Raw genomic sequence first — 461,373 nt, 5'->3', positions numbered from 1 at the left:
ACTGAGAATCTCAGCAATGAGGATCTGATCCGCGAGAACTACCAGGGGATCCGTCCGGCGCCAGGCTACCCTGCCTGCCCGGAGCACACCGAGAAAGGCACTATCTGGCGGCTTCTGGATGTCGAAGCCCATACCGGCATGAAGCTCACCGAATCCTTCGCCATGTGGCCGGGTGCATCGGTTTCCGGCTGGTACTTCAGTCACCCTGACAGCAAATACTTCGCCGTGGCACAGATCCAGCGTGACCAGGTGGAAGATTATGCCCTGCGTAAAGGGATGAGCTTGGCGGAGGTGGAGCGCTGGTTAGCGCCAAACCTCGGCTACGACGCCGACTGACCTGGCTTACTTGCCAGCTTGCATCAGGGCTGTCCTCACTACGGGCAGTCCGTGTGCAATCTGACTGCGCCGCCGACGGTCAGGGTCCGGCTCACGTCACGTTTCCTTACAACAAACAGGGCACCCAATGGGTGCCCTGTCTCTTTCTTACGTTTGACCCCTTATACTTGAGAGGAGCTCAGGCCAGGCGTAGGCCGGATAAGCGAAGCGCCATCCGGCGTTTCTGGCATGGGCTTAAGGAACCGATAACGAAAAGGAGAACCTGTATCCGTGCTGACTCTGCTACATCTGCTTTCTGCCGTGGCGTTGCTGGTCTGGGGCACCCATATTGTCCGTACCGGCGTAATGCGCGTTTTTGGTGCCCGCTTACGTACCGTTCTTAGCCGCAGCGTTGAGAAAAAGCCGCTCGCGTTCTGTGCAGGCATTGGCGTCACCGCGCTGGTGCAAAGCAGCAACGCCACCACTATGCTGGTCACCTCGTTTGTGGCCCAGGATCTGGTGGCGCTGACGCCTGCGCTGGTGATTGTTCTCGGTGCCGATGTAGGGACCGCGCTGATGGCGCGAGTATTGACCTTTGATCTCTCCTGGCTGTCGCCGCTGCTGATCTTTATTGGCGTGATATTTTTCCTTGGCCGTAAGCAGACCCGGGCCGGACAGCTGGGGCGCGTGGGGATCGGCCTTGGGCTGATTCTGCTGGCCCTGGAGCTGATCGTTCAGGCCGTCACCCCCATTACGCAGGCCAGCGGCGTCCAGGTTATCTTCGCTTCGCTGACCGGCGATATTATGCTGGATGCGTTGATTGGTGCGGTGTTTGCGCTTATCAGCTACTCCAGCCTGGCGGCGGTGCTGTTAACCGCGACCCTGACCGCGGCGGGGATCATCTCCTTCCCGGTCGCCCTCTGTCTGGTGATTGGTGCGAACCTTGGCTCCGGCCTGCTGGCGGTACTTAACAACAGCGCAGCCAATGCCGCAGCGCGCCGCGTAGCGCTTGGCAGCCTGCTGTTTAAGCTGGTGGGAAGCCTGATTATTCTGCCGTTCGTTAAGCCGCTGGCGGACCTGATGGATAACCTGTCGCTGCCGGAATCGGAGATGGTCATCTACTTCCACGTCTTCTATAACCTGGTGCGCTGCGTGGCGATGGTGCCCTTTGCTGGGCCAATGGCGCGCTTCTGTGAACGTATCATCCGTGATGAACCGGAGCTTGATACCCGTCTGAAACCGAAACATCTCGATACCACCGCGCTGGATACCCCGGCGCTGGCACTGGCCAATGCCGCCCGCGAAACGCTGCGCATGGGCGATGCGATGGAGTTAATGCTGGAGGGGCTGAAAAAGGTGGTGCATGGCGAGCCGCGGGAAGAGAAAGCGCTGCGTAAACTCGCCGACGATATCAACGTGCTCTATACCGCCATCAAGCTCTATCTGGCGCGGATGCCAAAAGATGAGCTGGCGGAAGAGGAATCCCGTCGCTGGGCGGAGATCATCGAGATGTCGCTTAACCTTGAGCAGGCCTCTGACATCGTCGAGCGCATGGGGAGTGAAATTGCCGACAAATCGCTGGCGGCCCGCCGGGCATTCTCCCTGGAAGGGGTTAAAGAGCTGGACGCACTGCACGATCAGCTGCTCGCCAACCTGAAGCTGGCGATGTCGGTCTTTTTCTCCGGCGACGTACCCAGCGCCCGCCGTCTGCGCCGTAATAAACACCGGTTCCGTATTCTCAACCGTCGCTATTCCCACGCGCACGTTGACCGTCTGCACCAGCAGAACGTGCAAAGCATCGAGACCAGCTCCCTGCACCTGGGGCTGCTTGGCGACATGAAGCGCCTTAACTCCCTGTTCTGCGCGGTGGCTTACAGCGTAATGGAGCAGCCGGATGAGGACGATGGACGGGATGAGTATTGATCTGGAAAGCGCCTCGCAGAACGGAGCGGCGAGGCGTGAGTAAACACATCGCCTGGTTTAATGTTATGCCATGGATGATATGTATAAAATTTTATACAGGGATGTGTTATGCTGCCAGAAAGACCGACCCTGCGCCCGATAGCCTGGGTAGGGAGTGCGTTCGATGATTTGCTCTGTTTTCCCGAAGAGGTCCGCCGGGAGGCTGGCTATCAGTTGCACCGCCTGCAGGCAGGGTTAGAGGCGGCAGACTGGAAGCCAATGACGGAGATTGGCAGAGGCGTGGAAGAAGTCAGATTGCGCAGTAGTTCTGGGGCTTACCGTATCCTCTACCTGGCCCGTTTTGAAGAGGCTGTTTATATCCTGCACTGTTTTATAAAAAAAAGCCGACGTACATCCGAGCACGATAAGCGTATCGCGAAAGCGCGTTTTCAGAGCGTAATGGAGGAGCTAAGGAGTGGAAAATGAGTCAGGCCATTGATTGTAAAATTCGCCATATCACCCCTACAGAGGCAAATATTTTTGCCGAACTCGGCTTTAACGAGCATGAATCTAAACATCTGCAGGAGGATGCCCAGAAAGACGTCGAACAACTGTTGCTGCTTAAACGACAGCTGATGCAAGAAATTTCAGCATGGATTGCTGAGCATAACCTTCGTCAGGCGGACGCCGCGGAGAAGCTCAATGTCTCACGACCGCGTGTGTCAGATGTCGTGAATCTTAAAACCAGCAAGTTTACTCTTGATACCCTGGTGATGATGCTCAGCAAACTTGGGAAACCTGTCTCAGTGACGGTAGGCTGATCTTTTTACCAGCCGAAACCTAAGGTATATTTCGCCTCTACAGGAGAAATTATGCTGCCAACTCAATCCACCCGATTAAACAAATACATTAGCGAGAGCGGGATCTGCTCGCGCCGCGAGGCTGACCGTTACATCGAACAGGGCAACGTGTTTATCAACGGTAAACGCGCCACCATTGGCGATCAGGTTGTTCCTGGCGATGTGGTCAAAGTGAATGGTCAAACGATCGAGCCCCGTAACGCAGAAGACCTGGTGTTTATCGCGCTGAACAAACCGGTTGGCATTGTCAGTACCACGGAAGATGGCGAGCGTGACAACATCGTGGATTTCGTCAACCACAGCAGCCGTATCTTCCCGATTGGCCGCCTGGACAAAGACTCCCAGGGGTTGATTTTCCTCACCAACCACGGCGATCTGGTGAACAAGATCCTGCGTGCCGGTAACGACCACGAAAAAGAGTACATCGTCACGGTTAACAAACCGGTGACGGACGACTTTATCCGCGGCATGGGCGCAGGCGTTCCGATCCTCGGCACGGTGACGAAAAAGTGCAAGGTGAAGAAAGAGGCGCCGTTCGCGTTCCGCATTACCCTGGTTCAGGGGTTGAACCGCCAGATCCGCCGCATGTGCGAATATTTCGGTTACGAAGTGACGAAGCTGGAACGTACGCGCATTATGAACGTCAGCCTCTCCGGCATCCCGCTGGGCGAGTGGCGCGATCTGACCGATGATGAACTGATTGAGCTCTTTAAGCTGATTGAGAATTCATCCTCGGAAGCGAAACCAAAAGCGAAAGCCAAACCGAAAACGCAGGGCATCAAACGCCCGGTGGTTAAGGCTCCGCAATCGGAAGAGAAAAGCCGGGCGAAGCCTGCCGGAAACGGAAAGCGCTTTACGTCGCCAGGCCGTAAAAAGAAAGGGCGCTAATCAGCGCCTTCCACGGGTTGGGGTATTCGCTGACCAGGAAAATGTCGCCTCTTTATCTACTTTATAAGCCTGCTCTTTTCGAAGTTTGCGGGCTTTTTTGGCGTCCAGCTCACGCTGCGCCATCAGTTTGTCGATGTACTCTTTTTTGAGGTGATTGGTTTCGGCGTTGGTCAGCAGACGGCCATGGGCGATACGCGCGCGGTCGAGCAGGGTTTTCAGTTCGCGCTGCTCGCTTTCCGTCATCTCTTTCTGGGTCAATCTTGGTGTGGACATACCTGAAGCCTCCTGTGAAAGAGGCTTCAGTGTAAAGCATGCCTTCGCTGCGGCGAAGTGAATTAACCTTCCTTCACCACATCGCTTTTCTTTTGCCCCTCGAGCGGCTTACCCGACCAGTAACCCGCCAGCAGCGAGCCGGAAAGGTTATGCCATACCGAGAAGAGCGCGCCCGGCAGTGCTGCCAGCGGCGAGAAGTAGATTTTGCCGAGAGCCGCGGCCAGCCCAGAGTTCTGCATCCCCACTTCAATCGCCAGCGTGCGGCAGGTGGATTCGTCAAAGCCGAACAGCTTCCCGCCCCAGTAGCCGCCCATCAGGCCAATAATGTTGTGCAGTACCACGGCGATAATCACCACAAAACCGACAGAGGCAATATGCGCCGCAGAACCGGCGACCACGGCGCTGATGATCGCCAGAATACATACCATTGAAAACGCGGGCAGAGCGGGCTCAACGGCTTTTACCACGCGAGGGAACAGGTGATGAATCACCAGCCCCAGCGCAATCGGGATCACCACGATTTGCAGAATGCTCAGCAACATTCCCATCACATCCACCTGAATGTGGGCATCCACATATAGACGCGTCAGCAGCGGGGTCGCCACCACGCCCACCAGCGTGGAGACAGAGGAGATGGTCACCGACAGCGCCACATCCCCTTTCGCCAGATAGATCATCACGTTGGAGGCGGTACCGCTGGCCACGCTGCCCACCAGTACCATCCCGGCGGAGAGGTCTGGCGGCATCTTAAAGGCGATAGCCAGGGCCCATGCCGCCAGGGGCATCACCAGATAGTGCAGAAAGATCCCCGCCGCAACCGGGGCGGGACGCGACAGGACGCGTTTAAAATCGTCGATTTTCAGGTGCACGCCCATGCCGAACATGATCAGCATCAGCAGCGTGGTGACCCACGGGCCGACAGGGGTAAACGTGGCGGGCGTATAATAGGCTATAACAGAGAGCAGCAGCGCCCATAGCGGGAACAGCCGGGTGATGGCGGATAACATACAGATTCCTTGCGATTTGTTGTGTTGTATCGTTATTAAAAAGCCGGGATCGAGCCCGGCTTAGAGGTATTGTTTATCGTGCTAAGTAATTTTGTTCAATCAAATAATATTCATGATCGCTGACGTACGCTCTCCCAGCTCAGGCCAAAGCGGGCCAGATATTTGCGGAGCCTGTCGGCATCGTTAGGATTCGCTTTTTTCAAACGCGAGACGGCAAAAAGTTCGCGTCCGGCCTCAGACATGGAGGCACTGTGGCGACAGACCTCCAGCACGGTTTCCAGTTGACGCAAATCGAAAAGGTCGATCGCCATTTCTGCCGTAGCCGGTAGCGAAATAGCCTGCCAGTCGCTAAGCAGACGGGCAATTTCCTCCTCAACCAACGCCAGCGTAATACGCCCCTGCTCAGCAAGCGTGGCCATTCGCGCCACAGAGGATCCCAGTTCACGAAAGTTACCGCGCCATAACGCCTGCGGAGAGTCAGCAAAACGCAGATAGCGCTCGCGCGCCTCTTTGTCGAAACGAACCTGAGATTGTGCTTCGGCCGCAAAGCGTTGCAGTTCGTACTCCACGTTGGGGGCGATATCTTCCCGGCGCTGCGCCAGGCCGGGCAGGGCAAAACTCCACATATTGATACGGGCGTAGAGATCTTCGCGAAAACGACCTTCCGCCACCCACTGACGCATATCCCGGTGCGTGCCGGCAATCAGCTGAAAATCGCTCCTGACCTCTTTATCGGAGCCAAACGGGAAGAAGGTTTTTTCTTCGATAGCTTTCAACAGCATGGCCTGTTCATCGAGGCCCAGTTCGGCAATCTCATCTAAAAACAGCACGCCGCCATCGGCCTCGCGCAGCAGCCCGGCGCGGGTCGTTGCCGCCCCGGTAAACGCCCCTTTGACATGGCCGAAAAGGGTCGACATGGCGTTGTCGCCCCGCAGCGTGGCGCAGTTTACTGCTACCAGCCTGCCGAAAAGCTGATGACGGGATTGCTTAAGCTGGTAGATGCGGTTGGCGAGAAACGATTTTCCGGCCCCCGTTGGGCCAGTCAGCAGGACAGGAGCGGTCGAGCGCAGCGCCACACGCTCAATCCGATCGATCAGGGTGTTGAAGATGGCATTGCGGGTATCAATCCCGGCTTTCAGGAACGAAACGGATTCCTGCTGTTCACGCTGAAAGCGGCTGGTCAACGTGGTATAGCGGCTTAAATCCAGATCGATAATCGAGTAACGGCCGACGGGGACGGCCTCTTCAGGCGCATCCCTGCTGGCAGGGCCGGTCTGGATCAGGCTGGCGGGAAGGTATCGCGCTTCGGTCAGCAAAAACCAGCAGATCTGCGCCACGTGCGTACCGGTGGTGATATGCACCAGGTACTCTTCATGCTCGGTGTCAAACTTATAGTGTGTGGCGAAGTCGAGGAAGGCGGCGTAGACCTCCTCAAAATCCCAGGGATCGGCGATGGTGACGGGACATGCGTGCACGGTGGTATGGGGGGAAAGCTGGCTGATATCTTCCGTTATCTGTTCCGCCATCCCCCGGTCCTGCGGCTGGTGGAGCAACTCAAGCCTGTCGACGTGCAGATCGGGCTGGAGGCAAAGCGCGACCGTTGGGCGCCATTTACGTAAGCGGTTAGCCCGCTTGCCGCGTTTGTCCATCACCGTACCCAGTACCCCAATAACCACTCGCCGCTTTTTCATGTTTATCCTGCAAGATAAAATCCGATATCAAAAGATAAAAAAATTCTGCGAGTCAGGCAACGCTTTAAGAGGGAAAATGAATAAAGAATAATATAATCAATGAGATATGTTTTTTATGTTGAGGGTGATTATTCTGGCACGCTTCTGGCAATACTTCTCAGTAATAGATAGCCCTGAGGATGAGCACTATGAAACAGAATGATTTTGACGTTTTAACGGCGCAGCACAGCGCACCGGTAAAAATGTGGACGCACGGGGTGCCCGTTGAGCCAGAGGCGCGCGAGCAGTTGCTCAATACCGCAAAGATGCCGTTTATCTTTAAACATCTGGCGGTGATGCCGGATGTGCATCTCGGAAAAGGCTCCACCATTGGCAGCGTGATCCCCACCAAAGGGGCCATCATTCCGGCGGCGGTGGGGGTGGATATCGGCTGTGGGATGATTGCCGTGCGGACATCTCTGCTGGCAGGCGATCTGCCGGATAACCTTCACGGGCTGCGCAGCGCCATTGAACAGGCGGTGCCGCACGGGCGGACCAATACCCGCTCCCATCGCGATAAGGGCGCATGGGCAAAGACGCCGGATGAGGTGGATAACCACTGGGCCCGGCTGGCGCCGCGCTTCAAACGGCTGACGGATAAATATCCGCAACTGCTGAAAACCAATAACCATCAGCATCTGGGGACGCTGGGCACCGGGAACCACTTTATCGAGATCTGCCTGGATGAGCAGCAACGCGTCTGGGTCATGCTGCACAGCGGTTCGCGTGGTGTGGGCAATGCTATCGGCAATGTGTTTATCACGCTGGCGCAGAAGGATATGCAGCAGCATATTGCCAACTTGCCTGACAGAAACCTGGCCTATTTCCAGGAGGGGAGCCGGCACTATAACGACTACATCGAAGCCGTGGAGTGGGCACAGGATTTTGCGCGCCATAACCGCGAGGTGATGATGTCCCGCGTGCTGGCCGCGCTCTCGCGCATTGTGCCAAAGCCTTTCCTCACGCAGCAGGAGGCGGTGAATTGCCATCACAACTATGTCCAGAAAGAGCGTCATTTTGGTGAAGAGGTCCTGGTGACGCGCAAAGGGGCGGTGTCGGCGCAGAAGGGCGAGATGGGGATCATCCCCGGGTCGATGGGGGCGAAGAGCTTTATCGTGCGCGGCCTGGGCAATGAAGAGAGCTTCTGCTCCTGCAGCCACGGGGCAGGGCGGGTGATGAGCCGCACGGCGGCCAAAAAACGCTTCACCGTCGCCGATCAGGTTCGCGCCACGGCTCACATCGAGTGCAGAAAAGACAGCGAGGTTATCGATGAGATACCGATGGCCTATAAAGACATCGATGCCGTCATGGCGGCGCAGGCCTCGCTGGTCGAGATCGTCCATACCTTGCGCCAGGTGGTATGTGTAAAAGGATAAAAGAGATGGCTGATAACGGTGCTGGCAGGATAAAAAAAGGGCCCGGTTTACCGGGCCTTTTTTTGTTATTCAAACAAGTTATGATGCAGTTTCTGCACAACCTGCTCGGCTTCATGGCCTGGTACCAGGAAGCAGAGGTTGTAACTGGATGCGCCATAGCAAATCATGCGGATGTTAAACGGATCCAGCACGCCAAACACCTCTTTGCCCACGCCGCTGGCGCGGGACAGCTCGTTACCGATGATCGCCACCAGGGCGAGATCTTCTTCCACCTCGACGCGACACAGCTCAGAGAGTTCCATCAGCAGGGACTGCGTCAGCAGGGTATCGCCGGTGGAGGTTGAGCCGGTGGTGTCCAGGGTCAGGGCGATGTTCACCTCTGAGGTGGTCACCAGATCAACCGAGATACTGTGGCGCGCCAGAATGCTGAACACCTCGGCCAGGAAGCCGCGGGAGTGCAGCATGCTCAGGCTGTGCAGGGTCAACAGGGTCTGTTTACGACGTAGGGCGATGGCGCGGAACAGCGGTGGGTTTTCGGTGGTGTTGCACACCATGGTGCCGCCCGCTTTTGGATCCTTGCTGGAGCCGACGAACACAGGAATGTCGCTGCGCACTGCCGGCAGTAGTGTCGCCGGGTGCAGCACTTTCGCGCCGAAGGTCGCCATCTCGGCGGCCTCTTCAAAGGCGATCACGTCAATACGTTTTGCCGCCGGCACCACGCGCGGGTCGGTGGTGTAGATGCCCGGCACGTCCGTCCAGATATCCACACGGGAGGCTCGCAGCGCCTCGCCCAGCAGGGCTGCGGTGTAGTCGCTGCCGCCACGGCCCAGGGTGGTGGTGCGGCCTTTGGCTTCGCTACCGATAAAGCCTTGGGTGATGACAATCCCTTCCGCCAGACGCGGTGCCAGCTGTTGGGTCGTCAGTTCGGCAATGGCCTCAATGTCCGGCTCGGCACGGCCAAAGCGATCGCTGGTGCGCAGCACTTTACGCACGTCAAACCACTGCGACTGAACGTTACGCTCGCGCAGCACTTCGACAAACAGCAGGGTCGACATCAGCTCACCGTGGCTGACCAGTTCGTCGGTCAGGGCGGTGGAAGTGGCCAGCGAGGCGGCTTCCGCCAGGGTGATGATATTTTCCAGCAGGCGCTCAATCTCTTCGCTGATGACGCTCGGATCGCGCAGGCGGCTAAGGATATCGAACTGAATTTTGTGCAGCGCTTCCAGCTTCGCCTGGCGCTCGCTCGCTTCCAGCCCTTCTGCCAGGGCAACCAGCAGATTGGTGACGCCCGCCGAAGCAGACAACACCACCAGCCGGGTATTCGGATCGGCCAGCACCACATCGGCGCTGCGGTTCATGGCATCAAAATCGGCCACGCTGGTACCGCCAAACTTGGCGACAACAAAACTCGTCATAACAACCTCGTGTCAGGGAAGGAAAAGAGCGACCATGGCACAAGGACAAAATAGTTTTATCGGTGCAGGCGCAAATACCGTGTGTATAAATAAAATGTGCAGAGGATCCTGTCAACGCCGGGATTATGCGGATTTTTCATGCTGCCTTCCATATGAGAAACAGGACTTATAACAGCTATACTTTTGGGGCTTTTGCACTGCACTTGATGCAGGCCAGGCCAATGGCATAAAAACCATCACAATTTTTGGCGACAGAGGCTACAATCGACCGAGGTCACAATTCTCAATTCAGAAGAGTATTGCTATGAAAAATATCAATCCAACGCAGACTGCAGCCTGGCAGGCATTACAGAAACACTTTGATGAGATAAAAGACGTCACCATCGCGGAGCTGTTCGCGAAAGACGGCGATCGTTTTAATAAGTTCTCCGCGACCTTCGACGATCAGATGCTGGTCGATTTTTCCAAAAACCGCATCACCGAAGAGACGCTGGCAAAACTGCAGGATCTGGCGAAAGAGACCGATCTGAGCGGTGCCATCAAGTCCATGTTCTCTGGCGAGAAGATCAACCGCACCGAAGATCGCGCCGTACTGCATGTTGCACTGCGTAACCGTAGCAATACTCCAATCATCGTTGACGGCAAAGATGTGATGCCGGAAGTGAACGCCGTGCTGGAAAAGATGAAAACCTTCTCGGAAGCAATCATCTCAGGTCAGTGGAAAGGCTACACCGGCAAACCGATCACCGACGTGGTGAACATTGGTATCGGCGGCTCCGACCTCGGCCCATTCATGGTGACCGAAGCGCTGCGCCCGTATAAGAACCACCTCAACATGCACTTTGTCTCTAACGTCGATGGCACCCACATCGCCGAAGTGCTGAAAAAAGTGAACCCGGAAAGCACCCTGTTCCTGGTGGCGTCTAAAACCTTCACCACCCAGGAAACCATGACCAACGCCCACAGCGCGCGCGACTGGTTCCTGAAAACTGCCGGTGATGAGCAGCACGTGGCGAAACACTTCGCGGCGCTCTCCACCAACGCTAAAGCGGTCGGCGAGTTCGGCATCGACACTGCCAACATGTTCGAGTTCTGGGACTGGGTTGGCGGCCGTTACTCCCTGTGGTCCGCAATCGGTCTGTCCATCATCCTCTCCGTGGGCTACGACAACTTTGTTGAGCTGCTCTCCGGCGCGCATGCGATGGACAAACATTTCTCTACCACTCCGGCAGAGAAAAACCTGCCGGTGCTGCTGGCGCTGATCGGCATCTGGTACAACAACTTCTTTGGTGCAGAAACCGAAGCGATCCTGCCGTACGACCAGTACATGCACCGTTTCGCAGCCTACTTCCAGCAGGGCAATATGGAATCCAACGGTAAATACGTTGACCGTAACGGTAACGCCGTGGATTACCAGACCGGCCCAATCATCTGGGGTGAGCCTGGCACCAACGGCCAGCACGCGTTCTACCAGCTGATCCACCAGGGCACTAAAATGGTACCGTGCGATTTCATCGCCCCGGCTATCACTCATAACCCGCTGTCTGACCACCATCCGAAGCTGCTGTCGAACTTCTTCGCGCAGACCGAAGCGCTGGCGTTCGGTAAAGCGCGTGATGTGGTTGAGCAGGAGTATCGCGATCAGGGTAAAGATCCGGCGACCCTGGATCACGTGGTGCCGTTCAAAGTGTTCGAAGGCAACCGCCCAACTAACTCCATCCTGCTGCGTGAGATCACCCCGTTCAGCCTGGGCGCGCTGATTGCCCTGTATGAGCACAAAATCTTCACCCAGGGTGCCATCCTGAACATCTTCACCTTTGACCAGTGGGGCGTAGAGCTGGGCAAACAGCTGGCTAACCGCATCCTGCCTGAGCTGGGTGATAACCAGGAGATTAGCAGCCACGACAGCTCCACCAACGGCCTGATTAACCGTTATAAAGCCTGGCGCGCATAATTCTGCTGCGGTCTGTCTGCCCGGTGGCGCTACGCTTACCGGGCCTACAAAACCCCCGTAGGCCGGGCAAACGGAGTGCCGCCCGGCAGATCTGCACAAAATATAAACAAAAAATATAGATCCCCGTCACATTTTTGCGTTATACAGGAATCTCGTCCCGGAGAATGAGGTGCTGTATGACATCCCTGACTCGCCCACGCGTTGAGTTTATCTCAACCATTCTGCAGACCGTGCTGAACCTGGGTCTGCTGAGCCTTGGCCTGATCCTGGTCGTCTTCCTCGGTAAAGAGACGGTGCATCTGGCTGATGTGCTTTTTGCCCCTGAGCAATCCAGCAAATACGAGCTGGTTGAAGGGCTGGTGGTTTACTTTCTCTACTTCGAATTTATCGCCCTGATCGTCAAGTACTTTCAGTCTGGCTTCCACTTCCCGCTGCGCTACTTTGTCTACATTGGTATCACCGCGATTGTGCGGCTGATCATCGTCGATCATAAATCGCCCCTCGACGTGCTGCTCTACTCGGCGGCTATTCTGCTGCTGGTGGTCACCCTCTGGCTGTGCAATTCGAAGCGACTGAAGCGGGAATAAAAAAAGGGCGGCCCGAGGGCCGCCGAATACAGTCACAAGTTTGGATCAAGACATCAAGGCAAAGTTGAGGGTTGCAGTGGAAAAACAATGAAACTTAACCTTTCACGCCTCCCGCGGTCAGGCCGTTCACCAGCCAGCGCTGGGCCAGCAGGAAGACGACGGTGATCGGGATAGCGGAGAGTACGGCGGCGGCGGCAAAGTCGCCCCACAGGTAGTTTTGCGGGTTGAGGTATTGCTGCATCCCTACCGCCAGGGTGTAGCTGTTCACATCACGCAGCAGCAGTGAAGCGACCGGCACTTCGGTGATGGCGGCGATAAACGACAGAATAAAGACCACCGCCAGAATCGGTACGGAGAGCGGCAGCAGCACCAGGCGGAACGCCTGCCACGGGGTGGCGCCATCCAGCGACGCGGCCTCTTCCAGCGAGTTGTCGATGGTTTCGAAATAGCCTTTGATGGTCCAGACGTGCAGCGCGATCCCGCCGAGGTAGGCGAAAATCACCCCGCCGTGGGTGTTCAGACCGATAAAGGGCACGTACTGGCCGAGACGGTCAAACAAGGCGTACAGGGCCACCAGGGACAGGACCGCCGGGAACATCTGGAAAATCAGCATCCCTTTCAGCAGCGTCGCTTTCCCTTTGAAGCGCATACGGGCAAAGGCGTAGGCGCAGGTGGTGGAGAGCGTCACGATACCGATCGCGGTGATGGTGGCGACTTTCACCGAGTTCCACAGCCACAGCAACACCGGGAACGGCGGCGGGGTGACGCGGCCATCGGCATGCTCCACGCTGAAGCCCAGCGCTAACTTCCAGTGCTCCCAGGAGATTTGCTCCGGGATCAGGCTACCGGTGGCGAAGTTACCCGAACGCAGGGAGATGGCGATAACCATCAGCAGCGGGAACATGATTGCCGCGATAAAAATCAGCAGACCCAGGTGGGTGATCAGTAAACGTAACTTTTGTGATTTGGGTTGGACCATAGCCATTTTCAGTACCCTCCTTAGTCAAACTTCATGCGGGTTGCTTTCAGGTTCACGATTGCCAGCGCGCCCACCAGCAGGAAGATCAGGGTGGCAATCGCTGCCGCCAGACCAAAGTCCTGGCCGCCGCCGCCTTCGAAGGCGATGCGGTAGGTGTAGCTCACGAGCAGGTCGGTATAACCGGCTGGCGTAGTAGTGCCGAGACGGTCCGGGCCACCGTTGGTCAACAGTTGAATCAGCACGAAGTTGTTAAAGTTAAAGGCGAAGCTGGCAATCATCAGCGGCGTCAGCGGCTTGATCAGCAGCGGGAGCGTAATCTTAAAGAAGTTCTGGAACGGGGTGGCTCCGTCCATGGCAGATGCTTCATACAGGTCATCCGGGATCGCCTTCAACAGCCCCATGCACAGGATCATCATGTACGGATAGCCGAGCCAGGTGTTGACGATAACAATCATGGTACGGGCGGTGGTCGGGTCGCTGAACCATGCCGGTTTGATACCAAACAGGCTGCTCAGCATCATGTTGATTTCACCAAAGCTCTGGTTGAACAGCCCTTTGAAAATCAGAATTGAAATGAATGACGGTACGGCATACGGCAGGATCAGCAGGACGCGGTAAATCGCTTTGCCTTTCAGAGCTTCCCACTGCACCAGGCAGGCCAGCACCATGCCAACGGCCACGGTCAGGATCACGGTCAGTACCGAGAAGACCACGGTCCAGACAAAGATGGCGAAGAACGGTTTCTGGATGCCTTCGTCGGTAAAGACGCGGGTAAAGTTGTCCCAGCCGATGGTGACGGTATAGCCCGGGCTGAGCTTATCGTCGCCCCAGGTGCCGTCAGCATTCACGGACTGGTAGAAGCCAATCTCGTTGTTCGGACGGTACTTCACGCCGGTCTGGTTGTTGGTGAGCGTGCTGTCATCGCCCAGCGTGTACAGCGGGCGGGTGCCGGAGAACTGGCGCAGCGAGCTCATAATGACTTTGCTTTCGTCCGGCAGCTCAGCGGTAATCTGGGTCAGCGCCTGACGGTTCTGGGTGATGACGCGCAGGTTGGCGCGTTCCCCTTCCGGCAGGGCATCAGCTTCTTTCAGGGCCAGTTTCTGCTCGCCGCCAAATTTAAAGGCGTCGGAGACGTAATATTTGCCTGCGGCATCGTCGGTCAGCGCCAGCTTCCACTCGTCACCTGCGGGATAGAGACCAAAGTTAAAGGTCTTACCGGCCTGATAGGAACGATCCATCAGCACCTGCTGGGCGCGCTCTTGCGCGAGCTGGTTGGTGCTGCTGTAGTTGGTGAAAGCGATGGCGATGGTGCAAATAAGCGGGAACAGGACAAACAGCCCCATCCCGGCAACACCTGGATAGACATAGCGCCAGGCGTAGGCTTTGCGGTTAGCAAAAATATAGAGGCCGACCGCGCTTAAGATCAGCGTCATGGCGGCAAACAGGTACTCCCCCTGGGCGTACATCAAAACAATAAGGTAACCCACCAGCAAACCCAGCAGACCAATCACTGACCATTTCAGCGTGTCGCTTTGCCACCAGTGTTTCTTTTTAACGACATCCATGGGGTTCTTCCTCTACAACTGTGAAAACTTATTGTCAGGTGGCGCTCCGCTTACCTGACCTACGGCTCGAACCGTAGTTGTAGGGCGGGTAAGCGAAGCGCCACCCGCCGCTTTTACTTACTTGGTAATACGACCCTGAGCATCTTTCAGCGCAGCATCCACAGTCTGACGACCGCTGGCGGCGTTGATCACCGCGGTACGGGTGGCGTACCAGAAGGCAGCCATCTGCGGGATGTTAGGCATGATTTCGCCCTTCTCAGCGTTGCTCATGGTGGCGGCGATGCGTGGATCTTTCGCCAGGGTTTCCTGGAAGGATTTCAGCGCGACGGCACCCAGCGGTTTATCCTTGTTCACTTCTTCCAGACCCTGATCGGTCAGCAGGTAGTTTTCCAGGAACTCTTTCGCGAGCTCTTTGTTCGGGCTGGCGGCGTTGATACCGGCACTCAGCACGCCAACGAACGGTTTAGACGGCTTGCCATTGAAGGTTGGCAGCACTGCAACGCCGTAGTTGATCTTGCTCTTGTCGATGTTGGACCACGCCCACGGACCGTTGATGGTCATCGCGGTTTCGCCCTTGTTGAAGGCCGCTTCTGCGATGGAGTAGTCGGTGTCCGCGTTCATCTGTTTGTTCTTGATCAGGTCTACCAGGAAGGTCAGACCCGCTTTCGCGCCTGCGTTGTCCACGCCGACGTCTTTCACGTCATATTTGCCGTTTTCAAACTTGAACGCATAACCGCCGTCGGCTGCAATCAGCGGCCAGGTGAAGTACGGCTCTTGCAGGTTGAACATCAGCGCGCTCTTACCTTTCGCCTTCAGCTCTTTATCCAGCGCCGGGATCTCTTCCCAGGTTTTTGGCGGGTTCGGTACGAGGTCTTTGTTGTAGATCAGGGAGAGCGATTCAACCGCAACCGGGTAAGCGATCAGCTTGCCGTTGTAACGCACAGCGTCCCAGGTGAACGGGAACAGCTTGTCCTGGAAGGCTTTATCCGGGGAGATTTCGGCCAGCAGGCCAGACTGAGCGTAGCCGCCGAAACGGTCATGGGCCCAGAATATAATGTCCGGGCCGTCGCCGGTTGCAGCAACCTGTGGGAATTTCTCTTCCAGTTTGTCCGGGTGTTCAACGGTGACTTTAATGCCGGTATCTTTCTCGAATTTTTTACCCACTTCAGCCAGGCCGTTATAGCCTTTGTCGCCGTTAATCCAGATTACCAGCTTACCTTCTTCAATTTTGGCGAGCGCCGGTGCGGAAATCATCATTGCTGCAAGGGCGGACAATGCGAAAACGCGTGCGCCAGTCTTGATATTCATATCTGCCATCCTTTTTGGTGATGTGCTGTGGATACATTGAGGTGGTTCAACGTCGCTCAGTCTCCTTATTTGACATCCTCTTTCCATCCTCCTGGCCCCTACGCCCCACCCCCGCTTTATGTGATCTGCGTTGCATAAATTTCAGTTATGTGTCCTGGCGCACACAAAAGAGCGATGAATTTTGCCGGTGACATCACGAATTTTGCCTCCGCCCCCGGGGGGCGCTGGCGGAGTCCACTCTCTCATCCTCCCGCCTCCTCCCCCATAAAAAAGGCTGGGGGTGGAGGATTCGCGAAACGCCCCGATACCGCATAGTCAGCCCATATTGAATGTTTCTGTTGATGACAGGCTGTAACGAAGGGAGTAGGGCATGGCGAGCGTAGAACTGCGTAACGTAACGAAAGCCTGGGGTGACGTGGTGGTATCGAAAGATATCAACCTCGATATCCAGGAAGGTGAATTCGTGGTTTTTGTTGGCCCGTCAGGCTGCGGTAAATCTACGCTGCTGCGTATGATTGCCGGTCTGGAAACCATCACCAGCGGCGATCTGATGATTGGCGATACCCGCATGAACGATATTCCGCCTGCGGAGCGCGGCGTCGGGATGGTCTTCCAGTCCTATGCGCTTTATCCCCACCTCTCCGTTGCCGAGAACATGTCGTTCGGCCTCAAGCTGGCGGGCGCCAAAAAAGAGACCATCAACCAGCGCGTGACCCAGGTTGCTGAAGTGTTGCAGCTGGCGCATCTGCTGGACCGTAAGCCGAAGGCCCTATCCGGTGGTCAGCGCCAGCGTGTGGCGATTGGCCGTACGCTGGTGGCAGAGCCGCGCGTGTTCCTGCTCGATGAGCCGCTGTCGAACCTCGACGCCGCGCTGCGCGTGCAGATGCGTATCGAGATTTCCCGTCTGCACAAGCGTCTTGGTCGCACCATGATTTATGTCACCCACGATCAGGTCGAAGCAATGACCCTCGCCGACAAGATTGTGGTGCTGGATGCCGGTCGCGTGGCGCAGGTGGGTAAACCGTTGGAGCTCTATCACTACCCGGCAGACCGCTTTGTTGCGGGCTTTATTGGCTCGCCAAAGATGAACTTCCTGCCGGTAAAAGTCACCGCTACTGCCATCGATCAGGTTCAGGTTGAGCTGCCGAACCGCCAGCAGGTGTGGCTGCCGGTAGACAGCGTAAACGTCAACGTGGGGGCCAACATGTCCCTCGGGATCCGTCCTGAACATCTGCTGCCAAGCCACATCGCTGATGTGACCCTGGAGGGCGAGGTTCAGGTGGTTGAGCAGTTAGGTCACGAAACACAGATTCATATCCAGATCCCAGCCATTCGTCAGAACCTGGTCTACCGCCAGAACGACGTGGTGTTGGTAAAAGAGGGTGCCACATTCGCTATCGGCTTGCCGCCAGAGCGCTGCCATCTGTTCCGTGAGGATGGCACCGCATGTCGTCGGCTGCATCAAGAGCCCGGCGTTTAAGCAATCCCAATAATAAGCACGAAACCATCAGGTGAAGTGTTCAAAGAAAAGCAATGATCTCAGGAGATAGAATAATGATTACTCTGCGCAAAGTCCCTCTGGCACTCGCCATTGCGGCAGGCATCATGTCTGCCCAGGCCGGCGCTGTAGACTTCAAAGGTTATGCTCGTTCTGGCATTGGCTGGACCGGGAGTGGTGGCGAACAACAGTGTTTCCAGGCAACAGGTGCACAGAGCAAATACCGTCTTGGTAACGAATGTGAAACCTATGCCGAACTGAAACTGGGTCAGGAAGTGTGGAAAGAGGGCGACAAGAGCTTCTACTTCGACACCAACGTAGCCTACTCTGTTTCTCAACAGAACGACTGGGAATCAACCAGCCCGGCCTTCCGCGAAGCTAACGTGCAGGGTAAAAATCTGATTGAATGGCTGCCAGGTTCCACTATCTGGGCCGGTAAGCGCTTCTATCAGCGTCATGACGTTCACATGATCGACTTCTACTACTGGGATATCTCCGGTCCTGGTGCAGGTATCGAAAACATCGATCTGGGCTTCGGTAAACTCTCTCTGGCAGCGACCCGTTCTTCTGAGTCCGGCGGCTCTTCTGCATTTGCCGACTTCGATGCAAATGGCGACCGTATTTACGACAATATCGTACCAAACGATGTCTTTGACGTTCGTTTAGCCGGTATGGAAATCAACCCAGGCGGTACGCTGGAGCTGGGCGTTGACTACGGTCACACCAACATTCCTGACGACTACTACCTGCAGCCTGGCGCCTCTAAAGATGGCTGGATGTTCACCGCTGAACACACCCAGAGCATGCTGAAAGGCTTTAACAAGTTTGTTGTTCAGTACGCAACAGACTCCATGACTTCTAACGGTAAAGGTATTCCGCAGGGTGCGAGCCTGAACAACGACGGCTCCATGATCCGCGTTCTTGACCACGGTGCTGTCACCCTGGCTGACCAGTGGGATCTGATGTACGTCGGTATGTACCAGAACATCGACCTGGACAACAACAACGGTACCGAGTGGTGGACCGTCGGTGTTCGTCCGATGTTCAAATGGACGCCAATCATGTCCACCCTGCTGGAAGTGGGCTACGACAACGTCAAATCTCAGAAAACTGACGACACCAACAGCCAGTACAAAATCACCCTGGCCCAACAGTGGCAGGCTGGCGACAGCATCTGGTCTCGTCCGGCTATCCGCGTCTTCGCAACCTACGCCAAGTGGGATGAGAAATGGGGTTACGCGAACAACGACTCTGGTGCAGGTTACACCTCTGGCGTAGCGTACAACGACACCTCCGCGAAAACCTTCAGCCGTGGCGACAATGATGAGTGGACCTTCGGTGCCCAGATGGAAATCTGGTGGTAAGTCGTAACACCTGATGTATTGACCTAAAAGAGGGGCGCAAGCCCCTCTCTTCATAGGGTGCTGCGCGCTATTGCCTGGCCACCGCAGTGCTAACGCAATCTGAGGTAAACATAATGAAAATGAAAAAAAGTCTCGTCGCGCTGTGCCTCTCCGCAGGTCTGCTGGCAGGAGCTCCAGCCATCACGCTTGCGAACGTCAATTTCGTTCCACAAAACACCAGCGCTGCGCCTGCGGTTCCGGCAGCCGCGCTGCAACAGCTGGTCTGGACGCCTGTCGATCAGTCCAAAACCCAGACCACCCAGCTTTCTGCCGGCGGCCAGACCTTAAACGTGGCGGGGATCGCCGGCCCGGTGGCGGCGTACAGTGTGCCGGCTAATATCGGCGAAATCACCCTGACGCTGACAAGCGTGGTAGATAAACAGACCAGCGTATTTGCACCGAACGTGCTGATTCTGGATCAGAACCTGACGCCATCTGCCTACTTCCCAAGCGAATACTTCACCTACCAGGAACCGGGCGTGATGAGCGCCGATCGTCTGGAAGGGGTCATGCGCCTGACGCCAGCCCTGGGTCAGCAGAAACTGTACGTCCTGGTCTTTACCACCGACAAAGATCTGCAGCAAACCACCAAACTGATTGATCCGGCGAAAGCCTATGCCAAAGGCACCGGTAACGCCGTACCGGATATTCCGGACCCGATTGCCCGTCACGTGACGGATGGCCAGCTGAAGCTGAAAGTCTCCACCAACAGCACCTCCAGCGTGCTGGTCGGCCCGCTGTTTGGCTCCTCCGGCCCTGGCCCGGTCACCGTAGGCAATACCGCGGCACCGGTCTATGCTGCGCCAGCGGTTGCACCTGCTGCGGCTCCGGCTGCTGCGCCAGCCGTTGCCCCGGCCCCGGCGAAGAAGAGCGAGCCGGTACTGACCGATACCGAAGCCTACTTTAATCAGGCCATTAAGCAGGCAGTCGCTAAAGGTGACGTCGACAAAGCGCTGAAACTGCTGGATGAAGCAGAGCGTTTAGGCTCGACCACTGCCCGTTCCACCTTTATCAGCAGTGTAAAAGGCAAGGGGTGACCGTCTCCCCACAATGCTGATTTTGTCAGTAGTTTGGTGCGCCCCTACGGGCGCACTTTTTTTGTGATTTACACCGCTGTTGCATCTCTGTTGCGATAATGTTCGCTAACTCACGTTTGCCCGCCCGCATTGCGCGTTTCTGCGATACAATAGCTTTACGTTATGTATCGGAGAGTCTGGCATGTCACACCCCGCGCTAACGCAACTGCGTGCGCTGCGCTATTTTGACGAAATCCCTGCCCTGGAACCGGAGCAGCTCGACTGGCTGCTGCTGGAAGATTCCATGACTAAACGTTTTGAGCAGCAGGGCAAAAAGGTCACCGTCACCCTCATTCAGGAGGGGTTTGTCACGCCTGACGCAATAGCGGATGAACTGCCGCTGCTGCCGAAAGAGGCGCGCTACTGGCTGCGGGAGATCCTGCTCTGCGCCGACGGCGAGCCGTGGCTGGCCGGGCGCACGGTGGTGCCAGAATCCACCCTCACCGGGCCGGAGATGGCGCTGCAGCAGATGGGCAAAACCCCGCTGGGACGCTATCTGTTCACCTCCTCCGAGCTGACCCGTGATTTTATTGAAATTGGACGCGATGCCGGATTATGGGGACGCCGTTCCCGCTTGCGCTTGAGCGGCAAACCCTTACTGCTGACCGAGCTGTTTTTACCGGCGTCACCGTTGTACTAAGAGGAAGAGAAAATGGAGAGGAGTCTGACGCAGAACAAGCTGCTGGCGTACCACCGGCTAATGCGAACGGATAAGCCGATCGGTGCGCTGCTGTTGCTGTGGCCGACCCTGTGGGCGCTGTGGGTTGCTACCCCCGGGCTGCCGCCGCTGTGGATCCTGGCGGTATTTGTGGCAGGTGTCTGGCTGATGCGAGCCGCGGGCTGTGTGGTTAACGATTATGCCGATCGCAAATTTGACGGCCACGTGAAACGCACCGCGAATCGTCCGCTGCCGAGCGGCGATGTCACGGAGAAAGAGGCGCGGACGCTGTTTGTGGTGCTGATCCTGCTCTCGTTCCTGCTGGTGCTGACCCTCAACACCATGACCATCCTGCTCTCCGTGGCAGCACTGGCCCTGGCCTGGGTCTACCCGTTTATGAAGCGCTACACCCATCTGCCCCAGGTGGTGCTGGGCGCCGCCTTTGGCTGGTCGATCCCCATGGCCTTTGCCGCCGTCAGCGAAAGCGTGCCGCTGAGCTGCTGGCTGATGTTCCTGGCCAATATCCTCTGGGCGGTGGCCTACGATACCCAGTACGCGATGGTTGACCGCGACGATGATCTGAAGATTGGCGTTAAATCGACGGCCATTCTGTTTGGTCGTCAGGACAAGCTGATCATCGGGATTTTGCAGGTCGCGGTGCTGGTGCTGATGGTGGCAATTGGTTACCTGAATCAATTGAACGGCGCATTTTACGCGGCGGTCGCGGCGGCGGGCGTGCTCTTTATCTACCAGCAAAAGCTCATTGCCAACCGTGAGCGCGAGGCCTGTTTTAAAGCGTTTCTTAATAACAACTATGTCGGGCTGGTATTGTTCCTCGGCCTGGCGGTGAGTTACTGGGCATAAAAAAGCCGGGTGGCGGCTTCGCCTTACCCGGCCTACGATCTGGCAAACCCTGTAGGCCCGGTAAGCGTTAGCGCCACCGGGCGTTTTTTATTCGCCCTGCGTCGCGCTCTCAATCGTTAAGCGCACGTCAGAGGTGATCAGCTCTGCCAGCATCTGGTAAACCTTCATCGTCTCTTCCGGCTCGGCATCACCGCTGTCACTGATATAACCCTCATCACGCAGCGTCAACACCAGCGAACTGAAGACCGCTTTGTCGAAGAACTCCGGCGCGTTGATGCCGTGCAGCATTGACAGACGCTGAGCCAGGGTACGGCTCTCTTTCTCCAGCGTACCGCGGTTGATCGACGGGTTGGCGCTCAGCAGCCAGAAGGTGATGGCGTAGCGCTGCACAGTCTCGCGCGCACCCGCCGCCAGCAGCTGTAGTGTGCGTGAGCGGGACGGGTTGATCACCAGAACGTCCTCTTTCTGCGTCATCAGCCCCTGGCGGACCAGCTCTTCAGTGTGCTTATCCAGCACCTCTGCCAGCTCATCGCTGTTCCAGCGCAGGAACAACTCGGCTTTCAGCATCGGGTAGAGAGCGGTGACATGCTCCAGCAGCGCCTGACGGCTGATCTGGCGATGCTGGGTCACGATGGCGGCCATCAGTGACGGCAGCATCAGCATATGCGCGATGTTATTGCGGTAGTAGGTCATCAGCACCGCCTGCTCGCGCGGCAGAATGATGATATCGCCGATCGTGTCTTTCTCGACCTCGAACTTGTTCATCTGCAATGCGTGATCGATGAGCTCGCTGGCACTGGCCGTCGGCACCGTGGCATCGGCGGCGTAGGGCACGTTGCGCATCAGGTTCAGGTAGCAGTCGATCTGCTCGGTCAACTGCTCGCGGGTGAGCGAGCGCTGGCGCGAAGCAAGCAGGGCGGTACAGCACAGGTTCATGGCGTTCGCCGCCCCGGCGTTGTTAATGCGCACCATCAGATCGGCAGCAATGGCGTTCACCGTCGGCGTCAGCCAGGCCGGACGCACCGCTTCGATCGGATCGATGGACTCACGCCACTCCGGTACACGGTGGTTGAGGTAGGTCATCAGCGGCATCGGCTCGCCGAAGTTAACATACCCCTGACCGAGGTTACGCAGCTTGCTCAGACCACGCAGCATCTGCAGCAGGCTCTCTTTCTCTTTGGTGGCGCCGCGCAGCTCTTTGGCGTAGGTGCCCACTTCCATCACGTGCTCGTAACCGATGTAGATCGGCACCAGCGTGATAGGACGCGTACCGCCGCGCAGCATCGCCTGGATGGTCATCGACAGGGTGCCGGTCTTCGGATCGAGCAAACGCCCGGTACGGGAACGGCCGCCCTCCACAAAGTACTCGACGGAATAGCCGCGGCTGAACAGCTCGCCGAGGTATTCACGGAAGACGGTGGAGTAGAGCTTGTTGCCTTTAAAGGTACGGCGAATAAAGAACGCACCCAGACGGCGGAAGATCGGGCCTGCCGGCCAGAAGTTGAGGTTGATACCCGCCGCGATGTGCGGTGGCACCAGCCCCTGGTGATAGAGCACGTACGAGAGCAGCAGGTAGTCCATGTGGCTACGGTGGCAGGGCACGTAGACAATTTCATGGCCGTCATGGGCCAGCTGGCGCACACGCTCGGCGTTGTGCACGTTAATCCCCTGATAGAGACGGTTCCAGGTAAAGCTCAGGATACGGTCGCTGAGGCGGATCATCTCGTAGGAGAAGTTGGCGGCAATCTCTTCCATCAGGGCGATGGCGTTTTGCTGCGCCTTCTCATGAGAGATCTTTTTGCTGCGCGCTTCGTCTTCAACGGCACGGGCAATGGCTTTCGACGCCAGCAACTTATTGAACAGATCCTGGCGAGCAGGCAGGCGCGGGCCTACCGCGGCAAGACGCTGGCGGGCAAAGTGCATACGCGCCACGCGGGCCAGCTTCTGGGCGATGGTTTTATCCGTGCCGTGCTCATCGGCCATGCGGCGCAGGGAGACGGAAGGTGAAAAACGGACAAAGCTGTCGCGGCCCAGCCAGTTGACGGCGAAAAACTTCTGCACCCCGTTGAGCATGCGCAACGGCGGATTCTCTTCGCCTTTATCACGCCCCGGACGACGGCCAAACATCACCGATACCGGCACCATCTGCACATCCAGCAGCGGATTGCTGCGGTGCAGGTCGAGGTAATCATGGAACAGCTTAATGGACTCTTCTTTCGGCGTGTACCAGGTGAATACGCGAGGTCCGCCGTGGATAAAGATGTAGCGTGGCAGTTGGGTGCCGTCGATCTCCAGCGGCTCCAGCGGATCCGGGAGATCGTGCGCCAGGCACTGGGCGCGCAGCGTCAGCAAGTCGGCCTTCGAGTTGTAAGGCAAAACGTACATAATAGGACGCGAGGTATCGAGTCCCAATTCCAGCGTGGGAACCGCCGGAATAGACTTGCTTTTTACCAGGACGCTTAATGGTAAATTAAGTAATTTGTAGTAAATTCGTGGCCAGCCAGACATAAACGATGTAAAGCCTCTGGTTAAAAATGCAATTGCGGCGCAAGGATAACAGAAAGCGCGCAAAATTTCTGTTGTTACCCGTCATACTTCCGGCGGCAGCGCAGCGCGCTTAAGCCACCGTTTCTGACGCTATTTTCGAAGAAAGGTTTCTTTTAATGGCCAACAATACCACTGGGTTAACCCGAATCATTAAAGCTGCCGGCTATTCCTGGAAAGGCATTCGTGCTGCCTGGATCAATGAAGCCGCTTTTCGCCAGGAGGGGGTAGCAGTCATCGCGGCGATTATTATTGCCTGCTGGCTGGATGTTGATCCCATCACCCGTGTACTCCTGATTGGATCGGTAATGTTGGTGATGATAGTCGAAATTCTGAACAGTGCGATCGAGGCGGTGGTCGACCGCATTGGCAGCGACTTCCATGAGCTTTCGGGCCGGGCGAAAGATATGGGCTCTGCCGCTGTGCTGATGGCGATTATCGTTGCCCTGTTTACCTGGGTCACGCTGCTTTGGGGACATTTGCGATAAGCCTTCAGAAACCGAACAAGTCTCTGGTTTTTTATGCGGTTTGTGGTTCCAAAATCGCCTTTAGCTGTATATACTCACAGCATAACTGTATATACACCCAGGGGGCGGAATGAAAGCGTTAACGACCAGGCAGCAAGAGGTGTTTGATCTCATTCGGGATCATATCGGCCAGACGGGTATGCCGCCGACGCGTGCAGAAATCGCGCAGCGTCTGGGCTTCCGTTCTCCAAACGCCGCTGAAGAGCACCTGAAAGCCCTGGCGCGTAAGGGTGTGCTTGAGATTGTCTCCGGCGCGTCTCGTGGTATTCGTCTGCTGGTTGAAGCAGAAGAGGGCCTTCCGCTTGTCGGTCGTGTCGCCGCCGGGGAACCGCTGCTGGCGCAACAGCATATTGAAGGCCACTATCAGGTCGATCCGGGCATGTTCAAACCGAGCGCGGACTTCTTGCTGCGCGTCAGCGGGATGTCCATGAAGGATATCGGCATTCTCGACGGCGATCTGCTGGCGGTACATAAAACGCAGGATGTGCGCAACGGCCAGGTCGTTGTGGCGCGCATAGATGATGAAGTGACCGTTAAACGTCTGAAAAAACAGGGCAACACGGTACAGCTGCTGCCGGAAAACAGCGAGTTTTCCCCGATTGTTGTCGATCTGCGTGAACATAACTTTTCCATCGAAGGGCTGGCGGTAGGCGTCATCCGCAACGGTGAATGGTTATAACCTCTTTCTGACAGACTGCGGCAACGCCGCAGTCTGCTTTTCTTTTTTCTCCCGGTCATACACATGTCTCTGCTGACTGCTTCAGACAAGGCGTTGTGGCGTCTTGCCCTCCCGATGATCGTCTCCAATATCAGCGTCCCGCTGCTGGGGCTGGTGGATACCGCCGTTATCGGCCATCTCGACTCTCCGGTCTATCTGGGCGGTGTCGCCATCGGCGCCACGGCAACCAGCTTCCTGTTTATGCTGCTGCTCTTTTTACGCATGAGCACCACCGGGCTCACCGCCCAAGCCTATGGCGCAAAAGATCCGCTGCGTCTGGCCCGGGCGCTGGTGCAGCCGTTGATCCTCGCGCTCGGCGCCGGGTTACTGATTGTGCTGCTGCGCACACCGCTTATCGATCTGGCGCTGCATATCGTGGGCGGCAGCGAGGATGTGCTGCATCAGGCGCGGCGCTTCCTCGAGATCCGCTGGCTCAGCGCCCCGGCATCGCTGGCTAACCTGGTGCTGCTCGGCTGGCTGCTGGGGGTGCAGTATGCCCGGGCACCGGTGATCCTGCTGGTGGTGGGTAACTTGCTCAATATCGTGCTGGATCTATGGCTGGTGATCGGGCTGAAAATGAACGTGCAGGGGGCCGCTCTCGCGACCGCTGTCGCCGAATACGCCACCCTGTTGCTCGGCTTGTGGATGGTCTGGCGGGTGCTGGCTCTGCGCGGCATTTCCCTGGCGCTGCTGAAAGCGAGCTGGCGGGGCAATATCCGCAAGCTGCTGGCCCTGAACCGGGACATTATGCTGCGCTCGCTGCTGCTGCAACTCTGTTTCGGCGCGCTGACGGTGCTGGGCGCGCGTTTGGGGCCGGAGATTATCGCCGTTAACGCCGTGCTGATGACGCTACTCACCTTTACTGCCTACGCGCTGGATGGTTTTGCCTATGCGGTTGAGGCGCACTCCGGGCAGGCCTATGGCGCCCGGGAAAGCGGCCAGCTGCGTGAAGTATGGCGGGCAGCCTGCCGTCAGTCTGGCATGGTGGCGCTGGCCTTCGCGCTTGTCTATGCCCTGGCAGGCAACCCGATCGTGGCGCTGCTGACTTCGCTGCCAGAGCTGCGCGCGCTGGCGAGCCATTATCTTGTCTGGCAGGTGATTTTGCCGGTGGTGGGGGTCTGGTGCTATTTGCTCGACGGCATGTTTATCGGCGCAACCCGTGGCGCAGAGATGCGCAACAGTATGGCCGTCGCGGCCGCCGGGTTTGGTCTGACGCTGTTCACCTTGCCCTGGCTGGGGAATCATGGCCTGTGGCTGGCCCTGAGCGTGTTCCTGGCCCTGCGGGGGCTCTCTCTGGGCTGGATCTGGCACCGGCACTGGCGCAACGGTACCTGGTTTCAATAACGGCTTCACCTTACTGAATGGTAAAAGATTCCGAATAACAAACCCAACGCCGCACGCTTATCTATAATTATTATCACGTCCAGCACGAAATGTATTTCAGGACGAACTTATCCTTAACGACCGAGCGAAGAGGAATCGATGATGAATAAAGACCAAGTCGGCGGTAACTGGAAACAGATCAAAGGTAAAGTAAAAGAACAGTGGGGCGACCTGACTGACGATGACATGACCGTTATCGAAGGTAAACGTGACCAGCTGGTGGGGAAAATTCAGGAACGCTATGGTTATGAGAAAGACCAGGCGGAGAAAGAAGTTGGTGACTGGGAAACCCGTAACAACTATCGCTGGTAACTCAGCGCTACCCGCAGGTACACGGATGTACGCTCAGGGCGACCCTCAGGTCGCCCCTTTTTTTGTGCTCAGCGCGGCTTCTTTTTCAGCTGGATAGAGTGGTCATGCTGGCAATTTTCCTGATGGCGGCAGGCCTCAACTTCCACGCAGTTGCGGCACAGGCCGTGCGCTTCAATCACATTGTGACGCAGGGCAAATCCCATTTTCGCCGCCAGAGTATGCATGATGTCTTCCACCCCTTCCGCGCCTTCTTCCTTCACGCTGCCGCAGCGATCGCAGATAAACATCGCTGAGGTGTGGGTAGGCTGATCGAACAGGTGGCACAGCACATAGCTGTTGGTCGATTCCACTTTATGCACAAAACCCTGCTCAAGCAGAAAATCGAGCGCCCGGTATACGGTAGGGGGCTTTGCCTGCGGCTCGCTTTCGCGCAGCAGATCGAGCAGGTCGTAAGCGCTGATGGCCCCATTTTGCAGGCTCAGCAGGCGCAACACTTCAAGGCGCTGCGGAGTCAGGCGCACATTGCGTTGCGCGCACAGCTTTTCGGCTTGCGCTAACAGTGCCTGCATTGTGGACGTTTCCATTTTGCACCTCGAATAACATGGAATAACAAACCGCCAGTTTACCATGTTCTGGCCTAAACGCCGAGATCCAGCAGGTGTGCTACCCTGACGAAAAACCACGGGGACTAAAAGATGAAAAGACCGGACTATATTCGACACTGGCGTGAGGTAGAAGGGGCCGATAACTCAACCTATCCCGACAGCACAGAGCGTTTCTCCATTGGCGCGCCCCTGGCTCGAGCGCTTGGCTTAGGCCGCCTCGGTATTCACCATGAACGCCTGCCGCCAGGGCGTCGTACCTCTTATCCACATGCCGAAAGCGATGAAGAGGAGTTTATCTATGTGCTGGAGGGTTATCCCGAAGCCTGGATCAACGGGTATTTATGGAAGCTGGAGCCGGGAGACAGCGTAGGATTTCCGGCCGGGACGGGTGTCTGCCACACCTTTATTAATAACACCACTGAAGAAGTGCGGTTATTAGTGGTGGGCGAAGCCAATAAAAAATATAACCGAATTTATTATCCGCTAAATGCAGTATATGCCGCCACCCGCGAAGATCGCTGGATCGATCACCCGCCACAATTTTTTGGTCCGCATGATGGAAAACCCGGGCGAAAATAAATTCTTGTTCTATACCTATTTAAAGACATAAGGAAATCAATATCTTATCTAATACTAAAGTTTAAGACATATTTAGCTTCTAATACTTTTTTCACAGAGGACGTATTTCCCTGCGCGGCGTATAGCCGCCGGGGTTAATTTACCCAAAATAAGTCAGGTGTCCTGTGAAAATAAAACTCAAACTTTCTGTGGCTGGAATTGCCACCGGTATTCTTTTGTCTCATCAGGCTGGAGCCGCAACTACCTGGACGGAAGCACGCGGCGATGCAATGGGCGGAACAGGCGTTGCATCGGCCCATTATGGCAGCGGGGTATTCATTAACCCGGCGCTGTTGGCAAAATCAAAAGAGGAGGATGACGTCGCCATCATTTTCCCCTCCGTGGGAGCGCAAATTAGCGATAAAGACAATTTGCAGGATAAGATCGATGAAATCAGCGATGAGATCACCGACGATCGGCAGATGATCGACGATCTGACCGTGGCGCAGATCGCCGCCGATCCGCAAGGCACGCTCAGTGAGCTGCAGAGAGCCGCCGGCAACCTTGCCGATCAGCTGGAATTTCTTGATGGCAAAACGGCGCATGCCAACGCCGGCGGTGGGATAGCCGTGAGCATCCCGGGTTCCGGCCTGTCGCTGGCGTTTGTCGCCAAAGCTAATGCTCATGCCCGCGTTAGCTCAGAAATCGATCCTCAGGACATCGGTTTTTTACGCCGATTGCAGGGTAGCCCGGGAATGACCAACCAGATGGCGCTGAGCGCGGCGCGCAACGGCAGCGACGTGATTACCCGCAATCTTAACTCTGTTGCCATGGGCAGAGGGGCCATCGTCTCCGACTATGGCGTGGCGATTGCCCGTCAGTTTACGGTAAGCGACCTGCCGGTTTCGGTGGGCGTCATGCCGAAACTGCAGCAAACCTGGCTCTATAACTACACCACTTCCATTTATACCTATGACAGCGGCGACTTTAACAGCAGCCGCTACCGTAACGACGATACCAGTTTTAACGTTGATGTCGGCGTCGCGGTGGACTTTGGTGAGAACTGGACGGTGGGCCTGAGCGGGCAGAACCTCTTATCACGTGATATTGATACCAACGACATCCGCATTCTCAACGGGCGTACCGGGCAGGTGGTGAGCTATCAGGACACATACCAGATCCGCCCGCTGGTCACGGCGGGTGTCGCCTGGCATACCGGCCTGCTTACCCTCAGCGCCGATGGCGATCTGACCGAAACCCGCGGCTTTAAGAGCGAAGAAGACGCGCAGTATGTCGGCGTGGGGGCAGAAGTGACCCCGCTGAGCTGGCTGGCGGTGCGCGCAGGCTTTCGCGGTGACGTGAGGGGCAACGACAGCAACGTCTTCACGGGCGGGTTAGGCTTTGCGCCGTTTAATACCGTGCATATCGATTTGACCGGTATTTACGGGGAAGATGAAACCTGGGGAGCCGGGGCCCAGTTGAGCCTGACCTTCTGAAGGCATCCGGAGGCGCTCGGCCTCCGGCGAATATGTGCTATAGTAGCGCCCCATTTTCACCAGATGCTTAAAACTTCGCCATGTCGTCAGAAAACTCGTCCCGCTATCCTGCCCACCGTTTTTCCATCGCGCCGATGCTCGACTGGACAGACAGACATTGCCGCTACTTCCTGCGTCTGCTGTCGCGCCACACTCTGCTCTATACCGAGATGGTGACCACCGGGGCGATCATTCACGGCAAGGGTGACTATCTCGCCTACAGCGAAGAGGAGCATCCGGTGGCGTTGCAGCTGGGCGGCAGCGATCCGGCGGCGCTGGCGCACTGCGCTAAGCTGGCTGAGGCGCGTGGCTACGACGAGATTAACCTCAACGTTGGCTGTCCTTCCGATCGCGTGCAGAACGGCATGTTCGGCGCCTGCCTGATGGGTAATGCGCAGCTGGTGGCCGACTGCGTGAAAGCGATGCGCGACGTGGTATCCATTCCGGTGACGGTAAAAACCCGCATCGGCATCGACGATCAGGACAGCTACGAATTTCTCTGTGATTTCATCGGTACGGTGGCTGGCAAGGGCGAGTGCGAGATGTTTATCATCCATGCCCGCAAAGCCTGGCTCTCAGGCCTGAGCCCGAAAGAGAACCGTGAGATCCCGCCGCTGGATTACCCGCGCGTGTATCAACTGAAGCGCGATTTCCCGCAGCTGACCATGTCCATTAACGGCGGCATTAAGTCCCTTGAAGAGGCGAAAGGGCATCTGCAGCATATGGACGGCGTTATGGTGGGCCGTGAGGCGTACCAGAACCCGGGCGTGCTGGCGGCGGTAGATCGCAAAATCTTTGGTGTGGACGTTGCCGATCGTGACCCGGTGGCGGTGGTGCGGGCGATGTACCCTTACATTGAGCGCGAGCTGAGCAACGGCACCTATCTGGGCCATATCACCCGTCATATGCTGGGGCTGTTCCAGGGTATCCCGGGGGCGCGGCAGTGGCGTCGTTACCTGAGTGAAAACGCCCATAAAGCGGGTGCCGATATCGAGGTGCTGGAGCAGGCGCTGCGTCTGGTGGCAGACAAACGATAATTTTCACCAAAACTTCGTCAAATTCACCACGCCCGGCACCGCATTGCCGGGCGTTTTGTTTCAATATCAATAGGTTATTTTTGGCACGGATCTTGTAAATATCACATCAGCGTATCGTTGTGATGCATTTGGGAGAGAGCCATGCTGGAACTACTTTTTGTGATTGGATTTTTTGTCATGCTGTTGGCAACCGGCGTCTCGTTGCTGGGGATCATCGCCGCACTGGTGGTTGCGACAGTCGTGATGTTTATCGGGGGACTGTTTGCCCTGATGTTGAAACTGTTGCCGTGGTTGCTGTTAGCCGTGGCGGTGGTGTGGGCAATTCGGGCGATTAAATCGCCAAAACTCCCACGCTATCAGCGCAATAACCGTTTTCGTTACTAAGGTATTGAGCGGTTCGTCACATCCTTGCAACTTTTACGGCATCATCACTTAGAACAGAATAGGATTTAGTTATCGAATCTGTCACTATGACCGCCGTTAAAGAATTCATCGCGCTGTACCCTACATACAGCCGAACTAAAAAAAAGCAAAGAAAGAAAAGGGCTTCCCACGGGAAGCCCAATTTTTTATCAAGGGATAAGCAAACTCGACCCCTGCGTCGCCCGACTCTCCAGCACTTCATGCGCGCGTTGCGCATCACTCAGCGGATACTTCTGCGCCTCGGCCACATCCACCTTAATCACGCCGCTGGCAATCAACGAGAACAGCTCGTTGCTGGCCTCGACCAGTTCGTCATGGTTGGTGATATAGCCCTGCAGCGAAGGACGGGTGGCAAACAGCGACCCTTTCTGGTTAAGAATGCCGAGGTTAACGCCGGTCACCGGGCCGGAAGCATTGCCGAAGCTAACCATCAAACCGCGACGTTGCAGGCAGTCCAGCGAGGCTTCCCAGGTATCTTTCCCCACCGAGTCATACACCACACGCACCTTCTTGCCGCCGGTGATCTCTTTCACCCGCTCAACAATGCTCTCTTCACGGTAGTTAATCACCTGCCAGGCGCCCGCCTGCAGCGCGCGCTGCGCCTTTTGCGCATTACCCACCGTGCCGATGAGTTTAGCCCCCAGCGCTTTTGCCCACTGGCAGGCGATCAGGCCCACACCGCCGGCGGCAGCGTGAAACAGAAACTGTTCGTCAGGTTTGATTTCGTAGGTTTTGCGCAACAGGTAGAAGACCGTCAGCCCCTTCAGGAAGGAGGCGGCTGCCTGCTCATAGGAGATGGCGCCGGGCAGAATCGCTGCTTTATCTGCCGGGACGTTGTGGACCGAGCTGTAGGCCCCGAGAGCCGATTGCGCATACACCACGCGATCGCCCTCTTTAATATGTTTTACCGCACTACCGACTTTCACCACCACGCCCGCCGCCTCGGTACCCAGACCGCTCGGCAGAGCAGGGGGCGGATAGAGCCCGCTGCGGATGTAGGTGTCGATGTAGTTAATACCAATGGCTTTGTTTTCGACCTGGACTTCGTTCTCCCCAGGCGCGGTGGGAGTGAACTCTACCGCCCTGAGAACGTCCGGGCCGCCGTGTTTATTAAATTCAATACGCGTTGCCATTTATCCTCCAATGACATTAGGGTGGGGTATATGTCATAAAACATGGTAAAATATCGACCCTACTTCTATCTCGGCTCCCTTCACTATGGCAGGAAACAAACCCTTCAACAAACAGACTGAACCCCGGGAACGCGATCCCCAGTTAGCCGGATTAAAGGTTCCGCCTCACTCGATCGAAGCGGAACAGTCGGTGTTGGGCGGTTTAATGCTGGATAACGAACGCTGGGACGACGTCGCCGAACGCGTGGTCACTGACGATTTCTACACCCGACCGCACCGCCATATCTTTACCGAAATGGCGCGGTTGCAGGAGTCCGGCAGCCCTATCGACCTGATCACGCTCGCGGAATCGCTGGAGCGTCAGGGGCAGCTGGAGTCGGTAGGCGGCTTCGCTTATCTGGCTGAACTGTCGAAAAACACCCCAAGTGCGGCGAACATCAGCGCCTATGCTGACATCGTGCGTGAACGTGCGGTGGTACGCGACATGATTTCCGTTGCCAATGAAATCGCCGAAGCCGGTTTCGATCCGCAGGGGCGTAACAGCGATGAACTGCTCGACCTGGCCGAATCCCGGGTATTTAAAATCGCCGAAAGTCGGGCCAATAAAGATGAAGGGCCGAAGAACATCGCCGACGTGCTGGACGCCACCGTCTCGCGTATTGAGCAGCTGTTCCAGCAGCCGCACGATGGGGTGACGGGCGTTAACACGGGCTATGACGATCTGAATAAAAAGACCGCCGGTTTGCAGCCGTCGGATCTGATTATCGTCGCCGCCCGTCCGTCGATGGGTAAGACGACATTTGCGATGAACCTCGTCGAAAACGCGGCGATGTTGCAGGATAAACCAGTTTTAATCTTCAGTCTGGAGATGCCCTCCGAGCAGATCATGATGCGTTCTCTGGCCTCGCTGTCCCGCGTGGACCAGACCCGTATTCGTACCGGGCAGTTGGACGATGAGGACTGGGCGCGGATCTCCGGCACCATGGGCATCCTGCTGGAAAAACGTAATATCTATATTGATGACTCTTCCGGTCTGACGCCAACGGAAGTGCGCTCCCGCGCGCGCCGTATCGCCCGCGAGCACGGCGGCATTGGTCTGATCATGATCGACTACCTCCAGCTGATGCGCGTCCCGTCGCTCTCTGATAACCGAACGCTTGAGATCGCCGAAATCTCCCGCTCGCTGAAAGCGCTGGCGAAAGAGTTGCAGGTGCCAGTGGTTGCGCTGTCGCAGCTTAACCGCTCCCTGGAGCAGCGTGCCGACAAACGTCCGGTTAACTCCGACCTGCGTGAATCCGGCTCTATCGAGCAGGATGCCGACTTAATCATGTTCATCTATCGTGACGAGGTTTATCACGAGAACAGCGACCTGAAAGGGATCGCGGAAATTATTATCGGTAAGCAACGTAACGGCCCCATCGGTACGGTGCGGCTTACCTTTAACGGCCAGTGGTCGCGTTTCGACAACTATGCTGGCCCGCAATACGATGACGAATAACTCTCCGACCTTCTTTTAACAAGGATTTGCAATGCAAGCGGCAACAGTAGTCATTAACCGCCGCGCTCTGCGACACAACCTGCAACGCCTGCGTGAACTGGCGCCCGCCAGCAAGCTCGTTGCAGTCGTGAAAGCGAACGCTTACGGACACGGTCTCATTGAGACCGCGCGAACGCTCCCTGATGCCGACGCCTTTGGCGTCGCCCGTCTCGAAGAAGCCCTGCGCCTGCGCGAAGGGGGGATCACCCAGCCGATTCTGCTGCTCGAAGGCTTCTTTAACGCCGCCGATCTCCCGACTATCGCCACGCAACGGCTGCATACCGCCGTACACAATCTGGAACAGCTCGAAGCACTGGAAAATACGGTGCTCAGCGAGCCCGTCACCGTGTGGATGAAGCTCGACACTGGCATGCACCGTCTGGGCGTGCGCCCGGAGCAGGCGGAGGCGTTTTACCAGCGCTTAAGCCGGTGCAGGAATGTACGTCAGCCAGTCAATATCGTCAGCCATTTTGCCCGCGCCGATGAACCGGACTGTGGCGCCACCGAGCAGCAGCTCGATATCTTTAACACCTTCTGCGAAGGCAAGCCGGGGATGCGTTCGATTGCGGCCTCTGGCGGTATTTTGCTCTGGCCGCAGTCTCATTTTGACTGGGCGCGTCCGGGTATCATCCTGTACGGCGTCTCGCCGCTGGAGGGTAAGCCCTGGGGACCGGACTTTGGTTTTCAGCCGGTGATGTCGCTGACTTCCAGCCTGATTGCGGTGCGCGAGCACAAAGCCGGTGAACCGGTCGGCTACGGCGGGACCTGGATCAGCGAGCGCGACACCCGTTTAGGCGTGGTGGCGATGGGCTACGGCGACGGTTATCCGCGCGCAGCGCCATCCGGAACGCCAGTGCTGGTGAATGGCCGGGAAGTGACCATTGTTGGCCGCGTGGCGATGGATATGATCTGCGTTGACCTCGGGCCAGAGGCGCAGGAGAAAGCAGGCGATCCGGTGACCCTCTGGGGCGAAGGTTTGCCCGTGGAGCGAATCGCGGAAATCACAAAAGTAAGTGCTTACGAACTTATCACGCGACTGACGTCGCGCCTGGCGATGCGGTATCTCGATTGATATTAACTTTCCCTCCCCCTGGAGGGATGAGATATCCGCACGGCCGTTTCCCTCTCAGAAAAGGGCTGGGGTAAGGGGAACATACGACTGAAGTGGTTGTTCCGTTCACCTTACGTTCGCTGCTTCTCTGTAAACCACGTCACCCGTGAACGTGCTAAGGGGGCTCGCCGCCGCCCCCTTAGCAATCCCGGCTCCCGGCAAAGAAAATCGCCGCTTCGCGGTGCCCTCAGTTTATTCCTTCAGGCTTTCGGGTCGGGCACCAGCCTGCATCCCTGCAGGCTATGCCCTCTCGGCGCGTCCCTGCGCCTCGCCCCGGCCTTCCGGAAACGCTTCGGCGATTTTCAGCCGGACCAGGGAGCCGCTGTAAGTTATTTATCTCCTTAGGATTCCGGCATGGCTTTAAGGGCAATAAAATTACTGGCGATTCCCGGACCCTGCAGGACCAGGGTGAGGAGAAACAGGCCGCGCCGCAGGTTCTGTCGCCCACACCCCATCTTCATTAACATCCTCTCGATCTTCTGCCACTTCCGGTTTATTGTTGAATTCCCTGCCTCATTATTATCCGGAGAACCATCGCGTGTTCCAGAAAGTCGACGCCTATGCTGGCGACCCCATCCTCTCATTAATGGAGCGTTTCAAAGACGATCCGCGTGGCGATAAAGTTAACCTCAGTATCGGTCTTTACTACAACGAAGCGGGCATCATCCCGCAGCTGCAGGCCGTTGCCAAAGCCGAAGCGCGTCTCAATGCCACACCGCATGGTGCGTCGCTCTATCTGCCGATGGAAGGGCTTAACAGCTATCGTCACACCATCGCCCCGCTGCTGTTTGGTGCAGACCATCCGGTGCTGACGGAGAAGCGTGTCGCAACCATCCAGACGCTGGGCGGCTCCGGCGCGCTGAAGGTCGGCGCCGACTTCCTGCACAAATATTTCCCGGAATCCGGTGTCTGGGTGAGCGACCCGACCTGGGAAAACCACGTCGCCATCTTTGAAGGCGCGGGTTTTACGGTGAATACCTATCCGTGGTTCGACGACCAGACCAACGGCGTACGCGTTGGCGCCTTGCTGGAAAAACTGAGTACCCTGCCGGAACGCAGCATTGTGCTGCTGCACCCATGCTGCCATAACCCGACCGGTGCCGATCTGACGAATGCGCAGTGGGATGCGGTTATCGAGGTGCTGAAGGCCCGCAACCTGATCCCGTTCCTCGACATCGCCTACCAGGGCTTTGGCGCCGGGATGGAAGAGGACGCCTACGCCATCCGCGCTATCGCCAGTGCAGATCTGCCGGCGCTGGTCAGCAACTCCTTCTCTAAAATCTTCTCGCTGTATGGCGAACGTGTCGGCGGCCTGTCGGTGGTCTGTGAAGATCAGGACGCCGCCGGGCGCGTGCTGGGTCAGCTGAAAGCCACTGTGCGCCGCATCTACTCCAGCCCACCAAACTTCGGTGCGCAGGTGGTGGCAACCGTGCTGGGTGATGACGAACTCAAAGCCGAGTGGCTGGCAGAAGTGGAAGCGATGCGCACCCGCATTCTCGCCATGCGCCAGACGCTGGTGGATGTGCTGAAGGATGCCGTTCCGGGGCACAACTTCGACTATCTGCTCCAGCAGCGCGGTATGTTCAGCTATACCGGCTTCAGCGCACAGCAGGTAGACCGCCTGCGCGACGAGTTCGGCGTCTATCTGATTGCCAGCGGACGCATGTGCGTTGCAGGCCTGAACAGCGGCAACGTTCAGCGCGTGGCGAAGGCCTTCGCTGCTGTAATGTAAGCACTTACTCACGGCCTCCTTCTTTTGGCGAAGGGGGCCGTAAAGAGATAATCCCTCACTGGCTCCTGGCGCAGACAGGAACACTTTTTAAGCAGATTTACCCGCTGCGGGTTTTACCTTTCGTCGTATTGCTGCACACTTAGAGGGATCAACCTGTAAAACGGAGCAGCACATGTGGTATCAGCAAACCCTGACCCTGCGCGCCAGGTCTCGCGGTTTTCACCTGGTGACGGACGAGGTCATCGGTCAGATTCGCGATCTTCCCCGCATCAACGTGGGTTTACTTCATCTGTTGCTGCAACATACGTCAGCCTCTCTCACTCTTAACGAGAACTGCGATCCCACCGTCCGTTCCGATATGGAGCAGCATTTTCTCAAATCCATTCCCGACAGTGCCCGCTGGGAACATGATGACGAGGGGCCAGACGACATGCCTTCCCATATTAAATCCTCCACGCTAGGCGTCTCTTTGCTGCTGCCGGTCAATCATGGCCGCCTGCAACTGGGCACCTGGCAGGGGATCTGGCTGGGAGAACATCGTATCCACGGCGGTTCGCGCAAAATCATCGCCACGCTACAAGGGGAATAAAGATGACAATTTCGGAGATACTTCAGTACTGCATGAATAAGCCGGGTGCGGAGCAAAGTGTGCACAGCGACTGGAAGGCAACCCAAATCAAAGTCGCCGACGTGCTGTTTGCGATGGTGAAAGATGTGGAGGGGCGTCCGGCGGCCTCGTTAAAAACCAGCCCTGAACTGGCGGAACTGTTGCGCCAGCAGCACAACGACGTGCGTCCCAGCAAGCACCTGAATAAAGCGCACTGGAGCACGGTCTATCTGGACGGGTTGATTCCGGATTCGCAGATTTATTATCTGGTGGATGCCTCTTACAAGCAGGCGGTGGAACTGCTGCCGGAGATGACCCGGCAGCAGCTGTCAGTGTAACTACTTCAGAAGCGGTTTAAGGAAGCGGGCGGTGTGCGAGGCTTCACACTCCGCGACGGTTTCCGGGGTGCCGGAAACCAGTATTTCACCGCCGCCGCTGCCGCCTTCCGGACCGAGATCGACAATCCAGTCCGCGGTTTTAATCACGTCCAGGTTGTGCTCAATCACCACGATGGTGTTGCCCTGATCTCTGAGCTGGTGCAGCACGTCGAGAAGCTGCTGGATATCGGCAAAGTGCAGACCGGTGGTCGGCTCATCCAGAATGTACAACGTCTGTCCGGTGCCGCGTTTGGAGAGCTCACGCGCCAGCTTCACGCGCTGCGCCTCCCCGCCCGAGAGGGTGGTAGCCGACTGGCCCAGACGAATGTAGGTGAGACCGACATCCATCAGGGTCTGGAGCTTACGCGCCAGTGCTGGAACGGCATCAAAGAACTCGCGCGCCTCTTCGATGGTCATATCCAGCACTTCGTGGATGGTCTTGCCTTTGTATTTGATCTCCAGCGTTTCGCGGTTATAGCGCTTGCCTTTGCACTGATCGCACGGCACGTAGATATCCGGCAGGAAGTGCATCTCAACTTTGATCACTCCATCGCCCTGACAGGCTTCGCAGCGCCCGCCGCGCACGTTAAAGCTGAAGCGGCCCGGCGTGTAGCCGCGTGAGCGCGATTCCGGCACGCCGGCAAAGAGTTCACGTACCGGCGTGAATACACCGGTATAGGTCGCCGGGTTAGAGCGCGGAGTACGACCAATCGGGCTCTGGTCGATATCGATCACTTTGTCGAAGTGCTCCAGACCGTGGATCTCGCGATACGGCGCCGGTTCAGCCAGCGTCGCCCCGTTCAACTGGGTCTGGGCAATCGGGAACAGCGTGTCGTTAATCAGCGTCGATTTACCGGAACCCGACACCCCGGTAATACAGGTGAACAGGCCGACCGGCAGGGTGAGCGTCACGTCTTTCAGGTTGTTGCCGCGAGCGCCGGTGAGCTTCAGCACTTTTTCCGGGTTGGCAGGCACGCGCTGTTTTGGCACCTCAATCTTGCGTTGACCGCTCATGTACTGGCCGGTCAGGGACTCCGGCACCGCCATGATGGCGTCCAGCGGCCCTTCCGCCACTACCTGGCCGCCGTGGACACCCGCACCCGGCCCGATGTCGATCACATGGTCGGCGGCGCGGATGGCATCTTCATCGTGCTCAACCACAATCACCGTGTTACCGAGGTTACGCAGGTGAATCAGGGTCCCAAGCAGACGCTCGTTGTCACGCTGATGCAAGCCGATAGACGGCTCATCCAGCACGTACATGACGCCCACTAAGCCCGCACCAATCTGGCTCGCCAGACGGATACGCTGGGCCTCGCCGCCGGAAAGCGTCTCTGCGGAGCGGGAAAGCGTCAGGTAGTTCAGGCCAACGTTCACCAGGAATTTCAGACGATCGCCAATCTCTTTCAGCACTTTTTCGGCGATTTTCGCCCGCTGGCCGGAGAGCTTCAGGTTGGTGAAGAAGTCCATCGCATGACCGATGCTCATGTCTGAGATAGCTGGCAGCGGCGTGTTTTCCACATATACGTGGCGCGCTTCACGACGCAGACGGGTACCGTCACAGGTGGCGCAGGAGCGGTTGCTGATGAACTTCGCCAGCTCTTCACGCACGGCGCTGGATTCGGTCTCTTTGTAGCGGCGCTCCATATTGTGCAGCACGCCTTCAAACGGATGGCGACGCACCGAGGTATCGCCGCGATCGTTCATGTATTTGAACTCGATGTTCTCTTTGCCGGAACCGAACAGGATCACTTTGTGCACGGTTGGGCTCAGGCTGCCCCACGGCGCTTCAACGTCAAATTTATAGTGCTCTGCCAGCGACTTCAGCATCTGGAAATAGTAGAAGTTACGCTTATCCCAGCCGCGGATAGCGCCGCCAGCCAGCGACAATTCCGGGTTCTGGATCACCCGATCGGGATCGAAGTACTGCTGTACGCCCAGGCCATCACAGGTCGGGCAGGCGCCCGCCGGGTTGTTGAACGAGAACAGACGCGGTTCCAGCTCGCGCATGCTGTAGCCGCACACCGGGCAGGCGAAGTTGGCGGAGAAGAGCAGCTCCTCCGCTTTCGGGTCGTCCATATCGGCAACCACCGCCGTACCGCCGGAGAGATCCAGCGCGGTCTCGAACGACTCCGCCAGGCGCTGGGTCATGTCGTCACGCACCTTAAAGCGGTCAATCACCACCTCAATGGTGTGTTTCTTTTGCAGCTCCAGCTTCGGTGGATCGGAGAGATCGCACACTTCCCCGTCGATACGGGCGCGGATATAGCCCTGGCTTGCCAGGTTTTCCAGCGTTTTGGTGTGCTCGCCCTTACGCTCTTTAATGATTGGCGCCAGCAGCATCAGGCGTCTGCCTTCCGGCTGCGCCAGCACGTTGTCCACCATCTGGCTGACGGTCTGGGCCGCCAGCGGGACATCGTGGTCCGGGCAGCGCGGCTCGCCTACGCGGGCATAGAGCAGACGCAGGTAGTCATGGATTTCGGTGATGGTCCCGACGGTGGAGCGCGGGTTGTGGGAGGTCGACTTCTGCTCAATGGAGATGGCAGGCGACAACCCTTCGATATGGTCGACGTCCGGTTTTTCCATCAGCGACAGGAACTGACGCGCATAAGCAGAGAGCGACTCAACGTAACGACGCTGTCCTTCGGCATAGAGGGTGTCGAAAGCCAGAGAGGATTTGCCTGAGCCTGAAAGCCCGGTGACGACAATCAGCTTGTCGCGAGGGATGACGAGGTTGATATTCTTGAGATTGTGGGTGCGGGCGCCCCGAACTTCGATCTTATCCATTCACCTTTCCCGGTAGGTAGATACACGGAATGCCTGGTTTGTTTGAAGGACAACCGGCATAAACGATTAATTATGACACAAATTGACCTGTCTGGATATACAGTATTGAGATGCAAATTCAGATTCGTTGTGCAAAAATAGACCACGAAAAGAGTTGGGTGGAATCCGCCTCGCAGCTATGAACATGCGGCATGGAAATGGTACACTCGCGCGTTTACACTATTTAGAAATTGTTTTCAGGAGACACGATCATGGCCAGCAGAGGCGTAAACAAGGTGATTCTCGTCGGTAATCTGGGCCAGGACCCGGAAGTACGCTATATGCCGAGTGGTGGTGCAGTGGCCAACATTACGCTGGCTACCTCCGAATCCTGGCGTGATAAAGCGACCGGTGAGATGAAAGAGCAGACCGAATGGCACCGCGTCGTGCTGTTTGGCAAACTGGCTGAGGTGGCCGGTGAGTATCTGCGTAAAGGTTCTCAGGTCTATATTGAAGGCCAGCTGCGTACCCGCAAATGGACCGATCAATCCGGTCAGGAAAAATACACCACTGAAGTGGTGGTGAACGTTGGCGGCACCATGCAGATGCTGGGCGGTCGTCAGGGCGGCGGCGCACCAGCAGGTGGCGGCCAGCAGCAGGGCGGTTGGGGTCAGCCTCAGCAGCCGCAGGGCGGCAACCAGTTCAGCGGCGGCGCGCAGTCCCGTCCGCAGCAGCCGTCTGCGCCAGCGCAGTCCAACGAACCGCCAATGGATTTCGACGACGACATCCCGTTCTGATAGCCAGAACCTGCGATTCGCAAAAACAAAAAAACCCAGACGCATGTCTGGGTTTTTTGTATTCAGCCTTTATGCCCGCGGGCATCAGGTGTACATCATCGGCCAGTCCGGCGGCGTATGGCTCATTGCCTCAACCATGATCGTTTTAACGTTATTCCAGACCGCGGCCATATCCAGCAGGGTGATGCCCAACAGGCCGGTGGCAAACCAGCAGGCCGCCGCCAGACCCAGACAGGTGCTGATCACCGCCAGTACCGCGTAATCCGATTTCTTGAACTGTATATTCAGCGTACTGGCCAGAAACATCAGCACCGCGCTTAACAACTCCCAGCGTGCAAAGACAACACCGGTGGTAATAGCTGCCATAAGACCGATCCTCAAAGATAACCGCCGCCGGGTGTAGCGCGACGTTGCCCGGACGTGGCAAACTGGCTACCGGCAAGCTCAGACTGACAAAATGAAACGATGTTTTTTGTTACATCAGATGTGTGAACTATATCACACTTGTTCTTTTATTCGCCAGTGGGCAAATGCATGAAAATGGCGTTTTTTAACCCGGCTTTTGTTGTATAAATAGCCCGAAGAAATATTTCTTTAGTCTGCTAAGTGCCCGTTTGCGACAACTTTATTGAAAATTCATTGGGATAAGAAAACATGTACAGGCAGCATGCCGATGTACAATATTTACAGCCTCAGGGCGATGGATTATGCTTCATCCGGTTACGTGACTAGCCCGTAATAAATAAATCAGGCTTTTACTGGTTATTATTTGCTGTACTTTTAATTTTACACACACTTTCTTTTTCGACAGGGTCAGACAGCCGCAATAATAGATGCTGGCTGCGTATCCTTTCACTCCTGATTTATTCGTTGCGACATTTTTTATCTCGTTAAATGAGCGACGAATAAAACGATGAAGCAAGCAAATCGAGAGAATATAAATGACAGCACGCGGGCTCTGCACGCATTAGCTAAATTAATGCCAAAATTATCGTCGCAACAAACCTTAACGGATCTTCTCCAGACGATTAATCATACCTTTGGCGCCCAGACCAGCTGGGTGATGATGGAGGACGATGCGGGCCAGCCGCAGTTTGTCAGCGTCGGCGAATTAACCTGCCATTCTCCAGAAATTAAAGCCTTTCTTTCCAGTGCGTTATTGCAGCGTCATCACCGGGCATGGCGGGTGATCTGTTGGAAAGAGAAGATCGGTACGCTTTTATTTCCTGCCACCCATCCGGGCCATACGCATTTACAGTGTGGCGTGCTGTATAAATTGTCGCTGCAACAGGATCGCTGCAACGGCTACTTCTTCCTCGGCTTTACGCAACCGCAAAACAGCATCACCGTGCTAAAAGAGGTAGTGGTGATCCTGGTCGAAAAACTGAAGGACTATTTGACCGGCCTCGTTGCCCGTGAGCGCACGGCAAAAGAGATGCAGCGGATGATCACCCAGTATAAAACCCTGTTTGAGCGGGCACCGGTACTGATGAACTCCTTTGACCGGCATAGCCGCTGCGTATTGTGGAATGCCGAATGCGAAAAGGTGTTTGGCTGGACGATGGCGGAGATCAACGCCCATGCCGATCCGCTGGCGCTCTTTTACCCTGACCCGGAGGAGCGCCGCCGGGTGCGCGAGTCGGTCAATACCACCCCGCTGAACGACATGTACGAATGGCATCCGCTGCGGCGGGACGGCGTTCAGCTGACGATCCTGTGGTCAAACATCTCTCTGCCGGACGGCTCTATCCTTAATATCGGGCTCGATATTACCGCGCGTAAAAAAGCGGAGCAGCAGCTGGAGGTGAAGGCCACCACCGACGATCTGACTCGCTGTCTGAACCGCTCTGCCATCCTGCAGCAGATTGGCGCTGCGCTGGAGACCTGCCAGCGCGAAGAGGCTGACAGCCACTTCGCTGTCATGATGCTCGACCTGGATTTCTTTAAACAGATAAATGATAAGTGGGGGCATCTGGTGGGCGATGCCGCGCTGGTGCATTTTTGCGACTGCCTGCGGACGGTGATCCCCCCGGGGGCGGCGCTGGGCCGGGTGGGGGGAGAGGAGTTTTTACTGTTGCTGCCCAAAACTCACAGCGATGCGGCAGTGCAGCTCTCCACGGTGCTCCGTCAGGCGCTCTCCCTCACGCCGCTCAAGGTCGGTAGCCGCACCTTAACGCTCTCTTTCAGTGCGGGCGTGGTGGAGGTGAGCGGAAAACCACGCGATACCTCATCGCTACTCATTAGCGCAGATAAGGCACTTTACGATGCCAAGCGCGGTGGAAGAGGTAAAACAATCGTCGCGGTTGATTATTTATAAATCACTTCAATCATCCTGAAGGGTTAAATAGCACAAAATTTCATGATGAAGTTGCGCTTTTTTCATTCTGTAGGTAGTTTGGCTTAATCGACGATTTTCTGTTGAGTTATCCGGGAGCCTGGCTTCCTGGATCGGTAATTATTTAACTTAATAAACACGAAACGAATACTTTCAGTTTGGCTTACGGACAAATATTATCGGCATAACTCAATATTAGGTTATTGGCGTTAAAAGTCAGTTGCTAACTTCGCATGATTCATGCAACGTAATCACCTGTTTAGCAAAGCATCCGGCCTTCATGACTACAGGCACATAAAAAGCAGGGATAATAGGGCGGAAATGAATCGTAACGCACGGGACAAGGTGCTGAGGATAGTCGGGGTTATCATGGTAGTTTTGCTACCTGTGATGCTTGCGCTATGGTTTGCTCAGCAACGCGCGGTCAACGAAACAAGCAGTCAACTTCGCTCATTTGCTGCTCTTGCTTTAGACAAAACTGAACTGGTTATTCAGCAGGTTGAGCTGGCACGTCATGCGGCTGAAAAATACTCGGGCAATATTTGCACACCGGAACACCGGCAATATATGTTAAATATCGTCCGGGGCCGACTCTACATTGCCGACCTGCTGTACGCCGAAGGTAAAGCGTTTCTCTGCTCAACCACCAGCACGCCTGAAAACCCCTATTTAATCTCTGCTGCCAATTATCAACGCGCCCCTGACGTCTCTATCTATTATTACCGCGATACGCCTTTTTATGCGGGATATAAAATGACCTATATGCAGGTCGGTAATTATGTGGTGGTGGTTAATCCCCTGACCTATAGCGAAGTGATGTCAGCCGACCGCTCCCTGGCGTGGGGAGTATTTGATACGGTGAACAACGACTTTTTCTCTATCAGTGAACAGGCAAAAGAAAAGGCATTAAAAAAGCTGATTGGCGATAACGAAGCTATATTCCAGAACGAAGGCCGCTTTTACACTATTGTTCATTCGGACAAACGCCCGATTGCCGCTATTGTTTCCACGACTAATCAGCGCTTTTACGAAGTGCTCTATCATCAGGCGACATTAACCCTGCCGCTGGGCATGATCAGCAGTATTATCATTTTATTGATGTGGTCACGGACGCGACGCGAATTTAATTCTCCGGGTCGCTTATTGCACCGGGCATTAAATAAAAGACAACTTTGCCTGCATTACCAGCCCATTATCGACATTAAAACAAATGCGTGTGTCGGCGCAGAAGCGCTGTTGCGTTGGCCTGGCTTTAACGGCCCGGTAATGAGCCCGGTAGAGTTTATCCCGCTGGCAGAAAAAGAGGGGATGAGCGAACGTATTACCGATTACGTGGTAGAAGAAGTCTTCAGCGATCTGGGCCATTTCCTGGCCTGTAACCCGCATCTTTATATCTCCATTAACCTCTCGGCAACGGACTTCCACTCTTCACGCCTGATTGCGATGATCACCGATAAAGCCCGGCACTATAATGTGCGGGCCCAGCAGATCAAAATTGAAGTGACGGAGCGCGGTTTCATTGATGTCCCCAGGACCACGCCGGTAATTCAGGCATTCCGCCAGGCGGGATATGAGGTGGCGATTGACGATTTTGGTACCGGCTATTCCAACCTGCACAACCTCTACTCGCTGAACGTGGATATCCTGAAAATCGACAAGACCTTCATCGATACGCTGACCACCAACAGCACCAGCCATCTTATCGTTGAGCACATTATCGAAATGGCTCAAAGCCTGCGCCTGAAAACCATCGCGGAAGGGGTAGAAACCGTGGAGCAGGTGATGTGGTTGAACAAGCGCGGCGTTCAGTATTGCCAGGGCTGGCACTTTGCCAAGGCAATGTCACCGCAGGATTTCATGACCTGGCAACATCAGCCCGTCGCGACAGCCCTTGCTCATAGCCACTAATTGAGCTGATGGCGATAGTCGCTGGGAGTGCGATCAAATTCGCGGCGGAAGACGCGAGAGAAGGTCTGCTGGGAGACATAACCCAGATCCATAGCGATATCAAAAATGGGTCGCTGGGTGGTGCGTAACGCCTGGGCCGCCAGCAATAATCTGCGTTGACGAATGTACTCGCCCAGCGTCTGGTGTGTGACGGCGCGGAACATTCTCTGCAAGTACCACTTCGAGTAACCCGACTTCTTCGCCACCACATCAATACTCAAAGGTTGATCGATATGGTCATCCATCCATTCAATAAGTGTCTGAATAATTTGTTGATGTGACATAGAGCAGCCTCTCTCTGGATACACCTGTATCGGTTGATTCGTCGTTTTGTCTGCGGGCGAGTATAATTCCTCAAATTAACTTGAGGTAAAGAGGTTTTATGGAAAAGAAATTACCGCGGATTAAACCGCTGCTGTCTCCGGGCGAGGTGGCAAGGCGTAGCGGTGTGGCGGTCTCTGCACTGCACTTCTATGAAAGCAAAGGGTTAATTAAAAGCATCCGCAACGCCGGCAACCAGCGCCGCTATACCCGTGACGTGCTGCGCTATGTGGCGATCATTAAGATTGCCCAGCGTATTGGTATCCCGCTGGCCACCATTGGCGAGGCGTTTGGTATCCTGCCGGAAGGGCATACCCTGAGCGCAAAGGAGTGGAAGGCCCTCTCTTCCCAGTGGCGTGATGAGCTGGACCGGCGCATTCACACCCTGGTGGCGCTGCGCGATGAGCTGGACGGATGCATTGGCTGCGGATGCCTGTCGCGCAGCGACTGCCCGCTGCGTAACCCTGGCGATAAGCTGGGCGAGCAGGGAACCGGCGCGCGGCTGCTGGAAGAGGATTAACCGGCCGCATAAAAAACTAAAGCGCCACAACAGGGCGCTTTAGTTTGTTCCCGGTCTTTGTCTTTCTCTCTATCCCGCTGGTTCACAGGAGGGTTTCCCCCGACATCAACACCCCTCAGTCGAGCATCTGGTGGAGGTTCCGGCTTGTGCTGACACTTTAAGTCTAGGCCGCGGCCTTAGCTTTACCAGCCTCATCGCGCAAAAACTCGGCAAAATTTTTTTGCCAGGTTGTGCAATTTTCTATAGTTAGTGGATAAGCCCAACTGGAGATGACGATGATTAAGGTCCACCACCTCAACCAGTCCCGATCGCAGCGCGTGCTCTGGGCGCTGGAAGAGCTCTCACTACCGTACCAGATCGTTCGTTATCAGCGGGATAAGACCATGATGGCCCCCGCCACGCTGCGCAAAGTTCACCCGCTGGGAAAATCCCCGGTGCTGGAGGACAACGGCCTGATCCTGGCGGAATCGGGCGCTATCCTCGAATATTTGCAGGAAACTTACGATCCCGGGTCGCAGATGAAGCCGCAGGATCGTGAGCTAAAGCTGCAATACCGTTTCTGGCTCCATTACGCAGAAGGATCGTTAATGCCGCTGCTACTAATGAAGCTGGTCTTCGCCAGCCTCGGTAAACTGCCCGTCCCGTTTGGCCTGCGAACGCTCGGCAAGGTGCTGGGGCAGGGGGTTGAGAAGGCCTATCTTAACCGTCAGCTGGAAACGCACGCCCGCTTTCTGGAATCCTCGCTGGAGAAGCATCGCTGGTTCGCCGGGGATCATCTCAGCATGGCGGACGTGCAGATGAGCTTCCCGGTCTTCGCCCTGCTGGAACGCGGCGGCATAGACAATCTTCCCCGCCTGCAAAGCTGGAAGAAAAATGTCGAAATGCGTCCGGCCTGGCAGCGGGCGATCCAGCAGGGCGGGCCGTTCGAGATCCCTGGCGGGTCCTGAAATTGTTATCAAATTGCGCATTCACGATAACGTTTGCGCATACTCTGTTCACTTCTTCACCGCCTCGCACGCATTTTGGCGAAAAACGTCAAAGTTAAGTTGAAAATGCCCGCATTGAGGACGGATAATCGTTTGCCTTCATTTCGACACCCGTTTTGTCAGCGCAAAGCTAAACGTTTGCTTTTTTTATGACTCCCCTTTTTGTCATAAACGCAGCACAAGGATATGACGTTTAGCGGGTCGTGGAGTGTCCGTCACGCTGACAGACGACAATTATAATTTTCAGGGGATGTTTTCTATGTCTACGCCATCTGCGCGTACCGGCGGTTCACTCGACGCCTTTTTTAAAATTTCTGCCCGCGGCAGCACCGCGCGTCAGGAGATCGTTGCCGGTCTGACGACCTTCCTGGCGATGGTCTACTCGGTGATCGTGGTGCCGGGCATGCTGGGTAAAGCCGGTTTCCCACCGGCGGCGGTCTTCGTCGCCACCTGTCTGGTGGCCGGTGTCGGCTCCATCGTGATGGGCCTGTGGGCTAACCTGCCGCTGGCGATCGGCTGTGCCATCTCGCTGACCGCTTTTACCGCGTTCAGCCTGGTGCTGGGCCAGCAGATCAGCGTGCCGGTTGCGCTGGGCGCCGTGTTCCTGATGGGTGTGCTGTTTACCATCATCTCTGCCACCGGCATCCGTAGCTGGATCCTCCGCAACCTGCCGCAGGGCGTTGCGCACGGCACCGGGATTGGTATCGGTCTGTTCCTGTTGCTGATTGCCGCCAACGGCGTTGGCCTGGTGATCAAAAACCCGCTGGACGGTCTGCCGGTTGCGCTGGGTGATTTCGCCAGCTTCCCGGTGATCATGTCGCTGATTGGCCTGGCGGTGATCATTGGTCTGGAAAAACTGAAAGTGCCGGGCGGCATTCTGCTGACCATCATCGGCGTCTCCATTGTCGGCCTGATTTTCGACCCTGCCGTACACTTCTCCGGCGTATTCGCCATGCCATCCCTGAGTGACGAAAACGGCAACTCGCTGATTGGCAGCCTGGATATCATGGGCGCGCTCAACCCTGTCGTGCTGCCAAGCGTGCTGGCGCTGGTGATGACCGCGGTCTTTGATGCCACCGGCACCATTCGCGCGGTAGCCGGTCAGGCGAACCTGCTGGATAAAGACGGTCAGATTATCGACGGCGGCAAAGCGCTGACCACCGACTCCCTGAGCAGCGTCTTCTCGGGCCTGGTAGGTGCTGCTCCGGCAGCCGTCTATATCGAATCGGCGGCGGGTACGGCGGCAGGCGGTAAAACCGGTCTGACGGCGATCACCATCGGCGTGCTGTTCCTGCTGATCCTGTTCCTCGCGCCGCTGTCCTATCTGGTTCCGGCGTACGCCACCGCACCTGCGCTGATGTATGTGGGCCTGCTGATGCTGAGCAACGTGGCGAAAATTGACTTTGCCGACTTCGTTGACGCAATGGCCGGTCTGATCACCGCGGTCTTCATCGTGCTGACCTGTAACATCGTAACCGGCATCATGATCGGTTTCGCGTCGCTGGTGATCGGGCGTATCGTCTCCGGTGAATGGCGTAAGCTGAACATCGGTACGGTGGTGATTGCCGTGGCGCTGGTGGCGTTCTACGCGGGCGGCTGGGCTATCTAAGCTGTCAACTGCGCAAAAAGACGGGTGGCTCAGGCCGCCCGTTTTCATTTTCGGAACACATCTCGTTGTCTTATGCGTTACTCTGGGGAAGGTAGACTAAGGCAAGATGCCAATGGCTTAAACGAACAGATTTATCGCAAACAGGGATCGCATGGAAATTTTCTTCACAATACTCATCATGACCCTTGTGGTCTCACTTTCCGGGGTGGTTACCCGCGTACTGCCCTTTCAGCTACCGCTGCCGCTCATGCAGATTGCCATCGGTGCTCTGCTGGCCTGGCCGACGTTCGGATTGCATGTCGAGTTTGATCCGGAACTGTTTCTGGTGCTGTTTATTCCTCCTTTACTTTTTGCCGACGGCTGGAAAACGCCCACGCGCGAGTTTCTTGAGCACGGCCGCGAGATCCTGGGTCTGGCGTTGGCGCTGGTGGTTATCACCGTCATGGGGATCGGTTTTCTCATCTACTGGGTGGTGCCGGGGATCCCGCTGATACCAGCCTTTGCACTGGCGGCGGTGCTGTCGCCAACGGATGCCGTGGCGCTCTCCGGCATTGTGGGTGAAGGGCGCATGCCGAAAAAAATCATGGGGATCCTGCAGGGCGAGGCGCTGATGAACGACGCCTCCGGCCTGGTGGCGCTGAAGTTTGCGGTTGCCGTGGCGATGGGCACCATGGTCTTTACCGTCGGCGGCGCCACCGTGGAGTTCTTGAAAGTGGCGATTGGCGGTATCCTCGCCGGGTTTGTAGTGAGCTGGCTGTATGGCCGCTCGCTGCGCTTCCTCAGCCGCTGGGGCGGTGATGAACCCGCCACGCAGATCGTACTGCTGTTCCTGCTGCCGTTCGCCTCTTATCTGATTGCCGAGCACATTGGCGTGTCGGGCATTCTGGCGGCGGTGGCGGCGGGGATGACCATCACCCGTTCCGGCGTGATGCGTACTGCGCCGCTGGCGATGCGCCTGCGCGCCAACAGCACCTGGTCGATGCTGGAGTTTGTCTTTAACGGCATGGTCTTCCTGCTGTTGGGCCTGCAGCTGCCGGGCATCCTGGAGTCCTCCCTGGTGGCGGCCGAGGCTGACCCGAACGTCGACACCTGGATGCTGTTTACCGACATCGTGCTGATTTATGCCGCGCTGATGCTGGTGCGTTTCGGCTGGCTGTGGACGATGAAAAAATTCAGCGTCCGCTTCCTGAAAAATAAACCGATGGAGTTTGGCTCCTGGACGACCCGTGAGCTGCTGATTTCCACCTTTGCGGGCGTGCGCGGGGCGATCACCCTGGCCGGTGTGCTTTCCATCCCGCTGCTGTTGCCGACCGGCGATGTCTTCCCGGCGCGCTATGAGCTGGTGTTCCTGGCAGCGGGGGTGATCCTGTTCTCGCTGTTTGTCGGCGTGGTGATGCTGCCCATCCTGCTGCAACATATGGAGGTGGGCGATCACGTTCAGCAGCATAAAGAGGCGCGTATCGCCCGGGCGGCCACCGCTGAAGTGGCGATTGTCACTATCCAGAAGATGGAAGAGCGCCTGGCGGCCGATACCGAAGAGAACCTCGATACGCAGCTGCTGAAAGAGGTGAGCTCGCGGGTCATTGGTAACCTGCGCCGCCGCGCCGATGGCCGAAATGATGTAGAGAGCTCGCTGCAGGAAGAGAACCTGGAGCGTCGCTTCCGCCTGGCCGCGCTGCGTGCCGAACGTGCGGAGCTGTATCATCTGCGCGCCACCCGGGAGATCAGCAACGAGACGCTGCAAAAACTGCTGCACGATCTCGATCTGATGGAAGCGCTGTTGGTTGAGAAGCCGTAGTGGTTGATTGCCCGGTGGCGCTGCGCTTACCGGGCCTGGTAAACCGTAGGCCGGGTAAGGCGACGCCGCCACCCGGCGCTATTCTCCCACCCAAAATCCTTCACAACATTTCAACCACGCCTGAGCGCTGTGCGACAGATAGACCCCTTCCCGCCAGATCATCCCCAGCTGCCAGTGCAGATCGCTCTGGAGCGGGATCCAGCGCAGGGTCTTTTTATCCAGCCGTTCGCAGATGGGCTGCGGCAGGATGGCAATTCCCACCCCCGCCTGCACCATTGCAGCCAGAAAGTCCCACTGCCCGCTACGCACCGCGATACGCGGCTTAACGCCGTGCTGGTTGAACAGCTGCATCAGCTGGCGGCTGAGGGCAAAATCTTCGTTGTAGATCAGCAGCGGATGCTCGGCGAGGAGTTCAGGGTTGATGGCGTCGAGCGACAGCCAGCTGCCGGAGCGCGGCACCAGCACACAGAGGGGATGGCTGAACAGCGGCAGCGCCGTCAGACCGCTATCCTCTTCCACCGGCAGGGCGGTCATGGCCAGATCCAGCTCGCCGTTGATCACCGCCTGCTGGACGGTTAAGCCGCCAAATTCAGAAATTTTTAGCTCTACGCCGGGGTAACGCTGGCGAAACAGGCCGATGGGCCCGGCCATCATCATTCCCACCATTGGCGGGATGCCGAGGCGCAGTATGCCCTTGTTCAGGTGGTTGATGTCGCCAAGCTCGGCCTCCAGCTGGCGAAACTCCGCCAGGATCGCCAGCCCGCGTTCAAACACCACGCGGCCTGTGTCGGTCAGCAGCAGCTTGCGCCCGTCACGGATCAGCAGGGTACAGTTGAGTTCATCTTCGAGGTTTTTCAGCATTTTGCTGATGGTGGGCTGGGTAACAAAGAGCTTCTCCGCGGCGCGGGTAAAACTCTGCTGGCGGACCACTTCGACAAAGTAACGCAGCGTGCGTATGTCCATGACTATTCCTCGAAACTATACCTTTGATGATTTTAATTCATTTCAGTCAATTACGGGCGCTGACTATACTGGCGCTCCGTCTCATTTTGAGGAAATCCCCCATGACCGTGGCGTTAGGTCGCGTTACGCCTGCCGTCGTGCAACGACTCCAGGTACCGGTTCAGGTCCTGCTCTATGCCGGTCTGTTTGTCTTCGCTGAATACCTTGTTCGCTGGCTCCATCTGCCGCTGCCGGCCAATCTGGTCGGCATGGTGCTGATGTTCAGCCTGATCCTCTGTCGCGTTATTCCTCTCAGCTGGGTGCGGGCGGGGTCGCGCTGGCTGCTGGCGGAGATGCTGCTCTTTTTCGTTCCGGCAGTGGTGGCGGTGGTCAATTACGTCCAGCTACTGATGGTGGACGGCTGGCGTATCTTTGCGGTGATCGCCCTGAGCACGCTGATGGTGCTGGGCGCGACCGCGTTGGTGGTGGATAAAGTCTACCGCTTTGAAATCAGCAGGCAGAAACATGACTAACTTTCAGGTCAGCGTCCTCTGCCTGGTGGTGACGCTGATTATCTATTTTGCTAACAAGCGCCTCTACCGCCGCTTTCGTAAACTGCCCCTGATGCCGCTGGTTTTCACCCCGATCCTGCTGGTGATGATGCTGGTGTGGGGGCATATCTCGTGGCAGAACTATATTGGTGAAGCGCATTGGCTGCTGTGGCTGCTGGGTCCGGCGACCATCGCCTTTGCGGTGCCGGTTTACGATAACCTCGCGGTGATAAAACGCCACTGGATGTCGCTCTCCGCCGGGGTGATCACCGCCACGGTGGTGGCCGTCACCAGCTCGGTCTGGCTGGCGCGGTTGTTTACCCTGTCGGACGAGATCCAGCGCAGCCTGGCGGTACGCTCCGTCACCACGCCTTTTGCCCTGGCGGCGGCGAAACCACTCGGCGGACAGCCGGATCTGGTGGCGCTGTTCGTGGTGGTCACCGGGGTGTTTGGCATGGCGGTAGGGGATATGCTGTTTTTGCGGCTCTCGATCCGCGAAGGGATGGCGAAAGGGGCGGGGTTTGGCGCGGCCTCCCACGGGGCGGGCACCGCGCGCTCCTACGAGCTGGGCCAGCAGGAGGGCGTGGTGGCAAGCCTGGTGATGATGCTCTCCGGCGTGTTGATGGTGCTGGTGGCCCCGCTGGTGGGCTGGTTGATGTTCTGAGCCGTTTTCTGCCGGGTGGCGCTGCGCTTACCCGGCCTACAAAGACCGTAGGCCCGTGCAAGCGCAGCGCCGCCGGGCAATACTCTAACGGTTAAGTCTGCGCACAATCCGCTCCACCTTCTGGCGGAAATCCGCCGCGACCTGAGCGGATGCCTGGCCCTGTTCCAGTTTTTCCCGCGCCGAGGTGAACTGGTCGATCACCTGTAAATCCTCAATATAGGGCGTGGCGACGACTGTGGTGTGCAGCGACTGTGCCTGGCGTAGCCCGGCAATTACCGGATCCTGCGGGTCAATCACCCCTTTCTCCGTCAGCTGCGCCTCCGCCGCCTTGTTGAGCGGAATGCCGCGCTCCAGCCCAAGAGCCTCCACCGACTGCGGATCGTTAAGCAGATAATTCACCAGAATCGCCGCCTCTTTCGGATGTTTAGTGGATTTTGCCACCGACAGCATCTGCGCCGTTTTGAAGTAAACTCCGGACTCCTCTGTGCCGGGCTGCATCACGTAGTCGCCCAGCACCAGCTTCGCCGGTGGCGTCATGTTGTTGGCAAACATGCGAATGGTGATGTTCCAGGTGAAGAGCCCGCCCCACTCGCCGTTAATCCACGGCTTCATCTCATAGAGATTGCCCTTGCCGTAGGAGGAGAGGGTCTTTGGCGACGGCAGAACGTGGTCATCGCTCAGACGTTTCACAAAATCGAAGGCCTCGACCCATTGGGCATCGTTCCATGCAAAGGTGCCATCGCTGTTGAACATCGGCTTCTGGTGGGTCTGCATCATGTACGCATTGAGCAGCAAAATGACATCCTGATCGACCATGGCGTAGGGGTAGTAGTTGTTGCCGAGCTTCTGCTGGAACACTTTCCCGGCGGCAAAAAAGTCGTCCCAGGTTTTCGGATACGTCAGCCCGGCTTTCTGCCAGGTGACGTCGTTGTAGTAAAAGACCGGGGCGTTGACCGAGATCGGCAGGCCGTTGAGCTTGCCTTTCACCGTGGTCGATTGCAGATCCTGCGCCTGGTACTGGCTTAAATCGAGCTCCGCTTTCAGCTTATTCAGGTCGTAATACCCTTCGCCGTTTTTGGAAAAGAGGATCAGCCAGGGCCAGTTGGTCTGCATTACATCCGGCTCGGTGCCGCTCGCCATCTGGGTGGTCAGGCGCGAAAGATGCCCGTCCCAGCCGGTGTATTCGGGCTTGACCTTAATCTCCGGATGCGCTTTTTCGAAGGCTTCCAGCGCCTTGAGTGTGGCCTGGTGGCGGCTGTTGCCACCCCACCACGACATGCGTAGTTCAACGGGCGCTTGTGCCCAGACAGAGGTACAGGAAAATAACAGCGATGCGATAACACCTGAAACGAGTTTTTTCATTATTGTCTCCGGAACAGAGGCATAAATATTGTTATTAAACAGGTGAGTAACTGCAAAATACTACCGGCGGTTCCGGCGCGGCAGCGGGCCGCGCCGGGGTGAGACGCTTAGCGTTTCGTCAGACGGGATACCAGCTCAAACTCCTTAAAGTTGACCGGACGCTGCTGCTGCATGGAGATATTGCCCGCAATGCCGGTGAGGATAGACATAGCCCCGGCACGGTGGTCGGCTGCGCGCTGCAGCGGATCGTGGCGTGGCTCGCCGAACAGGTCGGCCAGCATCGCGTTGTCGCCGCCGCCGTGGCCCCCTTCGCCGAGGCTGAATTCCGCTTTCCAGGGTTCGGCAAACATCGGGAAGACGGTGAGGTCGCACTGCTCCAGGCTGCCCTCATTTTCGCGCTCGCCCCCGGCATTGACGTAGGACTTCTCGACGATCTTCATTTCAAGACGTCCTTCAGTGCCGTTAAAGACCACGTTCAGCCCTTCCCACGGCAGGTAGGCATTGAGGGAGTAGGTGAGCTGGACCTGGTTCTGGTATTTCACCAGCACCGACATCGTATCTTCGATGGTGATCCCGTCGCTGAAGACGCTCTGATCGCGGAAGTAGCGATCTTCGTGTTCGGCGTCCAGATAGAGCGCCTTAAGTTGCGCATTCTCTTCCATATGCAGCGCAAACGGGTCGTCTTTCGCGTCGGCAAAGCCGTGGGCGCGCGGGTAGAACCGGGTCACGCCGCGTTTCTCCGCATTTTCTCTGCCGTAGAACTGCAGGCTGCCTTCGGCGTAAACCCGTTCCGGGTAGCTGCCCAGCCAGAAGTTCATCAGATCGAAGTGGTGGGTGGATTTATGCACCAGCAGGCCGCCGCTGTTGCGCTTTTCCCGGTGCCAGCGGCGGAAGTAGTCCGCGCCGTGTTCGGTGTTGAGCAGCCACTCGAAATGGACCGAGGTGACCTTGCCGATGGTCCCCTGCATCAGCAGTTCGCGCACTTTACTGTGGTGCGGCGCGTAGCGGTAGTTGAAGGCCACGCGCACGCTACGGCCCGTCTCTTCAATGGCATCGAGTATGCGCAAGGCGCGCTGTTCGTCGATGGTCATCGGCTTTTCGGTGATCACATCGCAGCCAGCGTGCAGGGCGCGCACGATGTAGTCATCATGGGTACGGTCCATGGTGGTAACAATGACGATATCGGGCTGCGTCTCGCGGATCATCTCTTCAAACTGCGCCGCCAGCCAGGTGGAAACCGGCTCCGCCCCTTCGTTTTTTAATAACTGATTGGCGTACTGCATGCGCGTCTTGTTAGTATCACAGAACGCGACCAGTCTGGCATTTTCCCGCCAGGCGCCACCGATGGCGGAAATATATAAACCCGCGCGACCGCCGGTTCCGACCAGAGCATATTTTTTCATGGCATCCTCGATTAAATAACAGAATTAATATCAGCAGGTGACGCAATGAAACGTATTCCCCATCAACTGATGGAGCTGAACAGCACGTTTATCTGGCACTGGCCCTGGTTTATTCAGGGCGTGAAAAGCGCGAAACAGCACGGTTTCACTGGCATCATCCTGCACCAACAGGAACTGCTTTCAATACTTGCGACGCCCTCGCCGCTAAGCCAGAAACTCAACGTCGAGAACCTTATTCATCAGCAAAATTACGCCCTGCACTATTTAAAACGCGTCGACAGTTACCTGGCGGAAAATAATTTATCGTTCTGGCTTCAGGGTGAGGCCGCGCCCAATGACGACATTATTAAGCGTAAATTTCCGGAACTGACGTTCGACGAAAAGCACGCGCCCGATTTCTGGCACCCTTTTTATGCCGCGATACTGCATCCGCTTTTACAGGCGCTGCCCCATCTCGGCGGGCTTATTCTCAGCCTGACGACGCCAGACTTTCAGACCAGCCGCTGGCAGCAAAGCCTGCATGATGTCTGGAGCCTACTGCGCGCCCAGGGAAAAAAGCTCATCCTGCGCGACTTCATTGACAACAGCTGGCCGCGACAGCAGCTCTCCGGCATTCTGGCGACGCTCCCGGACGACGTGCGCGCCTCGGTAAAAGCCACCGAGCTGGATTACCACCCCGGTTTTGCCAACCATCCCAACATCGCCAACCTGCCGGGGCATAAAAAGTGGATCGAATACGATCTCTTCGGTATCGGCTACGGCTGGACTGCCCTGCCATGCTATCTGGCCGATGAGATTGGTGGCCGCTTAAGCTGGGCGCTCAGCGCCACAGAAAACGAAATCGAAGCGATTACCTCCCGCGTGAGCTGGCAGTGGTTGCCCGACAGCCGGGTGATGGACTCCGTCAACGCCATCAACCTGTTTGGCCTCTCTGCCGCCAACCATGCCGCCGATGCCGCGCTGCCCGCTACCTTCGAGCGTTGGGCTGAACACCATCAGTTCGGCTTTCGCGCTTTGGCGGACAAACATCAGCTTTCGGCCATCCTCCACGCCAGCTACGACTGGCTGTGCAAAACGCCAAACTTCCTCGGACGGCGGCTGCACTACCAGAGCCAGATCCCGGAGAGCATTGCCCAGGCGCAGCAATTGCTCCATACGGACACCCGCAGCGCCAACTGGCTGCACGCCTGGCAGCCGCTGATGCCCGCCGACGATCCTGTTCTTGGCAAAGAGCAGCGTGAACGGGTGGCGCTGGAAAAAGAGGCCGCCTGCTTCCTGGCGTCACGTACGCTGCATAACCTGCGTGAACTGATGCCGCGTATAACCTGCCCGGACGACACCCTGGCGATCCTGCTGGCCGCCTGGCGCAGCGCGGAGATCTACAGCCAGATGTTCTCTCACGTCGCCGCCGCCGTGACCGACGTCGTGTGGCTGGATCACTACGGTCCGCAAAGTCTGCCTGCCGATACCCTGAAGCAGCATCAGCAGCGGCTGCTGCACTTCAGCGACACCCTGGATCGCTGGCTGACAGAACCGCCCGCCAGCAGCCCGCTCTTCCTGCCGCTGTTGCTGAGCCCGGCTCGGCTGGAGCGCTTTGCCAGAAGCCTCGGCGAGTCGCTGTAACTAAAGAATAAAAACTGCGGTCGGGGTTGTCTGTATGCTGCGGGTAGGGAATGCGGGGGATCGGCGTGGAATCGGGAAAAGTGTGATGGAGGTTGCGGATTGCAGATAAAGCCTGTGATCCGCATCGGATTTTTCTGTTCTGGCGACGTGATAAACGTCACCAGAAGGGGAAAAAAATGTGATCCCCGACCAGCGGCCGGGGAGGGGATTTTAGTGCGCGCGGCCCTGTTCGACACCCAGGCCGGTTTGGGAGCGGATAAACTGGGCGCGGAACTTCTCGCGTTCCAGGTTGCCTTCCGGCGAGTTATCGGTTGCCGAGAAGACCCAGATGCCGATAAAGGCCACGGCAATGGAGAAGAGCGCCGGGTACTCATACGGGAAGATGGCGCTTTCGTGACCGAGGATCTGCACCCAGATGGTCGGGCCGAGGATCATCAGGATCACCGCCGTCAGCAGGCCGAGCCAGCCGCCAATCATCGCTCCGCGGGTGGTCAGCTTCGACCAGTACATAGAGAGCAGAATGATCGGGAAGTTGCAGCTTGCCGCAATGGAGAAGGCCAGCCCCACCATAAAGGCGATGTTCTGATTCTCGAACAGGATCCCCAGCAGAATGGCGACGACCCCCAGGACCAGAACGGTGATTTTGGAGACCTTCAGTTCGTCGCGTTCAGAGGCGCCTTTACGCCAGACGTTGGCATAGAGGTCGTGGGAGACCGCAGAAGCACCCGCCAGGGTCAGGCCAGCCACCACCGCCAGAATCGTGGCGAAGGCCACGGCGGAGATAAAGCCGAGGAACAGGTTGCCGCCCACCGCGTCAGCCAGATGGACTGCCGCCATGTTGTTGCCGCCAATCAGCGCGCCCGCCGCATCCTTGAAGGCCGGATTTGCACCCACCAGCATGATGGCGCCGAAGCCGATGATAAAGGTCAGGATGTAGAAATAACCCATAAAGCCGGTGGCGTAGAAGACGCTTTTACGCGCTTCGCGCGCATCTGACACCGTAAAGAAACGCATCAGAATATGCGGCAGGCCCGCGGTACCAAACATCAGGCCCAGCCCTAACGACAGCGCCGAGATCGGATCTTTCACCAGCCCGCCGGGGCTCATGATCGCTTCCCCTTTCGGGTGTACCGCCATCGCTTCGGTAAAGAGGTTATTAAAGCTGAAGCCGACATGCTTCATGACCATAAAGGCCATAAAGCTGGCGCCGAACAGCAGCAGCACGGCTTTGATGATCTGCACCCAGGTGGTGGCGAGCATGCCGCCAAACAGGACATACATCACCATCAGCACACCCACCAGCACCACCGCGACATGGTAGTTCAGGCCGAACAGCAGCTGGATCAGCTTGCCGGCTCCCACCATCTGGGCGATCAGGTAGAGGGCCACCACCACCAGCGAGCCGCAGGCGGAAAGGGTACGAATCGGCCCCTGTTTCAGGCGATAAGATGCCACGTCGGCAAAGGTATAACGTCCCAGGTTACGCAGGCGTTCGGCGATCAGGAACAGAATAATCGGCCAGCCGACGAGGAAGCCCAGAGAGTAGATCAGCCCGTCGTAGCCGGAGGTATAGACCAGCGCGGAGATGCCGAGGAAGGAGGCCGCCGACATAAAGTCACCGGCGATGGCCAGCCCGTTCTGAAAACCGGTAATGTTGCCGCCCGCGGTGTAGTAATCGTTACGGGAGCGTACGCGTTTCGACGCCCAGTAGGTGATGTACAGCGTCAGCACCACGAAGATCAGGAACATCACAATCGCCTGCCAGTTGGTCGGCTGGCGTTCAACCGCGCCGCCAATGGCATCGGCGGCATTTGCCGCGAGGGGGAGGGCGGCGGCAAGCGCCGTCAGGACTCTCTTCATGATGCTTTTACCTCGCGCAGAACCGCTTTGTTCAGACGGTCGAACTCACCGTTAGCGCGCCAGACGTAGACGCCAGTCAGCACAAACGAAACGACAATCACACCGATGCCGATAGGAATGCCGCGCGTGACGCTGGTGCCCGCATGCAGCGGCGTGCCCAGCCAGTGCGGCGCAAAGGCGATCAGCAGGATAAAGCCCACGTAGATGATCAGCATGATAATAGAGAGAATGAAGGCAAACCGTTGCCGTTTATCCACCAGTTCCCTGTAGTGCGCACTGTTCTCTATCTGCTGACAAATATTGTCATTCATCACAGAATCTCCAGAGGTATCCCCCTTCGGTTTTCACGCAGCCTGAGCAGTCACGTACCTGCAACGCGAAATCCTTTGGGGTGGTTTTTATATTCCCCTCTCCCTTTAAGGGAGAGGGCTAAGGTGAGGGTATTACGATGGCATTGCGATGGCCTGCTTCTCTTCGAGCAGTTTGTCCACCACGCCAGGATCGGCGAGCGTAGAGGTGTCGCCTAAATTGCTGGTATCCCCCGCCGCAATCTTGCGCAGAATACGGCGCATGATTTTGCCGGAGCGGGTTTTCGGCAGCGAGTCGGTCCAGTGCAGCACGTCCGGGGTGGCAAGCGGGCCAATCTCTTTCCGCACCCAGTTACGCACTTCGGTATAGAGCTCAGGTGACGGCTCTTCGCCGTGGTTTAAGGTGACGTAGGCATAGATCGCCTGGCCTTTGATGTTGTGTGGAATACCGACCACCGCCGCTTCGGCGATTTTCGGATGCGACACGAGGGCAGATTCGATCTCGGCGGTCCCCAGACGGTGGCCGGAGACGTTCAGCACGTCGTCCACGCGGCCGGTGATCCAGTAGTAGCCATCTTCATCACGACGCGCGCCGTCGCCGCTGAAGTACATATTTTTGAAGGTGGAGAAGTAGGTCTGCTCGAAGCGATCGTGATCGCCAAACAGGGTGCGCGCCTGACCCGGCCAGGAGTCGGTGATGACCAGGTTGCCCTCAGTGGCCCCTTCCAGCGGCGTGCCTTCGTTGTCCACCAGCGCAGGCTGAACGCCAAAGAACGGACGGGTCGCGGAACCGGCTTTCAGCTGGGTGGCGCCCGGCAGCGGGGTGATCATGAACCCGCCGGTTTCGGTCTGCCACCAGGTGTCAACCACCGGACACTTCTCGTTGCCGATCTTCTTCCAGTACCACTCCCAGGCTTCCGGGTTGATCGGCTCACCCACGGAACCGAGGATACGCAGGGAGGAGCGGTCGGTGCCTTCAATCGCCTTATCGCCTTCCGCCATCAGGGCGCGGATCGCGGTCGGGGCGGTGTAGAGAATATTGACCTGGTGTTTGTCCACCACCTGGCTCATGCGCGCCGGGGTCGGCCAGTTTGGCACCCCTTCAAACATCAGGGTGGTGGCGCCGCAGGCCAGCGGGCCGTACAGCAGGTAGCTGTGGCCCGTCACCCAGCCCACATCGGCGGTGCACCAGTAGATATCACCCTGATGATAATCAAAGACATACTTAAAGGTGGTGGCCGCATAGACCAGATAGCCGCCGGTGGTGTGCAGGACGCCCTTCGGCTTGCCGGTTGAGCCGGAGGTATAGAGGATAAACAGCGGATCTTCCGCGTTCATCGCTTCCGGCTGGTGCTGGTCGCTGGCCTGCTCAATCAGGTCGCTCCACCAGAGGTCGCGCCCCTCATGCCATTCAATGGCGTTGCCGGTGCGCTTGAGCACAATCACGCTGTTGACGCTGTTTACATTAGGGTTTTTCAGCGCGTCATCGACGTTCTTTTTCAGCGGAACGGCACGGCCAGCACGCACGCCTTCGTCGGCGGTGATCACCAGTTTGGAGCTGGAGTCGATAATGCGCCCGGCCACCGCTTCCGGCGAGAAGCCGCCAAAGATAACGGAGTGCACGGCGCCGATGCGGGCGCAGGCCAACATCGCCACGGCCGCTTCCGGCACCATCGGCATATAGATGGCAACCACGTCGCCTTTCTTGATGCCCTGCGCCAGCAGCACGTTAGCAAAGCGGCAGACATCGCGGTGCAGTTCGCGGTAGGTGATATTTTTGCTCTGGGTGGCGTCGTCGCCCTCCCAGATGATCGCCGTCTGGTCACCGCGCTCGGTGAGGTGGCGATCCAGACAGTTGGCGGCCAGGTTCAGCGTACCGTCTTCATACCATTTAATAGAGACGTTACCTGGGGCAAAAGAAGTGTTCTTGACCGTCTGATAGGGCGTGATCCAGTCAAGGATTTTGCCCTGTTCGCCCCAGAAAGCGTCAGGGTTGGTGATGGAGTGTTGATACTTCTCCTGGTACTGCTCAGGGTTAATCAGGCAGCGGTCCGCAATATTTGCGGGAATGTCGTGTTTATGGACTTGGCTCATGGCTTTTATTCTCCTTGTAGGATGTTAATAATATGTCGCAAAAACGTTAATTGTAGGGGCTTTGGCAGCTTTGTTTACTATTTGGGCGACAGATCACGCAAATGTTAAAGAGAACAAAAAACGCGCAAATGACACTTTGAAGGAAAATAATTGCTCTTGAGGATTATTTGCTTTTATGGATAAAAAAGCGTTTTCATTACAAAAGGTTATTTATCATCATCGATACAAATTAGCGTAACCACCTCTTTTGTCAGTCAAATGCCTCGTTCTTAAAGGCTTGCGCAGCATGCCGTGCAAATGGTACTGATACCGCGCGTTAAAAAACCCCATAAATGAACGCAACACAATTCATACCCTTTCAGTATGTGTCGTCCCCTTCGTTTTACGAATACGAACACTTCGTTGAGGAAGTCTCTTGTTATGAAAAATTTGAAAGTCAGCCTGGCCTGGCAAATTTTGCTGGCCCTTGTGCTGGGTATCTTGCTGGGTAGTTATCTGCATTATCACAGTGACAGCCGCGAATGGCTGATCGCCAATTTACTGTCGCCTGCTGGCGATATCTTTATTCATCTGATCAAGATGATTGTGGTGCCGATTGTTATCTCGACGCTGGTGGTGGGGATTGCCGGGGTGGGTGACGCGAAGCAACTGGGCCGCATCGGCGCGAAAACTATCCTTTATTTCGAAGTGATCACTACGGTGGCCATCGTTCTCGGCATCACGCTGGCGAATGTGTTCCAGCCGGGCGCGGGTATTGATATGTCGCAGTTGGCGACGGTGGATATTTCGAAATACCAGAGCACAACCGCCGATGTGCAGAGCCACTCCCATGGCCTGATGGGGACGATCCTGTCGCTGGTGCCGACCAATATCGTGGCGTCGATGGCGAAGGGCGAAATGCTGCCAATCATTTTCTTCTCGGTGCTGTTTGGTCTGGGGCTGGCGTCGCTGCCCTCTGCCCACCGCGAGCCGCTGGTGACCGTGTTCCGCTCCATCTCTGAAACCATGTTTAAAGTGACCCACATGGTGATGCGTTATGCGCCGGTAGGGGTGTTTGCGCTGATCTCCGTGACGGTGGCGAACTTCGGTTTTGCTTCCCTGTGGCCGCTGGCGAAGCTGGTACTGCTGGTCCATTTCGCCATCATCTTCTTCGCGCTGGTGGTGCTGGGTTTAGTGGCGCGTATGTGCGGGCTGAGCATCTGGATCCTGATCCGCATTCTGAAAGACGAGCTGATTCTGGCGTACTCTACCGCCAGTTCTGAAAGCGTGCTGCCGCGCATCATCCAGAAGATGGAGGCTTACGGCGCGCCGGCGTCGATCACCAGCTTCGTGGTGCCGACCGGCTACTCCTTTAACCTTGATGGCTCCACGCTGTACCAGAGTATCGCCGCGATCTTTATTGCCCAGCTGTACGGCATTGACCTCTCCCTTTGGCAGGAGATCGTGCTGGTGCTGACGCTGATGGTGACTTCAAAAGGCATTGCCGGTGTGCCGGGCGTGTCGTTTGTGGTGCTGCTGGCGACCCTGGGTAGCGTGGGCATTCCATTGGAAGGACTGGCATTTATCGCCGGTGTTGACCGTATCCTTGACATGGCGCGTACCGCGCTGAACGTGGTGGGTAACGCGCTGGCGGTGCTGGTGATTGCCAAGTGGGAACACAAGTTTGACCGTAAAAAAGCGCTGGCCTATGAGCGCGAGGTGCTGGGGCGGTTTGATAAGACGGCTGACCAGTAAAGTAAAAAGCCGGGTGGCGCTTCGCTTACCCGGCCTACATCACCGTAGGCCCGGCAAACGTAGTGCCGCCGGGCATTTACTCCCCGCTTAACGCATCAAACTCCTCACATCCGGTATCAAACCCTTCGCTACAGCTCAGATTCAACCAGTAGAGCGCCTTCTGTTTATTGGGGGTGATAAACCCTTCCTCGCCCTGCTTAAAGATCTGGCCCGCCCAGTACTCCGCATAGCCTGTGCGCGAGAGGGTGGAGCTCTGCTTAAACCACCGCGCGGCCTGCACATCATCCTGCGCCACTTCCACGCCGTTGGCGTAGATCAGCCCCAGCAGCTGCTGGGCATCAACGGCGGCGTCGTCTTCGGTATTCTCAGCGACCTTGTGCAGTAAGCTCAGCGCCTGCGGATAGTCGGTCTTCCCGGCCCGGGTGTTTACCAGCAGCCGCGCCAGCATCACGGCCCCCGGTGAGCTCCCGGCGACGGTCGCCTGCTGCGCAAGTCCTTTGGCCTGGGCTAAATCGCCGTGCTTTAACTTGATTTGGGACAGCAGCGCCATGGCATCGATATCGCCGTTTTTCGCTGCTTTTTCGGCCCAGATTTCGGCCTGCTTATCATCACCCGAGCTGTACCAGGTTTCGGCAAGATAGTACTGGGCCCGGCTGTCGCCCGCCTCGGCCTGCTTCCGGTACTGGCCGCCAATCTCCTCGGCGCTCGCCAGAGAAGTAAAAAGGATCAACAACAGATAAAGAGGTTTCATGCGTTATTTTCGTAGGGGTAGATAGCGGGCAGTATAAGCGGGCGATGTGAAGAAAAAAATGGGTGCGTTAAGACCTCCACTACCTACAAGCCGGGCGGGTCTCCCCGCCCGCTGAAGTTAGCCTGCTGCGCAGGCTAATTAGCCGCCACTTCGTGTTGTTCACTCTTTATACCCGTCATACTTCAAGTATTACATCACCCCATCGCGGTATCCCGTAAACGCTTTTTCAACGCATTATATTCATCGATAACATAGCGCTCGGCGGCGGCCTGATCGGCAATAGGCTCGACGCGCACGGCACAATATTTATATTCCGGCGTTTTGGTTATCGGGCTCAGGTTTTCCGTTACCAGCTCGTTGCAGGCACCAATCCACCACTGGTAGGTCATGTATACCGCCCCTTTGTTTGGCCGATCGCTCACCTGGGCCCGGGTGATGACCCGGCCTTTACGGGAGGTGACCCACACCAGGGCGTCATCCTCAATGCCCAGCTGTTTGGCATCCCCGGTGTTGATTTGCACATAGCCGGGCTCATCCGCCAGCGCCGACAGCGCCGCACAGTTGCCGGTCATGGAACGGCAGGAGTAGTGACCCACTTCGCGCACGGTGGAGAGCACCATCGGATATTCTGGCGATAGCGTATCCATCGGCGCCATCCAGTCGCAGGTGAAGAACTGCGCCAGCCCGTTCGGGGTATCGAATTTCTCGGCGAACAGGTACGAGGTGCCCCGATCTTCCGGCGACTCGTCCCGGCAGGGCCACTGGATATAGCCCAGCTCGCCCATCTTCTCGTAGGTTCCCCCCTTAAAGGCCGGGCAGAGCTGGCGCAGCTCGTCCCAGATTTGCTGGGTGTTGTCGTAGTGCATCGGATAACCCATCCGGGTGGCAATCTCGCTGATAATCTGCCAGTCGGTTTTCAGGTCCCACTTCGGCTCCACGGCTTTGAAGAAGCGCTGGAAGCCGCGATCGGCTGCGGTATAGACTCCTTCATGCTCGCCCCAGGAGGTGGAGGGCAGGATCACGTCCGCCGCCGCCGCGGTTTTGGTCATAAAGATATCCTGGACAATCACCAGCTCCAGATCGTCAAAAGCTTTACGCACCGCCGAGAGCTCAGCATCGGTTTGCAGCGGGTCTTCGCCCATGATGTACGCCGCCCGCACCTCGCCGTGGGCCGCGCGGTGCGGCAGCTCGCTGATACGGTAGCCGGGGTTCGCCGGCAGGCTCTCCACGCCCCAGGCTTTGGCAAATTTCTCGCGGTTTTCCGGAAACTTAACGTACTGGTAGCCCGGATAGGTATCCGGCAGTGCCCCCATGTCGCAGGCACCCTGCACGTTATTCTGCCCGCGCACCGGGTTGACCCCCACGTGGGCTTTGCCGAGATTGCCGGTAAGCATGGCAAGGCTGGTCAGCGCGCGCACGGTTTCCACCCCCTGCCAGAACTGGGTCACCCCCATTCCCCACAGCAGGGTAGCGGTGTTGGCCCCGGCATACAGACGTGCCGCTTGACGGATCTCCCCCGCACTTACGCCGGTGATGGTCTCCACCGACTCGGGCGTATAGCGTTCAACGATTTTACGGTATTCATCAAAGCCCTCCGTGCGGCTGGCAACGAAGGCCCGATCGTAGAGCTGCTCGGCAATAATCACGTGGCCGATGGCATTGAGCAGGGCGATGTTCGAGCCGTTTCGCAATGCGATATGCATATCGGCAATACGGGCGGTTTCGATGCGCCGCGGATCGCAGACGATGATTTTTGCCCCGTTCTGTTTCGCGCGCAGAATATGGTTGGCGACAATCGGGTGCGAATCCGCCGGGTTATAGCCAAAAATAAAGACTAACGCAGTGTTATCAATCTCGTTGATGGCATTGCTCATGGCGCCATTGCCGACCGACTGGTGCAGACCTGCAACCGAGGGGCCGTGTCAGACGCGGGCGCAGCAGTCGACGTTATTGGTGCCGATAACGGCGCGCGCAAACTTCTGCATCAGATAGTTGGTTTCATTCCCGGTGCCGCGTGACGAGCCGGTGGTCTGGATCGCGTCCGGGCCGTGCTTTTCCTTGATGGCGGTGAGGCGGCTGGCGACGTAATCCAGCGCCGCTTCCCACGAAACGGGCGTCAGCTTGTCGCCGCGCGTTCTGCGGATCATCGGGCTTTTCAGCCGCGGGGTGAGGATTTGGGTATCGTTAATAAAATCCCAGCCGAAGTAGCCCTTCAGGCACAGCGTGCCCTGGTTGGTTTTGCCGTTGGCCGCCTCCGCCCGGACGATTGTGCCGTTATCGACCACCAGGTTGATCTTGCAACCTGATGCGCAATAGGGGCAAACCGTGATGACGTTTTTCATCGATCTCGCTCCAGTTTCATATGATGCTGATATGTCGATTGAGTATGCCGCCTCTAAGCCGCATTCTTGTTGTGGTTTTCCCCTGACTTTACGGGTGAATCCTGGGCAATACCCTGACGAAAAACAGGCCTGCGGCAAAAATTGCGACGGCGGAAGTGACGGGGGATGTGACGGCGGTTGAAGATTCGTGATGGAAAAGGCGTTTGGGCTGGAGCCTTGCACAGAATGGGCCAGACTGATCTTTATCTTCTCTATGGGATCCCGTAATGAAACCAGCAATTCTGGTGGTCGATGACGACACCGCGGTCTGCGAACTGTTGCAGGACGTTCTCAACGAGCACGTCTTTACCGTCCATGTCTGCCACAACGGGCAGGATGCGCTGCGTCTGACCTGCCAGATGCGGGATATTGCGCTGGTTTTGCTCGATATGATGCTGCCGGATATCAACGGCCTGCAGGTATTACAGCAGCTGCAAAAGCAGCGTCCTGAGCTGCCGGTCATTATGCTCACGGGTCTTGGCAGCGAGTCGGATGTGGTGGTGGGGCTGGAGATGGGGGCGGACGATTATATCGGCAAACCCTTTAACCCCCGGGTGGTGGTGGCGCGCGTCAAGGCCGTGCTCCGTCGCACCGGCGCGCTGGCGGCGGAGCCTGCAGCGGTCCCGCGGGCAGGCGGGATCGGCTTTAACGGCTGGACGCTGGATACCGCCCGCTGCGAGCTAATTGACGCCGCGCGCAACGTGGTCTCCCTGACCCAGGGCGAATACGGTCTGCTGCTGGCGCTCACCCAGAATGCCCGGCGGGTGCTGAGCCGGGAACAGCTGCTGGAGCTGACCCACAGCGAAAGCGCGGAGGTGTTTGACCGCACCATCGACGTGCTGATCATGCGCCTGCGACGCAAAATCGAAATCAATCCCCATCAGCCACTGCTGATTAAAACCATCCGCGGGCTGGGCTACGTCTTTGCCGCCGACGTGCAGCATGGCGACAGGGCGGCCTAGACCAGGCGGTTCTCCTCAATAAACAGCTGCAGCTCCTGCAACGTTTTTGCCCCGTCGATGGCGTTGGCGGCCAGCAGGCTGGCGCGGGCGCAGGCGTGCGCCATCTGAATACTCTCGGTCAGCGACAGCGATTCGTGGCAGCCATACAAAAATCCGGCGCAGAAGGCATCGCCAGCCCCGACGCTGCCGACAATCTCTTCCTGCGTAAGCCGCCACGCGGGGATCCAGCTTCCCGCCTGGCCCGGCTCCTGACCCCACGCCCCCTCCGGGCAATGGATCACTACCCGTGACTTCACCCCCGCCGCCAGCAGATCTGCCGCCGCCGCGGCAATATTAACGATCACCGGCGCATCCTGGTCATCGCGCATCGGCAGGCCGCTGAACTCGCCCGCCTCCAGCTCGTTAATCACCAGATAGTCAAGATGGCGCAGGGCAGGGAGCACCAGCGGCTGATAGCGCGGATCGCCCTTACGCGACACCAGATCGAGGGACGTTTTAAACCCCAGATCGCGCATCTGCGCCAGCAGCCGCGCGCTGCGGGTGCCATATTCGTCGTCCGGCATATCCAGGCTGTCGAGCAGCAGCAGATAGCCCAGATGGAAGATCTTCATGCTGTAATCGAGCCGGTCAAAGGCGGGCAGATCCAGCAGGCGGTTCGCCCCCGGTGAATGGAAAAAGGTGCGCTGGCCGCTGGGGTCGGTCATTACCTGCGACATGGAGGTGGGGGCAAAGGTGGTGCGCTGTACCCGCTGGCGGTTGACGTGATACTGGTCGAGCATGGCGAGAATGTAATCCCCGTCGTTATCCTCCCCCACCAGCCCGACCGCCTGCAGCGGGATCCCGGCATGCATTTTTGCCACGGTTAACAGCACGTTGAGCGGTGCGCCGCCGGTGGCGCGCTCGCTATGGGTGATCTCCGCCAGCCAGCCGCGCTCCGGCCACTGCACAATCTGGTGGACATGGTCCACCAGCATATTACCCGCCGCGATAATGCCCCGGCGTTCCATTATGCTTGCCCCGCGCTGCCGAAGATACGCATCTGCGCGGCGACGGTGTCGGTAATCGCCTCTTCGATGCCCAGCAACAGCTCAGCAAACTCGTCATACAGCGGCTGCCGGTTGGCCATGCGCTGCTCCACGGCCCCCAGCGCCGCCTGGGACATGCCGGTATAGAAGTTAATTTTGTGGATCCCAAGCTCAATGGCGCGGCGAAAATCGGCGTCACCGATCCCGGAGCCACCGTGCAGCACCAGCGGCAGGCCGGTTTGCTGGCGGATGGCGTCAAGACGGGCAAAATCGAGCTTCGGCTCCCCCTTGTACTTGCCGTGGGCATTGCCGATCGCCACCGCCAGGGCATCAATGCCGGTCTGGTCGACAAATGCCCGCGCAAGGGCCGGATCGGTGAAAAAGGCTTCGTCGGCATGACCGTACAGGGCGCCGCCCTCATCGCCCCCCACCGCGCCCAGCTCCGCCTCCACCGACACGCCCACCGCGTGGCACATCTTCACCACTTCCCGCGTCTGGCGGATGTTCTCCTCGTAGCTCAGCGTTGAGCCGTCGAACATCACCGAGCTGAAGCCCAGACGCAGCGCCCGCACCACCGCCTCGAAATGCAGACCGTGATCCAGATTCAGCACCACCGGGATGTCATGCCGGGCGGCTTCAAATTTCACCGCCTCCACCAGTGAATCGAGCGACACGTACTTAAAGTGCACTTCGGCAATGTTGATGATAAAGGGCGAGCTCTCCTGGCGGGCCGCGGCAAAGAGCGCCCGCAGGAAGTGAGAGTCGAGGACATTAAACGCCCCCAGCGCGTAACGCTGTTCCCGGGCGTGCGCCAGCCCGTCGGCGAGAGAGATAAGCGGCATGTTCACTCCTTACAGACGAAACAGGCTGTACTCGTTACACAGCACCAGCACGGCCGGTTCGTCTTCATCAATGTTGTTATAGCGGGCGGTGGGGTGCAGGAAGTGGTTGTCGGTATCGTCATCATTTACCGAGGAGACCTCCCCGACCAGCACATCCCCAAAGCCCGCCTCACCCCAGAAGCTGTGGTACAAACCGGGCGGCAGACAGATGCTCTCTCCCGGGGCGAGACGGATATGGCTGCCTGCCGCGTGAGTCTGCTGACACCCGTCGATGGAGACCGTAATATCGCCATCCTCTTTCTGCTCATTTTCATCGGCGTTCCACAGCTCCAGAATCAGATTGCCGCCGCCGCGGTTAATGATGTCCTCGCGTTTGCGCCAGTGGAAATGCAGCGGCGTGACCTGGCCGTCGCGCACGTGCATGATCTTTTCCGCATAGCATCTGGCCCACGGTTTGCCGCCGGGCGAGCCGTTGCGCAGGGTAAAAAGGGTCAGCCCTTGGGCGGCGAAGTTATCCCCGCCGAAGGCGGTCACGTCCCAGCCGAGGCGAAGATCGAACACCTCGCGCCAGGCCTGTGCGTCGAGCTGCTGCCAGCGGGCAGGGGGAAAGCTGGCAAAGGGGGGCAAATGCACATCGTGCATGGAGAAAAACTGCCGCGTGTGGCCGAGAATTTCGTTAATTTCGGAGCGTTTCATGGTAACTCCTTACGTGATATGCAGAGCCCCTGATAAAGAGGCTCTGCACCGATCTCACTTAACCGTCCAGCCCTTATAGGTGCCGACGTTGTTTTTATCGATCATCGTCACCGGGATCAGCACCGGCTCTTTCGGCGCCGGTTTGCCCTGCAGAATGCCATAGCCAATCTCTACCGCTTTCGCCGCCATCACCTGCGGGTCCTGCGCCGGGGTGGCGATAAAGAGGGAGTTTTCGCGCTTCAGCGCCTCTTCCGCATCCGGGGAACCATCCACGCCAACGATAAAGAACTCGTTACGTTGCGCCTGTTTCGCCGCCAGATCGGCCCCGATCGCCGTCGGATCGTTGATGGCGAACACGCCGTCAATCTTCGGATTGGCGGCCAGCAGCGAGGTCATCACCTCCAGCCCGCCTTCACGACTGCCCTTGGCGTTCTGGTTATCCGAGAGCACCTTGATATCCGGATGTTTTTTAAATTCGGTCTGGCACCCTTCCACGCGGTTCTGTACCGCAGAGACCGGTGGTCCGTTGATGATCACCACGTTGCCTTTGCCTTTCAGACGGTCGGTAATCAACTTACAGGCCATCTCGCCCGCCTGGGTGTTGTTGGAGGTGATGGTCGCATCGGCGCCTTCTGCCGCCACGTCAACCGCCACCACCACGATCCCGGCATCTTTCGCGCGCTTCACCGCCGGGCCGATCCCCTTCGAGTCTGCGGCGTTAAGAATGATCATATCGACCTTAGCGGCGATGAAGTTATCAATCTGCGACACCTGCTGGCCGAGATCGTAACCGCTGGAGACCAGCGTCACTTTCACGTTATCTCCCGCCAGTTTGCGTGCTTCCAGCTCCGCCCCTTTGGTGATCTGCACAAAGAACGGGTTCGCCAGATCGCCCACCGTCACGCCGATGGACTTCAGCTCTTTGGCCTGGACAAACGGGGTTGCTGCAAGCAGTGCGCCAGCACAGAGCGCGGTAACAAGAGGTTTTAAACGCATATTTTTCGTCCTCGTTATGTAGGGTATTGTTGTTATGCACTTTGATGGTGTCGGGTACGGTATTTGTCGATCAGTACCGCAATGATGATCACCGCCCCTTTGATCACCAGTTGCCAGAAGTAGGAGACGCCCATCAGCGTCATGCCATTGTTAAGGGTGGCGATAATCAGCGCCCCCACCAGCGTGCCGGTGATGGTGCCGATGCCGCCGACAAAGCTGGTGCCGCCGAGGATCACCGCCGCAATCGCGTCCAGCTCATAGCCGGTGCCGAGGTTGCCGTTGGCGCTGTAGAGTCGCGAGGCGCTCATCACCCCGCCCAGACCCGAGAGCAGGCCGCTCATGCCGTAGACAAACAGCAGTACCATCCAGACCTTGATGCCCGTTAAGCGCGCCGCCTGCATGTTGCCGCCCACCGCATAAATGTGTACCCCGAGGGTGGTGCGACGCAGGATGAACCAGCAGATGACGATGACCGCGAGGGCGATCACCACCAGCCATGGCACCGGCCCGAGGTAGTTATTGCCGATCCACTCAAAGCTGATGCTGGAGTTAATCACCGTGGTGCCGTCCGCCAGCAGATAGGCCGCCCCGCGCAGCGCCGTGTAGGTGCCGAGCGTGACGATAAAGGGGGGCAATCCGGCAAAGGCCACCAGCGCCCCGTTGATGGTGCCCAGCACCAGCCCGAGCATCAGGGCCGCCGGGACCGAGAGCATGGAGAGCTCCGGCATCAGCGACACCACCATCGCCGCCACCGCGGTGGTGCCCAGAATCGAGCCCACCGAGAGGTCGATGCCGCCGGTCAGAATGATGAAGGTCATCCCCGCCGCCAGCACGATATTGATGGAGGCCTGACGGGTGATGTTCAGCAGGTTGCTTTCGGTAAAGAAGTTAGGGGCGATAAAGCCAAAGACGGCGACAATCAGGATCAATATCGGCAGGATCCCGATGGTTTGCATCAGATCGCCCATCAGCATTTTTTTGGCGGAGGCCGCTTTGGCCACCTGTTGCGGACTATTTTGTTGGCTCATGATTTTACCGCCTGGTGATGAGAGTCGTTAACGCCGGTTGCCAGCGTCATAATGTTTTCTTGGGTGATATCGGCCCGATGGAGTTCGCCAGCGATGCTCCCTTCGCGCATCACATAGACGCGATCGCTCATGCCCACCACTTCCGGCAGTTCGCTGGAGATCATCAGGATCGCCACCCCTTTACGCGCCATCTGGTTCATGATCCGGTAGATCTCGCTTTTGGCGCCGACATCCACGCCGCGGGTCGGCTCGTCGAGGATCAGAATGCGCGGGCCAATCGCCACCCAGCGGGAGATGAGCAGCTTCTGCTGATTGCCGCCGGAGAGGCCGCCCGCCCGCACCTGCGAATGCGGCACGCGAATGTTGAGCAGGGCGATGGCGTCATCGGAGATCGACTGCGCTTTTTTGCGGTTCAGCATGCCGAAGGTGGCGTCGCGCTCCAGCGTCGCCATGGTGATGTTCTCCTGCGCCGCCAGCTCAAGGAACAGCCCCTGCTCCTTGCGGTTCTCGGTTAAAAAACCGATGCCATGCTCAATGGCGGCACGCGGGGAGTGGATGACCACCGGCTCGCCATCTACCTCAATCATGCCGCCGGTGGCCTTGCGCACGCCAAAAATCAGCTGGGCCAGCTCCGAGCGCCCGGCTCCCACCAGCCCGGCGAGCCCGACGATTTCGCCGGAGCGCACCAGCAGGCTACAGGGCTGCACTTTGCCACCGTCGGTCAGATGGTGGACATTCAGGCGCGGGCTGCCGAGAGGGATATCGCGCTCTTTATTGAACAGATCGCTCAACGGACGACCGACCATCATCCGCACCAGTTCAGCAGCGTTGAGCTTGTCGCGGGTCAGGCTGCCGACATACTGGCCGTCACGCAGTACGCTGACGCGATCCGACAGCTCATACACCTCCGCCATGCGGTGGCTGATGTAGATGATCGCCATCCCTTCATCGCGCAGGCGCAAAATCAGTTCAAACAGACGATGGGTTTCGCGAGAGGAGAGGGCGGCGGTGGGTTCATCCATCACCAGAATGCGGCTGTTGCGGTGCAGCGCGCGGGCAATCTCCACCTGCTGCTGTTCGGCGATGGTCAGCTTCATCACCAGATCGGTGGCCTTAAACTGGGCGCCGAGCCGGTCAATTACCGCCTGGGCCTGGGCCGCCATCTCTTTACGCTGCACCAGCCCGCCGCGCGACAGCTCGCTGCCGAGGAAGATGTTTTCGGCCACGGTCAGGTTTGGTGCCAGCTGCATCTCCTGATAAATTAGGGTGATGCCCGCCGCCAGGGCATCTTTCGGGCCTTTGATGTGAAACGGCTTGCCGTCGATCAGGATCTCGCCGCTGGTGGCGATGTAAGCCCCGGCGAGAATTTTCATCAGCGTACTTTTTCCGGCGCCGTTTTCACCCATTAGCGCGTGGATCTCACCGGGGAAGACCGTCAGATCCACACCCTTCAGCGCGTGAAAGCTGCCAAAGGTTTTGGCAATGTTGCGCATCTCTAAAACCGGGGTCCTGCTCATGGCGGATCTCCTGTGACGTTCGATATCCGCACTTCATCACAGCCCGGTAAATGCAAAATGTCAGAAGTCGTTCATATTTGTCATAGTTATGAATAGTTAATGTGGATCACAGTTACGCCACGGAGCCAACATGCCTTCACGCCGTCCTCCCTTTTTCGCCAGCGCCCGTGGCCGCCTGCTGATCTTCAATCTGCTGGTGGTGGCGGTGACGTTAATGGTCAGCGGCGTGGCGGTGCTGGGCTTTCGCCACGCCAGCCATATCCAGGAGCAGGTGCAGCGCCAGACGCTGGACGACATGACCGGCAGCATGAATTTGTCGCGGGAAACCGCCAACGTGGCGACGGCGGCGGTACGTTTGTCGCAGGTGGTGGGGGCGCTGGAATATAAAGACGAAGCCAGCCGGCTAAAGCAGACCCAGACGGCGCTGGGCCATTCACTGGCGCAGCTTGCCGATGCTCCCCTGGCGCAGCAGGAGCCAGCGCTGGTGGCGCGGATCATCCGGCGCAGCAAAGAGCTGCAACAAAGCGTGACCGGGATGCTGGAACGCGGGCAACGGCGCCACCTGGAGCGTAATGCCCTGCTCAGCGCGCTCTACCAGAGCCAGAGCTATCTCCGCCATCTCCAGGAGATCAACCGCCGCTTCGCCAGTAACGTGCCCGATGCCCGCCTCCTCAGCGAGATGGACCGGCTGATCGTCGCCGCCATCGAAACTCCTTCGCCGCGGGCGACCATCCAGCAGCTTGATACGGTGACGGCGATGCTGCCCCCTGGGGCCACTCAGCCGGTGGTGGGCTTTGTGCTGCCCGATTTTAACGCCGAGCTGAACAAGCTCGGCCCGCTCTCCCGGCAGCTGGAAGAGAGCGATCTGTCGATCAGCTGGTATATGTTTCACATCAAAGCGCTGGTGGCGATCCTTAACAGCGATATCAATCAGTATGTGGAGCAGGTGGCCCAGGCATCCCAGCTGCGTACCGCCCAGAGCCATCAGGAGCTACGCTCCATCAGTGTCTTTATTACCCTTTCCGCCGTGCTGGCGCTGATTATTACCGCCTTTGCCTGCTGGTACATCTACCGCAACCTGGGCACCAACCTGACCGCCATCTCCCGGGCGATGTCGCGGCTGGCCCACGGGGAACAGGATGTCTCGGTGCCTGCGCTGCAACGGCGGGATGAGCTGGGCGAGCTGGCGCGGGCATTTAACGTCTTTGCCCGCAATACCGCCTCGCTGGAGCACACCACCCGGCTGCTGAAAGAGAAAACCTCCCAGATGGAGGTGGATCGCATTGAACGTCAGGGGCTGGAGGAGGCGCTGCTCCACAGTCAGAAGATGAAGGCGGTGGGTCAGCTGACGGGTGGGCTGGCGCATGATTTCAATAACCTGCTGGCGGTGATCATCGGCAGCCTGGAGCTGGCCGACCCCCATTCGCCGGATGCGCCGCGCATCAGCCGCGCGCTGAAGGCCGCCGAGCGCGGGGCGCTATTAACCCAGCGCCTGCTGGCCTTCTCCCGCAAGCAGTCCCTGAACCCGCACGCGGTGGAGATGAAACCCCTGCTGGAAAACCTGGCCGAGCTGATGCGCCACTCCCTGCCCGCCACCCTTTCGCTGGAGATCGAAGCGCAGACCCCGGCCTGGCCGGCGTGGATTGACGTTGGCCAGCTGGAAAACGCCATTATCAACCTGGTGATGAATGCCCGGGATGCGATGGAAGGGCAAAGTGGAGTGATAAAAATCCGCACCTGGAACCAGCGCGTCATCCGCAGCGACGGACGCAGGCAGGATATGGTGGCGCTGGAGGTGATCGACCACGGCTGCGGGATGTCGCAGGCCATTAAATCCCGGGTCTTCGAACCCTTCTTCACCACCAAGCAGACCGGCAGCGGCAGCGGGCTGGGGCTGTCGATGGTCTACGGCTTTGTGCGCCAGTCCGGCGGGCGGGTGGAGATCGAAAGTGCGCCCGGACAGGGCACCACCGTGCGGCTGCATCTGCCCCGCGCCACTCAGCAGGCACTTCCCCAGCCAGAGACGCTGGCGGCCGCCGCAGCGGTACGAAGCGACCGGCTGGTACTGGTGCTGGACGACCAGAGCGATGTCCGCCAGACCCTGTGCGAACAACTGCACCAGCTGGGCTACCTGACGCTGGAGGCGGAAACCGGCGAGCAGGCGCTGCAAATGCTGAGCGCATCGCCGGATATCGAGATGTTTATCAGCGACTTAATGCTTCCCGGCACCCTGAGCGGCGCGGAGGTGATCCAGCAGGTCCGCCAGCAGTTCCCGCATCTCCCCGTGCTATTGATGAGCGGCCAGGATCTGCGCCCGGCACATAATCCACAGCTGCCGGATGTGGAGCTGCTGCGCAAGCCTTTTACCCGTGCGCAGCTGGCGCAGGCGCTGGGGAAAGTGGCCCGAATTTGAGATTCCTCCGCTACTCGCTCCACCCGCTGTTTATTACCGTAAAGCCAGCTCACCTGCGAGACTGGCTTTATGAAACAATACTCTACCGCCCTGTTATTGGGTTTGCTCTCTTTAACCAGCCATCTGGCTCACGCTGATATTGTTGACGACACCATCGGCAATATTCAGCAGGCCATTAACGACGCCTACAACCCCAACAGCGACCGCAGTAACGATGACGATGACCGTTACGATCGGCGTCGCAGCAGCGATAACCGACAGTATGAAGAGCAACAGCGCCAGCTGGACGATCGCCGTCGTCGTCTGGATGAACGTCAGCGCCAGCTGGATGAGGATCGACGTCGTTTAGAAGATGACGAGCGCAGGCTGGAAGAGGATTACGATCGGCGGTAATGCCAATGCCCGGCGGCGCGTCGCTTGCACAGGCCTACGGTTTCCCAGGCCGGGTAAGGCGAAGCCGCCACCCGGCAATGCCTCAGTCCAGCGCCAGCACCATCCCGTCATATCCCGCCTCAAACCCTACAGGGAGCGGGTTGTCCATCATCCACACGTCAAACTCATGGCTGATATGGGTCAGGATCACCTGCGGGCAGCCAATCACTTGGTTCAGGGCGATAACCGTATTCAGATCGCAATGGTTGCGCGGCGTCTCATCCTGCGGCGCATGGCTACAGTCAATCACGATCGCCTGCGGCTGGTTGTTGAGCAGAAACTTCACCGTTTTCTCCGGCAGCCCGGCGGTATCGGAGAGCCAGGCCACGCGGCTGTGGGCGCTCTCCAGCAGATAGCCAAAAGTCAGCTTCGAATGGTTGAGCGGCAGCGGCGTCACCCGTAGCCCCTGGAGTTCAAAGACCACAAACGGCTCGAGAGTATGGCTAAAGTCGAGAAGGCCGGGATGTTTAAAGAGATCGTCGCACCCGGCTTCATCTGGCGGGCCGTAGACCGGGATGGTCGCCCCCACTCCCCAGCGAAGCGGAAACAGCCCCTGGACATGATCCATATGGTAATGGGTGAGTAAAATCTGCTGAAAACTGCCCGCAGGCCAGTCGTCCATCAGATGCGGGATCCCGGCATCCAGCAGCGTCACTGCATCATTGAATTTGACCACCGCGCTACAGGGGCGACGGCGATAATCTTCCTGCAAACGCGCCCGGCGGCAGGCCGGACAGTCGCAGCCAAAAGCGGGCACCAGCTGGGCGCCACCGGTTCCCGTTAACGTAATGGTCAGACTCATGACGCCTCCTTACAGAGGTTTGGTGAAGCGGAAGTGGCTCTGGGTATACCCTTCACGAAGATAAAAGCGGTGCGCATCGAGACGCTTGACGCTGGTGGAGAGCTCGGTCATCTCCGCCCCGGCGTGGCGGGCCTCTTCTTCCGCCCAGGCCAGCAGCTGGCTGCCGACCTTCAGACCGCGCGCCTGCGGCATCACCACCAGCTCCTGGATCTCGCCGATCCAGTTGGCGTGATGCAGGTGAAACTGCATGTGCAGGCCGATCATCCCGATGATGTGTCCATCCTGTTCGGCCAGCTGGTAACGCATATTGTGATCCTGCAGATTGGCCGCGAACCCCGCATGGAACGCTGAACGGTCAAGCTCCGCCTGTTTTAACTCACAGATCAGGCCATAGACCGCGTCAACGTCCTCTGCGGTGGCGGGGCGCAACTCACACTCGGGCATGGTTTCTCTCCTTCTGGCTAATGAGTGAAAGGAAGTTGTCGACAGACTGATGCAAACTGCCGTCATTGTTAAGGATCGGGCAATCGGACGGCGTGTAACGGGCGGCGCGCGCCAGCCGCTGGTCGATCTCTTTAGCGCTCTCCCGCCCACGCGCCTGCAGTCGGCTACGTAGGATCTCCGGCGACACCTGCAGGCAGATGGGCAGCAACGCCCCGGCATAGCGCGCCTGCGCCTGGGGCAGATGGGCGCGCGAACCATTCACCACCACGTCAAATCCGGCGTGCAGCCAGAGATCGATCTCCAGGCCCACCCCATAATAATAGCCGTTAGCGTGCCAGCTCAGGGCAAACAGATGCTGCCCGGCGCGGGTAAAAAACTCCGGCTCGCTGAGGGCGATGTGGTTTTCGCTCCCGGCAGTAGCGGTGCGCGTGATGTAGCGGTGCGCCACCAGCAGTTGTGGATGGGGCTGCTCGCGCAACGCCGCCAGCAGGCTGTCTTTTCCGGAGCCGGAAGGCCCCATTAACCAGATCACTCTTCCCATCAGAACACCCTTTTTCCCTGACGCCAGACGTGGTCGATATGAATATGCTCGCCTTTACGGTGCGCCAGCACCAGGTCCGCCCGCTTGCCTTCGCCAATCACCCCGCGATCGTGCAGGTTGAGCGCCTGCGCCGGGTTCTTCGTCACCAGGCGGATCGCCTGCGGCAGGGTAAAACGATTCTCCTCGTCGTCCGCCACCCGGAACGCCGCATCCAGCAGGCTGGCGGGGTAGTAATCGGAGGAGAGGATATCCAGCAGGCCGAGCGAAGCGAGCTGGCTTGCCGCTACGTTGCCGGAGTGCGAGCCGCCGCGCACGATGTTCGGGGCTCCCATCAGCACGTTCATGCCGTGCTGGCGGGAGGCCTCTGCGGCCTCTAACGTGGTAGGAAATTCGGCGATCACGCTGCCAAGCTGCCGGGATTCAAGCACGTGCTCCGCGGTTGCGTCATCATGGCTGGCGAGGGCGATATTGCGCGCCCGGCAGAGGGCGGCGATGGCCTGGCGGTTGGGCTGCGACCAGCGGGCGGCAAGCGCCAGCTGCTCCTCTTCGTAGCGCGCCATCTGCGCGTCGTTGAGGGCATATTTACCCTGATAATATTCGCGATACTTTTCGATGTTAGCGAACTGGCGCTGGCCTGGCGAGTGGTCCATCAGCGACACCAGGGTCACCGGCTCACGGTCCACCAGCTTCTCAAACAGCGGCAGGGTGGTGTGATGAGGCAGCTCGCAGCGCAGGTGCAGGCGGTGCTCGGCGCGGTTAAGGCCGCGCTTCTGCGTCTCCTCCACGGCGTTGATCATCTTCTCCAGATTCTCAAGACGATCGCCGCCGTCGCGCACGTCGCCAATCGCCACCGCATCCAGCACCGTGGTGATGCCGCTGGCGACCATCATCCCGTCGTGACTGCTCATCGCCGAATGGGCGGGCCAGTCCACTTTGGGCCGCGGGGTGAAGAACTTATCCATGTTGTCGGTGTGCAGCTCAATCAGCCCCGGCAGCAGCCAGCCGCCTTCACCGTCCATCGCTTCCGGCAGGCGGCTTTGGGTTTCGGCAAAGGCGCGAATGATGCCGTCCTGAATATCGATGGAGCCGTCAACGACCTCGTTTTCCAGCACCAGTTTTACGTTATTGACGATCATGCGGTGATCCCCATCGGGTGCAGACGATCCGCCACGCGATCCCGCACCGCGTCGTCGTGGAAGATCCCGACGATCGCCGCGCCGCGCGCTTTGGCCTCTTCGATCAGTTCAATGACCGCCGCGCTGTTTTTCGCATCCAGCGAGGCGGTCGGTTCATCGAGCAGTAAAATCGGATAATCGACGATAAAGCCGCGGGCGATGTTGACCCGCTGCTGCTCGCCGCCGGAGAAGGTGGAGGGGGCGAGATGCCACAGGCGCTCCGGCACGTTGAGGCGCGTCAGCAGGCTGGCGGCTTTGGCGGCGCAGGTGTCCCGCGGCACGCCGAGATCCAGCAGCGGCTGCATCACCACCTCCAGCGCCGGAACGCGCGGGATCACCCGTAAAAACTGGCTGACCCAGCCAATGGTGGTGCGCCTGACATCCCGCACCTTACGCGCCGGGGCCTGCACCAGATCGACCCATTCGTCGCCGTGGCGCACATGGATATGGCCTTCGTCCGGCAGGTAGTTGGCATACAGCGAGCGCAGCAGGGTCGATTTGCCGCTGCCGGAGTGGCCGTGCAACACCACGCATTCGCCGCTGTTCACTTTCAGAGAGGCATTCTGCAGCACCGGCAGGTGCACGCCGTTTTGCTGGTGGAGCACAAAGGTCTTACTTACGTTTTGTACGTGGATCATCTTGGCCTCGTGGCGTTTTCTTGCCGGGTGGCGCTTCGCTTACCCGGCCTACAAGGTGCTGGATTCATTGCCGGGTGGCGCTTCGCTTACCCGGCAACAGCAACCTCAATTCTGCAATACCGATGACACCAGCAGCTGGGTGTAGGGATGGTGGGGATCGTCGAGCACCCGGTCGGTCAGCCCACTTTCCACCACTTCGCCGCTCTTCATCACCAGCAGACGGTCTGCCAGCAGCCGGGCAACGCCCAGATCGTGGGTGACAATCACCACCGCCAGGTTCAGTTCCACCACCAGACCGCGGAGCAGATCCAGCAGGCGGGCCTGCACCGACACGTCCAGCCCGCCGGTGGGTTCATCCATAAAGACCAGCTTCGGACGGGTAACCAGGTTGCGGGCGATCTGCAGGCGCTGCTGCATCCCGCCGGAGAAGGTGGTGGGCAGGTCGTCAATGCGCGATGCCGGGATCTCCACCTCCTCAAGCCACTGTTTCGCCGTCGCGCGGATGTCGCCGTAGTGGCGCGCGCCGGTCGCCATCAGCCGTTCGCCGATGTTGCCCCCCCCCGAGACCTGGCGGCGCAGGCCATCCATCGGATGCTGATGCACCACGCCCCACTCGGTGCGCAGCAGGCGACGTCGCTCGGCCTCGCTCATGCCATACAGCGAGTGGCCGTCATAGAGAATGTCGCCGTTCTGCGGCGTCAGGCGCGCCGAGAGGGATTTCAGCAGGGTGGTTTTGCCGGAGCCGGACTCGCCGACAATCCCCAGCACTTCCCCCGGCCACAGGTCAAACGACACGTCGCTGAAGCCTTTGCCCGGCGCATAAAGGTGGGTCAGGTTATTGACCGAAAGCAGCGGTTTCATTGGCTGTTGGCCTCGCTCTGTTGGCGGCAAAAATCGGTATCGGAGCAGACAAACATCCGTTTGCCGGTGTCATCCAGCACCACTTCGTCGAGATAGCTGTGCTTCGACCCGCAGATGGCGCACGGCTCATCCCACTCCTGCACCGTAAACGGGTGATCGTCAAAGTCGAGGCTCTCAACCCGTGTGTAGGGCGGCACGGCGTAGATGCGTTTTTCGCGCCCGGCGCCAAAAAGTTGCAGGGCGGGCATCATGTCCATCTTCGGGTTATCGAATTTCGGGATCGGCGACGGGTCCATCACGTAGCGCCCGTTAACCTTCACCGGGTAGGCGTAGGTGGTGGCGATGTGGCCGAAGCGGGCGATATCCTCGTACAGCTTCACCTGCATCACGCCGTACTCTTCCAGGGCGTGCATGGTGCGGGTTTCGGTTTCGCGCGGCTCGATAAAGCGCAGCGGTTCGGGGATCGGCACCTGGAAAATCAAAATCTGATCTTCAACAAGCGGGGTCTCCGGGATACGATGGCGGGTCTGGATCAGCGTGGCGTCTTCGGTGCGCTCGGTGGTGTTCACCCCCGTCACGCGCGTAAAGAACTGGCGGATCGAGACGGCGTTGGTGGTGTCGTCCGCCCCCTGGTCAATCACCTTCAGCACATCCGCTTCGCCAATCACGCTGGCGGTGATCTGAATCCCGCCGGTGCCCCAGCCGTAGGGCATGGGCATTTCACGGCCACCGAACGGCACCTGATAGCCGGGGATGGCGACCGCTTTTAAAATGGCGCGGCGGATCATGCGTTTGGTTTGCTCATCCAGATAAGCAAAGTTGTAGCCGCTGAGGTTAGCCATTGTCGCGCTCCTGTTGCAGACGTTTAAGCAGTTCCAGTTCAGCCTGGAAATCGACGTAGTGCGGCAGCTTGAGGTGCGAGACAAAGCCTGCGGCCTCAACGTTATCCGTATGGGCCAGCACAAACTCCTCGTCCTGCGCCGGGCCTGTAATGTTCTCGTCGTAGTCGGGGGCCTGAAGGGCGCGGTCAACCAGCGCCATCGCCATCGCCTTGCGCTCGCCCATGCCAAACACCAGGCCGTAGCCGCGGGTGAAGTGCGGCGCGTCGTTATCCGGGGTGACGAAGCCGTTCACCATTTCGCACTCGGTCATTAGCATTTCACCGACGTTCACCGCAAACCCCAGCTCTTCCGGCACAATATCGATGTCGATATAGCCGCTGCGGATCTCTCCGGCGAAGGGGTGGTTACGGCCATAGCCACGCTGGGTGGAGTAGGCCAGCGCCAGCAGATAGCCCTCGTCACCACGCATCAGCTGCTGCAGGCGCGATGAGCGTGAACAGGGGTAAACCGGCGGCGTGCGGGTGATGTCGTCCGGCTCATCGCCGCAATCCTCTTCCGCTTTCGCCAGCCCCTGGTTGGCCAGCAGGCTAAAGACGTGCGGTGCGGCGTCCTGCTCGGTGTGTGAGGGTGTAAGGCGAGGGGCTTCGCCGTTTGCCAGCAGGGTGAAATCGAGCAGGCGATGGGTGTAGTCGTAGGTCGGGCCAAGCAGCTGCCCGCCGGGAATGTCTTTGTAGACCGCCGAAATACGGCGCTCCAGGCGCATCTCTGCGGTGTTGATGGGCTCGCTCACCGCCAGCTTCGCCAGCGTAGTGCGGTAAGCGCGCAGCAGGAAGATGGCCTCGACGTTATCGCCGCTGGCCTGCTTCAGCGCCAGGGCTGCCAGCTCGCGATCGGCGATGCCGCCTTCGGTCATCACCCGGTCAACGGCCAGGTTCAACTGCTGTTCAATCTGGGCGACGCTCAGCTCGGGGATCTGCTCATCGCCCCGGCGTCTGTGCTCCTGCAACGCGTGGGCGGCGGCGATCGCCTTCTCGCCCCCTTTGACGGCAACGTACATCAGCACACCTCCACGTGGGTGGTTCGCGGGATTGCCAGCAGGCGCTCGCCGCAGGTCAGCAGCAGGTCGATCCCCAGCGGGAACGGGTGCGGGCGCTCGGTCAGCTCGTGAATGATGCACTCCGGCAGCTGCGGGGCGACCATCCGCTCCTCGGCGATGCCGGCCCCGGTCAGACGCAGCATGCGTCCGCCGCTCAGGCTGGAGACCTGCAAAATCAGGGTGGCGCTGGTCTCCGGCGCCACAGCGGTGCCCTCGCTCAGGGCGTTGAGCTGCTCGTGGCCGATCTGCTCGTCGGCGACGGCGAATACCGCCTGCTGCGGCTGCTCCACCAGCGGGGCGCTGGTATGAAAACGCAGGTTGCTGCTGACGATATCGTTGCTGACGGAGCCCGACAGCCAGACCGGGGTGTCGTTATCGGCCAGGGTCAGCAGCACGCTGGTGGTGGCGAGGTTCAGCGGCTGCCAGCCATGCTTAAGCTGATGCAGCGAGACGATGACGCCCGGCTCGCTCATCGCTTTAAGCAGACGACGAAAACTGTGCTGGGCATCCTGCACGGCAAGGGTAAAAGCGGGGTGAAGTGTCATGCGTTGTCTCCGCGAACGAGCGTAAAGAAGTCGACCCGGCTGGTGTTCACTTCGGCCTGACGGGCGGCAAGGCGTGCGGCGCGGTCGGCTTCCAGCGGGGCAATAACGGTTTCCATCAGGGCCTGGAAATGGGGTGCTTCCTGCAGCAGGGCGTCCACAACGGCGCACTGCTCGGCGTGGGGTTTGTTACGTCCGAGCAGGTAGCTGTAGCCGAGGGTGCCGCTGGCAAGCCGCACCACGGCGCGGGTCAGGGTGGCATCGCCAGCGAAGTAGCGGGCCCCGGTGCCGCCCATCCGCGCCTGGATCTGCACCAGTCCGGTTTCAGGCGCGCGGATCAGTTCATAAGCGGGCGACAGGCTCAGCGCCGACATCCGCGCGGCAAGCGCCGCAGGCTGGCTGTGGGCGAGCACCGCCATCCAGTGCTGGCGGGTGGAGGTATCGAAATGCATTCAGTGCTCCATGGTGAATTCAATCATGTCGGCGCGGGTCAGGCTGACGGAGTACTCCGTCGCGTTCACCTCGCCGTCACGGTGGTTAAGGGTGCGCACGCAGAGCAGGGGCGCCATGTTGGGGATCTCCAGCACCTTGCTCTCTTTGGCCTGCGCGCGGCGGGCGCTGATGCGCGTCTGGGTGCGTTTGAGCGCAACCCCCGTAGCATCCTGCAGAAAGTCATGCAGCGAGCCGCTGGTGAAATGTTGCAGCACCGGCCAGAGAGCCAGGTCCGCGAAGTAGTGATCGATCTGGCACACCGCCACGCCATTGACCCGGCGCAGGGTACGCAGGTGGATGACGTTGTCCCCCTCCTGGATCCCCAGCGCATCCGCCACGTGACTGGAGGCCGGACGCAGCACCGAGAGCAGTTTTTCGCTGGTGGGGTGGCTGCCCTGATCCAGCAGGTTCTGGCTGAAACGTGCCTGGGCGTTGAGCGGGTAGTCGAACGGGCGCATCAGCACCAGCACGCCGACGCCCTGGCGGCGCTGCACCCAGCCACGCTCCACCAGCTGGTCAATGGCCCGGCGCAGGGTGTGACGATTGACTTCATAGCGATCGGCAAGCTGCTGTTCCGCAGGCAGATAGTCCCCGCAGCGGTAGTGCGTGCGCAGCTCCACTTCGAGCTTTGCCGCAATCTCTTGCCAGCGGGTGGGGTAACTGGTCGGATGTCTGGATGAGTGCATACAAATCAAAGCCTCGCTTCTCAGATGAAGTGCTTACGCAAACGTTGAGAGAGGAAGTCCAGCAGGCTGACGGTGATGATGATGAGCACCATCAGGGCGCAGGTTTGCTGGAACTGGAAACCGCGAATCGCTTCCCACAAAGTGACGCCAATCCCGCCTGCGCCCACCATGCCGACAACGGTGGCGGAGCGGACGTTGGACTCAAAGCGGTAGAGGGAGTAGGAGATGAGTAGCGGCATCACCTGGGGCAGCACGCCGTAAAGAATTTCTTCAATTTTGTTGGCACCGGTGGCGCGAATGCCTTCGACCGGGCCGGGCTCAATGGCTTCCACCGCTTCCGAAAGCAGCTTGGAGAGCACGCCGGTGGTGTGAATAAAAAGCGCCAGCACCCCGGCGAAGGGACCGAGACCGACGGCGACCACGAACAGCATCGCAAAGACCATTTCGTTGATGGCGCGGCAGGCGTCCATCAGGCGGCGCACCGGCTGGTAAATCCACCACGGTACAATGTTGTCGGCGCTCATCAGGCCAAACGGAATGGAGAGCACCACGGCCAGGGCGGTGCCCCAGACGGCGATTTGCAGCGTGACGGCCATCTCGCTGAGGTAGTCCTGCCACTGGCTGAAGTCCGGCGGGAAGAAGTCGGCGGCGAAGGTCGCCATGTTGCCGGAGTCCTGGATCAGCGTCAGCGGGGCCATTTCCGCGCCCTTCCAGGAGACAACCAGCACCGCCAGCAGGATGGCCCAGCTGATCAGCGAGAACCAGCTGCGCTTTGGCGGTGGGAGAGTGATGGTTTGCATGTGTGCTCCTTAATCTGTTCTCCCTCTCCCTCAAGGGAGAGGGAACGTAATCACTGCACCGCTTTGGTCACGCTGGTCATCGCGCCCAGCGCGGCGGTCAGGCGGTCGAGATCGTCCAGCTGCGCCTGAATTTCAGACAGCTTGCTGTTCTTCTCTTCCTCTTTCAGCGTCTTGTTGTCCTTCACGCCCTGGATCTGTTTGAACAGCGCCAGCTGGCGAATCGGCACCAGCTGCAGGTCGCTGGAGGCGCGGAAAGGCGCCCAGCCCAAGCGTTCCAGCACGGTTTTCTCTTCCGCGGTTTTGCCGTAGTTCATAAAGAAGTCGTACACCTTCTCCTTGGTGCTTTCGGAGAGGTTTTTACGCCACACAATCGGGTCGCCCGGGATCAGCGGGGATTTCCAGATCACCTTCAGTTCTTTCAGCTTGTCCGGCGCGGAGGTCTTCAGCTTGTCGAGGTTTTCGGTGTTGTTGGTGGCAACATCCACCTGCTTGTTGGCGACGGCCAGGGCGTTGGTTTCATGCCCGGCGTTGACCGTGCGTTTGAATTCGCTGGTGGAGACATTGTTTTTGGCGAAGACGTAATAGCCCGGTACCAGGAAGCCTGATGTGGAGTTGGGATCGCCGTTGCCAAAGGTGAGCTCTTTACGTTTGGCGAGCATGTCGTTGAGGTTGTTGATCGGGCTGTCTTTGTTGACGATCAGCACGCTCCAGTAACCCGGGGAGCCGTCGGCGGCCACGGTTTGCGCAAAGACCTGACCGTTGGCTCGATCCACCGCTTCCATGGCGGAGAGGTTGCCGTACCAGGCGATATCCACTTTGTTAAAGCGCATCCCCTGGATGATGCCCGCGTAGTCCGGGGCGAAGAAGGCGTTCACTTTGATCCCCAGCTTGCTTTCCATGTCCTTCAGGAAGGGTTCCCACTGTGGCTTCAGGTTCTGCTGTGATTCCGTCGAAATAATGCCGAAATTCAGCGCTTTTTCCTGCTCCTCTGCAAACGCCGGGCTGAACAGGGTGCTGATGCTGAACATGCTGGTGAAGGCCAGTGCGGCAACCGTCTTATAGCTCATTTCCATTCCTCATTGTGGGGACGTTAAGCAGCCTGCGCGCTCTCTTCGACACGGTTAATGCTGCGGTAGAGATGATCAAAACGTTCGTTATCAAACTGGTGGCTGGCGCCATCGAAGAAGACGTGCCCCTGACGCAGGGCGACGATGCGCTCGCAGTAGCGCAGGGCGTAATCCACCTGGTGCAGCGTGACCACCACGGTGATGCCGTCCTTGCGGTTAATGTCGCGCAGGGTTTCCATGACGATGCGGGCCGACTCCGGGTCCAGCGAGGCAATCGGCTCATCGGCGAGAATAATTTTGGCTTTCTGCATCAGCGCCCGGGCAATCGCCACGCGCTGCTGCTGTCCACCGGACAGGGTGGAGACGCGCTGGTGGGCGAAATGGGCCATGCCGACGCGGGTGAGCGCCTGCAGAGCTTCTTGCTTCTGGGACGGGGAGAACCAGCGCAGACAGGTGCGCCAGAACGGGGTGCTGCCGAGCGCGCCAATCAGCACGTTCTCCAGCACTGTCAGGCGGTTCACCAGGTTGAACTGCTGGAAGATGTAGCCGGTCTGGGCGCGGCTTTTGCGGATATCACTCGCCAGACGGCCCGCGCGCTGCACGGTATTGCCCAGCAGCTCAACGTGGCTTTCTGAGGTTTTGTCGCAGGTGATGAGGCCGCTTAAGTGGCGCAGAAGGGTAGATTTACCTGAACCGGACGGCCCCAGCAGCGCTACCATTTCGCCCTGCTGGACGGTCAGATCAACGGCATGCAGAGCCTTGTTGTGATGAAAGGTTTTGCTCAGCTTCTCGACGCGGATGACAGTGTGCATGGGTAAGGCCTCAATTCAAATGTGGCCTCATGCTGGCGGATCAATGTGACATTTAGGTTAAGTGTTGGTTGCGGGAGTTTGAAGAGTTGAGGTGAAAGCGATGACAGTGACGGCAGGCCCGGCGGCGCTTCGCTTGCCGGGCCTATAAAAGACAAATCAGTTCTTCTTAACGAACTCGGATTTGAGCTTCATCGGGCCGAAGCCGTCAATTTTGCAGTCGATGTTGTGGTCGCCCTCGACCAGACGGATGCCCTTCACTTTGGTGCCGATCTTCAGCATTGAAGAGCTGCCTTTGACCTTCAGGTCTTTAATGACGGTGACGTTATCGCCATCCGCCAGCAGGTTGCCGTTGGCATCTTTAACGATCAGCTCATCGCTCTCGGCTACGGGTTCTGCGTTGTTCCATTCGTGAGCGCATTCCGGGCAGATGAACATACCGTTATCTTCATAGGTATATTCAGAGTTGCATTTCGGGCAGTGTGGCAGTGACATGGTGTTCTCCTCAAAATAGTGCGAACCGGCGGCAATCAGGCCCGCCAAAAATCGACAGGTTGTCGAAAAAGGCGGCAAGTATAGCGCATGTCCTTACTTTTGTCGGTGATATTATTTTTCGCTTTTGGCTAAAAAAAGCGTTTCTGATGACAGAGTCTGTCAGTGACTCAGGTAATGATAAGTACCCGGTGCGAGAATGAAATGCTTGCGAATGAAAGCAATAATATTTTATTGCGGCAAATTGATACGCCGTGTCATTTCGGATAAGGTTAAGGTGCTAATGATATTCACCGTAAATGTTTTTATAGCCATCCCCGGGCTTGCAGGGATGATTACCCCCTCATTTTTGGTGGGCGATTAAAGATGGTTTATCCTGAAATTTATTAAATTTGAGCTACGCTCTTAGTCTTTCGGTTTCCCTGACCGAAGGAGCGCGCTCCGCTGTTTTATGCACTTAAAGAATATATTTGATTGTCATCAGACAATTATTTTGCGTCGAACATATTTGCTACACGGAATCATATAAGCCGATCCTTCATTCTTAAAATAATTCGGTTATATAAAATTTGTGTTAAGGGAAGGCTTTTTACTATGCATACACAAACAATATTTGAGTTAAGCCAGGAAGCTGAAAGACTGCTGCAACTCTCATTGCAGAATCTCGAGTCACTAAGCGCCATGCCTGCTGCGATGCTGGACAATGCAACGTCGGCCCTTACCGGCGAAACCAGCAACGTTTTACCTCTACATTTTAGTGCCCGTGGTTTAGAAGCGCAGCAGTCCATGCTGAATAATGAACTGCGCAAAATTACCCGTCTGGAGATGGTGCTGGCGATTGTGGGCACCATGAAAGCCGGTAAATCGACGACGATTAACGCCATTGTGGGAACGGAGGTGTTGCCCAATCGCAACCGTCCGATGACCGCGTTGCCGACGCTGATCCGTCATACGCCTGGTCAGAAGGAGCCGGTGCTGCATTTTTCTCACGTGGCGCCGATCGATACATTAATAAAACAAATGCAAAAAAAGCTGGCCAATTACGATCGCGGCAAGCTGGCCCAGCAACTTGAAATTGATAAAGATATGAATGCGTTGCTGGGGCGCATAGAAACCGGCGAAGCGTTTGAAAAACATTATTTAGGCGCGCAGCCGATATTTAATTGTTTAAAAAACCTGAATGATTTAGTGCGACTTTCTCAGGCGCTGGGAACAGATTTTCCCTTCTCTGCCTATGCAGCGATTGAGAATATCCCGGTTATTGAGGTGGAGTTTGTCCATCTGGCCGGGCTGGATGGCCATCTGGGGCAATTAACCCTGCTGGATACCCCCGGGCCGAATGAGGCCGGGCAACCGCATCTGCAAAAAATGCTTACCGAGCAGCTCGCCCGCGCTTCGGCGGTGCTGGCGGTAATGGATTATACGCAACTGAAGTCGATTTCCGACGCCGAAGTGCGGCTGGCTATTTCTGCCGTCAGCAAATCGGTACCGCTCTACGCGCTGGTCAACAAATTCGATCAGAAAGACCGCAACAGCGATGATGAAGAGCAGGTGCGGGCGATGATCTCCGGCACCCTGATGAAAGGTCATATTTCTCCAGGGCAGATCTTCCCGGTCTCCTCGATGTGGGGGTACCTGGCGAATCGGGCGCGTCATGAGCTGAATCAGCACGGCAAGTTGCCGGATCACCAGGAGCAGCGCTGGGTGCAGGATTTTGCCGAAGCTGCGCTGGGCCGCCGCTGGCGGACTGCCGATCTGGACGATATTGAACACGTTCGCCACTCTGCCGATCTGCTGTGGGAAGATTCCCTCTTTGAGCAGCCGATCCGCAAGCTGATTTATGCCGCCTACGCCAATGCCTCGCTGTATGCGTTACGCTCGGCCTCGCATAAGCTGCTGAACTATGCCCAGAATGCCCGGGAATACCTGGATTTCCGCTATCAGGGGCTCACGGTCGCCTTCGACGAGCTGGAGCTGAATATCGCCCGCCTGGAAGAGGATATGGCGCTGTTGCAGTCCCGTCAGGTGTCGGTAAGCAATGAGGTGCGGCATGAAGTCGGACAGGCGCTGGCGGCGACCGACCTGTTTATCAGCACCCAGCAAAACGATATCAAACTTGCGGTAGCGCACATCTTCAATCCGGATAATTTGCTCGATCTGGCCGGGTTTAAGCCGCACACGCTCCATGCCGAGGCGTTAGCTACGCCGGGGCATCTGGTGCTGGACGATGAAGGTCAGGCGCAGATCCTGCTGAGCAAAATCCGCTCCTCCTGTGAAATGATCCTGCTGGATGCACAGGCCAAAATCGGTCGCGAGCTGGCGCTGCGGTTTGACCAACTGGAAACCACGCTGGCCCGCTCCCTGAACGACGCCATGCGGCCCATTGAAACGCGGATTAAAGAGGAGCTAAGCCATGCCGGATTCCGCGCGCGGATCAGCTTCCCGGCGTTTCAGGCAAACCAGCTTAACTTCAATACCCGGGGGCTGTTCAGCGATGCTATCGCTCAGGAGAGCCTACCGGCTGGCCAGGGACAGGGAACCAGCAGTGCGCTGCGCGACACGGTCTCCCGTTGGTTGAACAATCCGGGCTGGGGCTGGGAAGATTATGTGATGACGCGGACGCGCTATGTTATTAACGTGTCAGAGCTTCATGAAAAATTTAAACAGCATATAGATCACTTTTGTGAACAAATTCGTAAAGCTTTGGCTGCGCAGGTCGATGTCTCTGTTACAGCGGGTATGGCGACATTCTTTGCGGAATTCTCGTTATGCCTTGCAGGGTTACAGGAAAGCTTGCGTGATAGCCTCGCAGTGCGTCAGCAAAATGAGCATGCCACACGGGCGCTCAGCCAGCTGTTGCAGCAATGCATTACGACTGCGACGTGGATTCAGGAAGATACCCGACTGTTACGCGATGATATTCAAACGTTATTCGCGGCAGAGCAACCATGACAAAACAACTACTGGACGGTCCCGGACGGACGCTGGAATGTATCCATCCTAAATTTATGGTCGACCTGGTGCAGGGGGCTGACGCGCAGCGTCACACCTCTGTGGTGTCGCAACAGCAGCACTTTCGTGAACGTTTAACCCAGGAGATCATGGCGCAGTCTCAGCTTCGTCAGTGGGCCATGGGGGGAATGTTCAGCGAAAATGCTGTGCTGCGACTCGGGCTGGCAGAGAAGCTGGCCGGCATGTTTGACCCCGGCCATCTGGCGCTGACCCGCATGACACACATTCTCTCCACGCTGCGCCAGCAGGCCAGCCTGCGTAATCAGCCGCCGATTGGCGTGGTGCATCAATACGAAACCCTCTCCGCCCATTTTCAGCAACGTGCGCAGTTCAAAGAGAAGGCGTTAACCCAGCGCGGATTAACGGTACAGGCAGGCGTTCACAGCGAGCAGATTTTTACCCGCTGGCGCGCCGGGCACTATGACGGCTGGTCGCTGGCCGGTCGCGGTTATGTGGTGCTGGAGGAGCTGCGCTGGGGGGCGTTCGGTGATGCCTGTCGACTGGCAAATGCAGACGTCAGCGCCATGTTGAAAGATAACCTGTGCAGTATGGTGGCTAACTATCTGGCGCAGGGGATCAACGCTGCACCTAATACCCGCCATTTTTATCACCAGTGGCTCACCACGCCCAGTACGCCGGGGATTATCGACCATAAAGATATGCTGGGCTGGCTGGGTGACTGGTGTGATGCCGACAGGCATCCGGTGTGCTGGTCGGTGACGCAAAGCTGGCAGAATGTGGCGCTGGGGATGCCGAGGTTGTGTTCGGCGGCGAGGCTGGCGAAAGCGATGGTGGAGGAGGTGTTTGGGGAGTAGGGGGAGTGAGCATGTTGCAGCGGTGAGGGAATATGTGGCTGCAGTGGTGGTTCCGTTCACTTTACGTTCTCTGCTTCCCGGTAAACCACGTCACCTGTGAACGTGTTAAGGGGGCTATCGCGCCCCCTTAACAATCCCGGCTCCCGGCAAGAAAATCGCCGCTTCGCGGATTGTTCGCCCCATCCCTGGGGCTCACCCCTCCGGGGCCAGCGCAAGCGCTATCCAAAATTGCTCCCGGCAATTTTGTCCTCAGCTTATTCCTCCAGGCTTTCGGGTCGGGCACCAGCCTGCATCCCTGCAGGCTATGCCCTCTCGGCGCATCCCTGCGCCTCGCCCCGGCCTTCCGGAAACGCTTCGGCGATTTTCAGCCGGACCAGGGAGCCGCTGTAAGCCTCGACCTTTCATTGAGTTTCTTCACTGCTTTAAATGCAAAACCCTCCCGGTGGGGAGGGTTGGGGGATTAATGGTGCAGTGATTCAACCGGGCGCTGTTCTTCGGTCGTGGTTGGGACGTTGCCAAAGCGTTTGGCGTACAGCGCGGTAATAATCGGCACCAGAATCGCCGTGACGATGACGCTTGCTGCAACCAGCGCGGTAGCGGAGGCGGCAACCGGTTCGAAAGCTGGGTTAATCTGGGCGATAATCACCGGGTTTGCCACCGCAGCGCCTGCTGCGGAAGAGGCGGCGACACCCGCTGTACCATTCCCGCCGCCGATAACGCGGTCGGCAATAATCAGTGGAATACCGGTGATGATGATAACCGCCACACCCAGCACGATACCCAGCAGGCCGGTATCCAGAATCACGTTCAGGTTGATGGTGTTACCCAGCGCGAAGCCGAAGAACGGGATCAGAACCGGGGTTGCTTTGCTGAAGAAGTCGCGCAGATCGTGATCCAGGTTGCCGAGGGCAAAACCGATCAGGAACGGCAGGATGGCGCCGACAAAGTGGTGCGGTTCAAAGGAGGCCAGACCGGCGGAGCCGAGGATCAGCATGGTCATCAGCGGGCCAGATTCCAGAGACATCAGAACGAACGCGCCGGACTCTTCTTTAGTGCCGTACTGGTTCATCAGGCTGGCATACAGGCCACCGTTGGTCATGTCCATTGCAGAGACAATCGCCAGCACCGAGAGGCCTGCAAAGAAGCCGGTCTGAATACCGTTTTCCGGAATAAACATGGCGCAAACCATCGCCACAATCCACGCCACGGCAATTTTGGTAATTACCAGGGTACCGGATTTACGTAATACCGTGCCCGTTGCACGTAAATTAATGGAAGCGCCAATACAGAAGAACCAGACCGCAAGGATCGGTACTGTGCCGGTAATCATGCCTTTGGTGAATCCACCAAAATAGGCTCCAGTATTAGGCGCTAAGGTATTTAAAATTGCACCCAGTACCAGCGGAACCAGCATCATCCCTCCGGGGATGCGTTCAATCGCGGCTTTAATCTTCATCATCAACCCTCACATCTCATCGCGCATCGCCAGCGGACAAGTGATATTTAATAATCTAATGAATTCAACGAATTGTGACGCTTTGACGTCAGCGGATTCGTCATTCATACAGCAGATATAACCAGTTTGGTTTTTTTAAGCCTTCACTCAAAGGCCACCAGACTCGTTGTGACGGGCTTATGATGCGATCGTTGGAATGATGATTCAATGAAAATAAAACAGCGTTTTAGTTATCTGCGTCACATATTTTGAGGAAACACGATATTTGCCTCTTGATTATTAAAACCGCTGTAAATGCATTGTAAAATAATGTCGTTCTTTTTTGATTTCACAGCAAATAATAACGGCTGAAAAGATATTTACCGAGCCAGACATAAGAAACAACTGATGGACATGAATTTACAGTTTTGACACTTCTGGTGATAACCAGAAAAAATTATGTGAAGTTGATCACACATATAAACGCTGGTAGGGTAAAGGCTGTCATTCACAGCCCAGACAGGCGTCAACAGGTTCGGTTGTACCGGTCCGAAAGGTCAGTGTAAGTAAACCTGCTACGCTTGAGAGACGAGAATGCGCATGAGGCGCTTCCCGGGTTCCATAGAGCGCATTTTTCAGCGCTGTGGTGAGGACTGGGCTTAGTCTATGAGGATAGCAATGCTTAAAAGGAAAAAAGTTAAACCGATCACCCTGCGCGACGTCACCATTATTGACGACAGCAAACTGCGCAAAGCGATCACCGCCGCCTCGCTCGGTAATGCGATGGAATGGTTCGATTTTGGTGTGTATGGCTTCGTGGCCTATGCGCTAGGTAAAGTCTTCTTCCCCGATGCCGATCCCAGCGTGCAGATGATTGCCGCCCTCGGGACCTTCTCTGTTCCTTTCCTTATCCGACCGCTGGGTGGCCTGTTCTTCGGCATGCTGGGGGATAAGTATGGCCGTCAGAAAATCCTCGCCATCACGATTGTGATTATGTCGGTCAGTACCTTCTGTATTGGTCTGATCCCGTCGTACGCCAGTATTGGTATCTGGGCGCCGATCCTGCTGCTGCTCTGTAAGATGGCACAGGGCTTCTCGGTCGGGGGCGAATATACCGGTGCGTCGATCTTCGTCGCCGAGTATTCCCCGGACCGTAAGCGCGGCTTTATGGGCAGCTGGCTCGACTTTGGCTCCATTGCCGGGTTCGTGCTGGGCGCGGGCGTGGTGGTGCTGCTCTCTACCGTGGTGGGCGAAGAGAACTTCCTCTCCTGGGGCTGGCGTATTCCGTTCTTCCTGGCGCTGCCGTTGGGCATTATCGGCCTCTACTTGCGTCACGCGTTAGAAGAGACCCCGGCGTTCCAGCAGCATGTTGATAAGCTGGAGCAGGGCGACCGCGAGGGCCTGCAGGATGGCCCGAAAGTCTCGTTCAGAGAAATTGCCACCAAACACTGGCGCAGCCTGCTGACCTGTATCGGTATGGTGATCTCCACCAACGTGACCTATTACATGCTGCTGACCTATATGCCGAGCTATCTGTCGCATAACCTGCACTACTCGGAAGATCACGGCGTATTGATTATCATCGCCATTATGGTGGGGATGCTGTTTGTCCAGCCGATCATGGGTCTGCTGAGCGACCGCTTTGGCCGTCGTCCCTTCATTATTTTCGGCAGTGTCGCGCTGTTCTTGCTGGCTATCCCGGCCTTCATTATGATCAACAGCAATGTGATCGGGCTGATTTTTGCCGGCCTGCTGATGCTGGCGGTGATCCTTAACTGCTTTATCGGCGTGATGGCCTCAACCCTGCCGGCGATGTTCCCGACGCACATCCGTTACAGCGCGCTGGCGGCGGCGTTTAATATCTCGGTGCTGATCGCCGGTCTGACCCCGACTCTGGCGGCGTCGCTGGTGGAGAGTACCCAGAACCTGATGATGCCAGCGTATTACCTGATGGTGATTGCGGTCATCGGTCTGGTCACCGGCATTTATATGAAAGAGACGGCGAACCTGCCGCTGAAAGGGGCGACGCCTGCTGCGTCTGACCTTCAGGAAGCGAAAGAGATCCTGCGTGAGCACCACGACAACATTGAGCAGAAGATAGAAGATATCGATGCTGAAATTGCCGAGCTGCAGGCGAAGCGTTCCCGACTGGTCGATCAACATCCCCGCATCAATGAGTAAATAACAAAACCCGGCTTCGGCCGGGTTTTGCGTCTTTCGTCACCATAACGTCACAGCATATAAGGTAGATCATATTTTCTATGGTTTTCCTGATTTTGCCTGCGTAATCATTTTTTTTCATACCTAAAAGGAATACGACTAAAGTTTATTGGCGCTTTGATTGAATAGTGCTTACGCTGTATATAAGCAGATGCCTCTAAAAAATCGACGCTCAGAGCGCTATGAGAGATGTGTATGCCGGGTTTTACACCAACATAGTTATGAATGCAGCCAGACCCTGAGATGCTGAATCTTTTCGGTAACGTATTCTTGCGCGAAACAGCATTTTATTATTTTTAATACGCTTACTGGTGCAATTAGCACAAAAAAAGTAATACCGATGCTTAATTATAAGTAGGTCAGGACATGCTGAGAAATTCGCAGAAGATCACCCATGGAGGTTACTCAGTATTCATTAAATTAATTGATTTCTTCTCAATTAATTTAATTCTGATGCTCAGCGGTTGGTGGTTGAAAATGGAGTCTTTCGACACTGTGATTTTGATCAGCTTGTTGTACTCCATCACCTTTTTACTGTTTGGTGAGTACACTGAGTGTTATCTGTATCGACCTAAAAACAATAAATTACGTAACCAGCGGCGTCTTTTTCTGACGGCGTTTTTAGCCATCCTGTTTATCGGCATGGTGCGCATTTTAGTCGCAAAATTATATTCTTTAGGTTACCTGAACTTTATTGATGTCCGAAATATCCCGGCAATGCCGCTCTGGTATGCCTCGCCGATCCCTTTTCTTTATGTGATTCGGCTGATTATTTTTAAGCTGTCGGCTAAAAAGCGTATCAGAGTGGCGATTATCGGGATCACCGATAACGGCCTGGCGGCGGAAAAGGCTCTGCGCCTTGAATATGCGGACGTACAGCTGGAACTGGCCTTCTACGATGAACGTGGCCCGGAACGGCTGGGTGAACTGGCGAAAAGAATTACCAGCCCGTATAACGGGCCGGTGATCAAGCTGGTGGAGGAGGCGAAGGCGGGCAGAGTGGATGAAATCTACATTGCCCTGCCGATGGTGGCGCTGCAACGTATACGCCATTTTTTAGCCATGATGTCAGACACCACTGTCAATACGTACATCGTGCCAGATTTTTACGCTTACAGTACCAATACGTCGCAGATACGCTCTATCCATAACTTACAAACGATCGGTATTTTCACTTCGCCGCTGGATGGCGGAGGTTCGTTTATTAAACGCGCAGAAGATCTGGTGCTGGGCAGCGCGATTATGGTAATGATTGTCTCGTTAATGATCGTCATTGCCATCGGCATCAAGCTCACCTCGCGCGGCCCGGTTTTCTTTAAACAGGATCGTTATGGTCTGAGCGGGCAGAAGATCAAAGTCTGGAAGTTCCGGACCATGAAAGTCATGGAAAATACCGACACGGTGATACAGGCGACACGAGATGACCCCCGGGTCACGCGCTTTGGAGCATTCTTACGTCGGACGTCTCTGGATGAACTACCGCAGTTCATCAATGTTATTCAAGGAAATATGTCGATTGTCGGCCCGCGGCCTCATGCTGTGGCGCACAACGAGCTTTACCGTAAGCAGGTCGAAAACTACATGATTCGCCATAAAGTAAAGCCTGGGATCACAGGTTTAGCGCAAATTAATGGCTATCGTGGCGAAATTGATGCGCTATATAAAATGGAAAAGCGAGTCCAGTACGACATTGAATATATTCAGAACTGGTCCTTTTGGTTAGATATAAAAATCATCATTAAAACCATTTTTAAGGGATTTGTCGGTAAGAATGCATACTAAAATTATTATTATCGCTGGGATGATAGCGTCTCCGGTCGCGTTAGCAGAATTAACGCCAAAATCACATATCGGCTGGGCGGGCATCGACTTTCAGAGCAACGTTGGGGTGGAGTATGGACACAACGATAACGTGACTTTCCAGCCTCACGACAGCGATGAAAAAGGCTCTGACTTCCAAGGGCTCAAGCCTGTCCTGAGCATGAACGGGGAGCGAGGCCAGGATAAGTATCTGCTGATGTACTCCGGAGATTATCGCCACTACTCGAGTGATTCTGCGGATGATTATGACGATCACTTTTTCCGCTTTAAAGGCGACTGGCGTTTTGGGCTGATGCATGGCCTGTCCCTGAATCTGGAAGATTCCCTTGGCCACGAGGAGCGCGGGCGTGGCGTAACGGAAGGCTTCCTGCCTGAACAGTTCCGGCAATTTGGCGTGAGGTCACCGTTAACTACCAATTTGTTCAACAGTGAGCTGCGCTATAGTTACGGTGCGCCAGATGGCCGTGGAAGGGCAGACCTGGCGTTGATGCACCGCAAGTGGACCTTTGGCAATACCGGCCAGGTTGAGAGCAAGGATGAGGATTTCGCACAATATATCCGCGAACAGGAGTGGGACGAAAATACGCTGATTGCAGAAATTTTCGATCAATACACCTCTAAGACGCGTTTTCGCTATAGTTTTATTACTAACCAGTTTCATTATGGTCATGCGTCGGAAAAAGACAGTAATGAATACTATTTGCGTTATGGCATTCAGTCGCAGCTGACGGGCAAAACGAACGTTGATATGAACGTGTCGTGGCTCTATAAAACCTTTGAAAATAACCCGGGTTCGAAGGATTTTAACGGGATTAACTGGGATATTCTGGGTGAATGGCGACCTCTCCAACAGTCACTTTTTACGTTAAGAACATCCCAAAGTATTAAAGACCCTTCCGAAGCGGGAGGATATAATTTAGTTACGGAGTACGGCGTTTCATACAAACATTTTTGGATGAACAACCGGTTAACGACGTTGCTTGATTACGCATACATTACAGAAGACTACAAAGATCAGGACAAGGATCGTCACGACAAGAATGGCGTGTTTTCATTTATTGTAGGTTATGACCTCACACCATCGATTAACTTTGGTGTGGAATATCATCTAGATACGCTTAAGTCTAATAAAGATACCGATACCTTTACCATCGGCCCTAACGACGATCGCGTGGTGACTGAAACGTTGGGCTACGATCAATCTTTGATTATGCTTACAGCTAAGGTTCAGATTTAAAATGAAAATAATGAAACTGTGCGCGTTTTTACTTCTCAGTGTCCTTTTTGCTGGCTGCAAATCACCGCAGCCGACGTTAAAGGACAATAGTGTGGTCGATACAGCAAATTATTTACTGGGCTCCGGGGATATCGTCAACATTAACGTTGCCGGTCAACCTGACCTGACCATGAAAGTAGTACTTGATAATAGTGGGGCTATTAATTACCCCTATATTGGCAAGCTGGAATTAAAGGGCAAAACCGCCAGTCAGGTTGATGCAGAGATTACGCAACGCCTGCGTAATGGCTTTGTGCTTAATCCAATGGTGACCGTAAATATCGCCGAATTCCGTAAGTTCTATATCTCTGGTGAAGTTGAGAACCCGAATGGCTATTCCTATGAGCCGGGTATGACCGTGGAAAAAGCCATCGCGCTTGCGGGGGGTTATACCGACCGGGCAGACCGTACGGATCTCAGCATTCGTCAATCATCCTCCGGTGAGTTACTCGAAAACGTTGATGTCACCCACTCCGTTCTCCCGGGCGATCTCGTAATTATTGGCATAGGGTTCTTCTGACCATGAAACTATCAATAGTGGAAAATGGCAAAAAGCGAGAAAGCGCTATCGATATCGCCAGATTTGCCAGAGAAATTAAAAAGAATTCCTGGAAAATCGTTCTCTCCGGCGTGATTGCCGGGGCGATTGCCTGGCCATTAATGAGTTTGATGTCATCGAAGTATGTTTCCACTGCCACGGTACTGATTAAAGCTCAGCCGGACAATGTTTCACCTTTCCAGAAAGTGGAAGGCTATGACTCCACCCGTAACGGGTACTACGAAACGCAAAACGCGCTGATGCAATCGCGCGTGGTGCTTGAGCAAGCCATTCGCACGCTGAAACTCGATCAAAACCCGGCGTTTAACGGCGAGGGGGCTGGCAGTAGCGCAACCCCGGCGAGCGAACAGCAGCGGGTTGATCATGCCCTGAAAACGCTGCAGAAGGATCTGACGATCAGCAACGTGCGTACGACCCATTTGTCTACCGTCTCCTATGAATCCACCTCGCCACAGCTGGCGGCGGATATCGCCAATGGCGTGGCGGAGTCGTTTATTAATTACACCCTTGCGCTCAAGCAGCAAAAAACGGCGAAGGCGAGGGAAGATAACCAGCAGAAGCTGCAGGAACTCCAGCAGCAAATGGTGCAGCAAAAGACCGCGCTGGATAGCTATCTGGCAAAAGAGGGGCTGCTAACCTTCCGTGGCGTTGATGGCTTTGAAACGGAGCAGATGGGCATTATCACCAACCGCCTGGCGAATGCGACCGAGCGTCGGGTAGCGGCGGAGTCTGTTTATAACGAAATCCGCTCCGGTGGCTCGCGGGGGCAAGTCATTTCGCTGCCATCCATCTCAAATCACGCCCAGATCCAGGATCTACGCATTGCCCTGATCCAGGCCAACAGCGAGCTTTCCCAACTGGAGAAATCCTACGGTCCCCAGCATGACAAAGTGATCCAGGCCCGGGCGCGTATCAGCGCCATTCAGGCGCAAACGGCGATGACGCTCAGGGAGCAGGAGGCTGGGATACGCCAGACCTACGAGGCGGCGCTGGCGGACGAAAAAAATTACCAGAAGCAGCTGGAAGAGCAGAAAGCGAACTTCCAGAAGCTTTCCCTGAAGCGTGACGGCTACAACGATCTCAAGCTGGCGCTGGATAAAACCGAAGAGATGTACAAGATGGCCTATCAGCGCACGCAGGAGCTGGCACTACCCGGCTCTTATTCCGATGCGGATGCGGAGATCTACGATCCTGCCGTGCCCGCAGCGCAGCCAGCTAAACCGAACAAGCCGCTGCTGATGCTGATGATTGTGCTGCTGGTGATGCTCTTCTACGTGATGTACATCATGGTGAAAACGGCCACGGACAAGTCGGTGAACACCCTCAGCCAGATGCAAAAACGGCTGAATCTGATGCCGCTGGGTGAGATCCGCCGCTTTAAAGGCGTGGGCGGACGCAGCAAAATCCGCGATCTGATGATGAGCGATCCGCTGAACGCGGACGTTATTCACAGCATGCGCACGCAGATCATGCTCAGCAGCCATCCGCTGCAGGTGATTACCGTGACGTCTGCGGAAGGCGGCGAGGGACGGACGCTGCTGGCGAATCTGCTGGCGAGCTCCTTCAGCTTCGACCAGAAAACGCTGCTTATCGATATGGACTTCTTTAACAGCGACGGGCTGTCGGGCGAGCTGGGCTCACCGAAGGCGCCTGGCGTGGCAGAAGTACTGCGCGGCGACAACGCGACCGACAACGTGCTGGTGAAGATCAACGATAATCTCGATTTTCTGCCGCGCGGCAATACGCCGGTCTCGGCGCTGCTGTTGCTGTCGCCTGAACGGTTAAAACCGCTGATTGATTCGCTGCGTAGCTGCTACCAGCGCATCATTGTCGATGTCGCCGCCGTGAATCAGAGCCAGGAAGTGCAGCTGGTTAACCAGGTAACGGACGGTCTGATCTTTGTCCTCAAAGCGGGTCTGAACACCGCCGACACCACTGGACCGGCGATTGAGAAAGCGACCCACCACCACAATGTGATTATCGGCGGCGTGCTGAACCAGGTCGTGGATAAAAATCTGGAGAGTAAAGAGGGACTGCGTTCACTTAACTACCATACGCATGAACTGATGAATAACACAGGCCGGGCATGAGTCTTCTCAAGAGCGCCTCCACGATCGCAGGGTCATCAGTTATTTCACAGCTGATTGGTGCCCTGTCGATCTGGCTCATTTCGCATAAGTACGATCTTGGCGAAGTGGGGCTCTACGCGCTCAACTACAGTATTGCCCTGATTGGGGCCCAGGTCTGTACCTTTGCCTCGCAGCTGTTGATCCCCAGACAACAGGATGACGAGCTGGCCCAGAATGTGGTGTTTTGTCTTCTGCAAAGCCTGACCATCGCCATTCCTTATGCGGTGCTGACGGGCTGGCTGTTTCACCAGAATATGCTTTTTCTTTACCTGCTCACGCTCTCGAATACCTGGGTGCTGATAGCCGAGAACCTGTCGCTGCGTACGGCAAACTTTCGCTTTCTGGTGGTGCAACGCATCTCCGTCTCGGTGGTGGTGGTGGTCTCCGTGCTGCTCACCCACCAGGTGATGGCCTTTTACTGGATGTGGGCGATCCTGATGATGGCACTGACCAGCGCCTGCATCTTGCGGGCGTTTGATATTCGCACCGTCACCCTGCATCACCTGTGGCCCTCCAGTAACCTGGCGTTCCTGAAAAAAAATATCCACCACATTACCAAAGTGGGCAGTGCCGAAGTGCTGGCGATGGCTAATAACAACCTGCCGATCATGCTCATCAACTTCTGGTTCTCGGCCTTAACGGCGGGCTACTTCTCGGTGGTGAGCCGCTTCTGCCTGGCCCCGGTGGTGATTGTCGGCAATGCGGTGCGGAACACCATTTTCTCGAAATGGTCGATTGATTTCAGAAACAACGTCTTCAACTACGAAGAGTATACGAAGGTCCGCCTGCTGCTGTTGGTGCTGGGTGTGATCTGCACGCTGGGGGTCTTCATCTTCTATCCGATTGTGATGAACCTGGGGTTCAGCGAGGAGTGGGTCGCCTCCGTGCCAACCTCGCGCTATATGCTGCCCTACCTTTTCCCGGCGCTGGCGGTCTGTCCGCTGACGGTGATTGAGCTGATTTTCGGCTCGCACCGCTACTTCCTGCGGATCCAGCTGGAGCAACTGGCGATCGTGGTCATCGCGTTTGTCATCGTGCCGTATGTCTACAATGACTATGCGACCTCCATCATCTTATTTTCGATTCTGACGTTCATTCGCTACGCCTTCATCTACCTGAAGGTGAATAAGCGCGCCGACATTCTGAAAAACGGGTCAGTGGCATCATGAATCTTAATACCGGACATTACTTATACACGTTCACCCTGCTGACCCTCATCTTCTGCGGGCTGGTGCAGTACTTCACCGGTGAGCTGGCGGTGCTGTGGCTCCCCTTCTTCATGACGATGCTGATGGCCGGTTTCCTCCTGTTGCAGACCCGCTATGAACCCGTGCGGCTGGATGCGCAGGAAGCGATTGTTCTGACGTTGTATCTCTCGTTTATCGTGCTGGCGGGGATTTCGACCCTGTTCCAGGGCGGGGCGCTGATTACCCTTATCGGGTTTAAGAATGAGATTGCGCTCTCGCTGGTGATGCTTTGTCTGCTGCTGGGCTTCTGCCGGGAATCGCAGATTTATCAGGTGACGCGCGGCCTGTACTGGATTTTTTATATTCAGTTTCCGGTTGCGCTCTACCAGCTCCTCTTTGTGGTGCCGCAGCGCGTGGCGTTACACGGCGAAGAGGAAAAATGGGACTCCGTGGTGGGGACGTTCGGTGGCGACCCGATGGGCGGGGGAAACACCGCCGCGATGGGGTTGTTCTGTCTGCTGATCATGCTGCTGAAGGTCTCGGAGTATAAGCATGGGCTGACCAGCTTTAAAAACATGGCGTTGCATATCGCGCTGGGGTTTGTGATGTGCATTATTGGTGAAGTGAAATTCGTGATCCTGCTGTCGCCGTTGCTGCTGGGCTGGGTGTGGCTTATGCCCTCCTGGGTCAAAGAGGCGAGTAAGGTAAATTTAGCCGTGCTGCTCTCCATTCTGGTGGCGATGGTGTTGTTAATCGGGCTGGCCATTGTCATTCTCGCCTACAGCTATACCGCCGCTTATGGCATCGACATGTCAGAAAACCCGTTCACGGTTTTCTTTGGTTCACTCAGCTATATTTTCGATCCGAATTTCATCTTGCCAGGCGGGGAGATCGGGCGTTTTACCACCCTGACGTTCTGGCTCCAGCATAACGACCTGTCGGGGTTGCCGGGCACGCTGTTCGGCTACGGGCTGAATGCCACCAACAGCGGCAGCTTCCTCTCGCCAGGTTTCCTGAATCAGGTCTATAACCTGATCCTCGACAGTACCGCCATGAGTATGCTGCTCTGGGAAGTGGGCGTGGTGGGCACACTGATATTTATTGGGCTATTTGTTTATATACTGAAAGTGGTTCAGCCTGAACCGCTGCTGTCCGTTGACCAAATTGATAAACAGGATCTCCAGCTTCTGAGCTTTGCACCGGCATTTAATGTTTTTGCCATCGCCTGTCTGCTTAGTCTGCCCTACAGTCAGATACTGATGATCGTGCCAATGCTGCAATTCTTATTCTATTTATCTTTAGGTTCCAGCTTGATTATCCGCCGGACCGTACGCCGTTATACGGGGCTCTATTGATGTACAAACCGTTTATTACCGTAAGTATTAAAACGTTTAACGAAGCTGAATGTATTGAGAAAACCATCGACAGTATTCGCAGCCAGATCGTGGAGTATCCGCATAAAATTATCGTTGCCGACAGTCTTTCTACGGATAACACCCAGCAGCTGGCCAGCGATAAAGGGGTGATGGTGGTGTCGTTAACCGAACCGGCAGACCGCTGTTGCGGTGTCGGGCATCAGCTGGGCTACCTTCACAGCGAAGGGGAGTTCATTCTGCTGATGGATGGCGATATGGAGCTGGAGCCGGGCTTTATCGATCGGGCGGTGGCGTTTCTGCAGGAAAACCCTGAGTATGCTGGCGTGGCCGGCACGGTGGAGATGGACGACGCCTCAAACTATGAATTTACCTCCCGCAAACAGCGCATCAATAAGATCTATCCGCTGGGCGACTGCGACCATTTAGGCGGTGGCGGCCTGTATCGCCTGTCGGCGATTGCCGACATCGGTTATCTGACCAACCGCAGCCTGCACGCCTATGAAGAGGCGGAACTGGGCATTCGCCTGCTGACCGCGGGCTATAAGCTGCATCGCCTGAACGTGCCCTATTTCCGCCATACCTCCTACACCATGCCGACTTTTAAAATGCTGCGCTATCGCTGGAAGAGCGGGTTTCATCAGGCGCCGGGAGAACTGCTGCGCAGCGCATGGGGCAAGCCCTGGTTTCGCGATGCGCTGATGCTGGTGAAAAACGAAGTGATTTTCGCGAGTTACATCTTTATCGTTCTGATTGTGTTCTTCACTTTCGACGTCAGCCTGATCGACATTGCGCTGCTGCCGTTGCTGGCCTTCATCCTGCTGAAAACCATTCGCAACCGCTCATTAAAAAACGGCCTCAACAGCGTGATTAATCTGGCGGTGCTCTCTGCCGGGCTGGTTAAAGGTCTTTTCCACCCCCTTCGCGATCCCAGGGTGCCACCGGGCAATAAAGTTATTCATGAGCAGGTAGAGTAATGAAAGTCTTACTGGTGAATAAGTTCTTCTTTATCAAAGGAGGAGCTGAAACGGTCTATTTTCAGGAACGTAACATGCTGAAAGAGGCCGGGGTGGAGGTGATTGATTTCTCAATGCAGCACGAGAAAAATTTTCCCTCTGACTATGCGGACTACTTCGTCACTAATGTGGATTACCACAAAGAGGGCGGCCTGCTGGCGGGAGCAAAAACCGCCATCAGCTTTATTCACAACCGGGAGGCGTGCAAAAAAATGCTGGCGCTGCTGGAGCAGACGCGCCCGGAGATCGTCCATTTCCACAATATTTATCATCAGCTGACGCCTGCGCTGATTAAAGTCGCCCGGGATTTCGGCTGTAAGACGGTGCTAACCGCTCACGACTATAAAATTATGTGTCCCTCCTACTCCATGCTGCGTGACGGCAAGGTGTGTGATGCCTGCGTGACCGGCAGCGTGTTTAATGCGTTTCGCTATCGCTGCCAGGAGGGCTCGGCGGCGAAGAGTCTGCTGCTGTCGTTAGAAGCGACCTGGCAGTACATCGCGCAAAATTATCAGGCGCTGGACGTGATTGTCTCCCCGAGCGAGTTTCTGCGTAACGAGCTGAGGCGCTCGCTGCCGGACTCCCGTATCGATGTCATCGTGAACGGTATTGACGATAGTCAGCAGCCGGAAGAGGGTCCGGACGAAGGTTATCTGCTCTACGTTGGCCGCCTGAGCCGTGAAAAAGGGGTGCCGACGCTGACCCAGGCGCATCAGCTTATGCGGAATAAAATGCCGTTAAAGGTGGTCGGCCACGGGCCGCTGTATGACGACATGGTAAAAACCTTTCCCCATGCGGAGTTCCTCGGCTATGTGCAGCAAGGGCCGGAGCTGGATGCGCTGATTAAACATGCCCGGGCGGTGGTGCTGCCCTCTGAATGTTATGAGAACTGCTCCATGGCGGTGCTGGAGGCGATGTCGTTCGCCCGCCCGGTGGTGGGGGCCCGCATTGGCGGCATCCCGGAGCAGATACGACACGGTATTGAAGGATTGCTGTTTGAACCTGGCAATGCTCAGGATCTGGCCGATGCGCTGGACGTGATCGCGGAAAATCCGCAGCAGGCCCGGGAGATGGGGCAGAAAGGCCGCGAACGACTTTGCCAGAAATACTCACTGCGTAAGCACATGGAGACGTTGCAGGCGCTCTACCGCGAGCTGCTCGACGGGCGATAACATGGCAAAAAAAATCACGGTGTTGGGTACCCGCGGCATCCCGGATGTCTTAGGCGGCGTTGAAACCCATTGTCAGAATCTCTACCCGGCTATCCGCCAGCAGTATGAGGTGGAGATTTGCGTCATTGCCCGGTCACCCTACGTACCCTATCGGCGCTCACGCTACAAAAACGTGGAGACCCTGGCGCTGTGGGCGCCCAAAAAACGCAGTTTCGAGGCCATTGTGCACTCTGTTATTGCTGCGTTGAGGACATTCGTCGATCGATCCGATATTGTGCATGTTCACGCCATCGGACCGGGCCTCGTGGTGCCGCTGTTACGCCTGCTGGGTAAACGCGTGGTCTTTACTCATCACGGGCCGGATTACGATCGCCAGAAGTGGGGCAAGATGGCGAAAAAAATCCTCATGCTCGGCGAGAAAGTGGCGGTGAAGTATGCCAACGAAGTGATTGTGATCTCCGAGGTGATTAACCAGCTGATCCAGCAGAAATACCACCGTTATGATGCGCATCTGGTTTATAACGGGGTTAACGTGCCGGGCCCGCTGGATAAAGAGACAATCGATAAGATCCTCGGACGGTATGATTTACAGCCAGGGCGCTACATTGTGATGGTCGGGCGTTTTGTTGAAGAGAAGGGGATGCATGATGCCATCGCCGCATATCAACAGTCGGGCCTGACGCTGCCGCTGGTGCTGGTGGGGGATGCGGATCATCCCTCTGAATACAGTTTGCGTTTGAAACAGCTCGCGTTTGACACGCCTGGCGTGGTGATGACGGGGTTTTTAAAGGGCGAGGCGTTGCAGGTTGTCTTCTCTCAGGCATCGCTCTTTGTGATGCCATCGTACCATGAGGGTTTACCCATTGCGCTGCTTGAGGCGATGTCCTATTCCCTGCCAGTGGTGGTAAGCGATATCCTGCCGAACCTCGAGGTCGGTTTGCCGGATGAGACCAGTTTTAAGCTGGGAAACGTTGCTGATTTAGCAGCAAAAATGGCAAGTCAGGCGCATTTACCCCGCGTTGATTACGGCGATTTTCTGAAGCGTTACAACTGGGATGAAATCGCCAGGAAAACCGTCTCCATTTACCACAGATTAGAAAAATCAATAGGTTAAAATTGACCAGTAAGCCCAGAAACCCGATCGTTATCGATCGTTTTTACGAAGTGCTTGATAAGAACGTTACCGCTCAGCTGACGCCTGAGCAAAAAGAGGAGATCGAGAGCGCGATCGTCTCAATCACTCTGGCGTCGCGGCACCGGATCGATATCCGTAAAAGTTTCCCTTTCTTCGGCAAACGCCTCTATATGGTGTTTTTACTGGGGCGGGATCTCCGCGCGCGTACGCGCCCGGAGTCAAGACTGTCGCGTATCGTGGTCACTTTTCTCATCCTGTTCGCCACGCTTTTCCTGCTGTGTTGCGTGCTGTTGACGCTATATATGATCAAATCAGCGTTGGGGATAGACCTGTTCCAGCACTTTCACGTCGGGATCTGGGACTGGTGGCTTAACCTGAAGTATCAGTAAATAACAGGACTTTTCGGGCGCGGTGCTCAGTCATCGCGCTGATTGTCGGTATTGTCACTTAGCTAAAAAGACGCTTTCGGTGATTCACCATCACTTTATAGGCCAGCTTTTTAAGGGTGGAAAGTAGGCTGAAAGTCAGGTGTTTTGTATCGTAGACAATATAGTTATCGGTAAAGTTTAACGTGTGGATACCGTCACTGTTATTAATCGACGGGCTTATTTTACCGACCAACTTTTCTTCATATTTATGCGGCGTCAGATTGGTCAATTCTTTGATGAATATGGATTTTCCATAAAAACCAGCACTGCACTCTTGGGTAAAGAGGTAGGTTTTATCGTTGATCGAGTAGGGCTTTCCGGCGCCTCTGGCATGCATATTACAGATATCCAGGTCAGGAGAAATTTGCTGCCAGTCACCGAGAATAGCGTCTGAGGTGTGGATCACGAGCTCATTGTCCATGGTGGTGGAGGCCATGAAATTCACGCCATTCAGCTCAAAAATTACGTTATCCGTCACGGCCATATCGGAAATCAGGACTTTCACCTTTTCCCAGCGCGCGGGAAAATCAACCGACTGGAACAAAATGACCTCTTTCCGCTCAGCAGATTCCGGGATCATAAACAGTTTGCCGTCGAGTTCGAACAGGAAGGGAAAGGAGAGGTGGCATTTTAAATCGTCAAACCCCTCGAGCTTAACGTCCTCTATCTCCTCCAGGTCTTTATTAAGGACACGGCAGCGCAGTACCCCCTTTGAGGTGAGGAAGGAGAAAGCTTCATAAAAAACATACAGCCGCTCACCTTTATCGATAATAAAAGGATCGGCCTGGAAAATATATTTTTTATCAAGCTGCCGTGCTTTCGCATTACAGAGAATATCCAGCGTGTTTTCCGGGAAAACATGCTGGCCGTGGCTGTTGATGACCATAATGTCCCACGACTCATGGAAGAACAGCTTTTTGATTATTCTGTTATTTTTATTGAACATTTTACCATGGTACTCATGAGTAAATATGAATAAACTCAGAAATAAGCGGTGTCTTTAGTCCCAGAAGTATGAAAGGTGAATCATAACACTCGCTCTTCCCGCGCAGTAACATATCAACATTAGCCCAGCGTTTACGCATGGAAATAGTAATATTGGGTGAGTCCGGGAATATATCGTGTGAAATAAAATCTTCTCTGTTGGACGTAGCTCTCTGGGGAAAGGAGTATTTAATGTGCATTAACAAACTGCCACGCCGTAAAAAGCGGTTGTTACTTCTTGTCGCCGGAGCAGTGCTACTCCTTTCAGGGGGCGCCTGGGCGGAACGCGCAGACAGGTTACAAACGGTGAATCCGCCCGCCCTTAACGGCCCTCTGGCAAACCCGGGAAGCGGTGTTGCCCGTTTTCACGATCAGGACTTAAGCATTGCCGACTATCCGGCGACGGGTCTTGAGTATCGACGCTATTACTGGCGCGAAGTGGAGCCGCGAGAAGGGCAGTACAATTTTGAGCTGGTGGATGAGGGGTTTGCTGCTGCGGCCGCGCATCAGCCGGCCATGAATGTCGGTCTGCGGTTTATGATCCTCGATGGGCCGGAGTCGGGCTCAGAGATCCCCCAATGGCTTATCGATAAAGGGATCAAAGGCACCTGGACACCGGATCACAAAACCTTTGCCCCCGATCTGGACGATCCCACCTATATGGCTTATGCCCGGCGCCTGCTGCAGGCATTTGGCGCGCGCTATAACAATAACCCGGAACTGGCGTTCATCGATATCGGGATGGTCGGCGCATGGGGAGAGTGGCACAACAGTAACTTCCCGAACCTGCCGCCGTTACAGGAGCGCTATCCGTCCGCGCTGCTCAACCAATACGTTGATATGCATTTCAGCGCTTTCCCTGACACACCTAAAATCATGCTGATTAACGGCTATGATTCCGTGGCCTATGCGGCAAAAAAAGGGGCTGGCTGGCGGGCGGACTGTTGGGGAGACTGGCGCAACTTCAGCCCCACCTGGAGTCACATGGCCAAAGATTACCCGGAACGTATCGCGGCGGCGCAGTCAGCCTGGCCGGGGTTCAACGAGGCATGGAAAAAAGCGCCTGTCAGCCTGGAGATTTGCGGTCATATGGCGGAATGGCTGACCGAGCAGAAGTATACGCGCGAAGAGGTACAGGCCACCTTTGACTGGGCGCTGGCGCAGCATGCCAGCACCTTGAACATTAAATCTACCGAAATACCGAAGGTCTATCGCGATATCGTCGACAAGGCGCTGGCCAAAATAGGCTATCGCTTCCGGGTGGTATCGCTGACCCATCCGGCGAGCGTGCATGCAGGAGAGGCCCTGTCGCTCAATAGCCAATGGTCAAATGATGGCGTGGCGCCCGTTTATCTACGTTATACCCTGGCCTGGCGGCTGCAGGATAATGGCGGGAGCACGGTTGCCCAGGGCAGCGCCGGGGATGATATCCGTCAGTGGCTGCCGGGCAGGCACAATTCGGCTTATCAACTGGCTACTCCGCGTAACCTTGCGGCGGGGCGCTATCAACTGGACGTGGCGCTGGTGGATAAACACAACAAAGCGCGTATTCAGCTGGCTAACGAGGGGAAACTCAATGATGGCTGGTACAGGCTGTCGTCTATCGTGATTAACTGACCAGTTTCTTTCTATATATAGAAAGCTTCTCCCGATGCGCTCAGGAAGCCCTTTCCTGGGCTTCCTGATGAAGAATATCGTTCTCTTTGTGGATAACTCTGTGGGCAAGCAGGTATAAGGCGGGCTTTTGCTGGGGAATGCAGCAGTCAGTCATTTTTATGACATTTAAGGGTTGCGGGCGCCGGAGAACTGCCTATAATGCGCCTCCATCGACACGGCAGATGTGAATCACTTCACACTAACAGCCGGGCCGGTTGAGGAGAAAAGCAAAAATAATCGCTTGACTCTGAAAGAGGAAAGCGTAATATACGCCACCTCGCAACGGTGAGCGAAAGCCGCGTTGCACTGCTCTTTAACAATTTATCAGACAATCTGTGTGGGCACTCAAAGTGACATGGATTCTTAATGTCCTCGGACAATAAATGAATACCAAGTCTCTGAGTGAACACGTAATTCATTACGAAGTTTAATTCACGAGCATCAAACTTAAATTGAAGAGTTTGATCATGGCTCAGATTGAACGCTGGCGGCAGGCCTAACACATGCAAGTCGAACGGTAGCACAGAGAGCTTGCTCTCGGGTGACGAGTGGCGGACGGGTGAGTAATGTCTGGGAAACTGCCTGATGGAGGGGGATAACTACTGGAAACGGTAGCTAATACCGCATAACGTCGCAAGACCAAAGAGGGGGACCTTCGGGCCTCTTGCCATCGGATGTGCCCAGATGGGATTAGCTAGTAGGTGGGGTAATGGCTCACCTAGGCGACGATCCCTAGCTGGTCTGAGAGGATGACCAGCCACACTGGAACTGAGACACGGTCCAGACTCCTACGGGAGGCAGCAGTGGGGAATATTGCACAATGGGCGCAAGCCTGATGCAGCCATGCCGCGTGTATGAAGAAGGCCTTCGGGTTGTAAAGTACTTTCAGCGAGGAGGAAGGCATTGTGGTTAATAACCGCAGTGATTGACGTTACTCGCAGAAGAAGCACCGGCTAACTCCGTGCCAGCAGCCGCGGTAATACGGAGGGTGCAAGCGTTAATCGGAATTACTGGGCGTAAAGCGCACGCAGGCGGTCTGTTAAGTCAGATGTGAAATCCCCGGGCTCAACCTGGGAACTGCATTTGAAACTGGCAGGCTTGAGTCTTGTAGAGGGGGGTAGAATTCCAGGTGTAGCGGTGAAATGCGTAGAGATCTGGAGGAATACCGGTGGCGAAGGCGGCCCCTGGACAAAGACTGACGCTCAGGTGCGAAAGCGTGGGGAGCAAACAGGATTAGATACCCTGGTAGTCCACGCCGTAAACGATGTCGACTTGGAGGTTGTGCCCTTGAGGCGTGGCTTCCGGAGCTAACGCGTTAAGTCGACCGCCTGGGGAGTACGGCCGCAAGGTTAAAACTCAAATGAATTGACGGGGGCCCGCACAAGCGGTGGAGCATGTGGTTTAATTCGATGCAACGCGAAGAACCTTACCTACTCTTGACATCCAGAGAACTTGGCAGAGATGCCTTGGTGCCTTCGGGAACTCTGAGACAGGTGCTGCATGGCTGTCGTCAGCTCGTGTTGTGAAATGTTGGGTTAAGTCCCGCAACGAGCGCAACCCTTATCCTTTGTTGCCAGCGATTCGGTCGGGAACTCAAAGGAGACTGCCAGTGATAAACTGGAGGAAGGTGGGGATGACGTCAAGTCATCATGGCCCTTACGAGTAGGGCTACACACGTGCTACAATGGCGCATACAAAGAGAAGCGACCTCGCGAGAGCAAGCGGACCTCATAAAGTGCGTCGTAGTCCGGATTGGAGTCTGCAACTCGACTCCATGAAGTCGGAATCGCTAGTAATCGTAGATCAGAATGCTACGGTGAATACGTTCCCGGGCCTTGTACACACCGCCCGTCACACCATGGGAGTGGGTTGCAAAAGAAGTAGGTAGCTTAACCTTCGGGAGGGCGCTTACCACTTTGTGATTCATGACTGGGGTGAAGTCGTAACAAGGTAACCGTAGGGGAACCTGCGGTTGGATCACCTCCTTACCTTAAAGAACCTGCCTTTGCAGTGCTCACACAGATTGTCTGATGAAAAGTAAATAGCAAGGCGTCTTGCGATTGAGACTTCAGTGTCCCCTTCGTCTAGAGGCCCAGGACACCGCCCTTTCACGGCGGTAACAGGGGTTCGAATCCCCTAGGGGACGCCACTTGCTGGTTTGTGAGTGAAAGTCACCTGCCTTTATATCTCAAAACTAACTCATCGAGTTACGTTTGAGATATTTGCTCTTTAAAAATCTGGATCAAGCTGAAAATTGAAACGACACACTGTGTCTGTTCTCCGTAATAAGAACAGATGAAGGTGTGTTCGAGTCTCTCAAATTTTCACAATCAGAAGTGAAACAGCTTCGGGTTGTGAGGTTAAGCGACTAAGCGTACACGGTGGATGCCCTGGCAGTCAGAGGCGATGAAGGACGTGCTAATCTGCGAAAAGCGCCGGCGAGGTGATATGAACCCTTGACCCGGCGATGTCCGAATGGGGAAACCCAGTGTGTTCCGACACACTATCGTTAGCTGAATACATAGGCTAACGAGGCGAACCGGGGGAACTGAAACATCTAAGTACCCGAGGAAAAGAAATCAACCGAGATTCCCCCAGTAGCGGCGAGCGAACGGGGAGCAGCCCGGAGTCTGAATCAGCTTGTGTGTTAGTGGAAGCGTCTGGAAAGTCGCAGGGTACAGGGTGATACTCCCGTACACGAAAACACACTTGCTGTGAACTCGAAGAGTAGGGCGGGACACGTGGTATCCTGTCTGAATATGGGGGACCATCCTCCAAGGCTAAATACTCCTGACTGACCGATAGTGAACCAGTACCGTGAGGGAAAGGCGAAAAGAACCCCGGCGAGGGGAGTGAAAAAGAACCTGAAACCGTGTACGTACAAGCAGTGGGAGCATCCTTCGGGGTGTGACTGCGTACCTTTTGTATAATGGGTCAGCGACTTATATTCTGTAGCAAGGTTAACCGTATAGGGGAGCCGAAGGGAAACCGAGTCTTAACTGGGCGTTAAGTTGCAGGGTATAGACCCGAAACCCGGTGATCTAGCCATGGGCAGGTTGAAGGTTGGGTAACACTAACTGGAGGACCGAACCGACTAATGTTGAAAAATTAGCGGATGACCTGTGGCTGGGGTGAAAGGCCAATCAAACCGGGAGATAGCTGGTTCTCCCGAAAGCTATTTAGGTAGCGCCTCGTGAATTCATCTCCGGGGGTAGAGCACTGTTTCGGCTAGGGGGCCATCCCGGCTTACCAACCCGATGCAAACTGCGAATACCGGAGAATGTTATCACGGGAGACACACGGCGGGTGCTAACGTCCGTCGTGAAGAGGGAAACAACCCAGACCGCCAGCTAAGGTCCCAAAGTCATGGTTAAGTGGGAAACGATGTGGGAAGGCACAGACAGCCAGGATGTTGGCTTAGAAGCAGCCATCATTTAAAGAAAGCGTAATAGCTCACTGGTCGAGTCGGCCTGCGCGGAAGATGTAACGGGGCTAAACCATGCACCGAAGCTGCGGCAGCGACACTATGTGTTGTTGGGTAGGGGAGCGTTCTGTAAGCCTGCGAAGGTGTGCCGTGAGGCATGCTGGAGGTATCAGAAGTGCGAATGCTGACATAAGTAACGATAAAGCGGGTGAAAAGCCCGCTCGCCGGAAGACCAAGGGTTCCTGTCCAACGTTAATCGGGCAGGGTGAGTCGACCCCTAAGGCGAGGCCGAAAGGCGTAGTCGATGGGAAACAGGTTAATATTCCTGTACTCGGTGTTACTGCGAAGGGGGACGGAGAAGGCTATGTTGGCCGGGCGACGGTTGTCCCGGTTTAAGCATGTAGGCGGAGGTTCCAGGTAAATCCGGTACCTTGTTAACGCTGAGGTGTGATGACGAGGCACTACGGTGCTGAAGCAACAAATGCCCTGCTTCCAGGAAAAGCCTCTAAGCATCAGGTAACATCAAATCGTACCCCAAACCGACACAGGTGGTCAGGTAGAGAATACCAAGGCGCTTGAGAGAACTCGGGTGAAGGAACTAGGCAAAATGGTGCCGTAACTTCGGGAGAAGGCACGCTGATATGTAGGTGAAGCCCCTGCGGGTGGAGCTGAAATCAGTCGAAGATACCAGCTGGCTGCAACTGTTTATTAAAAACACAGCACTGTGCAAACACGAAAGTGGACGTATACGGTGTGACGCCTGCCCGGTGCCGGAAGGTTAATTGATGGGGTTAGCGGCAACGCGAAGCTCTTGATCGAAGCCCCGGTAAACGGCGGCCGTAACTATAACGGTCCTAAGGTAGCGAAATTCCTTGTCGGGTAAGTTCCGACCTGCACGAATGGCGTAATGATGGCCAGGCTGTCTCCACCCGAGACTCAGTGAAATTGAAATCGCTGTGAAGATGCAGTGTACCCGCGGCAAGACGGAAAGACCCCGTGAACCTTTACTATAGCTTGACACTGAACACTGGTCCTTGATGTGTAGGATAGGTGGGAGGCTTTGAAGTGTGGACGCCAGTCTGCATGGAGCCGTCCTTGAAATACCACCCTTTAATGGCTGGTGTTCTAACGTGGACCCGTGATCCGGGTTGCGGACAGTGTCTGGTGGGTAGTTTGACTGGGGCGGTCTCCTCCTAAAGAGTAACGGAGGAGCACGAAGGTCAGCTAATCCTGGTCGGACATCAGGAGGTTAGTGCAATGGCATAAGCTGGCTTGACTGCGAGAGTGACGGCTCGAGCAGGTGCGAAAGCAGGTCATAGTGATCCGGTGGTTCTGTATGGAAGGGCCATCGCTCAACGGATAAAAGGTACTCCGGGATAACAGGCTGATACCGCCCAAGAGTTCATATCGACGGCGGTGTTTGGCACCTCGATGTCGGCTCATCACATCCTGGGGCTGAAGTAGGTCCCAAGGGTATGGCTGTTCGCCATTTAAAGTGGTACGCGAGCTGGGTTTAGAACGTCGTGAGACAGTTCGGTCCCTATCTGCCGTGGGCGCTGGAGAATTGAGGGGGCTGCTCCTAGTACGAGAGGACCGGAGTGGACGCATCACTGGTGTTCGGGTTGTCATGCCAATGGCACTGCCCGGTAGCTAAATGCGGAAGAGATAAGTGCTGAAAGCATCTAAGCACGAAACTTGCCCCGAGATGAGTTCTCCCTGACCCTTCGAGGGTCCTGAAGGAACGTTGAAGACGACGACGTTGATAGGCCGGGTGTGTAAGCGCAGCGATGCGTTGAGCTAACCGGTACTAATGAACCGTGAGGCTTAACCTTACAACGCCGAAGCTGTTTCGGTGGGTTTGAGAAGATTTTCAGCATTGATTCAGAGTTAAGTACACAATAGTTTGCGCAGCAGCAAGGCGGCAAGCGAAGGAAAGGAAGGAGCATACTGAAGTATGTGACTGACTTTACGAGTGCGGCCAACGCGGCTGATGCGATAAAGTATTGTGTACAGAGCACCAAGAATTTGCCTGGCGGCTGTAGCGCGGTGGTCCCACCTGACCCCATGCCGAACTCAGAAGTGAAACGCCGTAGCGCCGATGGTAGTGTGGGGCCTCCCCATGCGAGAGTAGGGAACTGCCAGGCATCAAACAAGCCGAAAGCCCATCCTCACGGATGGGCTTTTTGCGTTTCTGCGCCGCAGCACGCCGAACGACGCTGCGCTTATCGGCCTGAATGTATTTCTTCCTTCGTTTATTTCCCCTTTTCAACAGGATCGCGCATGTACCAGCAGTCGATCTTTTAACTGATGCATGTCTGGCGCCTTGAGTCGCGTTATGAGGCCCTTTTTAAGCGATGTTGTACCAAAGATGTCAGTGGGGTGAACCGCTGTCTGCGGCACGAAGAGATACGTTACGTGAGAGATGCAAGAGGCCATAAGCAGGCTTGAAGGAGGGGGAGCTGACAGAACCCTGAAAAGCAAAAACCCGCCTTTTGGGCGGGTTCTTTAAATAGTGGTGCCCGGACTCGGACTAACGCCGCAGGCGTTGAACAGCGCGCTTGTCGCGCTGGCCCCGGAGGGGTGAGCCGCTTGCGGCGAATAATCGAACATCGTTCGATAAAGAGTCCGGCTCTCAGAAAGCAAAAACCCGCCTTTTGGGCGGGTTCTTTAAATAGTGGTGCCCGGACTCGGAATCGAACCAAGGACACGGGGATTTTCAATCCCCTGCTCTACCGACTGAGCTATCCGGGCAACGAGGCGCATTAAACCGTAATCACGTACAATCGTCAACCTTATTTCGGGAATCGCTGTTCAATTGCTTAAGTTTGCGGCAATCTGTCGGTTTACGCGTCGATTTTGCACAAATCTTCCAGACAGAAAGGTCATCTCGGGCAATGCTGAAAGCCAAAAAGGGGGCGCGACGGTGAAAGACTGGCTTGAGCTGCGACAGCATGCAGATACGGGAATAGAAACGATCAAGGCGCACTTTGAAGGGCATGCCTTTGATCCTCACTGGCACGACAGTTATCTGGTTGGCATCACCCTCAGCGGTACCCAGCAGTTTCATTGCCGTCGTGAACGTCATCGTAGCCATCCGGGTGATGCGTTTCTGCTTGAGCCGGGTGAGATCCACGACGGTGATGCCCCTGTTGCGGGGGGCTTCACCTATCTGACGTTCTATCTTGATGAGCGCTGGTTGACCGATACCCTGCATGGCCTGTATGACTCAACACCCGGCAGCTATTCGTTGCATTTCACGCAAACCCTGACCCGCGAGCCGCAACTGGTACGCGCCATTGGCGACACCTTTGCGACGCTGCACACTGACGAGATGAAGATCGTCCAGCAAAGCACGATGGATAATCTGCTCTCTCAACTGACCTCCCATTGCCACTGGCGCAGAAAATTGCCCTCACAGTTGCAGAGCGCGGCGGTGGCGCACCGGGCGCGGGACTATCTCTATGCCCACTTGGGCGACAATATTGGCCTCTCCGATCTGGCCCGGGAGACGGGCACCGATCGCTTCACGCTCACCCGCTGCTTTAAGCGTGAGTTTCACCTGGCCCCTCATGCGTGGCTGATTCAGCTGCGGCTGGCAAAAGCGCGGCAGTTTCTGGCCCGCGGGGATCAGCCCGTCGATGTAGCGGCAGCGCTGGGGTTTGCCGATCAAAGCCATCTCGGGCGCTGGTTCCAGCGCGCCTATCGCATTACGCCAGCCCACTACCGGAGGTTGTGCACAAACCTTCCAGACGTTTCCAGAAAATAGCGGCACTGTCAGGGCTCTGATAAAAAGGAGCCACCTGTGAACCTGATACCGTTTCTGTTATTTGCTTTTGTCGCCTCGATAACGCCGGGGCCCACCAATATTCTGATCCTGACCAACAGCCAGCACTACGGCGTGAAGGCGATCCTGCCTGCGCTGGTGAGTGCCTGCGCGGCAGCCAGCGCCATTGTGCTGATTTCGGGAGCCGGAGCGGGTGAGATGCTGCGGCAGTATCCGCTGGTGCGCCAGGTGATGAGCTGGGCCGGGGTGTTGTGGTTAAGCTGGATGAGCTGGCAGCTTTTTTGCGCGCCTGCGGCAAATTTATCCGGGGATACCTATACCCGCTTCACCGCGCGTGCCGCGGCGCTATTGCAGATTATCAATCCCAAAACCTGGATGATGGCGCTGGCGGTTGTCAGCCTGTTTGCACCGGCGGGAGAGGGGGCATTGCGGGAGATCGCGCTGATGGCGCTCTGGTTTTTACTGATTTCGGTGGCCTGCCTGCTGGGCTGGGCATGGCTGGGGCAGGCGGTAAACAGGCTGTTTCGCACCCCTGCCGCCATGGTGCGTTTTCAGCGCCTGATGGCGCTCTGTCTCTTTATTTCTGCCTGGGCGGGGATGCTGGCTTAAGTCAGCGCCCCACCTTTGCGACATTGCGCGAAATGCAGAATATCTTCCGCCAGCCGCTGGGCAGTATCGACATCGGCCTGGCTTCGATTCACCAGCATCCGGCTAAGACAGCCTTCTATGATCAGATCCATCTGCTTCGCCACCATCGCCGGGTCGTCCACTTCAAGGGTGGTCAGCAATTCATGCGTAAAGTCATGAGAGGCGCGTTTTTGCTGATCGGCCAGTTGATGGATCGGATGGTCGGGATCCGGGTAAAAGGTGCAGGCGGCAATAAACAGGCAGCCCGGATAGCGGTGATTACGCACGCATTCGGTGAGCGCGGAATAGCGCGCCATGAGTTTTTGCTCTGCCGAGAGCTCGGTGTTAAGCATCAGTTGCCTGCGCCAGGTATCCACCTGCTGGCTCAGGTAGCGCAGGGCATCGTACAGCAGCGCCTCTTTATCGGGCCAGAAACGACGTAGTTCATCCAGAGGATAATTGACACGTTCAGCAACCATCTCCAGCGAGGTGCTGGCTATCCCTTGTATTTCAAGCAACTGCAGGGTTGCGCCCAGAACATCTTCACGTTGCACGGTTTATTCCTCCGTCTACTTTCGTACTTTCCCGCTTAAAGTGTCGTTTACGGTTGGCGATTGCGCAAATGCGCACTGAACGCGGCGGCATTCATAAAGCCGGTTACCCGTTGAGCGGGCTGCTCCTCACCCTGAGCGTTGAAAAACAGGATGGTGGGCAGACCGAGTACATTCAGCGCCTTCAGCAGGGCTTTGTCCTCTGGACCGTTTGCTGTGACGTTAGCCTGCAAAAGAACGGTATCGTTCAGAGCATTTTGCACCTGTGGGTCGCTGAAAGTGTATTTTTCAAACTCCTTGCAGGCGACGCACCAGTCGGCGTAGAGGTCGAGCATCACCGGTTTACCTTGCGCCTGAGCCAGCGCGCGATGTAAGTCATCGACGTTCTTAACCGGCATAAAATTCAGGTGGGCCTGGCTTTGCGCGGCCGGTGCGCCAAATGCCCAGTCCTGTAGCGGACGCACGCTGACCAGCGCGGCGGCAAGCAGCAGGATTTGCACAATGCGGATCCACGGCTTGCGGGCACTAAGGCTGCTGATAAAGGCCCAGCTAAAGAAGGCCACGCCCAGCATCGCCCACAGGCGCAGGCCCCAGACATCACCGATCACGCGCTCGAGCAGGAAGACCGGCAAGGCCAGGATCACAAAGCCAAACGCGGTTTTGACCGTCTCCATCCACGGGCCGCTTTTCGGCAGCAGACGGTTACCGAATACCGTCACCAGAATCAGCGGCAGACCCATTCCCAGGGCATAGAGATAGAGCGTGCCACCGCCGAGCCACATATTGCCGCTCTGGGCGATGTAGAGCAGGATCGCGCTGAGTGGCGCCGTGGTGCAGGGCGAGCAGATCAGCCCGGCGATAGCGCCCATGGCAAACACGCCCCCCACGGAGCCGCCCTGCTGACGGTTGCTCATCAGCGTTAAGCGGGTTTGCAGGGAGGAAGGCAACTGCAGGCTGAAGAGACCAAACATCGACAGCGCCAGCAGGACAAAGACGATCGACAGCCCGATGAGCACCCACGGATGCTGGAGCGCTGCCTGAAACTGGAGCCCAGCCGCCGCGACCACCAGACCGAGGGCGGTATAGGTGAGCGCCATCCCCTGCACGTAAATAAGCGCCAGCAACAGCGCGCGGGCGGTAGAGAGGCGCTGCTTACCGCCGAGCACGATGCCGGAGATGAGCGGGTACATGGGCAGCACACACGGCGTGAAGGCGATGCCAATGCCGATCAGCAAGGCCCAGAGGGCGGAGAAGGGCAGTTCACTGCCGGTTTTTGCTGGGGCCGTTTCCCTCTTCTCAGGAGAGACGGGAAGAGATGCAGCAGCCGCTTTGACTTCGCTCAGCGGCACCACTTTCGTCTCTGGCGGATAGCATAGCCCGGCGTCGGCACAGCCCTGATAAGTGACCGTCAGGGTGGCGCCTTTAGCGGCCTGATCCACCGTTACGGGAACTGACAGCTGGCCCCGGTAGATTTCGCTTTTGCCGTAGAATTCGTCTTCGTGGGCGACGCCCGCAGGCAACTGGAGTTTGCCAACCTGCGCCTGAGCGGGCGTGATGCTGATCTGCTTGCGATAGAGGTAATAGCCCTCCTTCACATTCCAGTTGAGAGTCAGTTCATGCTGGTTTTGCTGAAAATCGAACACGAAAGCTTGATCGGCAGGGGTGAAGTTCGAGCGGCCGGGTGCATCAAACAACCCGGCAAAAACGGATGTGCTGCACAGCAGCAGGATTAGCGTAAGGAAGCGTTGAGCCATGAGAGATAGTCGTTATCGCCGTGGAGCACTGGCAGCACCAGCAGCTCCGGAGTCTGGTAAGGGTGATGCAATTTGAGGCAGTCGAGGAGCGCTTGCTGTTTCGCCACGCTCGATTTGAGCAGCATCTGCACTTCATACTCCTGTTCCAGTTTGCCTTCCCAGTAGTAAAGGGAGGTGGCGCCGGGGAGGATGGTCACGCAGGCGGCGAGCTTATCTGCCAGCACTTTGGCAGCCAAATCCTGAGCGGTCGCTTCATCGGGGGCGGTACAGAGTACAACAACAGTGTCAGGCGTGTTCACAGGTCGACCTCGTTATCGCAAAAAAATCACTATACCACGACGGGACGCTGCTCATTAATGAATCGGGCCGCTAAGCGGCCCGACTTTAACTCTTTTTACAACCAAAAAGGATTTACAGCACAATCCCGCCGATGATGAAGCCGAGGATCACGCACAGGGTAATGGCAATCACACCCGGGATCAGGAAGGCGTGGTTAAAGACATATTTACCGATGCGGGTTGAGCCAGTGTCATCCATCTCGACCGCGGCCAGCAGGGTCGGGTAGGTTGGCAGCACAAACAGCGCCGAGACGGCAGCAAAAGAGGCAATGGCGGTGAGCGGTGAGACGCCCAGCATCAGTGCCGCAGGCATCAGCGCCTTGGTGGTGGCCGCCTGAGAGTAGAGCAGGGTCGCGGCAAAGAACAACACCACCGCCAGCAACCACGGATAATTATGCAGCAGGTCGCCCGCCACGGTCTGGATATCGGTGATGTGCGCTTTTACAAAGGTATCGCCCAGCCAGGCCACGCCCAACACACACACGCAGGCGCTCATACCGGATTTGAAGGTGCTGGCGTTGAGCACTTCGCTGGTGTCGATTTTACAGGTGATGCTAATCAGCGTGGCGATGGTCAGCATAAACACCACGATCGCTTCGTTACGCGGCAGGACCGGGTTCTTGATCAACCCAACGGTATCGCTGATGGCGGTGGCGTAGAACATCACCGCGACAATGCCGATCAGGAACAGCAGCACGGAGCGCTTAGCGTGTGGCTTCAGGATAAACGCCTGGCTGCCGCGCAGCTTCACTTCGCCTTTTGCCAGACGCTCCTGATAGACCGGATCGTCTTTCAGCTCGGCGCCGAGGAAGTTACAGAACACCGCGGTGATCATCACGGCAATCAGGGTCACCGGAATACAGATCGCCAGCAGCGTCAGGTAGCTCACGCCCAGCGGCTCAAGGATACCGGCAAAGAACACCACTGCCGCCGAGATGGGCGAGGCGGTGATGGCAATCTGCGATGCGACAACGGCGATAGAGAGCGGACGGGAGGGGCGGATGCCCTGCTCTTTCGCCACTTCGGTTATCACCGGCAGGGTGGAGAATGCAGTATGGCCGGTACCGGCCAGAATGGTCATAAACCAGGTGACCAGCGGAGCAAGGAAGGTAATGTATTTTGGATGACGGCGCAGCATACGCTCCGCCAGACTCACCAGATAGTCCATACCGCCTGCAACCTGCATGGCTGCGATAGCGGCGATAACCGCCATGATGATTTCAATAACGTCAAACGGGATAGCACCGGGTTTAATCTGGAGAAAGAGAGTGAGGACAAGCACGCCGAGACCCCCGGCGAAACCGATGCCGATCCCCCCGAGTCTTGCGCCTAAGTATATCGCCAACAGGACGATGACGAGTTCTGCTCCGAACATAAGTTCCTACCTTGCTTATTAACAAGTTGATATTAAATTGTTGTGTTTTGGTAACGCCTAAAAAGAAAAAAGGCACGTCATCTGACGTGCCTTCATGAAGTTTAACCTGAACTGTTATTGTTCACTTTCATCCGTATATCTTTTTGCTTTATAGGCCGGGTGCATTAAGTTTTGCGCGGAGAAGATATCATCCAGCTCGGCTTCTGTCAGCAAGCCACGCTCAAGTACGACCTCTCGTACGCTCTTACCGGTTTCCGCACAGATCTTACCGACGATGTCGCCGTTGTGATGACCGATGAACGGGTTGAGGTAAGTGACGATCCCGATGGAGTTATAGACGTAGCTTTCACATACCGCTTTGTTGGCGGTGATGCCGTTGATGCATTTTTCCAGCAGGTTGTAGCAGGCGTTGGTCAGGATATGAATGGATTCAAACATCGCCTGGCCAATCACAGGTTCCATCACGTTCAGCTGCAGCTGACCCGCCTCGGAAGCCATGGTAACGGTAATGTCGTTGCCGATGACTTTGAAGCACACCTGGTTAACCACCTCTGGCACCACCGGGTTCACTTTGGCTGGCATGATGGAGGAGCCCGCCTGCAATTCCGGCAGGTTGATTTCGTTCAGACCGGCACGTGGCCCGGAAGAGAGCAGGCGCAGGTCATTACAGATCTTGGAGAGTTTCACCGCCAGGCGTTTCAGCGCACTGTGCACCATCACGTAGGCGCCGCAGTCGGAGGTGGCTTCAATCAGGTCTTCTGCTGGCACCACCGCCAGGTTGGAGACTTCGGCCAGCTTCTGCACCGCCAGCTGCTGATAGCCGTCCGGGGTATTCAGACGCGTACCAATCGCCGTTGCACCCAGGTTCACCTCAAGCAGCAGCTCAGAGGTGCGCATCAGGTTTTTGGTCTCTTCATTCAGCAGCACGTTAAATGCGTGGAACTCCTGACCGAGAGTCATTGGCACTGCATCCTGCAGCTGGGTACGACCCATTTTCAGGATGTCCTGGAATTCGACGGCCTTGTTCTGGAAACCTTCGCCCAGCTGGTTAATGGCATCAACCAGCTTCACGATGGAAGCGTATACGGCGATACGGAAACCGGTCGGATAGGCGTCGTTGGTAGACTGGCATTTATTGACGTGATCGTTCGGGTTCAGGTACTGGTACTCACCTTTCTGGTGGCCCATCAGCTCGAGACCGATGTTTGCCAGCACCTCATTGGTATTCATGTTCACTGACGTGCCCGCGCCGCCCTGATAGACGTCTACCGGGAATTGATCCATGCACTTGCCGTTGTTCAGCACTTCATCGCAGGCGGCGATGATGGTATTGGCGATGCTTTTTGGAATGGTTTGCAGCTCTTTGTTTGCCATGGCTGCCGCTTTCTTCACCATCACCATGCCACGCACAAACTCAGGGATGTCACTGATTTTGCTGTTGCTGATGTAGAAGTTTTCAATCGCTCTCAGAGTGTGAATACCATAATAGGCATCCGCTGGAACTTCCCTGGTACCCAACAAATCTTCTTCGATACGAATGTTGTTTAACATGTGAACCTTCTTTTCAAGCTGCCGATTGATGTACTAAACACACAGTACATATGTGGTTATGTCTATTTTCTGACCGACGATTATCCCCTGAATCGACCAGATACCCGGAATGATATGCTGATGATAGCGAATTGCCGTAACCTGGATCACTTATTATGGACCCAGCGACATGATATTTATCAATCTGTGAAATGAATCACCGCTTTAATATTTCCAGAAAAAATATCCGTGCAAACCGATTGAATTTTGACTAAACGCCTCCATTTCTGACAGACGCGAATCGCAAATTGTTACCGACAGGGGCCGTAACGGCGTCTGCCACACAGGAGAAGCCAGTGCGCTGGATACCGTTAGCTGCAATCTTTCTTTATGTTTATATAGAGATTTCTATTTTTATTCAGGTCGCCCACGTGTTTGGCGTCCTGCTGACCCTGATTCTGGTCATTTTTACATCGGTGATTGGCATGTCACTGGTGCGCAACCAGGGTTTCAAAAATTTCCTGTTAATGCAGCAGAAGATGGCCGCCGGGGAGAGTCCGGCAGCGGAGATGGTCAAAAGCGTGTCGCTGATTATCGCCGGCCTGCTGCTGTTGCTTCCGGGATTCTTTACCGATTTCCTGGGGCTGCTGCTGCTGTTACCGCCTGTGCAGAAACATCTGACCCTGAAGCTACTGCCGCATCTGCGTTTTAACCGGATGCCGGGCGGCGGGTTTAGCGCCGGAACGGGCGGTGGCGAGACCTTTGACGGGGAGTATCACCGTAAGGATGATCAGCGCGACCGTCTGGATCATAAAGACGACCGTTGATGTCAGTTGCCCGGCGGCGCTGCGCTTGCACGGGCCTACGATTTCGTAGGCCGGATAAGCGAAGCGCCATCCGGCGTTTACACCGCACTCCGTTTCGGTAAAAAGAACCACAATCCCGCCAGCATCACAATGGCGTAGAGACTTTTCCATCCCACCATCGCCAGCAGCAGTAAGCAGAGTACCCCACCGATTATCGCCAGCGCTTTATAGCGTCCTTTCAGCAGGCGACATCCCGCCAGCATGCACAGCAGATAGATCATGATGAAGATGCCGTTGGCATAGACGATAAGCGCGTCAAGGTTGATATCCAGCCAGTAGATTGCCAGGGTGCTTATCACACAGCAGCCCAGCACCGCGTTCAGGGCGTTGAGCGGTAGCTGGCGTCTGGACAGGCGGGCGAGGGGGCTTTCGGGTTTGTACAGCGCCTGGGACCACACCAGCCGCGCAAAGCTCTGGATGTAGATATTCAGACTGGCGAAGCAGGCGAGGTAACCAATCACGCAGGCAACCCACAGCGCTTTTACGCCAAATAGCTGGACCACGATGGCGGGAAGCGAGGCCGCCGCAGCCATATCGGCACCATAGGCAGTGAAATGAAGCACCAGCACCGTACAGGCCCAGTAGACCGTACCTGCCAGCAGCAGCCCTATCATCAGCGCCCGCGGGAAATCACGTTCCGGCTGTTTAAACTCGGAGGCCAGGTGCGCAAAGGCTTCAAGGCCGACAAAACACCAGAACATAACGGAAAGGGCTGCGAAGAGCTGCGAATGATCGATATCGGTTAAGGCAGGGAAGGGGATCTGTGTCACCTCAAGATCCCCTGCCCACCAGATAGCGGCAATCAGCGCCACAATCAGCACTGCCACCAGGGTTTGCAGATTGGCGCTGGAACTGGCGCCGCGTGAACCGACCCACCAGACGATGGCCAACGTACCCAGTTCAGCCAGCAAGAGCTGCGCGTCATGCCAGCCAAACAGCGCCTGGCCAAACCCCGTCGCAATATGCAGGGCGGCAGGCAGCCCCACGGGGATCACCGAGAGGAATAGCCAGCCGGTGACACGCTCCAGACGCGGGCCAAATGCCATACCGACAAAGTGCGCCACGCCACCGGCGCTCGGGAAGTGTCGCCCGAGAAGGGCAAAGACAATCGCCACCGGGAAGACCAGTACAATAAGCACCGGCCAGGCCCACAGACTGTTATCACCCGCCACGAGGGCCGCCAGCGCCGGTACGGCAAACACCCCCGTACCTAATAAAGAGGTTGAAAGTAAGCCAACACCCTGTGCGAGTCCCAGCTCCTGTTTGAGTCCACTCATTCCATTGTCCTGCCGCCATCAAAAGAGAGGCGATGGTAACACTTTCACAAATTTTTTTTCGACTACCCCTTGAAGGGGTAAAACCCCATCCCCATCTCTCAGGGCACTAGCCGGAAAACCGCTTACGGCCCGGCGTCACCCATAACTGATAATGACTTTCTCAAAGGAGAGCTATCAATGAGTATTCGTCCGTTACATGATCGTGTGATCGTCAAACGTAAAGAAGTTGAAACCAAATCTGCGGGCGGCATCGTTCTGACCGGTTCTGCAGCAGCAAAATCAACGCGTGGCGAAATCATCGCTGTCGGTAAAGGTCGCATTCTGGAAAACGGAAATGTGCAGCCGCTGGACGTTAAAGTTGGTGACATCGTCATTTTCAACGATGGCTACGGTGTGAAATCCGAGAAGATCGACAATGAAGAAGTGCTGATCATGTCCGAAAGCGACATTCTGGCAATTGTTGAAGCGTAATCCGCGAACGACACTGAACATACGAATTTAAGGGAAAGATTAAAATGGCAGCTAAAGACGTAAAATTCGGTAACGACGCTCGTGTGAAAATGCTGCGCGGCGTAAACGTACTGGCAGACGCAGTTAAAGTGACCCTGGGCCCGAAAGGCCGTAACGTGGTTCTGGATAAATCCTTCGGCGCACCAACCATCACCAAAGATGGTGTTTCCGTAGCGCGTGAGATCGAGCTGGAAGACAAGTTCGAAAACATGGGTGCCCAGATGGTGAAAGAAGTTGCCTCTAAAGCGAACGACGCTGCAGGCGACGGCACCACCACCGCAACTGTACTGGCGCAGGCTATCATCACTGAAGGTCTGAAAGCCGTTGCTGCGGGTATGAACCCGATGGATCTGAAACGTGGTATCGACAAAGCTGTCGCGTCCGCTGTTGAAGAACTGAAAGCGCTGTCCGTACCGTGCTCTGACTCTAAAGCTATTGCTCAGGTTGGTACCATCTCCGCTAACTCCGACGAAACCGTAGGTAAACTGATCGCTGAAGCGATGGATAAAGTCGGTAAAGAAGGCGTGATCACCGTTGAAGACGGTACCGGTCTGGAAGACGAACTGGACGTGGTTGAAGGTATGCAGTTCGACCGCGGTTACCTCTCTCCATACTTCATCAACAAGCCAGAAACTGGCGCTGTTGAGCTGGAAAGCCCGTTCATCCTGCTGGCTGACAAGAAAATCTCCAACATCCGCGAAATGCTGCCAGTGCTGGAAGCCGTTGCGAAAGCAGGCAAGCCGCTGGTTATCATCGCTGAAGACGTTGAAGGCGAAGCGCTGGCAACGCTGGTGGTTAACACCATGCGTGGCATCGTGAAAGTGGCAGCGGTTAAAGCACCTGGCTTCGGCGACCGTCGTAAAGCGATGCTGCAGGATATCGCTACCCTGACTGGCGGTACCGTCATCTCTGAAGAGATCGGTATGGAGCTGGAAAAAGCGACGCTGGAAGACCTGGGTCAGGCGAAACGCGTTGTTATCAACAAAGACACCACCACCATCATCGATGGCGTGGGTGAAGAAGATGCCATCCAGGGCCGTGTTGCTCAGATCCGTAAGCAGATCGAAGAAGCGACCTCTGACTACGACCGTGAAAAACTGCAGGAGCGCGTTGCTAAACTGGCAGGCGGCGTAGCCGTTATCAAAGTCGGTGCCGCTACCGAAGTTGAGATGAAAGAGAAGAAAGCCCGCGTTGACGATGCCCTGCACGCGACCCGTGCTGCGGTAGAAGAAGGCGTGGTTGCTGGTGGTGGTGTTGCTCTGGTTCGCGTTGCAGCGAAACTGGCTGGCCTGACCGCTCAGAACGAAGATCAGAACGTAGGTATCAAAGTTGCGCTGCGCGCAATGGAAGCGCCACTGCGTCAGATCGTTTCCAACGCAGGTGAAGAGCCGTCTGTTGTGGCGAACATGGTGAAAGCGGGCGAAGGTAACTACGGTTACAACGCCGCTACCGAAGAGTACGGTAACATGATCGACTTCGGTATCCTGGACCCAACTAAAGTGACCCGTTCTGCTCTGCAGTACGCGGCCTCTGTTGCTGGCCTGATGATCACCACCGAGTGCATGGTCACTGACCTGCCAAAAGGCGATGCGCCTGATTTAGGTGCTGCTGGTGGTATGGGCGGCATGGGTGGTATGGGCGGCATGATGTAATCATGTTGTTCTGCACCTCGCAGAAATGAATAAACCCCCGGTCAGAAATGATCGGGGGTTTTTCTTTTGGTCATCTTTTAGGTATAAGGTTTAGACGCGGGCAGCACGTGCCCAGCTTATTGAAAACGAGGAATAACATGCGCGTTAAAGTGGGTGCAGGGATCGTAGCGGCAGCGTTGCTGCTGGCGGGTTGTAGTTCCGGTAACGAACTCTCTTCTGGTGGGCAGAGCGTTCGCTTTGTAGAAGATAAGCCGGGCAGTGAATGTCAGCTGGTCGGTACCGCAACCGGTAAACAAAGTAACTGGCTTTCTGGGCAGCATGGCGAAGAGGGCGGTTCAATGCGCGGCGCGGCAAACGCTCTGCGTAATCATGCGGCGGAGATGGGCGGGAACGTGATTTATGGCGTGAGCAGCCCAACCCAGGGCTTGCTGTCGAGTTTTGTCCCGACCGCCAGCGAAATGCAGGGCCAGGTTTATAAGTGCCCGAACTGATTCATCGTCGGATTATCCCTCTCCATCGGGAGAGGGCAACCCGTACAAGCCGTTAATGGAACCTGTTTTTCAGCCCGACGCAACTTACTGAGACAGTGTTCCCTGCGTCTCAAGACAGAAGTTCTGAAGCGCTTTAAGGCAGTTTGCTTTCGCCAGGGTTTTTTCAGGCTGTGATGGAATAATTCTGCTAAAGGTCTGACACAGGGTATATTTCCCCTGAATCTCTTTAATCGACGGGGTTAAAAAGGCCACTCGCTGAATAATATTGTCAGCTTCCGGCGTGTTCGGCTGAGCATTAGATTTAATTACCGTGCCGGCAAGGATTTTCTTTCCGTTTTCGGTATTAAAGCAATACAAGACCGCCAGATGATGCGCAAAAAGGCTCTCTTTCCACGGCTCGTGCTTAATCTCGAGATAGCGCAGATTATCGACATTCGCTAAGTCAACGTTATAAAGCAGGATGAAATCCAGAATCGATCCCATCATCTGGAACGCTTCTTTATCATTAGAGGCTTCAATCGCTTTGACGATCGCCATCATAATAAATTCAGCCTCTAAGTCACCAATATCGAGAGTAACAACATGCTGATTATTGAGTGACATAATCAGCGTGAATCCTTCATCGGCAAATTTGGGTGCCATAGACATGACCAGTTTGCCGGTATCGGGTTGCATAACCTCTTGCGCAGTAATTTGAGGGATATTTTTAGTCAACGATTCAATAGTAGTCATCAACCCTGCTTTGTAACTCTCCCCTCGTTCTTTTATGCGCTGAGAAACCTTATACATACGGTTATTAAGAATGGTAAGGAAATCAACGAGGGTAGACATTTGCATGAAGAGTATATGCTCGTTGTCATTGTTATCCCTTACCTTTAAGGTCATAACGGACAGGCGTTCACCCTGTTTGATTGGTACAGTATTTATGCCTTTGATTTCCATTTTGGCGTTTTCCCTTTGAGTTATTAAACGGACTGGAAGGTCGTTTTATGGGTAGATAAATCGATAACCCGATCTGCAGAGGCAATCGTTGAAGGACGATGTGCAACAATCACGCGTGTAATGCTTAGATTCGAGATCGCCTGGTTAATGTATGATTCATTATCAAGGTCGAGGTGACTTGTCGCCTCATCCATAAATAAGATACTTTGACCTGCTCCCCGTTGATTAGTACACCCCGATGTTAGTAATGTCTTCATAAGCCACATGAGGACATCCCCATGAAGAAGCGTTTTTCCGACGAACAGATCATCAGTATTCTCCGCGAAGCCGAAGCTGGGGTACCCGCCCGTGAACTCTGCCGCAAGCATGCCATTTCCGATGCCACGTTTTACACCTGGCGTAAGAAGTATGGCGGTATGGAGGTGCCTGAAGTTAAGCGCCTGAAGTCGCTTGAGGAAGAGAACGCCAGACTCAAGAAGCTGCTTGCCGAAGCCATGCTGGATAAAGAGGCGCTTCAGGTGGCTCTTGGGCGAAAGTACTGACGACAGACCAGAAGCGGGAAGCCGTGATGTTGATGTGTGATGCGACCGGTCTGTCGCAACGTCGTGCCTGCAGGCTTACAGGTTTATCCCTGTCGACCTGCCGCTATGAGGCTCACCGTCCGGCTGCTGATGCGCATTTATCAGGGCGCATCACTGAGCTGGCACTGGAGCGCAGGCGTTTTGGCTACCGTCGTATTTGGCAGTTGCTGCGCCGTGAAGGGCTTCATGTTAATCATAAGCGCGTGTACCGGCTTTATCACCTCAGTGGCCTGGGCGTAAAACGCAGAAGACGTCGTAAAGGGCTGGCAACAGAACGTCTGCCGCTGCTCCGTCCGGCGGCGCCCAATCTGACCTGGTCGATGGATTTCGTCATGGACGCACTTTCCACCGGTCGCAGGATCAAGTGTCTTACCTGCGTCGATGATTTCACAAAGGAATGCCTGACGGTCACTGTTGCCTTTGGGATTTCAGGCGTTCAGGTCACGCGTATTCTGGACAGCATTGCACTGTTTCGAGGCTATCCGGCGACGATAAGAACTGACCAGGGCCGGAGTTCACTTGCCGTGCACTGGATCAATGGGCCTTTGAGCATGGTGTTGAGTTGCGCTTAATCCAGCCGGGCAAGCCAACGCAGAACGGATTTATTGAGAGCTTTAACGGACGATTTCGCGATGAATGTTTGAATGAGCACTGGTTCAGCGATATCGTTCATGCTAGGAAAATTATTAATGACTGGCGGCAGGATTATAACGAATGCCGCCCGCACTCCACGCTGAATTATCAGACACCGTCTGAATTTGCAGCGGGCTGGAGAAAGGGTCATTCTGAGAATGAAGATTCCGACGTTACTAACTGAGTGTTGTATCTAATCGTGGGGGCAGGTCAATTCCTGCCAACAATAATGCTTTTCCTTTCCAGTGATTTTTCTTATATTCAATCGCTTCCTTGCGATACAAACTATTTCCCATGTATTTTCACTTGTTATTAGCGTGGACGGTCCCGGCAGAGGATTCTGCATGATGTTAAACAAAAGTAAAGTGAAATTGAATACAATAGTTTATAAGAAAACATACAGATAATCTTCTGTATTTTCTGTTATAATAACAAGAATTATTCGTAGTGTTTATATTTTACTAATCTACTAACATTAATATGTATCTATATTACGACGGGCACAGCTCAAAAATTAAAATCGAATTTGCCTGCTTCCTGTGAAACAGGCAATTTAATTAATGCTGCTTTAATCCCAGATCCAGCGGCGTCTTGCTCGGTTCACCGCCAATCTCACGCGCCAGTTTAGGCACCATATAACCTGACACCAGGGTAAGCAATTCACGCATTATGGCGCGCGCTTCCTCATCATCGACCATAAAGTGCGCAGCACCCTGCACTTTATCCAGCACATGGATGTAATAGGGCATCACCCCGGCATCAAACAGAGCATTACTCAGATCGGCTAACGTCGCAGCACTGTTATTCACGCCACGCAGCAGAACGCTTTGATTGAGTAATGTCACGCCTGCCCGACGCAACCTGGACATGGCATCCCGAAACGCATCGTCAATCTCGTTGGCATGGTTGATATGGTTCACTAACAGGATCTGGAGTGAGGAGCGCCCCAGCCGGTGAGTCAGCTCATCGGTAATACGTGCCGGGATAACAATCGGTAAACGACTATGAATGCGTAGCCGTTTAATGTGCGGGATCGCTTCCAGTTGTGTAATTAACCAGTCCAGCTCGTGATCCTTCGCCATCAAAGGGTCGCCGCCGGAGAAGATGATCTCATCCAGTTCCGGATGAGAGGCGATGTAATCAAGCGCCGTCTGCCAGTTACGCTTGTTCCCCTGGTTATCGGCATAGGGGAAGTGGCGACGGAAACAGTACCGGCAATTTACCGCGCAACCGCCCTTAACCAGCAACAGTGCGCGATTACGGTACTTGTGCAGCAAACCGGGCACCACGCTGTTCTGCTCTTCAAGGGGATCGGTGCTAAAACCGGGGGCGGTGATAAACTCATCCTGCGCAGTAAGCACCTGTTTTAAGAGCGGATCATCAGGGTTGCCTTTTTCCATGCGTGCAACAAAAGCGCGAGGAACACGCAGCGCAAACAGGCGCTTCGCTTCCCGTCCGGCAAGGAGTTTTTCGTCAGCGTCTACATTTAAAAGACGTAGCAGTTCATCAGGACTGGTGATTACATCGGCAAGTTGCAATAACCAATCTTCTCTGGATGGGGTGTTTAGGGTTACAATATGCGCCATTTTGTGGCTTAGCTACCAGTTAACAATTTCAGAGGGCCTTATGGCGACTTACTATAGCAACGATTTTCGTGCCGGTCTTAAAATCATGATGGATGGCGAACCGTACGCGGTTGAAGCCAGTGAATTCGTGAAACCAGGTAAAGGCCAGGCATTCGCACGCGTTAAGCTGCGCCGCCTGCTGACCGGTACCCGTATCGAGAAAACCTTCAAATCCACCGACTCTGCTGAAGGTGCAGACGTTGTTGATATGAACCTCACCTACCTGTACAACGACGGTGAATTCTATCACTTCATGAACAACTCTACTTTCGAACAGCTCTCTGCTGATGAGAAAGCTGTCGGTGACAGCGCTAAATGGCTGCTGGATCAGGCGGAGTGCATCGTGACCCTGTGGAACGGCCAGCCTATCGCTGTGACCCCACCAAACTTCGTTGAGCTGGAAATCGTTGAAACCGATCCAGGTCTGAAGGGTGACACCGCAGGTACCGGCGGCAAGCCAGCTAAGCTGTCTACCGGCGCTGTGGTTAAAGTTCCACTGTTCGTCCAGACTGGCGAAGTGATCAAAGTTGACACTCGCTCTGGTGAATACGTTTCTCGCGTGAAGTAATTCATTCCGGGATGCAGGGCGCAGCGGTCTGCTGCGCCTTACCATTCTAAAGAAGGGTCATGGAAGATGTCGCGTACACTCAAAATTATCCTGATGACAATGATTGTCAGCGCTCTGCTTTCCGGCTGCAACACCGCTCGTGGTGTCGGGGAAGATATCAGAAGCCTGGGTAATGCTATTTCGCACGCCGCCTCCTGATACTTTCTACTTTTCCTAAAAATTCTTCCTTTTCCGTCACTCGCCGGGATCCTGGCTATGCTTATGTAGCTGTACAAAATAACTTTGCCTAAAAAAGGAAGACATTATGCTTAAGAAAACATGTGTAGCGATCTTTTCTGTCCTGGTGCTTTCATCTGTATTAACCGCCTGTAATACCACTCGCGGCGTCGGTGAGGATATCTCCTCTGGCGGCAACGCGATTTCTGGTGCGGCAACTAAAGCACAGAACTAAAGCACAGGCGTAATTTTGGGCGGTACGGTGCTGAATATCGAATCGCCGTACCCTCAGTTTACCGCTCAGGGCAGTGACAGAAACGGCGAGTACCGGGTATCCATGTGCAACTTCATGCGAATATTGCGCTTGTAGGTATAAACCGTTTTTCCATGAATCCTCAGTTTGCTGGCAATGATGTGGTTGCTGGCGCCATCCATCCACAGCATCAACACCTTCTCCTCCTGGCGCGTCAATAATGGCGTCGCGGCAGGCCCTGGCTCACTGACTTCCTGTGCGGCTAATGCGGCGTTAATCGTCTGGGCCAGTACTTCCAGCGGGGCCGTTTTAGACAACGACGCCCACAAAGGAAAGGTATCCATAAAGGCTGACATTTCAGGGTGTTCATCGGAATGAAGCGAAATGAAAGGCACAGTTTTACTGGCGTTTATCACCGAAGAGAGCTGCTGGATATGCTGAATGTCTGACGTAAATCCTTGAAAATCGGCGATAACCAGCGTCGGCTTCCACTGCAGGATATGCTCTCTGGCAAGAAAGAGATTGTTAAGGCCCGTCACCAGCACGGGTGAAGGAAATAGCCCTGAATGATTGATCCACATTTCCAGGCCCTTACGGGTGTAATGACACCGGTCAATCAAGAGAATTTTGAACATTTTATTTCGCAATCGGCAAAGTATAGTCGCTTCCTGCTATCAGGAAGTGCCCCATCATAAAGAAGTCGGATGAGTAATAAATGACTGAATTTCGCTGCGAATTGCGTCTATTTCCTGGCTTTAATGTCTCAACTATTGAATAAAACAAACGAGTTGAAAAAAGAATTCAAGCTCTTCACAATAGGAAATTCTTATCCCTTACAGGACGACCTGTAAGCGTTTCTTTCATCGGGGACGGCCCCAGACTGTTATTTAAGTTAAGGAGCCTGAAATGTCCTGGATCATCCTTTTTATTGCCGGTTTACTCGAAGTCGTATGGGCCATCGGCCTGAAATATACCCACGGCTTTACGCGTCTCACCCCCAGCGTGATTACCGTCTCCGCCATGATTGTGAGCATCGTGCTGCTCTCCTGGGCGATGCGTTCGCTGCCTGTGGGAACGGCTTATGCCGTATGGACGGGGATTGGTGCGGTAGGGGCGGCCATTACCGGGATTTTACTGCTGGGCGAGTCTGCGAGCCTGGCGCGTATTGCCAGTCTCGCATTGATTGTTGCCGGTATTATCGGGCTGAAGCTCAGCACCCATTAATGGGTCTGCTCAACCCAGATAAGCTTACTGACATCAAATCCCTGACGCGTTGCGGAATCCAGTAACGCTTGTTTCATCTCATCTGAAATCGTCGGTGTGCGGGAGAGGATCCACAGATAGTCGCGATCTGGCCCGCACACCAGCGCATGCCGGTAATCTTTATCCAGCGCAATCACGTTATAGCCGCCATAAAAAGGGCCTATGAAGGAGACTTTCAGCGCTGCGGTATCAGACGCGCCGGTAAAGTACGCCTTGCCCGTCACCTTCTGCCACATGCCGCGTGCAGGATTGTAGCCCCGGTTGATCACCTGGATTCCCCCGTCTTGCATCAGGCTGTAATTCGCCGTCACTTTTTCCAGGCCACGTTCAAAACGGTGGTCAAAGCGGGCAATTTCATACCAGGTGCCAAGGAATCGCTGGACTTCAAAAGGACGAACAACCGTCACGCCCCGGGGTGGGGTAGGGGAGCTACAGGCAACAACCAGAAACGCAACGGTAACTGCGGCGATGACAGGCAGGATGCGCATAAGAATATCCTTACAGGATTTTTGTTAAGTGTAGAACCTGTCAGGAATTTTGCTCTCCCACCGGCAGGCGGGAGAGCGGGGAGAGATCACATAAAGACCACGGCAACCAGCGTGACGACGCTCAGAATAGCCGCCAGACCGTAGAACACCCATTTACCGTTAGGCACGTGGATCTTCAGGTCATGCATGGCGTGATGGATACGGTGCAAACCGCACCACAGCGGCAGAACAATCATCAGGAAGATGAATACCCGACCAATAAAGCTGTGGGCAAAGGCCAGCACCCGCTCGTAGCTCAGCGCATCGCCAGGATAGAGCCCCAGCGGCAGCATAATGCCCACCAGCAGAACAATGACCGGCGCGATAATGGCGCACCACATACCGCCTGCTCCAAAAAGACCCCAGAAGACGGGTTCATCAGAGCGTTTTGGATTTGGATTAATCACGATGGTCTCCTTACCAGAACAGGGCTACGCCAAGAATCACCACGGTTACCACCGCAGTCACCACCCAGAGTCCCTTAATGACTGGCTCTGGCCCAAGTTTTTCGTTTTTCACGATAATATTTGCCGCTTTTGGCGCCAGTTCAAACCAGGTTTTGGTATGCAACAGCGCCGCCGCCAGCACGATGATATTCAGGATCACCACAATCGGATTCTGCAGGAACCCGACGAAACCGGCCCAGGTTTCCGGACCGTGTTTAAGAGCAAACAGGCCGTACATCAGCTCAATGCTGAACCACACCGCCGGTACTGCTGTGCCTTCACGCAGCATATAGAAGCGATAAAACGGCAGATTTTTCCACCAGGTGGACGGCATTGGCCGTACATAGGCTTTGCGTTTAGTCGTCATCATGCACTCCTTAGCGTGGTTTCAGGGTGGCGATAAGAAAGTCTTTCGAACTTTCCACCTTACCCTGTTGGATCGCGGCGGCCGGATCGACATGCTTCGGACAGACTTCCGAGCAGTAGCCGACAAAGGTACAGGTCCATACGCCGTTCTGGCCGTTCAGCTGCGTCATACGTTCTTTCTTACCGTGATCGCGGCTGTCTTCGTTGTAGCGATGCGCCAGGGTAATGGCTGCTGGCCCGATAAACTCCGGATTCAGGCCAAACTGCGGACAGGCGGCATAGCACAGACCGCAGTTGATACAGCCGGAGAACTGATGGTATTTGGCCATCTGCGTCGGGGTCTGTTTGTTAGGCCCTTGATCCGGTGTGCGCGGGTTACCAATGATGTATGGCTTAATGGCTTCCAGGCTTTCGATAAAGTGGGTCATGTCGACCACCAGATCGCGCTCAATCGGGAAGTTCCCCAGAGCCTCGACTTTCATGCCCTTCGGGTATTCACGCAGGAAGGTTTTACAGGCCAGCTTAGGCACCTTGTTGACCATCATGCCGCAGGAGCCGCAAATGGCCATACGGCAGGACCAGCGATAGCTCAGGTCCGGCGCCAGATTGTCTTTGATGTAGCCCAGCGCATCCAGCAGGGAGGTCTGTTCATCGTAAGGCACTTCATAGAAAGCACTGTGCGGGGCACTATCCACTTCCGGGTTATAGCGCACCACTTCGACTTTCAGGGTTTGCATCTCAGCCATTCGCCGTCTCCTTCTTATCGGCTGCTTCCGCTTCTGCACCGTAAACGCGTTTCGCTGGTGGCAGCGTGGTGATTTTCACGTCGCTGTAGTCCAGACGGGTCGTGCCGTCCGCATCGCGATAAGCGAGGGTGTGCTTGAGGAAGTTCACGTCGTCACGCTCGATGCAGCCTTCGTCCAGACGCTGATGCGCGCCGCGCGACTCTTTACGCGCCATGGCGGAGTGCGCCATACATTCGGCAACATTCAGCCCGTGGCCCAGCTCAATGGTGTAGAGCAGATCGGTGTTGAAGACACTGGAGGTATCCGTCACCCGCACGCGTTTGAAGCGCTCCTGCAGCTCAGCCAGCTTATCGATGGTTTTCTGCATCAGTTCCGGCGTACGGTAAATACCGCAGCCCTCTTCCATAGAGAGCCCCATTTCATCGCGGATTTTCGCCCAGTTTTCGCTGCCTTCCTGATTCACCAGATTTTTCAGGCGCTGCTCGACATCGGCTGCCTGCGCATCGAGCGCGGCGTCGTTAGCCACACCGGCGGCAGCGGCGCGCGCAACGGCCTGCTCCCCGGCCAGACGGCCAAACACCACCAGTTCCGCCAGCGAGTTTGAACCGAGACGGTTAGCCCCGTGCAGGCCAACGGAGGAGCATTCGCCCACCGCAAACAGGCCCTGAATGCGGGTTTCACACTGCTGATCGGTTTCGATACCGCCCATGGTGTAGTGCGCGGTTGGACGCACAGGAATCGGATCTTTAACCGGGTCGACGCCGACATAGGCTTTGGACAGTTCACAGATGAACGGCAGACGTTCCAGCAGCTTTTTCTCACCCAGGTGGCGCAGATCGAGATAGACCACATCCCCGCGCGGGGTAGAGATGGTGTTGCCTTTGCGCCACTCATGCCAGAAAGCCTGGGACACTTTATCGCGCGGACCAAGCTCCATATATTTGTTCTTCGGCTCTCCCAGCGGCGTTTCCGGGCCCATGCCGTAATCCTGCAGATAGCGATAGCCGTTCTTATTGACCAGAATACCGCCTTCACCGCGGCAGCCTTCAGTCATCAGAATACCGGAACCCGGCAGGCCGGTTGGGTGATACTGCACGAACTCCATATCGCGCAGCGGAACGCCGTGCTGCAACGCCATGCCCATTCCGTCGCCGGTCACAATGCCGCCGTTGGTGTTATAGCGGTAGACACGTCCGGCCCCGCCGGTCGCCATCACCACAGCATTGGCGCGGATCTGGACCAGCGTACCTTCCATCATGTTCATCGCCACCAGGCCGCGAGCCTGGCCGTCATCGACCAGAATATCGAGAACGAAATGTTCGTCGAAGCGCTGGATCTGGGGGAACTGGAGTGATGTCTGGAACAGGGTGTGGAGCATATGGAAGCCCGTTTTATCGGCGGCAAACCAGGTACGCTCAATTTTCATGCCGCCAAAGCGACGCACGTTGACGCTGCCGTCATCCCGGCGGCTCCACGGACAACCCCACTGCTCAAGCTGGGTCATTTCCGTCGGGCAATGATGGACGAAATAATCAACGACATCCTGCTCGCATAGCCAGTCGCCGCCGGCCACCGTGTCGTGGAAGTGATAATCAAAGCTGTCATGATCCTGCGCGACGGCGGCGGATCCCCCTTCGGCGGCAACCGTATGGCTGCGCATTGGGTATACTTTTGAAATCAGGGCGATTTTAGCGTTCGGATTAGCCTGGGCTGCAGCTATCGCTGCGCGTAATCCTGCTCCGCCAGCGCCTATAATGGCAAGATCGGCTTGAAAGGTATGCACGACATTCCTCCAGATTTTTGATATTCGCATCACGACTACCCTGGGGTAGTGCAGGGCCCCGGAGGGCAAATGCGAAAGCGATTCCACTGCTCCTTTATGGGTAACGCAGTATAGCCGTAGGGAAAGAAGGGAAATTTGACGTGTTCGATTTTTTTGCGGTTATTTCCCTTCATTTATCACTGCAATTGATGAATTGCGTCACGTAATTATTGGAAGTTATGAAAACCCTAAAATTCACTGGGCAAAATTTGTCTCCGCCCTGGGTTGCGAGTAGACTTCGTCCCCTTGTCTGAAATCGGAGAAATTCTCATGAGCGAAACGGCCACCTGGCAGCCGAGCGCATCCATCCCCAATCTGTTAAAACGCGCAGCGATTATGGCGGAGATCCGCCGCTTCTTTGCCGACCGCGGAGTGCTGGAGGTGGAAACGCCCTGCATGAGTCAGGCGACGGTCACGGATATTCATCTGGTGCCGTTTGAAACCCGTTTTGTTGGCCCTGGTCACTCTCAGGGGATGAATCTCTATCTGATGACCAGCCCGGAATACCACATGAAACGCCTGCTGGCAGCCGGATGTGGCCCGGTGTACCAACTGTGCCGCAGTTTCCGCAATGAAGAGATGGGGCGTCATCACAATCCGGAATTCACCATGCTGGAGTGGTACCGTCCGCACTATGACATGTACCGCCTGATGAACGAGGTGGACGACCTGCTGCAACAGGTGCTGGAGTGCCCGGAAGCCGAAACGCTCTCTTATCAGCAGGCTTTCCAGCGTCATCTGGAGATTGATCCGCTCTCGGCTGACAAAACGCAACTGCGTGAAGCGGCAGCAAAACTGGATCTCAGCAACATTGCCGATACCGAAGAAGATCGCGATACGCTGCTGCAGATGCTCTTTACCTTTGGTGTTGAGCCGCAGATTGGTAAAGATCGCCCGACCTTCGTCTATCACTTCCCGGCAAGCCAGGCGTCACTGGCGCAAATCAGCACGGAAGACCACCGTGTGGCGGAGCGCTTCGAGGTTTACTTTAAAGGTATTGAACTGGCGAATGGTTTCCATGAGCTGACCGATGCCCGGGAGCAGCAACAGCGTTTCGAACAGGATAACCGCAAGCGTGCCGCACGCGGCCTGCCGCAACAGCCTATCGACCACAACTTACTGGGTGCGTTAAAAGCGGGCCTGCCGGACTGCTCCGGCGTGGCGCTGGGCGTTGATCGTCTGGTGATGCTGGCGCTGGGCGCGGAGCAACTGGGTGATGTGATTGCGTTTACCGTTGATCGCGCCTGAGATTTTGTTTGCCCGGCGGCGCTGCGCTTGCACGGGCCTACGGATTTTGTAGGCCGGGTAAGCGTAGCGCCACCCGGCATTTGCACTACAAACTCCCCGCCGGGCGCTGCTTCGCCGCCGACGTCAACGTTCTTCCCGTCTTACGTCCGTCCAGCGTTTCCAGACGCATCTGGAACGGTGGGAACGGCATATCGATACCGTGTTCACGGAAGCCCGCCAGAATCAGCTGGTGGATCTCATGACGCAGCGGCATACGATGGCCCATTTCCGCCGCGTAAATACGCAGTTCGAAAATCTGGATCCCCTGCTGTAAATCCACCAGGAACACCTCCGGCTCTGGCGTGCTGATCACCAGCGAGCAGCGCTCGGCCGCCGTATAGAGGATCTGCGTTACCTCTTCGCTGTTGGTATCCGACGGTGCCGGCACGGTCAGGACCACACGCGTCACGGAGTCAGAGAGCGACCAGTTAATAAACTGCTCGGTGATAAACGCCTTGTTTGGCACGATGATCTCTTTGCGGTCCCAGTCGCTGATGGTGGTAGCGCGGGTGTTGATTTTGGTGATGCTCCCGGTCAGATCGCGGATCGTCACGGTATCGCCAATACGAATCGGCTTTTCAAACAGGATGATCAGGCCGGAGATAAAGTTGGCGAAGATCTCCTGCAAACCAAACCCGAGCCCCACCCCGAGCGCAGCAACCAGCCACTGCAACTTCGACCACTCAATGCCGATCATCGAGAAGCCCACCAGCCCGCCAAAGAGCATCAGCAGGTATTTGGTGATGGTGGTGATGGCGTATCCGGTTCCCGGGGTCAAATCCAGATGCTGCAACAGGGCCAGCTCCAGCAGCGCCGGGAAGTTCCGGATCAACTGGGTGGTGATGATGAAGACCAGAATGGCAATCAGGACTGCGCCGAGTGTAATCGGCTCCAGGCTCTCCACGCCTTGTACCGTCGAGGTCACATCCCAGAGGGTGATGTTCTCCAGGAAGCCAAACGCCGAATGAATTTCCGACCACAGGAAGATAATGGAGAGCAGGGCGATCAGCATCAGGATGGATCGTACCAACCGCAGTGACTGGGTACTGATGGCATCCAGATCCAGCTCCGTTTCATCGACTTCCACTACTCCTTCGGTGCTAAGCATGTGGGGTGGCTCTTCTTCGCCGCGCGCACGCTGAGCAAGGATTTCGGCCCGTCGGTTTTTCGCCCGGTCGAAGGCCAGGCGACGGCGCTGGATCAGCATCCAGCGGCGGATCACGTGGTAGACCACCAGCAGCAGGAACCAGATCGCTACCGACGTCTCGAGACGCGCCAGCAGCGCCTGAGCGGTGGCCAGATAGCCGACGGCGGCCGCGAGGATCGCCGCCAGCGGGGCGCCGAGCAGCAGATTCCACAGCATATGGTTGACCATGTTATCGCCGCTACCCTCTTTGTCGAGATAGAGCGGGATCCCGGCCTTCTTCAGGCTCAGCGTTACCACCGCCAGCGCACCGCAAATCAGCATAAAGCAGAGGCGACCCAGCGAGCCGGAAAACTCCCGATCGTTGAGGTTATCAAACATGATCAGCGCCATAATCAGCGGCACGATAAGCCCGATGCTCATCAGGTAGTAGCGCATGGCCCGCGCCACGCGATTACGTGGCCAGCCAAAGTGGGCGACAAACAGCCCGTTCGGGCGCGCGAAGGTGGCGCAGATCATCACCACCCACAGCAGCGGCACGGTAGCCGTCACCCCGAAACCTATCGCCACCGCCAGCGGGTATGGCCAGGCTTCGCGCAGGCCATAACCCAGGGTCATCCACAGCACCGGCAGCGGTGAGGCGACCAGAATGGACCAGAAAACCGTGCGCAGCGTGAGCCAGAAATGATCCTGTGTCACCTTGCCTACACGGGCGCTGGAGCGGTCAAGGAAGCGGGTGAAATGGCGACGCGAATAAATGCTGAATCCGACCAGGATCAACGCCCCCAGCAGCGGGAAAATCGTCTCCTTGCTGGTGAGCATCATAATGCTGGCTTTGCCAAGCTGGCTGAAGGTATCCAGCGAAATCAAGCGGCGCAGATCCTGAACAATATCAATCGGCCAGGAGAAGGAGACGGGGCGCACGTCCGAGGTCCAGAACAGATAGCGGTGGGTCGCCTCGTTGACCTCTTTTAACGCATCTTCCAGCTGGCTGTTCGACACTTTCAGTTTGGTCAGTTCGAGCAGCAGCGTATCGCCGCCCTGCAACAGAGAGTTCAGCAGCTCGCGCTGCGTTCTCAACTGGGCTTCCAGAATCCGGTTTTGTTCGGCGGTCAACGGCTTGCCATCCGGCTGGTGGATCTGGCGCAACTGGGGCTGCTTATTCAGTTGATCCTCAAAGCGCAGTCGCTGTACGCGCAGCTGTGCCATTTCGGTATCCAGCTGCTGCGGTTTTGGCATCTCGGGCAGACGCGCAACCTGAGCGCGCAGCGCCTCGCCCAGCAGATTCGACGAACCCAGCCACTGGGACTGTTCGCGAAGGGTATTCAGTGCCTGGCGCACCTGCAGGGTCTGACTGGTTGCCTGGCGTTGCTGCGAGGCAACCAGATCCATACGCTGCGCCTGCTGGTTAAGCGCGGCCGAAAGCTCCCGGTTGACTTTGAATTGCTCAACGATGCCGGAGGGTAGGTTCTCGCTGTTCTCCGCCAGCATCTCGGTGCTTTCCAGCGCCCGCTCAGCTTCACGCTGGCGCTGGCTGTTCAGCTGATTGCGCAGCGCCTGAAGATAAGCGTCCAGCTGCTCACCCTGCTTTTTCGCCAGCTCAGAGCGCATACGCGCCAGCTCCTGACGGTTGTTAGCCGAGAGCTGGGCCAGCTCCAGTTCATCCACCAGGGCTTTTAATCTGGCGGACTCCGCCTGCATGCCGAGATTCTGTGCCTGGTTAAGGGGGGTATTGCCGGTTTGCGTCCCAGCCCTGCGTTCAACCTCATTGAGCTGGCGGCGGGCGTCGGTTTGCTGCTGTGGCAGCTGGTTCAGCGAGTCGGCGATATCCCGGGCACGCTCCTGCTCCTGCTGCGCCTGGCGGGTTTTTTCCAGTAGCTGGCTGCTGACCTGCAGGATCTCCTGGTTGAGCGCGTCAGAGGTTAAGCCCGCGGGCACCTGACGCGGCTCTTCACGGATATCGCTCAGCTGCGCGCGAAGGGTTTGAGAAAGTTTGGGGAAATTATCGATAACCTGCTGATACTGCGTGGCACGCTCAAGGGAGCCTTTACGCTCCTCAAGGGCGTTCAGCGCAGCCTGGAGCACCTCTACGGCTTCTGGCTGAGCGGGTTTCGCCGCCTTTGCCTGCTCCAGTTCTTGCGTGATTTGTTTGGTATCGGGGGCCGTCGCTGCGTAGGCCCCCATACTGAGGCACCAGGCCATCAGAAAAGTGATAATCAGGCGCACGTCAGTTTACCTTTTGCTTAGCTTACGTCTTTTTTATCGTCGACCAGTGGGCTGGCTTCGTGTTCGGCGGCAATCTCTTCTGCTGGCAGTGGCGCAGGCTCTGCATCCGTGGTGACGAAGGGCTCTGTTGATACCGCCAGCGGCTGGCCGAGCTTGGTCACGGACAGACTTTCAAGCTGCTCTACCAGCTTCACTTTACCCGGCGCAAACAGGTTGATAACGGTGGAGCCGAGCTTGAAGCGGCCCATCTCCTGACCTTTAAGCAGCGCCACGGAGCCTTCGCTTTCGCCCGCAGGCCACGTCCAGCGTTTGATGACCCCTTCACGCGGCGGCGTAATGGTGCCCGCCCAGACCGTTTCGATGCTGCCGACAATGGTCGCACCCACCAGAATCTGCGCCATCGGGCCAAACTCGGTGTCGAACAGGCAGATAACGCGCTCGTTACGGGCAAACAAGTTCGGTACGTTTTGCGCGGTGAGGTGGTTAACCGAGAAGAGATCGCCCGGCACGTAGATCATCTCGCGCAGGATACCGTTGCACGGCATATGCACGCGGTGGTAGTCGCGTGGCGACAGGTAGGTGGTAGCAAACGTACCGTTGCGGAACAGATCCGCCATCAGGTAGTTACCGGCCAGCAGGGCTTCCAGGCTGTAGTTGTGCCCTTTAGCCTGCAAAATTTTCTCGTTTTCGATAGCACCCAACTGGCTGATCACGCCGTCGGCAGGCATTACCAGCACGTTCGGGTCAGTGTTCAGGGGGCGTACTTCATCGCGCAGTGGGCGGACGAAGAAATCGTTGAAGGTGCGGTAGCTTGCCGTATCCGGCTTCTGCGCTTCACGCATATCGACCTTGTAATATTTCACGAACAGATCGATTACCAGCTTAGTCAGCCAGCCCGCTCGTTTGCTTGCGCCCCAGCCCGCCAGGCGAGTGAGCCACAGTTTCGGCAGAATGTATTGAAGCGAAAGTTTAAATGAGTTTAACAAGGTAGCCTCCAGGCCATTGTTTTGTCGTTCCTGAGCCGGCTGTTAAACAGCCGGAACCTGAAAAAAGGGGACGATTTTAGCGACGCTTAGCTTAGTTGTCAGTCATCAGATTCAGAAAAGCTTTTACGCGTTTTTACCTGAGCCATGCTTTCGAGAATGCGGTGGTAGTTTTCAAAACGGGTTTCCGCAATTTCACCGTTTTCGACCGCTTCACGAATGGCGCAGCCCGGGTCGTTGTCATGCTTACAGTCGCGATATTTGCACGCGCCTAAGTAGTCGTGGAATTCGACAAAACCGTTAAAGATTTGTTCCGGTTCAAGATGCCAAAGACCAAATTCACGCACGCCAGGGGAGTCGATCACATCGCCGCCGTGCGGGAAATGATAGAGGCGTGAAGCGGTAGTCGTGTGCTGGCCAAGACCGGAGGTGTCGGAGACATCGTTAGTCAGGATCTCCTGCGGCAAGCCAAGCAGATTATTCAGCAGGCTGGATTTACCCACCCCGGACTGGCCCGCAAAAATGCTGATACGGTCGGTCAACGCCTCTTCAAGCGGCTTCAGGCCATCCTGAGTACGGCTTGAAACCATCAGTACGCGATAGCCAATCTTGCGATAGATATCCATCTGCTCGTTAACCAATGCGGTGCCTTCGGCGTCGAGCAGATCAATCTTATTCAGGACGATCAGCGGCTCAACCTGCAGGGTTTCACACGCGACGAGATAACGGTCGATAATGTTCAGCGACAGTTCGGGCAGAATGGCCGAGACAACGACAATCTGATCGATATTGGCGGCAATCGGTTTTACGCCGTCGTAAAAGTCGGGGCGGGTTAATACCGACGAGCGCTCGTGCACGGCTTCGACGATACCTTTCACCGTCACGCCTTCAGCAGCGGCTTTGCCGGGGCGCCATACCACGCGGTCACCTGTTACCAGCGAGCGGATGGTGCGACGAATGTTGCAGCGGTGAACGTCGCCGTCGGCAGACTCCACATCAGCATGCATACCGAAGCGGCTAATCACGATGCCTTCCGCGGGCTCGCCAAACAGGTTGTCGTCGTAGTCGACCTTCTCTGAAGTGGTTTTAAGGCGGCGCTGATGGTTGGCTTTAACGCGGCGCTGCTGCCCTTTGGAGAGTTTATTTTTACTCAATCGTGCTGGCTCCTGGTCGCCCATATTGGGCAAAACCTCTATGATACACACTAATTAATAGTAGTTAACCTGCCACGGCCGGTTATGCGAGAAGGGTGGAAAATAACATGAGTGCAGATGAAAACAATCTGATTTGGATCGATCTGGAGATGACCGGGCTTGATCCCGAGCGCGATCGCATTATTGAGATCGCCACGCTGGTCACGGACGCGAACCTGAATATCCTGGCGGAAGGGCCGACCATTGCCGTGCACCAGTCCGACGAACAGCTGGCGCTGATGGATGACTGGAACGTGCGCACCCACACCGGCAGCGGGCTGGTGGATCGCGTGAAAGCCAGCACCCAGGGCGACCGCGAAGCCGAGCTGGCGACAATCGAATTTCTGAAGCAGTGGGTACCGCAAGGAAAATCACCGATTTGTGGCAACAGCATCGGCCAGGATCGCCGCTTCCTGTTTAAGTACATGCCGGAGCTCGAAGCGTATTTCCACTACCGTTATCTGGATGTCAGCACCCTGAAAGAGCTGGCGCGTCGCTGGAAGCCGGAAATTCTCGACGGCTTTAAGAAGCAGGGCACCCACCAGGCTATGGATGACATCCGTGAGTCGGTGGCGGAGCTGGCCTACTACCGCGAACATTTTATTAATTTATAAGCGATCTTTCCGGCAGGCGTGCGCTTGCCGGGGCATAACGCTTTAAATCTGCACAATGTGACGAATATTGCAGCAATTGAACTAAATTTATAAAAAAACGCTTTTTGGGGGGTTGCAGCAGAAAGGATTTCTCGTATAATGCGCCTCCCGTAACGACAGAGAATTCATCGTTACGACAGCACAGATTTTGCGGGAATAGCTCAGTTGGTAGAGCACGACCTTGCCAAGGTCGGGGTCGCGAGTTCGAGTCTCGTTTCCCGCTCCAAATCTGTTCGCTGAGAAGTAAGACCACCAATCGCAGGATTTCAGGTTGCAACAAGGCGGCAACTGAACGAATCCTTAGGAGCTTACTAAAGTAAGTGACTAAGGTGAGTGAAGGCAGCCAACGCAGTGGCGGCTTGAAAGACGAAGATTAAGCGGGAATAGCTCAGTTGGTAGAGCACGACCTTGCCAAGGTCGGGGTCGCGAGTTCGAGTCTCGTTTCCCGCTCCAAAATTTGTTCGCAAAGAAGTAACACCACCCAAGCGGGAATAGCTCAGTTGGTAGAGCACGACCTTGCCAAGGTCGGGGTCGCGAGTTCGAGTCTCGTTTCCCGCTCCAAATTTTTTCTCCTCCTCCAGATATCCACCGCGGAAAGCCCCGCCGGGGACGACTTGTTTCATTTCTGACAAACTCTTCTTAACAGACTTATCCACAGGTTAATCTCTTTTTACCGAATATTCGGAAACTTCGCCTGATGAATAGTAACGTTTTAATACCTTGAAATTTATAAAGAAAATTTCATTTCAAAATGTTAGCTCGATCACTTGACCAATAGCCAGAACCAGTCTCTCTCTGCCTTTTAATTTTTATTCACAGGCTGTGGAAACATCATGCATCTCTCGGAAGCCCTTTTTCGACGACCCTTACCAGCCTGAGTTTCTGCGGAGATTGCACCTCAACCACGCAGGCATTTCGTTTGGCAATTTGCTGCGCAACCGCCCACTCTATGTGTTCATCGAGAAGTGGGTGCTCACCTCGGCGACTTTCCAGCGCCCGGAGATTGGCTTCATCCCAGGGGGCATTTCCCAGCGCAACGGCGATATTACGCAGCCAGCGGATGTGACCAATACGGCGAATCGCCGATCCTTCCGTCACTTTCAGGAACCAGGCTTCGCTCCAGGCAAACAGCTCTGTCAGCGGCGGCGCGTGCAACGCCTTGCGCGGGCTGAAGTCGTCCTCTTCCGTTAGCTGTGAATAACGGTTCCACGGGCAGATCAGCTGACAATCATCGCAGCCGTAAATGCGATTGCCGATTAACGGCCGAAACTCTTCCGGGATCGCCCCTTCCAGTTCAATGGTCAGGTAGGAGATGCAGCGGCGGGCATCGACGGTGTAAGGCTCGACAATGGCGCCGGTAGGGCAGATGGTCATACAGGCCACACAGCGGCCACAGCCTTCTTCGACCGGCTTATCCACCGGCAGGGGGAGATCAATCAGCAGTTCTCCGAGGAAGAAGAACGACCCGGCATCGCGGCTGAGGATAAGTGAGTGCTTACCTGTCCAGCCGAGCCCGGCTTTTTCCGCCAGCGGGCGCTCAAGAACAGGCGCAGAATCGACAAAAGGTCTAAAATTCAGCGTGGCGCACTGCTCCTGAATCCTTTCCCCAAGCTTTTTGAGCCGGTTACGCAACAGTTTATGATAGTCACGCCCCAGGGCATAACGGCTGACATACCCCAGAGAGGGGTTCTTCAGCGTACTGGCAAAAGCGGCTCCGGTGGGAAGGTAGTTCATACGCACGCTGATCACGCGCAGGGTTCCCGGCAACAGTTCATGCGGGCGGGCGCGCATCATGCCGTGACGCGCCATCCACTCCATCTCGCCGTGGTATTGATTATCCAGCCATGCCTGCAGTTTGGGCTCGCTGGCAGAGAGATCGGTATCGGTGATACCCACGTGTTGAAAACCAAGCTCAGCGCCCCACTGTTTAATGTTTTGCGCTAACTGATTGAGATCGAGGGGCTGTGACATGACGGACCATACTGTGAAGAAAAACCCCGCAAGTATACCACACTCTGTCTGGCCTGCGGACGACCTGCGGCGCGCCGAAAAAGAGGCGGCAGACAGTCTGGGTATAACCCTTTATGAACTGATGCGACGTGCGGGTGAGGCAGCGTTCACCATTGCCCGTACCGCTTATCCGCAATCCCGCCACTGGCTCATCCTGTGCGGTCATGGCAATAACGGTGGCGATGGCTATGTCGTCGCCCGACTGGCGCTTGCCGCGGGCATTACCGTCACGCTGCTGGCGACAGAGAGTGACAAACCGCTTCCGGAAGAGGCCACAAACGCGCGGCAAGCCTGGCTGGATGCGGCGGGGATTATCCACGCTGCGGATACCCCCTGGCCGGAAGGCATCGACCTGATTGTTGACGGCCTTCTGGGAACGGGTTTGCGCAGCGCGCCTCGCGACGAGGTTGCCGGATTGATCGCCCACGCTAACCAGCATGCGGCGCCCATCGTTGCGCTGGATATTCCCTCCGGGTTGGTTGCTCAGACGGGGACCACGCCAGGCGCGGTCATAAATGCCGACCATACGGTGACGTTTATTGCTCTTAAACCGGGCCTGTTGACCGGTAAAGCGCGCGATGTGGTGGGCTCGCTGCATCATCACGCGCTTGGCCTGGAGGGCTGGCTCGCCGGGCAGGAGACTGCCATCACCCGCTTTGATGCCTCGCATCTGGCGCAGTGGTTGCCGCCACGCCGTTCAACCTCCCATAAGGGCGATCATGGCCGGCTGGTGATTATCGGCGGCGACCATGGCACAGCGGGCGCTATTCGCATGACCGGCGAAGCAGCACTGCGCACGGGGGCTGGGCTGGTGCGCGTCCTCACCCGCCGCGAAAATATTGCCCCGATCGTTACCGCCCGGCCTGAGCTAATGGTGCATGAACTGACGCCGAAGGCGCTGGATGACAGTCTGCAATGGGCCGATGTGGTGGTGATTGGCCCCGGTCTCGGTCAGGAGCCGTGGGGGAAGGAGGCACTACGCAAGGTCGAAAACTTTCGCCATGCGATGCTATGGGACGCTGACGCGCTGAACCTTCTGGCAATCAACCCGGATAAACGTCACAATCGCATCCTGACGCCGCACCCCGGCGAGGCCGCGCGGCTGCTTAACTGTAGCGTTGCAGAAATTGAAAGCGATCGCTTACATTCTGCCCAGCGTCTGGTAAAACGTTACGGTGGTGTTGTCGTCCTGAAAGGCGCCGGTACCGTCGTCGCCAGCGAGAGCGGAGAGACAGGCATCGTGGATGTCGGCAATGCCGGAATGGCGAGCGGCGGCATGGGCGACGTGCTTTCCGGTATGATTGGCGCGTTGCTTGGACAGAAACTGGCGCTTTATGATGCCGCCTGCGCAGGCTGCGTCGCGCATGGTGCAGCAGCCGATCGGCTGGCTGACCACTATGGTACGCGCGGCATGCTGGCAACCGATCTTTTTGACACGCTGAGGCGTGTCGTTAACCCGAAAATAACTGACGTAGAAAATGATTAATCGCGTGATCCCTTTACCCGACGAACAAGCAACTTTAGATCTCGGCCAGCGCGTGGCGCAGGCCTGCGAGGGCGCAACCGTCATCTATCTGTATGGCGACCTGGGCGCGGGTAAGACCACCTTTAGCCGGGGCTTCTTACAGGCGCTGGGGCATCAGGGTAATGTGAAAAGCCCGACCTACACGCTGGTCGAGCCCTACACCCTGGAAAACCTGATGGTCTACCACTTCGATCTTTATCGCCTTGCCGATCCTGAAGAGCTGGAATTTATGGGGATCCGTGACTACTTTGCCAACGATGCCATTTGTCTGGTCGAGTGGCCGCAGCAGGGGACCGGTGTGTTACCTGAACCCGATGTTGAAATTCACCTGGAGTATCAGGCGCAAGGGCGTGAGGCCCGCGTGACTGCTCTCTCCGCATCAGGAAATTCGATACTGGCGCGTTTAGCCGGTTAAGTTAAGAGATAACGGGATGATTAATCGCGTTAAAAGTTGGTTGATAGCTGCAACGGTGCTGTTTTGCGCACAGGCCGGGGCGGCAACGTTGTCCGATATTCAGGTTTCCAACGGAGACACTCAGGCCCGAATCACCTTCAGCTTTATGGGCGATCCTGAGTATGCGTTTTCGCAGGACGATAAGCGCAGCGTCGCGCTGGATATTAAACAGACCGGCGTTATCAAGGGGCTGCCGTTACAGTTCAGCGGCAACAACCTGGTGCGCAGCATTCGTTCCGGTACGCCAAAAGACGCGCAATCCCTGCGTCTGGTGGTTGATTTAACGCAGAACGGCAAGACCCGGGCGGTGAAGCAACAAAACGGCGCGAGCTATATGGTGGTCTTTACCATCAACGCCGATGCACCACCGCCTCCTCCGCCGCCACCGGTCGTGGTGAAGCGGGTGGAAGAGCCTGTCGTTGCACCGCGTCCTTCGGAGCCCGCACGAAATCCGTTTAAATCCGGCAGCGATCGTATTACCAGCGTCACCAGCAGCAACACGGTGACCCGTCCCGCGATGCAGGCGCGCCCGGCAAGCGGCGATAAAGTTATTATCGCCATCGATGCTGGACACGGTGGTGATGACCCTGGCGCCATTGGGCCGGGGGGGACGCGTGAGAAAAACGTGACCATCGCCATTGCCCGTAAGCTGCGGACCTTGCTGAACGCCGACCCGATGTTTAAAGGGGTGTTAACCCGTGACGGTGACTATTTTATCTCGGTCATGGGCCGTTCTGACGTGGCGCGTCAGCAGAATGCCAATTTCCTGGTCTCAGTGCATGCCGATGCAGCTCCCAACCGCAACGCGACGGGGGCATCCGTATGGGTACTTTCTAACCGTCGCGCTAACAGCGAAATGGCAAACTGGCTTGAGGAACATGAAAAGCAATCCGAGCTGTTAGGCGGGGCGGGCGACGTGCTGGCAAACAGCCAGTCGGATCCCTACCTGAGCCAGGCGGTACTGGATTTACAGTTCGGCCATTCCCAGCGTGTCGGGTATGATGTAGCGACTAACGTCCTGAATCAGCTGCAAAGTGTCGGTTCCCTGCATAAACGCCGCCCGGAACATGCCAGCCTCGGCGTGCTGCGTTCGCCTGATATTCCGTCCATTCTTGTAGAGACGGGCTTCATCAGCAATAACGGTGAAGAGCGCCTGCTGGCCAGCGACAGCTACCAGCAGCAGATTGCCGAAGCGATTTATAAAGGCCTGCGTAAGTACTTTGATGCGCATCCGCTCCAGTCTGCCCCACAGGGTGGCGCGGGGCAAACCGCCAGCGCCATGTTACCGGGCGAGTCAACCTCGACCAATTAAGGAGCTATCATGCCGATTCAGGTTCTGCCGCCGCAGCTTGCGAACCAAATCGCCGCCGGTGAGGTGGTAGAACGACCTGCGTCGGTAGTGAAAGAGCTGGTGGAAAACAGCCTCGATGCGGGCGCCACCCGCATCGATATCGATATTGAACGCGGCGGAGCGAAGCTCATCCGGATCCGTGATAACGGCTGCGGCATCAAAAAAGAGGAGCTGGCGCTGGCGCTGGCCCGTCACGCAACCAGCAAAATCGCCTCCCTCGACGATCTCGAAGCCATTATCAGCCTCGGTTTCCGCGGCGAAGCGCTGGCCAGTATCAGCTCCGTCTCCCGCTTAACGCTTACCTCCCGCACGGCGGAACAGCCGGAAGCCTGGCAGGCTTATGCCGAAGGCCGGGATATGGACGTGACGGTCAAACCTGCCGCGCATCCGGTAGGCACCACGCTGGAAGTGCTGGACCTCTTCTACAACACCCCCGCGCGGCGCAAGTTTATGCGCACCGAGAAAACCGAATTTGGCCATATCGACGAGATTATTCGCCGCATTGCCCTGGCGCGCTTCGATGTCACCATCAATCTGAGCCATAACGGCAAGATGATACGCCAGTACCGCGCCGTGGCGCAGGGCGGGCAGAAGGAGCGCCGGCTGGGCGCCATCTGCGGCACGCCGTTTCTTGAAAAGGCGCTGGCCATTGAGTGGCAGCATGGCGATCTGACCCTGCGCGGCTGGGTGGCCGATCCGAAAGCGAGCAGCGCGGCTTTTGCCGAGATCCAGTATTGCTACGTGAACGGACGCATGATGCGTGACCGTCTCATCAACCATGCGATCCGCCAGGCGTGTGAAGATAAACTCGGTGCCGGCGAACAACCTGCATTTGTGCTCTATCTGGAGATCGACCCGCATCAGGTGGATGTCAATGTCCATCCGGCGAAGCATGAGGTGCGTTTTCACCAGTCCCGGCTGGTGCATGACTTCATCTACCAGGGGGTGCTGAGCGTATTGCAGCAGCAGGCCGAGCCAAACCTGCCGCTGAGTAACGTGGAGCCTGCGCCGCGTCCCATCCCGGAAAACCGTATTGCGGCGGGCAAAAACCAGTTTGCTGAACCCGCTGTCGCGCGGGAACCTGCCGCACCGCGTTTTTCGTCTGGCGGCTCAGCTCCCCGGACGTCCGGGGCGAATTATCCACATGCCCAGCCGGGCTATCAGAAGCAGGCGGGCGCGGTGTATCGCACCTTGCTGGACACCCCGGCTCCGGCACAAAAAACGGCTGAGGCCGCTCCCGCAGCCCCCGCCCTGATGGGCCATAACCAGAGTTTTGGTCGGGTGCTGACCATCATAGCACCCGATGCCGCGCTGCTTGAGCAGGACGGTCATCTGGCGCTGTTATCCCTGCCGGTTGCCGAACGCTGGCTGAAACAGGCGCAGCTGGCGCCCGGTCCTCATCAGGCCTGCGCCCAGCCGCTGTTGATCCCTGTGCGGATAAAAATCTCGCCGCAGGAGACGCAGGTGGTGCAGCGTCATCAGGCTGCCCTTGCTGAAATGGGGATCGAAATGGTGCTGGAATCGCATCATGTGACGCTTCGGGCCGTGCCTTTACCCTTACGCCAACAAAATTTACAAAACTTGATTCCTGAACTGATAGGCTACCTGGCGCAGCAGACAACGTTTGATGCCGCCAATACTGCACAGTGGATCGCCCGCCAGCTGGCCAGCGATCACCCGACGTGGAGTATGGCGCAGGCTATCACCGTGCTGGCGGAGGTCGAGCGCCTCTGTCCGCAGCTGGTGAAGGCTCCGCCGGGTGGTTTATTACAACCTGTTGATCTACAAACGGCTAAGGCCGCCCTGAAAAATGAGTGATGTAAGCAATACCCGCCTGCCTAAGGCGATATTTTTGATGGGGCCAACGGCCTCGGGTAAAACCGCGTTAGCCATTGAGTTACGTAAAGTTTTGCCAGTAGAGTTGATTAGCGTTGATTCCGCCCTTATTTATCAGGGGATGGATATTGGTACGGCAAAGCCTAACGCAGACGAGTTACGCGCGGCGCCGCACCGATTGCTGGACATCCTTGACCCTGCGCAGGCTTATTCAGCGGCTGATTTTCGTCGCGATGCGCTGGCGCATATGGCTGAGATCACAGCAGCAGGACGTATCCCGCTGCTGGTGGGCGGAACAATGCTCTATTTCAAAGCGTTACTGGAAGGGTTGTCGCCGTTACCTTCGGCAGATCCGGCCATTAGAGCAAAAATTGAGCATCAGGCAGCAGAGCAGGGATGGGGTGTACTGCATGCGCAGCTGGCAGAAATTGATCCGGTTGCGGCAGCACGTATTCATCCAAATGATCCGCAAAGGCTTTCCCGGGCACTGGAAGTTTTTTTCATTTCGGGTAAAACTTTAACGGAACTGACGCAAACGTCAGGAGAGGCTCTGCCGTATCAGGTGCATCAGTTCGCCATCGCCCCGGCGAGCCGTGAACTGCTCCATCAGCGAATTGAGCAGCGTTTTCATCAGATGTTGGCTTCAGATTTTGAAGCAGAAGTGCGGGCGCTATTTGCCCGTGGAGATTTGCATACGGATATGCCTTCCATTCGTTGTGTGGGTTATCGCCAGATGTGGTCATACATTGAAGGTGAGATTTCGCATGATGAAATGGTTTATCGAGGTATTTGCGCCACGAGACAGTTAGCGAAGCGCCAGATTACCTGGTTACGCGGTTGGGAGGGAGTTCACTGGTTAGACAGTGAAAAACCGCAACAGGCGTTACACGATGTATTACAGGTTGTTGGTGATATCGCAGACTGAATGTGTACAATTAAGCCGTATCGTGCGCAATTTTTCAGAATCGCAAGGTTCTAAGTACAAAACAAGCATATAAGGAAAAGATAGAATGGCTAAGGGGCAATCTTTACAAGATCCGTTCTTGAACGCACTGCGTCGGGAACGTGTTCCAGTTTCTATTTATTTGGTGAATGGTATTAAGCTGCAAGGTCAGATTGAGTCTTTCGATCAGTTCGTGATCCTGTTGAAAAACACGGTCAGCCAGATGGTTTATAAGCACGCGATTTCTACTGTTGTTCCGTCTCGCCCGGTATCTCATCACAGCAATAACGCTGGCGGCGGTTCCAGTAACTACCATCATGGCAGCAACGCGCAGGGTTCTTCTGCGCCTGCGCAGGACAGCGAAGAGACCGAATAAGGTTACTGGCTGTTATTTCCATATCGGGGAGCCAGATTTTCTGCGTTCCCCGCTGATCTTTTTTGAGAGGTTTACGCTTGTTTGACCGTTACGATGCCGGTGAGCAGGCGGTGCTGGTACACATCTATTTTTCGCAAGACAAAGATATGGAAGATCTCCAGGAGTTTGAATCTCTGGTCTCTTCCGCCGGTGTCGAAGCAATGCAGGTGATTACCGGTAGCCGTAAAGCGCCGCACCCAAAGTTTTTTGTTGGTGAAGGTAAAGCAGTAGAGATTGCGGATGCCGTTAAAGCGACTGGCGCATCGGTCGTGCTGTTTGATCACGCCCTGACACCGGCCCAGGAACGCAACCTGGAACGTCTGTGCGAATGTCGTGTTATCGATCGGACGGGTTTGATTTTAGACATTTTTGCCCAACGTGCACGTACCCATGAAGGGAAATTGCAGGTTGAGCTGGCGCAGTTGCGCCATCTGGCGACGCGCCTGGTGCGTGGCTGGACACACCTTGAACGACAAAAGGGCGGGATTGGTTTGCGCGGCCCGGGTGAAACCCAGCTCGAAACCGACCGTCGCTTGCTGCGTGGCCGTATTACCCAGATCCTCTCACGGCTGGAAAAAGTTGAGAAGCAACGTGAGCAGGGGCGCCGCTCCCGACAGAAAGCCGACATCCCGACGGTGTCGCTGGTTGGTTATACCAACGCCGGTAAATCCACCCTGTTTAACCAGATTACTGAGGCCCAGGTTTACGCCGCAGACCAGCTGTTTGCGACCCTGGATCCGACGCTGCGCCGCATTGATGTGACGGATGTCGGTGAAACCGTGCTGGCGGATACCGTTGGGTTTATCCGTCATCTGCCGCACGATCTGGTGGCCGCGTTTAAAGCCACCCTGCAGGAGACCCGTCAGGCGACGTTGCTGTTGCACGTTATCGACGCTGCGGATGTACGCGTACAGGAAAATATTGATGCAGTGAATATCGTGCTGGAAGAGATTGATGCCCACGAGATCCCGACGCTGCTGGTGATGAACAAGATCGATATGCTGGATAATTTCGAACCGCGTATCGACAGGGATGAAGAGAACATACCGATTCGGGTCTGGCTTTCTGCGCAGACCGGTGTCGGTGTACCACTGCTTTTCCAGGCTTTAACAGAACGTCTTTCCGGTGAAGTGGCTCAGCACACGCTGCGTCTGCCACCCGAGGAAGGCCGACTGCGCAGCCGTTTTTATCAGCTTCAGGCGATAGAAAAAGAGTGGATGGAGGATGACGGCAGCGTGGGGTTGCAGGTGCGTATGCCAATCGTCGACTGGCGTCGCCTCTGTAAACAAGAACCTGCGCTGGTCGACTACGTCGTCTGACCGGAAAGGAGATGCCTGAAGGATTTTGCCCTTTGGGATACCCGAACCGCTGCGAATGCTCCGGCATGCCAGGCGTTTGAGGGTATATCACCGCATAACAAATATGGAGCACATACATGGCGTGGAATCAGCCCGGTAATAACGGACAAGACCGCGACCCGTGGGGGAGCAGCAATAATCAAGGCGGCAACTCCGGGGGAAATGGCAACAAAGGTGGTCGCGAGCAGGGGCCACCCGATCTGGATGATATCTTCCGCAAGCTGAGCAAAAAGCTGGGCGGACTCGGCGGTGGTAAAGGCACTGGCGGCGGTACTGGCCAGGGGCCGCGTCCTCATATGGGCGGTCGTGTGGTGGGCATTGTTGCCGCAGCGGCGGTGATTATCTGGGCAGCCAGCGGGTTCTACACAATCAAAGAAGCAGAGCGCGGTGTTGTCACCCGTTTCGGCAAATTCAGCCATCTGGTTGAGCCGGGCCTGAACTGGAAACCGACCTTTATCGATGACGTCACGGCGGTGAACGTTGAATCGGTACGCGAACTGGCGGCATCCGGCGTGATGCTGACGTCAGACGAAAACGTGGTGCGCGTTGAGATGAACGTGCAGTATCGCGTGACCGATCCTGAACGTTTCCTCTTTAGCGTGACCAGCGCCGATGACAGCCTGCGTCAGGCGACCGACAGCGCCCTGCGTGGCGTGATCGGTAAATACACCATGGACCGCATTCTGACCGAAGGTCGTACCGTTATTCGTAGCGATACCCAGCGTGAGCTGGAAGAGACCATTCGTCCGTATAACATGGGTATCACCCTGCTGGACGTCAACTTCCAGGCTGCTCGTCCGCCGGAAGAGGTCAAAGCGGCGTTTGACGATGCGATTGCTGCCCGTGAAAACGAACAGCAGTACATCCGTGAGGCAGAAGCCTACACCAACGAAGTTCAGCCGCGTGCGAACGGTCAGGCACAGCGTATTCTGGAAGAGGCGCGAGCCTATAAGACCCAGACCGTGCTGGAAGCCCAGGGTGAGGTGGCTCGCTTTGCGAAAATCCTGCCGGAATATAAAGCTGCGCCGGAAATTACCCGTGAACGTCTCTATATCGAAACCATGGAGAAAGTGCTGAGCCACACCCGTAAGGTACTGGTCAATGACAGCAAAGGTGGCAACCTGATGGTTCTGCCGCTGGATCAGATGCTGAAAGGCACCAGTGCCGCGGGCGCAAAGAACGACAGTGGGGCGAATAACCTGCTGCGTCTGCCGCCTGCGTCTACCGGTAACGCCAGCGCAAACACCCGCTCTTCTTCAAGCGATGGTGACATCATGGACCAACGCCGCGCCAACGCGCAGCGTAACGACTACCAGCGTCAGGGGGAATAACGATGCGTAAGTCAGTAATTGCGATCATTATTATCGTGCTGGTTGTGCTTTACACCTCAATTTTTGTGGTTAAAGAGGGCGAGCGTGGGATTAAATTCCAGTTCAGCAGCGTCGTGCGTGACAGCGACAAGCGTCCGGTCATTTATGAGCCAGGCCTGCACTTCAAAGTGCCGTTTATTCAGTCAGTGAAAACGCTTGATGCGCGTATCCAGACGATGGATAACCAGGCCGACCGTTTCGTGACCAAAGAGAAAAAAGACCTGATCGTTGACTCCTATATCAAGTGGCGTATCAGCGACTTCAGCCGTTACTTCCTGGCAACGGGCGGCGGCGACGTCTCTCAGGCCGAAGTGCTGCTGAAACGTAAGTTCTCTGACCGTCTGCGTTCTGAAATTGGTCGTCTGGATGTGCGGGATATCGTAACCGACTCCCGCGGTCGTCTGACCTCTGAAGTACGCGATGCGCTGAACTCCGGTTCCGCCGGCACGGAAGATGAAGTGACAACTCCGGCGGCTGACGATGCCATCGCCAAAGCGGCTGAACGCGTTCAGGCTGAAACCAACGGTAAAGTGGCGGTTATCAACCCGAACAGTATGGCGGCATTGGGTATCGAAGTGGTTGACGTGCGTATCAAGCAGATCAACCTGCCAACGGAAGTCTCTGAGGCGATCTACAACCGTATGCGTGCCGAGCGTGAAGCGGTAGCCCGTCGTCATCGTTCACAGGGTCAGGAAGAGGCTGAAAAGCTGCGTGCAACCGCAGACTATGAAGTGACCAAAACCCTGGCAGAAGCGGAGCGTCAGGGCCGTATCCTGCGCGGTGAAGGTGATGCCGAAGCGGCGAAGCTGTTTGCGGATGCCTTCAGCCAGGATCCAGACTTCTATGCCTTTATCCGTAGCCTGCGTGCCTATGAGAGCAGCTTCCAGAGCAATCAGGACGTTATGGTTCTCAGCCCGGACAGCGATTTCTTCCGCTATATGAAGTCACCGGAAGCCAGTCGCTGATTTCACGGCTTCAAAAAGCGAATGTCGCCCCTCAGGGGCGCCATTTTTTTTGTTCGTTACAGCCGATTTACTGGAGATGAACGAAAAGCGCTAATTCCTTCGGCATAGCGGTAAGTGAAATTGCCGCACCGCTTGTGATGAGAATTGGCCCATCACACAAGATATTGAGGTAATCGTTTAACTGGCGAGGAAGGCATCAATTTCGCCGAAATTTGTATACAAAAAAAGCTGAACATCATCAAAACCGATGGTAGAATCCATTTTTAAGCAATCGGTGATTTTGAAAATGGGTAACAACGTCGTCGTACTGGGCACCCAATGGGGTGACGAAGGTAAAGGGAAGATCGTCGATCTTCTGACTGAGCGTGCTAAATTTGTTGTACGCTATCAGGGTGGTCACAACGCAGGCCATACTCTCGTAATCAACGGTGAAAAAACCGTCCTCCATCTTATTCCATCAGGCATTCTTCGTGACAATGTGACCAGCATCATCGGTAACGGTGTTGTGCTGTCTCCTGCTGCGCTGATGAAAGAGATGAAAGGCCTGGAAGACCGTGGCATCCCGGTTCGCGAGCGTCTGCTGCTCTCCGAAGCCTGTCCGCTGATCCTCGACTACCACGTTGCGCTGGATCTGGCGCGTGAAAAAGCACGCGGCGCGAAAGCAATCGGCACCACCGGCCGTGGTATCGGCCCGGCTTACGAAGATAAAGTCGCTCGTCGCGGTCTGCGCGTTGGCGACCTGTTCGATAAAGCCACCTTTGCTGAAAAACTGAAAGAAGTGATGGAATATCACAACTTCCAGCTGGTGAATTTCTACAAAGTTGACGCCGTTGACTACCAGAAAGTGCTGGATGACGTTATGGCGATCGCTGACATCCTGACCGGTATGGTTATTGATGTCTCCGATCTGCTGGACCAGGCGCGCAAGCGTGGCGATTTCGTCATGTTCGAAGGTGCGCAGGGTACACTGCTGGATATCGACCACGGTACCTACCCGTACGTAACCTCTTCCAACACCACCGCAGGTGGCGTGGCTACCGGCTCTGGCCTGGGTCCGCGTTATGTGGATTACGTTCTGGGTATCATCAAGGCTTACTCCACTCGCGTGGGTGCGGGTCCGTTCCCGACCGAACTGTTTGATGAAACCGGCGAGTTCCTGTGCAAGCAAGGTAACGAGTTTGGCGCGACCACCGGTCGTCGTCGTCGTACCGGCTGGCTGGATGCGGTTGCTGTGCGCCGTGCGGTGCAGATCAACTCCCTGTCTGGCTTCTGCCTGACCAAGCTGGACGTCCTGGACGGCCTGAAAGAAGTGAAAATCTGTGTTGCCTACCGTATGCCGGATGGCCGTGAAGTGACCACCACTCCGCTGGCTGCTGACGACTGGCAGGGCATTGAGCCGATCTACGAAACCATGCCGGGCTGGTCTGAAACCACCTTCGGCGTGAAAGAGCGTAGCGGCCTGCCACAGGCGGCACTGGATTACATCCAGCGTATTGAAGAGCTGACCGGTGTGCCGATTGATATCATCTCTACCGGCCCGGATCGTTCTGAAACCATGATCCTGCGCGACCCGTTCGACGCATAATGATGGTTTCGCCCGGCGGCGCTATGCTTGCCGGGCCTACAATACCCATCACAGGCCGGAAAGCCATGCGCATCCGGCTTTTTCGTTCTCCTTTCCCCCTTTCAGTTTAAATAAATTCGCCGTTGACTATCTGGCTGGTTTATCATCATTAATGAATATCTCTGCGGATATACCGCGTTTTACCCTTTTCCTGAGGTTGATGTGCAGTTAACAAGTTTCACCGATTACGGATTGCGTGCGCTGATTTACATGGCGTCGTTACCCGCTGGACAGATGACCAGTATCTCTGAGGTGACAGAGGTCTACGGTGTGTCCCGTAATCATATGGTCAAAATAATCAATCAACTTAGCCGAGCCGGATACGTTGCTGCCGTCCGCGGGAAAAATGGCGGCATCCGCCTCGGTAAACCGGCACAGAGTATTCGTGTTGGTGATGTGGTGCGCGAACTAGAGCCATTGTCTCTGGTGAACTGCAGCAGCGAGTTCTGCCACATTACCCCCGCCTGTCGACTGAAACAGGCGCTTTCAAAGGCTGTGCAAAGTTTTCTCATGGAGCTGGATAACTACACGCTGGCCGATTTGGTTGAAGAGAATCAACCGCTGTATAAATTATTGCTGGTGGAATGAAGAAAACGTCCACCGGAGATGACAACGGAGGAACCGCTATGTCACAAGATCCTTTCCAGGAACGCGAAGCCGAAAAATACGCGAACCCTATCCCCAGCCGCGAGTTCATCATTGAACACCTCACAAAACGCGAAAAACCTGCCAACCGTGAAGAACTTGCCGTTGAACTGAACATTGAAGGCGAAGAGCAAATTGAAGCCCTTCGCCGCCGCCTTCGCGCGATGGAGCGCGACGGACAACTCGTCTTTACCCGCCGTCAATGCTATGCCCTACCGGAGCGTCTCGATCTGCTGAAAGGCATGGTGATTGGCCACCGTGATGGTTATGGCTTCCTGCGCGTCGAAGGCCGCAAAGATGACCTCTACCTCTCATCTGAACAGATGAAAATGTGCATTCACGGTGACCAGATCCTGGCCCAGCCGCTGGGTGCAGACCGCAAAGGGCGTCGTGAAGCGCGCGTTGTGCGTGTGCTGGTGCCAAAAACCAGCCAGATCGTGGGCCGCTACTTCACCGATGCCGGCGTAGGTTTTGTGGTGCCGGATGACAGTCGCCTGAGCTTTGACATCCTCATTCCGCCTGAAGAGGTAATGGGCGCGCGGATGGGCTTTGTGGTGGTGGTTGAGCTGACTCAGCGTCCAACCCGTCGTACCAAAGCGGTCGGTAAGATTGTGGAAGTGCTGGGCGATAACATGGGCACCGGCATGGCCGTGGATATGGCACTGCGCACCCATGAAATCCCCCATGTCTGGCCAAAAGCCGTTGAAGAGCAGGTTGAAGGACTGAAAGAGCAGGTGCCGGAATCGGCAAAAGCGGGCCGCGTGGATCTGCGCAGCCTGCCGCTGGTCACCATTGATGGCGAAGACGCCCGTGACTTTGATGACGCCGTCTACTGTGAGAAAAAACGCGGCGGCGGCTGGCGTCTCTGGGTAGCGATTGCCGATGTGAGCTATTACGTTCGTACTGGCACCCCACTGGATGGCGAAGCGCGTAACCGTGGCACCTCGGTCTACTTCCCGTCCCAGGTTGTACCGATGCTGCCGGAAGTGCTCTCCAACGGCCTGTGCTCGCTTAACCCGCAGGTTGACCGTCTCTGCATGGTTTGTGAAATGACCATCTCCAGCAAGGGGCGTTTAACCGGCTACAAATTCTATGAAGCGGTGATGAGTTCACATGCGCGCCTGACCTATACCAAAGTGTGGCATATGCTGCAGGGTGATCGGGATCTGCGTGAACAGTACGCTCCGCTGGTGAAGCACATCGAAGAGCTGCATAACCTCTATAAAGTGCTGGAGCAGGCGCGTGAAGAGCGCGGCGGCATCTCATTTGAGAGTGAAGAGGCGAAGTTCATCTTTAACGCTGAGCGTCGCATCGAGCGTATCGAACAGACCCAGCGTAACGATGCCCACAAGCTGATTGAAGAGTGCATGATCCTGGCGAACATCTCCGCGGCACGCTTCGTTGAGAAAGCCAAAGAGCCCGCGCTGTTCCGTATCCACGATAAACCGACCACCGAGGCCATCACCTCTTTCCGTACCGTACTGGCGGAGCTGGGTCTTGAGCTGCCGGGGGGCAACAAGCCAGAGCCGCGCGATTACGCCGAGCTGCTGGAATCGATTAGCGATCGCCCTGACGCGGAAATGCTGCAAACCATGCTGCTGCGCTCCATGAAGCAGGCGATTTACGATCCTGAGAACCGCGGCCACTTTGGTCTGGCATTGCAGTCTTATGCGCATTTTACCTCGCCGATCCGCCGTTATCCGGATCTGTCACTGCACCGTGCCATTAAGTATCTGCTGGCACATGAGCAGGGCCACAAAGGCAACACGACCGAAACCGGGGGTTATCACTACTCCATGGAAGAGGTGCTGCAGCTGGGCCAACACTGTTCCATGACCGAACGCCGCGCCGATGAAGCGACGCGTGACGTGGCGGACTGGCTGAAGTGCGACTTCATGCTGGATCAGGTAGGTAACGTCTTTAAAGGCGTGATTGCCAGCGTCACCGGCTTTGGCTTCTTTGTACGCCTTGATGAACTGTTTATCGATGGTCTGGTGCATGTCTCATCCCTGGACAACGACTACTACCGTTACGATCAGGTTGGGCAGCGTCTGACCGGCGAGTCCAGCGGCCAGACCTACCGTCTGGGCGATCGTGTGGAAGTGAAGGTCGAAGCCGTCAACATGGACGAGCGTAAGATTGATTTCAGCCTGATCTCCAGCGAACGCGCGCCACGTAACGTGGGTAAAACCGCGCGGGATAATGCGAAGAGAGGGGCCGCCGGAAAAACCAGCGGCAAACGCCGTCAGGCCGGTAAGCGGGTAAACTTCGAGCCGGACAGCGCCTTCCGTGGCGAGAAAAAACAGAAGTCGAAGGCCGCGAAGAAAGAGGCCAGAGCCGCCAAAAAACCGTCGGCCAAAACCCAAAAAATAGCTGCGGCGACCAAAGCGAAGCGCGCGGCAAAGAAAAAAGTGGCGGAGTAATTCTCCCCTGACCTTGATCCTCTCCCGAAAGGGAGAGGTGAACAGTAATTAATGAGAACCATCAATGAGTGAAATGATTTACGGCATCCACGCGGTGCAGGCCCTGCTGGAGCGCGCACCGGAGCGTTTTCAGGAAGTCTTTATTCTGAAAGGGCGTGAAGATAAACGCCTGATGCCGCTGATCCATGCCCTGGAAGCGCAGGGCGTGGTGATCCAGCTGGCGAACCGTCAGTACCTGGATGAGAAAAGCGAAGGGGCAGTGCACCAGGGCATCATCGCCCGCGTGAAGCCGGGCCGCCAGTATCAGGAGAACGATCTGCCGGATCTGATCGCCGCGCTGGAAAACCCGTTCTTCCTGATCCTCGACGGCGTGACCGATCCGCACAACCTCGGTGCCTGCCTGCGTAGCGCCGATGCGGCGGGCGTCCATGCGGTGATCGTGCCAAAAGATCGCTCCGCGCAGCTCAACGCGACGGCCAAAAAAGTGGCCTGCGGCGCGGCGGAGAACGTGCCGCTGATCCGCGTGACCAACCTGGCGCGCACCATGCGTCAGTTACAGGAAGAGAATATCTGGATCGTCGGTACTGCAGGTGAAGCAGACCACACCCTGTTCCAGAGCAAAATGACAGGTCGTCTGGCGCTGGTGATGGGTGCCGAAGGTGAAGGCATGCGTCGTCTGACGCGCGAGCATTGCGACGAACTGATCAGCATTCCGATGGCGGGCAGCGTCTCGTCCCTGAACGTTTCCGTAGCAACCGGCATCTGCCTGTTCGAAGCGGTACGCCAGCGCGGGTAGTCTGTTGTGCCCGGTGGCGCTGCGCTTACCGGGCCTACGGTCCGTGCTTTTGTAGGCCGGGTAAGGCGAAGCCGCCACCCGGCAGTATCACTCACTCCTCCAGCGACCGTAAATGGTCATCCTTCTTAAGCGTCATCAGCGCCCCAATACTCACCACCGCCGTGACCATCACGTAATACGCCGGAATATCCAGGTTCCCCGTCTCTTTTATCAGCCCGGTAATGATTAGCCCCGCACAGCCCGAGAAGATGGCGTTCGACAGCGAATAGGCCAGCCCCAGTCCGGTATAGCGCACCCTTGTCGGGAACATCTCTGACAGCATGGCCGGGCCCGGCCCTGCCAGCATCCCCACCAGGCCACCGGCAATCAGCACCACTATCGCTTTCACCGCCAGGGTGCTGGACTCCGCCTGCAAAATTTTCAGCAACGGCAGGGCGAGGATCAGCAGCAGCGCGGCGGCGATAACCATCACCGTCCGGCGCCCGATGCGGTCGCTGAGGATCCCCGATGGGATAATGGTCAGCGCAAAACCGATATTGGAGATCACCGCAATCAGCAGCGCCTGGTTAAAGCCGGTATGCAGAGCCGATTGCAGGTAGGCGGGCATGATCACCAGATAGGTATACCCTGCGGCAGACCACACCATCACCCGGCCAATTCCCATCCCGATGGCTTTCAGCGTGTCGCTGGTGCGCGCCTTCACGGCCACCGGTTTGGTTTGTTGCTTCACGAAGCTGGGCGTCTCTTCCATGCTCACCCGTAGCCACAGGGCCACCGCCCCCAGCGGCAGGGCGATAAAGAAGGGAATGCGCCAGCCCCAGTCGTGCAGGGCTTCTGGCGTTAGCAGCGCGGAGAGCAGCGCCACGATGCCCGCGCCGGCCAGCAGGCCCAGCGCTACGGTAAAGGACTGCCAGGCGCCGTAGAGCCCGCGTTTACCGCGCGGGGCGAACTCGGTCATCAGCGACACTGCGCCGCCATACTCTCCCCCGGCGAAAAGCCCCTGCAGGATCCGCAGGCCAGTGATGATGAGCGGGGCGGCAATGCCAATACTGGCATAGACCGGCACGATGCCGATTGCGGCGGTTGCCAGGGTCATCATCACCAGCACGATAATCAGTGTGGGTTTGCGGCCGATGCGATCGCCAATCCGGCCAAAGACGATGGCCCCCAGCGGACGAAAGAAGAAGGCGATAGCGAAAGAGGCGTAGGTGAGGATCAGGCTGGTCAGTCCCGCTTCACCGCTGAGCTGAAAGAAGTTTTTCGCAATCACGGTGGCGAGAAAACCGTATACCGCAAATTCGTACCATTCGATGAAATTACCAATTGAGCCAGCAATTAAAGCGCGCTTATGGGCATCCGGCGCCCGTTGAGTGGTTTGCATCGTCATCTCTCCATGAGGGTAAGAATAAATTATTCACCATAACAAACGATAAGAAATTTATTATTCGTTCATTGTGTGACCAGATTCACGCTTGAGCTTGGCGATATTGTGCGCCCGCTGTTGTGCAGCGCCTGCCCGGTTTGTCCATACTTACTCCATTGCCATAGAAGGAGGGATACGTTATGCACTGGCAGACGCACACTGTTTTTAATCAGCCTGCGCCACTCACCAACAGCAACCTGTTTCTTTCCGATCGCGCGCTGTGTGAAGCGGTCAATCGTGAAGGTGCCGACTGGGACGCTGAGCTGCTCGCCAGCATCGGTCAACAGCTGGGTACGGCAGAATCCCTGGAGCTTGGCCGCCTGGCCAACGCCAATCCCCCTGAACTGCTGCGCTATGATGCCAGCGGAACCCGGCTGGATGATGTGCGCTTCCATCCCGCCTGGCACCTGCTGATGCAGGGGCTCTGCGCCAACCGGGTCCATAACCTGGCGTGGGAAGAGGAGGCGCGAAAAGGGGCATTCGTGGCCCGGGCGGCACGGTTTATCCTGCATGCGCAGGTTGAGGCTGGCACGCTTTGCCCCATCACCATGACCCACGCCGCCACGCCACTTTTGCAGCAGGCGCTACCGCGCGCGTTTCACGACTGGCTGACGCCGTTACTGAGCGACCGGTATGACTCCCATCTGGCGCCGGGCAATCAGAAGCGCGGTCTGCTTATCGGCATGGGAATGACGGAGAAGCAGGGCGGCTCGGATGTTCTCAGCAACACCACCCGGGCAGAACGCTGCAGCGACGGGAGTTATCGGCTGGTGGGGCATAAGTGGTTTTTCTCGGTGCCGCAAAGCGATGCGCATCTGGTGCTGGCGCAGGCCAAAGGCGGCCTGTCGTGCTTCTTCGTTCCCCGTTTTCTGCCTGATGGCCTGCGCAACGCCGTGCATCTGGAGCGTCTGAAAGACAAGCTGGGCAACCGCTCGAACGCCAGCAGCGAAGCCGAGTTTCTCGATGCTACCGGCTGGCTGCTGGGCGAAGAGGGGGAAGGGGTGCGCCAGATCCTGAAGATGGGCGGCCTCACCCGTTTCGACTGCGCGCTCGGCAGCCACGGCCTGATGCGCCGCGCCTTCTCGGTGGCGTTGTACCATGCCCACCAGCGGCAGACTTTTGGCAAAAACCTGATCGACCAGCCGCTGATGCGCGATGTGTTAAGCCGCATGGCGCTCCAGCTGGAGGGGCAGACGGCGCTGCTGTTCCGCCTGGCGCGGGCCTGGGATCGCCGGGATAACGAACAGGAGGTGCTGTGGGCGCGGCTGTTTACCCCGGCAACGAAGCTGGCGATCTGTAAAGCGGGGATCCCGTTTGTCGCCGAAGCGATGGAGGTTCTTGGCGGCATTGGCTATTGCGAAGAGAGCGAGCTGCCGCGCCTGTACCGCGAGATGCCGGTTAACAGCATCTGGGAAGGCTCGGGCAATATCATGGGGCTGGACGTGCTGCGGGTGCTGGCGAAACAGCCTGGCGTAGTCGATCTGCTGGCGGCGGATTTTGCCGAGGTCAAAGGTCAGGATCGTCATTTCGATCGCAGCTGGCGCCAGCTCCAGCAAAAACTGCGTAAACCGCAGGAGGCGCAGGGCAGGGAGATCGCCCGGCAGATTTACCTGCTGGGTGCGGGGGCGCAGATGCTGCGCCACGCTTCTCCGCCGCTGGCGCAGGCCTGGTGCCGTGAGATGCTCGATGCCCGTGGCCGATCGTTGCTCAGCGAGCAGGTGCAGGACGACCTGCTGCTGCGCGCCACGGGCGGCGTGGCCTGAACCTTACAGGCGGAACAGGCTGACCAGCTCGGTCAGGTGCGAACCCTTCTCCCGCAGGGTTTGCGCCGTCTGTTCGCTGCGTGAGACGCGGTCGGCGTTGATATGCGACGCTTCGCCGATATGGGTCATCGCCAGGTTCACCTGACCGATACCCGCCGACTGCTCGTGAGAGGCATGGTTAATCTCCGTAACCAGCGCCTTGATGTTATCGATGTGCGCGATGATGCTCTCCATCGCCTGGCGGGTCTGCTCCGACAGGGCGTGGCCTTCGCTCACCTTGCTGAGCGTATCGCCAATCAGCTGCTCAATCTCCTTCACCGCGTTGGCGCTGCGCGCTGCGAGGGCGCGGACCTCCTGGGCTACCACGGCGAAGCCTTTACCATGCTCGCCCGCCCGGGCGGCTTCGACGGCGGCGTTGAGCGCCAGAATATTGGTCTGGAAGGCAATCCCCTCAATCACCCGGGTGATGGCTTCGATACGTTTTGATGCCTCGCGAATATCATCCATAGTGGAGACAGCATTGCTGACGGTCTCCCCACCCTGATGCACCGCCCGGGAGGTTTCACCGACCAGCTGCTGGGTCTGCTCCATATTGGCGGCGTTCTGCTGCACGGTGGCCGCCAGCTGCTCCATACTGGCGGACGTCTCCTCCACGCTGCTGGCCTGCTTGTTGATCTGCTCGGAGATCTCGCCGGTATCCGCTGCCAGGGCGTTGGTCCCCAGATGAATATCGCCCGCAGCTTCCCGCACCTGCAGCACGATTTTTTGCAGCCCGCCGCCAATGCCGTTGATGGCACCGATCAACTGACCCACCTCATCCTGACGGGTGGCAGGCAGGGTGGCACGCAGATCGCCTGCGGCATACTGTTCGGCCAGGCCAATCACATCGCGCAGCGGGCGCGTGAGCCAGCGGCGGATAATAAACACGAACAGCATGGCAAAGAGCGCGGAAAGCGCCACGCCCGCCAGCAGGAAGCGGTCGCGCATGCTGGTCACATCAGCCAGCAGTACGGTTTTATCCACCTCGCCCACTATCGTCCAGTTCCAGCCCGGTAGCGGTGTCCAGGCCATGATCAACGTGCGACCATCGGCGCTCTGGCGTTCCAGGGTGCCGGATTGATCCCCCAGCAGCTGTTGCTGAACGGTATTATCCCACTTCGGCAGCTCTCCCTCTTCTGCGCTATGGAACAGGTACTGGCCGTGGTTCTTGCCGTTACTGCGGTTCAGCACAAAGAAGTGGCCGCTCTCACCCAGACGGCGACTAAGGATCTTCTCGCGCATGACGTTCCAGGAGTGGGTGATGTCGACGCCGACGAAGATAATGGCGATCACCTGACCGCCCGCATCTTTTACCGGCTGGTACTGGGTGATATAGCGTTTTCCGAACAGCAGGGCGAGGCCGCGATAGACCTCACCTTTGTTGACCACTTCCCATGCCGGGCTGGCATGATCGAGTACCGTACCGATGGCCCGGTCGCCGTTCTCTTTACGCAGCGAGGTCGCCACGCGGACAAAATCGTCGCCGCTGCGGACAAAGAGCGTAGAGATCGCGCCGGTGCGATTCAGAAAATCATCGGGGGTAGTGTTGTTCTCATGGAGTTCCGTATCGCCGCCTTTCAACAGCGGGACGTTCTGTCCGTTGATGACGCGGGTCTGGCTGGCATCAATACTCAGCGGCTGCGGCAAAAAGGTGGTGAACAGGCGGGTGTAACTTTCTACCTCTTCGGTGAGGCTGGTATTGAACATCTGCACCATATCCACCACGCCGGTGGACTGGTTATGGAGGTCTTCTACGGCCAGCGATTCAAGTTTTTGACTGGCGTTGTAGCTCAGGAGGAAAGTGAAAAGTAAAAAGAGAGTGGCGACACTCAAGCCGGTAAGCAGCGATAGCTTTGTGCCCAGACCTGCACGGCGGAAAAAGTTGATCATAAATTGCTCATTGTTAAAAAGGTATCGCTTTTCAACGGCAGAGCGGGGATAACATTTATTGGCTTTATGTAACAAAATGTTACAAAGATATCTCAGGGGAGTTATGGCAAGGATAATAGAATTGTAAAGATTAAAAAGCCACTCTTTTTTAGTGGCTTTTATTGACGATTTTCAGACGTAAAGAATGGCCTGCGCCCGCCAGCGATCGACATGGCTCTCTTCCTGCATTTTTATGATGCGATACCACGAGGCACCCTGCTCATCGGCTTTTAGCGCAATCATGCGCTCTACGTCCTGCGGGCTCCCTGAGATATCACTCACGGAGATCAATCCAATTTCATTTAAACCCGTCACACAATCAGCGCTGGCAAATTCAGCTGACTGTGCTGCCGTACTCACCAGACCGGCTGAGAGTAACAGTGTGGTCAAAGCAAGAGATCGTTTCATCGTCAGCTCCATTTTACGTGTCCCCGGTATCCGCCGGGCAATCCTTCGCTAATAAACTCATTTCCATTGTCACTGGCTGGAGTTTATTGTGGACAGGAAAACGTCTATGGACGCAAAGCAGTGTAAATGTCGTTTAAATACCGCGCGTTATTTACGGTATAAAATGGCTTGCGAATACCATTGTCCCGTCACGATGGTTTCATCGATAAGGACGATGACGTAATAATCTGCTTTCGCGGCGACAGCTTTTGCTTTAATGGCCTCTGCCGCATCATCGGGAGAGCCTCGCTCGAGTGCGGTCACGGTACCCATTCGCTGTAATCCTTCCGTTTGATTACGACGTATCTCCTGGGGGTGATCGGCGACCGGTGGCGCAGGCTGCGGCGTACCTTGCAATACGCTACATCCGCCCAACAACACCATCAGCGTTAAAGCAGCAACCTTTCGCATAAACCTGTCTCGTTTCCTGATAGCCATAGTGTAGATCTCTGTTGATTTGACATTGGGGGAATGTTCCCAAATTGTTAGCTATAGCGTAAATTTCGAATGAAAATTGTGTGAAAGCGTAAGCCAGTTCTCAACATTATGATTCACCCATAAGTATGAGGCCCAATTATGATTGAACTTGAAGTACGGCAGCTTGGCGACCATGAGATTGTACATGCCGTTCCCGCAGGAAAGGGGGCTAAACCGTTGCCGGTTGTTATTTTTTATCATGGTTTTACCTCATCAAAACTGGTCTATAGCTATTTTGCGGTGGCGCTGGCACAGGCAGGTTTTCGGGTGGTGATGCCGGATGCGCCCGATCACGGGGCCCGTTTTAGCGGTGATGAGCAGGCCCGCCTGGGACAGTTCTGGCCGATCCTGCATGGCAACCTCACCGAGTTTGCCCCGCTGCGGGATGCGCTGTATCAGGCCGGGCTGGTGGCCGATGAACGGCTCGCGGTGGCCGGGGCCTCAATGGGGGGAATGACCGCGCTGGGCATTATGGCGCGCTATCCGGAGGTCAAATGTGTGGCAAGCCTGATGGGCTCGGGCTACTTTACCTCGCTGGCCCGTACGCTGTTTCCGCCGCAGCAACCTGGGTCATTCGCGTCGATGGTCGCACCGCTTGCCGACTGGGAAGTAACGACCGCGCTACCGCGTCTGGCTGACCGCCCGCTGCTGCTGTGGCACGGTGAGGAGGATGATGTGGTGCCCGCCGGGGAGACGTTCCGCCTGCAACAGGCGTTGCAGCAGGAAGGGCTGGATAAAAATCTGACCTGTCTGTGGGAGGCGGGAGTCAAACACCGTATTACGCCGGGCGCGCTCGACGCCACGGTCGCGTTTTTCCGCCAGCACCTTTAAACGCGCAGGATCTTCACACCCTGATCTTCCAGTTTCTGGAGGATCTGTGGGTTAGCGTTTTTACCGGTGATCACCATGTCTATCTGCTCGGCACGGCTGAAGAGCATGCCCGCACGTTCCCCGACCTTGCTGCTGTCGACCAGGACCACCAGCTTGCCGACCACGTTCAGCATCTTCTGCTCCGCCATCGCCGTCAGCATGTCGGTTTTATACAGCCCTTCGGCGGTGAGCCCCCTGCCGCTGGTAAACATCCAGTGGCCAGCATAGAGCGTGTTCTCGCTGTCCTGCGGGCTTAGGGTGATGGACTGGCTCTTGTTGTACTGCCCGCCCATGATCACCACGCTTTCGTGCTCCTGGTCAATCAGGTAGTTGGCCAGCGGCAGGTAGTTGGTGATGATCTGCACCGGTTTGCCGCACATCTCACGACCCAACAGAAAGGCGGTGGAACCGCAGTTGATCACCACGCTTTCGCCAGGATTAACCAGCTGGGAGGCGGCTCTGGCAATACGCACTTTCTCGTCGTGGTTCTGCGCCTGATGAATATTCATCGGCGACCAGCGAGGGCGCTGCTGGCTGATCCCTTCCGCGCCGTTACGCACCTTTTTCAGCTTACCGCTCTCATCAAGTTTGTTGATGTCCCGGCGTGCCGTCGCCGGAGAAACGCCCAGCCGGGCAATCACCTGTTCAACGGTGACAAACCCCGTTTGCGCCAGGAGTTCCAGTAAGATTTGATGACGTTGTGCTTCTGTCATGAGCTATTCCGAAATAAATTGATTTTAAAAGATGATATTTGAAATAGCCTGAAATTACTAAGCAAAAGTTGGAATCGCCAGGCACAGCGCCTGGCGATGAGGGGCCAATTACAGGAAAGATTTGAACGGCAGATCCGGCTCAATGGTAAAGCAGTCGTCAAAGCCGCGCGGGTAGTGATATTCGAAATTATCTTTATCCAGCGGCCAGGTAAACTTGCCGCCCACCTGCCAGATAAAGGGCTTAAAGCCATATTTCAGACGATCTTTTTTCATCTCCCACAGCACGCGGATCTCCTGCGGATCGGCCTGGAAGTTTGACCAGATATCATGGTGGAACGGAATCACTACCTGGGTATTCAACGCTTCAGCCATGCGCAGAATGTCAGCGCTGGTCATCTTATCGGTGATGCCACGCGGGTTTTCGCCATAGGAGCCCAGCGCCACATCGATATGGTGCTCGTTACCGTGTTTGGCATAGTAGTTAGAGTAGTGTGAGTCACCGCTGTGGTACAGCGTACCGCCCGGGGTTTTGAACAGGTAGTTCACCGCACGTTGGTCCATGCCGTCCGGTAACACACCCGCGGCCTTTTGATCGGCTGGCAGAGTAATCAGCGCTGTACGGTCAAACGCATCGAGGGCATGAATTTCAATGTCTTTGATTTTCACCACATCGCCAGGTTTCACTACGATGCAGCGCTCTTTTGGCACGCCCCAATCGATCCACAAATCGACGCAGGTCTGCGGTCCAATGAAAGGCACGTCATCCGCACAGTTCTGCATGACTGCCGCCGCGACGTTAACGTCGATGTGATCGTTGTGATCGTGGGTCGAGAGGACGGCATCTATCTGACGAATCGCAAAAGGATCAAGGACAAATGGCGTGGTACGCAGGTTTGGCTGCAGCTTCTCGACGCCCGCCATACGCTGCATCTGATGACCTTTTTTCATCAGTGGGTTGCCGTGGCTCTGTTTGCCAGTGCCGCACCAGAAATCGACGCAAACATTAGCCCCGCCCTGAGATTTTAGCCAGATACCGGTACAACCCAGCCACCACATCGCAAATGTGCCCGGCGCGACCTGCTCTTGCTCGATCTCCTCATTCAGCCAACTTCCCCATTCCGGGAAGGTGCTGAGGATCCATGATTCGCGGGTAATAGTGTTCACTTTACTCATAGTCAGACTCCCTCTCTATCACAAGTAATCATTTGGTGACGTGTTTTGATTGATATTGTCACCAATGAATCAGCATTGCAATGGCGATTTGCGAGCGTTACGGCAATCTAAAGCTGCTCTCATTAAAAATCCTATACGTGATTTTTATGCTTTGTCTTTGTTAACTTATTGAAATAAATATTTTTTATTGATATCGCATAGGTGCGGATAAAGACATTGCACTTAGGGTGGAAATAATTTGCGTGATAGGTCACAAATAATCAAATTCAATCTTGTGGTGATTATTTGTGATTACTAGAGTGGAGGCCTGTTGTACGAACACTAGGCATCGTACCGCCTTTACCGGAGAGTGTTATGGAGATCCTCTACAGCGTCTTTACCGTCTTTTTTAATCAGGTCATGACCAACGCCCCGCTGCTGTTGGGTATCGTGACGTGTCTGGGTTATATCCTGCTGCGTAAAAGCGTGAGCGTGATAATCAAAGGCACCATTAAAACCATCATCGGTTTTATGCTGCTTCAGGCGGGTTCAGGCATTTTAACCAGCACCTTTAAACCCGTTGTCGCCAAAATGTCGGAAGTGTATGGCATCAACGGCGCTATATCAGACACCTACGCCTCAATGATGGCCACTATCGAACGGATGGGAGATGCCTATAGCTGGGTGGGATACGCCGTCCTGCTCGCACTGGCGCTGAACATCATTTACGTTCTGCTGCGTCGGATTACCGGCATCCGCACCATCATGCTCACCGGCCACATCATGTTCCAGCAGGCCGGATTGATTGCGGTTTCCCTCTATATCTTCGGCTACCCGATGTGGACCACCATTATCTGCACGGCGATCCTGGTCTCGCTCTATTGGGGCATCACCTCCAATATGATGTACAAGCCGACGCAGGAAGTGACCGACGGCTGCGGTTTCTCTATCGGCCATCAACAGCAGTTTGCCTCCTGGATTGCCTATAAAGTCGCCCCGTATCTGGGGAAAAAAGAGGAGAGCGTTGAAGATCTGAAGCTGCCCGGCTGGCTGAATATCTTCCACGACAATATTGTCTCTACCGCCATCGTGATGACCATTTTCTTCGGCGCGATCCTGCTCTCATTCGGTATTGATACGGTGCAGGCGATGGCCGGTAAAACGCACTGGTCTATCTATATCCTGCAAACCGGCTTCTCCTTCGCGGTAGCGATTTTCATCATCACCCAGGGCGTACGCATGTTCGTGGCTGAACTGTCTGAGGCCTTCAACGGTATTTCTCAACGCCTGATCCCTGGCGCCGTACTGGCAATTGACTGCGCGGCGATTTATAGCTTCGCGCCGAACGCCGTCGTCTGGGGCTTTATGTGGGGCACCATCGGCCAGCTGATTGCGGTGGCCATCCTGGTGGGCTGCGGCTCCTCCATCCTGATCATTCCTGGCTTTATCCCGATGTTCTTCTCCAACGCCACTATCGGCGTGTTCGCTAACCACTTTGGCGGCTGGCGCGCGGCGCTCAAGATCTGCCTGGTGATGGGCATGGTTGAAATCTTCGGCTGCGTGTGGGCGGTCAAACTGACCGGTATGAGCGCCTGGATGGGCATGGCGGACTGGTCAATCCTGGCGCCGCCAATGATGCAGGGCTTCGCCTCTGTCGGCCTTATTTTTATGGGCGTCATCATTCTGATTGCACTGGCTTACATGTTCTTCGCTGGCCGTACGCTGCGGGCGGAAGAAGATGCGGAAAAACAAACAGCAGAAGTTTCTGCTCACTAAGGAGTTTTGATTATGACCGTACGTATCCTGGCTGTGTGTGGCAATGGGCAAGGGAGCTCCATGATCATGAAGATGAAAGTGGACCAGTTTTTAACCCAGTCAAACATTGACCACACGGTAAACAGCTGCGCGGTGGGTGAATACAAAAGTGAACTGAACGGCGCGGACATCATCATCGCCTCTACCCACATCGCCGGTGAGATTAGCGTCGCAGGCAATAAATATGTGGTGGGTGTACGCAACATGCTGTCGCCTGCGGACTTCGGCCCAAAACTGCTGGAAGTGATCAAAGCGCACTTTCCGCAAGATGTGAAGTAAGGAGAGGCATATGAAACTACGTGATTCGCTGGCGGAGAATAATTCCATCCTTCTCCAGGCCGAGGCCAATACCTGGCAGGAGGCGGTAAAGCTGGGCGTTGATTTGCTGGTTAAGGCGGATGTCGTTGAGCCGCGTTATTACCAGGCCATTCTTGATGGCGTTGAGCAGTTCGGGCCCTATTTTGTGATTGCGCCAGGGCTGGCGATGCCGCATGGCCGCCCGGAAGAGGGGGTCAAAAAAACCGGTTTCGCCCTGGTCACCCTGAAAACGCCGCTGGTGTTTAACCACGAAGATAACGATCCGGTGGACATCCTGATCACCATGGCGGCCGTTGATGCCAATACCCACCAGGAGGTGGGCATTATGCAGATCGTCAACCTGTTTGAAGATGAAGCCAATTTTGACCGTTTACGCGCCTGCCGTACCGCGCAGGACGTGCTGGATTTAATCGACAATGCCACTGCGGCGGCAGCTTAAAAGGGAGTTGAACATGTCATTACCAATGTTGCAGGTTGCGCTGGATAACCAGACTCTGGCCCACGCTTACGAAACCACGCGTCTGATCGCGGAAGAGGTAGACATTATCGAAGTGGGCACCATTCTGTGCGTCGGGGAGGGGGGCCGTGCCGTCCGCGATCTGAAAGCCCTCTATCCGCATAAGATCGTGCTGGCTGACGCCAAAATTGCCGATGCGGGCAAAATCCTGTCGCGGATGTGTTTCGAAGCCAATGCCGACTGGGTGACGGTGATCTGCTGCGCAGATATCAACACCGCGAAAGGCGCGCTGGAAGTCGCCAAAGAATTTAACGGTGACGTGCAGATCGAACTCACGGGCTTCTGGACCTGGGAGCAGGCAGAAGCGTGGCGCGCTGCGGGTATTCAGCAGGTGGTCTATCACCGCAGCCGCGATGCGCAGGCCGCGGGGGTCGCGTGGGGCGAGGCGGATATCAGCGCCGTTAAACGTCTGGCGGATATGGGCTTTAAGGTTACGGTGACGGGCGGGCTGGCGCTCGAAGATTTGCCGCTGTTTGCCGGCATTCCTATCCACGTCTTTATCGCCGGTCGCAGCATTCGCGATGCCGCCTCGCCGGTGGAAGCGGCGCGTCAGTTTAAACGTTCCATCGCCCAGCTGTGGGGATAAGGAGCGGTTATGTTAAGCAAACAGGTTCCGCTTGGCATCTATGAAAAGGCGCTCCCCACCGGGGAGTGCTGGCTTGAGCGGCTACGGCTGGCGAAACGGCTGGGATTCGATTTCGTTGAAATGTCGGTGGATGAGACGGATGCGCGTCTTTCCCGACTCGACTGGAGCCGCGAGCAGCGTCTGGCGCTGGTGGACGCCGTCGCCGAAACTGGCGTGCGCGTCCCCTCGATGTGCCTGAGCGCCCACCGTCGTTTTCCGCTCGGCAGTGAAGATGACGCGGTGCGGGCGCAGGGCCTTGAGATCATGCGTAAAGCAATTCGCTTTGCGCAGGATGTCGGGATTCGCGTAATCCAGCTTGCCGGTTACGACGTTTACTATCAGGAAGCCAATGATGAGACGCGCCGTCGTTTCCGTGATGGCCTGAAAGAGAGCGTTGAAATGGCCAGCCGCGCGCAGGTCACCCTGGCGATGGAGATCATGGATTACCCGCTGATGAACTCCATCAGCAAGGCATTGGGTTATGCCCATTACCTGAATAATCCGTGGTTCCAGCTCTATCCCGACATCGGCAATCTCTCTGCGTGGGATAACGACGTGCAGATGGAGCTGCAGGCCGGCATCGGACATATCGTGGCGGTACATGTGAAAGATACCCGTCCCGGCGTCTTCAAAAACGTACCGTTTGGCAGCGGAGTCGTCGATTTTGAACGCTGTTTCCAGACGTTAAAACAGAGTGGCTATTGTGGGCCTTACCTGATCGAGATGTGGAGTGAAACGTCGGACGATCCCGAGCGCGAAGTGGTGCAGGCGCGTGACTGGGTACTTGAGCGTATGGCGCGAGCCGGGCTTGGGGAGGAAGATCATGCAGCAGCTTAAACAGCAGGTATTTGAGGCAAACATGGATTTGCCGCGTTACGGTCTGGTCACCTTTACCTGGGGAAACGTCAGCGCGATTGACCGCCAGCGCGGGCTGGTGGCGATCAAACCCAGCGGGGTGGCCTACGAGACCATGCGCGTGGAAGATATAGTTGTCGTGGATCTCGACGGAAAGGTCGTGGAAGGGCAGTGGCGACCCTCGTCTGATACCGCGACCCACCTGGCGCTCTACCGGCGTTATCCCTCTCTTGGCGGGGTAGTGCATACCCACTCGACCCATGCGACCGCCTGGGCGCAGGCAGGGTTGGCGATCCCCGCGCTCGGCACCACCCATGCAGACTATTTCTTTGGCAATATCCCCTGCACACGCGCACTCACCGAAGAGGAGGTGCTCGGCGAATACGAGCTCAATACCGGCAAGGTGATCATTGAAACGCTGGGTGACGGCGAACCGCTGCACACGCCGGGTATTGTTGTGTATCAACATGGCCCCTTCGCCTGGGGTAAAGATGCCCATGACGCCGTGCACAATGCCGTGGTAATGGAAGAGGTGGCGAGAATGGCGTGGATTGCACGCGGTATTAATCCAAGCCTGAAACCTATAGACAGCTATCTGATGGACAAGCACTTTATGCGCAAACATGGCCCGAATGCTTATTACGGGCAAAAATAAAAAAAGCCCCCGGGCAGGGGGCTAATAAGACTATGACAATTTTTTCGTTGTTGGCTTTCCTGGTGCTAGCGTCAAAGCGTTACCGATAGATATCTGCGCTGACGTGCATATTGCCGTTGCTGCCCGGTTCACGGGTGAGCATGACGTGATAGTAGCGGGCATCCCGCGCATCGGCTTCTGCATTAATGGCTTCAGTCGCTTCACTTTCCGTGGCGAAGTTATGGTTGATATAAATGACGCCCAGACTTTGCACATCATCCATATTTCTGGCCTGTCGGCCATCAACCTGAATGGCTGCTGTCGCGTTTGCACAAAGCAAAAGCGCAGCCAGAACGGCAAGGGTGAATTTTTTCATGATATGCGCTCCACGACTAACTACGGTGCGACGATATTCACGGCTGTCTTTTGTCCAGAGACAGGGTCTGATTAAAGTGTAAGCACGAATCTCGCAGGCTATGGCGACCATTTCTGATGCAGTTGTTCAAAAAATCGCCGCGATCGCCCGTGAGTAATGGTAAATCACCCACTTACAACCGCTTTGCGCTTTGTGCGAATTATTTGCGCAATCAGCTTGAGTTTCGAAGGGTGCGCAAGTATTATGACGCGTCAATTTTTCAGCCGACCTTTAACACGTTCCTTGCCTCCCCGGGCCTCGGCTGACCCAGACAGGAGGCTGAATAATCCGTAAGGAGCAATTCGATGCGTCATTACGAAATCGTTTTTATGGTCCATCCTGACCAGAGCGAACAGGTTCCGGGTATGATCGAGCGCTACACTGGTGCAATCACTGCAGCAGAAGGCACGATCCACCGTCTGGAAGACTGGGGCCGTCGTCAGCTGGCTTATCCGATCAACAAACTGCACAAAGCTCACTACGTTCTGATGAACGTTGAAGCTCCGCAGGAAGCGATCGATGAGCTGGAAACTAACTTCCGCTTCAACGATGCCGTTATCCGCAGCATGGTTATGCGTACCAAAAACGCAGTGACCGAAGCATCTCCGATGGTTAAAGCGAAAGACGAGCGCCGTGAGCGTCGCGATGATTTCGCAAACGAAACCGCAGATGATTCTGATGCTGGGGATTCTGAAGAGTAATTTCTGATGACCAACCGTCTGGTGTTGTCCGGTACCGTGTGCAGGACCCCACTTCGCAAGGTCAGCCCATCAGGAATTCCTCACTGCCAGTTCGTGCTTGAGCATCGTTCAGTGCAGGAGGAAGCCGGGTTTAACCGGCAGGCGTGGTGCCAAATGCCCGTTATTATTAGCGGTCACGAAAACCAGGCCATTACTCACAGTATAACGGTCGGTAGCGCAGTAACGGTTCAGGGGTTCATCTCTTGCCACAAGGCAAAGAACGGCCTGAGCAAACTTGTTCTGCATGCCGAGCAGATTGATTTGATAGATTCTGGAGACTAGCCAAATGGCACGTTATTTCCGTCGTCGCAAGTTCTGCCGTTTCACCGCGGAAGGCGTTCAAGAGATCGACTATAAAGATATCGCAACGCTGAAAAACTACATCACCGAAAGCGGTAAGATTGTCCCAAGCCGTATCACCGGTACTCGTGCAAAATACCAGCGTCAGCTGGCTCGCGCTATCAAACGCGCTCGCTACCTGTCTCTGCTGCCGTACACTGATCGTCATCAGTAATCGGGCACGGTCCATTAATACGACTTTAAGAGGATAAGGTAATGCAAGTTATTCTGCTTGATAAAGTAGCAAACCTGGGCAGCCTGGGTGATCAGGTAAACGTTAAAGCGGGCTACGCTCGTAACTTCTTGGTTCCACAGGGTAAAGCTGTTCCTGCTACCAAGAAAAACGTAGAGTTTTTCGAAGCACGTCGTGCTGAACTGGAAGCCAAACTGGCTGACGTTCTGGCGGCTGCTAACGCTCGCGCTGAGAAAATCAACGCACTGGGCACCGTTACCATCGCGTCTAAATCTGGCGACGAAGGTAAACTGTTCGGTTCCATCGGTACCCGCGACATCGCTGACGCTGTAACTGCAGCTGGCGTTGACGTTGCTAAGAGCGAAGTTCGTCTGCCGAACGGCGTTCTGCGTACCACCGGTGAGCACGAAGTGGACTTCCAGGTTCACAGCGAAGTCTTCGCGAAACTGGTTGTTAACGTTGTTGCTGAGTAAGTAATTACTCTTCACCACGTCGAAGCGCCGGCCTTGTGCCGGCGTTTTGCTTTTTAACGCGTCCTGTTCCCTTCTTTGTGACTTGTATGGTGGCTATTCCTTGCGCATTCCCTGATAATAAAATGAAACACTATTTTATCTTTGGGATTTGTCATGGATACCGCTCTGCCCGCACCGCTTTTCTCCCGTAAAAACATTGTGTTCGCCAGTGCTACGCTGTGCTGTCTGCTATGGGGTAGCTCCTATCCCGCGATCAAGAGTGGCTACGAACTCTTTCATATCGCCACCAACGACATTCCATCAAAAGTGGTCTTTGCGGGGTATCGCTTTGTTTTTGCTGGCCTGCTATTGCTGCTGCTCGCTTTGGCTCAGCGCAAGCCGATTGGTCGGCTCAGCCCGCGCCAGTTCGGGCAACTGACGATACTGGGCCTGACGCAGACCACGATCCAGTACACGTTCTTTTATATCGGTCTGGCATACACAACGGGTGCCAAAGGGTCGATCATGAACGCGACCGCCACCTTCTTCAGCGTTATGCTGGCGCACTTTATCTACCAGAACGACAAGATCAGCTACAACAAAGCCCTCGGTTGTATCCTCGGGTTTGCCGGGGTGATGATCGTGAACTTTAACAGCGGCTTGCAGGACTTCCACTTCGTCTGGAACGGGGATGGTTTTGTGGTGCTGGCGGCGTTTATCCTCTCTGCCGCCACGCTGTACGGTAAACGCATCTCTCAGACGGTGGATCCGATGGTGATGACCGGCTGGCAGCTGGCGATAGGTGGGGTGATGCTGGTGGTGGGAGGCTATATCACCGGCGGAACGCTGGCCGTTCCCAGCGTCAAAGCGGCGGCCATCCTGGGCTACCTGACTCTGCTCTCCTCGGTGGCGTTTGCACTGTGGAGTTTGCTGCTGAAATATAACCGCGTCAGCATGATCGCCCCGTTCAACTTCTTAGTACCGGTGGCCGGAACCGTTCTCTCGGCCATTTTCCTCGGCGAAAATATTCTGGAGATCAAATACGTTGTGGCGCTGGTGCTGGTCTGCTCGGGGATCTGGTGGGTTAACAAAGTCAGTGAAAAGCAGGCCCGGTAAGCGTTACGCCACCGGGCGAACCGCTATCTGGCGCGGATGAAGCTGCCGTCAGACTGACGGGTAAACAGCACCTGCTGGCCGTTGCCGCTGTCAATGGTCAGCCCTGTCACCACGCCGCTCGCATTCTGGCGGATCTGCACCATCTGGCCGTTTTGCAGATTGCTTAACGGCTTGCCTGGTCCCTCAACCTGCGCCATGGCATAGACGTCGGTCGGCGGCAGGTTGTGATCGCGGAACAGCTGCGCCATCGTTTTGCCCGACTCTACACGGTAGGAACGCCACTGCTGTTCTATACCGGGAGGGGATTGCTGGGATTGTACCGGCGCGGCGGCCTGCTCCTGGGGCTGCTCTTCCTGAATCGGCTCCGGCTCAACAGGCGCGACCTGGCCGGGATCGTTAGAGGGTGACACCAGCTGCGTTTGCATCGGCTGTGAATCTGGCTGCGGCTGCGTCTGCGAACGGAAATCCAGTTCGGCATCACGACGCACGGGCGCTGTGGCGCTGTCGTCCGCGCCGCCTGGCAGCAGAAAACCGACAATCACCATCAGCGCACCGATAATTATGCCTCTGCGGTGCAGCGGCGGCAGCGGGTCCATGATGCGAAAGTTATCTGGCGCATGCCAGATTTTCGTCAGGGTAGGTTTTAGTTCAAATGGCCCGGGCATGGCTCTCCTCCTGCTCCGCGTCTTTTTTCCTGTCCCGAGAAGTATAGTTTGCTAACTGCCTGATGAGCGTAACAAAGCCAGCTTCCGTGACACGCATTCGGGAAAAATCCAGATAGCCTCTATTGTTTCCGTTTCGTCGTAATTTGTCATCTTTCCATAAGACAAAGTTTTACCGGATGGAAGGTGGCTGTTATGCTGCCCGCTACTTTAAATGTGATGGAAGGAAATCCCATGACCACCCCGACTTTTGACACAATCGAAGCGCAGGCAAGCTACGGCATTGGTTTGCAGGTAGGACAGCAGCTGAGCGAATCAGGTCTGCAGGGTCTGTTACCTGAAGCGCTGGTGGCGGGTATCGCCGATGCGCTGGAAGGTAAACAGCCAGCGGTTCCGGTAGATGTGGTTCACCGCGCGCTGCGTGAAATCCACGAACGTGCAGACGCTGTGCGTCGTGCCCGTTTCGAAGAGATGGCTGCGGCAGGCGAGAAATTCCTTGAAGAGAACCGTGAGCGCGAAGGCGTGAACAGCACCGAAACCGGTCTGCAGTTCCGCGTTATCACCCAGGGCGAAGGTCCAATCCCGGCGCGTACCGACCACGTTCGCGTGCACTACACCGGTAAACTGATTGACGGCACCGTGTTCGACAGCTCTGTTGCCCGCGGCGAACCGGCAGAATTCCCGGTAAACGGCGTGATCCCTGGTTGGATCGAAGCCCTGACCCTGATGCCGGTCGGTTCTAAATGGGAACTGACTATCCCACAGAACCTGGCCTACGGCGAGCGTGGCGCTGGCGCCTCTATTCCGCCATTCAGCACCTTGGTCTTTGAAGTTGAGCTGCTGGAAATCCTGTAAGCGACTTCCCTTCTTCCTCTCCCCGGCAGGGGAGGGGAAATTAGTTAAAAAACCTATAGTTACGCCCCAATCAACAGATTATCTTGCAAAAGGTCACAGTAAGTGTATTTTTGTGAGCTGTTTTGCGTGGCTTAAGTGATATGTCACTCAGTTTCAACATATTGTTAACATAATATTTAAATCAAAGTATTCATCCCGCCGATTCTTACCTAATATCGATGAGTCCTTAACCGGGGCATCGCTTTTCGACGTAATAAAGGGCCAGAAGAGCCTAAACAACACAGGCAGTAACAACAGGAAAACATCACATGGTAGATCAGGTAAAAGTCGTTGCCGACGAAGAGGCACCGTCTGAACAATCGCTACGGCGAAATCTCACAAACCGTCATATTCAGCTTATCGCCATCGGCGGCGCTATCGGTACCGGGCTGTTTATGGGGTCAGGCAAAACCATCAGTCTTGCCGGGCCGTCGATCATTTTTGTCTATATGATCATCGGCTTTATGCTCTTTTTCGTGATGCGGGCAATGGGCGAGTTGCTGCTCTCGAATCTCGAATACAAATCCTTTAGCGACTTTGCCTCCGACCTTCTCGGGCCGTGGGCGGGCTACTTCACCGGCTGGACCTACTGGTTCTGCTGGGTAGTGACCGGGATGGCCGACGTCGTCGCCATTACGGCTTACGCGCAGTTCTGGTTCCCGGGCCTGTCGGACTGGGTGGCCTCGCTGGCGGTGATTATCCTGCTGCTGAGCCTTAACCTCGCCACCGTAAAAATGTTCGGTGAGATGGAGTTCTGGTTCGCGATGATCAAAATCGTCGCCATTGTTGGCCTGATTGTGGTTGGCCTGGTGATGATCATGACCCACTTTACTTCCCCGAGCGGCGTACAGGCCTCGTTCACCCATCTATGGAATGACGGGGGCTGGTTCCCGAAAGGGCTGAGCGGATTCTTTGCCGGCTTCCAGATTGCGGTCTTCGCCTTTGTGGGGATTGAGCTGGTGGGAACCACTGCCGCAGAAACCAAAGATCCTGAGAAGTCTCTGCCGCGGGCGATTAACTCCATTCCCGTGCGTATCATCATGTTCTACGTCTTCGCGCTGATCGTCATTATGTCGGTGACGCCGTGGAGCTCCGTGGTACCCAGCAAGAGCCCGTTCGTTGAGCTGTTTGTGCTGGTCGGTTTACCGGCGGCGGCAAGCCTGATTAACTTCGTGGTGCTGACCTCCGCGGCCTCTTCGGCTAACAGCGGCGTCTTCTCCACCAGCCGTATGCTGTTTGGTCTGGCGCAGGAAGGCGTTGCCCCGAGCGCGTTCGCCAAGCTCTCTAAACGTGCGGTACCGGCGAAAGGGCTGACCTTCTCCTGTATCTGCCTGCTGGGCGGCGTGGTGATGCTCTATGTGAACCCAAGCGTGATTGGCGCGTTCACCATGATCACCACGGTTTCGGCGATCCTGTTCATGTTCGTCTGGACCATCATCCTCTGCTCGTACCTGGTGTACCGCAAACAGCGTCCGCACCTGCATGAAAAATCCATCTATAAGATGCCGTGGGGCAAGCTGATGTGCTGGGTCTGCATGGCGTTCTTCGTGTTTGTGCTGGTACTGCTGACGCTGGAAGAGGATACCCGTCAGGCGCTGATGGTCACGCCGCTGTGGTTTATCGCGCTGGGGCTGGGCTGGCTGTTTATCGGTAAGAAACGTATGGCTGGCATGCGTTAATTGTGTTGTGCCGGGTGGCGGCTGCGCCTTACCCGGCCTACGGTTCTTTGCTCTTGTAAGTCCGGTAAGCGCTAACGCTACCGGGCTTTTTTATTCCCAGGCCAACGCCCGGGGGAACAGGACGTTATTCTCCAGACTGATGTGCTCCATCAGATCGTCGATCATCTCGTTAATGCCATTGTACATCGCGCGCCAGGTGGTGCAGGCATCCGCAGGTGGGGTCACGTTATGGGTGATGTGCTTGATCACCTCAACCAGTTCACCGGCGTCGTCGTGCTCGCTTTCCATCACGCTGATCGGCCCCATCGCCTGGCTGCCCATTCCCTGTTTGATCATCGGGAACAGGATCTGCTCCTCTTTCATCATGTGGCTGGAGAGCTCTTCGTGCAGCAGGGTCAGGTTCTTCGCCAGGCCGCGCGGTACAGAGGCTTTTTCGGCATGAACGCGCTCAACTTTGGTGGCCTGCAGGATCAGCTCCGGCAGCTGTTCGCGGTGGCGATCGTGAAAGCGCACGATGATGTGATCGATGATTTCGGCCAGCGCCACGCTGCGCCAGTCTTTTTCCAGCGGCTGCTCGGCCAGCTTCGCCAGTTCTGCTTCGATGAGGTCCAGATCCAGCTCTTTACGCGACGCGGCACGCGCCAGGGTTTGCTTACCGCCGCAGCAGTAATCCATATCGTATTTACGAAACAGCGCGGAAGCGCGTGGGATGGAGAGCGCCAGCTCGCCTAAAGGTTGGTCGCGGAAGGCCATGGTCGTTACCTCATCGTTATTTGATAAGATGTATTTTAAATGCATCTTTTAGGCGAAGCTATAACCCTTTATAGGCAGGGGTAAAAAAGCGATATAGATCACAAAAAAATGCCGATTTAACTCTATGAATGGATTTAAAAAACGGGTTTAGAAACTTTTTAAAGGCACAGAGACGGTAAACAACCCGCTGCGCCTGCCGATAGATACAGGTCAGACAATACCTGCATATAAAAAAGGCAACGCATGTTTAAACGTATAAAAGTGATAACCCTTCTGATTTCGGTGCTGCTGGCGCTCGGGATCATGCAACTGATCTCCGCCGGCATTTTCATCAACGCGCTTAATAACGACAAAGAGAACTTCACCGTTTCCCAGGTCTCCAGCCAGAATGTGGCCGAGTTCACCGACGCCTGGATCAGCCTTAACCAGGCGCGCGTCACCCTGAACCGCGGCATGCTGCGCCTGCAAAGCAGCATGGCTTCGCAGATCAACGGCGGGCAGCTGAACGAGCTGGTCAACACGGCAAAAAATCTGCTGGCAGACGCCCAGTCCCATTACGACAAATACTACGCGCTGCCGGAAACGCCGGGCCTGGATGAAAAACTCTCCAGCCAGCTGGAAGAGCAGTACCGCATCTACTCGGCCACCCTGACCCAGATGAACCTTCTGCTCTCCCAGGGCAACCTCGAAGATATGTTTAAGCAGAACGCCGAGCAGAAGCAGACCGCAATGCAGAAAGTCTATCGTGAATGGCGCCAGGCTCAGGCAGCCCTTACCGATAAAGGCATCGAAGATAACGAAAGCGACTACAAACGCATCCTGTGGATCCTTTCCGGGATGATGCTTCTGGTGATCGCCGTGATTGTCTCCAGTTGGATCGCCATGCGCCGTGTGCTGCTGCTGCCGCTGCAGGAGGTCATCGATCATATTCGCGCTATCGCCGCGGGTGACCTGACACAGCCTGTTGACGTTCAGGGCAAAAACGAAATGGCGATGCTGGCCTATAACGTTCACGAGATGCAGAAGGCGCTGGCGAACACCGTAGGTGTGGTGCGCGAAGGCTCCGACACCATCTACACCGGCGCGGGCGAAATCTCCGCAGGCAGCAACGATCTATCTTCCCGTACCGAGCAGCAGGCGGCCTCGCTGGAGAAGACCGCGGCCAGCATGGAACAGCTGACCGCCACCGTGAAGCAGAACGCCGATAACGCCCGTCAGGCGTCACGTCTGGCGCTGGATGCCTCAAGCACCGCCAAAAAAGGCGGAAACGTGGTGGAAGGGGTGGTGCGCACCATGGATGAGATCGCCAACAGTTCCAGCAAAATCGCCCAGATCACCAACGTGATTGACGGTATCGCCTTCCAGACCAACATCCTGGCGCTGAACGCGGCGGTAGAAGCGGCGCGTGCCGGGGAGCAGGGACGCGGATTTGCGGTGGTGGCAGGAGAAGTTCGCACCCTGGCCCAGCGCAGCGCCCAGGCGGCGAAGGAGATCAAAGGGCTGATTGACGACTCGGGTGCCCGGGTCAGTGCCGGTTCCGCGCTGGTGAATGAGGCCGGGGAGACGATGGCGGAGATCGTCAGCGCCGTAACCCGCGTCACCGACATCATGGGCGAAATTGCGTCCGCCTCTGATGAGCAAAGCCGGGGTATCGATCAGGTCGGCCAGGCGGTGGCCGAGATGGATCGCGTGACCCAACAGAACGCCTCGCTGGTGGAGGAGTCTGCGGCGGCAGCGGCAGCGCTGGAAGAGCAGGCGGCACGCCTGAACGAGGCGGTGGCGGTATTTAAGATTGCGAAGGGTCCGGTGGCTAAGGCTGCGCCGGTGAAAACCTATGCTGCAAAAGCCAAACCGGTACAGGCGACGACCGACGCCAACTGGGAAACCTTCTGACAGACGCCGGGTGGCGCTAACGCTTACCCGGCCTACGAAACGTATGACTTTGTAGGCCCGGCAAGCGCAGCGCCGCCGGGCAATAATTACAGCTCTGAAGCCGGAACGACCGAAATTTTTTCCGGCTTTGCTTTTACCGCAATCACCACCCCCACCACCAGCAACACAATTCCCGTGCTGGTTAACAGCGGCGGCAGACTCTGGCGCATCAGGAAAGTATAGAACAGACCGGCCAGGGTTTCGAAGACAATCAGCGGCCCTAAGATCACCGTCGGTAATTTCTGGCTGGCGACGTTCCAGCACAGGGCGCCCACCCACGAGCAGCAGATGGCAATCGCCAGCATCAGACCGAGAAAGACCCACGGGCGTGGCCCCAGCGGCAGGGCAAAGTCCGGCTGCTGCACATTCAGCCATACGCAGGCGGCAAGGTAGCCCAGTAACGAGACCGGCAGCGTCACCAGCGCCTGGGCGGTAGCCCACATCATCGGATGTTTGTCGGGTTTTCCCGCAGCCAGCGGGCGTTACGCAGGGCGTACCATGCCCAGCAGACCACCGACACCGACGCCAGCAGGATCCCGAAACATAGCGCCAGCCACTGCCTCCGGCCACGCCGTGACGCAGCTCGGCGATATTCACGCACACCAGCCCCAGCGCAATGGCAAACAGCCCGGGAGCATCTTCGACCACGCCAGCTTACCATCGCGCTGGCTGTAGAGCAGGTTGGCGAACACCGGGATCACCACCGGCAGCGTGCCGATGATCATGGTCGACACCGGGCCCCGGTACGCTGGATCGCGCTTGCCAGGCAGACGTAATAGATCAGGTTGCCCATCATCGTCAGCGACAGGGCGGTAAGCCAGTCCCGGCCTTTCAGCTGGCGTAACCGCGCCCGGCCGAGCCAGGCGATCGGCAGGGCGATCAGCCCCAGCGCCAGATAGCGCCCCATCGACTGTAGCGCCGCCGGGTATTCCGGGACGATCAGCGGCCCGACAAAAATCAGTCCCCACATTAACCCTGCAAGCAGGGCATACAACACGCCGCTAATCATTTTTTTCCTTCCTCTGCTCTGAACCTGCTGGCAGTGTAGAAAGGCAACAGAGGGCGGTATTGTATGAGATTGCGCATTAGCGCTGCGTTACCTGTTTCTGGTAGCGCACCGGCGTAATGCCATAGCGACGGGTAAACGCCCGGGTCAGGTGCGACTGATCGGTCAGGCCCGTCGCGGCGGCCACCTCTGCCGCCGGGAGCCCCTGGGTGAGAAAGGCTTTGGCGCGCCACAGGCGGATCGCCATCAGCATCTGATGCGGTGTGACGTGAAAATGGGCTTTGAACTGGCGCTGGAAATGGTACGGGCTGAGCGACACCACCTGCGCCAGCTCATCGAGGGTCAGGGAGTGCATGTAGTTGTCATGCAGATAGTCGCGTACGCGCTCGAAGCGATGCGCCCCTTCTTTTGCGACCGGCGCATGGCGCGCCAGCGGCTGGAAGGTATCAATCAGATCCAGCAGCAGGCCCTTTTGCGCCAGCGGATCGTCGGTGTGCCACAGACCGTAGATCAACTGACAGATCTGCTGCGAACGGCGGGGATCGTGGCGGGTGACGTCGCTGAACCACCAGTGGCGAATGCCTGTCACCTCCTCCAGCAGATCCGGTTCGAGATAGATCATCCGGTAGCGCCAGCCGTCAGCGGTTTCGGCCTCGCCGGTATGCAGCTCGTCGGGATTCATGGTGACGACGGAGTGAACGGGGGCGACGTACTGCGTGCCGCGATAGCGGAAGCGCTCGGCACCGGCCTCTATGGCACCGATGCCGAAGGCCTCGTGGGTGTGGGGTTCAAAGGCGTAGCGGGAGATATGGGCGTGATACAGCTCCACGCCCGGCACCTGCGCCAGATGGCGAAAGCGCGCGCTGTCTCTCTCATCGAAAAACTGTTCAGGTACGCCTTGCACGGTGAGCCTCCTCGCGGGTCAGAATGTCATTATCAGAGATGACCCGCAGGGATGCCACACTAATTAACCATGTTTTAACAATTACAGGATGTGCTTCACGCTCTCCGCAAGCGTGGTGGCCGGGCGGCCCAGCAGGGCGCTCAGGGTGCGGCTGTCATCAAACAGACCGCCTTTCGAGGCACCAACATCGGAGTCGGCCAGCATCTCCGCCAGACCCGCCGGCAGACCCACCCCCTTCAGCGCGGCGGCAAAATCGGCTTCGCTCAGGTTCTGATAGACCACGTTTTTACCGCTCTGGCGACTCAGCTCGGCAGCAAGCTCGCTTAACGTCCACGCCTGGTCGCCTGCCAGCTCATAAACTTTACCGGCATGACCCTCTTCGCTGATAACGCGGGCCGCAGCGGCGGCATAGTCGGCGCGGGTGGCGGAGGCGATTTTGCCTTCACCCGCCGCACCAATAAACACGCCGTGTTCCAGCGCAGGCGGGGCGCTGGCAAGGTAGTTTTCGGTGTACCAGCCGTTACGCAGCAGGGCGTAAGGAATGCCCGATTCGGCCAGCGCTTTTTCGGTGGCGATGTGCTCCACATGCAGGCCCAGCGGGGAGGTGTCGGCATGCAGCAGGCTGGTGTAGGCGATAAATTTCACGCCCGCCGCCTTCGCCGCATTAATGACGTTCTGGTGCTGCGGTGCGCGCTGGCCCACTTCGCTGGAAGAGATCAGCAGCAGTTTATCCACGCCCGCGAGTGCAGCGGTGAAGGCAGCCTGGTCGGTATAATCGGCCTGACGCACGGTCACGCCCTGCTGGCTCAGCGCCTCAGCCTTTGCCGGGTGACGTACAATGGCGACCAGCTGGCTGGCCGGAACGGTTTTCAGCAGCTGTTCAATAACAAGTTGGCCAAGCTGGCCGGTAGCGCCGGTAATCGCGATCATGATGAATATCCTTCGTATCGGGTGAATGTTGTGGCACACTATCACTCAAACTAACTTTTAGTAAGTACGTACAAAAAGGTAAGTATCTCATGGCAAACCCAACCCTCAGCGAGCAAATGCGCGACGGCAATCTCTTTGCCGAGCAGTGTCCCTCCCGGGATGTACTCAAGCATGTGACCAGCCGCTGGGGCGTGCTGATCCTGGTGGCGTTACGTCAGGGAACACATCGCTTTAGCGATCTGCGGCGCAAGATGGGCGGGGTGAGCGAGAAGATGCTGGCCCAGTCGCTACAGGCGCTGGAGCAGGATGGCTTTGTCAATCGAGTGTCGTATCCGGTAGTACCCCCGCACGTGGAGTACAGCCTGACCCCATTGGGGGAAGAGGTGAGTGAGAAGGTGGCGGCGCTGGCCGACTGGATCGAGCTGAATTTGCCCCAGGTGATGAGTAACCGGGATGAACGGGTTTTGTAGGCCCGGCAAGCGCAGCGCCGCCGGGCAAAACAACGGCTACTTACTTAGATCGACCTGATAAATCGCGAACCCAATCTCATCGGTCGCGACCTGCTGCATCGGGTACTGCGCTTTCTCTTTGATAAACGCCGCCGCTTTTTCCGTTGGTGCGGTCTCAAAGCGGATATCCAGCTTCACATCGCTGTGAACAGGGGCCAGACGCCAGTTGTTATCCGCTGCCGGATGGATTTCGCCGCTCTTTTTCGACTGCTCGCCAATCCACGTTGCCAACACCGAACGGTTCTCATCCGGTGAAGCGAAGGCGATATGGCTGTCGCCGGTCCCGGCAAACTTACCGCCGTAGGCGCGGTAGTTGTTGGTCGCCACCAGGAAGGTCGCTTTCGGATCAATTGGCTTGCCGTTAAAGGTCAGGTTTTTAATGCGTTCGGCCTGGGCATTCACCACCTGGCACTCGCCATCATATTTCGCCGGCTGGGAGACATCAATCTGGTACTCCACCCCGTCGATCACATCGAAGTTATAGGTGCGGAAACCGTCCCAGTTGAGCAGCGCCTGTGGTTTAGTGCTGTTCACATCGATCTGGTTGAACTGGCCCGCGGAACACTCCAGCCACTCTTTCACCTCCTGGCCCGTGGCTTTGACCACCACCAGAGTATTGGGATAAAGATAGAGATCGGCGGCGTTACGGAAGGTCAGCTGGCCTTTTTCGACTTCAACATAGCTGGCCGGATCGTTCTTGCGTCCACCCACTTTAAACGGCGCCGCAGCGGAGAGGACCGGCAGTTTCGCCAGATCCGGATCGCCCTGAATATAGCGCTCCACGTAGGCTTTCTGCGCCATGTTCACCACCTGCACGGTAGGATCGTCCTGCACCAGCGCCAGATAGCTGTACATGTTGTCGGCAGATTTGCCGATGGGTTTGCTGACAAACTCGCGGGTGGCGTCGTGATCGTGCTTCAGTACCTCGACAATCTTTTTATCCTCGCCCACCAGCGCTTTTTTGGCGGCCAGATCGTAAATCGGTCGGGCTTCGGCCTTCGACTGGGTGACCTGCCATTTGCCGCCGTCATTATTCAGCACCAGATCGACCACCCCAAGGTGATCCCCCCACATGCCCGGCATCACCGCGGGCACGCCGTTCAGGGTGCCTTTGGCAATGTCCGCCCCTTTAATGCTGGCGAAATCTTTGCCCGGGAAGACCGCATGGGCGTGGCCGAAGAGAATGGCATCCACCCCTTTGACTTCGCTGAGGTAGTAGACCGAGTTTTCCGCCATCGCCTGGTATGGATCGGCAGAGAGACCGGAGTGGGCTACCACCACCACCAGATCGGCGCCTTTCTCGCGCATCTCCGGCACATACTTGCGGGCGGTTTCGGTAATGTCATTGACCGTCACTTTGCCGCTCAGGTTGGCCTTATCCCAGGTCATGATCTGCGGCGGGACAAAGCCGATATAGCCGATCTTCAGGGTCTGCGGTTTCCCGTCCTGATCGACCACGGTGGTCTCTTTGATCAGATAAGGGGTAAACAGCGGCTTCTGGGTCTTAACGTCGATGATATTGGCGTTAACGTACGGGAATTTGGCCCCTGAAAGCGCCATGTGCAGATAATCCAGCCCGTAGTTAAACTCATGGTTACCCAGGTTGCCCACCGCGTAATCCAGGGTGTTCAACGCCTTGTAGACCGGATGCACATCGCCCTTTTTCAGACCTTTCGCCGCCATGTAATCCCCAAGCGGGCTACCCTGAATTAAGTCGCCGTTATCGACCAGGACGCTGTTTTTCACTTCGCTACGGGCTGCGTTAATCAGGCTTGCGGTACGCACCAGACCAAATTTTTCCGTCGGGGCGTCTTTGTAGTAGTCGAAGTCCATCATATTGCTGTGCAGGTCGGTGGTTTCCAGAATGCGGAGATCAACCGTCGCTGCCTGTACGCTCGCCGCAATCAGCGTCGCCAGGAGCGTTGCGCTAAACTTAATCATCAGAGGAGTCCTTTTATTCGATCCAGGCCACAAAAGAATATGTATCTATATTTTTTTGCTTACAGAATTGTGAATCCTGCCAGAAAAAAGGGCCATGAAACCGGAATTGCTTCACAGATAGCGGATTTATTCACAATGCGATATAAATAAAACAAAGAGTTATACCCACTGTGATAACAAAGAGGTGGAGAATGTTAGATAAAATTTGTCAGCTCGCACGGGAAGCGGGCGAGGCCATTATGCAGGTCTACGATGGCAAGATCCCAATGGACACGATCCGTAAAATCGACGACTCCCCGGTGACGGCAGCCGATCTCGCGGCGCATGGGGTGATCCTGAAAGGCTTGCAGGCGTTAACGCCCGATATCCCTGTGCTTTCCGAAGAAGATCCCCAGCCCTGGGAGGAGCGTCAGCACTGGCAGCGTTACTGGCTGGTTGATCCCCTGGACGGCACCAAAGAGTTCCTCAAGCGTAACGGTGAATTCACGGTGAATATTGCCCTGATTGATAAAGGCAAAGCGGTGCTGGGAGTGGTCTACGCCCCGGTGCTGAAGGTAATGTACAGCGCCGCCGACGGCAAAGCGTGGAAAGAGGAGTGCGGGGTGCGCAACCCGATCCAGGTGCGTGACGCCCGACCACCGCTGGTGGTGATCAGCCGCTCCCACTCGGATAACGAACTTGAGGAGTATCTGCATCAGCTGGGTGAGCATCAGACAACGTCGATCGGGTCATCGCTGAAGTTCTGCCTGGTGGCAGAAGGGCAGGCGCAGCTCTATCCCCGCTTTGGGCCAACCAACGTCTGGGATACGGCGGCAGGCCATGCCGTTGCCGCCGCCGCGGGCGCCCATGTTCACGACTGGCAGGGCAAGCCGCTCGACTATACCCCGCGGGAATCCTTCCTTAATCCAGGCTTCCGGGTCTCGCTTTACTGACCGACCAACTTATGCAGCAGGGCGACCACCTGCTGCACCTCCTCCTGGGTCAGCGCGCCGTCTTTCGCCCACTGCACTTTACCTTGCTTGTCCAGCACGACGACGGCTGAGCTCTCTTCTTCCAGCTGCCAGGCGCCGCGGGCTGCGCCGTTGCTGTCGACGATGAACTGTGACCATGGGTAGAGCTTTTTATTACTCTCCAGGCTGCTGCGCACGAACATGCCGGAACCCGGTATCGCATCATCGGTATTCACTATGGTAGTGGTCTGATAAGTATCTTTTGGTAAATGTGCCGACTTGATCGCTTCAATCAGGGTTGCGTTTTTCTCTTTTGCCGAGGTGCGACCGGCAATATGTAGCACCACTCGCACTTTGCCAGGAAGCTGCGCGCTATTCCAGGTTTTGTAGCTAAACTCATTATTGTCGAGGATCAATTCTCCCCGGTCGGCAATGCCCACCGGTGGCACACGTTGTCCCTTCTCAAAATTATGTGCGGAAGCCATCAGTGGCAGCATCAGGCAGGCAGTTGCCAGGATGTTACGTATGGTCATGGTGTTTTCCTTTTTGTTTTATTAGCAGGTGATCCGACCACTTGGTCTGATGTTTTAATCATAAGTGCGATCGCGGCGCTTTACCCGCAATCCCGGTGCCAGAGTGAGGGGGAACGCACATATCTGCACAAAAACGATGGCTTATACTGCCCGAAAGTTACGATTGCAAAGAATATTCTGATTATTTGTCATCAAAAGGTAAATAAACTTATGCAGACTGGGTATCACCATTTTTCTCGTCTATAGTCATTGGGCAACAAAATTTGCGCTCCAGAGGGTCGGCCCGATTGTGGTGCCGCAAGAGCGTATGATTCGCAGGAGATAATAGAATGAAAATTTTTCAACGCTACAATCCGCTTCAGGTAGCTAAATACGTAAAAATCCTGTTCCGTGGACGGTTGTATATCAAGGACGTTGGCGCTTTTGAGTTTGATAAGGGCAAGATCCTTGTCCCAAAAGTGAAGGATAAACAGCACTTTTCTGTGATGTCCGAAGTCAACCGTCAGGTTATGCGTCTGCAAACTGAGATGGCTTAACCAACGTGCTATGCAGTAAAAGAAACGGCTCCCGATGGGAGCCGTTGATGTTTCTGGTTTAGGCCGAGGCGTTCTCTTCAGCATCCGGCATTTTTGGCACGAGCACCGTCGGTTTGTTGTCGATGCGCGTCACCAGCAGCTGGTCGATGCGGTAGTTGTCGATATCCACCACCTCGAACTTATACCCCGAGAACTTCACCGAGTCGGTGCGTTTCGGGATTTTACGCAGCATAAACATCATAAAGCCGCCAATGGTCTCGTAGTTGCCCGACTGCGGGAACTCGTCGATGTCCAGCACGCGCATCACGTCGTCGATAGGCGTACCGCCGTCCACCAGCCATGAGTTCTCATCGCGCGCCACAATCTGCTCTTCCAGACCCTGACCCACCAGATCGCCCATCAGGGTGGTCATAACATCATTGAGGGTGATGATCCCCACCACCAGCGCATATTCGTTCATGATCACCGCGAAGTCTTCGCCGGCGGTTTTGAAACTTTCCAGCGCTTCGGAGAGCGTCAGGGTGTCCGGGACAATCAGGGTATTGCGGATCTGCACGCCGCTGTTCAGCGTCAGGCTCTGGTTCGCCAGCACGCGGTTCAGCAGGTCTTTGGAGTCGACATAGCCGATGATGTGATCGATATCTTCATTACAGACCAGGAACTTGGAGTGCGGATGTTCCGCCACCTTTTTCTTCAGGCTCTGCTCATCTTCGTGCAGATCGAACCAGATCACGTTCTCACGTCCGGTCATGGATGACGGCACGGTACGGGATTCCAATTCAAACACGTTCTCGATCAGCTCATGCTCCTGCTTACGCAGTACCCCCGCCAGCGCGCCGGCTTCGAATACCGCGTAGACATCGTCAGAGGTGATGTCATCTTTACGCACCATCGGCAGCTTAAACAGACGGAAAATGGTATTGGCCAGTCCGTTAAAGAACCACACCAGCGGGCGGAACACGAAGAGACAGAAGCGCATCGGGTTGATGATGCGCAAAGCCACAGCTTCTGGCGCAATCATACCGATGCGTTTCGGGGTCAAATCGGCAAAGAGAATGAACAGGCCAGTCACCAGCGAGAAGGAGAGAATGAAGCTCAGCTGCTCGGAAAGCTCAGGGGAGAAGTATCGGGAGAAAACGCTATGGAATGCGGGCGAGAATGCAGCATCACCCACAATACCGCCAAGAATGGCGACCGCATTGAGGCCGATTTGCACCACGGTAAAGAACATCCCCGGGTTTTCCTGCATTTTCAGGACGCGTTGGGCATTGAGATCGCCATCATCGGCGAGCAGTTTAAGTTTAATTTTACGGGATGCAGCCAGAGAGATTTCTGAAATAGAGAAAAATGCACTGACAGCGATGAGACAAAGTATTACTAAAATACTGTTTAACATATCTTATCCGGCTTCTCGCCAGATCCTCGGAGGGAAGTTGGTCATACAGGTGTGTAGATATTTTGAACACCGGTCCGAAGCGGTAGGCCGGTTATTTCGAGGGGTAGTATAGCGTAAACGGCTGTAAAGTCGCCAGAGATCGCATTTTGAGCCGGTTTTGCTCGTCAACAGGCAAAACCGGCTTACTGTTATGCCAGCTGCGGCGGCAGGCAGACACCAATGCCACCGATACCGCAGTAGCCGTACGGATTTTTATGCAGATACTGCTGATGGTCATCTTCCGCATAATAGAACGGTAAGGCGTTGGTGATTTCGGTCGTCACCGGGCGATCGTCACCGGCGGCATGCATCGCCTGCTGGAAGCGCGCCAGACTGTCGCGGGCGGCGGCATCCTGTTCCGGCGTGAGTGGATAGATCGCCGAGCGGTACTGGGTGCCGTGGTCATTGCCCTGACGCATACCCTGCGCAGGATCGTGGTTTTCCCAGAATACCTGCAGCAGCTGTTCGTAGCTGACGACGTTCGGATCATATACTACCCGTACCGCCTCGGCGTGACCGGTCTGGCCGGAGCAGACTTCGCGGTAGGTTGGGTTCGGGGTATAGCCCCCGGTATAGCCTGCCGCGGTGCTGTAGACGCCCGGCAGTTGCCAGAAGAGGCGCTCCACGCCCCAGAAACAACCCATCGCGAACAGGGCAATTTCCATCCCTTCCGGGACGTTGGTCATAGAGTGGCCGTTGACGGCATGGAGAGTCGCGACAGGCATAGGGGTGTTACGTCCCGGTAATGCGTCCGCCTGAGCAACCAGGTGCTTTTTATCGAATAAACTCACGGTGTGGCCTCCGGGTGGGTGATGTTTGGGTTAAGGTTGTCACGACGCGTTTAATTGAACACAATAAATGCGGTGAATGAGTCTAGATTTAAACATAAGAAATATTAGGGTGTTTAACCATTTTTCAACCCGCGTATTGGGTTTTGGGCTTTTGCCGTGATTTGCTGCGGAGCGGCACTTCATATGCTTCCAGGGGTGGAAACAAGGATATTCAGGAGAAAACGTGCCAAAAATCCGCCATTTATGTTTAGCCAGTCTCTTGCTGACAAGCGGAATCGCCAGCGCGGCGAACGTTCGTTTACAGGTTGAGGGGCTATCCGGGGCGCTGGAAAAAAACGTACGCGCACAGCTCTCCACTATTGAGAGCGACGAAGTGACGCCCGATCGTCGCTTTCGCGCTCGCGTGGACGACGCCATCCGTGGCGGTTTAAAAGCGCTCGGCTACTACGAGCCGACCATCGACTTCGAACTGCGTCCACCGCCGGCCAAAGGACGGCAGGTGTTGATTGCCCGCGTCAAGCCTGGGGTTCCGGTGCTCATCGGCGGCACGGACGTGGTGCTGCGCGGCGGCGCGCGTACCGATCAGGACTATCTTGAACTGTTGAACACGCGGCCAAAGAACGGCACCGTGCTCAATCACAGCGACTATGACGGCTTCAAAAAAGATCTGACCAAGGTGGCGCTGCGCAAAGGCTACTTCGACAGCCAGTTCAATAAAAGTCAGCTCGGCATCGCCCTCGACCGCCATCAGGCGTTCTGGGATATCGACTACGACAGCGGAGAACGCTACCGCTTTGGTGATGTGACCTTCGAAGGCTCGCAGATCCGTGATGAGTATTTGCAGAATCTGATCCCTTTTAAAGAGGGCGACTATTACCAGTCGAAAGATCTGGCCGAGCTCAACCGCCGTCTGTCAGCTACCGGCTGGTTTAACTCAGTGGTGGTGGCACCAGAGTTTGATAAAGCGCGACAGACCAAAGTGCTGCCGCTGCACGGCGTGGTATCGCCACGCACCGAGAACACCATTGAGACCGGGGTGGGCTACTCCACCGACGTCGGCCCGCGCGTAAAAGCGACGTGGAAAAAGCCGTGGATGAACTCCTACGGCCACAGCCTGACCAGCAACGTCAGTCTCTCAGCCCCGGAACAGCAGCTCGATTTCAGCTATAAAATGCCGCTGCTGAAAAATCCGCTTGAGCAATATTACCTGGTGCAGGGCGGCTTTAAGCGTACCGATCTGAACGACACCGAAGCGGATTCCACGACCCTCGCCGTGTCGCGTTACTGGGATCTCTCCAGCGGCTGGCAGCGCGCCATTAACCTGCGCTGGAGCCTCGACCACTTTACCCAGGCCAACGTCACCAACACCACCATGCTGCTCTATCCGGGGGTGATGATCAGCCGGACCCGTTCCCGCGGCGGCCTGATGCCGGACTGGGGGGATTCCCAGCGCTATTCGATAGACTACTCCAATACCGCCTGGGGCTCGGATGTGGATTTCTCCGTGGTACAGGCGCAAAACGTCTGGATCCGCACCTTTTATGACCGTCACCGCTTTGTGGTGCGTGGCAACCTGGGCTGGATTGAAACCGGCGACTTTGAAAAAGTGCCGCCGGATCTGCGCTTCTTCGCCGGGGGCGATCGCAGCATTCGTGGCTATAAATACAAATCCATCGCGCCAAAAGATGACGACGGCAAGCTGATCGGGGCCTCGAAGCTGGCTACCGGCTCGCTGGAGTATCAGTACAACGTCACCGGAAAATGGTGGGGCGCGACCTTTATCGACAGCGGAGAAGCGGTGAGCGATATCCGCCGCAGCGACTTTAAAACCGGCGCAGGCGTCGGGGTGCGCTGGGAGTCACCGGTCGGGCCGATCAAGCTCGATTTCGCCGTGCCGGTGGGCGATAAAGATGAACACGGTTTACAGTTTTACATCGGTCTGGGGCCGGAATTATGAGTTTATGGAAGAAAATCAGCCTCGGCGTGTTGCTGTTTATCCTGCTGCTGCTGGCTGCGGTGGCCTTTCTGGTGGGGACCACCAGCGGGCTGCATCTGCTGTTTAAGGCGGCAGACCGCTGGGTGCCGGGGCTGGAGATTGGCCAGGTCACCGGCGGCTGGCGCGACTTACACCTGAAAAACGTCCGCTATGACCAGCCGGGCGTGGCGGTCAACGCCGGGGATCTGCATCTGGCGGTGAAGCTCAGCTGTCTGCGCGACAGCAGCCTGTGCATTAACGATCTGTCGTTAAAAGATGTCTTCGTGACGATAGATTCCAAAAAAATGCCACAGTCAGAGCCCGTTGCCGAAGAGGAGAGCGGGCCGCTGGATCTCTCCACGCCATACCCGATATCGCTTAACCGGGTGGCGCTGAATAACATCAACGTCAAAATCGACGACACCACCGTGTCGGTGATGGACTTCACCTCCGGCCTGCGCTGGCAGGAGAAAAACCTGACCCTGACCCCGACTTCTCTGCAAGGGCTGCTGATTGCCCTGCCGAAAGTGGCGGAGGTGGCCCAGGAAGAGATCGTCGAGCCTAAAATTCAGAACCCGCAGCCGGAAGAGAAGCCGCTGGGCGAAACCCTGAAGGATCTCTTCTCGAAACCGGTCCTGCCGGAGATGACCGACGTTCACCTGCCGCTGAACCTTAATATTGAAGAGTTTAAGGGCGAGCAGCTGCGCCTTACCGGCGATACCGATCTGACGGTCTTCAACATGCTGATGAAAGTGAGCAGCATCGACGGCAACATGAAGCTCGACGCGCTGGATATCGACACCAACCAGGGGAGCGTCAACGCCACCGGCAACGCCCTGTTGCGGGATAACTGGCCGGTGGATATCACTCTCAACAGCACCCTGAACATCGACCCGATTAAAGGCGAGAAGGTGAAGCTGAAGGTGGGCGGCGCCATGCGCGAACAGCTGGAGTTTGGCGTGAACCTCTCCGGCCCGGTTGACGTGGTGCTGCGCGGCCAGACCCGGCTTGCAGAGGCGGGCCTGCCGCTCAACCTTGAGGTGGTGAGTGAGCAGCTCTACTGGCCATTTACCGGTGAGAAGCAGTACCAGGCCGATGACGTGAAGCTGAAGCTCACCGGCAAAATGACCGATTACACCCTGTCGTTCCGCACTGCGGTGAAAGGGGAGGGGCTGCCGCCTGCCGGCATCACTCTGGATGCGAAGGGCAACGAGCAGCAGATCAATCTCGACAAGCTGACGGTGGCGGCGCTGGAGGGCAAAACCGAGCTGACGGCGCTGCTCGACTGGCAGAAGGCGATCAGCTGGCGCGGGGAGCTGAAGCTCACCGGGATCAACACCGCCAAAGAGGTGCCGGACTGGCCCTCGAAGCTCGACGGGCTGATTAAAACCCGCGGTAGTCTCTACGGCGGTAGCTGGCAGATGGAGGTGCCGGAGCTGAAAATCACCGGCAACGTGAAGCAGAACAAAGTGGATGTGAACGGCTCGCTGAAGGGCAACAGCTACCTGCAGTGGGTCATCCCGGGCCTGCACGTCGCGCTGGGGCGCAACACCGCCGATATTAAGGGCGAGCTGGGGGTGAAAGATCTCGATCTGGATGCCACCATCGACGCGCCGAATCTGGATAATGCCCTGCCGGGGCTGGGCGGAACCGCGAAAGGACTGCTGAAGGTGCGCGGCACGGTAGAAGCCCCGCAGCTGCTGGCGGATATCACCGCCAACGGCCTGCGCTGGCAGGATCTCACCATCGCCCGGGTGCGGGTGGATGGCGACGTGAAATCCACCGATCAGATCGCCGGGCACCTGAACCTGCGGGTCGATCGCATTTCCCAGCCGGGCCTCAACCTTAATCAGGTCACGCTGGAAGCCAAGGGGAGCGAGAAGCAGCACGATCTCCAGCTGCGCATTCAGGGTGAACCGGTCTCCGGCCAGCTGCACCTGGCGGGCAGCTTTGACCGCCAGGAGACCCGCTGGAAAGGCACCCTGGATAACACCCGCTTCGCCACCCCGGTGGGGCCGTGGTCGTTATCGCGCGCTATTGCCCTGGATTACCGCAACGCAGAGCAGAAGATCAGCATCGGGCCGCACTGCTGGACTAACCCGAATGCCGAACTGTGCGTGCCGCAGACCATTGACGCAGGCGCAGAAGGGCGGGCGGTGGTCAACCTTAACCGCTTCGATCTGGCGATGCTCAAGCCGTTCATGCCAGACACTACGCAAGCAAGCGGCGTGTTCAGCGGCAAGGCGGATGTCTCCTGGGATACCACCAAACCGGGGCTGCCGGAGGGCAACGTCACGCTCGCCGGGCGTAACGTGAAGGTAACGCAGGTGGTGAACGATGCGCCGCTGCCGCTGGCCTTCAGCACTCTTAATCTCACCGCCGATCTGCATAACAACCGCGCCGAGCTGGGCTGGCTGATCCGCCTCACCAACAACGGGCAGCTGGACGGCCAGATCCAGGTGACCGATCCGCAAGGACGGCGCAACCTGGGGGGCAACGTCAATATCCGCAACCTTAACCTGGCGATGGCGAATGCCATCTTCTCTCGCGGTGAGAAGGCGGCAGGCATGCTGAATGCCAACCTGCGGCTGGCCGGCAGCGCCCAGAGCCCGCAGCTGTTTGGTCAGATGCAGCTGAACGGGGTGGATATCGACGGCAACTTTATGCCGTTCGATATGCTGCCGAGCCAGCTGGCGATGAACTTTAATGGTATGAGTTCGACGCTTACGGGCACCGTGCGTACCCAGCAAGGGCAGATCAACCTCAGCGGCGATGCCGACTGGAGCCAGCTCGATAACTGGCGCGCCCGGGTGGCGGCCAAAGGCAGCAAGGTGCGGATCACCGTGCCGCCGATGGTGCGTTTAGACGTCTCGCCGGATGTGGTCTTTGAGGCCACGCCGCAGCTGTTCACCCTTGATGGCCGCGTCGATGTACCGTGGGCTCGTATCGTGGTGCATGAACTGCCGGAAAGCGCGGTGGGCGTCTCCAGCGATGAGGTGATGCTCAACAACAACCTCCAGCCGGAGGAGCCACAGACCGCCTCTATCCCGATCAACAGCAACCTGATCGTACACGTGGGTAACAACGTGAGCCTGGATGCGTTTGGGCTGAAGGCCAGACTGACCGGCGATCTGAAAGTCGCGCAGGATAAACAGGGGCTGGGCCTGAACGGGCAGATCAACATTCCGGAAGGGTGTTTCCACGCCTACGGCCAGGATTTGATGGTGCGTAAAGGCGAACTGCTCTTCTCCGGCCCGCCGGATCAGCCGCTGCTGAATATCGAAGCGATCCGTAATCCGGAGGCCACCGAAAATGATGTGATCGCCGGGGTGCGCGTGACGGGCACCGCGGACGAACCGAAAGCGGAAATTTTCTCTGACCCGGCCATGTCACAGCAGGAAGCGCTCTCATACCTGCTGCGCGGGCAGGGGCTGGACAGCAATCAGAGCGACAGCGCGGCGATGACCTCAATGTTAGTCGGTCTGGGGGTTGCACAAAGTGGTCAGGTTGTGGGTAAAATCGGCGAGACGTTTGGCGTAAGCAATCTGGCGCTGGATACCCAGGGGGTCGGCGACTCCTCTCAGGTGGTGGTCAGCGGCTATGTACTGCCGGGTCTGCAGGTGAAATATGGTGTGGGGATCTTTGACTCATTAGCAACTCTCACGTTACGCTATCGCCTGATGCCTAAGCTATATCTGGAAGCGGTGTCTGGCGTAGACCAGGCACTCGATCTGCTCTATCAGTTTGAGTTTTAGCAATGCGAATATTTGTCTACGGCAGTTTAAGAACAAAGCAAGGCAACAGCCACTGGATGACTAACGCCCAGTTGCTGGGGGATTACAGTATCGAGAACTACCAGCTGTACAGCCTGGGCCACTATCCAGGCGCCGTTCCGGGAGAAGGAGCAGTACACGGTGAGGTTTATCGTATTGATAATGCCACGCTGGCCGAACTTGATGCCTTGCGCACCAAAGGCGGGGAATACGCTCGCCGGTTAATCCAGACACCCTACGGCAGTGCATGGATGTACGTGTACCAACGTTCGGTGGAAGGTCTGACGCTGATTGAAAGCGGTAACTGGTTAGACAGAGACCAGTACTGATATGAATAACGCCACCTTCGGGTGGCGTTGTTTTTTCAGGCCGCACAGATTTTGTAGGCCGGGTAAGGCGCAGCCGCCACCCGGCAACAGGCCGCACAGACCAAAAAAAGCCCCGACAAGTCGGGGCTCTCTTCACGCAGAAAGCATTACTTCTTCGCGCGTTCGAAGGAGGCAACGATTTCCGCTTTAGCGGCTTCTGCGTTGTCCCAGCCTTCCACTTTCACCCATTTGCCTTTCTCGAGATCTTTGTAGTGCTCGAAGAAGTGGGCGATCTGCGCTTTCAGCAGCTCTGGCAGGTCGTTCACATCTTTGATGTGATCGTACTCTTTGCTCAGCTTGGTGTGCGGTACCGCAACCAGTTTCGCATCTTCACCCGCTTCGTCGGTCATTTTCAGCACGCCAACCGGACGGCAGCGGATCACGGAGCCCGGCTGCAGTGGGTATGGCGTTGGGACCAGCACGTCTACCGGGTCACCGTCCAGAGACAGGGTGTGGTTGATGTAACCGTAGTTGCACGGATAGAACATCGCGGTAGACATGAAACGGTCAACGAACAGTGCGCCGGTGTCTTTGTCGATTTCGTATTTGATAGGATCAGCGTTCGCCGGGATTTCGATAACTACGTAGATGTCTTCCGGCAGTTCTTTACCCGCTGGGACGTTGAGTAAGCTCATGTCTGTGTCCTTTAAATGATTGGTAATCAAGTGGCGAGTATTATAGCCAACTGGCGCGGAATGTCTCCGCCTGTTTTCGCCAATCCCTGTTCCTGAAAACCATTATCAGCACTTTCTCATGACAATATAATCCATAAACTCAGCCGCATTTTTAATGGCTCAGTGAAAGCGATTACAAACTTGTGATTAACGTTTTATTCACTTTTCCGAAGTGTGATGTAACACACTCCGTTACATCTCGCATTGTCTATAGTCTCTTCGCAGAACATTTTTTACCCAACAATAAACTACCCTACGAGGACGCACTTATGTGGAAGCGCTTACTTCTTGTCACAGCAGTTTCGGCAGCCATGTCGTCTATGGCGATGGCCGCCCCCTTAACCGTAGGACTTGCCCAGGTCGGCTCAGAGTCCGGCTGGCGCGCCGCTGAGACCAACGTCGCGAAGAGTGAGGCCGAAAAACGCGGCATCACGCTGAAGATCGCCGATGGTCAGCAAAAACAGGAAAACCAGATCAAAGCGGTACGCTCTTTTATCGCTCAGGGCGTTGACGCCATCTTCATTGCCCCGGTCGTGGCGACGGGTTGGGAACCGGTTCTGAAAGAAGCGAAAGATGCCGAAATTCCGGTCTTCCTGCTCGATCGTTCCATCGATGTAAAAGACAAATCTCTCTATATGACCACCGTCACCGCCGACAACGTGCTGGAAGGCAAATTGATTGGTGAATGGCTGGTGAAACAGGTGGATGGTAAGCCGTGTAACGTGGTGGAGCTGCAGGGCACCGTGGGCGCCAGCGTGGCCATCGACCGTAAGAAAGGCTTTGCTGATGCCATCTCCAAAGCGTCAAACATCAAGATTATCCGTTCTCAGTCCGGCGACTTCACCCGCAGTAAAGGGAAAGAGGTCATGGAGAGCTTTATCAAAGCTGAGAACAACGGCAAGAACATCTGCATGGTTTACGCCCATAACGATGACATGGTGATCGGCGCTATCCAGGCGATCAAAGAGGCGGGCCTGAAGCCGGGTACCGACATCCTGACCGGCTCTATCGACGGCGTACCGGATATCTATAAAGCGATGATCGACAAAGAGGCCAACGCCAGCGTGGAACTGACGCCAAACATGGCAGGCCCGGCCTTTGACGCGCTGGAGAAATTCAAGAAAGACGGCACCATGCCAGAAAAAGTCACGATCACCAAGTCCACGCTCTATCTGCCTGATACCGCTGCAGAAGAGTTAGAGAAGAAGAAAAATATGGGCTACTAAGCTCGACTGAAAATGCCGGGCGACGCTGCGCTTGCCCGGCCTGCGGCTCGCTTTTTGTAGGCCGGATAAGCGTAGCGCCATCCGACATGATGCAGGGGGAACCATGATCACAGACCAACAACAGGAAATCCTCCGCACAGAAGGATTGAGCAAATATTTTCCCGGCGTAAAAGCGCTGGATAACGTCGATTTCAGCCTGCGGCGTGGCGAGATCATGGCACTGCTGGGCGAAAACGGCGCCGGAAAATCGACCCTGATTAAAGCCCTGACCGGTGTCTATCACGCCGATCGCGGCACCATCTGGCTGGAAGGCCACGCCATATCGCCCAAAAATACCGCCCATGCCCAGCAGCTGGGTATCGGGACGGTCTATCAGGAAGTGAACCTGCTGCCGAATATGTCGGTGGCGGATAACCTGTTTATCGGCCGCGAGCCTCGACGTTTTGGCCTGCTGCGCCGTAAAGAGATGGAAGAGCGCGCCACAAAACTGATGGCGTCATACGGTTTCTCTCTCGACGTCCGCGAGCCGCTCAACCGTTTCTCGGTGGCGATGCAGCAGATCGTCGCCATCTGCCGGGCTATCGATCTCTCGGCAAAAGTGCTGATCCTCGATGAACCTACCGCCAGCCTGGATACCCAGGAGGTCGAAATGCTCTTCACCCTGATGCGCCAGCTGCGCGACCAGGGGGTGAGCCTGATTTTTGTCACCCACTTCCTCGATCAGGTGTATGAGGTGAGCGACCGCATTACCGTCCTGCGTAACGGCGGCTTCGTCGGCTGTCGCGAAACCCGGGAGCTGCCGCAAATCGAGCTGGTGAAAATGATGCTGGGCCGCGAGCTGGAGAGCAATGCCCTGCAGCGTGCGGGCCGGACGCTGCTCAGCGAGAAGCCGGTGGCGGCGTTTAAAGGGTACGGCAAGAAAGGCACCATTGCGCCTTTTGATCTTGAGGTGCGCCCGGGCGAAATCGTCGGACTGGCGGGGCTGTTAGGGTCGGGACGTACCGAAACCGCCGAGGTGATCTTCGGGATCAAACCTGCCGACAGCGGCACAGCGCTGATTAAAGGTAAACCCCAGACGCTGCGCTCCCCGCATCAGGCTTCCAGCCTCGGGATCGGTTTCTGCCCGGAAGATCGCAAGACTGACGGTATTATCGCCGCCGCTTCGGTGCGCGAAAACATTATTCTGGCCCTGCAGGCCCAGCGCGGTTGGCTGCGCCCCATTCCCCGTAAAGAGCAAAATGTGATTGCCGAGCGCTTTATTCGCCAGCTTGGCATCCGCACCCCGAGTGCGGAGCAGCCGATCGAATTTCTCTCCGGCGGTAACCAGCAGAAGGTGCTGCTGTCACGCTGGCTGCTGACCAAACCGCAGTTCCTGATCCTCGACGAGCCGACCCGCGGTATCGACGTAGGGGCGCACGCGGAAATTATCCGCCTGATCGAAACCCTCTGCGCCGACGGTCTGGCGCTGCTGGTGATCTCATCGGAGCTGGAGGAACTGGTGGGGTATGCGGATCGGGTGATCATCATGCGCGACCGTCAGCAGGTGGCCGAGATCCCGCTGGATGCGCTCTCCGTTCCGGCAATCATGAACGCCATTGCGGCATAAGGAGTAGATCGTGATGTCACGTTCACTTTCTCAGACCGGCGAGACGAAGCGCCGCTTCAGCTGGCCCACCGGCACGCCGCAAATCATTGCGCTGATCCTGGTGTTGCTGGTGGACAGCCTCGTTTCGCCGCATTTTTATCAGATTATCCTCCAGGATGGCCGCCTGTTCGGCAGTCCGATTGATATCTTAAACCGTGCCGCGCCGGTTGCCCTGCTGGCGATCGGCATGACGCTGGTGATCGCCACCGGCGGTATCGACCTGTCGGTCGGGGCGGTGATGGCGATTGCCGGGGCGACGGCAGCCTCAATGACCGTGGCCGGACACAGCCTGCCGGTGGTGCTGCTGGCGACGCTGGGCACCGGCGTGCTCGCGGGATTATGGAACGGCATCCTGGTGGCGATCCTCAAAATCCAGCCCTTTGTCGCCACCCTCATTTTAATGGTGGCCGGACGCGGGGTGGCGCAGCTGATCACCTCCGGGCAGATCGTCACCTTCAACGCCCCGAATCTGGCGTGGATTGGCAGCGGATCGCTGTTCTTCTTCCCGACGCCGGTGATTATTGTGGTGGTCACCCTGATCGCCTTCTGGCTGTTCACCCGCAAAACCGCCCTCGGGATGTTTATCGAAGCGGTGGGGATTAACATTCGCGCCGCGAAAAACGCCGGGGTCAGCACCCGTCTGATGGTGATGCTCACCTACGTGTTGAGCGGGGTATGTGCCGCCATTGCCGGGATTATCGTCGCGGCGGATATTCGCGGGGCCGATGCCAATAACGCCGGGCTCTGGCTGGAACTGGATGCGATCCTCGCGGTGGTGATTGGCGGCGGCTCGCTGATGGGCGGGCGCTTCAACCTGCTGCTGTCGGTGATTGGCGCGCTGATTATCCAGGGGATGAACACCGGGATCCTGCTGTCGGGTTTCCCGCCGGAACTCAACCAGGTGGTGAAAGCGGTGGTGGTGCTCTGCGTGCTCATCGTGCAGTCGCCGCGCTTTATCAGTCTCATTAAGGGGATGCGTGGTCATGATAAAACGTAATTTACCGCTCATGATAACCCTGGGCGTGTTTGTGCTGGGGTATCTCTACTGCCTGACGCAGTTCCCCGGTTTTGCTTCGACGCGGGTGATCTGCAACATCCTGACCGACAACGCCTTCCTCGGGATCATCGCCGTCGGCATGACCTTCGTGATCCTCTCCGGCGGGATCGACCTCTCCGTCGGGTCGGTGATCGCCTTTACCGGCGTCTTCCTGGCTAAGGCGATTGGCTACTGGGGGATCTCCCCGCTGCTGGCCTTCCCGCTGGTGCTGGTGATGGGCTGCGCCTTTGGCGCCTTTATGGGACTGCTGATCGACGCCCTGAAGATCCCGGCGTTTATTATCACCCTCGCCGGGATGTTCTTCCTGCGCGGCGTCAGCTATCTGGTGTCGGAGGAGTCGATCCCGATTAACCATCCGGTCTACGACACCCTCTCAAGCCTGGCGTGGAAAATCCCCGGCGGCGGCCGTCTGAGTATTCTCGGGCTGGTGATGCTGGGCGTGGTAGTGATCGGCATTTTCCTCGCCCACCGCACCCGCTTTGGCAACGAAGTGTATGCCATCGGCGGCAGCGCGACCTCCGCCAACCTGATGGGCATCTCCACCCGTAGCACCACCATTCGTATCTATATGCTCTCCACCGGGCTGGCGACGCTGGCGGGGATCGTCTTCTCCATCTATACCCAGGCGGGCTATGCGCTGGCGGGGGTAGGGGTGGAGCTGGACGCGATTGCCTCGGTGGTGATTGGCGGCACGCTGCTCAGCGGCGGCGTCGGCACGGTGCTGGGCACGCTGTTTGGGGTGGCGATCCAGGGGCTGATCCAGACCTATATTAACTTCGACGGCACCCTCAGCTCGTGGTGGACCAAGATTGCGATTGGCATTCTGCTGTTCATCTTTATCGCCCTGCAGCGCGGCCTGACGGTGCTCTGGGAGAACCGCCAGAACTCGCCTGTTACCCGGGTGAGCACAACCAGCAAGCTATAAGCGCCTGAATTTACTTCAAGTCTAAATCTTTTCCGGTAGCGGCCGATAACCCTTAATTCTGTCCAGATTTATCTCGCTACCGGAAATTACATCATGCTTAAAACGCTATCGATTCGTACCGGCTTGCTTTCGTTACTGGCCGTCATGACCCTCCTGCTGCTGCTTGTCAGCGGTATCGGCATTTATGCCCTCACCCAGAGCTCCTCCTCTTTGCAACGCATTAACCATCTTCAGGGCGAACAGCTGGTGCAGCTTAATTCGGGCTACACCCTGATCCTGCGCGCGCGCAACGAGGCGGGGCAGGCCGTCCGCATGATGGAGGTGGGGCTGCTGGATGACGCCACAAAATCGGTGAAAAACATCAATGACGAACTCAAACAGGCGCAAACCACGCTGAAAAGCGTGATCGATAGCGGGGTAAACGATCCCGAAGGTGAGGCGCTGCTGAAGAAAGTGGCCGCGAGCCTCGCCGCCTATAATGCTGAGGGGATCGTGCCGATGCAGAACGCCCTCAATGCGCAGAATGCCGATGACTATTACGATCTGCTGGAGAACCGTCTGGTGCCGGTAGCGCGTCAGTTTGATAACGATATGCAGGCCTTCCAGGCCTGGAGCGACAGCCGCGGCAAAGCTGAAGTCGCCGCGGTGCAGGCGAGTAAAAGTCGGGTGATGCTGCTGATCATCGTCGCCGCGCTGCTGACCGCGGGCATCATCGTGCTGGCGTGGCTGGCGCTTCGTCATATGCTGCTGAAGCCGCTCTCCTCCTTTATCGCCCAGCTTGAACACGTGGCCGCTGGCGATTTAACCCATGCCCTGACCGCACCGGCAAGCCAGGAGTTTAACCGCCTCAACGCCGCCATTGAGGGGATGCGTCAGTCGCTGATGGGCTCGGTGCTGCGGGTGCGCGATGCCAGCTCGCAGATCGATACCGGCAGCCGGGAGCTGACCGCAGGCAATATGCACCTTGCCCAGCGTACAGAATCCACCGCCACCTCGCTGGAGCAGACCGCGGCCAGCATGGAAGAGATCACCGCCACGGTGAAGCAGAACGCCCACAATGCCGAGCAGGCGCATCAGGTGGCGAAGACGATGTCAGATACCGCTGACCGCGGCAGCGAGATGGTCTGTTATGTCATTGAGAAGATGCGCGATATCTCCGGCAGCGCCGACCGTATCGCCGATATTCTCAGCGTGATCGACGGTATCGCCTTCCAGACCAATATTCTGGCGCTGAATGCCTCGGTGGAAGCCGCCCGCGCGGGTGAGCAGGGGCGCGGCTTTGCGGTGGTGGCCGGAGAGGTCCGTAACCTCGCCAGCCGTAGCGCCGATGCGGCGAAAGAGATCCGCACGCTCATCAGCGATTCGCAGGCGCACGTCAGCGAAGGCAGCGAACTGGCGCAGCAGGCGGGTGAAACCATGGACGAGATCGCCAACGAGGTGATGCGCATGACCCGCCTGATGCGTGAGATCGCCAATGCGTCGCACGAGCAGAGCCGTGGTATTGAGCAGGTGAATATTGCGGTCAATCAGATGGACGAAACCGCGCAGCAAAACGCGGCGCTGGTCCAGCAATCGTCCGCCGCGACGCGCTCGCTGGAAGAGCAGTCCCGCGAGCTCATCGAGGCGATGTCACTGTTTAAGCTGTCGTCGCAACAGGCGTAGCCTTATCCTCTTCCGGCGCCGGGAGGTTTTCCGCGCCAGCCGGGGTGCTGGCGATATGGTCATGAATGGCGCCCAGCAGCTTTTCCATCTCGGCGGTCAAGCGCAACGCATAAGGTGTTGGCTCAAGAAACAGACCCTTGCGGGTAAACAGCGGCTCATTAAACAGCATGCCAAAGCGTTTCAGGGCCAGGCTGACTGCTGGCCTGGACATCTCAAGACGTGAAGAGGCTTTGGCCATGCTCCCGCACCTGACGACTTCAATAAATACCGGAATCAGATTGAGATCGATGCCAGTGGATGAGCGAGAGAGGTTTTTCATATCGGCTGATTTCCATTGAACGCTATTTGAACGCCGTCATGATGACGCATTGATTCAGCGGGTTACAGCAGCATTTTTATATAGTTTTATACCAACAAAGATATAAATGTTTGGAAAAACAAAAGGGGCCGAGTGGCCCCTTTTGGTCAAACTCAACAATCAGGCATCCGGAAATTCACGGATAAAGCGTTCCACGTCGTCAACCATATGATCGTTGCCAACGAAGAAGGAACGGCGCTGGTGCAGGCTTTCAGGAATGATATCCATAATCCGCTCTTTGCCGTCGCTGGCTTTACCGCCCGCCTGTTCGGCGAGGAAGGCCATTGGGTTGCACTCATACAGCAGGCGCAGCTTACCTTCCGGGTGGCTGGCGGTGCTTGGGTAGAGGTAGATACCGCCCTTCAGCAGGTTGCGGTGGAAATCCGCCACCAGGGAGCCGATATAACGCGAGGTATAAGGGCGCTGGGTCGATTTATCCTCTTCCTGGCAGAATTTAATGTACTTCTTCACCCCGGCCGGGAATTTAATGTAGTTCCCTTCGTTGATGGAGTAAGTGCTGCCTTTCTGCGGGAAGCGCATGCGTTCCTGGCACAGGCAGAATACACCCAGCGACGGATCGTAAGTAAAGGCATGGACGCCGCAGCCGGTGGTGTAGACCAGCATGGTGGAGGAGCCATATACCACATAACCCGCAGCAACCTGCTTATTGCCCGGCTGCAGGAAATCTTCTTCGGTGACCGGCGTGCCGACAGGGGTGACGCGACGGTAAATGGAGAAAATGGTGCCGACAGAGACGTTAACGTCGATGTTGGAGGAGCCATCCAGCGGATCCATCAGGACGACATACTTGGCGTGTTCACAGCCTTCAAAGACGACGATTTCATCTTCTTCCTCGGAGGCGATCCCCGCAACGATGTCGCGCGCGCGCAGTGCAGCTTTCAGTTTTTCATTCGCGAACAGATCGAGTTTCTGTTGAACTTCGCCCTGCACGTTTTCAGCACCGCTGGCACCCAGGATATCGACCAGTCCGGCTTTGTTGATATCGCGATGGATGATCTTGGCGCCCAGCTTTATTGCCGACAACAAAGCAGTGAGCTCACCGGTAGCATGCGAGAACTCGTGCTGCTTTTCGACAATAAATTCACCTAACGTTTTCATAACACTTTCCCTGCATTGGATGTTGAGTAAAGTTGTTGATGCCCAACAATCTTAACAAACTTTCAAATTGTCGCGCAGAGGTGAATCGCGCCAGCTTGCTACAGATTTTCCTGAAATGCATTTCTCTGCTGCTGACATATGCGTAAAATGTGCGCCACATTGAAGAAGGATAGTGACGTATGCGCATTCATATATTGGGGATTTGTGGCACTTTCATGGGCGGCCTGGCTATGCTGGCGCGCGCTCTTGGCCATGAGGTGACAGGTTCGGACGCCAATGTGTATCCGCCGATGAGCACGCTGCTGGAAAACCAGGGCATCGATCTTATTCAGGGCTACGACGCCAGCCAGCTGGAGCCGCAGCCGGATCTGGTGATCATCGGAAACGCCATGACCCGGGGTAATCCCTGCGTAGAAGCCGTGCTGGAAAGGAATATTCCCTACATGTCAGGGCCGCAGTGGCTGCATGATTTTGTTCTGCGCGATCGCTGGGTGCTGGCGGTGGCGGGTACCCACGGCAAAACCACCACCGCCGGTATGGCGACGTGGATCCTCGAAGCCTGCGGCTACAAGCCGGGCTTTGTGATTGGTGGCGTACCGGGGAACTTTGACGTTTCTGCCCGTCTGGGCGAGAGCCCGTTCTTTGTTATTGAGGCGGACGAATATGACTGCGCGTTCTTTGATAAACGCTCCAAGTTCGTTCATTACTGCCCGCGTACGCTGATCCTCAACAACCTTGAGTTTGACCACGCGGACATTTTCGACGACCTGAAAGCGATTCAGAAGCAGTTCCACCACCTGGTGCGCATCGTACCGGGCCAGGGACGCATCATCCTGCCGGAGAACGACATTAACCTGAAGCAGACCTTGGCGATGGGGTGCTGGAGCGAGCAGGAGCTGGTGGGCGAGCAGGGCCACTGGCAGGCGAAAAAGCTCACCAATGATGCCTCCCGCTGGGAAGTGTTGCTGGATGGCGAAAAGGTTGGGGAAGTGCAGTGGGCGCTGGTGGGCGAACACAACATGCATAACGGCCTGATGGCGATCGCCGCGGCCCGTCATGTGGGCGTGCTGCCTGCCGATGCGGCCAACGCGCTGGGCTCCTTTATCAATGCCCGTCGTCGTCTTGAGCTGCGCGGCGAAGCCAATGGCGTGACGGTGTATGATGATTTTGCCCATCACCCGACCGCGATCCTCGCGACGCTGGCTGCCCTGCGCGGCAAAGTGGGCGGCACGGCACGCATTCTGGCCGTACTGGAACCGCGCTCCAACACCATGAAGATGGGGATTTGCAAAGACGATTTAGCCCCCTCTTTAGGTCGCGCGGACGAGGTCTTCCTCCTGCAACCGCAGCACATTCCGTGGCAGGTGGCGGAAGTGGCCGAAGCCTGCGTCCAGCCTGCGCACTGGAGTGCCGACGTGGATACGCTGGCGGAGATGGTGGTGAAAACCGCGCAGCCGGGCGATCACATTCTGGTGATGAGCAACGGCGGGTTTGGTGGGATCCATCAGAAACTGCTGGACGGTCTGGCGAAGAAAGCAGAAGCAGTGGTGTAAAAAAAAGCCCGGTAGCGATAACGCTGACCGGGCTTTTTTTGTAGGCCGGAGAAGGCGTTTACGCCGCCATCCGGCAAACAGCAAACAGCAAGTAAGATATTAACCTTCGGCTTCCGCCAGCTCGCGCAGATACTGGAAAATCAGACGTGCAGACTTCGGCGGCTTGTTCGCCTCTTTCTCTTTCTTCGCGTTACGGATGAGAGAGCGCAACTGCTGGCGATCGGCGTCCGGCCACAGGTTCAGCACTTCCGGTACGGCGTCATCGCCCTGTTCAATCAGACGATCGCGGATCTGCTCCAGCTTATGGAACAGCGCAACCTGCTGGTTGTGGCGGTTTTTCAGCTTATCCAGCGCCTGGCGAATCGGCTCTACGTCGCGCTGGCGCAATAATTTACCAATCAACTGAAGCTGGCGGCGACGGCCCTCTTTCTTGATGCGCTGTGCCAGTTCGATGGCGGCACGCAGATCCGGGTCGAGCGGGATTTTATCCAGCGCGTTTTTACCCAGCTCTACCATCTCCGCACCAAGCTGTTTTAACTCTTCGGCGTCGCGTTTAATTTCACTTTTACTGACCCAGATGATCTCATCATCTTCGTCTTCGATGTCATCACCGGGAACGTCGTCGAGCCAGTCTTCGGGCTGCTTAGTCATGTCAGGCTCCTTAAAAAAAGAGGCTAATGTTACCAGTTTAGACGCGTACTGAGAAACGGTTCTCTGTTAGACTTCAGCTAACTACACCTTACATTATGGCATTTACGATGAAAGTGATCTCACAAGTTGCAGCGCAGCGTAAAGCACTGGAAGAGGCCGTCTCCATGGCCCTGGAGCTGGCGTCAGCGAAATCGGACGGGGCAGAAGTCGCCGTCAGCAAAACCACTGGCCTGAGCGTCAGCACCCGTTATGGCGAAGTGGAAACCGTTGAATTTAATAGCGATGGCGCGTTAGGGATTACTGTTTATCACCAGAACCGTAAAGGCAGTGCCTCCTCTACCGATTTAAGTCCTGACGCCATTGCGCGGACCGTACAGGCGGCGCTGGATATCGCCTCCTACACCTCTCCAGACCCCTATGCCGGGGTGGCTGACAAAGAGCTGCTGGCCTTTGAGGCCCCGGATCTGGATCTCTTCCATCCGGCGGAAGTAACCCCGGACGAAGCCATTGAGTTCGCCGCTCGCGCGGAGCAGGCCTCCCTTAATGCCGATAAGCGCATCACCAATACCGAAGGCGGCAGCTTTAATAGCCACTACGGCATTAAAGTCTTTGGCAACAGCCACGGCATGTTGCAGGGCTATTGCTCCACCCGTCACTCTCTTTCCAGCTGCGTGATTGCCGAAGAGAACGGCGACATGGAGCGCGATTACGCCTATACCATTGGCCGCGCGATGGGCGATCTACAGTCGCCAGAGTGGGTTGGGGCGGAGTGTGCAAAACGCACCTTATCCCGCCTGGCTCCGCGTAAACTCTCTACCATGAAAGCACCGGTTATCTTTGCCAATGAAGTGGCGACCGGGCTGTTCGGGCATCTGGTCGGCGCGATTGCCGGCGGCGCGGTCTACCGTAAATCCACCTTCCTGCTCGATGCGCTGGGCACGCAAATCCTGCCGGAGTGGCTGACCATTGAAGAGCACCCACACCTGCTGAAAGGACTGGCCTCCACGCCGTTCGACAGCGAAGGCGTGCGCACCGAGCGTCGCGATATCGTCAAAGAGGGCATCCTGACCCAGTGGCTGCTGACCAACTATTCCGCACGCAAACTGGGGCTTAAGAGCACCGGCCATGCGGGCGGCATCCACAACTGGCGCATTCCGGGCCGCGGCCTGAGCTTTGAGCAGATGCTGAAAGAGATGGGCACCGGGCTGGTGGTCACCGAGCTGATGGGGCAGGGCGTGAGCGGCGTCACCGGCGACTACTCGCGCGGGGCGTCTGGCTTCTGGGTGGAAAACGGTGAGATTCAGTATCCGGTGAGTGAAATTACCATCGCCGGTAACCTGAAAGATATGTGGCGTAATATCGTGACGGTGGGCAACGATATTGAGACACGCAGCAATATCCAGTGCGGTTCCGTTCTGTTACCGGAAATGAAAATCGCCGGTCAGTAATACCCGTCATACTTCACGCCGCAGATGCGTTGGCTGCGCGCGCTCACCCCGGTCACTTACTTATGTAAGCTCCCGGGGATTCACGCGCTTGCCGCGTTACTCGGCCTATGGCCTCGCCCCTTTGGGGCCAGCGCAAGCGCTGTTCAAGGCACATGTGCCTTGTTCTGCAACGCGAATTATTTAGGGTATTAGTCGGTTTTTTTAATAATAAAAAGGAAGTGAGCAATGCGTAAAACCCTGTTAGCTATCCTCGCAGCGTCATCGCTGGTCATGAGCACCTCGGTCTTTGCCGACCTGGAAGACAATATGGACACCCTCAGCGAAAACCTGAAAGTGGTGCAAAAAACCGATAACGCGGCGGAGATGAAAGAGGCGTTAACCAAAATGCGCACCGCCGCGGTAGACGCGCAAAAAGAGACCCCGCCAAAGCTGGAAGGCAAAGCGGAAGATAGCCCGGAGATGAAAGATTTCCGCCACGGCCTTGAGACGCTGGTGGGCCAGATTGACGGCGCGCTGAAGCTGGCGAACGAAGGCAAAGTAAAAGAGGCCCAGGCGGCAGCCGATGGCTTTGTTACCACGCGCAATACCTATCACAAAAAATACCGTTAATGGGTGCCTGAGCCTTACGTCCTTGATACACTCATGAAATGCAGGGGGATTGTACTCCCCCCGCATACTCGCTCTACTCCTTGCCAGAGTTGCAATCCAGTCGGGCAGTCACCTCCAGTGAACCTTTGCGATAGCTAATTTCGCACAGGTTTCGCCGGGTTATCAGTGTGAGCAGGATTGCTGTTATTGCGGCAATCGTTGTTACTTTGATAATAAGTTTTGTGCTTTTCATGGATGCCTCCTTGCTTTTAAAGCGGGCGAGGTAGCGAACTCCACGTGTTCGGACGTGTCGTTTCGAGCCCCGCCCTGATTTTTCGTCAGGCGGGGCTTTCCACTTCCCGTCCCATGCATGAGACGGTCAGTCTCAAGCACCCACGGCCACTCTAACGAATCCTCATAAGAAAACCTTATCCAGCTCACACTTCTACGAGTCTGCTCGTAAACTTTTTCACTTCCACAACGTGGCTTTTGCCGTTCAGGAGCGTGATATTCATCACGTTAGGCCAGCGAAAAATCGTTATTCAGCGCAATTATGTGGCACAGATCACTGGTGCCGCTCTCCTTTCCACTTCGAAGTGGAAAACAACTCGCTACAAACCCCTTACACCCGGCGTTAGTTTTATCCCAGAGCCAATAACGGGGTAAGACGAGTGATTAACGGAACGGTAATAAACGACACTGGAGACCAGGCGGCGCAAACTGAACAGCTGGCCGACACCATGCTCAAGCAGATTTTTGCCCTGCTTAGTCATCACCACATTATCCCCAATGCCGTTCAGGAGCAGATGCTGACCTCCCACGTCCGCGCCATGGCGCACCGGTCGGTAACCGGCGAGCCGTTGCCAGAGGTCGAGGCTGACCTGTTTGACGAAATTTCACCAGAATCCATGCGGCTTGCCCGTGAAGTGGTGGCGCAGTTTGGCAATCTTCCTGATGAAGAAGCCTGGCTGCTCTCCGTTCACTTCGAAGTCGCCAAAGACAACCTTTAAGGAGCACATCATGGAACAAATTACAGTCGTTATCGGCGATCGCCTGGGTAAAGGCCAGAAGGTTGCAGCAGGCGTTGAAAAAGCGGGTGGCCGTGCGGTCGTGGTGCCAGGCATGGCGGCAGACATGAAGCTGGGCGACGTGATGAAGGCGGAGAACGCCACCTTCGGTATCTCCTTCTGCGGCAGCGGCGGCGCGGGTGCTATCACCGCCCAGACCAAATATGGCTACAAAGCGAAGTACGGCATGCGCTCGGTCGATGAAGGCGTCACCGCCATCAACGAAGGCTGCAACGTGCTCGGCTTTGGCTTTATGGATAAAGAAGAGCTGGGCGAGCGTCTGGTTCAGGCGTGGCAGAAGAAGCACGGCGCATAAGCATGAAAGAACAGTTCACCACCACGGTGAGAGTGAAGGGCAAAGGCGACGCCAAAGCGCGCGCCTTTGCCGACGCGCTGAACCATGTTCAGGCCGCGGTGATGAAAGCATCGCCGCATATCTTACTGCGTATTGAGCCACAGGATGTGCAGGTTGTTCAGGCGCAAGAAGCGGTGCGTAAAGAGGCGTTTCTGTTCTTCTTTTTGCGCCGGGAAAGACGCACCTACAGCGTGGAGCTGGACGTGACCGTCAACGTGACTGCCATCAATCTGGACCAGGTGGACTTTGTCACGCAACGCTGATTCTTACTAATAGGGCAGACGAATGTTCCTGATAATTTTAATAAAATCGCTCATCATCGGCGGCCTGGTTGGCGTCGGCGTTGGGGCCGGGGCTGCACGCATGTTTCATGCGCCTACCACACAGGGTATGGGCGCGTTTCGTACGTTGGGGGAGCTGAACTCCTGCGAGGGGGATCCGGCGTCCCACTTCTCCTTTGGGTTAGGCTTCTTCTTTAACGCCTGGGCCTCGTCGGTTGCGGCGGGTTCCTTCACCCAGGACGTTGACCACCGCATCATCCCGAACTGGGGTGCGGCTGCACTGATGATCAAAAACCGCAACGTCGGCGAGACACTGCACGATCCCCGCAAAATGGCGATTGCCTGCGGCGTGATCGGCATGATTGTCGTCACCTTCCTGAACCTCACCGCCTCCTCCGTTCCGGCCGCGCTGCAGGTCACCGCCGTTAAGGTGCTGGTACCGGCGGCAAACCTGCTGGTCAACACCGTGATGCCGGTGATCTTCTGGCTGGCGGCCATCGACGCGGGTAAAAAATCGGGCTTCTGGGCCACCGTTTTTGGCGGCGCGGCGCAGCTGATCATGGGTAACGCCGTGCCGGGTCTGGTGCTGGGTATTCTGATCGGTAAAGGGGTGGAAGAGAGCGGCTGGAACCACGTCACCAAAGTGATGATGGCGGCCATCGTTCTGCTCTTCGTGCTGAGCGGCTTCTTCCGCGGCTTCGACATGAAGATGATCGAATCCTTCCATCTGACCGTGCCGAACTGGCTCGACATGATCCACAACTCGCTCAGCGGCAAGTAACAGGGGCCTCTAAATGGAACAGAATAAAGGTTTTTGGTATGCCGACTGGTCGTTCCCGATCTTTGTTGGCCTGCTCTCCTCCGGCGTCTTCGCCGGGACGCATATGTACTACCTCTACGGCATCGGCGCCTTTAACGAAGTGGCCTTCGTGGCGATGCTGAAAGCGGGCATCGATACCGGTGCCTACGGCGCGGTGGCGGCGTTCGGCGCCAGCTTCCTGTTCGCCCGTATTATCGAAGGCTCCCTGGTGGGGATTCTGGATATCGGCGGGGCGATCCAGACCGGCGTCGGCTTAGGCGTGCCGGCGTTGCTGCTGGGCGCGGGCATCATGTTCCCGGTGACCAACTTTATCGCCTCGTTGGCAACCGGCCTGGTGATTGGCCTGGCGATTGGCTACGTCATCATCCTGGCGCGTAAGTTCACCATCAATCAGAGCAACTCCACCTATGGGGCAGACGTGATGATGGGCGCCGGTAACGCCTCTGGCCGCTTCCTCGGGCCGTTGATTATCCTCAGCGCGATGACCGCCTCGATCCCGATCGGCATCGGTTCCCTGCTGGGCGCACTGCTGTTCTATATCTGGCAGAAGCCGATTACCGGTGGCGCCATCCTCGGCGCAATGCTTTTGGGCTGGCTGTTCCCGGTCGCCCTTTAATACCTGCGGGCGCTCCGGCGCCCGTCTTCTCAGGAGAACCCCATGTTTGATTTACTCCTGCGCCGTGCGCGCCTCACCGACGATACCCTGACCGATATCGCCATTCAGGACGGGAAGATCGCGGCGGTTGGCGACATCACCGATCCCGCACAGCACACCGTTGAGCTCAACGGTGACACCTGGGTCAGCGCGGGCTGGATTGATTCCCACGTTCACTGCTACCCGAACTCGCCGATTTATCACGACGAGCCGGACAGCGTCGGCATCGCCACCGGCGTCACCACCGTGGTGGACGCAGGCAGCACCGGGGCGGACGACGTGGATGACTTCTACGCCATCACCCGCAAGGCCTCCACCGAGGTCTTTGCCCTGCTGAACATCTCCCGCGTGGGGCTGATTGCCCAGAACGAGCTGGCCAATATGGCCAATATCGACGCCGACGCGGTAAAGCAGGCGGTGAAGCGCCACCCTGATTTTATCGTCGGCCTGAAAGCGCGCATGAGCAGCAGCGTGGTGGGCGAGAATGGCATTACGCCGCTGGAACGTGCGAAGGCCATCCAGAAAGAGAACGGCGATCTGCCGCTGATGGTGCACATTGGCAACAACCCGCCAAACCTCGACGAAATCGCCGAACTGCTGAGTTCAGGCGACATCATCACCCACTGCTACAACGGCAAACCGAACCGCATTCTGACCCCCTCCGGGGAGCTACGCGCCTCCATCACCTCCGCCCTGAAGCGCGGCGTGCGCCTGGATGTGGGCCACGGCACGGCGAGCTTCAGCTTTGAGGTGGCGAAACGCGCCATCGCGATGGGCATTCTGCCGCACACCATCAGCTCGGATATCTACTGCCGCAACCGCATTAACGGCCCGGTCGGCTCGCTGGCGAGCGTGATGTCGAAGTTCCTCGCCATCGGCATGTCGCTGCCGCAGGTGATTGAGTGCGTCACCGCCAACGCGGCCGACGGCCTGCGCCTGACGCGCAAAGGCCGCATTCAGCCGGGTCTCGACGCCGACCTGACGCTCTTCACCCTTAAGCGCCAGCCAACGCTGCTGGTGGATGCCGAAAACGACAGCCTGCAGGCTGAACACATTCTGGTGCCGCTTGCCGCGATCCGCGCGGGCAAGGGCTACATGACCGAACAAGGGAGCACGGAACATGCCTTCAATTTTTGAGAAATACAATTTAAAACAGGTGATTAACACCTCCGGGCGCATGACCGCGCTGGGCGTCTCCACGCCGCGCCCGGAAGTGGTGCAGGCGGCAATGGAGGGCATGAACCAGTACTTCGAGATGAAGGATCTGGTCAACAAAACCGGCGAGTACATCGCGAAGCTGCTGGATGTGGAAGGGGCGACGGTGGTCTCCTGCGCGTCGGCGGGTATTGCCCAGTCCGTGGCGGCGGTTTTGGTAAAAGAGAGCGACTGGCTGCTGGAAAACCTGCACATCACCCCGATTGAGAACAACGAGATCGTCCTGCCGAAAGGCCATAACGTCAACTTTGGCGCCCCGGTGGGCACCATGGTGGCGCTGGGCGGCGGCCGACTGGTGGAAGCGGGCTACGCCAACGAATGCTCCGCCGATCAGCTGGCGGCGGCGATCACTCCGCGCACCGCGGCCATTCTCTACATCAAATCGCACCACTGCGTGCAGAAAAGCATGCTCAGCGTGGAGCAGGCGGCGGTAGTGGCGCGTAAGCACGATCTCCCGCTGATCGTCGATGCCGCGGCGGAAGAAGATCTGCATACCTACTACCGATCCGGCGCCGATCTGGTGATCTACAGCGGCGCGAAGGCAATTGAAGGGCCCACCAGCGGGCTGGTGATCGGCAAGACCCAGTACGTGGAGTGGGTGAAGCGCCAGACGGTGGGCATTGGCCGGGCGATGAAGGTGGGTAAAGAGGGCATTCTGGGCCTGACCTGCGCTATCGAACACTACCTGACGGCGACCAAAGAGAGCGGGGCGGAGATGGTGGCGAAGATGACCCCCTTTATCGACGCGCTCAACACCCTGAACGGCGTGACTGCCCGCGTGGTGTGGGACAGCGCGGGCCGCGACATCGCCCGCACCGAGATTAAGTTCGACGAAGCCACCACCGGCGTCGGCACCGGCGATCTGGTGCATGCGCTGAAGCAGGGCGAATACGCCATCTACTTCCGCGGCTATAAAGCGAACGAAGGGATTATCGAAGCGGACGTGCGCAGCGTCACCGCTGACCAGCTGAACATTGTCTATCGCCGCATCAGCGAAGTATTAGGCCAGGAGAAAACCGCATGAAACTGATCCCCAACTTTTACCGCGACCGCGTCTGCCTGAACGTGCTGGCCGGCTCAAAAGCCAATGCCAGCGCCATCTACGAAGCCGCAGAGGGCCATGTACTGGTGGGCGTGCTCTCCAAAAACTACCCGGACGTGGACAGCGCGGTGGCGGATATGCGTGAGTACGCTCAGCTTATCGATAACGCCCTCTCCGTGGGGCTGGGCGCGGGTGACCCGAACCAGTCGGCGATGGTGAGCGAGATCGCCCGCCAGGTGCAGCCGCAGCACGTCAACCAGGTCTTCACTGGCGTGGCGACCAGCCGCGCGCTGCTGGGGCAGAGCGAGTCCGTGGTCAACGGTCTGGTCTCCCCGACCGGCACCGTCGGGATGGTGAAAATCTCCACCGGCCCGCTGAGCAGCGCGGCACCTGATGGGATCGTCCCGGTGGAAACGGCCATTGCCCTGCTGAAAGATTTCGGCGGCAGCTCAATCAAATACTTCCCGATGGGCGGCCTGAAGTGCCGGAACGAATACCAGGCGGTGGCGGAAGCCTGCGCCCGTCACAACTTCTGGCTGGAGCCGACCGGGGGTATCGATCTGGAAAACTTTGAGGAAATCCTGCAGATCGCCCTCGATGCAGGTGTGAGCAAGATCATCCCGCATATCTACAGCTCGATTATCGACAAAGCCAGCGGGGATACGCGTCCGGAAGATGTGCGTACGCTGCTGGAGATGACGAAAAAACAGGTTAAGTAGTCCCTCGCCCTAACCCTCTCCCGCCGGGGGAGGGAAACACGATCAGGAGCCACCATGCACACCCGTAACCTGCTTGTCGCTTCACTCTCAATGCTTGCCACCGCCGCTGTCGCTCAGACCCAGTACGCCTGGGTGGGCACCTACAACCCCAACGGCGAAGGACTCTACCGCTTTACCGTCGATCCGCAATCCGGCGCGCTCGCCAACAAAACGCTGGTGAGTAAACTGCCGAACGCCGCGCAGTTAACCGTCTCCCACGACGGCAAAACGCTCTATCTGGCAAGCGAAGTGGAGCAGGGGGTGGTGCAGGCGCTGCGGGTGGGCGATAACGGCGAGCTGAGCGAACTGAATCAGGTGGCCTCCGGCGGTGCGGGCCCGGTCTATCTCTCGCTGACGCCGAACGGCAAGCACCTGCTGGTGGCCAACTACATCAGCGGATCCATTGCGGTGCTGCCGATCAACGCTGACGGCAGCCTGGGTAATGCCACGGATACCCACCAGGATCAAGGCGAACCGGGTGCCGCTAAACCTGAAGCCGCCGTAGAGTGCAGTTTTGCCATCAGCGATCATAACGGCCCCCATGCGCACATGATCGCCGCCGATCCGAGCGGGAAATATGTTTTTTCCACCGATCTGGGGCTGGATCGTATCTATCAGTACCGTTTTGACGATCGCACCGGGAAGCTCACCCCGAACGATCCGCCATTTATCAGCGCCTCCTCAAAAGGGGCCGGGCCGCGCCATTTCGTCTTTACGCCAAAAGGTGACGCCCTGTGGCTGATAAACGAAGAGGCGTCTACGCTGACCCATTATGCCGTAGAGGCCAACGGTACGCTGAAAGAGGGCAAGAGCGTCTCTGCGCTACCAGCTGGCTACAAGGGCACCAGTTTTGCCGCTGGGCTGGCGTTAAGTGGTGATGGTAAGCAGTTGTATGTTGCTAACCGTTTGCATAACAGCATCGGCCACTTTACCGTAACGGCGGAAGGAACGCTGACGCATCAGAACGACGTCTGGACGCGTGGCGATTACCCGCGCACCCTGACGCTGGATAAACAGGGGCGCTGGCTCTATGTCATGAACCAGCGCAGCGACAACATCACCCGGTTTCGCGTGGCGCAGGACGGCAAGCTGAGCGTCGAGCCAGACTATACCCCGGTCGGCAGTCCATCCCAGATGGTCATTTCACCCTAAGCTGTAAGAGGACAACCCCGTGCGATTTCCCAACCAACGTTTAGCGCAACTGTTCGAGATGTTGCAAAACGAGACGCTGCCGCAGGACGAACTGGCGCAACGGTTGTCGGTCTCCACGCGTACCGTCCGGGCTGATATCACCGCGCTGAACGCGCTGCTGGCGGGGAACGGGGCGCAGTTTATCCTTAGCCGGGGTAACGGCTATCAACTGAAAATTGACGATCCGGCGCGCTATCAGCTGTTGCAGGCTTCGCATCCGCGGACGTTGCGTATTCCGCGCACAGGCCCCGAGCGGGTGCACTACCTGGTGGTGCGCTTTCTCACCTCGGCATTCTCCCTCAAGCTGGAGGATCTGGCCGACGAGTGGTTTGTCAGCCGCGCCACGCTGCAAAGCGATATGGCGGAGGTGCGCGAGTGGTTTCACCGCTATCGCCTGACCCTGGAGACCCGCCCGCGTCACGGCATGAAGCTGTTTGGCAGCGAGATGGCGATCCGCGCCTGCCTCACCGATCTGCTATGGCAGCTGGCGCAGCAGGACAACCTTAATCCGCTGGTGACGGAAGTGGCACTCAATGCGGGCGTGCCGGAGCAGCTCGCCGCCGTGCTGCATGAGACCTTTACCCGCCACCATATCCGCCTGACCGATGAGGGCGAGCTGTTTTTACGGCTCTACGGTGCGGTAACGGTGCGACGCATCAGCGAAGGCTATCCGCTGCCGGAGTTTAACGCCGAAGAGGTGGCCGAGAATGTGCGCGACGCAGCGCGGGATATCGCCAGCGCCATCGCCCGGCTGGCAGATAAAACGCTGTCGCCCTCGGAGGTGACCTGGCTGGGAGTGCATATCGCCGCGCGTCAGGTGCAGGAGATCTCCCCCAGCGCCATCAATGCCGATGATGAGGAGGCGCTGGTGAACTACATCCTGCGCTATATCAACACCCACTATAACTACAACCTCCTCGACGACGCCCAGCTCCACGCGGATCTGCTGACCCACATAAAGACCATGATCACCCGGGTGCGCTACCAGATCATGATCCCCAATCCGCTGCTGGATAACATCAAGCAGCACTATCCGATGGCATGGGACATGACCCTGGCGGCGGTGTCGAGCTGGGGTAAGTACACCCCGTATGCGATCAGCGAAAACGAGATTGGCTTCCTGGTGCTGCATATCGGCGTCGGCCTGGAACGCCACTACAACATTGGCTATCAGCGCCAGCCGCGGGTGATGCTGGTGTGCGACGCAGGCAACGCGATGGTGCGGATGATCGAGGCCGTTTTGCAGCGCAAGTATCCGCAAATCGAGGTGACGCGCGTGCTGACGCTGCGGGAGTATGAGCAGTGCGAAAACATCAGCGAAGATTTCGTCATCTCCACCGCGCGGATCGGCGAAAAAGCCAAGCCGGTGGTGATGATCGCCCCGTTCCCGACCGACTATCAGCTCGAGCAGATCGGCAAGCTGGTGCTGGTGGACAGAACGCGCCCCTGGATGCTGGAAAAGTACTTTGATGCCAGCCACTTCCGCGTGATTAATCAGCCCATCGACCAGCAGACGCTGTTCCGTGAGCTGTGCGGCCAGCTACAGGAGGAGGGGTTTGTGGATGCGGAGTTTCTCGACTCGGTGGTGGAGCGCGAGGCCATCGTCAGCACCCTGCTCGGCGACGGCATCGCCCTGCCGCACTCTCTCGGTTTACTGGCGCAAAAAACCGTGGTCTACACCGTGCTGGCCCCGCAGGGGATTCAGTGGGGGGATGAAACCGCGCACGTGATCTTCCTGCTGGCGATCAGTAAAAGCGAGTATGAAGAGGCGATGGCCATCTACGATATCTTCGTCACTTTCCTACGCGAGCGGGCGATGACCCGGCTCTGTCAATGTCACGACTTTGCGGAGTTTAAAGCCGTGGCGATGGAGAGTTTGAGCCGGTTTTGAGCTCAACGCAGATGATGCACCACCTGGTTACTGCTGCCCCGCCAAATCAGCATCGGATCTTTCAGATCCTGCACAAATTTGCCGTCGATCAGCACGTTGATCAGATCCACCACCTGCATTTGCTCATCGTTCAGTTCGTCCAGCTTATAACCCGTCCACACCCAAATATCTTTGCCCGGGCACTCGGCGCGAATGCGCTGCACCAGCTTCAGGATATCCGGAACGTTTTGCGGGTGCAGCGGATCGCCGCCGGAGAGCGAAATCCCCTGGCGTTTGATGCGCGTGTCGTTGAGATCGTCGATGATCTGCTGTTCCATCTCTGTGGTAAACGGCATGCCGGAATTCAGTCGCCAGGTGCTTTTGTTGTAGCAGCCGGGGCATTCATGAACGCAGCCGGAGACAAACAGGGTGCAACGGGTGCCGGGACCGTTGACGATGTCGACAGGATAATATTGATGATACTTCAAAGCGTATAACCACGCCGGGTGTCGCGTAGCGATCCCGGCCTACAATGTGAATGCGAATTGTAGGCCCGGTAAGCGCAGCGCCACCGGGCATAAATGTGGCAGCGGATTAACCGATCTGCCCATTCCCCAGGTGTTTAACCCGGCGCTTCACCTCTTCCTGCTTACCTGCATTGAACGGACGGGCGTCCGGGCTGCCGAGGTAGCCGCACACGCGGCGGGTCACGGAGACGCGGGCGGCGTCGTGGTTACCGCATTTCGGACAGGTGAAGCCTTTGCTGGTGCACTCGAACTCACCGGTAAAGCCGCACTCGTAGCACTCGTCGATAGGCGTGTTGGTGCCGTAGTAGGGCACGTGCTGATAGCTGTAATCCCACACGTCTTCCAGCGCCTTCAGGTTGTGCTGAATGTTCGGGTACTCGCCGTAACAGATAAACCCGCCGCTCGCCAATGGTGGGTAGGCTGCTTCAAAATCGATCTTGTCGTACGGGTTCACCTTTTTCTCCACGTCGAGGTGGAAGCTGTTGGTGTAGTAGCCCTTATCGGTGACACCTTCCACCACGCCAAACTCGGCGGTATCCAGGCGGCAGAAGCGGTCGCACAGGTTTTCGCTCGGGGTGCTGTAGAGGCTGAAGCCGTAGCCGGTTTCCTCTTTCCACCGATCCACCGCGTCGCGCAGGCGCTGCACGATAGCGATACCTTTCTCACGCAGGGCTTCGCTGTCGTAGATGTGCTTGTCGCCAAACAGCGCATTAATGGTTTCGTGGATGCCGATATAGCCCAGCGAAATGGAGGCCCGGCCATTTTTGAAGATCTCCGACACATCATCGTCGGCCTTCAGGCGCACGCCGCAGGCCCCTTCCATATAGAGGATCGGGGCGACACGGGCTTTGACCCCTTCAAGACGGGCGATACGGGTCATCAGCGCCTTACGCGCCAGCACCAGGCGCTCGTCCAGCAGTTTCCAGAATGTTGCTTCATTGCCTTTGGCTTCCAGCGCGATGCGCGGCAGGTTCAGGCTGATCACGCCCAGGTTGTTACGCCCGTCGTGGATCTGCTCGCCGTTCTCATCTTCGTACACACCGAGGAAGCTGCGGCAGCCCATGGGGGTTTTGAACGAACCGGTGACTTTCACCACCTGGTCATAGTTCAGAATGTCCGGATACATGCGCTTGCTCGCGCACTCCAGCGCCAGCTGTTTGATGTCGTAGTTCGGATCGCCGAACTTGTGGTTCAAACCGTCGCGGATGGCGAACACCAGCTTCGGGAAAACCGCAGTTTTGCGGTTTTTGCCGAGGCCGGAAATCCGGTTGCGCAGAATGGACTGCTGGATCAGGCGTGATTCCCAGCTGGTGCCCAGCCCAAAGCCAAAGGTGACGAATGGCGTCTGACCGTTGGCGGTGTGCAGGGTGTTCACCTCATATTCCAGCGACTGGAAGGCGTCGTAGCACTCTTTTTCGGTGCGGGAGCGGGCATATCCATCCGCATCCGGGATCTGCCACTCTTCCGCCACCTGGCGATGCTTGTTGAAGCTGGCGGTCACAAACGGGGCCAGCACTTCGTCGATCCGGTTGATGGTGGTGCCGCCATAAATGTGGCTGGCGACCTGGGCGATAATCTGCGCGGTTACCGCGGTGGCGGTGGAGATCGATTTTGGCGGTTCAATCTCGGCGTTGCCCATCTTGAAGCCGTGCGTCAGCATGCCCTTCAGGTCGATCAGCATGCAGTTGAACATCGGGAAGAACGGCGAATAGTCGAGATCGTGATAGTGAATATCCCCGCGCTCATGGGCCTGCACCACGTCGCGTGGCAGCAGGTGCTGACGGGCGTAGTGCTTAGCCACAATACCGGCCAGCAGGTCGCGCTGGGTGGGGATCACTTTGCTGTCTTTGTTGGCATTTTCGTTGAGCAGCGCGGAATTGGTCTGTTCCACCAGGCCGCGGATCTCCTGGTTCAGGCGACCGCGTTTTTCACGTTCAATATCCCGGTCGTGACGGTATTCAATGTAGGCGCGCGCCAGTTGCTTGTACGGGCCGGACATCAGCTGGTTTTCCACCGCGGTCTGGATCTCGTTAATGTCGACCTTGCTGCGGCCCATCATCTGGTTGCTGACCACCTCTGCGACGGTGGCGCAGTAATCTGCGTCATCGACTCCCGCTGCTTTAGCTGCACGCAGAATCGCTTCCTGAATGCGCTCTGATTTGAAAGGCACGTTACAGCCATCTCGTTTCATCACATGCGGTGTCATGATCACTCCATTTAAGAACAGGTTATCCACAGAGGGAGGAAAAAGGCGCGGGAGCGTAACTCTCGACGCGCACGCGATTTCTCCTGATTTCGACCCTTTTTATCCACAAATTTATGTTGTGTGGTGTCCGTCGTCTTGTGGAAATAATAGACCATGGATACAACATCTTGGGTCGGCGAGCATTCTAAGTTCTATATGTAGTGATTTGCATCAAACAAGTTTGCGATTTATTTGATTCAGGACAAGGTAAAAAACGAAGTGTACAGATGACGCGCGATAGAGGATTTGTAAATTTTGCAAGCCGAAATCGGGGTGATTTTCCACCCAAAAAGCGTGCGCCGGGCAACCGCGCGGTGCCCGGCGCAGAAGGTTATGCCTGTAGCCACCAGACCGCTTCAAACGGTCGCAGGGTCATGGTGCCCGGCTGCGGCGATACCTCGGCATAGTTGCTCATCGCCACCTGCCAGTTGCCGTCCACCGCCTGCGGTTGCCACGGCTGGCACTCGCGGCTCAGGTTAGCCACCACCATCAGCGTCTGGCCCTGCCACTGACGGCGGTAGCACCACAGCGACGGATGATCCGCAAGCAGATCCGCATACTCACCCCAGGTCAGCACCGGCAGGGTTTTACGCAGCTTAATCAGCCCCTGGTAGGTGTAAAACACCGAGTCGGGATCGGCCAGCGCCGCGGCGACGTTGATCGTCTCTGCGTTATCGCCCAGGGCAATCCACGGCTCGCCGGTGGTGAAGCCGGCGTTGGGGGAGGCGTCCCCCTGCATCGGCGTGCGGCTGTTGTCGCGGGATTTGCTCGCGAGGATCGCCAGCAGTTCATCGGCGTCCCGCCCCTGGGTGCGCAGTTCGGCGAACATGTTGTGGCTCTCCACATCCCGGTAATCGGTGATGCGACTGAAGTGCGGGTTGGTCATGCCAATCTCTTCACCCTGATAGATGTAAGGCGTGCCCTGCATGCCGTGCAGCACCATCGCCAGCATCTTCGCCGCCGGGACGCGGTACTCTCCCTCATCGCCAAAGCGCGAGACGATGCGCGGCTGATCGTGGTTACACCAGAACAGCGCGTTCCACGCCCGGTTGTGCATCCCCTGCTGCCAGTGGCTGAACAGGGCCTTCAGCGCCACGAAATCGGGCTTCGCCAGCGTCCACTTCTCGCCGTTGGGATAATCCACCTTCAGGTGGTGGAAGTTAAAGGTCATCGACAGCTCACGCCCATCGAGCGCCGCGTACTGCTGGCAGTGCGCCAGGCTGGTGGAGGACATCTCGCCCACCGTCATCAGATTGCGCGGGGTAAAGACCTCCCGGCTCATCTCCTGCAAAAACGCGTGTATGCGCGGGCCATCGGTGTAGAAGCGGCGGCCATCACCGATCGCATCGTCGGGGAAGTCCTGGTCTTTCGACACCAGGTTAATCACATCGAGACGCAGGCCGTCCACGCCGCGATCGGCCCAGAACTCGCACACCTTTTTCAGCTCGGCGCGCACCTGCGGGTTCTCCCAGTTGAGATCGGCCTGCTCCGGAGCAAAGAGGTGCAGATAGTACTGCTCGCTTTCGGCGTGCCAGCGCCAGGCGTTGCCGCCAAACTTGGAGCGCCAGTTGTTGGGCGCCTGCTCCGGGGTGCCGTCGCGCCAGATATAGAACTCCCGGTACGGGCTGGCTTTATTGAGCGACTCGCGGAACCAGGGATGCTGGGTGGAGGTATGGTTAAACACCATATCCAGCACGATGCGTATCCCGCGCTCATGAGCCTGGGCCACCAGCGCGTCGAAATCATCCAGCGTGCCGTAGGCCGGATCGATGCTGAGGTAGTTTGCCACGTCGTAGCCGTTATCCACCTGTGGGGAGATGTAGAACGGCGTCAGCCAGAGGGCGTCAACGCCGAGGGTTTTGAGGTAGTCGAGACGCGACGTCACGCCGCGTAAATCCCCAGTGCCGCGCCCGGTAGTGTCCTGGAAGCTCTTCGGGTAGATCTGATAGATGACGCCGTTCTGCCACCAGTGAGGAAGGGTATTCATAATGCGTTCCTGCAAATGCGAAGGGGCGCAACTGCGCCCCGAAGAAGATTAAACCGCCTGCAACGTGCCCTGACGATACTTGCGCTGATAAACAACGGTCGTGAGCGCCATCGGCACGACGATCGCCACGGCCATCGCCAGCGCGAAGACCTGCCAGAAGGCGGTCTGGATGGAGAGGATGCCCGGCAGACCGCCGACGCCGATGCCGTTGGCCATCACGCCGTTCAGGCCGCACAGCAGGCCCGCCAGCCCGGAGCCGATCATCGCGCAGAGCATCGGGAAGCGGTATTTCAGGTTGATGCCGTACATCGCCGGTTCGGTGACGCCGAGATAGGCGGAGATGGCCGCCGGAACCGAGATCTCACGTTCGTTATGCTTACGGCTGACGATGATGATGCCGGTTACCGCCGAGGCCTGCGCAATGTTCGACAGGGCAATCAGCGGCCACACCGGGGTGCCGCCGAGGCTCTGGATCATCTGCATATCAATCGCCAGGGTGGTCTGATGCACGCCGGTGATCACCAGCGGGGCATAGAGGAAGCCGAACAGTGCGGCGCCAATCGGGGCGAAGCTGCCGGTCATCAGGTGACGCACCGCGAAGGCTACGCCGTCGCCAATCATGCGGCCAAACGGACCGATAAAGGCGTGGGCGAGGAACACCGCGAGGATCAGGGAGCAGACCGGCACCACCACCAGATAGAGGTAGTCCGGCACCATACGCTTAAGACGGGTTTCAATCATCCCCAGCGCCAGACCGGCGAGCAGGGCCGGGATCACCTGCGCCTGATAGCCCACTTTGGCGATGGTGAACAGGCCGAAGTTCCACACCTCAGGTACCTGCTGACCAAGTAAGTAAGCGTTCATTAACTGCGGAGAGACCAGCGTTACGCCCAGCACGATGCCGAGGATTGGCGTACCGCCCATTTTGCGCACCGCCGACCAGCAGATCCCCACCGGCAGGTAGAAGAAGATCGCCTCGCCAATCAGCCACAGGAAGTCATAGATGCTCTGCAACGCCGGGTAGATCTGCGCCAGGGTTTTGCCGCCGCTCATTGGCACATCGCCAATCAGGTTACGGAAGCCGAGGATCAAGCCGCCGCTGATCAGCGCTGGCAGCAGCGGGAAGAAAATCTCCGCGAAATGTGAAATGAGCTGTTCATGCCACTTCATATTCTGGCGCGCGGCCTTTTTGGCCTGCTCTTTATCCGCCGATGAATGACCGGTGGTGGCCAGCAGCACCTTGTAGTAGTCGCCCACCTCGGTGCCGATCACCACCTGGGACTGTCCGGCGTTGGTGAAGCAGCCTTTCACCATCGACAGCTCTTCGATCGCTTTCGGGTTGGCTTTGGCCGGGTCGTTCAGCACAAAACGCAGGCGGGTAATGCAGTGGCTGACTGTGGCGATGTTGTCACGTCCGCCAACCAGCACGATCAGCTGGTCGATATTCGTTTGTTTTACTTTGCTCATCATGAAACCTCATGACAGATGGTAGGGGTTATGGACTGGGGGCAAGCCTACTCTTTCAACGTAACCCGGAAAATGGGAACGTTCCCGAAATCGGGCGAGGATCACAATAAAGCCTCTTTTGACGCTCAGGAGAGGGTGGCGGGAATGACGATCTGACGCGGTTTGCTGCGGCCGTTAATCTGCTCAATCAATTGTCTGGCGGCCTGGCGGCCGGAGTCGGCGTAGCCGGGATCGACGGTGATGATCTCCGGATGGAGGAACTTCATCAGCGGCGTATTGCCCACGCTCGCCAGCTGCAGGTTATCGATTCGCTGTTCTTGTAAGTACTTACTTGCGCCCAGAGCCAGAGTATCCGTGGCACAGAGCAGGGCGGTGGTCTGCGGGGTCAGCACGTCGGCCACCTTCTCATAACCCTGCTTCATGCCAAGGCCGGGTAACGCGGCTACGGCGGGGAGCGCGTGCTGTTTACAAAACGCGAGGTAGGCAGCATGACGGCGCTGACCGGTGGTAACGTCGCTGTGCGGCACGCCAAGATAGCTGATATGGCGATGGCCGCTCTCATACAGGCGCTGCATCAGGGTAAGGATCGCCCCTTCATCGTCATAGCACACAGAGGCAAACCCGCGGGCATCCCGCGCCATCAGCACCAGCGACGGCTTCCAGGGGATGAGCATCTCTTCATTGATGCCGGTAAAGCCAAACAGCACCACACCGTCAATGTTGCGGCGTTTCAGCATGCCGAGGTGCTCTTCCACCATCTGCGGCGAGAACTTGCTCTCCATCATGATCGGATCGTAGCCCTGCTCATAGAAGGCGGGCAGCATGGTCTGTACGGCCAGGTTCTCTGAAAGCGAATCCAGACGGGTGACGATGATCGCCACCACTTTATCGCTCTGCCCACGCATGGCGCGGGCCGAGCGGGAAGGGGAGAAACCGTGTTGGTTCATAACCGCCTCGACCCGTTCGCGCGTGCGCTGGCTGACACCACTTTCGTTGTTCAGCACCCGTGAGACGGTGGACTTACCCACGCCGCTCAGACGCGCAATATCTTTAATGGTGAGGCGGTTCTGCATGCTTTATATCCTGTTATGCATCAATGAAATAATCACTAATCCTAAGTCGGGTCCCGGGTTGTGCAATGGGCAATGTCTGGTTTACGTTTGGTTTAATACCCGGCCGTTATCATACCGCCCGAATCGCCGGACGCGGTATGGCTAAAACGCTATAGTGCGCTCCGACTTACCTTTTTTCTTACCGGAGGCTGTATGGATCCCGATCCCACCCCTCTCCCGACAGGGAGAACCCGTTCACTCCGGTAAGCCTTTTCACTGCCTTACCGGATGCGTAGGGCAGTGACGTATTCCCGCGTCCCTGCATAACTGATACCGCCGCTCAGGTCTGGCTCTGTCACGTCTGAAGGCAAAACTGCGCCCGTTTTTTGCGGGTGTGGGGGACTTGTTATGTTCAAAAATTTCACACAGCAGCTGTTTACCCGGCTGAGCCGTCACCTGCCGCGCCGTCTGGTGCAGCGCACCCCTATGGCAACCGGCAAAAGCGATGCCGCTATCCCCGCCAACCTTGCCGCCCACTGCCTGCAGGTTGCCGCCATGGATGAGCCCGCCCTGTGGCGGACGTTCGGCAGCCACCCGGAAGGGCTCACCGCCGCCGAGGTTCAGGCTACCCGCGCTCTTCACGGCGAAAACACCATCCCGGCGCAACAACCGGCCCGCTGGTGGGTGCATCTGTGGGCCTGCTACCGCAACCCTTTTAACCTGCTGCTGACGGTGCTTGGTCTTATCTCTTATGCCACCGAAGACCTGTTTGCCGCCGGGGTGATCGCCCTGATGGTGGGCATCTCCACGCTGCTGAACTTTATCCAGGAGGCCCGCTCCACCCGGGCGGCTGATGCCCTGAAGGCGATGGTCAGCAACACCGCCACCGTCCTGCGCACCCTCAACGACAAAGGGGAAAGCGGCTGGCAGGAGATCCCCATTGACCAGCTGGTGCCGGGGGATCTGGTGAAGCTGGCGGCCGGGGACATGATCCCGGCCGATTTACGCATTATCCAGGCCCGCGACCTGTTCGTGGCCCAGGCGTCGTTGACCGGCGAATCCCTGCCGGTAGAGAAAGTCGCCCACAGCCGCGATTCGCAGCAGAAAAACCCGCTGGAGTGCGACACCCTATGCTTTATGGGCACCACGGTAGTGAGTGGTACGGCGCAGGCGATGGTGATCGCCACCGGAGGCAACACCTGGTTTGGGCAGCTGGCCGGGCGCGTCAGCGAGCAGGAGAGCGAACCCAACGCCTTCCAGCAGGGAATTGGCCGCGTCAGCATGCTGCTGATCCGCTTTATGCTGGCGATGACCCCCATCGTGCTGCTGATTAACGGCTACACCAAAGGTGACTGGTGGGAAGCGGCGCTGTTCGCCCTCTCGGTGGCGGTGGGACTCACCCCGGAGATGTTGCCGATGATTGTCACCTCGACCCTGGCGCGTGGGGCGGTAAAACTCTCGAAGCAGAAGGTGATCGTCAAGCACCTGGACGCCATCCAGAACTTTGGCGCCATGGATATCCTCTGCACCGATAAAACCGGCACCCTGACCCAGGACAAGATTGTGCTGGAGCACCACACCGACATCGCAGGCAAGATCTGCGAGCGGGTGCTGGAAACCGCCTGGCTGAACAGCCACTACCAGACCGGGCTGAAGAATCTGCTCGACGTCGCGGTGCTGGAAGGGGTGGATGAAGCCACCGCCCGCGCCCTTTCATCCCGCTGGCAGAAGGTGGATGAGATCCCCTTCGATTTCGAACGCCGCCGCATGTCGGTGGTGGTGAGTGAAGAGCAGGGCGTGCATCAGCTGATCTGCAAAGGGGCATTGCAGGAGATCCTCAATGTTTCTACCCAGGTGCGGCATCACAGTGAAATCGTTCCCCTGGATGAGACCATGCTACGACGCATCAAACGCGTCACCGACAACCTGAACCGCCAGGGGCTGCGGGTGGTGGCGGTCGCCAGCAAGTTCCTGCCCGCGCGGGAAGGTGACTATCAGCGTATCGACGAATCCGATTTGATCCTCGAAGGGTATATCGCCTTCCTCGATCCGCCGAAAGAGACCACGGCACCGGCGTTAAAGGCGCTGAAAGAGAGCGGCATCACGGTGAAAATCCTCACCGGCGACAGCGAGCTGGTGGCGGCGAAAGTGTGCCGCGACGTGGGGCTGGATGCAGGCGAAGTAGTGACGGGCAGCGACATAGAAGCCCTCTCTGACGACGCGCTGGCGCTGCTGGCCCAACGCACCACGCTCTTTGCGCGCCTGACCCCGATGCACAAGGAGCGCATTGTCACCCTGCTGAAGCGCGAGGGGCATGTGGTGGGCTTTATGGGTGATGGCATTAACGACGCCCCCGCGCTGCGTGCGGCGGATATCGGGATTTCGGTCGACGGCGCGGTGGATATCGCCCGGGAGGCGGCGGATATCATTCTGCTGGAGAAGAGCCTGATGGTGCTGGAAGAGGGAGTGATCGAAGGCCGCCGCACCTTCGCCAATATGCTCAAGTACATCAAAATGACCGCCAGCTCCAACTTCGGCAACGTCTTTAGCGTCCTGGTGGCGAGCGCGTTTCTGCCGTTCCTGCCGATGCTGCCGCTGCATCTGCTGATCCAGAACCTGATGTACGACATCTCCCAGGTGGCGATCCCGTTTGATAACGTCGACGACGATCAGATCCAGAAGCCGCAGCGCTGGGAACCGGCAGAACTGGGCCGTTTTATGCTCTTTTTCGGCCCGATCAGCTCGATCTTCGACATTTTAACTTTCTGCCTGATGTGGTTTGTGTTCCACGCTAACACCCCGGAGCAGCAGACTTTATTCCAATCCGGCTGGTTCGTGGTGGGGCTGCTGTCGCAAACGCTGATTGTGCATATGATCCGCACCCGGCGCATCCCGTTCCTCCAGAGCCGCGCCGCCTGGCCGCTGATCGTGATGACGGGGCTGGTGATGGTGCTCGGCATCGCGCTGCCGTTCTCGGGGCTTGCGGGCTATCTGCAACTGCAGGCGCTGCCGCTCAGCTACTTCCCGTGGCTGGTGGCGATCCTCGCCGGGTATATGACGCTGACGCAGCTGGTGAAAGGGTTTTATAGCCGCCGGTACGGGTGGCAGTGATTTTTGCCGGGTAAGGCGAAACCGCCACCCGGCAAATGGCTTTCTTCCCAAATTCAACAACCTGTGATCGCCATCATCCGCCGCGCTTGACGCAAATTTGCGCACATGTTAACAGAATGTTTTGCCTTTTTCGGCCCGTCAAATAAGGAACATTCATGTTACGGTACAGCCTCTTAACCGCCGGGCTTATGCTCGGCTTTTCTGCGTTTGCGGCTCCCGCAGGCGATCTCCCCCTGATGCCCTGGCCTGCAAAGGTCGAACGCCCGGCCACCCAGGGCACGCTGGTGCTGAGCAATAACTTCTCCGTCAGCGTCTCCGGGGACGATCTCGGCGATGCGGTGACCCGTCTGCGCCAGCGGGTGGCGCTGCAAACCGGCTGGACGCTTCAGCCGCAGGCAGAAAAACCAGAGAAGCCTACGGTGACCATCGCCATCGCCCGCAAGGTGGCACCACTGCCTAAACCGGACAGCGATGAAAGCTACAAACTCACCGTTGACGCCAGCGGGGTGAACATTACCGCCAACACCCGCTTCGGCGCGCTGCGTGCCATGGAGACCCTGCTTCAGCTGGTGCAGAACGGCCCGGAAAACACCGCCCTGCCGTGGGTGACCATTGAAGATGCCCCGCGTTTCCCGTGGCGCGGCCTGCTGCTTGATTCGGCCCGCCACTTTATTCCGCTGGAGGATATCAAACGCCAGATCGACGGCATGGCGGCGGCGAAACTCAACGTGCTGCACTGGCACTTGACCGACGATCAGGGCTGGCGGTTTGCCTCGAAGCGCTACCCGAAACTGACCGAGCTCGCCAGTGACGGACTCTTCTACACCCAGGATCAAATGCGTGACGTGGTGCGCTACGCCGCCGCGCGTGGTATTCGCGTGGTGCCGGAAATTGACATGCCCGGCCATGCTTCGGCCATCGCGGTGGCCTATCCGGAGCTGATGAGCGCCCCGGGTCCGTACGAGATGGAGCGTCAGTGGGGCGTGCTCAAGCCGGTGATGGATCCCACCAAAGAGGCGACCTACACTTTCGCCGGCGCGATGATCGCTGAACTGGCGGCGATCTTCCCGGATCCCTATCTGCATATCGGCGGCGATGAGGTGGACGACACCCGGTGGAAAGCCAATCCCGCCATCCAGCAGTTTATGCGCGACAACAAGCTGGCGGACAGCCACGCGTTGCAGGCGTATTTCAACCGCAAGCTGGAGACGATCCTCGAGAAAAACCAGCGCCAGATGGTGGGCTGGGATGAGATCTTCCACCCGGATCTGCCCAAAAGCATCCTGATCCAGTCCTGGCAGGGGCAGGACGCGCTGGGCGAAGTGGCGAAGCAGGGCTACAAAGGGATCCTCTCTACCGGGTTCTATCTCGATCAGCCCCAGTACACCGCCTATCACTACCGCAATGAGATCGTGCCTCAGGGGCTGAACAATGTGGATGTCATTACCGACAGCGACAGCGCCCAGAGCTGGTCCTTCACCCTGCCGCGCCTGAAGGGCAAGCCGCTGGAGGGCAGTTTTACCCTGATAAAAGGCGACGCGGGCTGGCGCGGATTTATTGATTTCAACGGCAAATCCCGACGTGCGGTGCAGGATATCGTCTGGCGCAGCGACAATCAGGTGAGCTTCACCGTCGATACCTGGATGGGGGAGACCCGCCCGGTAGTGACGGTGAAAGAGGACAAGATTGAGGGCTATTTCCTGCTGGGTAACAGCCGTTATCCGGTGACGGGCCAGCGGCTGAATGCGGTGCCGGAGGGGATCGCCCCGGCGGTGCCGGACGCCAGCCAGCAGGCCAATTTGCTGGGCGGCGAGGCGGCGCTGTGGGCGGAAAACGTGGCGGCACCGGTGCTGGATATCAAACTGTGGCCGCGGGCGTTTGCAGTGGCGGAACGCCTGTGGTCGGCGCAGGAGGTGAAGGATATCGACAACATGTATACCCGCCTGCAGGCGATGGATAGCTGGTCGACGGTGTCGGTAGGGTTGCAGCAGCATGCCCGCCAGCAAGTACAGTTTACGCGTCTGGGGAACACCACCGACACGCTGCCGCTGACGATCCTCGCCCAGGCGCTGGAGCCTGCGCACTATTACACCCGTAACCATCTTAAATTCCAGGCCGGAAATTATGATTTGTTTGAGCCGCTAAACCGACTGGCCGACGCGCTGGCGCCGGAGAGCAACCAGGTGCGGCAGATGAACCGCTGGGTTGAGCGGCTGGTGAGCGATGCTGAGGATAGCGAAAGCGCGGAGTCGCTGCGCCATCTCTTTAACCGCTGGCAGAACAATACGCCGGACGTGCTGGCGCTGGCCGAAAACAGCTATCAGCTGAAGGCGATAACGCCGGTGATCCAGACGGTGGACAAGCTGGCGGCGATTGGGCTGCGCTTAACGGATCTGGTGGCGCGTCAGGGGACGCTGGATGATACGGAGATTGCGTCGATTCAGGGCGAGCTGGATAAGGCGGCGCAGATTCAGGATGAAGTGGTGATTGCGGCGGTCTATCCGCTGGAGAAACTGCTGCGCGCGACGCGCAATCAGTAAAAAAATGCCCGGTGGCGCTACGCTTACCGGGCTGACTAAACATTCAGATCCGTAGGCCGGGTAAGGCGAAGCCGCCACCCGGCAAACAGACCACGGTCCTCTGTGCCCGGCCTGTTCACCGGGCATCAGGAGAGCCTATTACTTCAGGGTCCACGCCATCTGCCAGTGAGAACCTACACCCGGTTCGAACTGGTTCGCGCCGGCAGCGTACTGTACGCAGTAGCCGCTGTAAGGTGCTTTCTTACACTGGTAGGTTTTGCCATCTTTCGGCTGCAGTACCACGGTGCCCGCTTTGTAGGAAGCGATGTTCTGCGGGAAGGTGTAGTCATATTTACCTGTAGTACCGGATGACGCTTCGTTCTCCAGCATCATGTCGATCACGTCCTGCGCGAACATTACGCCATCTTTGTTGGTGGCGAAGTATTTCAGCATGTGGTGACCGGCAGTCACGTCAGTCAGGTTCATGATCACGTCCTGGTTGGCGTTATTCATCTCCTGCTTCAGATAACCTTTTTCTGCACCCGCGTGGTTCATCACACGTGCTTCCAGGTTAACATCGCCTTGGGTGTTCACGTGGAAGGTCACGGTTGCCGCGCCGTTCTTGATTTTGGAGAACTGCACGTTGGTGATAGCGATGTTTTCGTTCACCTGAGCCTGCTGTTCTTCATAGGAGATCGCGACAGATTTCAGGTTGCTGCCATCTTTCACATAGACGTTGTTCGCGCCGTGAACCGGGTTCACCACACCGCTCTCATCTTTAACACCTACGCGGACATCGCTGTGCGCGGCGTTGATTGCCTGCGCCAGGTCATAGGACCACTGGCTTGCCTGACCCTGGGAAGCGGAGGAGATGGTCAGTTCGGTGCGCATGGAAACCACTTCGCCATTAGCATCGAAGAAGCGGGCAATCACTTTATCGCCTGCATTGACGTTATTACCGGCGATCTGGCCGTTCAGGGTTTTCGTCCACTCGGATACCTGAGCCGGGGTTTCGTCAGGGATCACGTTGCCGCCGTTACCGAAATCAACGTCGATAGCCTGGTAGAAGCTGTTAGTGGTATCGGCAATTTCCCATACCGCGTAAATAACCTGGTAGCCGGTACGCTGTGGCACATTACAGGTCATTTGCTGACGCTGAGCTGGTGCCTGGCCATTACCATTTACAGTACAGAATGGTGTGGATTCAAATTGATCGCGGGTCAGCGGTTTATTTGGATTCCAGTCTTGTTTAGTAATATACCAACGCCAGTTGGTGGTTTTATGTGGAGCAGTATGATACCAGGTAAAAGTATTTTTACCGGCAGTAATCGGAGTTTTGGTCCATGCGTTCAGGCTCTGACGATCGAGCTGAGAATACTGCGTAATACCGGCGCTGGCCAGCTGTCCATCCGGCGGCAGCGCGCCAGTTGGGAAGCCAGAGGTGCGTTCAACGCTCTGCGGTTCCCACTGAACAGAACCACAATCAATATTTTTACCGAGCTTACACATATAAGCGCGGCTGGCTGGAGATTCTACATAGCCATGTGCTAAAGCCGATGAAGCAACCGTGAGTGTGGCAAGTGCCAACGCAATTTTAGACAGTTTCATTTTTTATTCCATTAAAAGGGATTAATAATTTTTTGGGCAGGGTCAGTTTCCCCTGGAATAAAAAATTGATCATTTCAATCGGTGATGAAAAATAATGATGAAAATGCTTGAAGTCTATTTATGGCTGTGTATTAACAAAATAAAAAAGGCAGCCTTGGCTGCCTTTTGCATATTAAAATCAACTATTAGCGACGCACGGCAATCGCTTCGATTTCGATCTTCACATCTTTTGGCAGACGCGCCACTTCCACGCATGAGCGCGCCGGGAAGCTGGCGTTATGCTCGGTGAAGAAGGCTTCGTAGGTGGCGTTAACGGTAGCAAAGTCGTTGAGATCTTTTACGAATACGGTTGTCTTAACGATATCGCCCACTTTCAGGCCAGCGGATTCAACGATCGCTTTGACGTTTTCCAGCGACTGACGCGCCTGAGCGGAGACATCTTCTGGCACATCACCGGTTTTTGGGTTCACCGGGATCTGGCCGGAGGTGATGATCATGCTGCCAAGATCAACGCCCTGAACGTAAGGGCCGATAGCTGCAGGTGCATTTTCCGTCGCGAGTACTTTGGTCATGATTTCTCCTGAATGAATACGAAAAGTCCCGGCCATTATAGAAAGCCAGGCATGCATTGCCACCTCAATTAGTTGGCCAGCACCACATTATGTGAAAACTCTTTTTCACAATATTTGCATTTAAGTGCGATATCATTCGCGCGTTTTTTCACTGCAAAACTGGAGTTTACTGGCTCAGCATGGCTGATGCAGTTGCTGTTCGGGCACACCAGCACGCTCTCGATGCGCTCCGGCAGGCTCGGGCGGGATTTGCCCACCACTTCGTAGTCGTCGATGCGGTTAACGGTTGCTTCCGGGGCATACAGGGAGAGCTGGTTAACCTGCTCGTCGGTCAGGAAGGTGTTCTCGATTTTAATCAGGTCTTTGCGGCCCATCTCGCCAGAAGGCAGGTTCAGGCCGATGGTGATGCGCTGGTCGGTTTCGGTCAGTTTGAACAGGGTCAGCAGCTTAAAGCCCACCTGCGCAGGGATGTGGTCAATTACGGTGCCGCGCTTGATGGCTTCGACCTGGAGTTTGTTATCGTGTGTCATTGTCATTTCCCCTTACAGAGCTAAATCGCGATTCAGAACCAGTGCCAGTAACGCCTGACGGGCGAAGATGCCGTTTCCGGCCTGCTGGAAGTACCAGGCGTGCGGCGTTTTATCCACGTCGGTGGTGATCTCATCGATACGCGGCAGCGGGTGCAGCACCTTCATATTGTCGCGTGCGCCTTCAAGGTCGCTGGCGCGCAGGACGAACTGCGCCTTCACGTTGGCGTACTCCGACGGATCCAGACGCTCTTTCTGCACGCGGGTCATATAGAGAATATCCACTTCACCCATCACCTCTTCGATGCTGGCGTGCAGGCTCCACTGAATCTTTTTCTCATCGAGCATATCGAGGATGTACTGCGGCATCGCCAGCGCGTCCGGGGCGATAAAGTAGAAGCGGTTGCCGTTGAATTTCGCCAGCGCCTGGGTCAGGGAGTGGACGGTACGGCCATATTTCAGGTCGCCGACCATGGCGATATTCAGGTTCTCCAGGCGGCCCTGGGTCTCCTGAATGGTGAACAGATCCAGCAGGGTCTGGGTTGGATGCTGGTTGGCGCCGTCACCGGCGTTCAACACCGGAACACCGCCGGAAAACTCGGTCGCCAGGCGGGCTGCCCCCTCCTGCGGGTGACGCATGACGATGGCGTCAACGTAGGTGCTGATGACCGAGATGGTGTCCGCCAGGGTTTCGCCTTTTTTACCGAGCGAGGTGTTGCTGCTGTCGGAGAAGCCCACCACGCTGGCGCCCAGGCGGTGGATAGAGGTCTCAAACGACAGGCGGGTACGGGTGGAGGCTTCGAAGAAGCAGCTGGCGATCACCTTGTGCTTCAGCAGCTCCGGTTGTGGATTGGCTTTCAGTTTTGCCGCGGTTGCCAGAACCAGCTCCAGCTCTTCACGGCTGAGGTCGTTGATGGAAATGATGTGTTTTTGATAAAGCGGATTCATTTTTATCTCCTGACGCCGGGCAAAAAAAAGCCCCTCAAATGAGGGGCTTCTGGAATAGGGATCGCAACGGGAAGAAAAACAGCAGGCCAGCGTCTGCTTTAAGACGCGCTGGGGCACTCTGTCGAACATGTTTGAGCATGCTTCCTCCTGGCAAATTGTGGGGCATTATACGCAGCCTGACCCGCGGATCAAGCGAATAATGCACACTTTACGCAGCGAAAACGGTTGGGCGTGCATGGTTATGCGCAAGTGCAAATCCCGGTCAAAAAGTGGTGGTATGGCAGCTGAAATTCTCGTATAAAAGTTGAAAATGAAACGGTGTTTTATATTGAGGGTTTAAACATGATCGTTGGTAATATTCACAATCTCCAAGCCTGGTTGCCGCAAAAACTGCGTCAGGCGATCGAACACGTTAAAACGCACGTGACCGATGCTACCCCGACCGGTAAACATGACATCGACGGCAACAACCTGTTCTATCTGGTTTCCGAAGATATGACCCAGCCGTTCGCCGAGCGTCGCGCGGAGTACCACGCCCGTTATCTGGACATTCAGATCGTACTGAAAGGCCAGGAAGGGATGACCTTCAGCACCCTGCCAAACGGCACGCCGGACACCGACTGGCTGGCGGATAAAGACATCGCTTTCCTGCCAGAAGGCGAGCAGGAGAAAACCGTGGTGCTGAGCGAAGGCGATTTCGTGGTCTTCTACCCGGGCGAAGTCCACAAACCGCTATGCGCGGTGGGCAACCCGGCGCAGGTGCGCAAAGTGGTTGTGAAGATGCTGGTGGCCTGATGCCTTTCCCTCTCCCGTCGGGAGAGGGAGTTTCATCCTTTCATTCCGTTCTGTGATCAAGCTTAAAAAACCGACACACCCTCGTGTTACCTGATTGTCCTTCGCTTTCTTCGCGTTCTAGTATAAAAGTTAAATAAACGAACGCTGTTCTATAATGTAGAACAAAATGAGTCAGCAAGGAGTTCTCATGCAGCAGACCGTGCAGTTCTCGGGCATTATTCCCCCTGTCTCCACCCTCTTCACCGCCGACGGCAAGCTGGATAAAGCCGGTACCGCCGCGCTTATCGACCATATGATCGACGCCGGGGTCGATGGCCTGTTCTTTTTAGGCAGCGGCGGGGAGTTTTCTCAGCTCAACACCGCAGAGCGCAAAGCGATCGCTGAATTCGCCATCGCCCACGTGAAGGGGCGTGTGCCGGTCCTGATCGGCACCGGAGGCACTAATGCCCGGGAAACCATCGAGCTGAGCCAGCATGCCCAGCAGGCCGGGGCCGACGGCATCGTGGTGATCAATCCCTACTACTGGAAAGTGTCGGAAGCGAACCTGATCCGCTACTTCGAGCAGGTGGCCGATAGCGTTACCCTGCCGGTGATCCTCTATAACTTCCCGGCGCTGACCGGGCAGGATCTGACTCCGCAGTTGGTTAAGACCCTGGTGGACTCCCGGGCTAATATCGTGGGCATTAAAGACACCATCGACTCGGTGGCCCATCTGCGCAGCATGGTCCTCACCGTCAAAGCGGCGCACCCGCAGTTTGTGGTGCTGTGCGGTTACGACGATCACCTCTTCAACACCCTGCTGCTGGGGGGCGACGGGGCGCTCTCCGCCAGCGGTAACTTTGCCCCGCAGGTGTCAGTCAACCTGTTGCAGGCTTTCCGCGACGGCGACCTGGCCCGGGCGGCGCAGTATCATCAGACCCTGCTGCAAATCCCGCAGATGTATCAGCTGGATACACCGTTTGTGAACGTCATCAAAGAGGCGATCTCCCTGTGCGTGCGCCCGGTCTCCACCCAAGTGCTGCCGCCTGCCGGGCCGCTGGATGACGCGCGCAAGGCGCAGCTGAAAACGCTGCTGCAACAGCTCAAGCTCTGCTGAACCGGAAGGTCACGATGTCGATAGAAACCATTTTTACCCCGCAGGATGATGCCTTCTATTCGGTGATCACCCACGCGGCGGGGCCACAGGGGGCGCTGCCCCTGACCCCGCAGATGCTGATGGAATCCCCCAGCGGCAATCTGTTTGGCATGACGCAGAACGCCGGGATGGGCTGGGATGCCAACAAACTCACCGGCAAAGAGGTGCTGATTATCGGCACCCAGGGCGGGATCCGCGCGGGAGATGGCCGCCCGGTGGCGCTGGGTTACCACACCGGTCACTGGGAGATTGGCCTGCAGATGCAGGCGGCGGCAAAAGAGATCACCCGCAACGGCGGGATCCCCTTTGCCGCCTTTGTCAGCGATCCCTGCGATGGCCGTTCTCAGGGCACCCACGGCATGTTTGACTCTTTGCCGTACCGCAACGATGCGGCCATCGTGTTTCGTCGCCTTATCCGCTCCCTGCCCACGCGCCGGGCGGTGATTGGCGTCGCCACCTGCGATAAAGGGCTGCCTGCCACCATGATCGCCCTGGCCGCGATGCATACTCTGCCGACCATTCTGGTGCCGGGCGGGGCCACGCTGCCGCCAACCTTTGGCGAAGATGCCGGTAAGGTGCAGACCATCGGGGCGCGTTACGCCAACCATGAACTCTCGTTGCAGGAGGCCGCCGAGCTGGGCTGCCGCGCCTGCGCCACTCCGGGCGGCGGCTGCCAGTTCCTCGGCACCGCAGGCACCTCGCAGGTGGTGGCGGAAGCCTTAGGTCTCGCGCTGCCCCATTCGGCGCTGGCCCCGTCAGGGCAGGACGTATGGCTGGAGATCTCCCGTCAGTCCGCGCGGGCGGTGATTGAGCTGGATAACCGCGGCATCACCACCCGCGATATCCTCACCGATAAAGCCATTGAGAATGCGATGGTGATCCATGCCGCGTTCGGCGGCTCCACTAACCTGCTGCTGCACATCCCCGCCATTGCCCATGCGGCGGGCTGCACTATTCCGGACGTGGAGCACTGGACGCGGATCAACCGCAAGGTGCCGCGGCTGGTGAGCGTATTGCCGAACGGGCCGGATTACCACCCAACGGTGCGGGCCTTCCTCGCGGGCGGCGTGCCGGAAGTGATGCTCCATCTGCGCGATCTCGGTCTGCTGCATCTGGATGCCATGACCGTCACCGGCCAGACGGTAGGGGAAAACCTCGACTGGTGGCAGGGCTCTGAACGGCGGGAACGCTTCCGTCAGTGCCTGCGCGAGCAGGACGGCGTCGATCCGGATGATGTGATCCTGCCGCCGGAGCGCGCAAACGCCCGCGGGCTCACCTCCACGGTGGCCTTCCCGGTGGGCAACATCGCCCCGGAGGGATCGGTGATCAAGGCCACGGCCATCGACCCGTCGGTGGTGGGTGAGGATGGTGTTTACCGTCATACCGGCCGGGCGCGGGTGTTCGTCTCGGAAGCCCGGGCGATCAAGGCGATCAAAAGCGGCGAGATCGCCCAGGGCGACATCATGGTGGTGATCGGCGGCGGGCCGTCCGGCACCGGCATGGAGGAGACCTACCAGCTCACCTCGGCGCTGAAGCATGTTTCCTGGGGTAAAACGGTCTCGCTGATCACCGATGCCCGCTTCTCTGGCGTCTCCACCGGGGCCTGTTTTGGCCATGTGGCCCCCGAGGCGCTGGCCGGAGGGCCGATTGGTAAGCTGCGCGATAACGACATCATCGAGATTGTGGTGGACCGCCTTACCCTGACCGGCAGCGTGAACTTTATCGGCACGCCACTGGCGCCGCTCACTCCGGAAGAGGGCGCCATTGAACTGGCACGTCGCCAGCCGCATCCGGACCTGCATGCCCATGAATTTTTACCCGACGATACGCGTCTGTGGGCGGCATTACAGTCGGTGAGCGGCGGCACCTGGAAAGGGTGTATTTACGACACGGATAAAATTATCGAGGTTATTAACGCCGGTAAAAAAGCGCTCGGTCTTTAATTATATTTATTGCTTTTGTCGTCTACGGAAAATATTCCGTGGGCGGCTTTTCCATGCCTGCCATTTATTTATTTTTACGCTTTTAAAACAGCAATTTGATATATATCGAGCAGTGTCACAAAAGCAAAATAACGTAATTCAGAAATAAGATATGGCCATTGCTGATAAATTAATCAGCTTATTACACTCTATTAACACGTTATTGTGAATTCAGCACACTAAATAAGGGTGTATTTCTGATGATGCCATTAACCATGAAAGATAAAATTGGCTACGGGCTGGGTGACACCGCCTGCGGCTTCGTCTGGCAGGCGACCATGTTCCTGCTGGCCTATTTCTACACCGATGTGTTTGGTTTATCCGCCGGGATTATGGGCACGCTGTTTTTAGTCTCCCGCGTGCTGGATGCGGTAACCGACCCGCTGATGGGGCTGCTGGTGGACCGTACCCGCACCCGTTACGGCCAGTTCCGCCCGTTCCTGCTGTGGGGCGCAATCCCGTTTGGCCTCGTCTGCATGCTCACCTTCTACACGCCGGACTTCTCGGCCAACGGCAAAGTGATTTACGCCTGCGTCACCTATATCCTGTTGACCCTGGTCTACACCTTCGTCAACGTGCCCTATTGCGCCATGCCGGGGGTGATCACCGCCGATCCGAAGGAGCGCCATGCCATGCAGTCCTGGCGTTTCTTCCTCGCCGCGGCGGGATCGCTGGCGATCAGCGGCATTGCCCTGCCGCTGGTGGGGATCATCGGGAAAGGCAACGAGCAACTGGGTTACTTCGGCGCGATGTGCGTGCTGGGGCTTTGCGGCGTGGTGCTGCTGTTCGTCTGCTTCTTCACCACCAAAGAGCGCTACACCTTTGAGGTGCAGCCGGGATCGTCGGTGGCGAAAGATCTGAAGCTGCTGCTGGGCAACAGCCAGTGGCGGATCATGTGCGCTTTCAAAATGATGGCCACCTGTTCCAACGTGGTGCGCGGCGGGGCGACGCTCTACTTTGTGAAATATGTGATGGATCATCCGGAGCTGGCGACCCAGTTCCTGCTCTACGGCAGCATCGCCACCATGTTTGGCTCGCTCTGTTCTTCCCGTCTGCTGGGCCGTTTCGACCGGGTTAAGGCCTTCAAGTGGATCATCGTCGCTTACTCTCTGATCAGCCTGCTGATCTTCTTCACCCCGGCCGAGTATATCGCTTTGATCTTTGCCCTCAACATCGTGTTCCTGTTCGTCTTTAACACCACCACGCCGCTGCAGTGGCTGATGGCCTCCGACGTGGTGGATTACGAAGAGAGCCGCAGCGGCCGCCGTCTGGACGGGCTGGTGTTCTCCACTTACCTGTTCAGCCTGAAGATCGGCCTGGCGATTGGCGGCGCGGTGGTGGGCTGGATCCTGGCGTACGTGAACTACTCCGCCAGCAGCAGCGTGCAGCCGGTAGAGGTGCTCACCACCATCAAAATTCTGTTCTGCGTGGTGCCGGTGGCGCTCTACGTGGGCATGTTCACCATGCTGTCGTTTTACAAACTCACCGATGCGCGGGTGGAGGCCATCAGCCAGCAGTTACTCAAGCATCGCGCGGCGCAGGGCGAAGCCATTCCCGCCGCGGCAACGGCAGCATCTCATTAAGGAGGAGGCACTATGTACACCATTACCAACCCGATTCTGACCGGCTTTAACCCCGACCCGTCGATGTGTCGCCAGGGCGAGGATTACTACATCGCTACCTCTACCTTCGAGTGGTTCCCGGGTGTGCGTATTTACCACTCCCGGGATCTGAAGAACTGGCGGCTGGTAAGCACCCCGCTGGATCGCGTGTCGATGCTGGACATGAAGGGCAACCCGGACTCCGGCGGCATCTGGGCGCCGTGCCTGAGCTACGCCGACGGGCAGTTCTGGCTGCTCTATACCGATGTGAAGATTGTCGACTCCCCGTGGAAAAACGGGCGCAACTTCCTGGTCACCGCCCCCTCCATCGAGGGGCCGTGGAGCGAGCCGATCCCGATGGGCAACGGCGGGTTTGATCCCTCCCTGTTCCACGATGACGATGGCCGCAAATACTACATCTACCGCCCGTGGGGGCCGCGCCACCACAGCAACCCGCATAACACCATCGTGATGCAGGAGTACGATCCGCAGACCTGCACGCTGTCGCCGGAGCGCAAAACCCTCTTCACCGGCACGCCGCTCTGCTACACCGAAGGGGCGCATATCTACCGTAAGGATGGCTGGTACTATCTGGTGGTCGCCGAAGGCGGCACCAGCTATGAGCACGCGGTGGTGGTGCTGCGCTCAAAAACCATCGACGGGCCCTACGAGCTACACCCGGAAGTGACGATGATGACCAGCTGGCACCTGCCGGAGAACCCGCTGCAAAAAAGCGGCCACGGCTCGCTGCTTCAGACCCACACCGGAGAGTGGTACATGGCTTATCTCACCAGCCGCCCGCAGCGGCTGCCGGGTATTCCGCTGCTGGGCTCCGGCGGGCGCGGATACTGCTCCCTGGGGCGTGAGACGGGGATCGCGCGCATTGAATGGCGCGACGGCTGGCCGTACGTGGAAGGCGGTAAGCATGCCCAACTGACGGTGCCTGGCCCGCAGATGACCGAAAGCCCCGCCGTGGCGCAGACCAACTGGCGAGACGATTTCGACGGCGAGCGCCTCGACCCGGAGCTGCAAACCCTGCGCATTCCGTTCGACGACTCCCTCGGCTCCCTGCGGGCCCGTAAAGGCTTTTTACGCCTGTACGGCAACGACTCGCTGAACTCGACCTTCACCCAGTCCACCGTGGCGCGCCGCTGGCAGCACTTCACCTTCCGGGCGGAAACGCGGATGGAGTTTGCCCCGCGTCACTTCCAGCAGAGTGCGGGGCTGGCCTGCTACTACAACAGCAAAAACTGGAGCTACTGCTTTGTGGACTATGAGGAGGGGCAGGGCAGAACCCTCAAGGTGATCCAGCTCGACCACAACGTGCCCTCATGGCCGCTGCACGAGCAGCCCATCCCGGTGCCGGAGAGCGCAGAGAGCATCTGGCTGCGGGTGGATGTCGATCGCCTGGTCTACCGCTACAGCTACTCCTTTGACGGGGAGCAGTGGCACACCGTGCCGGTGACGTACGAGGCGTGGAAGCTATCGGATGACTATATCGGCGGGCGGGGCTTCTTTACCGGCGCGTTTGTCGGGCTGCACTGCGAGGATATCAGCGGTGACGGCTGTCACGCCGACTTCGACTACTTCACTTACGAGCCGGTATAACGGCTCAGGCCGGGTAGCCCAGCGCGCGTGAGAGCTGGCGCCCGGCCTCCTGCAACTGTTCGCGGAAGCGGGCCAGCTCCTCGTCGTCTACCCGGGAGGTTAAGGTGGAGAGGCTCAGGGCGGCAATGACCCGGGATTCGTGGTTACGCACCGGGACCGATACGCAGCGCACACCTTGCTCGTTCTCTTCGCTGTCGAGGGCATAGCCCTGCTCGCGGGTCTGCGCCAGCGCGGCCAGCAGCGCCTCGCGGGAGGCCAGGGTCGCCGGGGTAAAGGTGGTGTAGTGATAGCCTTCCAGCAGGGTATTCAACTCGGCCTCGCTCAGCCAGGCGATCAGCACTTTGCCGATGGCGGTGGCATGCACCGGCAGGCGACGGCCAATGCGCGAGTAGGCGATGGCCGCCAGTTTGCCTTCGATCTTCTCGATATAGACCCCTTCGCGCCCGTCCAGAATGCCCAGATGGGTGGTCTGCCCCGTTCGCTCCGACAACGCGGTCAGGAAGTGCTTCGCTTTCTGGCGGATATCCATAGTGCTCACCACAAAGTGACCGCGCTCGACCAGCTTCATGCCGGGGCGATATTTACCGTTCTCCGGGTTCTGATCGATATAGCCGTGCAGTTGCAGGGTTTTGAGGAGCGAGTGGAGCGTGCTTTTGCTCAGGCCCATCTGTTTACTGATGTCGGTGATTTTAAGTTCCGTCGCCTGTTCGTTAAACAGATCGAGGATCTGTAAGGCACGTTCAACAGATTGAATAATAGGCATAAGATCGGGACATCCGCGCTGGAATCAGGGCCAAAACGTACCCTGTTTACGCTGAAAAATCAATCGATGCGGGAGGCAGGTTCTTTACGCCGGGTCATATTCATGCTGCTGTAATTTGACTTAAGTAAACTTTGAGGCTTATTACCCCTGATTGAAAGGATAGGCTGTACCTATTACCACATTTTGATTGTTCTTTTACACTTATTTACCGTATGGCTTTTCGCTTTCTGCATGCTCGTTTAAAAGGTATTTTGATGACCGCTTCTAAAACATGGATCACTTTAGGTACTATTGCCAGTCCGGCCACAGGAACATTATTTTCAAAAGTTCTTACTCAGCATAATCATAAATATATTCTGTGGTATAACAGCGAGCAGCTTTTTAAACCGGGCGATGAAATAAAGGTGATTTATAACCGTTTATTCGTGAACGACGAGCTACGCGATATCAATATCCTGCAAATCGATAAATACAGCCACACCCTGTGGCGCGTGATGCACAACATGTCCAGATGCCCCGGCCATCGCGATCCGGAGAGCAAACAGTGCGATGCTCCGGTAAAATGTATTTTTAAAAAGTGCCCCTACGGTAAGGTGCGGGTAACAGCAAATTAATATCCCGAACGGATAATATGAAAAGCAGGAGGGCCAAAACCCTCCCGTTATTTAAACGCAACCGTTATTCACCCAGGGTCGCGACCATTACCGCTTTAATGGTGTGCATCCGGTTCTCTGCCTGGTCAAATACAATACTTGCCGCCGATTCAAATACCTCGTCCGTCACTTCCATTCCGCCATGCAGATCGAACTCTTTCGCCATCTGCTGACCCAGCGTGGTCTGGTCATCGTGGAACGCCGGCAGACAGTGCAGGAACTTCACATTCGGGTTACCCGTCAGCGCCATCATCTGCGCATTCACCTGATAGCCACGCAGCAGGGCGATACGCTCGGCCCACTTCTCTTTGGCTTCGCCCATCGACACCCAGACGTCGGTGTAGATAAAGTCCGCGCCCTTCACGCCCGCCGCGACATCTTCGGTGAGGGTGATTTTGCCGCCGTTCTTTTCTGCCAGCGCGCTGCACTCCGCCACCAGGCGCTCTTCCGGCCAGCAGGCTTTGGGTGCCACCAGACGCAGATCCAGCCCGGTCAGCGCGGCTGCTTCCAGCATCGAGTTACCCATGTTGTTACGCGCATCGCCGGTATAGACCAGCACCATCTCGTTGAACGCCTTGCCCGGCAGATGCTCCTGCATGGTGAGCAGGTCCGCCAGCAGCTGGGTGGGATGGAACTCGTTGGTCAGCCCGTTCCACACCGGCACCCCGGCAAATTCCGCCAGGGTTTCGACAACCTCCTGGCCGTGGCCGCGATACTGAATGCCGTCGTACATCCGGCCCAGCACCCGCGCGGTATCTTTAATTGATTCTTTATGCCCAATCTGGCTGCCGCTCGGCCCGAGATAGGTCACGCGTGCGCCCTGGTCAAATGCGGCAACTTCGAAAGAGCATCGGGTACGGGTTGAGTCTTTTTCGAAGATGAGCGCGATGTTTTTGCCAGTAAGTTTCTGTACTTCAGTCCCTTTTTTCTTATCGGACTTTAACTGTGCTGACAGGGCAAGCAGAGAGGTGAGCTGTGCAGGGGTAAAATCGAGCAATTTCAGGAAATGTTTTTTATACAGTTCAGACATTTTATCCTCACATGGCAAAGGCCACTTATTGAATTAAAATTCACTTTATCTGTATCAATATGCACATGCAACCCCGTTGCACAAATCTTTCTTACAAAGGTGGAGGCAAACACATCCGTGTGTGAAAATAGAAGTATCTGCCGCACTTTAAAGAGGAACGAGCCATGGCAAACCCAGAACTGCTGGAAGAACAGCGCGAAGAGACGCGACTGATTATTGAAGAACTGCTGGAAGACGGCAGCGATCCGGATGCGCTCTACACCATCGAGCACCATTTCTCTGCGGATGATTTCGAAGCGCTGGAGAAACTGGCGGTGGAAGCGTTCCGTCTGGGTTATGAAGTGACCGAGCCGGAAGAGCTGGAAGTGGAAGAGGGCGACACCGTCATCTGCTGCGATATCCTGAGCGAAGGTGCGCTGAAGGCAGAGCTGATCGACGCCCAGGTTGAACAGCTGATGAACCTGGCCGAGAAGTTTGAAGTGGAATACGACGGCTGGGGCACCTACTTCGAAGATCCGAACGGCGAAGAGGGTGACGAAGACGACGAAGATTTCATCGACGAAGATGACGACGGCGTGCGTCACTAATTGATTCAATACACGAGTCATTCGCGTTGCATCGAGGCGGCAACTGAGTAAATCCCCAGGAGCTTACATAAGTAAGTGACTGGGGTGAACGAAGGCAGCCAACGAAGAGGCAGCGTGAAGGGCGACGTGTATTTGCGGCAGCTTCGGCTGTCGCTTCAGGAAAGATAATGGACTACCCGCAGATACTTGCCCCTGTTTTAAACTTCCTCCAGTGCCCGACCCCGCAAGCATGGATTGATCAAGCCCGCGACCCGGCCAACCTGCCGCTGCTGCTCACCGACCATATGGTGTGCGAGCTCAAAGCCGCTCAGACCGCGCTGTTATTAGTGCGTAAATACGTCGCCGACGAGAGCGGGGCCGACGCGCTGCTCGAGTGGCTCAAGCCCTACGAAGCCTTTACCTTCCGCGAAGGCCCGGAACCAGACTTTGTCGCCCTGCACAAGCAGATTGGCAAAAGCGTGATGCCCAAAACCGACGATCCCTGGGGCCAGGCGCTCATCGACAGCATGGTGCTGCTGATTAAAGAGGAGCTGCACCACTTCTGGCAGGTGCGGGAGGCGATGCTGACCCGCAACATCCCCTACGTCAAAATTACCGCCAGCCGCTACGCCAAAGGGATGCTGAAAGCCGTGCGCACCCACGAGCCGCTGACGCTGATCGACAAGCTCATCTGCGGCGCCTATATCGAAGCCCGCTCCTGCGAACGCTTCGCCGCGCTGGCACCCTTCCTCGACGAGGAATTGCAGAAGTTTTACCTGTCGCTGCTGCGCTCTGAGGCGCGGCATTATCAGGACTATCTGACCCTTGCCCAACAGGTCAGCGACGAGGATATCTCTTCCCGGATACAGCTTTTTGGTGAAATTGAAGCCACACTTATCTCAACACCGGATAACGAGTTTCGCTTCCATAGCGGCGTGCCGGTGTAAATCGGCATAGCTAAAGGATTAAGGATGCGTAACGATGAGAAGAGCGTGGACACCTATAGTCGCAGTGGCAGTTATCTCCGCAGCAGTAGCCTTCTGGGTTTATTACGACAAGCAACGCCTGCAAAACACCCCCGATCACCGGCTTGATACTACCCTCAACGCCATGCCCTCCTGGCAGGTGCTGAAAGAGCAGGACCCCAGGTTTGTGACACGTATTCGCGAGCAGATCCTCACTATGCAAAAAGCGGGCGATTCTGAGCAGGACATTATCGACGTGGTCCAGCCGCAGATCCTTAGCCTGCAGATGTCGCGCCTGCAATATGCCCCCGACGCGAATGCGGTGGCGTATATGAAGATCAACATGGAGCAGACCGCCGCCATTCAGAAGGTGAGTGACGACGCCTGTTTTCGTTTTCTGTTTCCGGGCGTGAAGGGGGGCGTCAACCCGATGCGGGTGCTGGATAAAGATATGATGCAGCGCCGCATGCAGGCCGACGCTGAGATGATGCGCGCGGGCTGGAGTAACGATCGTCACACCGTGACCCCGGAAGAACATGCTGCCGCGGTAGAGGATGTGCGCCCGATTATGCAGGAACTCACGGTTCAGTACGGCAAGGATATCCAGCTGCTGGTGATGCCGGAGAACGCGGTGGGTAAAGAGAAGCTCACCTGCGAGATGGTGCAGGCGATGTGGGGCAAGGTGCTGAAGCTGCCGGAGCAGAAGGCGGCGAGGGTGATTCGGATGGCGGTAACGGAACTGGATTGACTTGGGCGCTGGTTTTTTGGGCACTTAACGCGGTTTAGCGCGTCGCTGCTTGCATGGCGGCGTGCGACAGGTATAATCCACAACGTTTCCGCATCCCCTTCAGTGCCGAAGTGGCGAAATCGGTAGACGCAGTTGATTCAAAATCAACCGTAGAAATACGTGCCGGTTCGAGTCCGGCCTTCGGCACCAAAAGATGCAAAATTAAGTCGCTTAAGGGCGGCTTTTTTTGTGTCTGGAATCTTTGCCATAAAAGGCCTTCGTAATTTTCCTTTAAATATAAGTCAATCTTAGTCGACCCATATCAAGTGTTCGCGAGTATATATGCTAGTTCGATAACGGTTCTATAATCACGGTTGCAAATGGAAGAAGTACTTTTATGGCTCTGCCAGATATCAAAATGCGTTATGCAAAACCTTAGAAATAGGAATATACGCTTGTCGATGGGTATAGCATGTTTCGCTCATTCACCCTAACGTTCAATTTACAGGCGGCTTCGCTTTGGCAGTAAGTAGAATCTTTAGAGTGTATGGTGTTTATCCTAAGAAGATACTAACCAGAAGAGGAAAGAGGCCTGAGAATTTGATGATGCTGAAATAGTTCCTCTAGAAAACATAAAGTACTCTAAAAGAAGGGCAGATGAAACAGACTATTAAATTGGAGTAGGTTGCAAGAAAATGGTATGCCGAAAATAAGAGGTTGTCGGAGGAATAGTGTGATAAGCATTTTAGCTCTGAACATTCGCGGCTATAACGCCAATAAAATTTGCAGAAACCACTCGTCGATTTGTTGGCCCTCCTTATTTTTTGTAACAAACAATAGATATCATGCGTTATTTTTTAAAAACACTTAGTAATCTATTCGGATAATATTTTTGGAAGATATATAAGTCATTACTATTAATAGTAATGACTTTAGGTATTATTATATAAAAAGCTTGTAAGCGTTACCGTGAACCCACGCATTTTTGTTCAAGCGGATCAATGTCGATGATCTTGTACTTTTGTTGTCCTTCTAGCTTTGCAAGTATTTTATTTAAGTTTGCAGTATTTGACTTATCTTTTGTGTCTTTGGATATACACATTATTATTTGTTTTTTAGAAGATGCAGAGTATGTAAGCAAAGCAACCATGCTTTCGACATTCATTGCGTGTTGACCGGGTTCATCGAGTATTAAAAAACCAGGATGATTTATAGAAGTATCTAAAAGTGTAAGATAGAATGCCCATTGAACACGAATGAAATCACTAGCGGAAGAACTAAGTCTTATTGTTTGAGTATCACGGCCAGTAATAACTACAGGAAGCAGTCTTGATGGTGGTTTATTTTGAATTGCAATATGATTAATATGGTTGCTGGTATAGTTAAAATATTCCTGCCCTAATAATGCTTTGAATTTTTTTAAAAAGAAAGCTATCTTGACATTATCTCTTTCATCTGATGTTCTAAGTGAAGTTTTTTCATCTTTAAGCTTAGTAAACTCTACCACAAGATCTTTAAGATCTGTTTTTATTGCTTTAAATGACAAAAGCAACTTTTTATATTGATCTATTTTTTGGGAGGTGGTTAGCTCGGTTAATATATCCGTGCGTAAGGTGGAATCTTCAAAAGAAGAGATGTCTTTCCTCAGGTTTTTAATCTCGTTTTTCTTTAAGGAAATTTCATTGACCAAATAACTACTAATGTTATCGAATTTCAAATCTAGTTCGTTATGTTTACTGATATAAGATAAATAGAGATTCCTTTGGCTTTTTAAAAAAGCTATAGAGTCCCGAAAATTCATTTTTGAATTTGTAATGTTAAGTCTTGATTCAATATTAAGTTCGTGATCGCAGAGTGGACATAAAGACGGTGTTTTATCTTCAGGTAGAAAACTATCTAATTTTAAAGCACTATCTAATCTCTCAATTTCAATATTCAACTTATTGATCGATTCTTTATATTCCTCTATTTTTTGTTTTTCAGAATTCCTTTCTATATTTAATGTTCTAAGCTGTCGGTTTATTAATGCTATTTCTGATTGTAATCTTTCTTGGGAGTTTTTTATCAACCTTGGTGTTAACAGAGAATTTTTTTCTTTGATGTTTTTTATAGTAGATGTTAGTTTACTGTCTAATTCTGTTAGTTCTTTTTCTATATTAACCCATTGTTTTTTATCATCCGAAATCTTGCTCAATGATGACATAGAAATATTACTTAAATCATTACTGGCAAGATCACTATTTATACCTTTTAAAATGAAGCCATGTTCAGAGGCTAGGCCATCAATTCTTTCATATTTTTTACGCCAAGTTGATTTGATGTTCTTTTCTTCCTGAATAAGAATATCCTTTTTAAATTCATTCTCTAAACTTTCTAAATTCAACAAGAATTCTATCAATTTTTGTTTAGCATCTTTTATTCCAAAGTTAGGCATCTGAGCAAAGAAATCAGACCAACCTTTTGTTTGCTCAATTAAAGCACAAGGGAATATGTTCTGAAGGTATAAATGCTTAACTTGGTCAGTATTTTCACTATATGTTTTTGGTAGTTTTATGCCTAAAAATAGAGTTAGCCAGTTATAAAAACCCGATGCTCTGTCATGGTCTCCAGTAGTGTGAACTAAATAAGAACTAACATTCCCATTTTCATTTATTATTATTTTATTTTTATTATCATTAGTATCATTTTTTATATATCTCTTTAAGATTGCCGTTCTATTATTGTGACTAATTTCTAATTCCGCTCTGGATTCAGTAATTATATATGTTTTTCCTTTATGATCGAACTCTCTGGCTATACTCTTATCAAGTATTAGGTTTCGATTGCCTCCCAATAGTTGTTCCATACCTAAACAATAATAAATGCAAGAAATGATGGTGGACTTACCACTCGAGTTATGTCCAGTGATTATATTTAATCCAGAATCAAATTTATATGAAAAACCATATTCTTCTACAGAGCCAACTACTCTTGCATGAAGATTTATGCTATTTATTCTCATGATTTCACCAAAGCAATTTGTTGTTTTGTAATTTTTTAATTGTCATTCTCTTAGTTATATCTTTAGCTGATATATTAATCTCTTTAAATAATCCTTCATTAATCATTTCTTCAACATATGCATTTCCGGTTTCAGTGATTTTTATTATCATTTTCCCGTTTTTATAATCTACTGTCAGTAATTCATAAGAGTGTAAAAGCAATATTATTGGTTTAATTAATGTATTGACATTCCAGACCTGCACGTAATTATAATCTAAGTTGAAAGTATTGTTTATAATATTGTCAAAAGTAAAAGTTATGTATTCTAAATCAACAGATTTGCATTTTCCTTTTAATGCATAATAAATCGTAAATAACACAATTGAACAATATATCTCATTTGTATTAGAGCTGCTAGCCAAAATTCTTCTTTTGTTTAATTTGATTTCTATCATGATCCATTTTCCAAAAAATCTAAATCACAGTTAGCAAGCCAAAAAGCAATATCTTTGTTACGTAATAAGAGTATTTCATCCTTTCGTAATCCATGAGGTGATAGGCTTTCGGATAAAATATTTAAATAATTAAGCTTGATATCTTGATATCCTTTATTTGCCTCAGGGCGATTATTTACATAAATAGTCATATCCTCACCACAAAATACTTGGTGTGCAGTGGAGTAGCTAGTTTCAATATTTGGATAGTTAATCATTCGCTCTCTTGCGAAATTATTTCCACACAGTAAATTAAGGATAATTTTTTTCTTTTCTTGCTCCACTTTACTTGAGATATGTAATATGTTAATTTTCCTATTGATATTATCATTATACTTTTTATTATCTTCTGTACTTTCCCAGTCATGAATTACCGAATCGATATTTTCATCTTTTAAAATTTGCAATGATTTTTTTAATATGTCATTTCCGAAATTATAGTCTTTATCGCTATGCATCTTTAATGAATTATCAATTTCAATAAAACAAGAGGCATTACTACATCTTATTTTCCCAAACAAGGCATCATCAGGAATAGAGGATATAATACCTACTAAGACTAATTGCTGATGGATTTTAATGAAAACGCCAGCTCCAGATATTCCTTGTAAAGCACTGGCCCCCCAACGACCAGAAGAGTCTTCCATAATGCTTTTATCAATATTTATATAATAATAAAAATCATCACATTTTTCTATTTGTTCTTTTGAATATATTGCAGCAGGAGTAATGTTATTGGCGCTTCTGCACCTAGATATTAATTCTAAATTTGGAGTAGATAGCGGATTTAAAAAAACGATCTCCTCAAGATCATTAATATCCCCCTCTAAAACTAGAAGTGCAATATCGCGCCTCTTGCTTTCAACAATATCACCGGAAACTTCATTGATTTTATATGAGCGATTTTTTTCATCAGTTATTTGTATTAGGTGTTTATTTTCATCAAGATTTTGAATAAATGGAGAAACAACATGAAATGCAGTCGCTAGCATAATCTTATTATTTTTTTTAAATATGACAGCACACCCAATAAAATCATTAGATATATAAATATATGCTGCGACTCTATATAGATTATTAATCTGATAACAACTCATAAAATAACCTCGCTTGTGACAATCTTGCAAATTTCAATATTAAGATCTGCTTCATTTGTTATTTCAAATTCCGCAGCTTCTTGATAATTAAAATAAAGATAAAGTTTGTGGAATCCTGCTTTAATAGCATTGATAATTATTTTTATTATTGTCTCAATATTAGGGTGATTATAAGGGCGACTTCCATCAGTTGAAATAATAAACCTATTGCAATTGATTAAGCTTAATAATTCCCATGTTGTATTATGCTTACTACCATGATGGGATATTTTTACTAAATCAATGTTGAGTTTTTCTATTTTTCTATTTTTAAGAACTTCTTTTAATTTTTGCGACACTACTTCTGGATGAGCATCTCCTAACATCAACATTTTTTTTCTTTTATATTCAATAAGACATGCGATAGACGACGAGTTTAATATATCGTTAATTGGATCTTTTACTGAATCGAGTGGTAATACATTTATATCAATTTTTGTTTTTTTTCTTACTATTGATACATAATCATCACTATACTCTTTCTTATGTAACTCTTTCTCAACAGCGATCCATTTATCTCTTAAAGCCTTGATGTGTTCTAGGGTTGGTGATAAAACAGTGATTTTTACGTTTCTTATAAATAAGGTATCTCCTTCACATAATGCTTTGTTTTTTATATTAAGTGAAGATATTAGTTTGGATAGTGACGAGCCATGATGGAAACCAACTTCATCATTATCTTTATAGCGAATGAGTTCTAATGTGTTCCCATAAAGAACCAAGTCTGGATGGAGATCTTTTCTTTGCGCTTTAGAGAGAATATTTAAAAAACCACCAATATGATCATAGTCTATATGGGTAAGCAAATAAAATTCGATATCTTTAATGGGAGGGAGGCAAGAATTGCGGCTCTTTCTTAAGGTTGATGGGATGCCGCTATCAATTAACATATGATTTCCTTCCCACGACAAAAGAATAGAATCACCTTTTCCTGCTTTTAGGATTCCTATACGCATATGTTCCATTGCCTTAATAATTTAGGAATGTTTTTTGAAAGTATTTTAATGATAACATTTTTTGTATGATTTTCGAACTGTATGCATATACACTGGTTTTATTTTCAGTTATAGGTGTGAATAATATATTGCTTTTATTTATTCATTTATTTAAATGTATGATAATACTTTTTACTATGTCATTGCTTATATAATAACCTAAAGTTTTATTTTTTATTTTTGCATGGCATATAAAAATTATTTTTAGTAAATTGTGGACTTTCTTAAGCTATATCATTTTTTATAATGACCTTTGGAATTGATTTATATTCCATCCCTATAATATTAGAAATTTCAAATGATATTTACAGTAGTTCGTTTATTTTTGTACCATTGCTGCTTAAAAAGTGAACGTAAGTTAATATAAGTTATAGGTTTAATAAATTTATGATTTGTATGTTTCACGAATGAAAATAATATATCTTATTTAAAATTAATAAACAATATCGGCCATGCAATCCCAAGTTGATTGAAATTAATTTTAACGATTTCGGTTTATAATTAGGGTTATAATTATAACGGCATAGAGTGCGACTAATCAAGTTACCCAACCTTGTGTGTATACTTTCACGTACTCGCAGCTAACAGTATTTGATTACAGTAGCTTAATTGTTACTTCAATTGCCATTATTCTTGAATACCTTATCTCCTAACTCCTGTACTGCACTATCATTTCTGCCAATGCCTATCGGATAGTGGCTATTTATCACTTTTTTAATAAGCTATTCACCCACACCTCATTCCTTTGTGGACGCTTATCCTTTGTCATCCATAGCTCAAAAATATCGAGCTCTTTTATCTCCCTTGTTAACGTTCGAAGTCTCCCCTCATCCATATCCGTAAACCTCCTCCCATCCACTTCCCGCTCCCCATCTCCATACTTAAACGACACATACCAAACCCCGTCCGGTTTCAGCGCATCCGCCAACCTGCGCATGACATCCGACAACTCCACAGCCGGAACATGCAACAGCGAAGCACAGCACCAAATCCCGTCAAACTTTTCCTTCCATTCAACATCCGCAAAGGTCATCAGCTGAACCGGCAATCCGGTATACTCCCGCGCCAGCTCAACCATCGCAGAAGACGCATCAAACGCTTCCACCTGATATCCCATCTCCTGAAACGCCTTCGCATCCCGCCCTGAACCACATCCCGCATCCAGCACCCGAGCCCCAGGCGCAAGATGTTTAGTAAAGGTCTCGTAGAGTGAGGACATATCGACTTTCACCGTTCCGTCGAAGAAGGTCTGTGCATTGTCCTGATAGTATTTAAGCGTCATTAGAATGTGGCCTCGCCTTCGGCTTTCGGTTCCCAGGTATGAAATAGCCTCACTTTGGCAGCGTTCCAGTTATTTTCAAGAAAGTTTTTCCGCGTGGCGGGTTGCTTTCCGGTCTGCTGGACAATGGTTTCATGCAGCGGAAGTTTGCTCTGAATAAAATACTCGTTGCGGGCATTCAACCGTTCCAGAAGTCTGCTTCCCGGCAGGCGAGCAGATTTGCCCTCAACGCCGCGATTGCAGCATTTGCAGGCCAGCACCAGATTCCACACGCCATTGATATTGGCGACTTCATCGCGTGCCGCCCATGGAATAAAGTGGTCAACATCCGCAAGGTCAGGATCGCCAGGCGTCAGGCTGATGGGTTTGAAGCAGTAGAAGCAGCGTCCTTTCTGGTAGCCGTTTAAACTGTCGCGACAACTGGTGATATTCACCCGACGCGCGTTCACATGACTGAACAGCAACTGATTATCTTGGTCGAACTCAACGCCAACAAGGTTGCGGGAAACCCCCATCGCCCAGGCCTGTTCGACCAGATTCCAGCGCGCAGTGGTTTCAAAAGCCAGGTTCTGGTACTGCTGGCGTTCGCCCAGATGAAAGAAATTATCCGTCAGGCGGATGCCGTTATGAGTCTTACGCTCATCAATGAAAAAACGTTTCTCGATCGCGGCGCCATTCACATTGTGGAAGGCGTCAATCACGTTGGCAAAGCCACGGCGTACCGTGGTTTCAATCAACTGGTTATGAGAAACCTCGTTGTTATTAAACTGCGCGCAGGTATCCAGAAACTGGCTGCGGCTCGAAGTGATCTGCTTCGGCGCGTGTTTCAGGTGTTCGCAAAGATGGCGGCTGAACGGCACGGCGAGTTCGTCAAGGGTGATGATGTCGCTGCCTGTTTTATCAATCTCATACAGGGCATGGGCAAGCGCGAACTTGTACGATGCGACGTTCTTTCCAAAAAGAATCACCCCGCGCCAGTAGTTCTCCAGCGTAGGGTCAGCCTGGTAAAAATCCATCAATGAAATCCTGTTACGGTGGGTGAGGTAGCTAACTACTGAAACCTGTAACGGGATCACATAACAAATGAATGGTGATGTAAACGGTGAATCTATGTATTTGGTGAATTTGTGACGTTTTGCAGTTGAAGGGCGGACTCCAGCGCCTTTAATCAGGTGACCAAATTTACTCTGCCATTCCCATCACCTATATTTTAATGCTCTGCAAGCCGCTCTCAGGCAAGAAAAAATGACGCAATACTGGTGGAAAGATTTATTGGATCGGAACAATCGCTGGCAGGGGCTGGAGCTGACGGTTCGGGCTGAGCAGCATCCCGGTCATGCCATGGAGATGCTCAGCGGCCACCATGGGCGCATGGCATTGCAGTTTCAGGGCGAGACGCTGTTCTGGGCCACAGTGTTGAAAGATCTTTCCGGCGTCTGGCTGGTCTTTAACGCCGACCATCCCGGTCAGCAGGCGCTATTACCGTCAGTGACCTCGGCAGATGTGGAGTCGGTTAAAGCGCAGGGCGCGCAGGCATGGACAGGCGAATGGTGTCGCTACTTTGCCCGGCGGTTGATGGATTCGCCAGCGCCATTGCTGACTGCCGGCCGGTGGCTGTTAAGGCCTATGGCACCGGTAAGTCGCTCCGTGCAACCCTCTGTACCCATCGCAGACTGGCGTTTTGATTCCCCTGCCAGCGCCGGAAACATGGGCTGCAACTGGGTGCTCTATGGCGAGGACTTCCCTGATTTAGCGGATCCGCAAAAAGTCAGGCACGTAGACTGGTGGTGGGGCGGCAATTTGCTGTTGGGACGTTACCCGATAAACACCGATGCGGGGCGGCTGAAATGGTGGCGTAAAAAATGCCGTGAAGGCGCATTACCGCCAGTGTTGGTCCGGCACATTGCCGGGCTGGCGTCTTTTGTAATCCTTGATGGTCATTATCGTCTGCAGGCGGCCATTGCAGAAGGGATCCCACCGCAGTTTTTGGTGCTCAGTGAACTGCATGAGAGAGAGTTTCCCTCCGATCCGCAGCATCAGGAACGTATTGTCCGTGCGCTGGAGCTACAGCAACGTAAAAACCCCGCATGCAGCGTTGAGGGTATAAATCAGACGCTGATTAATCTCTATGATACCCGCTATCTCTATGCTGCTACCCATAGTCGCGCCCTGCTTGGCGACGGAGAAAACTGGGCGCGGGAAGTTGAGGCTTATTTGCATAAACATCAGCTTGGGGAATATCTGGGAAGGATCCTTGAGCGGGTGGAGGTTTAGAATCGCAGGGAAGGTGCAATCCTGGGCATTGAGCCTCAAAGTTAAATTCCAGAAGAAAAAGCCATCTTCAAATCGGAGACAAAGATTTCCCATCTTGTCGCATACCAGACGGGGAGAATCATGGTGAACCTGAAAGGGTGTTCGTTGGCGATCATGAAGTGAAGAATACAGGCTTTCACCAGCGGATTAACCTAGGGTTCAGTGTCGTTTACGAAATCACATCCCCTTTGCAGGCGGCTGCTCTGAGGCTAAGAGCGCTGGCTCCGGCTTCAGTCCATCAGCAACCTTTAATAAATTGAGGTTATGCGTTTTTTAGGACTTTCAGGCGTGGGATGACATTTAATAAAAATGAATTAAATATTGGCTGTACGCGAGGCGTTAATTCAGTCCGATTTCCACTCACTTTGTTTTATATATGCAAGATGCGTCATGCTTAATGCCCCCAACTCCGTTTATTAGTAGTTGCCTAACCCGGGCGAAGCCATATCATTCTGCCGATAACAACTCTCAATTCAGGTAATAAAGATGAAAGACGCGTGGCTGGATACGTGCTCTACCACCATTCAAAACTTCGTGGAGCGTTCTACGAGGCTACAGCCAGATAATCTTGACCTGGAACTGGTCGAAAAAATTGATTTCGACTACCAGATTAACTTAAGTCTCCATTTTCGCATTGAGAAGACAGATCACACGCAGGTAGGAAGAGTCAGCGCCGGGAGCGGCACCCGCGTTTTTACCAGTAATTTCCAGTACGCCGAGGCGCTTCAGGCTGAAACCAGCGCGGTCTTGTCCCGTGCAGAAACACTGCGTGAAGCTCAGGCGCTGGTGCTTTCCCAGCCGTACGGGGCACTTGAAAAAGAGCAAGAGATCTATTCCCACCCAACGCGCCTCTGTTTAACTGAGAACTGCACTAACTGTCATGGTCGCGGACAGGTCAATTGCTCCTGGTGCTATGGCACTGGACGCGTGAGCTGCACCACCTGTGGTGGAAGCGGGCAGGTACTGGAACAGCGTAGCCATTTCGATCACTACACCAATCAGTATCGCACGGAGAGCCACTACCGGATGTGTTACACCTGCACAGGCGGTAAGGTGAACTGCAACCACTGTAGCGGCTCGGGCAACCAGCGCTGTTCACCCTGTGAGGGAACAGGCGAAACAACCCGCATTACCCGGCTTTCCAGCGTTGCCGTGCCCCAATACCAACTGATCTACCATCGTGAGGATGTGCCGAGGTTCATCAAAGATGGTCTCTACAAAGCGGGCATCCCGGAACTGGCGGATTATGGCGCCGTTGAGCTGGCAGATTCCAGTATTGATGAGGGTTTGCGTAACGTTAATTTTATCTACAACGCCAGCGTACCCTTTGCCCGGTTTACGAGTCAGCTGCACCAGGCCCAGCTTGCTGCGCAGCCTGTTAACTGGATCGTTTATGGTCGTCGTCCGCAGATACTGGATGCGGGACATGTCGTTGAGTTGATGTTAAAAAACGATCTTAACGAGCTTGTCTATCGAACCACCAGAGGGAAATTGCTGAATCCGCTTGTTGCTACGTGTAGCCGTAAAACGGTGGCCACCTTTATGGAATCAGAAGCCCATCAGGAGATGCTGGATGCGAACCGCAAGGGTAAATCCGGGGATATGCTCCGCGAAGCGATGAATCGTGGGGTTACTACGACCTATATTGATGAAGCCCTGACCAGCCTGAAAGCCATTACGCAGGCTGTGCAAAACTGGTCGGTGGTGAAGTGGGCAATCTTCAGCGCTGTCATTATCTATCTGTTTATGCCGCTTTATACCGCTTATATCGATACCTGGTTCAACGACATTGCGACAGGACGGGTCTATCTTACGCCGTTCCTGCGCTGGGATAATCAGCATAATTTACTCGCCTCCCTGGAGATACTGGTGCGGTACTGTGGCTTGTTTATTGCCATCGCTGCCGTTGTTATCTCTTTCCTGGGGTATTTATGGCGCAGGGGCTGGGTCCGCTGGCGAATGGGTCAGCATCTGGCTAAATGGGCGGTTAATCAGAAGATTTTACGTAGCGGTTGGTTTGTGAGCCTTCTTCTCACCAGCCTGCTTACTGTTTGCCTGCTGCTGTTTTTCCCGATCTGGGTGACAAATGAGGGAGAACTCTTCGGGCACTATTCCTTAATTGAATTACTTCGCTGGGTTGCTCAGTTCTTAAGATAATACGACCAGGGCTCCCGGTATGTTTTCAGGGAGCCTTTCGCAATCAATAAAAAAGGCGCCCATCGGCGCCTTAATCATTCAATCGCTTATTGAGCCTTTCGAAGCTTCCCGGAGATCACCCCAACAAAGTCCATCACCTGCTTTTGCTTCTGGTCCGACAGCTGACTCACCTCACGCATCAGCGTCTCCATCTCCGGTTCGGACTCCCGGGAGGTCAGGATCATACAGCCCTTCATCACCTTCACATCCACCTTCGTTCCGGTGCTGAACCCGGCTTCATTGAGCCACAGGCCTTTCATGATGAATGCAGGGATGCGGGTGTAATCTCCATACCGCGTCGCATAACTTACGGTAAATACCCGGTCGTCAGCGGCAAAGACTTCTGGTTGCAGTGATTCTGCAATACAATCGATATCAGTCATGGTTACTATTCTCGCTAAATAGTGATTGTGATGAGCGATACGGGCATGTTGGCGCATGCCCGTATTGCGTTAAATAACCCTGTAAATCTAACCAGTAAATAAAAATAAGTCCAGATTAATATAAAACGTTATAAGCGCGTTTAGAGTGCTTTTAAAATATTAATAATCACGAATGCAAAATGATGCTTTTAATTAATTTATATGGCTTAACTGCAATCGGGGATATTAAAGATTTCGCAGTAAATATGCGGACATTGCACCTTAAAACAGGCACTAAATGGATAGTGCCTGTTTTAAGGTGCATTTAATTTTCAGGTCGCCAGACCCACCCCCATCGCCCCCCGAATAATCGGAATCGGCGTCAACAAATGCTGATACATCAGTTCCCCTGCCTTATCGGCATCGCGCGCCAGCACCGCGTCCATCAGTTTCTGATGCTCCACATGCTTCTCTTCTAACATCGCCACCGACAAAACAGTCTTCCTCAACCACACATACCGGTACCGCGCCGCCAAATCAAAAAGCCGCTCCCGCATCTGCATCAAATAGCGCGAACCACACCCCGCCACAATCGCAGTATGAAACGCCTGATGGCGCTGGTCCCACTCGTCCAGCATCGTCTCGCTGGCGTCGCGGGATTCCAGCTTGTTCAGCAGGTGTGCCCGGGCGAGCAGCTCCGCTTCCCACTCTTCGCCGCCGCGTTCGATGGCAAGGCGGACCAGCATCGCCTCCATATTGGCGCGGGCATCAAAGATATCGAGCAGCTCCTGTTCGGACATCGGCGCCACCCGATAGCCTTTCTGGTTAATGACCGTCACCAGCCCTTCGGCAACCAGCTGCGACAGCGCTTCGCGCAGCGGGCCGACGCCCAGCTCATACCGTGACGTCAGCAGGCTCATGCGCAGCTTCTCATCCGGCTGATAGACGCCGCGGATAATGTCGTTCTTCAGCCAGCGGTAGCCGTCGATGGCCGTCGCCTGGGAAATGATGGTCATGGTCCTGCTCCTTGAATACGGCCCGGCTCGCACCGGGCATAAAAATTAACCCTGCTTCGCCTCGTCAAAACACTCGGCGATAATCGCCAGCCCCTGCTGAAGCTGCGCCTCTTCCACGGTCAGCGGCACCAGGATGCGCAGCACGTTATGGTACGGGCCGCAGGAGAGCAGGATCAACCCCTTGTCCCGCGCCCGGGTCACAATCTGCGCCGTCAGGGCAGCGTCCGGTTTATGGTGGTCGCCCTCTTCAAACAGCTCGATAGCGATCATCGCCCCCAGGCCGCGAACGTCTCCGATCTCCCGGTGTTTTTCAGCGATAGCCAGCAACCCTTCACGCAGGGTATTGCCCAGTTTGTTGGCTTTGCCCAGCAGATCTTCCTGCTCGAAGACCTTAATCACCGCCAGCGCGGCGGCGCAGGCGATGGGGCTTCCGGCGTAGGTGCCGCCCAGCCCGCCCGGGGCGATGGCATCCATCACGTCGGCGCGGCCGGTGACGCCCGCCAGCGGGAAGCCGCCGGCAATGGATTTGGCGAAGGTGGTGATATCTGCCGCCACGCCCATCTGCTCCATGGCGAAGAAGGTGCCGGTGCGGCCCGCGCCGCTCTGCACTTCATCGGCAATCAGCATGATGCCGTGCTCGTCGCACAAGGTACGCAGGCGCTGCATAAAGGCAGGGGAGGTGGCGTAGAAGCCGCCTTCACCCTGGACGGGCTCGATCACGATGGCGGCGATATCTTCCGGTGCGGCATCGTTCTTGAAGATGCGATGGATGCTGGCGATGGCGTCGTCATCGCTGATGCCGTGCAGGGCGCAGGGATAGAGGGCGCGATAGACGTGGCCCGGCATCAGCCCCATGCCCGCCGAGTAAGGGTTCACTTTCCCGGTGAGCGACAGGGTGTAGTGGGTACGGCCATGATAGGCCCCGGTAAAGGCGATGGTGCCGTTGCGCTTCGTGGCGGCGCGGGCGATTTTCACCGCGTTCTCCACCGCTTCGGAGCCGGTGGTCACCAGCAGGGTCTTTTTCGGGAAATCCCCCGGCACTTTCTGGTTCAGGGTTTCGCAAAGCTCCAGATAGGGTTCATAGGCCAGCACCTGGAAGCAGGTGTGCGACAGCTTTTTCAGCTGCGCTTCTACGGCGCTCACCACCTCCGGATGCAGATGCCCGGTGTTCAGCACCGCAATCCCCCCGGCGAAATCAAGATACTCACGGCCTTCGACGTCCCACACCCGGCAGTTCTCGGCGCGGGCGGCAAAGATCGGGTGGATCTGGCCCACGCCGCGGGGGATGGCATTGCTACGACGCTGCATTAACGCTTTATTGCTGCTCATTGAAATCTCCTGAAAGATTAAAGGCCGATGCACATATATTTGATTTCTAAGTAATCTTCGATGCCGTATTTAGAACCTTCCCGACCCAGGCCGGAGGCTTTGATGCCGCCGAACGGGGCCACTTCGTTAGAGATAATGCCGGTGTTAATCCCGACGATGCCGTACTCCAGCGCCTCGCCCACGCGGAAAACGCGGCTCAAATCGCGGGCGTAGAAGTAGGCGGCGAGGCCGAACTCGGTGTCGTTAGCCATATGAATAACGTCCGCCTCATCCTTAAAGCGGAACAGCGGGGCCAGCGGGCCGAAGGTCTCCTCTTTCGCCACTTTCGCATCACCGGGTACATCTACCAGAATAGTCGGCTGGAAGAAGTTGCCGCCTAATTTATGTAGCGATCCGCCGGTAACCACGCGCGCGCCTTTCTCCACCGCGTCGGCAATGTGTTCTTCGACTTTCTCCACCGCCTTGCCGTCAATCAGCGGCCCGATGGTGACGCCCTGGGTCAGGCCGTCGCCAATCTGCATTTTTTCCACCGCCTGCTGGAGTTTTTCAGCAAAGCGGTCGTACACGCCCTCCTGCACGTAAAGGCGGTTGGCGCAGACGCAGGTCTGCCCGGCGTTGCGGAACTTGGAGGCCAGCGCCCCTTCCACGGCCTTATCGAGGTCGGCATCGTCAAAGACAATAAAGGGCGCGTTGCCGCCCAGCTCCAGCGAGACCTTTTTGATGTCCTTCGCGCACTGGGCCATCAACTGGCGGCCAATCTCGGTCGAGCCGGTAAAGGAGAGCTTGCGCACCAGCGGGTTGCCGGTCAGCTCGTTGCCGATATCGGATGCGGAACCGGTGACCACGTTAAACACGCCCGCCGGAATGCCCGCGCGGCTCGCCAGTTCGGCCAGCGCCAGGGCGGAGTAGGGGGTCTGGCTGGCGGGTTTGAGGACCATGGTGCAGCCTGCCGCCAGGGCCGGGCCCGCCTTGCGGGTGATCATCGCCGCGGGGAAGTTCCACGGGGTGATGGCAGCGGTGACGCCAATCGGCTGCTTAATCACAATCAACCGCTTGTCCGCCTGATGGCCCGGAATGGTGTCACCGTAAACGCGTTTCCCCTCTTCGGCGAACCACTCTATAAAGGAGGCGGCATAGCTGATCTCGCCTTTGGCTTCGGCCAGCGGTTTGCCCTGTTCGAGGGTCATCAGCTGGGCCAGATCGTCCTGGTTCGCCATCATCAAATCGAACCAGCGGCGCAGAATGTTGGCGCGCGCTTTGGCGGTGAGCGCGCGCCAGGCGGGCAGGGCGCGGTTCGCCGCCTCAATCGCCTCGCGGGTCTCACTGGCACCCATTTTTGGCACGCTGCCCAGGGTCTGGCCGTTCGCCGGGTTGGTTACGGCGAGGGTCTCAGCGCTGTGGGCGTCGCACCACTCTCCTTCTATATATGCCTGCTGACGGAATAAGCTGGGATCGTTGAGTTGCATGATGGCTTCCTGTCTCAGAATGATTAACGGGTATACGCGGCGTGGAGTGTCTCCACGCCACTGGCCGCCCGCAGTGAACGCCCGGGGTTGTGCTGGCTGGCGAGCAGGGTCTGGACCTTACTGACAATATGCGCCCCGATGGGGATCGCCGAGGTCGCCGCCGGTGAGGGCGCATTACAGGTATGGATGGTGCGCGGCGTGGTGACAAATAAAAAGTCGTCGATCAGCTTCCCTTCTGGCGAAACTGCCTGCGCCCTCACACCCGCAGGCCAGGGGTGCAGATCTTTCAGGGTCAGGCTCGGGCAATATTTTTGCACCTGGCGCAGGTAGCCGCTTCTGCACAGGGAGTTTTTCATCTCGCTTAAACCCGAGAGAAGGTTGTTTTGCAGCACCCGGCGGATACCGGAGGAACCGAGAATTTCCAGCATATCGGTGAGGGAGAGATCGCTCTTGCGGTAGCCCTCGCGCTTAAAGGCCAGCACCGCGTTAGGCCCCACCGTGACGCTGCCGTCGATCATCCGGGTGAGATGCACGCCCAGGAACGGCATGGCCGGATCGGGGATCGGGTAGATAAGGTGGTTCACGATCTGATTGTGTTCCGGCGCCAGGCGGAAATACTCCCCGCGGAACGGACAGATAATAAAGCCGGGGTCGATGCCGAGCATTTTCACCAGCCGGTCGGCCATGAGCCCGGCGCAGGCAATCAGGGTAAGGGCTTCAAACTCGCGCCCGTCGCGGGTATGAATGACAACGCCGCTGGCGTGCTCCTTCAGGGCGCTGACCTCGGCGTTGAAAATCACCTCCCCGCCTTGTTGCTGGAAGCGTTTTGCCATCGCCGCTGCCACCTCGCGATAGCTGACGATCCCGCTGGAGGGGACAAAAATCCCGCCCAGCCCGGTGATGTTGGGCTCGCGCTCACGAAGTTCGGCACCGCTCAGCCACTCGCGCTCGATCCCGTTGGCGGCGGTGCGATCCCACAGGGCCTGCATCCGTGCCATCTCCAGCGGGGAGGTAGCCACCAGCATCTTGCCGCAGGTGTCATAGCGAATAGCGTTCTCATCGCAGAAGGCTTTGGTGGCGCGGTTCCCCGCCAGGCAGAACTGCGCCTTCAGGCTGCCGGGAGTGTAATAGACCCCGGCGTGGATCACCCCGCTGTTGCGCCCGGTCTGGTGGCAGGCCGGGCCAGCCTCCTTCTCCAGCAGGGCGATGCGGGCATCCGGGTAGAGCGCAATCAGCTGCATGGCGGTCGACATGCCGATAATGCCGCCGCCGGTAATGACAAAATCATACATCCGCGCTATCCCTACTGATGAGTCTGATAGTGGGTGGTGGCATAGCTGATATACCCGCGCTGACGCATCAGCTCCCGGCGCAGATCCGGGTGCGGGGTGAAGCGATCCCGGCCATGTAGCCAGAACATATTGTTAATCAGCAGGAACTTACCCACCGGGACCGGAATGGAGATGATGTTTTTGCTGCTCTCCAGCGCGTCCGAAAGTTCGCTCAGCCAGACACCCTCTTCAAAATCTTTCGGCTGTACGAACTGGTCGATATAGCGCATCACCGGGCGACCCTGCTGGTCAACATCGAACACCGGGTGGAACACATCCTGAGAGACGTTTTTGCTCGGCGGTGCCGTCCAGCGCAGCGGGCGACGGGCCAGCGGATGGCTGAAGAATTTATCCAGCGCTTCCCAGTCGTCGAGGTGCAGCAGCAGGGAGTTGCCGCCCTGCATGTTCTGTTCGTCGATTTTCATCATCAGCACGTAGTCGGTCACTTCATCCACGAAGGTGCCGTCGTTGTGCAGCTCCAGCACGCGGTGGGGCTGACGCAGGTAGCTGTCTGAGTTATCGACGTTTTTCACCGTAAAGCGGGCGTAGTACTGGCCGCTCATGGCGTCGTAATTGGAGCGGCCGATCAGGTGCGCCACGGCGGTGGCGATCTTCACCATCTCGTCCGCCTGGGCGACGTTATCCACCCCGACGGCGTCAATCAGCAGGGCGCCTTCGCTGCGGCTGAGGAGAGTGTTCAGCAGCAGGGGCTGAAGCTGGTTGCCGCACAGGTCATCGAGGATCTTCGCCACCCGAAAACGCAGGAAGGATTTGTACTCCAGCGCCTGGATGGGCCACTGCTCCACCTCCCGCAGGAACTGCTGCGTGACCTCCGCGGAGAACGTCAGCTCCAGCAGGCGCGGAGACTGCGCGGAGGGCGCAATGCTAAAACCGGTGATGGTCCGGGCTAACGCCTCGTCGGGCTGTTGTACGGCGGTCAGTGCATTCATCAGAATCAATCCTCTCAGAAAGTATTCAGGGAACGGGGTGTTTCGTAGCCATAAATTAAAAATATCTACGTTTTTGCAAAATGGATTTATTCAGGGGAGATTGTTTGAATTCTGTGATACAGGCAGGAAAAACAGGAGAAGTGGTCGGGAAAATACGCTCTCAGGTCGCTATCTGATCGCACTGGCGTGATGCGCCTCACGGAAAATGCGGGTTAACCATAACAAAAGCGTGACATATCCATACAAATCTTAACAAATCACCCGGGCGACGCTGTACGGCCTTCAGGCGCTCTTCTATACCTTGATTCGTGTTACCTGCGGCCCAATCACTATACAGAGAAAAACGTATGGAACAGACTTCTGGCAAGAAAAGTGAAGAAATTCATAGCGATAATACACAGCAATTTCACCGCTCCATCGGCCTTATCTCTAACTTTTCGCTCGGATTCACCTACCTCTCGCCGCTGACGGCGGTCTACTCCCTGTTTGCCCTGGCGGTGACGCTGGCGGGGCCACCGGCCATCTGGTGGATTCCGATCGTGGCCTGCGGGCAGCTGCTGGTGGCGCTGGTGTTTGGCGAAGTGGCGTCGCAGTATCCGATCACCGGCGGGTTGTACCCGTGGGCGCGCCGCCTGTGGGGGCGAAAATATGCGTGGATCGCCGCCTGGATCTACCTTTGGGCGCTGGTGGTGACCATCACCTCGGTGGCGGAATATACCGCCACCTTCGTCGGGTCACTGTTTGGCTTTGAGACCTCGGCAGGCAACATGCTCATCACCTCGGTGGTGCTGCTCCTGATGATGATGGCCATCAACATGTCGGGCACTAAAAACCTCGCCCGGGTGGCCCGAATTGGCTTCTGGTGCGAGATCGTCAGCGTGATTGCGCTGGGGATCTACCTGCTGATTTTCCATCGCGCGCAGCCCTTCTCGGTGGTCTTCGACTCGATGGGGGTGCTGGCGAAAGATGGCAGCTACCAGCCGGCGTTTATGGCGGCGGCGCTGATCGGCCTGTTTATGTTCTTCGGCTTTGAAGCCTGCGGCAACGTGGCGGAAGAGGTGAAAAACCCGAGCAAGAAAATCCCGGTGGCGATGATCCTCAGCATCGTCTTTGGCGCCATCTCGGCGCTGATCTCGATCCTCGGCTATCTGCTGGCCTCCCCAAATCTGATGAACATCGTCAACGGCCAGATTGCCGATCCGATCCCGGCGATCCTCAACGAAGCCCTGGGGGAAACCGGCGCCACGGTGTTTATCATCATCGCGGTGATCGCCATGCTGTCGTGCATCCTGTCGCTACAGGCCGCGCTGAGCCGCCTGATCTTCTCTTTCTCCCGCGACCAGATGCTACCGGGTAGCGCCTGGATGGCAAAGCTGTCGAAAAACAGCGTCCCGGACAACGCGATGATCGTCAGCTGCCTGCTGCCGGTGCTGATCTGCGTGTGGGTGTACTTCCAGCCGGATAACCTGGCGCGCATTACCGCCTTTGCGGTTATCGGTATCTACATTTCGTTCCAGATGGTGGTGCTGGCGGCGCTGCGCCAGCGGCTGAAAGGCTGGAAACCGGCCGGGGAGTGGAGCGTCGGCGGGTGGGGAATGCTGGTCAATATCCTGGCGCTGGCTTACGGGCTGTGTGGGATTTGGTTGCTGGCCCAGCCTGCCGAGAGCGCAAGTTTTATCGACCGCTGGACGGTGCTGGTGGGGCTGTCGGTGGTGGTGATTTCGGGGCTGGTGTACATGGCGCTGGCCCGACCGTTTGGCCGCTCAAACGCGCCGGAAAACGACGCGATTGAGCACGCAAAACGCCTTAACGCGGGACAATCTCTGTAATTCACTCAGACCATAAAAACAATGGAGTCGGCTATGCAACACAACTTACTGATTAATGGCGAACTGGTTGCGGGTTCAGGTGAGATGCAACCCGTGTACAACCCGGCCACCGGCGAGGTCCTGCTGGAGATAGCCGAAGCCAGCGCGGAGCAGGTGGATGCCGCAGTGCAGGCGGCCGATCGCGCCTTCCGTACCTGGGGCCAGACCACGCCAAAAGCGCGCGCCGAATGTTTGCTGAAGCTGGCAGATGTCATCGAACAGAACGCGGACACCTTCGCCCGACTGGAGTCGCTGAACTGCGGCAAACCGCTGCACTGCGTGCTGAACGACGAGATCCCGGCCATTGTCGACGTGTTCCGCTTCTTTGCGGGTGCAACCCGCTGCCTGAACGGTCTCGCCGCCGGGGAGTATATGGAGGGGCACACCTCGATGATCCGCCGTGACCCGGTGGGCGTTGTCGCCTCCATCGCCCCCTGGAACTACCCCCTGATGATGGCGGCCTGGAAGCTGGGCCCGGCGCTGGCAGCGGGGAACTGCGTGGTGCTTAAGCCGTCGGAGATCACTCCGCTGACTGCGCTGAAGCTGGCTGAGCTGGCGAAAGATATCTTCCCGGCAGGGGTGATTAACGTCCTGTTTGGCCGCGGGAAAACCGTGGGCGACCCGCTGACCGGCCACGACAAGGTGCGCATGGTCTCCCTGACCGGCTCCATCGCCACCGGGGAGCACATTATTTCCCATACCGCGCCGTCGATTAAGCGCACCCATATGGAGCTGGGCGGCAAAGCGCCGGTCATCGTCTTTAACGACGCCGATATCGACGCCGTCGTTGAAGGCGTTCGCACCTTCGGGTTCTACAACGCCGGGCAGGACTGCACCGCCGCCTGCCGTATCTATGCGCAAAAAGAGGTCTATAACACGCTGGTGGAAAAACTGGGCGTCGCCGTCGCCAGCCTGAAAATGGGCGCACCGGACGATGAAACCACCGAGCTGGGACCGGTCAGCTCCGCCGCCCATCTAGCCCGCGTCAGCGAGGCGGTGGAACGCGCCAAAGCCCTGCCGCATATCCACGTGGTGACTGGCGGCAATGTGGCGGGCGGCAGCGGGTATTACTACCAGCCAACCCTGCTGGCCGGGGCGAAGCAGGAGGATGAGATTATCCAGCGCGAGGTCTTCGGCCCGGTGGTGAGCGTCAGCGTGTTTGACGACGAAGAGCAGGTGCTGGCGTGGGTCAATGACTCACAGTATGGCCTGGCCTCGTCGGTCTGGACCCGGGACGTGGGTCGCGCGCACCGCATGAGCGCCCGCCTGCAATACGGCTGCACCTGGGTGAACACCCACTTTATGCTGGTCAGCGAGATGCCGCACGGCGGGCAGAAGCTCTCCGGCTACGGCAAGGATATGTCGATGTACGGGCTGGAAGACTACACCGTGGTGCGGCATGTGATGGTGAAGCACTAACCGGCATTGCCCGGCGGCGCTTCGCTTGCACGGGCCTACAGGTTTTGTCATTTCGTAGGCCGGGTAAGCGCAGCGCCACCCGGCGTAAAGGTTGATGAGTAGGGAAAATATATTTCCCCTCATTCTTAATCCCAGAACAATTAAATAATACATTACAACAATAAATTCCGAATAATTAAGTATGATATAGACAACGGTAAAATAGATTACTTACTATCAGAGCTTTACTTATATAAGGATATATATTGTGAGCTCAAGACAAGATATCAGGGATGGTGCTGACTTCGAACATTCATTAAGAGGGCTTATTTATACCGATGTGCTGGGTTGGATAGATATGGGTCATGCCCGTGGCGATGATGTTGAAGAGCTCAGAAGACAGTTTGTGCAGGGTGAGGGAAGTGGGCGGGATTACTATGTCGTTATGTATCGTCAGGATATGAGCGTAGCAAAATTTGGCTCTCGCCTGGGTATTGGAAGGTTCGCCAGATGGGAAATAAAACGTGGCCGCGATATGCACGATATCAATCGTATGATGTTGGCGATGATGATGATTACCGCATTCAATTTCGAAGATTTACAAAGCCTCCGGTTATTTACCTGGTATACAGATAGCGGCTTTAGTGGAGAGGATTTAGTTTCTGACTTGTTTGGATTCTATCGTGCTATCAGACCCGGATTCTATGCCGACCAGGTGAAGCCTGTAAGCTATGAATCTGCGTTACGGCGATGGGATTATTATGGAGCTATTGGCTCTTTTAAAAATTGTGGCTTTAAACCCATCATTTTTCCTGATCCAGACGACCCTTGTGTTAAGCATGAGCCTTACATCGCTGAGCTTCCCATGTTTATGAGAGGGTTGTATCCCTGGGATGATTTTACTTCTGGCATCGTTAATGTTCTTACCGAAAATGGCACAGCATTTGGATATACAGGGGCTAGATGATGCGCTTTACCTTTATCAGATACCTCATTCTTTTTTCCGTCACAGTCTTAATTCTCTGCTTTCTGTTCATCTACCTTATTGCATCTGACATAAACGAGATGACGGTCTACAAAGAAACCGATCGCTATCGTTATTACACTCTCACCTATAATGAAATTCAAAACGCGCCGAGAATTTCCCGAAGTTACTATTTTGAATCTCAACCCGGTGACGGATATCCTCCTTCGAATGCCATCATTTTCAAAGATACGACTAATGCCGAACCGCTTCGTGTCTACTTCGCCGATTTAGGCTATATCAAAGAAAAGCGAACACAGCGTGGAATGGAAATGTGGTGCCAGCCAAAAAAAGCGTGCAAAGAGCGCTTCTATTTATACGTCGATAAGCATGCTAAAGAAGTGAGGTTAACCTCTATCAAGGAGTGAACCCCATGCTCAACGCCCTCAAACACCTGACCCTCGCCGTCAGCAATCTGCCTGACAGCATCACCTTCTGGCGCGATCTTCTCGGCATGCGCCTGCATGCCGAATGGCACGCCGGGGCCTATCTCACCTGCGGCGATCTCTGGCTCTGTCTGTCCTATGACGATACGCGCAAATTTATTCCGCCGCAGGAGAGCGACTACACCCACTACGCATTCTCTGTCGCACCAGAACACTTCCAAACCTTCACGCAAAAGCTTAAAGACGCAGGCGTTACCGTCTGGAAAGAGAACAAAAGCGAAGGGGAGTCGTTCTATTTTCTCGACCCGGACGGGCACAAGCTGGAACTGCACGTGGGGGATCTGGCCGCGCGGCTGGCGGCGTGTCGGGAGAAGCCTTATGCGGGGATGGTTTTTACCTCAGACGAAACGTAATTTGCCCGGCGGCGCTGCGCTTGCACGGGCCTACAAACCATGTAGGCCGGGTAAGCGAAGCGCCACCCGGCAACAAACTTAACACTTACAGCGATTTCACAAACGTCAGCAGGTCTTCATTCAGCTGGTCCTGATGCGTCAGCGCAAAGCCGTGCGGCGCGTTGTCATACACCTTCAGCTGGGCATTGCCGATCAGCTCCGCCGCCACTTTGCCGGTGGTTTCGAACGGCACGATCTGGTCGTTGCTGCCGTGGATCACCAGCGTCGGCACGTCGACTTTCGCCATATCCGCACGGAAGTCGGTTTCGGCAAAGGCGGTTACGCAGTCCAGGGTGCCTTTCAGCGAGGCCAGCAGAGCGATGTTCAGGGTCTGGGTCAGGGCGCCTTCAGAGACGGTCTGCCCGGCGTTGGTGCCGTAGAACGGGGTGGCGAAATCGCTGATGAACTGGGCACGATCTTTCAGCAGCCCGTCACGAATGCCGGCGAAGACCGACTGATCCACACCCTGCGGATAAGAGTCGGATTTACCGAAGATCGGCGTTACCGCACCCAGCAGCGCCAGCCCGGCCACGCGGTCGGTGCCGTAGGTGCCGATATAACGACTGACGTCGCCGCCGCCCATGGAGAAGCCCACCAGGGTCACGTCACGCAGATCCAGCGCGGTGATCAGGTCGTTGATGTCGGAGGCAAAGGTGTCGTAGTCGTAGCCATTCCACGGCTGATCCGAACGGCCAAAGCCGCGGCGGTCGAAGGCGATGGCGCGAAAACCGCGCTCGGCCAGATAGTTAAGCTGGCTGTCCCACATGTCGGCATCCAGCGGCCAGCCGTGGCTGAACAGCACCGGCTTACCTGCACCCCAGTCTTTGTAGTAAATCTGCGTGCCGTCTTTCGCTTTGATCGTAGCCATAGTCTCTTCCTCAAAAGGTTGTTTTAGGTTTTAAACCGGCGCCACCAGATAGCGGGTCGCCGGGGGTGCATCGCCCTGATGAAAAGCCAGGACGCGGCTTTGCAGCAGGTGGTCATTCATGGTGTGGCGCTCCTGCAGGCGCAGGTGTTCCACCCACGATCCCAGCAGGAAGGTCTCGATATACAGGCCCGGCTGGTCGATATCTTCATACACCGCCCAGCTGATGGCCCCCGCACGGCGGCGCACCCGGCGCAGCTCGTGGACGGCCTGCAGGAAATCGCTGACCGCTTCAGGATCGATCCGGTACTCGCAGGAGACCAGCACCGGGCCGCGCTCGTTGGGGATGTTCTCCCGGGCGTCGTCGGCGATAAGCCCGCTGGTGTCGAGGTTCAGGTTAGGATCTTTCTCCAGCTTCCAGCGCAGCACCGTGGCGCTCGCCAGCAGCATCCCCACCGTTGCCACGCAGAGCGAGGTGGCGGTGTTGGCGTGCGAGGCGATCTGCCCCCACAGGGCGCTGCCCGCGGTCATCGAGCCGAAGAAGACCGTCAGATAGACCGCCAGCGCCCGGGCCTTCACCCAGCGTGCGGCGCTGCGTTGCGCCCCCAGGTTGAGGGTGGAGAGCACCGCGATCCACGCAAAGCCGGTGAAGAACTCAAACAGGTTCAGTAGCCAGAAGTGGCGCACAAAGGCCAGGGCCAGCATGGTGATGGCGAAAACCAGGCTTGCCGCCACCATCAGTTGGTCGGCATTGAGGCGCTGACGCAGACGCGGCAGCAGCACCGCCCCGGCAATCGCCCCCAGACCGATACAGGCCAGCATGATGCCGTACCCCGCCGGGCCGAGGCCCAGCTCCCGGCGCGCCACCAGCGGCAGCAGCGCCCAGCCCGCGCTGGCGAAGAGAAAGAACGCCACGGTGCGAATTAAGACGTTACGCAGCACCGGGGCGGCGTGCACATAGCGCACCCCGGCACGCACCGCCGAGAAGAAGTGCTCCGGCGGCAGGCGCTGCACCGATGCCGCAGGTTTCCAGCGCCACAGCACCCATGCCACGCCCAGCACCGACAGGGCATTGAGCAGGAATACCATCCACGGCCCCGCCAGCGAGAGCAAAAAGCCCCCCAGCGCCGGACCGATGGCGCGGCTGATGTTCACTCCCAGCGAGTTCAGCGCAATCGCCGGGCCCAGCTCCGCCTTGCTCACCAGATCCGGCACCACCGCCTGGAACGGCGGCGAGCTCATGGCGCTGCCGACGCTCAGCAGAAAGGCCGCCACCAGCAGCACCGTCGGGGTCACCTGGCCGGTAAACGACAGCACCGTCAGCCCCGCCGCGGCAATAAACACCCACAGCTGGGAGAAGAGCAGGTACTTGCGACGATCGACGATGTCCGCCATCACCCCGGAGGGCAGGGCGAAGAGGAACATCGGCAGGCTGCTTGCCGCCTGCACCAGGGCGATATCCAGCGGATCGGCGCTGAGGGTCAGCATGCTCCAGTTCACGCCGACGTCGCTCATCCACGAGCCGACGTTGGAGACCACCGTAGCGATCCACAGCATGCGGAACACCCGCTGGTGCAGCGGCTGCCACGTTGAGATCGCCGGGGCAGGCGGATGTTCGATGTGCGCGTCGGTCACCTGGGTCATGCGAATCTCTCCGTGGCACGTGTACGCAGCCGCCAGCCACCGGGGCCGGTGATGGCCAGGGTGGTGAAGATGATCAGCAGCAGCCAGCCAAACTGACCTTCGGCGATCGACCAGCCCGGATGCACCACCAGCATCGCCACCAGCAGCACGGCGATGATTGGCACGCAGGCCAGCCGGGTCGCCACGCCGAAGAGGATCAGGATCGGGCAGATCACTTCGGCAACGATCGCCGGGATCAGGCTGAAGTACGGCCCGAAGCCAAAGGGATCTTCGATCCGCGTCAGCTCTTCGCTGAAGTGCAGCACTTTCGGCAGACCGTGCACGTAGAGCAATAGCAGGCTGCCGGTGATGCGCAGGAAGAACAGCCCCAGGTCGATCCGGGGCAGGTTGGGTTGAGTTGAATTCATCATGATCAGAACGCGAAGCAGCTGCAGCCCAGCGCTCCCCAGAAGGCGTTATCGTCGGCCACCGGCATCTCTGCCGTGCGGGCAAAGTCGTGCGAGTGGTTATGCACCCCACACGGACCGCTACAGTGGTGTACGGCGCTCATCCCCACGCGGGCGGCCTGTGGTGGCGCACTGCGGTAGTGACCCGGCACCTTGACCACCGGGGACCACTCCGGCAGAACCGGGATGGCAGGCGGCGCCAGTGGGCCGAAGCTGCCTGCGGCATAGACGATGTTACCATCCACCACCGTCAGCACCGACTCGATGCCCTTGATCTCCTCTTCCGGCACGCGGAAGTAGTCTTTGCTCAGCACCGCGAGATCCGCGAGCTGGCCCTTTTTGATCTGCCCTTTCTGGTTCTGCTCGTTCGAGAACCAGGCGCTGCCCTGGGTCCAGAGCATCAGGGCGGTGTCGCGATCCAGACGGGCGCTGTGATCGTACATCTGCATCCCGCCCACGGTACGGCCAGAGACCAGCCAGTAGAGGGCGGTCCAGGGGTTGTAGCTCGCCACGCGGGTGGCGTCGGTCCCGAGTCCTACCGGCACGCCGGTCTCGAGCATACGGGTGACCGGCGGAGTGTGGCGAACCGCCTCCATCCCGTAACGCTCGGCGAAGTACTCGCCCTGGAAGGCCATGCGGTGCTGCACGGCGATGCCGCCGCCCAGCGCCTTGATGCGGTCGATGTTGCGCTGGGTCACGGTCTCGGCGTGGTCAAAGAACCAGTGCAGGCCGTCGAACGGGATCTCGCGGTTCACCTTCTCAAAGACATCCAGCATCCGGCTGATGGACTCGTCGTAGGTGGCGTGCAGGCGGAACGGCCAGCGGTGTTCCACCAGATGGCGCACCACGCGCTCCAGTTCGTCCTCCATGCCGGGGGCCAGATCCGGGCGCGGCTCAAGGAAATCTTCAAAGTCGGCGGCGGAGAAGACCAGCATCTCCCCCGCACCGTTATGGCGGAAGAAGTCGGTGCCTTGGCCCGGCTTGAGCATATCGGTCCACTTCTCAAAATCTTCCAGCTCATGACCGGGGCGCTGGGTGAAGAGGTTGTAGGCGATGCGGATGGTCATCTGCTTTTTCTCATGCAGCTCGGCGATCACCTCGTAGTCTTCCGGGTAGTTCTGGAAACCGCCGCCAGCGTCGATGGCGCTGGTTAAGCCCAGGCGGTTCAGCTCGCGCATAAACTGGCGGGTGGAGTTCACCTGCTGCTCCAGGGGCAGCTTCGGCCCTTTGGCGAGGGTGGCGTAGAGGATCATGGCGTTCGGACGGGCGATCAGCATCCCGGTCGGGTTACCGTTGGCGTCGCGCTGGATCTCGCCGCCCGGCGGGTTCGGGGTCTCTTTGGTGTAGCCCACCACCTTCAGCGCCGCGCGGTTGAGCAGGGCGCGGTCATACAGGTGCAGGATAAAGACCGGGGTGTCCGGCGCGGCCTCGTTGATCTCGTCCAGGGTGGGCATGCGGCGCTCGGCGAACTGGAACTCGCTCCAGCCGCCTACCACGCGCACCCACTGCGGTGACGGGGTGCGCAGGGCCTGCTCTTTCAGCATCCGCAGGGCATCGGCCAGAGAAGGTACCCCCTCCCAGCGCAGCTCGAGGTTGTAGTTCAGCCCGCCGCGGATCAGGTGCAGGTGCGAGTCATTAAGACCGGGAATGGCGGTGTGGCCTTTCAGATCCACCACTTTGGTGGCGTCGTCGTGGTACTGCATCACCTCGGCAGCGGTGCCCACCGCAAGGAATTTACCGTCACGCACGGCCACCGCTTCGGCGAGGGGATTTTCACGATCGACGGTGTGAAACTGGCCATTCACCAGAATCAGATCTGCTTTGGCAGAGGAAGTCATAATTGCTCCTGACTGAGAGGGGGAATGGTCAGGATTATTGGAACCGGTTACTGAAAAAAACCAGTTATACAAAGGGATAGGTATACCAAAGTATAACTATACCTGCGTATAACTATACGAAAGGTTAATTATACAAAGAGATAATTACCGCCGGAACCAGAGAGGCATAGGATGCACTCAACGCATCGTCAACGCGTGGTGCGATTTCACCTGTTAACCTCACTGGATACCATTATGTCTAACTCAAAGCTCGAAGTGTTAACCCCGGATAACTGTCAGATTATCTTCATCGACCAGCAGCCGCAGATGGCGTTTGGCGTGCAGTCTATCGACCGTCAGGTGCTGAAAAACAACGTGGTAGCGCTGGCGAAATCGGCCAAAGTGTTCAACATCCCGACCACCATCACCACCGTTGAAACCGAAAGCTTCTCCGGCAACACCTTCCCGGAACTGCTGGATGTCTTCCCGGGCAAAGAGATCCTTGAGCGTACCTCCATGAACTCCTGGGATGACCAGAAAGTGCGTGACGCGCTGGAAGCCAACGGCAAGAAGAAAGTGGTGGTCTCCGGTCTGTGGACCGAAGTGTGCAACAACACCTTCGCCCTGTGCGCGATGCTGGAAGGTGACTACGAGATCTACATGGTGGCGGACGCTTCCGGCGGCACCTCGAAAGAGGCCCACGACTTCGCCATGCAGCGCATGATCCAGGCGGGCGTGATCCCGGTAACCTGGCAGCAGGTGATGCTGGAGTGGCAGCGTGACTGGGCGCGCAAAGAGACCTACAACGCGGTAATGGATATCGTGCGTGAGCACTCCGGTGCCTACGGCATGGGCGTGGATTACGCCTACACCATGGTGCACAAAGCACCGTCTCGCCAGAAGAGCGAGCACGAAACCCTGGCGCCGGTTCCGGCCCCGGTCCGCTAAGTTAACAGCGGCAGGCTGGGCCCTCATCCGGCCTGCCGCTGACCTCTCTGGAGTGCATCATGAGTACTGGGTTAATTTCCCTCGCGGCAGGCGTGCTTATCGGCCTGCTCTACGCGCTGCTGAAAGTCCGTTCTCCGGCGCCGCCCGCGCTGGCGCTGATTGGTCTGCTGGGCATGCTGGCAGGCGAACAGGCCACCCGCCATTTTTTGCATGCTGACGATACCGCGCAAAAGGCGCCCGTCACTCTCTCCACAGGAGCCTCGTCATGAAAGCCTGGGTCGTTTCGCTGAGCTGCGGAATTCTGGCAGGGGTTATTTATGCCGCAATTGATGTACACTCGCCCGCGCCGCCCGTTGTTGCGCTGATGGGGCTGTTTGGCATGCTGGTGGGGGAGCAGTTGATCCCGATTGGCCGCCGCCTGTTCAGCCGACAGCTGACGATGACCTGGTTTCGCCACGAATGCGTACCCAAAATCAGCGGCACTCCGCCTCCACCCCGTCCCGGCGACGGCAGCGAGGGTTAATCACGTCCATATTGAGGAAAGAGAGCATGCCGCAGCGCATAGCCATCATTGATGATGAACGGTCTGTTCGCAGCGGGTTAAGCAACCTGCTGCAGTCGGAGGGGTATGCCACAGAAGCCTTCGACTCGGCGGAGGGGTTTCTCAGCCACCCCACCGCGCTGACAGACGCGGCGCTGGTGATTGCCGACATCCGCCTGCGGGGGATGAACGGTCTGGAGATGCTCGACAGGCTGCACCTTATCGCCAGTTCACCGCCGCCGCTCATTTTTATCTCAGGTCATGCGGATGACAACATAGAGCGCTACGCTGTTGAGAATGGCGCCGTTGCTTTTTTGCGCAAGCCGATAAACGTCGATGTGCTGCTGGCGCACATTCAGCGCGCGCTCGCCACCTGACACCACCTGCACCGTTATCCCACGAGAACCATTAATGAAGAAAAATAAGGAAACGTGGATGAACACCCCATCGCTGCCTGCACTCTGGCCCGCCCCCGGAAATTTATCCGAAGGGCGGGCTTTTGTGCTTAAAGAAGATGTCATTTTTACCCCGCTGGGCCAGGAGGGAAGCCTCTGCTGGCTGAATGCCCGCCTGCCCAGTTCGGGCGGGTCGTTTATTATCGCCACCGCCGTGAGCGATGAAGAAGAGGCCAGCGCAACGCGCCTGCTGCGTAATGAGTTTGCCCTGCGGGAGTACCTGAGCGACGACTGGGCTATCCGTCCGGTCGCCACCACGCAGTACCACGGGCGCTTTGCACTGGTTTACGCCCCTTTTTCCTTTGTGCTGCTGACGCGCATCGTTGGTGCGCCGATGGCCTGTATCCAGAGCTTCCTGGAGCTGGCGATCCGCATCAGCCTGCCTCTGCGTCTGATGCATCTGCGCAACCTGGTACACGGGGATATCAAGCCCGGCAATATCTTTATTCATGACGACAACAGCTGTCGGCTGGGGGGCTTTGGCCTGTCGTCCGGCGCCTCGGAAGAGCTACAGCAGTCGCGACTGGCCATCGTGGGCGGCACACCCGCTTACATGTCGCCGGAGCACACCACCCGTACTCACCGCTCGGTGGACAGCCGCAGCGATCTCTACAGCCTCGGGGTGGTGCTCTACGAGCTGCTCACCGGCAGCCTGCCGTTTGAGCTGGGCGGCCAGGATCAGGGCAAGTGGGCGCACTACCACATCGCCTCGGAGCCGCGCTCCCCGGGAGTGGTCTGCCCCGGCGTGCCCGCTATGATCTCGGCCATCATCCTGAAGATGCTGGCGAAAAAACCGGAGAACCGTTACCAGACCATCGACGGCCTGATCGCCGACCTGCGCCGCTGCCAGGCTACCCTGAGCGACGAGGGCGATATTGCCGCCTTTACCCCCGGCTTACAGGATCGCTCCCCGGCGTTTCATCTCACCGACACCCTCTACACCGCCCATCCCCAGGCAACGGATCTGAGCCACGCCTTTGACCGGGTATGCCGCGACAACCTCGCCGGGTTTGTGGCGATCAGCGGCCCGTCGGGGATCGGCAAATCGTCCCTTATCGCCTCGGCGCTAAAGGCGCTACAGCACCGCAACGTGCTGCTGGCGGTGGGCAAGGTGGATCAGTTTTCCCCCACGCTGCCCTATGCCGCCCTGAGCTCAGCCTTTCGCACCCTGGTGCTGCACCTGCTGGGGCTGTCGGCAACGGAGGTGACGCAGTGGAAGATCCGCCTGTCGCGGGAGCTGGAGGGGTATGAAGAGCTGGCCGTCAGCCTGGTGCCGGAGCTGCGGCTGCTGCTGGAGAACAAGCCGCGCTTCTCCAGCGACAGCTTCTCCCTCGACGCCCGGGCGCGCTTCAGCCATATGGTGCTGGCGCTGGTGAAAACCTTCGCCAGCGCGGGCTGCCCGCTGGTGCTGCTGCTGGATGATATCCACTGGATCGACGCCGCCAGCCTGCAAATTCTGGAGTACCTGCTGACCAACGCCAGTAACGTGCCGCTGCTGCTGGTGGTGGCGCACCGGGATGTCTGCCCGGTGCCGGACGCAACCCTGAATCAGCAGCTGGCGAACCTGCACCGGGCCTCGCGCAATACCACCGAGCTGCGCCCGGAGCCGCTGTCGGTGAAGGCGGTGTCGCGCTGGCTGGCGAGCATCTTCCATACCCGCTCCGCCAGCACTGCGGATCTGGCCGGGCTGATTCATGAGAAAACCGGCGGCAACCCGCTGTTTGTCCATGAGTTCTTCCGCCGTATCGTCGATGACGGGCTGGTGACGCACAACAAATATCAGGATAAGTGGCACTACGATCTGCACGCCATCCGCACCCGGCACTACACCGAAAACGTGGTCACTCTGGTGCTCCAGCAGCTGGAGGAGATGCCCGAAGAGACCCGACGGCTGCTGGGCAGCATCGCCTGTCTGGGCGGCAGCGGCGAGCTGGAGATGGTCTGCCGGGTGGTGTCGATGTCGGTGGCGGAGATCCGCTACGCTCTGCATCCGGCGGTGACGGCGCAGCTGATCACCCTCAGCGACGAAGGCTATGCCTTTACCCACGACCGGGTTCAGGAGGCGGCCTTCGCCCTGCTGGATAACGCCGAGCGCAGCCGTCTGCACCTCACCACCGCCAGCCTGCTGGCGGAGTCAGCCCGCCAGGCGGCGGGTAACGAGATCCTGTTCCGCGCCGTCCATCACGTCACGGCGGCGCTGGACAGCATTCAGCCTGCGCCCCAGCGCCAGATGTTCCGTGAGCTGAGCCTGCTGGCCGCCCGCCGCGCCCGCCGCTCGGGGGATTATCTGTCGGCCCTGAGCTATATCCAGACCGCCCGGGCGCTGGGCAACGCCGGATCGGCGCCCGAGAGCGCCAGCGACTTTATTCTCGACAGCGAAGAGGCGGGCTGCGAGTTTGCGCTGGGCAATCTTGAGGCCACCCGCAGGCTGTGCGACCGCATTCTCGGCTCCCCCGGCGGGCTGGCGGAGAAAGCGCTGGCGGCCAACCTGCTGGCCGAAGTCTACATGCGCCAGTCCGACAACCGGCTGGCGCTGGAGGCGGCCCTCTGCTGGCTGGCGGTGTTTGGCATTCACGTCAGCCGCTTTCCGGAGACCGCCGAGTGCGACGAGGCCTGGCAGAGCCTGTGCAACCGCGTTGGCGAGAACCCGCAGGACCATTTTAGCCGCCTGCCGCTGATGAAAGATGGCGACACCGAGGCGGTGATGAACCTGCTCAACAGCGCCAGCCTGTTCGCCAGCTTCACCAGCTCGCGCCTGCATTTCATACTGCTGTGCCGGATGATGCATCTGACGCTGGATCACGGCATCACCGGCGCCTCCACCACCGCGATGGCGTGGTTCGGGGTGCTGATTGGCCACCGCTACGCTGAGTATCGCCTCGGCTTCCAGTACGGCACCCTGGCCCGGGAGCTGGTCAACCGCCACGGCTACGACGCCTTTGAAGCCAAAACCCTGCTGGCGCTGGATCAGCTTAGCGTCTGGACCCAGCCGCTGGGCTACACCATTGAGTGCGCCAAGGCCTGCTTCACCTCCGCCGTGACCCACGGCGATATGACGGTGGCCTGCTTCGCCGCCTGTCACCAGGTGATCAATTTCCTCACCCGGGGCGATCACCTCGACGCGGTGCTGATGAGCATTGAGCGCGGACTGGCCTTCGTGCGTAAAACCCATTTTCAGGACATAGAGGCGATCCTGCTGATGCAGCGCCACTACGTGGAGCACCTGCGCACCCCGGTGAACGGGCAGTGGAGCGCCAGCGAGGTGCTGCCGCAATCCCTGCTGCCCGGAGCTACAGAGCAGGCTCCGGAGCAGACCTCCACCATGCTGTTCTGGTTCTGGCTCTACCGCGGCATGGCCCACTTCGCCTGCGGCGAGTTCCCCCAGGCGGCAGATAATCTGGCCCAGGCCGGGCGCTTTGCCTGGTCCGCACCGGGCCATATCCACCTGATGGACTACCACCTTTACAGCGCGCTCACCCTCTCGCAGCAGCTGACCCCGGAGACCTTTTCCGCCGATCTGCGCCGTCAGATCCACCTTCATTACGACAAGATCGCCCTCTGGGCGCGGGTCAATCCTGGCACCTTCGCCGATAAAGAGGCGTTGATCTACGCCGAGATCGTGCGCCTCGACGGCATGAACAGCATCGCCCTCGAACAGTACGAGAAGGCGGTGCGCCTGTCGCGCGAAGGGGGCTTCAACCCCTTCAACGCCCTGGCCCACGAGCTGGCGGGCCGCTTCGCCCACGCCTGCGGCTACACCACCGCCGCCGAGGCCCACTTCCGCGGGGCGATGACCGCCTGGGGACGGGCCGGGGCGCAGTCCAAAATACGCCAGCTGGAGCGGGATTTCCCCTATCTGCTGGCCCCCGGCCAGGCCAACGCCTGGGACACGGTGGCCTTTGCCCGTAACGAGGAGATCCGCGATTTACAGAGCGTGATCAAGGCGTCGCGCGCCCTGTCGGAAGAGATCAACCTCGAGCGGCTGATCGAAACCCTGATGACCATCCTGCTGGAGCGGGCCGGGGCGCAGCGCGGCTTTTTAATCCGGGTGAATGACAACAACATCCCGGAGATCGAGGCCAGCGCCAGCACCACCACCGACGGGGTGCAGGTGCAGATCCGCAAAGAGGTGCCGACGGCCACCGAGATGCCGCTGACGGTACTGGCGGCGGTGATCCGCACCGGGCAGGAAATCCACACCGGCAAACCGGAAGAGTTCCACCCCTTCAGCCAGGACCCGTATCTGGTCACCTCCGGCGCGGCGGTGATGTGCGTGCCGATGTTCAAGCAGGCGCGGCTGGTGGGGGTGCTCTACCTGGAGAACCGCCTGATGCCGGAGGTCTTTACCGTCGAGCACTCCCGGGTGGTCAGCCTGCTGGGGGCACACGCCGCCATCTCGCTGGAGACCGCCCGGCTCTATGCCGAGCTGCTGGAGGAGAACCAGCAGCGGCGTCGGGTGGAGAAAGAGCTGCGGGCCAGCCAGACCTCGCTGATGCTGGGGGAGCAGATCAGCCATACCGGCAGCTGGCGCTGGGAGCTGCAGCAGGATCTGATGTTTATGTCGGAGGAGTATGCCCGCATTCTGGGCCTGCCGGAGAAGCAGAAGATGATCTCGATGGCGGAGTTTCTGACTTTCGTGCATCAGGATGACTATCCGCGCATCAGCACCCTGGTGACCGAGAGCGTGCGCGATGGCCTGACCATGCGCGCCGAGTTCCGCATTATTCGTGGCGACGGAGCCGTGCGCACCATTCTGGGGATTGGCGATCCGGTCGGTGTGGGCAGCGAAGTGAATGAGTATTACGGCATCATCACCGACATCACCACCCAGCGGACGGCGGAAGATGCCATGCGGGTGGCGCAGGCCGAGCTGGCCCGCGTCTCCCGGGCGACCACCGTCGGGCAGTTAACCTCATCCATTGCTCACGAGATCAACCAGCCGCTGATGTCGATTGTCGCGAATGCCGGAGCCAGCCTGCGCTGGCTGAACCGCGATCCGGCCCGGCTGGATAAGGCCAGGCTCGGGCTGGAGGAGATTGTCTCCGAGGGCGAGCGAGCAGGGGAGATCATTCGCAGCCTGCAGTCCCTCACCCGCAAACAGGATCCGGCCTTTGCCCGCATCGATCTGCATCATCTGGTGCGGCACATCATCACCCTGTCGCGCAGCGAGCTGGAGCGGCGGAGCATCAGCGTCAGCTATGCCCTGGCGGCGGCAAACAGTTTTGTTGTGGCTGACAGCGTGCAGATCCAGCAGGTGCTGCTGAATCTGGTGATGAACGCGGTGGAGGCGATGGCCGAGATCAAAACGCGGCCCGGTATGCTGCTGCTCTCCACCTCGAACCCGGAAGGGGGCGGGATCACATTTGAAATCGCCGACAGCGGTACCGGCATCGCGCCGGGGCAGACCGAGCGCATCTTTGACTCATTCTACTCCACCAAAGCCCAGGGGATGGGGGTGGGGCTGACCATCAGCTACAGCATTATCGAGCGCCATCGCGGCAAGCTGACGGCCCGTAACCGCGAGCCGCACGGCTCTGTCTTTGCCTTTACCCTGCCGCTGGCGGAGGGCGAGACGTCACTCTGAGGGCTGGCTTCTGGTCAGGCGCTCCGCGGCCCTGACCAGATCCGCCAGCGAGCGGGCCTGCATCTTCTCCATCACCCGTCGGCGGTGGACTTTGACGGTGATTTCACTCACCCCCAGCTCGGCGGCGATCTGCTTGTTCAGCATCCCGCTGATCGCCAGCTGCAACACCTCCTGCTCCCGCGGCGTCAGCGAGAGATGGCGCTGCTTCAGAGAGTACTGCTCCCGCAACTGCAGGGCGTTCTCTTCCGCCAGCTTCAGCGCGTCGCCAATGGAGTTCAGCAGATCGTTCGACGCCACCGGCTTGGTGAGAAACTCATACGCGCCGCCCTTCATCGCCTTCACCGTCATCGGAATGGTGCCGTGACCGGTAAGATAGATTATCGGGATCTCGCGCCCGCTGGCCTTCAGGGAGTCCGCCACTTCAAACCCGCTGATGGTAGGCATCTGCATATCGAGGATCACGCAGGAGGGCACATCTTCAAAGGTGTGTTGCAGAAAAGATTCTGCCGAGGAGAAGTCGAGGGCGTTCAGCCCGGCAGACTCCAGCAGCCCGACCACGGACCGCCTGACAGCGTGATCATCATCAACGACATAGACAATGTGTTCCATTAATAGCCCCAATGTTTCAGCCTGACAGAGATGAGAGGATTTTCGCTCAGCGTGCAAGCTACCTCCCTGACGATCAAACGAGTATGGCGGCAGCTTTCGAACGCAATTACTCTAACACATTAATTCTCATTATCATTTAACAATATGATAACTATATGAAAGCGAGGGGTGAGTATTCAAAACCGCTTTTCACATTGGGTAAGCGTAGGCCAGAAATGGTCAAATTGTCGCCAATAAAGAAGGGGAGGACGCTTGATAGTCGCAAGGACGATCCCCTCTCCTCTTTGGGGAGAGGGTTAGTTTTGTAGGCCGGGTAAGGCGTAGCCGCCACCCGGCGATGCCGCAGCGGTGCTGCCTGATGCTCTCTCCAGAGGGGTAAAATATTGGCAGATTACTCCCCCACCAGCTCAATACGGTTCCCGTCCGGGTCCGCAATGACCGCTTCATAATAGCCATCACCCGTCATCCTTGGGGCGCTCAGCAGCGTGTTATTCAGCCGCGCCTGCTCCGCCATCCGATCCACATCCGCCTTGCTGCCCACGTTCAGCGCGATATGCGCCCAGCCGACAAACTCCGGGTGCGACGGGCGATCGGGCAGATCCGGTACCGTCATTAGCTCGATGGTCGGTCCGTCGGACAGCGTGATAAAGTGCGATTCAAAACCGGGACGGTTTTTACTGAGGTAGCGTTCGTTACGCTGGCCGCCAAATATCGTCTGCCAGAAGTGGACCTGCGCGTCCAGGTTACGGGTCCAGAGTGCCACGTGTGCAATATTCATCTTATCCCTCGCTGTGGGCGGGTTGAGAGGCGGTGACGGTCACGGAGAGCAGGGCGACGACCAGCATCAGCACCATAATGACCATAAACGCCTGGGTTAAAGAGGTGGCGTGCGCCACGAAACCGATTATCGCGGGCCCGGCGAGCACGCCGAGATAGCCCAGGGTGGTGATGGCCGGGACGGCAACCGCCTGCGGCATGCGGGTCTGACGGCCAACGGCGGAGAACATCACCGGCACGATATTGGCGCAACCGGCCCCCACCAGCACGTAGCCCAGCAGTGACAGCTGCCACTGCGGGACAAAGGTCACCAGCGCAAACCCTGCGGCGGCCACGATGGCACCCCCCACCACGGCGCGCAGGGCGCCAGTGCGGGCGATCAGTTTATCGCCGGTTAAGCGGAAAAAGGTCATCGCCACCGAGAAGCAGGTGAAGCCCAGCCCGCCCAGCGACTCCGGCACGCCGCGCACCTCGGTCAGAAACACCGCGCTCCAGTCCAGTACCGTGCCTTCGGCGAGAAACACCGCAAAGCAGATGAGGCCGATCAGCAGCACCACGCCCCGCGGCACGGCAAAGGCCGGGCCAGAGGCGGGATTAGCCCAGGGCAGTAGCCCTTTCAGGCTGAAAGCGAGCATCAGGATAACGCTCAGAATGATGATCAGGCAGGCGACAAAGGCGCTGGCCCCGAGGGTCAACAGCAGAGTCATCGCCCCCGCACCCGCGATGCCGCCCACGCTGTACATGCCGTGAAAACCGGACATCACCGGCCCGGGGGCGTCGCGCTCAACGATGATCGCCTGAATATTCATGGCGCAGTCCGTCACGCCGACCCCCACGCCAAACAGCAGCAATGTGGCGGCGAGCAGGCGCGGATCCGGGATGATAGCAAGCAGCGGGGTAGTGAGCAGGACGATCGCCATCGCGGTGATAATCACCCGGCGGCAGCCGTAGCGGCTGGTGAGTATCCCGGTAAGCGGCATCGCAATCAGCGCCCCCATCCCCAGACAGAGCAGGAGCGAGCCAAGCGTGGCCTCGTTTACGCCGGTGTTGGCTTTGGCGAAAGGCACCAGTACCGCCCAGGTGGCGGTCACGTAACCGGCAATAAAAAAGACGATCCGGGTGGCAAGCCGCTGGACGGCTCCGGTGGTCTGAAAGGTCATTTCACATCCTTATACGGTTTCAGTAACGGGGAGGCAGGCGTCTTGCGCTGCACCGTTTCCCCGGCGCGCGCATCTGCGTTCACAGGTTTAAACAGGAAGCCGTCATAGGGCTGAGTGGCGGGCACCTGCTGATGGTAATCATCATCGCGCTTCATTGTGACGCTCCGGTTGTGATGGCATGGATTGACAGAGCAGGCGTTCATGCAACATTATGCGCATTGTTGCTCGATTCAAATCCAGAGAAGATAATTTATGCTCGATTATGCAGCTTTCCCGGAACAACGACAAGATCGGATCCGCCAGATCCTGCATGAAAATGGCCGGGTGGTCTGCGCCGACCTGGCGATCCGCATGCAGGTGTCGGAACACACGATTCGCCGTGATTTACATGAGCTTAGCAAAGAAGGGTTCTGTAAGAAGGTCTATGGCGGCGCGGTGTTACAGCTGGCCGATGCCGGGAACTTCTACAGCCGAGAGCAGCAAAACCACGCAAAAAAAGCCACGATCGCGCAGAAAGCGGCAACGCTGATCAAGTCGGGTAGCTGTATTTTTATTGATACCGGCACCACCAACCTCGCACTGGCGAAGGCGCTACCACCGGATCTGGCCGTCACCGTGGTGACTAACTCCCCGGCCATCGCCGCAGAGCTGCTGCGTCACCCCCTGTGCGAGGTGATCATCACCGGCGGGCAGATCCAGCGCAGCTCCGGCGGGGCCGTGGGGGCGACGGCGGCGAGCCAGATTCAGGGGATGATTTTCGATCAGGCGTTTATCGGCGGCTGCGCGATGGATCCCGGCATGGGGCTGACCGGGTTCGACTTTGCTGACTGCGAGTTCAAGAAAGCGGTAATTAGCCAGAGCAGCCAGAGCATCGTGGCGCTCACCACCGACAAAATCCCCGGCGTGGCGCGCTTTGTAGTGGCGAAGAGCAGTGATATCGACGTGCTGGTGGTGGAGGCGAGCCTGGATCAGGAGGCGATCGCGGCGTTTACGGCAGAGGATGTGCGGGTTATCAGCGCCTAACGCACCGCAAACACCACCGCCGTCCAGTTAACGCGCGTAGCAGGGGGAAATTCGGGACGGGGCTGGATCGGCGTGCAGGCGCCTGCCCAGATAAAGGTCTCTTCATCAATCCGGTACCAGTGCGGATTGCCCTGCACCGCATCACCCACCACCGCCGCCTGAATGCGAACCACGCTTCCTTCAGGCAGCTCACCGGCCACAGGTGCGAAAACGGACGGGTTCTCCTTACGGGTATAAACCCCCATCAGGGTCTTTACGCTGGCGGAAACCGGCAGTTCAATAAACGGGCTCATGGCAGGCCTCATGACAATACGCTCTTAGTGATTAACGATATAAGTCGCTCTGTAACTCGCGCTCACGATAAAGCGTGAAACTGTCACCCTGTGTCATGCGAATGGCTGAATGCGGCAGGTTTTCATTCCCCCTTGACCCACGACAAGGCAGCGCGACCCCACCTCTTCCTATAATCACACCCGTTTGTCTTTTTAACTGGTGCTAACCATGGCGTATCAACTCAACCTGAACTGGCCGGAATTTTTAGAAAAATACTGGCAAAAGAAACCCGTTGTTCTCAAAAACGCACTGCCAAATTTTGTCGATCCTATCAGCCCCGATGAGCTGGCAGGGCTGGCGATGGAGCCGGAGGTGGACAGTCGCCTGGTGAGCCATAAAGAGGGCAAATGGCACGCCAGCAACGGTCCGTTCGAGCACTTCGATGGCTTAGGCGAAACCGGCTGGTCGCTGCTGGCGCAGGCGGTAAACCACTGGCACGCCCCTGCCGCCGAGCTGGTGCGTCCGTTCCGCGTCCTGCCGGACTGGCGTCTGGACGATCTGATGATCTCCTTCTCGGTGCCGGGCGGCGGCGTGGGTCCGCATATCGATCAGTACGATGTCTTTATCATCCAGGGGATGGGCAGCCGTCGCTGGCGCGTGGGCGACAAGCTGCCGATGCGTCAGTTCTGTCCGCATCCGGCGCTGCTCCATGTCGATCCTTTTGAGCCGATCATCGATGAAGATCTGGCCCCGGGCGATATTCTCTATATTCCGCCTGGATTCCCGCACGACGGCTTCACCCACGAGACGGCGCTCAACTACTCCGTAGGTTTCCGCGGGCCGAATGGCCGGGATCTGATCAGCAGCTTTGCCGATTACGCGCTGGAAAACGATCTGGGCGGGGAGCACTACAGCGATCCGGATCTCACCTGCCGGGAGCATCCGGGCCGGGTTGAAGCCTATGAACTTGAGCGTCTGCGCAAGATGATGATCGACATGATCAGCAAGCCAGATGATTTTACGCAGTGGTTTGGCAGCTTCATCTCCACGCCGCGCCACGAGCTGGATATTGCCCCGGCGGAACCGGAGTACACGCCGGAAGAGGTGCTCGACGCGCTGACGGGCGGCGAAACGCTGACTCGCCTGAGCGGGTTGCGGGTGCTAAATGTTGGCGGCAGCTTCTTTATTAACAGCGAGCGGCTGGAGGTGTCGGATGCAAACGCAGCGGATGCACTGTGTCGCTACACCGAGCTTAGCCGTGCGGAGCTGGGGGATGCCCTGCAAAATCCGGCATTTGTGATAGAGCTGACCGGACTGATTAACCAGGGTTACTGGTACTTCGACGAGTGATCACAAAGGCGGCGCGGGGCACAGGCCCCACGCCGCCACCTTTAAGCGGCGAGGATATGACAGGCTTTCCAGTAATCAAGAAGGCGCTCGTCATCAGGTTCTCGCTCCGCTTTACTTTTCATGGCCCGTGCCAGATTCTCTCTCGACACCTCCTGGCCTTTCTGGACGATATCTAAAACCGCTTCACCAAGAGCCAGGGATATTTCGGTACGATGCGTTTCTACCATATATGCCTCCGTGTTGAGTGCGTGAAGATAATTATGCGACATAATCACGTGCCTGGAATATTTCTCAGTTGATTCTTATATATTTCGTGCGAACCTTAAACGCGGCGGGAAATAATGTTTCGAAATGCTAATGAGGCGGTCGAAACGTTATTTATGGACTACAGTTAGTTTCGTGTCACACCCGTAGAAACCAAATGAGGAGAATTAATTATGGTAAACCAGAGTGAAATCAAGGACCATGCTCAGGTAATGGCAAGCTGCGGTACCCACGTTGGCACCGTTGACCATCTTGACGGCAACCGCATTAAGCTGGCAAAAAATGACTCCGAGTCTGGCGGTAAACACCATTATATTCCGCTGGAGTGGGTCGATAAAATCGACGGGAATAATGTGGTTCTGACCAAAGACCATAAAGAAGTGTTTGCTGGCTGGCAAGAAGCGTAATAAGCGTCAGCACCAGGCGGATATATTTGAGCTCCGGCATCTTGTCGGAGCTTAATATTTATTAAATTTACCTGCATTGCCGCCGCGTTAAAGGAGTGATACTGTTTTATTTTTAATATGCTTTTCCAGGCGCAGGTATGTCCGACACAATGCTCCCTCACCCGGCCCCCACAGCGAAAAAAACCTTTTCCGTTGCTGACTTTAAGGTCTTTGGCGAGCGCTACGGCATTGACTACCGTTTTCCGCTGCTCACTGATACATGTGCCAGCAGCAGCCCCGTTCTGCACGGCGATGTCGAAGAGATGATTCTGCCGTCCGGCATCTCATTAACCCACTCCGATGTCCGCGTTCTGCAACCCTATGAAACTACCTCCCGCCACAGCAGCCCGCTCTATGTGCTGGTGGTTCTGGAAGGGTGCGTGACCCTGACCCTCAGCGGCAACGTTTATGTGGTGCGCCCGGGCATGGCTTTCAGCGCCAGGCTCAGCGAGCAGCAGGCGATGTCTGCCCGTCATGATGCGGATATCGCCCTGAAAACCCTCTCTTTTGGCGTTTACCCCGACGATGCCCGCCGGGAAAACCTGCTTGCCTCACTGCTGGCGCAGTGGGGGAGACTGAATGCCCCCACCTTTGTCTGGCAGGTGCCAGATTTTGTGCTGGCCGGGATCCAGCATGCCCGCCAGCGCGAGCGCAGCAGCCTGTCGCGCCAGCTGTTGCTGGAAGGGGTGATGTACCAGCTCCTCGGCCACGGCCTGCACCTGCGGGAGCAGCAGGGCACGGCGCTTGCTGGCGCATCAAGCGGTGAACAGGCCCGGCTGGAGCAGATCCGCCATCTGCTGGAACAGGCCCCGGAGCAGGAGTACACCCTCGCCCAGCTGGCCGCTCAGGCAGCGATGAGCCCCAGCAGCCTGCGCAGCAAGTTCCGTCAGGCCTATGGCTGCACGGTATTCGACTACCTGCGCGACTGCCGTCTCGCGCTGGCGCGCCGCTATCTGCTGGAAGGCCATAGCGTGCAGCAGGCGGCGTGGATGTCGGGCTACCAGCACGCCACCAACTTTGCCACCGCCTTTCGCCGTCGCTACGGCATCTGCCCCGGCGCGGTCCGTAACGGCTGCTAATCCCTTTTTTCCTCCGTCGCCAACGCCATTCGTGCGGTTTGGCATTGCGCATACGTACTCTGGCAGCGCGCATAGCTATCTTCTAAATGAAAAAGGTAATAATTCTCATTAATAATTAGAGATAGCTCTGGAGATTTTCATGTTCGCTAAATCGCGGCTGGCACTGCTGGTGGGATGGGTTACCGGGAGCGTCGCGCTCCCCCTGATGGCGCAGGAGACGCCGAAAACCGAAACGGTTGTTGTCACCTCGCAGATGCAGAGCGGCGCCACCAAGCTGGCGACGCCGGATATCGAGACCCCGCAGGCGGTGTCGATTGTTACCCGTGAGCAGTTTGAAGAGCAGGGCGCCACCAGCGTCCGCCAGGCGGTGAGCTACACCCCGGGCGTCTACAGCAACCAGATTGGCGCCTCAAACCGCTTTGACTACATCGTGCTGCGCGGCTTCTCCGATGGCAGCCTGGATAACGTCTACCTCGACGGCCTGAAGATGATGGGCGACACCAACTCCCACAGCTCGCTGGTGGTTGACCCCTGGTTCCTGGAGAATATCGAAGTGGTACGCGGCCCGGCCTCGGTGCTGTATGGCCGCTCGTCGCCGGGCGGGATCGTGGCGCTCACCTCGCGCAAACCGTCGTTCGATCCGGGCGGCGAGATCAAGCTGTTCGCCGGGAACAACGATCAGCGCGGGGCGATGTTTGACGTCACCGGCGCGCTGGACGATAACGACCGCGTGGCGGCCCGTCTGAGCGGTATGACCCGCTATGCCGATTCCCAGTTCGATCCACTCAAAGAGGAGCGTTACGCCCTGATGCCGAGCCTGACCTGGCGCATCACCGATAACACGCGCCTGGATCTGATGGCCTACCTGCACCGCGATCCCGAGGGCGGGAGCCACTCCGGCCTGCCGTACGACGGCACCGTGGTACCCCACAACGGAAAGATGATCTCTAACACCTTCTTCGAAGGCGAGGACGATTATGACAAGTACGATCGCCGCGAGGATATGGTCGGCTATAACATCGAGCACCTGTTCGACAGCGGCTGGTCGGTACGCCAGAAGCTGCGCTATCTGCACACCAAAGTGGAGCTGAACCAGGTCTATGCCGCGGGTTGGCTGAACGACACCGAACTCAACCGCGGTTACTCCGGCTCGGACGAGAAGATGAACGCCATCACCCTGGACAACCAGATCGACGGCAGCTTTGATACCTGGGCGGTGAACCACCGGGTGCTGATTGGCCTCGATTACCAGGATCGCAGCAACCATACCACCGGCTATTACGGCAGCTTCCCGCCGATCGACGCCTTCCACCCGGTGTACGGTGCCGGGCCGGACAGCATCACGATGTACAGCAAGGAGAAGCACAAGCTGCGCCAGACCGGCTACTACCTGCAGGATCAGCTCTCCCTGGACCGCTGGCGCCTGACCCTGGGCGGGCGCTATGACCAGGTGAGCGTCTCCAATGTCGACAAGCTCAACGATACCCGCAGCGATCTGGACAAGAATAACTTCAGCAGCCGCGCGGCGCTGCTCTACCTGTTCGATAACGGCATCGCGCCGTATATCAGTTACTCCACCGCTTTTACCCCGACCAGCTTTGCGGATGAGAACGGCGATCTGCTGGACCCGATGAAAGGCAAGCAGTGGGAAGCGGGGGTGAAGTTTGAGCCGGAGGGGATGAACAGCCAGTTCAGCGCGTCGGTGTTCCGCATCAACCAGAAAAACATCGCCACCAAAGAGGAGCCGACCGATCCATACCGCTCCATCGGCGAAATTGAATCGGAAGGGGTGGAGCTGGAAGCGGTAGGGCAGTTGACCGACAGCCTGCGCCTGCAGGCGGCCTATACCTATACCGACATCCGCTACAAGAAGAGCAGCCCGGAGGAAGAGGGCAAGCGTGCGGTCTATGCCCCACGCAACATGGCCAGCGGCTGGCTCAGCTATGACGTGAAAACCGGGCCGCTGGATGGCCTGACGGTGGGATCTGGTGTGCGTTACGTCAACGGCGTGACCAGCGATCGTATGAATACCCACACCCTGCCGTCGTACACGCTGGTGGATCTGGCGGTGGGCTATGACCTGTCGAAGGTGGGGCTGACCGGGGTAAGCGCCCAGCTCAACGTTAACAACCTGACGGACGAAAGCTACGTGGCGGCCTGTAACTCGCTCTCCTACTGCTACTTTGGCGCCGAGCGCAGCATTGTCGGCAGCGTGTCGTGGACGTTCTGATGTGAAAATTCCCGGTGGCGCTGCGCTTACCGGGCCTACAAAAGAGTCGAACCGTAGGCCGGGTCAGGCGTAGCCGCCACCCGGCGAACAGAGCGCACCGCGCTACTCCGCCATCGCAATATTCACCGCTTCCCCCATCTGCTCTACCGCCGCACGGTGCTTCTCGTTTGGCGGCAGGGCGCAGTTGATCCGCAAACAGTTCCGGTACTTGCCGGAGGCCGAGAAGAGCGATCCGGCGGCGATCTGGATGTTAAACCGCGTCAACTCCCGCGATACGCAGACCATATCCACATGTTCCGGCAGCTCCACCCACAGCATGTAGCCGCCCATCGGGCGGGTCACACAGATGCCACAGGGGAAGAACTGCCTGACCCAGCAGGTGTAGGTCTCGATATTCTGCTGGTAGATCTGGCGCATCCGCCGCACGTGGCGGTGGTAGTACCCTTCCCGGATAAAGGTAGCCAGTGCCAGCTGGCTGGCAGGCACGTTGGTGCCGCTGGCGGCATACTTCATGTGCATAATCCGGTCGTGATAGCGGCCCGGGGCAATCCACCCCACCCGCAGCCCGGGGGCGACAGTTTTGGTAAAGGAGTTGCACAGCAGCACCCGGCCATCGATGTCCAGCGAGTGAATGGTGGAGGGGCGGGGATATTCGAACGCCAGCTCGCCATAAATATCATCTTCAAAAATGACGATATCGTGCCGCTGGGCCAGCGCCAGCAGCTGACGTTTGCGGGTCTCAGGCATGATAAACCCCAGCGGGTTATTGCAGTTAGGCACCACAATCACCCCTTTGATCGGCCACTGTTCCAGCGCCAGCTCCAGGGCTTCGACGCTGATCCCCGTTACCGGATCGGTGGGGATCTCGATCGCCTTGATCCCCAGACCGCGCAGCATCTGCATGGTGCCGTAGAAAGAGGGGGATTCCAGCGCCACGATGTCGCCGGGCTTACAGATGGTCAGCAGCGCCAGAGAGAGGGCGCTGTGGCAGCCGCTGGTGACGATCAGATCGTCGGCGGTGACCACCGATCCGGCGTCCAGCATCAGGCGGGCGATCTGCTCGCGCAGTTCACGTCGCCCGGCGAGTTCGTCATAGCTGAGCACCTCTTTAACGCTGTGCTGCACCACCCGGCTCAGCTCTTTCCACAGGGGCTTGAGGCTTGGCTGGGTCAGGTCGGGCTGGCCGCCGCCAAATGCCGTGATGTCGGTTTTATTGCGCCCCTCCATCAGGGTCAGCACCTCATCCCACTGGGTTACCTCCACCGGACGCTGCACCGGGCGCGACATCGCCGGCACCGGCGGTTGCGCCTTTCGCGGCGCGACAAAATAGCCCGAGCGCGGCTGGGGAGCGATCAGCTGTAAGTTTTCGAGGATCTGATAGGCCTGCTGTATGGTGCTGATGCTGACGCTGTGCTCCTGGCTCAGGGCACGCACCGAGGGTAAACGCTCCCCGCTGCGATAGAGCCCTTGTTCAATGCGTTCCGCCAGAAGATTGGCCAGATGTTGGTAGCGCGTCATGATGTATCCCTTATTCTCACCATACAGAAAAGCAAACCGGTACAGATGGCGGTAAAAACTGCCATGCAGTTCCTGTTTTAGACGATCTGTATGTTAAAAAAAAGTAATTTTTGAATCTGTATTGCAAGGTGTGGGATCCGTGATGATAACCCCTCAGACACCCCGAGGAGAGCATCATGGAATTCCACGAAAATCGAGCCAAACGACCCTTTGCGATCTTTATCTGGATGGGAAAAGCCCTTGTCCGCTGGTATCGCATCAACCGCACGCGCCGGATTTTGAGCGAGTTAAGTGATGAAGATTTAAAGGACATCGGGTTGTCACGGTATGATTTGTAGCTTGCGCAGTTATCGCCCGGTGGCGCTGCGCTTACCGGGCCTACAAGGGCACGAACCGTAGGCCGGGTAAGGCGTAGCCGCCACCCGGCGCTTGTCAGCGCAACAGTGCCAGCGTCTGCTGTTTCGGTTTTTCCAGTAGCGCCACCGCCTCCTGATACGACCGCACGTTGTTATACCCCATCACCAGCCCGTAGCGTTTGCCCGACCCGCTGTACCACGCCGACAGGGCGTTCACCTGTAGCTGATGCTGTTGCCAGCAGTAGGCGATCTCCAGATCACAGCTGCCTTTGTTTAAGAACGCCACGATATGCATTCCGCCATCGTTCTGTTCGGTGAAGAAGCGATCCCCGTAGACCACGTGCAGGGCGGCAATCATCCAGTCGCGTCGCTGTTGATAGAGCGCGCGCATCTTTTTCAGATGGCGGAAGAAGTGGCCGTCGTTGATAAAGGCGGTGAGGATCTTTTGCGTCAGCACCGGCTGGCCGCTGGCGAGCAGATCGGCGCAGTCGTTAAAAGCTGTTACCGTGCTGGCGGGCATCACCACATAGCCGAGGCGCAGGGACGGCATCACGGTTTTGCTGAAGGTGCCCATGTAGATCACCCGATCCTGGCGATCGAGGCTTTTCAGCGACGGCAGCACCTTGCGGGTATAATGAAACTCGCCGTCATAGTCATCCTCAATGATCCACGCCTCGTTGCGGGTGGCCCAGTCGAGCAGTTGCTGACGGCGCGGCAGCGAGAGGGTGACCGCCAGCGGGCTCTGGTGCGACGGGGTGACGATGGCAAACCGGGCGTCGGCGTGGTGGTGCAGCAGGTAGTCTGTGTCCATCCCCGCACGATCTACCGGCACCGTATAGAGCCGGGGCACGATGCGTCGCAGCAGCTGCTGGCCCATAAAATAGCCCGGATCTTCAAACACCACCTTGTCGTTGCGGCTGGCGAGGGTATCGAGGATCAGGCGCAGACTGCCGCTGTAGCCGCTGGTGATCAGCACCTGATCCGGCGTGCAGGTCAGCCCGCGGGAGATGTTCAGGTAGCGGGCAATCGCCTGGCGCAGGGGAGCCCAGCCCATCACCGGCGGGTTGAGCATCTCCTCCTGACGCATGGCGCGCACCGCCTGGCCCGCCAGCAGCAGCCATTTTTTGTAGGGGAAGCTGTCCAGCGCCGGAATGCCGGGGCGTAAAAAGCCGGCCCGTTCGCGCTGGCTGACCAGGGACTCCGGTAACGTGCCGGTGACGGGCTCGTCGGGCGGCGGTGGCGCGGCGGGGAGGTTTAAGTCCGGGTTCACCCGGGTGCCACGCGCCCCCTGGCTCACCAGATACCCCTCGCCGATGAGAATGGCATAGGCGGTTTCCACCGTTTTGCGCGCGACCTTCAGCTCCTCCGCCAGCACACGAATGGCGGGCACTTTGTCGCCGGGCTTCAGTATGCCGCGGGTGATATTGTCCCGGTAGCGGGTATAGATCTGGTGATAACCCGGTTTCATGTCCTACCTCGTTTCGCGTTTTTTGTATCTTTTTACTATGTCATGAACGGCGTAAATTTGCCCCATCGCATAATTCGTACCGCACAAAAGAGGAAAGACCATGAGCACGCGCGTTAACCATCATAAAGCCACACCTGCCCTCGCTAAAGCGCTCTCCGACCTGAGCATGGCGGTGAGCCAGACCTCCCTCGACCCGGCGCTGAAGCACCTGATCGACATTCGTGTCTCCCAGCTCAACGGCTGTACCTTCTGTCTGGATATGCACGCGAAAGAGGCGAAAATTGCTGGCGAGCGCGAGCTGCGCCTCTATCATCTGGCCGCATGGCGTGAATCCCCGCTGTTCAGCGCCCGGGAAAAAGCGGCGCTGGCCTTCGCCGAAGCGCTGACGCAGATCGGCCCGCACGGGATCAGCGACGTCCTCTACCGCAGCGTGGCGGAACACTACTCAGAAAAGGAGATTTCAGAGCTGAACTTTGCCATTGTGGCGATCAACGCCTGGAACCGCTTAGGCATCACCTCCCGTATGGAACCGGGCTCCCTCGACGGTGCCTACGGCCTCAACAAGGCTAACCTCGAGTAAGGCCCCGCTCGCGGATCATCGCCACCAGCGCCTGCAACCCAGGCGGGACGTGACGATGGCCAGGTTAATAGAGACGCAGCCCGGCAAAGGGCTGCGTCCACTCCTCCAGCACGCTCATCAGTTCCCCGCTTTGCAGCTCCTGCTGAATATAGAGTTCCGGTAAAAATCCCACCCCCAGCCCGGCTTTTACCGCCCGGATCGAAGCAAACAGATCCGAGGTGGCAAAACGCGGCACCACCGCCAGAGCAATCTGCTCTCCGCGCCGCTCCAGCTCCCAGCGGTAGATCCCGCCGTGCGCCATCCGCATGCCGATCCCCTGATGTTGCAGCAAATCGTCCGGCGTACGCGGAATGCCGTGACGGGCAAAATAGTCTGGCGTGGCGGTGATGAGCTGGCGAATATCGGGGGTGAGCGGCACGGCGATCATATCCTGCGGGACCGATTCCGCGAGGCGGATCCCGGCGTCGTATCCTTCCGCCACGATATCGATCATCCGCGCTTCGCTTACCGCTTCGACGCGCATTTTCGGGTAGCGGATCATGTAGTCGATCAGCAGCGCGTCCAGGAACAGAGCGCCGACGTTGTTCGGCACGTTCAGGCGCAGGATGCCGGCGGGCTCGTCGGCATCGCTGTGGATCTCCAGGCTGGCCTGGCGGATCTCCTGCAAGGCCGGCCCCACGCGCGCGACAAAGCGTTGCCCCGCCTCGGTGAGGGCCACACTGCGGGTGGTGCGATTGAACAGGCGCGTTTGCAGGCGGCTTTCGAGCCCGGCAATGGCGTTACTCGCGGCGGTGGCCGACATCCCCAGCTCCTGGGCGGCGGCGCGAAAGCTGCCGCGACGCACAACGGCCATGACCACTTCCAGCTCTGTCAGTCCTGAACGGTGCATAGATTATCCTGAAAATCGAAACAACCTTTGCAGCATAGCGTGGATTATCGTAACGGAGAAGGCGTGTCAGACTCGCTTTATCCAGTCTGAGGAGGTCGCTATGCATCACATCGAACAGGTTTATATCAACGGTGAGTTTGTCACCCCACACGGCACGGAGCGCTTCGATTTGTATAACCCGGCGACGGCACGCGTCATCGGTCAGGTGCGTCTGGCCGACGCGGTGGATGGCGAACGTGCCATTGCCGCGGCCAGCGCCGCGTTTCCGGCGTGGTCGAAAACCACAAAGCAGGTGCGCATTGCCGCCCTGCAACGGATGCACGCGGCGGTGGCCGCCCGTCACGACGATCTGCTGGAGGCGGTGGTTGAGGAGTATGGTGCCCCCGCGTCGCGCTCGGCGTGGATGGCGAGCTATCCCGCAGAGGTGATTGCCCAGGCCATTGTGGCGCTGGAGGCGTTCGAATTTACGACCGTCGCGGGTGCGGCCAGAGTAGAGATGACCCCGCTTGGCGTCGCCGGGCTTATCACCCCGTGGAACAGCGATGCGGGCTTTATCTGCGGCAAACTGGCGGCGGCGCTGGCCGCAGGCTGCACCGCGGTGATCAAGCCCAGCGAGATGAGCGCCCTGCAAACGCAGATTGTGACCGAGGCGCTGCATGCCGCAGATCTGCCGCCGGGGGTGTTTAACATCGTCACCGGACGCGGTGATACGGTGGGGGAGACGATTAGCCGTCATCCGCATGTGGCAAAAATCTCCTTTACCGGGTCGACCCGCACCGGCAAAGCGATCCTGCGCAAAGCGGCGGAGAACTTTACCCGCGTCACCCTCGAGTTAGGCGGTAAATCGCCGACGCTGATTCTCGACGATGTCGATATCAAACAGGCGATCCCGCTGGCGGTCCAGGCCGGGCTGATGAACAGTGGCCAGGCGTGTGTGGCCGGTACGCGCATCCTGGTGCCGCAGTCGCGGAAAGCGGAATTCGAGCAGGCGCTGGCCCAGGCCATCGCGGCGGTGAAGTCGGGCGATCCGCGCGATGCGAAGACCGTGGTCGGCCCGATGGTGAGCGAGAGACAGTGGCAGCGGGTGCAGGGGTATATTCAGAAAGGGCTGGCAGAGGGGGCGCGTATGCTGGCGGGCGGGGTAGGCCGGCCGGAGGGTACCCGGGACGGCTGGTTTGTCCGGCCAACGCTGTTCACCGATGTGCATAACCAGATGGCTATCGCCCGGGATGAGATTTTTGGTCCGGTGCTGTGCGTGATTACCTACCGCGATGAGGCGGAGGCCATCGCCATTGCCAACGACACCGACTATGGCCTGAGCGCGCTGGTGCTCGGTGGCGATAGCGGGCGTGCCCGGTGCGTGGCGCAGCAGATCCACGCGGGTCGCGTGCTGGTCAATACCCTCACACACGAGCCCAAAGCGCCGTTCGGCGGATTTAAGCACTCCGGCGTGGGGCGTGAGATGGGGGCATGGGGCATCAGCGCGTTTATGGAGCCGAAGACGATCCTTGGCTAAAAAACGCCCGGCGGCGCAAGCTTGCCGGGCCTACGGTTCGTGCCTGGGTAGGCCGGGTAAGCGCAGCGCCACCCGGCGGTTCCAGCGCATCGATGCCACAACCGCCATTCCGTAGGCCGGGTAAGCGCAGCGCCACCCGGCAGCCCCGGCGCACAACAGCGTCATTTCGCTCATCACCGAAGCATCACGTTTCTCTTTCCTTCATGCTCTCCTTAACCTCACAACGGAGAGACATCATGATCGCAGTCCTGTTTGAAGCCAAAGCCGCGCCCGCGCATCAGGCGCGTTATTTGCAGCTGGCCGCGGAGCTGAAGCCGCTGCTGGCGGATATCGACGGTTTTATCGATATCGAACGTTTCCAGAGCCTGACTACCGAGGGCAAAATTCTCTCCCTCTCCTGGTGGCGGGATGAAGAGGCGATTCGCCACTGGAAGCAAAACGTGTTTCACCAGGCCGCGCAGGCCGAAGGGCGGGCGTCCATTTTTACCCACTACCGTATTCGCATAGCGCAGGTGGTGCGGGAGTACAACTCAGAAACCAGAGGGCACACCGATGTATGACATCCATGTGATATTCAACGACACACACGGCGAGCTGGCGCGTTTTGGTCAACTGCTGGGGCGCAACGGCGTAGGGCTGGAGGGCGGCGGCGTGTTTGGCGTAGAGGCGCATTTCCTGGTGGAGAAGGGCGAAAAGGCCCAGCGCGTGCTCCTTGCCGCTGGTTTTAATGTGAAAGCGGTGCGAAAACCGCTGATCCGTAAACTGAAACAGGCGCGCCCCGGCGAGTTGGACGAGATTGCCGCGGCGCTGGCGTCGCAGGGGGTGACTATCCTGACGCAGTACAGCGATCACGCGAATCACCTTATTCTGCTGACGGATAATGATAAGCTGGCCGCAGAGATCACCGCGCCATGGGCTGCCAATGCTAAAGACGAGTTTACCTCCTGATAACAGCGCCGCACTGGAGCTGGCCGTTGCGGCTGTCGCAGCGGCGATGGCCGACCCGTCGCGCATCAAAATGCTTTGTGCCCTGATGGACGGGCGGGCGTGGACCGCCACGGAGCTTAGCGCGGCGGCGGATGTGGCCCCTTCAACCGCCAGCGGCCATCTCGCCCGGCTGGTGGACGGCAGGCTGATTACCTGCCTTTCTCAGGGGCGGCATCGCTACTATCGTCTGGCGGGGCACGACATCGCTGAGCTGGTGGAGCAGATGATGGGGCTGTCGTGGAGCCGCATCACGCCGCCGGAAACCACCGCGCCTGCGTCGATGCGTTATGCCCGCACCTGCTACGACCATCTGGCGGGCACGGTCGCCGTGCAAATCTATGAATTTATGCAGGCCGAGGGCTGGCTGATGGCGGACGGTTCTGCCCTCACCGGGAAAGGCCGCGAGGCGTTTCTGGCCCTGGGTATCGCGCTTAAGGCTAACACCCGGCGAAAAGCCTGTAGCGCCTGCCTGGACTGGAGCGAGCGCCGCTTCCATCTGGGCGGTGAGGCAGGTGCAGCGCTGCTGGTTCATCTGGAAGCCAAAGGCTGGATCCAGCGGGTGGAAGGGTTTCGTGAAGTGACGGTGACGGCGTCAGGCCAGCGGGCCATTAACCGGTATTTCCGCCGTTGAGGTGTGTATCCCGTACGCCGGGATCGCTACGCGCCACCCGGCGATTCATAACTTACTCAACAAACAGCTTCTCGATTGATTTTGTAGGATAAAAAAGAGAGTTGGCATTGCTGCCGGTTAGCGAGATAAAGCCGAGCTTGAGATAAAACGCTTTCGCTTTATCGTTGAGTGCATCCACAAACATACCGTGAATGCCAACGGCCTGTGAGGCCAGGTAGACCACTTTCATGGCATGGGTCACCAGCGTCATCCCCCAGCCCTGGCCCTGAAAATCCTGATGTATAGCGAGACGTCCTAACGTGACGCTGGGCACATTGACGTACGGTACTTTGCGCTGCTGCGTTTTTGAGGGCAGTGTCTCTTTCTCAAAGCAACTGCCGGACAACGTATAGTAACCCAGCACTTTTGGCTCAGGGGCATCGGTGACAAGAAGATAGGCGCGTAGCAGGCGCCCGCTGTGTTGGCGTGCAAGGTGATCGAACAGAAAGCGGTTCAGGGTGCTATCCCCGCAGTTGAAGTCTGTTAAATCATAGCGTGCCTCATGCGAAAACATCCTTATCGTCAGTTTAGTCACGCCTTACTCCATGTTTTGTAAGCGTTTCGCTGCGCGTTTCAGCTGGTCGTTCGGCTCTGGCGGATTGTCGAGCGCATCCATCACCCGGTTCCACGAATTTTCATTGAGGATGAGACGACGATGCTGCTCAATGACTTCTGCAGCACGTTCAGAGGCACTGTTAACCATAAACTGGGTAATTGTCTGGTTAGTCATCGCCGCAGCCTCTTCGATCAGATCCTTGTCTTCTTCCGTTAACCTGAGGTCGATGCGCTGTTTTTTCAGTGCTGACATTTTTACTCCAAAAGTGATCTTTAATGTACGGAATTTTTCCGTACATTGACTATAAATCGGAAAGACGGGATTTTCAATCAACGTGTGTGCTTTCACGGCGTATACTTCGGCGCCCTTACGAATAGATATTATTTGTGCCATGAATGAATTTAGCTAAATTCATATCTATTCATTATATTGTTTATTAGAATTGTCTTATATCAATAATTAATATTATTACGATTGCCAAACCTCACGCTTTATGAAAAGTTGATACTCATAATTGCAGCTTGGATATTAAGTTGCTCGCATAATGGAATATATTAACAAGGACGTGTATAAATTATGTCAACATTAAAAAGTTATGCTGAAAGCGTGTTATTTCAAAGCGTTATTTCTCTCGCGAGCGGGGAGTGTACGCCGGATAGTCTGGCCGCCCTTTCCGAGAATTATATTTCCCGTCTCAGCAGCCACGATCTGCCGGTTACGCTACGTAACACCCTGAAAGAGATAAAATCTCTGGTCTCATTATTGAGCGATAAAAATAAAGCCACGTTATTTAAACATGAAGTCTGGATGAATAAACACCACGAACTGGTGACGCTGATCGCGGAGCTTTATACCGAAGTCGTGGCATGGAATGCCGTGGAACAATACCTTTCAGCATCCGAGTTTCTCTTATTTTCCCAGGAGCACAAGCCCTTCCAGAACACGTTGCATAAGGTGATCAACTAGCCTGACCGTTTCGCAATTCCTGCTCTTAAAATCCTCGTTTCTTGATACTTACCCTGATAACTATTATCTTCTCAGCGTGTGAAACGAGGACCCCCCATGCGTGAAGAAGATCTGTTCTGCCGCAGGCCGATGGGCATGCGGATGGCAATGATTGTGCGTCAGTGGCGCGCAGTGATTGACGAAGCCATTCTCGACACCGGGTTAACCCAGTCGAGCTGGACGGTGATGATGCAGCTAAAGCAGTTGGGGGATAACGTCTCGGTGAGCGAACTGGCGGAGGTGCAGGGCATTGAACTGCCGCCGCTGATGCGCACTCTTTCACAGCTGGAAAAGCAGGGCTACCTGCTGCGCACTACATCGCCTTATGACAAGCGTATCCGGCTGCTGACGCTCACACCCGAGGGTAACGCGGTGCTGAAAACCCTGACCCAGATTATCGAGACGTTCCAGGAGCGGGTATCGCAGAATATCGCCCCGGAACATCTCGAGATTTTCAGCGCCACACTCAATCAAATCGCCTGCAACTTGCGGACTATCCGCGAAGAAGATAACAAGACCGAATAATCATGACCCCTGAACAAAAGTTTGCCCGCTGGGTAAGGGTAAGTATTGCCTCTTTCCTGCTGATGTTTGTCTATTTCATTATCGCCGATATCTGGATCCCGCTGACGCCGGACTCCACGGTGATGCGCGTGGTGACGCCCGTTTCCGCGCGCGTTTCCGGGTATGTAGCGGCGGTGCATGTGCATAACAACAGCCAGGTGAAGCGGGGCGATCTGCTGTTTGAACTCGATCCGACGCCATTCCGTAATAAAGTGGAAGCGGCGCAGATTGCGCTGGAACAGGCGCGTCTCGCCAATCAACAGCTGGACGCGCAAATTGTGGCGACCCAGGCGAGCCTGAAAACCGCCCAGCTCACCGCCCGTAACGATAAAGTTACCTTCGATCGCTATCAGAAACTCAGCACGTTGCAGAACGTCTCCCAGGCGGATCTAGATAAAGTCCGCACCACCTGGCAGGGCAGCGAGCAGGCGGTGGCGAATCTGGAGGCCACCATTCATCAGCTGCGCATTGAGCGCGGCGAGCGGGACGAAAAGCGTAACGTGACGCTGCAAAAATACCGCAACGCGCTGGACGAGGCGGAACTCAATCTCCGCTGGACGAAAATCTACGCCGAGGCGGACGGTACCGTCAGTAACGTGCAGCTGAGCCCCGGTTTTTATGCCACCTCCGGCTCGGCGGCGCTGGCGCTGGTCAATAACCAGAGCGATATCGTCGCCGATTTCCGGGAAAAGAGCCTGCGCCATACCCGTCAGGGAACCGATGCCGCCGTGGTGTTTGACGCCTTCCCGGGCCACGTTTTCCGCGCCCACGTCACCAGCAGCGACGCCGGTATTCTGGCCGGGCAGGAGGCTGTCAACGGCCAGCTCTCTGAGCCGGAAACCTCCAACCGCTGGGTGCGTGACGCGCAGCGCATGCGCATTCACGTAGCGCTGGACGAGCCGCTGCCAAAGCACCTGCCGACCGGGGCGCGCGCCACCGTGCAGCTCTATAACAGCGAAGGTCCATTTGCCCGCTTCTTCTCCGGCATGCAGATCCACCTCGTCAGCCTGCTGCACTATGTGTACTGATCATGTCTATTAATACCCTGGCGCGGGTCTTTACCCCGCACGGCAATATCGTCTACACCGCTAACGACTTTCGCCAGACGCTGCGCATTGTCTTTGCCGGGATGATCGCCCTGAGCGTGTCGAGCTTCTACAACACCAGCTACGGCGTCTTTTTCGTGATCTACCCGATCATGCTGCTGTCACTGGTGCCGGTGTTTAACCGCCACGTGGCAAAACAGTTTGTGTTCAGTTCGGCGCTGAACTGCATTGAAATGGTGTTTATCATCGGTTATCTGGCGCAATGGCCGGTGATCATGACCCTGGTGGTGTTTGGCCTCTACGTGATGCGTTTTCGCTTTATGAGCCAGGGGCCGCTGTTCCTCTTTGGCTCGATGGGGGTGGTGTGCCAGAGCACCATGCTCAACTTTATGAGCTATCCCACCACCAACTGGCACACGCTGCTCTTTTCCAACCTCGAAGCCAGCGTGATGGCGGTTTGCCTGAGCGCGCTGATGCACTATCTGCTGCCGGATGTCGAACCGCGCACGCCACCGCCGCGGCTGGAGAAAGATGCCGCCCGCGTGCGCCACGAATCGCTGCTCTCCGGGACCGTGGCGACGCTGATTTTTGTGGTGTTCCAGATAAGCGATCTCAGCGATTCGCTGTCAGCGCTGATGGCGGGCATCCTGATCCTCTTCCCGATGCACTATCGCGGCGCGGTAATGAGTTCGCTGTGGCGCGTGGTGGGGGTGGTGCTCGGCTGCCTCTATATTCTGCTGGTGCAGATGGTGCTCTACGATCACAGCAGCCACATGCTGCTGATGATGCCGCTGATTGGGCTCGGGCTGGCGTTTGGCGCCCGCCTGCACGTGATGGAGAAGGTGGGGGCCGGGGTCGGTTTTGCCAGTATCACCACCATCGGCATTATGTTCGGCCAGAACATGCACCCGGATGGCGACCTGGTGTTCAGCGATCTCTACCGCATCGTCTCGGTGACGGTGGCGCTGGTGGCGACCCTGACGATTGTGTTCCTTATGCATCTGTTTCTTAACTGTTTCGCGCCGACGCGCTATATCATCACGCCTCCCGCCGGGGATAAATGATAATGTGCGGTAGTCTGCACATTAATTCATCCTTCTGTGGTAGTAATGCCGGTTGGCTAATCGGATTACAAAGGGAAGGGATCTATGTGGCAGACGCGGGCGCTGGAGCTGAATAATCAAGCTTACTGGAACTGGGAAAAGGCTTGCGAACTGGTGGACTGGGCCGTCGCGCATGACTTTAACACCGTTGTTGTCGGGCAGGTGGATCTGTTCGACAAACTGGTCTCCCCGAAAGGCTACACGCCGCATCTCGACAACGACCGCCTCTCCAGCCAGCAGCGTGCCCGCTGCGTCTACCTCAACCGGCTGGGCCAACTCTGCCAGCAAAAGGGGCTGCGTTTTTACCTGCAGGCCAAAGAGTTCAGCTTCCCTACCGAACTGCTGCTGGCGCACCCGCATCTGTTTGAGCCGGGCCACGGCGTGCGCCTCGACGTTGATTTCTGGTGCGGGTTCCTGACCCGTAAAATCGCCCTGATCTGCCAGCGGATTCCTGCCATTAGCGGCCTGTTGGTCGCTATCTCCAGCACCGACGGCCTGCTGCCCGTGTCGCGCCCTAACTGGGAGTTACAGGCAGAGGGCGAGGTCAATCAGGTCCAGCGCGACGCCCGAAGCCTGGCCATCTACAGCCGCTGCTTTAATGCCATGTCCCGCACCATGCAGGCCGAAAATAAACATCTGGTGCTGCGGGTATTTCCGGCGGGCAATCACGATCTGCACAATGTGCTGGAGGCGATCCGCCCGCTGCCCGAGAGCGTCAGCGTCTCCATTAAACTCACTCCGGAACGTTTCTGGCCGTCGTTTCCCAATAACCCGGCCCTGCTGGCGGTGGAGGAGCGCGAAGTGTGGGCGGATATCGATCTGGTGGGCGAAGAGGTGGGCTGGGGCGTCTTTCCCTGGCTGCGCATCGACGAACTGCAGGGGCGTCTGCTGTGGTGCCGCTCGAATCCGGCGATCCGCGGCGTGGTGTGCAAAGCCAGTTGGGAAGGGGTGGATAACCACTGGGTGATGGGCACCCTGAGCGAGTGCAATCTGGTGGCCTGTAGCCGGATGTTAGCCAGCGATGGCAGCCACCTTAGCGTGGCGCAACTGCTGCATAGCTGGCTGGATGAGCGCTATGGCTGGCAGCCGGATGCCGACACTTTTGCTGCCTTCCACGCGCTGCTTGAGCAGGCCGGGCAGGTGCTCTATGGCGCCATCTACGTGCGCGATCACGTTTTTCATCGCCACAGTCAGGTGCCGGAAAGCTATGGCCAGGCAGTGTGGAGCCTCTACGGGCAGCTCAACCGCAACCACTGGCTGCCGGGTTCGGAGCGCGATATTTTCTTCAGCGCCAGCGACGTTGAAGCCTCTGCCGCGTCGCTGGCGCGCATTGCCCGCGAAAAAGACGAGGCCCGGGACGCCTCGCAGACGTTACAGGAAGCGGCCCTGCGCTTTACCGACACCGCCGCGTTTCCGTATGCGCTGAAACGCCGCTGGCTGGAGGAGTGGCAGGGTTTTGCCCTCTACTGCCATCTGTTTGTCCATGCCCAGAAGGCGTTCTTTACCCTGCGCTTTGCCCGCGAGGTGGAGAACAGTTGGAGCATGCGCGAAATCTGCCAGATTAACATCCAGGAGCTCTATCGCAGCGCCGCCGAACTGGACGACTTCTGCTTAAAGCACGCCGATGCTTCTCCCGGCATGCACGTGCTGTTCGATGCCTCCCGCGTGCGCGCGCTGGCGGACAGCCTGAGCGAAGAGCTGAAAGCGCTGAAGTCTTAGTGTGATCAACATCACGTCAGGTGGAGAGGGCTAAAAACCTGACGTGATCGTCCTCATCATTCTTCTTCCTTGCCGGTTGCGTGGTGTGATCGGCATCACGCTGCATCGCTGCCTGTCGTCCGGTTTGTGAGTTGCCAGGCATATCCCGCCAATCCCCCTCCTGGGCTGCTCGCCCCGCAAGGCCAATCTGCTGATGATAGCGGCGTAATGGACGGGTTGATGAGGAAGATATGTCACAAGGTGACTGGCAGTTAGCACAGGGCGACGCACTCACGCGTTTTCTGGGGTCAGCGGCAAAAGCAGAGCGCTTTGCCGAGTTCTATACCGGTGAAACGACAGAGCCCACCATTGAGGTGGGGCCGGATGCGCCGTCGTTTTGCCGTCGGGTGTTCCTGAAGACCCACGCCCGGCGGCGGGTGGATCCCGCCCAGGCTCTGCCGTGCCGGGAAGGGGTTTTTAGCGGCGACAACAACATTCTCTCTTTTTCGGGCTTTTATCCGCTGGCGTACCATCTGCAGCGCTGGCTGCGGGTGGATCTTTTTGCGCCCCATAGCGGCACCTTTACCTTTCGTCTGACGACCTGCGGCGGCGTGCGGATCTGGCGTGACGACGAGCCGCTGGCCTGCTTTACGCCCTTCACCCGCAACCGCATGCAGCACACCGAGGTCGCGCTGTCGTTGAGTGCCGGTAAGAACCGCCTGCTGATCCATCTGGATGAACTGTTTGAACGTGATACGACATTTGCCCTGCAAATGGTCTACCTCGACGCGATCCCGCTTGGCTATGGGCTGCCGGAAGCGTGCCCGCAGCTCAGCGCCCCACGGCAGTACACGCCGCCTGCGCACAGCACGATGGCCCACGACGATAGCGGTCAACGCCTGTTGACGCTGATGGCGCAGCGGGAATATGGCCCGGAACTCGACGCGCTGCTGTACAGCACCCTGAAGCGCGTCAGCGCCCGGGAGGCGGGCTCGGTGTTTTCACTCCTGTCGCTGCTCGTTCTCTGGCATCGCCATCGGGGAGATCACTTCCCGGCGGTGCTGTGGCGGCGGGTAAAATCCACGCTGCTGGGCTATCGCTACTGGCACGATGAGCGGGGCTGCGACGTGATGGCGTTCTGGGGCGAGGAGAACGTACTCGCCTTCCAGACGGCGCAGTATCTGGCGGGGAAATTGTTCCCGGATGCGCTGTTTATCGCTTCTGGCCGCCGGGGGCATCAACAGCAACGCCTGGCGCTCGCACGTGCCGCCGATACCGGGGCATTACTGGCCCATGCAGAAACATTTGTAAAAGGGGCGACAGCATGAACAGTGCGCAGCAGAGGAAAATACTGGATCGCGTGGTGCGCGGTTTCTGCCGACTGAAAAATCTTGATGAGGTGGGGACTGGAGACGGATTCTCCATCAACTTCGAAGAGTGGGAATGGGAGATTGGCGTCGGGCTGTACGGTTTCTGGCGCTTTGCGGAACACCAGCAGGATGCGGCGCTGCAGCAGACGATTCTGGCGTGGTACGAAACGCAGATTGCAAAAGGGCTGCCGGAGATGCAGATCAACACCACCGCGCCGATGATCGCCCTGGCACTGGTGGCCGGGCATCATCAGCGCCAGGATCTGCTTGAGACGGTCAACGACTGGGCCAACGCCCTGCTGCGCGACCTGCCAAAAACCGAAGAGGGCGGATTTCAGCACGTGGTGAAAGAGCAGGCGAATACCGGCCAGCTGTGGGATGACACGCTGTTTATGACCTGTCTGTTCCTTGGCGTGGCGGGGATCGTACTCAAACGCTGGGATCTGATCGACGAGGCGAGCTACCAGTTCCTGCTCCACACCCGCTATCTCAGCGATCCGGTGAGCGGGCTGTGGTATCACGGCTGGACCTTTGTCGATAAGCACCATTTCGCCGGGGCGTTCTGGGCGCGCGGCAACGCGTGGATCACTGTCGCCATTCCGGAATTTATCGCGCTGATGGGCGAGCATCTGGACGCCAGCGTACGTCGCTATCTGGCGCAGGTGGTGGCGCGTCAGGTGCGCACGCTGTGCGATCTGCAGGCGGAGAACGGCATGTGGCACACGGTGCTGGACGATCCGCTCTCGCCGCAGGAGTCCTCCGCCACGGCGGGTATCGCCTGGGGGATGCTGCGCGGGGTGCGGATGGGGATTCTGGATGCGGCGGTGAGCAGGCATGCCCTGCGGGCGTTCGACGCGGTGATGGCGCGCATTGACGAGGAGGGGATTGTACTGGAAGCCTCCCGCGGCACCATGCTGGGCTGGGATATTCAGTACTACTGCGATATCGCGATGGCCCCGGTGCCCTACGCCCAGGCGTTAACCATCCTGCTGCTGCTGGAGATCGATCAGGGCGGCTGGCTGGCGTAATGCGCAGAAGGCCGGCGATCCGGCCTTTTTTTAGCGGCCCAGCAGCGGCAGGAGTTCCGGCAGTTGCGAGAGTAAAAACAGGATCAGCCCAATCGTGCCGCCCACCAGCGTGCCGTTGACGCGGATAAACTGCAAGTCTTTGCCGATGTTCAGCTCAATCTGGCGGGACATATCTTTGGCATCCCAGCCTTTTACCGTGTCGCTGATATGGCGGGTGAGGAAGCGGGCAAAATCGGGCGCCACGCGGTGCGCAGCCTGCTCCAGATGTTCGTTCAGCGAGGCGCGCAGGTTGCTGTCTGCCACCAGGGTTTCACCAAACCACAGCCCGGCATTGGCGAGACGCTGCTTCACGCGGGAGTCGTCGCGCTGCATATCGGCCTTCAGCCACTGGCGCAGGTCGGCCCACATCTCCCCCAGATAGCGGTTAAACGCCTCGTCGTTCTTCAGATACGTTTTGATGTTCTCGGCTTTGGCCGCGGTTTCCGGGTCGTTTTTCAGGTTATCAACCAGCTTATGCACCGCGCGGTCGAAGGCCTGACGGATCTGATGGGTACGATCGTGGCTGACGTCATCCAGGATGGCGTTCACCGCGTTCGAAACCACCTCGGCGCTCTGATCCCCCAGCCACTCGGTGGGCAGCACCATCGATTTGCGCGGATGTTCGGTCTTCAGCCAGTGGACGATTTGCGCGGCGATAAAATCGCGCGTGCTGTCGCGCTGCAGCAGGGTAATCAGGCGATTAATCACCGCGTCCAGCAGCACCTGATGACGCCCGTTTTTCGTCATGCTCTCCAGCATGGCGGCGCTGGTTTCACTGAAATCGACCTTATCCAGCGCTTTATGCACCGCCCGCTTCAGCATCCGCTGAATGCGCCCGTCGTCGGTCAGCTCCAGAAAACCGCTCATCACCTGCATGATGTGCTGCCCGACGCGCTCGGCGTTGTCCGGCTTGCTGAACCAGTTGCCGATAAGCAGCGCCGGTTCATGTTTACGGATGAGCGCCACCAGCGACTGGGTATCAAGAAACTTCTCCTGCACGAACTGGCCAAGATTGTCGCCAATCCGGTCCTTATTGCGCGGGATAATCGCGGTATGCTTCGAAATAAAGGGGATCGGCACCCGACGAAACAGGGCCACCACGGCAAACCAGTCCGCCAGCGCGCCAACCATCGCCGCTTCGGCAATGGCTTTTACGCCGCGCACCCAGAAGGTTTGTGGCAGAAAGAGGGTAGCGATAAAGGTCGCGGCGGCAATCAGCAGCAGCGACAGCGCCAGCAGCTTGGCGCGTTTGAGTTCAGCGAGTTTTTCCATAGGGTTAAGGATAGAGGGAGAAAAGGCGAAGGGGCAAGGGAGCGGGCATTTTCCCCGGTGGCGCTGCGCTTACCGGGGCTACGAGGAGTGCGGGGGGTTGGTTTTGTAGGCCTGATAATCGTAGCGCCATCAGGCGTTTTTCTTGCCGATATTACCTCTGACTGAACAATCTTAGTCTGTATCATTAGTTATTTTGGTTTGTTATAACATTTATTATCTTAGACAATGTGCGAGGTAATTCTCTTTCGATATGCCCTTGGCTCTCAGATCTTTTTCATGCTGCTGGTAAGTTAGATTACAAACCCCGTTAACGTTTATCATCATACTGGAAAGCCCAGTAAAAAAATATAAATTTGAAAGCGCAACAAATAACAGGCCTGAAATAAGAGCCATAAGCGGATAACGGACGTGAAGGACTCGCTTAAGATGGAAATAGACGGGGCTAAGAACAGTTTTAAATATTAATATAAAAACCATTGTCGATAATATAAGGCCAGCAATTAAGTCATTATTACTCGTGGCAATTAAGCTTGTTCCAGTTACGAAGATTCGGTGTAAGGCAATCCAGAATAATGCAATAATCATAAGATTCATCAGCGACCAAGCTTGTATCACCTGAAGAGTGTAAAGGAAAGTTCTTTTTCTGTCTGTTAACCAAGTGATGAAACAGATTCCTAACCCAAAGAAGACGGCTGTGATTATCGCACGAACAAACAATGATAGATATAAAACAAATGGGTTAATAATGAGTTCAATGTCGGCGACTATTGAATAGCCCCGCATAAGATATTTAATAAATGTTACTATCACTCCCGCAGCAATTATCGATTTAACCAGATTGCCTAAGGAGTTTTTCAGGGGAGCGTATTCATGCATTCCATCGTAAATTGCTGGGCGTAGTAAGAAAGTCAACATTTCCTTGTAAAATTCATTTCCAGGCACTGAGTTGATTGCATTTTTTATAATATCTTTGTTCATTGTAGATTCCAGTGAAACTGTTTAAGGTGATTAACTATATTAACTATATTAACTTTATAGATAATATATATCATAGCTTTCTATAGTAATGAATGCGTGTTCTCATTTTTTACGGCGCATTGCCATCCGGTAATGCACTTTGGCTGCCTTTGCTTACCAGTATTAGTCCATAATAAAATAGATGTAACTTGGGGCCAGGGAAATATTAATGTGAAATATTATTTAGGGGTTATGGCGAGCAATATGACCGTGTTAATACAGGACAATATCATGATAAATTTCTCTCGGAAATTTATCCAACAGCTGAAATTAAATATTCTGAAAAACAGGGCGTTTTAAACATTTTGTTGGATTTATTCATTAAGTAATTTACAAGCATGAAATGTTTGATGAGCCGGGTAACCAATAGATTATCCGGCAAGAAATATTAATATGCTGTATTAATATGATACTGTTTAAAATTCTCTGCCTGCATCAGAACGCCCATGTAAATATCATCGTTCGCCACTGGCGGGAACTTATGCTTATGCAGTAACAGGATTAGCTCAACTTTCAGTTTCGCTTTGATATCATCGCGCTTACTCCAGTCCGGATATTTCGACGTATTATCCACCACCGCCTTCATCTCTTTCGCCAGCGTCAGCATTTTGTCATCTTCATAGGTAAACTGATATTTATCCCGCATATGCGCCAGAATGTCGTAGAAGGCTTTTTCTTCAAGGTCGATGCCTAAATCAGCATAGGTGCCCATTTCGGTTTTAATATCATAGATAATGTCGGTCATTTCCTGACTGAAATGATCGAACTCTTCGCCGTTTAGTACGTCGTCTTCCCTGCGCTCGTTATATCTGTCCATGATGGACTGGAAGCGACGGGTGAAGTTGATCCCCTGAAGCTGGTTAATTTTTTTAAAGTCGCTGATGGCTTTCTCCAGCAGTTTCTGCAGAAGCTGGATCTTTGTTGCGGGCAGCTTGATCTTATTAATACGCGCAAGATAATCCTCGTCGAAAATATCGATCGATTCCGCTTTCTTATCGCCAAGGAAAAACAGCTCTTCCACGCCATCTGCCTTTAATGCATCGGCAATCATCTCTCGTACGCGGGCATTCATCTGGGTAACGTCAGGTGCATCACCTTTGGTCAGCTTAAAGACGATGGAGCGCACGGCAAGGTAGAAATGGATATGATCTCGCTCTGCCTGCGATAACGCCTCGCTGCCGCAGCAGACATCGTAGGCCGCCTTCAGGCGCTTCACCAGGCCCATAAAACGACGCTCAATCTTCTGGGTCCGCATGACAAATTCAGCAGCCTGATTCAGACATGCCAGCTGAGCCTGTGGCTCTCCGGTAAAGTAAGCGCGGCTGTCGAAATCGTGGAACACTTGCGACAGGAGGTCGAGATGATTCTTCACCTCAATGACCGACTGTTGAATGTCCTCAAAGTTGGTGGCGTCAATGCGGGAATACATTGCCAGAGCCTGGTTCATCTGGCGCTTGATGCCGATATAGTCCACCACCAGGCCTTTGCTTTTCCCTTCCAGCTTGCGATTGACGCGGGAGATAGTCTGGATCAGGTTATGTTTTTGCAGCGGCTTATCGATGTAAATGGTATCCAGTTCCGGCACGTCGAAACCGGTCAGCCACATATCGACCACAATAGCGATTTTGAAATTCGACTTTGCATTTTTGAACTGCTTATCCAGCTCTTTACGGTACTCTTTACTGCCCAACAGGTCGTAGAGTTTGGCGTCATCGTCTTTACCTCGCGTCATCACCATCTTGACCATTTCGGACGGTGGCAGTTCTTTCTGCTCTTGCTCGGTAAGCTCAACCCCTTCAGGGGCCTGTTTAACCTCAAACCATGCCGGACGACAGTCTTGCAACTGACGATATAAGTCCCAGGCAATATCCCGACTGGCGCAGACAAACATTGCCTTGCCTTTCACCGTTGAGCCTTCAGCGACGCGTTTTTCATAGTGTTTAGCAAAGTCTTCCGCCAGCGCCTTCAGGCGATCCTCATCACCGAGGATCGCGTTCATGGTGGCGCTGGCTTTTTTGCTTTCGTCGATCTGCCACTCATTAGTGCCCGCGTTAGCGCACTCTTCGTAGTACTTCTCAACCTCTTCCAGCTTGCTGGCATCCAGGATCACTTTTGCAGCACGGCCTTCATAGACGATGCGTACCGTGATTTCATCCTGAACGGATTCGGTCATAGTGTAGCTGTCCACTACCGCGCCGAAGACATCCAGCGTGGCGTCTACAGGTGTCCCTGTGAAACCGACATAGGTGGCTGCTGGCAGCGAGTCGTGCAGATATTTGGCGAAGCCCCAGGTCTTGCGTACCTTCCCGCTCTCTTTATCGACGATCACTTTCTGATCCAGATTGACCTGACTGCGGTGCGCTTCGTCAGAGATACAGATGACATTGCTTCGCTCAGAGAGCAGTTCGGTGTCTTCGGTAAATTTATGAATGGTGGTCAGGAAGACGCCGCCACTGTTACGACCGGCCAGCTTTTCCCGCAGATCGTCGCGGCTGGTGACGGGCTCCACGGTATCGTCACCGATATAATTTTTGGCATTGCACATCTGCGTGGAGAGCTGATCGTCCAGATCGGTACGGTCAGTGATCAGCACGATGGTCGGGCTGGCAAACTCGACGCTTTTCATCAGCAGACGGGTTAAGAACTGCATGGTGTAACTCTTACCGCAGCCCGTGGCGCCAAAGTAGGTGCCGCCTTTACCGTTACCGTACGGTTTACGCGCTCGCTCAATGCTGTAGTAGAGCTTGCGCGCCGCATAGTACTGCGGATAGCGGCAGCAGATTTTCACTTCGTGTTTGGCTTTATCCGGGAAGCAGATAAAGTTTTTAATCACATCCAGCAGGCGTACCGGGTGAAATAACCCCTGAATCATCGAGTGTAACGAAGGAATCCCGTCCTGCTCGCGGTTTTCATTACCAGTGACTTTACGCCAGGAGTAGAAATACTCATACGGCGCGAACAGGTTGCCCATGCGGTTATTCACGCCATCGCTGATGATGCACAGCGCGTTATAGACAAACAGCTGTGGAATATCGCGACGATAGCGGGTGCAGAGTTGCTTATACGCGTCGCCAATATTGGCTTCCTGCTCGCGTACGGCACTTTTAAATTCAAACACCACCAACGGCAGGCCGTTGATATAGAGAATACCGTCCGGAATACGCGGCTGGTTTTCTTTGCCGGTGATGGTCAGCTGATTAACGATCTTTACACGGTTTAACGGCTGGATAAGATAGCTGGCTGGCGTTTCAGCAGCCTGTTGCTGTGGTACTTCTTCGCTATCGAATAACTCACGCAGCGCGGCGGACAGGTGCCGGGTATCGAGCAGTTCGATATAGAGATCTTTCTGCTGACGGTCGTCGCGTTTAAACAGGAAGCCATTTGCCAGCCAGGTGCAAAAGGTCTTATTACTTTCGTAGAGATCAGAAGCGGGCAGGGTGGTGAACTGTTTGATCAGCCGCTGGATTTCGTCTTCCGTAATACCGTCGGCCTGATAGCGAGCAGCGAGATAGTGGCGAAGATCCTCTTCAATTATCACCTGATCGAGGCTGGAACGCGGCACATTGTCGCCTGTCAGGTGCTGATAGCCCTGCTCCTGTAACAGTTCAATTATTGCCTGTTCTAACTTCGCTTCACTGAATGAGAGATGCATATCCCGCTCCGGCCCTGGCTGGTTTTCTGGTAAGGGTTCCTGTAATAACAGAAAACCTTACCAGAAAGCCCCTGATTTTACAGGGGCAAAAATGCGTTATGCGGCTTCGGTTTGTTTGATGATGTCGGGGAGATTCTCTAGGGACAGCTCGCCGGAGATGAGTTTGGGGAGCAGAGTGTCGCGGAGGTTGGTTAAAATATGTATATTTTCATTGTTAAGGTGTATCCTTTTAAAAATATTATCTGTTGATGTTTTATATTGTTTTAATATAGCAGTATAAGGCACGAGAACTGGGATTTTTTTTATGATTTTAGAATTAACTGCTGTAGCAATAGAAGATGTACTTCCTAACGAATTATAATCAAACTGTTGTAAGTATGAATATAGATATTCTTTGTTTAAATCTTGTTTCATATTATAGAAATGAGCTATTGCTTCATTAGTAGTTAATGTGTTTGCTGCTATAGCTATTCTACCAATAGTTAATTTAAAACTTAATAACACAGCACCTTTAGGCACGACTTTTACATTGTAATTATTAACTGCGTCAGTAGTTAAATATTCACTGCTTTTCTTAATAAATACACTGCAGTTGCCAAGATCTTTAATTGAGACCCAAGTGTAATTGTTATCTTTCTTGACACTAAAACATTCTTTATTATTGCGGGGAGGCGTTTTCCCGATAGAAATCGTTGCGATTTCTTCAGCATTTTTGTGTTGCCATCCCTTTGGCACCCAGCCCAACTCTGTTTCTTCAAACTCTGCCGGGAACTGTGCACGAATATCCGCCGCAAGTGGTTTGAAATCTGCACTATTACGAACTTTTTGACGCAGTTCGGCGCGAGATTGCAGCGCTTCCGGGATTGGATTTCCGGCATCCAGCGCATTATCAATTACTGGGTCGAAATCCACAAACCAGGATTTGAACAGGGTTTGGGACATTTGTTCCAGGGTTTGGTTGATTGCTCTTGATATTGCTATTTTTTCATCAAGAGAAAGTAGAATGTTTGCTATTTTTTTTTGTATTTTACGATCTGGATAACTTATTTCCAACCGACTAATCATTTCATTATTAAGACTAGCTCGGGTTGACATTGTGGAAAAGGCAAGCATGCTCTGTCTAAATACAGGGCTACGCAAGTAATAACCAACATACTCTGGTTCTAATTCAGATGTTTCCTTCGGGCGCAATCTTTTACAAAAGCCATTGAACGTGGCATCTGTATAATCTTTTAATGCTACAGAACTCATACCTAGTTCATGCATCGTTTCGCTTGTACGAGTAAGAAAAACATCCCCGCGTCTTACCGAGCAAGAGGCTCTTTCTTTATCTGTACTTTGCACTAATTGCGTGAGTGAATCAGGTAAAAAATAATTATAAAAAATATCCTTAAAAGATAAGAACGGGTAACCTGTACCAAAATCTTTAGCTGGTTTGGAAAGACCAGAGCTAATGCTGTAATGGTCGGTTAAAAAGGATGTTTTCCACTTACTCCCCATAACCCAGCACCTCCAGGTTCTGACGAATCGCCTTATCCAGCTCTTCCGCCTGCTTCATCTGTGCAAACAACGTCTGCGACAACTCGCGCATTTTGGTTTCAAATGCCACGCCATCGTCTTCCTGCTCGGCAGCGCCGACGTAGCGGCCCGGCGTCAGCACATAGTCGTTAGCCTTGATCTCTTCAATAGTGGAGACCTTGCAGAACCCGGCCTGGTCTTCGTACTGCGCCAGCCTGCTGTCACCACGCTTAACGCGTTCAGCCAGCTCTTCTGACGTGCTGCGCCACGCATGGTAGGTATCGGCAATGGTGGCGATATCGTCCGCCGTCAGCTCTTTGGTGGTGCGGTTCATCATGGTGCCGAGGTTACGCGCATCGATAAACAGCGTTTCACCCTGACGGTTGCGATAGCCTTTGGCCGGATCGGCTGCCTTCGATTTGGTCATAAACCACAGGCAGACCGGGATCTGCGTGGTGTAGAACAGCTGGCCGGGCAGGGCGATCATGCAGTCAATCAGATCGTTTTCGATCATCTGCGCGCGGATCTCGCCTTCGCCGCTGGTGTTGGAACTCATGGAGCCGTTCGCCAGCACAAAACCGGCGGTGCCGTTGGCCGACAGCTTGGAGAGCATATGCAAAATCCAGCCGTAGTTGGCGTTACCGGTTGGCGGGGTACGATAGCCTGCAAAGCGCGGATCGTTGGTCAGCTCGGCGTCGTTACGCCAGTCTTTCAGGTTAAACGGCGGGTTGGCCAGAATATAGTCGGCTTTTAAATCCGGGTGCTGGTCACTGAAGAACGTGTCCGCAGGACGTTCGCCAAGGTTAGCCGACAGGCCGCGAATCGCGAGGTTCATCTTCGCCAGTTTATAGGTGGTGGCCGTCAGTTCCTGACCGTACAGGGCGATATCGCGGCTTTTCCCTTGGTGGCTTTCAACAAACTTCACCGACTGGACAAACATCCCCGCCGAGCCGCAGCATGGGTCATAAATTTTGCCCTGGAACGGTTCGAGCATTTCGGTCAGCAGCGTTACCACGCACTTCGGCGTATAGAACTCACCGCCGCCTTTGCCTTCGGTGGCAGCAAATTTGCCGAGGAAGTATTCGTAAACACGCCCGACAAGGTCTTCTTTCGACAGCGCTTCAACGTCGGTTTCGTGCGCCAGCGTTTCGATGTTGTCAATGGTGTCGATCAGCGACGCCAGTTTTTTGGTTTCCAGATTCTGACGGCTGAAGTAGTTATCCGGCAGCGCGCCTTTCAGCGTCGGGTTGCGCTTCTCAATGGTCGAAAGGGCGGTATCAATCAGAACGGCGATGTTGCCTTGCTTGGCATTCTTTTTGATAAATGACCAGCGGGCCTCTTCCGGCAGATAAAAGATGTTGTCCTGCTGATAGAACACTTCCATATCAACAAACATTTTTTGCTCTTCATCGGCGAGCATTTTCTTACGATGAGACTCAAATTTATCACTGATAAATTTCAAAAACACGAGGCTCAGTACCACGTGCTTGTACTCGGAGGATTCCACGCTACCGCGAAGCTGATTCGCGGTATCCCATAATGTGTCTTCAAAGCCTTTCTTTGCTTTGGCTTTTTTTGTTGGTGCTTTGGCCATGATGAACTCAATCAGGAAAAATTTGGCGTCTATTGTAGCGATTAAGACGTTAAATTTCGCCTTTTAATCCCTCTTCCAGCTCATCAAAAAGCTGTAAATCCACATCCAGCAGCTCGACCGCATTGCTGCGACGAATACCAACATTGTTCTCAATTAACAATTCCAGCAGGCGATCGCCATCAATCAAGGTGATAGGCGCAGCGCCAGGATGCAGGGCCGCTTTTTCACAGTTGCCAGCAAATCGCCCGGTGGTAATTAACGTGCCGCGGATCGCGCTGTGATAAGGCAATGCACCACGTAACTGATCGATTACAGGACGGGTAATATTGCTCTGCATACGCTTAACCTGCACCACTTCCGTGATGGTGGTAATGCCCACCTGCACTCGACCCACCACATCCACACCTTTATCACCCGAGGCTTTGGTCACTTCAACCTGCTCGTAGCCCATCGCTTCCAGAAGCTGTCCGATCAGGTGCTCAAATTTGTAGGGGTTCATGGTGCTGATTTGTTCGCGTAGCAGCTCTTTTTGCTGTTTGTTATACCGTTTTACCGCTTCCAGTAGCTCTTTGCGCGGATCGATATCGCGGGTAGGAAGTGCCTTTCCAAGCCAGGCGCGACCTGCATCGGTAATGTGATAGCTCATTCCTTCGCGAGCCACCATGTCACGCTCAATCAGATTATAGAGACGGGAATAGAGCGTGCTTTTAACCGAGCTAGTTGAAGCAAATTTTGAGTGCTGATGTAAAAAAGCCTGCCACTCTGGTAGCAAATCTGCACGACGGGACATTTCCCGTCCGGCTAACAGTTCCAGCAGCTGTAATAGCCCTTCCTGATCGTCCAGCGAGCGGAGCGTGGTGTCGTCATCGGCAAGGAATTGTTCCCCGCGCTGAGTCGGTAGCCAGGCATCCATTGGTGTGGTTTCCATCAGTTCGAACTGAGGATAGTTAAGAAAGAGGTAGCAGCCATAACTATGGCGAGGGTTCAGAATGTGATTGTCCTGCTCCCAGATACGGCGCGCAATTTCCGCAGCTTCACCTTTTAAACGATCGTTGATCCACATATCAGGTTCAGACCAGTCCACGGGGTTTTGTGGTGTGCCGGTTTGTTCATGGATAGCGTTTATCATATTGCGCACAGATTTGACTGAATAGCCTGAGACGGCTTTCATCATCGCTTTCACCTGAGCGTAGGTTGGAAAAAGCGGCGTGATGACTTTGTAATTTTTCACGTTGTTCCCTGAACGAGTATGGAGTGCTTAGCTTGCCATCGTAGGGAAAGAATTCTATTGGATCTGTCACTTATTTGATAAAGAGATTATGGCTTACACGTTTACTGAAATAGTCTGGAAAAGGTTACTCGACCCGGTTTAACAGGCACCCTGCTTGACGCACAAACCTTCACCCTGATAAGCGCAGCGCCACCAGGGTGAAGGTTTGCTGCCGTTCCAGGCCGGGTAAGGCGAAGCCGCCACCCGGCGTTTTCCCTACATTCAGAGCGATGTGAGAAATCTCCATAAAATCCCTACGCCAAACACCATCAGCACCGCCCCCGCTGCGCGCTCCATCTTCCAGAGGTGGTTGCTCAGCCGACGTTGAACGGCGGGCAGGGCGATGAACGACACCACCGCCAGATCCCACGCCAGCACCACCGTGACCATCCAGATGCCGCTCACCGACTGCTGGAGCAGCGTCACATTCGGCCCGAGCAGGGCAGTCATCAGCGCCAGATAAAAGAGGGCGTTTTTCGGATTTAATACCGCCGACCCCAGGCCGAGCAGAAGCTGCCTGCGCCAGCCAGGACGTTCCGGCTCCGCATTATCCAGCGTCAGGGTGCGGGCGCGGCTATGGAGCAGATGCCAGCCTATCCACAGCAGATACAGCCCGCCCAGAAGTTCAATGGCGTTAAACAGTAGCGTGTACTGGCGCAGCGCGCTGGCGCCAACGATCACCAGCAGGATATAGAGCCCGTTGCCCAAGGCTATCCCCACGCACAGCCCGGCGCTGCCGCGCAGGCGATGACGGGCGGCAAACCCCATCAGCAAAAAGAAATCCGGGCCGGGGCTGAGCAGGGCGACGAAGTGCGCCAGCGCGAGCGCCAGAAAAGCGGGCGGGAAGAGAGCGGTAGTCAGTTCCATAGTGACCTCATCAATAAAACTGAGGTCAGGCTACGCCGGTGCGAGCGCTAATTATTGTCGGATATTGATCGCCCGGTGGCGTACTGGCGCGGTGTAGCGGCGGTGTAGCTGACAAAGGTTTTATGGAAGTGGCTTTGATCGGCAAAGCCGCTCTGGTAGCTAACGTCGGCGATGTTGTCCCCGGCGCGCAGCCGGGCTTTGGCGAACTCTACCCTTGAGATGGCAAGGAAGGTGCCGGGCGTCAGGCCGGTATCCTGCTTAAAGGTTCTGATTAGCGTCTCTTTGCGCAGGGAAAAGCGTCGGGCTAAAACATCGAGTGAGGGCGGTTCCTGCAGGCTTTGGCGCAGGGTCTGTAACAGTGCAAGGCTGGAAGGACGAAGAGGCTCAGGCGTGGCGCTGCTTTCAGCCAGAGCAGATAGCAGGGCGTTGATCGCCCCGGGCGACAGCGTGTCAACCACAGCCAGATACTGGCGGAAAAGTGCTTCGCTGCGGATCTCCTGCATGGTGGGCTGAAAGTCAGTCTCCAGATAGAGCATGTGGTAGCTGCGGGGTTGTCCCGCAACGGGGTTACAGCTGTGCGGCAGATGAGCGGGGATCACAATCAGATCGCCAGGATGGAGGGTGAACGGCTCGCCGTTGCAGGTGCAGCAGGTTTGCCCCTCGAGAATGGCGCCAATAGAAAGCTGGGCATGGCTGTGACGCTTATAGGCTTGCGTGCTCTGCCAGGTGCTGCGCAGCTCCACGCCGGGCTGGCGTATGAAGGTCTGATTGACGTGGCGGGTATGGGGCATAGCGGTCACCGGTGTGAGGGGTAAAGAAGTTAGGTGCTTATAGCATGAGCGGACAAAGGTGTCGCCTGGATAATTTGGGAGAGGTCGTTATGTGATAAGAATAGTGGTATAAAATTCAGGGTTAAATAAAATAGCGACGACGCATCATGGACTTATAGGTGAAATTATCAAAGGAATGAATATATGGCCGTTATACCATTATTACCCAAAGAGGGTTTGGATCTTATTCATAAGAATATGCGCGAGGCGCGTATAAATGGAATGTCGAGAAATATGGCCTTGCCGCAAACTTATTACTGGTTCTATCAAAAAGTCCGGAATCGAGGGCCCTGGGATTACAAACAGCAAGACAGAAAACTGGCAAATTTTGGCAATTTTAATTATGGTGCAACAGGATTTGCCGCGGGTATACCTGAGAAAACGCTCTATATGGGAGCGGGTTTTGCGCAGTCACATGCTAAGACGTCGCGTCCACAATGGGGTGCATGGCATGGCGAATTTCCCTATGGTGACGACCCGCGCGATCAGTTTTGGATTAAACAGGGAATAAACTATGCACGTCAGCACGGCTATTAAATGGTTACATCGGCTGATCACCATCCTGTTACTTATTATCGTTGCAGGCTATTTTTCTTATGAATACTTCATGAAGAGTCGAAGCGACGATCGTTTAGTGATGCAAAAGGAGATTTCAGAAAACGTGACGCTTTACGTCACGCAGTATGGGGGTGGGGCAACCGTGCCTGATGTCTATCGTTATTACCTGGATAATAAAAATCAGACGATAGAGCAGCTCAGGGAAAGTGAGCCTTTTCTTGTTTCAGATAATGGCAGTGCCATAATTAGCGGCTACGGAAATACTATCAATGTTAAGTTATCAGGGCGTATCTACTCTTTCAGTAATCTTACAATGTTCTACGCTCAGGAAAATCTGGTTATCCCTGTGATTAATCTTACTGCCACAGGAGTACGTTAATTCATATGGACATGAAAAAGCATGAAGTGGTGAGACTCAAACGCGATGATATGCCACTACATAGTATGCTGCATACTAATGAACTGTTAGCATTGGCAGAAAAGTCTGATAAGGAAATCGATTATAGCGATATTCCAGAAACTACCGATGAACAGTGGGGTAATGCGGTTTGCGGGAAATTTTAGTGATCTAAAACAACAGATACCACCTGAAGGTGGCGCGCTCGATATAATTGACTTCACCCTCGTAAAACCCTTTTTGGAAGCGGTTTTTATAGCAAGCCAACGATGGTGGCCCTATTTAGATAAATAGAAATCGTGACAGTAAGTTAAATGCAAAATAGCAATTTTTTCTCCTGTATGTATAAGCATATTTTAAAGGCTTTGATATTCTTGACGGTTCAGATCTGGAGTTTGTTTGAAGCCGTATTATTTGTAAGCGGCTTTATAGTTTGCCTTATGTTGCCGGTCGTGTGGCCAATGAAGTTCTTTTATGCCGCGTTATGGTTTGTTGTATTCTACGTATGTTTAAACGTTATTGGTGTATTAGAAAAATCTCTTGCCAGAAAAAATAGCGAATAGAAAAAGATTGTCTTCAAAGACAGCTGGAACGAGCGCTGCGTCGCCTGAATGGAGCAATTATATCTCATGCCACCCGCCGGGTGGCACACCCTGTATACCTAACTTTACCTGCGAAACCAGCCATTTTGACTACCCTTAATACCCCAAGCGGTAAAAAAGGAGGCAACAATGGCCTATCAGACAGTGAATCCTGCCAACAACAAACTCATCAAAGAATATCCTTCTCATACTGATGCTGACGTCGAAGCGGCGCTGAATACGGCTGATGCGCTCTACCATTCCGACTGGTCAAAGGGCAGTATCGACAAGCGCCTGGCGGTGCTGCATAAGCTGGCGGACCTTATTGATTCCCGCACTGAAGAGCTGGCAAAAATCGCCAGCGAGGAGATGGGGAAACTCATAGCCCAGAGCCGTGGCGAGGTAAAACTCTGCGCGCAGATCGCCCGCTACTACGCCGACAATGCGAAGCAGTTCCTTGCGCCGGTGAAATACCCGTCGGAGCTCGGCGAGGCGTGGGTGGAGCATCACCCCATCGGCGTGGTGATGGCCGTAGAGCCGTGGAACTTCCCTTACTATCAGCTGATGCGCGTGCTGGCGCCGAACCTGGCGGCGGGTAACCCGGTTATCGCCAAACATGCCAGCATCGTGCCGCACTGTGCCGAGGCTTTCGCCAATCTGGTGCGTGAAGCCGATGCCCCGGATGGGGCGTGGACCAACCTGTTTATCTCTTCAGATCAGGTGGCAAATATCATCGCTGACGATCGTGTGCAGGGCGCGGCGCTGACCGGATCTGAGAAGGCCGGTAGCATCGTGGCGGCCCAGGCGGCGAAGCACATCAAAAAGTCGACCCTTGAGCTGGGCGGTAACGACGTCTTCGTGGTGCTGGACGATGCCGATCTGGAGAAGGCGGTAAAAATTGGCGTCAATGCGCGCCTGGCCAATGCCGGACAGGTCTGTACCGCAGCCAAACGCTTTATTATCCATGAGAAAGTGGCGGAGGAGTTCCTGGCGAAGTACACCGAAGCCTTTAAGCAGGTGAAGATTGGTGATCCGCTGGACGAGAGCACCACGCTTGGGCCGCTCTCCTCTAAAGACGCGCTGGAAACCCTGACAAAGCAGGTCGATGAGGCGGTGAAAAATGGCGCCACGCTGCATTACGGCGGCAAACCGGTGCAGCGCGAGGGCAGCTTCTTTGAGCCGACCATCCTGACCAATATCACCCGCGATAACCCGGCGTACTTCGAAGAGTTCTTCGGCCCGGTGGCGCAGATTTATGTGGTGAAAAATGATGAGGAGGCGGTGAAGCTCGCCAACGACTCGCACTACGGTCTGGGCGGCGCGATCTTCAGTAAAGATACCGATCGTGCCAAAAAGATGGCCTCGAAGATCGAAACCGGGATGGTGTGGATCAACTGGCTCACCGATACCGCATCAGAGCTGCCGTTTGGCGGGGTGAAGCGTTCCGGTTACGGGCGTGAGCTGTCGGATCTGGGGATTAAAGAGTTTGTGAACCAGAAGCTGGTGGTGATCCGCCGGTAAAAGTCTTACCGGTACAAAGGCGGCAGCGGATGCCGCCTTTTTTTATGTTTCGGTCTGGAGCAATATCCGCATGGCGGCGCTGCTACAGACCTGGCTTTATCAGAAGGTGACGCCGCCGCCAACGTAGGCGCCGTCAATCAGGGTGTGGCCCGGACGGCCATCTTTGCCGTCAACGCTGACGTGACGGTAACCCACCTTCAGGGTAACGGGGGTAACCGGCGTCCAGCTCACGCCGCCGTTGGCTTCAACGTAGTTTTTCACGCTGTTGTTCAGTCCTTCCGGCGCGACATAGCCTTCACCGTAAACGTGGATGCTGTCGGTCAGGGCCAGGTTGACGCCGCCACCGATAGGGAATGCCACGCCGTTATCGCCTTTTTTCGGCCCGAGATAGATGGCTTTCGCACCGGCATTAAGCATCACCGGCCCCATTTCCAGGTTATAACCCGCGCCAACACCGCCGGTCTGGGTGCCGTCATCGGTGTTTTTCAGCCAGTTACCTTCGGCATACAGACCTGAGGAGGATTTACCCATCTCGAGGTTCAGATTGGTGAAGTTTTTGCTCTGCTCAATGCTGCCGCCCATGGCCATTGCGGAGCCGGAAATCGCGGTCAGTGCAGCAAGGATGAAGATATTAAGCTTTTTCATGTTTTATGCCTCGTCATCTAATTTGTCTGCGCACACCCTAACAGGCGAGGTTTACGGCTGCAAATGTGCTCAGGAGCGAGGTTTTATGCTGTTTTTGTGTGGATTTTGTTCAGATGATGTGAGCGAAATGTGTAAATGGTGCCGGGTCAATCGTTAAATTTTTCATGTTGAGCGGAGGTTTAGATGAGCGCCTAAACAGAAACTGAACGGGGCGGGAAAAGTAATTAGTTAAGTATTAATTGAGTTTCTTATAATCTCCGAAAATGTTTCTGAAGTAACAGATAAAAACGTGGATTTACATTTTCAACGGTAAGCTACTGCATTTCCCAATCCCACCAACATTAATTCCATTTCTGCCAGACGCTCAGAAAAAGTGCAAACCACCGTTTTTGTGGCTACAATGTAGCTACGAAAATTAGGAGGAGCTATGGATTCCGTTATTCGATCACGTATTGACAGTGAACTAAAAGCTCGCGCGGGCGATGTGCTTGAAAGCTGTGGCCTTAACTGGAGCACGGCGATACGCCTGTTTGCAGAACAGATTGTTAAAAATGAAGGGATTCCTTTTGAGGTAACCCGCAAACCTACTACACGGTTACGCAATGCGATGCGCGAAGCCGAAGAGATTTCCACACACCAGAATGGACGCTTCGATGGTGTTGAACAGCTCATGGAGAGCTTAAAAAATGGGAAAGAGTAAACGCGCCCCGCTACCATTCCGATCTGATTACACCAAAACCTTTGTTAAGGCATGGGAACGCTACAACAAAGCAGGCCGGAGAGATATGCACGATACAGCAGCGATCATGTCGTTAGTGCTTTCCGGCAATCCCATTCCCGCCGAATACAGCGACCACGCCCTGACTGGTGATATGCAAGGATTTCGGGAACTGCATATTGGGGGTGATTATCTTCTCATTTATCGCGTCGATGATAAAAAGCATTTGGTGGTGTTTACCGACCTGGGGACACATGCGGAGCTGTTTGAGTAGCCATCTCCCCGGCGGCGCTGCGCTTGCCGGGGCTACCTGTTCCGTAGGCCTGTAAGCGAAGCGCCATCAGGCGTTACTTCCGTAATCCCGCAAACCCCGCCCGAATCTCTTCTTCTGGCAGTTCAATGCCAATAAACACCATGACGCTGTGCGGCTGCTCGTCGCCCCAGGGGCGATCCCAGTCGGCGCTGTAGAGGCGCTGTACGCCCTGGAACAGCAGGCGGTTCGGTTCGCCGTCGATCCACAGCATCCCTTTGTAGCGCAGCAGTTTGTCGGCAAACGACAGCAGCAGGTTCTCCATTACCCGGGAGACTTCGCTGATATCCACCGGGTAATCCAGCTCCACCACAATCGACGCCACGTCGTTCTGCTTGTCCGCCATAAAGTGGAAGCGCGGTTTGGTGGTGACATTCTCTTCCAGCATAAAGCCGTTGGTGTTGAACAGCTGAGACAGGTCGATATCGCCATGGGTGACGGTATAGATAGGGGCCCGGGAGTTGATGCGCATCAGGCGCTCGCGCAGTTTGGCGCTGTCGCCTGCGACGTCGGTTTTGGTCAGCAGGATGCGGTCGGCGTAGCCCACCTGCGACTGGGCGATGGTGAACTGGTTCATCTGCTCGTCGGCGTGGACCGCATCGACAAGGGCGATCACGCCGTCCAGCAGATAGCGCTGGCAGAGGATCTCATGGGAGAAAAAGGTCTGAATAATCGGGCCGGGGTCGGCCATGCCGGTGCACTCAATCACCAGGCGGTCGAAGTCGATCTCACCGCGATCGCGGCTGTCGAGCAGGTCGAGCAGGGCATCTTCGAGTTCGTTGGAGCGGGTGCAGCAGATGCAGCCGTTGGTCAGGGTTTTGATCTGGGTGGCGCGATCGCCAATCAGCTGATCGTCCACGGAGACTTCACCGAACTCGTTTTCGATGACGGCGATTTTAAAGCCGTGCTGTTCGTTGAGGATGTGACGCAGCAGGGTGGTTTTGCCCGCGCCGAGAAAGCCGGTGAGTAGGGTAACTGCAATCGGTGTCATGGTTTCTCCTTCAGCAGCAGCGTACGCCGCCTTCTCCTCCTCCGCCGTAGCGCGCTTCCTGACGCTCGCGGAAGAATTCGTTGTAGGTCATGTACGGCTTATCCGGATGGTTGGTCTTCATATGCTCAACGTAGTTGTCATAGTCCGGAATGCCAATCAGCATCTTCGCCGCCTGACCGAGGTATTTTTTTGCTTCGCCTAAGTTACCAAACATTGTGCCATCCAGATAGAAAAAGCCCGGTAGCGCGCAGCGATCCGGGCCTATATAGAGGTTACTGACTTAATGGTGTGAAGAGGTCTTCACGCCGCCTTCCGGCACCGGTACGTACGGCGTCTCTTTATCGGTACGACCCTCGGCGTTACGCACTTTCATCCAGGTTTTGATGCCGTAGAAGATGATGCTGTAGACCACTACCAGGAACAGAATGCTCAGACCCGCGTTGGTGTAGTTGTTCACCACGATATGGTTCATGTTGGCAATCTGCTGGGCAGTCAGCTCACTGCCGCCTGCGGCAATCTTCTCTTTGTACTGGTTAGCCATAAAGAAGAAGCCTTCCAGCTGCGGGTTGGAACTGAACAGTTTCAGACCCAGCGCCCAGGTGGTGCAGAGCAGCAGCCACAGGGCCGGTACCACGGTCACCCAGATATATTTGGTGCGCTTCATCTTCACCAGTACCACGGTGCCGAGCACCAGGGCCACAGCCGCCAGCATCTGGTTAGAGATACCGAACAGCGGCCACAGGCTCTTCACGCCGCCCAGGGGGTCGACTACGCCCTGATACAGCAGATAACCCCACAGACCTACGCAACCCGCGGTACCCAGGATGCCCGCTACCAGCGAGTCGGTTTTCTTCAGGAACGGCACGAAGTTACCCAGCAGATCCTGGAGCATAAAGCGGCCTGCACGGGTACCGGCATCCAGCGCGGTAAGGATGAACAGCGCTTCGAACAGAATACCGAAGTGATACCAGAAACCCATGTCCGCCCACGGCAGCACTTTGTGGAACACGTGGGCGATACCGACCGCCAGGGTTGGTGCGCCACCGGCACGGTTCAGAACCGAAGGTTCGCCGATGTCTTTGGCTGTCTGCATGATCTGCTCAGGGGAGATCACAAAGCCCCAGGAGCTAACGGTCGCCGCCGCGTGGGCGCTTACGTCTTTCAGCTGCGCCATGATCAGCGCTGCGTTGTCACCGCCCATCTCATGCAGGTTCGGCATGGTAATGCCCAGGCCTGCTGGTGGGGTGTTCATCGCGAAGTAGAGACCCGGCTCGATGATGGAGGCCGCCACCAGGGCCATGACCGCCACGAAGGATTCCATCAGCATCGCGCCGTAACCGATAAAGCGCGCATCGGTTTCGTTCGCCAGCAGTTTCGGCGTAGTGCCGGAGGCGATCAGGGCGTGGAAGCCAGAGACCGCACCACAGGCAATGGTGATAAACAGGAACGGGAACAGCGCACCTTTCCACAGTGGACCGGTACCGTCGATGTACTGGGTCACCGCAGGCATTTTCAGCTCAGGGTTGATGATCACAATGCCGATCGCCAGACCGACGATCACGCCGATTTTCAGGAAGGTCGCCAGGTAATCGCGCGGTGCCAGAATCAGCCATACCGGCAGCAGGGCGGAGATAAAGGCGTAACCAATCAGCGCAAAGGTGATGGTGGTGTCTTTAAAGGTCAGCGCCGGGCCCCAGTACGGGTCGTGGGCAATCACGCCGCCGAAGTAGATGGAGGCCACCAGCAGCACAATACCAATCACTGACACTTCGCCCACGCGGCCCGGACGCAGGAATCGCATGTAGATCCCCATGAACAGCGCAATCGGCACGGTAGAGCAGACAGTGAAGACGCCCCACGGACTTTCCGCCAGCGCTTTCACCACGATCAGCGCCAGCACCGCAAGGATGATGATCATGATCAGGAAGCAGCCGAACAGAGCGATGGTGCCTGGGACGCGGCCCATCTCTTCTTTAATCATCTCACCGAGAGAGGCGCCGTTACGGCGAGAAGAGATAAACAGCACCATAAAGTCCTGCACCGCACCCGCCAGCACCACGCCCGCCAGCAGCCACAGAGTACCCGGCAGGTAGCCCATCTGCGCCGCCAGGACCGGCCCAACCAGCGGACCCGCGCCTGCGATGGCCGCAAAGTGGTGACCAAACAGCACATAGCGGTTGGTTGGCACGTAGTTCAGGCCGTCATTGTTAATGACCGCCGGGGTGGCGCGCGTCGGGTCGAGCTTCATGACCTTTTGCGCGATGTAGAGGCTGTAGTAGCGGTACGCCACCAGATAGACCGACACGGAGGCCACGACGATCCACAGGGCGCTGATGTGCTCGCCGCGACGCAGGGCGACGACGGCAAGGCAACATGCCCCGAGTATCCCAAGCAGCAGCCAGGGGACGTGCTTAAGTAGTTTTTTGATATCCATAATAAGACCTGGTTTTTAGATGAAAAAAGCGTCAGGGTTCGCTGTAGAGAGAGTGATTAATGCTACGGCGATCTTGCCAGAGCCTTGCGCGTATAAAGGAAGGTAAATCGGTGAGTGGTTGTATGGCGGGATGAGCGGTCAACTGCGAGGGCGAGTGGTTCAGGCTCGCCGTCAGAGGAGGGGATTGTGTGAAGGGGATCACGATGTCAGAAGCGGATCACTCCACGTCCGCCAGATAGTTCTCCAGAGTGGCAACGAATTTCTGCTTCAGCCATGCCGGTTCCAGCACCTCGATGTTAGGCAGCCAGTAGAAGAGCAGCGGCAGGATCTGGTTTTCATGTGCGGCATGGCAGCGCAGGGTAATGCCGTTTTTATCTTCCGCCAGAATTTCCTGGCCGGGCAGCAGATCGCGGCGTTTAAAATAGTGCGCAATGGTGTTGGGAATAAGCACATCCACTTCGAATGTCTCTTCGCTGACCCACGGGTCGGGATTTTTCTCCAGTAATTCGAGGGTGTCGTTATCTGGCGTGAAGGTTTGGTTGCGAATATCCAGCCACTGAATAAGGCTTAAAGAAAACGATTTCAATCTGCCGCCTTCGGTGGCTTGTAAATACCATATATTTTTTTTGTTAATTACTTTATAAGGGTTAACCTGTCGCGATTTTCCTTTATACAGGATCTGGCAAATCTGCTGGCCCTTAATCGCCTTCTCAAAGGCCGCAAGCTGCGCGTGAATATCCCATTTTTCTTTTCGCTCGGCCTCGTTACCGAGGATCATAATATGGTTTTCCTCCACCCGTGACTCCAGTTTCTGCCAGAATTCACGGCCTTTGTCGGGAAAATAGTCATCCACATTCAGGAAGTTAGCAATGACGTGATGCAACCCCGGGCCGGTGTGTCCCTGCGGGGAATGAATAAGCCGGTACAGCCCGTTTCCGGTGTACTCCACAATCGGCGAGAGTGCATTCAGATCGCGATAGACGGTGCGCTCAGTAATATTAAATTTATGCATCAATGCCTGGCGGTTAACCACGCCGTGTAAATGAAGCTCCAGCAGAATATCTACCAACCTTTCAGCCGAGCGACTCCTGGTCGGAATTGTCATATAGCTTTCCCGTGATCTAAAACATTGCTGTGAATTACGCCGGTGCGGGCTGACAAAATATGTCAGTGCAAAAAACGGCGTGAAAATTTGTCTTAGGTTATAACGGCCAGATTAGGGATAAACATTAGTTATTTTTACAACGAGGGGATAAAAGCGAGGGGCAGATCGGATCCGCCGGGGCAATCTCCCCGGCGTAGTGGTGAATTAGCGTTCGAGTTCGGAATCGGTAATAGAATCCGGAAGGGGGAGTTCGGTCGGGACGTTAAGCCAGTCGGACTTACCGTAAAACACGGCGTTGATCTGCGTGTTGTAGAGCAGGTGGGTACGAAAACGCTGGAAGAGCTGTTTGTCAGGCGCGAAATCCGTTTGCCAGAACTGGTTCAACGGCCCCTGCCAGGTTAAGCCTTCGATGTCATACAGCGCTTTGCCCATCACCTTGAGCGGCTTGTTGTGGATCAGCGCCGACAGCCCCGCAGTGCTGTTAACGGTGATCACTCCCCGGGTGTGGGTCAGCAGGGCGGGCAGGGAGAGATCGTGGATATAGATCACCCGGTCAGTCGTAATGCCGTACTTCTCGCACAGCGTATTAATCAGCACGCCATAATAGCGGTGACCACGATCCATCGGGTGATGCTTGAACACCAGATGGTGTTCTTTCGGCGCATGGCGGGCGAACGAGCGGATCACGGTTTCGATATAGTCACGCACATCTTTATACGGGCTGTGGTGAATGATCTGGCTGTCGTTGTAGACCTGCAAAATCGCCAGGTAGTACGCGTTGTCCAGTGTTTCGGTGATATGGCTCAGCATGTGGCGCTGCTTCCAGCGATACCACAGCTTTCGACGGCCGGCACGGACCCAGCAGCGCATCTCATACCACGGGGAGAATGACTTGTGGTGGCGGTAGCCGCGATAGCGATGGCGACCAAACCAGCCCGCCGCGTAGTAGAGCATGGCGTGGGCGGCACGGTTAAAGGCGCTGGGCTTCCATGGCGTCGGGGTTTTCAGCTCCGGCAGCGGCTGCTCGCGATAGTATTTCGCATCAATGGGCATCGAGGAGAAGGCGTTCACGCCGCCTTTTTCCAGGGTGATATAAAATGGCCGGAAATACCCCTCCTCAAAGGCGAGAAAGTCGATGGCTTTACCGCGCGCCCACTTCTTCGCTTCGACATGCATCGGGCGGCAATCCCCGAAACAGACGATGGTGTCGAAGGCGTACTCTTTGTGCAGATCGCGCAGCCAGAAGGCAAAATTTTTCACCGGGCCGGTGTAGTGCAGCGACGTCTCTTTTGCGGCATACCAGGCGTCTCCGGCATTAAAGCAGACCTGTTTCACTTCGCGGTGGCTGTGCTGCAGCCAGGTCGCCAGACGTGCAAAGCAGGGGCCCATCGGTCCTTGTAATAAAAGATATCGGCGGCCATTTAATAAATGGCGTATGGCTTGCTCTTCCATTTCTTTTCCCAGATCCGTTCCGTTGATGAGACAGGTGATTAACGGCTTGATGACCGCTTTTCTTTAATACATCAGGATAAATCGTTCGCTAGCGAAGCGTCTGCGCGAGATAGCTCAGTTTTAACTGCCAGCGCTGCCAGCGGCTGGCTTTTTGCGATGAGGAGTTACCCTGCACGGCCAGCTGGCGAATTAATTGCTCCGGGCTCATCCACAGCCCGCTCTGCCAGTCGATATAGCGCGGATAGGCGACCAGCGTCAGATAGACCAGCGCCGCCAGGGGCAAAGTGCGCTGGCGACGCGGGGCAGGGTGCATATCTTCGGTCAGCCCCCAGCCGCTGTAGAACGGCTGGCCCCAGGTGGTGACCTTTACCCCCTGCACCAGCGCTTCGAAGCCGCTCAGCGAGGTCATGGTGTGCAGCTCGTCCACATGGGGATAGAGGCTGGTGAGACCCAGATCCAGCACCTGGCTGTCGACGCAGCTTGCCAGGCACGCCTCCGAGATGGCCCCGGCCCGGTTGCCCGCCACCACGTCCGGATGCGGTTTAAACAGGATGTGCGCTTCCGGTCTTGCGGCGCGTACCGCCCACAGCAGTTCTTCGTTGCTGCGGATGACCGGGCTGCCGGTGAGGATCGAGGCGTCACCATCCACCTGGCCCACCACCAGCACCAGCGTTCGTCCGTCACCGGGCGGGGTAAAGGGCTGCACGGTGCCGACGTTGTATTTGCTCACCCCGTGCTGGCGGAGCAGATCCACCAGCGCGGCGCCGCGAGCCAGTTCCCGGTCGGTGAGCTGATGCTGATTCAGCAGCTGCTCCAGCCCGCTCGGACGGCGGCTGTCGAAGTAGATCCCCACCGGGTCGATGGAGAGCGACGACGGGCGGCAGAGGTTCGAGCCCAGCCCCCGGGAGCGGATAAAGCCATCTTCCACGCGAATAGCGCTCTGGAGTTCAGGGTGACGGCTGCCCCATACCAGCACCTGCTCGTCGGCAGCCAGCTGTTGCGGTAACCTGCGCACAAAGCGCAACTCCCCGGCCAGCGGCTGGCAGAAGGCGCGCATAAAGGCGCGTTTCCACAGCGAGAAGCCCACCATATAGAGACGGCGATAGCGCGGGGCAGGACTCTGCTGACCGGCAACAATCTCCAGCACCTGTTCCACTTCGCAGCGCTGGCCGAGAACCGGGTCCAGATAGCGCGGATAGAGGATCAGCGCCGCCGCCACCAGCTGGGGCAGGCTGACCTGCACCTGGCGACGCGCGCAGGTTTTGCTGTCGTGAGTCAGCCCCCAGCCTGCATAAAACGGCATGCCGAAGCACCAGACCGTTTTGCCGAGCAGGAGCGCTTCAAAGCCCATCTGGGAAGAGACGGTATAGACCGCCTCTACCTCGTTCAGCAGGGCGTGGGGATGACAGTGGTCGGCCACCATTTCCACATCATCGAGTTCCAGACGCGCCAGCACACCGCGCTTTTTGCCGAGCCGGGTATCCGGATGGGTACGCAGCAGCAGGCGGGCGCCGGGATGGTTACGCCGCGCCGCCGCCACCATCTCAACAAAATCCTCTTCGCTTGCCAGCGCGCCAGGGATGGAGAGATCCCCCGCCACCTGGTCGATCAGCAAGACTTTCGGACGTGCGTCGCTGTGCAGACGCGCCGCCAGCGCAGCGGGTAAACCGCTGCCCGCGGCATAACAGTTGTACTTGGTGATGCCGAGACGCAGCAGTTCAGAGACGAGTGCCTCAGCGCGCGCCAGCTGGGTGTCATCGCACGGCGTGGCGATCAGCTGCTCAAGGCGGCTCGGCTGGCGGGCATCGTAGTAAATCCCTACAGGATCGGCGATCAGGGAGACGGCTTTGCCCCCTCTGGCAGGATGACCAATGTACCCGATAAAGCCATCTTCCAGCTGCCAGTACGGCAGGCCGAGTTCCTGGGCTTTTTGTTTAATCTGGCGGGTATTGGCTTTCTGGCCCCAGCCGACCAGGACATCGTCTTGTGCCAGCTGCATGCTGGGTTTGAAGGCATGTAACGGGCGGCCCAGCATCGGCTCGAGTTGCGCTTTTCGGGCCAGGATCCCGGCTGAATCTGTATAGAATTTCATTTGTGCTCTGTCAGAAAACGCCCCACGTCACTGCGGGGCGTGGGACTTAGAAGTACTCTGCGTCAAGGAAGGATTTGGCAACGCTGTCTTTGGCGGAGGTGAGGATCTCGCTGTCGATTGCAGGCCAGGTAATACCAATGGTTTCATCGTTCCAGCGGATGCCGCGGTCGCTCTCCGGCGCATAGTAGTTGGTGGTTTTGTAGAGGAACTCGGCGGTGTCGCTCAGGGTCATGAAGCCGTGGGTGAAACCTTCCGGGATCCACAGCTGACGCTTGTTCTCGCCAGAAAGATGCACGCCCACCCACTGACCGAAGGTCGGGGAGCTTTTACGGATATCCACCGCCACGTCGAACACTTCCCCGGCCACGCAACGCACCAGTTTGCGCTGCGCATGTGGCGCCAGCTGTTTCTGCTGGTCGTGGCCGTAGAAGATGTTATCCCCCAGCACCAGCGCACAGTCATCATCACCGATAAACTCTTCGCCGAGGATAAAGGCCTGAACCAGACCGTCCGGGCTTGGCTGCACTTTGTACTGCAGGTTCAGGCCCCACTAGTTGCCGTCGCCAAGCAGTTGCTCAAAGCGCGGCGTATCCTGCGGGGTGTGATGATCAGAATATCGCGAATACTGGCCAGCATCTGGGTGCTCAGCGGTTAGTAGATCATCAGTTTGGCATAGATTGGCAACAGCTGTTTGCTCACCGCCATGGTGACAGGGTAAAGACGAGTCCCTGACCCACCGGCCAAAATAATACCTTTACGCTTGTTCATGATACTTCAATTCTTCTGTTTGCTGCGCCGCAGGGGCTAAACGCTCACGCGCGTGTGATTGTTGTACGGGGGCGAAACGTCGCCCCTGACTAAGACCCATGTTGATTGAAGAAGGCAGCCTAAGCATAGCTAGAGTTGCGTTTATTTCCCGAGATTTCAGCCAGCATGCGATCGACGCCGATAGTCCAGTCCGGCAGCGTCATCCCGAAGATGCGCTGGAACTTGCTGGTATCGAGACGGGAGTTATGCGGACGTTTTGCCGGCGTCGGGAACGCGCTGGTCGGTGGAGTAATGCACCTATGAGTATCCAGCACCTCGGCTTATTTAGTGATGGCTCGGCATAGTCGCGTTCGTTCTCAGCTTAGTTTTCAGCGATCCAGTCCTGCAATTTGTATCCCACGTAATGGGATGAAACATCGCTTTTTAATATATTGTGACTGAATTGGTCTTGAGGGAGTTAAGGTTGCAGCTTAATTGAATAAATTTTACCCAGCCTTTTACCTTTATCACCTACAGAAAATAAAATAAGTAGTGCATCATTTTTGCTATCAACAGCTAACCCTTCAGGTTCCCAGTGTCCTTGATTACCTGCTTTAAGTGCATCAGTCTGTCCAAGGGTTACATAATCTATTTTTTTACTTAACTTGCCATCTAAACTATAGGCATATAGCTTTTTTACTGATTGACTGGCATTTCCGCTCAATAAGTAAATATATTTTCCGTCTGATGCCATAGCCTGGAAAAAACGGCCATCGCTGGTAAGGTTTTTACTAATATTCCACTCGTTGCGATATTTTGAACTAATGTCATTAGATGATGTAATATTTAACTTTTTCAAATCAAATACGCGAAGAACATCTTTGCCGTCTTTCTTACTGCTAACTATCAAGAAATTTCCATCACTTGTAACAAATGGCATTGCGATGGCCTTTCCATCATAGTCATCTCCAAATACTTTTATCACTTTCACATAGAATGGAATATTCCCAGAGGTGTATTTAAATAGGCTAATAAACCTTCCCTTATTATCAGTAGCTGTGCCTGCAGAGGATAATAACCAATCTGTTCCCGGTAGTAAGGCTATACCTTGATGCCCTATTCGGGTTGTGGGTAATTGAGAGTCCAGAGCGTTTATTTCATTTTTATTGTCCACATCATAAAAACGATTTATCACCCCCATTTCTGGTTTTCCAGTAACATGAATTGTATATAAAACACGGTAAACCGGATCAAAGGCTATACCTTGCAATACATTATTACGGCCAATTCCTTTTCTATAAATTGTAGTGCCGCTGGACAAACCTTTATCTGAAAAACATTCATTTTTCTTTGAAGTATCAGCTACCGTTAAACACTTTGAAAGTGAAGTGTCGGCGTTAACGATGCCAATGTGAATAAATGCTGATAGTAACACGCTTACGATAGATGTTTTTTTTAAAGAAGTCATGATAATACTCAGTATTTATTTGCGAGTAGACTATTTCTCTTGTCTTGATGTTCTATGGCGTAATTGCATAACCATTTTATTCTTTTTTCATAATGACTTTTTTTAATAGAAATAGATGGGTAAGTAATTAAGTAATTAAAAAGTTCATTTCGGACATCATTGGCCCCCTTTCTATAAACAAGAGAGTCCTCTTCACTATAAAACACCTTACTTCGGTATTCTTCAAGCACCTTCGGAATGAAAAGCTGCGACAAGGTATCACTATTAGTGAGTACCATGCATGGAATCCCTTTACTTACGAACTGCATTTCCATGGCAGAAATATCAGTTAACGCAAGTTTAATATCCATTATTGTAGTCGTTTTGAATGTGTTTTTTTTTCTTGCGAAAATAGAGAATAATGGCTGGCGTTTTATTGAATTTTTATTTATTACTTGAAGATTGTTTGTTTGTAATTTTTTAATCAAAAGGTTAAGTTTTGATTTATAGGTAATGTCACGATGCCCAAGATTTGGGTGGGGTTGTATATATACGTTCCGAATATTATTTTGAGCGCAAAATTCAATTATTTTGTTTGCCGTGGTTTGGCTAATGGAACAGTAATTTTCCTCCGGAACGCCGCCCTCCCAGGTTGGGGCATACACGATTGAGTCGCTACTCTCAACATATTGAAAATTATTGCTACCAACAAATGTATCACCAAGTGTAATAACTTTACCCCCTTCAATATCATAAGGAGTGAAAACGCCTGATTTCAAATATCTATCAATTCCGACTTTTCCAGAGGTTACTACATAGTCATAAATTCTTATTATAGGTTTAATAGAAGCTAATTTATGACTTTCACCATGCGTAACAAATATATGGATTAAATTACGGTTGGCTACAACTTTACAGTTTGACTGTGCATTAAAAAGGTAGAAAACAACTTTTCTTTCAAGAAACTTATAATCTGAGTTTTTTTTGACAAATCTGAATGGTATTTCATTAGAGTCGAAAATCTTTGAAAAGCTATTTTCAATTTCTTTATAATATTTACATACAACTTCAATACAATCTTTGTTATTGAAAACCTGTGTCTGGAAGTAACTTACTAATTGCTCCACGGCACCTACAATTTTGGTATCAATATAAATGTAATATAGATTACATCCAGACACGATAAATCACTCCTTAGCGACCATCTTTGCGAATATCAACAATCAGTCCAGTATTTTTTGACCCTAAAACTTTAATACTTGTCAGGGCAACGTCTTTTGCTTGCAGAAGAAGTTCAGCTGGCTCCAGTCCAAAATTAGCAGTACGCATAGGAGTTGCTGTCCTTTCAGGATTAATGCAGTTTACCAGAACGCCTTCGGAGCTCCATTCATCCGCAATAGCCTGTGTAAAGTTCACGATAGCTGCTTTAGAGGAGGAATAAAGGGCATAAAGGGGACGGCCACGGGAATATGAGCTGGATGTGAAATTAAGCAACATACCAGAAGTTTCAACAAGATAAGGCTTAGAGGCTATTGCAACATTTACAGCACCGTTGAAATTGATGTTAATGAGGCTGGTGACTTCAGAAATTGATAATGTATCAATAGGTTTTTTGATTAAAAGACCGGCAGTGTTGATAATATAATCAATATGTCCTCTTTCTCTTTTAACATCCTCTAAAAAATTCTTAATTGAATGAAGATCGGTAATATCAATGCCATTATGAGAGCGGCTGGCAACATCTACATTTGCACCAAGCAATAATGCAGCATCTTTGATCTCAAGCCCAATGCCACTACTGCCGCCAAAGATGACAATATTTTTATTACGCAAGAAAGATAAGTCATCATCAACACTGAAAGAAATTTGATTAACTTCCTGAAGCAGTTTCTCGGCAATGAACAGGTCTATTGGATGAGTTACTTTCATATTCGCTTCACTACCTTTAACGGTAGCAACACGAATTCCTGGAATCATAGATCTAACCACACCACAGTCACATGTAAACGTGAATCGTTTCTCCGATATGGCTTTCTGATAGGCAAGTTTTATCGTTCCCAATTTAAATGCCTGTGGTGTTTGGCCGCGACGCATGAATGAACGATTTGGAATATTCGCAATACACTCATCATCATATACCTCAACTAAGGTATCTGCTGAAGGGATAACAACATCCACCGCATCAAACTTCTTAAGAGCTTCAACGCAGTCATTTATAGTCGTTTCGCTCACTAATGGACGAACTGCATCATGGAAAAGAATATTGCAATCATTCTCATACCCCTCAAGGCCTTCAAGCGCCGAGTTGGTAGAGTCGAAACGTTCCTTACCACCAGTAAATACTTTGGTGACTTTTTTCCATTTGTTTTTCTTAATTATGTCCCAGGTTAAATTCATATGAGCAGATTGCGTAACAATTATGATTTCGTCAATCTTGTTGGCTCGTTCAAAAGCATCAATGGTGTATTCAATGACGGCTTTACCCGCTAATTTTGTAAATTGTTTTGGGAGGTCTCCGCCAAAACGTGAACCTGAACCGCCAGATAAAATAACAGCAACATTTTTCATTCTATTATCCCTTATAAAATTATTTGTTCACGTTTGTTTTCCATAAGCGAATTATCAGAGTTTACTCTCTTGAGCTGCTTATGGAATTCATCACTAATGGTTTCATTGATGCTAAGTAAATAGTCTAATGCCTTATAACGGGCTTCGGATAAGTAATCATCACCTTGAATGATCACCCGATCTACTAGTTCAATAAGTTGTGGAATGTTTGAGTAGACATATGCATAGTCAGAATACTGCATGTCACTCTTTGAGGTTACAACTTCACGATCTGTAGGAATATAGATAAAAATAGGCATAAGCGAAGAGATGCATTCGCTAACCACTGCTGAAATGTCACAAATAAACATATCAGCTTTAATGATAAGTTTCTCGACAGGAACTGTTTTATCGACAACTTCAATGCAGAATGGCTTATCAGCTAAAGCTTGCTCAAGCGATAAGCCTACGCCTGATAAGGTAATGTCTCTTGATGCGGTTAAAGGATGGTATTTAGCAACGACCGTACAATCCAATTTATGTTGAAGTTCGCTAAGCATGACTGCAGACAAGTGAGCAGATGAGTAGTTATTCTCTTCAAAAGCACCTTCCCAGGTTGGGAAATATGTTAAGTTGGTTACCTTTCTTTCAGCACCTACTTCTTTCACGGATTTACTCACAATGAATTTCAGTGAAGGCCTACCAACTTTTACAAATTTTATATGCTCAACGTTAAAATTCGCATTTTTGAATCGATCGATGTGTGCTTGGCCAGCGACCCAAATTTCATCATAAACTCTAAAGAATTTATGTGCACTGGCTGCTTTATCGCTATCACCATGCCCTAAGAAAATATGTTGATAGATATTGAATCTTAACGTGTGGATTAAATTGCCGGTATTGGAGAAATAATAGATAGCTTTTAAGAATGGCAGTTTTGATAATACACTTTCAACATCCAGGGCTGTTTTCGCATACACAATATCTAAATATGGATACTTCTCGAGTGCCCATTTATAAAGTTCCTGGTTTCTTATCAAGATAGCAAATGGTTGACCTGAAGAAATAAACTCACCGACCCACAACTCTAAGTGGAATGCACATTTTACACCTTCACCAGTATGTAATAAATGTGCTACTTGAGAAAATAAACGAATATGGCTAATATCTAAGGTACTGTTCATAGAATGTCGACTTACCACTTTCTTTTTTGACTCCACTTTAGACGGGGACGCGGGTTTAGATACGATCGCATTCGTTATGGCTTTTTTATGAACTGTACTAATTTCATGGCCTTTTCTTTTCAAATACATATCTTTGAAAAAAAGGTCTGGTTTGGTTAAAAGCTTTGTTATTTTTGACACGATGTCAACCTTCTCATTAAACAGATAATGCTATGTAGAATATTTTAATTTTTATTAAAATAAGAATGAACTGCGCATGTTTATAGGGTGGTGGTTGTTTAAATAATAAACATTTATACCTTTTAAGTTCTCCTTATATCTGTTTAAGATATTGTGAGATTTTATAAATTAACCTGAATCTGTTTTGTTTTGCAAAAAAATAGTGATATATGTCAACATTCAAATAGAGATGGGACATTTAAGGCAAATCTATATGTTTTTTGCTAAGTTAATTGAATCTTAATTACTTGTGTTACTTAATCAACCAATTGGAGTTAAATTATAACGTTAAATTTAAATCGAATTTTGATAACGATTTTATTTTCGTTGACAAGTTCTAAGTATCACATCAAATTATTTTGCAGTTTAAGTAAATTCTTTAACGAATGAAACTTTCGATCAGTCCTGGTGCTCACGTAATGTAGCGAGACCCATCACAATAAGCCCATATAATAAACACAGAAGCACCCCAATAGTCGTCAGGTTATAAAGGCGACGCGGATATTCGGCTTCTTCAGCGAGCGTAGGCTGGCTCACAACCAACAGGAATTTCAGCTTGCGGTACGCTTCAACGCGGGCTTGTTCCAGACTAATGAGACCACTTTTATAAAGATCTGCTGCTAGTGTTGCTTGTGTTTGCAAATCCATATAACGGGCAGTGACTTCGTTCATTGCATCTTTGTCCACTCCAGTCAGCCTGGCTTTTTCTTGCTCTAACTGCCCGGAAAGTGCATTTACTCTGGCTTGTACTGAGATAACTGCTGGTGCGGTTTCCTTCATATAACTCTGTAGTTGTTTTAGCTGGGCTTGCTGTTGTGCCAGTTCACCCTCAATCTGGCTGACGAGGCCTTGTCGAGCGGTGCTGGTCGTCTCTGGGCTCAGCAAATGATGACTGTTTTGGAAATCGAGTACTTTGGCTTTCTCCGTCTGTACACGCTGATAGGCACGATCGACTTCTTTTTCGACGAAAGATAGTTGCTCTAATGCAACCTGGTGGCCCAATCTGTTAATAAAGCGATCTGACTCTTTAAGCATCAGACTCACAACGCGTTGTCCGTAGTCTGGATCAAAAGCCTGAAATTCAACAGTCAGAACACCGGATATGTCATCAAAATGTAATGTTAGATGACTACGATAGTATTCAATGAACGCTTCCCGGCTGACGTCATCTGACAGACGAGAAAAATAATCCACTTTGTGGCTCTGATAGTGGGCTTTAAGCCCCAACTCTTTATCCAGTTTTGCAATCAAGTCTGGAGAGTTTAGATAATCCTGGATGAGCAGCACATCTTCATTATTACTACCACCAAGACCCAACATCGAAAGGGTATCTGGCAACATTTTAATTTGGTCCGCCTGCTTAATCACTAACTGTGCCCGGCTCACATAGCGATCGGAAGCAACTACCCCAAAATAGAGCACTGCGATGGCAAAGCAGACCACCACCCACAGAAAACTGCCAAGTTTAAGACTTTGTTTCCATGAACGCTTTGCCAGGCGAAATCCGCTCGAATCGACAATAAAGTGTTTTGGTTGGTTTTTTAATTTATGTAGTTTGCGCATCATTCGTGATGCTTTGTTTGAACGTTTTAGCTGGATCATGACTCTGGTGGCTTATTATAATTTCTCGTAAATGCGGATAGCGTCGTCAATATTGTCGAACACCTCAAGAGTGCCATTGCGCAGCAAAATACCCATGTCGCACTGTTGACGTAAATTCTTCATATCATGAGAGACCATGATCAGGCTGGCAGTCTCACGCTTCAGGTTAAATACATCTATGCATTTCTGTTTAAAACGGGCATCCCCCACCGACATAATTTCATCAGTCAGGTAGATCTCAAAATCAAAGGCCATACTCACAGCAAAAGAGAACTTTGACTTCATGCCACTGGAGTAACCTTTAATCGGCAATTCGAAATGCTGGCCAATCTCCGAAAACTCCTTTACCCACTCCTCAATTTCTTTTGTTTCGCGCACCCCATGAATACGGCAGACAAAACGCGTGTTTTCCCGTCCTGTCATACTGCCCTGAAAGCCGCCATTTAGCGCGAGCGGCCAGGATACACGGCAATGACGGGTGACTTTGCCTTTATTAGGCATATCCATTCCACCCAGCAGGCGTAGCAGGGTGGATTTACCCGCCCCGTTGGTGCCCAAAATACCGATATTGCGATCGCGGGGCAGCGTAATGTTCACGTCACGCAATACGTAGTTACGGCCAAATTTGGTGGGGTAATACTTTGTGACGTTATCCAGAATGATCATGCTTGTTCCCTTTTAGCTGGCAATCAAGCGACGATGGCTCAGGCGGTAGCAGCTCATGGCAAAGGTCAGCAGTACCAGCGTCACCCCGGACAGATAAGTCCAACTGGCATCTGGGCTCTCGTAACCGGCAATCCAGCCACTTCGAATCAACTCCAGCGCGTGTACCAGCGGGTTCCATAAAAACCAGTGTTTATACTGCGACGGGATGCTCGCCAGGGGGTACATCACACAGGAAATAAACATGAGTGGCATCATCAGCAGACCAAGGAATTTATCCGCTTCTTTAACTAAATTGCCTGTCACGCAGAAGACGATGCCTAATGAAAAAGAAAAAATCATCAACAACAGATAGATAATAATCACCTGAAGGGGGTCGCTTGGTACGGCATCAAATCCAAACCAAAGTAATCCCAATACCAAAATGCCACCGACCATCATGCCAACGATGGTCTCAAGGATAAAACGGGCGATAAAGGTGGAAAACGGTGTCACTTGGCGGTAACAAAAAAGCCCTTTATTTGCATTGACCGCCGACTGTAGTTTTTTCACCACATTCTTAAAAAATATAAACGGCAGATAACCCGCAGTAATAAAGAGCGGCGCGGGTGCTCCACCAAAGCCACTGTGTCCGCGCATCCCAAAAATGGTACTAAACAGGATAATCATCAACAACGGATCCAATAGCGCCCAGGCATACCCCAGCCGGTAACTCCCAAATCTCGTTTTCAGTTCACGAATAAGCAGGCCAAACGTCACATCGCGCAGCACCTGGAACGAGCTGCGCGGCGTCTGGTTGAGAACAGGTTTAAGCATAAGAAGGCCGATATCACAGAACGGGCCCGCGATGAAGCGAGCCCGCTTGGGGGTTAATTCAGGACCACGTTGGCCGCCACGGCAACCTGATAGATGACTTGGGTGATGTCCTTGATGGACTGCATCATTTTGCTGTCCACTTTCGGCATGACCAGAATCTGATCGCCCGGCATCACATCACCGCCGTCTTTAAACTCCATCAGCCCGTTGGCATGAACCACCGCAATGCGCTTGTCGTTCGCACGGTCGGTAAAGCCGCCTGCCCAGGCCACGTAGTCTTCCAGGCTGGCGTTTTTGTTGAAGACCACCGCCTGCGGCATCATCACTTCGCCACCCACCTGAATCAGGTCGGTTTTGTTCGGGATCACAATCTGGTCGCCCTGTTCCAGCAGGATGTTGGCGATCACGCCCTTATCCGACACCACCACTTTACCCAGCGGCTGGATCTTGCGGGCTTTTTCCACAAAGCGCATTACCAGCTCGGCTTCTTTGGTGCGGATGGAGGCTTCCCCGTCGGAGCTGGCTGGCGCGGTAAACACGCTGCGCTCCAGGCGGTTGAGGGAGTCTTCCAGCATCTCTTTCTGCCGCGCGGCCACGCTCTTACGCATGATGTAGATCGAGCCGTAATCCGCCATGTTCGGGTCAATCGGGATGTGGTTCAGCAGATCGTGCAGACGGGTTTCTTTACGCACGGTGAAGTAAGACGGCCCACGATAGCTGCCCATCACCTGCACGTCGTACACCTGCGCGTGCATGTCGTCGTTGAACAGCACTTTGTCGCCGTCGCTCAGCTGAATGCGGTCGAAATCTTTATACGGCATATAGACCGAGAACGGGCCGTTGGAGCGATCGCCAATCACACCCACGTGGCTCACCTTGGCGAGCGGCAGGGCGTAGTCGATCAGTTCAGAGCCCAGGGCGGTGCTGTTCTTCAGCTCGAAGCGGAACGGGTTGCGCACTTTACCCGCCACGTTGATCATCGGCCCCTGGGGTTCAACCAGGATCACATCCTGATCTTTAAGCGACAGCTTCGGCATTTTGCCCTGCTGCATAAACTCGTACAGGTCGATCTGCTGGATCACGCGGTTCTGGCGCAATACTTTAATGTGACGATAGCTTCCGCGGTCAGAGTCGATGCCCCCGGCGCGTTTCAGAAAATATAAAACGCTGTCGGAAGACTGTCCCGCATATTGTCCGGGGCGGATCACCGGCCCGGTGACATATACGCTGACCGGCGTCGCGGTTAATAAATTAACGTAAACATTAACGTTATTTGTGAATACTTCACTGATATGGCTGGTTACCAGATTATTGACTTTGCTGGCCGCCACGTTCTTTACATTAATCGGCCCGACGTCAGGAATAAAAATATTGCCCTGATTATCGACGGTCACGACGTTAGAAAAGTTTACCGCGCCCCAGATCCAGATATTTATCTTATCGCCGGGGGCAATCAGGTAATTATCGTTTAAGCCGTCGCTGCGCTCGGTTTCATAGCCACCGGCAAAGAGGTTGGCGCCGTAAGGAGGGGGCAGACCGGACTCGGACTGCGGGAGCAATTTACGCACATCGGACTCGCCCGGCAGTAACATGCCCTGGCGGTTTTGCTGCGCGAATGTCCCGGTGGTGGAGGAGGTATTTGCCTGGCCGCTCATCGCCTGCTCGCCGCCAAGCTGCAGTCGGCCATCGCCGTTATCTGCCGGGGTGTTCATCCCAAAAGCCTGGGCTTCTTGCTGGGTGGGGGCGGCTAAAGATGCGCAGGAGAAACAGGCCAACAACAGGACGGCACTCAATTGCCGTAAATTCGTTATCTTCACAACATTTCTCTTCAAAATTTATTGCACGGCAAGCAGGTTACTGGCGGAAGCCTGTTCCAGCTGCGGCACCAGATACCAGGTATCACCGTTCTTGCAGGTCACACCGCGCTGGGACTGGTTGTAGTTACGGTTACGCAGCAGTTCAATGCATTCCAGCCCCAGGGCAGAGACATAGCGCTGGCCCAGAGTGTAAGTATTGCCATTGGCGCTGAGCGATGCGCCCTGCGGCAGCGTATTCAGAGGTTGTTGCAGGTTGGCTGCCATTGCATGGAGGTCGGTAGAAGCAGTCTGATTCACAAGCGGTCGGGATGCTTCAACCTGCTTCGGGGAATATGCGCAGCCACTCAGCATGAGGGCGAGCGAAATCACCAGAAGGCGAGTTGCATTATTCATAGGATCAATATTTTCCAACAAATCTATAACTGGATTTTGTAATAAAGCTTTGATGGTATACAACCGCGTTTAATAGCTAAGCAGTTGATAAATCTTGCAGGTGCAGGAGCAACAAAAACGCAGGCGTTAAGTAAGAAAATCCAAAAAAAGGGTAGGCTACCGCACGGAAAAGTACCATTCCGGTTAAAAATCGAGCGGTTTTAATTGTGATGACGCAGGGAAACTATTCAGTCAACAACTAGTTTGACTTTTATTATTCACTAAAATGTTTTCGTGCCGAAGATTACATAATTAGGAGTAATCTGTCATTTGAAATTCATTCAAATTGGGCATCAGACACGCAAAAAAAGTAAAAGACTATTAACTCTGGTAGGGGCGGGAAAATTCTAATTGGACTATGTGGATGAATGTTGGCGATTATTTCTAAGATAAACCAAGTTGACTAAAAAATAGCCAGTCGTGGACGCGACTGGCTGGGTAAAAGGGATTAAACGGTTATTTCTTGTTCAATTAACACCGGATGAAATCTGCGTTTAAAGTAAATCAGCCCGTGTCCGTCCTCACTTAAGTGGATATTTTTGATTGCCACCAGGTAGACCAGGTGGGTACCGATGGTCTGCACCTGGCTAATCTCACCTTCCAGACTCGCCAGCGCCCCGTTTAACACCGGCTGGGCCAGAACGCCTTTTTGCCAGCAGGAGAGTTTGAACCGATCCTCCATCGCCATGCCGGTCATCCCGGCAAAATGACGCGCCATCAGCTCCTGTTCGTGATTGAGCACATTAATGCACAGCCTGCCGTTACCCTGGAAAACCGGGTTCATGGCGCTGTTGGCATTCAGGCATACCATTACCGACGGCGGGGTATCCGTTACCGAGCAGACCGCCGTGGCGGTGATGCCGCAGCGTCCGGCTTCACCATCGGTGGTAATCACATTGACCGCCGCAGAGAGGCTGGCCATCGCGTCGCGAAAACGCAGGCGTTGTTCATCATGTTGCATAGTGACCTCCCGCTGCCTTATTTCAGCAGCTTGTCCAGCAGGTTGATATCGGTGTTGTTGTGCAGGTGCGGAACCGTCCAGCCGTTCTGGTCATATTCAGACAGGCAGCGGTCGACCATCGCCATCATTTTGTCCATGTTGCCGGAGGTCTGCGCCTGGCGCAGGCACTGCAGGCGGATTTCATCCTGGCTACCGGAGTAGTTGATCTCGTACAGCTCATGACGGCCGCCGAACTCGCTGCCGATGGCGTCCCACATCAGTTTTAAAATCTTGATGCGCTCCACGTGGTCCATGCCGTTGGAGCCACGCACATATTTCGCCAGGTATTTGTCGATCTGCGGATTGTTCAGGTCGCGGGCGCTGGACGGCAGGTAGATCAGGCCGCTGGTGACGTTACGCTCGATGATGTTTTTGATCTTCGCGTAGGCCATCGGGGCCATCACGCGGTAGGTTTGCAGCGCCGCGTGGTCCGGCAGGTAGGCGCCGTTTACCCACGGCGTGGCTTCTGAACACATGGAGTCGCTCAGTGCCCAGAACATGTTGCGCCAGGCCACCACTTCCCCGAGGTCGGCCTGCACGCCGCGGAACTCGGCGGTGCCGGTACATTCAAGCGACTTTTTCAGCAGCCCGGTGATGAAGTCGAGTTTCACTGCCAGACGTACGCACGCCTGCAGCGGATACATGCGGGCGAAACCGCCTTCCATGGTCCAGCGACGGCAGCGGTCAAAGTCGCGGTAGATCAGTACGTTCTCCCATGGGATCAGCACATTATCCATCACCAGGATCGCATCGTTCTCGTCGAAGCGGCTGGTGAGCGGGTAGTCGTAAGGCGAGCCGGTCGCGCCTGCCACCAGCTCGTAGGAGGCGCGGGAGATCAGCTTCACCCCTTCGGCATCCATCGGGGCGACAAACATCAGGGCGAAGTCAGGGTTATCGCCCATCACCTGTGCCGAGCCAAAACCGATCATGTTGTAGTGGGTCAGCGCCGAGTTGGTAGCAACCACTTTCGCGCCGCTGACGATGATCCCGGCGTCGGTCTCTTTCTCCAGCTTGATGTAGACATCTTTCACTTCGTCAGCCGGTTTGTGGCGATCGATCGGTGGGTTGACGATGGCGTGGTTAAAGTACAGACCGGTTTCCTGAATGCGGATGTACCAGTTGCGGGCGTTCTGCTCGAACTGGCCGTAAAACGCCGGGTTGGCGCCCAGCGCGCAGCCGAAGGCGGCTTTGTAGTCCGGGGTGCGGCCCATCCAGCCGTAGCTCAGGCGGGACCACTCGGCGATGGCATCGCGCTGCTGGCGCAGGTCGCTGGCACTTTTCGCCACGCGGAAGAACTTATGGGTGTAGCCGCCGCTGCCGGTATCGGTGTTCCAGCACAGGGTGTCCTGCATGTCAGGTTTGTGCAGCGCATCGTAGAGCTGCGCGACCGAGGCCGCCGCATTGCGAAACGCCGGATGGGTGGTGACATCTTTCACCCGCTCGCCGTAGATATAGATCTCCCGGCCATCCTGCAGGCTTTTCAGATACTCTTCGCCAGTTAACGGACGTTGGGTACTCGCGCGGAAATCTTCAGGTTTCATAGGGACCTCATATCGGAATATGGTTGTTAAATTTATGTGTTGTTTTTGTTGCTCAATTGAAGCGTTATGGGAGGGTTCGTGAAGGGACGATTGGGACAACGACGGGTACTTTTCAGGCGGGTTTGAGATTTGTGATCGGGGTGGTTTTTACCGGGGACTCCGGTCTGAACTTTTGTCATTTATTCTTTTGTGAGATAGTTAGCACGAAGAGAAATTCTCGACTAAATAGCTGTTCCTAATACCGCTACACTTTGGCCTGCCCATATTTTCCTCCCGGGAACGGGCTGACGGTTTCCATAAAATGGCGAACCTTTTTTAGTAGTTGCTACATGACGCGGCACTGGTGGTTCCGGGTTATCGTGTCGTGCAGCGCCTGCCACAGCCGTTCAACGTGATTCACCCACGGTGAGTACACGGGCTGGTAAATGACCCTGAACTTCGGGTTCTGTTTCAGCCATTTTAGGGTCTGCTGACTTTTATGGGTGATGTAGTTATCGACGATAAGCGTGATCGTTTTCGCCCGCCGGTATGTCGTTCTCAGGTGTTCCAGCAGCACTGATAAACAGTGCTGAGCTTTTGCTGCTACCCCCGACGTAGCTGACTTTGCCTGTTCCACTGTGTAAGGCCCCCGCCAGATAATATTTTTCGTTCTGGCCCGGTGTTACAATGCGCTTCTGCTGACCACGCACTTGCCAATCTGCACCGATTTTGGGGTTGAGGTGGATATCCACTTCGTCCTCGTAAAATACCGGATGGTCCACGCTGCATTTTTGTAGTGCTTCATGGATTGTCGCCATTTTTTCTTCCTTGTGTGGATCCCGTATACGAAAGGTAGGCGCTGCTCTGCGCCAGACAAGCCCGGCTGCTGGTAACCATTTTCTTACCGTAGAGGCATGAAGCTGATAGCCTGTTATCTCGCGGATTTTTATCGTCAGCAGTTCTGTGCTCCAGCGCGAGCGCTGGTAGCCAAAATCGCCAGGCGTGCGCTGGACCAGTTGGCGTAACAATGCACATATTTGTTCAAATGGCCATCGCCGTTGTCGTCCTGAAGGCAGTGATTTCAGGCCTTCCAGACCATATTGAGTCAGCCAGTTAATCCAGCGACCTATAGAAGAGCGGGCACAGCAAAGTGTTGTGGCGACATGGTTGACGCTGTTTCCATCGTGAAGCATCAGCATGGCGTTAAGTCTGCGTGCATGATTTTTATCACGTGTTTTATGGATGGATTTCCGCATCAGGCGTCGTTCGTTACGGGGTATGGGTGCTATGATCGGCATCACTCGGTCCGGTTGGTGATTTGTGATGTATGGCGATTGATCAGATCGCACAATCCGGAGTAAGTTCCCTCACGGTGATCTACTATTTGGAACAGCTATTTAGGGGGCCAAGGGGAAGGATTATGTCGCTGCGGTGGTAGTTACGTTTTAGTTAATCACTACAAAAAAACTGCCAGAAATGGCAGGCGAGATAGACGAGGAATAAAGAGAGAAAGACGCAGGGGTAAAAACCAGAAAAAGGGCTTGAATCATTTAATTATTTATTAATCCGGTCGCTCGCTTGGCACTGAGGACATCGGTGAGAGTCATTAACAGAGCTTGTTCCTGCCTCGTGGACCCCTTGAGGTCAGTGCAAACCTGTTTTTAGCGTTCCATCGTGTAATGCACCGCATCAGTAAGAGTAATTTCTGCCTCAATAGCCTGAAACCTGAGGATAAATAGCGATATAAACGTAGCCGTAACTGGCTTGAGTATCCGCTATGCAGGTCAGTCTGGCAAAATGAACCGTTACCTGCTGCTGTTTGCGTGGATTTAACTCACCGGAATGCAGAATTGCTTCCAATTTTCTATAAAGGCGAAAAAGTCTGGTCAATTTTCTGAAGTGGCTCCGGGTTAAAATTTCCTCTTAAACCGGCCCTATCAGCCAAGTAATGCAGCAGGTTCCCTTCCTGAACCAGCCTTGCCCCAAAGCGCAGGATGACATCACTTTGCAGACCCCATTCCTGAAAGATTGAAAACGACATAATCCCTCCTTCATTCATAAGCCGGTATGCTTATAACCAGCCTTGTTCGGCAAAAGAAATAACTTCACTCCCTACTACGATGTGATCCAGTACGCGTACATCTACCAAAGCCAGCGCCTTCACTAACCGCTGAGTAATATGACGGTCAGCCGGGCTGATGTCGGTCGTTCCCGAAGGATGATTGTGCGCGAGAATGACTGCCGCCGCATTGTGGCGCAGGGCAGCTTTCACGACTTCCCGGGGATGCACTTCGGTATGGCTGAGTGTGCCCGCAAACAGCGTTTCTTGCTCCAGTAAGCAATGCTGGTTATCGAGATACATCACGATAAAAACCTCCCGCTCTTGGCTGACCATTTTTAATTGCAGCCAGACTTTAGCCATGCAGGCGGAAGTAAATGACTGCCCCGGTTGGCGCAGGTATTTCTCCAGCAGACGCAGCGCGCGATGGATAAGGCGTTGTTCACTGATCGGCAGGCTGGACACGAAAGTCAGTTGAGGCATAGCAGCTCCTTTAATTAAAAAAACCGCTGTTGGTTACAACAGCGGCCTGTATAAGGGAAGAAAGAATCATGAGGTATGTTCGTAGAACTGTTCCTCAACACGGCTCTGAAAAGCTGCATCCCAGCGTGCATACTGTCCAGACAGATCTATGTTCTGCTGTTTTAACAGGCTTTGGTAAGTGCAGGCGTGTAAGCCTTGGTTCACTGCATTACTGCAATGATTAATAAGACTGCATGTAATATAATCGCCGTAACTTCCAGCATGATCGGCAACTGGGATTAATAATGATCTTGTAACCAGAGTAACGCCCGATAATACACGCAATGAAGTGGTTTTATTTTTCATATTCTTAATTTCCGGATTAAATGTGTTAAGTAGCAGGATCGCGATAAATTGCCGTGTTTAAGTCACAACAATGCCAACAATGCCAACAATGTGCAGAAGGTAGCCAAGGCGTTACTGTTGACCGGTTTTCAGTTATTGACTGGCGCAGTCAATCATTATTTGCACTTCAGGAAGCCAGTTGCAGCATATTCTCGGCCATTATCCACAGGGCGCGATTGAACTTCACGTATCCATCGATGCCTTTAACTGCCCGGCTATGAGCGCAGCCACCTTTAGCTGTACGTCCCAACAATCCACCCTTAGCCAGGTTTTTCTGAATGTGCTGGAACGTCGTCCACAAATCGTTACTTTCATCCTTCCAGTGACGCGGGGAAAGGATTTGTGATTCGATCACTGACTGGTGTTCTTCTTCAAAACGCCAGGTTAATGCCGCTTTGCTAACGCTTGATGGGCGGGCGGTAATAAGAGCAAAGATTCCATGACATCGCTTTCCTCCTCCACACGGTCAAAGATACCCAGCACTTCATACGCCCCTAAATGACTTTCTGCACCACGTTGCCTTTGTGGGGCACACGTACCTCGCCAAAGTTCTCGTCGCAAATCAAACTATTCTGACAAAATGGCTTCAATAAACCCGACAACATCTGGTGGGGGGCTGACGCCATCATGGCTGTTCAGCAATATGATCTCTGGAACTTGTTTACTGGGAATATATCCTTCACGATGCAGGCGAAGCATATGTTTGTTATGCTCGCGTTTGTCCGGGTTCCGAACACGGGTCTGCCATGCGCAGAAGGACTGAAACCCTTCACTCTTCAGATTATCCAGCAATATAATGGTAGGAATATATGTGTAACGTTCATTAAAGTATTCATGTTTTTCTTCACAGAATACACTCGGCACACAATCATGAGTTCCTCATGGGTTAACGGACGGTCACGGCGAACGAGATTCACCGTCTCAAAGCGGGATGCTAATCGTGACATAATGGGCTCTCTGATAGCGGGTATAGCTTCTGCCAACTGGCAGAAGCTTTAAGAGAGTCAAAAGAAGAAATTCCAGATGCTACGGGCTGTGCTGACTACGGTATCAATGACTTTACGGACAATATGGGTGACCGCGCGGGGAAGCGGATACTCGTCAACGCAGGCACTCAGCGTTTCATCAAGTACATCACCGAAATCCTGACGGGCTTTTTTTAATACGGTTTCGTTACGGTAAAGAGGGTTAACCAGGGAACTGACCGCACTGCTGGAGCGGGCTGGAAGAGAGTTAAACATTGTTTCTACCAGTGTCTGCATTTGCCATCCTGTGTCCGCAGAGACTGCCACGACAGGGAGTGACGGGGCACGGAATAAGCGGCGAATAACGTCAGTTTTATCCTGCATGTGAACTAACTGAGCAGCTGAAGGCGTATTCAACGCACCATTCCATTCACGACAGGGTTCTGTTTTGTCTCCCTGCGAAACGATGACCAGAACCTTATCGTTATGCTGTGTTCCGGGTCGTAAGACGTTATGCCAGAACTCCCCATCGACCGACAGCGCCCGGTCATCTGCCTTAATCAGCCAGAGTATCAAATCCAGCTCAGGCAACACAGACTGGTAAAGTGCGCGATATTCTTCATCATATTCCTGACTTTCTCCCACACCAGGCAGATCAATAAGCGTCACAATTCGGTTACCCGCCTTTAAGTGAAAACTCTGGGGTTCACGAGTACATGCCCGGGAATGACCGACTGCCGATACCGGTTTCTGAAACAAGGCATTACACAGGCTGGATTTGCCCGCACCTGTTTTACCCATAATATCAATAACAGGCTGGTAATTAATGACGCTGTCCAGACGCTGTATAATTCCTCGGGCTACAGCAGAGGGCAGGAGTTCAAGGGGGGAGTGTAATAATTTAAGTGCCGATTTTTCGTCCATAGATATCACCTTTGTGAATAGCTAAAAGAAGAGGAATACAGACGTATTCCTCAAAATTCACTTGAGTAATATATAACTGAAAATTATTTAATATTGTCCTTTTGTACTTTTACGTCGTTCATATTCCTCAGCAATAAGGCGATTGATAAAATCATCACGTTTGATACCAGCGTGCATAATCATCTCATCCAGTTTTTCGTTATTTTTCAGGGATAGCAAAAATTTCTTATTAATATTTCCCTTGCCTGCCTTTATTCGGTGTTTATAAGAAGATAGTGCGCTTTTTATCTTTCTCAGAAACAACTCTTTTTTCTCCGGCGTATCCAAGATACAGTCATAAAAACCGGTCAGGCATATCTTCCTGTCTCCATCACTAATCGGCGAAAAGTTCCGAGTGATATTAGCATGTAGTTTTATCGAGTAACGCCAAAGATAATTTATTACCTCTGTACTTTCACTAACAAAGGGGTCAGGTGTATTCCCTTTTCTTTGCCAGTCACCTCTGAATTTGTTCAGTAATTTTCTTTTTTGGTTGCCTGATTCATTCAGAGAATCAAAATGTTCTACCAGAGCTTCGAATCTCCCTCTGTGTTCTGGAAATGCATCACCACGTCTATAACTATAACGAATAATTTGATGCCATAACCACAAACAAATTCGGCTGTCATGTTTTACCCAGTCGAATTCCACCAATGGTAATATCTCATCATTGCAGGCCGCTGTCATTCTAGTTACGAATTCCTCTATATCCTTTTCATCCTTTCTGAAATAATAACCGAGTTCTTTATTAATCCAGTAACACATTTCCTCCACGTTGCCTGATTTATCGAGCCATTCAAAGTCATGAAGAAGTCTTATTTCTGTACGAGCCTTTCTTTCCATATAACGAACATAAAACTGGCATTTTCTGACATCTCTTTCCGAGACGTAATTATAACGGTTCATTAGTATTCATCCAATCTAAGCAATCACACCGTGACTTTACCGTAAATTTTTATGGCTTTATAGTTGTTTTGTCACAAAATTATCGCGATTATGCCGAAGTTTTATCGTAACTAATCTGAATGTTTGAGCAATACATCGCTATGAAGAACCGGTCTCAATGAGGATAAACAGTACCATTTAACCACACAGCCCTTCGCTTCTACAGTGCGAGCTGCTTTGCCATTGGTACCTAATAAACAAAGGATAAAAAACATATACCGGAATACCACAATACAAAGTGCGGGGCCGTTATGATTAAATAAGGTTATTACTTTTATTGTGATAATTACTTGTCCCGCGATAAATTTTAATCCACATTAATAAACCCATTCAAACCGATAACGATATCGGTCAAATTAAAAATCACGCCCTCCTCACATGTTCATGAAACGACATTATGAGGAATACAGCATGAGTACACACAGTATCACAAACCCTAATCACCCGACTTATCCTGAACTGGAGTGTCAATTACACCATCATGTCGATAATCTATTCAGGCGATATTCAAAGCTTATTCTCTTGAGAATTGACTTTGCTTATCTGAGTCATTTATCTGAATTCATTCATCAGGATATTCATGGGCTGTGCGCCGATATGGTTCAGCTGGAAAGTCGATTAGCCGATATTAACGGAATTGCCGGTTATACTTGGGTGGCAGAGTACGGAACGGACCATCGCTATCATGCTCACTGCGCAATATTTATCAATGGGCAGTTACGTAATAAAGCCTGGGTAGTGTTTGAAGAGGTACAGAAAGAATGGGAGAGAGTCACTGAAAATGAAGGATATGCCCATCGATGTATTCCTCACCGCCATTATAGAGTCAGAAGTGAAGAGATGACGAAGCATGATAATGAAATGGGTGTGAATGCTATGAAATATATTCTCAGCTATATGGCAAAGACTGAGCAAAAGCCTGATGGGATTCATAGCCGATTCAGTTCAATACCCGATAAACCCCGCAGAGGGAGGCCAAGAAAACACGATTGAAAGTCATTAATTCCGGTGAGATGATATCTGATGAGGAGTGACAGTGAGCATAATGGCATTCTGTGTACTGCTATTACTTAGTATAACTGGACAGGTCGTATCATGATATCCGATATTACCTTCCTGACTGCTGACCAACTGGCAATATGAGATTAAAGAATGCTTTGTCGGCCCGGTCGAAAAATATATCTACAAAATGATTCAAGGCGGTCTGTTTCCTAAAACACTCAACCTGAAGAGATGCTCTCTCTCATTTTTGGAAATAACTTCAATAGCAAATAGCTTAATTATACGGATAATTACAAATCACTCGACAGACCGTATAGGCTAAATAGCTGCGTGGAATAGTCGATCACTTTGAGGGAATTCAGCCCGGATTGCGCGATCTGAGCAATCGCTAAATCAAAACAAACCACCAACCGGACTGAGCGATGCCGATCATAGCACCCATATCCCGTACCGAACGACGTCTGATGCAGAAAACTATCCATAAAACGCGTGGCAAGAACCATGCCCGCAGGCTCACCGCCATGCTGATGTTGCACCGGGGTGACCGTGTCAGTGGTGTGGCCAGAACGCTCTTCTGTGCCCGTTCCTCCGTCGGTTGCTGGATTCACTGGCTTACGCTGTCGGGAGCCGACGGTCTCGTCTCTTTACCCGCAGGACGCGCGCCCCGCTGACCGTATTAGCATATCTGCACATTGTTCCGTGAACTGATAAAGCATTCTCCCACTGATTTTGGCTATCAGCGTTCACGCTACGGTAGCGAACTTCTGGCAATAAAAATCAATGAGATAATCGGGTGCCGGTTACATGCCGGAACCATCCGTCACTGGCTGCCATCAGCGGGGCTTGTATGGCGCATAGCGGCACCGACTCTGCGCATCCGTGACTCGCACAAAGATGAAAAGATGGTGACAATCCGCAAAGCGCTGGACGAATGCAGCACAGAGCATCCGGTATTTTATGAAGATGAAGTGGATATCCACCTTAATCCCAAAATCGGTGCCGACTGGCAGTGGCGTGGTCAACAAAAGCGTGTTGTTACACCGAGCAGAATGAAAAATACTACCTGGCCGGAGCGCTGCACAGTGGTACGGGTAAAGTCAGTTACGTCGGTGGCAATAGCAAGAGTTCGGCACTGTTCATCGGCCTGCTGAAGCACCTGAAATCCACTTATCGACGGGCAAAAACCATCACACTTATCGTGGATAACTACATCATTCACAAGAGCCGGGAAACACAGCGCTGGCTGAAAGGTAACCCAAAGTTCAGGGTGATTTATCAGCCGGTCTACTCGCCGTGGGTGAACCACGCAGAGTGTCTATGGCAGGCGCTTCACGACACGATAACCCGTAACCATCAGTGCCGTTCGATGTGGCAGTTACTGAGAAAGGTTCACCATTTTATGAAAACTGTCAGTCCATTCCCGGGAGGTAAACATGGTCTGGCAAAAGTGTAGCGGTATTAGGCGCAGCTATTTAGGCTGTTTCAGGAGAATGAAAATTGAGACACCGGCACCTTCTGCGCCCGGTACCTGCTCGGCGAACAGCCCACTAAGTGGTTAAAAAAGCGCGCAAAATAGGCCGGATCCTTAAAGCCCAGCTGCCAGGCGATCTCATTCACCGCGCTGTCGGAAAAGACCAGCAGCCGCCTGGCTTCCCGCAGCTGGCGGTCGAAGATAAGCCGCTTTGGCGGGCGGTTGGCGAAGCGGCGGCAGATGTCGTTCAGCCGGGATTCAGTGAGGTGCAGCTCGCTGGCGTACTCCGGCACCGTCCAGTGCTGGTGGAAGTGCGCGTCAACCAGCTGAGTAAAGCGCTGAAATAGTTTCAGTTCGCCGCGCATGCCGAAGGCCTCGTGATCGTCCAGCGGGGCGTTGCGCAGCAGGGTAAACACCGCCTGCGCCAGCAGCACCAGGGTGTGCTCCCGTCCGGGAAGCTGGGCGGTGGACTCCCGCTCAATCAGCCGCCAGTAGTGGCTGAGCGCCGTCAGCTCCTCCGGTTTATCCGCCAGCGACAGGCAGATGCCCGGCAGCCCGAAGGTCTCCCGGGTGCCGGGGTAGAGCACTTCCAGCAGCGGCCAGATTAGATCTTCATGCACCGTCAGCACGTGCCCGTCGCTGTCCGATTCGGTGAAAAACGCGTGCGGTACCGAGGGCGGGGTAAGGACAAACAGCGGGGCCTGCACCGAGTAACGGTGATCGTCCAGCTGCAGCTCAATCTTCCCGGTATCAAGAAAGTGCATCTGAAAATAGCGGTCATGGCGATGGGCCTGCATATCGCGGCCAAAAAAGGCCGCCATACGCGCAAAGGACTGGTAATGCACATCGTCCGTTCCCAGGCTCTCGTCGTACTCTTTGCTGATGTCGATATTGGTAATCGGGCTCTGGCACATAACCGCTCCTCAATGGATCTTCTGCGTCGCCATGTCCGGCACGTTTGCACGGCTCTCCTGCCGGGTCATCGGAATACGCGTCAGCACCAGCGCACCCACCACCAGCAGCCCGGCGACGAACCACAGCCCGGAGCTGAAGCTGCCGGTGGCATCGCGCAGGATGCCAATCAGCAGCGGACTGACGGCGGAGCCGACGTTGCCGATGGCGTTGATCACCGCCAGCGCCACCGCCCGGGACTGCAGGCTAATAACCTGATCTGGCGTGGTCCAGAAGATCGCCATGGCGGTAAACGATCCGGTTGAGGCCATGATGATGCCAAGCAGCTGGATCAGGCTGTGATCGGTGGCCGACGCCAGCATCCATCCCGCCGCTGCGAAGAGATACGGCAGGATGGTGTGCTTTTTTCGTTCTTTCAGCCTGTCGGAGCGACGGCTCCACCAGATCATCCCGAGGATGGTGCAAAACTGCGGGATCGCCGCCAGCAGGCCAATCACGATATTGCTGCTGCCGGTGTTGAAGCTTTGCAGGATCTGAGGCGTCCAGATGTTGATGGCGCTCAGCGTATTGGTCAGGCAGAAGTAGGCCAGGGTGTAGAGCAGTACCGCCGGGGTCAGCACTTCACGCAGCGTCGAGCGCGGCGTGGCGGCGTGTGCCACGGCGTTCTCCTGCTCGCGGGCGATCATCGTTTTCAGGGTCTGCTTCTCTTCGTCGTCCAGCCAGGAGGCCTGATCCGGCGTGTCGTTCAGGAAGAACCAGGTCACCACCCCAAGCACCACCGACGGCAGCCCTTCCAGCAGGAACAACCACTGCCAGCCCTTCAGGTTCCACAGCCCGTCCATCGCCAGAATGTAGCCGGAGAGGATCGAGCCCAGCATCATGGTCACCGGCATGGCGATCATAAAGAGCGCGTTGGCGCGGGCGCGATGATAGGCGGGGAACCACCAGGTGAGATAGACCAGAATGCCTGGCAGGAAACCGGCTTCGGCAATGCCCACCAGCATGCGCAGGACATAGAGTGTTTCGGGGCTGGTGGCGAACATGGTGCAGGTGGAGGCGATCCCCCATACCACCATGATCCCGGCGATCCAGCGACGCGCGCCGATCTTCGCCAGCATGATGTTGCTTGGGATCCCGCACAGCACGTAGGTGACGTAAAAGAGCGTTGCGGCCAGGCCAAACATGGTGGAGGTGAGGCCCAGATCTTTGCCCATCGTCAGCCCGGCAAAGCCGATATTGATGCGGTCAAGGAACGAGAAGACAAAGAGAATAAAGAGAAACACGATCAAACGACGAAACAGCTTATTGATGACGCGATGTTCAACGGCTTTTTTATTATCAGGGTGCAGGGTAGAGGTCGTCATGTTGCGCTCCACAGTGTCCGTTCAATAGACGGATTTATTGTTATTAACTGACGTAACCGGTTTATCGATAAAGCGTGCCGCCAGCGCTTCGGCGCCGCGGGCGAGCAGGGTGGTGTCGACACCGACGGCGACAAACAGCGCCCCGAGTTCGAGATAGCGACGGGCCAACTGCTCATTCGCCATCAGGATGCCGGGCGCTTTGCCCGCAGCACGGATCTGCGCGATCGCCTGTTCGATGGCGGCCTGCACTTCCGGATGCTGGGGATTACCGGCAAAGCCCATATCGGCGCTGAGGTCCGCCGGGCCGATAAACACCCCGTCCACGCCCTCCACGTCCAGGATCTGCGGCAGGTTTTTCAGCGCTTCGCGGGTTTCAATCTGCACCAGCACGCACATGGTGTCGTTGGCCTGGTGCAGGTAATCCGGGATGCGGTTCCAGCGTGACGCGCGGGCCAGCGCACTGCCGACGCCGCGAATACCCGCAGGCGGGTAGCGGGTTGCGCGTACCGCCTGCCGCGCTTCGTCGGCGTTTTGCACCATCGGCACCAGCAGGGTTTGCGCGCCCACGTCCAGCAGCTGTTTGATCTGCACCGGATCGTTCCACGACGGGCGCACCACCGGCTGGCTGGGGTAGGGGGCGATGGCCTGGAGTTGGGTGAGGATGGTCTGCACGTTGTTGGGGGCGTGCTCGCCGTCGATCAGCAGCCAGTCGAAGCCGGCCCCCGCCAGCAGTTCGGCGCTGTAGCTGCTGGTCAGCCCCAGCCATAAGCCGATCTGGGGTTTGCCCGCTTGCAGTGCCGCTTTGAATGCGTTTTCCATGGTCGTCTCCTTACACAAAGCGGCAACTGATAGAGCCCATGTTGCCGTAGTCCACATGGAAGGTATCGCCCTTGCTCGCCGCGACCGGGCGGGTAAAGGAGCCGCCGAGAATGATCTGGCCGGGTTCCAGCTGCACGTCGTAGGGCGCCAGCTTGTTCGCCAGCCACGCCACGCCGTTGGCCGGGTGGTTGAGCACGCCAGCGGCAACGCCGGTCTCTTCGATCACGCCGTTGCGGTAGAGCAGGGCAGAGATCCAGCGCAGATCCAGCTCGTCCGGGCGGATCGGGCGGCCACCAAGGATCACTCCGGCGTTGGCGGCGTTATCGGAGATGGTGTCGAACACTTTGCGCGGGCGCTGGGTTTCCGGATCGATGTTGTGGCAGCGGGCGTCGATCAGCTCCAGCGCGGGGATGACGTAATCCGTGGCGTTGTAGACGTCGAACATCGTGCAGTTCGGGCCGCGCAGCGGTTTCGCCAGCACGAAGGCCAGCTCCACCTCAATGCGTGGGACGATAAAGCGGTCGGTAGGGATATCGCTGCCGTCGTGGAAGAACATGTCGTCCAGCAGGGCGCCGTAGTCCGGCTCGCTGATCTGCGAGCTGGCCTGCATCGCTTTCGAGGTGAGGCCGATCTTGTGGCCTTTCAGGGTGCGGCCTTCGGCGATTTTCAGGCTCACCCATTCGCGCTGGACGGCGTAGGCGTCGTCGATGGTGATCTGCGGATAATCCAGCGAGATCGCACGGATCTGCTCCCGGGTCTGTTCCGCCTGATGCAGGCGATGGGCAATCAGGGTATGGGTGTGTTTGTCGAGCATGGCGATATCCTGTTTTGCCGGGTGGCGCTACGCTTACCCGGCCTACGGTTGATGCTGCTGTTTGCCGGGTGGCGCAGCGCCACCGGGCATGAGGGCGCGCTACTTAAACAAGGCGTGCACGTTGTTCTGTTTGAAGTTGAGCGTCGGGTGCAGCTCGTCGATTTCAAACGACAGCGCCAGGTAACGGGCGTCCATCAGCCTGGCGAAGTGGTCTTTAATCAACGTAAACAGCATCTCTCCCACCTGCTGACGGCTCTCAAGGCTACGACCCGCGCCGATCTTCAGCGTCATATGCACAAAGGCGTAGTCGTGCTTGCCGTCGGCCATCTGCCAGGTGTCCAGCCAGTGGGCGCGGCTGCGGATCCCGCCGAGCGGGAAGATCCCCGTGGCGGCCAGCGCCTCGTTGACTTTGGCGAACAGGCCTGGCAGGTCGGCCAGGTCGCGGATGTTGTCGGTGCATTCAGCAATAAAGTGCGGCATAGGGCGTCCTTATGCGGGCAGAGGGAAAACGGCGTTAACCTGGCCGGTACCGGAGCTGGGGAACAGCTCGGTGAGGAACTCCACCTTACCGTCGTATTTGTCCCAGCCGAGCATGCCCAGCAGCATCACCGTGTCGTGCATGTTGCCTTCGCCGTAGCAGTAGTCGGCGTACTCCGGCAGCATGCTGCAGAATTCTTTAAACTGGCCTTCGCGCCACAGCTTCACCACCCGCTCGTCCATCTGGCGATCAAACTCGCGGGTATAGCTGTTCATCCCCTCTTCGGCGCGCTGGTCGTCAATAAAGCGGTGTGAGAGCGAGCCGCTGGCGAGCACCGCCACGGTGCCGTCATATTTCTCGATGGCGCTCAGGATCGCCTCGCCCAGTTTGCGGCTGTCGGCAAAGTCGTGAACCGTGCAGAAGGCCGAGATGGAGACCACTTTGAAGTGCTTGTCGGCGTTCATGTAGCGCATCGGCACCAGGGTGCCGTACTCCAGCTTCAGGCTCGGGATGTTGTGCGCTTTGGCGCGTACGCCGAGCTTCACCGCTTCGTCGGCAATCAGCTGGCCCAGCGCCGGGTTGCCGTTGTAGTCGTAGGTCATGTCGCGGATAAAGTGCGGCAGCTCGTTGCTGGTGTAGACGCCTGAAAAATGGTCCGCACAGTTGATGTGATAGGCGCTGTTCACCAGCCAGTGGGTGTCGAAGACGATAATGGTATCGACGCCCATCTCGCGGCAGCGTCTGCCGATCTCTTTGTGCCCGTCGATGGCCCCCTGACGACAGCCAAAGTTTTTACCGGGGATCTCAGAGAGATACATCGACGGAACGTGAGTGATTTTTGCTGCTAACGCTAACTTGCCCATTTCATACCCCCCATTTCGGGATCGGATGGTCGCCCATGGAGATGCAGACGTTCTTCATCTCGGCGAAGACTTCAAAGCTGTACTCGCCCCCTTCGCGTCCGGTGCCGGAAGCCTTCACGCCGCCAAACGGCTGGCGCAGATCGCGCACGTTCTGAGTGTTCACAAACACCATGCCCGCCTCGATATTGCGCGCCAGACGCAGCACCTTGCTGACATCCTGGGTCCAGATGTAGGACGCGAGACCGTACTCCACGTCGTTCGCCAGACGCAGCCCTTCCGCTTCGTCCTTAAACGGCAGCAGGCAGGCCACCGGGCCGAAGATCTCCTCCTGCGCCACGCGCATGCGGTTATCAACATCCGCCAGCACGGTCGGGCGCAGGAAGTTGCCGCCTTTCAGGTGGGCGGGCAGGTCGGTTGGTTTGTCCGGGCCGCCCGCCAGCAGGGTTGCACCCTCTTCAATGCCGAGGCGGATATAGCCGGAGACTTTCTCCCAGTGCTGCTGGCTGATGAGCGCCCCAATCTGGGTGTTCGGATCGGTCGGGTCGCCCACCCGCAGGCGGTTGGCGCGCTCGGCGAAGCGTTTGACGAATTCCGGGTAGATGCTCTGCTGGATAAAGATGCGCGAGCCCGCGGTGCAGCGTTCGCCGTTGATGGAGAAGATGGTGAACAGGGCGGCATCCAGGGCGCGTTCGATGTCGGCATCTTCAAAAATCAGTACCGGCGATTTGCCCCCCAGCTCCATGGAGTATTTTTTCAGCCCGGCGCTCTGCATGATGCGCCGTCCGGTGGCGGTGCCGCCGGTGAACGACACGGCCCGCACGTCCTGATGGCGTACCAGCGCATCGCCAGCCGTGGCACCGTAGCCCTGCACCACGTTCAGCACCCCCGCCGGAATACCCGCCTCCAGCGCCAGCTCGCCCAGACGGTCGGCGGTCAGCGGGGAGAGTTCAGACATCTTCAGTACCGCGGTGTTACCCAGCGCCAGGCAAGGCGCAACCTTCCAGGTGGCGGTCATAAAGGGCACGTTCCACGGCGAGACCAGGGCGCAAACCCCCACCGGCTGCACCAAGGTGTAGTTCAACATCTTGTCGTCGACCGGGTAGGTCTTGCCGTTCATCTGCTGGCACACCTCGGCGAAGAATTCGAAGTTGTGCGAGGCGCGCGGGATCAGCACGTTTTTAGTCTGGTGGATCGGCAGGCCGGTATCGGCAGTCTCCATCGCGGCAATTTCCGGCACGTTCTGGTCGATCAGATCGCCCAGACGACGCATCAGGCGCGCGCGCTCCTTCATCGGCAGGTTGGCCCATTTCGGGAACGCCGCTTTGGCTGCTTCGACGGCCTGGTTGATCTCATCTGCGCCGCCGGAGGCCACCTCCGCCAGCACCTCGCCGGTAGCCGGGTTGGTAGTGTGGAAGGTGTCGCTACCCGCGACGTTTTTACCGTTGATCCAGTGGTTAATCTTTTTCATTATTTGGCCTCCTCGCTGACAATCCGGTTGACCAGACGGCCAACGCCTTCCACTTCCACCACCACTTCATCCCCCGGGCGCACGTCGGCCAGCCCTTTTGGCGTGCCGGTGGCGATCATGTCCCCCGGCTGCAGGGTCATAAACTCACTTAAGTAAGCAATCAGGAACGGGATGCTGAAGATCAGATCGGCCGTGGTCCCTTGCTGGCGCAGCTCGCCATTGACGAAGGTGCGCAGGGTTAAGTTATGCGGGTCAGGAATGGCCGCTTTTGGCACGATGTTGGGGCTGATGGGGGTTAACCCGTCGCGGCTTTTGACCCGCAGGTTGGGGCGATAGTAGTTTTCCAGGTAGTCGCGGATGGCGTAGTCGTTGCAGACCGTATAGCCCGCGACATAGTCCATCGCCTCGGCTTCGCTGACCTTACGCGCGGTTTTGCCGATCACCACCACCAGCTCCGCTTCGTAGTGCATGTACTCGACGTTGTCCGGACGCACCGAAGTCTGGTTGTCACCGTTAAAGGTGTTCGGCGCTTTGATAAACACCAGTGGCTCGGTGGGGGGCTTGAAGTCCAGCTCGCTGGCGTGATCGGCGTAGTTCAGGCCGAGGGCAAACAGCGTGGGGTGAGGGTGTGCACCCTGAGCGATGGCGACGTCGCGTTCATTGACAACCGGGTTTTCCAGCGCCGGAAAGCCTTCTGCCAGAATGCGCACGCGGTCGCCTGGCTGGAGCGGCACGCGCGAGTGCGGAGTGCCGAGCAGAATCGCGTCGCCGGGGTTGAGCGTTGCAAACTCGCTCAGGGCGCTCAGCAGTTCAGCGGCGTTACGCTGCAAATCGGCGGTGTTCCAGTGGTCTGCTTCGCGGCCGTTGATCTCGGTGATGATGGTCAGGTTATCCACGTTGTCGACGGCGGCGAGTTCACCCAGCGGGCAAAAGCCGTCCCGGCATTTGGCTTTGATCGCCGGGCGGTAGAAGCTCTCTTCCGGCAGGCTTACCTCGTTTGCCAGCGCGTACCCGGCAATGTAGTCGGCGGCCTCTTCAGGGCTGACTTTGCTCGCGGTCTTGCCGACAATCAGCGCCACCGTGGCACCGCTCAGTACCTGTTCCCCTTCAGGATGCGGGATGGCATCACCGGCGCGGATCAGGGTATTGCGCGGTTTAATAAACCAGACGGCGGTTTTCGGTGGCGTGTTGTATGGGGGCTGGTTAAATGCGTCACGCCAGGCATCAAGCTGGCTACGGTGATTGAGTGCCACCGCGAAAACAGTACCTTTCATCACTTTCTCCTCTGGCCCGGGTTACGGGTTTTGAGTTCATTAATATGTTAATGATTAGGTTTTAGCCCCTCACTGGGTGTTTGGCAAACAGAAGTGAATATTTTGTGATAGTGATAACAATAAATTTACATTTACGATATATTAATCATATATATCAGTTACTTAATATTTTAATGTGATATCTGTTAGACTTTTCAGTCGCGCCGCTGGTGCGCAGAGAGAGCGTTATGCATTGATTGTTTCGTTATTAATGATGTTGAGGTGGGAGCGCCATGCACGATTCGTTAACTATCGCACTACTCCAGGCGCGGGAAACCGCGATGACCTTTTTTCGCCCGATTATCAAGCAGCAGAATCTGACGGAGCAGCAGTGGCGGATCGTGCGCGTGCTGGCGGAACATCCGTCGATGGATTTTCATGACCTGGCCTTCCGCACCTGTATTCTGCGCCCGAGCCTGACCGGGATCCTGACGCGTATGGAGCGTGACGGGCTGGTGCTGCGCTTAAAGCCGCTCAACGACCAGCGCAAGCTCTATGTTTCGCTCACCAAAGAGGGGAACGCCCTGTATGAACGCGCCCAGGCGCAGGTGGAAGAGGCCTATCAGCAGATTGAGGCGCGGTACACGCCGGAGAAAATGCAGCAGCTGACGGCCCTGCTACAGGAGTTTATTGCGCTGGGCGATGGGCAGGTTAACAGCCAGGAAGAGGAGTAGATCGCTGCGGTCATCAACACAATTTCCGTAAAGTTTTCCCATTCCAGGCCGAAAATTCTGTACCTGTCTGGTGGAATGAGAAATCATGTTAAATCGTATCAAGATTGTTACTAGCTTATTGCTGGTATTAGTTATTTTTGGCTTATTACAGCTCACATCCGGTGGCCTTTTCTTTAATGCCCTGAAGCATGACAAAGAAAACTTCACCGTCCTGCAAACCATTCGTCAGCAACAATCCACGCTTAACAGCAGCTGGGTAGCGTTGCTGCAAACCCGTAACACCCTGAACCGCGCGGGCATCCGCTACATGATGGATCAGAACAACATCGGTAGCGGTGCCACCGTGAACGATCTGATGCAGATTGCTGCTGCTTCACTGAAGCAGGCGGAAAAAAGCTGGGCGGAGTACGAAGCCCTGCCGCGTGACCCGCGTCAGAGTGAAGGCGCCGCGCTGGAAATCAAACGTAACTACGATATCTATCATGGTGCGCTGGCCGAACTGATCCAGCTGCTGGGCGCAGGCAAGATCAATGAGTTCTTCGATCAGCCGACCCAGAGCTACCAGGATGGCTTTGAGAAGCAGTACGTTAACTATCTGCAGCAGAACGATCATCTGTATCAGACCGCCGTGGACGACAGCAACAGCTCTTACAGCCAGGCCCTCTGGATCCTGCTTAGCGTGCTGATCCTGGTGCTGGTGGTGATTGTCGGCGTGTGGCTGGGTATCCGTCACGCCCTGATCTCTCCGCTGAACCGTCTGACTGACAGCATTCGTCATATCGCCAGCGGCGATCTGGTGAAACGCATCGAAGTGGAAGGTTCTAACGAGATGGGCCAGCTGGCCGATACGCTGCGTCACATGCAGGCTGAACTGATGCGTACCGTCGGCGACGTGCGTAATGGCGCTAACGCCATCTACAGCGGCGCGAGCGAAATCTCCATGGGTAACAACGATCTCTCCTCCCGTACCGAGCAGCAGGCGGCCTCGCTGGAAGAGACCGCAGCCAGCATGGAAGAGCTGACCGCCACCGTGAAGCAGAACGCCGAGAACGCCCGCCAGGCGAGCCATCTGGCGCTGAGCGCATCCGAAACCGCGCAGAAAGGCGGCAAAGTGGTGGATAACGTGGTGCAAACCATGCGTGACATCGCCGGAAGTTCCCAGAAGATTGCTGACATCATCAGCGTGATCGACGGTATTGCCTTCCAGACCAACATCCTGGCGCTGAACGCGGCGGTAGAAGCGGCGCGTGCCGGTGAGCAGGGTCGTGGCTTTGCGGTGGTAGCGGGTGAAGTCCGTAACCTGGCCCAGCGCAGCGCCCAGGCGGCACGTGAGATCAAGAGCCTGATTGAAGACTCCGTGGGTCGCGTCGAAGTGGGTTCCACGCTGGTGGAAAGCGCCGGTGAGACCATGGGTGAAATCGTCAGCGCGGTGACCCGCGTGACCGACATCATGGGTGAGATCGCCTCAGCCTCTGACGAGCAAAGCCGCGGGATCGACCAGGTGGGTCTGGCGGTGGCCGAGATGGATCGCGTCACCCAGCAGAACGCCTCGCTGGTGCAGGAATCTGCGGCGGCAGCGGCGGCACTGGAAGAGCAGGCGAGCCGTCTGACTCAGGCAGTGGCGGTGTTCCGCATTCAGCAGGAGCAGCAGAAAGCCCATTCACACGCGGCGGTGAAAACCGTGGTATCACCCGTTGCAACGCGCAAAGTAGCCGCTGCCGACAGCGGTGACAACTGGGAAACCTTCTGATGTAAAAAAGCGCCCTGTTCAGGCAGGGCGCTTTTTATGCCCGGCGGCGCTTGGCTTGCACGGGCCTACGGTTTCCCATGCCGGGTAAGCGCAGCGCTACCCGGCACTCTCCTTCGATTACCCTTCCGCGTTCACCACTTTGATCTCCACCATACCGATCCCCAGCTGGCGCGGAGAGTGGCCGAGAATATTCCCCTCGTTGGTGGATTCCGGTGCAGGCGGAACAATCACCAGCGTGCTGCTGTGCGACGGGTTGTCGAAATGCAGCGTCGTGGTAGTAACCTCATTCCCCAGCGTCAGGGTCTGCTCTTTATCACCAATGCGTACCGGAATCGGTTTGTTGGCGTTCGGCCCCCAGGCTTTGGCGGTGATCACCAGATCGAATTTCGCCGGCAGCGGCTGGTTGTATTCGATCTTCACTTTATCACCCAGTTGGGCGTTGGACCAGCGTCCCCAGGATTCCGGGCGCGAAATGCCACTGAACTTCTTCACCTCTTCGGGCGCACCGGCCACGTTAAAGACGAAGCTGTCAGCCTTGTAGCGAATGTCATTGTCGGACACCTTGAGCATATCGACGTTGCGCTGGTAGCGATCGGTGCTGATCACCGTATCTTTAAAGGCCGTTTTGCCCTTCCACTGCGCTTTATCGACATGCTGCACGGTCTGCTCGCCGCCTAACTGGCCCTGAGAAACACACCAGTCAGTGGAGAGCGCCAGCGGTTGCGACCAGAGCTGACCCATCTTGTAGCAGCGGTCAACCCAGACGAAGTTATCCCGCGGGGCAAAGTCCGCCAGCTGGTAGCGCAGCGGAGCGGAGTATTCGCTTTCCGGCAACGGTTCGACCCGCTTATCGGAAACGCGCAGCAGCAGCGGCAGGCGGAAGTGGCTGCCGGAGAAGGCCATCATATTTTTCTGGCTGTCGATGGTGAACTCTTTCAGCTCCTTCGGGAAATTCCACAGGCGAATGACGTCCGGTTTCCACGCCAGCACTTTTTCCTTCATGTTGAGGAACACTTCAGACAGCGACTGCCCGGAGAGGCTGCTGCGGCCCAGGCCGATAAAATTATCCCCGCCGAGGATATCCAGCACCGTTGCGCCGTTATCCATGGTGTTGCGCTTCACGGCCATCACCTCCTGCTGCGGCTTATCGCCACGCAGGATAAAGAACAGGTTGCTGCGGTCGTGTTTGTTCAGCGCATCCCAGGCGGTGTTTTTCATCGCCAGATGATCGGAGGAAACCACGATCACCGTGTTTTTGAAGTACGGCGAGGCTTTGATTTTTTCGATCAGCGCCGCAATGTGCTCCTGGCTACAGCCCACCGCGCTGAAGGATTGATTGGGTTTGCCCTCAAGGGCATAGCTCTTGCGCTGGCAGGTACGGGAGATAAAGCCATCCGGGTGGTGCGTATCCACCGTCAGGGCAAACAGCGAGAAGCGTTTGCCGGACTGTGACAGCGCCTCGAATTTTTTCCAGGTTTCATCCAGCACCGTATCGTCATAGAAGCCCCAGTCGTTACGGTAGGTCGGATCCGCGACGGTGGTTTTTAACTCTTCTGCACCGTACAGATGGTCAAAACCGTGGGACTTCAGGAACACATCTTTCCCGGCGAAACGCAGGTTGGCACCCTGCATGAAATAGTTCTCGTACCCGGAGTTTTTCAGGATATCGCCGAGACAGATATTCTGCGGGAAGAAGCTCGAGACCGAGGCCGAGGCGTTGCCTTCAAACGGGGCGAACAGCGGGATGCCACACTGGGAGGCGACCATGCCGGCGATGGTGTAATCGGTGCCGGGCAGCTGCGCGGTGTGGCTAAAATCGATCCCCTCATTTTTGATAGCACCCAGCTCCGGCGCGAGATCCGGGAAGGCGTCATTATCAAAGTAGGTGCGCTCCAGGCTCTCGCCATAGATATAGACCAGGTTGAGTTTCGGGTTCGGAATGGTTTTACCCGGCTCTTTGTAATAGGCCGCAAAGTCGGGATCGCCATCGCGGGATTGGGATTTCACCAGCTCGGTGATCTGGTGAAACGCCGGGCTGGCATCCACCGAGGCGAGGGCCAACACCAGCGCCAGCAGGCTGTAGCCGAGGTGATGCGGATGATGGCGACGGCGGCGCAGGATCCAGCCCAGCAGGCCAAATACCGCCACCAGCGCAACCACCACGCCAATACCAGGAAGTATGTACTTACTAACCCCGGCGCCGGTCAGACTGTTGGTCAGGGTATAGAGGACGGCATCGTTAATGCCATCGCCGGTAAAGTAGTCACTGGCGTAGAGAGTAATGTTCAGTACGACAAACAGCCCCAGCACCAGAAGGGTGACGGCAAACCACCACGTGTTACGACCCGCTTTGCGGGAATAGATAACAACCGAGGCGATAAACAGGGCAATAGAAATGAATTCTGACAACAGCTTATCCTCAACAAAGGCATCCGCCGATCGGCGGATTAACTGTTTAATTTTTGGGTGATCCAATGTAATGGCGATGCCATCAAGCTGCAATTGTAGTGTCACGCAATTGTGCTGTTGTTAGGATTTGGTTTAGAAAATCGAATGTTTGACGGGCGTCGCTTTCTGCGGGGAAGGGGAGAAACGCCGCGGCAGTCGTCGCGGCGTATCGGGGATTAAGAGATAAAGCTCATGCCCTGTTTCAGGACAAAATCACAGGCCTGGGCTTTGACCTTCTTCGCCAGCGGCGAGTTGCCGATGGTTTCCAGATTCAGCTGTTCGCCGTTATTGGCATTCAGCAGACCCTGGATCCCTTCCAGATAGTTGGTGTCCTGCTGCTGCTCTTCCTGGGTGTCGAGACCCAGCTTACCCAGCACCTGATTTTTAATGTTGGTCGCGTCGGTCATCGAGGCCAGCTTCTCTTTGGCGCAGTACTCGAGGATCCCGGCCGCGTTATTCATGTTGCTGGCAGAGAGCGACTGGCCGCCATTGTTGAGCAGACCGGTGAGCGAGGAGAGGGAGAGGCCACCGTTCTGGGACGTTGTGGCGGTGCTGTTGCTGCCACTGCCCGCGCTGAGCTGGCTGGCGGCACTGTTAAGCGTATCCTGCCAGGAGGAGGCCGCCTGGGCTGCACCCGTCATCAGGAGGGCGCTGACTGCGGCGCTAAGAAGAAAATGTGTTTTCATAAGACCTACTCTGTCGATTGCCCGCCGGGGGGAGTGGCAGCCAGTATAAACCTCGCGACAGCGCAGAACTTGGGTAAATATCCTAATACTCTTTACCGGTAACGCGGCTGCGATAGCTTTCCCAGTCAAAAATCACATACAGGCTGTTACCGAGTTTCATGCGATCCATCACCCGCTCGCCCAGCAGACGGGTCATCTCTTCAACGTTATGGTTGGTCAGCATGCCGGTCGGGCGCTTGGAGGAGGAGCGACGATCGACAATCTGGTTGATGATCACTTTTTCATAGCGCGATTCGGTCTGCACGCCGATTTCGTCGATCACCAGCAGATCGACGTTACTCAGATCGTTCAACAGCTGTTCTTCGCTGGTCTCCCGGTTGCTGAAGGTATCTTTCATCGCCGACATGATGTCAGCCACGGTGATGATCAGCACCGATTTGCCCCGCAGCAGCAGCTCGTTGCAGATGGCCGCCGCGAGATGGTTTTTGCCGGTGCCCGGCTTGCCGCTGAAGATAAAGCTGGCGATGTTGCCGTCGAACTCTTCTACGTACTGGCGCGCCTGTTGCAGCGCCTGGAGCTGTCCCTGGGTCTCGACGTTGTAGTTGTCGAAGGAGCAGTTCTGATGCAGAGGACGAATGCCGGAGCGGTTAAAGGTGCGCTGCATCTTCATGGCGCGGTTCTCCCGTGCCAGCGCTGCTGCGCGGATCTTACCCTGCTCTTTTTGCCACGCCAGCAACTCTTCACCAGTGGTAAAGGCCGGTTTGACGTTAGCGGGCATGATCTTCTGCAGACGTTTCATCAGTTCGCCGAACTCTTTCATTTGGCACCTCGGAATCCGTGGGGGATCTGTTTATCCGGTTCTGAAAAGGTATTCACATCGCGTCTGGCCTGGTTGCCGCTGCTGGCCCGGTTGATCTGTACGCTGCGCGCCAGCTTCTGCTGCCACTGAATATGGTGAAAGACTTTCCCTTCCGCCTGCCAGTACGCGGTAAAGGCGGCCAGCTCTTCCGGGGCGACAGGCTGAGTGAGGGCAATGCCCCACAGCGCCGCCTGACGCTGGAAGTCGGGATCCGGCTGCCAGCCGTTATACATGGCGAATTTGCCCATCGGCACTGCCACCGGCGCGCTGGTGGGTTCCTCGAAGAATTGGGTATCCAGAGTGACGTCACTGGCCGGGCGCGACAGGCGCGCTTCCAGCTCCAGCAGCTCGGCCAGACGCTGCGGCGTGATGGCGTAAAAAGCCGGTGCATTGTCGGCGAAAACGGCGACAGTACCGCCTTGCGCCCTGGACAGCACGCCGCGGGGATCGTGCATAAAGGCATCAATGCCAGTGACGCTGGTGGTCAGGATTCTGGAGGACATAATACTTCTCTACTGAGTTACTGCGGACGAGATATGGGCTTATGGTAGCACAGAGAGGAGGGGGCAGGCAGGGGTCTGAAACCCGCTCCCTGACCCCCTGAAAAATCAGGAGATAATATTCAGCGTCACATCGATATTGTTGCGGGTGGCGTTAGAGTACGGGCAGACAATGTGCGCCGCATCCACCAGCTTTTTCGCCTCATCGGCGTCCATTCCCGGCAGGTGAATATTCAGTTTCGCTTCGATGCCAAACCCGGTTGGTAGCGGCCCGATCCCCACTTCGCCCTCAATAAAGGCGTCCTGCGGCATAGTGATTTTGTCGCGGTTAGCCACAAATTTCATGGCGCCGAGAAAACAGGCTGAATAGCCCGCCGCGAACAGTTGTTCCGGGTTGGTCACTTCACCGCCCGCGCCGCCCATCTCTTTGGGGACGCCCAGTTTGACATCCAGTACGCCGTCGGACGAAGTGGCGCGGCCATCACGGCCTCCGGTGGCTTTGGCTTTGGCGGTATAGACAACTTTTTCTAAAGACATGGTGGATTCCTTATCTCAGGGTTGTTTGCGCTAAGGACAGGTATAACGCAAGGCAACCTGAACCGCCATTTTTCGATAGTGTTGCCGCTGGGCCTGTTCATCGGCGCCATCCTCAAACAGCAGGGTGAAGGTATAGCTGTTAGCCACATAGTGAAAGCTGAAACTGCTGATGAGGCGGTGCAGATCCCGGGCGTTCACCGTCTGGTTAAAGAGTTGCTTCTCTTTGCCGCGTTTGAGGATGGTTTCCAGCAGATCCAGCGCGCTGCGGTTCACCTGTCGCAGCAAGGCCGACTGCTGCATAAACCGGCCCCGCTGCATGTTCTCCATGCAGATAATGCGAATGTAGTCCGGATGGTCGGCATGATAGTCAAAGGTGGTTTCCACCAGCTGCACCAGCGCTTCTACGGGCGGCATTGCATCCAGACTGAGCTGCTTTTCACTGGCGCGGATCTGGGTGTAGACATATTCCAGCACCAGCAGATAGAGGTTCTCTTTGGTCTTAAAGTGATACACCACCATCCGTTTGGTGGTGCCCGCTTTCTCGGCGATCTGCTCCATACGTGCGCCGTTAAGCCCGTACTCGGCAAACAGCGAGAGGGCGCTGAGGAAGATTTTGTCTTTCAGGCGGGAGCCGTCGCCGTTTTCCGCGTTTTCGCTGCCGGGGTTAGACACATCTGCTCCTTACTTAGCCACATGAGAGCAGAGGATTATCACCACGGCAGCGGGAGAACACAACTCTCAAACCCGGGGGCGTTTGCGGTAGAGCCACAGTCCGGGGATCGACAGCCCTATTGAGAGGGCGCCGACGATGGACGAGGCTTTCAGGAAGTTGGTCAGCAGCATAATCATCTGCGCTTCGCTGTAGCCAAAGTGACTAATTTTCACCGCCGAAATCATTGCGGTATAGGCAGAGATGCCCGGAAACATCGGAATCACCGCCGCAACGGTAAAGACCTTCGGATGGGCCAGATACCAGCGCGACCATTGGATCCCAATGCTGCCCACCAGCATCGAGGCCATAAAGGTCGACCATTCGATATTCAGCCCGGCGGTCATCATCGTCATGCGTGAGCCGTGGCCAATGGCCCCCAGCAGCGCGCACCACGGCAGGGCGCGATGAGGAACGTTAAACACCATAGCAAAGCCCACTGCCGGAATGGCCGACAGCATCATGTCCTGGGCCAGCGCCCAGAGAAAATCGATTACGCCCATCCGCGAAGCCCCCATAACGTCATGGCCATCACCACCCCAATACAGGTGGCGAGGGTGAGTAAACTGGCTATCGCCCAGCGGGCAAGGCCGGTATTGATGTGGCCTTTGAACATATCGGCCACGGCATTAATCAGCGGAAAGCCCGGCACTAGCAGCAGTACGCTGGCGGCCATGGCGATGGTCGGGGTGGTGGCAAAGCCCGGCAGCCGCAGCAGCAGGCCGGAGACCGTGGTGGCGACAAAGGCGGTGATGCAGAAGTTAATTTGTGGGTGCAGATGCCGGCCTGTCAGCACCTGACGCACGTACATGGCGAGGGTGCTGGCGATAAAGGTCACCATCGCGCCGTCCCAGCCGCCGTTGTTAAGTTTGCAGAAGCAGGCGCAGGAGAGACCCACCATCAGCGCCACCAGCCAGCGTGGATAGCGCAGCGGCTTGATCTGGCTGAAGCGTTTTTCGACGCCCTGCGCATCCAGCAGCTTGTGTTCCGCCATGATCACAATGTGTTGCACCTCGGTGACGACGTGCATGTTGATCCCACGATCGTGGTTTTTACGCGTTGAGGTCAGACACTGGCCCGCTTTAATGGTGGTCAGCACAATCGCGTTAGAGGAGATGGAGCTCTCTACGCTGTCCATCCCCAGGGCCAGCCCCAGTCGGGTAGAGAGCTCCTCGACCAGGGCGCTTTCGGCACCGTGTTGCAATAAAAAAAGGCCGCACTGAATACACAGTCGCGTAACGGCGCGTTGTGAGGATTGATCTGCCTGCATCTGTTGCCCTGAGGAGAGAGTGACGAGTGGATAGCCGGAATGTCTACTTTTAGCACACAACCCGGTGGCGTTTGCTCTGGGCCAGATCAAGGTTTAAGCAGATTAGTGCTGTAAACAGGTATTACGTTCAGCTGATTAATTATTAATTTCTATGCATTTTATATTTACATATTTATTTAATTTATATTTAGAATATCTAATTTGCTCTTTTTAAAAATATCGCGCGCCAGGGGTTAACATTGCGGCGTTATTTTGCGATATTAATGCCGTTTTGGCGGTGTATACATTTGTGATGCTGATTCTTATCGCAATCTCATTTCGTTCAGCTAATAGAAAAGGAAAGACATTACATTTTTACGTCGCCCTGTTAGACAAACAGGTATTTCAATTGGATGAAAGACGTGGAATGAACGTATGAATGGATTCGGAGCGAAAATGCCGTCATTGATCTGTAAGAGTGTAATAATAATTGGAAAGTCACCCATAATGCAGACCGGCCTCGGCAGCATTATGTCTCGCTATTTCCCGGACTACGATCGTTCATACTGTCGGACCCATGAAGAGCTGACGCTTCTTCAATTGCGTCGTGCAGGCGTGGTCATCGTTGATATTTCAGATGAACAGCGTAATTCGCGTAATATTTGCAATCAGTATCACGTATTACAAAATCAGTATCGGGATATTCACTGGATATTTTTGGTTTCTCGGGCAATTTACCCCCTCGCTGTTGAGCACTTAATGCGTCCAGAAAGCACTTTGCTATCCAACATGGAGCCCATCGAAAGTGTGGTTAAGGCTATCCGGGCGGGTAGTGAAAACGCTGAACGTATTAGCCAGACGCTATTAATCCCCGATCCAGATGATTTATATGACAATCAGGACGAAGTCATGTTGACCTTCTCAGAGCGTAAAGTATTACGCTTACTGGGAAAAGGTTGGGGTATTAATCAAATCGCCGCATTGCTGAAAAAGAGTAATAAAACGGTAAGCGCGCAAAAAAACAGTGCCATGAGAAGACTTGCTTTAACGAGTAATGCCGAAATGTACGCGTGGATTAACAGCACTAAGGGAATGAAAGAGCTGAGTTTATTCTCTGCCTATGGAGAGCAAGACGAATGGAAAAGAGCGCGCCAAAAAGACATATCGCTATCGTCGAAAAGTGCATGATGAGTGCTATGGGGCTGAAGCATCTTTTTGCCAGTCCCTCACTTAAAGGTTATGAAGTCCACCTTTTTAATAATATTAATAGTTTCCAGTCATCACTTAGTTTTGTTCCATACACGTCGTTAATTTATTCACTCTCGGATGAGCGGGAAGAACGGCGTAATTGCCTGGTCTGTATTAAGGAAGTGGCCACCACGTACGGCATGATTCAGCGAATTGTGCTCGCATCAGATGAGGCAGAAGCGAGCCTGATTAATCAGCTTTCGCCGTCACGCCTGCATGGCGTCATTCTCAAATCTGAGCCACTCGCCGAACTGCAGGAGCAACTCAGCAAAATATTGAGTGAGAACCGACGGGTCAATGACAGTCATAATAACCACTGGAATATCCATCGTGGGAGACTGCTGAGCCCAACCGAGCGCGCCATTTTGCAGTTTATGTCGTGCGGCTTCTCCATCCCGGAAATCGCCACCCGGCTCGATCGCAACATCAAAACCATTCGTGCGCATAAATTTAATGCCATGATTAAGCTCGGTGTGCGTTCCGACGTGGGATTACTGCACGCGGCGGACATCCTGACGCATTTTCCCGTCCCGGATCCCCGCAACTCGCGCTTCATGTCCCAGCACTTTTCATAGCCCATGCGAAAGTCTGCGCCAGAACGGTTCTGGCGCGGGACTTACAGGCAAACGTCTACCCATGTTGCCTGAGTAAGTTCGGCCATTCTTTCCGGAGAAATACGGACCGCGCTGTGGATCGCACCGGCAGCGGGCAGCACTTCCGCATACTGTTTTAGCGAGATGTCACAATAGACCGCCAGCGGCGTTTCCAGTCCGAAAGGGCAGACGCCACCCACAGGATGCCCTGTGATTGTCACCACCTCGTCACTGCTCAGCATCCTGGCCTTTGCGCCAAACGTCTGCTTCAGCTTTTTGTTATCAAGACGCGCATCGCCTTTGGCAACCACGAGGATCATCTCATCTTTAATTTTTAGCGACAGCGTTTTCGCTATCTGACCCGGCGCGACATTGTGGGCCTCGGCAGCCAGCGCAACGGTAGCGGTACTCTGACCCAGTTCGATGACTTCAACATCCGGGGCGTGGTCAGCAAAAAACTGGCGCACAGACTGCAAACTCATTGTTTCCTGCAGAAAATACTCTGTGTAGTCGGTCATAAGAAATTATGCTCTGTAAATATTTACCAGGTCACACACTTCTTATATCAGCGATTTCTGGATCCTCTTCACAATCACGGAAACCGGTTACAGTAACCGGTTGCAGACCATGATATGGAGATTAATACTGATTACGTCACTTCCCCTGTATCCAATAATAAGAGTCGATTATGAAACCTATCCGTTTGAGCAGTACCGCTGGTAAGCGAACCAGCAAGGTGGTGAAAGTGGTATATGGAACACCGTGCGGCGTCACAGCGCCCGAAACGATCGTCTGACAGGAGAGCCGTTATGTCTGCCAACCATGCTGCGTTTAACCTGATATTCCGATTTGTTGAAAACTATGTCAGCCCCATTGCCGGACGCATCTCCTCTCAGCGTCACGTGATGGCGATCCGTGACGGCTTTATCTCCGCGATGCCGTTTATGATTGTTGGCTCGTTCTTATTAGTGTTTGCTTACCCGCCGTTTTCGCCGGACACCACATGGGGCTTTGCCCGCGCCTGGCTGGATATGGCAAAACAGTTTGAAGGCCAGATCCTCACCCCCTTCGATATGACGATGGGCGTGATGTCCCTCTATATCTGTGCCGCTATCGCCTACAACCTCGGCAAGCACTACGTTAAGTCGCATCAGCTCGACCCCTTCATGTGCGCCATGCTGTCGCTGATGGCCTTCCTGCTGATCGCCGCGCCAAAAACTAAAGGCGCATTGCCGGTGGATAGCCTCGGTGGGACGGGGATCTTCACCGCCATTCTGGTGGCAATCTACTGTGTGGAGATGATGCGTTTTCTGAAGGCGCACAACATCGGTATTCGCCTGCCCGACCAGGTGCCGCCGATGATCAAGAACTCCTTCGACCTGCTGATCCCGGTGCTGGTGGTGGTGCTCACCCTCTATCCGCTGAGCCTGTTCATTCAGTCTGAGTTTGGCATGCTGATCCCGCAGGCGATCATGGCCATCTTTAAACCGCTGGTCTCCGCGGCGGACTCGCTGCCGGCGATCCTGCTGGCGGTGCTGATTGGTCACCTGCTGTGGTTTGCAGGTATCCACGGGGCGGCGATTGTCTCCGGTATGCTGCAGATGTTCTGGCTCACCAACCTGGGGATGAACCAGACCGCGCTGGCGCAAAGCGCGCCGCTGCCGCACATCTTTATGGAGGCGTTCTGGACCTTCTTCATTGTGATTGGCGGCTCCGGGGCGACGATGGGGCTGGTGTTCTGCTATCTGCGTAGCCGTTCGGCGCACCTGCGTTCTATTGGACGGCTGAGCGTGGTGCCGAGTATTTTCAACATCAACGAACCGGTCATCTTCGGGACGCCTATCGTGATGAACCCGGTGTTCTTTATCCCGTTCCTGCTGGCGCCAATGGTCAACGCGGTGCTGGCGTGGGCGGCGATGAAGCTGGATCTAATTGGTCGCGTGATTTCGGTGGTTCCCTGGACCGCTCCTGCGCCGGTGGGGGCTGCCTGGGCGCTGGGCTGGGATTTCCGTGCGGCGATCCTGGTCCTGCTGTTAGCGATGGTTTCCGCCATCATCTACTACCCGTTCTTTAAGGTCTACGAGAAGCAGCTGCTGGCGCAGGAGGCCGAAGAGGCCCAGCGTGCAGAAGAAGAAAGTCAGCAGGTCGCGTAATAAAAGCAAAACGGCAACCCTCGGGTTGCCGTTTTCATCTATTGGACCTGACAAACTACTTCAGCGTGCAATCGCCGCACTGCTGAACGTCCGGCAGGCGATAGCGCTGACAGCAGGTACGACGCACCAGCAGGCCGTCGCGTGGAACAACGGTGCGGTAAAGCGGGTTGTCACGCCCATCGGAGAGCTGGCGGGCAAAGAAAATCGCCTGACGCAGCGCGTCCACTTTCTCATCCCCCAGCAGGGGTTTCATTTCGGTCAGATACCAGTGAATTAAATAGCCGGTATTGCTCCAGATAAGTTTGCCGTTGATCTCACCCGTCGCTTCCAGCACGTCAACCACCGGGACCAGGGCGCGCGTCACCAGCATTTCCATACGCTGCTGGGGCGACAGCGAGGTTGCCTGGCTGTCTTCCTGAACGTCGATCCAGAAGCAGGCCGCGCGTCCGGTTTCGTGAAACTCAACGTGGAAATGTTCCGGGGAAATATCCAGCGCCACATCCTGGGTCAGCAGGGCCAGCATCATCGGTGGAACCATCAGCCCGATATACCACTGTGCCCACAGCGACAGCAGCGGCTTGTTTTCCCGCGCCATCGTGGGCTGGTTGCGGTAAATATGATCGGAGTAAGTCGCCAGCAAAGACTGCAGTTCGGCAGGACGCTGCCACTGCGCCAGCGTCATGGCGTGATGAGGATGGGGTTCGTCCAGCTTGATGACATCCAGCAGATAGGCACGCGTCTGACCGATAGCGTCACGCATCGCGTCCGCAAGCCCTGAAGGCCTGGTCGACAGCGGCGTTTGCCAGATAATATTCTCAACAGCGTGTGCGGAACGTGTGGCCATAAGTTAGCTGGATAAAAATCTAAATGATAATGATTGCCAATCCTAACTATAGATAAAACCGTGCGCAAGGCTTTTTACACATCCGGCCTTAACGCTGACAAATGAGAAAATCTATCATATGATATTGGTTATCATTATCGATTTGAGAGACGAATCATGTTGAGCAGAGCGTTGGGAAGTGGATGGGGCGTGATACTGCCGGGGATGGTCATGGCCGGGCTGGCGTGTACCGATCTGTCGTTAGCGGTCTGGAAAGTCATTATCGCGTCGGGCTTGCTGATTTCATCCGCCATGATCTGGCATAAACAACTGCGGCATTTCGTGCTGCTGCCATCATGTGTTGCGCTGATTGCGGGAATGTGGGTGCTGGTAATGAATCTGAACTAACGGGAGAAGAAGAGAGAAAAGCAGGAGAGATAAGATAATTGGTGCGAGGGGGGGGACTCGAACCCCCACATCCTAAGGACACTAACACCTGAAGCTAGCGCGTCTACCAATTCCGCCACCTTCGCACAGTCATCTTATTTTTTGATATCGCCTCGTTGGTGCGAGGGGGGGACTCGAACCCCCACATCCGTAAGGACACTAACACCTGAAGCTAGCGCGTCTACCAATTCCGCCACCTTCGCCCAGTGCGAGCAATATCAATCATGGTTATTGGTGCGAGGGGGGGGACTCGAACCCCCACATCCGTAAGGACACTAACACCTGAAGCTAGCGCGTCTACCAATTCCGCCACCTTCGCAGACCATCGATACAGTAAAAGTATCGTAACCACGGAGGCGCATTCTAGATGTTTTCAGCTTTTCGTCAACAGATAATTGTGCGGGAGTTATTATTTGCTGCAAAAATGGCCTGAACGGGCGGCTCAGGCCAGCGGGAGACGTTACTTCTTCGCCTGGCGGGTCATGATGGCGCGGTAGATCTTAAAGCGGCCAGTTTGCGCCAGCACTTCGTGGAAGCCGAAGACTTCATCCAGCACTTTCGGGTACGGCAGGAAGGCGTTCGCCACGATGCGCAGCTCACCGCCGCTGTTCAGATGGCGTACCGCGGTACGAATCAAGGTCTGCGCGGCTTCGAGGCTGGTTTCCACACCGTCATGGAATGGCGGGTTGGAGATAATCATATCGAAACGGCCGGTGACGTCGGAGAGGACGTTGGAGGCAAAAACTTCGCCCTCAATGCCGTTGGCCGCAAGGGTCGCGCGGCTGGCTTCGATGGCGGATGCGCCCACATCGGTGAGGGTTAAACGCACTTTCGGCGAGTGGCTTGCGAGGACCGCGGAGAGCACGCCTGCGCCACAGCCGACATCCAGCACTTTACCTTTGGTGTGCGGCGTAAAAGTGGAGAGCAGCAGCTGGCTGCCCACGTCCAGACCGTCGCGGCTGAAGACGCCCGGAAGGGTTTTGATGGTCAGGCCATCCAGCTGATATTCACCCCAGTATTTTTCCGCGTCGAAGGTCGGTTTTTTGTCCAGACGGCCATGGTACAGGCCGCAGCGACGGGCGCTGTCGACTTTGTTCAGCGTGACGTACTCCGCCAGCATCTGCTCGGCGCTGCGCACGCCGCTGCGGTTTTCACCGATCACGAAGATATCGCAACCCACCGGCAGGAGGGAGAGCAGGTTCATCAGCTGGAACTGGGCTTCGGGTTTGTTCTTCGGCCAGTAGTAGATCAGCGTATCGCAGTCGGCCACGTCGCTCTGCTCAGCCACCAGGCTGAAACGGACGCGCTCACCCATCTGACGGCTCAGGACCTGCCAGTGGTGATACTGCTGGGTGTGCGCACGGCTGTCGGCGCACTCGAAACGGGCAGGCAGGTCATCCTGCATATCTCCGGCAAACAGAATACGGCTTTGTTCGAAATCATCACTGTGACGCAGCAAGACTTCACTTGCCGGGGTAAATGCAGACATGAATTGTTCCTCAATAAACACAGGCGGGGATTATAGTAGGTAGATGGCGCAGATTCGACACATTTGCTATATTTGCGCGCCTGACAGACAGGAGTTTTCGCAATGGCATCCCGACGAGACAGGCAACTACAGCAACTGGGCATCACCCAGTGGGCGCTGCGCCGCCCGGCGGCCTTGCAGGGCGAAATCGCTATCTCGCTCCCGGCGCATATTCGTCTGGTGATGGTGGCGCAGAGCCTGCCCGCGCTGAACGAGCCGCTGATCGCCGACGTACTGCGGGCGCTGAGGCTGAGTGCCGATCAGGTGCTGCAACTGACGCCCGATCGCGTGGCCATGCTACCCGAGGGCAGCCGCTGCAACAGCTGGCAGCTTGGCGTAAGAGAAGAGATTGCTCTGGAGGGGGCGAGTATGGCCTCTCCGGCGCTGGACGAACTTAACGTAAACCCGGCGGCACGTCGCGCGCTGTGGAAACAAATCTGCGAACATGAACACAATTTCTTCCCTCACGACGACTGATTTAGCGCAGGCTTTTGAGATCGAAAAACGCGCCCACGCCTTTCCGTGGAGTGAAAAAACCTTTGCCAGCAACCAGGGTGAGCGTTACCTGAACTATCGGCTGGATGTCGATAACCAGCTGGCGGCATTTGCCATCACGCAGGTCGTTCTGGATGAAGCGACGCTGTTTAACATCGCTGTGGATCCTGCTTTCCAGCGCCGTGGGCTGGGCAGAGAACTGCTGGAACATTTAATTCTCGAGCTGGAAGCCCGAGACGTGTTCACGCTGTGGCTGGAAGTACGGGCCTCGAACGTCGCCGCCATCGCACTCTATGAAAGCCTGGGCTTCAATGAGGCGACGATCCGCCGTAACTATTACCCCACCGCAGAAGGACGTGAAGACGCCATCATCATGGCTCTGCCGCTTGGATAACTAAAAAGGTTGTAACAATGAACTGGGACTGGATTTTCTTTGACGCCGATGAAACGCTGTTTACCTTCGATTCGTACGGCGGCTTACAGCGGATGTTTCTCGACTACAGCGTGACCTTTACTGCTGAAGATTTCCAGGCTTACCAGATGGTGAATAAACCGTTGTGGGTGGATTACCAGAACGGGGCGATCACCGCGTTACAGCTGCAGCACCAGCGTTTTCAGGGGTGGTCGGAGCGCCTGAACGTTCCGCCAGGCGATCTGAACGACGCCTTCCTTAATGCAATGGCTGAAATCTGCGCTCCGCTGCCGGGCGCCGCGTCGCTGCTCGCCTCCCTGAAAGGCAAGGCGAAGCTCGGGATCATTACCAACGGCTTTACCGCGCTCCAGCAGATCCGCCTTGAGCGGACCGGTTTCCGTGACTACTTTGATTTATTGGTGATTTCAGAACAGGTGGGCGTGGCAAAACCGGCCCCGCAAATCTTTGATTATGCGCTGGCCCAGGCCGGAAACCCTGACCGGGCGAAAGTGCTGATGGTGGGGGACACGGCGGAGTCGGATATCCTTGGTGGGATGAACGCCGGGCTCTCCACATGCTGGCTGAACGCGCACAACCGCACCCTGCCGGAGGGGATCACACCGACCTGGACCGTGACCTCCCTGAGCGAACTGGAGCAACTCCTGTGTAAACATTGATTGCCTGCCCCCCATTGATGGGTAAAATAGCCGCATTTTCGTATTCATGATGCGCGGCTCACTGCCGCGCTTTTTAAAGAAGATTGAATTATGACGTTGTCTCCTTATCTGCAAGAGGTGGCGAAACGCCGTACTTTTGCCATTATCTCTCACCCGGATGCCGGTAAAACCACCATCACTGAAAAGGTGCTGCTGTTCGGACAGGCGATCCAGACCGCCGGTACGGTAAAAGGCCGTGGCTCCAGCCAGCATGCAAAATCGGACTGGATGGAGATGGAAAAGCAGCGTGGGATCTCGATTACCACCTCCGTAATGCAGTTCCCGTATCACGACTGCCTGGTGAACCTGCTCGATACCCCGGGGCACGAAGACTTCTCCGAAGATACTTACCGTACCCTGACGGCGGTGGACTGCTGTCTGATGGTGATCGATGCCGCAAAAGGCGTTGAGGATCGTACCCGTAAGCTGATGGAAGTTACCCGTCTGCGCGACACGCCGATCCTCACCTTCATGAACAAACTCGACCGTGACATCCGCGATCCGATGGAGGTGATGGATGAGGTGGAGCGTGAGCTGAAGATCGCCTGTGCGCCAATCACCTGGCCAATTGGCTGCGGTAAGCTGTTTAAAGGCGTTTATCATCTCTACAAAGATGAAACCTACCTCTACCAGAGCGGTAAAGGTCACACCATTCAGGAAGTGCGCGTCGTTAAAGGGCTGGATAACCCGGATCTGGACGCGGCTGTGGGCGAAGAGCTGGCAGAACAGCTGCGTGAAGAGCTGGAGCTGGTCAAAGGCGCTTCCCACGAATTTGATAAAGAGCTGTTCCTGAGCGGTGAAATCACGCCGGTCTTCTTTGGTACCGCGCTGGGTAACTTTGGCGTGGACCATATGCTGGACGGTCTGGTGGAGTGGGCGCCGCAGCCAATGCCGCGTAATACCGACTCCCGTGAAGTGGTTGCCAGCGAAGAGAAGTTCACCGGCTTCGTCTTTAAGATTCAGGCCAACATGGACCCGAAACACCGCGACCGCGTAGCCTTTATGCGTGTGGTATCCGGCAAATATGAAAAAGGCATGAAGCTGCGCCAGGTGCGTACCGGTAAAGATGTGGTGATCTCCGACGCGCTGACCTTTATGGCCGGTGACCGTTCCCACGTGGAAGAGGCGTATCCGGGCGACATCATTGGCCTGCATAACCACGGCACCATCCAGATTGGCGACACCTTTACTCAGGGTGAGATGATGAAGTTCACCGGTATTCCGAACTTCGCACCGGAGCTGTTCCGCCGTATCCGCCTGCGGGATCCGCTCAAGCAGAAACAGCTGCTGAAAGGGCTGGTTCAGCTGTCGGAAGAGGGGGCGGTGCAGGTATTCCGTCCTATCGCCAATAACGATCTGATTGTCGGCGCCGTGGGCGTGCTGCAGTTTGACGTGGTGGTTGCCCGTCTGAAGAGCGAGTACAACGTTGAAGCGATTTACGAATCGGTCAACGTGGCGACGGCGCGCTGGGTAGAGTGTTCTGACGTGAAGAAATTCGAAGAGTTCAAGCGTAAGAACGAGGTTCAGCTGGCGCTCGATGGCGGTGATAACCTCACCTATATCGCCCCAACCATGGTTAACCTGAACCTGGCGCACGAACGTTATCCGGATATTCAGTTCCGCAAAACCCGCGAGCATTAATCCCTTCCCGGAGCACGGCAGCCGCCGTGCTCTGCTTAAATCCCTGCCTTATTAATCCCTTGCGGAATGTTCTTAATTCAACGACTTTTGCTGCTTATTGCTCATTTTTTGCCCAATTCTGAAAGCGGACCTGTGAGAGTGATCTATATTTAACTCAGTGTTTAACACCGGGCGCAGATGAAAGTTTCATTCAATGCGTGTTGATAAGATTCTCATCTCGCCCGAGTGTTGATTGGTAGTACTAAAGACTACTTGCACGTGATGTTTGACGCTCGAATTCGGAGCAAACCACAGGAATACATCGATGAATACTAAAAAACTGAAGATTTCGAAAACTCTGCTGGCGGTAATGATGGGTAGTGCTCTGGTATGCGGTTCTGCAATGGCAGAGACCACCGCAACGGATAAAGCGCAATCCACCGCGAACACCGCAGGGGAAAAAATCGATAACTCTATGAATAAAGTCGGTAACTTCATGGATGACAGCTCTATCACAGCAAAAGTAAAAGCTGCACTGGTAGATGCTGATGACATTAAAAGCACCGATATCTCTGTAGAAACCGATAAAAACGTCGTCACGCTGAGTGGCTTCGTTGAAAGCCAGGCGCAGGCTGAAAAAGCGGTCTCCGTGGCGAAAGGCATTGAAGGCGTAAAATCTGTCAGCGACAAACTGCATGTTCGTGATGGCAAGGAACAGTCTGCTAAAGGCTATGCCGGTGACGCTGCGACTACCAGCGAAATCAAAGCGAAACTGCTTGCCGATGACATCGTCCCTTCACGTAATGTGAAAGTGGAAACTACCGACGGTGTGGTACAGCTCAGCGGTGAAGTAGAGTCTAAAGCACAGAGCGACCGTGCTGAAAGTATCGCTAAAGCCATTGATGGCGTGAAAAGCGTTAAAAACGATCTGAAAGTGAAATAAAACTCCAAAATTCGTCCTTCTGGCTGAGGCCAGAAGGCGAGATAAGAATTACACATGTAGATATCGCCGTGAGCAACCTGAGCGCTCACCATGCGGTCGACATTAACTATGGTAAAGGAGAGTCATATGTTTCGTTGGGGCATCATTTTTCTGGTTATCGCGTTAATTGCCGCCGCTCTGGGTTTTGGTGGACTGGCGGGTACCGCGGCGGGCGCGGCGAAAATTGTCTTCGTCGTCGGTATTATCCTGTTCCTGGTAAGCCTGTTCACCGGACGTCGTCGTCCATAGCTCAGGTAACCGTATGTTGATGAAAAGGCCCATGTTAAGCATGGGCCTTTTTCTTTGGCTGACCTTTTCGCATACATCCTGTTTGGGAAACCCGCCGGTGTAGGCTACTGTGTAGTGACATAACAAATAAAAAACAGGAAAGCAGAGGTGGGGCAGCGAATTCCGGTTACGCTCGGCAATATTGCGCCGTTAGCACTGAAACCCTTTCGGCCAGGCCAGATTGCGCTGGTTTGCGAAGGCGGGGGGCAACGAGGGATCTTCACGGCTGGCGTGCTGGATGAGTTTATGCGTGCGCAATTTAACCCGTTCGATCTCTATTTTGGTACCTCCGCCGGGGCGCAAAACCTCTCGGCGTATGTCTGTAACCAGCCGGGCTACGCCCGCAAAGTGATCATGCGTTACACCACCTCCCGCGACTTCTTCGATCCGTTGCGCTTTGTGCGCGGGGGAAATCTTATCGATCTCGACTGGCTGCTGGATGCTACCGCAAGCAAAATGCCGCTGGCGATGGACAACGCCTCGCGCCTGTTCGATACCGGCAAAGCCTTCTGGATGTGCGCCTGCCGCGGAGATGACTACTCGGCGAGCTATTTTTCGCCGCAAAAAGAGAACTGGCTCGACATTCTTCGCGCCACCAGCGCCATCCCCGGTTTCTACCGGACGGGAGCGCTACTGGATGGGATCAGCTATCTCGATGGTGGTGTCAGCGATGCGGTTCCGGTGCAGGAAGCGGCCCGACGCGGGGCGAACACCATTGTGGTGATCCGCACCGTGCCCTCGCAGATGTACTATACGCCGCAGTGGTTTAAACGAATGGAACGCTGGCTGGGTGAAAGCAGTCTGCAACCGATGCTCAATCTGGTGTCGCACCATGAGGCGAGCTATCACGCCATCCAGCAGTTTATTGAAAAGCCACCGGGTAAACTCAGGATCTTTGAAATCTATCCGCCAAAGCCGCTCAACAGCATGGCGCTGGGCAGCCGCGTACCGGCCCTGCGGGACGATTACAAAACCGGGCGTCTGTGCGGACGCTATTTCCTGGCGACGGTGGGCAAAATGCTGGCCGAGCGTCCACCGCTGCGCCGTCATCAGCGGATCATCGCCCCTGCTACGGTGGTGGTTCCCCCGGCAAGCGTGGCCAACGATGTTGTTGCCACACCGCTGATCGATGCCCCGCAGGCGAACGACACCCTGTTTGATAATGAGGATCTGGCGTGACTTATCGTTTTATTGATACCCATTGCCACTTTGATTTTTCACCCTTCACCGGCGATGAGCCCGCCAGCATCCAGCGTGCCGCCGATGCGGGCGTTATGGCGATCGTGGTGCCGGCCATTGATGCGGCGAGTATCGATCGCGTGCTGGATCTCGGCGCGCGCTACCCGGCGCTCTATATGGCGCTGGGTCTTCATCCGATTGTGATCGAAAACCATCAGGATGCCGATCTGGAAAAGCTGGAGGCGGCGCTCGCGGCACGCCCGGAAAGGCTGGTGGCGGTGGGGGAGATCGGCCTCGATCTCTATCGCGAGGATCCTCACTTCGAGCGGCAGGAGGCGATCCTCGATGCGCAGCTCAAGCTGGCGAAACGCTACGATCTGCCGGTGATCCTCCACTCCCGGCGCACCCATGACAAGCTGGCGATGCACCTTAAGCGCCACAATCTGCCGCGTACCGGGGTGGTACACGGCTTTGCCGGCAGCCTGCAGCAGGCGCAGCGCTTTGTGGCGTTGGGCTATAATATTGGCGTCGGCGGTACCATTACCTATCCCCGGGCTAACAAAACCCGTGAGGTGATGGCGCAGCTTCCCCTCTCCGCGCTGGTGCTGGAAACCGATGCCCCGGATATGCCGCTCAACGGTTTTCAGGGGCAGCCGAACCGCCCGGAGCAGGCGGCAAGGGTCTTTACCACCCTGTGTGAACTGCGCCCGGAGCCCGCGGATGAGATCGCCCAGGCGCTGCTGGACAATACCCGCGCGCTGTTCGGCCTGTCGCTATAGATAGAGCGCCGGGCGGATCACGCTGATCTGCTCGCGCTCCAGCAGCTGCGCCAGGGGCTCAACATCCTCAGCCGTTGCGCTGCGCCAGTGCCGGGCTTCGCCATAGACGCCATGCGCGTGAAAAGCATTGATCCTGACGGGAACATTCCCCAACTGGCGGATAAATTTGATCAGTTCGCGACGGTGCATCAGGTAATCACACCGATCCGGGATCACCAGCAGGCGCAGTTCGCTCAGCCTGTTGTGCGCCGCCAGCCAGCGGATGCTGTGCTTGATGAGGGGATTTTCGCGTCCGGTCAGATAGCGGTGGTGTTCATTTCCCCATGCCTTGAGATCCAGCATCGCGCCATCAAACACCGGGAGCAGTTTTTGCCAGCCGGTTTCGCTTAGGAGGCCGTTGCTGTCCACAAGGCAGGTCAGATGCTGTAGCTGCGGATCGGCTTTTAGCGTCGAAAACAGCGCCACCAGAAACGGCAGCTGGGTGGTGGCCTCCCCGCCGCTGACGGTAATGCCGGAGATAAACGGCGCGACCTTGCGGATCTGCGTCACGATCTCTTCCACACTATAGCGCTGCGCCATAGGCGTCGCCTGCTGCGGGCACATTTGCAGGCAGGTGTCGCACTGCTGGCAATGTACATCATCCCACCAGACGCGCCCGGCCTGAACGTTCAGCGCCTCATGCGGGCAGTGCGGCACACAGGCAGCGCAGTCATTGCAACGTCCTATTGTCCACGGATTGTGGCAGGTTTTGCAGCGCAGGTTACACCCTTGCAGAAACAGGGCCAGGCGGCTGCCGGGCCCGTCGACGCAGGAGAACGGGATAACCTTACTCACTAAAGCGCATCTGTTGTTCATGGCTTATCACGCGCGGCTGGCGCTCCAGAATGCGGGTGTTGCGGGCGGCCTCTTCTCCCAGCCAGGTGGTGTTGGTGCGGGAACCTTCGGCGCGATATTTTTCCAGATCGGACAGCCGCACCATATAGCCCGTCACGCGAACCAGATCGTTGCCCGACACGTTGGCGGTGAATTCACGCATTCCGGCGCGGAAGGCACCCAGACAGAGTTCCACCACCGCCTGTGGATTGCGTTTTACGGTTTCATCCAGCGTCAGGATGTCGCTGATCCCGGCGTGATAATGCCGGTGATGCGGGGCCACCGCCAGCAGGTGGCTGATGGGATCGGGCTCGTCCCCATACGGCAGGCGCGCGCCCGGCGTGGTGTCGACGTCAGAGCTGATCCCCGACTGGGCATGCAGCATGGCGCGTTTTTTCCAGCCATGTTTAACCGGGGTCGCTTCCACGAACGCTGCCAGCTGTTCGCTGATGCGATATCCCAGCGCATTGGCCTGGTCATCCTGGCCGTAGCGCCCGTTGATCCCGGCCTTTTCACACAGCACGTTCACCGCCTCAGCCAGGCCATACATACCGAACATCGGCACAAAGTTGTCGGGATCGATCAGCCCTTCTTTAACCAGGAAGCTATTCTCAAAGAAGCCGGAACGCTGGTACAGGAAGTCGCAGCGCGCATCGATAATGGCTATCTGCTGCTGGCAGTAGTGCGGCAGGGTGCGGGTAAAGAACGCCTCCACCGTCTCGCTCTGTTCGGCGATGGCTTTCAGATTGAGGCGCACCAGGGTGCTGCCTCCGCCCGCCAGCGGCAGCGAGTTGTAACAGCTGACCACGCCGTAGCCCTTTTTTGTGAAAATTTTATCATTCACCGGACCGTTGGCAATGTGCGGCTTGCTGCATTCGCAGATGTTCTTCGCCACCTCCAGCAGCAGCGAATCCGGTGTGATGTCAGGATCATAAATAAAGGTAAGGTTGGGTGAAACCTGCTTAAGCTCTGCATCGACACGTAAGATGGCGCGCGTGATCGGCCCCTCTGCCGGGCCGATATTAGCATGGACGAAGGCATCCGGCAGGGTGCGATCGAGGTAGCGCCAGAAACGTTTTATTCGAATATCGATTTCTTCTTGTGTTAGAATTTTAACATACGGCTGCAACAGCGTATCGAGATGGCCGAGAAAGACCGGCATGCCGGTGACGGAGGGGACATGGTGATAAAGGATGGTCAGCAGCGACAGCGCATCATCCAGATCCTGAGCGCCCTCCAGCTCCAGCCACGCCGAACCCTGTTTCAGGAACAGCGCATAGTCGGGCAACACGTAGCGCGGTTTGTAAGGCGCATGGCCTTCAAACATATCGCAGATAAATCCCCCGGCCAGCGCCAGGCGCGCATCGTTATCCAGCGCGGGATAGGGCAGGTTGTTTTCCGCCTCCAGCGCCAGAAAATGGCGTTTTTGTTCGGGGCTTAACATCGGGCTTGTCACAATTTTCTGGCAACGTTGTTGCAGGGCGGCGGGTGTGGAGAGGGACATTGTCGCTTCCTTATTGTTCTGCATGGACAGAGGAAGAGTGTAAAAAGAGTCCCACCGGCTGCCTTTGATCCTGCGCGGGTGCCTGACGCTTTAATCCGCAGTTGCAGCTTAATTATTTGAAGTTGATCGCATTACAGTAATGCAAATTTGTATGCATTTTTCATTAACTGTGATGAATGTCGAAGTGAGAATGCGGGTGAATGTTAGAATACTCACAGACCCGCAAGGTGAAATTTTACGGCTATACGCCCGGAGAATGTTATGACCGATTTAACCGCCAGCAGCCTGCGCGCACTGAAACTGATGGATCTGACCACCCTGAATGATGACGACACCAACGAAAAAGTGATCGCGCTGTGTCATCAGGCGAAAACCCCGGTGGGCACCACCGCGGCTGTCTGTATCTACCCGCGTTTCATTCCCATCGCGCGTAAAACCCTGAAAGAGCAGGGCACGCCGGAGGTGCGTATTGCCACCGTGACGAACTTCCCGCACGGCAACGACGACATCGAGATCGCGCTGGCAGAAACCCGCGCCGCCATTGCCTACGGTGCTGACGAAGTGGACGTGGTCTTCCCGTATCGCGCGCTGATCGCGGGTAACGAGCAGGTCGGTTTCGATCTGGTGAAAGCCTGTAAAGAGGCCTGCGCCGCGGCAAACGTACTGCTGAAAGTGATCATCGAAACCGGCGAGCTGAAAGAAGAGGCGCTGATTCGCAAAGCGTCTGAAATCTCCATCAAAGCCGGGGCAGACTTTATTAAAACCTCCACCGGCAAAGTGCCGGTAAACGCCACCCCGGAAAGCGCACGCATCATGATGGAAGTGATCCGCGATATGGGCGTGGAAAAAACCGTGGGCTTCAAGCCGGCGGGCGGCGTGCGTACCGCAGAAGATGCGCAGCAGTTCCTGGCGATCGCCGATGAGCTTTTCGGTGCCGACTGGGCCGATGCCCGTCACTACCGTTTTGGCGCATCCAGCCTGCTGGCGAGCCTGCTGAAAGCGCTGGGTCACGGCGACGGTAAGAGCGCAAGCAGCTACTAATAGCACTACTCGTTGTAAGCCGGATAAGGCGTAGCCGCCTTCCGGCGTTATTCCGCTTCGCCGGGTGGCGCTACGCTTACCCGGCCTACGGTTAGCCTTCGACTCACTTCCTCAGGGGGTTATTTTGTTTCTCGCACAAGAAATTATTCGTAAAAAACGTGATGGTCATGCGTTAAGCGACGAAGAGATCCGCTTTTTTATCAACGGCATTCGCGACAATACCATCTCTGAAGGACAGATTGCCGCCCTGGCGATGACCATTTTCTTCCACGATATGGCGATGCCGGAGCGCGTATCGCTGACCATGGCGATGCGGGATTCAGGAACCGTTCTGGACTGGAAGAGCCTTAACCTCAATGGCCCGATCGTGGATAAACACTCCACCGGCGGCGTGGGTGACGTCACCTCGCTGATGCTGGGGCCAATGGTCGCTGCCTGCGGCGGCTACATTCCTATGATTTCCGGGCGCGGCCTCGGTCATACCGGCGGCACGCTCGACAAACTGGAAGCCATCCCGGGCTTCGATATCTTCCCGGATGACAACCGCTTCCGCGACATTATTAAAGACGTTGGCGTGGCGATTATCGGCCAGACCAGCTCTCTTGCTCCGGCGGATAAGCGTTTTTACGCCACGCGTGACATTACCGCGACCGTCGATTCCATCCCGCTGATCACCGCCTCGATCCTCGCCAAGAAGCTGGCCGAAGGGCTGGATGCGCTGGTGATGGACGTCAAAGTGGGTAGCGGCGCCTTTATGCCGACTTACGAGCTCTCTGCCCAGCTTGCCGAAGCGATTGTTGGCGTGGCCAACGGCGCAGGGGTGCGTACCACCGCGCTGCTTACCGATATGAACCAGGTGCTCGCCTCCAGCGCCGGTAACGCGGTTGAAGTGCGCGAAGCGGTGCAGTTCCTGACCGGCGAATACCGTAACCCGCGTCTCTTTGATGTCACCATGGCGCTGTGCGTCGAGATGCTGATCTCCGGTAACCTGGCGAAAGATGACGCTGAAGCCCGCGCGAAGTTGCAGGCGGTGCTGGACAACGGTAAAGCGGCGGAGATCTTTGGCCGCATGGTTGCCGCCCAGAAAGGCCCGACCGACTTCGTCGAGAACTACGCCAAATACCTGCCTACTGCGATGCTCAGCAAAGCGGTTTATGCGGATACCGAAGGGTTTGTCTCGGCAATGGACACCCGCGCGCTGGGTATGGCGGTGGTCTCGATGGGCGGCGGTCGTCGTCAGGCTTCCGACAGCATAGATTACAGCGTCGGCTTTACCGATATGGCCCGTCTGGGCGACAGCGTTGACGGTCAACGTCCGCTGGCGGTGATCCACGCGAAAGATGAAAACAGCTGGCAGGAGGCGGCGAAAGCGGTGAAAGCGGCCATTACCCTGGCAGATAATGCCCCAGAAAGCTCGCCTTCGGTCTATCGTCGTATTACCGAATAGCGGTATACTGATCTGATCGCTTTTTTATGAAGCACTGAGTACGGAGAACATATGAAACGTGCATTTATTATGGTGCTGGACTCTTTCGGCATCGGCGCTACAGAAGATGCTGGTCGCTTTGGTGACACAGGTGCAGACACAATGGGTCACATTGCTGAAGCCTGTGCAAAAGGCGAAGCGAACAACGGGCGTCAGGGCCCTCTGAATTTGCCAAACCTGACCCGTCTGGGTCTGGTTAAGGCCCACGAAGGTTCTACCGGCAAAATTGCCGCCGGTATGGACGCTAACGCGGAAGTGGTGGGCGCGTACGCCTGGGCGCACGAGCTCTCTTCCGGGAAAGACACCCCGTCAGGTCACTGGGAAATCGCCGGTGTGCCGGTTCTGTTTGACTGGGGCTATTTCTCCGATCACGAAAACAGCTTCCCTCAGGAGCTGCTGGATAAACTGGTTGAGCGTGCGAACCTGCCGGGTTACCTCGGCAACTGCCACTCTTCCGGTACCGTCATTCTGGATCAGCTCGGCGAAGAGCACATGAAAACCGGGAAGCCGATTTTCTACACCTCCGCTGACTCCGTGTTCCAGATTGCCTGCCACGAAGAGACCTTTGGCCTCGATCGCCTGTACGAGCTGTGCGAAATCGCCCGTGAAGAGCTGACCGAAGGCGGCTACAACATTGGCCGCGTGATCGCGCGTCCGTTTGTGGGCGACAAAGCGGGTAACTTCCAGCGTACCGGTAACCGTCACGACCTGGCCGTTGAACCGCCAGCGCCGACCGTGCTGCAGAAACTGGTTGATGAGAAAGGGGGCCAGGTGGTCTCTGTCGGTAAGATCGCCGATATCTACGCTAACTGCGGCATTACCAAAAAAGTGAAAGCCACCGGTCTGGATGCGCTGTTTGACGCTACCGTGAAAGAAATGAAGGAAGCGGGCGACAAAACAATCGTCTTCACCAACTTCGTGGACTTCGACTCCTCCTGGGGCCACCGTCGCGACGTGGCGGGTTATGCTGCGGGTCTGGAGCTGTTCGACCGCCGTCTGCCGGAGCTGATGGAGCTGGTGGGTGAAGATGACATTCTGATCCTGACCGCCGACCACGGCTGCGACCCAACCTGGACCGGTACCGACCACACCCGCGAGCACATTCCGGTGCTGGTGTATGGCCCGAAAGTGAAACCTGGCTCTCTGGGCCATCGTGAAACTTTCGCGGATATCGGCCAGACCATTGCGAAATACTTTGGTACGTCTGACATGGAATATGGCAAAGCCATGTTCTGATGACGTTGCCCGGCGGCGCGTGGCTTGCCGGGCCTACGTTTTTTGTAGGCCGGGTAAGGCGCAGCCGTCGCCCGGCAAAACAACATACTAATAAGGGAACTGAAGATGGCAACTCCTCACATTAATGCAGAGATGGGTGATTTCGCTGACGTCGTATTGATGCCGGGCGACCCGCTGCGCGCGAAGCACATCGCCGAAACCTTCCTCGAAGAGGTGCGTGAAGTGAACAACGTTCGCGGCATGCTAGGCTTCACCGGTACCTACAAAGGTCGCAAAATTTCCGTCATGGGTCACGGCATGGGTATCCCATCCTGCTCCATCTACACCAAAGAACTGATCACCGATTTTGGCGTGAAGAAAATCATCCGCGTCGGCTCCTGCGGTGCCGTGCGTATGGACGTTAAGCTGCGTGACATCGTGATCGGCATGGGCGCCTGCACCGACTCCAAAGTTAACCGCATGCGTTTCAAAGATCATGACTTCGCGGCCATCGCCGACTTTGACATGGTGCGCAACGCCGTTGACGCCGCCAAAGCGCTGGGCGTGGACGCGCGCGTGGGTAACATCTTCTCTGCGGACCTCTTCTACGCGCCAGACGGCGGCGAGATGTTCGACGTGATGGAGAAATATGGCATCCTGGGCGTGGAGATGGAAGCGGCGGGTATCTACGGTGTGGCGGCTGAGTTCGGTGCGAAAGCCCTGACCATCTGCACCGTGTCTGACCACATCCGTACTCACGAGCAGACCACTGCCGCTGAACGTCAGACCACCTTCAACGACATGATCAAGATCGCGCTGGAATCCGTTCTGCTGGGCGATAAAGAGTAAGACCTGTTGTGCCCGGTGGCGCTTCGCTTACCGGGCCTACACGTAGGCCGGATAAGGCGAAGCCGCCATCCGGCTTTTTTTATTACCGTACCGCCCGCGCCATCCATGCCGACAGCTCCCGCAGCTCTTTTTCCTGTTCAGGGAAATCGCCGATCAGAGCATCGCACTCTTGTTGCAGCCTATCCGCACGGTACAAACAGCCCTGCAGACGCGCCGCCAGCGCCTCTAGCGGCGCCGGGTTCAGGCTGTCGGTAAAGACCTGGGTACGCGAGATATGGCCCTTCTCGACGTCGAAGTGCAGCTCCACGCCGCCCCACGTAAAGCGCTCATCCAGCAGGTGCGAGAAGGCAGGCGCCTGACCGAAGTTCCACTCCCAGCTGCTCTGGCGGGCAAAGGTTTCGGCAAAGTTTGGCAGATCCGGCGTCTTGTCAGGTGAAATGAGTTCGGCTTCAACCCGCTCGCCGTAATGGGCAAAAAACGCCTCGCGGATAGCGTCGCAGATTCGCTCATGGGTGATGCCCGGCAGCAGATCCACCAGATTGGCAACCCGCCCGCGCACGGAGGTAATGCCCTTGGCCTGCAACTTTTTCTGGTCGGGATTAAGGTAGTTCGCCAGGCGGCTGAGATCGGCATTTAATAGCAGGGTGCCGTGATGGAAACCCCGGTCCATCGTTTCGCGATAGGCCGAGCCGGAGACTTTCCGGTCACCTTCATCTGTTTTTACCACCAGGTCGTTGCGCCCGGAGGCTTCCGCCGTGGCCCCCAGCGCCTGCAGCGCGTTCAGCACGATGTTGGTGGAGATGGTTTTGTCGTACTCCGGCTTTCCAGCCATAAAGGTAAAGCAGGTATTGCCGAGGTCGTGGAATACCGCGCCGCCGCCGCTGCTGCGACGGGCCAGGCGCACGTTGTCCTCTTCCATGCGTCGTGTGTTGCACTCTTTCCACGGGTTTTGCGCCCGGCCAATGACCACCGTGTCGGCGTTGCGCCACAGGAACAACACCCGCTGCGTGGCTGGCATCTGGCGGAAGATGCACTCTTCTACCGCAAGGTTAAACCAGGGATCGTATGAATCTGAGATAAGCAGACGCAATGTAGACATGCAGATTTCCTTTCCTGAAACGGTTATCGACTCAATCACTCGCTTTTCTTTTCGCTCTCTTCCTCTTCAGGCACCGACTTGCTGGCGGTGAGCAGGAACGGCGACTGCTGCCAGCGGGTGCGTTTGCCCTGCAGCAGCGTACGGGTCAGCACCACGCCGATCGCCAGCGACAACAGCAGCATCAGGCGCAGAATATTGGTGGTGTTATCCACCTGTTTGGCTTCGGTGGCTAGGGTATGGGTGTCGAGCGTCAGACGCAGATAGCCGAGCGGGCCGTTTTTACCCTGAATCGGCTCCACCAGCTGCTGGTTAAAGTAGCCGCCCGCTTTTTTACCATCCAGCGCCAGCCTGTCGCGCACGTCGACATGCTCGCCGGAGCGGGCAATCAGGGCCCCTTCTTCATCGTAAACGCTGGCATCCAGGATGCGGCTCTCTTCCGTCAGAAGATGCAGCACCTGGGTAATGCGCTTTTCATCCGGCGTTTCGGTGCGCATCAGCGGGGCGATGTTGAGCGACACCTGACGCGCCAGGGTGTGCGCCAGCTCTTCAAGCTGCGGATTACGCTGCCGTTGATGATTCTGGCTGAACCAGGATGCACCCTGCATCAGCGCCACTAACAGGGCGAGACAGGAGAGGACAATCACGGCACGATGAAGCCGGAATTTCAGTTTTGCACGAGCCATATTCCACCTGCTGAAAATTTTCGGGGTTAATGTTGCCAGAAGTGATGGTTACAAGGTAGCCTCATGCGTTATTTTCCCTCCCCTGGATGATTCCCGGCGCGAACGATTTTACAGGAGCTTTAATGCCAAACATTACCTGGTGCGACCTGCCCAATGATGTCTCTCTCTGGCCAGGATTGCCGCTCTCGTTAAGTGGTGATGAGGTAATGCCACTGGATTACCATGCTGGTCGTAGCGGCTGGCTGCTGTATGGACGCGGCCTGGATAAACAGCAGTTAACGACGTATCAGCGCAAGCTGGGCGCGGCAATGGTGATCGTGGCGGCCTGGTGTGTGGAAGATTATCAGGTGATTCGTCTGGCCGGTTCCCTGACCCAGCGTGCCACCCGTCTGGCGCATGATGCGGGTCTCGATGTCGCGCCGCTGGGTAAGATCCCGCATCTGAAAACGCCGGGCTTGCTGGTGATGGACATGGATTCAACCGCCATCCAGATCGAGTGCATCGACGAAATTGCTAAACTGGCGGGTACCGGCGAGATGGTGGCTGAAGTAACCGAACGCGCCATGCGTGGCGAACTGGACTTCACCGCCAGCCTGAAACAGCGCGTGGCGACCCTGAAAGATGCCGACGCGAATATCCTGATGCAGGTCCGGGAAAAGCTCCCCCTGATGCCGGGGCTGGTGCAGCTGGTGCTGAAGCTGGAAACCCTGGGCTGGAAAGTGGCCATCGCCTCCGGCGGGTTCACCTTCTTTGCTGAGTATCTGCGTGACAAGCTGCGCCTGGACGCAGTGGTCGCCAACGAGCTGGAGATCCGCGACGGCAAACTGACCGGAAACGTGGTTGGCGATATCGTTGATGCCCAGTTCAAGGCCAACACCCTGACGCGTCTGGCGGAAAAATATGAGATCCCGGTTGCCCAGACGGTGGCCATTGGCGACGGCGCGAACGATCTGCCGATGATTAAAGTGGCCGGGCTTGGCATCGCCTACCATGCCAAACCGACCGTGAACGAAAAGACGGAAGTCACTATCCGTCATGCTGACCTGATGGGGGTGTTCTGCATTCTCTCTGGCAGCGTAAACCAGAAATAAAGAGGTAAAACGTGGCGAAAGCTCCAAAACGCGCATTTGTCTGTAATGAATGTGGTGCGGATTATCCGCGCTGGCAGGGGCAGTGCAGCGCCTGTCATGCCTGGAACACCATCACCGAAGTGCGCGGAGTTGCCGCTTCACCCACCGTTGCCCGTAACGAGCGTCTAAGCGGCTATGCGGGCAACGCGGGCGTATCGAAAGTCCAGAAGCTCTCCGACATCAGCCTTGAAGCCCTGCCGCGCTTCTCAACCGGTTTTAAAGAGTTTGACCGGGTGCTGGGCGGCGGCGTGGTGCCGGGCAGTGCCATTCTGATTGGCGGCAACCCGGGTGCCGGGAAATCGACCCTGCTGCTGCAAACCCTCTGCAAGCTAGCGGCGCAGATGAAAACACTCTACGTCACCGGGGAAGAGTCGCTGCAGCAGGTGGCGATGCGTGCCCACCGGCTGGGGCTGCCCACCAGCGAGCTGAATATGCTCTCCGAAACCAGCATCGAGCAGATCTGCATGATTGCTGAAGAAGAGCAGCCGAAGCTGATGGTGATCGACTCCATTCAGGTGATGCACATGGCAGACATCCAGTCGTCGCCGGGCAGCGTCGCCCAGGTGCGCGAAACCGCCGCCTATCTGACGCGCTTTGCCAAAACGCGCGGCGTGGCGATCATCATGGTCGGCCACGTTACCAAAGATGGCGCGCTGGCCGGTCCGAAAGTGCTGGAGCACTGTATCGACTGCTCCGTGATGCTGGATGGTGATGCCGATACCCGTTTCCGTACCCTGCGCAGCCATAAGAACCGCTTTGGTGCGGTGAATGAGCTGGGCGTCTTTGCCATGACCGAGCAGGGGCTGCGTGAAGTGAGCAACCCGTCCGCCATCTTCCTGAGCCGCGGCGACGAAGTCACCTCCGGCAGCTCGGTAATGGTGGTCTGGGAAGGGACGCGCCCGCTGCTGGTGGAGATCCAGGCCCTGGTCGATCACTCGATGATGGGCAATCCCCGTCGCGTGGCGGTGGGGCTGGAGCAAAACCGTCTGGCGATTTTGCTGGCGGTGCTGCACCGTCACGGCGGCCTGCAGATGGCGGATCAGGATGTGTTTGTGAACGTGGTCGGCGGCGTGAAGGTCACCGAAACCAGCGCCGACCTGGCGCTGCTGCTGGCGATGGTCTCTAGCCTGCGTGACCGTCCGTTGCCGCAGGATCTGGTGGTCTTTGGCGAGGTCGGTCTGGCCGGCGAAATCCGCCCGGTACCGAGTGGTCAGGAGCGCATTTCCGAGGCGGCAAAACATGGCTTCCGCCGGGCGATTGTGCCTGCCGCCAACGTGCCGAAAAAAGTGCCGGAAGGTATGAAGGTCTTTGGGGTTAAAAAACTTGCTGATGCGTTAAATGTCTTTGACGACTTATAATTATCTATTCGATGTTGCAGGAGGCACCGTAATTTATGTCGTCATTTGACTATATCAAGACCGCGATCCGCCAGAAAGGCTGCACCTTGCAGCAGGTGGCGGAAGCCAGCGGTATGACCAAGGGCTATTTAAGCCAGCTGCTGAATGCCAAAATCAAAAGCCCCAGCGCGCAGAAGCTGGAAGCGCTGCACCGCTTTCTGGGGCTTGAGTTTCCACGTATGCAGAAGAACATCGGCGTGGTGTTCGGCAAGTTTTATCCGCTGCATACCGGACATATCTACCTCATCCAGCGCGCCTGTAGCCAGGTGGACGAGCTGCACATCATCATGGGCTACGACGACAAGCGCGACCGCGAGCTGTTCGAAGCGAGCGCCATGTCCCAGCAGCCCACCGTTCCGGACCGCCTGCGCTGGCTGTTACAGACCTTCAAGTACCAGAAAAATATCCGCATTCATGCCTTTAACGAAGAGGGGATGGAGCCCTATCCCCACGGCTGGGATGTCTGGAGCAACGGCATAAAAGCCTTTATGGAAGAGAAAGGGATCCAGCCGAACTGGATCTACACATCTGAAGAGTCTGACGCTTCGCAATATCCCGAACATCTGGGCACCGAAACGGTGCTGATCGACCCTAAACGCACCTTTATGAATATCAGTGGCGCCCAGATCCGCGAAAACCCGTTCCGCTACTGGGAATACATCCCGACGGAAGTGAAGCCGTTCTTCGTGCGCACCGTGGCGATCCTCGGCGGCGAGTCCAGCGGCAAGTCCACGTTGGTCAACAAGCTGGCGAACATCTTCAACACCACCAGCGCCTGGGAGTATGGCCGGGATTACGTCTTCTCGCACCTCGGCGGCGACGAGATGGCGCTGCAATATTCCGACTACGACAAGATTGCGTTGGGGCATGCCCAGTACATTGATTTTGCGGTGAAATATGCCAATAAAGTGGCGTTTGTCGATACCGATTTCGTCACCACCCAGGCGTTCTGTAAAAAATATGAAGGGCGCGAGCACCCGTTTGTGCAGGCGTTGATCGACGAGTACCGCTTCGACTTAGTGATCCTGCTGGAGAACAACACCCCCTGGGTCGCGGACGGGATGCGCAGCCTGGGCAGTTCGGTGGACAGGAGAGAGTTCCAGACCATGCTGGTGGAGATGCTTGAAGCGAATAATATCGACTTTGTGCATGTGGAAGAGGCGGACTATGACAACCGATTCCTGCGCTGCGTGGAGCTGGTGAAAGAGATGATGGGGGAGAAGGGGTAGACCCTCTGCCGCGAATTGCCCGGCGGCGCTATGCTTGCCGGGCCGACAAAACCGTAGGCCGGGTAAGGCGAAGCCGCCACCCGGCACACATAAAAACGGCAACCAGTGGGTTGCCGTTTTGCCTTTACTTAGCGATACGCTTGTACTTGATACGCTTCGGCTCCAGCGCGTCAGCGCCCAGCGTGCGTTTCTTGTACTCTTCGTATTCGGTGAAGTTACCTTCGAAGAACTCCACTTTACCTTCATCCTGGTAATCCAGAATGTGGGTCGCGATACGGTCGAGGAACCAACGGTCGTGGGAGATCACCATGGCGCAGCCCGGGAACTCCAGCAGGGCGTTTTCCAGCGCGCGCAGGGTTTCGATATCCAGGTCGTTAGTCGGTTCATCGAGCAGCAGCATGTTACCGCCAACCTGCAGCAGTTTTGCCAGATGCAGACGACCACGCTCACCGCCGGACAGCTCGCCCACGCGTTTACCCTGATCAACCCCTTTAAAGTTAAAGCGGCCTACATAGGCACGGCTTGGCATTTCGGTGTTGCCGATACGCATGATATCCAGGCCGCCGGAAACTTCTTCCCAGACGGTTTTGCTGTTATCCATCGCGTCACGGAACTGATCCACGGAGGCCAGCTTCACGGTTTCGCCGAGGGTGATGGTGCCGCTGTCAGGCTGTTCCTGACCGGACATCATGCGGAACAGGGTCGATTTACCCGCGCCGTTCGGGCCGATGATGCCGACGATCGCGCCTTTCGGTACCGAGAAGCTCAGATCGTCGATCAGCACGCGGTCGCCGTAGGATTTACGCAGGTTGCTGACTTCAACCACTTTGTCACCCAGACGGGCTCCAGGTGGAATAAACAGTTCGTTGGTTTCGTTACGTTTCTGGTATTCGGTGTTGTTCAGCTCTTCGAAGCGCGCCAGACGGGCTTTGCCCTTAGACTGACGGCCTTTAGTGCCCTGACGAACCCACTCCAGCTCTTTCTCAATGGATTTGCGACGGGCCGCTTCCTGAGAGGCTTCCTGCGCCAGACGCTGATCTTTCTGCTCCAGCCAGGAGGAGTAGTTACCTTCCCACGGAATACCTTCCCCGCGGTCCAGCTCCAGGATCCAGCCGGCAACGTTATCGAGGAAGTAACGGTCGTGGGTGATCGCCACAACGGTCCCTTCGAAGTCGTGCAGGAAGCGTTCCAGCCAGGCGACAGATTCCGCATCCAGGTGGTTCGTTGGTTCGTCGAGCAGCAGCATGTCTGGCTTTTCCAGCAGCAGACGGCACAGCGCGACGCGGCGGCGCTCACCACCGGAGAGGTTGGCGATTTTTGCATCCCAGTCTGGCAGGCGCAGGGCATCGGCCGCACGCTCCAGCTGCACGTTCAGGTTATGGCCGTCGTGTGCCTGGATGATCTCTTCATATTTACCCTGCTGGGCCGCGAGCTTATCGAAGTCTGCATCCGGCTCTGCGTACTTCGCGTACACCTCGTCCAGACCTTTCAGCGCGTTAACCACTTCGGAAACGGCTTCTTCAACAGATTCGCGAACGGTGTGCTCCGGGTTCAGCTGCGGTTCCTGCGGCAGGTAACCGATTTTGAGGCCAGGCTGCGGACGGGCTTCACCTTCGATCTCTGTATCGATGCCCGCCATGATGCGCAGCAAGGTGGACTTACCGGCACCGTTGAGACCCAGCACACCAATTTTTGCGCCCGGGAAGAAGCTCAGCGAGATATTTTTAAGAATATGACGTTTCGGCGGTACCACTTTGCCGACACGATGCATGGTATAAACGAATTGAGCCACGTTGGACTTCGCCTCTTTTATCGTGATGAGAATAGTGGCGAAGTGTAGCCTTTTTCCCCGCCTAATCCCAGCCATCGACGGCAGGAGTGTTAAAACGCGCAAGAAAGGTAAAAATGTGTCGGTAACGTGGCGCGTTGCGGGATGCCTGGTTAGCATAAGTTAATTACGTTTTTGCGCGGCACGATGCTGCATTTTATGACGATTAACAGAGGATGAGCGTGTGGTAAAAGCCAAACAAGTGGGCTGGCGACTGTTGGCTGCCAGCGTCTGCGTGCTGACTATCAGCAGCGCGGCGCGAGCCGATTCACTGGATGAACAACGTAACCGCTATGCCCAGATCAAACAGGCATGGGATCAGCGACAGATGGAGACGGTGCAGGCCCTGATGCCGACGCTGAAAGATTACCCGCTGTACCCCTATCTGGAATACCGCCAGCTCACCGACGACCTGATGAACCAGCCGACGATCACCGTCAAAAACTTTATCCAGGCCAACCCGACGCTGCCTCCGGCGCGGACCCTGCAGTCGCGCTTTGTCAACGAGCTGGCGCGTCGTGAAGACTGGCGCGGCCTGCTGGCCTTTAGCCCGGAGAAGCCGGGCACTACCGAAGCGCAGTGTAACTACTATTATGCAAAATGGGCGACAGGCCAGCAGGAAGAGGCCTGGAACGGCGCCAAAGCGCTATGGCTCACCGGGAAAAGCCAGCCGAACGCCTGCGACTCGCTGTTCGGCGCCTGGCGCGCCTCCGGCAAGCAGGATCCTTTAGCATATCTGGAGCGCATCCGTCTGGCGATGAAAGCGGGCAACACCCGTTTGGTGACCACGCTCGCCGGGCAGATGCCGCCGGAGTATCAGACCATCTCCAGCGCCCTGATCCAGCTGGCGAACGATCCCAGGACGGTGATGGACTTTGCCCGCAACACGGGTGCCACCGATTTTACCCGCCAGATGGCGGCGGTGGCCTTTACCAGCGTGGCGCGGGACGACGTTGAAAATGCGCGGCTGATGATCCCAACGCTGGCCCAGGCCCAGCAGCTTAATGAGGATCAGATCCAGGCGCTGCGCGATATCGTGGCGTGGCGACTGATGGGCAGCGATGTCACCGATGAACAGGCGCGCTGGCGCGATGACGCTATCATGCGTTCCCAGTCCACCTCGCTGGTGGAGCGACGCGTGCGGATGGCGCTGGGCAACGGCGACCGCCGCGGCCTGAACACCTGGCTGGCGCGTCTGCCGATGGAGGCCAAAGAGAAGGACGAGTGGCGCTACTGGCAGGCCGATCTCCTGCTGGAGCGCGGGCGCGAAGACGAGGCGAAATCGATCCTGCATACCCTGATGCAGCAGCGTGGTTTCTATCCGATGGCAGCGGCCCAGCGGCTGGGCGAAGAGTACACCTTTAAGATTGATAAAGCGCCGTCCGGCGTCAACGCGGCGCTGGTGAATGGTCCGGAGATGGCGCGGGTGCGCGAGCTGATGTACTGGAATCTGGATAACACCGCCCGCAGTGAATGGGCGAATCTGGTCACCAGCCGCACCGTCGACGAAAAAGCCCAGCTGGCGCGCTATGCCTTCGATAACCGCTGGTGGGATCTTAGCGTGCAGGCGACGATCGCCGGCAAGCTGTGGGATCATCTCGAGGAGCGTTTCCCGCTGGCCTATAAAGATCTCTTCGATCGTTACACCAGCGGGAAAGATATCCCCCAGAGCTATGCGATGGCGATTGCCCGCCAGGAGAGCGCCTGGAACCCGAAAGTGCGTTCACCGGTGGGTGCCAGCGGCCTGATGCAGGTGATGCCTGCGACCGCCGCCCATACGGTGAAGAAGTTTAATCTACCGGGCTACAGCAGTCCGTCGCAGCTGTTGGATCCAGAGACCAACATCAACATCGGCACCACCTATCTGCAGAGCGTCTATGACCAGTTCGGTGATAACCGCATCTTCGCCTCCGCCGCCTATAACGCCGGCCCGGGACGGGTGCGCACCTGGCTTGGCAACAGCGCCGGGCGCATCGACGCGGTAGCTTTTGTCGAGAGCATTCCGTTCTCGGAAACCCGCGGCTATGTGAAGAACGTGCTGGCGTATGATGCTTACTATCGCTACTTCATGGGACAGAAAGATGCCCTGATGAGCGACAGTGAGTGGCAGCGACGTTACTGATCGGTGTGGGTTATGTTATGCTTGTACTCGTTTAAGAGTACAACAGGCGGCATAACATGACCCAGCATTCCCCTTATTCATCGGCGATGGCCGAACAACGGCATCAGGAGTGGCTTCGTTTTGTGGAGCTGCTTCGCCAGTCTTATGAACAGGATCTGCATCTGCCGCTGCTGCAGCTGATGCTCACTCCCGACGAGCGCGAGGCGCTGGGCACGCGGGTGCGGATCATCGAAGAGTTGCTGCGCGGTGAGATGAGCCAGCGTGAGCTGAAAAGCGAGCTGGGAGCAGGCATCGCGACCATCACCCGCGGATCGAACAGCCTGAAATCGGCGCCGGTTGAATTGCGCCAGTGGCTGGAAGCGGTCTTGTTGAAAAACGCCTGATGGTAAACCCAGGCCGGATAAGGCGAAGCCGCATCCGGCACAGATCGCAGGTTAGCGGTATATCGCGTTATGAAACGGGCTCAACGCCAGAATCACCGCCTGATGGTAAACGCTTGAACGCGTCAGCGCCCCGGCGGTAAAGACCCCAATCGCGCCCTCTTTACGCCCAATCTCATCAATGCCCGTGTACTGCGACATCACCGGGCCGAGCGCTTCACCTTCACGCACTTTATCCAGAATGACCTCCGGTAGCGGCAGGGTGGCCGAGCGGGCTTCCCCGCGCTGCTCCCGGCTCTCGATAACCACCCAGCTAAAGGTTGCGCCTTCGTCAATGCCCGCTTCAATCGCCACCCAATAGTCCGCATCAGGACAGGCGGCCCTGGCATTGGCTACGCGGTTTCGTGCGCCAGCGCGCGTTTCCTCGCTGCCGAAGGGCTGTTCCGGCACGCCGCTCTCGACGCTGATGGAGGCAATGTGGCAGGATCCTTCGCCGAAGATCTCGTCAAATGCCCTTAGAATTGCCTGAATTTTGGCAGGATTAGTGGTAGCAGAGACAACCTGGTGCATAATTAAGCCTAACTCTAAAAATATCATCGCAGTATAACGGAAAAAAAGCATGTTACAGGTATACCTTGTTCGCCACGGTGAAACGCAGTGGAACGCCGAGCGACGTATTCAAGGCCAGTCAGACAGTCCACTTACTGCCAAGGGTGAGGAACAGGCCCGGCAGGTTGGCGAACGCGCCAGAACGCTGGGCATCACCCATATCATCGCCAGCGATTTAGGTCGCACGCGACGCACAGCGGAGATTATCGCGCAGGCCTGCGGCTGCGATGTCACTGTGGATGCCCGCCTGCGTGAGCTGGATATGGGGGTGCTGGAAAAGCGTCTTATCGATACCCTGACCGAAGAGGAAGAGGCATGGCGTCGTACGCTGGTTAATGGCACCGAAGAGGGCCGTATACCACAGGGCGAATCGATGCTGGAGCTGAGTGAGCGTATGCACGCGGCGCTGGGGGCCTGCCTGGACCTTCCCGAGGGCAGTCGGCCGCTGCTGGTGAGTCATGGAATGGCGTTGGGCTGCCTGGTCAGCACCATCCTCGGCCTGCCAGCGTGGGCGGAGCGTCGTCTGCGTCTGCGCAACTGCTCGCTTTCCCGCATCGACTATCAGCAGAGTCCGTGGCTGGCGTCAGGCTGGATTGTGGAGATGGCAGGGGATATCTCGCATCTTGATGCCCCTGCGTTAGATGAGCTGCAGCGTTAACGGCGGATAGGAATCAGGTATTCGCAGCGCAGATCGATTGGGCGTTCGTCCGGTTTAACATCCGTTGACGGATAGTAACGCTCAATATCCTGCCCCTTTCTGCGGTTCAGGTTCAGCATCGGCATACAGGTGCCATAGACCGTCATGATAAAGTCCTGCACGCCGGTACCCAGCCCTTCATAGGTGAACATCACATATTCACCGCCTTCCAGCACCACCGGTTTCGACCCCTGAATATAGCCATTGGCCATTTCCGGCGTTAATGCCGTGGTATAGAACACTTCCTGCTCGTCATCTTTTTCCAGACTTGGACGCGTCTCGTTCAGGCCATACAGCAGCGGCGGAATGGCCGGCGCATGGCTGAGGAAATCACGCCAGAACTGAACGCGCATCTGATGACGGAATTCGGAGATCTGCTCCAGCGAGCAGGAGTAGCTTTGCGTCGTACCGACCAGGTGCGTCTCTGGCAGAGTGACGAACTCATGCTGAGGCAGGGTGAATTCGCCGAGGCGCAGCGGCGGACACATCCCGAACGAACTCCAGTCCGGCGAGCGGCGGTAGAGCGCAGGGGTCAACGAGAACTGTTTTTTGAACGCGCGGGTAAAGGTCTGCTGTGAATCAAAGCGGTACTGTAAAGCGATATCCAGAATCGGACGCGCAGTCAGGCGAAGCGCCACGGCGGACTTGGACAGGCGACGTGCGCGGATATAAGCACCAATGGCATGACCGGTGACATCCTTAAACATCCGCTGTAAGTGCCACTTAGAATATCCCGCTTTTGCCGCCACATTATCGAGTGACAACGGCTGATCCAGATGGCCTTCCAGCCAGGTAAGAAGATCGCGAATAATTCCAGCCTGATCCATATACTATCCTCATCCTTAATACAGCAGGTACCCTGCTAACAGGTTAGCGGATAATAGCATTTTTTGATGTTTTAGCATTCAGTGTTTTTTTTGCGCTTAAATGCGGTTTTCCTGGTGATCCAGGAGAATATTTTCTAATGCTGTGATCTTGCTGCTTTTTTTATATGATTGTTGAATAATTACGCAGTTCAATTTTCAAATATGGTAACAATATGAAATACAAGACATTGATCGTCACGACGCTGCTGTTATTAATGGGGCGCGCCGTGCAGGCAGAGGAGATTGGCTCTGTCGATACCGTGTTCAAAGTTTTCGGGCCGGACCATAAAATTGTTGTCGAAGCCTTTGACGATCCCGATGTAAAAAACGTGACCTGCTATATCAGCCGCGCAAAAACGGGCGGGATAAAAGGGGGCCTTGGGCTGGCGGAAGACACCTCCGACGCGGCAATCTCCTGTCAGCAGGTGGGGCCGGTTGAGCTGAGCGAGAAGATCAAAAACGGTAAGGCGCAGGGCGACGTGGTGTTCCAGAAACGCACCTCGCTGGTGTTCAAAAAACTGCAGGTGGTGCGTTTCTATGATGCGAAGCGTAACGCACTGGCTTACCTGGCCTACTCGGACAAGGTCGTTGAAGGTTCACCGAAAAACGCGCTCAGCGCGGTGCCCATTATGCCGTGGCATTAATTCAGGGACACGCCATGCAGCAACCTGTGGTCTGGCTGGTTGAAGACGAAATCAGCATCGCCGATACGCTGATCTACATGCTCCAGCAGGAGGGATTTGCGGTAAAGGCCTTTGAACGTGGCCTGCCGGTGCTGGAGGAAGCGCGCCGACAAAGCCCGGCGCTCGCCATCCTGGACGTGGGGCTGCCGGATATCAGCGGTTTTGAGCTCTGCCGTCAGCTGCTGGCCCGGCATCCTTCGCTACCGGTGCTGTTCCTTACGGCCCGCAGCGATGAAGTGGACAAGCTGCTCGGTCTGGAGATCGGCGCCGATGATTACGTCGCCAAACCCTTCTCGCCCCGGGAGGTATGCGCTCGGGTGCGGACCATTTTACGGCGCATGCAAAAGTCCGCTGCGCCTTCAGAGATTGTCCGTATCGGCGAGTTTGAACTGAATGAACCTGCCGCCAGAATCAGCTGGTTTGGTGAGCCATTACCCCTGACACGCTACGAGTTCCTGCTGCTTAAAACGCTGCTGAACGCGCCGGGGCGCGTCTATTCCCGCCAGCAACTGATGGATAAAGTCTGGGGGGAGGAGGGAGACAGCTTCGATCGCACCGTGGATACCCATATTAAAACCCTGCGCGCCAAGCTGCGGGCAGTGAATGACCAGCTTTCACCTATCAGCACCCATCGCGGCATGGGCTATAGCCTGGGATTATATTAATGCGCATAGGCATGCGGCTGTTGCTGGGATACTTCCTGATTGTGGCCATCGCCGCGTGGTTTGTGCTGTCGATCTTTGTTCAGGAGATCAAGCCCGGCGTGCGCAGGGCAACCGAAGGCACGCTGATTGACACCGCGACGCTGCTGGCGGAAGTGGGACGAGACGATCTGCTGGCAGGCAACCCACAGGAGGGCAAGCTGGCGCAGGCCTTTTCCCGGCTCCACCAGCGCCCGTTTCGCGCCAATATTGGCGGCATTCATAAGGTGCGTAACGAGTATCACGTCTACATGACCGATGCCCGCGGCCAGGTGGTATTTGATTCCGCCGGTCTGGCCGTGGGGAAGGATTACGCGCGCTGGAACGACGTCTGGCTGACGCTGCGCGGGGAGTATGGCGCCCGCAGTACGCCGAGCGATCCGCAGGATCCGGAGAGCACGGTCATGTACGTTGCCGCGCCGGTGGTCGATCGGGGCAAGATTATCGGCGTGTTGTCGGTTGGCAAGCCCAATAGCGCGATGGCGCCGGTGATCCAGCGCAGCGAGCGACGGATCCTGTGGGCCGGCGGCGCGCTGCTGGGGATTGCGTTGCTCATTGGCCTGGCGGTGGCCTGGTGGATTAACCGCTCGATTAACACCCTGTCGCGCTATGCCGACTCGGTGACCAATGATACCCCGCTGCCGTTGCCCGATCCGGGCAGCAGTGAACTGCGCAAACTGGCGCAGGCGCTGGAGAACATGCGTGTTCGTCTGGAGGGAAAAAATGATATCGAAAATTATGTGCATGCGCTCACCCACGAACTGAAGAGCCCGCTGGCCGCGATCCGCGGTGCGGCGGAGATCCTGGCAGAGCAGCCCCCGCCGCAGGTGGCGGCGCGGTTTATCGATAATATCCTGGCGCAGAACGCGCGCATGCAGTCGCTGGTTGAAAAACTTCTCGCTCAGGCCAGGCTGGAAAACAGGGTCGAGATCGTTCCGGTCAGTGTCAGCATTGATGCGCTGTTTACACGCCTTGCCGATGCGCGCGCGGCGACGCTGGCCTCCCGAAACATCACCCTGAACTGGCAAAGGAGCGGGTGCTGCGTGGAGGGCGATGCCGATCTGCTTGAGCAGGCGCTGGGCAATTTACTGGATAACGCTATCGACTTTACCCCGCCGGGTGGGGCGATCCAGCTTGCCGCTACGCAGGCGTTCAGGCAGGTCACCATCACCGTGACGGATAACGGAAGCGGCATCCCGGATTATGCGCAGGCGCGAATCTTTGAGCGCTTCTACTCCCTCCCGCGCGAGAACGGGTTGAAAAGTAGCGGGCTGGGGCTGGCCTTTGTGCTGGAGGTGGCGCGTCTGCATCAGGGGAGCATCGATCTGCGCAACCGGACTGACGGCGGCGTGACGGCCACACTGATACTTCACCGTCCCTTCACATAACTTCAAACTGGCCCCACATAGCCTGGTTAGGCTCTCCTCATCACAAAGGAGACCTGATATGAAATCCCCCCTGTTCTGGAAAGTCAGCACCCTGTTGGGGTGCATTCTGCTGTTACTCGTCCCACTGATGCTGGTGGGCAATCTGATTTCGGAGCGCGAGAGCTATCGCAACGAGGTCGAAAACATCCTTCGCCAGAGTACCAGCGGCCCGCAGCAGCTGGTGGGCCCGCTCATCGCCATTCCGGTAACGGAGGTCTATTACAAACAGGAAGAGGCGAAAAAGGTGGAGTATAAGAAGCGTTATATGCACTTTATCCTGCCGGAGACGCTACTGGTCGAGGGCAATCAGCACGTGCAGACGCGCAATATCGGCATCTATGACGGGCAAATCTGGAATACCGATCTCAACATTAAGGCGCAGTTTACGACGGAAAAACTGGCGGAGTTGCAGGGTGAGACGATGACGCTCGGCAAGCCGTTTATCGTGGTCGGCGTCGGGGATGCGCGCGGAATAGGGGCAGTGAGCATCTCAAAAATCAATGGTGAGACGTTAAGCATCGAGCCTGGCGCCGGGGTGTACGGGTCGTTATCCGGCATTCACATCCCACTGACCGACCACGCGCTGGCGGCAAAAACCGTCTCGCTGGAGATGTCGCTCAATCTGGCCGGTACCGGCAGCTTTGCCGTGGTTCCGGTGGGACGTAACAGCGAAATGACCCTGAACAGTAACTGGCCGCACCCGAGCTTTATGGGCAATTACCTGCCGGTTAAGCACGAGATTAGCGCGTCCGGTTTCCAGGCAAACTGGAAAAGCAGCTGGTTTGCGAACAATCTTGCGGGCTGGTTCAACGACAACGAGATCCCTGAATGGAGTGCGATCCCGGCGTTTAGCGTCACGGTGGCGACCCCCGCGGATCAGTATCAGCTGACCGACCGCGCGATTAAGTACGCCATTTTACTGATTGCTTTGACGTTTATGGCCTTCTTCGTCTTTGAAACTTTAACCGGATTGCGGCTGCACCCGATGCAATACCTGCTGGTGGGGCTGGCGCTGGTGCTGTTCTATCTGGTGCTACTGGCGTTGTCTGAGCATGTGGGCTTTACACCCGCATGGATTATCGCCAGCCTGGTGGGGGCGCTAATGAACGGCGTCTATCTGCAGGCAGTGCTGAAAAGCTGGAAACGAAGTGGCCTGTTTGTACTGGCGCTGCTGGGGCTGGACGTGGTGATGTGGTTCCTGCTGCGTTCAGAAGAGAGTGCGTTGCTGCTGGGCTCTGCGGTGCTGGCGCTGGCCCTGTTCGCGGTAATGTATCTCACGCGCCACTTTGACTGGTACTCGCTCTCCCAGCCGAAGCGCACGGCGCCATCCGGGTCAACGGATAAAGATACGATGCGGTTATGGAAATAAAAAAACGGCGCCAGGGCGCCGTTTTTTATGACTTATGTGCAGAATTATTCCTGCAGGTCGCCGCAGAAACGATAGCCTTCACCATGAATGGTGGCGATGATTTCTGGTGTATCCGGCGTGGATTCGAAGTGTTTACGAATACGGCGGATAGTCACGTCAACGGTACGGTCGTGCGGCTTCAGCTCACGGCCGGTCATTTTTTTCAGCAGTTCTGCACGGGACTGGATCTTGCCCGGGTTTTCGCAGAAGTGCAGCATGGCGCGGAATTCGCTGCGCGGCAGTTTGTACTGGTCGCCCTGCGGGCTCACCAGAGAACGGCTATTAATATCAAGTTCCCAGCCGTTGAATTTGTAGCTCTCTACGCTACGACGCTCTTCGCTGACCGTGCCCAGGTTCATGGTGCGGGACAGCAGATTGCGTGCACGAATGGTTAACTCGCGTGGGTTAAACGGTTTGGTGATATAGTCATCCGCGCCGATTTCCAGGCCAAGAATTTTATCAACTTCGTTATCGCGGCCAGTCAGGAACATTAACGCAACGTTCGCCTGTTCACGCAGTTCACGTGCCAGCAGAAGGCCGTTTTTACCCGGCAGGTTGATGTCCATGATAACCAGGTTGATATCATTTTCAGAAAGGATCTGATGCATCTCTGCGCCATCGGTCGCTTCAAAGACATCGTAGCCTTCTGCTTCGAAAATGCTCTTTAACGTGTTGCGTGTTACCAACTCGTCTTCAACGATAAGAATGTGCGGGGTCTGCATGTTTGCTACCTAAATTGCCAACTAAATCGAAACAGGAAGTACAAAAGTCCCTGACCTGCCTGATACATGCCACAAATTAACATGACCGGCGTAACGTGACTAAAGTACGTAATTGCGTTCTTGATGCACTTTCCATCAACGTCAACAACATCATTAGCTTGGTCGTGGGTACTTTCCCTCTGGACCCGACAGTGTCAAAAACGGCTGTCATCCTAACCATTTTAACAGCAACATAACAGGCTAAGTGACACCAGACACCCAATAAAACTACGCTTCGTTGACATATATCAAGTTCAATTGTAGCACGTTAACAGTTTGATGAAATCATCGTAGCGGATCGCTAGCCTTTGTCACAAATTTTCAACAAACCAACTAGTTGCGACCGTTAATTAATAAACAAGGTGAATCCAATGTCAACATTGAACCTGAGAAATCATTATCATTATTAAACATAGGGATAAGCGTTATTCATTAACATTATCCCTTAAAGTTCATTCATGAAATAGTTTAGTATTTTTAATTTGTAGTGAAACGCTATTTCGGTGATTTCTGTTGCGAATTTGTAAATTCGTGATGCGTAATATGATGATGCGTATCACATTTTTATCGGTTAACTGCCTAAAAAGAGAGCATAAATGCATTTGTCTATCGTACTGGTATCCCCAGCAAGAGCAGAAAATATCGGCGCCGCCGCACGGGCAATGAAGACCATGGGGTTTACCGATTTACGTATTGTCGCCAGCGATGCGCACAACGAACCTGCGGCACGTTGGGTTGCCCATGGCTCGGGAGATATCCTTGATAAATTAACTACTTACGAAACTCTGGCCGACGCGCTGCACGATATCTCTTTTACCGTCGCTACCACCGCCCGCAGCCGATCTAAGTTTCATTACTACGCCACGCCCGCTGAACTGGTGCCGTTACTGGCAGAAAAAAGCCAGTGGCTGCCCAACATGGCGCTGGTTTTTGGCCGAGAAGATTCCGGCCTGACGAACGAGGAACTGGCACTTGCGGACGTGCTGACCGGCGTGCCGATGGTGGCAGATTATCCGTCGCTAAATTTAGGTCAGGCCGTGATGGTGTATTGCTATCAATTAGCATCCTTGATGCAAAATCCTGCTTCACCTCCGGCTGAGGTGGATGAAAACCAGCTTTCTGCTTTGCGTACGCGTACCGAACGCCTGCTGACCTCGCTGAATGTCGCCGACGATCAGAAAATGGCGGAGTGGCTACAGCAGCGGTTAGGTCTGTTAGGTCAGCGAGACACGGCAATGTTGCACCGATTACTGCACGATATCGAAAAAAAACTGGCAGAGTAAAACGCTGTCATACTTTTTTGTTATGGTTGAATGCTCCAAAAAATGTGCTGTGCACGGTCCGATCCGGACGGAAATAAAAACTCAGGCAGAGATACGTGAAAGGGCCGGAAAATGTGATCAAATTAGAAATTCGTTGACTTACCGGCACGTATGCTTTAACCAATAGAGTCAGACAGCACAGACAGATAATAATGACAGAGTACACAACATCCATGAAACGCATCAGCATCACCACCATTACCACCACCATCATCATTACCACAGGTAACGGTGCGGGCTGACGCGTACAGGAAAGAAAAGAAAAAAGCCCGCACCTGAACAGTGCGGGCTTTTTTTTCGGCTAAAGATCACGAGGTAACAACCATGCGAGTGTTGAAGTTCGGCGGTACATCAGTGGCAAATGCAGAACGATTTCTGCGTGTTGCCGATATCCTGGAGAGTAATGCCAGGCAGGGGCAGGTGGCGACGGTTCTCTCTGCCCCGGCTAAAATTACTAATCACCTGGTGGCGATGATTGAGAAAACCATCGGGGGTCAGGATGCACTGGTGAACATCAGCGACGCTGAGCAGATCTTTGCCAGCCTGCTGCAGGGCCTGGCGGATGCACAGCCTGGCTTTCCCCACGCCCAACTGAAAGCCTTCGTTGAGCAAGAGTTCGCTCAGATTAAACACGTTCTGCATGGTATTAGCCTGTTGGGGCAGTGCCCGGACAGCATCAACGCGGCGCTGATCTGCCGCGGTGAAAAACTCTCTATCGCCATTATGGCGGGCCTGCTGGAAGCGCGCGGCCATAACGTCACGGTGATCGATCCCGTTGAAAAACTGCTCGCTGTTGGTCATTACCTCGAATCAACCGTAGATATTGCCGAATCTACCCGTCGCATTGCGGCAGGCAAAATTCCTGCCGACCACATGATCCTGATGGCGGGCTTCACCGCCGGGAATGAAAAAGGGGAGCTGGTGGTGCTGGGCCGTAACGGTTCCGACTATTCCGCCGCCGTGCTGGCTGCCTGCCTGCGGGCCGACTGTTGTGAGATCTGGACTGACGTCGACGGCGTGTATACCTGCGACCCCCGCCAGGTGCCCGATGCCCGCCTGCTGAAGTCGATGTCTTATCAGGAGGCGATGGAGCTCTCCTACTTCGGCGCCAAAGTGCTTCACCCTCGTACTATCGCCCCTATCGCCCAGTTCCAGATCCCCTGCCTGATTAAAAACACCGGTAATCCACAGGCGCCAGGCACGCTGATTGGCGCCAGCAGCAATGAAGATGGCCTGCCGGTAAAGGGCATCTCCAACCTCAATAATATGGCGATGTTCAGCGTCTCCGGGCCAGGCATGAAAGGGATGGTTGGCATGGCGGCGCGCGTGTTTGCGGCCATGTCGCGCAACGGTATCTCTGTCGTGCTGATCACCCAGTCCTCCTCGGAATACAGCATCAGCTTCTGCGTACACCAGGCCGACTGCCTGCGTGCGCGCCGGGCGCTGGAAGAGGAATTTTACCTGGAGCTGAAAGAGGAGCTGCTGGAGCCGCTCTCCATACAGGAACGCCTGGCCGTTATCTCGGTGGTGGGCGACGGTATGCGCACCCTGCGCGGCATCTCCGCGAAGTTCTTTGCGGCGCTGGCGCGGGCGAACATCAATATTGTTGCCATTGCCCAGGGCTCCTCAGAGCGCTCCATCTCCGTGGTGGTGAATAATGATGATGCGACCACCGGCGTGCGCGTCACTCACCAGATGCTGTTTAACACCGATCAGGTTATTGAGGTGTTCCTGATTGGCGTCGGCGGCGTCGGCGGTGCGTTACTGGCGCAGCTGAAGCGCCAGCAGGAGTGGCTGAAGAAAAAGCATATCGATCTGCGCGTCTGCGGCATCGCTAACTCAAAAGCCCTGCTGACTAACGTCCATGGACTGAATCTGGAGAACTGGCAGGCGGAGCTGGCGGAGGCGAAAGAGCCGTTTAATCTGGGCCGTCTGATCCGCCTGGTCAAAGAGTATCATCTGCTGAATCCGGTGATTGTCGACTGTACCTCCCACCAGGCGGTGGCCGATCAGTATGCCGACTTCCTGCGCGAAGGTTTCCACGTGGTCACGCCGAATAAAAAGGCCAACACCTCGTCGATGGATTACTACCATCAGATGCGCCACGCGGCGGCGAAATCCCGCCGTAAGTTCCTCTACGACACCAACGTCGGCGCCGGGCTGCCGGTTATCGAAAACCTGCAAAACCTGCTCAATGCCGGGGATGAACTGCAGCGTTTCTCCGGCATTCTGTCGGGTTCGCTCTCCTTTATCTTTGGCAAGCTGGACGAAGGCATGAGCCTGTCGGAAGCGACCAAAATGGCGCGTGAGCTGGGCTACACCGAGCCCGATCCCCGTGACGATCTCTCCGGCATGGATGTGGCGCGCAAGCTGCTGATCCTCGCCCGCGAAACGGGACGTGAGCTGGAGCTGTCGGATATCGTCATTGAACCGGTTCTGCCGGAGAGTTTTGACCACGCTGGCGATGTCGCCACCTTTATGGCGAATCTGCCGCAGCTGGATGACGCTTTCGCTTCCCGGGTCGCAAAAGCCCGTGATGAAGGCAAGGTATTGCGCTATGTTGGCAACATTGAAGAAGATGGCGTCTGCCGTGTCAAAGTGGCGGCGGTCGACGGTAACGATCCGCTGTTCAAAGTGAAAAACGGCGAAAACGCCCTCGCGTTTTACAGCCACTATTATCAGCCACTGCCGTTGGTCCTTCGCGGCTATGGCGCAGGGAATGATGTGACGGCGGCGGGCGTGTTTGCCGATCTGCTGCGTACCCTGTCATGGAAGTTAGGAGTTTAACATGGTCAAAGTTTATGCCCCGGCTTCCAGCGCCAATATGAGCGTCGGGTTTGATGTGCTGGGTGCGGCGGTGACGCCGGTGAATGGCACATTGCTGGGTGATACGGTTACGGTAGAAGCGGCGGACAGCTACAGTCTGAACAACGTCGGGCGTTTCGCCAGCAAGCTGCCGAGCGAGCCGCGGGAAAATATTGTCTATCAGTGCTGGGAGCGTTTTTGTCAGGAGATCGGTAAAAACGTCCCGGTTGCCATGACGCTGGAAAAAAGCATGCCGATTGGCTCCGGGCTGGGCTCCAGCGCCTGTTCCGTCGTCGCCGCGCTGGTAGCGATGAACGAACATTGCGGCAAGCCGCTGAATAACACTCGCCTGCTGGCCCTGATGGGCGAGCTGGAAGGGCGCATCTCCGGCAGCATTCATTATGATAATGTTGCCCCCTGTTTCCTGGGCGGCATGCAGTTGATGATCGAAGAGAACGGCATCATCAGCCAGCAGGTGCCAGGCTTTGATGAGTGGCTGTGGGTGCTGGCCTATCCGGGCATCAAAGTGTCGACCGCGGAAGCGCGCGCTATTCTGCCGGCGCAGTATCGCCGTCAGGACTGCATCGCCCATGGCCGTCATCTGGCGGGCTTTATTCATGCCTGCTATACCCGTCAGCCAGGGCTTGCAGCAAAACTGATGAAAGATGTTATTGCCGAGCCGTACCGCACTAAACTGCTGCCTGGCTTTGACGAGGCACGCAGCGCCGCGCTGGATATTGGCGCACTGGCCTGCGGCATCTCCGGTTCCGGACCGACCCTGTTTGCGCTGTGCGACAAACCGGATACGGCTGAGCGGGTGGCAGGTTGGCTGGAGAAAAATTACCTGCAAAATCAGGAAGGCTTTGTTCATATTTGCCGTCTGGATACGGCGGGCGCACGAGTACTGGGATAAACGATGAAACTCTACAATCTTAAAGATCATAACGAGCAGGTAAGTTTTGCACAGGCAGTAACGCAGGGGCTGGGCAAAAACCAGGGGCTGTTCTTCCCGCACGATCTGCCGGAATTCGGTCTGACCGAAATTGACGAGATGCTGAAGGAGGATTTCGTCACCCGCAGCACCAAAATTCTTTCCGCCTTTATTGGCGACGAAATCCCGAAGGAGCTGCTGGAAGAGCGCGTTCGCGCGGCCTTTGCCTTCCCGGCACCGGTAAGCCAGGTCGAGCCGGACGTCGGCTGCCTTGAGCTGTTCCACGGCCCGACGCTGGCATTTAAAGATTTTGGCGGCCGCTTTATGGCGCAGATGCTGACTCACATCAGCGGTGATAAGCCAGTAACCATCCTGACCGCCACCTCCGGCGATACCGGGGCGGCGGTGGCGCATGCCTTCTACGGCCTGAAAAACGTTCGCGTCGTGATCCTCTACCCGCAGGGTAAAATCAGTCCGCTGCAGGAAAAACTCTTCTGTACGCTCGGCGGCAACATTGAAACCGTCGCTATCGACGGGGATTTCGATGCCTGTCAGGCGCTGGTTAAGCAGGCCTTCGATGATGAAGAACTGAAAGTGGCGCTGGGTCTGAACTCCGCCAACTCCATCAACATCAGCCGCCTGCTGGCGCAGATCTGCTATTACTTCGAAGCGGTGGCCCAGCTGCCGCAGGAAGCGCGTAATCAGCTGGTGATCTCGGTGCCGAGCGGCAACTTTGGCGACCTGACAGCTGGCCTGCTGGCGAAGTCTCTGGGCCTGCCGGTGAAACGCTTTATCGCGGCCACCAACGCCAACGACACCGTTCCTCGTTTCCTGAAAGAGGGCAAGTGGACGCCAAACGCGACGCAAGCCACCCTGTCTAACGCGATGGATGTCTCACAGCCTAACAACTGGCCGCGTGTGGAAGAGCTGTTCCGCCGTAAAATCTGGCGTCTGAATGAGCTGGGTTACGCTGCGGTGACTGACGAAACCACCAAAGAGACCATGCGTGAGCTGAAGCAGCTGGGCTACATCTCTGAACCCCATGCCGCGGTGGCGTATCGCGCCCTGCGCGATCAGCTGAACCCGGGCGAGTACGGCCTGTTCCTCGGCACCGCGCACCCGGCGAAGTTCAAAGAGAGCGTGGACGCGATCCTGGGCGATTCCCTGCCGCTGCCGAAAGAGCTGGCCGAACGTGCCGATCTGCCGCTGCTGTCGCACAACCTGCCGGCCGATTTTGCGGCGCTGCGCCAGTTGATGATGACGCGCGGGTGATTGTTTGTTGCCGGGTGGCGCTTCGCTTACCCGGCCTACACGAGCTCGAATTGTAGGCCCGGCAGGCACAGCGCCGCTGGGCATCAGGCCGCACAATCCAGCCGGGGACCTCTGCGTTACCCGGCTTTTTTATGGAGAAATTAAGGAGAGAAATAGCAGGGAAAAAGTAGAAATTCCCAATAAATGCGGACACTTACAGAATAGGATTGCAGAGAATAACATCCTACCTCTCCCTCACGTAATCTCCTGACATCGGCCCACAACGGGCAAGATCAATAAGGAGTAACCTATGTCGAAACTGAAACCTGTGCTGATCGCGCTTTCTCTGATGCTGGTGGCTCCGATGGCGGCTCAGGCCTCTGAAATCACCCTGGTACCGGCGGTCAAACTGCAAATTGGCGATCGGGACAAGCAAGGACACTACTGGGATGGCGGCCACTGGCGTGACCATGACTGGTGGAAATCTCACTACGAGTGGCGGGACAATCGCTGGCATCCGCATGGCGAGCATCACGATAATCGCCATCACGATCGTCATGACGATCACCGTCCGGGACCGGACCGGAAGCACCATTAAAATTACCCCGCCAACCGGCGGGGTTTTGCTTTACTGCTCGTGGCGCTTAAACACCAGCTCACCTTTCCCTGATGCTTCTTCATCAAAGAAATAACCTTCGCTGTCGAATGCTTTCAGTTGCTCTGGCTGGGTCAGACGGTTTTCAATGATGTAGCGGCTCATCAGCCCGCGCGCTTTTTTGGCGTAGAAGCTGATCACTTTGAATTTGCCATTCTTCTCGTCCAGGAAGACAGGCTTGACGATCTCCGCGTTCAGCTTTTTCGGTTTGACCGATTTGTAGTATTCATCGGATGCCAGGTTGATCAGGACATTGTCGCCCTGCGCCTTCAGCGCCGCGTTCAGCGTGTCGGTGATGGTCTCGCCCCAGAACTGATAGAGGTCCTTCCCTCTCGCGTTTTCCAGGCGGATCCCCATCTCCAGGCGGTAAGGCTGCATCAGATCCAGCGGGCGCAATACCCCGTACAGGCCGGAGAGCATGCGCAAATGCTGCTGGGCAAAATCAAAATCCGCTTCGCTAAAGGTTTCTGCCTGCAGACCGGTATAAACATCGCCTTTAAAGGCCAGAATCGCCTGACGCGCGTTGGATGGGGTGAAATCGGGCTGCCAGTCGTGGAAACGGGTGGCATTCAGATCCGCCAGCTTGTCGCTGATGCTCATCAGGGTCGCAATTTGCGGAGCCGAAAGTTTCCGCGCCTCGTGGATCAGCTGTTGCGAGTGATCCAGCAGTTCCGGCTGGGTATAGCGCTCGGTGGCAAGTGGGCTCTGGTAATCGAGCGTTTTGGCAGGTGAAATCAGAATCAGCATATCCAGTCCTTGCAGGAGATTTGGTGCGATTTTAACAAAAAAACCGCCTCGATTGATCGATGGCTGTTATTGACGCGGCAAATCATCCCAGGCGCCGGGGGCGAGCTGTTCTTCAATCTCAGGATAACGCGAGGCATCAAAGACCGGCTGGACGCCCAGCTTGCGCTGACGCAGATAGTCCCGGGCAATCAGGGTCACCACCGGGGAGAGCAGCAGGATAGCTGTCAGGTTGGCGATGGCCATCAGGGCCATGATGATATCCGCCAGCTGCCAGACCATCGGCAGGCTTAACAGCGATCCGAGCAGCACCATCAGCACAACGCCGCCCCGTAATACCCAGCGCGATCGCCGGGCATCGGGATGCAGAAAGATCAGATTATTTTCGGCATAGATGTAATTCACCACGATGGAGCTGAACGCGAACAGGATAAGGATAAACCCTACAAATCCGGCTCCCCAGCCCCCGGTCAGGTTTATCAGCGCCTGTTGCAGCAGCTGTATGCCTGCGGTATCTGCTGGCAGATCCATCGGCCCTGCCAGCAGCACGATCATGGCGCTGGCGGTGCAGATAATGATGGTATCGACGAAGACGCCGATCATCTGCACCAGCCCCTGAGAGGCCGGGTGAGGGGGGCAGGAGGCGGCGGCGGCTGCGGCATTCGGGGTTGAGCCCATGCCCGCTTCGTTGGAAAACATGCCGCGCTGGAAACCCGCCGTCAGGGCCTGACTCAGAGTGTAGCCCAGCGCCCCGGCGGCTGCTTCGCGCCAGCCAAAGGCGCTTTTGACGATCAGGCTGAAGACGGCAGGTAACTGTTCGGCATGCCAGGCGCAGATGATCAGGCTGGTCATGAGCCACAGCAGCGCCATCGCCGGCACCATCCACTGCATCAGCCGGGCGACGCCTTTGATGCCGGTGACGATCACCAGCAGCGTGAACGCGGCCAGCATGCCGCCGGTGATGATTTCCGGGCAGTCAAAGGCGAAGCGCAGCGCATGGGCCACCGAGTGGGCCTGGACAGTGTTAAAAATAAGACCGTAAGCGACGAGCAAAAAGAGTGAAAAGAGCACGCCCATCCAGCGCATGCCGAGACCCCGGGCCATGTACCAGGCTGGGCCACCGCGAAATTGCCCCTGTTTATCCGCTTCCTTATATAGCTGTGCCAGCGAGCACTCTGCGAAGGAGGTCGCCATACCGATAATGGCGGTCATCCACATCCAGAATATTGCCCCCGGGCCGCCAGCGGAGATGGCCAGCGCGACCCCGGCCAGGTTACCGCTGCCGAGCCGGGCCGCCAGACTGGTGCAGAGCGCCTGGAATGAGGTTAAGCCTCCCGGCTGCGGGCTCAGGCTATTTTTCAGATTAATGCGCAGTTGAGGAAGGGCGCTAAATTGAATAAACCCGCTGCGAACAGTGAACCAAAGACCTGCCGCAAAAAGCAGGTATATCATCACCGAACCCCACAGGATTTCATTAATAAACGACAGATAATCAGGCACTAACGTCCCTCGTGTTGATGCCAAAGTGCATAGGTAATCGCTTCGAGCGATTGAACAAACAGTGAATGGGTGATCTGTTATTTTGCCGAGTTTATCACAGTATCCTTCAGCGCATTGTCTGCGGTTGCGCTGACCTTCCGTCGTGTTATCATCAGGGCAGACCGGTTACATCCCCCTAACAAGTAAACCTGTCATTTTTCCGTTTCTGGCATCTTGCTGGTAACGCGAATTATCCAGGGCAAGTTAAAGAGAAACACTATCATGACGGATAAATTAACCTCCCTTCGTCAGTTCACGACTGTTGTCGCTGACACCGGAGATATCGCGGCAATGAAGTTGTACCAGCCGCAGGATGCCACAACGAACCCTTCTCTGATCCTTAACGCTGCACAGATCCCTGAATACCGTAAACTGATCGACGATGCTGTTGCCTGGGCGAAAAGCCAGAGCAGCGATCGCGCACAGCAGGTAGTGGATGCTACCGACAAACTGGCTGTGAACATCGGTCTGGAGATCCTGAAACTGGTTCCGGGCCGTATCTCCACTGAAGTGGATGCGCGTCTCTCCTACGACACCGAAGCCTCCATCGCGAAAGCCAAACGCCTGATCAAACTGTACAACGATGCGGGTATCAGCAACGACCGTATCCTGATCAAACTGGCTTCCACCTGGCAGGGCATCCGCGCTGCAGAGCAGCTGGAAAAAGAAGGCATCAACTGTAACCTGACTCTGCTGTTCTCCTTCGCCCAGGCGCGTGCGTGTGCAGAAGCGGGCGTTTACCTGATCTCGCCATTCGTTGGCCGTATTCTGGACTGGTACAAAGCCAATACCGACAAGAAAGAGTACGCGGCGTCCGAAGATCCGGGCGTGGTTTCCGTTACCGAGATTTACGAGTACTACAAACAGCACGGTTATGAAACCGTGGTGATGGGCGCAAGCTTCCGTAACGTGGGCGAAATCCTGGAACTGGCTGGCTGTGACCGTCTGACCATCGCACCTGCGCTGCTGAAAGAGCTGGCAGAAAGCGAAGGTACCATCGAGCGTAAGCTGAGCTTCAGCGGTGAAGTGAAAGCCCGTCCAGAGCGCATCACTGAATCTGAGTTCCTGTGGCAGCACAACCAGGATCCAATGGCGGTAGACAAACTGGCGGACGGTATCCGTAAGTTTGCCATCGACCAGGAAAAACTGGAAAAAATGATCGGCGACCTGCTGTAATCATTCCAGCGTGACCGGGCTCCCGGTCACGCTACCTCTCTCATACCCTGTCTGAATCGCCTTCCTGCGTGTATCATTCCCCTTAATCTGTATTGTTTGAATGGAATGGATATGAATACCTTACGCATTGGCTTAGTTTCCGTCTCAGATCGCGCCTCCAGCGGTGTCTATGAAGATAAAGGCATCCCCGCGCTGGAAGCCTGGCTGGCGTCTGCCCTGACTACGCCGTTTGAAGTACAAACCCGTCTGATCCCGGACGAGCAGGCCGTCATTGAGCAAACCCTGTGTGAACTGGTGGATGAAATGAGCTGTCATCTGGTGCTGACAACCGGCGGCACCGGTCCGGCACGACGCGATGTGACCCCGGACGCAACGCTTGCCATTGCCGACCGCGAAATGCCGGGCTTTGGCGAACAGATGCGCCAGATCAGTCTACACTTTGTGCCAACGGCAATCCTGTCACGCCAGGTCGGGGTGATCCGCAAGCAGGCGCTGATCCTCAATTTACCAGGCCAGCCGAAGTCCATTAAAGAGACGTTGGAAGGGGTTAAAGAGGCTGACGGCAAAGTTGTGGTAGCGGGGATCTTTGCCAGTGTACCGTATTGTGTACAGCTTCTTGAAGGGCCTTATGTCGAAACCGATCCGCAGGTGGTAGCAGCTTTTCGCCCGAAAAGCGCGAGGCGTGAAACAATCTCCTGAAATTAACAATAATGTGACATAAGCTGTAACGATAGTAGCGTGCTGATTGATTTACGGTATAGTAATTTTTTCTTTACGATCGCTGTAAATATAATCCAATAATTAAGCCCAGAATGGTTCGCTATGTCACATTACAACCGGCCTCTCACTCGTCAGGATTATAAAACCCTCACGCTTGCCGCACTCGGTGGCGCGCTGGAGTTTTATGACTTCATCATTTTCATCTTCTTTGCCGCTGTCGTCGGGGAGCTGTTCTTCCCGCCTGACATTCCCGAATGGCTGCGTCAGGTTCAGACCTTTGGCATTTTCGCCGCCGGTTATCTGGCGCGCCCGCTGGGCGGCATCGTAATGGCCCACTTCGGCGATCTGGTCGGGCGTAAGAAGATGTTCACCCTTAGCATCCTGCTGATGGCGGTACCCACCCTGGCGATTGGCCTGTTGCCAACCTATGCCTCCATGGGCATTCTCGCGCCGATCCTGCTCTTACTGATGCGCATCCTGCAGGGGGCGGCGATCGGTGGTGAAGTGCCTGGGGCATGGGTATTTGTGGCGGAACATGTTCCGGCCCGGCGGATCGGCATCGCCTGCGGCACGCTGACCGCAGGGCTGACCGTCGGCATTCTGCTGGGCTCGGTGGTGGCGACGCTGGTGAATACCAGCATGACCCAACAGGCGGTACACGACTGGGGCTGGCGTATTCCATTCCTGCTGGGCGGCGCGTTTGGCCTGGTCGCCATGTATCTGCGCCGCTGGCTGCAGGAGACACCGGTATTCCTTGAGATGCAGCAGCGTAAGGCGCTGGCGCAGGAGCTGCCGGTGAAAGCGGTGGTGGTGCGGCACAGAAAGGCGGTGGTGGTATCGATGCTGCTCACCTGGCTGCTCTCAGCGGGTATCGTGGTGGTGATTTTGATGTCGCCGGTCTGGCTGCAAAAACAGTACGGCTTTGCGCCGGCGGTGACGCTGCAGGCCAACAGCATCGCCACCATCATGCTCTGCTTCGGCTGCCTGATTGCCGGGCTGGCGGTGGATCGTATCAGCTCCAGCCTGACCTTTATTATTGGCAGCCTGCTGCTGGCCGGGTCGAGCTGGGCGTTTTACCATCTTGCGGGCAGCCATCCTGAACAGCTGTTCCTGCTGTATGGCACGGTGGGGCTTTGCGTGGGTGTGGTGGGCGCTGTGCCGTACGTGATGGTCCGCGCCTTCCCGCCAGAGGTGCGCTTCACCGGTATTTCGTTCTCCTATAACGTCTCGTACGCCATCTTCGGCGGCCTGACGCCGGTTGCCGTAACCCTGCTGATGGGCGTGTCGCCAATGGCACCCGCCTGGTATGTGCTGGCGCTCTCGTTGATGGGACTGGCGCTGGGAATTTGGCTACGGCAGGGGATGATAGAGAAAGAGGTGCCGGAACTGGCTAGCTCCGCTCGCGGATAAACGCCGGAGAGATTTCGTGCCCGCGGAGCGGGCACAAAGGGGATCAGTGTTTTTCACCAATCGGCAGAACGGTGCGACCGAACTGCTCGTTCAGGACTTCACCCATTGCCAGGTAGATGGCGCTGGCGCCGCAGACCAGGCCAACCCAGCCCGCCACGTGGATAATGGCTTCGCCGTTATCCACCAGGTGACCCACTGCCAGCAGGGCGAACAGCACGGTCAGGCTCAGGAAGACGAACTGCAGCGCGCGGTTACCTACCAGCGTGCCGAAGAACATGAACAGCGTGAAGACGCCCCACAGGCCCAGATAGACACCCAGGAACGGTGTATTAGCCGCATCGGCCAGGCCCATTTTCGGCATCAGCAGAATGGCGACCAGGGTCAGCCAGAAAGAGCCGTAAGAGGTGAATGCGGTTAAACCGAAGGTGTTGCCTTTCTTATATTCCAGCAGGCCCGCGAAGATCTGTGCGATACCGCCATAAAAAATGCCCATCGCCAGGATAACGCCATCCATCGGGAACATCCCGATATTATGCAGGTTCAGCAGAATGGTGGTCATGCCAAAACCCATCAGGCCCAGCGGAGCCGGATTAGCCAACTTAGTGTTGCCCATAAGTCCTCAAAAAAATCATCATTAATATGGTGAAATAGTGGTTCCCACGCCAATACTCCCTGGCGGGGCGCGGCATCATAATGGGCGCCATCGATGCCGTCTATGATCTAATCAGGGTGAAATTAAAAAATTTTTTATCCATCCCCCTTGATGGATGCCGTTGCGACCCCATCTTGTAGTCAACCGCAGTGTGTGGACCTGAAAAAATTCAAATCTGGGCAGTTGAAAAAGCACCTTTTGCCCTTATTACAGGTACACAACCACATGTTGACCGAATTTATAGTGGAGACGTTTAGATGGGTAAAATTATTGGTATCGACCTGGGTACTACCAACTCTTGTGTAGCGATTATGGACGGCACTACTGCACGTGTGCTGGAGAATGCCGAGGGCGATCGCACCACGCCTTCTATCATTGCCTATACCCAGGATGGTGAAACTCTGGTTGGTCAGCCGGCTAAACGTCAGGCAGTGACAAACCCGCAAAACACGCTGTTTGCGATTAAGCGCCTGATTGGCCGTCGCTTCCAGGACGAAGAAGTTCAGCGTGATGAAGCCATCATGCCGTACAAAATCATCGGCGCTGAAAACGGCGACGCCTGGATTGATGTTAAAGGTCAGAAAATGGCACCGCCGCAGATCTCTGCTGAAGTGCTGAAAAAAATGAAGAAAACGGCGGAAGATTACCTGGGTGAGCCGGTAACTGAAGCGGTTATCACTGTACCAGCCTACTTCAACGATGCGCAGCGTCAGGCGACCAAAGACGCAGGCCGTATCGCGGGTCTGGAAGTCAAACGTATCATCAACGAACCAACCGCAGCGGCACTGGCTTACGGTCTGGATAAAGAAGTTGGCAACCGCACCATCGCGGTATACGACTTGGGTGGTGGTACTTTCGATATCTCTATTATCGAAATCGACGAAGTTGACGGCGAAAAAACCTTCGAAGTTCTGGCAACCAACGGTGATACCCACCTGGGTGGTGAAGACTTCGACAGCCGTATGATCAACTACCTCGTTGACGAATTTAAGAAAGATCAGGGCATTGACCTGCGTAACGATCCGCTGGCGATGCAGCGCCTGAAAGAAGCCGCAGAAAAAGCGAAAATCGAGCTCTCTTCTGCGCAGCAGACCGACGTGAACCTGCCGTACATCACTGCAGACGCCACCGGTCCAAAACACATGAACATCAAAGTGACTCGCGCGAAACTGGAAAGCCTGGTAGAAGACCTGGTTAACCGTTCCATCGAGCCGCTGAAAGTTGCGCTGCAGGATGCGGGCCTGTCCGTATCTGAAATCCAGGACGTTATCCTGGTAGGTGGTCAGACTCGTATGCCAATGGTTCAGAAGAAAGTCGCTGAATTCTTTGGTAAAGAGCCGCGTAAAGACGTTAACCCGGACGAAGCCGTTGCTATCGGTGCTGCTGTTCAGGGCGGCGTACTGACCGGTGATGTTAAAGACGTACTGCTGCTGGACGTTACCCCACTGTCTCTGGGTATCGAAACCATGGGCGGTGTGATGACTCCGCTGATCGCCAAAAACACCACCATCCCGACCAAGCACAGCCAGGTGTTCTCTACCGCTGAAGACAACCAGTCTGCGGTAACCATCCACGTGCTGCAGGGTGAGCGTAAACGTGCCGCAGATAACAAAGATCTGGGCCAGTTTAACCTCGACGGTATCAGCCCGGCGCCGCGCGGTATGCCTCAGATCGAAGTCACCTTCGACATCGATGCTGACGGTATCCTGCACGTTTCCGCGAAGGACAAAAACAGCGGTAAAGAGCAGAAGATCACCATCAAGGCCTCTTCTGGTCTGAACGAAGAAGAGATCCAGAAAATGGTTCGCGAAGCAGAAGCGAACGCCGAGTCTGACCGTAAGTTCGAAGAGCTGGTTCAGACCCGCAACCAGGGTGACCATCTGCTGCACAGCACCCGTAAGCAGGTTGAAGAAGCGGGCGATAAACTGCCAGCTGACGATAAAACCGCTATCGAGTCTGCACTGAGCGCGCTGGAAGCTTCCCTGAAGGGCGAAGACAAAGCCGATATCGAAGCGAAAATGCAGGCACTGGCGCAGGTTTCCGGGAAGCTGATGGAGATCGCACAGCAGCAGCACGCACAGCAGCAGGCTGGCGCAGGCGCTGACGCTTCTGCGAACAACGCGAAAGATGACGATGTTGTCGACGCAGAGTTTGAAGAAGTGAAAGACAAAAAATAATCGCCCTTTGAACGGGTAATACACTGGCACGGGCGAAGAGGTTTCCTCTCCGCCCGTGCACGCATGTTAGGGGCAGATAAAACAAGATGGCAAAGCAAGACTATTACGAGATTTTAGGCGTTTCCAAAACAGCGGAAGAGCGTGAAATCAAAAAGGCGTACAAGCGCCTGGCCATGAAATATCACCCGGACCGCAACCAGGGTGACAAAGAGGCCGAAGCCAAATTTAAAGAGATCAAAGAAGCCTACGAAGTCCTGACCGATGCGCAGAAACGTGCGGCTTACGATCAGTACGGTCATGCCGCGTTTGAACAGGGCGGCATGGGCGGCGGCGGTTTTGGCGGCGGCGGCGCAGATTTCAGCGATATCTTTGGTGACGTGTTCGGCGATATCTTCGGCGGCGGCCGCGGTCGTCAGCGTGCAGCCCGTGGCGCAGACCTGCGTTACAACATGGAGCTGACGCTGGAAGAGGCGGTCCGTGGCGTGACGAAAGAGATCCGCATTCCGACGCTGGAAGAGTGTGACGTTTGCCACGGCAGCGGCGCGAAGGTGGGCACCAAGCCGCAGACCTGTCCAACCTGTCACGGCTCCGGCCAGGTGCAGATGCGTCAGGGCTTCTTCGCGGTGCAGCAGAGCTGTCCGCACTGTCAGGGTCGCGGTACGCTGATCAAGGATCCGTGCAACAAATGTCACGGTCACGGTCGCGTCGAGAAGACCAAAACCCTCTCTGTTAAAATCCCGGCGGGCGTGGATACCGGCGATCGTATTCGTCTGTCTGGCGAAGGCGAAGCAGGCGAGCATGGCGCACCGGCAGGCGATCTGTACGTTCAGGTACAGGTGAAGCAGCACGCGATTTTTGAACGTGAAGGTAACAACCTGTACTGCGAAGTGCCGATCAACTTTGCGATGGCGGCGATGGGCGGTGAGATTGAAGTGCCAACGCTGGACGGCCGTGTAAACCTGAAAGTGCCTGGCGAAACCCAGACCGGCAAGCTGTTCCGTATGCGGGGCAAAGGCGTGAAATCCGTCCGTGGCGGCGCGCAGGGCGACCTGCTTTGCCGCGTGGTGGTCGAAACTCCGGTTGGCCTGAACGAAAAACAAAAGCAGCTGCTGAGAGAACTGCAGGATAGCTTTGGTGGCCCGACCGGTGAAAATAACAGCCCGCGCTCCAAAAGCTTCTTTGATGGCGTGAAAAAATTCTTTGACGATTTGACTCGCTAATGCTGAGCTAACGTTGTCCCCGAAGCCCGGAAGCGATTCCGGGCTTTTTTATCCCTGAAATAATCAGATCGAAAAAACTGAGTCTATAGTTAACATTAACCTGCTTTTGCCGATGAATATCCGTGCGTATGATGGTTTTAACGAAGGATTGTCGTAAAAAGAGAGAGTAATAGTGAAACTTTTGAATCGTTTTTTCCGCAATGAGGCCTCTGGGGGCATCATACTTATGCTGGCCGCAGCCATCGCTATGCTGCTGGCAAACCTGGGTCCAACCCGCGGCCTGTATCACGCTTTTCTGGAAACACCCGTTGAGTTACGTGTCGGCGTGCTGGAAATCAACAAGAACATGCTGCTGTGGATCAACGATGCACTGATGGCGGTCTTTTTCCTGCTGGTGGGGCTGGAGGTCAAGCGTGAGCTGGTCCAGGGCTCCCTGGCAAGCCGTCAGCGCGCGGCGTTTCCGGTGATTGCCGCCATCGGCGGGATGGTGGTTCCGGCCCTCATCTTTCTGGCTTTTAACTATCAGGATCCCATTGCCCGGGATGGCTGGGCGATCCCGGCAGCAACGGACATCGCCTTTGCGTTGGGCGTTCTGGCGCTGTTAGGTAAACGCGTGCCGATGGAGTTAAAAATCTTCCTGATGGCGCTGGCGATCATCGATGACCTGGGCGCAATCGTCATTATTGCCCTGTTCTATACCAGCGAACTGTCGGTGCTGTCGCTGGCGGTAGCGGCGGCGGCCATCGCGGTGCTGGCGCTGCTCAATATCTGCAATGTCCGTCGCATTGGTATCTATCTCCTGGTGGGCATGGTGCTGTGGACGGCTGTACTGAAATCGGGCGTGCATGCCACTCTGGCCGGCGTGATTATCGGTTTCTTCATGCCGCTGGAGGCGCAAGAGGGTAAATCGCCGGCGAAGCAGCTCGAGCACGTGCTGCATCCGTGGGTCGCTTTTATGATCCTGCCGCTCTTTGCCTTCGCAAACGCGGGTGTTTCCCTTGAGGGCGTCACGCTGGATGGATTGATGTCGATGCTGCCGCTGGGGATCATCGCCGGGCTGTTTATCGGTAAGCCGCTGGGGATTGGCCTCTTCTGCTGGATGGCGCTGAAACTGAAGCTTGCCACCTTGCCGCACGGAACCACCTGCCGGCAGATCATGGCCGTTGGCGTGCTGTGCGGGATCGGCTTTACAATGTCGATCTTTATCTCAACACTGGCGTTTGGCGCGAATGCCCCTGAGCTTATCATCTGGGCTAAGCTGGCTATCTTAACCGGATCGCTGTTGGCTGCGTTTGTAGGTTATATGTTGCTGAAGACGAAATTGCCATCGCAGGCGCATCCGGCGTAACGGGACTCCGGGAGGGACAGGCAGCCCTCCCGTTAACACAATCAGGGAGCGAGGATCGTATGTCTCATCTTAACTACAACCATCTTTACTACTTCTGGCATGTCTATAAAGAGGGGTCGGTTGTCGGCGCTGCAGAGGCGCTCTACCTGACGCCGCAGACGATTACCGGGCAGATCAAAGCGCTGGAGGAGCGCCTGCAGGGCAAGCTCTTCAAGCGTAAGGGGCGCGGTATTGAGCCAAGCGAACTGGGTGAACTGGTGTTTCGCTACGCCGACAAAATGTTCACCCTGAGCCAGGAGATGCTGGATATTGTGAATTACCGTAAGGAGTCGAACCTGCTCTTTGATGTGGGCATTGCGGATGCACTGTCAAAGCGGCTGGTCAGCGGGGTGCTGGATGCGGCAGTCGTGAAGGATGAGCAGATCCACCTGCGCTGTTTTGAATCGACGCACGAGATGCTGCTGGAGCAGTTGAGCCAGCATAAGCTGGATATGATTATCTCTGACTGCCCCATCGACTCCACGCAGCAGGAAGGCCTTTTTTCGGTGAAGATTGGTGAATGCGGCGTCAGCTTCTGGTGCAGTAATCCGCCGCCAGAAAAACCGTTCCCCGCCTGTCTGGAAGAGCGCCGTTTACTGGTTCCCGGGCGTCGTTCGATGCTGGGACGCAAGCTGCTGAACTGGTTTAACTCCCAGGGACTGAACGTTGAAATTCTGGGTGAGTTTGACGATGCTGCATTGATGAAAGCGTTCGGCGAAGCGCATAACGCCATTTTTGTCGCCCCAACGCTCTATGCGCAGGATCTCTATGCGGATGAGAAGATTACCGAGATTGGCCGGGTGGACAACGTGATGGAAGAGTATCACGCCATTTTTGCCGAAAGGATGATCCAGCATCCGGCGGTACAACGTATCTGTAATCAGGATTACGCTGCGCTGTTTACGCCACCGGTACTCTGAAGGCATAAAAAAACCCGCGTTAAGCGGGTTCTTTTAAAACAAGCAACAACAAATAGCGATTAAGCCAGTTTGTTGATCTGCGCGGTCAGGTTAGCCTTATGACGCGCTGCTTTGTTTTTGTGGATCAGACCTTTAGCAGCCTGACGATCCACGATTGGTTGCATTTCGTTAAATGCGTTCTGCGCAGCAGCTTTGTCGCCAGCTTCGATAGCTGCGTATACTTTCTTGATGAAAGTACGCATCATAGAGCGACGGCTTGCATTGTGCTTACGAGCCTTTTCAGACTGGATAGCACGTTTCTTAGCTGATTTGATATTAGCCAAGGTCCAACTCCCAAATATGATCTATGTGGACAATTCAAAGGCCGAGGAATATGCCCTCTATACCTTCTTTTGTCAATGGATTTGTGCAAATAAGCGCCGTTAATGTGGCGACGCTACGTTACGTAGTGATGGCGCAGGATTCTACCAGCTTGTCGTGTCTGAATACAGCTTTTCGGCACAAAAAACGTTATCTGCCGACAGTTTTTTTCGCTCTGAAAGGTCAGCATGATGAAATCATTACAGCTTTCTGTTTTGCGGCAACAATCGCCGGTTAACCTTAACCGCTGTACAAGGTATACTCTGGCGATTTTCACTGTTTTGAGCCAGTCATGAAGCTGATACGCGGCATACATAATCTCAGTCAGGCCCCGCACGGGTGTGTGCTGACTATTGGTAATTTCGACGGCGTGCATCGTGGGCATCAGGTGCTGTTGCAGGGATTGCGTGAAGAGGGACGGGCACGGGGTCTGCCGGTCGTCGTAATGATTTTTGAACCGCAGCCGCTGGAACTCTTCGCCAGCGAAAAGGCGCCTGCGCGACTGACCCGTCTGCGTGAAAAATTACGCTATCTGGCGCAGTGTGGCGTGGACTATGTCCTGTGCGTCCGGTTCGACCGACGCTTTGCCGCCCTGACGGCACAAAATTTTGTTGGCGACCTGCTGGTCGATCGCCTTGGGGTACAGTTTTTGGCGGTGGGCGATGATTTCCGCTTTGGCGCTGGTCGTCAGGGGGATTTCTTGCTATTACAGAAGGCTGGTCTGGAGTATGGCTTTGACGTCACCAGCACTCAGACCTTTTGCGAAGGCGGCGTGCGCATCAGCAGCACGGCGGTTCGCCAGGCTTTAGCCGATGACGATCTGGATACCGCCGCAAAACTGCTCGGACGCCCGTTCTCCATTTCCGGACGGGTCGTGCACGGCGATGAACTGGGTCGCACCATTGGTTTCCCTACGGCGAATGTACCGCTGCGCCGTCAGGTTTCCCCGGTTAAAGGGGTTTATGCGGTAGAAGTGACGGGGCTAAGTGATAAGCCTTTACCGGGTGTTGCCAATATTGGTACCCGTCCGACAGTTGCTGGCGTGCGCCAGCAGCTTGAAGTGCATTTGCTGGACGTTGTAATGGACCTCTACGGTCGCCATATAGATGTAATCCTGCGTAAAAAAATACGCAATGAGCAGCGATTCGCCTCGCTTGATGAGCTGAAAGCGCAAATCGCGAGAGATGAATTAACAGCCCGCGAAATATTTGGGCTATCGAACCCGGCTTAATGCCTGAGATATAAATACGGAACCGAGAATCTGATGAGTGACTATAAATCAACCCTGAATTTGCCGGAAACAGGGTTCCCGATGCGCGGCGATCTCGCCAAGCGCGAACCGGGAATGCTGGCGCGTTGGACCGATGATGACCTGTACGGCATCATCCGTGCAGCCAAAAAAGGTAAAAAAACTTTCATTCTGCATGATGGCCCTCCCTATGCGAATGGCAGCATTCATATTGGTCACTCTGTAAACAAGATTCTGAAAGACATTATCGTTAAGTCCAAAGGCTTAATGGGCTATGACTCGCCTTACGTTCCAGGCTGGGACTGCCACGGTCTGCCGATCGAGCTGAAAGTGGAGCAGGAGTTTGGCAAGCCGGGTGAGAAATTCACCGCTGCTGAATTCCGTGCTAAATGCCGCGAATATGCCGCCACGCAGGTTGATGGTCAGCGTAAAGACTTTATCCGTCTGGGCGTACTGGGCGACTGGTCGCATCCGTACCTGACCATGGACTTCAAAACCGAAGCCAACATCATCCGCGCGCTGGGCAAAATCATCGGCAACGGCCACCTGCATAAAGGCGCTAAGCCGGTGCACTGGTGCGTGGACTGCCGCTCTGCGCTGGCTGAAGCGGAAGTTGAGTATTACGACAAAACCTCTCCGTCCATCGACGTAGCCTTTGAAGGCGTCGATCAGGAAGCGCTGCAGGGCAAATTTGGCCTGCCGGGCGTAGAAGGCCCAATCTCGCTGGTCATCTGGACCACCACCCCGTGGACCCTGCCAGCCAACCGCGCGATCTCCCTCTCTGCGGAGTTCGAATACGCGCTGGTACAGGTTGAAGGCCGCGCGCTGATCCTGGCGAAAGATCTGGTTGAGAGCGTGCTGAAGCGCGCGAATATCACCGACTACCAGGTACTCGGCACCGTGAAGGGCGCTGAGCTGGAGCTGATGCGCTTTAAGCATCCGTTCCTCGATTTCGATGTGCCGGCGATCCTGGGCGAGCACGTTACCCTGGAAGCGGGTACCGGTGCGGTACATACCGCCGGTGGCCACGGTCCGGACGACTACAACATCAGCCTGCAGTACGGTCTGGAAATCGCTAACCCGGTTGGCCCGGATGGCGCTTACCTGCCTGGCACATACCCAACGCTGGACGGTGTTAACGTCTTTAAAGCCAACGATATCATCGTCAACATGCTGCGCGACAACGGCTCGCTGCTGCACGTTGAAAAAATGCAGCACAGCTATCCGTGCTGCTGGCGCCACAAAACGCCAATCATCTTCCGTGCGACCCCGCAGTGGTTTGTGAGCATGGATCAGAAAGGGTTGCGTGCGCAGTCACTGAAAGAGATCAAAGGCGTGCAGTGGATCCCGGACTGGGGCCAGGCGCGTATCGAATCCATGGTGGCGAACCGTCCTGACTGGTGTATCTCCCGTCAGCGTACCTGGGGCGTACCGATGTCTCTGTTCGTGCATAAAGAGACCCAGGAACTGCACCCGCGCACGCTGGAGCTGATGGAAGAAGTCGCTAAGCGCGTTGAAGTGGACGGCATTCAGGCGTGGTGGGATCTCGATTCCCGCGACATCCTGGGCGCAGATGCGGATAATTACGAGAAGGTGCCGGATACGCTGGACGTCTGGTTCGACTCCGGATCCACTCACGCCTCCGTGGTTGACGTGCGTCCTGAGTTTGCCGGTCACGCTGCCGACATGTATCTGGAAGGTTCTGACCAACACCGCGGCTGGTTCATGTCATCTCTGATGATCTCCACCGCCATGAAGGGCAAAGCGCCTTACCGTCAGGTACTGACCCACGGTTTCACCGTCGATGGTCAGGGCCGTAAGATGTCCAAATCTATCGGTAACACCGTTTCTCCGCAGGACGTGATGAACAAGCTGGGCGCGGATATTCTGCGTCTCTGGGTGGCATCCACCGACTACACCGGCGAAATGGCGGTTTCTGACGAGATCCTGAAACGTGCTGCCGACAGCTATCGTCGTATCCGTAACACCGCACGCTTCCTGCTGGCGAACCTGAATGGGTTTGATCCGGCAAAAGACATGGTGAAACCGGAAGAGATGGTAGTGCTGGATCGCTGGGCGGTAGGCTGTGCCCAGGCGGCGCAGGAAGATATCGTTAAGGCGTACGACTCCTACGACTTCCACGAAGTGGTGCAGCGCCTGATGCGCTTCTGCTCCATCGAGATGGGCTCGTTCTACCTCGACATCATCAAAGACCGTCAGTACACCGCCAAAGCGGACAGCGTGGCGCGTCGTAGCTGCCAGACAGCGCTGTACCACATCGCGGAAGCGCTGGTGCGCTGGATGGCGCCGATCATGTCCTTCACCGCAGATGAGATCTGGGGCTACCTGCCAGGCGACCGTGAGAAGTATGTCTTCACCGGCGAGTGGTATGAAGGTCTGTTTGGCCTGGGCGAAACCGAAGCCATGAACGATGCCTTCTGGGACGAGCTGCTGAAAGTGCGCGGCGAAGTGAACAAGGTGATCGAGCAGGCGCGTACCGACAAGAAAGTGGGCGGCTCTCTGGAAGCGGCAGTAACCCTGTACGCTGAACCAGAGCTGGCGGCGAAGCTGACGGCGCTGGGCGATGAATTACGATTTGTCCTGTTGACCTCCGGTGCAAAAGTTGCGGATTATGCCGATGCGAGCGCTGATGCCCAGCAGAGCGAACTGCTCAAAGGGCTGAAAGTGGCGCTGGCGAAAGCCGACGGCGAGAAGTGCCCGCGCTGCTGGCACTACACGACCGATATCGGCAAGGTGGCGGAACACGCAGAGATCTGCGGACGCTGTGTCAGCAACGTCGCCGGTGATGGCGAAAAACGTAAGTTTGCCTGATGAGTAAATCACTCTCTTCAACAGGGCTGCGCTGGCTGTGGCTGGTAGTGGTCGTGCTGATTATTGATCTGGGCAGCAAATACCTGATCCTCCAGAACTTCGCTCTGGGGGATACGGTTCCGCTGTTCCCGTCGCTTAATCTGCACTATGCGCGTAACTATGGCGCGGCGTTTAGCTTCCTGGCGGATAGCGGCGGCTGGCAGCGCTGGTTCTTTGCCGGTATCGCACTCGGTATCTGCGTGGTGCTGGCTGTGCTGATGTACCGTTCGAAAGCCACGCAAAAGCTGAACAACATCGCCTACGCGCTGATCATTGGCGGCGCGCTGGGTAACCTGTTCGACCGTCTGTGGCACGGCTTTGTGGTCGATATGATCGACTTCTACGTCGGCAACTGGCACTTCGCCACCTTCAATCTGGCCGATACGGCGATTTGTATCGGTGCGGCGCTGATTGTGCTGGAAGGCTTCTTGCCGAAGCCCGCAGCGAAAGAGCAGGCGTAACAAACCCGCCGGGCGGCGCTGCGTTTGCACCGGCCTACGATGAGTAGGCCCGGTAAGCGCAGCGCCACCGGACAAAATGAGTGAGCACTCAGCATGTCTAAATCCGTACAGTCCAACAGCGCGATGCTGGTTCATTTCACGCTGAAACTCGATGATGGCTCCACGGCGGAGTCCACCCGCAATAACGGCAAACCGGCGCTGTTCCGTATGGGTGACACCTCTCTGTCTGAAGGTCTTGAGCAACAGCTGCTGGGGCTGAAAGAGGGGGATAAAAAAAGCTTTTCACTGGAACCGGATGCGGCGTTTGGCGTGCCGTCCCCGGACCTGATCCAGTACTTCTCGCGTCGTGAATTTATGGATGCAGGAGAGCCTGAGATCGGGGCGATAATGCTCTTTACCGCTATGGATGGCAGCGAAATGCCAGGTGTGATCCGTGAAATCAACGGCGACTCGATTACCGTTGACTTCAACCATCCGCTTGCCGGGCGTACCGTTCATTTTGATGTAGAAGTGCTGGAAATCGATCCGGCACTGGAGGCCTGAAATGCAGATCCTGTTGGCTAACCCGCGCGGCTTCTGCGCCGGTGTAGACCGCGCTATCAGCATTGTTGAAAACGCGCTGGAGATCTACGGCGCGCCGATTTACGTGCGTCATGAAGTGGTACACAACCGCTACGTGGTGGATAGCCTGCGCGAGCGTGGGGCGATCTTCATCGAGCAAATCAGCGAAGTGCCGGACGGCGCTATTCTGATCTTCTCCGCGCATGGCGTTTCCCAGGCCGTGCGTAACGAAGCCAAAAGCCGCGATCTGACCGTCTTCGACGCTACCTGTCCGCTGGTGACGAAAGTACATATGGAAGTGGCCCGCGCCAGCCGTCGTGGTGAAGAGTCGATCCTGATTGGCCACGCCGGTCACCCGGAAGTCGAAGGCACCATGGGCCAGTACAGCAACCCGGAAGGGGGGATGTATCTGGTTGAGTCCCCGGAAGATGTCCTGACGCTGAACGTGAAAAACGAAGCCCGTCTGTCGTTTATGACGCAGACCACGCTTTCGGTTGATGATACGTCGGATGTGATTGATGCCTTGCGCCAGCGCTTCCCGAAAATCGTCGGGCCGCGTAAAGATGATATCTGCTACGCAACCACTAACCGTCAGGAAGCGGTGCGCGCCCTGGCAGAACAGGCGGACGTGGTGCTGGTGGTCGGCTCGAAAAACTCCTCTAACTCCAACCGCCTGGCCGAACTGGCACAGCGAATGGGCAAGGCGGCGTTCCTGATCGACGACGCGACGGACATCCAGGAAGCGTGGGTTAAAAACGCGGCCTGTGTCGGTGTCACCGCCGGTGCTTCCGCGCCGGATATCCTGGTGCAGAACGTGATCGCCCGCCTTCAGGAGTTGGGTGGGGGTGAAGCCGTTCCGCTGGAAGGGCGCGAAGAGAACATCGTCTTCGAAGTCCCGAAAGAGCTGCGAATCGACGCCCGCGAAGTAGAATAAGGTTTAAAAATGCCAGTCATCAGGTGACTGGCATTTTTTCATTCAGATAGTTGATCATGGCTCGCATTCTGGCTGGCATATGCTTGTTACGCGTCCAGAGCAGCCATAAATCGCCCGAATAGCTGCTGATAAACGTCCACTCCGGCAGAACCTGTACAATTTCCCCTTTTTCAAGCGCCTCACGGGCCGTAAACAGCGGCAAACTCCCGACACCTACATGGTGTTTGACCGCATCCAGCCGCACGCCCGTGTGGTTAGCCGCGTAGCGGCCGTGCGTCTGGACAATCTCCGTTTTTCCCTGCGAGGTAAATTTCCAGCGTGAATCGGCCGGGGTTTCACCGAGCGAAATACAGCTATGGCCCCGGAGATCGTGCGGATGCTGAGGCGTGCCTGCGCGACGAAGGTATTCTGGCGTCGCGCAAATAATATGGGTTACCGGCATCAGCGGTTTTCCGTACAGGCCTGGAGAAGGGGTATCGGTGATCCGTAATGCCAGATCGACACCGTCATCGATCAGATCCATGTAGCGATCTTCCAGGCGCAGGCAGACATCTATTTGCGGATAGCGCGCCAGGAATGCCGGCATTAGCGGATGGATCACGAACCGTCCCACGGCTTTCGGTACGCTTATCGTGAGCTTTCCCTGCGCAATGGTTTGCAGACTGCTGCCGGAATCCATTGCCTGTTGTGCCGCGTCCAGCATATCCAGGGCATGTTCATAGACCGATTTTCCGGTTTCGGTAAGTGCCAGCTTGCGCGTGGTACGGTTCAGTAACTTACACCCCATCTCCTTCTCCAGGCGTGAAACACAACGGCTGATCGCCGAGGGGGTCGCACCCGTAATACGGGCTACGGTTGAAAAATTGCCATGTTCGACAATGGTAACGAAGGTCGCGAGATCGGGAAGCAGTGCAGGTTTCATTTGTGCATACCAGGCAAGAGTGCATTGTTTGAAAGGCCAATTATCGATGCTTAAGTGATGAATATACTGTCAGGGTACAGAGGAGAACAACCATGACAGAACGACTTTATTACACCAGTGAAGCGACGGAAGGCCGCGCGAAAGTCATCCGTTGCACTGAAGAGGCGGATGGCCGTTACGCCGTCGAGCTGGATCAAACCCTTTTCCATCCGCAGGGCGGCGGACAACCAGCAGATCGGGGCTTCATCGCCGGGATCGCGGTGGAGAGCGTGAACCTGCGTGGAGAGCAGGTCATTCACATTCTGGCCCGGCCGCTTGTGCCTGGTGAGGTGGACATTCAGGTGGATAACAGTGCGCGGGTGCGACATTCCCGCTGGCATAGCGCAGGCCATTTGATCGGTTATGCCGGTGAGCGATGCGGTTGGGAACCGGTAAAAGCCCACCACTGGCCCGGTGAAGGACGAATTACCTTCACGGCTCGGGACCTTAAGAGCGCAATACCTGATGCCAGCGCGCTAACCGCCCTTATCAACGGCTGGAAAGCGGACAATCTGCCCTGTCATACAGAAATGGAAGCGGGCAGACGCAAGGTTCGCTTTGGCGATCTTCCGGCTTATTCGTGTGGCGGAACGCATGTTAGCCAACTGGCGGAAATAGGTGAAATGGAGATCCTGGGGATGAAAATAAAAAAAGGGCAGCTGGTCGTCACTTATGCCCTTCACGAGCAGGCGTGACTGGAGTGTGATTAATCCGACAGGGCGCAAGGCTTGAAAGAAGGTAGGGCTGTTAATCTTGTAGGCTTGCCATGTTTCCTGCCCGGGCCGGAGATAACCTCCTGCCCCCTACGCTGGCGGTGCATGAATCGTGCGGTTTTCGCTGACACCTATGTTTTTTACTGATATCTGACCCGTTTTATCATTAAATTCTAATTATCGGCGTTTTCAGATGGCGGCAATCTTGCTGGCTGGTTACTCTGGAAGCGATTTACATCATTTTAACGTAAGAGAATAACTATGCATGATGCACAGGTCCGTGTCGCAATTGCGGGCGCGGGTGGCCGTATGGGCCGTCAGTTAATTCAGGCTACGCTGCAGATGGACGGCGTTGCGCTTGGCGCCGCGCTGGAGCGCGAAGGCTCTTCTTTATTAGGCGCGGATGCCGGTGAGCTGGCAGGCGTGGCTAAAACGGGCGTCACCGTGCAGAGCAGCCTTGATGCAGTAAAAGATGACTTTGACGTGTTTATCGATTTTACGCGCCCGGAAGGCACGCTGCATCACCTGTCGTTTTGCCGCCAGCATGGCAAGGGAATGGTGATCGGCACCACCGGTTTTGACGACGCGGGCAAACAGGCGATTCAGGATGCGGCGAAAGTCATCCCCGTCGTATTTGCGGCTAACTTCAGCGTGGGCGTGAACGTGATGCTCAAGCTGCTGGAGAAAGCGGCGAAGGTGATGGGTGACTATACCGATATCGAGATCGTTGAAGCTCACCACCGCTACAAAGTGGACGCACCGTCAGGTACGGCCCTGGCGATGGGCGAGGCGATTGCCCAGGCGATGGATAAGGATCTGAAAGCGTGTGCCGTCTACACCCGCGAAGGTCATACTGGCGAACGCGTCCCGGGCACCATTGGTTTTGCCACGGTGCGTGCCGGTGACATTGTAGGCGAACATACCGCGATGTTTGCCGATATTGGTGAGCGCGTTGAAATCACCCATAAGGCTTCCAGTCGTATGACTTTTGCAAATGGGGCTGTTCGTTCTGCTATCTGGTTGAAAGGCAAAAAAGATGGTCTTTTTGACATGCGAGATGTGCTCGATCTTAACAATTTATAATCATAGTTACCCTTCGTGATGTGGTTATTGCAGTCGTAATTAGTTGATTGCAGAGGGCAATATTTTATTGCCCTTTAATTTTAAGATTTTGAGCGTCATTTCTAATTCAAACCTCTATAACTCTTCTTTTTACCCTCTATTTTTGTTTCATTCTTGTGAATTTTGACCAAATGGTCCACTTTTTTGGACCGCAACGGCAGTTCTAACAATAAAATAGGTTCGCAAGCGTTTTCCCAAGTGATTTAGTTGATCTTTTTGCCCGTTAACAACTCTCTTTCCCACCAGTGGCATAAAAACGAAAGACAAAACCCACTTTTTAAGTTGACTTTCCCCTGCTAAATCTCCAGAATGCCGCCGTTTGCCGAAAATCCACTGGCAGCAGATTTGCATTGATTTGAACCTTGGTTATGAATTAATATGCAAATAAAGTGAGTGAATATTCTCTGGAGGGTGTTTTGATTAAGTCAGCGCTATTGGTTCTGGAAGACGGAACCCAGTTTATCGGTCGGGCCATTGGGGCAACAGGTTCGGCGGTTGGGGAAGTCGTTTTCAATACTTCAATGACCGGTTATCAAGAAATCCTCACTGATCCTTCCTATTCCCGCCAAATCGTCACTTTAACTTATCCCCATATTGGTAATGTCGGCTCTAACGCCGCTGATGAAGAGTCCTCCCAGGTACATGCACAAGGTCTGATCATTCGTGACCTGCCGCTGATTGCCAGCAACTACCGCAATACCGAAGACCTCTCTTCCTACCTGAAACGCCATAACATCGTGGCGATTGCCGATATCGATACCCGTAAGCTGACGCGCCTGCTGCGTGAAAAAGGTGCCCAGAACGGTTGCATCATCGCTGGCGACAATCTGGATGCGGCTCTGGCGCAGGAAAAAGCCAAAGCCTTCCCGAGTCTGAACGGTATGGATCTGGCAAAAGAAGTGACCACCGCTGAGTCCTACAGCTGGACGCAGGGGAGCTGGACGCTGGCTGGCGAACTGCCGGAAGCGAAAAAAGAGGAAGAGCTGCCGTTCCACGTGGTGGCCTACGACTACGGCGCCAAGCGCAACATCCTGCGTATGCTGGTGGATCGCGGCTGCCGCCTGACCGTTGTGCCGGCCAAAACCCCGGCAGACGAAGTACTGAAGATGAACCCGGACGGGATCTTCCTCTCTAACGGCCCGGGTGACCCGGCACCGTGCGATTACGCTATCGACGCGATTAAAACTTTCCTTGAAACCGACATTCCGGTATTCGGCATCTGCCTCGGCCATCAGCTGCTGGCGCTGGCGAGCGGTGCGAAAACCGTGAAGATGAAGTTCGGTCACCACGGTGGTAACCACCCGGTGAAAGATATCGACAACAACACGGTAATGATTACCGCACAGAACCACGGTTTTGCCGTCGATGAAGCCTCCATGCCTGCCAACCTGCGCGTCACGCACAAGTCGCTGTTTGATGGCACTCTGCAGGGCATTCATCGTACCGACAAACCGGCGTTCAGCTTCCAGGGACACCCGGAGGCAAGCCCAGGCCCGCACGATGCCGCGCCGCTGTTCGATCACTTCATCGAACTTATCGAGCAATACCGTAAGACCGCTAAATAATCAGGAGCCGAGAAGACCATGCCAAAACGTACAGACATAAAAAGCATCCTGATCCTTGGCGCTGGCCCGATTGTTATCGGCCAGGCCTGTGAATTTGACTACTCTGGCGCCCAGGCGTGTAAAGCCCTGCGTGAAGAGGGTTATCGCGTTATCCTGGTGAACTCCAACCCGGCCACCATCATGACCGACCCGGAAATGGCCGATGCGACCTACATCGAGCCGATTCACTGGGAAGTGGTACGCAAAATCATCGAAAAAGAGCGCCCGGATGCGGTACTGCCAACCATGGGCGGCCAGACGGCGCTGAACTGTGCGCTGGAGCTGGAGCGTCAGGGCGTGCTGGCTGAGTTCGGCGTGACCATGATTGGCGCCACCGCTGACGCGATTGATAAAGCGGAAGACCGCCGTCGCTTCGACGTGGCAATGAAAAAAATCGGCCTCGACACCGCGCGTTCCGGTATTGCGCACAATATGGAAGAGGCGCTGGCGGTTGCCGCTGACGTGGGTTATCCGTGCATCATCCGTCCTTCCTTCACCATGGGCGGCACCGGCGGCGGTATCGCTTACAACCGTGAAGAGTTCGAAGAAATTTGCGCCCGTGGTCTGGATCTTTCTCCAACCAACGAGCTGCTGATTGATGAATCACTGATCGGCTGGAAAGAGTACGAGATGGAAGTGGTGCGTGATAAAAACGACAACTGCATCATCGTCTGCTCCATCGAAAACTTCGATGCCATGGGCATCCACACCGGTGACTCCATCACCGTGGCACCTGCCCAGACCCTGACCGACAAAGAGTACCAAATCATGCGTAACGCCTCGATGGCGGCACTGCGTGAGATTGGCGTCGAAACCGGCGGCTCTAACGTGCAGTTCTCGGTTAACCCGAAGAACGGTCGTCTGATTGTTATTGAGATGAACCCGCGCGTGTCCCGCTCCTCGGCGCTGGCATCGAAAGCCACCGGCTTCCCGATTGCTAAAGTGGCGGCGAAACTGGCGGTGGGTTACACCCTCGACGAGCTGATGAACGACATCACCGGCGGGCGTACTCCGGCCTCGTTCGAACCGTCTATCGACTACGTTGTGACCAAAATTCCTCGCTTCAACTTCGAGAAATTTGCCGGTGCGAACGACCGTCTGACCACCCAGATGAAATCTGTCGGCGAAGTGATGGCCATTGGCCGCACCCAGCAGGAATCCCTGCAGAAAGCGTTGCGTGGCCTGGAAGTGGGCGCGACCGGTTTCGACCCGAAAGTGAGCCTGGATGACCCGGAAGCGCTGACCAAAATCCGTCGCGAGCTGAAAGACGCGGGCGCCGAGCGTATCTGGTATATCGCCGACGCTTTCCGTGCGGGCATGTCCGTCGATGGCGTCTTCAACCTGACCAACATCGACCGTTGGTTCCTGGTGCAGATTGAAGAGCTGGTGCGTCTGGAAGAGAAGGTGGCAGAGCTGGGCATCAACGGCCTCGACGCTGACTTCCTGCGCATGCTCAAGCGTAAGGGCTTTGCTGATGCGCGCCTGGCTAAACTGGCGGGCGTACGCGAAGCGGAGATCCGCAAGCTGCGTGACCAGTACGACCTGCACCCGGTCTACAAGCGCGTGGATACCTGTGCGGCAGAGTTTGCGACCGATACCGCCTACATGTACTCCACCTATGAAGACGAGTGCGAAGCGAACCCGTCTGTTGGCCGCGACAAAATTATGGTGCTGGGCGGCGGTCCAAACCGTATCGGTCAGGGCATCGAGTTCGACTACTGCTGCGTACATGCCTCCCTGGCGCTGCGCGAAGACGGTTACGAGACCATCATGGTCAACTGTAACCCGGAAACCGTCTCGACCGACTACGACACCTCTGACCGCCTCTACTTCGAGCCGGTAACGCTGGAAGATGTGCTGGAAATCGTGCGTATCGAGAAGCCAAAAGGCGTTATCGTGCAGTACGGCGGCCAGACTCCGCTGAAGCTGGCCCGTGCGCTGGAAGCGGCAGGTGTACCGGTTATCGGTACCAGCCCGGATGCGATTGACCGTGCAGAAGACCGCGAACGTTTCCAGCACGCCGTTGACCGTCTGAAACTGAAACAGCCGGCTAACGCCACCGTCACCACCATTGAGCAGGCGGTTGAGAAGGCCAAAGAGATCACCTACCCGCTGGTGGTGCGTCCCTCCTACGTGCTGGGTGGCCGCGCAATGGAAATCGTCTACGACGAAGCCGACCTGCGCCGTTACTTCCAGACGGCGGTCAGCGTCTCTAACGATGCGCCAGTCCTGCTGGACCGCTTCCTGGACGATGCGGTCGAAGTGGACGTTGATGCCATCTGCGACGGCGAAAGGGTGCTAATTGGCGGCATCATGGAGCACATCGAGCAGGCGGGCGTGCACTCCGGCGACTCCGCATGTTCTCTGCCAGCCTATACGCTGAGCAAAGAGATTCAGGACGTGATGCGCGAGCAGGTGCAGAAACTGGCCTTCGAGCTGCAGGTGCGCGGTCTGATGAACGTGCAGTTTGCGGTGAAAGACAACGAAGTCTACCTGATTGAAGTCAACCCACGTGCGGCACGTACCGTCCCGTTCGTCTCCAAAGCCACCGGCATCCCGCTGGCGAAAGTGGCGGCGCGCGTGATGGCTGGCCAGACGCTGGCGCAGCAGGGCGTAACCAAAGAGATTATCCCGCCGTACTACTCGGTGAAAGAGGTAGTGCTGCCGTTCAACAAGTTCCCGGGCGTTGACCCGCTGTTAGGGCCAGAGATGCGCTCAACCGGTGAAGTCATGGGCGTGGGCCGTACCTTCGCGGAAGCGTTCGCCAAGGCGCAGTTGGGCAGCAACTCCACCATGAAAAAACAGGGTCGCGCGCTGCTCTCCGTGCGCGAAGGCGACAAAGAGCGCGTGGTGGACCTGGCGGCCAAGCTGCTGAAGTATGGCTTTGAGCTGGATGCGACCCACGGCACCGCGATTGTGCTGGGTGAAGCGGGCATCAACCCGCGTCTGGTGAACAAGGTGCATGAAGGTCGTCCGCACATTCAGGACCGTATCAAGAATGGCGAATATACCTACATCATCAACACCACCGAAGGGCGTCAGGCGATTGAAGACTCCAAGCTGATTCGCCGCAGCGCGCTGCAGTACAAAGTGCATTACGACACTACCCTGAACGGCGGTTTTGCGACAGCGATGGCGCTGAACGCGGATGCCACCGAGAAGGTTATTTCTGTGCAAGAGATGCACGCGCAGATTAGCAAGTAACAAGCCTGTTATCGTAGGCCCGGTAAGCGAAAGCGACGCCGGGCAAACGGCGGGTGGCGCTTCGCTTACCCGCCCTACGATGGTTGTATCCCTCTTCAGAACCTTCTGCTTTCTCATCTCCCATCAGACAGTTAGCCTAAAATTATCAGGTCGATAATTAAATCCAACTGAAAAGCAGGGAGAACACCATGCGCAAGAATCTTTTACTGACTTCAATTTTTACTGCCGCAGCACTGTTCACCGTTGCAGGTTGTTCGTCTAACCAGGCGGTGAAAACTACTGACGGTAAAACCATCGTCACCGACGGAAAACCGCAGGTAGATGACGATACTGGAATGATGTCTATTGATAATGCCGAAACCGGTCAGACGGAACAGATTAACCGCGATCAGGTGAAATCCATGGGTGAGCTGGATAACTGATAAAAAAATGCAGTGGCCTGCGCCACTGCATCGGTTGTTGCGGTAACAGGATTACCAGCGGTGATTTAACAGGATATGACCGCCATAGGCGTCGTAGCTGTTTTCACCCCATTCGCCGCTGGCACGCAGTGAAATCAGAGTGGTTTCGTTCAGCTTGCCTGTTACGCCCAGCTCCAGCTGCGCCCGATCGTCCGGCGTATCGTTGCTGAACGCTTCGCCGTTGAAAGCGATGTCGTTCTGTCCGGTGCCTTTCAGCCAGTTGACCGCGACGTAAGGCTGCCACGCCTGCACATCTTTCTGGTCAAAGTAGCTGGATTTCACCCCTACGCGGCCAAGTACGCCGTCATTATCAAGGGTGGAGATCCGTACGCCATCGGCATCCTTATGATTTTCCTGGTCCAGATAGCTATAAATAGCCTGGATTTGCGGCTCGATTTTCCAGGTTCTTTCGTTCTCAGAGGCAACCACCCAGGCATGGCCCATTTCGATTGACGCGGCGAAACCGTTGCTGTCATAGGATTCGCTGCTGCGCTTATCGCCATTCACCGTATTGTGATACCAGCTAAACGCGGTCCAGGTATCGATATAGTTGCCTGTGCGTAATGCCGGATCTTCCTGCCATGTAGCGTACAGCCCGACGCTCACACCATCGACTTTACCCTGCGCGCTACGGGAGTTGTAGCGTGCTGTGGAGTCGGTTTTCGCCTGACCTGCACCGAACATCATCCCGGCGTGCAGCACCCCTTGATCCATCTGCTTACTGATAAAATCACTACCGACCTGCATAACGAGCTCGGTCGTGTCGTAGTTCACTTTGCCGCCAGCGATATCGTTATCGTGATAACGGCCTTTGACATACATCCAGGTATTCAGATCCTCGCCATTGCGCAGGGTCAGCTGATCGCGGTCGTCACGTTTATGCAGGAACATATTCTGAGCGGCAAGATAGTTACCCAGGTAAGCACCGACTTCCGGCGCCATCACCTCTGGAACGTCAGGCGTATTATCCCCGCCATTATTGTTGTTGCCGCCGTTGTTGCCGTTGTCGCCATTGCCGCCGTTATCGCCGTTGCCGCCATTGCCGCCGTTGCCGCCGTTGTCGCCGTTATCGCCGTTATCGCCGCCGTTGTCATTGTTGTCGTCTCCACCGTCCTGGTTGTCGTCAGAAGGTGGGGTTTTGGATTCCAGATACCAGTTGCCATCACTCTTCTGGTTCAGGTTATATTCCCAGGCGCCTACAACGGCAGGTTTAGCTAAGGTAAATGCCGCCTCGGAATTGCCTCCCACGCTGATAATCTCGATCCCGTTAACGGTTTGCGCGCCGAGGCCACCAATGTTGCTGAGTTGAATGCCGGATGTGCCGGCGCTGTTGCCGGTGATAGTCAGGTGATCGGTACTTGAACTGTCATCACCGAGGATGCTATTCATTACGAGCTTGCTGCCGCTCACGCCGGTGTAATCGCCGTTGATGGTGAAGTTATTACCCACGTAGTTGTTGAGGCCGCTAATTTGCAGCGAGCCGCTGTTGGTAACGTTGCCGTTGATTGTGTTAGCCGTCAGGGAAGTGGTCGCATTGTTACCGGCTACGGCATTCCATGAGGCCAGCACGCCGCCGCTCAGGATATCGATATTGTTATTAACAATGCCTGCGCTGGCGAAAGTTGCGCCGTCGTCAACGGTAATGGTGGCCGTGTTGCCTGCATTGCCCAAGGTTGCGCCCTCGGCCACCAGCGTGGTGCCGCTGCTCAGTAGCGTATTGCCGGTGTAGCTGTTGTTGCCGGTCAGGGTCAGGATGTTAGCATCGGTTTTGATGACGCTGCCTGTGCCGGTAATATCAGAAGCGAAGGTAGAATCGGAGCCCTGATTAAAGGTGAACGTGCCGTTATTGGTTATAGCCCCGGTCAATGAGCCGGTATTCGTGCCATCACCCAATTGCAGTGTAGCGTCGTTGGCAATAAGGGTATTTCCGGCGCTATTTTTTACATCGCCTGCCAGCGTCAGTTTACCCGTGTTGACCTTAATCGAGTCATCTGAACCGATCACATCGACATTGCCAGTCAGGGTCCAGTCAGTGCCGTCCATGGTTAGCGAAGCAAAGCCGTCATCTTCGTTCAGGCCGCGGAAGTTGCTGTCTTCCGAACCCTGGCCAATTAATATTAAAGTATTTGTTTTGGAATTTGTTGAGATGACATCGCCGTCCAGCTCAGATCCGGTATCCAGAGTCAGCATGTTGCTCTGGTTACTCTGAAATGTGATAGCGCTTTCTGAACCTTTTATCAGACCAGCATTACCGATCTTAAATCTGTGCTCACCGGTCACGAGGATGCCATGTTCGGCACCTTCAATCGTCCCATTATTAGTAAGGGTGCTTTTACCTGCCGTATTAAGCTCTATACCATTTCCGGTGCTGCCTTTTAAAATGCCAGCATTTGTTATTGCGATACCTGCATCTGCAAAGATCGCTGTTTTGCCTTCTATAGTGCCTGTCGAAGTATTATTGATGCCAAAGCTGTCTGAATCTACCAGAACCTGAATGCCTTTCTCTGCGCCAATAATTTTCCCTGCGTTATTTATTTCGCCATTCATGCTGTTGACGGTAATTCCGTTGGCAGCAGTAGATTCGATCAGGGCATTTTGTTGGTTAGCCAATTCAAAGTCTTGATTGGCTGTTGTGACATACATTCCGTCGCCCACACCAGTCACATTTCCGCCATTTATGACACCGTCGATCAGGTTTCCACTGATAGTAACAGTGGGCGTGGCAGTGTTATTGGTAATGCTGATACCCTCAGGGATAATGTATGTATTATCTGATGAAAAAATCTGTGCGGTATCTGTTGAATCCTTAACTATGATTTCTGCGGAAACTATCAACGGAGTGAATGCGATTAACGCTGATAAGGATGGAAAAAGACTTTTTAATGATTTTGTCGTCTTATTTAATTGAGGGGTTTTGCTTTTCATTGCCACATCCATTTTGTGATAAAAGGATGTCTAATTTAATAAGGGGGTAATTTCTTGTAAATACTTGTTTTATAAGGATAATCATATTACTTAAAATTGAAATTATTGATTCTAAAACCATTTGTGTATATCAATTCATATTAAATGATGAATTAATTTAAAATTAATTGCTCAGTATTTTTTATTTTTACTGCCTTATTGATCTGTATTTTAAATATTATAATTTCAAATTATTTATTTGATGCAAAGTATAGCCTTCATCCTGGCACGGTTTGCCAATCCTTGCTGTTAAGCCTGGCGGCGGGACTGAGCCCTTCAAACGCCTCGCTTTCCTGACTACACTGTCAGTCACAACAAGAAAGCAGTTTGCCCAGGTTAATCATGATACTCATTATTTACGCCCATCCTTATCCACATCATTCGCATGCGAATAAGCGAATGCTTGAACAAATAAAGACGCTGGAGGGTGTAGAGATCCGCTCGCTCTATCAACTCTATCCTGACTTTAATATTGATATCGCTGCAGAGCAGGAGGCTATCTCCAGGGCCGATCTCATCGTCTGGCAGCATCCGATGCAGTGGTACAGCACACCTCCGTTGTTGAAACTGTGGATCGATAAAGTCTTCTCGCACGGCTGGGCGTACGGTCATAACGGCAGAGCGCTCAAGGGTAAAAGCCTGCTGTGGGCGGTGACCACCGGTGGCGGCGAAAGACATTTTGATATCGGTTCCTTCCCCGGTTTTGAGGTGCTGGCGCAGCCGCTGCAGGCGACAGCGCTCTATTGTGGGCTCAACTGGCTTCCCCCATTTGCTATGCACTGCACCTTCGTTTGTGACGACGAAACCCTTCAGGCGCAGGCGCGCCACTATAAACAACGTTTACTCGACTGGCAGGAGGCGCACCATGGATAGCCATACGCTGATTCAGGCGCTGATCTATTTGGGCGCCGCGGCGCTGATTGTGCCGGTTGCGGTACGTCTGGGGCTGGGGTCGGTGCTGGGCTATCTGATTGCCGGCTGCGTCATTGGCCCGTGGGGATTCCGGCTGGTCACCGATGCCGAGTCGATTCTGCACTTTGCGGAAATTGGCGTGGTGCTGATGCTGTTTGTGATTGGACTGGAGCTGGATCCGCGTCGCCTGTGGAAATTGCGCGCCTCGGTATTTGGCGGCGGGGCATTGCAGATGCTGGCCTGCGGTCTGCTATTGGGCGGGTTCTGCATCCTGCTGGGCATGGACTGGAAAGTGGCGGAGCTGATCGGCATGACGCTGGCGCTCTCATCCACGGCGATCGCCATGCAGGCCATGAATGAACGCAACCTGACGGTTTCCCAGATGGGACGCAGCGCCTTCTCGGTGCTGCTGTTTCAGGATATCGCTGCCATTCCGTTGGTGGCGATGATCCCGCTGCTGGCCGCTTCCGGAGCGTCAACTACCTTGGGCGCCTTTGCTCTTTCGGCCTTGAAAGTGGTCGGAGCGCTGGCGCTGGTGGTGCTGCTTGGGCGTTACGTCAGTCGACCGTTGCTGCGTTTTGTTGCCCGCTCCGGCCTGCGCGAAGTCTTCAGCGCCGTAGCCCTGTTTCTGGTTTTCGGCTTTGGTCTGATGCTGGAAGAGGCCGGGCTCTCTATGGCGATGGGGGCGTTTCTGGCGGGTGTGCTGCTGGCGAGCTCCGAGTACCGCCACGCCCTGGAAAGCGATATCGAGCCCTTTAAGGGGCTGCTGCTGGGGCTGTTCTTTATTGGTGTGGGGATGTCCGTTGATTTCGGGACGTTAGTCACCCATCCGCTGCGCATCGCGATCCTGCTGGTGGGCTTCCTGGCCATTAAAATGCTCATGCTCTGGCTGGTGGCTCGCCCGCTGAAGGTTCCCGCGAAACAGCGGCGCTGGTTTGCAGTGCTGCTGGGGCAGGGGAGTGAGTTTGCGTTTGTGGTGTTTGGCGCGGCAAACATGGCGAACGTGCTTGATCCCGAATGGGCGAAGGCGCTTACGCTGGCTGTGGCGCTGTCAATGGCGGTGACTCCGTTGCTGCTGGTGGTGTTGACCCGTCTCGACGCTGCCAACAGTGGTCAACAGCACGAGGCTGATGAAATTGATGAAGAGCAACCGCGGGTCATTATCGCCGGGTTTGGTCGCTTCGGTCAGATCGCGGGCCGTTTGTTGCTCTCCAGTGGGGTAAAAATGGTCATCCTCGATCACGATCCCGATCATATTGAAACCTTGCGTAAGTTTGATATGAAGGTCTTTTACGGCGATGCCACCCGCGTGGATTTGCTGGAATCCGCCGGGGCGCACAAGGCCGAAGTGTTGATCAACGCGATAGACGATCCGAAGAACAGCCTGCAGCTGGTTGAGCTGGCGAAGACCCATTTCCCGCATCTAAAAATCATCTCCCGCGCACGCGATATCGATCACTACATCAAGCTGCGTCAGACGGGTGTCGATGCCCCGGAGCGTGAAACCTTTGAAGGGGCGCTCAAATCCGGACGGCTGGCGCTGGAGAGTCTCGGGCTCGGGGCATATGAAGCCCGGGAGCGGGCCGATCTGTTCCGTCGCTTTAATATTGAGATGCTGGAGGAGATGGCTGAAATGGCGGAAAACGATGCCACATCACGCGCGGCGGTCGTTAAACGCACCAGCGCCATGCTGACCGAGATCATCAATGAAGATCGTAATCACCTCTCGCTGACTCAGCGTCATGGCTGGCAGGGAACGGAAGAGGGTAAGCATACCGGTGATCCGCAGGATGAGCCGGAGAGTAAACCTGTGGCGTGAAGAGGGGTTGCCAGCAAATATAAAAAATTTCCTGTTCTTTACTCTGCCGCCAGTCGACGAAAGATTAAGCTTTCCGTATAGTGGCGGCAATTTTTTGCATCCGGGAAATAATCAATGATCAGTCTGATTGCGGCGCTTGCGGTAGATCGCGTGATTGGTATGGAAAATGCCATGCCGTGGAATCTGCCTGCCGATCTCGCGTGGTTTAAACGTACAACGTTGAACAAGCCGGTAGTAATGGGTCGCCTGACCTGGGAGTCAATCGGGCGCCCGTTGCCGGGCCGTAAAAACATCGTAATAAGCAGCCAGCCCGGCACGGACGATCGTGTTGAGTGGGTTAAATCCATTGACGAAGCCATTGCTGCCTGCGGCGATGCTGAAGAGATTATGGTGATTGGCGGGGGTCGTATCTATGAGCAATTCCTGCCGAAAGCGCAGAAATTATATCTGACCCACATTGATGCTGAAGTGGAAGGGGATACCCATTTCCCGGACTACGATCCTGACGAGTGGGAATCGGTGTTCAGCGAATTCCACGATGCGGATGCGCAAAACTCCCATAGCTACTGCTTCGAGATCCTTGAACGCCGCTAATGTGGTTACTGCACCTTTCCCGCCGGGAGAGGTGCAGTGCTCTTTTACGACGCTACTGCTTCGTTTTCATCTAAATCCAGGTGCCGGTTCGAAGGCTGCATAAACCAGGCTTTATCTTCCCAGCGCAGACAGGTGAGTTCTCCCCCCCAGCAGCAACCCGTATCCAGCCCATAAATGCCTTCAGGCGTGCCTTTCCCTTCCAGCGATGCCCAGTGGCCAAAGACGACGCTGTACTGCTCCGTTACCGGGCCAGGGATCGCAAACCACGGCTTGAGCGGCGTCGGCGCGTTTTCTGGCACATCCTTGCAGTACATATCCAGCTGACCATTCGGGAAACAGTAGCGCATGCGGGTGAAGGCGTTCGTGATAAAACGCAGACGCGCAACGCCGCTGAGCTCCATGCTCCAGTTGTTGGGCATGTCGCCATACATCGCATCGAGGAAGAATGGGTAAGAGTCGCTGGCGAGCACCGCTTCGACGTCCCGGGCACACTCTTTGGCGGTTTGCAAATCCCACTGCGGGGTAATGCCCGCGTGCGCCATCACCAGTTTTTTCTCTTCGTCGATCTGCAGCAGCGGTTGGCGACGCAGCCAGTTAATCAGCTCATCGGCGTCGGGCGCATCCAGCAACGGTGTGATCCTGTCTTTCGGTTTATTGCGGCTGATCCCGGCGTAGACCGCCAGCAGATGCAGGTCGTGGTTGCCGAGGACGATCCGCACGCTGTCGCCCAGCGATTTGACATAGCGCAGGACTTCCAGCGAGCCAGGGCCACGGGCAACGAGATCGCCCGTGAGCCATAGCGTGTCTGTACCTGGGGTAAAATCCACCTGCTTTAGCAATGCGATCAGTTCATCGTAGCAACCGTGAACGTCGCCAATGAGATATGTAGACATGTTTAGTGAATGAGTGTTGGTACAGCCAGACGGAAAACAGGAATGGCAACGCGGAATGCATTGCCCTCGGTATCGACCATTTCATAATGGCCCTGCATGGTTCCCAGCGGCGTCTCGATCACCGCGCCGCTGGTATACTGATACTCTTCGCCGGGCGCAATGTGCGGCTGTTCACCCACCACACCTTCGCCCTGCACTTCAATTTCACGGCCATTGCCGTTAGTGATAAGCCAGTAACGCCCCAGCAGCTGGACAGGGGTTCGCCCGAGATTGCGAATGGTCACGGTGTAAGCAAAAACAAAACGTTCTTCATCCGGTGTGGATTGAGACTCGATGTAAAGGCTTTGCACCTGAACACATACGCGGGGCGAATTAATCATGGCTTAGCTCTCCTTCGGCGGCGCATTTTCGCTGATGTAGTTAGCCAGCTTGCAGTACTGCTCTACGGAAATGTTCTCCGCGCGCATCGCCGGGTCGATACCCAACTGAGCTAACACTTCAACAGTAAACAGATTGCCAAGGCTGTTACGAATCGTTTTACGACGCTGGTTAAAGGCTTCGGTGGTGATGCGGCTCAGCACGCGCAGATCGTTGACCGGATACGGCTTCGTTTTATGCGGCACCAGGCGCACAACCGCTGAGTCAACTTTTGGCGGCGGCGTAAACGCCGATGGCGGTACTTCGAGTACCGGAATCACGTTACAGTAGTACTGTGCCATCACGCTTAAACGACCATACGCTTTACTGTTCGGCCCTGCAACCAGTCGATTAACGACCTCTTTTTGCAACATGAAGTGCATGTCAGCAATGGCATCAGTATAGCTAAACAGGTGGAACATCAGCGGTGTGGAGATGTTATAGGGCAGGTTGCCGAATACGCGCAGCGGCTGGCCCATTTTCTCCGACAGTTCGCCAAAGTTCATGGTCATGGCATCCTGCTGATAAATAGTCAGTTTCGGCCCGAGGAACGGGTGCGTCTGCAGGCGTGCTGCCAGATCGCGATCCAGTTCGATAACGGTCAGTTGATCCAGACGCTCGCCAACCGGCTCGGTCAGTGCAGCCAGACCCGGCCCGATCTCGACCATCGCCTGGCCTTTCTGTGGGTTGATAGCCGAAACAATACTTTCGATCACGAACTGATCGTTGAGGAAGTTTTGCCCGAAACGTTTACGGGCTAAATGGCCCTGGTGGACGCGATTATTCATTGAGTATTAACAATCATTTTGATGGCGAGATTAAGCGCCGTAATAAAACTGCCGACATCTGCTTTTCCCTGGCCTGCTAAATCGAGCGCAGTACCGTGGTCAACAGAAGTGCGAATAAAGGGTAAACCGAGGGTAATATTCACCCCGCGGCCAAATCCCTGGTATTTTAGCACGGGAAGGCCCTGATCGTGGTACATCGCCAGTACGGCATCTGCATGATCCAGGTATTTCGGTTGAAACAGGGTATCGGCAGGCAGCGGCCCGCTGAGATTCATGCCTTTCGCGCGCATCTCTTCCAGCACCGGAATGATGGTGTCGATCTCTTCCATACCCATATGGCCGCCTTCACCCGCGTGGGGATTCAGGCCGCATACCAGCACGTGCGGATCGGCAATACCGAACTTAGTGCGTAAATCGTGATGCAGGATGGTAATGACGTCGCGCAGCAGATCCGGCGTAATGGCGTCAGAAATGGCTTTGATGGGCAGGTGCGTGGTCGCCAGCGCAACGCGCAGCTCCTCGGTTGCCAGCATCATCACCACTTTTGCGCTGTGCGACCGCTCTTCAAAAAACTCGGTATGGCCGGTAAAGGCCACGCCGGCATCGTTGATCACCCCTTTATGGACCGGGCCGGTGATCAGCGCGGCAAACTCCCCGCTCAGACAGCCATCGCAGGCGCGCGCCAGCGTCTCCACCACGTAATGGCCATTTTCGGTGCTCAGTTGGCCGGGGATAACCGGGGTACGTAGCGGGACAGGTAGCAGCGTTAAGGTGCCTGCTTGCTGGGGAAGGGGAGCGTTTTCTGCCTGATACGGCAGAAGCGTGAGCGGGAGATTAAGCTGTTTTGCTCGCGCTTCGAGCACGCTGGCATCGGCGCAGATCACCAGTTCGACCGGCCAGCTGCGCTGGGCAAGCTGGACGACCAGGTCGGGACCAATCCCGGCGGGTTCGCCGGGAGTGATGACAACACGATGTTGTTTCATTAGTTGCTCAGGACTTTGACGTAGGCGCTGGCGCGTTGTTCCTGCATCCAGGTCGCGGCTTCTTCAGAGAACTTACGGTTAAATAGCATACGGTACGCACGATCTTTTTGCGCCGCATCGGTTTTATCCACATTGCGGGTATCCAGCAGCTCAATGAGGTGCCAGCCGAAGGTGGAGTGAACCGGTTCGCTCATCTGACCTTTGTTCATTCTCATCAGCGCATCGCGGAAGGCCGGATCGTAAATATCCGCAGCCGCCCAGCCCAGATCGCCGCCCTGATTCGCGGAACCTGGATCCTGAGAGAACTCTTTCGCGGCGTTGGCGAAGGAGGTTTTACCGCTGCGAATATCGGCGGCGATTTGCTCCAGTTTGGTCCGCGCCTGCGTATCAGACATGATCGGGGAGGTTTTCAGCAGAATGTGACGGGCATGAACTTCCGTCACGGAGATGCTCTTGCTCTGACCGCGCAGATCGTTCACTTTCAGAATATGGAAGCCCACGCCGGAACGGATTGGCCCCACAATATCGCCTTTCTTCGCCGTGCTCAGCGCCTGGGCAAAGATAGAAGGCAGCTCCTGAATACGACCCCAGCCCATCTGGCCGCCTTTCAGCGCCTGCTGGTCAGCGGAATAGGTGATCGCCAGTTTGCCGAAATCACCACCGTTACGTGCCTGATCGACGATGGAACGCGCCTGGCTTTCCGCCTCGGCCACCTGTTCAGAGGATGGGTTTTCTGACAGTGGGATCAGGATGTGGCTCAGGTTCAGTTCGGTGCTGGCATCGTTCTGATTGCCGACCTGTTTGGCCAGGGCATCGACTTCCTGCGGCAGGATGGTGACACGGCGACGCACTTCGTTATTGCGCACTTCTGAAATCAGCATCTCTCTACGGATCTGATTACGGTAGGTCGAATAGTTGATGCCGTCATAGGCCAGACGGCTGCGCATCTGGTCCGGGGTCATATTATTCTGCTTCGCAATGTTGGCGATAGCCTGATCGAGCTGCTCATCAGAGATCTTCACACCCATCTTCTGACCCATCTGCAGAACAATTTGATCCATGATCAAACGTTCCAGGATCTGATGACGCAGCGTGGAATCATCCGGAAGTTGCTGACCTGCCTGACCCGCGTTGAGCTTCACAGACTGCATTAAACCATCAACGTCGCTCTCAAGTACCACACCGTTGTTCACAACGGCAGCGACTTTGTCGACAACCTGTGGGGCCGCGAAGCTGGTATTCGCGACCATAGCGATACCGAGCAGCAGCGTTTTCCAGTTCTTCATACTTTTTCCATATCAATTAACCGCAAAGCGGATTACGTGTTAAATCAAGTACATCACAATGAACTACGGTACGGCAGAATCGGTGAGCGCAGCATCTGCTGAGTACCCAGACCATAGTTGGAACTCAGACCGCGCAGTTCGATGTTAAAGCCGATGATGTTGTCGTATTCGCTCTGACCTTTGTCATAGTCCCAGCCATTCAGCTTACGTTCGTATCCAACACGGATCGCGTAGCAGCAGGAGTTGTACTGCACACCCAGCATCTGATCTGCAGACTTATTCTGGTTGGTATCGAAGTAGTAGGCTCCCACCACCGACCAACGATCGGCAATTGGCCAGCTTGCGATGCCCCCCACCTGCGAAATGCCCTCTTTCGTTTGTTCGGACGTGGCAAAGTTAGGTAACGTCGCCTGGATATATTCCGGGCTGGCGTAACGATAGCTAAGCTGCACCATTCGGTCCGCATCACGACGGTACTCGATTGAACCGCTACCGGTGGCAACATTGTTCAGTCGCGTATCATATTGCACGCCGCTGCGCAGACCCCAACGATCGGTTATGCGCCAGTAAGTATCTCCGGCCCATACCAGCGATCCTTTTTTGTCGTCCTTCTCCCACTGGATATTGTCATCACCGGTACGTGCTTCGGTGAAGTAGTAGATTTGACCCACAGAAGCATTAAAACGTTCAACTGCAGCATCATCATAAATACGGGTTGTGACCCCGGTAGTCACCTGGTTGGCCGATGCAATACGGTCCAGGCCACCGTAAGTACGGTCGCGGAACAGGCCGCTGTAATCAGATTGCAGGAATGAAGAGTCATAGTTCTGGATATTGCTCTGATCGCGGTAAGGCACATAGAGATACTGGGCGCGCGGCTCCAGCGTCTGGGTATAGCCCTCGCTCCAGTTCATGTCGCGCTCGAAGACGAGCTTGCCGTCCACTTTAAACTGCGGCAGCACGCGGTTAACGGAATCTTCCAGACGCGTGCCATGGTTGGCATTGTACGTTTCCAGATTATCCTGCTGATAGTGGGTCGCCATCAGCTTCACTTCGGTATCAAGGCTGGCCCAGTCGTTTGAAACAGGCAGGTTAATCGTTGGCTCAAGGTGCAGACGCGTCGCTTCAGGCATGTCGGAGTCGGTATTGACGAAATGCACCGCCTGGGCGTAGACCCGGGTGTCAAAAGGACCCACATTATTCTGGTACCAGTTAACATCAAGCTGTGGCTCTGCAGCATAGGTGCTCTGCGTTTGGTCGCTAAAGACCTGGAACTGTTTGGTTGAAACGGTCGCGTCAAAATTCCGTACTACATAGCCCGCGCTGAATTTCTGCGTGGCGTAGCCATCGGTACTTGAGCCGTATTTAGACGTAAAATCGTTAAAATAGCTCGAGTCGCTGACTTTGGTGTAGTCGACGTTGAAACGCCACACCTGATCCATTACGCCCGAGTGCTGCCAGTAGTACAACCAGCGATGGCGATTATCCCCGGAGGTATTTCTTGGATCATCCTCATACACTTTATCCGATGGCAGATAGTCCAGCTCCATCAGACCAGAACCCGCCTGCGTCAGATAGCGGAACTCGTTCTCCCACATGATGTTGCCGCGCTTGTGGATATAGTGCGGCGTGATCGTGGCGTCCATGTTGGGCGCGATGTTCCAGTAGTACGGCAGGTAAAACTCAAAGTAGTTTGAGGTGCTGTACTTGGCGTTCGGGATCAGGAAGCCGGAGCGACGTTTGTCGCCCACGGGCAGTTGCAGATAGGGGCTATAGAAGACCGGCACCGGGCCGAGCTTAAAGCGGGCGTTCCAGATCTCCGCAACCTGCTCTTCGCGGTCGTGGATCACTTCGCTACCTACCACGCTCCAGGTATCCGAGCCTGGCAGACAGGAGGTAAAGGTCCCGTTCTCCAGAATGGTGTAGCGGTTTTCACCGCGCTGTTTCATCAAGTCCGCTTTACCGCGACCCTGGCGGCCAACCATCTGGTAATCACCTTCCCAGACGTTAGTGTCTTTGGTATTCAGGTTCGACCAGGCTTTCGGACCTTTCAGGATGACCTGATTATCGTCATAGTGCACATTACCCAGCGCATCGACCGTACGTACCGGTTCGGCTGCGCCTTCTGGCTGTTTCTGGTGCAACTGCACTTCATCGGCCTGCAAGCGGCTGTTGCCCTGGTTAATATCCACATTCCCGCTAAACAGGGCGTCGTCAGGATAATTCCCTTTTGCGTTGTCAGCGGTGATGGTAACCGGTAGCGTGTTCGTATCACCCTGTACCAGCGGGCGATCATAGCTGGGGATACCCAGCATACATTGCGAGGCGAGATCGGCTGCCAGACCCTGTTGACTGTAC

The 461,373-nt window shown here is 55.8% G+C and carries 416 protein-coding genes, 9 tRNA genes, 3 rRNA genes, 11 pseudogenes and 1 other annotated feature (2 of these 440 running past the window's edge); of the genes and pseudogenes, 233 read left to right on the top strand and 206 right to left on the bottom strand.

Annotated features, from left to right (window positions below; all coding sequences use genetic code 11):
- The 5 genes from metH to rluF all read left to right on the top strand — a co-directional run.
- Positions 1-336: the 3' portion of a methionine synthase gene (gene metH, locus DVA43_RS16435; protein ID WP_114316167.1), read on the top strand. 3,348 nt of this gene lie to the left of the window's left edge; 336 of the gene's 3,684 nt are visible here — the last part of the coding sequence; its start codon lies beyond the left edge, outside the window; the stop codon is at positions 334-336.
- A 270-nt stretch (positions 337-606) separates the two neighbouring features.
- Positions 607-2,238 (top strand): Na/Pi cotransporter family protein, encoded by a 1,632-nt coding sequence (locus DVA43_RS16430; RefSeq protein WP_103825374.1) that lies wholly within the window; start codon positions 607-609, stop codon positions 2,236-2,238.
- 108 nt (positions 2,239-2,346) lie between these two features.
- Positions 2,347-2,703 (top strand): type II toxin-antitoxin system RelE/ParE family toxin, encoded by a 357-nt coding sequence (locus tag DVA43_RS16425; protein ID WP_103177825.1) that lies wholly within the window; start codon positions 2,347-2,349, stop codon positions 2,701-2,703.
- A complete protein-coding gene (locus tag DVA43_RS16420) occupies positions 2,700-3,038 on the top strand; it encodes a helix-turn-helix domain-containing protein (protein ID WP_114316166.1) in 339 nt (112 codons plus the stop codon). The genes DVA43_RS16425 and DVA43_RS16420 overlap by 4 nt, the downstream gene beginning before the upstream one ends.
- A gap of 51 nt (positions 3,039-3,089) precedes the next feature.
- Complete coding sequence (gene rluF, locus DVA43_RS16415; protein ID WP_103825377.1) at positions 3,090-3,965, top strand: 23S rRNA pseudouridine(2604) synthase RluF; 876 nt, start codon at positions 3,090-3,092, stop codon at positions 3,963-3,965.
- Here the strand turns inward: rluF and DVA43_RS16410 are convergent, their stop codons facing one another.
- From DVA43_RS16410 to rtcR, 3 genes are all read right to left on the bottom strand, one after another.
- Positions 3,966-4,238, bottom strand: a complete 273-nt coding sequence (locus tag DVA43_RS16410; protein ID WP_103177828.1) for a DUF3811 domain-containing protein — start codon at positions 4,236-4,238, stop codon at positions 3,966-3,968.
- Between the two features lie 62 nt (positions 4,239-4,300).
- Positions 4,301-5,245 (bottom strand): ketopantoate/pantoate/pantothenate transporter PanS, encoded by a 945-nt coding sequence (gene panS, locus DVA43_RS16405; protein WP_114316165.1) that lies wholly within the window; start codon positions 5,243-5,245, stop codon positions 4,301-4,303.
- Positions 5,246-5,355: 110 nt separating this feature from the next.
- Positions 5,356-6,936, bottom strand: a complete 1,581-nt coding sequence (gene rtcR, locus DVA43_RS16400) for an RNA repair transcriptional activator RtcR (protein ID WP_114316164.1) — start codon at positions 6,934-6,936, stop codon at positions 5,356-5,358.
- A 188-nt stretch (positions 6,937-7,124) separates the two neighbouring features.
- Between rtcR and DVA43_RS16395 the strand changes: the two genes are divergently transcribed.
- A complete protein-coding gene (locus DVA43_RS16395; protein WP_114316163.1) occupies positions 7,125-8,351 on the top strand; it encodes an RtcB family protein in 1,227 nt (408 codons plus the stop codon).
- A gap of 65 nt (positions 8,352-8,416) precedes the next feature.
- Here the strand turns inward: DVA43_RS16395 and lysC are convergent, their stop codons facing one another.
- A complete protein-coding gene (gene lysC, locus DVA43_RS16390) occupies positions 8,417-9,766 on the bottom strand; it encodes a lysine-sensitive aspartokinase 3 (RefSeq protein ID WP_103825382.1) in 1,350 nt (449 codons plus the stop codon).
- Between the two features lie 304 nt (positions 9,767-10,070).
- Between lysC and pgi the strand changes: the two genes are divergently transcribed.
- Complete coding sequence (gene pgi, locus DVA43_RS16385; RefSeq protein ID WP_114316162.1) at positions 10,071-11,720, top strand: glucose-6-phosphate isomerase; 1,650 nt, start codon at positions 10,071-10,073, stop codon at positions 11,718-11,720.
- A gap of 176 nt (positions 11,721-11,896) precedes the next feature.
- The gene (psiE, locus tag DVA43_RS16380) at positions 11,897-12,307 is read left to right on the top strand and encodes a phosphate-starvation-inducible protein PsiE (RefSeq protein ID WP_114316161.1); all 411 of its coding nucleotides are present in this window, start codon (positions 11,897-11,899) and stop codon (positions 12,305-12,307) included.
- A 94-nt stretch (positions 12,308-12,401) separates the two neighbouring features.
- Here psiE and malG read toward each other — a convergent pair whose 3' ends face one another.
- The 3 genes from malG to malE all read right to left on the bottom strand — a co-directional run bounded on the left by malG (position 12,402) and on the right by malE (position 16,159).
- The gene (gene malG / locus DVA43_RS16375) at positions 12,402-13,292 is read right to left on the bottom strand and encodes a maltose ABC transporter permease MalG (protein WP_032615951.1); all 891 of its coding nucleotides are present in this window, start codon (positions 13,290-13,292) and stop codon (positions 12,402-12,404) included.
- 14 nt (positions 13,293-13,306) lie between these two features.
- The gene (gene malF, locus DVA43_RS16370) at positions 13,307-14,851 is read right to left on the bottom strand and encodes a maltose ABC transporter permease MalF (RefSeq protein ID WP_114316160.1); all 1,545 of its coding nucleotides are present in this window, start codon (positions 14,849-14,851) and stop codon (positions 13,307-13,309) included.
- Positions 14,852-14,968: 117 nt separating this feature from the next.
- Positions 14,969-16,159, bottom strand: coding sequence for a maltose/maltodextrin ABC transporter substrate-binding protein MalE (gene malE, locus DVA43_RS16365; RefSeq protein ID WP_139157118.1), 1,191 nt, complete (start codon positions 16,157-16,159; stop codon positions 14,969-14,971).
- 370 nt (positions 16,160-16,529) lie between these two features.
- Between malE and malK the strand changes: the two genes are divergently transcribed.
- From malK to ubiA, 5 genes are all read left to right on the top strand, one after another.
- Positions 16,530-17,639, top strand: a complete 1,110-nt coding sequence (gene malK / locus DVA43_RS16355) for a maltose/maltodextrin ABC transporter ATP-binding protein MalK (protein WP_103825387.1) — start codon at positions 16,530-16,532, stop codon at positions 17,637-17,639.
- Between the two features lie 71 nt (positions 17,640-17,710).
- A complete protein-coding gene (locus DVA43_RS16350; RefSeq protein WP_114317156.1) occupies positions 17,711-19,021 on the top strand; it encodes a maltoporin in 1,311 nt (436 codons plus the stop codon).
- 113 nt (positions 19,022-19,134) lie between these two features.
- Complete coding sequence (gene malM, locus DVA43_RS16345; RefSeq protein WP_103825388.1) at positions 19,135-20,097, top strand: maltose operon protein MalM; 963 nt, start codon at positions 19,135-19,137, stop codon at positions 20,095-20,097.
- A gap of 181 nt (positions 20,098-20,278) precedes the next feature.
- Positions 20,279-20,776 (top strand): chorismate lyase, encoded by a 498-nt coding sequence (gene ubiC, locus DVA43_RS16340; protein WP_114316159.1) that lies wholly within the window; start codon positions 20,279-20,281, stop codon positions 20,774-20,776.
- 12 nt (positions 20,777-20,788) lie between these two features.
- Entirely contained in the window at positions 20,789-21,658 is an 870-nt protein-coding gene (gene ubiA / locus DVA43_RS16335; RefSeq protein ID WP_114316158.1) for a 4-hydroxybenzoate octaprenyltransferase, read from the top strand.
- Positions 21,659-21,745: 87 nt separating this feature from the next.
- On the opposite strand, the gene plsB is transcribed toward ubiA, so the two are convergent.
- Positions 21,746-24,166 carry a glycerol-3-phosphate 1-O-acyltransferase PlsB gene (gene plsB, locus DVA43_RS16330; protein ID WP_103177842.1) on the bottom strand — a complete coding sequence of 807 codons (2,421 nt, stop codon included), beginning with the start codon at positions 24,164-24,166 and terminating at the stop codon, positions 21,746-21,748.
- A gap of 155 nt (positions 24,167-24,321) precedes the next feature.
- On the opposite strand from plsB, the gene DVA43_RS16325 reads away from it, so the two are divergent.
- The 4 genes from DVA43_RS16325 (at position 24,322) to DVA43_RS16310 (ending at position 27,142) form a co-directional block, all read left to right on the top strand.
- Complete coding sequence (locus tag DVA43_RS16325) at positions 24,322-24,690, top strand: diacylglycerol kinase (protein ID WP_103177843.1); 369 nt, start codon at positions 24,322-24,324, stop codon at positions 24,688-24,690.
- 109 nt (positions 24,691-24,799) lie between these two features.
- Complete coding sequence (gene lexA, locus DVA43_RS16320; RefSeq protein WP_103825393.1) at positions 24,800-25,408, top strand: transcriptional repressor LexA; 609 nt, start codon at positions 24,800-24,802, stop codon at positions 25,406-25,408.
- Positions 25,409-25,471: 63 nt separating this feature from the next.
- Positions 25,472-26,791 carry an MATE family efflux transporter DinF gene (dinF, locus tag DVA43_RS16315; protein ID WP_103825394.1) on the top strand — a complete coding sequence of 440 codons (1,320 nt, stop codon included), beginning with the start codon at positions 25,472-25,474 and terminating at the stop codon, positions 26,789-26,791.
- Between the two features lie 141 nt (positions 26,792-26,932).
- Positions 26,933-27,142, top strand: coding sequence for a CsbD family protein (locus tag DVA43_RS16310; RefSeq protein WP_103177846.1), 210 nt, complete (start codon positions 26,933-26,935; stop codon positions 27,140-27,142).
- Between the two features lie 68 nt (positions 27,143-27,210).
- Here the strand turns inward: DVA43_RS16310 and zur are convergent, their stop codons facing one another.
- Positions 27,211-27,726 carry a zinc uptake transcriptional repressor Zur gene (gene zur, locus DVA43_RS16305; protein WP_114316157.1) on the bottom strand — a complete coding sequence of 172 codons (516 nt, stop codon included), beginning with the start codon at positions 27,724-27,726 and terminating at the stop codon, positions 27,211-27,213.
- A 111-nt stretch (positions 27,727-27,837) separates the two neighbouring features.
- On the opposite strand from zur, the gene DVA43_RS16300 reads away from it, so the two are divergent.
- The 4 genes from DVA43_RS16300 (at position 27,838) to pspG (ending at position 31,261) form a co-directional block, all read left to right on the top strand.
- Entirely contained in the window at positions 27,838-28,326 is a 489-nt protein-coding gene (locus DVA43_RS16300) for a cupin domain-containing protein (RefSeq protein WP_114316156.1), read from the top strand.
- A 164-nt stretch (positions 28,327-28,490) separates the two neighbouring features.
- Positions 28,491-29,801, top strand: coding sequence for a conjugal transfer protein TraF (locus tag DVA43_RS16295; RefSeq protein ID WP_114316155.1), 1,311 nt, complete (start codon positions 28,491-28,493; stop codon positions 29,799-29,801).
- 80 nt (positions 29,802-29,881) lie between these two features.
- Entirely contained in the window at positions 29,882-30,877 is a 996-nt protein-coding gene (gene dusA / locus DVA43_RS16290; protein WP_114316154.1) for a tRNA dihydrouridine(20/20a) synthase DusA, read from the top strand.
- Positions 30,878-31,018: 141 nt separating this feature from the next.
- Positions 31,019-31,261 carry an envelope stress response protein PspG gene (pspG, locus tag DVA43_RS16285; protein ID WP_039031939.1) on the top strand — a complete coding sequence of 81 codons (243 nt, stop codon included), beginning with the start codon at positions 31,019-31,021 and terminating at the stop codon, positions 31,259-31,261.
- A 188-nt stretch (positions 31,262-31,449) separates the two neighbouring features.
- Here the strand turns inward: pspG and DVA43_RS16280 are convergent, their stop codons facing one another.
- The gene (locus DVA43_RS16280) at positions 31,450-32,433 is read right to left on the bottom strand and encodes a quinone oxidoreductase (protein ID WP_114316153.1); all 984 of its coding nucleotides are present in this window, start codon (positions 32,431-32,433) and stop codon (positions 31,450-31,452) included.
- 85 nt (positions 32,434-32,518) lie between these two features.
- On the opposite strand from DVA43_RS16280, the gene dnaB reads away from it, so the two are divergent.
- The 5 genes from dnaB (at position 32,519) to DVA43_RS16255 (ending at position 37,758) form a co-directional block, all read left to right on the top strand.
- Positions 32,519-33,931, top strand: a complete 1,413-nt coding sequence (dnaB, locus tag DVA43_RS16275; RefSeq protein ID WP_103177851.1) for a replicative DNA helicase — start codon at positions 32,519-32,521, stop codon at positions 33,929-33,931.
- 31 nt (positions 33,932-33,962) lie between these two features.
- A complete protein-coding gene (gene alr, locus DVA43_RS16270; RefSeq protein ID WP_114316152.1) occupies positions 33,963-35,042 on the top strand; it encodes an alanine racemase in 1,080 nt (359 codons plus the stop codon).
- 577 nt (positions 35,043-35,619) lie between these two features.
- Entirely contained in the window at positions 35,620-36,813 is a 1,194-nt protein-coding gene (gene tyrB, locus DVA43_RS16265; protein WP_114316151.1) for an aromatic amino acid transaminase, read from the top strand.
- 172 nt (positions 36,814-36,985) lie between these two features.
- A complete protein-coding gene (locus tag DVA43_RS16260) occupies positions 36,986-37,402 on the top strand; it encodes a secondary thiamine-phosphate synthase enzyme YjbQ (protein WP_114316150.1) in 417 nt (138 codons plus the stop codon).
- A 2-nt stretch (positions 37,403-37,404) separates the two neighbouring features.
- Positions 37,405-37,758: an MmcQ/YjbR family DNA-binding protein gene (locus tag DVA43_RS16255; protein ID WP_114316149.1), complete on the top strand. Its 354-nt coding sequence runs from the start codon at positions 37,405-37,407 to the stop codon at positions 37,756-37,758.
- Here DVA43_RS16255 and uvrA read toward each other — a convergent pair whose 3' ends face one another.
- The gene (uvrA, locus tag DVA43_RS16250; RefSeq protein WP_103825402.1) at positions 37,759-40,584 is read right to left on the bottom strand and encodes an excinuclease ABC subunit UvrA; all 2,826 of its coding nucleotides are present in this window, start codon (positions 40,582-40,584) and stop codon (positions 37,759-37,761) included.
- A 251-nt stretch (positions 40,585-40,835) separates the two neighbouring features.
- On the opposite strand from uvrA, the gene ssb1 reads away from it, so the two are divergent.
- Positions 40,836-41,360, top strand: coding sequence for a single-stranded DNA-binding protein SSB1 (gene ssb1, locus DVA43_RS16240; RefSeq protein WP_114316148.1), 525 nt, complete (start codon positions 40,836-40,838; stop codon positions 41,358-41,360).
- A gap of 84 nt (positions 41,361-41,444) precedes the next feature.
- Here ssb1 and DVA43_RS16235 read toward each other — a convergent pair whose 3' ends face one another.
- A complete protein-coding gene (locus DVA43_RS16235) occupies positions 41,445-41,726 on the bottom strand; it encodes a YjcB family protein (RefSeq protein ID WP_103825404.1) in 282 nt (93 codons plus the stop codon).
- A gap of 547 nt (positions 41,727-42,273) precedes the next feature.
- Here DVA43_RS16235 and DVA43_RS16230 point away from each other — a divergent pair.
- Together DVA43_RS16230 and DVA43_RS16225 are read left to right on the top strand one after the other, a co-directional pair.
- Positions 42,274-43,677, top strand: coding sequence for a sensor domain-containing diguanylate cyclase (locus DVA43_RS16230; protein ID WP_114316147.1), 1,404 nt, complete (start codon positions 42,274-42,276; stop codon positions 43,675-43,677).
- 339 nt (positions 43,678-44,016) lie between these two features.
- Positions 44,017-45,603, top strand: a complete 1,587-nt coding sequence (locus DVA43_RS16225) for an EAL domain-containing protein (RefSeq protein WP_114316146.1) — start codon at positions 44,017-44,019, stop codon at positions 45,601-45,603.
- Here DVA43_RS16225 and soxS read toward each other — a convergent pair.
- Entirely contained in the window at positions 45,600-45,926 is a 327-nt protein-coding gene (gene soxS / locus DVA43_RS16220) for a superoxide response transcriptional regulator SoxS (RefSeq protein ID WP_103177869.1), read from the bottom strand. The genes DVA43_RS16225 and soxS overlap by 4 nt on opposite strands.
- A gap of 98 nt (positions 45,927-46,024) precedes the next feature.
- Between soxS and soxR the strand changes: the two genes are divergently transcribed.
- The 4 genes from soxR (at position 46,025) to DVA43_RS16200 (ending at position 50,876) form a co-directional block, all read left to right on the top strand.
- Complete coding sequence (gene soxR / locus DVA43_RS16215; protein WP_103177870.1) at positions 46,025-46,483, top strand: redox-sensitive transcriptional activator SoxR; 459 nt, start codon at positions 46,025-46,027, stop codon at positions 46,481-46,483.
- A 275-nt stretch (positions 46,484-46,758) separates the two neighbouring features.
- Complete coding sequence (locus DVA43_RS16210) at positions 46,759-47,430, top strand: glutathione S-transferase family protein (protein ID WP_114316145.1); 672 nt, start codon at positions 46,759-46,761, stop codon at positions 47,428-47,430.
- Between the two features lie 298 nt (positions 47,431-47,728).
- On the top strand, positions 47,729-49,078 hold the full coding sequence (ghxP, locus tag DVA43_RS16205) for a guanine/hypoxanthine transporter GhxP (RefSeq protein ID WP_103825408.1): 1,350 nt from the start codon (positions 47,729-47,731) through the stop codon (positions 49,076-49,078).
- A gap of 151 nt (positions 49,079-49,229) precedes the next feature.
- Positions 49,230-50,876 (top strand): Na+/H+ antiporter, encoded by a 1,647-nt coding sequence (locus tag DVA43_RS16200; protein ID WP_114316144.1) that lies wholly within the window; start codon positions 49,230-49,232, stop codon positions 50,874-50,876.
- Positions 50,877-50,954: 78 nt separating this feature from the next.
- On the opposite strand, the gene DVA43_RS16195 is transcribed toward DVA43_RS16200, so the two are convergent.
- Positions 50,955-51,839 (bottom strand): LysR family transcriptional regulator, encoded by an 885-nt coding sequence (locus tag DVA43_RS16195; RefSeq protein ID WP_103177874.1) that lies wholly within the window; start codon positions 51,837-51,839, stop codon positions 50,955-50,957.
- 101 nt (positions 51,840-51,940) lie between these two features.
- On the opposite strand from DVA43_RS16195, the gene DVA43_RS16190 reads away from it, so the two are divergent.
- Positions 51,941-52,351 carry a CidA/LrgA family protein gene (locus DVA43_RS16190; protein WP_114316143.1) on the top strand — a complete coding sequence of 137 codons (411 nt, stop codon included), beginning with the start codon at positions 51,941-51,943 and terminating at the stop codon, positions 52,349-52,351.
- Positions 52,344-53,033, top strand: coding sequence for an LrgB family protein (locus DVA43_RS16185; protein WP_114316142.1), 690 nt, complete (start codon positions 52,344-52,346; stop codon positions 53,031-53,033). The genes DVA43_RS16190 and DVA43_RS16185 overlap by 8 nt, the downstream gene beginning before the upstream one ends.
- 84 nt (positions 53,034-53,117) lie before the next feature.
- On the opposite strand, the gene DVA43_RS16180 is transcribed toward DVA43_RS16185, so the two are convergent.
- Positions 53,118-54,395, bottom strand: coding sequence for an ABC transporter substrate-binding protein (locus DVA43_RS16180; protein WP_114316141.1), 1,278 nt, complete (start codon positions 54,393-54,395; stop codon positions 53,118-53,120).
- A 107-nt stretch (positions 54,396-54,502) separates the two neighbouring features.
- Complete coding sequence (locus DVA43_RS16175; protein ID WP_114316140.1) at positions 54,503-55,798, bottom strand: Gfo/Idh/MocA family protein; 1,296 nt, start codon at positions 55,796-55,798, stop codon at positions 54,503-54,505.
- A gap of 45 nt (positions 55,799-55,843) precedes the next feature.
- On the opposite strand from DVA43_RS16175, the gene DVA43_RS16170 reads away from it, so the two are divergent.
- A complete protein-coding gene (locus DVA43_RS16170) occupies positions 55,844-57,421 on the top strand; it encodes a hypothetical protein (RefSeq protein WP_114316139.1) in 1,578 nt (525 codons plus the stop codon).
- A gap of 210 nt (positions 57,422-57,631) precedes the next feature.
- On the opposite strand, the gene actP is transcribed toward DVA43_RS16170, so the two are convergent.
- The 3 genes from actP to acs all read right to left on the bottom strand — a co-directional run bounded on the left by actP (position 57,632) and on the right by acs (position 61,683).
- Positions 57,632-59,281 (bottom strand): cation/acetate symporter ActP, encoded by a 1,650-nt coding sequence (gene actP, locus DVA43_RS16165; RefSeq protein WP_103177880.1) that lies wholly within the window; start codon positions 59,279-59,281, stop codon positions 57,632-57,634.
- A complete protein-coding gene (locus DVA43_RS16160; RefSeq protein ID WP_103825415.1) occupies positions 59,278-59,592 on the bottom strand; it encodes a DUF485 domain-containing protein in 315 nt (104 codons plus the stop codon). The genes actP and DVA43_RS16160 overlap by 4 nt, the downstream gene beginning before the upstream one ends.
- A 132-nt stretch (positions 59,593-59,724) precedes the next feature.
- On the bottom strand, positions 59,725-61,683 hold the full coding sequence (gene acs, locus DVA43_RS16155; protein ID WP_114316138.1) for an acetate--CoA ligase: 1,959 nt from the start codon (positions 61,681-61,683) through the stop codon (positions 59,725-59,727).
- Positions 61,684-62,103: 420 nt separating this feature from the next.
- Here acs and gltP point away from each other — a divergent pair, with 420 nt between their 5' ends.
- Positions 62,104-63,417 (top strand): glutamate/aspartate:proton symporter GltP, encoded by a 1,314-nt coding sequence (gltP, locus tag DVA43_RS16150; RefSeq protein WP_103825416.1) that lies wholly within the window; start codon positions 62,104-62,106, stop codon positions 63,415-63,417.
- Between the two features lie 76 nt (positions 63,418-63,493).
- Here the strand turns inward: gltP and DVA43_RS16145 are convergent, their stop codons facing one another.
- The gene (locus DVA43_RS16145; RefSeq protein WP_114316137.1) at positions 63,494-64,168 is read right to left on the bottom strand and encodes a tetratricopeptide repeat protein; all 675 of its coding nucleotides are present in this window, start codon (positions 64,166-64,168) and stop codon (positions 63,494-63,496) included.
- Positions 64,169-64,362: 194 nt separating this feature from the next.
- Complete coding sequence (gene fdhF / locus DVA43_RS16140; RefSeq protein WP_114316136.1) at positions 64,363-66,510, bottom strand: formate dehydrogenase subunit alpha; 2,148 nt, start codon at positions 66,508-66,510, stop codon at positions 64,363-64,365.
- Between the two features lie 266 nt (positions 66,511-66,776).
- Here fdhF and DVA43_RS16135 point away from each other — a divergent pair, with 266 nt between their 5' ends.
- Entirely contained in the window at positions 66,777-67,511 is a 735-nt protein-coding gene (locus DVA43_RS16135) for a response regulator (RefSeq protein ID WP_114316135.1), read from the top strand.
- Here the strand turns inward: DVA43_RS16135 and DVA43_RS16130 are convergent.
- The 6 genes from DVA43_RS16130 to DVA43_RS16105 are packed head-to-tail and all read right to left on the bottom strand — an operon-like array spanning position 67,508 to position 73,615.
- Complete coding sequence (locus DVA43_RS16130) at positions 67,508-68,521, bottom strand: carbohydrate kinase family protein (RefSeq protein WP_114316134.1); 1,014 nt, start codon at positions 68,519-68,521, stop codon at positions 67,508-67,510. The two genes, DVA43_RS16135 and DVA43_RS16130, sit on opposite strands and share 4 nt — an antisense overlap.
- Positions 68,518-69,378, bottom strand: coding sequence for a ketose 1,6-bisphosphate aldolase (locus tag DVA43_RS16125; protein ID WP_114316133.1), 861 nt, complete (start codon positions 69,376-69,378; stop codon positions 68,518-68,520). Before DVA43_RS16125 ends, DVA43_RS16130 begins: the two co-directional genes overlap by 4 nt.
- 9 nt (positions 69,379-69,387) lie before the next feature.
- On the bottom strand, positions 69,388-70,074 hold the full coding sequence (locus DVA43_RS16120) for a D-lyxose/D-mannose family sugar isomerase (RefSeq protein WP_103825422.1): 687 nt from the start codon (positions 70,072-70,074) through the stop codon (positions 69,388-69,390).
- 54 nt (positions 70,075-70,128) lie between these two features.
- Entirely contained in the window at positions 70,129-71,070 is a 942-nt protein-coding gene (locus DVA43_RS16115) for an ABC transporter substrate-binding protein (RefSeq protein ID WP_103177891.1), read from the bottom strand.
- Between the two features lie 32 nt (positions 71,071-71,102).
- Complete coding sequence (locus tag DVA43_RS16110) at positions 71,103-72,098, bottom strand: ribose ABC transporter permease (RefSeq protein ID WP_103177892.1); 996 nt, start codon at positions 72,096-72,098, stop codon at positions 71,103-71,105.
- A complete protein-coding gene (locus DVA43_RS16105) occupies positions 72,095-73,615 on the bottom strand; it encodes a sugar ABC transporter ATP-binding protein (RefSeq protein ID WP_114316132.1) in 1,521 nt (506 codons plus the stop codon). Before DVA43_RS16105 ends, DVA43_RS16110 begins: the two co-directional genes overlap by 4 nt.
- A 130-nt stretch (positions 73,616-73,745) precedes the next feature.
- On the opposite strand from DVA43_RS16105, the gene DVA43_RS16100 reads away from it, so the two are divergent.
- Positions 73,746-76,028: a hybrid sensor histidine kinase/response regulator gene (locus DVA43_RS16100; protein ID WP_114316131.1), complete on the top strand. Its 2,283-nt coding sequence runs from the start codon at positions 73,746-73,748 to the stop codon at positions 76,026-76,028.
- Between the two features lie 69 nt (positions 76,029-76,097).
- Complete coding sequence (gene yjdP, locus DVA43_RS16095) at positions 76,098-76,421, top strand: DDRRRQL repeat protein YjdP (RefSeq protein WP_114316130.1); 324 nt, start codon at positions 76,098-76,100, stop codon at positions 76,419-76,421.
- An 82-nt stretch (positions 76,422-76,503) separates the two neighbouring features.
- Here the strand turns inward: yjdP and phnP are convergent, their stop codons facing one another.
- The 15 genes from phnP to DVA43_RS16020 form a co-directional block, all read right to left on the bottom strand.
- Positions 76,504-77,262, bottom strand: a complete 759-nt coding sequence (gene phnP, locus DVA43_RS16090) for a phosphonate metabolism protein PhnP (RefSeq protein WP_114316129.1) — start codon at positions 77,260-77,262, stop codon at positions 76,504-76,506.
- A gap of 9 nt (positions 77,263-77,271) precedes the next feature.
- On the bottom strand, positions 77,272-77,706 hold the full coding sequence (gene phnO / locus DVA43_RS16085; RefSeq protein WP_114316128.1) for an aminoalkylphosphonate N-acetyltransferase: 435 nt from the start codon (positions 77,704-77,706) through the stop codon (positions 77,272-77,274).
- Positions 77,693-78,250, bottom strand: a complete 558-nt coding sequence (phnN, locus tag DVA43_RS16080; RefSeq protein ID WP_114316127.1) for a ribose 1,5-bisphosphokinase — start codon at positions 78,248-78,250, stop codon at positions 77,693-77,695. Before phnN ends, phnO begins: the two co-directional genes overlap by 14 nt.
- On the bottom strand, positions 78,247-79,383 hold the full coding sequence (gene phnM / locus DVA43_RS16075; protein ID WP_114316126.1) for an alpha-D-ribose 1-methylphosphonate 5-triphosphate diphosphatase: 1,137 nt from the start codon (positions 79,381-79,383) through the stop codon (positions 78,247-78,249). Before phnM ends, phnN begins: the two co-directional genes overlap by 4 nt.
- On the bottom strand, positions 79,380-80,060 hold the full coding sequence (gene phnL / locus DVA43_RS16070) for a phosphonate C-P lyase system protein PhnL (protein WP_114316125.1): 681 nt from the start codon (positions 80,058-80,060) through the stop codon (positions 79,380-79,382). Before phnL ends, phnM begins: the two co-directional genes overlap by 4 nt.
- A gap of 105 nt (positions 80,061-80,165) precedes the next feature.
- The gene (gene phnK, locus DVA43_RS16065) at positions 80,166-80,921 is read right to left on the bottom strand and encodes a phosphonate C-P lyase system protein PhnK (RefSeq protein ID WP_114316124.1); all 756 of its coding nucleotides are present in this window, start codon (positions 80,919-80,921) and stop codon (positions 80,166-80,168) included.
- Positions 80,918-81,763, bottom strand: a complete 846-nt coding sequence (gene phnJ / locus DVA43_RS16060; RefSeq protein ID WP_103177903.1) for an alpha-D-ribose 1-methylphosphonate 5-phosphate C-P-lyase PhnJ — start codon at positions 81,761-81,763, stop codon at positions 80,918-80,920. Before phnJ ends, phnK begins: the two co-directional genes overlap by 4 nt.
- Positions 81,756-82,820 carry a carbon-phosphorus lyase complex subunit PhnI gene (locus tag DVA43_RS16055; protein WP_114316123.1) on the bottom strand — a complete coding sequence of 355 codons (1,065 nt, stop codon included), beginning with the start codon at positions 82,818-82,820 and terminating at the stop codon, positions 81,756-81,758. Before DVA43_RS16055 ends, phnJ begins: the two co-directional genes overlap by 8 nt.
- Entirely contained in the window at positions 82,820-83,404 is a 585-nt protein-coding gene (gene phnH / locus DVA43_RS16050) for a phosphonate C-P lyase system protein PhnH (protein WP_103177905.1), read from the bottom strand. The genes DVA43_RS16055 and phnH overlap by 1 nt, the downstream gene beginning before the upstream one ends.
- Positions 83,401-83,853, bottom strand: a complete 453-nt coding sequence (gene phnG, locus DVA43_RS16045) for a phosphonate C-P lyase system protein PhnG (RefSeq protein ID WP_103177906.1) — start codon at positions 83,851-83,853, stop codon at positions 83,401-83,403. Before phnG ends, phnH begins: the two co-directional genes overlap by 4 nt.
- Positions 83,854-84,579: a phosphonate metabolism transcriptional regulator PhnF gene (gene phnF, locus DVA43_RS16040; RefSeq protein ID WP_114316122.1), complete on the bottom strand. Its 726-nt coding sequence runs from the start codon at positions 84,577-84,579 to the stop codon at positions 83,854-83,856. It lies immediately after the preceding gene.
- A 20-nt stretch (positions 84,580-84,599) separates the two neighbouring features.
- Entirely contained in the window at positions 84,600-85,379 is a 780-nt protein-coding gene (phnE, locus tag DVA43_RS16035; RefSeq protein WP_114316121.1) for a phosphonate ABC transporter, permease protein PhnE, read from the bottom strand.
- Between the two features lie 50 nt (positions 85,380-85,429).
- On the bottom strand, positions 85,430-86,446 hold the full coding sequence (gene phnD / locus DVA43_RS16030; protein ID WP_114316120.1) for a phosphonate ABC transporter substrate-binding protein: 1,017 nt from the start codon (positions 86,444-86,446) through the stop codon (positions 85,430-85,432).
- A gap of 23 nt (positions 86,447-86,469) precedes the next feature.
- Positions 86,470-87,258: a phosphonate ABC transporter ATP-binding protein gene (phnC, locus tag DVA43_RS16025; RefSeq protein ID WP_114316119.1), complete on the bottom strand. Its 789-nt coding sequence runs from the start codon at positions 87,256-87,258 to the stop codon at positions 86,470-86,472.
- A gap of 156 nt (positions 87,259-87,414) precedes the next feature.
- The gene (locus tag DVA43_RS16020) at positions 87,415-87,750 is read right to left on the bottom strand and encodes a zinc ribbon domain-containing protein YjdM (protein ID WP_103825445.1); all 336 of its coding nucleotides are present in this window, start codon (positions 87,748-87,750) and stop codon (positions 87,415-87,417) included.
- A gap of 591 nt (positions 87,751-88,341) precedes the next feature.
- Between DVA43_RS16020 and crfC the strand changes: the two genes are divergently transcribed.
- Together crfC and DVA43_RS16010 are read left to right on the top strand one after the other, a co-directional pair.
- Positions 88,342-90,699 carry a clamp-binding protein CrfC gene (gene crfC, locus DVA43_RS16015; RefSeq protein WP_103825446.1) on the top strand — a complete coding sequence of 786 codons (2,358 nt, stop codon included), beginning with the start codon at positions 88,342-88,344 and terminating at the stop codon, positions 90,697-90,699.
- Positions 90,696-91,574, top strand: a complete 879-nt coding sequence (locus tag DVA43_RS16010) for a diguanylate cyclase regulator RdcB family protein (RefSeq protein ID WP_103825447.1) — start codon at positions 90,696-90,698, stop codon at positions 91,572-91,574. The genes crfC and DVA43_RS16010 overlap by 4 nt, the downstream gene beginning before the upstream one ends.
- Positions 91,575-92,034: 460 nt before the next feature.
- On the opposite strand, the gene kdgT is transcribed toward DVA43_RS16010, so the two are convergent.
- Complete coding sequence (kdgT, locus tag DVA43_RS16005; RefSeq protein WP_114316118.1) at positions 92,035-93,030, bottom strand: 2-keto-3-deoxygluconate transporter; 996 nt, start codon at positions 93,028-93,030, stop codon at positions 92,035-92,037.
- Between the two features lie 657 nt (positions 93,031-93,687).
- Between kdgT and proP the strand changes: the two genes are divergently transcribed.
- The 11 genes from proP to DVA43_RS15950 all read left to right on the top strand — a co-directional run bounded on the left by proP (position 93,688) and on the right by DVA43_RS15950 (position 107,286).
- Positions 93,688-95,190: a glycine betaine/L-proline transporter ProP gene (proP, locus tag DVA43_RS16000; RefSeq protein ID WP_114316117.1), complete on the top strand. Its 1,503-nt coding sequence runs from the start codon at positions 93,688-93,690 to the stop codon at positions 95,188-95,190.
- 405 nt (positions 95,191-95,595) lie between these two features.
- The gene (locus DVA43_RS15995; protein ID WP_114316116.1) at positions 95,596-97,011 is read left to right on the top strand and encodes an undecaprenyl-phosphate glucose phosphotransferase; all 1,416 of its coding nucleotides are present in this window, start codon (positions 95,596-95,598) and stop codon (positions 97,009-97,011) included.
- Entirely contained in the window at positions 97,001-98,287 is a 1,287-nt protein-coding gene (locus DVA43_RS15990) for an outer membrane beta-barrel protein (protein ID WP_114316115.1), read from the top strand. Before DVA43_RS15995 ends, DVA43_RS15990 begins: the two co-directional genes overlap by 11 nt.
- A 1-nt stretch (position 98,288) precedes the next feature.
- A complete protein-coding gene (locus tag DVA43_RS15985; protein ID WP_103825453.1) occupies positions 98,289-98,846 on the top strand; it encodes a polysaccharide biosynthesis/export family protein in 558 nt (185 codons plus the stop codon).
- 2 nt (positions 98,847-98,848) lie between these two features.
- Entirely contained in the window at positions 98,849-100,975 is a 2,127-nt protein-coding gene (locus tag DVA43_RS15980) for a polysaccharide biosynthesis tyrosine autokinase (protein ID WP_114316114.1), read from the top strand.
- Positions 100,972-102,183 carry a lipopolysaccharide biosynthesis protein gene (locus DVA43_RS15975; protein WP_114316113.1) on the top strand — a complete coding sequence of 404 codons (1,212 nt, stop codon included), beginning with the start codon at positions 100,972-100,974 and terminating at the stop codon, positions 102,181-102,183. The genes DVA43_RS15980 and DVA43_RS15975 overlap by 4 nt, the downstream gene beginning before the upstream one ends.
- A complete protein-coding gene (locus tag DVA43_RS15970) occupies positions 102,180-103,556 on the top strand; it encodes a capsular biosynthesis protein (protein WP_114316112.1) in 1,377 nt (458 codons plus the stop codon). The genes DVA43_RS15975 and DVA43_RS15970 overlap by 4 nt, the downstream gene beginning before the upstream one ends.
- Positions 103,553-104,551 carry a glycosyltransferase family 2 protein gene (locus tag DVA43_RS15965; RefSeq protein WP_114316111.1) on the top strand — a complete coding sequence of 333 codons (999 nt, stop codon included), beginning with the start codon at positions 103,553-103,555 and terminating at the stop codon, positions 104,549-104,551. Before DVA43_RS15970 ends, DVA43_RS15965 begins: the two co-directional genes overlap by 4 nt.
- Positions 104,551-105,762: a glycosyltransferase family 4 protein gene (locus DVA43_RS15960; RefSeq protein ID WP_114316110.1), complete on the top strand. Its 1,212-nt coding sequence runs from the start codon at positions 104,551-104,553 to the stop codon at positions 105,760-105,762. The genes DVA43_RS15965 and DVA43_RS15960 overlap by 1 nt, the downstream gene beginning before the upstream one ends.
- 1 nt (position 105,763) lies before the next feature.
- Positions 105,764-106,876, top strand: coding sequence for a glycosyltransferase family 4 protein (locus DVA43_RS15955; RefSeq protein ID WP_114316109.1), 1,113 nt, complete (start codon positions 105,764-105,766; stop codon positions 106,874-106,876).
- Positions 106,877-106,878: 2 nt separating this feature from the next.
- Positions 106,879-107,286 (top strand): hypothetical protein, encoded by a 408-nt coding sequence (locus DVA43_RS15950; RefSeq protein WP_114316108.1) that lies wholly within the window; start codon positions 106,879-106,881, stop codon positions 107,284-107,286.
- A gap of 58 nt (positions 107,287-107,344) precedes the next feature.
- Here the strand turns inward: DVA43_RS15950 and DVA43_RS15945 are convergent, their stop codons facing one another.
- A complete protein-coding gene (locus tag DVA43_RS15945) occupies positions 107,345-108,271 on the bottom strand; it encodes a hypothetical protein (RefSeq protein ID WP_114316107.1) in 927 nt (308 codons plus the stop codon).
- A gap of 236 nt (positions 108,272-108,507) precedes the next feature.
- Between DVA43_RS15945 and DVA43_RS15940 the strand changes: the two genes are divergently transcribed.
- The 5 genes from DVA43_RS15940 to rrf all read left to right on the top strand — a co-directional run bounded on the left by DVA43_RS15940 (position 108,508) and on the right by rrf (position 115,533).
- Positions 108,508-109,926 (top strand): DUF4832 domain-containing protein, encoded by a 1,419-nt coding sequence (locus DVA43_RS15940; protein WP_371414039.1) that lies wholly within the window; start codon positions 108,508-108,510, stop codon positions 109,924-109,926.
- Between the two features lie 488 nt (positions 109,927-110,414).
- Positions 110,415-111,953: ribosomal RNA gene (locus DVA43_RS15930) — 16S ribosomal RNA — on the top strand.
- Between the two features lie 85 nt (positions 111,954-112,038).
- Positions 112,039-112,114: transfer RNA gene (locus DVA43_RS15925), tRNA-Glu, on the top strand.
- A 209-nt stretch (positions 112,115-112,323) separates the two neighbouring features.
- Positions 112,324-115,221: ribosomal RNA gene (locus DVA43_RS15920) — 23S ribosomal RNA — on the top strand.
- Positions 115,222-115,417: 196 nt separating this feature from the next.
- Positions 115,418-115,533 (top strand): 5S ribosomal RNA (gene rrf, locus DVA43_RS15915).
- The 16S, 23S and 5S rRNA genes sit together here with 1 tRNA gene alongside, the layout of an rRNA operon.
- A 531-nt stretch (positions 115,534-116,064) precedes the next feature.
- Here rrf and DVA43_RS15905 read toward each other — a convergent pair.
- Positions 116,065-116,140, bottom strand: a tRNA-Phe gene (locus tag DVA43_RS15905).
- A 172-nt stretch (positions 116,141-116,312) separates the two neighbouring features.
- Here DVA43_RS15905 and DVA43_RS15900 point away from each other — a divergent pair.
- Both DVA43_RS15900 and DVA43_RS15895 read left to right on the top strand, forming a co-directional pair.
- A complete protein-coding gene (locus DVA43_RS15900) occupies positions 116,313-117,155 on the top strand; it encodes an AraC family transcriptional regulator (protein ID WP_114316105.1) in 843 nt (280 codons plus the stop codon).
- A gap of 36 nt (positions 117,156-117,191) precedes the next feature.
- Positions 117,192-117,782 (top strand): LysE family translocator, encoded by a 591-nt coding sequence (locus DVA43_RS15895; RefSeq protein ID WP_114316104.1) that lies wholly within the window; start codon positions 117,192-117,194, stop codon positions 117,780-117,782.
- Here DVA43_RS15895 and DVA43_RS15890 read toward each other — a convergent pair.
- The 5 genes from DVA43_RS15890 to aspA form a co-directional block, all read right to left on the bottom strand.
- Entirely contained in the window at positions 117,779-118,354 is a 576-nt protein-coding gene (locus tag DVA43_RS15890) for a transcriptional regulator (RefSeq protein ID WP_103822969.1), read from the bottom strand. The two genes, DVA43_RS15895 and DVA43_RS15890, sit on opposite strands and share 4 nt — an antisense overlap.
- A 47-nt stretch (positions 118,355-118,401) precedes the next feature.
- The gene (locus DVA43_RS15885; protein WP_114316103.1) at positions 118,402-120,105 is read right to left on the bottom strand and encodes a protein-disulfide reductase DsbD; all 1,704 of its coding nucleotides are present in this window, start codon (positions 120,103-120,105) and stop codon (positions 118,402-118,404) included.
- Positions 120,081-120,404: a divalent cation tolerance protein CutA gene (gene cutA, locus DVA43_RS15880; RefSeq protein ID WP_103822971.1), complete on the bottom strand. Its 324-nt coding sequence runs from the start codon at positions 120,402-120,404 to the stop codon at positions 120,081-120,083. Before cutA ends, DVA43_RS15885 begins: the two co-directional genes overlap by 25 nt.
- Before the next feature lie 112 nt (positions 120,405-120,516).
- Positions 120,517-121,818, bottom strand: coding sequence for an anaerobic C4-dicarboxylate transporter (locus tag DVA43_RS15875; protein ID WP_103791334.1), 1,302 nt, complete (start codon positions 121,816-121,818; stop codon positions 120,517-120,519).
- Between the two features lie 114 nt (positions 121,819-121,932).
- A complete protein-coding gene (gene aspA / locus DVA43_RS15870) occupies positions 121,933-123,369 on the bottom strand; it encodes an aspartate ammonia-lyase (protein WP_103822972.1) in 1,437 nt (478 codons plus the stop codon).
- A gap of 335 nt (positions 123,370-123,704) precedes the next feature.
- Between aspA and DVA43_RS15860 the strand changes: the two genes are divergently transcribed.
- Entirely contained in the window at positions 123,705-124,175 is a 471-nt protein-coding gene (locus DVA43_RS15860) for an FxsA family protein (protein ID WP_114316102.1), read from the top strand.
- 77 nt (positions 124,176-124,252) lie between these two features.
- Here the strand turns inward: DVA43_RS15860 and yjeH are convergent, their stop codons facing one another.
- On the bottom strand, positions 124,253-125,491 hold the full coding sequence (gene yjeH / locus DVA43_RS15855; protein ID WP_114316101.1) for an L-methionine/branched-chain amino acid transporter: 1,239 nt from the start codon (positions 125,489-125,491) through the stop codon (positions 124,253-124,255).
- A gap of 177 nt (positions 125,492-125,668) precedes the next feature.
- Between yjeH and DVA43_RS15850 the strand changes: the two genes are divergently transcribed.
- The 3 genes from DVA43_RS15850 (at position 125,669) to DVA43_RS15840 (ending at position 128,144) form a co-directional block, all read left to right on the top strand.
- On the top strand, positions 125,669-125,962 hold the full coding sequence (locus DVA43_RS15850; RefSeq protein ID WP_032616151.1) for a co-chaperone GroES: 294 nt from the start codon (positions 125,669-125,671) through the stop codon (positions 125,960-125,962).
- A gap of 44 nt (positions 125,963-126,006) precedes the next feature.
- Positions 126,007-127,653: a chaperonin GroEL gene (groL, locus tag DVA43_RS15845; RefSeq protein WP_103822975.1), complete on the top strand. Its 1,647-nt coding sequence runs from the start codon at positions 126,007-126,009 to the stop codon at positions 127,651-127,653.
- A gap of 137 nt (positions 127,654-127,790) precedes the next feature.
- Positions 127,791-128,144 carry a DUF4156 domain-containing protein gene (locus DVA43_RS15840; protein WP_103822976.1) on the top strand — a complete coding sequence of 118 codons (354 nt, stop codon included), beginning with the start codon at positions 127,791-127,793 and terminating at the stop codon, positions 128,142-128,144.
- Positions 128,145-128,228: 84 nt separating this feature from the next.
- On the opposite strand, the gene yjeJ is transcribed toward DVA43_RS15840, so the two are convergent.
- Both yjeJ and DVA43_RS15830 read right to left on the bottom strand, forming a co-directional pair.
- The gene (gene yjeJ / locus DVA43_RS15835; protein WP_114316100.1) at positions 128,229-129,086 is read right to left on the bottom strand and encodes a YjeJ family protein; all 858 of its coding nucleotides are present in this window, start codon (positions 129,084-129,086) and stop codon (positions 128,229-128,231) included.
- Between the two features lie 23 nt (positions 129,087-129,109).
- Positions 129,110-129,292: pseudogene (locus DVA43_RS15830) on the bottom strand (hypothetical protein); the annotation flags it as partial.
- A 72-nt stretch (positions 129,293-129,364) separates the two neighbouring features.
- Between DVA43_RS15830 and DVA43_RS15825 the strand changes: the two are divergent.
- Positions 129,365-130,484, top strand: a pseudogene (locus tag DVA43_RS15825) (IS3-like element ISSen4 family transposase).
- On the opposite strand, the pseudogene DVA43_RS25140 reads toward DVA43_RS15825, so the two are convergent.
- Both DVA43_RS25140 and epmB read right to left on the bottom strand, forming a co-directional pair.
- Positions 130,480-130,596: pseudogene (locus DVA43_RS25140) on the bottom strand (hypothetical protein); the annotation flags it as partial. The pseudogenes DVA43_RS15825 and DVA43_RS25140 overlap by 5 nt on opposite strands.
- A 261-nt stretch (positions 130,597-130,857) precedes the next feature.
- Complete coding sequence (gene epmB, locus DVA43_RS15820; protein ID WP_114316099.1) at positions 130,858-131,886, bottom strand: EF-P beta-lysylation protein EpmB; 1,029 nt, start codon at positions 131,884-131,886, stop codon at positions 130,858-130,860.
- A gap of 40 nt (positions 131,887-131,926) precedes the next feature.
- On the opposite strand from epmB, the gene efp reads away from it, so the two are divergent.
- The 3 genes from efp to ecnB all read left to right on the top strand — a co-directional run bounded on the left by efp (position 131,927) and on the right by ecnB (position 132,944).
- The gene (gene efp, locus DVA43_RS15815; protein ID WP_103822981.1) at positions 131,927-132,493 is read left to right on the top strand and encodes an elongation factor P; all 567 of its coding nucleotides are present in this window, start codon (positions 131,927-131,929) and stop codon (positions 132,491-132,493) included.
- A gap of 93 nt (positions 132,494-132,586) precedes the next feature.
- Positions 132,587-132,691 carry an entericidin A/B family lipoprotein gene (locus DVA43_RS15810; protein ID WP_371414038.1) on the top strand — a complete coding sequence of 35 codons (105 nt, stop codon included), beginning with the start codon at positions 132,587-132,589 and terminating at the stop codon, positions 132,689-132,691.
- A 106-nt stretch (positions 132,692-132,797) separates the two neighbouring features.
- Positions 132,798-132,944, top strand: a complete 147-nt coding sequence (gene ecnB / locus DVA43_RS15805; protein WP_114316097.1) for a lipoprotein toxin entericidin B — start codon at positions 132,798-132,800, stop codon at positions 132,942-132,944.
- Positions 132,945-133,009: 65 nt separating this feature from the next.
- Here ecnB and DVA43_RS15800 read toward each other — a convergent pair whose 3' ends face one another.
- Positions 133,010-133,597, bottom strand: coding sequence for a LuxR C-terminal-related transcriptional regulator (locus tag DVA43_RS15800; protein WP_114316096.1), 588 nt, complete (start codon positions 133,595-133,597; stop codon positions 133,010-133,012).
- 271 nt (positions 133,598-133,868) lie between these two features.
- Between DVA43_RS15800 and sugE the strand changes: the two genes are divergently transcribed.
- Positions 133,869-134,186, top strand: coding sequence for a quaternary ammonium compound efflux SMR transporter SugE (gene sugE, locus DVA43_RS15795; protein WP_014882209.1), 318 nt, complete (start codon positions 133,869-133,871; stop codon positions 134,184-134,186).
- Here the strand turns inward: sugE and DVA43_RS15790 are convergent.
- The 5 genes from DVA43_RS15790 to frdA form a co-directional block, all read right to left on the bottom strand.
- Positions 134,183-134,713, bottom strand: a complete 531-nt coding sequence (locus DVA43_RS15790; protein ID WP_103822984.1) for a lipocalin family protein — start codon at positions 134,711-134,713, stop codon at positions 134,183-134,185. The genes sugE and DVA43_RS15790 overlap by 4 nt on opposite strands.
- A gap of 86 nt (positions 134,714-134,799) precedes the next feature.
- Positions 134,800-135,159: a fumarate reductase subunit FrdD gene (frdD, locus tag DVA43_RS15785; protein WP_114316095.1), complete on the bottom strand. Its 360-nt coding sequence runs from the start codon at positions 135,157-135,159 to the stop codon at positions 134,800-134,802.
- Positions 135,160-135,169: 10 nt separating this feature from the next.
- Entirely contained in the window at positions 135,170-135,565 is a 396-nt protein-coding gene (frdC, locus tag DVA43_RS15780) for a fumarate reductase subunit FrdC (protein ID WP_103822986.1), read from the bottom strand.
- 10 nt (positions 135,566-135,575) lie between these two features.
- Positions 135,576-136,310 carry a succinate dehydrogenase/fumarate reductase iron-sulfur subunit gene (locus DVA43_RS15775; protein WP_114316094.1) on the bottom strand — a complete coding sequence of 245 codons (735 nt, stop codon included), beginning with the start codon at positions 136,308-136,310 and terminating at the stop codon, positions 135,576-135,578.
- Positions 136,303-138,093 (bottom strand): fumarate reductase (quinol) flavoprotein subunit, encoded by a 1,791-nt coding sequence (gene frdA, locus DVA43_RS15770; RefSeq protein WP_114316093.1) that lies wholly within the window; start codon positions 138,091-138,093, stop codon positions 136,303-136,305. Before frdA ends, DVA43_RS15775 begins: the two co-directional genes overlap by 8 nt.
- A 309-nt stretch (positions 138,094-138,402) precedes the next feature.
- Between frdA and epmA the strand changes: the two genes are divergently transcribed.
- On the top strand, positions 138,403-139,380 hold the full coding sequence (gene epmA / locus DVA43_RS15765) for an elongation factor P--(R)-beta-lysine ligase (RefSeq protein ID WP_103177957.1): 978 nt from the start codon (positions 138,403-138,405) through the stop codon (positions 139,378-139,380).
- An 85-nt stretch (positions 139,381-139,465) separates the two neighbouring features.
- Here epmA and mscM read toward each other — a convergent pair whose 3' ends face one another.
- From mscM to rsgA, 3 genes are all read right to left on the bottom strand, one after another.
- Positions 139,466-142,789, bottom strand: coding sequence for a miniconductance mechanosensitive channel MscM (mscM, locus tag DVA43_RS15760; protein ID WP_114316092.1), 3,324 nt, complete (start codon positions 142,787-142,789; stop codon positions 139,466-139,468).
- 17 nt (positions 142,790-142,806) lie between these two features.
- Positions 142,807-143,775, bottom strand: coding sequence for an archaetidylserine decarboxylase (asd, locus tag DVA43_RS15755; protein ID WP_114316091.1), 969 nt, complete (start codon positions 143,773-143,775; stop codon positions 142,807-142,809).
- A 98-nt stretch (positions 143,776-143,873) separates the two neighbouring features.
- Complete coding sequence (rsgA, locus tag DVA43_RS15750; RefSeq protein WP_168194664.1) at positions 143,874-144,926, bottom strand: small ribosomal subunit biogenesis GTPase RsgA; 1,053 nt, start codon at positions 144,924-144,926, stop codon at positions 143,874-143,876.
- Between the two features lie 107 nt (positions 144,927-145,033).
- Between rsgA and orn the strand changes: the two genes are divergently transcribed.
- The 4 genes from orn to DVA43_RS15730 all read left to right on the top strand — a co-directional run bounded on the left by orn (position 145,034) and on the right by DVA43_RS15730 (position 146,179).
- Positions 145,034-145,579 carry an oligoribonuclease gene (gene orn, locus DVA43_RS15745; RefSeq protein ID WP_039028434.1) on the top strand — a complete coding sequence of 182 codons (546 nt, stop codon included), beginning with the start codon at positions 145,034-145,036 and terminating at the stop codon, positions 145,577-145,579.
- Between the two features lie 189 nt (positions 145,580-145,768).
- Positions 145,769-145,844, top strand: a tRNA-Gly gene (locus DVA43_RS15740).
- Between the two features lie 151 nt (positions 145,845-145,995).
- Positions 145,996-146,071 (top strand) — tRNA-Gly (locus DVA43_RS15735).
- A gap of 32 nt (positions 146,072-146,103) precedes the next feature.
- Positions 146,104-146,179: transfer RNA gene (locus DVA43_RS15730), tRNA-Gly, on the top strand.
- 270 nt (positions 146,180-146,449) lie between these two features.
- On the opposite strand, the gene queG is transcribed toward DVA43_RS15730, so the two are convergent.
- On the bottom strand, positions 146,450-147,589 hold the full coding sequence (gene queG, locus DVA43_RS15725; protein WP_114316089.1) for a tRNA epoxyqueuosine(34) reductase QueG: 1,140 nt from the start codon (positions 147,587-147,589) through the stop codon (positions 146,450-146,452).
- Here queG and nnr point away from each other — a divergent pair.
- From nnr to rlmB, 13 genes are all read left to right on the top strand, one after another.
- Positions 147,588-149,114 carry a bifunctional ADP-dependent NAD(P)H-hydrate dehydratase/NAD(P)H-hydrate epimerase gene (gene nnr / locus DVA43_RS15720; protein WP_114316088.1) on the top strand — a complete coding sequence of 509 codons (1,527 nt, stop codon included), beginning with the start codon at positions 147,588-147,590 and terminating at the stop codon, positions 149,112-149,114. The two genes, queG and nnr, sit on opposite strands and share 2 nt — an antisense overlap.
- Complete coding sequence (tsaE, locus tag DVA43_RS15715; RefSeq protein WP_103177963.1) at positions 149,107-149,568, top strand: tRNA (adenosine(37)-N6)-threonylcarbamoyltransferase complex ATPase subunit type 1 TsaE; 462 nt, start codon at positions 149,107-149,109, stop codon at positions 149,566-149,568. The genes nnr and tsaE overlap by 8 nt, the downstream gene beginning before the upstream one ends.
- Positions 149,569-149,584: 16 nt before the next feature.
- Positions 149,585-150,919, top strand: a complete 1,335-nt coding sequence (gene amiB, locus DVA43_RS15710) for an N-acetylmuramoyl-L-alanine amidase AmiB (protein ID WP_114316087.1) — start codon at positions 149,585-149,587, stop codon at positions 150,917-150,919.
- A gap of 9 nt (positions 150,920-150,928) precedes the next feature.
- Positions 150,929-152,776, top strand: a complete 1,848-nt coding sequence (gene mutL, locus DVA43_RS15705) for a DNA mismatch repair endonuclease MutL (RefSeq protein ID WP_114316086.1) — start codon at positions 150,929-150,931, stop codon at positions 152,774-152,776.
- Positions 152,769-153,719: a tRNA (adenosine(37)-N6)-dimethylallyltransferase MiaA gene (gene miaA, locus DVA43_RS15700; RefSeq protein ID WP_103822994.1), complete on the top strand. Its 951-nt coding sequence runs from the start codon at positions 152,769-152,771 to the stop codon at positions 153,717-153,719. Before mutL ends, miaA begins: the two co-directional genes overlap by 8 nt.
- A gap of 85 nt (positions 153,720-153,804) precedes the next feature.
- A complete protein-coding gene (gene hfq / locus DVA43_RS15695) occupies positions 153,805-154,113 on the top strand; it encodes an RNA chaperone Hfq (RefSeq protein WP_032616179.1) in 309 nt (102 codons plus the stop codon).
- Positions 154,114-154,190: 77 nt separating this feature from the next.
- Positions 154,191-155,471 carry a ribosome rescue GTPase HflX gene (gene hflX / locus DVA43_RS15690; RefSeq protein WP_103177967.1) on the top strand — a complete coding sequence of 427 codons (1,281 nt, stop codon included), beginning with the start codon at positions 154,191-154,193 and terminating at the stop codon, positions 155,469-155,471.
- A 116-nt stretch (positions 155,472-155,587) separates the two neighbouring features.
- A complete protein-coding gene (hflK, locus tag DVA43_RS15685) occupies positions 155,588-156,841 on the top strand; it encodes an FtsH protease activity modulator HflK (RefSeq protein ID WP_114316085.1) in 1,254 nt (417 codons plus the stop codon).
- Positions 156,842-156,843: 2 nt separating this feature from the next.
- Positions 156,844-157,845 (top strand): protease modulator HflC, encoded by a 1,002-nt coding sequence (gene hflC / locus DVA43_RS15680; protein WP_103822996.1) that lies wholly within the window; start codon positions 156,844-156,846, stop codon positions 157,843-157,845.
- 286 nt (positions 157,846-158,131) lie between these two features.
- Positions 158,132-159,430: an adenylosuccinate synthase gene (locus tag DVA43_RS15675; RefSeq protein WP_114317154.1), complete on the top strand. Its 1,299-nt coding sequence runs from the start codon at positions 158,132-158,134 to the stop codon at positions 159,428-159,430.
- Positions 159,431-159,631: 201 nt separating this feature from the next.
- The gene (gene nsrR, locus DVA43_RS15670) at positions 159,632-160,057 is read left to right on the top strand and encodes a nitric oxide-sensing transcriptional repressor NsrR (protein WP_103822997.1); all 426 of its coding nucleotides are present in this window, start codon (positions 159,632-159,634) and stop codon (positions 160,055-160,057) included.
- 38 nt (positions 160,058-160,095) lie between these two features.
- Positions 160,096-162,537, top strand: coding sequence for a ribonuclease R (gene rnr / locus DVA43_RS15665; protein WP_114316084.1), 2,442 nt, complete (start codon positions 160,096-160,098; stop codon positions 162,535-162,537).
- A 64-nt stretch (positions 162,538-162,601) separates the two neighbouring features.
- Positions 162,602-163,333: a 23S rRNA (guanosine(2251)-2'-O)-methyltransferase RlmB gene (gene rlmB / locus DVA43_RS15660; RefSeq protein ID WP_103822999.1), complete on the top strand. Its 732-nt coding sequence runs from the start codon at positions 162,602-162,604 to the stop codon at positions 163,331-163,333.
- 91 nt (positions 163,334-163,424) lie between these two features.
- Here the strand turns inward: rlmB and DVA43_RS15655 are convergent, their stop codons facing one another.
- Positions 163,425-164,714, bottom strand: a complete 1,290-nt coding sequence (locus DVA43_RS15655; protein WP_103823000.1) for an MFS transporter — start codon at positions 164,712-164,714, stop codon at positions 163,425-163,427.
- Positions 164,715-164,896: 182 nt separating this feature from the next.
- On the opposite strand from DVA43_RS15655, the gene DVA43_RS15650 reads away from it, so the two are divergent.
- Complete coding sequence (locus DVA43_RS15650) at positions 164,897-166,519, top strand: isovaleryl-CoA dehydrogenase (protein WP_114316083.1); 1,623 nt, start codon at positions 164,897-164,899, stop codon at positions 166,517-166,519.
- A 3-nt stretch (positions 166,520-166,522) separates the two neighbouring features.
- On the opposite strand, the gene DVA43_RS15645 is transcribed toward DVA43_RS15650, so the two are convergent.
- The 3 genes from DVA43_RS15645 to bsmA all read right to left on the bottom strand — a co-directional run bounded on the left by DVA43_RS15645 (position 166,523) and on the right by bsmA (position 169,372).
- Complete coding sequence (locus DVA43_RS15645; RefSeq protein ID WP_114316082.1) at positions 166,523-168,448, bottom strand: methyl-accepting chemotaxis protein; 1,926 nt, start codon at positions 168,446-168,448, stop codon at positions 166,523-166,525.
- Between the two features lie 171 nt (positions 168,449-168,619).
- Positions 168,620-168,907: a DUF1471 family protease activator YjfN gene (yjfN, locus tag DVA43_RS15640; RefSeq protein ID WP_103823003.1), complete on the bottom strand. Its 288-nt coding sequence runs from the start codon at positions 168,905-168,907 to the stop codon at positions 168,620-168,622.
- Positions 168,908-169,042: 135 nt separating this feature from the next.
- Complete coding sequence (gene bsmA / locus DVA43_RS15635) at positions 169,043-169,372, bottom strand: biofilm peroxide resistance protein BsmA (protein WP_114316081.1); 330 nt, start codon at positions 169,370-169,372, stop codon at positions 169,043-169,045.
- A 138-nt stretch (positions 169,373-169,510) separates the two neighbouring features.
- Here bsmA and yjfP point away from each other — a divergent pair, with 138 nt between their 5' ends.
- Positions 169,511-170,242, top strand: a complete 732-nt coding sequence (gene yjfP / locus DVA43_RS15630; protein WP_103177976.1) for an esterase — start codon at positions 169,511-169,513, stop codon at positions 170,240-170,242.
- Here the strand turns inward: yjfP and ulaR are convergent.
- A complete protein-coding gene (ulaR, locus tag DVA43_RS15625) occupies positions 170,239-170,994 on the bottom strand; it encodes an HTH-type transcriptional regulator UlaR (RefSeq protein WP_114316080.1) in 756 nt (251 codons plus the stop codon). The genes yjfP and ulaR overlap by 4 nt on opposite strands.
- A 108-nt stretch (positions 170,995-171,102) precedes the next feature.
- Complete coding sequence (gene ulaG, locus DVA43_RS15620; protein ID WP_114316079.1) at positions 171,103-172,167, bottom strand: L-ascorbate 6-phosphate lactonase; 1,065 nt, start codon at positions 172,165-172,167, stop codon at positions 171,103-171,105.
- Positions 172,168-172,521: 354 nt separating this feature from the next.
- Between ulaG and ulaA the strand changes: the two genes are divergently transcribed.
- From ulaA to DVA43_RS15590, 6 genes are read left to right on the top strand one after another with little or no spacing between them, the layout of a single operon-like run.
- Positions 172,522-173,922 (top strand): PTS ascorbate transporter subunit IIC, encoded by a 1,401-nt coding sequence (gene ulaA / locus DVA43_RS15615; RefSeq protein WP_114316078.1) that lies wholly within the window; start codon positions 172,522-172,524, stop codon positions 173,920-173,922.
- A gap of 12 nt (positions 173,923-173,934) precedes the next feature.
- Entirely contained in the window at positions 173,935-174,240 is a 306-nt protein-coding gene (ulaB, locus tag DVA43_RS15610) for a PTS ascorbate transporter subunit IIB (protein ID WP_103177980.1), read from the top strand.
- 10 nt (positions 174,241-174,250) lie between these two features.
- Positions 174,251-174,718, top strand: coding sequence for a PTS ascorbate transporter subunit IIA (gene ulaC, locus DVA43_RS15605; protein ID WP_103823008.1), 468 nt, complete (start codon positions 174,251-174,253; stop codon positions 174,716-174,718).
- A 13-nt stretch (positions 174,719-174,731) separates the two neighbouring features.
- Positions 174,732-175,382: a 3-keto-L-gulonate-6-phosphate decarboxylase UlaD gene (locus tag DVA43_RS15600; RefSeq protein ID WP_114316077.1), complete on the top strand. Its 651-nt coding sequence runs from the start codon at positions 174,732-174,734 to the stop codon at positions 175,380-175,382.
- Positions 175,383-175,391: 9 nt separating this feature from the next.
- Positions 175,392-176,258, top strand: coding sequence for an L-ribulose-5-phosphate 3-epimerase (locus DVA43_RS15595; RefSeq protein WP_103823010.1), 867 nt, complete (start codon positions 175,392-175,394; stop codon positions 176,256-176,258).
- Positions 176,245-176,931 carry an L-ribulose-5-phosphate 4-epimerase gene (locus tag DVA43_RS15590; protein WP_114316076.1) on the top strand — a complete coding sequence of 229 codons (687 nt, stop codon included), beginning with the start codon at positions 176,245-176,247 and terminating at the stop codon, positions 176,929-176,931. Before DVA43_RS15595 ends, DVA43_RS15590 begins: the two co-directional genes overlap by 14 nt.
- A gap of 79 nt (positions 176,932-177,010) precedes the next feature.
- Here the strand turns inward: DVA43_RS15590 and yjfY are convergent, their stop codons facing one another.
- Positions 177,011-177,286, bottom strand: a complete 276-nt coding sequence (yjfY, locus tag DVA43_RS15585) for a DUF1471 family protein YjfY (RefSeq protein WP_114316075.1) — start codon at positions 177,284-177,286, stop codon at positions 177,011-177,013.
- 344 nt (positions 177,287-177,630) lie between these two features.
- Between yjfY and rpsF the strand changes: the two genes are divergently transcribed.
- From rpsF to DVA43_RS15560, 5 genes are all read left to right on the top strand, one after another.
- Complete coding sequence (gene rpsF, locus DVA43_RS15580) at positions 177,631-178,026, top strand: 30S ribosomal protein S6 (RefSeq protein WP_103177986.1); 396 nt, start codon at positions 177,631-177,633, stop codon at positions 178,024-178,026.
- 6 nt (positions 178,027-178,032) lie between these two features.
- Positions 178,033-178,347, top strand: a complete 315-nt coding sequence (gene priB / locus DVA43_RS15575; protein WP_103177987.1) for a primosomal replication protein N — start codon at positions 178,033-178,035, stop codon at positions 178,345-178,347.
- A 4-nt stretch (positions 178,348-178,351) separates the two neighbouring features.
- Positions 178,352-178,579: a 30S ribosomal protein S18 gene (rpsR, locus tag DVA43_RS15570; RefSeq protein ID WP_000135199.1), complete on the top strand. Its 228-nt coding sequence runs from the start codon at positions 178,352-178,354 to the stop codon at positions 178,577-178,579.
- A gap of 41 nt (positions 178,580-178,620) precedes the next feature.
- Entirely contained in the window at positions 178,621-179,070 is a 450-nt protein-coding gene (rplI, locus tag DVA43_RS15565; protein ID WP_103177988.1) for a 50S ribosomal protein L9, read from the top strand.
- Between the two features lie 153 nt (positions 179,071-179,223).
- On the top strand, positions 179,224-180,165 hold the full coding sequence (locus DVA43_RS15560) for a DMT family transporter (RefSeq protein WP_103823013.1): 942 nt from the start codon (positions 179,224-179,226) through the stop codon (positions 180,163-180,165).
- Positions 180,166-180,188: 23 nt separating this feature from the next.
- On the opposite strand, the gene DVA43_RS15555 is transcribed toward DVA43_RS15560, so the two are convergent.
- Positions 180,189-180,830 carry an OapA family protein gene (locus DVA43_RS15555; protein WP_114316074.1) on the bottom strand — a complete coding sequence of 214 codons (642 nt, stop codon included), beginning with the start codon at positions 180,828-180,830 and terminating at the stop codon, positions 180,189-180,191.
- A gap of 231 nt (positions 180,831-181,061) precedes the next feature.
- Here DVA43_RS15555 and fklB point away from each other — a divergent pair, with 231 nt between their 5' ends.
- Entirely contained in the window at positions 181,062-181,682 is a 621-nt protein-coding gene (fklB, locus tag DVA43_RS15550; RefSeq protein ID WP_168191996.1) for an FKBP-type peptidyl-prolyl cis-trans isomerase, read from the top strand.
- 308 nt (positions 181,683-181,990) lie between these two features.
- Positions 181,991-183,400 (top strand): D-serine/D-alanine/glycine transporter, encoded by a 1,410-nt coding sequence (gene cycA, locus DVA43_RS15545; RefSeq protein WP_103177992.1) that lies wholly within the window; start codon positions 181,991-181,993, stop codon positions 183,398-183,400.
- A gap of 90 nt (positions 183,401-183,490) precedes the next feature.
- Here cycA and ytfE read toward each other — a convergent pair whose 3' ends face one another.
- Positions 183,491-184,153 carry an iron-sulfur cluster repair protein YtfE gene (ytfE, locus tag DVA43_RS15540; RefSeq protein WP_114317153.1) on the bottom strand — a complete coding sequence of 221 codons (663 nt, stop codon included), beginning with the start codon at positions 184,151-184,153 and terminating at the stop codon, positions 183,491-183,493.
- 243 nt (positions 184,154-184,396) lie between these two features.
- On the opposite strand from ytfE, the gene DVA43_RS15535 reads away from it, so the two are divergent.
- Positions 184,397-186,046: a methyl-accepting chemotaxis protein gene (locus tag DVA43_RS15535; protein WP_114316073.1), complete on the top strand. Its 1,650-nt coding sequence runs from the start codon at positions 184,397-184,399 to the stop codon at positions 186,044-186,046.
- Between the two features lie 86 nt (positions 186,047-186,132).
- Here DVA43_RS15535 and DVA43_RS15530 read toward each other — a convergent pair.
- The 3 genes and pseudogenes from DVA43_RS15530 to DVA43_RS15520 all read right to left on the bottom strand — a co-directional run bounded on the left by DVA43_RS15530 (position 186,133) and on the right by DVA43_RS15520 (position 188,925).
- A pseudogene (locus DVA43_RS15530) lies at positions 186,133-187,094 on the bottom strand (DMT family transporter).
- Between the two features lie 76 nt (positions 187,095-187,170).
- The gene (locus tag DVA43_RS15525; protein WP_103177996.1) at positions 187,171-187,995 is read right to left on the bottom strand and encodes an AraC family transcriptional regulator; all 825 of its coding nucleotides are present in this window, start codon (positions 187,993-187,995) and stop codon (positions 187,171-187,173) included.
- An 81-nt stretch (positions 187,996-188,076) separates the two neighbouring features.
- Entirely contained in the window at positions 188,077-188,925 is an 849-nt protein-coding gene (locus DVA43_RS15520; protein WP_114316072.1) for an SDR family oxidoreductase, read from the bottom strand.
- A gap of 89 nt (positions 188,926-189,014) precedes the next feature.
- On the opposite strand from DVA43_RS15520, the gene DVA43_RS15515 reads away from it, so the two are divergent.
- Positions 189,015-189,395, top strand: a complete 381-nt coding sequence (locus tag DVA43_RS15515; protein ID WP_168194502.1) for a helix-turn-helix domain-containing protein — start codon at positions 189,015-189,017, stop codon at positions 189,393-189,395.
- 36 nt (positions 189,396-189,431) lie between these two features.
- Here the strand turns inward: DVA43_RS15515 and DVA43_RS15510 are convergent, their stop codons facing one another.
- Entirely contained in the window at positions 189,432-191,375 is a 1,944-nt protein-coding gene (locus DVA43_RS15510) for a bifunctional 2',3'-cyclic-nucleotide 2'-phosphodiesterase/3'-nucleotidase (RefSeq protein ID WP_114316071.1), read from the bottom strand.
- 191 nt (positions 191,376-191,566) lie between these two features.
- Here DVA43_RS15510 and cysQ point away from each other — a divergent pair, with 191 nt between their 5' ends.
- A complete protein-coding gene (gene cysQ, locus DVA43_RS15505; RefSeq protein WP_114316070.1) occupies positions 191,567-192,307 on the top strand; it encodes a 3'(2'),5'-bisphosphate nucleotidase CysQ in 741 nt (246 codons plus the stop codon).
- On the opposite strand, the gene DVA43_RS15500 is transcribed toward cysQ, so the two are convergent.
- Positions 192,301-192,858, bottom strand: a complete 558-nt coding sequence (locus DVA43_RS15500) for a YtfJ family protein (protein WP_114316069.1) — start codon at positions 192,856-192,858, stop codon at positions 192,301-192,303. The genes cysQ and DVA43_RS15500 overlap by 7 nt on opposite strands.
- A gap of 329 nt (positions 192,859-193,187) precedes the next feature.
- On the opposite strand from DVA43_RS15500, the gene DVA43_RS15495 reads away from it, so the two are divergent.
- Positions 193,188-193,394 (top strand): DUF1107 domain-containing protein, encoded by a 207-nt coding sequence (locus DVA43_RS15495; protein ID WP_032616223.1) that lies wholly within the window; start codon positions 193,188-193,190, stop codon positions 193,392-193,394.
- A 58-nt stretch (positions 193,395-193,452) separates the two neighbouring features.
- On the opposite strand, the gene DVA43_RS15490 is transcribed toward DVA43_RS15495, so the two are convergent.
- Both DVA43_RS15490 and msrA read right to left on the bottom strand, forming a co-directional pair.
- A complete protein-coding gene (locus DVA43_RS15490) occupies positions 193,453-194,790 on the bottom strand; it encodes a hemolysin family protein (RefSeq protein ID WP_103178002.1) in 1,338 nt (445 codons plus the stop codon).
- A 188-nt stretch (positions 194,791-194,978) separates the two neighbouring features.
- The gene (gene msrA / locus DVA43_RS15485; protein WP_103178003.1) at positions 194,979-195,620 is read right to left on the bottom strand and encodes a peptide-methionine (S)-S-oxide reductase MsrA; all 642 of its coding nucleotides are present in this window, start codon (positions 195,618-195,620) and stop codon (positions 194,979-194,981) included.
- A gap of 223 nt (positions 195,621-195,843) precedes the next feature.
- On the opposite strand from msrA, the gene tamA reads away from it, so the two are divergent.
- The 3 genes from tamA to DVA43_RS15470 are packed head-to-tail and all read left to right on the top strand — an operon-like array spanning position 195,844 to position 201,697.
- The gene (gene tamA, locus DVA43_RS15480; protein WP_114316068.1) at positions 195,844-197,577 is read left to right on the top strand and encodes an autotransporter assembly complex protein TamA; all 1,734 of its coding nucleotides are present in this window, start codon (positions 195,844-195,846) and stop codon (positions 197,575-197,577) included.
- Entirely contained in the window at positions 197,574-201,350 is a 3,777-nt protein-coding gene (gene tamB / locus DVA43_RS15475) for an autotransporter assembly complex protein TamB (RefSeq protein ID WP_114316067.1), read from the top strand. The genes tamA and tamB overlap by 4 nt, the downstream gene beginning before the upstream one ends.
- 2 nt (positions 201,351-201,352) lie before the next feature.
- On the top strand, positions 201,353-201,697 hold the full coding sequence (locus tag DVA43_RS15470; protein ID WP_103823030.1) for a gamma-glutamylcyclotransferase: 345 nt from the start codon (positions 201,353-201,355) through the stop codon (positions 201,695-201,697).
- A gap of 146 nt (positions 201,698-201,843) precedes the next feature.
- On the opposite strand, the gene ppa is transcribed toward DVA43_RS15470, so the two are convergent.
- Positions 201,844-202,371: an inorganic diphosphatase gene (gene ppa / locus DVA43_RS15465; protein WP_103178006.1), complete on the bottom strand. Its 528-nt coding sequence runs from the start codon at positions 202,369-202,371 to the stop codon at positions 201,844-201,846.
- Between the two features lie 308 nt (positions 202,372-202,679).
- Between ppa and ytfQ the strand changes: the two genes are divergently transcribed.
- The 5 genes from ytfQ to DVA43_RS15440 all read left to right on the top strand — a co-directional run bounded on the left by ytfQ (position 202,680) and on the right by DVA43_RS15440 (position 208,925).
- Positions 202,680-203,636 (top strand): galactofuranose ABC transporter, galactofuranose-binding protein YtfQ, encoded by a 957-nt coding sequence (ytfQ, locus tag DVA43_RS15460; RefSeq protein WP_114316066.1) that lies wholly within the window; start codon positions 202,680-202,682, stop codon positions 203,634-203,636.
- A 103-nt stretch (positions 203,637-203,739) separates the two neighbouring features.
- Positions 203,740-205,242 carry a galactofuranose ABC transporter, ATP-binding protein YtfR gene (ytfR, locus tag DVA43_RS15455; protein ID WP_114316065.1) on the top strand — a complete coding sequence of 501 codons (1,503 nt, stop codon included), beginning with the start codon at positions 203,740-203,742 and terminating at the stop codon, positions 205,240-205,242.
- A 10-nt stretch (positions 205,243-205,252) separates the two neighbouring features.
- Complete coding sequence (ytfT, locus tag DVA43_RS15450; RefSeq protein WP_168194501.1) at positions 205,253-206,278, top strand: galactofuranose ABC transporter, ATP-binding protein YtfT; 1,026 nt, start codon at positions 205,253-205,255, stop codon at positions 206,276-206,278.
- Entirely contained in the window at positions 206,265-207,263 is a 999-nt protein-coding gene (gene yjfF, locus DVA43_RS15445) for a galactofuranose ABC transporter, permease protein YjfF (RefSeq protein ID WP_114316064.1), read from the top strand. The genes ytfT and yjfF overlap by 14 nt, the downstream gene beginning before the upstream one ends.
- A gap of 93 nt (positions 207,264-207,356) precedes the next feature.
- Positions 207,357-208,925, top strand: coding sequence for a methyl-accepting chemotaxis protein (locus DVA43_RS15440; protein ID WP_114316063.1), 1,569 nt, complete (start codon positions 207,357-207,359; stop codon positions 208,923-208,925).
- Here DVA43_RS15440 and DVA43_RS15435 read toward each other — a convergent pair.
- Positions 208,900-209,244, bottom strand: coding sequence for a LysR family transcriptional regulator (locus DVA43_RS15435; RefSeq protein WP_114316062.1), 345 nt, complete (start codon positions 209,242-209,244; stop codon positions 208,900-208,902). The two genes, DVA43_RS15440 and DVA43_RS15435, sit on opposite strands and share 26 nt — an antisense overlap.
- 159 nt (positions 209,245-209,403) lie before the next feature.
- The gene (gene fbp, locus DVA43_RS15430) at positions 209,404-210,402 is read right to left on the bottom strand and encodes a class 1 fructose-bisphosphatase (protein ID WP_103178013.1); all 999 of its coding nucleotides are present in this window, start codon (positions 210,400-210,402) and stop codon (positions 209,404-209,406) included.
- Between the two features lie 179 nt (positions 210,403-210,581).
- Between fbp and mpl the strand changes: the two genes are divergently transcribed.
- The gene (gene mpl, locus DVA43_RS15425) at positions 210,582-211,955 is read left to right on the top strand and encodes a UDP-N-acetylmuramate:L-alanyl-gamma-D-glutamyl-meso-diaminopimelate ligase (RefSeq protein WP_114316061.1); all 1,374 of its coding nucleotides are present in this window, start codon (positions 210,582-210,584) and stop codon (positions 211,953-211,955) included.
- A 99-nt stretch (positions 211,956-212,054) separates the two neighbouring features.
- Here the strand turns inward: mpl and yjgA are convergent, their stop codons facing one another.
- Positions 212,055-212,606, bottom strand: coding sequence for a ribosome biogenesis factor YjgA (yjgA, locus tag DVA43_RS15420; protein ID WP_103178015.1), 552 nt, complete (start codon positions 212,604-212,606; stop codon positions 212,055-212,057).
- 95 nt (positions 212,607-212,701) lie between these two features.
- Here yjgA and pmbA point away from each other — a divergent pair, with 95 nt between their 5' ends.
- Positions 212,702-214,054: a metalloprotease PmbA gene (gene pmbA, locus DVA43_RS15415; RefSeq protein ID WP_103823038.1), complete on the top strand. Its 1,353-nt coding sequence runs from the start codon at positions 212,702-212,704 to the stop codon at positions 214,052-214,054.
- 225 nt (positions 214,055-214,279) lie between these two features.
- Positions 214,280-214,663 carry a cytochrome b562 gene (cybC, locus tag DVA43_RS15410; protein WP_103823039.1) on the top strand — a complete coding sequence of 128 codons (384 nt, stop codon included), beginning with the start codon at positions 214,280-214,282 and terminating at the stop codon, positions 214,661-214,663.
- A 73-nt stretch (positions 214,664-214,736) separates the two neighbouring features.
- Here the strand turns inward: cybC and DVA43_RS15405 are convergent, their stop codons facing one another.
- Positions 214,737-214,895 carry a Hok/Gef family protein gene (locus DVA43_RS15405; protein ID WP_114316060.1) on the bottom strand — a complete coding sequence of 53 codons (159 nt, stop codon included), beginning with the start codon at positions 214,893-214,895 and terminating at the stop codon, positions 214,737-214,739.
- A gap of 418 nt (positions 214,896-215,313) precedes the next feature.
- Between DVA43_RS15405 and DVA43_RS15400 the strand changes: the two genes are divergently transcribed.
- From DVA43_RS15400 to DVA43_RS15355, 10 genes are read left to right on the top strand one after another with little or no spacing between them, the layout of a single operon-like run.
- Entirely contained in the window at positions 215,314-215,652 is a 339-nt protein-coding gene (locus tag DVA43_RS15400) for a glycine dehydrogenase (RefSeq protein WP_114316059.1), read from the top strand.
- 10 nt (positions 215,653-215,662) lie between these two features.
- Positions 215,663-216,025, top strand: a complete 363-nt coding sequence (locus DVA43_RS15395; protein WP_006179053.1) for an SFCGS family glycine-rich protein — start codon at positions 215,663-215,665, stop codon at positions 216,023-216,025.
- 2 nt (positions 216,026-216,027) lie between these two features.
- Entirely contained in the window at positions 216,028-216,327 is a 300-nt protein-coding gene (locus DVA43_RS15390; RefSeq protein ID WP_006810338.1) for a DUF4312 family protein, read from the top strand.
- Positions 216,328-216,349: 22 nt separating this feature from the next.
- The gene (locus DVA43_RS15385) at positions 216,350-217,126 is read left to right on the top strand and encodes a DUF4311 domain-containing protein (RefSeq protein WP_039030609.1); all 777 of its coding nucleotides are present in this window, start codon (positions 216,350-216,352) and stop codon (positions 217,124-217,126) included.
- A gap of 13 nt (positions 217,127-217,139) precedes the next feature.
- Positions 217,140-217,781 (top strand): DUF4310 family protein, encoded by a 642-nt coding sequence (locus DVA43_RS15380; RefSeq protein ID WP_103178023.1) that lies wholly within the window; start codon positions 217,140-217,142, stop codon positions 217,779-217,781.
- 42 nt (positions 217,782-217,823) lie between these two features.
- Positions 217,824-218,957 (top strand): amidohydrolase/deacetylase family metallohydrolase, encoded by a 1,134-nt coding sequence (locus DVA43_RS15375; RefSeq protein ID WP_114316058.1) that lies wholly within the window; start codon positions 217,824-217,826, stop codon positions 218,955-218,957.
- Positions 218,941-220,059 carry a DgaE family pyridoxal phosphate-dependent ammonia lyase gene (locus DVA43_RS15370; RefSeq protein WP_114316057.1) on the top strand — a complete coding sequence of 373 codons (1,119 nt, stop codon included), beginning with the start codon at positions 218,941-218,943 and terminating at the stop codon, positions 220,057-220,059. The genes DVA43_RS15375 and DVA43_RS15370 overlap by 17 nt, the downstream gene beginning before the upstream one ends.
- Positions 220,056-220,796 (top strand): KDGP aldolase family protein, encoded by a 741-nt coding sequence (locus DVA43_RS15365; RefSeq protein ID WP_114316056.1) that lies wholly within the window; start codon positions 220,056-220,058, stop codon positions 220,794-220,796. The genes DVA43_RS15370 and DVA43_RS15365 overlap by 4 nt, the downstream gene beginning before the upstream one ends.
- A gap of 54 nt (positions 220,797-220,850) precedes the next feature.
- A complete protein-coding gene (locus tag DVA43_RS15360; protein WP_114316055.1) occupies positions 220,851-221,987 on the top strand; it encodes a lactonase family protein in 1,137 nt (378 codons plus the stop codon).
- A gap of 19 nt (positions 221,988-222,006) precedes the next feature.
- Positions 222,007-223,917: a transcription antiterminator gene (locus DVA43_RS15355; RefSeq protein WP_114316054.1), complete on the top strand. Its 1,911-nt coding sequence runs from the start codon at positions 222,007-222,009 to the stop codon at positions 223,915-223,917.
- A 2-nt stretch (positions 223,918-223,919) separates the two neighbouring features.
- Here DVA43_RS15355 and nrdG read toward each other — a convergent pair whose 3' ends face one another.
- The 5 genes from nrdG to treR all read right to left on the bottom strand — a co-directional run bounded on the left by nrdG (position 223,920) and on the right by treR (position 231,195).
- On the bottom strand, positions 223,920-224,384 hold the full coding sequence (gene nrdG / locus DVA43_RS15350) for an anaerobic ribonucleoside-triphosphate reductase-activating protein (protein WP_114316053.1): 465 nt from the start codon (positions 224,382-224,384) through the stop codon (positions 223,920-223,922).
- A gap of 106 nt (positions 224,385-224,490) precedes the next feature.
- On the bottom strand, positions 224,491-226,629 hold the full coding sequence (nrdD, locus tag DVA43_RS15345; protein WP_114316052.1) for an anaerobic ribonucleoside-triphosphate reductase: 2,139 nt from the start codon (positions 226,627-226,629) through the stop codon (positions 224,491-224,493).
- 370 nt (positions 226,630-226,999) lie between these two features.
- The gene (gene treC, locus DVA43_RS15340; RefSeq protein ID WP_114316051.1) at positions 227,000-228,655 is read right to left on the bottom strand and encodes an alpha,alpha-phosphotrehalase; all 1,656 of its coding nucleotides are present in this window, start codon (positions 228,653-228,655) and stop codon (positions 227,000-227,002) included.
- Positions 228,656-228,703: 48 nt separating this feature from the next.
- Positions 228,704-230,122 carry a PTS trehalose transporter subunit IIBC gene (gene treB / locus DVA43_RS15335; RefSeq protein WP_210406711.1) on the bottom strand — a complete coding sequence of 473 codons (1,419 nt, stop codon included), beginning with the start codon at positions 230,120-230,122 and terminating at the stop codon, positions 228,704-228,706.
- A gap of 125 nt (positions 230,123-230,247) precedes the next feature.
- Positions 230,248-231,195: a trehalose operon repressor TreR gene (treR, locus tag DVA43_RS15330; RefSeq protein ID WP_114316049.1), complete on the bottom strand. Its 948-nt coding sequence runs from the start codon at positions 231,193-231,195 to the stop codon at positions 230,248-230,250.
- Positions 231,196-231,582: 387 nt separating this feature from the next.
- On the opposite strand from treR, the gene mgtA reads away from it, so the two are divergent.
- Entirely contained in the window at positions 231,583-234,285 is a 2,703-nt protein-coding gene (gene mgtA, locus DVA43_RS15325; RefSeq protein ID WP_114316048.1) for a magnesium-translocating P-type ATPase, read from the top strand.
- Between the two features lie 155 nt (positions 234,286-234,440).
- Positions 234,441-236,825, top strand: a complete 2,385-nt coding sequence (locus tag DVA43_RS15320) for a beta-N-acetylhexosaminidase (protein WP_114316047.1) — start codon at positions 234,441-234,443, stop codon at positions 236,823-236,825.
- A gap of 138 nt (positions 236,826-236,963) precedes the next feature.
- Here DVA43_RS15320 and gbpA read toward each other — a convergent pair whose 3' ends face one another.
- The 5 genes from gbpA to DVA43_RS15295 all read right to left on the bottom strand — a co-directional run bounded on the left by gbpA (position 236,964) and on the right by DVA43_RS15295 (position 240,598).
- Positions 236,964-238,412: an N-acetylglucosamine-binding protein GbpA gene (gbpA, locus tag DVA43_RS15315; protein WP_114316046.1), complete on the bottom strand. Its 1,449-nt coding sequence runs from the start codon at positions 238,410-238,412 to the stop codon at positions 236,964-236,966.
- A 185-nt stretch (positions 238,413-238,597) separates the two neighbouring features.
- Entirely contained in the window at positions 238,598-238,984 is a 387-nt protein-coding gene (ridA, locus tag DVA43_RS15310) for a 2-iminobutanoate/2-iminopropanoate deaminase (RefSeq protein WP_103823057.1), read from the bottom strand.
- Positions 238,985-239,052: 68 nt separating this feature from the next.
- Positions 239,053-239,514: an aspartate carbamoyltransferase regulatory subunit gene (pyrI, locus tag DVA43_RS15305; RefSeq protein ID WP_103823058.1), complete on the bottom strand. Its 462-nt coding sequence runs from the start codon at positions 239,512-239,514 to the stop codon at positions 239,053-239,055.
- 12 nt (positions 239,515-239,526) lie between these two features.
- On the bottom strand, positions 239,527-240,459 hold the full coding sequence (gene pyrB, locus DVA43_RS15300) for an aspartate carbamoyltransferase (protein ID WP_114316045.1): 933 nt from the start codon (positions 240,457-240,459) through the stop codon (positions 239,527-239,529).
- Between the two features lie 34 nt (positions 240,460-240,493).
- Complete coding sequence (locus DVA43_RS15295) at positions 240,494-240,598, bottom strand: pyrBI operon leader peptide (protein WP_103178041.1); 105 nt, start codon at positions 240,596-240,598, stop codon at positions 240,494-240,496.
- 203 nt (positions 240,599-240,801) lie between these two features.
- On the opposite strand from DVA43_RS15295, the gene DVA43_RS15290 reads away from it, so the two are divergent.
- The 5 genes from DVA43_RS15290 to DVA43_RS15270 all read left to right on the top strand — a co-directional run bounded on the left by DVA43_RS15290 (position 240,802) and on the right by DVA43_RS15270 (position 247,580).
- Positions 240,802-241,254: a YhcH/YjgK/YiaL family protein gene (locus tag DVA43_RS15290; RefSeq protein WP_114316044.1), complete on the top strand. Its 453-nt coding sequence runs from the start codon at positions 240,802-240,804 to the stop codon at positions 241,252-241,254.
- Between the two features lie 187 nt (positions 241,255-241,441).
- Complete coding sequence (locus DVA43_RS15285) at positions 241,442-242,350, top strand: dihydrodipicolinate synthase family protein (protein ID WP_114316043.1); 909 nt, start codon at positions 241,442-241,444, stop codon at positions 242,348-242,350.
- A gap of 14 nt (positions 242,351-242,364) precedes the next feature.
- Positions 242,365-244,332, top strand: a complete 1,968-nt coding sequence (gene yagF, locus DVA43_RS15280; protein WP_114316042.1) for a xylonate dehydratase YagF — start codon at positions 242,365-242,367, stop codon at positions 244,330-244,332.
- A 239-nt stretch (positions 244,333-244,571) separates the two neighbouring features.
- A complete protein-coding gene (locus DVA43_RS15275) occupies positions 244,572-245,954 on the top strand; it encodes an MFS transporter (RefSeq protein ID WP_114316041.1) in 1,383 nt (460 codons plus the stop codon).
- A 12-nt stretch (positions 245,955-245,966) separates the two neighbouring features.
- On the top strand, positions 245,967-247,580 hold the full coding sequence (locus DVA43_RS15270; protein ID WP_114316040.1) for a glycoside hydrolase family 43 protein: 1,614 nt from the start codon (positions 245,967-245,969) through the stop codon (positions 247,578-247,580).
- 4 nt (positions 247,581-247,584) lie between these two features.
- On the opposite strand, the gene DVA43_RS15265 is transcribed toward DVA43_RS15270, so the two are convergent.
- On the bottom strand, positions 247,585-248,343 hold the full coding sequence (locus DVA43_RS15265) for an IclR family transcriptional regulator (RefSeq protein ID WP_114316039.1): 759 nt from the start codon (positions 248,341-248,343) through the stop codon (positions 247,585-247,587).
- Between the two features lie 254 nt (positions 248,344-248,597).
- On the opposite strand from DVA43_RS15265, the gene DVA43_RS15260 reads away from it, so the two are divergent.
- The gene (locus tag DVA43_RS15260; RefSeq protein ID WP_114316038.1) at positions 248,598-248,957 is read left to right on the top strand and encodes a hypothetical protein; all 360 of its coding nucleotides are present in this window, start codon (positions 248,598-248,600) and stop codon (positions 248,955-248,957) included.
- 64 nt (positions 248,958-249,021) lie between these two features.
- On the opposite strand, the gene argF is transcribed toward DVA43_RS15260, so the two are convergent.
- Positions 249,022-250,026, bottom strand: a complete 1,005-nt coding sequence (gene argF / locus DVA43_RS15255; protein ID WP_114316037.1) for an ornithine carbamoyltransferase — start codon at positions 250,024-250,026, stop codon at positions 249,022-249,024.
- Complete coding sequence (locus DVA43_RS25360) at positions 249,996-250,301, bottom strand: hypothetical protein (RefSeq protein ID WP_371413825.1); 306 nt, start codon at positions 250,299-250,301, stop codon at positions 249,996-249,998. Before DVA43_RS25360 ends, argF begins: the two co-directional genes overlap by 31 nt.
- On the opposite strand from DVA43_RS25360, the gene rraB reads away from it, so the two are divergent.
- From rraB to DVA43_RS15235, 4 genes are all read left to right on the top strand, one after another.
- On the top strand, positions 250,191-250,613 hold the full coding sequence (rraB, locus tag DVA43_RS15250; protein WP_103178050.1) for a ribonuclease E inhibitor RraB: 423 nt from the start codon (positions 250,191-250,193) through the stop codon (positions 250,611-250,613). The genes DVA43_RS25360 and rraB overlap by 111 nt on opposite strands.
- Before the next feature lie 167 nt (positions 250,614-250,780).
- Positions 250,781-251,539, top strand: coding sequence for a tRNA isopentenyl-2-thiomethyl-A-37 hydroxylase MiaE (gene miaE, locus DVA43_RS15245; RefSeq protein ID WP_114316036.1), 759 nt, complete (start codon positions 250,781-250,783; stop codon positions 251,537-251,539).
- A gap of 34 nt (positions 251,540-251,573) precedes the next feature.
- Positions 251,574-252,305, top strand: coding sequence for a topoisomerase II (locus DVA43_RS15240; protein WP_114316035.1), 732 nt, complete (start codon positions 251,574-251,576; stop codon positions 252,303-252,305).
- Positions 252,306-252,409: 104 nt separating this feature from the next.
- Positions 252,410-252,494, top strand: a tRNA-Leu gene (locus DVA43_RS15235).
- 754 nt (positions 252,495-253,248) lie between these two features.
- Here the strand turns inward: DVA43_RS15235 and DVA43_RS15230 are convergent.
- From DVA43_RS15230 to DVA43_RS15205, 6 genes are all read right to left on the bottom strand, one after another.
- Positions 253,249-255,285, bottom strand: coding sequence for an AAA family ATPase (locus DVA43_RS15230; protein WP_114316034.1), 2,037 nt, complete (start codon positions 255,283-255,285; stop codon positions 253,249-253,251).
- 4 nt (positions 255,286-255,289) lie between these two features.
- Complete coding sequence (locus DVA43_RS15225; RefSeq protein WP_114316033.1) at positions 255,290-255,721, bottom strand: hypothetical protein; 432 nt, start codon at positions 255,719-255,721, stop codon at positions 255,290-255,292.
- Positions 255,718-256,857, bottom strand: a complete 1,140-nt coding sequence (locus DVA43_RS15220; protein WP_114316032.1) for a serine protease — start codon at positions 256,855-256,857, stop codon at positions 255,718-255,720. Before DVA43_RS15220 ends, DVA43_RS15225 begins: the two co-directional genes overlap by 4 nt.
- Positions 256,854-257,852 (bottom strand): ComEC/Rec2 family competence protein, encoded by a 999-nt coding sequence (locus tag DVA43_RS15215; protein WP_147271037.1) that lies wholly within the window; start codon positions 257,850-257,852, stop codon positions 256,854-256,856. Before DVA43_RS15215 ends, DVA43_RS15220 begins: the two co-directional genes overlap by 4 nt.
- Positions 257,853-258,597: 745 nt before the next feature.
- On the bottom strand, positions 258,598-259,173 hold the full coding sequence (locus DVA43_RS15210; RefSeq protein WP_114316030.1) for a bifunctional 2-polyprenyl-6-hydroxyphenol methylase/3-demethylubiquinol 3-O-methyltransferase UbiG: 576 nt from the start codon (positions 259,171-259,173) through the stop codon (positions 258,598-258,600).
- Positions 259,173-260,186 carry an HNH endonuclease domain-containing protein gene (locus DVA43_RS15205; protein ID WP_114316029.1) on the bottom strand — a complete coding sequence of 338 codons (1,014 nt, stop codon included), beginning with the start codon at positions 260,184-260,186 and terminating at the stop codon, positions 259,173-259,175. The genes DVA43_RS15210 and DVA43_RS15205 overlap by 1 nt, the downstream gene beginning before the upstream one ends.
- A 229-nt stretch (positions 260,187-260,415) precedes the next feature.
- Here DVA43_RS15205 and DVA43_RS15200 point away from each other — a divergent pair, with 229 nt between their 5' ends.
- The gene (locus DVA43_RS15200; RefSeq protein WP_114316028.1) at positions 260,416-261,444 is read left to right on the top strand and encodes a hypothetical protein; all 1,029 of its coding nucleotides are present in this window, start codon (positions 260,416-260,418) and stop codon (positions 261,442-261,444) included.
- Positions 261,445-261,969: 525 nt separating this feature from the next.
- A complete protein-coding gene (locus DVA43_RS24730; protein WP_168194663.1) occupies positions 261,970-263,640 on the top strand; it encodes a hypothetical protein in 1,671 nt (556 codons plus the stop codon).
- Positions 263,641-263,726: 86 nt separating this feature from the next.
- Here the strand turns inward: DVA43_RS24730 and symE are convergent, their stop codons facing one another.
- The 6 genes from symE to glaH all read right to left on the bottom strand — a co-directional run bounded on the left by symE (position 263,727) and on the right by glaH (position 270,133).
- Positions 263,727-264,062 carry an endoribonuclease SymE gene (symE, locus tag DVA43_RS15180; RefSeq protein ID WP_114316025.1) on the bottom strand — a complete coding sequence of 112 codons (336 nt, stop codon included), beginning with the start codon at positions 264,060-264,062 and terminating at the stop codon, positions 263,727-263,729.
- Between the two features lie 311 nt (positions 264,063-264,373).
- Positions 264,374-265,057: a DNA-binding transcriptional regulator CsiR gene (gene csiR / locus DVA43_RS15175; protein ID WP_114316024.1), complete on the bottom strand. Its 684-nt coding sequence runs from the start codon at positions 265,055-265,057 to the stop codon at positions 264,374-264,376.
- A 45-nt stretch (positions 265,058-265,102) separates the two neighbouring features.
- Positions 265,103-266,386 carry a 4-aminobutyrate--2-oxoglutarate transaminase gene (gene gabT / locus DVA43_RS15170; RefSeq protein ID WP_114316023.1) on the bottom strand — a complete coding sequence of 428 codons (1,284 nt, stop codon included), beginning with the start codon at positions 266,384-266,386 and terminating at the stop codon, positions 265,103-265,105.
- Positions 266,387-266,403: 17 nt separating this feature from the next.
- A complete protein-coding gene (gene gabD, locus DVA43_RS15165; protein WP_114316022.1) occupies positions 266,404-267,852 on the bottom strand; it encodes an NADP-dependent succinate-semialdehyde dehydrogenase in 1,449 nt (482 codons plus the stop codon).
- Between the two features lie 23 nt (positions 267,853-267,875).
- A complete protein-coding gene (gene lhgO / locus DVA43_RS15160; protein ID WP_114316021.1) occupies positions 267,876-269,144 on the bottom strand; it encodes an L-2-hydroxyglutarate oxidase in 1,269 nt (422 codons plus the stop codon).
- Between the two features lie 11 nt (positions 269,145-269,155).
- Positions 269,156-270,133 carry a glutarate dioxygenase GlaH gene (gene glaH, locus DVA43_RS15155; RefSeq protein ID WP_114316020.1) on the bottom strand — a complete coding sequence of 326 codons (978 nt, stop codon included), beginning with the start codon at positions 270,131-270,133 and terminating at the stop codon, positions 269,156-269,158.
- Between the two features lie 347 nt (positions 270,134-270,480).
- On the opposite strand from glaH, the gene DVA43_RS15150 reads away from it, so the two are divergent.
- The 5 genes from DVA43_RS15150 to DVA43_RS15130 all read left to right on the top strand — a co-directional run bounded on the left by DVA43_RS15150 (position 270,481) and on the right by DVA43_RS15130 (position 275,222).
- On the top strand, positions 270,481-271,962 hold the full coding sequence (locus DVA43_RS15150) for an APC family permease (protein ID WP_114316019.1): 1,482 nt from the start codon (positions 270,481-270,483) through the stop codon (positions 271,960-271,962).
- A gap of 33 nt (positions 271,963-271,995) precedes the next feature.
- The gene (gene patD, locus DVA43_RS15145) at positions 271,996-273,420 is read left to right on the top strand and encodes an aminobutyraldehyde dehydrogenase (protein ID WP_114316018.1); all 1,425 of its coding nucleotides are present in this window, start codon (positions 271,996-271,998) and stop codon (positions 273,418-273,420) included.
- Positions 273,421-273,667: 247 nt separating this feature from the next.
- On the top strand, positions 273,668-274,366 hold the full coding sequence (locus tag DVA43_RS15140; RefSeq protein WP_114316017.1) for a hypothetical protein: 699 nt from the start codon (positions 273,668-273,670) through the stop codon (positions 274,364-274,366).
- Positions 274,363-274,791 carry a hypothetical protein gene (locus DVA43_RS15135; RefSeq protein WP_246842240.1) on the top strand — a complete coding sequence of 143 codons (429 nt, stop codon included), beginning with the start codon at positions 274,363-274,365 and terminating at the stop codon, positions 274,789-274,791. Before DVA43_RS15140 ends, DVA43_RS15135 begins: the two co-directional genes overlap by 4 nt.
- A 5-nt stretch (positions 274,792-274,796) precedes the next feature.
- Positions 274,797-275,222 carry a FosA8 family fosfomycin resistance glutathione transferase gene (locus DVA43_RS15130; protein WP_114316015.1) on the top strand — a complete coding sequence of 142 codons (426 nt, stop codon included), beginning with the start codon at positions 274,797-274,799 and terminating at the stop codon, positions 275,220-275,222.
- A gap of 85 nt (positions 275,223-275,307) precedes the next feature.
- On the opposite strand, the gene DVA43_RS15125 is transcribed toward DVA43_RS15130, so the two are convergent.
- The 4 genes from DVA43_RS15125 to DVA43_RS15110 are packed head-to-tail and all read right to left on the bottom strand — an operon-like array spanning position 275,308 to position 280,054.
- Positions 275,308-276,129, bottom strand: a complete 822-nt coding sequence (locus tag DVA43_RS15125; protein ID WP_114316014.1) for an alpha/beta fold hydrolase — start codon at positions 276,127-276,129, stop codon at positions 275,308-275,310.
- A gap of 30 nt (positions 276,130-276,159) precedes the next feature.
- Positions 276,160-277,770: an MFS transporter gene (locus DVA43_RS15120; RefSeq protein WP_114316013.1), complete on the bottom strand. Its 1,611-nt coding sequence runs from the start codon at positions 277,768-277,770 to the stop codon at positions 276,160-276,162.
- Complete coding sequence (locus DVA43_RS15115) at positions 277,767-278,177, bottom strand: DoxX family protein (RefSeq protein WP_114317152.1); 411 nt, start codon at positions 278,175-278,177, stop codon at positions 277,767-277,769. The genes DVA43_RS15120 and DVA43_RS15115 overlap by 4 nt, the downstream gene beginning before the upstream one ends.
- Before the next feature lie 5 nt (positions 278,178-278,182).
- Positions 278,183-280,054 (bottom strand): amidohydrolase, encoded by a 1,872-nt coding sequence (locus DVA43_RS15110; protein WP_114316012.1) that lies wholly within the window; start codon positions 280,052-280,054, stop codon positions 278,183-278,185.
- A 234-nt stretch (positions 280,055-280,288) separates the two neighbouring features.
- On the opposite strand from DVA43_RS15110, the gene DVA43_RS15105 reads away from it, so the two are divergent.
- The 5 genes from DVA43_RS15105 to DVA43_RS15085 are packed head-to-tail and all read left to right on the top strand — an operon-like array spanning position 280,289 to position 287,561.
- A complete protein-coding gene (locus DVA43_RS15105; RefSeq protein WP_103823317.1) occupies positions 280,289-280,981 on the top strand; it encodes a hydrolase in 693 nt (230 codons plus the stop codon).
- A gap of 59 nt (positions 280,982-281,040) precedes the next feature.
- Positions 281,041-281,250, top strand: a complete 210-nt coding sequence (locus tag DVA43_RS15100; RefSeq protein WP_032616311.1) for a DUF1427 family protein — start codon at positions 281,041-281,043, stop codon at positions 281,248-281,250.
- The gene (locus DVA43_RS15095; protein ID WP_103823084.1) at positions 281,247-281,504 is read left to right on the top strand and encodes a DUF1427 family protein; all 258 of its coding nucleotides are present in this window, start codon (positions 281,247-281,249) and stop codon (positions 281,502-281,504) included. Before DVA43_RS15100 ends, DVA43_RS15095 begins: the two co-directional genes overlap by 4 nt.
- A gap of 26 nt (positions 281,505-281,530) precedes the next feature.
- Positions 281,531-281,899, top strand: coding sequence for a response regulator (locus DVA43_RS15090; protein WP_114316011.1), 369 nt, complete (start codon positions 281,531-281,533; stop codon positions 281,897-281,899).
- 58 nt (positions 281,900-281,957) lie between these two features.
- Positions 281,958-287,561, top strand: a complete 5,604-nt coding sequence (locus tag DVA43_RS15085; protein WP_114316010.1) for an AAA family ATPase — start codon at positions 281,958-281,960, stop codon at positions 287,559-287,561.
- On the opposite strand, the gene DVA43_RS15080 is transcribed toward DVA43_RS15085, so the two are convergent.
- The 4 genes from DVA43_RS15080 to DVA43_RS24725 all read right to left on the bottom strand — a co-directional run bounded on the left by DVA43_RS15080 (position 287,553) and on the right by DVA43_RS24725 (position 290,262).
- The gene (locus DVA43_RS15080; protein WP_039030554.1) at positions 287,553-288,170 is read right to left on the bottom strand and encodes a response regulator transcription factor; all 618 of its coding nucleotides are present in this window, start codon (positions 288,168-288,170) and stop codon (positions 287,553-287,555) included. The two genes, DVA43_RS15085 and DVA43_RS15080, sit on opposite strands and share 9 nt — an antisense overlap.
- A gap of 391 nt (positions 288,171-288,561) precedes the next feature.
- The gene (locus DVA43_RS15075) at positions 288,562-288,948 is read right to left on the bottom strand and encodes a VOC family protein (RefSeq protein ID WP_114316009.1); all 387 of its coding nucleotides are present in this window, start codon (positions 288,946-288,948) and stop codon (positions 288,562-288,564) included.
- 1 nt (position 288,949) lies between these two features.
- Positions 288,950-290,107, bottom strand: coding sequence for an MFS transporter (locus tag DVA43_RS15070; RefSeq protein ID WP_114316008.1), 1,158 nt, complete (start codon positions 290,105-290,107; stop codon positions 288,950-288,952).
- Positions 290,104-290,262, bottom strand: coding sequence for a hypothetical protein (locus DVA43_RS24725; RefSeq protein ID WP_168194662.1), 159 nt, complete (start codon positions 290,260-290,262; stop codon positions 290,104-290,106). Before DVA43_RS24725 ends, DVA43_RS15070 begins: the two co-directional genes overlap by 4 nt.
- A 97-nt stretch (positions 290,263-290,359) precedes the next feature.
- Between DVA43_RS24725 and DVA43_RS15065 the strand changes: the two genes are divergently transcribed.
- Complete coding sequence (locus DVA43_RS15065) at positions 290,360-291,130, top strand: DeoR/GlpR family DNA-binding transcription regulator (RefSeq protein ID WP_114316007.1); 771 nt, start codon at positions 290,360-290,362, stop codon at positions 291,128-291,130.
- Here the strand turns inward: DVA43_RS15065 and DVA43_RS15060 are convergent.
- On the bottom strand, positions 291,127-291,423 hold the full coding sequence (locus tag DVA43_RS15060; RefSeq protein WP_114316006.1) for an SH3 domain-containing protein: 297 nt from the start codon (positions 291,421-291,423) through the stop codon (positions 291,127-291,129). The two genes, DVA43_RS15065 and DVA43_RS15060, sit on opposite strands and share 4 nt — an antisense overlap.
- Positions 291,424-291,631: 208 nt before the next feature.
- On the opposite strand from DVA43_RS15060, the gene DVA43_RS15055 reads away from it, so the two are divergent.
- Positions 291,632-292,753 carry a cupin domain-containing protein gene (locus DVA43_RS15055; RefSeq protein WP_103823090.1) on the top strand — a complete coding sequence of 374 codons (1,122 nt, stop codon included), beginning with the start codon at positions 291,632-291,634 and terminating at the stop codon, positions 292,751-292,753.
- A gap of 41 nt (positions 292,754-292,794) precedes the next feature.
- On the opposite strand, the gene DVA43_RS15050 is transcribed toward DVA43_RS15055, so the two are convergent.
- On the bottom strand, positions 292,795-292,980 hold the full coding sequence (locus DVA43_RS15050; protein ID WP_114317151.1) for a DUF2767 domain-containing protein: 186 nt from the start codon (positions 292,978-292,980) through the stop codon (positions 292,795-292,797).
- A gap of 210 nt (positions 292,981-293,190) precedes the next feature.
- On the opposite strand from DVA43_RS15050, the gene DVA43_RS15045 reads away from it, so the two are divergent.
- The 3 genes from DVA43_RS15045 (at position 293,191) to foxA (ending at position 296,772) form a co-directional block, all read left to right on the top strand.
- On the top strand, positions 293,191-293,424 hold the full coding sequence (locus tag DVA43_RS15045; protein ID WP_103178088.1) for a DUF2171 domain-containing protein: 234 nt from the start codon (positions 293,191-293,193) through the stop codon (positions 293,422-293,424).
- 137 nt (positions 293,425-293,561) lie between these two features.
- Positions 293,562-294,542, top strand: a complete 981-nt coding sequence (locus tag DVA43_RS15040; protein WP_114316005.1) for a helix-turn-helix domain-containing protein — start codon at positions 293,562-293,564, stop codon at positions 294,540-294,542.
- Between the two features lie 121 nt (positions 294,543-294,663).
- On the top strand, positions 294,664-296,772 hold the full coding sequence (gene foxA, locus DVA43_RS15035; protein WP_114316004.1) for a ferrioxamine B receptor FoxA: 2,109 nt from the start codon (positions 294,664-294,666) through the stop codon (positions 296,770-296,772).
- A gap of 102 nt (positions 296,773-296,874) precedes the next feature.
- Here the strand turns inward: foxA and DVA43_RS15030 are convergent, their stop codons facing one another.
- The gene (locus DVA43_RS15030; RefSeq protein WP_114316003.1) at positions 296,875-298,290 is read right to left on the bottom strand and encodes a PLP-dependent aminotransferase family protein; all 1,416 of its coding nucleotides are present in this window, start codon (positions 298,288-298,290) and stop codon (positions 296,875-296,877) included.
- 176 nt (positions 298,291-298,466) lie between these two features.
- Here DVA43_RS15030 and DVA43_RS15025 point away from each other — a divergent pair, with 176 nt between their 5' ends.
- Positions 298,467-298,628 carry a DUF1127 domain-containing protein gene (locus DVA43_RS15025; protein ID WP_114316002.1) on the top strand — a complete coding sequence of 54 codons (162 nt, stop codon included), beginning with the start codon at positions 298,467-298,469 and terminating at the stop codon, positions 298,626-298,628.
- A gap of 94 nt (positions 298,629-298,722) precedes the next feature.
- Here DVA43_RS15025 and DVA43_RS15020 read toward each other — a convergent pair whose 3' ends face one another.
- The gene (locus DVA43_RS15020; RefSeq protein ID WP_114316001.1) at positions 298,723-300,114 is read right to left on the bottom strand and encodes a PLP-dependent aminotransferase family protein; all 1,392 of its coding nucleotides are present in this window, start codon (positions 300,112-300,114) and stop codon (positions 298,723-298,725) included.
- A 100-nt stretch (positions 300,115-300,214) separates the two neighbouring features.
- Between DVA43_RS15020 and DVA43_RS15015 the strand changes: the two genes are divergently transcribed.
- Positions 300,215-300,694: a carboxymuconolactone decarboxylase family protein gene (locus DVA43_RS15015; protein WP_114316000.1), complete on the top strand. Its 480-nt coding sequence runs from the start codon at positions 300,215-300,217 to the stop codon at positions 300,692-300,694.
- On the opposite strand, the pseudogene DVA43_RS15010 reads toward DVA43_RS15015, so the two are convergent.
- Positions 300,681-301,583: pseudogene (locus DVA43_RS15010) on the bottom strand (LysR family transcriptional regulator). The gene DVA43_RS15015 and the pseudogene DVA43_RS15010 overlap by 14 nt on opposite strands.
- Before the next feature lie 100 nt (positions 301,584-301,683).
- Between DVA43_RS15010 and DVA43_RS15005 the strand changes: the two are divergent.
- The 4 genes from DVA43_RS15005 to DVA43_RS14990 all read left to right on the top strand — a co-directional run bounded on the left by DVA43_RS15005 (position 301,684) and on the right by DVA43_RS14990 (position 304,717).
- Entirely contained in the window at positions 301,684-303,099 is a 1,416-nt protein-coding gene (locus DVA43_RS15005; protein ID WP_114315999.1) for an aldehyde dehydrogenase family protein, read from the top strand.
- Positions 303,100-303,335: 236 nt separating this feature from the next.
- A complete protein-coding gene (locus DVA43_RS15000; protein WP_103823099.1) occupies positions 303,336-303,659 on the top strand; it encodes an antibiotic biosynthesis monooxygenase in 324 nt (107 codons plus the stop codon).
- Positions 303,652-304,047, top strand: a complete 396-nt coding sequence (locus tag DVA43_RS14995) for an amino acid-binding protein (protein ID WP_114315998.1) — start codon at positions 303,652-303,654, stop codon at positions 304,045-304,047. The genes DVA43_RS15000 and DVA43_RS14995 overlap by 8 nt, the downstream gene beginning before the upstream one ends.
- Positions 304,022-304,717 (top strand): helix-turn-helix transcriptional regulator, encoded by a 696-nt coding sequence (locus tag DVA43_RS14990; RefSeq protein WP_114315997.1) that lies wholly within the window; start codon positions 304,022-304,024, stop codon positions 304,715-304,717. Before DVA43_RS14995 ends, DVA43_RS14990 begins: the two co-directional genes overlap by 26 nt.
- A gap of 52 nt (positions 304,718-304,769) precedes the next feature.
- Here the strand turns inward: DVA43_RS14990 and DVA43_RS14985 are convergent, their stop codons facing one another.
- Complete coding sequence (locus DVA43_RS14985) at positions 304,770-305,270, bottom strand: GNAT family N-acetyltransferase (protein ID WP_371414037.1); 501 nt, start codon at positions 305,268-305,270, stop codon at positions 304,770-304,772.
- Between the two features lie 24 nt (positions 305,271-305,294).
- On the bottom strand, positions 305,295-305,564 hold the full coding sequence (locus tag DVA43_RS14980; RefSeq protein ID WP_103823103.1) for a DUF1778 domain-containing protein: 270 nt from the start codon (positions 305,562-305,564) through the stop codon (positions 305,295-305,297).
- Between the two features lie 324 nt (positions 305,565-305,888).
- Between DVA43_RS14980 and DVA43_RS14975 the strand changes: the two genes are divergently transcribed.
- From DVA43_RS14975 to DVA43_RS14955, 5 genes are all read left to right on the top strand, one after another.
- Complete coding sequence (locus DVA43_RS14975) at positions 305,889-306,278, top strand: hypothetical protein (protein WP_114315996.1); 390 nt, start codon at positions 305,889-305,891, stop codon at positions 306,276-306,278.
- 96 nt (positions 306,279-306,374) lie between these two features.
- Positions 306,375-306,842, top strand: coding sequence for a MarR family winged helix-turn-helix transcriptional regulator (locus DVA43_RS14970; RefSeq protein ID WP_114315995.1), 468 nt, complete (start codon positions 306,375-306,377; stop codon positions 306,840-306,842).
- A complete protein-coding gene (locus DVA43_RS14965; protein ID WP_103823106.1) occupies positions 306,842-307,909 on the top strand; it encodes an HlyD family secretion protein in 1,068 nt (355 codons plus the stop codon). The genes DVA43_RS14970 and DVA43_RS14965 overlap by 1 nt, the downstream gene beginning before the upstream one ends.
- Positions 307,910-307,911: 2 nt before the next feature.
- Complete coding sequence (locus DVA43_RS14960; RefSeq protein WP_103823107.1) at positions 307,912-308,991, top strand: DUF2955 domain-containing protein; 1,080 nt, start codon at positions 307,912-307,914, stop codon at positions 308,989-308,991.
- 84 nt (positions 308,992-309,075) lie between these two features.
- Positions 309,076-310,749: a hypothetical protein gene (locus DVA43_RS14955; RefSeq protein ID WP_103823108.1), complete on the top strand. Its 1,674-nt coding sequence runs from the start codon at positions 309,076-309,078 to the stop codon at positions 310,747-310,749.
- A gap of 16 nt (positions 310,750-310,765) precedes the next feature.
- On the opposite strand, the gene DVA43_RS25265 is transcribed toward DVA43_RS14955, so the two are convergent.
- Positions 310,766-310,891, bottom strand: a complete 126-nt coding sequence (locus tag DVA43_RS25265; protein ID WP_256387096.1) for a hypothetical protein — start codon at positions 310,889-310,891, stop codon at positions 310,766-310,768.
- 88 nt (positions 310,892-310,979) lie between these two features.
- Between DVA43_RS25265 and DVA43_RS14950 the strand changes: the two genes are divergently transcribed.
- Together DVA43_RS14950 and DVA43_RS14945 are read left to right on the top strand one after the other, a co-directional pair.
- On the top strand, positions 310,980-312,056 hold the full coding sequence (locus DVA43_RS14950) for a hypothetical protein (RefSeq protein WP_114315994.1): 1,077 nt from the start codon (positions 310,980-310,982) through the stop codon (positions 312,054-312,056).
- Positions 312,053-313,126: a glycoside hydrolase family 105 protein gene (locus DVA43_RS14945; protein ID WP_114315993.1), complete on the top strand. Its 1,074-nt coding sequence runs from the start codon at positions 312,053-312,055 to the stop codon at positions 313,124-313,126. The genes DVA43_RS14950 and DVA43_RS14945 overlap by 4 nt, the downstream gene beginning before the upstream one ends.
- A gap of 30 nt (positions 313,127-313,156) precedes the next feature.
- On the opposite strand, the gene DVA43_RS14940 is transcribed toward DVA43_RS14945, so the two are convergent.
- From DVA43_RS14940 to DVA43_RS14905, 8 genes are all read right to left on the bottom strand, one after another.
- Positions 313,157-314,437, bottom strand: a complete 1,281-nt coding sequence (locus DVA43_RS14940) for a DUF445 domain-containing protein (RefSeq protein ID WP_103178108.1) — start codon at positions 314,435-314,437, stop codon at positions 313,157-313,159.
- Positions 314,438-314,650: 213 nt separating this feature from the next.
- The gene (locus DVA43_RS14935) at positions 314,651-315,415 is read right to left on the bottom strand and encodes a hypothetical protein (protein ID WP_103823112.1); all 765 of its coding nucleotides are present in this window, start codon (positions 315,413-315,415) and stop codon (positions 314,651-314,653) included.
- Between the two features lie 427 nt (positions 315,416-315,842).
- A complete protein-coding gene (locus DVA43_RS14930) occupies positions 315,843-319,106 on the bottom strand; it encodes a type I restriction endonuclease subunit R (RefSeq protein WP_114315992.1) in 3,264 nt (1,087 codons plus the stop codon).
- A 96-nt stretch (positions 319,107-319,202) separates the two neighbouring features.
- Positions 319,203-320,606 (bottom strand): restriction endonuclease subunit S, encoded by a 1,404-nt coding sequence (locus DVA43_RS14925; RefSeq protein WP_114315991.1) that lies wholly within the window; start codon positions 320,604-320,606, stop codon positions 319,203-319,205.
- Positions 320,596-322,218, bottom strand: coding sequence for a class I SAM-dependent DNA methyltransferase (locus DVA43_RS14920; protein WP_114315990.1), 1,623 nt, complete (start codon positions 322,216-322,218; stop codon positions 320,596-320,598). The genes DVA43_RS14925 and DVA43_RS14920 overlap by 11 nt, the downstream gene beginning before the upstream one ends.
- 49 nt (positions 322,219-322,267) lie before the next feature.
- A complete protein-coding gene (locus DVA43_RS14915; RefSeq protein ID WP_114315989.1) occupies positions 322,268-323,449 on the bottom strand; it encodes a restriction endonuclease in 1,182 nt (393 codons plus the stop codon).
- A 261-nt stretch (positions 323,450-323,710) separates the two neighbouring features.
- Positions 323,711-324,355, bottom strand: a complete 645-nt coding sequence (locus tag DVA43_RS14910) for a LysE family translocator (protein ID WP_114315988.1) — start codon at positions 324,353-324,355, stop codon at positions 323,711-323,713.
- 47 nt (positions 324,356-324,402) lie between these two features.
- The gene (locus DVA43_RS14905; RefSeq protein ID WP_114315987.1) at positions 324,403-325,146 is read right to left on the bottom strand and encodes an AraC family transcriptional regulator; all 744 of its coding nucleotides are present in this window, start codon (positions 325,144-325,146) and stop codon (positions 324,403-324,405) included.
- Positions 325,147-325,329: 183 nt separating this feature from the next.
- Between DVA43_RS14905 and DVA43_RS14900 the strand changes: the two genes are divergently transcribed.
- The 4 genes from DVA43_RS14900 to DVA43_RS14880 all read left to right on the top strand — a co-directional run bounded on the left by DVA43_RS14900 (position 325,330) and on the right by DVA43_RS14880 (position 328,242).
- On the top strand, positions 325,330-325,722 hold the full coding sequence (locus DVA43_RS14900; protein WP_103178111.1) for a polymorphic toxin type 44 domain-containing protein: 393 nt from the start codon (positions 325,330-325,332) through the stop codon (positions 325,720-325,722).
- On the top strand, positions 325,700-326,122 hold the full coding sequence (locus DVA43_RS14895) for a hypothetical protein (RefSeq protein WP_114315986.1): 423 nt from the start codon (positions 325,700-325,702) through the stop codon (positions 326,120-326,122). Before DVA43_RS14900 ends, DVA43_RS14895 begins: the two co-directional genes overlap by 23 nt.
- Before the next feature lie 11 nt (positions 326,123-326,133).
- Positions 326,134-326,307 (top strand): hypothetical protein, encoded by a 174-nt coding sequence (locus tag DVA43_RS14890; RefSeq protein ID WP_371413990.1) that lies wholly within the window; start codon positions 326,134-326,136, stop codon positions 326,305-326,307.
- Positions 326,308-326,871: 564 nt separating this feature from the next.
- Positions 326,872-328,242 carry an NAD-dependent succinate-semialdehyde dehydrogenase gene (locus DVA43_RS14880; RefSeq protein WP_114315984.1) on the top strand — a complete coding sequence of 457 codons (1,371 nt, stop codon included), beginning with the start codon at positions 326,872-326,874 and terminating at the stop codon, positions 328,240-328,242.
- Positions 328,243-328,341: 99 nt separating this feature from the next.
- Here the strand turns inward: DVA43_RS14880 and DVA43_RS14875 are convergent, their stop codons facing one another.
- Positions 328,342-328,887, bottom strand: coding sequence for a YfaZ family outer membrane protein (locus DVA43_RS14875; RefSeq protein WP_114315983.1), 546 nt, complete (start codon positions 328,885-328,887; stop codon positions 328,342-328,344).
- A gap of 427 nt (positions 328,888-329,314) precedes the next feature.
- Between DVA43_RS14875 and DVA43_RS14870 the strand changes: the two genes are divergently transcribed.
- Together DVA43_RS14870 and DVA43_RS14865 are read left to right on the top strand one after the other, a co-directional pair.
- Complete coding sequence (locus tag DVA43_RS14870; protein ID WP_114315982.1) at positions 329,315-329,587, top strand: type II toxin-antitoxin system RelB/DinJ family antitoxin; 273 nt, start codon at positions 329,315-329,317, stop codon at positions 329,585-329,587.
- On the top strand, positions 329,574-329,879 hold the full coding sequence (locus tag DVA43_RS14865; protein WP_114315981.1) for a type II toxin-antitoxin system YafQ family toxin: 306 nt from the start codon (positions 329,574-329,576) through the stop codon (positions 329,877-329,879). Before DVA43_RS14870 ends, DVA43_RS14865 begins: the two co-directional genes overlap by 14 nt.
- A gap of 73 nt (positions 329,880-329,952) precedes the next feature.
- Here DVA43_RS14865 and yjiA read toward each other — a convergent pair whose 3' ends face one another.
- The 27 genes and pseudogenes from yjiA to DVA43_RS14740 form a co-directional block, all read right to left on the bottom strand.
- Positions 329,953-330,906, bottom strand: a complete 954-nt coding sequence (gene yjiA, locus DVA43_RS14860; protein WP_114315980.1) for a GTPase — start codon at positions 330,904-330,906, stop codon at positions 329,953-329,955.
- A 10-nt stretch (positions 330,907-330,916) separates the two neighbouring features.
- A complete protein-coding gene (locus DVA43_RS14855; protein WP_032616354.1) occupies positions 330,917-331,120 on the bottom strand; it encodes a YbdD/YjiX family protein in 204 nt (67 codons plus the stop codon).
- Positions 331,121-331,186: 66 nt separating this feature from the next.
- Positions 331,187-333,340 (bottom strand): carbon starvation CstA family protein, encoded by a 2,154-nt coding sequence (locus DVA43_RS14850; RefSeq protein ID WP_114315979.1) that lies wholly within the window; start codon positions 333,338-333,340, stop codon positions 331,187-331,189.
- A 217-nt stretch (positions 333,341-333,557) separates the two neighbouring features.
- Complete coding sequence (locus tag DVA43_RS14845) at positions 333,558-334,445, bottom strand: YafY family protein (protein WP_114315978.1); 888 nt, start codon at positions 334,443-334,445, stop codon at positions 333,558-333,560.
- Positions 334,446-334,649: 204 nt separating this feature from the next.
- Positions 334,650-335,897, bottom strand: a complete 1,248-nt coding sequence (locus tag DVA43_RS14840; protein ID WP_103823131.1) for a capsule biosynthesis protein — start codon at positions 335,895-335,897, stop codon at positions 334,650-334,652.
- An 88-nt stretch (positions 335,898-335,985) separates the two neighbouring features.
- Positions 335,986-337,989, bottom strand: coding sequence for a capsular polysaccharide biosynthesis protein (locus tag DVA43_RS14835; protein WP_114315977.1), 2,004 nt, complete (start codon positions 337,987-337,989; stop codon positions 335,986-335,988).
- A gap of 46 nt (positions 337,990-338,035) precedes the next feature.
- Positions 338,036-338,515, bottom strand: a complete 480-nt coding sequence (gene rfbC / locus DVA43_RS24900; RefSeq protein ID WP_256387095.1) for a dTDP-4-dehydrorhamnose 3,5-epimerase — start codon at positions 338,513-338,515, stop codon at positions 338,036-338,038.
- Between the two features lie 125 nt (positions 338,516-338,640).
- Positions 338,641-338,757, bottom strand: a complete 117-nt coding sequence (locus tag DVA43_RS25260; protein ID WP_256387094.1) for a sugar phosphate nucleotidyltransferase — start codon at positions 338,755-338,757, stop codon at positions 338,641-338,643.
- A gap of 119 nt (positions 338,758-338,876) precedes the next feature.
- Positions 338,877-339,041, bottom strand: a pseudogene (locus tag DVA43_RS14825) (sugar nucleotide-binding protein); the annotation flags it as partial.
- 173 nt (positions 339,042-339,214) lie between these two features.
- Positions 339,215-340,204 carry a hypothetical protein gene (locus DVA43_RS14820; RefSeq protein ID WP_147271035.1) on the bottom strand — a complete coding sequence of 330 codons (990 nt, stop codon included), beginning with the start codon at positions 340,202-340,204 and terminating at the stop codon, positions 339,215-339,217.
- A gap of 8 nt (positions 340,205-340,212) precedes the next feature.
- Complete coding sequence (locus DVA43_RS14815) at positions 340,213-341,364, bottom strand: hypothetical protein (RefSeq protein ID WP_114315975.1); 1,152 nt, start codon at positions 341,362-341,364, stop codon at positions 340,213-340,215.
- A 13-nt stretch (positions 341,365-341,377) separates the two neighbouring features.
- Positions 341,378-342,751, bottom strand: a complete 1,374-nt coding sequence (locus DVA43_RS14810) for a bifunctional cytidylyltransferase/SDR family oxidoreductase (RefSeq protein WP_114315974.1) — start codon at positions 342,749-342,751, stop codon at positions 341,378-341,380.
- Positions 342,752-342,762: 11 nt separating this feature from the next.
- Positions 342,763-343,914 (bottom strand): CDP-glycerol glycerophosphotransferase family protein, encoded by a 1,152-nt coding sequence (locus DVA43_RS14805; RefSeq protein WP_246842239.1) that lies wholly within the window; start codon positions 343,912-343,914, stop codon positions 342,763-342,765.
- A 618-nt stretch (positions 343,915-344,532) separates the two neighbouring features.
- Positions 344,533-345,699, bottom strand: coding sequence for a sugar transporter (locus DVA43_RS14800; RefSeq protein ID WP_246842238.1), 1,167 nt, complete (start codon positions 345,697-345,699; stop codon positions 344,533-344,535).
- A 51-nt stretch (positions 345,700-345,750) separates the two neighbouring features.
- On the bottom strand, positions 345,751-346,401 hold the full coding sequence (locus DVA43_RS14795) for an ABC transporter ATP-binding protein (RefSeq protein WP_114315972.1): 651 nt from the start codon (positions 346,399-346,401) through the stop codon (positions 345,751-345,753).
- 12 nt (positions 346,402-346,413) lie between these two features.
- A complete protein-coding gene (locus DVA43_RS14790; RefSeq protein ID WP_114315971.1) occupies positions 346,414-347,214 on the bottom strand; it encodes an ABC transporter permease in 801 nt (266 codons plus the stop codon).
- Between the two features lie 53 nt (positions 347,215-347,267).
- Complete coding sequence (locus DVA43_RS14785) at positions 347,268-348,926, bottom strand: polysaccharide biosynthesis/export family protein (protein WP_246842237.1); 1,659 nt, start codon at positions 348,924-348,926, stop codon at positions 347,268-347,270.
- 123 nt (positions 348,927-349,049) lie between these two features.
- Entirely contained in the window at positions 349,050-349,424 is a 375-nt protein-coding gene (locus tag DVA43_RS14780; RefSeq protein ID WP_114315969.1) for a hypothetical protein, read from the bottom strand.
- A gap of 487 nt (positions 349,425-349,911) precedes the next feature.
- Positions 349,912-350,424 (bottom strand): 4-hydroxyphenylacetate 3-monooxygenase reductase subunit, encoded by a 513-nt coding sequence (locus tag DVA43_RS14775; protein ID WP_114315968.1) that lies wholly within the window; start codon positions 350,422-350,424, stop codon positions 349,912-349,914.
- A 17-nt stretch (positions 350,425-350,441) separates the two neighbouring features.
- On the bottom strand, positions 350,442-352,004 hold the full coding sequence (gene hpaB, locus DVA43_RS14770; protein ID WP_114315967.1) for a 4-hydroxyphenylacetate 3-monooxygenase, oxygenase component: 1,563 nt from the start codon (positions 352,002-352,004) through the stop codon (positions 350,442-350,444).
- A gap of 244 nt (positions 352,005-352,248) precedes the next feature.
- Positions 352,249-353,281 (bottom strand): annotated as a pseudogene (locus DVA43_RS14765) (IS630 family transposase).
- Between the two features lie 412 nt (positions 353,282-353,693).
- Positions 353,694-354,024, bottom strand: a pseudogene (locus tag DVA43_RS14760) (type IV toxin-antitoxin system YeeU family antitoxin).
- 30 nt (positions 354,025-354,054) lie between these two features.
- A complete protein-coding gene (radC, locus tag DVA43_RS14755; protein ID WP_114315966.1) occupies positions 354,055-354,525 on the bottom strand; it encodes a DNA repair protein RadC in 471 nt (156 codons plus the stop codon).
- Between the two features lie 66 nt (positions 354,526-354,591).
- Positions 354,592-354,870: a hypothetical protein gene (locus DVA43_RS24555; RefSeq protein WP_147271034.1), complete on the bottom strand. Its 279-nt coding sequence runs from the start codon at positions 354,868-354,870 to the stop codon at positions 354,592-354,594.
- A gap of 166 nt (positions 354,871-355,036) precedes the next feature.
- Positions 355,037-355,856: pseudogene (locus DVA43_RS14750) on the bottom strand (DUF932 domain-containing protein).
- A gap of 57 nt (positions 355,857-355,913) precedes the next feature.
- Positions 355,914-356,798, bottom strand: a complete 885-nt coding sequence (locus DVA43_RS14745) for a GTPase family protein (RefSeq protein WP_114315965.1) — start codon at positions 356,796-356,798, stop codon at positions 355,914-355,916.
- Between the two features lie 87 nt (positions 356,799-356,885).
- On the bottom strand, positions 356,886-357,743 hold the full coding sequence (locus DVA43_RS14740; RefSeq protein WP_147271033.1) for a hypothetical protein: 858 nt from the start codon (positions 357,741-357,743) through the stop codon (positions 356,886-356,888).
- 450 nt (positions 357,744-358,193) lie between these two features.
- Here DVA43_RS14740 and DVA43_RS14735 point away from each other — a divergent pair, with 450 nt between their 5' ends.
- On the top strand, positions 358,194-358,775 hold the full coding sequence (locus DVA43_RS14735; protein ID WP_164529639.1) for an inovirus-type Gp2 protein: 582 nt from the start codon (positions 358,194-358,196) through the stop codon (positions 358,773-358,775).
- A 431-nt stretch (positions 358,776-359,206) separates the two neighbouring features.
- A pseudogene (locus DVA43_RS14730) lies at positions 359,207-360,237 on the top strand (IS630 family transposase).
- 29 nt (positions 360,238-360,266) lie between these two features.
- Here DVA43_RS14730 and hpaA read toward each other — a convergent pair.
- The 8 genes from hpaA to hpaG form a co-directional block, all read right to left on the bottom strand.
- Positions 360,267-361,169, bottom strand: coding sequence for a 4-hydroxyphenylacetate catabolism regulatory protein HpaA (hpaA, locus tag DVA43_RS14725; RefSeq protein WP_114315962.1), 903 nt, complete (start codon positions 361,167-361,169; stop codon positions 360,267-360,269).
- A 9-nt stretch (positions 361,170-361,178) separates the two neighbouring features.
- Positions 361,179-362,531, bottom strand: a complete 1,353-nt coding sequence (hpaX, locus tag DVA43_RS14720; protein ID WP_114315961.1) for a 4-hydroxyphenylacetate permease — start codon at positions 362,529-362,531, stop codon at positions 361,179-361,181.
- A gap of 21 nt (positions 362,532-362,552) precedes the next feature.
- Positions 362,553-363,350 (bottom strand): 4-hydroxy-2-oxoheptanedioate aldolase, encoded by a 798-nt coding sequence (gene hpaI, locus DVA43_RS14715; protein ID WP_114315960.1) that lies wholly within the window; start codon positions 363,348-363,350, stop codon positions 362,553-362,555.
- A 10-nt stretch (positions 363,351-363,360) separates the two neighbouring features.
- Positions 363,361-364,164 (bottom strand): 2-oxo-hept-4-ene-1,7-dioate hydratase, encoded by an 804-nt coding sequence (hpaH, locus tag DVA43_RS14710; protein WP_114315959.1) that lies wholly within the window; start codon positions 364,162-364,164, stop codon positions 363,361-363,363.
- Positions 364,165-364,263: 99 nt separating this feature from the next.
- On the bottom strand, positions 364,264-364,644 hold the full coding sequence (locus DVA43_RS14705; RefSeq protein ID WP_114315958.1) for a 5-carboxymethyl-2-hydroxymuconate Delta-isomerase: 381 nt from the start codon (positions 364,642-364,644) through the stop codon (positions 364,264-364,266).
- Positions 364,645-364,653: 9 nt separating this feature from the next.
- The gene (gene hpaD, locus DVA43_RS14700) at positions 364,654-365,505 is read right to left on the bottom strand and encodes a 3,4-dihydroxyphenylacetate 2,3-dioxygenase (RefSeq protein WP_114315957.1); all 852 of its coding nucleotides are present in this window, start codon (positions 365,503-365,505) and stop codon (positions 364,654-364,656) included.
- 1 nt (position 365,506) lies between these two features.
- Positions 365,507-366,973, bottom strand: coding sequence for a 5-carboxymethyl-2-hydroxymuconate semialdehyde dehydrogenase (gene hpaE / locus DVA43_RS14695; RefSeq protein WP_114315956.1), 1,467 nt, complete (start codon positions 366,971-366,973; stop codon positions 365,507-365,509).
- Positions 366,973-368,247, bottom strand: coding sequence for a 4-hydroxyphenylacetate degradation bifunctional isomerase/decarboxylase (gene hpaG, locus DVA43_RS14690; protein ID WP_114315955.1), 1,275 nt, complete (start codon positions 368,245-368,247; stop codon positions 366,973-366,975). The genes hpaE and hpaG overlap by 1 nt, the downstream gene beginning before the upstream one ends.
- Before the next feature lie 272 nt (positions 368,248-368,519).
- Here hpaG and hpaR point away from each other — a divergent pair, with 272 nt between their 5' ends.
- Together hpaR and tsr are read left to right on the top strand one after the other, a co-directional pair.
- On the top strand, positions 368,520-368,960 hold the full coding sequence (gene hpaR, locus DVA43_RS14685; RefSeq protein WP_103178148.1) for a homoprotocatechuate degradation operon regulator HpaR: 441 nt from the start codon (positions 368,520-368,522) through the stop codon (positions 368,958-368,960).
- An 85-nt stretch (positions 368,961-369,045) separates the two neighbouring features.
- Entirely contained in the window at positions 369,046-370,710 is a 1,665-nt protein-coding gene (tsr, locus tag DVA43_RS14680) for a methyl-accepting chemotaxis protein (RefSeq protein WP_114315954.1), read from the top strand.
- Between the two features lie 117 nt (positions 370,711-370,827).
- Here tsr and opgB read toward each other — a convergent pair whose 3' ends face one another.
- From opgB to DVA43_RS14640, 8 genes are all read right to left on the bottom strand, one after another.
- Positions 370,828-373,119 carry a phosphatidylglycerol--membrane-oligosaccharide glycerophosphotransferase gene (opgB, locus tag DVA43_RS14675; RefSeq protein WP_114317149.1) on the bottom strand — a complete coding sequence of 764 codons (2,292 nt, stop codon included), beginning with the start codon at positions 373,117-373,119 and terminating at the stop codon, positions 370,828-370,830.
- A gap of 215 nt (positions 373,120-373,334) precedes the next feature.
- Positions 373,335-373,844 carry a DUF2501 domain-containing protein gene (locus DVA43_RS14670; protein WP_114315953.1) on the bottom strand — a complete coding sequence of 170 codons (510 nt, stop codon included), beginning with the start codon at positions 373,842-373,844 and terminating at the stop codon, positions 373,335-373,337.
- An 82-nt stretch (positions 373,845-373,926) separates the two neighbouring features.
- Positions 373,927-374,664, bottom strand: coding sequence for a DNA replication protein DnaC (dnaC, locus tag DVA43_RS14665; protein ID WP_103823160.1), 738 nt, complete (start codon positions 374,662-374,664; stop codon positions 373,927-373,929).
- Entirely contained in the window at positions 374,661-375,206 is a 546-nt protein-coding gene (gene dnaT / locus DVA43_RS14660) for a primosomal protein DnaT (RefSeq protein ID WP_103823161.1), read from the bottom strand. The genes dnaC and dnaT overlap by 4 nt, the downstream gene beginning before the upstream one ends.
- 105 nt (positions 375,207-375,311) lie before the next feature.
- Positions 375,312-375,740, bottom strand: a complete 429-nt coding sequence (locus tag DVA43_RS14655) for an organic hydroperoxide resistance protein (RefSeq protein ID WP_103823162.1) — start codon at positions 375,738-375,740, stop codon at positions 375,312-375,314.
- Positions 375,741-375,770: 30 nt separating this feature from the next.
- Complete coding sequence (locus DVA43_RS14650) at positions 375,771-376,412, bottom strand: TetR family transcriptional regulator (protein WP_114315952.1); 642 nt, start codon at positions 376,410-376,412, stop codon at positions 375,771-375,773.
- A 66-nt stretch (positions 376,413-376,478) separates the two neighbouring features.
- Positions 376,479-376,952 (bottom strand): threonine/serine exporter, encoded by a 474-nt coding sequence (locus DVA43_RS14645; RefSeq protein WP_103823164.1) that lies wholly within the window; start codon positions 376,950-376,952, stop codon positions 376,479-376,481.
- Entirely contained in the window at positions 376,943-377,719 is a 777-nt protein-coding gene (locus DVA43_RS14640) for a threonine/serine exporter ThrE family protein (protein ID WP_103823165.1), read from the bottom strand. Before DVA43_RS14640 ends, DVA43_RS14645 begins: the two co-directional genes overlap by 10 nt.
- Positions 377,720-378,154: 435 nt before the next feature.
- Here DVA43_RS14640 and DVA43_RS14635 point away from each other — a divergent pair, with 435 nt between their 5' ends.
- A complete protein-coding gene (locus tag DVA43_RS14635; RefSeq protein WP_103823321.1) occupies positions 378,155-378,886 on the top strand; it encodes a response regulator transcription factor in 732 nt (243 codons plus the stop codon).
- On the top strand, positions 378,886-379,521 hold the full coding sequence (gene bglJ / locus DVA43_RS14630; RefSeq protein WP_103823166.1) for a DNA-binding transcriptional activator BglJ: 636 nt from the start codon (positions 378,886-378,888) through the stop codon (positions 379,519-379,521). Before DVA43_RS14635 ends, bglJ begins: the two co-directional genes overlap by 1 nt.
- 41 nt (positions 379,522-379,562) lie before the next feature.
- Here bglJ and DVA43_RS14625 read toward each other — a convergent pair whose 3' ends face one another.
- Positions 379,563-380,021, bottom strand: a complete 459-nt coding sequence (locus DVA43_RS14625) for a YbaK/EbsC family protein (protein ID WP_114315951.1) — start codon at positions 380,019-380,021, stop codon at positions 379,563-379,565.
- Between the two features lie 327 nt (positions 380,022-380,348).
- Between DVA43_RS14625 and DVA43_RS14620 the strand changes: the two genes are divergently transcribed.
- Complete coding sequence (locus DVA43_RS14620) at positions 380,349-381,692, top strand: PTS sugar transporter subunit IIC (protein ID WP_114315950.1); 1,344 nt, start codon at positions 380,349-380,351, stop codon at positions 381,690-381,692.
- A gap of 55 nt (positions 381,693-381,747) precedes the next feature.
- Here the strand turns inward: DVA43_RS14620 and fhuF are convergent, their stop codons facing one another.
- Positions 381,748-382,536 (bottom strand): siderophore-iron reductase FhuF, encoded by a 789-nt coding sequence (fhuF, locus tag DVA43_RS14615; RefSeq protein WP_114315949.1) that lies wholly within the window; start codon positions 382,534-382,536, stop codon positions 381,748-381,750.
- Positions 382,537-382,692: 156 nt separating this feature from the next.
- On the opposite strand from fhuF, the gene DVA43_RS14610 reads away from it, so the two are divergent.
- A complete protein-coding gene (locus DVA43_RS14610) occupies positions 382,693-382,923 on the top strand; it encodes a DUF1435 domain-containing protein (protein WP_103178163.1) in 231 nt (76 codons plus the stop codon).
- Between the two features lie 39 nt (positions 382,924-382,962).
- Here the strand turns inward: DVA43_RS14610 and DVA43_RS14605 are convergent.
- The 4 genes from DVA43_RS14605 to rsmC form a co-directional block, all read right to left on the bottom strand.
- Positions 382,963-383,048: transfer RNA gene (locus tag DVA43_RS14605), tRNA-Leu, on the bottom strand.
- Positions 383,049-383,079: 31 nt separating this feature from the next.
- Positions 383,080-383,165: transfer RNA gene (locus tag DVA43_RS14600), tRNA-Leu, on the bottom strand.
- 29 nt (positions 383,166-383,194) lie between these two features.
- Positions 383,195-383,281 (bottom strand) — tRNA-Leu (locus tag DVA43_RS14595).
- A gap of 141 nt (positions 383,282-383,422) precedes the next feature.
- Positions 383,423-384,451, bottom strand: coding sequence for a 16S rRNA (guanine(1207)-N(2))-methyltransferase RsmC (gene rsmC / locus DVA43_RS14590; protein ID WP_103823170.1), 1,029 nt, complete (start codon positions 384,449-384,451; stop codon positions 383,423-383,425).
- Positions 384,452-384,553: 102 nt separating this feature from the next.
- Between rsmC and DVA43_RS14585 the strand changes: the two genes are divergently transcribed.
- The 8 genes from DVA43_RS14585 (at position 384,554) to DVA43_RS14550 (ending at position 390,961) form a co-directional block, all read left to right on the top strand.
- Positions 384,554-384,967 carry a DNA polymerase III subunit psi gene (locus DVA43_RS14585; RefSeq protein ID WP_114315948.1) on the top strand — a complete coding sequence of 138 codons (414 nt, stop codon included), beginning with the start codon at positions 384,554-384,556 and terminating at the stop codon, positions 384,965-384,967.
- Positions 384,936-385,379, top strand: a complete 444-nt coding sequence (rimI, locus tag DVA43_RS14580) for a ribosomal protein S18-alanine N-acetyltransferase (protein ID WP_114315947.1) — start codon at positions 384,936-384,938, stop codon at positions 385,377-385,379. Before DVA43_RS14585 ends, rimI begins: the two co-directional genes overlap by 32 nt.
- Before the next feature lie 17 nt (positions 385,380-385,396).
- Positions 385,397-386,074, top strand: a complete 678-nt coding sequence (yjjG, locus tag DVA43_RS14575; RefSeq protein ID WP_114315946.1) for a pyrimidine 5'-nucleotidase — start codon at positions 385,397-385,399, stop codon at positions 386,072-386,074.
- A 90-nt stretch (positions 386,075-386,164) separates the two neighbouring features.
- Positions 386,165-387,754 carry a peptide chain release factor 3 gene (prfC, locus tag DVA43_RS14570; protein ID WP_114315945.1) on the top strand — a complete coding sequence of 530 codons (1,590 nt, stop codon included), beginning with the start codon at positions 386,165-386,167 and terminating at the stop codon, positions 387,752-387,754.
- 304 nt (positions 387,755-388,058) lie between these two features.
- Positions 388,059-388,676, top strand: a complete 618-nt coding sequence (gene osmY, locus DVA43_RS14565; RefSeq protein ID WP_103178169.1) for a molecular chaperone OsmY — start codon at positions 388,059-388,061, stop codon at positions 388,674-388,676.
- A gap of 126 nt (positions 388,677-388,802) precedes the next feature.
- Positions 388,803-388,964 (top strand): DUF1328 domain-containing protein, encoded by a 162-nt coding sequence (locus DVA43_RS14560; RefSeq protein ID WP_002887716.1) that lies wholly within the window; start codon positions 388,803-388,805, stop codon positions 388,962-388,964.
- Positions 388,965-389,111: 147 nt separating this feature from the next.
- Positions 389,112-390,182: a patatin family protein gene (locus tag DVA43_RS14555; protein WP_114315944.1), complete on the top strand. Its 1,071-nt coding sequence runs from the start codon at positions 389,112-389,114 to the stop codon at positions 390,180-390,182.
- A complete protein-coding gene (locus tag DVA43_RS14550; RefSeq protein WP_114315943.1) occupies positions 390,179-390,961 on the top strand; it encodes a TatD family hydrolase in 783 nt (260 codons plus the stop codon). Before DVA43_RS14555 ends, DVA43_RS14550 begins: the two co-directional genes overlap by 4 nt.
- Here the strand turns inward: DVA43_RS14550 and DVA43_RS14545 are convergent.
- Positions 390,956-391,816 (bottom strand): YjjW family glycine radical enzyme activase, encoded by an 861-nt coding sequence (locus DVA43_RS14545; RefSeq protein WP_114315942.1) that lies wholly within the window; start codon positions 391,814-391,816, stop codon positions 390,956-390,958. The two genes, DVA43_RS14550 and DVA43_RS14545, sit on opposite strands and share 6 nt — an antisense overlap.
- Positions 391,788-393,338 (bottom strand): YjjI family glycine radical enzyme, encoded by a 1,551-nt coding sequence (locus DVA43_RS14540; protein WP_114315941.1) that lies wholly within the window; start codon positions 393,336-393,338, stop codon positions 391,788-391,790. The genes DVA43_RS14545 and DVA43_RS14540 overlap by 29 nt, the downstream gene beginning before the upstream one ends.
- Positions 393,339-393,599: 261 nt before the next feature.
- Between DVA43_RS14540 and deoC the strand changes: the two genes are divergently transcribed.
- From deoC to deoD, 4 genes are all read left to right on the top strand, one after another.
- Complete coding sequence (gene deoC, locus DVA43_RS14535) at positions 393,600-394,379, top strand: deoxyribose-phosphate aldolase (protein ID WP_168192000.1); 780 nt, start codon at positions 393,600-393,602, stop codon at positions 394,377-394,379.
- A 124-nt stretch (positions 394,380-394,503) separates the two neighbouring features.
- Positions 394,504-395,826 carry a thymidine phosphorylase gene (gene deoA / locus DVA43_RS14530; protein WP_114315940.1) on the top strand — a complete coding sequence of 441 codons (1,323 nt, stop codon included), beginning with the start codon at positions 394,504-394,506 and terminating at the stop codon, positions 395,824-395,826.
- A 51-nt stretch (positions 395,827-395,877) separates the two neighbouring features.
- Positions 395,878-397,101: a phosphopentomutase gene (gene deoB / locus DVA43_RS14525; protein WP_114315939.1), complete on the top strand. Its 1,224-nt coding sequence runs from the start codon at positions 395,878-395,880 to the stop codon at positions 397,099-397,101.
- Positions 397,102-397,206: 105 nt separating this feature from the next.
- Positions 397,207-397,929: a purine-nucleoside phosphorylase gene (gene deoD / locus DVA43_RS14515; protein WP_103823179.1), complete on the top strand. Its 723-nt coding sequence runs from the start codon at positions 397,207-397,209 to the stop codon at positions 397,927-397,929.
- 82 nt (positions 397,930-398,011) lie between these two features.
- Here the strand turns inward: deoD and lplA are convergent, their stop codons facing one another.
- Together lplA and DVA43_RS14505 are read right to left on the bottom strand one after the other, a co-directional pair.
- Positions 398,012-399,028 carry a lipoate--protein ligase LplA gene (gene lplA, locus DVA43_RS14510; RefSeq protein ID WP_114315938.1) on the bottom strand — a complete coding sequence of 339 codons (1,017 nt, stop codon included), beginning with the start codon at positions 399,026-399,028 and terminating at the stop codon, positions 398,012-398,014.
- A 35-nt stretch (positions 399,029-399,063) separates the two neighbouring features.
- Positions 399,064-399,711 (bottom strand): YtjB family periplasmic protein, encoded by a 648-nt coding sequence (locus DVA43_RS14505; RefSeq protein WP_103178181.1) that lies wholly within the window; start codon positions 399,709-399,711, stop codon positions 399,064-399,066.
- Positions 399,712-399,833: 122 nt separating this feature from the next.
- Between DVA43_RS14505 and serB the strand changes: the two genes are divergently transcribed.
- The 3 genes from serB to nadR are packed head-to-tail and all read left to right on the top strand — an operon-like array spanning position 399,834 to position 403,467.
- Entirely contained in the window at positions 399,834-400,802 is a 969-nt protein-coding gene (serB, locus tag DVA43_RS14495; protein ID WP_103823182.1) for a phosphoserine phosphatase, read from the top strand.
- Between the two features lie 11 nt (positions 400,803-400,813).
- Positions 400,814-402,199: a DNA repair protein RadA gene (radA, locus tag DVA43_RS14490; protein ID WP_103823183.1), complete on the top strand. Its 1,386-nt coding sequence runs from the start codon at positions 400,814-400,816 to the stop codon at positions 402,197-402,199.
- Between the two features lie 35 nt (positions 402,200-402,234).
- Positions 402,235-403,467 carry a multifunctional transcriptional regulator/nicotinamide-nucleotide adenylyltransferase/ribosylnicotinamide kinase NadR gene (gene nadR, locus DVA43_RS14485; protein ID WP_103178184.1) on the top strand — a complete coding sequence of 411 codons (1,233 nt, stop codon included), beginning with the start codon at positions 402,235-402,237 and terminating at the stop codon, positions 403,465-403,467.
- A 124-nt stretch (positions 403,468-403,591) separates the two neighbouring features.
- Here the strand turns inward: nadR and ettA are convergent, their stop codons facing one another.
- Complete coding sequence (gene ettA, locus DVA43_RS14480) at positions 403,592-405,259, bottom strand: energy-dependent translational throttle protein EttA (RefSeq protein ID WP_103178185.1); 1,668 nt, start codon at positions 405,257-405,259, stop codon at positions 403,592-403,594.
- 220 nt (positions 405,260-405,479) lie between these two features.
- Between ettA and sltY the strand changes: the two genes are divergently transcribed.
- Positions 405,480-407,417, top strand: coding sequence for a murein transglycosylase (sltY, locus tag DVA43_RS14470; protein WP_114315937.1), 1,938 nt, complete (start codon positions 405,480-405,482; stop codon positions 407,415-407,417).
- 56 nt (positions 407,418-407,473) lie between these two features.
- Positions 407,474-407,800: a trp operon repressor gene (trpR, locus tag DVA43_RS14465; RefSeq protein WP_114315936.1), complete on the top strand. Its 327-nt coding sequence runs from the start codon at positions 407,474-407,476 to the stop codon at positions 407,798-407,800.
- 51 nt (positions 407,801-407,851) lie between these two features.
- Here trpR and yjjX read toward each other — a convergent pair whose 3' ends face one another.
- Positions 407,852-408,367, bottom strand: a complete 516-nt coding sequence (gene yjjX, locus DVA43_RS14460) for an inosine/xanthosine triphosphatase (protein WP_114317148.1) — start codon at positions 408,365-408,367, stop codon at positions 407,852-407,854.
- Between the two features lie 49 nt (positions 408,368-408,416).
- On the opposite strand from yjjX, the gene gpmB reads away from it, so the two are divergent.
- Positions 408,417-409,064 carry a 2,3-diphosphoglycerate-dependent phosphoglycerate mutase GpmB gene (gene gpmB, locus DVA43_RS14455; RefSeq protein ID WP_114315935.1) on the top strand — a complete coding sequence of 216 codons (648 nt, stop codon included), beginning with the start codon at positions 408,417-408,419 and terminating at the stop codon, positions 409,062-409,064.
- On the opposite strand, the gene robA is transcribed toward gpmB, so the two are convergent.
- The gene (gene robA / locus DVA43_RS14450; RefSeq protein WP_103823186.1) at positions 409,061-409,930 is read right to left on the bottom strand and encodes an MDR efflux pump AcrAB transcriptional activator RobA; all 870 of its coding nucleotides are present in this window, start codon (positions 409,928-409,930) and stop codon (positions 409,061-409,063) included. The genes gpmB and robA overlap by 4 nt on opposite strands.
- A 212-nt stretch (positions 409,931-410,142) precedes the next feature.
- On the opposite strand from robA, the gene creA reads away from it, so the two are divergent.
- Genes creA through creD form a run of 4 tightly spaced genes read left to right on the top strand, consistent with a single transcriptional unit; the run spans position 410,143 to position 414,149 of the window.
- Positions 410,143-410,613 carry a protein CreA gene (gene creA, locus DVA43_RS14445; RefSeq protein WP_103823187.1) on the top strand — a complete coding sequence of 157 codons (471 nt, stop codon included), beginning with the start codon at positions 410,143-410,145 and terminating at the stop codon, positions 410,611-410,613.
- 14 nt (positions 410,614-410,627) lie between these two features.
- A complete protein-coding gene (creB, locus tag DVA43_RS14440; RefSeq protein WP_103178191.1) occupies positions 410,628-411,317 on the top strand; it encodes a two-component system response regulator CreB in 690 nt (229 codons plus the stop codon).
- Positions 411,317-412,741 carry a two-component system sensor histidine kinase CreC gene (gene creC / locus DVA43_RS14435; protein ID WP_114315934.1) on the top strand — a complete coding sequence of 475 codons (1,425 nt, stop codon included), beginning with the start codon at positions 411,317-411,319 and terminating at the stop codon, positions 412,739-412,741. Before creB ends, creC begins: the two co-directional genes overlap by 1 nt.
- 58 nt (positions 412,742-412,799) lie before the next feature.
- Positions 412,800-414,149, top strand: a complete 1,350-nt coding sequence (creD, locus tag DVA43_RS14430) for a cell envelope integrity protein CreD (RefSeq protein WP_114315933.1) — start codon at positions 412,800-412,802, stop codon at positions 414,147-414,149.
- Between the two features lie 44 nt (positions 414,150-414,193).
- On the opposite strand, the gene arcA is transcribed toward creD, so the two are convergent.
- Entirely contained in the window at positions 414,194-414,910 is a 717-nt protein-coding gene (gene arcA / locus DVA43_RS14425) for a two-component system response regulator ArcA (RefSeq protein ID WP_039030451.1), read from the bottom strand.
- Between the two features lie 95 nt (positions 414,911-415,005).
- Between arcA and yjjY the strand changes: the two genes are divergently transcribed.
- The 7 genes from yjjY (at position 415,006) to DVA43_RS14385 (ending at position 421,856) form a co-directional block, all read left to right on the top strand.
- Complete coding sequence (gene yjjY, locus DVA43_RS14420) at positions 415,006-415,146, top strand: protein YjjY (protein ID WP_001541509.1); 141 nt, start codon at positions 415,006-415,008, stop codon at positions 415,144-415,146.
- 399 nt (positions 415,147-415,545) lie between these two features.
- Complete coding sequence (locus tag DVA43_RS14415; protein ID WP_114315932.1) at positions 415,546-416,232, top strand: tRNA/rRNA methyltransferase; 687 nt, start codon at positions 415,546-415,548, stop codon at positions 416,230-416,232.
- Positions 416,233-416,444: 212 nt separating this feature from the next.
- Positions 416,445-416,513: a thr operon leader peptide gene (thrL, locus tag DVA43_RS14410; protein WP_103181027.1), complete on the top strand. Its 69-nt coding sequence runs from the start codon at positions 416,445-416,447 to the stop codon at positions 416,511-416,513.
- Positions 416,452-416,570 (top strand) — a sequence feature (Thr leader region). (Overlaps the previous gene by 62 nt.)
- Before the next feature lie 25 nt (positions 416,571-416,595).
- The gene (gene thrA / locus DVA43_RS14405; protein ID WP_114315931.1) at positions 416,596-419,058 is read left to right on the top strand and encodes a bifunctional aspartate kinase/homoserine dehydrogenase I; all 2,463 of its coding nucleotides are present in this window, start codon (positions 416,596-416,598) and stop codon (positions 419,056-419,058) included.
- Position 419,059: 1 nt separating this feature from the next.
- Positions 419,060-419,989 (top strand): homoserine kinase, encoded by a 930-nt coding sequence (gene thrB, locus DVA43_RS14400; protein ID WP_114315930.1) that lies wholly within the window; start codon positions 419,060-419,062, stop codon positions 419,987-419,989.
- A gap of 3 nt (positions 419,990-419,992) precedes the next feature.
- Positions 419,993-421,279 (top strand): threonine synthase, encoded by a 1,287-nt coding sequence (gene thrC, locus DVA43_RS14395; RefSeq protein ID WP_114315929.1) that lies wholly within the window; start codon positions 419,993-419,995, stop codon positions 421,277-421,279.
- A gap of 289 nt (positions 421,280-421,568) precedes the next feature.
- Positions 421,569-421,856, top strand: coding sequence for a DUF2502 domain-containing protein (locus DVA43_RS14385; RefSeq protein ID WP_103823195.1), 288 nt, complete (start codon positions 421,569-421,571; stop codon positions 421,854-421,856).
- 30 nt (positions 421,857-421,886) lie between these two features.
- On the opposite strand, the gene yaaA is transcribed toward DVA43_RS14385, so the two are convergent.
- The gene (gene yaaA, locus DVA43_RS14380) at positions 421,887-422,660 is read right to left on the bottom strand and encodes a peroxide stress protein YaaA (RefSeq protein WP_103823196.1); all 774 of its coding nucleotides are present in this window, start codon (positions 422,658-422,660) and stop codon (positions 421,887-421,889) included.
- A gap of 66 nt (positions 422,661-422,726) precedes the next feature.
- Positions 422,727-424,157 carry a sodium:alanine symporter family protein gene (locus DVA43_RS14375; protein ID WP_114315927.1) on the bottom strand — a complete coding sequence of 477 codons (1,431 nt, stop codon included), beginning with the start codon at positions 424,155-424,157 and terminating at the stop codon, positions 422,727-422,729.
- 261 nt (positions 424,158-424,418) lie between these two features.
- On the opposite strand from DVA43_RS14375, the gene tal reads away from it, so the two are divergent.
- The 3 genes from tal (at position 424,419) to DVA43_RS14360 (ending at position 427,502) form a co-directional block, all read left to right on the top strand.
- A complete protein-coding gene (tal, locus tag DVA43_RS14370; protein ID WP_114315926.1) occupies positions 424,419-425,372 on the top strand; it encodes a transaldolase in 954 nt (317 codons plus the stop codon).
- Positions 425,373-425,483: 111 nt separating this feature from the next.
- Positions 425,484-426,071, top strand: a complete 588-nt coding sequence (gene mog, locus DVA43_RS14365) for a molybdopterin adenylyltransferase (RefSeq protein WP_114315925.1) — start codon at positions 425,484-425,486, stop codon at positions 426,069-426,071.
- Positions 426,072-426,194: 123 nt separating this feature from the next.
- The gene (locus tag DVA43_RS14360; protein WP_114315924.1) at positions 426,195-427,502 is read left to right on the top strand and encodes an MFS transporter; all 1,308 of its coding nucleotides are present in this window, start codon (positions 426,195-426,197) and stop codon (positions 427,500-427,502) included.
- A gap of 43 nt (positions 427,503-427,545) precedes the next feature.
- Here the strand turns inward: DVA43_RS14360 and satP are convergent, their stop codons facing one another.
- A complete protein-coding gene (gene satP, locus DVA43_RS14355) occupies positions 427,546-428,115 on the bottom strand; it encodes an acetate uptake transporter (protein ID WP_114315923.1) in 570 nt (189 codons plus the stop codon).
- 296 nt (positions 428,116-428,411) lie between these two features.
- Here satP and dnaK point away from each other — a divergent pair, with 296 nt between their 5' ends.
- From dnaK to nhaR, 4 genes are all read left to right on the top strand, one after another.
- Complete coding sequence (gene dnaK / locus DVA43_RS14350; RefSeq protein ID WP_103823202.1) at positions 428,412-430,331, top strand: molecular chaperone DnaK; 1,920 nt, start codon at positions 428,412-428,414, stop codon at positions 430,329-430,331.
- Between the two features lie 86 nt (positions 430,332-430,417).
- Complete coding sequence (dnaJ, locus tag DVA43_RS14345) at positions 430,418-431,551, top strand: molecular chaperone DnaJ (protein ID WP_103178209.1); 1,134 nt, start codon at positions 430,418-430,420, stop codon at positions 431,549-431,551.
- Between the two features lie 172 nt (positions 431,552-431,723).
- The gene (gene nhaA / locus DVA43_RS14340; protein WP_114315922.1) at positions 431,724-432,899 is read left to right on the top strand and encodes a Na+/H+ antiporter NhaA; all 1,176 of its coding nucleotides are present in this window, start codon (positions 431,724-431,726) and stop codon (positions 432,897-432,899) included.
- Positions 432,900-432,958: 59 nt separating this feature from the next.
- Entirely contained in the window at positions 432,959-433,858 is a 900-nt protein-coding gene (nhaR, locus tag DVA43_RS14335; RefSeq protein ID WP_103178211.1) for a transcriptional activator NhaR, read from the top strand.
- Between the two features lie 59 nt (positions 433,859-433,917).
- On the opposite strand, the gene rpsT is transcribed toward nhaR, so the two are convergent.
- On the bottom strand, positions 433,918-434,181 hold the full coding sequence (gene rpsT / locus DVA43_RS14330) for a 30S ribosomal protein S20 (RefSeq protein ID WP_008502037.1): 264 nt from the start codon (positions 434,179-434,181) through the stop codon (positions 433,918-433,920).
- Positions 434,182-434,335: 154 nt separating this feature from the next.
- Between rpsT and DVA43_RS25135 the strand changes: the two are divergent.
- The 6 genes and pseudogenes from DVA43_RS25135 to ispH all read left to right on the top strand — a co-directional run bounded on the left by DVA43_RS25135 (position 434,336) and on the right by ispH (position 440,294).
- A pseudogene (locus DVA43_RS25135) lies at positions 434,336-434,503 on the top strand (DUF2575 domain-containing protein).
- 7 nt (positions 434,504-434,510) lie between these two features.
- Complete coding sequence (gene ribF / locus DVA43_RS14320) at positions 434,511-435,449, top strand: bifunctional riboflavin kinase/FAD synthetase (protein ID WP_114315921.1); 939 nt, start codon at positions 434,511-434,513, stop codon at positions 435,447-435,449.
- Between the two features lie 33 nt (positions 435,450-435,482).
- On the top strand, positions 435,483-438,299 hold the full coding sequence (ileS, locus tag DVA43_RS14315) for an isoleucine--tRNA ligase (protein WP_114315920.1): 2,817 nt from the start codon (positions 435,483-435,485) through the stop codon (positions 438,297-438,299).
- Complete coding sequence (lspA, locus tag DVA43_RS14310) at positions 438,299-438,799, top strand: signal peptidase II (protein WP_103178215.1); 501 nt, start codon at positions 438,299-438,301, stop codon at positions 438,797-438,799. The genes ileS and lspA overlap by 1 nt, the downstream gene beginning before the upstream one ends.
- 93 nt (positions 438,800-438,892) lie before the next feature.
- Entirely contained in the window at positions 438,893-439,342 is a 450-nt protein-coding gene (gene fkpB, locus DVA43_RS14305; protein WP_103823207.1) for an FKBP-type peptidyl-prolyl cis-trans isomerase, read from the top strand.
- 1 nt (position 439,343) lies between these two features.
- Positions 439,344-440,294: a 4-hydroxy-3-methylbut-2-enyl diphosphate reductase gene (gene ispH, locus DVA43_RS14300; protein WP_028015471.1), complete on the top strand. Its 951-nt coding sequence runs from the start codon at positions 439,344-439,346 to the stop codon at positions 440,292-440,294.
- Positions 440,295-440,313: 19 nt separating this feature from the next.
- Here the strand turns inward: ispH and DVA43_RS14295 are convergent, their stop codons facing one another.
- Positions 440,314-441,216 carry a LysR family transcriptional regulator gene (locus tag DVA43_RS14295; RefSeq protein ID WP_114315919.1) on the bottom strand — a complete coding sequence of 301 codons (903 nt, stop codon included), beginning with the start codon at positions 441,214-441,216 and terminating at the stop codon, positions 440,314-440,316.
- A 92-nt stretch (positions 441,217-441,308) separates the two neighbouring features.
- Between DVA43_RS14295 and DVA43_RS14290 the strand changes: the two genes are divergently transcribed.
- Positions 441,309-441,950: an alanyl-tRNA editing protein gene (locus tag DVA43_RS14290; protein WP_114315918.1), complete on the top strand. Its 642-nt coding sequence runs from the start codon at positions 441,309-441,311 to the stop codon at positions 441,948-441,950.
- 279 nt (positions 441,951-442,229) lie between these two features.
- Entirely contained in the window at positions 442,230-443,051 is an 822-nt protein-coding gene (gene dapB / locus DVA43_RS14285) for a 4-hydroxy-tetrahydrodipicolinate reductase (protein WP_114315917.1), read from the top strand.
- Between the two features lie 147 nt (positions 443,052-443,198).
- Here the strand turns inward: dapB and DVA43_RS24550 are convergent, their stop codons facing one another.
- Positions 443,199-443,441 (bottom strand): hypothetical protein, encoded by a 243-nt coding sequence (locus DVA43_RS24550; protein WP_147271032.1) that lies wholly within the window; start codon positions 443,439-443,441, stop codon positions 443,199-443,201.
- Between the two features lie 65 nt (positions 443,442-443,506).
- Here DVA43_RS24550 and carA point away from each other — a divergent pair, with 65 nt between their 5' ends.
- From carA to DVA43_RS14270, 3 genes are all read left to right on the top strand, one after another.
- Positions 443,507-444,655 carry a glutamine-hydrolyzing carbamoyl-phosphate synthase small subunit gene (gene carA / locus DVA43_RS14280; protein WP_114315916.1) on the top strand — a complete coding sequence of 383 codons (1,149 nt, stop codon included), beginning with the start codon at positions 443,507-443,509 and terminating at the stop codon, positions 444,653-444,655.
- An 18-nt stretch (positions 444,656-444,673) separates the two neighbouring features.
- On the top strand, positions 444,674-447,898 hold the full coding sequence (gene carB / locus DVA43_RS14275; RefSeq protein WP_114315915.1) for a carbamoyl-phosphate synthase large subunit: 3,225 nt from the start codon (positions 444,674-444,676) through the stop codon (positions 447,896-447,898).
- 188 nt (positions 447,899-448,086) lie between these two features.
- On the top strand, positions 448,087-448,320 hold the full coding sequence (locus DVA43_RS14270) for a YgdI/YgdR family lipoprotein (protein WP_103178229.1): 234 nt from the start codon (positions 448,087-448,089) through the stop codon (positions 448,318-448,320).
- 51 nt (positions 448,321-448,371) lie between these two features.
- On the opposite strand, the gene DVA43_RS14265 is transcribed toward DVA43_RS14270, so the two are convergent.
- A complete protein-coding gene (locus DVA43_RS14265; RefSeq protein ID WP_114315914.1) occupies positions 448,372-451,284 on the bottom strand; it encodes an autotransporter outer membrane beta-barrel domain-containing protein in 2,913 nt (970 codons plus the stop codon).
- A 381-nt stretch (positions 451,285-451,665) separates the two neighbouring features.
- Between DVA43_RS14265 and kefF the strand changes: the two genes are divergently transcribed.
- From kefF to folA, 3 genes are all read left to right on the top strand, one after another.
- Positions 451,666-452,196, top strand: a complete 531-nt coding sequence (kefF, locus tag DVA43_RS14260; protein ID WP_103823215.1) for a glutathione-regulated potassium-efflux system oxidoreductase KefF — start codon at positions 451,666-451,668, stop codon at positions 452,194-452,196.
- On the top strand, positions 452,189-454,054 hold the full coding sequence (gene kefC, locus DVA43_RS14255; protein WP_103823216.1) for a glutathione-regulated potassium-efflux system protein KefC: 1,866 nt from the start codon (positions 452,189-452,191) through the stop codon (positions 454,052-454,054). The genes kefF and kefC overlap by 8 nt, the downstream gene beginning before the upstream one ends.
- 114 nt (positions 454,055-454,168) lie before the next feature.
- Positions 454,169-454,648 carry a type 3 dihydrofolate reductase gene (folA, locus tag DVA43_RS14245; protein ID WP_103178233.1) on the top strand — a complete coding sequence of 160 codons (480 nt, stop codon included), beginning with the start codon at positions 454,169-454,171 and terminating at the stop codon, positions 454,646-454,648.
- 44 nt (positions 454,649-454,692) lie between these two features.
- Here the strand turns inward: folA and apaH are convergent, their stop codons facing one another.
- The 6 genes in view from apaH to lptD are tightly spaced (at most 53 nt apart) and all read right to left on the bottom strand, a layout consistent with a single transcriptional unit that may run on beyond the window.
- Positions 454,693-455,541: a bis(5'-nucleosyl)-tetraphosphatase (symmetrical) ApaH gene (gene apaH, locus DVA43_RS14240; protein ID WP_103823218.1), complete on the bottom strand. Its 849-nt coding sequence runs from the start codon at positions 455,539-455,541 to the stop codon at positions 454,693-454,695.
- Positions 455,542-455,543: 2 nt separating this feature from the next.
- Positions 455,544-455,921: a Co2+/Mg2+ efflux protein ApaG gene (gene apaG / locus DVA43_RS14235; protein WP_103178235.1), complete on the bottom strand. Its 378-nt coding sequence runs from the start codon at positions 455,919-455,921 to the stop codon at positions 455,544-455,546.
- Between the two features lie 3 nt (positions 455,922-455,924).
- The gene (gene rsmA / locus DVA43_RS14230; RefSeq protein WP_103823219.1) at positions 455,925-456,746 is read right to left on the bottom strand and encodes a 16S rRNA (adenine(1518)-N(6)/adenine(1519)-N(6))-dimethyltransferase RsmA; all 822 of its coding nucleotides are present in this window, start codon (positions 456,744-456,746) and stop codon (positions 455,925-455,927) included.
- Positions 456,743-457,729 carry a 4-hydroxythreonine-4-phosphate dehydrogenase PdxA gene (pdxA, locus tag DVA43_RS14225; RefSeq protein ID WP_103178237.1) on the bottom strand — a complete coding sequence of 329 codons (987 nt, stop codon included), beginning with the start codon at positions 457,727-457,729 and terminating at the stop codon, positions 456,743-456,745. Before pdxA ends, rsmA begins: the two co-directional genes overlap by 4 nt.
- Positions 457,729-459,015 carry a peptidylprolyl isomerase SurA gene (gene surA, locus DVA43_RS14220; protein ID WP_114315913.1) on the bottom strand — a complete coding sequence of 429 codons (1,287 nt, stop codon included), beginning with the start codon at positions 459,013-459,015 and terminating at the stop codon, positions 457,729-457,731. The genes pdxA and surA overlap by 1 nt, the downstream gene beginning before the upstream one ends.
- A gap of 53 nt (positions 459,016-459,068) precedes the next feature.
- Positions 459,069-461,373: the 3' portion of an LPS assembly protein LptD gene (gene lptD, locus DVA43_RS14215; protein WP_114315912.1), read on the bottom strand. It continues 50 nt past the right edge of the window; 2,305 of the gene's 2,355 nt are visible here — the last part of the coding sequence; its start codon lies beyond the right edge, outside the window; it ends in the stop codon at positions 459,069-459,071.

Origin of the sequence: Leclercia sp. W6, from assembly GCF_003336345.1 — a bacterium.
GTDB lineage: Bacteria > Pseudomonadota > Gammaproteobacteria > Enterobacterales > Enterobacteriaceae > Enterobacter.
Note: the sequence above shows the minus strand (reverse complement) of the source record. Positions and strands in the feature narration are given on the sequence as shown.

What these genes read in the sequence shown, in the direction of transcription:
- rraB (WP_103178050.1), top strand. Translation starts at nt 250,191, where the DNA reads ATGGCAAACCCAGAACTGCTGGAAGAACAGCGCGAAGAGACGCGACTG.
- miaE (WP_114316036.1), top strand. Translation starts at nt 250,781, where the DNA reads ATGGACTACCCGCAGATACTTGCCCCTGTTTTAAACTTCCTCCAGTGC.
- rimI (WP_114315947.1), top strand. Translation starts at nt 384,936, where the DNA reads ATGAACACAATTTCTTCCCTCACGACGACTGATTTAGCGCAGGCTTTT.
- nadR (WP_103178184.1), top strand. Translation starts at nt 402,235, where the DNA reads ATGTCGTCATTTGACTATATCAAGACCGCGATCCGCCAGAAAGGCTGC.
- prfC (WP_114315945.1), top strand. Translation starts at nt 386,165, where the DNA reads ATGACGTTGTCTCCTTATCTGCAAGAGGTGGCGAAACGCCGTACTTTT.
- DVA43_RS14800 (WP_246842238.1), bottom strand. Translation starts at nt 345,699, where the DNA reads ATGATGCGCAAACTACATAAATTAAAAAACCAACCAAAACACTTTATT.
- DVA43_RS15000 (WP_103823099.1), top strand. Translation starts at nt 303,336, where the DNA reads ATGATCGCAGTCCTGTTTGAAGCCAAAGCCGCGCCCGCGCATCAGGCG.
- dnaK (WP_103823202.1), top strand. Translation starts at nt 428,412, where the DNA reads ATGGGTAAAATTATTGGTATCGACCTGGGTACTACCAACTCTTGTGTA.
- gbpA (WP_114316046.1), bottom strand. Translation starts at nt 238,412, where the DNA reads ATGAAACTGTCTAAAATTGCGTTGGCACTTGCCACACTCACGGTTGCT.
- DVA43_RS16110 (WP_103177892.1), bottom strand. Translation starts at nt 72,098, where the DNA reads ATGAGCCAACAAAATAGTCCGCAACAGGTGGCCAAAGCGGCCTCCGCC.
- DVA43_RS14265 (WP_114315914.1), bottom strand. Translation starts at nt 451,284, where the DNA reads ATGAAAAGCAAAACCCCTCAATTAAATAAGACGACAAAATCATTAAAA.
- DVA43_RS15295 (WP_103178041.1), bottom strand. Translation starts at nt 240,598, where the DNA reads ATGCTCAAACATGTTCGACAGAGTGCCCCAGCGCGTCTTAAAGCAGAC.
- DVA43_RS15075 (WP_114316009.1), bottom strand. Translation starts at nt 288,948, where the DNA reads ATGAATATTGCACACGTGGCACTCTGGACCCGTAACCTGGACGCGCAG.
- DVA43_RS15040 (WP_114316005.1), top strand. Translation starts at nt 293,562, where the DNA reads ATGTCCGACACAATGCTCCCTCACCCGGCCCCCACAGCGAAAAAAACC.
- DVA43_RS14655 (WP_103823162.1), bottom strand. Translation starts at nt 375,740, where the DNA reads ATGTCTTTAGAAAAAGTTGTCTATACCGCCAAAGCCAAAGCCACCGGA.
- DVA43_RS16420 (WP_114316166.1), top strand. Translation starts at nt 2,700, where the DNA reads ATGAGTCAGGCCATTGATTGTAAAATTCGCCATATCACCCCTACAGAG.
- malM (WP_103825388.1), top strand. Translation starts at nt 19,135, where the DNA reads ATGAAAATGAAAAAAAGTCTCGTCGCGCTGTGCCTCTCCGCAGGTCTG.
- yjeJ (WP_114316100.1), bottom strand. Translation starts at nt 129,086, where the DNA reads ATGGAAATCAAAGGCATAAATACTGTACCAATCAAACAGGGTGAACGC.
- ubiC (WP_114316159.1), top strand. Translation starts at nt 20,279, where the DNA reads ATGTCACACCCCGCGCTAACGCAACTGCGTGCGCTGCGCTATTTTGAC.
- DVA43_RS14945 (WP_114315993.1), top strand. Translation starts at nt 312,053, where the DNA reads ATGAACAGTGCGCAGCAGAGGAAAATACTGGATCGCGTGGTGCGCGGT.
- DVA43_RS14415 (WP_114315932.1), top strand. Translation starts at nt 415,546, where the DNA reads ATGCATTTGTCTATCGTACTGGTATCCCCAGCAAGAGCAGAAAATATC.
- yaaA (WP_103823196.1), bottom strand. Translation starts at nt 422,660, where the DNA reads ATGCTGATTCTGATTTCACCTGCCAAAACGCTCGATTACCAGAGCCCA.
- DVA43_RS14975 (WP_114315996.1), top strand. Translation starts at nt 305,889, where the DNA reads ATGTCAACATTAAAAAGTTATGCTGAAAGCGTGTTATTTCAAAGCGTT.
- DVA43_RS14290 (WP_114315918.1), top strand. Translation starts at nt 441,309, where the DNA reads ATGACAGAACGACTTTATTACACCAGTGAAGCGACGGAAGGCCGCGCG.
- rplI (WP_103177988.1), top strand. Translation starts at nt 178,621, where the DNA reads ATGCAAGTTATTCTGCTTGATAAAGTAGCAAACCTGGGCAGCCTGGGT.
- alr (WP_114316152.1), top strand. Translation starts at nt 33,963, where the DNA reads ATGCAAGCGGCAACAGTAGTCATTAACCGCCGCGCTCTGCGACACAAC.
- DVA43_RS14705 (WP_114315958.1), bottom strand. Translation starts at nt 364,644, where the DNA reads ATGCCGCACTTTATTGCTGAATGCACCGACAACATCCGCGACCTGGCC.
- DVA43_RS15365 (WP_114316056.1), top strand. Translation starts at nt 220,056, where the DNA reads ATGAAACTGATCCCCAACTTTTACCGCGACCGCGTCTGCCTGAACGTG.
- DVA43_RS15435 (WP_114316062.1), bottom strand. Translation starts at nt 209,244, where the DNA reads ATGAAAAACCTCTCTCGCTCATCCACTGGCATCGATCTCAATCTGATT.
- argF (WP_114316037.1), bottom strand. Translation starts at nt 250,026, where the DNA reads ATGTCTGAACTGTATAAAAAACATTTCCTGAAATTGCTCGATTTTACC.
- DVA43_RS15110 (WP_114316012.1), bottom strand. Translation starts at nt 280,054, where the DNA reads ATGACTTCCTCTGCCAAAGCAGATCTGATTCTGGTGAATGGCCAGTTT.
- DVA43_RS15970 (WP_114316112.1), top strand. Translation starts at nt 102,180, where the DNA reads ATGAATCTTAATACCGGACATTACTTATACACGTTCACCCTGCTGACC.
- DVA43_RS16145 (WP_114316137.1), bottom strand. Translation starts at nt 64,168, where the DNA reads ATGAAACCTCTTTATCTGTTGTTGATCCTTTTTACTTCTCTGGCGAGC.
- patD (WP_114316018.1), top strand. Translation starts at nt 271,996, where the DNA reads ATGCAACACAACTTACTGATTAATGGCGAACTGGTTGCGGGTTCAGGT.
- dapB (WP_114315917.1), top strand. Translation starts at nt 442,230, where the DNA reads ATGCATGATGCACAGGTCCGTGTCGCAATTGCGGGCGCGGGTGGCCGT.
- DVA43_RS15790 (WP_103822984.1), bottom strand. Translation starts at nt 134,713, where the DNA reads ATGCGCATCCTGCCTGTCATCGCCGCAGTTACCGTTGCGTTTCTGGTT.
- serB (WP_103823182.1), top strand. Translation starts at nt 399,834, where the DNA reads ATGCCAAACATTACCTGGTGCGACCTGCCCAATGATGTCTCTCTCTGG.
- DVA43_RS16160 (WP_103825415.1), bottom strand. Translation starts at nt 59,592, where the DNA reads ATGAATGACAATATTTGTCAGCAGATAGAGAACAGTGCGCACTACAGG.
- kdgT (WP_114316118.1), bottom strand. Translation starts at nt 93,030, where the DNA reads ATGAAGATTAAAGCCGCGATTGAACGCATCCCCGGAGGGATGATGCTG.
- lexA (WP_103825393.1), top strand. Translation starts at nt 24,800, where the DNA reads ATGAAAGCGTTAACGACCAGGCAGCAAGAGGTGTTTGATCTCATTCGG.
- DVA43_RS14920 (WP_114315990.1), bottom strand. Translation starts at nt 322,218, where the DNA reads ATGGCCAAAGCACCAACAAAAAAAGCCAAAGCAAAGAAAGGCTTTGAA.
- DVA43_RS14845 (WP_114315978.1), bottom strand. Translation starts at nt 334,445, where the DNA reads ATGACAATTCCGACCAGGAGTCGCTCGGCTGAAAGGTTGGTAGATATT.
- DVA43_RS15045 (WP_103178088.1), top strand. Translation starts at nt 293,191, where the DNA reads ATGGTAAACCAGAGTGAAATCAAGGACCATGCTCAGGTAATGGCAAGC.
- DVA43_RS16310 (WP_103177846.1), top strand. Translation starts at nt 26,933, where the DNA reads ATGAATAAAGACCAAGTCGGCGGTAACTGGAAACAGATCAAAGGTAAA.
- phnG (WP_103177906.1), bottom strand. Translation starts at nt 83,853, where the DNA reads ATGCATTTCGATACCTCCACCCGCCAGCACTGGATGGCGGTGCTCGCC.
- rsmA (WP_103823219.1), bottom strand. Translation starts at nt 456,746, where the DNA reads ATGAATAATCGCGTCCACCAGGGCCATTTAGCCCGTAAACGTTTCGGG.
- phnL (WP_114316125.1), bottom strand. Translation starts at nt 80,060, where the DNA reads ATGATCCACGTACAAAACGTAAGTAAGACCTTTGTGCTCCACCAGCAA.
- DVA43_RS15490 (WP_103178002.1), bottom strand. Translation starts at nt 194,790, where the DNA reads ATGTTAAACAGTATTTTAGTAATACTTTGTCTCATCGCTGTCAGTGCA.
- yjgA (WP_103178015.1), bottom strand. Translation starts at nt 212,606, where the DNA reads ATGACTAAGCAGCCCGAAGACTGGCTCGACGACGTTCCCGGTGATGAC.
- malF (WP_114316160.1), bottom strand. Translation starts at nt 14,851, where the DNA reads ATGGATGTCGTTAAAAAGAAACACTGGTGGCAAAGCGACACGCTGAAA.
- nnr (WP_114316088.1), top strand. Translation starts at nt 147,588, where the DNA reads ATGACGGACCATACTGTGAAGAAAAACCCCGCAAGTATACCACACTCT.
- yjjX (WP_114317148.1), bottom strand. Translation starts at nt 408,367, where the DNA reads ATGCACCAGGTTGTCTCTGCTACCACTAATCCTGCCAAAATTCAGGCA.
- DVA43_RS15015 (WP_114316000.1), top strand. Translation starts at nt 300,215, where the DNA reads ATGAGCACGCGCGTTAACCATCATAAAGCCACACCTGCCCTCGCTAAA.
- DVA43_RS14670 (WP_114315953.1), bottom strand. Translation starts at nt 373,844, where the DNA reads ATGAAAACACATTTTCTTCTTAGCGCCGCAGTCAGCGCCCTCCTGATG.
- DVA43_RS16105 (WP_114316132.1), bottom strand. Translation starts at nt 73,615, where the DNA reads ATGAGCAGGACCCCGGTTTTAGAGATGCGCAACATTGCCAAAACCTTT.
- ubiA (WP_114316158.1), top strand. Translation starts at nt 20,789, where the DNA reads ATGGAGAGGAGTCTGACGCAGAACAAGCTGCTGGCGTACCACCGGCTA.
- DVA43_RS15495 (WP_032616223.1), top strand. Translation starts at nt 193,188, where the DNA reads ATGAAAATTTTTCAACGCTACAATCCGCTTCAGGTAGCTAAATACGTA.
- DVA43_RS15600 (WP_114316077.1), top strand. Translation starts at nt 174,732, where the DNA reads ATGTCATTACCAATGTTGCAGGTTGCGCTGGATAACCAGACTCTGGCC.
- gltP (WP_103825416.1), top strand. Translation starts at nt 62,104, where the DNA reads ATGAAAAATTTGAAAGTCAGCCTGGCCTGGCAAATTTTGCTGGCCCTT.
- DVA43_RS14610 (WP_103178163.1), top strand. Translation starts at nt 382,693, where the DNA reads ATGTTGAGCAGAGCGTTGGGAAGTGGATGGGGCGTGATACTGCCGGGG.
- pdxA (WP_103178237.1), bottom strand. Translation starts at nt 457,729, where the DNA reads ATGAAACAACATCGTGTTGTCATCACTCCCGGCGAACCCGCCGGGATT.
- yjdP (WP_114316130.1), top strand. Translation starts at nt 76,098, where the DNA reads ATGAAACAATACTCTACCGCCCTGTTATTGGGTTTGCTCTCTTTAACC.
- DVA43_RS16235 (WP_103825404.1), bottom strand. Translation starts at nt 41,726, where the DNA reads ATGGCAGCTATTACCACCGGTGTTGTCTTTGCACGCTGGGAGTTGTTA.
- DVA43_RS15060 (WP_114316006.1), bottom strand. Translation starts at nt 291,423, where the DNA reads ATGAGCCCGTTTATTGAACTGCCGGTTTCCGCCAGCGTAAAGACCCTG.
- DVA43_RS16190 (WP_114316143.1), top strand. Translation starts at nt 51,941, where the DNA reads ATGACCGTGGCGTTAGGTCGCGTTACGCCTGCCGTCGTGCAACGACTC.
- DVA43_RS16410 (WP_103177828.1), bottom strand. Translation starts at nt 4,238, where the DNA reads ATGTCCACACCAAGATTGACCCAGAAAGAGATGACGGAAAGCGAGCAG.
- apaG (WP_103178235.1), bottom strand. Translation starts at nt 455,921, where the DNA reads ATGATTAATTCGCCCCGCGTATGTGTTCAGGTGCAAAGCCTTTACATC.
- DVA43_RS15775 (WP_114316094.1), bottom strand. Translation starts at nt 136,310, where the DNA reads ATGGCTGAGATGCAAACCCTGAAAGTCGAAGTGGTGCGCTATAACCCG.
- priB (WP_103177987.1), top strand. Translation starts at nt 178,033, where the DNA reads ATGACCAACCGTCTGGTGTTGTCCGGTACCGTGTGCAGGACCCCACTT.
- DVA43_RS14820 (WP_147271035.1), bottom strand. Translation starts at nt 340,204, where the DNA reads ATGACTTCTTTAAAAAAAACATCTATCGTAAGCGTGTTACTATCAGCA.
- DVA43_RS14775 (WP_114315968.1), bottom strand. Translation starts at nt 350,424, where the DNA reads ATGCAACATGATGAACAACGCCTGCGTTTTCGCGACGCGATGGCCAGC.
- DVA43_RS15375 (WP_114316058.1), top strand. Translation starts at nt 217,824, where the DNA reads ATGTTTGATTTACTCCTGCGCCGTGCGCGCCTCACCGACGATACCCTG.
- DVA43_RS14805 (WP_246842239.1), bottom strand. Translation starts at nt 343,914, where the DNA reads ATGAACAGTACCTTAGATATTAGCCATATTCGTTTATTTTCTCAAGTA.
- dnaB (WP_103177851.1), top strand. Translation starts at nt 32,519, where the DNA reads ATGGCAGGAAACAAACCCTTCAACAAACAGACTGAACCCCGGGAACGC.
- DVA43_RS14900 (WP_103178111.1), top strand. Translation starts at nt 325,330, where the DNA reads ATGGCCGTTATACCATTATTACCCAAAGAGGGTTTGGATCTTATTCAT.
- DVA43_RS15520 (WP_114316072.1), bottom strand. Translation starts at nt 188,925, where the DNA reads ATGATCGCGATTACCGGCGCTACCGGCCAGCTTGGCCAACTTGTTATT.
- DVA43_RS16280 (WP_114316153.1), bottom strand. Translation starts at nt 32,433, where the DNA reads ATGGCAACGCGTATTGAATTTAATAAACACGGCGGCCCGGACGTTCTC.
- DVA43_RS16395 (WP_114316163.1), top strand. Translation starts at nt 7,125, where the DNA reads ATGAAACAGAATGATTTTGACGTTTTAACGGCGCAGCACAGCGCACCG.
- DVA43_RS14560 (WP_002887716.1), top strand. Translation starts at nt 388,803, where the DNA reads ATGTTTCGTTGGGGCATCATTTTTCTGGTTATCGCGTTAATTGCCGCC.
- yagF (WP_114316042.1), top strand. Translation starts at nt 242,365, where the DNA reads ATGTCGATAGAAACCATTTTTACCCCGCAGGATGATGCCTTCTATTCG.
- rsmC (WP_103823170.1), bottom strand. Translation starts at nt 384,451, where the DNA reads ATGTCTGCATTTACCCCGGCAAGTGAAGTCTTGCTGCGTCACAGTGAT.
- DVA43_RS15985 (WP_103825453.1), top strand. Translation starts at nt 98,289, where the DNA reads ATGAAAATAATGAAACTGTGCGCGTTTTTACTTCTCAGTGTCCTTTTT.
- DVA43_RS14870 (WP_114315982.1), top strand. Translation starts at nt 329,315, where the DNA reads ATGGATTCCGTTATTCGATCACGTATTGACAGTGAACTAAAAGCTCGC.
- efp (WP_103822981.1), top strand. Translation starts at nt 131,927, where the DNA reads ATGGCGACTTACTATAGCAACGATTTTCGTGCCGGTCTTAAAATCATG.
- DVA43_RS15995 (WP_114316116.1), top strand. Translation starts at nt 95,596, where the DNA reads ATGCTGAGAAATTCGCAGAAGATCACCCATGGAGGTTACTCAGTATTC.
- surA (WP_114315913.1), bottom strand. Translation starts at nt 459,015, where the DNA reads ATGAAGAACTGGAAAACGCTGCTGCTCGGTATCGCTATGGTCGCGAAT.
- DVA43_RS15120 (WP_114316013.1), bottom strand. Translation starts at nt 277,770, where the DNA reads ATGACCCAGGTGACCGACGCGCACATCGAACATCCGCCTGCCCCGGCG.
- DVA43_RS14875 (WP_114315983.1), bottom strand. Translation starts at nt 328,887, where the DNA reads ATGAAAAAGCTTAATATCTTCATCCTTGCTGCACTGACCGCGATTTCC.
- DVA43_RS15370 (WP_114316057.1), top strand. Translation starts at nt 218,941, where the DNA reads ATGCCTTCAATTTTTGAGAAATACAATTTAAAACAGGTGATTAACACC.
- DVA43_RS14990 (WP_114315997.1), top strand. Translation starts at nt 304,022, where the DNA reads ATGCTAAAGACGAGTTTACCTCCTGATAACAGCGCCGCACTGGAGCTG.
- lspA (WP_103178215.1), top strand. Translation starts at nt 438,299, where the DNA reads ATGAGTAAATCACTCTCTTCAACAGGGCTGCGCTGGCTGTGGCTGGTA.
- rluF (WP_103825377.1), top strand. Translation starts at nt 3,090, where the DNA reads ATGCTGCCAACTCAATCCACCCGATTAAACAAATACATTAGCGAGAGC.
- lplA (WP_114315938.1), bottom strand. Translation starts at nt 399,028, where the DNA reads ATGTCTACATTGCGTCTGCTTATCTCAGATTCATACGATCCCTGGTTT.
- DVA43_RS15260 (WP_114316038.1), top strand. Translation starts at nt 248,598, where the DNA reads ATGACCGCTTCTAAAACATGGATCACTTTAGGTACTATTGCCAGTCCG.
- DVA43_RS15220 (WP_114316032.1), bottom strand. Translation starts at nt 256,857, where the DNA reads ATGAGTTGTTATCAGATTAATAATCTATATAGAGTCGCAGCATATATT.
- DVA43_RS15230 (WP_114316034.1), bottom strand. Translation starts at nt 255,285, where the DNA reads ATGAGAATAAATAGCATAAATCTTCATGCAAGAGTAGTTGGCTCTGTA.
- DVA43_RS15975 (WP_114316113.1), top strand. Translation starts at nt 100,972, where the DNA reads ATGAGTCTTCTCAAGAGCGCCTCCACGATCGCAGGGTCATCAGTTATT.
- trpR (WP_114315936.1), top strand. Translation starts at nt 407,474, where the DNA reads ATGACCCAGCATTCCCCTTATTCATCGGCGATGGCCGAACAACGGCAT.
- DVA43_RS15800 (WP_114316096.1), bottom strand. Translation starts at nt 133,597, where the DNA reads ATGTTCAAAATTCTCTTGATTGACCGGTGTCATTACACCCGTAAGGGC.
- phnH (WP_103177905.1), bottom strand. Translation starts at nt 83,404, where the DNA reads ATGACACTTCACCCCGCTTTTACCCTTGCCGTGCAGGATGCCCAGCAC.
- DVA43_RS15395 (WP_006179053.1), top strand. Translation starts at nt 215,663, where the DNA reads ATGGAACAAATTACAGTCGTTATCGGCGATCGCCTGGGTAAAGGCCAG.
- satP (WP_114315923.1), bottom strand. Translation starts at nt 428,115, where the DNA reads ATGGGCAACACTAAGTTGGCTAATCCGGCTCCGCTGGGCCTGATGGGT.
- yjeH (WP_114316101.1), bottom strand. Translation starts at nt 125,491, where the DNA reads ATGAGTGGACTCAAACAGGAGCTGGGACTCGCACAGGGTGTTGGCTTA.
- phnP (WP_114316129.1), bottom strand. Translation starts at nt 77,262, where the DNA reads ATGAGTCTGACCATTACGTTAACGGGAACCGGTGGCGCCCAGCTGGTG.
- phnK (WP_114316124.1), bottom strand. Translation starts at nt 80,921, where the DNA reads ATGAAACCGCTGCTTTCGGTCAATAACCTGACCCACCTTTATGCGCCG.
- deoC (WP_168192000.1), top strand. Translation starts at nt 393,600, where the DNA reads ATGACCGATTTAACCGCCAGCAGCCTGCGCGCACTGAAACTGATGGAT.
- acs (WP_114316138.1), bottom strand. Translation starts at nt 61,683, where the DNA reads ATGAGCCAAGTCCATAAACACGACATTCCCGCAAATATTGCGGACCGC.
- ulaA (WP_114316078.1), top strand. Translation starts at nt 172,522, where the DNA reads ATGGAGATCCTCTACAGCGTCTTTACCGTCTTTTTTAATCAGGTCATG.
- thrB (WP_114315930.1), top strand. Translation starts at nt 419,060, where the DNA reads ATGGTCAAAGTTTATGCCCCGGCTTCCAGCGCCAATATGAGCGTCGGG.
- lhgO (WP_114316021.1), bottom strand. Translation starts at nt 269,144, where the DNA reads ATGTATGATTTTGTCATTACCGGCGGCGGCATTATCGGCATGTCGACC.
- orn (WP_039028434.1), top strand. Translation starts at nt 145,034, where the DNA reads ATGAGTGCAGATGAAAACAATCTGATTTGGATCGATCTGGAGATGACC.
- rtcR (WP_114316164.1), bottom strand. Translation starts at nt 6,936, where the DNA reads ATGAAAAAGCGGCGAGTGGTTATTGGGGTACTGGGTACGGTGATGGAC.
- DVA43_RS14850 (WP_114315979.1), bottom strand. Translation starts at nt 333,340, where the DNA reads ATGGATATCAAAAAACTACTTAAGCACGTCCCCTGGCTGCTGCTTGGG.
- phnF (WP_114316122.1), bottom strand. Translation starts at nt 84,579, where the DNA reads ATGCACTCATCCAGACATCCGACCAGTTACCCCACCCGCTGGCAAGAG.
- rpsR (WP_000135199.1), top strand. Translation starts at nt 178,352, where the DNA reads ATGGCACGTTATTTCCGTCGTCGCAAGTTCTGCCGTTTCACCGCGGAA.
- DVA43_RS14880 (WP_114315984.1), top strand. Translation starts at nt 326,872, where the DNA reads ATGGCCTATCAGACAGTGAATCCTGCCAACAACAAACTCATCAAAGAA.
- hpaI (WP_114315960.1), bottom strand. Translation starts at nt 363,350, where the DNA reads ATGGAAAACGCATTCAAAGCGGCACTGCAAGCGGGCAAACCCCAGATC.
- DVA43_RS16170 (WP_114316139.1), top strand. Translation starts at nt 55,844, where the DNA reads ATGAAACGTATTCCCCATCAACTGATGGAGCTGAACAGCACGTTTATC.
- glaH (WP_114316020.1), bottom strand. Translation starts at nt 270,133, where the DNA reads ATGAATGCACTGACCGCCGTACAACAGCCCGACGAGGCGTTAGCCCGG.
- fkpB (WP_103823207.1), top strand. Translation starts at nt 438,893, where the DNA reads ATGTCTAAATCCGTACAGTCCAACAGCGCGATGCTGGTTCATTTCACG.
- DVA43_RS15225 (WP_114316033.1), bottom strand. Translation starts at nt 255,721, where the DNA reads ATGATAGAAATCAAATTAAACAAAAGAAGAATTTTGGCTAGCAGCTCT.
- DVA43_RS15990 (WP_114316115.1), top strand. Translation starts at nt 97,001, where the DNA reads ATGCATACTAAAATTATTATTATCGCTGGGATGATAGCGTCTCCGGTC.
- DVA43_RS14995 (WP_114315998.1), top strand. Translation starts at nt 303,652, where the DNA reads ATGTATGACATCCATGTGATATTCAACGACACACACGGCGAGCTGGCG.
- csiR (WP_114316024.1), bottom strand. Translation starts at nt 265,057, where the DNA reads ATGACCATCATTTCCCAGGCGACGGCCATCGACGGCTACCGCTGGCTG.
- DVA43_RS14960 (WP_103823107.1), top strand. Translation starts at nt 307,912, where the DNA reads ATGTCTATTAATACCCTGGCGCGGGTCTTTACCCCGCACGGCAATATC.
- ulaC (WP_103823008.1), top strand. Translation starts at nt 174,251, where the DNA reads ATGAAACTACGTGATTCGCTGGCGGAGAATAATTCCATCCTTCTCCAG.
- DVA43_RS14795 (WP_114315972.1), bottom strand. Translation starts at nt 346,401, where the DNA reads ATGATCATTCTGGATAACGTCACAAAGTATTACCCCACCAAATTTGGC.
- plsB (WP_103177842.1), bottom strand. Translation starts at nt 24,166, where the DNA reads ATGTCTGGCTGGCCACGAATTTACTACAAATTACTTAATTTACCATTA.
- bglJ (WP_103823166.1), top strand. Translation starts at nt 378,886, where the DNA reads ATGAGTGCTATGGGGCTGAAGCATCTTTTTGCCAGTCCCTCACTTAAA.
- DVA43_RS16120 (WP_103825422.1), bottom strand. Translation starts at nt 70,074, where the DNA reads ATGAAACGCTCCGAAATTAACGAAATTCTCGGCCACACGCGGCAGTTT.
- DVA43_RS15265 (WP_114316039.1), bottom strand. Translation starts at nt 248,343, where the DNA reads ATGCCTATTATTCAATCTGTTGAACGTGCCTTACAGATCCTCGATCTG.
- epmA (WP_103177957.1), top strand. Translation starts at nt 138,403, where the DNA reads ATGAGCGAAACGGCCACCTGGCAGCCGAGCGCATCCATCCCCAATCTG.
- kefF (WP_103823215.1), top strand. Translation starts at nt 451,666, where the DNA reads ATGATACTCATTATTTACGCCCATCCTTATCCACATCATTCGCATGCG.
- phnD (WP_114316120.1), bottom strand. Translation starts at nt 86,446, where the DNA reads ATGAGCTATAAGACGGTTGCCGCACTGGCCTTCACCAGCATGTTCAGC.
- DVA43_RS15205 (WP_114316029.1), bottom strand. Translation starts at nt 260,186, where the DNA reads ATGGATTTTTACCAGGCTGACCCTACGCTGGAGAACTACTGGCGCGGG.
- DVA43_RS14890 (WP_371413990.1), top strand. Translation starts at nt 326,134, where the DNA reads ATGAAAAAGCATGAAGTGGTGAGACTCAAACGCGATGATATGCCACTA.
- DVA43_RS14780 (WP_114315969.1), bottom strand. Translation starts at nt 349,424, where the DNA reads ATGAATAATGCAACTCGCCTTCTGGTGATTTCGCTCGCCCTCATGCTG.
- DVA43_RS15380 (WP_103178023.1), top strand. Translation starts at nt 217,140, where the DNA reads ATGGAACAGAATAAAGGTTTTTGGTATGCCGACTGGTCGTTCCCGATC.
- DVA43_RS15500 (WP_114316069.1), bottom strand. Translation starts at nt 192,858, where the DNA reads ATGACCATACGTAACATCCTGGCAACTGCCTGCCTGATGCTGCCACTG.
- ileS (WP_114315920.1), top strand. Translation starts at nt 435,483, where the DNA reads ATGAGTGACTATAAATCAACCCTGAATTTGCCGGAAACAGGGTTCCCG.
- DVA43_RS15320 (WP_114316047.1), top strand. Translation starts at nt 234,441, where the DNA reads ATGTTACGGTACAGCCTCTTAACCGCCGGGCTTATGCTCGGCTTTTCT.
- folA (WP_103178233.1), top strand. Translation starts at nt 454,169, where the DNA reads ATGATCAGTCTGATTGCGGCGCTTGCGGTAGATCGCGTGATTGGTATG.
- DVA43_RS16180 (WP_114316141.1), bottom strand. Translation starts at nt 54,395, where the DNA reads ATGAAAAAACTCGTTTCAGGTGTTATCGCATCGCTGTTATTTTCCTGT.
- DVA43_RS15510 (WP_114316071.1), bottom strand. Translation starts at nt 191,375, where the DNA reads ATGATTAAGTTTAGCGCAACGCTCCTGGCGACGCTGATTGCGGCGAGC.
- deoD (WP_103823179.1), top strand. Translation starts at nt 397,207, where the DNA reads ATGGCAACTCCTCACATTAATGCAGAGATGGGTGATTTCGCTGACGTC.
- DVA43_RS16100 (WP_114316131.1), top strand. Translation starts at nt 73,746, where the DNA reads ATGCCTTCACGCCGTCCTCCCTTTTTCGCCAGCGCCCGTGGCCGCCTG.
- DVA43_RS15050 (WP_114317151.1), bottom strand. Translation starts at nt 292,980, where the DNA reads ATGGTAGAAACGCATCGTACCGAAATATCCCTGGCTCTTGGTGAAGCG.
- DVA43_RS14735 (WP_164529639.1), top strand. Translation starts at nt 358,194, where the DNA reads ATGAGTACACACAGTATCACAAACCCTAATCACCCGACTTATCCTGAA.
- DVA43_RS15130 (WP_114316015.1), top strand. Translation starts at nt 274,797, where the DNA reads ATGCTCAACGCCCTCAAACACCTGACCCTCGCCGTCAGCAATCTGCCT.
- ulaB (WP_103177980.1), top strand. Translation starts at nt 173,935, where the DNA reads ATGACCGTACGTATCCTGGCTGTGTGTGGCAATGGGCAAGGGAGCTCC.
- DVA43_RS15840 (WP_103822976.1), top strand. Translation starts at nt 127,791, where the DNA reads ATGCGCGTTAAAGTGGGTGCAGGGATCGTAGCGGCAGCGTTGCTGCTG.
- proP (WP_114316117.1), top strand. Translation starts at nt 93,688, where the DNA reads ATGCTTAAAAGGAAAAAAGTTAAACCGATCACCCTGCGCGACGTCACC.
- DVA43_RS15055 (WP_103823090.1), top strand. Translation starts at nt 291,632, where the DNA reads ATGGCGTATCAACTCAACCTGAACTGGCCGGAATTTTTAGAAAAATAC.
- DVA43_RS15285 (WP_114316043.1), top strand. Translation starts at nt 241,442, where the DNA reads ATGCAGCAGACCGTGCAGTTCTCGGGCATTATTCCCCCTGTCTCCACC.
- dnaT (WP_103823161.1), bottom strand. Translation starts at nt 375,206, where the DNA reads ATGTCCTCCAGAATCCTGACCACCAGCGTCACTGGCATTGATGCCTTT.
- DVA43_RS14620 (WP_114315950.1), top strand. Translation starts at nt 380,349, where the DNA reads ATGTCTGCCAACCATGCTGCGTTTAACCTGATATTCCGATTTGTTGAA.
- DVA43_RS15885 (WP_114316103.1), bottom strand. Translation starts at nt 120,105, where the DNA reads ATGGCTCAACGCTTCCTTACGCTAATCCTGCTGCTGTGCAGCACATCC.
- rlmB (WP_103822999.1), top strand. Translation starts at nt 162,602, where the DNA reads ATGAGTGAAATGATTTACGGCATCCACGCGGTGCAGGCCCTGCTGGAG.
- DVA43_RS14385 (WP_103823195.1), top strand. Translation starts at nt 421,569, where the DNA reads ATGTCGAAACTGAAACCTGTGCTGATCGCGCTTTCTCTGATGCTGGTG.
- dinF (WP_103825394.1), top strand. Translation starts at nt 25,472, where the DNA reads ATGTCTCTGCTGACTGCTTCAGACAAGGCGTTGTGGCGTCTTGCCCTC.
- lysC (WP_103825382.1), bottom strand. Translation starts at nt 9,766, where the DNA reads ATGACGAGTTTTGTTGTCGCCAAGTTTGGCGGTACCAGCGTGGCCGAT.
- treR (WP_114316049.1), bottom strand. Translation starts at nt 231,195, where the DNA reads ATGCAGAACCGCCTCACCATTAAAGATATTGCGCGTCTGAGCGGCGTG.
- queG (WP_114316089.1), bottom strand. Translation starts at nt 147,589, where the DNA reads ATGTCACAGCCCCTCGATCTCAATCAGTTAGCGCAAAACATTAAACAG.
- DVA43_RS24550 (WP_147271032.1), bottom strand. Translation starts at nt 443,441, where the DNA reads ATGCAAATCTGCTGCCAGTGGATTTTCGGCAAACGGCGGCATTCTGGA.
- DVA43_RS24555 (WP_147271034.1), bottom strand. Translation starts at nt 354,870, where the DNA reads ATGAAAAATAAAACCACTTCATTGCGTGTATTATCGGGCGTTACTCTG.
- DVA43_RS15065 (WP_114316007.1), top strand. Translation starts at nt 290,360, where the DNA reads ATGCTCGATTATGCAGCTTTCCCGGAACAACGACAAGATCGGATCCGC.
- DVA43_RS15135 (WP_246842240.1), top strand. Translation starts at nt 274,363, where the DNA reads ATGATGCGCTTTACCTTTATCAGATACCTCATTCTTTTTTCCGTCACA.
- ecnB (WP_114316097.1), top strand. Translation starts at nt 132,798, where the DNA reads ATGCTTAAGAAAACATGTGTAGCGATCTTTTCTGTCCTGGTGCTTTCA.
- frdC (WP_103822986.1), bottom strand. Translation starts at nt 135,565, where the DNA reads ATGACGACTAAACGCAAAGCCTATGTACGGCCAATGCCGTCCACCTGG.
- osmY (WP_103178169.1), top strand. Translation starts at nt 388,059, where the DNA reads ATGAATACTAAAAAACTGAAGATTTCGAAAACTCTGCTGGCGGTAATG.
- phnE (WP_114316121.1), bottom strand. Translation starts at nt 85,379, where the DNA reads ATGCAAACCATCACTCTCCCACCGCCAAAGCGCAGCTGGTTCTCGCTG.
- DVA43_RS16125 (WP_114316133.1), bottom strand. Translation starts at nt 69,378, where the DNA reads ATGCCGCTTATCTCTCTCGCCGACGGGCTGGCGCACGCCCGGGAACAG.
- DVA43_RS15595 (WP_103823010.1), top strand. Translation starts at nt 175,392, where the DNA reads ATGTTAAGCAAACAGGTTCCGCTTGGCATCTATGAAAAGGCGCTCCCC.
- DVA43_RS15105 (WP_103823317.1), top strand. Translation starts at nt 280,289, where the DNA reads ATGTCTAACTCAAAGCTCGAAGTGTTAACCCCGGATAACTGTCAGATT.
- DVA43_RS14985 (WP_371414037.1), bottom strand. Translation starts at nt 305,270, where the DNA reads ATGTTTTCGCATGAGGCACGCTATGATTTAACAGACTTCAACTGCGGG.
- psiE (WP_114316161.1), top strand. Translation starts at nt 11,897, where the DNA reads ATGACATCCCTGACTCGCCCACGCGTTGAGTTTATCTCAACCATTCTG.
- DVA43_RS14930 (WP_114315992.1), bottom strand. Translation starts at nt 319,106, where the DNA reads ATGCATCTCTCATTCAGTGAAGCGAAGTTAGAACAGGCAATAATTGAA.
- DVA43_RS16425 (WP_103177825.1), top strand. Translation starts at nt 2,347, where the DNA reads ATGCTGCCAGAAAGACCGACCCTGCGCCCGATAGCCTGGGTAGGGAGT.
- DVA43_RS24725 (WP_168194662.1), bottom strand. Translation starts at nt 290,262, where the DNA reads ATGAAGCGCGATGATGATTACCATCAGCAGGTGCCCGCCACTCAGCCC.
- DVA43_RS14980 (WP_103823103.1), bottom strand. Translation starts at nt 305,564, where the DNA reads ATGTCAGCACTGAAAAAACAGCGCATCGACCTCAGGTTAACGGAAGAA.
- DVA43_RS14950 (WP_114315994.1), top strand. Translation starts at nt 310,980, where the DNA reads ATGTCACAAGGTGACTGGCAGTTAGCACAGGGCGACGCACTCACGCGT.
- yjjG (WP_114315946.1), top strand. Translation starts at nt 385,397, where the DNA reads ATGAACTGGGACTGGATTTTCTTTGACGCCGATGAAACGCTGTTTACC.
- DVA43_RS16255 (WP_114316149.1), top strand. Translation starts at nt 37,405, where the DNA reads ATGACAATTTCGGAGATACTTCAGTACTGCATGAATAAGCCGGGTGCG.
- apaH (WP_103823218.1), bottom strand. Translation starts at nt 455,541, where the DNA reads ATGTCTACATATCTCATTGGCGACGTTCACGGTTGCTACGATGAACTG.
- epmB (WP_114316099.1), bottom strand. Translation starts at nt 131,886, where the DNA reads ATGGCGCATATTGTAACCCTAAACACCCCATCCAGAGAAGATTGGTTA.
- tamB (WP_114316067.1), top strand. Translation starts at nt 197,574, where the DNA reads ATGAGTTTATGGAAGAAAATCAGCCTCGGCGTGTTGCTGTTTATCCTG.
- DVA43_RS15290 (WP_114316044.1), top strand. Translation starts at nt 240,802, where the DNA reads ATGATCGTTGGTAATATTCACAATCTCCAAGCCTGGTTGCCGCAAAAA.
- DVA43_RS14270 (WP_103178229.1), top strand. Translation starts at nt 448,087, where the DNA reads ATGCGCAAGAATCTTTTACTGACTTCAATTTTTACTGCCGCAGCACTG.
- amiB (WP_114316087.1), top strand. Translation starts at nt 149,585, where the DNA reads ATGATTAATCGCGTTAAAAGTTGGTTGATAGCTGCAACGGTGCTGTTT.
- treB (WP_210406711.1), bottom strand. Translation starts at nt 230,122, where the DNA reads ATGAGCAAAGTAAAACAAACGAATATCGACCAGCTGATCGTGCTGGTT.
- DVA43_RS14910 (WP_114315988.1), bottom strand. Translation starts at nt 324,355, where the DNA reads ATGGAACTGACTACCGCTCTCTTCCCGCCCGCTTTTCTGGCGCTCGCG.
- pyrB (WP_114316045.1), bottom strand. Translation starts at nt 240,459, where the DNA reads ATGAATCCGCTTTATCAAAAACACATCATTTCCATCAACGACCTCAGC.
- DVA43_RS15960 (WP_114316110.1), top strand. Translation starts at nt 104,551, where the DNA reads ATGAAAGTCTTACTGGTGAATAAGTTCTTCTTTATCAAAGGAGGAGCT.
- DVA43_RS15270 (WP_114316040.1), top strand. Translation starts at nt 245,967, where the DNA reads ATGTACACCATTACCAACCCGATTCTGACCGGCTTTAACCCCGACCCG.
- DVA43_RS14360 (WP_114315924.1), top strand. Translation starts at nt 426,195, where the DNA reads ATGTCACATTACAACCGGCCTCTCACTCGTCAGGATTATAAAACCCTC.
- mog (WP_114315925.1), top strand. Translation starts at nt 425,484, where the DNA reads ATGAATACCTTACGCATTGGCTTAGTTTCCGTCTCAGATCGCGCCTCC.
- DVA43_RS24730 (WP_168194663.1), top strand. Translation starts at nt 261,970, where the DNA reads ATGAAAGACGCGTGGCTGGATACGTGCTCTACCACCATTCAAAACTTC.
- rnr (WP_114316084.1), top strand. Translation starts at nt 160,096, where the DNA reads ATGTCACAAGATCCTTTCCAGGAACGCGAAGCCGAAAAATACGCGAAC.
- phnJ (WP_103177903.1), bottom strand. Translation starts at nt 81,763, where the DNA reads ATGGCTAACCTCAGCGGCTACAACTTTGCTTATCTGGATGAGCAAACC.
- DVA43_RS15945 (WP_114316107.1), bottom strand. Translation starts at nt 108,271, where the DNA reads ATGTTCAATAAAAATAACAGAATAATCAAAAAGCTGTTCTTCCATGAG.
- kefC (WP_103823216.1), top strand. Translation starts at nt 452,189, where the DNA reads ATGGATAGCCATACGCTGATTCAGGCGCTGATCTATTTGGGCGCCGCG.
- DVA43_RS16230 (WP_114316147.1), top strand. Translation starts at nt 42,274, where the DNA reads ATGAAGCAAGCAAATCGAGAGAATATAAATGACAGCACGCGGGCTCTG.
- DVA43_RS15955 (WP_114316109.1), top strand. Translation starts at nt 105,764, where the DNA reads ATGGCAAAAAAAATCACGGTGTTGGGTACCCGCGGCATCCCGGATGTC.
- DVA43_RS14545 (WP_114315942.1), bottom strand. Translation starts at nt 391,816, where the DNA reads ATGAACAACAGATGCGCTTTAGTGAGTAAGGTTATCCCGTTCTCCTGC.
- ridA (WP_103823057.1), bottom strand. Translation starts at nt 238,984, where the DNA reads ATGACCAAAGTACTCGCGACGGAAAATGCACCTGCAGCTATCGGCCCT.
- DVA43_RS15360 (WP_114316055.1), top strand. Translation starts at nt 220,851, where the DNA reads ATGCACACCCGTAACCTGCTTGTCGCTTCACTCTCAATGCTTGCCACC.
- DVA43_RS15590 (WP_114316076.1), top strand. Translation starts at nt 176,245, where the DNA reads ATGCAGCAGCTTAAACAGCAGGTATTTGAGGCAAACATGGATTTGCCG.
- DVA43_RS15200 (WP_114316028.1), top strand. Translation starts at nt 260,416, where the DNA reads ATGACGCAATACTGGTGGAAAGATTTATTGGATCGGAACAATCGCTGG.
- DVA43_RS15560 (WP_103823013.1), top strand. Translation starts at nt 179,224, where the DNA reads ATGGATACCGCTCTGCCCGCACCGCTTTTCTCCCGTAAAAACATTGTG.
- creD (WP_114315933.1), top strand. Translation starts at nt 412,800, where the DNA reads ATGAAATCCCCCCTGTTCTGGAAAGTCAGCACCCTGTTGGGGTGCATT.
- treC (WP_114316051.1), bottom strand. Translation starts at nt 228,655, where the DNA reads ATGAATACCCTTCCTCACTGGTGGCAGAACGGCGTCATCTATCAGATC.
- DVA43_RS15645 (WP_114316082.1), bottom strand. Translation starts at nt 168,448, where the DNA reads ATGATCAACTTTTTCCGCCGTGCAGGTCTGGGCACAAAGCTATCGCTG.
- DVA43_RS15085 (WP_114316010.1), top strand. Translation starts at nt 281,958, where the DNA reads ATGAACACCCCATCGCTGCCTGCACTCTGGCCCGCCCCCGGAAATTTA.
- DVA43_RS14790 (WP_114315971.1), bottom strand. Translation starts at nt 347,214, where the DNA reads ATGCTTAAACCTGTTCTCAACCAGACGCCGCGCAGCTCGTTCCAGGTG.
- ulaG (WP_114316079.1), bottom strand. Translation starts at nt 172,167, where the DNA reads ATGAGTAAAGTGAACACTATTACCCGCGAATCATGGATCCTCAGCACC.
- creB (WP_103178191.1), top strand. Translation starts at nt 410,628, where the DNA reads ATGCAGCAACCTGTGGTCTGGCTGGTTGAAGACGAAATCAGCATCGCC.
- fbp (WP_103178013.1), bottom strand. Translation starts at nt 210,402, where the DNA reads ATGAAAACGTTAGGTGAATTTATTGTCGAAAAGCAGCACGAGTTCTCG.
- DVA43_RS14905 (WP_114315987.1), bottom strand. Translation starts at nt 325,146, where the DNA reads ATGCCCCATACCCGCCACGTCAATCAGACCTTCATACGCCAGCCCGGC.
- DVA43_RS15440 (WP_114316063.1), top strand. Translation starts at nt 207,357, where the DNA reads ATGCTTAAAACGCTATCGATTCGTACCGGCTTGCTTTCGTTACTGGCC.
- DVA43_RS15070 (WP_114316008.1), bottom strand. Translation starts at nt 290,107, where the DNA reads ATGACCTTTCAGACCACCGGAGCCGTCCAGCGGCTTGCCACCCGGATC.
- DVA43_RS16300 (WP_114316156.1), top strand. Translation starts at nt 27,838, where the DNA reads ATGAAAAGACCGGACTATATTCGACACTGGCGTGAGGTAGAAGGGGCC.
- DVA43_RS14925 (WP_114315991.1), bottom strand. Translation starts at nt 320,606, where the DNA reads ATGGGGAGTAAGTGGAAAACATCCTTTTTAACCGACCATTACAGCATT.
- DVA43_RS14835 (WP_114315977.1), bottom strand. Translation starts at nt 337,989, where the DNA reads ATGAAATTCTATACAGATTCAGCCGGGATCCTGGCCCGAAAAGCGCAA.
- hpaR (WP_103178148.1), top strand. Translation starts at nt 368,520, where the DNA reads ATGCACGATTCGTTAACTATCGCACTACTCCAGGCGCGGGAAACCGCG.
- carB (WP_114315915.1), top strand. Translation starts at nt 444,674, where the DNA reads ATGCCAAAACGTACAGACATAAAAAGCATCCTGATCCTTGGCGCTGGC.
- DVA43_RS16185 (WP_114316142.1), top strand. Translation starts at nt 52,344, where the DNA reads ATGACTAACTTTCAGGTCAGCGTCCTCTGCCTGGTGGTGACGCTGATT.
- aspA (WP_103822972.1), bottom strand. Translation starts at nt 123,369, where the DNA reads ATGTTAAACAACATTCGTATCGAAGAAGATTTGTTGGGTACCAGGGAA.
- DVA43_RS14840 (WP_103823131.1), bottom strand. Translation starts at nt 335,897, where the DNA reads ATGGAAGAGCAAGCCATACGCCATTTATTAAATGGCCGCCGATATCTT.
- robA (WP_103823186.1), bottom strand. Translation starts at nt 409,930, where the DNA reads ATGGATCAGGCTGGAATTATTCGCGATCTTCTTACCTGGCTGGAAGGC.
- DVA43_RS15650 (WP_114316083.1), top strand. Translation starts at nt 164,897, where the DNA reads ATGCACTGGCAGACGCACACTGTTTTTAATCAGCCTGCGCCACTCACC.
- hpaA (WP_114315962.1), bottom strand. Translation starts at nt 361,169, where the DNA reads ATGTGCCAGAGCCCGATTACCAATATCGACATCAGCAAAGAGTACGAC.
- DVA43_RS16210 (WP_114316145.1), top strand. Translation starts at nt 46,759, where the DNA reads ATGATTAAGGTCCACCACCTCAACCAGTCCCGATCGCAGCGCGTGCTC.
- nrdD (WP_114316052.1), bottom strand. Translation starts at nt 226,629, where the DNA reads ATGACACCGCATGTGATGAAACGAGATGGCTGTAACGTGCCTTTCAAA.
- yjfF (WP_114316064.1), top strand. Translation starts at nt 206,265, where the DNA reads ATGATAAAACGTAATTTACCGCTCATGATAACCCTGGGCGTGTTTGTG.
- fklB (WP_168191996.1), top strand. Translation starts at nt 181,062, where the DNA reads ATGACCACCCCGACTTTTGACACAATCGAAGCGCAGGCAAGCTACGGC.
- DVA43_RS14505 (WP_103178181.1), bottom strand. Translation starts at nt 399,711, where the DNA reads ATGGCTCGTGCAAAACTGAAATTCCGGCTTCATCGTGCCGTGATTGTC.
- yjiA (WP_114315980.1), bottom strand. Translation starts at nt 330,906, where the DNA reads ATGACACCGATTGCAGTTACCCTACTCACCGGCTTTCTCGGCGCGGGC.
- ppa (WP_103178006.1), bottom strand. Translation starts at nt 202,371, where the DNA reads ATGAGCTTACTCAACGTCCCAGCGGGTAAAGAACTGCCGGAAGACATC.
- DVA43_RS15385 (WP_039030609.1), top strand. Translation starts at nt 216,350, where the DNA reads ATGTTCCTGATAATTTTAATAAAATCGCTCATCATCGGCGGCCTGGTT.
- DVA43_RS15240 (WP_114316035.1), top strand. Translation starts at nt 251,574, where the DNA reads ATGAGAAGAGCGTGGACACCTATAGTCGCAGTGGCAGTTATCTCCGCA.
- phnM (WP_114316126.1), bottom strand. Translation starts at nt 79,383, where the DNA reads ATGATCGTCAATAACGTAAAACTGGTGCTGGAAAACGAGGTCGTTGAC.
- DVA43_RS16055 (WP_114316123.1), bottom strand. Translation starts at nt 82,820, where the DNA reads ATGTACGTTGCCGTCAAAGGGGGCGAGAAGGCGATCGCCGCCGCCCAC.
- DVA43_RS15025 (WP_114316002.1), top strand. Translation starts at nt 298,467, where the DNA reads ATGGAATTCCACGAAAATCGAGCCAAACGACCCTTTGCGATCTTTATC.
- sugE (WP_014882209.1), top strand. Translation starts at nt 133,869, where the DNA reads ATGTCCTGGATCATCCTTTTTATTGCCGGTTTACTCGAAGTCGTATGG.
- thrC (WP_114315929.1), top strand. Translation starts at nt 419,993, where the DNA reads ATGAAACTCTACAATCTTAAAGATCATAACGAGCAGGTAAGTTTTGCA.
- DVA43_RS14540 (WP_114315941.1), bottom strand. Translation starts at nt 393,338, where the DNA reads ATGTCCCTCTCCACACCCGCCGCCCTGCAACAACGTTGCCAGAAAATT.
- DVA43_RS14625 (WP_114315951.1), bottom strand. Translation starts at nt 380,021, where the DNA reads ATGAGTTTGCAGTCTGTGCGCCAGTTTTTTGCTGACCACGCCCCGGAT.
- gpmB (WP_114315935.1), top strand. Translation starts at nt 408,417, where the DNA reads ATGTTACAGGTATACCTTGTTCGCCACGGTGAAACGCAGTGGAACGCC.
- DVA43_RS14865 (WP_114315981.1), top strand. Translation starts at nt 329,574, where the DNA reads ATGGGAAAGAGTAAACGCGCCCCGCTACCATTCCGATCTGATTACACC.
- pgi (WP_114316162.1), top strand. Translation starts at nt 10,071, where the DNA reads ATGAAAAATATCAATCCAACGCAGACTGCAGCCTGGCAGGCATTACAG.
- DVA43_RS25360 (WP_371413825.1), bottom strand. Translation starts at nt 250,301, where the DNA reads ATGGTGCTCGATGGTGTAGAGCGCATCCGGATCGCTGCCGTCTTCCAG.
- DVA43_RS15125 (WP_114316014.1), bottom strand. Translation starts at nt 276,129, where the DNA reads ATGGCTACGATCAAAGCGAAAGACGGCACGCAGATTTACTACAAAGAC.
- DVA43_RS16175 (WP_114316140.1), bottom strand. Translation starts at nt 55,798, where the DNA reads ATGAAAAAATATGCTCTGGTCGGAACCGGCGGTCGCGCGGGTTTATAT.
- DVA43_RS16010 (WP_103825447.1), top strand. Translation starts at nt 90,696, where the DNA reads ATGACAAAACAACTACTGGACGGTCCCGGACGGACGCTGGAATGTATC.
- DVA43_RS15080 (WP_039030554.1), bottom strand. Translation starts at nt 288,170, where the DNA reads ATGGAACACATTGTCTATGTCGTTGATGATGATCACGCTGTCAGGCGG.
- DVA43_RS15095 (WP_103823084.1), top strand. Translation starts at nt 281,247, where the DNA reads ATGAAAGCCTGGGTCGTTTCGCTGAGCTGCGGAATTCTGGCAGGGGTT.
- miaA (WP_103822994.1), top strand. Translation starts at nt 152,769, where the DNA reads ATGAGTGATGTAAGCAATACCCGCCTGCCTAAGGCGATATTTTTGATG.
- hpaG (WP_114315955.1), bottom strand. Translation starts at nt 368,247, where the DNA reads ATGAAAGGTACTGTTTTCGCGGTGGCACTCAATCACCGTAGCCAGCTT.
- nhaR (WP_103178211.1), top strand. Translation starts at nt 432,959, where the DNA reads ATGTCTCATCTTAACTACAACCATCTTTACTACTTCTGGCATGTCTAT.
- soxR (WP_103177870.1), top strand. Translation starts at nt 46,025, where the DNA reads ATGGAAAAGAAATTACCGCGGATTAAACCGCTGCTGTCTCCGGGCGAG.
- yjfN (WP_103823003.1), bottom strand. Translation starts at nt 168,907, where the DNA reads ATGGAGCTGACGATGAAACGATCTCTTGCTTTGACCACACTGTTACTC.
- pspG (WP_039031939.1), top strand. Translation starts at nt 31,019, where the DNA reads ATGCTGGAACTACTTTTTGTGATTGGATTTTTTGTCATGCTGTTGGCA.
- hpaE (WP_114315956.1), bottom strand. Translation starts at nt 366,973, where the DNA reads ATGAAAAAGATTAACCACTGGATCAACGGTAAAAACGTCGCGGGTAGC.
- DVA43_RS16225 (WP_114316146.1), top strand. Translation starts at nt 44,017, where the DNA reads ATGAATCGTAACGCACGGGACAAGGTGCTGAGGATAGTCGGGGTTATC.
- symE (WP_114316025.1), bottom strand. Translation starts at nt 264,062, where the DNA reads ATGACTGATATCGATTGTATTGCAGAATCACTGCAACCAGAAGTCTTT.
- DVA43_RS14855 (WP_032616354.1), bottom strand. Translation starts at nt 331,120, where the DNA reads ATGTTTGGTAACTTAGGCGAAGCAAAAAAATACCTCGGTCAGGCGGCG.
- DVA43_RS14740 (WP_147271033.1), bottom strand. Translation starts at nt 357,743, where the DNA reads ATGAACCGTTATAATTACGTCTCGGAAAGAGATGTCAGAAAATGCCAG.
- malG (WP_032615951.1), bottom strand. Translation starts at nt 13,292, where the DNA reads ATGGCTATGGTCCAACCCAAATCACAAAAGTTACGTTTACTGATCACC.
- DVA43_RS15150 (WP_114316019.1), top strand. Translation starts at nt 270,481, where the DNA reads ATGGAACAGACTTCTGGCAAGAAAAGTGAAGAAATTCATAGCGATAAT.
- DVA43_RS14640 (WP_103823165.1), bottom strand. Translation starts at nt 377,719, where the DNA reads ATGCAGGCAGATCAATCCTCACAACGCGCCGTTACGCGACTGTGTATT.
- rpsF (WP_103177986.1), top strand. Translation starts at nt 177,631, where the DNA reads ATGCGTCATTACGAAATCGTTTTTATGGTCCATCCTGACCAGAGCGAA.
- creC (WP_114315934.1), top strand. Translation starts at nt 411,317, where the DNA reads ATGCGCATAGGCATGCGGCTGTTGCTGGGATACTTCCTGATTGTGGCC.
- malK (WP_103825387.1), top strand. Translation starts at nt 16,530, where the DNA reads ATGGCGAGCGTAGAACTGCGTAACGTAACGAAAGCCTGGGGTGACGTG.
- mutL (WP_114316086.1), top strand. Translation starts at nt 150,929, where the DNA reads ATGCCGATTCAGGTTCTGCCGCCGCAGCTTGCGAACCAAATCGCCGCC.
- DVA43_RS25260 (WP_256387094.1), bottom strand. Translation starts at nt 338,757, where the DNA reads ATGAACAAGCGTAAAGGTATTATTTTGGCCGGTGGGTCAGGGACTCGT.
- yjfY (WP_114316075.1), bottom strand. Translation starts at nt 177,286, where the DNA reads ATGAAAAAATTCACCCTTGCCGTTCTGGCTGCGCTTTTGCTTTGTGCA.
- DVA43_RS15210 (WP_114316030.1), bottom strand. Translation starts at nt 259,173, where the DNA reads ATGACGCTTAAATACTATCAGGACAATGCACAGACCTTCTTCGACGGA.
- phnC (WP_114316119.1), bottom strand. Translation starts at nt 87,258, where the DNA reads ATGCACACTGTCATCCGCGTCGAGAAGCTGAGCAAAACCTTTCATCAC.
- DVA43_RS15215 (WP_147271037.1), bottom strand. Translation starts at nt 257,852, where the DNA reads ATGCGTATAGGAATCCTAAAAGCAGGAAAAGGTGATTCTATTCTTTTG.
- DVA43_RS14295 (WP_114315919.1), bottom strand. Translation starts at nt 441,216, where the DNA reads ATGAAACCTGCACTGCTTCCCGATCTCGCGACCTTCGTTACCATTGTC.
- DVA43_RS16200 (WP_114316144.1), top strand. Translation starts at nt 49,230, where the DNA reads ATGGAAATTTTCTTCACAATACTCATCATGACCCTTGTGGTCTCACTT.
- gabD (WP_114316022.1), bottom strand. Translation starts at nt 267,852, where the DNA reads ATGCAACTCAACGATCCCAGCTTATTCCGTCAGCAGGCATATATAGAA.
- uvrA (WP_103825402.1), bottom strand. Translation starts at nt 40,584, where the DNA reads ATGGATAAGATCGAAGTTCGGGGCGCCCGCACCCACAATCTCAAGAAT.
- DVA43_RS15275 (WP_114316041.1), top strand. Translation starts at nt 244,572, where the DNA reads ATGATGCCATTAACCATGAAAGATAAAATTGGCTACGGGCTGGGTGAC.
- mpl (WP_114316061.1), top strand. Translation starts at nt 210,582, where the DNA reads ATGCGCATTCATATATTGGGGATTTGTGGCACTTTCATGGGCGGCCTG.
- tsr (WP_114315954.1), top strand. Translation starts at nt 369,046, where the DNA reads ATGTTAAATCGTATCAAGATTGTTACTAGCTTATTGCTGGTATTAGTT.
- DVA43_RS14940 (WP_103178108.1), bottom strand. Translation starts at nt 314,437, where the DNA reads ATGGAAAAACTCGCTGAACTCAAACGCGCCAAGCTGCTGGCGCTGTCG.
- DVA43_RS15005 (WP_114315999.1), top strand. Translation starts at nt 301,684, where the DNA reads ATGCATCACATCGAACAGGTTTATATCAACGGTGAGTTTGTCACCCCA.
- DVA43_RS15555 (WP_114316074.1), bottom strand. Translation starts at nt 180,830, where the DNA reads ATGCCCGGGCCATTTGAACTAAAACCTACCCTGACGAAAATCTGGCAT.
- DVA43_RS15090 (WP_114316011.1), top strand. Translation starts at nt 281,531, where the DNA reads ATGCCGCAGCGCATAGCCATCATTGATGATGAACGGTCTGTTCGCAGC.
- groL (WP_103822975.1), top strand. Translation starts at nt 126,007, where the DNA reads ATGGCAGCTAAAGACGTAAAATTCGGTAACGACGCTCGTGTGAAAATG.
- DVA43_RS15020 (WP_114316001.1), bottom strand. Translation starts at nt 300,114, where the DNA reads ATGAAACCGGGTTATCACCAGATCTATACCCGCTACCGGGACAATATC.
- pyrI (WP_103823058.1), bottom strand. Translation starts at nt 239,514, where the DNA reads ATGACACACGATAACAAACTCCAGGTCGAAGCCATCAAGCGCGGCACC.
- DVA43_RS15810 (WP_371414038.1), top strand. Translation starts at nt 132,587, where the DNA reads ATGACAATGATTGTCAGCGCTCTGCTTTCCGGCTGCAACACCGCTCGT.
- DVA43_RS14895 (WP_114315986.1), top strand. Translation starts at nt 325,700, where the DNA reads ATGCACGTCAGCACGGCTATTAAATGGTTACATCGGCTGATCACCATC.
- dusA (WP_114316154.1), top strand. Translation starts at nt 29,882, where the DNA reads ATGTCGTCAGAAAACTCGTCCCGCTATCCTGCCCACCGTTTTTCCATC.
- DVA43_RS16115 (WP_103177891.1), bottom strand. Translation starts at nt 71,070, where the DNA reads ATGCGTTTAAAACCTCTTGTTACCGCGCTCTGTGCTGGCGCACTGCTT.
- ulaR (WP_114316080.1), bottom strand. Translation starts at nt 170,994, where the DNA reads ATGACAGAAGCACAACGTCATCAAATCTTACTGGAACTCCTGGCGCAA.
- DVA43_RS16195 (WP_103177874.1), bottom strand. Translation starts at nt 51,839, where the DNA reads ATGGACATACGCACGCTGCGTTACTTTGTCGAAGTGGTCCGCCAGCAG.
- hflC (WP_103822996.1), top strand. Translation starts at nt 156,844, where the DNA reads ATGCGTAAGTCAGTAATTGCGATCATTATTATCGTGCTGGTTGTGCTT.
- ssb1 (WP_114316148.1), top strand. Translation starts at nt 40,836, where the DNA reads ATGGCCAGCAGAGGCGTAAACAAGGTGATTCTCGTCGGTAATCTGGGC.
- hpaB (WP_114315967.1), bottom strand. Translation starts at nt 352,004, where the DNA reads ATGAAACCTGAAGATTTCCGCGCGAGTACCCAACGTCCGTTAACTGGC.
- ytfR (WP_114316065.1), top strand. Translation starts at nt 203,740, where the DNA reads ATGATCACAGACCAACAACAGGAAATCCTCCGCACAGAAGGATTGAGC.
- ghxP (WP_103825408.1), top strand. Translation starts at nt 47,729, where the DNA reads ATGTCTACGCCATCTGCGCGTACCGGCGGTTCACTCGACGCCTTTTTT.
- actP (WP_103177880.1), bottom strand. Translation starts at nt 59,281, where the DNA reads ATGAAGAGAGTCCTGACGGCGCTTGCCGCCGCCCTCCCCCTCGCGGCA.
- DVA43_RS15675 (WP_114317154.1), top strand. Translation starts at nt 158,132, where the DNA reads ATGGGTAACAACGTCGTCGTACTGGGCACCCAATGGGGTGACGAAGGT.
- DVA43_RS14585 (WP_114315948.1), top strand. Translation starts at nt 384,554, where the DNA reads ATGGCATCCCGACGAGACAGGCAACTACAGCAACTGGGCATCACCCAG.
- DVA43_RS15100 (WP_032616311.1), top strand. Translation starts at nt 281,041, where the DNA reads ATGAGTACTGGGTTAATTTCCCTCGCGGCAGGCGTGCTTATCGGCCTG.
- DVA43_RS15115 (WP_114317152.1), bottom strand. Translation starts at nt 278,177, where the DNA reads ATGAATTCAACTCAACCCAACCTGCCCCGGATCGACCTGGGGCTGTTC.
- tal (WP_114315926.1), top strand. Translation starts at nt 424,419, where the DNA reads ATGACGGATAAATTAACCTCCCTTCGTCAGTTCACGACTGTTGTCGCT.
- DVA43_RS14645 (WP_103823164.1), bottom strand. Translation starts at nt 376,952, where the DNA reads ATGGGCGTAATCGATTTTCTCTGGGCGCTGGCCCAGGACATGATGCTG.
- deoB (WP_114315939.1), top strand. Translation starts at nt 395,878, where the DNA reads ATGAAACGTGCATTTATTATGGTGCTGGACTCTTTCGGCATCGGCGCT.
- DVA43_RS15030 (WP_114316003.1), bottom strand. Translation starts at nt 298,290, where the DNA reads ATGACGCGCTACCAACATCTGGCCAATCTTCTGGCGGAACGCATTGAA.
- DVA43_RS15980 (WP_114316114.1), top strand. Translation starts at nt 98,849, where the DNA reads ATGAAACTATCAATAGTGGAAAATGGCAAAAAGCGAGAAAGCGCTATC.
- DVA43_RS16325 (WP_103177843.1), top strand. Translation starts at nt 24,322, where the DNA reads ATGGCCAACAATACCACTGGGTTAACCCGAATCATTAAAGCTGCCGGC.
- bsmA (WP_114316081.1), bottom strand. Translation starts at nt 169,372, where the DNA reads ATGGCTATCAGGAAACGAGACAGGTTTATGCGAAAGGTTGCTGCTTTA.
- phnO (WP_114316128.1), bottom strand. Translation starts at nt 77,706, where the DNA reads ATGCCCGAGTGTGAGTTGCGCCCCGCCACCGCAGAGGACGTTGACGCG.
- DVA43_RS14785 (WP_246842237.1), bottom strand. Translation starts at nt 348,926, where the DNA reads ATGAACACCCCGGCAGATAACGGCGATGGCCGACTGCAGCTTGGCGGC.
- DVA43_RS15515 (WP_168194502.1), top strand. Translation starts at nt 189,015, where the DNA reads ATGGCAAACCCAACCCTCAGCGAGCAAATGCGCGACGGCAATCTCTTT.
- mgtA (WP_114316048.1), top strand. Translation starts at nt 231,583, where the DNA reads ATGTTCAAAAATTTCACACAGCAGCTGTTTACCCGGCTGAGCCGTCAC.
- tsaE (WP_103177963.1), top strand. Translation starts at nt 149,107, where the DNA reads ATGATTAATCGCGTGATCCCTTTACCCGACGAACAAGCAACTTTAGAT.
- panS (WP_114316165.1), bottom strand. Translation starts at nt 5,245, where the DNA reads ATGTTATCCGCCATCACCCGGCTGTTCCCGCTATGGGCGCTGCTGCTC.
- fhuF (WP_114315949.1), bottom strand. Translation starts at nt 382,536, where the DNA reads ATGGCCACACGTTCCGCACACGCTGTTGAGAATATTATCTGGCAAACG.
- DVA43_RS16260 (WP_114316150.1), top strand. Translation starts at nt 36,986, where the DNA reads ATGTGGTATCAGCAAACCCTGACCCTGCGCGCCAGGTCTCGCGGTTTT.
- DVA43_RS15875 (WP_103791334.1), bottom strand. Translation starts at nt 121,818, where the DNA reads ATGTTCGGAGCAGAACTCGTCATCGTCCTGTTGGCGATATACTTAGGC.
- ispH (WP_028015471.1), top strand. Translation starts at nt 439,344, where the DNA reads ATGCAGATCCTGTTGGCTAACCCGCGCGGCTTCTGCGCCGGTGTAGAC.
- soxS (WP_103177869.1), bottom strand. Translation starts at nt 45,926, where the DNA reads ATGTCACATCAACAAATTATTCAGACACTTATTGAATGGATGGATGAC.
- DVA43_RS16020 (WP_103825445.1), bottom strand. Translation starts at nt 87,750, where the DNA reads ATGTCACTGCCACACTGCCCGAAATGCAACTCTGAATATACCTATGAA.
- thrA (WP_114315931.1), top strand. Translation starts at nt 416,596, where the DNA reads ATGCGAGTGTTGAAGTTCGGCGGTACATCAGTGGCAAATGCAGAACGA.
- DVA43_RS25265 (WP_256387096.1), bottom strand. Translation starts at nt 310,891, where the DNA reads ATGCCTGGCAACTCACAAACCGGACGACAGGCAGCGATGCAGCGTGAT.
- malE (WP_139157118.1), bottom strand. Translation starts at nt 16,159, where the DNA reads ATGAATATCAAGACTGGCGCACGCGTTTTCGCATTGTCCGCCCTTGCA.
- ytfE (WP_114317153.1), bottom strand. Translation starts at nt 184,153, where the DNA reads ATGGCCTTCCGCGACCAACCTTTAGGCGAGCTGGCGCTCTCCATCCCA.
- DVA43_RS14745 (WP_114315965.1), bottom strand. Translation starts at nt 356,798, where the DNA reads ATGGACGAAAAATCGGCACTTAAATTATTACACTCCCCCCTTGAACTC.
- DVA43_RS15390 (WP_006810338.1), top strand. Translation starts at nt 216,028, where the DNA reads ATGAAAGAACAGTTCACCACCACGGTGAGAGTGAAGGGCAAAGGCGAC.
- hflK (WP_114316085.1), top strand. Translation starts at nt 155,588, where the DNA reads ATGGCGTGGAATCAGCCCGGTAATAACGGACAAGACCGCGACCCGTGG.
- dnaC (WP_103823160.1), bottom strand. Translation starts at nt 374,664, where the DNA reads ATGAAAGAGTTCGGCGAACTGATGAAACGTCTGCAGAAGATCATGCCC.
- hpaD (WP_114315957.1), bottom strand. Translation starts at nt 365,505, where the DNA reads ATGGGCAAGTTAGCGTTAGCAGCAAAAATCACTCACGTTCCGTCGATG.
- cycA (WP_103177992.1), top strand. Translation starts at nt 181,991, where the DNA reads ATGGTAGATCAGGTAAAAGTCGTTGCCGACGAAGAGGCACCGTCTGAA.
- pmbA (WP_103823038.1), top strand. Translation starts at nt 212,702, where the DNA reads ATGGCATTTACGATGAAAGTGATCTCACAAGTTGCAGCGCAGCGTAAA.
- DVA43_RS15405 (WP_114316060.1), bottom strand. Translation starts at nt 214,895, where the DNA reads ATGAAAAGCACAAAACTTATTATCAAAGTAACAACGATTGCCGCAATA.
- DVA43_RS16135 (WP_114316135.1), top strand. Translation starts at nt 66,777, where the DNA reads ATGAAACCAGCAATTCTGGTGGTCGATGACGACACCGCGGTCTGCGAA.
- DVA43_RS15655 (WP_103823000.1), bottom strand. Translation starts at nt 164,714, where the DNA reads ATGCAAACCACTCAACGGGCGCCGGATGCCCATAAGCGCGCTTTAATT.
- DVA43_RS14955 (WP_103823108.1), top strand. Translation starts at nt 309,076, where the DNA reads ATGTGGCAGACGCGGGCGCTGGAGCTGAATAATCAAGCTTACTGGAAC.
- cybC (WP_103823039.1), top strand. Translation starts at nt 214,280, where the DNA reads ATGCGTAAAACCCTGTTAGCTATCCTCGCAGCGTCATCGCTGGTCATG.
- DVA43_RS14970 (WP_114315995.1), top strand. Translation starts at nt 306,375, where the DNA reads ATGCGTGAAGAAGATCTGTTCTGCCGCAGGCCGATGGGCATGCGGATG.
- ribF (WP_114315921.1), top strand. Translation starts at nt 434,511, where the DNA reads ATGAAGCTGATACGCGGCATACATAATCTCAGTCAGGCCCCGCACGGG.
- DVA43_RS15470 (WP_103823030.1), top strand. Translation starts at nt 201,353, where the DNA reads ATGCGAATATTTGTCTACGGCAGTTTAAGAACAAAGCAAGGCAACAGC.
- yjfP (WP_103177976.1), top strand. Translation starts at nt 169,511, where the DNA reads ATGATTGAACTTGAAGTACGGCAGCTTGGCGACCATGAGATTGTACAT.
- hpaX (WP_114315961.1), bottom strand. Translation starts at nt 362,531, where the DNA reads ATGACGACCTCTACCCTGCACCCTGATAATAAAAAAGCCGTTGAACAT.
- hpaH (WP_114315959.1), bottom strand. Translation starts at nt 364,164, where the DNA reads ATGCTCGACAAACACACCCATACCCTGATTGCCCATCGCCTGCATCAG.
- DVA43_RS14810 (WP_114315974.1), bottom strand. Translation starts at nt 342,751, where the DNA reads ATGAAAAATGTTGCTGTTATTTTATCTGGCGGTTCAGGTTCACGTTTT.
- crfC (WP_103825446.1), top strand. Translation starts at nt 88,342, where the DNA reads ATGCATACACAAACAATATTTGAGTTAAGCCAGGAAGCTGAAAGACTG.
- radC (WP_114315966.1), bottom strand. Translation starts at nt 354,525, where the DNA reads ATGCCTCAACTGACTTTCGTGTCCAGCCTGCCGATCAGTGAACAACGC.
- creA (WP_103823187.1), top strand. Translation starts at nt 410,143, where the DNA reads ATGAAATACAAGACATTGATCGTCACGACGCTGCTGTTATTAATGGGG.
- ytfQ (WP_114316066.1), top strand. Translation starts at nt 202,680, where the DNA reads ATGTGGAAGCGCTTACTTCTTGTCACAGCAGTTTCGGCAGCCATGTCG.
- DVA43_RS15850 (WP_032616151.1), top strand. Translation starts at nt 125,669, where the DNA reads ATGAGTATTCGTCCGTTACATGATCGTGTGATCGTCAAACGTAAAGAA.
- arcA (WP_039030451.1), bottom strand. Translation starts at nt 414,910, where the DNA reads ATGCAGACCCCGCACATTCTTATCGTTGAAGACGAGTTGGTAACACGC.
- gabT (WP_114316023.1), bottom strand. Translation starts at nt 266,386, where the DNA reads ATGAGCAGCAATAAAGCGTTAATGCAGCGTCGTAGCAATGCCATCCCC.
- dnaJ (WP_103178209.1), top strand. Translation starts at nt 430,418, where the DNA reads ATGGCAAAGCAAGACTATTACGAGATTTTAGGCGTTTCCAAAACAGCG.
- zur (WP_114316157.1), bottom strand. Translation starts at nt 27,726, where the DNA reads ATGGAAACGTCCACAATGCAGGCACTGTTAGCGCAAGCCGAAAAGCTG.
- hfq (WP_032616179.1), top strand. Translation starts at nt 153,805, where the DNA reads ATGGCTAAGGGGCAATCTTTACAAGATCCGTTCTTGAACGCACTGCGT.
- DVA43_RS14935 (WP_103823112.1), bottom strand. Translation starts at nt 315,415, where the DNA reads ATGAACAAAGATATTATAAAAAATGCAATCAACTCAGTGCCTGGAAAT.
- DVA43_RS14635 (WP_103823321.1), top strand. Translation starts at nt 378,155, where the DNA reads ATGCCGTCATTGATCTGTAAGAGTGTAATAATAATTGGAAAGTCACCC.
- cysQ (WP_114316070.1), top strand. Translation starts at nt 191,567, where the DNA reads ATGTTAGATAAAATTTGTCAGCTCGCACGGGAAGCGGGCGAGGCCATT.
- DVA43_RS15535 (WP_114316073.1), top strand. Translation starts at nt 184,397, where the DNA reads ATGTTTAAACGTATAAAAGTGATAACCCTTCTGATTTCGGTGCTGCTG.